The 373937-nt window shown below is 71.4% G+C and carries 332 protein-coding genes, 2 tRNA genes, 1 other RNA gene and 5 pseudogenes (1 of these 340 only partly in view); 225 read left to right on the plus strand and 115 right to left on the minus strand.

The window, feature by feature from the left end; translation table 11 throughout:
• Nucleotides 1–683, minus strand: the 5' portion of a protein-coding gene (gene lipB, locus BLT36_RS13455; protein WP_092095941.1) for a lipoyl(octanoyl) transferase LipB. Its footprint begins 106 nt before the window's first position; the window shows 683 of its 789 coding nt (coding positions 1–683); it begins with the start codon at nt 681–683; its stop codon lies beyond the left edge, outside the window.
• Between the two features lie 99 nt (nt 684–782).
• Between lipB and BLT36_RS13460 the strand changes: the two genes are divergently transcribed.
• Both BLT36_RS13460 and ffh read left to right on the plus strand, forming a co-directional pair.
• Nucleotides 783–1436, plus strand: a complete 654-nt coding sequence (locus tag BLT36_RS13460; RefSeq protein ID WP_139166472.1) for a VOC family protein — start codon at nt 783–785, stop codon at nt 1434–1436.
• Between the two features lie 55 nt (nt 1437–1491).
• On the plus strand, nt 1492–3048 hold the full coding sequence (gene ffh, locus BLT36_RS13465) for a signal recognition particle protein (RefSeq protein ID WP_092095944.1): 1557 nt from the start codon (nt 1492–1494) through the stop codon (nt 3046–3048).
• Between the two features lie 225 nt (nt 3049–3273).
• Here the strand turns inward: ffh and BLT36_RS13470 are convergent, their stop codons facing one another.
• Nucleotides 3274–4404: a glutamate--cysteine ligase gene (locus BLT36_RS13470; RefSeq protein WP_092095946.1), complete on the minus strand. Its 1131-nt coding sequence runs from the start codon at nt 4402–4404 to the stop codon at nt 3274–3276.
• A gap of 127 nt (nt 4405–4531) precedes the next feature.
• Here BLT36_RS13470 and aroA (BLT36_RS13475) point away from each other — a divergent pair, with 127 nt between their 5' ends.
• From aroA (BLT36_RS13475) to trmD, 8 genes are all read left to right on the plus strand, one after another.
• Nucleotides 4532–7708, plus strand: a complete 3177-nt coding sequence (gene aroA / locus BLT36_RS13475) for a 3-phosphoshikimate 1-carboxyvinyltransferase (protein ID WP_092096493.1) — start codon at nt 4532–4534, stop codon at nt 7706–7708.
• Nucleotides 7709–7712: 4 nt separating this feature from the next.
• Entirely contained in the window at nt 7713–8882 is a 1170-nt protein-coding gene (locus tag BLT36_RS13480) for an acyl-CoA dehydrogenase family protein (RefSeq protein WP_092095948.1), read from the plus strand.
• Nucleotides 8883–8968: 86 nt separating this feature from the next.
• Nucleotides 8969–9793 carry an SDR family oxidoreductase gene (locus BLT36_RS13485; RefSeq protein WP_092095950.1) on the plus strand — a complete coding sequence of 275 codons (825 nt, stop codon included), beginning with the start codon at nt 8969–8971 and terminating at the stop codon, nt 9791–9793.
• Nucleotides 9794–9797: 4 nt separating this feature from the next.
• Complete coding sequence (locus BLT36_RS13490; RefSeq protein ID WP_092095951.1) at nt 9798–11945, plus strand: oxidoreductase; 2148 nt, start codon at nt 9798–9800, stop codon at nt 11943–11945.
• 164 nt (nt 11946–12109) lie between these two features.
• On the plus strand, nt 12110–12523 hold the full coding sequence (rpsP, locus tag BLT36_RS13495; protein WP_092095953.1) for a 30S ribosomal protein S16: 414 nt from the start codon (nt 12110–12112) through the stop codon (nt 12521–12523).
• 4 nt (nt 12524–12527) lie between these two features.
• Complete coding sequence (locus BLT36_RS13500) at nt 12528–12764, plus strand: RNA-binding protein (protein WP_022902329.1); 237 nt, start codon at nt 12528–12530, stop codon at nt 12762–12764.
• Between the two features lie 19 nt (nt 12765–12783).
• Nucleotides 12784–13347 (plus strand): ribosome maturation factor RimM, encoded by a 564-nt coding sequence (rimM, locus tag BLT36_RS13505; protein WP_175529645.1) that lies wholly within the window; start codon nt 12784–12786, stop codon nt 13345–13347.
• A 2-nt stretch (nt 13348–13349) separates the two neighbouring features.
• A complete protein-coding gene (gene trmD, locus BLT36_RS13510) occupies nt 13350–14039 on the plus strand; it encodes a tRNA (guanosine(37)-N1)-methyltransferase TrmD (RefSeq protein WP_092095954.1) in 690 nt (229 codons plus the stop codon).
• 157 nt (nt 14040–14196) lie between these two features.
• Here trmD and map (BLT36_RS13515) read toward each other — a convergent pair whose 3' ends face one another.
• Nucleotides 14197–14979, minus strand: a complete 783-nt coding sequence (gene map / locus BLT36_RS13515; RefSeq protein WP_092095956.1) for a type I methionyl aminopeptidase — start codon at nt 14977–14979, stop codon at nt 14197–14199.
• Between the two features lie 167 nt (nt 14980–15146).
• Here map (BLT36_RS13515) and rplS point away from each other — a divergent pair, with 167 nt between their 5' ends.
• The 8 genes from rplS (at nt 15147) to BLT36_RS13555 (ending at nt 21098) form a co-directional block, all read left to right on the plus strand.
• On the plus strand, nt 15147–15503 hold the full coding sequence (gene rplS / locus BLT36_RS13520) for a 50S ribosomal protein L19 (RefSeq protein WP_022905818.1): 357 nt from the start codon (nt 15147–15149) through the stop codon (nt 15501–15503).
• 189 nt (nt 15504–15692) lie between these two features.
• Nucleotides 15693–16436, plus strand: a complete 744-nt coding sequence (gene lepB / locus BLT36_RS13525; RefSeq protein WP_092095957.1) for a signal peptidase I — start codon at nt 15693–15695, stop codon at nt 16434–16436.
• A complete protein-coding gene (locus BLT36_RS13530) occupies nt 16433–17158 on the plus strand; it encodes a ribonuclease HII (RefSeq protein WP_092095959.1) in 726 nt (241 codons plus the stop codon). The genes lepB and BLT36_RS13530 overlap by 4 nt, the downstream gene beginning before the upstream one ends.
• Before the next feature lie 112 nt (nt 17159–17270).
• Nucleotides 17271–17594, plus strand: a complete 324-nt coding sequence (locus BLT36_RS13535) for a DUF2469 family protein (RefSeq protein ID WP_070419101.1) — start codon at nt 17271–17273, stop codon at nt 17592–17594.
• A 111-nt stretch (nt 17595–17705) separates the two neighbouring features.
• Nucleotides 17706–18059: a histone-like nucleoid-structuring protein Lsr2 gene (locus tag BLT36_RS13540; protein ID WP_092095960.1), complete on the plus strand. Its 354-nt coding sequence runs from the start codon at nt 17706–17708 to the stop codon at nt 18057–18059.
• Between the two features lie 177 nt (nt 18060–18236).
• Nucleotides 18237–18605, plus strand: a complete 369-nt coding sequence (locus BLT36_RS13545) for a YraN family protein (protein ID WP_092095962.1) — start codon at nt 18237–18239, stop codon at nt 18603–18605.
• On the plus strand, nt 18602–19708 hold the full coding sequence (locus BLT36_RS13550; RefSeq protein ID WP_254787641.1) for an ATP-binding protein: 1107 nt from the start codon (nt 18602–18604) through the stop codon (nt 19706–19708). Before BLT36_RS13545 ends, BLT36_RS13550 begins: the two co-directional genes overlap by 4 nt.
• Nucleotides 19602–21098: a recombinase family protein gene (locus BLT36_RS13555; RefSeq protein WP_254787690.1), complete on the plus strand. Its 1497-nt coding sequence runs from the start codon at nt 19602–19604 to the stop codon at nt 21096–21098. Before BLT36_RS13550 ends, BLT36_RS13555 begins: the two co-directional genes overlap by 107 nt.
• 583 nt (nt 21099–21681) lie before the next feature.
• Here the strand turns inward: BLT36_RS13555 and BLT36_RS18790 are convergent.
• The 7 genes from BLT36_RS18790 to BLT36_RS13585 form a co-directional block, all read right to left on the minus strand.
• Nucleotides 21682–21837 carry a hypothetical protein gene (locus BLT36_RS18790; protein WP_175529646.1) on the minus strand — a complete coding sequence of 52 codons (156 nt, stop codon included), beginning with the start codon at nt 21835–21837 and terminating at the stop codon, nt 21682–21684.
• Nucleotides 21834–22595, minus strand: a complete 762-nt coding sequence (locus BLT36_RS19185; RefSeq protein ID WP_217638315.1) for an HNH endonuclease — start codon at nt 22593–22595, stop codon at nt 21834–21836. The genes BLT36_RS18790 and BLT36_RS19185 overlap by 4 nt, the downstream gene beginning before the upstream one ends.
• Nucleotides 22596–23191: 596 nt before the next feature.
• Nucleotides 23192–23455 carry a hypothetical protein gene (locus tag BLT36_RS13565; RefSeq protein WP_092095965.1) on the minus strand — a complete coding sequence of 88 codons (264 nt, stop codon included), beginning with the start codon at nt 23453–23455 and terminating at the stop codon, nt 23192–23194.
• Nucleotides 23452–23745 carry a hypothetical protein gene (locus BLT36_RS13570; protein WP_092095966.1) on the minus strand — a complete coding sequence of 98 codons (294 nt, stop codon included), beginning with the start codon at nt 23743–23745 and terminating at the stop codon, nt 23452–23454. The genes BLT36_RS13565 and BLT36_RS13570 overlap by 4 nt, the downstream gene beginning before the upstream one ends.
• Nucleotides 23742–24092, minus strand: a complete 351-nt coding sequence (locus BLT36_RS13575) for a hypothetical protein (protein WP_139166473.1) — start codon at nt 24090–24092, stop codon at nt 23742–23744. Before BLT36_RS13575 ends, BLT36_RS13570 begins: the two co-directional genes overlap by 4 nt.
• Before the next feature lie 414 nt (nt 24093–24506).
• Nucleotides 24507–25637: a phage major capsid protein gene (locus tag BLT36_RS13580; protein ID WP_175529647.1), complete on the minus strand. Its 1131-nt coding sequence runs from the start codon at nt 25635–25637 to the stop codon at nt 24507–24509.
• A gap of 568 nt (nt 25638–26205) precedes the next feature.
• Complete coding sequence (locus tag BLT36_RS13585) at nt 26206–26769, minus strand: hypothetical protein (protein WP_092095971.1); 564 nt, start codon at nt 26767–26769, stop codon at nt 26206–26208.
• Nucleotides 26770–26928: 159 nt separating this feature from the next.
• On the opposite strand from BLT36_RS13585, the gene BLT36_RS13590 reads away from it, so the two are divergent.
• Nucleotides 26929–27108: a hypothetical protein gene (locus tag BLT36_RS13590; RefSeq protein ID WP_092095972.1), complete on the plus strand. Its 180-nt coding sequence runs from the start codon at nt 26929–26931 to the stop codon at nt 27106–27108.
• A gap of 43 nt (nt 27109–27151) precedes the next feature.
• Here the strand turns inward: BLT36_RS13590 and BLT36_RS19045 are convergent, their stop codons facing one another.
• Complete coding sequence (locus BLT36_RS19045) at nt 27152–27769, minus strand: hypothetical protein (protein ID WP_254787643.1); 618 nt, start codon at nt 27767–27769, stop codon at nt 27152–27154.
• A 415-nt stretch (nt 27770–28184) separates the two neighbouring features.
• Between BLT36_RS19045 and BLT36_RS19050 the strand changes: the two genes are divergently transcribed.
• The 3 genes from BLT36_RS19050 to BLT36_RS13610 are packed head-to-tail and all read left to right on the plus strand — an operon-like array spanning nt 28185 to nt 30977.
• Nucleotides 28185–28796: an ATP-binding protein gene (locus BLT36_RS19050; RefSeq protein WP_254787645.1), complete on the plus strand. Its 612-nt coding sequence runs from the start codon at nt 28185–28187 to the stop codon at nt 28794–28796.
• On the plus strand, nt 28793–30019 hold the full coding sequence (gene dprA, locus BLT36_RS13605; protein ID WP_139166474.1) for a DNA-processing protein DprA: 1227 nt from the start codon (nt 28793–28795) through the stop codon (nt 30017–30019). Before BLT36_RS19050 ends, dprA begins: the two co-directional genes overlap by 4 nt.
• Nucleotides 30020–30044: 25 nt before the next feature.
• A complete protein-coding gene (locus BLT36_RS13610; RefSeq protein WP_092095978.1) occupies nt 30045–30977 on the plus strand; it encodes a tyrosine recombinase XerC in 933 nt (310 codons plus the stop codon).
• Between the two features lie 165 nt (nt 30978–31142).
• Here BLT36_RS13610 and BLT36_RS13615 read toward each other — a convergent pair whose 3' ends face one another.
• Nucleotides 31143–31790, minus strand: a complete 648-nt coding sequence (locus tag BLT36_RS13615; protein WP_092095980.1) for a M23 family metallopeptidase — start codon at nt 31788–31790, stop codon at nt 31143–31145.
• 426 nt (nt 31791–32216) lie between these two features.
• Between BLT36_RS13615 and BLT36_RS13620 the strand changes: the two genes are divergently transcribed.
• From BLT36_RS13620 to BLT36_RS13665, 10 genes are all read left to right on the plus strand, one after another.
• The gene (locus BLT36_RS13620) at nt 32217–33659 is read left to right on the plus strand and encodes a sugar porter family MFS transporter (RefSeq protein ID WP_254787647.1); all 1443 of its coding nucleotides are present in this window, start codon (nt 32217–32219) and stop codon (nt 33657–33659) included.
• 287 nt (nt 33660–33946) lie between these two features.
• Nucleotides 33947–34888 (plus strand): 30S ribosomal protein S2, encoded by a 942-nt coding sequence (gene rpsB, locus BLT36_RS13625; RefSeq protein ID WP_092095983.1) that lies wholly within the window; start codon nt 33947–33949, stop codon nt 34886–34888.
• Between the two features lie 80 nt (nt 34889–34968).
• On the plus strand, nt 34969–35796 hold the full coding sequence (gene tsf, locus BLT36_RS13630) for a translation elongation factor Ts (protein WP_092095984.1): 828 nt from the start codon (nt 34969–34971) through the stop codon (nt 35794–35796).
• A 123-nt stretch (nt 35797–35919) separates the two neighbouring features.
• The gene (gene pyrH / locus BLT36_RS13635) at nt 35920–36639 is read left to right on the plus strand and encodes a UMP kinase (RefSeq protein ID WP_092095986.1); all 720 of its coding nucleotides are present in this window, start codon (nt 35920–35922) and stop codon (nt 36637–36639) included.
• A gap of 47 nt (nt 36640–36686) precedes the next feature.
• Nucleotides 36687–37241: a ribosome recycling factor gene (gene frr, locus BLT36_RS13640; RefSeq protein WP_092095987.1), complete on the plus strand. Its 555-nt coding sequence runs from the start codon at nt 36687–36689 to the stop codon at nt 37239–37241.
• A complete protein-coding gene (locus BLT36_RS13645; protein WP_175529648.1) occupies nt 37241–38233 on the plus strand; it encodes a phosphatidate cytidylyltransferase in 993 nt (330 codons plus the stop codon). Before frr ends, BLT36_RS13645 begins: the two co-directional genes overlap by 1 nt.
• Before the next feature lie 104 nt (nt 38234–38337).
• Nucleotides 38338–38886, plus strand: coding sequence for a DivIVA domain-containing protein (locus BLT36_RS13650; protein ID WP_092095989.1), 549 nt, complete (start codon nt 38338–38340; stop codon nt 38884–38886).
• 60 nt (nt 38887–38946) lie between these two features.
• Nucleotides 38947–39996, plus strand: coding sequence for an aggregation-promoting factor C-terminal-like domain-containing protein (locus tag BLT36_RS19055; protein ID WP_254787649.1), 1050 nt, complete (start codon nt 38947–38949; stop codon nt 39994–39996).
• Between the two features lie 13 nt (nt 39997–40009).
• Nucleotides 40010–40315: a hypothetical protein gene (locus BLT36_RS13660; RefSeq protein WP_175529649.1), complete on the plus strand. Its 306-nt coding sequence runs from the start codon at nt 40010–40012 to the stop codon at nt 40313–40315.
• Nucleotides 40312–41148: an alpha/beta hydrolase gene (locus BLT36_RS13665; RefSeq protein WP_254787651.1), complete on the plus strand. Its 837-nt coding sequence runs from the start codon at nt 40312–40314 to the stop codon at nt 41146–41148. Before BLT36_RS13660 ends, BLT36_RS13665 begins: the two co-directional genes overlap by 4 nt.
• A gap of 129 nt (nt 41149–41277) precedes the next feature.
• Here the strand turns inward: BLT36_RS13665 and BLT36_RS13670 are convergent, their stop codons facing one another.
• Nucleotides 41278–43116 (minus strand): coiled-coil domain-containing protein, encoded by a 1839-nt coding sequence (locus BLT36_RS13670; protein WP_092095992.1) that lies wholly within the window; start codon nt 43114–43116, stop codon nt 41278–41280.
• A 184-nt stretch (nt 43117–43300) separates the two neighbouring features.
• Here BLT36_RS13670 and BLT36_RS13675 point away from each other — a divergent pair, with 184 nt between their 5' ends.
• Nucleotides 43301–45037, plus strand: coding sequence for a DUF8094 domain-containing protein (locus tag BLT36_RS13675; RefSeq protein ID WP_092095993.1), 1737 nt, complete (start codon nt 43301–43303; stop codon nt 45035–45037).
• Nucleotides 45034–46071 carry a tetratricopeptide repeat protein gene (locus tag BLT36_RS13680; RefSeq protein ID WP_092095995.1) on the plus strand — a complete coding sequence of 346 codons (1038 nt, stop codon included), beginning with the start codon at nt 45034–45036 and terminating at the stop codon, nt 46069–46071. Before BLT36_RS13675 ends, BLT36_RS13680 begins: the two co-directional genes overlap by 4 nt.
• A gap of 74 nt (nt 46072–46145) precedes the next feature.
• On the opposite strand, the pseudogene glgB reads toward BLT36_RS13680, so the two are convergent.
• The 3 genes and pseudogenes from glgB to glgX all read right to left on the minus strand — a co-directional run.
• Nucleotides 46146–48935: pseudogene (gene glgB / locus BLT36_RS13685) on the minus strand (1,4-alpha-glucan branching protein GlgB); the annotation flags it as partial.
• Entirely contained in the window at nt 48932–50932 is a 2001-nt protein-coding gene (locus tag BLT36_RS13690; RefSeq protein WP_254787653.1) for an alpha-1,4-glucan--maltose-1-phosphate maltosyltransferase, read from the minus strand. The pseudogene glgB and the gene BLT36_RS13690, both read right to left, overlap by 4 nt.
• A gap of 227 nt (nt 50933–51159) precedes the next feature.
• On the minus strand, nt 51160–53298 hold the full coding sequence (gene glgX / locus BLT36_RS13695) for a glycogen debranching protein GlgX (RefSeq protein ID WP_092095996.1): 2139 nt from the start codon (nt 53296–53298) through the stop codon (nt 51160–51162).
• Between the two features lie 60 nt (nt 53299–53358).
• On the opposite strand from glgX, the gene BLT36_RS13700 reads away from it, so the two are divergent.
• Complete coding sequence (locus tag BLT36_RS13700; protein ID WP_092095998.1) at nt 53359–54522, plus strand: cysteine desulfurase family protein; 1164 nt, start codon at nt 53359–53361, stop codon at nt 54520–54522.
• Here the strand turns inward: BLT36_RS13700 and BLT36_RS13705 are convergent.
• Complete coding sequence (locus BLT36_RS13705; protein WP_139166475.1) at nt 54519–55127, minus strand: helix-turn-helix transcriptional regulator; 609 nt, start codon at nt 55125–55127, stop codon at nt 54519–54521. The two genes, BLT36_RS13700 and BLT36_RS13705, sit on opposite strands and share 4 nt — an antisense overlap.
• A 216-nt stretch (nt 55128–55343) precedes the next feature.
• On the opposite strand from BLT36_RS13705, the gene prfB reads away from it, so the two are divergent.
• The 7 genes from prfB to BLT36_RS13740 all read left to right on the plus strand — a co-directional run bounded on the left by prfB (nt 55344) and on the right by BLT36_RS13740 (nt 62149).
• A complete protein-coding gene (prfB, locus tag BLT36_RS13710) occupies nt 55344–56453 on the plus strand; it encodes a peptide chain release factor 2 (protein WP_092096001.1) in 1110 nt (369 codons plus the stop codon).
• A 72-nt stretch (nt 56454–56525) separates the two neighbouring features.
• On the plus strand, nt 56526–57284 hold the full coding sequence (gene ftsE / locus BLT36_RS13715; RefSeq protein ID WP_092096002.1) for a cell division ATP-binding protein FtsE: 759 nt from the start codon (nt 56526–56528) through the stop codon (nt 57282–57284).
• Nucleotides 57281–58195: a permease-like cell division protein FtsX gene (ftsX, locus tag BLT36_RS13720; RefSeq protein ID WP_092096004.1), complete on the plus strand. Its 915-nt coding sequence runs from the start codon at nt 57281–57283 to the stop codon at nt 58193–58195. Before ftsE ends, ftsX begins: the two co-directional genes overlap by 4 nt.
• 212 nt (nt 58196–58407) lie before the next feature.
• A complete protein-coding gene (smpB, locus tag BLT36_RS13725; protein WP_092096005.1) occupies nt 58408–58884 on the plus strand; it encodes an SsrA-binding protein SmpB in 477 nt (158 codons plus the stop codon).
• A gap of 113 nt (nt 58885–58997) precedes the next feature.
• Nucleotides 58998–59375: a transfer-messenger RNA gene (gene ssrA / locus BLT36_RS13730) on the plus strand.
• Nucleotides 59376–59532: 157 nt separating this feature from the next.
• Complete coding sequence (locus tag BLT36_RS13735; protein WP_092096007.1) at nt 59533–60357, plus strand: hypothetical protein; 825 nt, start codon at nt 59533–59535, stop codon at nt 60355–60357.
• A 127-nt stretch (nt 60358–60484) separates the two neighbouring features.
• A complete protein-coding gene (locus BLT36_RS13740; RefSeq protein ID WP_175529650.1) occupies nt 60485–62149 on the plus strand; it encodes an APC family permease in 1665 nt (554 codons plus the stop codon).
• A gap of 75 nt (nt 62150–62224) precedes the next feature.
• Here the strand turns inward: BLT36_RS13740 and BLT36_RS13745 are convergent, their stop codons facing one another.
• Both BLT36_RS13745 and BLT36_RS13750 read right to left on the minus strand, forming a co-directional pair.
• Nucleotides 62225–63532: an LLM class flavin-dependent oxidoreductase gene (locus tag BLT36_RS13745; protein WP_092096008.1), complete on the minus strand. Its 1308-nt coding sequence runs from the start codon at nt 63530–63532 to the stop codon at nt 62225–62227.
• Between the two features lie 2 nt (nt 63533–63534).
• Nucleotides 63535–64947 (minus strand): O-acetylhomoserine aminocarboxypropyltransferase/cysteine synthase family protein, encoded by a 1413-nt coding sequence (locus BLT36_RS13750; RefSeq protein WP_254787655.1) that lies wholly within the window; start codon nt 64945–64947, stop codon nt 63535–63537.
• Nucleotides 64948–65134: 187 nt separating this feature from the next.
• Here BLT36_RS13750 and BLT36_RS13755 point away from each other — a divergent pair, with 187 nt between their 5' ends.
• A complete protein-coding gene (locus tag BLT36_RS13755; protein ID WP_092096507.1) occupies nt 65135–66382 on the plus strand; it encodes an amidohydrolase family protein in 1248 nt (415 codons plus the stop codon).
• Between the two features lie 113 nt (nt 66383–66495).
• Here the strand turns inward: BLT36_RS13755 and BLT36_RS13760 are convergent, their stop codons facing one another.
• From BLT36_RS13760 to BLT36_RS13775, 5 genes are all read right to left on the minus strand, one after another.
• Nucleotides 66496–67104, minus strand: a complete 609-nt coding sequence (locus tag BLT36_RS13760) for an NUDIX hydrolase (RefSeq protein WP_254787657.1) — start codon at nt 67102–67104, stop codon at nt 66496–66498.
• A gap of 466 nt (nt 67105–67570) precedes the next feature.
• A complete protein-coding gene (locus BLT36_RS13765; protein ID WP_175529651.1) occupies nt 67571–68284 on the minus strand; it encodes a M50 family metallopeptidase in 714 nt (237 codons plus the stop codon).
• Nucleotides 68281–68403 carry a pentapeptide repeat-containing protein gene (locus tag BLT36_RS19190; RefSeq protein WP_175529680.1) on the minus strand — a complete coding sequence of 41 codons (123 nt, stop codon included), beginning with the start codon at nt 68401–68403 and terminating at the stop codon, nt 68281–68283. Before BLT36_RS19190 ends, BLT36_RS13765 begins: the two co-directional genes overlap by 4 nt.
• Nucleotides 68404–68526: 123 nt before the next feature.
• Nucleotides 68527–70341: a glutamine--fructose-6-phosphate transaminase (isomerizing) gene (gene glmS, locus BLT36_RS13770; RefSeq protein ID WP_092096013.1), complete on the minus strand. Its 1815-nt coding sequence runs from the start codon at nt 70339–70341 to the stop codon at nt 68527–68529.
• Between the two features lie 450 nt (nt 70342–70791).
• Nucleotides 70792–73488, minus strand: a complete 2697-nt coding sequence (locus BLT36_RS13775; protein ID WP_092096014.1) for a helix-turn-helix transcriptional regulator — start codon at nt 73486–73488, stop codon at nt 70792–70794.
• Nucleotides 73489–73997: 509 nt separating this feature from the next.
• On the opposite strand from BLT36_RS13775, the gene BLT36_RS13780 reads away from it, so the two are divergent.
• A complete protein-coding gene (locus BLT36_RS13780; RefSeq protein WP_092096016.1) occupies nt 73998–75566 on the plus strand; it encodes an MFS transporter in 1569 nt (522 codons plus the stop codon).
• Nucleotides 75567–75700: 134 nt separating this feature from the next.
• Here the strand turns inward: BLT36_RS13780 and BLT36_RS13785 are convergent, their stop codons facing one another.
• From BLT36_RS13785 to aroA (BLT36_RS13800), 4 genes are all read right to left on the minus strand, one after another.
• The gene (locus BLT36_RS13785) at nt 75701–76483 is read right to left on the minus strand and encodes an inositol monophosphatase family protein (protein ID WP_092096017.1); all 783 of its coding nucleotides are present in this window, start codon (nt 76481–76483) and stop codon (nt 75701–75703) included.
• A 49-nt stretch (nt 76484–76532) separates the two neighbouring features.
• Entirely contained in the window at nt 76533–77741 is a 1209-nt protein-coding gene (locus tag BLT36_RS13790; protein ID WP_139166476.1) for a hypothetical protein, read from the minus strand.
• A gap of 363 nt (nt 77742–78104) precedes the next feature.
• Nucleotides 78105–79196, minus strand: coding sequence for a ribosome small subunit-dependent GTPase A (gene rsgA, locus BLT36_RS13795; protein ID WP_092096020.1), 1092 nt, complete (start codon nt 79194–79196; stop codon nt 78105–78107).
• Nucleotides 79197–79200: 4 nt separating this feature from the next.
• The gene (gene aroA, locus BLT36_RS13800; RefSeq protein WP_092096022.1) at nt 79201–80580 is read right to left on the minus strand and encodes a 3-phosphoshikimate 1-carboxyvinyltransferase; all 1380 of its coding nucleotides are present in this window, start codon (nt 80578–80580) and stop codon (nt 79201–79203) included.
• A gap of 174 nt (nt 80581–80754) precedes the next feature.
• On the opposite strand from aroA (BLT36_RS13800), the gene BLT36_RS13805 reads away from it, so the two are divergent.
• The 3 genes from BLT36_RS13805 to BLT36_RS13815 all read left to right on the plus strand — a co-directional run bounded on the left by BLT36_RS13805 (nt 80755) and on the right by BLT36_RS13815 (nt 82399).
• The gene (locus tag BLT36_RS13805) at nt 80755–81600 is read left to right on the plus strand and encodes a sigma-70 family RNA polymerase sigma factor (RefSeq protein ID WP_092096509.1); all 846 of its coding nucleotides are present in this window, start codon (nt 80755–80757) and stop codon (nt 81598–81600) included.
• Nucleotides 81597–81839, plus strand: a complete 243-nt coding sequence (locus tag BLT36_RS13810) for a zf-HC2 domain-containing protein (RefSeq protein WP_092096024.1) — start codon at nt 81597–81599, stop codon at nt 81837–81839. Before BLT36_RS13805 ends, BLT36_RS13810 begins: the two co-directional genes overlap by 4 nt.
• Before the next feature lie 119 nt (nt 81840–81958).
• Entirely contained in the window at nt 81959–82399 is a 441-nt protein-coding gene (locus BLT36_RS13815) for a GNAT family N-acetyltransferase (RefSeq protein WP_092096025.1), read from the plus strand.
• Between the two features lie 122 nt (nt 82400–82521).
• On the opposite strand, the gene BLT36_RS13820 is transcribed toward BLT36_RS13815, so the two are convergent.
• Complete coding sequence (locus BLT36_RS13820; protein WP_175529652.1) at nt 82522–86307, minus strand: multifunctional oxoglutarate decarboxylase/oxoglutarate dehydrogenase thiamine pyrophosphate-binding subunit/dihydrolipoyllysine-residue succinyltransferase subunit; 3786 nt, start codon at nt 86305–86307, stop codon at nt 82522–82524.
• Between the two features lie 213 nt (nt 86308–86520).
• On the opposite strand from BLT36_RS13820, the gene BLT36_RS13825 reads away from it, so the two are divergent.
• On the plus strand, nt 86521–87960 hold the full coding sequence (locus BLT36_RS13825) for a GMP reductase (RefSeq protein WP_092096027.1): 1440 nt from the start codon (nt 86521–86523) through the stop codon (nt 87958–87960).
• Nucleotides 87961–88069: 109 nt separating this feature from the next.
• On the opposite strand, the gene BLT36_RS13830 is transcribed toward BLT36_RS13825, so the two are convergent.
• The 4 genes from BLT36_RS13830 to BLT36_RS13845 all read right to left on the minus strand — a co-directional run bounded on the left by BLT36_RS13830 (nt 88070) and on the right by BLT36_RS13845 (nt 92421).
• Entirely contained in the window at nt 88070–89107 is a 1038-nt protein-coding gene (locus BLT36_RS13830) for a hemolysin family protein (protein ID WP_092096028.1), read from the minus strand.
• Nucleotides 89104–90483 carry a hemolysin family protein gene (locus BLT36_RS13835; RefSeq protein ID WP_092096030.1) on the minus strand — a complete coding sequence of 460 codons (1380 nt, stop codon included), beginning with the start codon at nt 90481–90483 and terminating at the stop codon, nt 89104–89106. The genes BLT36_RS13830 and BLT36_RS13835 overlap by 4 nt, the downstream gene beginning before the upstream one ends.
• 210 nt (nt 90484–90693) lie before the next feature.
• On the minus strand, nt 90694–91773 hold the full coding sequence (locus BLT36_RS13840; RefSeq protein WP_092096031.1) for an NADH:flavin oxidoreductase/NADH oxidase: 1080 nt from the start codon (nt 91771–91773) through the stop codon (nt 90694–90696).
• Between the two features lie 9 nt (nt 91774–91782).
• Nucleotides 91783–92421 carry an HAD family hydrolase gene (locus tag BLT36_RS13845; RefSeq protein WP_092096033.1) on the minus strand — a complete coding sequence of 213 codons (639 nt, stop codon included), beginning with the start codon at nt 92419–92421 and terminating at the stop codon, nt 91783–91785.
• Nucleotides 92422–92445: 24 nt separating this feature from the next.
• Between BLT36_RS13845 and BLT36_RS13850 the strand changes: the two genes are divergently transcribed.
• Nucleotides 92446–93306 (plus strand): ADP-dependent NAD(P)H-hydrate dehydratase, encoded by an 861-nt coding sequence (locus BLT36_RS13850; protein ID WP_092096512.1) that lies wholly within the window; start codon nt 92446–92448, stop codon nt 93304–93306.
• Between the two features lie 344 nt (nt 93307–93650).
• Here BLT36_RS13850 and BLT36_RS13855 read toward each other — a convergent pair whose 3' ends face one another.
• Nucleotides 93651–94361 carry a YceI family protein gene (locus tag BLT36_RS13855; protein WP_092096034.1) on the minus strand — a complete coding sequence of 237 codons (711 nt, stop codon included), beginning with the start codon at nt 94359–94361 and terminating at the stop codon, nt 93651–93653.
• 296 nt (nt 94362–94657) lie between these two features.
• Here BLT36_RS13855 and BLT36_RS19195 point away from each other — a divergent pair.
• The 5 genes and pseudogenes from BLT36_RS19195 to BLT36_RS13875 form a co-directional block, all read left to right on the plus strand.
• Nucleotides 94658–95398 (plus strand): annotated as a pseudogene (locus tag BLT36_RS19195) (glycosyltransferase 87 family protein); the annotation flags it as partial.
• 310 nt (nt 95399–95708) lie between these two features.
• Nucleotides 95709–95771 (plus strand): annotated as a pseudogene (locus tag BLT36_RS19200) (hypothetical protein); the annotation flags it as partial.
• A 58-nt stretch (nt 95772–95829) separates the two neighbouring features.
• Nucleotides 95830–96138: a thiamine-binding protein gene (locus BLT36_RS13865; RefSeq protein WP_092096038.1), complete on the plus strand. Its 309-nt coding sequence runs from the start codon at nt 95830–95832 to the stop codon at nt 96136–96138.
• A gap of 167 nt (nt 96139–96305) precedes the next feature.
• Nucleotides 96306–96485: a hypothetical protein gene (locus BLT36_RS13870; protein ID WP_092096039.1), complete on the plus strand. Its 180-nt coding sequence runs from the start codon at nt 96306–96308 to the stop codon at nt 96483–96485.
• A 233-nt stretch (nt 96486–96718) separates the two neighbouring features.
• Nucleotides 96719–97984: an MFS transporter gene (locus tag BLT36_RS13875; protein ID WP_092096041.1), complete on the plus strand. Its 1266-nt coding sequence runs from the start codon at nt 96719–96721 to the stop codon at nt 97982–97984.
• Nucleotides 97985–98424: 440 nt separating this feature from the next.
• On the opposite strand, the gene BLT36_RS13880 is transcribed toward BLT36_RS13875, so the two are convergent.
• The 6 genes from BLT36_RS13880 to BLT36_RS13905 all read right to left on the minus strand — a co-directional run bounded on the left by BLT36_RS13880 (nt 98425) and on the right by BLT36_RS13905 (nt 106035).
• A complete protein-coding gene (locus tag BLT36_RS13880; RefSeq protein WP_092096042.1) occupies nt 98425–99096 on the minus strand; it encodes a response regulator transcription factor in 672 nt (223 codons plus the stop codon).
• 115 nt (nt 99097–99211) lie between these two features.
• Complete coding sequence (locus BLT36_RS13885; RefSeq protein ID WP_092096044.1) at nt 99212–100540, minus strand: hypothetical protein; 1329 nt, start codon at nt 100538–100540, stop codon at nt 99212–99214.
• Nucleotides 100537–101694 (minus strand): sensor histidine kinase, encoded by a 1158-nt coding sequence (locus BLT36_RS13890; RefSeq protein ID WP_092096045.1) that lies wholly within the window; start codon nt 101692–101694, stop codon nt 100537–100539. The genes BLT36_RS13885 and BLT36_RS13890 overlap by 4 nt, the downstream gene beginning before the upstream one ends.
• Nucleotides 101695–101926: 232 nt before the next feature.
• Complete coding sequence (locus BLT36_RS13895; RefSeq protein WP_092096047.1) at nt 101927–103126, minus strand: homoserine O-acetyltransferase MetX; 1200 nt, start codon at nt 103124–103126, stop codon at nt 101927–101929.
• A 280-nt stretch (nt 103127–103406) separates the two neighbouring features.
• Nucleotides 103407–104738 carry a bifunctional o-acetylhomoserine/o-acetylserine sulfhydrylase gene (locus tag BLT36_RS13900; protein WP_092096048.1) on the minus strand — a complete coding sequence of 444 codons (1332 nt, stop codon included), beginning with the start codon at nt 104736–104738 and terminating at the stop codon, nt 103407–103409.
• A 208-nt stretch (nt 104739–104946) separates the two neighbouring features.
• Nucleotides 104947–106035: an acyltransferase family protein gene (locus tag BLT36_RS13905; protein WP_092096050.1), complete on the minus strand. Its 1089-nt coding sequence runs from the start codon at nt 106033–106035 to the stop codon at nt 104947–104949.
• 150 nt (nt 106036–106185) lie between these two features.
• Between BLT36_RS13905 and BLT36_RS13910 the strand changes: the two genes are divergently transcribed.
• The 5 genes from BLT36_RS13910 to BLT36_RS13930 all read left to right on the plus strand — a co-directional run bounded on the left by BLT36_RS13910 (nt 106186) and on the right by BLT36_RS13930 (nt 109825).
• The gene (locus tag BLT36_RS13910; protein ID WP_092096051.1) at nt 106186–106962 is read left to right on the plus strand and encodes an SDR family oxidoreductase; all 777 of its coding nucleotides are present in this window, start codon (nt 106186–106188) and stop codon (nt 106960–106962) included.
• Between the two features lie 115 nt (nt 106963–107077).
• Nucleotides 107078–107611 carry a phosphoribosyltransferase gene (locus BLT36_RS13915; protein WP_254787659.1) on the plus strand — a complete coding sequence of 178 codons (534 nt, stop codon included), beginning with the start codon at nt 107078–107080 and terminating at the stop codon, nt 107609–107611.
• Nucleotides 107608–108420, plus strand: coding sequence for a Type 1 glutamine amidotransferase-like domain-containing protein (locus BLT36_RS13920; protein ID WP_139166477.1), 813 nt, complete (start codon nt 107608–107610; stop codon nt 108418–108420). Before BLT36_RS13915 ends, BLT36_RS13920 begins: the two co-directional genes overlap by 4 nt.
• A gap of 6 nt (nt 108421–108426) precedes the next feature.
• Nucleotides 108427–109197: a uracil-DNA glycosylase gene (locus tag BLT36_RS13925; protein WP_092096054.1), complete on the plus strand. Its 771-nt coding sequence runs from the start codon at nt 108427–108429 to the stop codon at nt 109195–109197.
• Nucleotides 109198–109207: 10 nt separating this feature from the next.
• Nucleotides 109208–109825, plus strand: coding sequence for a GNAT family N-acetyltransferase (locus tag BLT36_RS13930; RefSeq protein WP_175529653.1), 618 nt, complete (start codon nt 109208–109210; stop codon nt 109823–109825).
• A 153-nt stretch (nt 109826–109978) separates the two neighbouring features.
• On the opposite strand, the gene BLT36_RS13935 is transcribed toward BLT36_RS13930, so the two are convergent.
• Complete coding sequence (locus tag BLT36_RS13935; RefSeq protein WP_092096057.1) at nt 109979–110719, minus strand: FadR/GntR family transcriptional regulator; 741 nt, start codon at nt 110717–110719, stop codon at nt 109979–109981.
• A gap of 230 nt (nt 110720–110949) precedes the next feature.
• Here BLT36_RS13935 and BLT36_RS13940 point away from each other — a divergent pair, with 230 nt between their 5' ends.
• The 3 genes from BLT36_RS13940 to BLT36_RS13950 are packed head-to-tail and all read left to right on the plus strand — an operon-like array spanning nt 110950 to nt 114325.
• Nucleotides 110950–112479, plus strand: coding sequence for a GntP family permease (locus BLT36_RS13940; protein ID WP_092096059.1), 1530 nt, complete (start codon nt 110950–110952; stop codon nt 112477–112479).
• Nucleotides 112480–112517: 38 nt separating this feature from the next.
• The gene (locus BLT36_RS13945) at nt 112518–113009 is read left to right on the plus strand and encodes a gluconokinase (protein WP_092096515.1); all 492 of its coding nucleotides are present in this window, start codon (nt 112518–112520) and stop codon (nt 113007–113009) included.
• Nucleotides 113010–113044: 35 nt separating this feature from the next.
• A complete protein-coding gene (locus tag BLT36_RS13950) occupies nt 113045–114325 on the plus strand; it encodes a cytochrome P450 (RefSeq protein WP_092096060.1) in 1281 nt (426 codons plus the stop codon).
• A gap of 17 nt (nt 114326–114342) precedes the next feature.
• On the opposite strand, the gene BLT36_RS13955 is transcribed toward BLT36_RS13950, so the two are convergent.
• Nucleotides 114343–116007 (minus strand): ABC-F family ATP-binding cassette domain-containing protein, encoded by a 1665-nt coding sequence (locus BLT36_RS13955; RefSeq protein WP_092096062.1) that lies wholly within the window; start codon nt 116005–116007, stop codon nt 114343–114345.
• Between the two features lie 30 nt (nt 116008–116037).
• Nucleotides 116038–116343, minus strand: coding sequence for a putative quinol monooxygenase (locus BLT36_RS13960; RefSeq protein ID WP_092096063.1), 306 nt, complete (start codon nt 116341–116343; stop codon nt 116038–116040).
• A gap of 110 nt (nt 116344–116453) precedes the next feature.
• Between BLT36_RS13960 and BLT36_RS13965 the strand changes: the two genes are divergently transcribed.
• From BLT36_RS13965 to BLT36_RS13975, 3 genes are read left to right on the plus strand one after another with little or no spacing between them, the layout of a single operon-like run.
• The gene (locus tag BLT36_RS13965) at nt 116454–116870 is read left to right on the plus strand and encodes an HIT family protein (RefSeq protein WP_092096065.1); all 417 of its coding nucleotides are present in this window, start codon (nt 116454–116456) and stop codon (nt 116868–116870) included.
• A gap of 46 nt (nt 116871–116916) precedes the next feature.
• A complete protein-coding gene (locus BLT36_RS13970; protein WP_254787660.1) occupies nt 116917–117486 on the plus strand; it encodes an RNA polymerase sigma factor in 570 nt (189 codons plus the stop codon).
• Nucleotides 117483–118355, plus strand: coding sequence for a hypothetical protein (locus BLT36_RS13975; protein WP_092096068.1), 873 nt, complete (start codon nt 117483–117485; stop codon nt 118353–118355). The genes BLT36_RS13970 and BLT36_RS13975 overlap by 4 nt, the downstream gene beginning before the upstream one ends.
• Before the next feature lie 2 nt (nt 118356–118357).
• Here BLT36_RS13975 and BLT36_RS13980 read toward each other — a convergent pair whose 3' ends face one another.
• From BLT36_RS13980 to BLT36_RS14005, 6 genes are all read right to left on the minus strand, one after another.
• Nucleotides 118358–119242: a 5-oxoprolinase subunit C family protein gene (locus BLT36_RS13980; RefSeq protein WP_092096069.1), complete on the minus strand. Its 885-nt coding sequence runs from the start codon at nt 119240–119242 to the stop codon at nt 118358–118360.
• Nucleotides 119239–119931, minus strand: coding sequence for a 5-oxoprolinase subunit B family protein (locus tag BLT36_RS13985; protein WP_092096071.1), 693 nt, complete (start codon nt 119929–119931; stop codon nt 119239–119241). Before BLT36_RS13985 ends, BLT36_RS13980 begins: the two co-directional genes overlap by 4 nt.
• The gene (pxpA, locus tag BLT36_RS13990) at nt 119928–120689 is read right to left on the minus strand and encodes a LamB/YcsF family protein (RefSeq protein ID WP_092096072.1); all 762 of its coding nucleotides are present in this window, start codon (nt 120687–120689) and stop codon (nt 119928–119930) included. Before pxpA ends, BLT36_RS13985 begins: the two co-directional genes overlap by 4 nt.
• 45 nt (nt 120690–120734) lie before the next feature.
• Nucleotides 120735–122636 carry an ABC transporter ATP-binding protein gene (locus BLT36_RS13995; protein WP_092096074.1) on the minus strand — a complete coding sequence of 634 codons (1902 nt, stop codon included), beginning with the start codon at nt 122634–122636 and terminating at the stop codon, nt 120735–120737.
• A 168-nt stretch (nt 122637–122804) separates the two neighbouring features.
• A complete protein-coding gene (locus BLT36_RS14000; protein WP_139166478.1) occupies nt 122805–123839 on the minus strand; it encodes a GNAT family N-acetyltransferase in 1035 nt (344 codons plus the stop codon).
• A gap of 208 nt (nt 123840–124047) precedes the next feature.
• Nucleotides 124048–124416, minus strand: coding sequence for a hypothetical protein (locus BLT36_RS14005; protein ID WP_092096077.1), 369 nt, complete (start codon nt 124414–124416; stop codon nt 124048–124050).
• Between the two features lie 182 nt (nt 124417–124598).
• On the opposite strand from BLT36_RS14005, the gene BLT36_RS14010 reads away from it, so the two are divergent.
• A complete protein-coding gene (locus tag BLT36_RS14010) occupies nt 124599–125162 on the plus strand; it encodes an AAA family ATPase (RefSeq protein WP_092096079.1) in 564 nt (187 codons plus the stop codon).
• A 30-nt stretch (nt 125163–125192) separates the two neighbouring features.
• On the opposite strand, the gene BLT36_RS14015 is transcribed toward BLT36_RS14010, so the two are convergent.
• Nucleotides 125193–125558 (minus strand): ArsR/SmtB family transcription factor, encoded by a 366-nt coding sequence (locus BLT36_RS14015; RefSeq protein WP_092096516.1) that lies wholly within the window; start codon nt 125556–125558, stop codon nt 125193–125195.
• A gap of 110 nt (nt 125559–125668) precedes the next feature.
• On the opposite strand from BLT36_RS14015, the gene BLT36_RS14020 reads away from it, so the two are divergent.
• The gene (locus tag BLT36_RS14020) at nt 125669–126352 is read left to right on the plus strand and encodes an NADPH-dependent F420 reductase (protein WP_092096080.1); all 684 of its coding nucleotides are present in this window, start codon (nt 125669–125671) and stop codon (nt 126350–126352) included.
• 75 nt (nt 126353–126427) lie between these two features.
• Here the strand turns inward: BLT36_RS14020 and BLT36_RS14025 are convergent, their stop codons facing one another.
• Nucleotides 126428–127090, minus strand: a complete 663-nt coding sequence (locus tag BLT36_RS14025) for a Type 1 glutamine amidotransferase-like domain-containing protein (protein WP_092096082.1) — start codon at nt 127088–127090, stop codon at nt 126428–126430.
• Nucleotides 127091–127355: 265 nt separating this feature from the next.
• Here BLT36_RS14025 and BLT36_RS14030 point away from each other — a divergent pair, with 265 nt between their 5' ends.
• The 3 genes from BLT36_RS14030 (at nt 127356) to BLT36_RS14040 (ending at nt 128958) form a co-directional block, all read left to right on the plus strand.
• Nucleotides 127356–128093: an alpha/beta fold hydrolase gene (locus tag BLT36_RS14030; protein WP_092096083.1), complete on the plus strand. Its 738-nt coding sequence runs from the start codon at nt 127356–127358 to the stop codon at nt 128091–128093.
• Nucleotides 128094–128263: 170 nt separating this feature from the next.
• The gene (locus BLT36_RS14035; RefSeq protein WP_092096085.1) at nt 128264–128668 is read left to right on the plus strand and encodes a VOC family protein; all 405 of its coding nucleotides are present in this window, start codon (nt 128264–128266) and stop codon (nt 128666–128668) included.
• Nucleotides 128665–128958 (plus strand): winged helix-turn-helix transcriptional regulator, encoded by a 294-nt coding sequence (locus BLT36_RS14040; protein WP_092096086.1) that lies wholly within the window; start codon nt 128665–128667, stop codon nt 128956–128958. Before BLT36_RS14035 ends, BLT36_RS14040 begins: the two co-directional genes overlap by 4 nt.
• A 30-nt stretch (nt 128959–128988) precedes the next feature.
• Here BLT36_RS14040 and BLT36_RS14045 read toward each other — a convergent pair whose 3' ends face one another.
• From BLT36_RS14045 to BLT36_RS18810, 5 genes are all read right to left on the minus strand, one after another.
• The gene (locus BLT36_RS14045) at nt 128989–129513 is read right to left on the minus strand and encodes a hypothetical protein (RefSeq protein ID WP_092096087.1); all 525 of its coding nucleotides are present in this window, start codon (nt 129511–129513) and stop codon (nt 128989–128991) included.
• Nucleotides 129514–129581: 68 nt separating this feature from the next.
• Nucleotides 129582–130073 (minus strand): GNAT family N-acetyltransferase, encoded by a 492-nt coding sequence (locus BLT36_RS14050; protein ID WP_217638316.1) that lies wholly within the window; start codon nt 130071–130073, stop codon nt 129582–129584.
• 68 nt (nt 130074–130141) lie between these two features.
• Complete coding sequence (locus BLT36_RS18805) at nt 130142–130297, minus strand: hypothetical protein (RefSeq protein ID WP_175529654.1); 156 nt, start codon at nt 130295–130297, stop codon at nt 130142–130144.
• Between the two features lie 165 nt (nt 130298–130462).
• Nucleotides 130463–131338 carry a universal stress protein gene (locus BLT36_RS14055; protein WP_092096090.1) on the minus strand — a complete coding sequence of 292 codons (876 nt, stop codon included), beginning with the start codon at nt 131336–131338 and terminating at the stop codon, nt 130463–130465.
• Nucleotides 131335–131922: an HdeD family acid-resistance protein gene (locus BLT36_RS18810; protein ID WP_175529655.1), complete on the minus strand. Its 588-nt coding sequence runs from the start codon at nt 131920–131922 to the stop codon at nt 131335–131337. The genes BLT36_RS14055 and BLT36_RS18810 overlap by 4 nt, the downstream gene beginning before the upstream one ends.
• A gap of 135 nt (nt 131923–132057) precedes the next feature.
• Between BLT36_RS18810 and BLT36_RS18435 the strand changes: the two genes are divergently transcribed.
• From BLT36_RS18435 to BLT36_RS14075, 4 genes are all read left to right on the plus strand, one after another.
• Nucleotides 132058–132360 carry a hypothetical protein gene (locus BLT36_RS18435; RefSeq protein ID WP_139166480.1) on the plus strand — a complete coding sequence of 101 codons (303 nt, stop codon included), beginning with the start codon at nt 132058–132060 and terminating at the stop codon, nt 132358–132360.
• 135 nt (nt 132361–132495) lie between these two features.
• Complete coding sequence (locus tag BLT36_RS14065; protein ID WP_092096094.1) at nt 132496–132801, plus strand: hypothetical protein; 306 nt, start codon at nt 132496–132498, stop codon at nt 132799–132801.
• 41 nt (nt 132802–132842) lie between these two features.
• A complete protein-coding gene (locus tag BLT36_RS14070; RefSeq protein WP_092096095.1) occupies nt 132843–133742 on the plus strand; it encodes an NmrA family NAD(P)-binding protein in 900 nt (299 codons plus the stop codon).
• Between the two features lie 23 nt (nt 133743–133765).
• On the plus strand, nt 133766–134365 hold the full coding sequence (locus tag BLT36_RS14075; protein ID WP_092096518.1) for a dihydrofolate reductase family protein: 600 nt from the start codon (nt 133766–133768) through the stop codon (nt 134363–134365).
• A gap of 37 nt (nt 134366–134402) precedes the next feature.
• On the opposite strand, the gene BLT36_RS14080 is transcribed toward BLT36_RS14075, so the two are convergent.
• The 3 genes from BLT36_RS14080 to BLT36_RS14090 are packed head-to-tail and all read right to left on the minus strand — an operon-like array spanning nt 134403 to nt 137420.
• Entirely contained in the window at nt 134403–135089 is a 687-nt protein-coding gene (locus BLT36_RS14080; RefSeq protein ID WP_092096097.1) for a response regulator, read from the minus strand.
• Nucleotides 135086–136471 (minus strand): sensor histidine kinase, encoded by a 1386-nt coding sequence (locus BLT36_RS14085; RefSeq protein ID WP_092096098.1) that lies wholly within the window; start codon nt 136469–136471, stop codon nt 135086–135088. Before BLT36_RS14085 ends, BLT36_RS14080 begins: the two co-directional genes overlap by 4 nt.
• Nucleotides 136458–137420, minus strand: coding sequence for a CPBP family intramembrane glutamic endopeptidase (locus BLT36_RS14090; protein WP_092096100.1), 963 nt, complete (start codon nt 137418–137420; stop codon nt 136458–136460). The genes BLT36_RS14085 and BLT36_RS14090 overlap by 14 nt, the downstream gene beginning before the upstream one ends.
• Nucleotides 137421–137535: 115 nt before the next feature.
• Between BLT36_RS14090 and BLT36_RS14095 the strand changes: the two genes are divergently transcribed.
• Entirely contained in the window at nt 137536–138975 is a 1440-nt protein-coding gene (locus tag BLT36_RS14095; protein ID WP_092096102.1) for an amidase, read from the plus strand.
• Nucleotides 138976–139249: 274 nt separating this feature from the next.
• Here BLT36_RS14095 and BLT36_RS14100 read toward each other — a convergent pair whose 3' ends face one another.
• The 6 genes from BLT36_RS14100 to BLT36_RS14125 are packed head-to-tail and all read right to left on the minus strand — an operon-like array spanning nt 139250 to nt 145292.
• Entirely contained in the window at nt 139250–140032 is a 783-nt protein-coding gene (locus BLT36_RS14100) for an ABC transporter ATP-binding protein (protein ID WP_092096103.1), read from the minus strand.
• Nucleotides 140029–140862 (minus strand): ABC transporter ATP-binding protein, encoded by an 834-nt coding sequence (locus tag BLT36_RS14105; RefSeq protein WP_092096105.1) that lies wholly within the window; start codon nt 140860–140862, stop codon nt 140029–140031. Before BLT36_RS14105 ends, BLT36_RS14100 begins: the two co-directional genes overlap by 4 nt.
• On the minus strand, nt 140859–141764 hold the full coding sequence (locus BLT36_RS14110; protein ID WP_092096106.1) for an ABC transporter permease: 906 nt from the start codon (nt 141762–141764) through the stop codon (nt 140859–140861). The genes BLT36_RS14105 and BLT36_RS14110 overlap by 4 nt, the downstream gene beginning before the upstream one ends.
• A complete protein-coding gene (locus tag BLT36_RS14115; protein ID WP_092096108.1) occupies nt 141761–142714 on the minus strand; it encodes an ABC transporter permease in 954 nt (317 codons plus the stop codon). Before BLT36_RS14115 ends, BLT36_RS14110 begins: the two co-directional genes overlap by 4 nt.
• 55 nt (nt 142715–142769) lie before the next feature.
• Nucleotides 142770–144290, minus strand: coding sequence for an ABC transporter substrate-binding protein (locus BLT36_RS14120; protein WP_092096110.1), 1521 nt, complete (start codon nt 144288–144290; stop codon nt 142770–142772).
• 57 nt (nt 144291–144347) lie between these two features.
• Entirely contained in the window at nt 144348–145292 is a 945-nt protein-coding gene (locus BLT36_RS14125) for an alpha/beta fold hydrolase (RefSeq protein WP_175529656.1), read from the minus strand.
• Between the two features lie 44 nt (nt 145293–145336).
• Here BLT36_RS14125 and BLT36_RS14130 point away from each other — a divergent pair, with 44 nt between their 5' ends.
• Both BLT36_RS14130 and BLT36_RS14135 read left to right on the plus strand, forming a co-directional pair.
• Nucleotides 145337–146278: a siderophore-interacting protein gene (locus tag BLT36_RS14130; RefSeq protein WP_092096113.1), complete on the plus strand. Its 942-nt coding sequence runs from the start codon at nt 145337–145339 to the stop codon at nt 146276–146278.
• Nucleotides 146275–147081: an ABC transporter ATP-binding protein gene (locus BLT36_RS14135; protein WP_092096115.1), complete on the plus strand. Its 807-nt coding sequence runs from the start codon at nt 146275–146277 to the stop codon at nt 147079–147081. Before BLT36_RS14130 ends, BLT36_RS14135 begins: the two co-directional genes overlap by 4 nt.
• 265 nt (nt 147082–147346) lie before the next feature.
• On the opposite strand, the gene BLT36_RS14140 is transcribed toward BLT36_RS14135, so the two are convergent.
• The 5 genes from BLT36_RS14140 to BLT36_RS18815 all read right to left on the minus strand — a co-directional run bounded on the left by BLT36_RS14140 (nt 147347) and on the right by BLT36_RS18815 (nt 152871).
• Complete coding sequence (locus BLT36_RS14140) at nt 147347–147715, minus strand: Fe-S oxidoreductase (protein WP_092096116.1); 369 nt, start codon at nt 147713–147715, stop codon at nt 147347–147349.
• Between the two features lie 2 nt (nt 147716–147717).
• On the minus strand, nt 147718–149121 hold the full coding sequence (locus tag BLT36_RS14145; RefSeq protein WP_092096118.1) for a dihydrolipoyl dehydrogenase family protein: 1404 nt from the start codon (nt 149119–149121) through the stop codon (nt 147718–147720).
• Between the two features lie 78 nt (nt 149122–149199).
• A complete protein-coding gene (locus tag BLT36_RS14150) occupies nt 149200–150021 on the minus strand; it encodes an arginase family protein (RefSeq protein ID WP_092096120.1) in 822 nt (273 codons plus the stop codon).
• A 45-nt stretch (nt 150022–150066) separates the two neighbouring features.
• Nucleotides 150067–150792 (minus strand): PspA/IM30 family protein, encoded by a 726-nt coding sequence (locus BLT36_RS14155; RefSeq protein ID WP_092096122.1) that lies wholly within the window; start codon nt 150790–150792, stop codon nt 150067–150069.
• A 69-nt stretch (nt 150793–150861) separates the two neighbouring features.
• The gene (locus BLT36_RS18815; RefSeq protein WP_092096123.1) at nt 150862–152871 is read right to left on the minus strand and encodes a TPM domain-containing protein; all 2010 of its coding nucleotides are present in this window, start codon (nt 152869–152871) and stop codon (nt 150862–150864) included.
• A 210-nt stretch (nt 152872–153081) separates the two neighbouring features.
• On the opposite strand from BLT36_RS18815, the gene BLT36_RS14165 reads away from it, so the two are divergent.
• Nucleotides 153082–153285, plus strand: a complete 204-nt coding sequence (locus BLT36_RS14165) for a hypothetical protein (RefSeq protein ID WP_071291810.1) — start codon at nt 153082–153084, stop codon at nt 153283–153285.
• Between the two features lie 62 nt (nt 153286–153347).
• Nucleotides 153348–153914 carry a 4'-phosphopantetheinyl transferase family protein gene (locus BLT36_RS14170; protein WP_092096125.1) on the plus strand — a complete coding sequence of 189 codons (567 nt, stop codon included), beginning with the start codon at nt 153348–153350 and terminating at the stop codon, nt 153912–153914.
• Here BLT36_RS14170 and map (BLT36_RS14175) read toward each other — a convergent pair.
• Nucleotides 153898–154665 carry a type I methionyl aminopeptidase gene (gene map, locus BLT36_RS14175; protein ID WP_092096126.1) on the minus strand — a complete coding sequence of 256 codons (768 nt, stop codon included), beginning with the start codon at nt 154663–154665 and terminating at the stop codon, nt 153898–153900. The genes BLT36_RS14170 and map (BLT36_RS14175) overlap by 17 nt on opposite strands.
• Before the next feature lie 45 nt (nt 154666–154710).
• On the opposite strand from map (BLT36_RS14175), the gene BLT36_RS14180 reads away from it, so the two are divergent.
• Nucleotides 154711–154986, plus strand: coding sequence for a helix-turn-helix domain-containing protein (locus BLT36_RS14180; RefSeq protein ID WP_092096128.1), 276 nt, complete (start codon nt 154711–154713; stop codon nt 154984–154986).
• A gap of 15 nt (nt 154987–155001) precedes the next feature.
• Here BLT36_RS14180 and BLT36_RS14185 read toward each other — a convergent pair whose 3' ends face one another.
• From BLT36_RS14185 to BLT36_RS14205, 5 genes are all read right to left on the minus strand, one after another.
• Nucleotides 155002–156363, minus strand: a complete 1362-nt coding sequence (locus BLT36_RS14185; protein WP_254787663.1) for a M1 family metallopeptidase — start codon at nt 156361–156363, stop codon at nt 155002–155004.
• An 8-nt stretch (nt 156364–156371) separates the two neighbouring features.
• Nucleotides 156372–160334 (minus strand): Pls/PosA family non-ribosomal peptide synthetase, encoded by a 3963-nt coding sequence (locus BLT36_RS14190; protein ID WP_092096129.1) that lies wholly within the window; start codon nt 160332–160334, stop codon nt 156372–156374.
• Between the two features lie 44 nt (nt 160335–160378).
• Nucleotides 160379–161551 (minus strand): Gfo/Idh/MocA family protein, encoded by a 1173-nt coding sequence (locus BLT36_RS14195; protein WP_254787664.1) that lies wholly within the window; start codon nt 161549–161551, stop codon nt 160379–160381.
• Between the two features lie 320 nt (nt 161552–161871).
• A tRNA-Arg gene (locus BLT36_RS14200) sits at nt 161872–161943 on the minus strand.
• Between the two features lie 125 nt (nt 161944–162068).
• Nucleotides 162069–162638: a hypothetical protein gene (locus BLT36_RS14205; protein WP_092096131.1), complete on the minus strand. Its 570-nt coding sequence runs from the start codon at nt 162636–162638 to the stop codon at nt 162069–162071.
• Between the two features lie 59 nt (nt 162639–162697).
• On the opposite strand from BLT36_RS14205, the gene argS reads away from it, so the two are divergent.
• From argS to prmC, 9 genes are all read left to right on the plus strand, one after another.
• Nucleotides 162698–164368, plus strand: a complete 1671-nt coding sequence (argS, locus tag BLT36_RS14210; protein ID WP_092096133.1) for an arginine--tRNA ligase — start codon at nt 162698–162700, stop codon at nt 164366–164368.
• Nucleotides 164369–164682: 314 nt separating this feature from the next.
• Complete coding sequence (locus BLT36_RS14215) at nt 164683–165438, plus strand: LmeA family phospholipid-binding protein (protein WP_092096135.1); 756 nt, start codon at nt 164683–164685, stop codon at nt 165436–165438.
• Between the two features lie 113 nt (nt 165439–165551).
• Nucleotides 165552–166979, plus strand: coding sequence for a diaminopimelate decarboxylase (gene lysA, locus BLT36_RS14220; protein WP_092096137.1), 1428 nt, complete (start codon nt 165552–165554; stop codon nt 166977–166979).
• A gap of 44 nt (nt 166980–167023) precedes the next feature.
• Complete coding sequence (locus BLT36_RS14225; protein WP_092096139.1) at nt 167024–168331, plus strand: homoserine dehydrogenase; 1308 nt, start codon at nt 167024–167026, stop codon at nt 168329–168331.
• Between the two features lie 74 nt (nt 168332–168405).
• Entirely contained in the window at nt 168406–169485 is a 1080-nt protein-coding gene (thrC, locus tag BLT36_RS14230; protein WP_092096140.1) for a threonine synthase, read from the plus strand.
• Between the two features lie 44 nt (nt 169486–169529).
• Entirely contained in the window at nt 169530–170474 is a 945-nt protein-coding gene (gene thrB, locus BLT36_RS14235) for a homoserine kinase (protein WP_092096522.1), read from the plus strand.
• A 162-nt stretch (nt 170475–170636) separates the two neighbouring features.
• A complete protein-coding gene (gene rho / locus BLT36_RS14240; protein WP_092096142.1) occupies nt 170637–172907 on the plus strand; it encodes a transcription termination factor Rho in 2271 nt (756 codons plus the stop codon).
• A 3-nt stretch (nt 172908–172910) separates the two neighbouring features.
• A complete protein-coding gene (gene prfA / locus BLT36_RS14245; RefSeq protein WP_092096143.1) occupies nt 172911–173993 on the plus strand; it encodes a peptide chain release factor 1 in 1083 nt (360 codons plus the stop codon).
• Nucleotides 173994–174025: 32 nt separating this feature from the next.
• Nucleotides 174026–174901 (plus strand): peptide chain release factor N(5)-glutamine methyltransferase, encoded by an 876-nt coding sequence (gene prmC, locus BLT36_RS14250; RefSeq protein ID WP_092096524.1) that lies wholly within the window; start codon nt 174026–174028, stop codon nt 174899–174901.
• Nucleotides 174902–174938: 37 nt separating this feature from the next.
• Here prmC and BLT36_RS14255 read toward each other — a convergent pair whose 3' ends face one another.
• Nucleotides 174939–175592, minus strand: a complete 654-nt coding sequence (locus BLT36_RS14255; RefSeq protein WP_254787666.1) for an HAD family hydrolase — start codon at nt 175590–175592, stop codon at nt 174939–174941.
• Nucleotides 175593–175629: 37 nt separating this feature from the next.
• Between BLT36_RS14255 and BLT36_RS14260 the strand changes: the two genes are divergently transcribed.
• The 22 genes from BLT36_RS14260 to BLT36_RS14365 all read left to right on the plus strand — a co-directional run bounded on the left by BLT36_RS14260 (nt 175630) and on the right by BLT36_RS14365 (nt 203294).
• Nucleotides 175630–176304 carry an L-threonylcarbamoyladenylate synthase gene (locus BLT36_RS14260; protein WP_092096146.1) on the plus strand — a complete coding sequence of 225 codons (675 nt, stop codon included), beginning with the start codon at nt 175630–175632 and terminating at the stop codon, nt 176302–176304.
• Nucleotides 176301–177587 (plus strand): MraY family glycosyltransferase, encoded by a 1287-nt coding sequence (locus BLT36_RS14265; RefSeq protein ID WP_139166481.1) that lies wholly within the window; start codon nt 176301–176303, stop codon nt 177585–177587. Before BLT36_RS14260 ends, BLT36_RS14265 begins: the two co-directional genes overlap by 4 nt.
• Nucleotides 177584–178060, plus strand: coding sequence for a Cg1360 family ATP-synthase-associated protein (locus BLT36_RS14270; RefSeq protein WP_092096148.1), 477 nt, complete (start codon nt 177584–177586; stop codon nt 178058–178060). Before BLT36_RS14265 ends, BLT36_RS14270 begins: the two co-directional genes overlap by 4 nt.
• Nucleotides 178061–178212: 152 nt before the next feature.
• Nucleotides 178213–179025 carry a F0F1 ATP synthase subunit A gene (atpB, locus tag BLT36_RS14275; RefSeq protein WP_254787692.1) on the plus strand — a complete coding sequence of 271 codons (813 nt, stop codon included), beginning with the start codon at nt 178213–178215 and terminating at the stop codon, nt 179023–179025.
• Nucleotides 179026–179086: 61 nt separating this feature from the next.
• Nucleotides 179087–179320 carry an ATP synthase F0 subunit C gene (gene atpE, locus BLT36_RS14280; protein WP_092096151.1) on the plus strand — a complete coding sequence of 78 codons (234 nt, stop codon included), beginning with the start codon at nt 179087–179089 and terminating at the stop codon, nt 179318–179320.
• Between the two features lie 9 nt (nt 179321–179329).
• Nucleotides 179330–179896, plus strand: a complete 567-nt coding sequence (locus BLT36_RS14285) for a F0F1 ATP synthase subunit B (protein WP_092096152.1) — start codon at nt 179330–179332, stop codon at nt 179894–179896.
• Nucleotides 179897–179898: 2 nt separating this feature from the next.
• Nucleotides 179899–180693, plus strand: a complete 795-nt coding sequence (locus BLT36_RS14290; protein WP_092096154.1) for a F0F1 ATP synthase subunit delta — start codon at nt 179899–179901, stop codon at nt 180691–180693.
• 107 nt (nt 180694–180800) lie between these two features.
• Nucleotides 180801–182429 (plus strand): F0F1 ATP synthase subunit alpha, encoded by a 1629-nt coding sequence (gene atpA, locus BLT36_RS14295; RefSeq protein WP_092096155.1) that lies wholly within the window; start codon nt 180801–180803, stop codon nt 182427–182429.
• On the plus strand, nt 182430–183332 hold the full coding sequence (locus BLT36_RS14300) for a F0F1 ATP synthase subunit gamma (RefSeq protein ID WP_092096157.1): 903 nt from the start codon (nt 182430–182432) through the stop codon (nt 183330–183332).
• A gap of 46 nt (nt 183333–183378) precedes the next feature.
• Nucleotides 183379–184833, plus strand: coding sequence for a F0F1 ATP synthase subunit beta (atpD, locus tag BLT36_RS14305; RefSeq protein ID WP_022905457.1), 1455 nt, complete (start codon nt 183379–183381; stop codon nt 184831–184833).
• Nucleotide 184834: 1 nt separating this feature from the next.
• Nucleotides 184835–185098, plus strand: coding sequence for a F0F1 ATP synthase subunit epsilon (locus tag BLT36_RS14310; RefSeq protein ID WP_092096158.1), 264 nt, complete (start codon nt 184835–184837; stop codon nt 185096–185098).
• Nucleotides 185099–185103: 5 nt separating this feature from the next.
• Nucleotides 185104–185868: a YaaA family protein gene (locus tag BLT36_RS14315; protein WP_254787693.1), complete on the plus strand. Its 765-nt coding sequence runs from the start codon at nt 185104–185106 to the stop codon at nt 185866–185868.
• A 106-nt stretch (nt 185869–185974) separates the two neighbouring features.
• Nucleotides 185975–186532: a hypothetical protein gene (locus tag BLT36_RS14320; RefSeq protein WP_092096161.1), complete on the plus strand. Its 558-nt coding sequence runs from the start codon at nt 185975–185977 to the stop codon at nt 186530–186532.
• A gap of 54 nt (nt 186533–186586) precedes the next feature.
• Nucleotides 186587–187333, plus strand: a complete 747-nt coding sequence (locus BLT36_RS14325; RefSeq protein WP_092096163.1) for an FHA domain-containing protein — start codon at nt 186587–186589, stop codon at nt 187331–187333.
• A gap of 3 nt (nt 187334–187336) precedes the next feature.
• A complete protein-coding gene (locus tag BLT36_RS14330) occupies nt 187337–188158 on the plus strand; it encodes a PP2C family protein-serine/threonine phosphatase (protein WP_254787668.1) in 822 nt (273 codons plus the stop codon).
• 129 nt (nt 188159–188287) lie between these two features.
• Nucleotides 188288–189700, plus strand: a complete 1413-nt coding sequence (locus tag BLT36_RS14335; RefSeq protein WP_092096164.1) for a serine/threonine-protein kinase — start codon at nt 188288–188290, stop codon at nt 189698–189700.
• Entirely contained in the window at nt 189697–195558 is a 5862-nt protein-coding gene (locus BLT36_RS14340) for an Ig-like domain-containing protein (RefSeq protein WP_092096166.1), read from the plus strand. The genes BLT36_RS14335 and BLT36_RS14340 overlap by 4 nt, the downstream gene beginning before the upstream one ends.
• A gap of 68 nt (nt 195559–195626) precedes the next feature.
• Entirely contained in the window at nt 195627–196598 is a 972-nt protein-coding gene (locus BLT36_RS14345) for an AAA family ATPase (protein WP_092096167.1), read from the plus strand.
• Nucleotides 196595–198007, plus strand: coding sequence for a DUF58 domain-containing protein (locus BLT36_RS14350; protein WP_092096169.1), 1413 nt, complete (start codon nt 196595–196597; stop codon nt 198005–198007). Before BLT36_RS14345 ends, BLT36_RS14350 begins: the two co-directional genes overlap by 4 nt.
• Entirely contained in the window at nt 198004–200499 is a 2496-nt protein-coding gene (locus tag BLT36_RS14355; protein WP_092096170.1) for a transglutaminaseTgpA domain-containing protein, read from the plus strand. The genes BLT36_RS14350 and BLT36_RS14355 overlap by 4 nt, the downstream gene beginning before the upstream one ends.
• Nucleotides 200496–202481 carry a zinc-ribbon domain-containing protein gene (locus BLT36_RS14360; protein ID WP_139166482.1) on the plus strand — a complete coding sequence of 662 codons (1986 nt, stop codon included), beginning with the start codon at nt 200496–200498 and terminating at the stop codon, nt 202479–202481. Before BLT36_RS14355 ends, BLT36_RS14360 begins: the two co-directional genes overlap by 4 nt.
• Nucleotides 202482–202601: 120 nt before the next feature.
• Nucleotides 202602–203294 (plus strand): hypothetical protein, encoded by a 693-nt coding sequence (locus BLT36_RS14365; protein ID WP_139166483.1) that lies wholly within the window; start codon nt 202602–202604, stop codon nt 203292–203294.
• A 2-nt stretch (nt 203295–203296) separates the two neighbouring features.
• On the opposite strand, the gene BLT36_RS14370 is transcribed toward BLT36_RS14365, so the two are convergent.
• Complete coding sequence (locus BLT36_RS14370; RefSeq protein WP_092096175.1) at nt 203297–204289, minus strand: asparaginase; 993 nt, start codon at nt 204287–204289, stop codon at nt 203297–203299.
• A gap of 180 nt (nt 204290–204469) precedes the next feature.
• Here BLT36_RS14370 and BLT36_RS14375 point away from each other — a divergent pair, with 180 nt between their 5' ends.
• The 12 genes from BLT36_RS14375 to rbfA all read left to right on the plus strand — a co-directional run bounded on the left by BLT36_RS14375 (nt 204470) and on the right by rbfA (nt 218947).
• Nucleotides 204470–204946: an OsmC family protein gene (locus tag BLT36_RS14375; protein ID WP_092096176.1), complete on the plus strand. Its 477-nt coding sequence runs from the start codon at nt 204470–204472 to the stop codon at nt 204944–204946.
• Nucleotides 204947–204952: 6 nt separating this feature from the next.
• The gene (locus BLT36_RS14380) at nt 204953–205924 is read left to right on the plus strand and encodes an FKBP-type peptidyl-prolyl cis-trans isomerase (RefSeq protein WP_092096178.1); all 972 of its coding nucleotides are present in this window, start codon (nt 204953–204955) and stop codon (nt 205922–205924) included.
• A gap of 1 nt (nt 205925) precedes the next feature.
• A complete protein-coding gene (dxr, locus tag BLT36_RS14385) occupies nt 205926–207056 on the plus strand; it encodes a 1-deoxy-D-xylulose-5-phosphate reductoisomerase (protein WP_254787670.1) in 1131 nt (376 codons plus the stop codon).
• A gap of 132 nt (nt 207057–207188) precedes the next feature.
• Nucleotides 207189–208523 (plus strand): M50 family metallopeptidase, encoded by a 1335-nt coding sequence (locus tag BLT36_RS14390; RefSeq protein ID WP_175529657.1) that lies wholly within the window; start codon nt 207189–207191, stop codon nt 208521–208523.
• 24 nt (nt 208524–208547) lie between these two features.
• Nucleotides 208548–210026 (plus strand): purine-cytosine permease family protein, encoded by a 1479-nt coding sequence (locus BLT36_RS14395; protein ID WP_092096181.1) that lies wholly within the window; start codon nt 208548–208550, stop codon nt 210024–210026.
• Nucleotides 210023–210634: a cysteine hydrolase family protein gene (locus BLT36_RS14400; RefSeq protein WP_254787672.1), complete on the plus strand. Its 612-nt coding sequence runs from the start codon at nt 210023–210025 to the stop codon at nt 210632–210634. Before BLT36_RS14395 ends, BLT36_RS14400 begins: the two co-directional genes overlap by 4 nt.
• A gap of 31 nt (nt 210635–210665) precedes the next feature.
• Nucleotides 210666–211799, plus strand: a complete 1134-nt coding sequence (ispG, locus tag BLT36_RS14405) for a flavodoxin-dependent (E)-4-hydroxy-3-methylbut-2-enyl-diphosphate synthase (RefSeq protein WP_092096530.1) — start codon at nt 210666–210668, stop codon at nt 211797–211799.
• Nucleotides 211800–212083: 284 nt separating this feature from the next.
• Nucleotides 212084–213835, plus strand: a complete 1752-nt coding sequence (locus tag BLT36_RS14410; RefSeq protein ID WP_092096183.1) for a proline--tRNA ligase — start codon at nt 212084–212086, stop codon at nt 213833–213835.
• Nucleotides 213836–213992: 157 nt separating this feature from the next.
• Nucleotides 213993–214988, plus strand: a complete 996-nt coding sequence (gene nusA, locus BLT36_RS14415; protein WP_092096184.1) for a transcription termination factor NusA — start codon at nt 213993–213995, stop codon at nt 214986–214988.
• A 67-nt stretch (nt 214989–215055) separates the two neighbouring features.
• Nucleotides 215056–215370, plus strand: a complete 315-nt coding sequence (locus BLT36_RS14420) for a YlxR family protein (protein ID WP_092096186.1) — start codon at nt 215056–215058, stop codon at nt 215368–215370.
• A gap of 74 nt (nt 215371–215444) precedes the next feature.
• A complete protein-coding gene (infB, locus tag BLT36_RS14425; protein ID WP_092096187.1) occupies nt 215445–218348 on the plus strand; it encodes a translation initiation factor IF-2 in 2904 nt (967 codons plus the stop codon).
• Between the two features lie 146 nt (nt 218349–218494).
• Nucleotides 218495–218947 (plus strand): 30S ribosome-binding factor RbfA, encoded by a 453-nt coding sequence (gene rbfA / locus BLT36_RS14430; protein ID WP_092096189.1) that lies wholly within the window; start codon nt 218495–218497, stop codon nt 218945–218947.
• Here rbfA and BLT36_RS14435 read toward each other — a convergent pair.
• Nucleotides 218944–219798: an HhH-GPD family protein gene (locus BLT36_RS14435; protein ID WP_302847121.1), complete on the minus strand. Its 855-nt coding sequence runs from the start codon at nt 219796–219798 to the stop codon at nt 218944–218946. The two genes, rbfA and BLT36_RS14435, sit on opposite strands and share 4 nt — an antisense overlap.
• Nucleotides 219799–219946: 148 nt before the next feature.
• On the opposite strand from BLT36_RS14435, the gene BLT36_RS18820 reads away from it, so the two are divergent.
• The 5 genes from BLT36_RS18820 (at nt 219947) to BLT36_RS14460 (ending at nt 223332) form a co-directional block, all read left to right on the plus strand.
• Nucleotides 219947–220393: a hypothetical protein gene (locus BLT36_RS18820; protein ID WP_175529658.1), complete on the plus strand. Its 447-nt coding sequence runs from the start codon at nt 219947–219949 to the stop codon at nt 220391–220393.
• A 62-nt stretch (nt 220394–220455) separates the two neighbouring features.
• The gene (gene truB / locus BLT36_RS14445) at nt 220456–221418 is read left to right on the plus strand and encodes a tRNA pseudouridine(55) synthase TruB (RefSeq protein ID WP_092096192.1); all 963 of its coding nucleotides are present in this window, start codon (nt 220456–220458) and stop codon (nt 221416–221418) included.
• On the plus strand, nt 221415–221780 hold the full coding sequence (locus BLT36_RS14450) for a hypothetical protein (RefSeq protein ID WP_092096194.1): 366 nt from the start codon (nt 221415–221417) through the stop codon (nt 221778–221780). The genes truB and BLT36_RS14450 overlap by 4 nt, the downstream gene beginning before the upstream one ends.
• A gap of 121 nt (nt 221781–221901) precedes the next feature.
• Nucleotides 221902–222360 carry a hypothetical protein gene (locus BLT36_RS14455; RefSeq protein ID WP_092096195.1) on the plus strand — a complete coding sequence of 153 codons (459 nt, stop codon included), beginning with the start codon at nt 221902–221904 and terminating at the stop codon, nt 222358–222360.
• Between the two features lie 9 nt (nt 222361–222369).
• Nucleotides 222370–223332, plus strand: a complete 963-nt coding sequence (locus tag BLT36_RS14460; RefSeq protein ID WP_092096197.1) for a bifunctional riboflavin kinase/FAD synthetase — start codon at nt 222370–222372, stop codon at nt 223330–223332.
• A gap of 403 nt (nt 223333–223735) precedes the next feature.
• On the opposite strand, the gene BLT36_RS14465 is transcribed toward BLT36_RS14460, so the two are convergent.
• Together BLT36_RS14465 and BLT36_RS14470 are read right to left on the minus strand one after the other, a co-directional pair.
• The gene (locus tag BLT36_RS14465; RefSeq protein ID WP_175529659.1) at nt 223736–224968 is read right to left on the minus strand and encodes a DUF349 domain-containing protein; all 1233 of its coding nucleotides are present in this window, start codon (nt 224966–224968) and stop codon (nt 223736–223738) included.
• Between the two features lie 113 nt (nt 224969–225081).
• On the minus strand, nt 225082–225951 hold the full coding sequence (locus BLT36_RS14470) for a peptidylprolyl isomerase (RefSeq protein WP_254787673.1): 870 nt from the start codon (nt 225949–225951) through the stop codon (nt 225082–225084).
• 74 nt (nt 225952–226025) lie between these two features.
• Between BLT36_RS14470 and BLT36_RS14475 the strand changes: the two genes are divergently transcribed.
• The 9 genes from BLT36_RS14475 to aroB all read left to right on the plus strand — a co-directional run bounded on the left by BLT36_RS14475 (nt 226026) and on the right by aroB (nt 236587).
• Complete coding sequence (locus tag BLT36_RS14475) at nt 226026–227402, plus strand: replication-associated recombination protein A (protein ID WP_092096535.1); 1377 nt, start codon at nt 226026–226028, stop codon at nt 227400–227402.
• Nucleotides 227403–227670: 268 nt separating this feature from the next.
• A complete protein-coding gene (rpsD, locus tag BLT36_RS14480; RefSeq protein WP_022905490.1) occupies nt 227671–228300 on the plus strand; it encodes a 30S ribosomal protein S4 in 630 nt (209 codons plus the stop codon).
• Nucleotides 228301–228429: 129 nt separating this feature from the next.
• Nucleotides 228430–228612 (plus strand): hypothetical protein, encoded by a 183-nt coding sequence (locus BLT36_RS14485; RefSeq protein ID WP_092096199.1) that lies wholly within the window; start codon nt 228430–228432, stop codon nt 228610–228612.
• A 68-nt stretch (nt 228613–228680) separates the two neighbouring features.
• The gene (gene alaS, locus BLT36_RS14490; protein WP_092096200.1) at nt 228681–231338 is read left to right on the plus strand and encodes an alanine--tRNA ligase; all 2658 of its coding nucleotides are present in this window, start codon (nt 228681–228683) and stop codon (nt 231336–231338) included.
• Nucleotides 231339–231346: 8 nt separating this feature from the next.
• Entirely contained in the window at nt 231347–231790 is a 444-nt protein-coding gene (gene ruvX, locus BLT36_RS14495) for a Holliday junction resolvase RuvX (RefSeq protein ID WP_175529683.1), read from the plus strand.
• Nucleotides 231791–231899: 109 nt separating this feature from the next.
• Nucleotides 231900–233618 (plus strand): endolytic transglycosylase MltG, encoded by a 1719-nt coding sequence (gene mltG, locus BLT36_RS14500; protein WP_092096203.1) that lies wholly within the window; start codon nt 231900–231902, stop codon nt 233616–233618.
• Between the two features lie 106 nt (nt 233619–233724).
• Entirely contained in the window at nt 233725–234945 is a 1221-nt protein-coding gene (gene aroC, locus BLT36_RS14505) for a chorismate synthase (RefSeq protein ID WP_092096204.1), read from the plus strand.
• Nucleotides 234942–235493, plus strand: a complete 552-nt coding sequence (locus BLT36_RS14510) for a shikimate kinase (protein WP_139166484.1) — start codon at nt 234942–234944, stop codon at nt 235491–235493. Before aroC ends, BLT36_RS14510 begins: the two co-directional genes overlap by 4 nt.
• Complete coding sequence (gene aroB / locus BLT36_RS14515; protein ID WP_254787675.1) at nt 235490–236587, plus strand: 3-dehydroquinate synthase; 1098 nt, start codon at nt 235490–235492, stop codon at nt 236585–236587. The genes BLT36_RS14510 and aroB overlap by 4 nt, the downstream gene beginning before the upstream one ends.
• 20 nt (nt 236588–236607) lie before the next feature.
• Here the strand turns inward: aroB and BLT36_RS14520 are convergent, their stop codons facing one another.
• Entirely contained in the window at nt 236608–237921 is a 1314-nt protein-coding gene (locus BLT36_RS14520; RefSeq protein WP_092096206.1) for an LLM class flavin-dependent oxidoreductase, read from the minus strand.
• Between the two features lie 381 nt (nt 237922–238302).
• Between BLT36_RS14520 and BLT36_RS14525 the strand changes: the two genes are divergently transcribed.
• A complete protein-coding gene (locus BLT36_RS14525; RefSeq protein ID WP_175529660.1) occupies nt 238303–238917 on the plus strand; it encodes a tRNA-specific adenosine deaminase in 615 nt (204 codons plus the stop codon).
• A 32-nt stretch (nt 238918–238949) separates the two neighbouring features.
• On the opposite strand, the gene BLT36_RS14530 is transcribed toward BLT36_RS14525, so the two are convergent.
• Nucleotides 238950–239129: a hypothetical protein gene (locus BLT36_RS14530; RefSeq protein ID WP_092096209.1), complete on the minus strand. Its 180-nt coding sequence runs from the start codon at nt 239127–239129 to the stop codon at nt 238950–238952.
• A complete protein-coding gene (locus BLT36_RS18455; RefSeq protein ID WP_139166485.1) occupies nt 239129–239428 on the minus strand; it encodes a hypothetical protein in 300 nt (99 codons plus the stop codon). Before BLT36_RS18455 ends, BLT36_RS14530 begins: the two co-directional genes overlap by 1 nt.
• A 129-nt stretch (nt 239429–239557) precedes the next feature.
• Between BLT36_RS18455 and BLT36_RS14535 the strand changes: the two genes are divergently transcribed.
• The 16 genes and pseudogenes from BLT36_RS14535 to BLT36_RS14610 all read left to right on the plus strand — a co-directional run bounded on the left by BLT36_RS14535 (nt 239558) and on the right by BLT36_RS14610 (nt 258508).
• Nucleotides 239558–241249 carry an ABC1 kinase family protein gene (locus BLT36_RS14535; RefSeq protein WP_092096210.1) on the plus strand — a complete coding sequence of 564 codons (1692 nt, stop codon included), beginning with the start codon at nt 239558–239560 and terminating at the stop codon, nt 241247–241249.
• Between the two features lie 187 nt (nt 241250–241436).
• Entirely contained in the window at nt 241437–242000 is a 564-nt protein-coding gene (efp, locus tag BLT36_RS14540; RefSeq protein WP_092096212.1) for an elongation factor P, read from the plus strand.
• A gap of 11 nt (nt 242001–242011) precedes the next feature.
• Nucleotides 242012–242464 carry a transcription antitermination factor NusB gene (gene nusB / locus BLT36_RS14545; protein ID WP_092096213.1) on the plus strand — a complete coding sequence of 151 codons (453 nt, stop codon included), beginning with the start codon at nt 242012–242014 and terminating at the stop codon, nt 242462–242464.
• A 57-nt stretch (nt 242465–242521) separates the two neighbouring features.
• Nucleotides 242522–243064, plus strand: a pseudogene (gene pyrR, locus BLT36_RS14550) (bifunctional pyr operon transcriptional regulator/uracil phosphoribosyltransferase PyrR); the annotation flags it as partial.
• Nucleotides 243065–243231: 167 nt separating this feature from the next.
• On the plus strand, nt 243232–244191 hold the full coding sequence (locus tag BLT36_RS14555; RefSeq protein ID WP_092096216.1) for an aspartate carbamoyltransferase catalytic subunit: 960 nt from the start codon (nt 243232–243234) through the stop codon (nt 244189–244191).
• Nucleotides 244188–245546 carry a dihydroorotase gene (locus BLT36_RS14560; RefSeq protein ID WP_092096218.1) on the plus strand — a complete coding sequence of 453 codons (1359 nt, stop codon included), beginning with the start codon at nt 244188–244190 and terminating at the stop codon, nt 245544–245546. Before BLT36_RS14555 ends, BLT36_RS14560 begins: the two co-directional genes overlap by 4 nt.
• Nucleotides 245543–246085 (plus strand): PH-like domain-containing protein, encoded by a 543-nt coding sequence (locus tag BLT36_RS14565; RefSeq protein WP_092096219.1) that lies wholly within the window; start codon nt 245543–245545, stop codon nt 246083–246085. The genes BLT36_RS14560 and BLT36_RS14565 overlap by 4 nt, the downstream gene beginning before the upstream one ends.
• Nucleotides 246085–247317, plus strand: a complete 1233-nt coding sequence (gene carA, locus BLT36_RS14570) for a glutamine-hydrolyzing carbamoyl-phosphate synthase small subunit (protein WP_092096221.1) — start codon at nt 246085–246087, stop codon at nt 247315–247317. The genes BLT36_RS14565 and carA overlap by 1 nt, the downstream gene beginning before the upstream one ends.
• The gene (gene carB / locus BLT36_RS14575) at nt 247317–250610 is read left to right on the plus strand and encodes a carbamoyl-phosphate synthase large subunit (protein WP_092096222.1); all 3294 of its coding nucleotides are present in this window, start codon (nt 247317–247319) and stop codon (nt 250608–250610) included. The genes carA and carB overlap by 1 nt, the downstream gene beginning before the upstream one ends.
• Nucleotides 250611–250621: 11 nt before the next feature.
• The gene (gene pyrF, locus BLT36_RS14580) at nt 250622–251506 is read left to right on the plus strand and encodes an orotidine-5'-phosphate decarboxylase (protein ID WP_254787677.1); all 885 of its coding nucleotides are present in this window, start codon (nt 250622–250624) and stop codon (nt 251504–251506) included.
• The gene (gene gmk / locus BLT36_RS14585) at nt 251503–252417 is read left to right on the plus strand and encodes a guanylate kinase (protein ID WP_092096225.1); all 915 of its coding nucleotides are present in this window, start codon (nt 251503–251505) and stop codon (nt 252415–252417) included. Before pyrF ends, gmk begins: the two co-directional genes overlap by 4 nt.
• A gap of 35 nt (nt 252418–252452) precedes the next feature.
• A complete protein-coding gene (rpoZ, locus tag BLT36_RS14590) occupies nt 252453–252716 on the plus strand; it encodes a DNA-directed RNA polymerase subunit omega (protein WP_065959155.1) in 264 nt (87 codons plus the stop codon).
• Between the two features lie 5 nt (nt 252717–252721).
• Nucleotides 252722–253936 carry a methionine adenosyltransferase gene (gene metK / locus BLT36_RS14595; protein ID WP_092096227.1) on the plus strand — a complete coding sequence of 405 codons (1215 nt, stop codon included), beginning with the start codon at nt 252722–252724 and terminating at the stop codon, nt 253934–253936.
• Nucleotides 253937–253943: 7 nt separating this feature from the next.
• Nucleotides 253944–255926, plus strand: coding sequence for a primosomal protein N' family DNA-binding protein (locus BLT36_RS14600; protein ID WP_092096228.1), 1983 nt, complete (start codon nt 253944–253946; stop codon nt 255924–255926).
• 354 nt (nt 255927–256280) lie between these two features.
• Nucleotides 256281–257330 (plus strand): L-threonine 3-dehydrogenase, encoded by a 1050-nt coding sequence (tdh, locus tag BLT36_RS14605; protein ID WP_092096540.1) that lies wholly within the window; start codon nt 256281–256283, stop codon nt 257328–257330.
• On the plus strand, nt 257330–258508 hold the full coding sequence (locus tag BLT36_RS14610) for a glycine C-acetyltransferase (protein ID WP_092096230.1): 1179 nt from the start codon (nt 257330–257332) through the stop codon (nt 258506–258508). Before tdh ends, BLT36_RS14610 begins: the two co-directional genes overlap by 1 nt.
• 91 nt (nt 258509–258599) lie before the next feature.
• Here the strand turns inward: BLT36_RS14610 and BLT36_RS14615 are convergent, their stop codons facing one another.
• Nucleotides 258600–259061 carry a DUF4383 domain-containing protein gene (locus BLT36_RS14615; RefSeq protein WP_092096231.1) on the minus strand — a complete coding sequence of 154 codons (462 nt, stop codon included), beginning with the start codon at nt 259059–259061 and terminating at the stop codon, nt 258600–258602.
• A 15-nt stretch (nt 259062–259076) separates the two neighbouring features.
• Entirely contained in the window at nt 259077–259409 is a 333-nt protein-coding gene (locus tag BLT36_RS14620) for a DUF8129 domain-containing protein (RefSeq protein WP_092096233.1), read from the minus strand.
• 96 nt (nt 259410–259505) lie between these two features.
• Between BLT36_RS14620 and BLT36_RS14625 the strand changes: the two genes are divergently transcribed.
• The 19 genes from BLT36_RS14625 to BLT36_RS14715 all read left to right on the plus strand — a co-directional run bounded on the left by BLT36_RS14625 (nt 259506) and on the right by BLT36_RS14715 (nt 283956).
• Nucleotides 259506–262475 carry a DEAD/DEAH box helicase family protein gene (locus tag BLT36_RS14625; protein WP_092096234.1) on the plus strand — a complete coding sequence of 990 codons (2970 nt, stop codon included), beginning with the start codon at nt 259506–259508 and terminating at the stop codon, nt 262473–262475.
• 53 nt (nt 262476–262528) lie between these two features.
• Entirely contained in the window at nt 262529–263461 is a 933-nt protein-coding gene (locus BLT36_RS14630) for a methionyl-tRNA formyltransferase (RefSeq protein WP_092096236.1), read from the plus strand.
• A complete protein-coding gene (locus BLT36_RS14635) occupies nt 263458–265083 on the plus strand; it encodes an RsmB/NOP family class I SAM-dependent RNA methyltransferase (RefSeq protein WP_254787678.1) in 1626 nt (541 codons plus the stop codon). The genes BLT36_RS14630 and BLT36_RS14635 overlap by 4 nt, the downstream gene beginning before the upstream one ends.
• A gap of 22 nt (nt 265084–265105) precedes the next feature.
• A complete protein-coding gene (gene rpe / locus BLT36_RS14640; RefSeq protein ID WP_092096239.1) occupies nt 265106–265774 on the plus strand; it encodes a ribulose-phosphate 3-epimerase in 669 nt (222 codons plus the stop codon).
• A gap of 56 nt (nt 265775–265830) precedes the next feature.
• On the plus strand, nt 265831–266094 hold the full coding sequence (locus BLT36_RS14645; RefSeq protein WP_079238914.1) for a phosphoribosyl-ATP diphosphatase: 264 nt from the start codon (nt 265831–265833) through the stop codon (nt 266092–266094).
• A gap of 63 nt (nt 266095–266157) precedes the next feature.
• Nucleotides 266158–266997 carry an ATP phosphoribosyltransferase gene (gene hisG, locus BLT36_RS14650; protein ID WP_092096240.1) on the plus strand — a complete coding sequence of 280 codons (840 nt, stop codon included), beginning with the start codon at nt 266158–266160 and terminating at the stop codon, nt 266995–266997.
• Nucleotides 266994–267803, plus strand: coding sequence for an imidazole glycerol phosphate synthase subunit HisF (gene hisF / locus BLT36_RS14655; protein WP_254787680.1), 810 nt, complete (start codon nt 266994–266996; stop codon nt 267801–267803). Before hisG ends, hisF begins: the two co-directional genes overlap by 4 nt.
• A 60-nt stretch (nt 267804–267863) precedes the next feature.
• Nucleotides 267864–268262 (plus strand): phosphoribosyl-AMP cyclohydrolase, encoded by a 399-nt coding sequence (hisI, locus tag BLT36_RS14660; RefSeq protein ID WP_092096242.1) that lies wholly within the window; start codon nt 267864–267866, stop codon nt 268260–268262.
• Entirely contained in the window at nt 268259–269803 is a 1545-nt protein-coding gene (locus BLT36_RS14665) for an anthranilate synthase component I (protein ID WP_092096243.1), read from the plus strand. Before hisI ends, BLT36_RS14665 begins: the two co-directional genes overlap by 4 nt.
• Entirely contained in the window at nt 269800–270549 is a 750-nt protein-coding gene (locus BLT36_RS14670; RefSeq protein WP_092096245.1) for a Trp biosynthesis-associated membrane protein, read from the plus strand. Before BLT36_RS14665 ends, BLT36_RS14670 begins: the two co-directional genes overlap by 4 nt.
• On the plus strand, nt 270546–270785 hold the full coding sequence (locus BLT36_RS14675; RefSeq protein WP_092096246.1) for an HGxxPAAW family protein: 240 nt from the start codon (nt 270546–270548) through the stop codon (nt 270783–270785). The genes BLT36_RS14670 and BLT36_RS14675 overlap by 4 nt, the downstream gene beginning before the upstream one ends.
• A gap of 16 nt (nt 270786–270801) precedes the next feature.
• Nucleotides 270802–271587 (plus strand): indole-3-glycerol phosphate synthase TrpC, encoded by a 786-nt coding sequence (trpC, locus tag BLT36_RS14680; protein ID WP_092096543.1) that lies wholly within the window; start codon nt 270802–270804, stop codon nt 271585–271587.
• Nucleotides 271588–271639: 52 nt separating this feature from the next.
• Nucleotides 271640–272854: a tryptophan synthase subunit beta gene (gene trpB / locus BLT36_RS14685; protein ID WP_092096248.1), complete on the plus strand. Its 1215-nt coding sequence runs from the start codon at nt 271640–271642 to the stop codon at nt 272852–272854.
• 56 nt (nt 272855–272910) lie between these two features.
• Entirely contained in the window at nt 272911–273675 is a 765-nt protein-coding gene (gene trpA / locus BLT36_RS14690) for a tryptophan synthase subunit alpha (protein ID WP_217638322.1), read from the plus strand.
• Nucleotides 273676–273799: 124 nt separating this feature from the next.
• A complete protein-coding gene (gene lgt, locus BLT36_RS14695; RefSeq protein WP_092096251.1) occupies nt 273800–274795 on the plus strand; it encodes a prolipoprotein diacylglyceryl transferase in 996 nt (331 codons plus the stop codon).
• Between the two features lie 381 nt (nt 274796–275176).
• Entirely contained in the window at nt 275177–279694 is a 4518-nt protein-coding gene (gltB, locus tag BLT36_RS14700) for a glutamate synthase large subunit (protein ID WP_175529684.1), read from the plus strand.
• Nucleotides 279687–281144: a glutamate synthase subunit beta gene (locus BLT36_RS14705; RefSeq protein ID WP_092096254.1), complete on the plus strand. Its 1458-nt coding sequence runs from the start codon at nt 279687–279689 to the stop codon at nt 281142–281144. Before gltB ends, BLT36_RS14705 begins: the two co-directional genes overlap by 8 nt.
• A gap of 122 nt (nt 281145–281266) precedes the next feature.
• Complete coding sequence (gene pyk / locus BLT36_RS14710; protein ID WP_092096255.1) at nt 281267–282712, plus strand: pyruvate kinase; 1446 nt, start codon at nt 281267–281269, stop codon at nt 282710–282712.
• Nucleotides 282713–282876: 164 nt separating this feature from the next.
• Nucleotides 282877–283956 carry a VIT1/CCC1 transporter family protein gene (locus BLT36_RS14715; protein ID WP_092096257.1) on the plus strand — a complete coding sequence of 360 codons (1080 nt, stop codon included), beginning with the start codon at nt 282877–282879 and terminating at the stop codon, nt 283954–283956.
• Here BLT36_RS14715 and BLT36_RS14720 read toward each other — a convergent pair whose 3' ends face one another.
• Nucleotides 283957–284496, minus strand: a complete 540-nt coding sequence (locus BLT36_RS14720; RefSeq protein WP_175529661.1) for an HdeD family acid-resistance protein — start codon at nt 284494–284496, stop codon at nt 283957–283959. It abuts the gene before it with no gap.
• A gap of 92 nt (nt 284497–284588) precedes the next feature.
• Between BLT36_RS14720 and BLT36_RS14725 the strand changes: the two genes are divergently transcribed.
• From BLT36_RS14725 to BLT36_RS14755, 7 genes are all read left to right on the plus strand, one after another.
• Entirely contained in the window at nt 284589–285824 is a 1236-nt protein-coding gene (locus BLT36_RS14725; protein WP_092096260.1) for an acyltransferase family protein, read from the plus strand.
• A gap of 91 nt (nt 285825–285915) precedes the next feature.
• The gene (locus BLT36_RS14730; RefSeq protein WP_092096261.1) at nt 285916–287457 is read left to right on the plus strand and encodes an acetaldehyde dehydrogenase ExaC; all 1542 of its coding nucleotides are present in this window, start codon (nt 285916–285918) and stop codon (nt 287455–287457) included.
• A complete protein-coding gene (locus BLT36_RS14735) occupies nt 287457–287879 on the plus strand; it encodes a DUF779 domain-containing protein (RefSeq protein WP_092096263.1) in 423 nt (140 codons plus the stop codon). The genes BLT36_RS14730 and BLT36_RS14735 overlap by 1 nt, the downstream gene beginning before the upstream one ends.
• 77 nt (nt 287880–287956) lie before the next feature.
• On the plus strand, nt 287957–289129 hold the full coding sequence (locus BLT36_RS14740; protein WP_092096264.1) for a GAF domain-containing protein: 1173 nt from the start codon (nt 287957–287959) through the stop codon (nt 289127–289129).
• A 55-nt stretch (nt 289130–289184) separates the two neighbouring features.
• A tRNA-Leu gene (locus BLT36_RS14745) sits at nt 289185–289266 on the plus strand.
• Between the two features lie 90 nt (nt 289267–289356).
• Nucleotides 289357–289962, plus strand: coding sequence for an ANTAR domain-containing response regulator (locus tag BLT36_RS14750; RefSeq protein ID WP_022905562.1), 606 nt, complete (start codon nt 289357–289359; stop codon nt 289960–289962).
• A gap of 89 nt (nt 289963–290051) precedes the next feature.
• Complete coding sequence (locus tag BLT36_RS14755; RefSeq protein WP_092096266.1) at nt 290052–290522, plus strand: GNAT family N-acetyltransferase; 471 nt, start codon at nt 290052–290054, stop codon at nt 290520–290522.
• A 14-nt stretch (nt 290523–290536) separates the two neighbouring features.
• Here BLT36_RS14755 and BLT36_RS14760 read toward each other — a convergent pair whose 3' ends face one another.
• Together BLT36_RS14760 and BLT36_RS14765 are read right to left on the minus strand one after the other, a co-directional pair.
• Nucleotides 290537–290920: a VOC family protein gene (locus BLT36_RS14760; RefSeq protein ID WP_092096268.1), complete on the minus strand. Its 384-nt coding sequence runs from the start codon at nt 290918–290920 to the stop codon at nt 290537–290539.
• Nucleotides 290921–290973: 53 nt separating this feature from the next.
• Nucleotides 290974–291342, minus strand: a complete 369-nt coding sequence (locus BLT36_RS14765; RefSeq protein WP_092096544.1) for a hotdog fold thioesterase — start codon at nt 291340–291342, stop codon at nt 290974–290976.
• A 134-nt stretch (nt 291343–291476) separates the two neighbouring features.
• On the opposite strand from BLT36_RS14765, the gene polA reads away from it, so the two are divergent.
• Nucleotides 291477–294149 carry a DNA polymerase I gene (gene polA, locus BLT36_RS14770; protein ID WP_092096269.1) on the plus strand — a complete coding sequence of 891 codons (2673 nt, stop codon included), beginning with the start codon at nt 291477–291479 and terminating at the stop codon, nt 294147–294149.
• A 74-nt stretch (nt 294150–294223) separates the two neighbouring features.
• Here the strand turns inward: polA and BLT36_RS14775 are convergent, their stop codons facing one another.
• On the minus strand, nt 294224–295012 hold the full coding sequence (locus BLT36_RS14775; protein ID WP_092096271.1) for a VOC family protein: 789 nt from the start codon (nt 295010–295012) through the stop codon (nt 294224–294226).
• A 33-nt stretch (nt 295013–295045) separates the two neighbouring features.
• Here BLT36_RS14775 and BLT36_RS14780 point away from each other — a divergent pair, with 33 nt between their 5' ends.
• The 6 genes from BLT36_RS14780 to BLT36_RS14800 all read left to right on the plus strand — a co-directional run bounded on the left by BLT36_RS14780 (nt 295046) and on the right by BLT36_RS14800 (nt 302990).
• Complete coding sequence (locus BLT36_RS14780; RefSeq protein WP_092096546.1) at nt 295046–296725, plus strand: DUF885 domain-containing protein; 1680 nt, start codon at nt 295046–295048, stop codon at nt 296723–296725.
• Nucleotides 296726–296908: 183 nt separating this feature from the next.
• Entirely contained in the window at nt 296909–298372 is a 1464-nt protein-coding gene (gene rpsA, locus BLT36_RS14785) for a 30S ribosomal protein S1 (RefSeq protein WP_092096272.1), read from the plus strand.
• Between the two features lie 95 nt (nt 298373–298467).
• Nucleotides 298468–299070: a dephospho-CoA kinase gene (coaE, locus tag BLT36_RS14790; RefSeq protein WP_092096547.1), complete on the plus strand. Its 603-nt coding sequence runs from the start codon at nt 298468–298470 to the stop codon at nt 299068–299070.
• Nucleotides 299067–300098 carry a BPSS1187 family protein gene (locus BLT36_RS18825; RefSeq protein ID WP_175529662.1) on the plus strand — a complete coding sequence of 344 codons (1032 nt, stop codon included), beginning with the start codon at nt 299067–299069 and terminating at the stop codon, nt 300096–300098. Before coaE ends, BLT36_RS18825 begins: the two co-directional genes overlap by 4 nt.
• Nucleotides 300099–300120: 22 nt before the next feature.
• Complete coding sequence (locus tag BLT36_RS14795; RefSeq protein ID WP_175529663.1) at nt 300121–301704, plus strand: class I adenylate-forming enzyme family protein; 1584 nt, start codon at nt 300121–300123, stop codon at nt 301702–301704.
• Entirely contained in the window at nt 301701–302990 is a 1290-nt protein-coding gene (locus tag BLT36_RS14800; protein ID WP_092096275.1) for an acyltransferase, read from the plus strand. The genes BLT36_RS14795 and BLT36_RS14800 overlap by 4 nt, the downstream gene beginning before the upstream one ends.
• A 397-nt stretch (nt 302991–303387) precedes the next feature.
• Here BLT36_RS14800 and BLT36_RS14805 read toward each other — a convergent pair whose 3' ends face one another.
• Nucleotides 303388–304716, minus strand: coding sequence for an MFS transporter (locus BLT36_RS14805; protein ID WP_092096277.1), 1329 nt, complete (start codon nt 304714–304716; stop codon nt 303388–303390).
• Nucleotides 304717–304884: 168 nt separating this feature from the next.
• Between BLT36_RS14805 and uvrB the strand changes: the two genes are divergently transcribed.
• The 11 genes from uvrB (at nt 304885) to BLT36_RS14860 (ending at nt 319164) form a co-directional block, all read left to right on the plus strand.
• Nucleotides 304885–306957, plus strand: coding sequence for an excinuclease ABC subunit UvrB (gene uvrB, locus BLT36_RS14810; RefSeq protein WP_092096549.1), 2073 nt, complete (start codon nt 304885–304887; stop codon nt 306955–306957).
• Nucleotides 306947–307903 carry an SDR family NAD(P)-dependent oxidoreductase gene (locus tag BLT36_RS14815; protein ID WP_092096279.1) on the plus strand — a complete coding sequence of 319 codons (957 nt, stop codon included), beginning with the start codon at nt 306947–306949 and terminating at the stop codon, nt 307901–307903. The genes uvrB and BLT36_RS14815 overlap by 11 nt, the downstream gene beginning before the upstream one ends.
• A gap of 48 nt (nt 307904–307951) precedes the next feature.
• On the plus strand, nt 307952–310978 hold the full coding sequence (gene uvrA, locus BLT36_RS14820) for an excinuclease ABC subunit UvrA (RefSeq protein ID WP_092096280.1): 3027 nt from the start codon (nt 307952–307954) through the stop codon (nt 310976–310978).
• The gene (gene uvrC, locus BLT36_RS14825; protein WP_092096282.1) at nt 310979–313096 is read left to right on the plus strand and encodes an excinuclease ABC subunit UvrC; all 2118 of its coding nucleotides are present in this window, start codon (nt 310979–310981) and stop codon (nt 313094–313096) included.
• Nucleotides 313097–313199: 103 nt separating this feature from the next.
• Complete coding sequence (gene rapZ, locus BLT36_RS14830) at nt 313200–314102, plus strand: RNase adapter RapZ (RefSeq protein WP_092096284.1); 903 nt, start codon at nt 313200–313202, stop codon at nt 314100–314102.
• A gap of 75 nt (nt 314103–314177) precedes the next feature.
• Nucleotides 314178–315158, plus strand: a complete 981-nt coding sequence (gene whiA / locus BLT36_RS14835; RefSeq protein ID WP_092096285.1) for a DNA-binding protein WhiA — start codon at nt 314178–314180, stop codon at nt 315156–315158.
• A 255-nt stretch (nt 315159–315413) separates the two neighbouring features.
• Nucleotides 315414–316418, plus strand: coding sequence for a type I glyceraldehyde-3-phosphate dehydrogenase (gap, locus tag BLT36_RS14840; RefSeq protein WP_027465689.1), 1005 nt, complete (start codon nt 315414–315416; stop codon nt 316416–316418).
• A 2-nt stretch (nt 316419–316420) separates the two neighbouring features.
• The gene (gene pgk, locus BLT36_RS14845; RefSeq protein ID WP_092096287.1) at nt 316421–317638 is read left to right on the plus strand and encodes a phosphoglycerate kinase; all 1218 of its coding nucleotides are present in this window, start codon (nt 316421–316423) and stop codon (nt 317636–317638) included.
• Nucleotides 317635–318414, plus strand: a complete 780-nt coding sequence (gene tpiA, locus BLT36_RS14850) for a triose-phosphate isomerase (RefSeq protein ID WP_092096550.1) — start codon at nt 317635–317637, stop codon at nt 318412–318414. Before pgk ends, tpiA begins: the two co-directional genes overlap by 4 nt.
• Nucleotides 318415–318546: 132 nt before the next feature.
• The gene (secG, locus tag BLT36_RS14855) at nt 318547–318798 is read left to right on the plus strand and encodes a preprotein translocase subunit SecG (protein ID WP_058727797.1); all 252 of its coding nucleotides are present in this window, start codon (nt 318547–318549) and stop codon (nt 318796–318798) included.
• A gap of 3 nt (nt 318799–318801) precedes the next feature.
• Complete coding sequence (locus BLT36_RS14860; protein ID WP_092096288.1) at nt 318802–319164, plus strand: RNA polymerase-binding protein RbpA; 363 nt, start codon at nt 318802–318804, stop codon at nt 319162–319164.
• Nucleotides 319165–319392: 228 nt separating this feature from the next.
• Here the strand turns inward: BLT36_RS14860 and pgl are convergent, their stop codons facing one another.
• The 6 genes from pgl to tkt all read right to left on the minus strand — a co-directional run bounded on the left by pgl (nt 319393) and on the right by tkt (nt 327733).
• Nucleotides 319393–320163 carry a 6-phosphogluconolactonase gene (gene pgl, locus BLT36_RS14865; RefSeq protein WP_092096290.1) on the minus strand — a complete coding sequence of 257 codons (771 nt, stop codon included), beginning with the start codon at nt 320161–320163 and terminating at the stop codon, nt 319393–319395.
• A 107-nt stretch (nt 320164–320270) separates the two neighbouring features.
• Nucleotides 320271–321215: a glucose-6-phosphate dehydrogenase assembly protein OpcA gene (locus tag BLT36_RS14870; protein WP_092096291.1), complete on the minus strand. Its 945-nt coding sequence runs from the start codon at nt 321213–321215 to the stop codon at nt 320271–320273.
• Nucleotides 321212–322750, minus strand: coding sequence for a glucose-6-phosphate dehydrogenase (gene zwf, locus BLT36_RS14875; RefSeq protein WP_092096293.1), 1539 nt, complete (start codon nt 322748–322750; stop codon nt 321212–321214). The genes BLT36_RS14870 and zwf overlap by 4 nt, the downstream gene beginning before the upstream one ends.
• Before the next feature lie 23 nt (nt 322751–322773).
• Complete coding sequence (locus BLT36_RS14880) at nt 322774–324372, minus strand: glucose-6-phosphate isomerase (protein ID WP_092096294.1); 1599 nt, start codon at nt 324370–324372, stop codon at nt 322774–322776.
• Nucleotides 324372–325484, minus strand: a complete 1113-nt coding sequence (gene tal / locus BLT36_RS14885; RefSeq protein ID WP_092096296.1) for a transaldolase — start codon at nt 325482–325484, stop codon at nt 324372–324374. Before tal ends, BLT36_RS14880 begins: the two co-directional genes overlap by 1 nt.
• A gap of 155 nt (nt 325485–325639) precedes the next feature.
• A complete protein-coding gene (tkt, locus tag BLT36_RS14890; RefSeq protein WP_092096297.1) occupies nt 325640–327733 on the minus strand; it encodes a transketolase in 2094 nt (697 codons plus the stop codon).
• Nucleotides 327734–328159: 426 nt separating this feature from the next.
• Here tkt and BLT36_RS14895 point away from each other — a divergent pair, with 426 nt between their 5' ends.
• Nucleotides 328160–329086, plus strand: coding sequence for a heme o synthase (locus BLT36_RS14895; RefSeq protein WP_092096299.1), 927 nt, complete (start codon nt 328160–328162; stop codon nt 329084–329086).
• Nucleotides 329087–329446: 360 nt separating this feature from the next.
• Here BLT36_RS14895 and BLT36_RS14900 read toward each other — a convergent pair whose 3' ends face one another.
• Complete coding sequence (locus tag BLT36_RS14900) at nt 329447–330427, minus strand: COX15/CtaA family protein (RefSeq protein WP_092096300.1); 981 nt, start codon at nt 330425–330427, stop codon at nt 329447–329449.
• A gap of 282 nt (nt 330428–330709) precedes the next feature.
• On the opposite strand from BLT36_RS14900, the gene sufB reads away from it, so the two are divergent.
• From sufB to BLT36_RS14925, 5 genes are all read left to right on the plus strand, one after another.
• Nucleotides 330710–332128, plus strand: a complete 1419-nt coding sequence (gene sufB, locus BLT36_RS14905; RefSeq protein WP_092096302.1) for a Fe-S cluster assembly protein SufB — start codon at nt 330710–330712, stop codon at nt 332126–332128.
• Complete coding sequence (gene sufD / locus BLT36_RS14910) at nt 332129–333412, plus strand: Fe-S cluster assembly protein SufD (RefSeq protein ID WP_175529665.1); 1284 nt, start codon at nt 332129–332131, stop codon at nt 333410–333412.
• Nucleotides 333412–333738 (plus strand): non-heme iron oxygenase ferredoxin subunit, encoded by a 327-nt coding sequence (locus BLT36_RS14915; RefSeq protein WP_092096304.1) that lies wholly within the window; start codon nt 333412–333414, stop codon nt 333736–333738. Before sufD ends, BLT36_RS14915 begins: the two co-directional genes overlap by 1 nt.
• Before the next feature lie 62 nt (nt 333739–333800).
• On the plus strand, nt 333801–334568 hold the full coding sequence (gene sufC, locus BLT36_RS14920; RefSeq protein WP_092096305.1) for a Fe-S cluster assembly ATPase SufC: 768 nt from the start codon (nt 333801–333803) through the stop codon (nt 334566–334568).
• The gene (locus BLT36_RS14925; RefSeq protein WP_071293993.1) at nt 334568–334897 is read left to right on the plus strand and encodes a metal-sulfur cluster assembly factor; all 330 of its coding nucleotides are present in this window, start codon (nt 334568–334570) and stop codon (nt 334895–334897) included. The genes sufC and BLT36_RS14925 overlap by 1 nt, the downstream gene beginning before the upstream one ends.
• 322 nt (nt 334898–335219) lie before the next feature.
• Here the strand turns inward: BLT36_RS14925 and BLT36_RS14930 are convergent, their stop codons facing one another.
• Nucleotides 335220–335819, minus strand: a complete 600-nt coding sequence (locus BLT36_RS14930) for a biotin transporter BioY (RefSeq protein WP_092096307.1) — start codon at nt 335817–335819, stop codon at nt 335220–335222.
• 115 nt (nt 335820–335934) lie between these two features.
• Between BLT36_RS14930 and BLT36_RS14935 the strand changes: the two genes are divergently transcribed.
• A complete protein-coding gene (locus tag BLT36_RS14935; RefSeq protein WP_092096309.1) occupies nt 335935–337533 on the plus strand; it encodes an ABC-F family ATP-binding cassette domain-containing protein in 1599 nt (532 codons plus the stop codon).
• Between the two features lie 132 nt (nt 337534–337665).
• Here BLT36_RS14935 and BLT36_RS14940 read toward each other — a convergent pair whose 3' ends face one another.
• The 3 genes and pseudogenes from BLT36_RS14940 to BLT36_RS14950 all read right to left on the minus strand — a co-directional run bounded on the left by BLT36_RS14940 (nt 337666) and on the right by BLT36_RS14950 (nt 339397).
• Nucleotides 337666–338673, minus strand: coding sequence for an SURF1 family cytochrome oxidase biogenesis protein (locus BLT36_RS14940; RefSeq protein WP_092096311.1), 1008 nt, complete (start codon nt 338671–338673; stop codon nt 337666–337668).
• Between the two features lie 98 nt (nt 338674–338771).
• Nucleotides 338772–338978: pseudogene (locus tag BLT36_RS14945) on the minus strand (hypothetical protein); the annotation flags it as partial.
• Nucleotides 338978–339397 carry a DUF3099 domain-containing protein gene (locus tag BLT36_RS14950; RefSeq protein ID WP_092096312.1) on the minus strand — a complete coding sequence of 140 codons (420 nt, stop codon included), beginning with the start codon at nt 339395–339397 and terminating at the stop codon, nt 338978–338980. The pseudogene BLT36_RS14945 and the gene BLT36_RS14950, both read right to left, overlap by 1 nt.
• 167 nt (nt 339398–339564) lie before the next feature.
• Here BLT36_RS14950 and fabG point away from each other — a divergent pair, with 167 nt between their 5' ends.
• Entirely contained in the window at nt 339565–340278 is a 714-nt protein-coding gene (gene fabG, locus BLT36_RS14955) for a 3-oxoacyl-ACP reductase FabG (RefSeq protein ID WP_092096314.1), read from the plus strand.
• Nucleotides 340279–340297: 19 nt separating this feature from the next.
• Here the strand turns inward: fabG and serB are convergent, their stop codons facing one another.
• Both serB and glgC read right to left on the minus strand, forming a co-directional pair.
• Nucleotides 340298–340936, minus strand: coding sequence for a phosphoserine phosphatase SerB (gene serB / locus BLT36_RS14960; protein ID WP_092096315.1), 639 nt, complete (start codon nt 340934–340936; stop codon nt 340298–340300).
• Nucleotides 340937–341031: 95 nt separating this feature from the next.
• Complete coding sequence (gene glgC, locus BLT36_RS14965) at nt 341032–342273, minus strand: glucose-1-phosphate adenylyltransferase (protein WP_092096553.1); 1242 nt, start codon at nt 342271–342273, stop codon at nt 341032–341034.
• A gap of 47 nt (nt 342274–342320) precedes the next feature.
• Between glgC and glgA the strand changes: the two genes are divergently transcribed.
• The 3 genes from glgA to BLT36_RS14980 all read left to right on the plus strand — a co-directional run bounded on the left by glgA (nt 342321) and on the right by BLT36_RS14980 (nt 344679).
• Nucleotides 342321–343520, plus strand: coding sequence for a glycogen synthase (gene glgA / locus BLT36_RS14970; RefSeq protein WP_092096317.1), 1200 nt, complete (start codon nt 342321–342323; stop codon nt 343518–343520).
• Between the two features lie 9 nt (nt 343521–343529).
• Nucleotides 343530–344312, plus strand: coding sequence for an ABC transporter ATP-binding protein (locus tag BLT36_RS14975; RefSeq protein WP_092096319.1), 783 nt, complete (start codon nt 343530–343532; stop codon nt 344310–344312).
• A gap of 118 nt (nt 344313–344430) precedes the next feature.
• On the plus strand, nt 344431–344679 hold the full coding sequence (locus BLT36_RS14980; RefSeq protein WP_071293968.1) for a type B 50S ribosomal protein L31: 249 nt from the start codon (nt 344431–344433) through the stop codon (nt 344677–344679).
• A 508-nt stretch (nt 344680–345187) separates the two neighbouring features.
• Here BLT36_RS14980 and BLT36_RS14985 read toward each other — a convergent pair.
• Both BLT36_RS14985 and treS read right to left on the minus strand, forming a co-directional pair.
• Entirely contained in the window at nt 345188–345934 is a 747-nt protein-coding gene (locus tag BLT36_RS14985; RefSeq protein ID WP_092096555.1) for a 3'-5' exonuclease, read from the minus strand.
• 185 nt (nt 345935–346119) lie between these two features.
• A complete protein-coding gene (gene treS / locus BLT36_RS14990; protein WP_092096320.1) occupies nt 346120–347829 on the minus strand; it encodes a maltose alpha-D-glucosyltransferase in 1710 nt (569 codons plus the stop codon).
• Nucleotides 347830–347997: 168 nt separating this feature from the next.
• On the opposite strand from treS, the gene BLT36_RS14995 reads away from it, so the two are divergent.
• Together BLT36_RS14995 and BLT36_RS15000 are read left to right on the plus strand one after the other, a co-directional pair.
• Nucleotides 347998–348963: an alpha/beta fold hydrolase gene (locus tag BLT36_RS14995; RefSeq protein WP_092096322.1), complete on the plus strand. Its 966-nt coding sequence runs from the start codon at nt 347998–348000 to the stop codon at nt 348961–348963.
• A 5-nt stretch (nt 348964–348968) separates the two neighbouring features.
• Nucleotides 348969–350042, plus strand: a complete 1074-nt coding sequence (locus tag BLT36_RS15000) for a glycosyltransferase family 4 protein (protein ID WP_092096557.1) — start codon at nt 348969–348971, stop codon at nt 350040–350042.
• Between the two features lie 198 nt (nt 350043–350240).
• On the opposite strand, the gene BLT36_RS15005 is transcribed toward BLT36_RS15000, so the two are convergent.
• The 3 genes from BLT36_RS15005 to BLT36_RS15015 all read right to left on the minus strand — a co-directional run bounded on the left by BLT36_RS15005 (nt 350241) and on the right by BLT36_RS15015 (nt 352586).
• The gene (locus tag BLT36_RS15005) at nt 350241–350990 is read right to left on the minus strand and encodes a hypothetical protein (RefSeq protein ID WP_092096323.1); all 750 of its coding nucleotides are present in this window, start codon (nt 350988–350990) and stop codon (nt 350241–350243) included.
• Nucleotides 350991–351072: 82 nt separating this feature from the next.
• Nucleotides 351073–351711 carry a histidine phosphatase family protein gene (locus BLT36_RS15010; protein ID WP_092096325.1) on the minus strand — a complete coding sequence of 213 codons (639 nt, stop codon included), beginning with the start codon at nt 351709–351711 and terminating at the stop codon, nt 351073–351075.
• Nucleotides 351708–352586 (minus strand): Sir2 family NAD-dependent protein deacetylase, encoded by an 879-nt coding sequence (locus tag BLT36_RS15015; protein ID WP_092096327.1) that lies wholly within the window; start codon nt 352584–352586, stop codon nt 351708–351710. The genes BLT36_RS15010 and BLT36_RS15015 overlap by 4 nt, the downstream gene beginning before the upstream one ends.
• Before the next feature lie 140 nt (nt 352587–352726).
• Here BLT36_RS15015 and BLT36_RS15020 point away from each other — a divergent pair, with 140 nt between their 5' ends.
• A complete protein-coding gene (locus BLT36_RS15020) occupies nt 352727–353542 on the plus strand; it encodes a TrmH family RNA methyltransferase (protein WP_092096329.1) in 816 nt (271 codons plus the stop codon).
• 38 nt (nt 353543–353580) lie between these two features.
• Here the strand turns inward: BLT36_RS15020 and BLT36_RS15025 are convergent, their stop codons facing one another.
• Genes BLT36_RS15025 through BLT36_RS15035 form a run of 3 tightly spaced genes read right to left on the minus strand, consistent with a single transcriptional unit; the run spans nt 353581 to nt 356923 of the window.
• Nucleotides 353581–355134: an AtzH-like domain-containing protein gene (locus BLT36_RS15025; protein ID WP_092096330.1), complete on the minus strand. Its 1554-nt coding sequence runs from the start codon at nt 355132–355134 to the stop codon at nt 353581–353583.
• Nucleotides 355131–356252 carry an acetamidase/formamidase family protein gene (locus tag BLT36_RS15030; protein WP_254787681.1) on the minus strand — a complete coding sequence of 374 codons (1122 nt, stop codon included), beginning with the start codon at nt 356250–356252 and terminating at the stop codon, nt 355131–355133. Before BLT36_RS15030 ends, BLT36_RS15025 begins: the two co-directional genes overlap by 4 nt.
• Nucleotides 356249–356923, minus strand: a complete 675-nt coding sequence (locus BLT36_RS15035) for a FadR/GntR family transcriptional regulator (protein ID WP_092096559.1) — start codon at nt 356921–356923, stop codon at nt 356249–356251. The genes BLT36_RS15030 and BLT36_RS15035 overlap by 4 nt, the downstream gene beginning before the upstream one ends.
• Before the next feature lie 143 nt (nt 356924–357066).
• Between BLT36_RS15035 and BLT36_RS15040 the strand changes: the two genes are divergently transcribed.
• From BLT36_RS15040 to BLT36_RS15055, 4 genes are all read left to right on the plus strand, one after another.
• Entirely contained in the window at nt 357067–358371 is a 1305-nt protein-coding gene (locus BLT36_RS15040) for an amidohydrolase family protein (protein ID WP_092096332.1), read from the plus strand.
• The gene (locus BLT36_RS18830; RefSeq protein ID WP_092096334.1) at nt 358364–358984 is read left to right on the plus strand and encodes a DUF1097 domain-containing protein; all 621 of its coding nucleotides are present in this window, start codon (nt 358364–358366) and stop codon (nt 358982–358984) included. Before BLT36_RS15040 ends, BLT36_RS18830 begins: the two co-directional genes overlap by 8 nt.
• 71 nt (nt 358985–359055) lie before the next feature.
• On the plus strand, nt 359056–360288 hold the full coding sequence (locus tag BLT36_RS15050) for a D-alanyl-D-alanine carboxypeptidase family protein (RefSeq protein ID WP_175529666.1): 1233 nt from the start codon (nt 359056–359058) through the stop codon (nt 360286–360288).
• Between the two features lie 12 nt (nt 360289–360300).
• Nucleotides 360301–360831, plus strand: a complete 531-nt coding sequence (locus BLT36_RS15055) for a GNAT family N-acetyltransferase (RefSeq protein ID WP_092096335.1) — start codon at nt 360301–360303, stop codon at nt 360829–360831.
• A 103-nt stretch (nt 360832–360934) separates the two neighbouring features.
• Here BLT36_RS15055 and BLT36_RS15060 read toward each other — a convergent pair whose 3' ends face one another.
• Nucleotides 360935–361396, minus strand: coding sequence for a hypothetical protein (locus BLT36_RS15060; RefSeq protein WP_092096337.1), 462 nt, complete (start codon nt 361394–361396; stop codon nt 360935–360937).
• A gap of 38 nt (nt 361397–361434) precedes the next feature.
• Between BLT36_RS15060 and BLT36_RS15065 the strand changes: the two genes are divergently transcribed.
• Nucleotides 361435–362814, plus strand: a complete 1380-nt coding sequence (locus BLT36_RS15065; protein WP_092096339.1) for a serine hydrolase domain-containing protein — start codon at nt 361435–361437, stop codon at nt 362812–362814.
• A 14-nt stretch (nt 362815–362828) separates the two neighbouring features.
• Here the strand turns inward: BLT36_RS15065 and BLT36_RS15070 are convergent, their stop codons facing one another.
• Nucleotides 362829–363278 carry a hypothetical protein gene (locus BLT36_RS15070; RefSeq protein WP_092096341.1) on the minus strand — a complete coding sequence of 150 codons (450 nt, stop codon included), beginning with the start codon at nt 363276–363278 and terminating at the stop codon, nt 362829–362831.
• Between the two features lie 4 nt (nt 363279–363282).
• The gene (locus BLT36_RS15075; protein ID WP_092096562.1) at nt 363283–364077 is read right to left on the minus strand and encodes an SGNH/GDSL hydrolase family protein; all 795 of its coding nucleotides are present in this window, start codon (nt 364075–364077) and stop codon (nt 363283–363285) included.
• Between the two features lie 23 nt (nt 364078–364100).
• Between BLT36_RS15075 and BLT36_RS15080 the strand changes: the two genes are divergently transcribed.
• The 8 genes from BLT36_RS15080 (at nt 364101) to BLT36_RS15115 (ending at nt 373647) form a co-directional block, all read left to right on the plus strand.
• Nucleotides 364101–365273: an acyl-CoA dehydrogenase family protein gene (locus tag BLT36_RS15080; protein WP_092096342.1), complete on the plus strand. Its 1173-nt coding sequence runs from the start codon at nt 364101–364103 to the stop codon at nt 365271–365273.
• Nucleotides 365274–365310: 37 nt separating this feature from the next.
• On the plus strand, nt 365311–366561 hold the full coding sequence (gene dinB, locus BLT36_RS15085) for a DNA polymerase IV (RefSeq protein WP_254787682.1): 1251 nt from the start codon (nt 365311–365313) through the stop codon (nt 366559–366561).
• Between the two features lie 194 nt (nt 366562–366755).
• On the plus strand, nt 366756–368555 hold the full coding sequence (locus BLT36_RS15090; RefSeq protein ID WP_092096565.1) for a DEAD/DEAH box helicase: 1800 nt from the start codon (nt 366756–366758) through the stop codon (nt 368553–368555).
• A gap of 7 nt (nt 368556–368562) precedes the next feature.
• The gene (locus BLT36_RS15095) at nt 368563–368772 is read left to right on the plus strand and encodes a hypothetical protein (RefSeq protein ID WP_092096343.1); all 210 of its coding nucleotides are present in this window, start codon (nt 368563–368565) and stop codon (nt 368770–368772) included.
• 32 nt (nt 368773–368804) lie between these two features.
• Nucleotides 368805–370133 carry an NAD(P)/FAD-dependent oxidoreductase gene (locus tag BLT36_RS15100; protein ID WP_092096344.1) on the plus strand — a complete coding sequence of 443 codons (1329 nt, stop codon included), beginning with the start codon at nt 368805–368807 and terminating at the stop codon, nt 370131–370133.
• Nucleotides 370134–370455: 322 nt separating this feature from the next.
• A complete protein-coding gene (locus BLT36_RS15105) occupies nt 370456–371826 on the plus strand; it encodes an HD domain-containing protein (RefSeq protein ID WP_175529667.1) in 1371 nt (456 codons plus the stop codon).
• Between the two features lie 79 nt (nt 371827–371905).
• The gene (locus BLT36_RS15110) at nt 371906–373045 is read left to right on the plus strand and encodes a zinc-dependent alcohol dehydrogenase (RefSeq protein WP_092096347.1); all 1140 of its coding nucleotides are present in this window, start codon (nt 371906–371908) and stop codon (nt 373043–373045) included.
• An 11-nt stretch (nt 373046–373056) separates the two neighbouring features.
• Nucleotides 373057–373647, plus strand: coding sequence for a hypothetical protein (locus BLT36_RS15115; RefSeq protein WP_092096349.1), 591 nt, complete (start codon nt 373057–373059; stop codon nt 373645–373647).
• Nucleotides 373648–373937: the final 290 nt, after the last annotated feature.

The raw sequence follows: 373937 nt of genomic DNA on the forward strand, positions 1-373937 counted from the left end.
GTGTGCATCGTGCTGATCCGGTCGCCGGTGTGCATGCCGTCCGCCGCGTCCTGCACGCGTCGGGCGACCGCGGTGGCGACCTCGTCGACGGTGACGGTCCGACCGGCTGCGGCGCTCAGCGTGGTGACGCCCGCGTCGGCGATGCCGCACGGGACGATGGCGGCGTAGGCGTCGAGCGCATTCGTGCAGTTGATGGCGATGCCGTGGCTCGTGACGCCCTCGGCGACGTGCAGGCCGATGGCGCCGACCTTGTCAGCGGTCCTGGTGCCGGCGTCGTCGTGCCCGGCGTCCTTCGTGATCCACGCGCCGCTGCGTCCCTCGATCCGCGCTGCACGCACGCCCACTGCGGCGGCCACGTCGATGATCACCTGCTCGAGGTCGCGCACCCAGGCGACGACGTCCAGCGGTTCCGCCAGCCGGACGATCGGGTAGGCGACGAGCTGCCCCGGGCCGTGCCAGGTGATGCGGCCGCCGCGGTCCACCTCGACGACCGGAGCGCCGTTCGTCGGCAGGTCGGACGGCTCGGTGCGACGGCCCGCGGTGTACACGGACGGGTGCTCGCAGAGGACGAGAGCGCCGGGGGAGCGTCCCGTGACGACCTCGGCGTGGAGCTGTCGTTGCAGGTCGAGTCCCTCGGGGTAGTCGAGGAGCCCCGGGCGTCGGACGATCTCGAGTGCCGGCATGGGGGTCAGGCTACGGCAGTTTCTGTACTCCGTCCAACAACAGGTCTGCTCGAGCGGTGACTTGATCTCGACCATGGTTGAGGTGCTCGGATGGCGGGCATGGACATCCAGCAGGTACAGCTCACGACCCGGTCGGTCGACGCGACGGCACAGTTCTACGAGCGGCTCGGTTGTGCCGTCACCGTGGAGGGCGCCGCGGTGCGGGTCGCGGTGGGGTCGACGCGGCTCGTGTTCCGCGCTGACGACGAGATGACCGGGGCGCACCACCTCGCCGTCACGATCCCGACCGGGTCGTTCGCGGCCGCGAAGGAGTGGGTCGCGGGTGTGGCGGCGATCCTCGGCACCGACGACGCGGACGAGTTCGAGGGGCCGCCGAACTGGAACTCGCGGTCGGTGTACTTCGAGGGGCCCGACGAGCAGCTGCTCGAGCTCATCGAACGGCGCGACCTGCCGGCTGGTGTCGCGGGCGCCGGGGACTCCGCGCTCCTCGGATCGGTGAGCGAGGTCGGCGTCGCCGTGCCCGACGTCCTCGCCGCGGTCGAGGTGCTCGGTCGACACGGCCTCACCCCGTACGCGAACGCGCCCACCGCGGGCTTCGCCCCCGTCGGTGACGTGCACGGGTTGCTCATCCTCGTGTCGCCCGAGCGGTCCTGGTACCCGACCCTCGACCGTGGCCCGTCGAGGGCACCCGTCGTCGTCGACATCGGGCTCGCCAGCACCGTCGAACTCGCCGAGGGTGTCCTCCTGCGGTGAACGGGCAGGGCGGTCGGGTCTGCTTGTCCTGGTGAACCAGTAGAATCGACGGATCATGGCGCAATTCGGTTCACTCTCCGATCGGCTGACCGAGACCTTCCGCAACCTGCGGAGCAAGGGTCGGCTGACTCCGTCCGACGTCGACGGCACCGTCCGCGAGATCCGGCGGGCGCTCCTCGACGCCGACGTCGCGCTCGAGGTCGTCAAGGCGTTCACCGCAGCCGTCCGCGAGCGTGCCCTCTCCGACGAGGTCAACAAGGCGCTCAACCCGGCGCAGCAGGTCGTCCAGATCGTCAACGAGGAACTCGTCGGCATCCTCGGCGGGCAGCAGCGACGGCTCGAATTCGCGAAGCGGCCCCCGACGGTCATCATGCTCGCGGGTCTGCAGGGCGCCGGCAAGACGACGCTCGCCGGCAAGCTCGGCAAGTGGCTCAAGAAGGACGGCCACACGCCGATGCTCGTCGCGGCGGACCTCCAGCGTCCGAACGCGGTCCAGCAGCTGCAGGTCGTCGGCGAGCAGGCCGGCGTGCACGTCTTCGCCCCGGAGCCCGGCAACGGCGTCGGCGACCCGGTCAAGGTCGCCAAGAACGCGATCAAGGCCGCGGTCGACCAGCAGTACGACACCGTCATCGTGGACACCGCCGGTCGACTCGGTGTCGACGCCGAGCTCATGAAGCAGGCGGCGAACATCCGCAAGGCCGTCGACCCGGACGAGGTCCTCTTCGTCATCGACGCGATGATCGGTCAGGACGCCGTCGCGACCGCCCGTGCCTTCCAGGAGGGCGTCGACTTCACCGGCGTCGTCCTGTCGAAGCTCGACGGCGACGCGCGCGGTGGTGCAGCCCTCTCGGTTGCCAGCGTCACCGGACGTCCGATCATGTTCGCGTCCACCGGTGAAGGGCTCGACGACTTCGAGCCGTTCCACCCGGACCGCATGGCGAGCCGCATCCTCGACCTCGGCGACATCCTCTCCCTCATCGAGCAGGCGCAGGGCGCCTTCGACGAGGAAGAGGCCCGCAAGGTCGCCGAGAAGATCGCCAGCGACAACTTCACGCTGAACGACTTCCTGCAGCAGATGCAGCAGCTCCGCAAGGCCGGCTCGATCAAGGGCATGCTCGGCATGCTCCCGGGCGCCAAGGGCATGCGCGAGGCGCTCGACAACTTCGACGAGCGCGAGATCGTCCGCACCGAGGCGATCATCCAGTCGATGACGCCGCAGGAGCGCGAACTCCCGAAGCTCCTGAACGGCTCGCGTCGCCTGCGCATCGCGCGCGGTGCCGGATCGACCGTCACCGAGGTCAACGCGCTGGTCAACCGCTTCGAGCAGGCGGCGAAGATGATGAAGACCGTCGCACGTGGTGGTGTCCCGCAGATGCCGGGCATGGGGCCGATCCCGGGCATGCACGGCGGCAAGAAGCAGCAGCAGGGCGGCGGCAAGAAGAAGGCCAAGGTCGGCAACCCGGCGAAGCGCGCGGCCCTCGCGGCCGGTGCCGCCGCTGCGCCGCAGCAGGCGCCGAAGGGCACCGGTCTCGGGCTCGGCGGCGGCGCCAAGGGCGGCAAGGCCCCGACCGAGGAAGAGCTCGCGAGCCTGCAGAAGTTCCTGGGTCGCTGACGCGACGACCACCAGACGGGAGGCCCGTGGCGGATCCGCCACGGGCCTCCCGTCTGTCTGTGGGCACGTCGCGACGTTCCTTCCCATCGCACGCGCGGTAGGAAGCCGATCCGCGCGTAGGAGGCAGGAAGAACCTGCTTCCTACGCGCGGAACGGCTTCCTACGCGCGGAACGGCCTCCTACGCGCGGAACGACTTCCTACGCGCGGAACGGCCCCGACGTCGGTCAGAGCGAGTCGCGCAGCTCGGTGACCAGGTGCCGGACCACGGCGCGGAGGTCGCCGCCGTTCTCCTGCGCAACCTGCAGCTGCCGCTGGTACGACGCGCCGCGCTCGATCATCGTGTCGAGGTGGTGCAGCTCCTGCTGGCAGCCGAGGCGCTCCGCGACCGGGTCGAGCCGTGCGACGAGGTCGTGCACCTCGTCGGTGACGAGCCGCTCGTCGCCGGCGGAGTTCGTGATGATCTCGGCCTCCATGCCGTAGCGGGCCGCGCGCCACTTGTTCTCGCGCACGAACCACGGCTGCATCGAGGGGAGCGATTCGCCCGTGTCGAGGCGGTCCGACATCGCGGTGACGAGGCACTGCACGAGCGCGGTGACGGCGCCGACCTCGTGCAGCGTGGAGATGCCGTCGGACACCCGGTTCTCGAGCGTGCCCCAGCCGGGCGACGGGCGGATGTCCCAGCGGAGGTCCTTGAACCCCTCGATCACACCGGTGCGGGTGAGGTCGTCGACGACCTCCTCGAAGTTCGCCCACGCGCCGAGCTGCGGGGGCAGGCCGCCGGTGGGGAGCTGCTGGAACATGAGCGCACGGTTCGAGGCGTATCCGGTGTCGATGCCGGCCCAGAACGGGCTCGAGGCGGTGAACGCCTGCAGGTGCGGCACGTAGGCGAGCATGGCCCCGAGGATCGGCAGGGCCTTGTCGCGGTGGTCGATGCCGACGTGGACGTGCACGCCCCAGATGAGCATCTGCCGTCCCCACCACCGGGTCCGGTCGATGAGTGTCGTGTAGTGCTCGCTGTCCGGGGTGATCTCCTGCTGATCCCACACGGCGAAGGGGTGGGTGCCGGCGCACATCACCTGCGCGTCGAGCGGTTCGGCGGCGTCGATGACCTCGCCGATGATGCCGGACAGCTCGTTCGTGGCCCCGCTCACCCGCGTGTGCACACCGGTGACGACCTCGACGGTGTTGGTGAGGAGCTCCTCCGTGACCCGGTCGTGGTCGCCCAGCCGCTGCTGCACGGCGGAGATGACGGCGGGGGCACGCGGGGTGAGGTCGCCGGTGTCCCGGTCGACCAGGGGGAGCTCCCACTCGACGCCGATGGTCGACGGGCGGGACTCGGTGAAGCGGATGTCCATGCTGTACATCCTGCCCGGATCGTTGTCGGACACGCACAACGAACACCTGTCCCGATCGTGCGGATCCGATTCCCAGGAGATCCACACCGGGCGTACCGTGGAAATGCTGAACAGGGAAGAGGTACGCATGCAGTTGGTCGTGCGCGGTACGTCCGCACCGCTCGTCGGAGAACTCGACATCCCGGTCTCGAAGTACCACGCGCACCGCGCGCTGGTGCTCGCGTCCCTGGCGAAGGGGACGAGCATCGTGTCCGGGATCAGTGCGACCAGACAGGTGGAGTGGACGGTCGGCACGCTGCGTGCCCTCGGCGTCGACGTCAAGCGGCGCGGGAACGAGTACCACGTCACCGGGCTCGGCGGGCGGTACGAAGCGACCGACGTCGTCGACCACGGGTCCCGCGGGGCGGACGGCATCCTCAACATGGGGTCCTCCGGCACGACGCTCTACTTCATGACCGGTCTGGCGTCCCTCGCCGACAAGCCGATGACGCTCGCCGGGATGAAGTACTTCCAGCGCCGGCCGATCAAGGCGCTCCTCACCTCGCTCACCCAGATGGGCGTCGAGCTCGAGGCCACGAACGACTGCCCGCCGGTCACCGTCCAGCCGAAGCGTCCGCGCGGCGGCGACGTCCAGATCGCCGGAACGCTGTCGCAGTGGATCTCCGGCCTGCTCCTGGTCGCGCCGTTCGCCGAGCAGGAGACCCGCATCCACATCACCGGCGGCCGTCTCAACGAGCAGCCGTACGTCGAGCTGACGGTGCGGATGATGCGCCAGTTCGGGCTCACCGTCGAGGTGTCGGACGACTGGCTCGAGTACCGGATCCCGGCGAACCAGCAGGCTACCCCGCACGACTACGTCATCCCGCCGGACATCGGCTCGGCCGCCTTCGGCATCGCGGCCGCGGGCATCCGCGAGTCGAACGTGCTCCTCCGCGGCATGACGGCGTTCACCACCGCCGAGACCGACCACCCGGAGAGCGAGTTCCTCGACCTCGCCACGGCGATGGGTGTCCCGATGCGCATCGACGAGGAGACCGGCTTCGTGCGCATCCAGCACGACGGTTCCCCGCTCCGTTCCCTCGACATCGACTGCCAGCCGATCCCGGACCTCCTGCCGGTCCTGTCCACGATGGCGACCTTCGCCGAGGGCACGACCCGGCTCTGGAACGTGGCGCACATCCGCCTCAAGGAATCCGACCGCGTCGCGGCGATGCTGCAGCTGAACCGGATGGGCGGCCGCGCCGAGCAGGGCGCCGACGAACTCCGCGTGACGGGTGTCCGTCCGGGCGGGCTGCACGGCTCCCCGATGTCGTCCTTCAACGACCACCGGGTCCTGATGTCCCTCGCCGTCGCCGCGTCGAAGGCCGAGGGGACGTCCTCGCTGACCTACCCGCGGGCCTACCGGATCTCGTACCCGACGTTCCTCGAAGCGATGAACGCCGTCGGCCTCGACATGGAGGTCGGTGACGGGCTCGCCGCCCAGCTCGCCCGCGACGACCGGGTGGACGCCGCCGAGGTCGAGATGCCGGAGCGCACCGACCTGGGGGAGACGACCGAGGCCCCGGCGGGCGACGAGGCCGCCCGGCCCGCCGCGCTGCCCGAGCTCGCGGGCGTCGACGCCGACCCGCTGGTCCTCAGCGAGAAGGTCCGCGCCCTGTCCGAGTCCGACCCCGACGGCCTCGCCGTGATCGAGGTCGGCGGCCCGGAGCCGGTGAACACCACGTGGAGGGAACTGCAGGACGAGGCGGACAAGGTCTCCGCGCTGCTCCTCGAGCTCGGTGTCCGCACCGGCGAGTCCGTGGCGATGCAGCTGCCGAACTGGCGTGAGTTCGTGTCGATCACCCTCGGCGCGATCCAGATCGGTGCGGTCGCGACCCCGATCATGCCCGTGTTCGGCCCGCGTGAGACGACGATGACGCTCGCCCGCTCACGTGCCCGGATCGTGTTCCTGCCGAACGTGTTCCGCAAGCGTCGTCCGGCGCTGGAACTCCTCGAGGTCATCGACGAGGCGAAGGCCCAGAAACGGCGCCTGTCGGTCGAGCACGTGGTCGTCCTCCGTGCCGAGGCCCGCGGGCAGGCGGACAGCCCGACCAACCAGGCCCCGCTGCCCGCCGACGCCGCCGAGCGCGTCGCCGCGAGCGACTGGAACTGGCGGTACTTCGACACCGCGCTCGAGTCCGTGCAGGTCGACGTCGACGAGATCCGGTCGCACGCGCCCGGCCCGGACGACGTCTGCCAGCTGCTCTTCACCTCCGGCACCACCGGCGAGCCGAAGGGCGTCCAGCACCCGCACCGCACGCTCGGCCTCGCCACCGCGATGCACGTCGCGCAGTCCGGCCTGACGAGCGAGGACCGGATCTACATCCCGTCGCCGCTCGCGCACCAGACCGGGTTCCTGTACGGCATGCTGCTGGCGTTCCGGCTCGGTGCCCCGCAGGTCATCCAGCCGGTGTGGGACGGCGCGGTCGCGCTCGAGCAGGCCTTCGGTGTCGCGAAGGCGAGCTTCGTGCAGTGCGCGACGCCGTTCCTGACCGACCTGGTCGACCTGGTCGAGGGCGGCGCCCCGCAGCCCGAGTCGCTGCGGATCTTCGTGCCGACCGGCGCGGCGGTGCCCCGAGCCCTCGCGCAGCGGGCGAGCACCGTCCTCGGCAGCGCGATCCTCGGCGCGTTCGGCACGAGTGAGACCTGCCTCGGCGCGCTGTCCAGCCCGAGCGACGACCCCGCGGACGCGTACGGGCACGACGGCCGGGCGCTGCCGGGCATCTCGATCCGCATCGTCGACGACGAGGGTCACGAGCTGCCGGCGGACACCGAGGGCAACTTCGAGTTGTTCTCGCCGACGATGTTCGACGGCTACCTCGACCGCCCCGACCTGACCGACGACGTCTTCACCGAGGACCGCTGGTACCGGACCGGGGACCTGGCGAAGGTGTCCGACAAGGGCTTCCTGTCGATCACCGGGCGCATCAAGGACGTCATCAACCGGGGCGGTGAGAAGATCCCGGTCGTCGAGATCGAGAACCTCCTCTACCAGCACCCCCTCGTCACCGACGTCGCGATCGTCGCGATGCCGGACGCCCGCCTCGGGGAGCGCGCGTGCGCGTTCGTCGTGCCGGCGGCCGGCGCCGAGCGGCTCGACTTCGCGGCGATGCAGCACGCACTCGACAAGGCGGGCGTGAGCAAGTACTACTGGCCGGAGCGGCTCGAGTACATCGACGAACTGCCCCGCAACGCGGTCGGCAAGGTCCAGAAGAACGTCCTGCGGGAGCAGGCAGCCGCGCTCGTCGCGACGAAGGAGAACTGAAACGATGACGCTGGTCACGGAAACCGCAACCGAGCAGGACTTCCAGCAGCTCAAGGCCGAGGTCACCGAGTGGGTGCGCGGCCGCGGCGAGGAGTGGGCTGAGGAGATCGAGCGCACCGGGCAGGTCGCGCCGGAGCTCTTCCAGGAGCTGAAGGAGAAGGGCTGGCTGTCCCTCGCGGCGCCGGTGGAGCTCGGTGGACGGGACATCCCGTTCTCCCGCTACCTCGAGGTCATGGAGATCGTCTCCCGCTCGCACGCCTCGATCCGGATGCTCGTGCACGTCATCAACGGAACCTGGCGCGCCATGCAGCCCTACGCGACGCCGGAGCAGATCGAGGAGGTCGTGAAGCCGAGCGTGGCGGGCGACAAGCTCGTCGCGTTCACGCTCACTGAGGCGACGGCCGGCACCGGCGCCGACATCCGCACGACCGTCCGCCGCGAGGGCGACACGTACGTGATGAACGGCGAGAAGCACCTCATCACGTTCGGTGTGCGGGCCGACTACTGGCTCATTGCCGCTCGGCTCGAGGGCACGACCGGCCAGGACGGCACGGTCGCGTTCCTGATGCCGAACTCCGGCCTGCCCGGCGCCGAGGTGATCGACGACTCCGACACGATGGGCATCCGCGGCACCGACCACGCGATCCTCCGCTTCACCGAGACCCCGATCCCCGCGTCCGCACGCCTCGGCGAGGAGGGCCAGGGGCTCGAGGTCGCGCTCGGCGGCTTCCTGCTGCCGAGCCGCGTGTCCGTCGCGATGAGCGCCGTCGGCCTGGCCGAGCGCGCCAACGAGCTCGCGGTCGAGTACGCGAACAAGCGCGAGACGTTCGGCAAGAAGCTCTCCAGCCGCCAGGCGATCCAGTTCTACCTCGCCGAGAACTACGCCGACATCGCGGCCGCGCGCGCCCTCGTGCTCGAGGCCGCCCGCGCCTACGAGGAGGACCGCCCGGACGCCGGCACGCTGTCGAGCGCCTCGAAGATGGTCGCCGTCGACATGCTCGCCCGTGTCACCGACAAGGCACTGCAGGTGCACGGTGGGCAGGGGTACTGGAAGCGCAACGCGATCGAGCGCGTCTACCGCGACGCGCGCGCGCAGCGCTTCGAAGAAGGAACGAACGAGATCCAGAAGCTGGTCGTCGGCCGCGCCGTCGTGACCGGCCAGGCCGGGTTCTAGACCAGACCGACAACCGGACTGGAGGCGCGAGGCGGCCCCGCCCCGCGCCTCCAGTCCGTCCCGAACCACCTCAGCAAAGGACCGCAGTGACCGACTCCACCAACGCTCCCATCGCCCTCATCACGGGCGCCTCGCGCGGCATCGGCCGCCTGCTCGCCCAGAAGTTGGGCCAGCGCGGGGCGACCGTCGTCGTGACGTACAAGGGCAACGCCGACCTCGCCGAGGAGTCGCTCGCCGACGTCAAGGCCGCCGGTGGCGACGGGATCACGGCGCAGGTGGACATCGAGCAGCCGGAGTCGATCGACGCGCTGTTCGACCTGGTGCGGGACACCTACGGCCGGCTCGACTACTTCGTCGCGAACGCCGCCGCGAGCGCGTTCAAGCCGGTCAAGGAGCTCAAGCTGCACCACCTCGACCGCAGCTACGCGACCAATGCCCGCTCGTTCGTGCTCGGTGCGCAGCGAGCGGCCGAGTTGATGGACAAGGGCGGCCGCATCGTCGTCGTCACCTCGTACGGCTCGCTCCGGGCGTTCCCGACGTACGCCGCGCTCGGCGCCGCGAAGGCGATGAGCGAGTCCTACATGAAGTACATGGCGGTCGAGTTCGGTCCGCGCCAGATCACCGTGAACGCGGTGAACGGCGGGCTCATCGACACCGACTCGCTCGACTACTTCTACACGAAGGTCCCCGGCCAGGCGCCGATCGAGACCGTGTTCGAGAAGCTGCCGCTGCAGCGCCCGGGCACCGCGGACGACATGGCGGACGCCGTGGACTTCCTCCTCTCCGACAAGGCGTCGTACATCACGGGCCAGGTGCTCTCCGTCGACGGCGGCCTCACCGTCATCGCGCCGCCGTACTGGGCGGACACGACCTCGCCGCTCCGTGACGCGGTGCTGCCCGCGGCAGAATAGGCGCATGAGCAGCGTCGCTTCCGCCCCCGTCGTGCCGGCCTCCCTCCGGACCGTCGCCTCGCCGTGGACCCTCGGCCCCCTGCAGCTGCCCAACCGGGTGGTGATGGGGTCGATGCACACCGGCCTCGAGGTGCACGACGACGGCGGGGCGGGCATGGCGGCGTTCTACCGCGAGCGTGCCGCCGGCGGCGCCGCGTGCATCATCACCGGCGGCATCGCGGTCAACGACGAGGCCCGTGGCGGCCCGGACTTCGCGGTGTTCGGCGTCGGCGGAGCGGACGAGCGCTTCCGCGTCGCCGTCGACGCCGTGCACGACGAGGGCGGGACGATCCTCGCGCAGCTCTTCCACGCCGGCCGGTACGCCCTGGCGTCCGGGATGACGGACCGGTACGGCGAACCCCAGCGGGTCGTGGCACCGTCGGCCCTGCCGTGGGCCGCGGCCCGCGGGGTCGTCCCCTCGGCGCTGACCGGGGACGAGATCGCGCGGACGATCGAGGACTTCGCCGCCGCGGCGCGCACGGCCAGGGAGATCGGGTTCGACGGCGTCGAGATCATGGCGTCCGAGGGGTACCTGATCAACCAGTTCCAGTCGCCGCTGACGAACCTCCGCGACGACGAGTGGGGCGGCTCACCGGAGCGGCGGCGTCGCTTCGCCGTCGAGGTCGTCCGGGCCGTCCGCGACGCCGTGCCGGACATCGCCGTGACGATCCGCCTCTCCGGCGCGGACCTCATGCCGGGCTCGTCGACACCCGACGACGTCGACGCCCTGGTGCTCGAGCTGCTGCCGCTCGGCCTCGACGGGATCTCGGTCGGGATCGGCTGGCACGAGTCGCGGACGCCGACCGTGCAGGCCTCCGTGCCGCACGGCGCGTGGGTGTCCTACGTCACCCGGATCGCCGACCTCGTGCGCGCCTCGGAGCACCCGGACGTGAGGGTCATCGCGTCGAACCGGATGACGGACCTCCGCGACGGCGAGGCCGTGCTGTCCGGCGGGGTGATCGACGCCGTCGCGCTCGCCCGCCCGTTCCTCGCCGACCCCGCGATCGTGAACCGGTCCCTCGGCGGCCGTTTCGCGCTCGTCAACACCTGCATCGGCTGCAACCAGGCGTGCCTCGACCGCTCGATCATCGGCCAGCCGGTGTCGTGCCTGGTGAACCCCCGGGCCGCCCGTGAGGTCGCGTTCCCGGCCCGTCCGACGACCGACCCGAAGCGCGTCGACGTGGTCGGTGGCGGCCCGGCCGGCCTCGCAGCCGCGGTGGACGCCGCTCGTCGCGGGCACGCCGTGACACTGTGGGAGGCGTCCGAGCAGCTCGGTGGGCAGTTCGGCCTCGCCGCGCTGGTGCCGGGCAAGGAGGACTACGCCGCGACCGTCCGGTCCGCGCGTGCCGAACTCGACGAGCGCGGGGCGACGATCCACCTCGGCCGCGCCGCCACCGCCGCCGACCTGGCCGACAGCGACGCCGTGGTGCTCGCGCCCGGGGTCGTGCCGCGCGAGGTCGACATCCCCGGAGCGACGTTGCCGCACGTCCGGTCCTACGAGCAGGCGCTCCGCGAGGGCGTCCCCGCGGGCACCGTCGCGATCATCGGCGGTGGCGGGATCGGCGTCGACACGGCGGCGTTCCTCACCGAGTCGCCCGACGAGGTCCGCCGCGCGGAGGAGTTCGCGGCACGCTGGGACCTCGACGTGTCCGAGGTCGTCGTCGGTGACGTGCCCCAGCGGCTCCCCGCGGCGACCCGCACGCTCCGACCCGGCGAACAGGTCACCGTGCTCCGACGCTCGGGCAAGTTCGGGCAGGGGATCGGCATCACGTCGCGCTGGGTGGCGATCGGACGACTCCGCGACGCCGGCGTGCAGATGGTCGGCGGCGTGCAGGAGTACCTGCGCATCGAACCCGGCGCGCTCTGGATCCGCGACGAGCACGGCGAGGAGCGGGCGGTCCCCGCGGACCACGTGGTGATCTGCGCCGGGCAGGAGCGCGCGATCGAGACCGGCGACGAGCCGGACCGGCGGCCGACGGACGGGCTGGTCACGGGCCTCCAGGCAGCCGGCGTGCCGTACGCGATCGTCGGCGGTGCACGCGACGCGCGGAGCGTGGACGCCGTCCGCGCGACCTCCGAGGCACTCGAAGCGGTCCGGCGACTCGCCCCGTAGCGAGTCGACTCGCATCCCGGCCGGGAATCTGTAAGAATGAACGGTCGAATCGCGCCTGCTCGACCCTCTATCCAGCTGTGCGCGACTCATTCCGAGCTTCCACCGTGTGTGCCCCCACGCCCGCGGTTCCGGTTCAACCACAACATCACGCAACAGGAGTAATTGTGGCTGTCAAGATCCGTCTCAAGCGCCTCGGCAAGATCCGTGCGCCGTACTACCGCATCGTCGTCGCCGACTCGCGCACCAAGCGCGATGGTCGTGTGATCGAGGAGATCGGCAAGTACCACCCCACCGAGGAGCCCTCGTTCATCGAGGTCAAGTCGGACCGTGCGCAGTACTGGCTCGGCGTCGGCGCGCAGCCGACCGAGCAGGTCGCTGCCCTCCTCAAGCTGACCGGCGACTGGGCCAAGTTCAAGGGCGAGAAGGACACCGAGTCCAAGGTCCAGGTCAAGCAGCCGAAGGAGGCCTTCGTCGTGGACTCGTCCAAGAAGGCCGTCCTGAAGCCGAAGTCGGAGAAGAAGGCCCCGGCCGCTCCGGCCGAGTCGGCCGACGACGCCGCCGAGACGACCGAGGCGTAATTCCTTGCTCGAATCCGCGCTGACGCACCTCGTCAAGGGGATCGTCGATCACCCTGACGACGTGCGCGTCGCCAGTTCCACCTCCGCGCGGGGCGAGGTCCTCGAGGTGCGTGTGCACCCCGAGGACCTCGGCCGCGTGATCGGTCGCGCCGGACGGACCGCAAAGGCGCTGCGCACCCTCGTCTCGGCTCTCGCCGACGGCAAGCGGGTGCGTGTCGACGTGGTCGACACCGATTCCTAGGGAGACGACCCAGCTTCGGGTGGGTCGAATCACGAAGGCGCACGGGCTCAAGGGCGGCATCAAGCTCGAGCTCTACACCGACGACCCGGATCGTCGGTTCACGCCCGGAGCGGTCTTCACGCTCCAGGTCCCGGAGGACTCTCCGTGGGCCGGCAAGACCATCGCGCTCGACGAGCTGCGCTGGTACAACGGCCACCCGGTCGCCTTCTTCGAGGGCATCGGGGACCGCTCGGCCGCCGAGACCCTCGCCCGGGCGATCCTCTGGGTCGAGCAGGACGCCGACGCCGAGACCGGTGAGGACGACGCCTGGTACGACCACCAGCTGGTCGGCCTCCGCGTGCTCCGCGACGGCGTCGAGGTCGGCACCGTCGCCCGCGTCGACCACCTGCCCGCGCAGGACCTCCTCGCGATCGACACCCCGTCGCGCGGCGAAGTGCTCGTACCGTTCGTCTCCGCGATCGTCCCCGCCGTCGACATCGAGGCGGGCACCGTCACGGTGACCCCGCCGCAGGGCCTCTTCGAGGACCCGGAGGACATGTCCCGCCCGGAGACGGTCACGCCGCCGGCCGACACCCAGGACTGACCGTGCGCATCGACATCGTCACGATCTTCCCGGAGTTCTTCTCCGTGCTCGACGTGTCCCTGCTCGGCCGGGCACGGCAGGACGGTCTGCTCGACCTGCACGTGCACGACCTCCGGTCGTGGACGACCGACCGGCACCGCACCGTCGACGACACCCCGTACGGCGGGGGAGCGGGCATGGTCATGAAGCCCGAGCCCTGGGCGCTCGCGCTCGAGTCGATCCTGCGGCCCGACGGCTCCTCGACGCTCGTCGTCCCCACGCCCGCGGGAACCCCGTTCAAGCAGACGATCGCGCGGTCGCTGGCCGCCGAACCGCACCTCGTGTTCGCCTGCGGACGCTACGAGGGCATCGACGCCCGCGTGTTCGAGTGGGCGGCGTCCCGCTGCTCCGTCGTCGAGCTGTCGCTCGGCGACTACGTGCTGAACGGCGGCGAGGTGGCGGCGATGGCCGTGATCGAGGCCGTCGGACGACTCGTGCCCGGTGTCGTCGGCAACCCCGAGTCGCTCGTCGAGGAGTCCCACGAGGACGGCCTGCTCGAGTACCCGTCGTACACGAAGCCCGCCTCGTGGCGTGACCTCGAGGTGCCCGAGGTGCTGCTCAGCGGGCACCACGGCCGGGTCGCCGCGTGGCGGCACGAGCAGCAGGTGGAGCGGACGCGGCGCGTCCGGCCGGACCTGCTGCCGGACGCGTAGCGCGGGGCTCGTTCGCCGCTCGGTGGTCGGCCCGAGTCTCGTGGTGAGCGACCGATCTCGTGCTTCCGGCCCCGAGAACGGTCGCTGTGCCCGAGTCTCGGCTCCGCCGTGCGGGCCTGGAGGCGCGGGGCGGGCTGGTGCCGCGCCTCCAGGCTCGCTACTGGTCGCGCTGGGCGCGACGGAGGGTCAGGACCTCGGGACCGGTCTCGGTGACCGCGACCGTGTGCTCGACGTGCGCGGCACGCGAACCGTCGACGCTCTTGAGGGTCCACCCGTCGTCGTCCTGGGAGAGCTCGTCGGTGCCCTGCATGAGCCACGGCTCGATCGCGACGACGAGCCCCGGCCGCAGCTTCAGCCCACGGCCCGGACGGCCGTCGTTCGGCACGTGCGGGTCGCCGTGCATCGTGTGCCCGACGCCGTGGCCGCCGAACTGCAGGTTGACGTCGTAGCCAGCCGCGCGGGCCTCGGCGCCGATCGCGTACGACACGTCGCCGAGCTTGTTGCCCGTCCGGAACTGTGCGATCCCCGCCGCCAGTGCGCGCTCCACCGTGGCGATCAGTCGCTGGTCCTCGTCGCGTGGCGTGCCCACCTGCACCGAGACGGCGGAGTCGGCGACCCAGCCGTCGACGCTCGCGGCGAAGTCGAGGCTCACCAGGTCGCCGTCGACGAGCGTGTAGTCGTGCGGCAGGCCGTGCAGCGCGGCGTCGTTCACCGAGGTGCAGAGGTTCTTGCCGAACGGCGACTTGCCGAACGACGGGTGGTAGTCGACGTAGCAGCTCTCGGCGCCGCGGTCGGCGATCATCCGCGCGGCGACCCGGTCGAGGTCGAGGAGGTTCACGCCGACGTCGACGGTCTCCAGCAGCTCGTCGAGGACGTCGGCGACGAACCGGCCGGCGACGCGCAGGCCGTTCAGCTCGGCGGGGGTGCGGAGTTCGATCATGAGTCCATCCTGCCGGTGTTTGGTGTGGGCGTGCTCCTGTGGCAGGATGGGTAGCCGTGCCCTGGCTGGACTCTGCCACGGGGGAGTCGCCGACACCGGGCACACACCTTCACTTACCGAATTCGATCCGCGGCGACCCGTGTGCGTCCGCAGAGAGTGACCCAACAATGAGCCAGCTCCTCGACCACGTCGACGCAGCGTCGCTGCGCACCGACGTCCCGGACTTCCGTCCGGGCGACACCATCAAGGTGCACGTCAACATCATCGAAGGCACGCGCTCGCGTGTCCAGGTGTTCCAGGGCGTCGTCATCGGACGCCAGGGTCACGGCCTCGGCGAGACCTTCAAGGTCCGCAAGGTGAGCTTCCAGGTCGGCGTCGAGCGCTGGTTCCCGGTGCACTCGCCGATCATCGACCACATCGAGATCGTCACCAAGGGTGACGTCCGTCGTGCGAAGCTCTACTACCTCCGCGAGCTCCGCGGCAAGGCCGCCCGCCGCAAGATCAAGGAGAAGCGCGACTCCTGATCGCCTTCACAGTGAGCGTCCGCGAGCCCGACGCCGCTGCTCGCCCCTCGTCGATGTACGGTTGTGCATCGACGGGGGGCTTCCCTTTGTGCCGGCTCGGTTCCCGTCGGGCTGGTTCCCGCTGGTGCTGGGCCGGCTTCTTCCCGGGTTTGTGGCGTGCGAACTCGAGGCGTGTGAACGAGAGTGGAAATGACGGACACGACTGACGAGACCGGGCGCCGACCCCGCACCGAGAAGAAGCGCAACGGAGTCCTGACATTCCTCCGCGACCTCGTCATCATCTTCATCGCGGCACTGCTCGTCTCGTTCCTCGTCAAGACGTTCCTGATCCGCTCGTTCTACATCCCGTCGGCGTCGATGGAGAACACGCTGCAGATCAACGACCGCGTGATCGTCAACGAACTCGTGCCGAACGTGGTGTCGCTCAAGCGCGGCGACGTCGTCGTGTTCAAGGACCCGGGCGGATGGCTCGACGGGTCCGAGGTGCCGAGCGTCACGCCGGACACGCAGCCCGCAAAGGCGATCGACTGGCTCCTCACGCAGGTCGGCCTGGGCACCGGGGACAGCGACGACCACCTCATCAAGCGGGTCATCGGCCTGCCCGGTGACAAGGTGTCCTGCTGCAACGACCTCGGGCAGATGTCCGTCAACGGCGTGCCGATCAAGGAGCCGTACCTCAAGCTCCCCGCCGGCGCCCCAGCCTCGGCCACCGACTTCTCCGTCACCGTGCCGAAGGGCAGCATCTGGGTGATGGGCGACAACCGGAACGACTCCAAGGACTCCCGGTACAACGGCGACACCCCGTCGAAGGGCTTCGTCCCGCTGTCGGACGTCACCGGTCGCGCCTTCGTCATCTCGTGGCCCTCCAGTCGCTGGACCTGGCTCGACGACCACCCCGAGGTCTTCGCCGGCGTGGAGGAGCGGGACAAGTGACCGCCGTCCGTCCGTCCCTGCGCGTCGAGAAGAAGCTCCTCGGCGAAGGGCGCGTGACGGTCATCGGCATGGACGAGGTCGGTCGCGGCGCGATCGCGGGACCCGTCGCGGTCGGCGTGGCCGCGGTCACGATCGACATCGGGCGGGTGCCGCAGGGTCTCGCGGACTCCAAGCTCCTCACCGCCGCCCGACGCGAGGCGCTCGACCCGGTCGTCCGTCGGTGGACCCGCACGGCGGTCGGCATGGCCTCCGCATCGGTGGTCGACGAGCAGGGCATCGTCCCCGCACTGGGGCAGGCCGGGGCGTCGGCGCTCGGTGCACTCGTGGCGGACGGGCTGTCGCTCGACGGCGCCGTGGTGGTGCTCGACGGTTCCTTCGACTGGCTCACCCGCGCCGTCCCGTCGTCCCTCCGGGTTCCCTCCGACCCGCTCGAGGTCGTCGTCCGGGTCAAGGCCGACCGCGACTGCGCCTCGGTCGCTGCGGCATCGGTCGTCGCCAAGGTCGCGCGTGACGCCCTGATGATCGCGGCGCACGACGATGCGCCGCACTACGCGTGGGCGTCGAACAAGGGGTACGGGTCGACGGCGCACTACGACGCGATCCGCTCGGTCGGGGCACACGCGCTGCACCGGAAGAGCTGGCTGCACCAGGCGTCGAGCGTGTCGCTGGACGGGTTCGAGGAACTGGACGGCGTTCCGGAGTGGAACGCGGTCGCGGGCTGAGCCGCAGTGTCGGCGTCACCGCTGGCCGTGTGTGTCGTGTGTGCCTGCGTGTGTGTCGTGTGCGCCTCCGTGTGTGTCGTGTGCGGCTCCGCCGCCGTAGACTGTGGGCGCGATGGATGACGACGAATTCGACGACTACGACCGCGAGGTCGAACTTGCCCTGTACCGCGAGTACCGCGACGTCGTGTCGCAGTTCCGGTACGTGGTCGAGACCGAGCGGCGTTTCTACCTGGCCAACGAGGTGGAACTCGCCCGCCGGGACACCGAGCACGATTTCTACTTCGAATTGACGATGAACGACGTCTGGGTCTGGGACGTCTACCGTTCCGATCGGTTCGTGAAGTCCGTGCGGGTGCTGACGTTCAAGGACGTCAACGTCGAGGAACTCACATCGCGTGAACTCGAGTTGCCGAAGGAACTCGCACTCGACGAGTGATCTTCAGTTCCATTGCGGCGGACTGAGAAACGCCCCGGCAATGACACTCCGGCGGTATTCCCGCGCTAATGTGGTGTGGATTTCCGTCCCCCGAAAACACAGGAGAACGTCATGGCACAGAAGGTCACTGTTCAACTCGTCGACGACCTCGACGATTCGCCCATCGCGCCGGGTGAAGGCCGCACCCTCGAATTCGCGTTCGACGGGTCGTCCTACGAGATCGACCTGACGGACGACAACGTCGACAAGTTCCGTGAAGCGATCTCCGACTACGTCGCCGCTGCACGCAAGGTGTCCGGACGTCGTTCGAGTGGCGGCAGCGGTGCTCCGAAGTCCGCCCCGAAGCGCGGCAACTCCGAAGAGCTCGGGAAGATCCGCGAATGGGCGAAGGAGAACGGCTACGAGGTGTCGACCCGGGGGCGCATCTCGACCCAGGTGCAGGAAGCGTACGCGGCCGCACACTGACATCGGCTCACGAGAACCCGGACGACCTCGGTGGTCCGAGAACCCGGTCGACCTCGGTCGTCCGGGTTCTTTGCTTTGTCCTCCACAGAAACCGATATCGCTCCGTCTCTCCACAATTCGTCGCGCGGCACGCTTCCGGTGCGGTGAGTCCGCGAACCTTGCGGCGGAGGCAACGACATGGAGCGAACACCGCTGCGGAACAGCAGTCTCGGACGATTCGGTGAAGACCGGGCCGTGGAATGGCTGGAGGACCACGGATTCCGCGTGGTCGAACGGAATTGGCGATGTCCCCGCGGCGAGGTGGACATCATCGCGTGGCAGTCGTGCACGCTGGTCTTCATCGAGGTGAAGACCCGGTCGGGCATCTCGACGGGCCATCCGTTCGAGGCGATCACCGCCTCCAAGGTGGCCCGGATGCGGCGACTCGTCCCCGCGTCGTTCGACGAGCACCCCGAAGTGTCGGCGCGCGCGATCCGGATCGACGCGGTCGCGGTGCACGTCGACGCGGACCGGGTCGGGGTCGACCACATCGCGGGTGTGCTGTGACGGGGATCGGACGTGCCGCCGCCATCGCCCTGGTGGGCGTCGCCGGCCGACGGATCGAGGTCGAGGCGCACCTCACGAGTCAGCTGCCCGCGTTCAGCATCATCGGGTTGCCCGACACCTCCCTCGGTGAGGCACGCGAGCGTGTCCGAGCGGCGGCGGCGAACGCCGGATGTCCTCTGCCGGCACGACGGATCACCGTCAACCTCACGCCGGCTGCGATCCCCAAGCGTGGATCCGGCTTCGACCTGGCGATCGCGATGGCGGTGCTCGCCGCTGCCGAGGTCGCGCCTCGGGTCTCCGAGCGGGTCGTGTACATCGGCGAACTCGGGCTGGACGGACGGCTGCGGCCGGTCGCAGGGGTGATCCCGATGCTGCTCGCCGCGCGCGACTCCGGTGCTGAACGGGTCGTGCTGCCGATCGGGAACCTCGACGAGGCCCGGGTGGTCGGTGGCGTATCGGTGCACGGCACCGATTCCCTCCGGGCGGCGGCGATCGACGCCGGGGCCCTGCTGCCCGACGTCGAGGTCCGCGCGGTGCTGCCGACCGCCGCTCCGCCGGACGACCGGCCCGTCGCCGAGCTGTCGGACGTGATCGGCAACCCCATCGGCGTCCGTGCCGTCATCGCCGCCGCGGCGGGTGGGCACCACGCGCTGCTCCTCGGGCCGCCCGGTGCCGGGAAGACGATGCTCGCCGAACGACTGCCCGGGCTCCTCCCCGACCTCGACGACGAGGCTGCGCTCGAGGTCGCGGCCGTGCGGTCGGTCGCCGGGCACGGTTCCGCGTCGTGGACCACCCGTCCGCCGTGGGAAGCGCCGCACCACTCGGCGTCCGCGATCGCGCTCATCGGAGGAGGGTCCGGTGTGATCCGACCCGGAGCGGTCTCGCGGGCCACCCGCGGGGTGCTCTTCCTCGACGAGTCGGGAAGTACCAAAAGGGGACATCGGAAGCTAAGCTCCAGCCATGGCCACCCCTCTGCGAGCAGTGCTCTACTGCCGAGTGTCTCGCACCACGGAAGAGTCCGTCTCTATCGACCGGCAAGAGCGCGAGCTACGGCAGGTCGCGGAAGCCGCGGGCTGGCCGGTCGTGCAGGTGTTCACCGATGACGGCCTGTCCGGACGCAAGGAGCGCGAGAGGGCGGACGCCGCCCTGGCCATGCTCGCCCAGGGCGGCGCAGACGTGCTGCTGGTCTGGGAGCTGAGCCGATGGAGTCGCATGGGTCTCTCCGCGGTCGCCAAGCTGGTCGGCGTGCTCCGAGAGCGCCCGGGGGCGCTCTTCATCGCTCACAAGGAGGGGCTGCGGTCCGATCAGCCCGCATTCGGGATCATGGCCGCCGTCATCGCGGAGGTAGCGGCGATGGAGGCGGAAGGCACCCGCGACCGCATCCGGTCCATGCGCGCTCACGTGCTGAGTCAGACCGACCCCGACGAGATGCGGTGGCTGGGAGGGTCTTCGCCGTTCGGCTACCGCGCTGTCGCTCGGCCGAGCGGCGGCAAGATGCTCGTGGTCGACGACTACGAAGCCGAAGCAGCCCGGACGGTCGCCGAGAAGTTCGCCTCGGGGGTCAGCCTCACCGACGGCACCCGCTGGCTGCAAGAGCACGGGGTGCCCACGCCCCAGTCTCCGGCGCGGCGTGCCCGGCAAGCGGGGGAGACGGTCGACGGCCTCGACGCCGGGCAATGGCGAATCACCACCGTCCGGAAGCTCTTCCTGTCCCCAACGCTGCTCGGCCGCACAACCAAGAAGGTGCAAGTGGGGGCCCGGGCAGATGGGTCCGCCGTCGAGGAATACCGGGTCGTGACGGACTCGCAGGGCCTGCCGATTCAGCGGTGGGAACCGGTGCTCGACCCCGGCACCTGGTCAGCCATCCAGTCGACGCTTACCAAGCGCGGACCGAACGCTCCTAAGAAGGCCGCCAGCTGGCTCAGTGGGTTCCTCGAATGCGGCCTGTGCGGAAGCGTCATGTACGCCAACAGCCGGAAGGACCGTGCGAACGGGTCTTTCCGGTGCGCCAACAAGGCAGTGCCCGGACTGGCCTGCCCCGGCGTCTCCATCGCTCGCGTCCCCGTCGAGCACCACGTAGAGGCTCTTGTCCTCGATGCCATCGGCAAGCTGCATGAGTACCGGATCACGGAGCGCATCGAGGGTGCCGCCGACCCTGGAGCACTCGAAGCAGTCGCGCAGGAGATCAGCGACCTCCAAGCAGCGCTCGCCGACGACGGTGCCGACTACTCCGTCCTCATCCCGCGGCTGGAGGCGCTCAAGGAGCGCAGACGTGCCCTGCTGGAAGCTCCCGGAAAGGTCGTGCGGACGCGCATCCCCACCGGTCGCACCCTCGCGGAAGCCTGGGCAGAGGGCGGGGTGCGCGAGCGGCAGCACTTCATTAGTGACATGCTCGTTGCGGTCGAGGTAGAGCCGGCAGCACGTCCCCGGCAGCCAATCGCTGAGCGGCTGCTCGTGGTCTGGAATGACCCAGTAGCGGAAGAGGACGACTGAGGCAGGAGACCCCCTGCGCGGCGGGCAGCTGCCCTGGTTCCTCATCGCCAGCTGAGCGCTGCTCGGGCGACACGCCCGAGCGGAAGTCAAACTTTGATGCGATTTTTCGACATCTCTGTGGCATGGGCGTGGGATACACCGACTTCCATCTGTGCACACCGGGCACCACCTGTGACCATGAACCCACTGATTCTGGAAAGGGCGTGTGGGAGCCAGTCCCAACAACTTTGACCTGCCCATGTCAAACGCGCCCAAGGACGTGGGTGGTCGCGGTTACCGTCATAGGTAAGGGCCACACCAACCGGTGCGGCCCGAACCTAGGACTGGCTGATCTGTAGGAGGACGAGCCTGTCCGCAAGCGCCCTGGAGGCCACTTGACACAGCACGTTACCCCAACCCTGCCCCGCTGGCCGGTCATCGTCGGCGCGATCACTGCGGTGTTGCACCTCGGGGCCGCGACCGTCGAACTCCTGACGGCCCTGCTGCACTGACAGCAGGACGCCCCCGCTTTAACGGCGGGGGCGTTCGCCCGTCAAGCGGGCACTTCAGGCCGCTGCTCCGAGATCGAGGATGGTGGCTGCGCTCATCGCCATGCATCCTCAGAGTTGCCCCAGCCCGCTTCGAGCGCAAGCCGCGCTTTGAACTCCGCCAAGGTCATCGCCTCAGGGCTACGTCTCCAGGCCGCCTCGACGGGGTCAAGGGGCTTGTAGAGGTTTGAGCTGTCGGTGTTGTCGGTCATGAGTGGCTTCCTTCGAGTTGTTGAGCTGCGTAGCGGGCACGGCGGCGAGCGTTCCGGGCCACGCGGCGCACGGGGTCGGCGTAGCGCGCTCGATCCGCGGCCCGGATCGCCGCCCGGCGCTCCGGGTCGGCTCGGAAGTTGCGACTGCGCTGTGTGTTCGCCGCTGTGCAGTCCGCACACCGGCAGCCCGCCTGGTACCGCGTGTAGGAACCGTGCTGCGCCGTTGGGATCGTCCCGTGACGCTGGGCATCAGCGGTGTTCATGGCATGGGTGCCCCAAGCCAAGTTGCTCGCGCGGTTGTTCCGCTGGTCGCCGTCGAGATGTCGCACCAGCGGGTGATGGTCGGGATTGTCGTGGAATGCCTCGGCAACCAGCCGATGAACCTTCCGCTGCCGATTGTGAATGGAGGCGTGGAGGTACCCGTCCGGGTACGGGGTCAGCTTGACGTGCCGCGGCGACTCGTATCGCGGAAGGACGGAGCCTGTGAACCGGACGCGGCCTTCCGAGGACACCTGATAGTGCCCACGAGCACCCGCAATGTCCCGCCACTCTTCGCCGGGCAGGTCGGTGGAGAGCGCGGGACGCGGGCTAGCTGCCTCCGCGCGGAGCCGAAGCACGAGGCGGGCGGCCCAAGCTGCATTCGAGCACGGGACGCACGGTGCTTCACCGCGGCGATAGTGGGCCTCAGCGCCGGCCTTGCCGGGCAAACCACACAGCGCCGTGATCGTCGGCTCCAGCCGCCCTGAGGCGGCGGTCATGATTCGGCCCGCTCTGCTTCGGCGCGCTCAGTGCAGGGCGTGCAGCTGTTCCACAGGCCGTCGGTAGCGGTAGGGCAGTCGCCGAATGCTGTGAACGGGAGGACTTCACCGCACCTGGAGCACGTCTTCGAGCCGGTGGGGTGCTTCGCCGTGCGAGCGGCGGAAACCTGCTCCGGCGTCCGTGCCAGGAGCGCTTCCCGGCGGCGGTTGGTTCGGCTGGCGTTGTGGCGGCGGCGTTCGGCGATGCGGGTTTCGATGCGGGCGCGGGAGCCGGGCCGGGTCGCGGTCTCCAGAAGCGCTTCGAGGGCGCTGAGGGTGCTGGGGTAGATCCGGCGGCGTTGTTCAGACATTGCAGACTCCGATGATGAGAAGGCCGGCGCTGAGCGTGGCGGCCAGGACGTGGGTGGTGGTGATGGCGGCGCGGAGTTCACGCAGGTGGTGCTTCATGGGGCAGGCTCCAATGAGAAAAGGCCCCTCCAGAGCACCCCCGCCTGCCCGGAAGGGGTGCCCTGAAGGGGCCGGTCTTGTGTGGCGTCGATTCGAGCGGGCAGGGCTTCGACGCGGTCGGGTGCTAGGCACCCGAAGATGGGGAGGGCCTACGCGGCCGTGGTGGGCTGTGCGGCCTCGGCCGCGCGGAGAGCGAGGTTGCGCTCGCGGTTCCGGGCACGGTAGCGGGCCATGGCGAGCCGGTGGGCCTCACGCCCGCGGTCCGTGTGCCGGTAGGCGCGGACCCGCGCGGCCCGGCACGGCCGGCACTGGTTCCGGCGGCCAGAGGGGGCGGAGACGTCGAGCGGGAAGTCCCCGATGGGCTTGGTCTCGTCGCAGATGCCGCAGCGCTTGGTGTCAGTCGGTTCAGTCACTTGGTGGCTCCCTTCGCGGGTGTCGATTCCTGCTTCAGCTTCGCCAGGCGGCTGGCCGTGCGGGTCGGTGCCGGTCCGTCGTCCCTCGCCTCGCGGACGATCCGGCGAACGGCCGTCAGCAGGCTCACGTACGCGGCGAGCGTTCGGGTCTGGAGGCTGCCCGCCTTGGTCTGGCGGTCGAGGGTGGCGGCGAGCGTGCGGGCGAGCTGCACGGTGCTGGCGTGCTCAGGGTTCGCCAGCACGGGGTCCGCGGCGAGCGTCACCTCGAGGGCTTCTGCGTGGCTGGTCATCGCGCCTCCTTGGCGGCTTCGAGATGGGCGGCGGTAGCGCCTTCGCGCTGGCCGATGGAGTGCGCCTGGAGCAGCGCGAGGTGGAGTCCCTGGGCGAACTCGTCCGCGGTCTTCGCGGAGCTGAGCACGGCCCAGTTGGGCATGAGGGGGAGCGACGGCACCCGGCGCTTCAGCGCGGCGACGGCTTCGGACACATCGAGTGGGGTGGCCAGCCCGGCGGAGACCGCCTCCTGCTCAGCATTGAAGAGCTGAGCAGCGAGGGCGTCTCGCTGGGCGGTGACTTCCCGCAGCTCCCGCTGGAGGCGGGCGGCGCGCATGGTGTGGGCGTTGCTTCCAAACAGGGCCACAGGGTCTCCCAAGGTCAAGGTCAAACGAGGGGGGGTGGGCAAAAACGGCCGGGGAGGGATTGAGGGTTACCCGGAGAGTGTCCGTGGCTTCGGCAGCCGTGAGAACTGACCCCCCTACCCCCTCAGGGCCTCGGAACAGGGGCGGACCGCCCGTCTCGTGCGCTTGTCCCGGCGACCGGCTTACCCAGCAGCGCTCGCATTTGACAGGCGGTCCGCGAACACGGAAGTCGCGGGAGGAAGCGCGACCGTCGTGTCTGCGGTCGGTCCGCGGAGCTGTCAGAGGACTCCGAGACCGGCCAGCTCACTCGACCCACCGAGGAAGGGCGGCGGGGAGTGGAGCAGTGCCCGGCCGGGCGGTGAGACCCGGCCGGGCTGGCAGCTGAAAGGCTCAGCTGCCGAAGCCATGAGGTGGAGCTACGCCGCCTTGGTCGTGACCAGGGCGATGGCCTCCGGACGGAACACGTCGAAGCCGAAGCGGCCCTCCGTACGCGCCACCACCTGGTTGGTGGTGAAGTACGTGTAGGGGTTCCACTCCGTCTCGACTCCGACCTTGTCGGTGCTGAGGCCGACCGAGTCCTGGCCGAGGACCAGGGCCTTGCCCGAGGGCAGGTCCGGGGAGGCCACGGTGGGCATGCCCCAGAGACCCGGGCGGTCGCCGCCCTCGAACGGGTTGCCGCCGAGGTACTGGCCGTTGCCGTCCTTGCTCAGGCGGATGGCGTCGTAGTCCTCGACCGGGAGGACGAGGACCGAGACGTTGTGCCCGAGCGAGGTGATCTTCGACGCTCCCGCGTAGATCGAGTCAGCGGCCGTGCCGGCGAAGGCCTGCGACTGGATGCCCGAGGCCGTGGAGAACGCGGAGACCGCATCGGCCGTGAGCTTGCGGATGATGCCGTTGCGCAGTTCGGCGTCCAGGAAGTCGGCGAGGTCGCCGTTGTCCCGGAGCAGCATCTTGTCGATGGGTTCCGACAGGTGCGCGTACACCTTGAGCGCGCCGTCGACCGCCTTGACCGTGTAGACCGAGGTCGGCTTCTGGGCACCCGGCGCGACCACGGCCGCGTTGTTGGTGCGGACCGTCTGGGCGACGTAGCTGTACTTCTCGCTGTCGCGCTGGCGGACCGGGATGAGGCCCAGCAGACCCAGCCCCGCCTGCCCGAGCGGCACCGGCTTGGTGTCGAGAGCCACCGGAGTGACCGTCGAGCCGCCAGCCACAACCGCCTTGACGCCGTTCAGGGCCGCGCGGTCCGCGGTTGCCTTCAGGCTCGCCGGAGTGATGAAGCCGCGGGGCGCGGACTTCACCTGGGTGTGCTCCGAGCCGCCGACGCCGTCCGGGAAGACGAGGTCGGTACCGGTCGTGCCGGCCGTGTGTTCGGCGGCCTTCAGACCGCGGATCTCAGCCTGGAGCTGGAACGCGCGGTCGGAGTCCGACTCGACGGACTTGACCTCGGCGTCGGTCAGGTCCCGGCCGCTGGCCTTGACCTCGGCGACGAGGGTGCCCATGCGAGCCTGGATGGTGGCCAGTTCGGCCTGTGCGGACTTGATGTCCATGGTGATACTTCCTTGCAGTAGAACACTGATGCGGCCTGCTGGCCGCGGAGAGTGCCTACGGAGGTCGGAGACGGACCCGTGGTGCATGTCCCTCCTGGGACTTGGGCTGGCCTCTGACTGGACCGGTGTCCGTACTCGACCTCTGCCCTCCTGGGCCTCGGGTCGCGGACGCGGCGATGCACCGCTACCAGGCCGGGGATCGGCCGGCCGCTGAGCGGTGCAAGATCTGGGGAGGGCGGGATGCCCTCATGTGAGTAGACCCTCTGCTGGTAACAAGCCGAGACGGTCGTGGGTGCCCCTCATATGACTAGACGGCATTGGTGTAACAAGCCGAGACGGTCGTGGGTGCCCTCGTATGAGTAGTACGCCACGTGGGGACAAGCCGAGGCGGGCGTGGGTGTCCCTCAGTTGATAAGTCCCTCTGCTTGATTCACTCCGGGCGGCAGTGCCGGCCTCGTGGGGTGCCCTCGGATGAGACGAGGGTGTTTGGGTAACAAGCCGAGGCGGTCGTGGGTGCCCATGTGAGTAGACGGCATTGTGACTTCACCCCGGCGGCGGGGCCGTCCCGTCAGCCGAAGAGCTTCTGAAGGACGTAGGTGACAGCGGAGCCGAGGGCAGCGGCGACGACGCCCACGATCACGGGGCTGTTCCACCACGCGCGCGAGGCGGTGTCCGGCGAATCGAGCTGGAGCGGTTCGTACGGCTCGGCGCGGCCGTGATGACTGAGGCTCCGCCGGATTGCGGCTCCGAACGCCTGAACGTCTTCGGGGAGCACTCCCTCGTAGTCGACCTCTAGCCGGAAGCCTTCCAGCCCCTGCCAGTCCGCGAAGACCGAGAACATCGCTTCTCGGTCGATTCGCCCGGTCCCGGCCGCGGGCCACCTCTCCAACGTCGAGAAGACCGACTTGGGCGCGGCACCCGTCTCATCGAGCCGGGCGAGCGCCTCGTGGAGGTCCATCCCGTTCTCGCGCAGCTCCCAGCGGACGGCGTTGTCCACAGCCGAGTAGCTGAGCGCGCCGGTCTCCCTCACGAACTCCAACCGCAGCTCGTCGTAGACCTGGACGAGAGCTTCCCGGAGCTTCTCGCCGCTGCGGAAGTAGCGCTCTTCCCTCTCGCGGTGTTGTCCCGGCACTCGTCCAACCTATGGCAGGCCAGCGACACAGGCTGAGGCCGGCGCGCTCGCCGAAGCTGGAAGCATCCTGGAGATTCTCCCGGGGCCGGGAGGTCGCTTGCGGTGTCGGAGGCCATGTGTACTCTCCGAGCACCCTTCACCTATCGAGAGGACGAAACCATGGCCACCGCACACGAGGTCAACGAAGCAAACGCAGAAGCGCAGCTGGCGCTGCTCAAGAAGATCCAGGAGAGCGTCACCAGCGAGCGGGTGGCCCCCAGTGCCATCAGCGAGTGGGCGCTCGCCTACCGTTACCTCCGAGGCGGCGCGCAGCCCGGCAGCGCGACCGTCGAGAAGTAGCGCGCGCCGAGGCCCGGACGTTCACAGCGGCGTCCGGGCTTCGTCATGCCCGGCGCATCTCGGCGTACAGCTCGCTGATGCGGTCGCGGAGCCTCCGCAGCTTCCGAGCGTCAGGGTGCTGCTCGGGGATCTCGGGGCCATAGACCCGGTCGATCATCTGCTCCAGCTCGCGGGCCTCCCGGCGGAGCGGGGCGAGCACAGCTGCGAGGCTTTCGCGCTCCAGCTCGGCTGCCCGGTCATCGGGCGAGCTGAAGCGGTCCCGGATCGTCCGGGGCAGCGACGGGTCCTGCCGGCGGGCGTGCTGGAGCTGGCCGGCGACGGTCTCTAGGTGGCGTGCCTTCCGAGCCTCGGGGGAGCGGTCGCCTCGGCGGTAGGAGCTGGCGGAGTGCTCCAGGATGAGGGCTGGCAGCTCGGCCAGGGCCTCCGGCACTCGGATGCCGTGGAAGCCGTAGATGCCTTGGCGCTTCGACTCTCTGAAGCCACGCGCCCGGAGGATGCGGAACAGCTCCCGAGACGTCAGCGGTCGGGTGCCCGGCGGCATGGCGTCCAGGGCCGCTCGGAAGACGGCCGTGCGGGGCGACCAAGCGGCGGGGTCGAGATCGAAGATGCGCTCCAGGCCGTTGAGGGCGGGCGCTGCGGGCGCTGCGGTTGGTGAGGTCATGGGCCTTCCAGGGGCGATCGAGGGACCGGCGAAGCGGTCGAGGGTGGCGCACAGGCAACACCCAGGTGTATGTCCTGTCCAAGTGCCTAGGGGCAGTTTGGACAGATGGCACTTCCGCGCAGATGCAGGGCAGTGGATGCCAAGGGGCAGTTTGGACAACTGGTCACCCGGCGCTACTTCCCAGGTGGCAGTAGGGGCGCACGGCGAAGGGGCAGTTTGGCCATCGGTTCTAACAACTAAAGGAGAACAGCCCCTTGAACCTGCCCCAGTTGCCCCAGGAACCTTCCCATCGGCTTGCTGGTGCGGATCGGGGCGGTGCAGGAACATGCCCCGTTCCTGCCCCAAGTGCCGCAGAACTACCCGGAAACTGTCCCATTGGTTCTGGAGCGGTAGTACCTCACGTCACCTTTTGGTGTTGCTCGACGAGGCGCCGGAGTTCCCCCGCGCGGTGCTCGACGCGCTGCGCCAGCCCCTCGAGTCCGGTCGCATCACCGTGCACCGTGCTGCCGGGGCTGCTGAGTTCCCCGCTCGCTGCCAAGTGCTCCTCGCGGCGAACCCCTGCCCGTGCGGCAACGCGGGGGACCGGCAGCAACCGTGCGAGTGCACGCCGGCCGCGGTGCGCCGGTACCTCGGTCGCATCTCCGGTCCACTGCTGGACCGGATGGACCTCCGGGTCCGCGTGCCGCGGGTCACCACGGGACACATCCGTGCTGGCGACGGGTCCACCCCGACCACCGCCGAAGCCCGACTGGTCGTCGAGCGGGCCCGTGCGCGGATGACCGATCGGCTGCAGGGGACCGGGTGGACGCGGAACGCCGAGGTAGCCGGCTCCTGGCTCCGGACTCCCGGCCACTCCGACCCCGGGGCGACGAAGCAGCTCGACCAGGCGCTCGATCGCGGGACCCTGACCATGCGGGAATGGGACCGTGCGATGCGTGTGGCGTGGACGCTCGCCGACCTGCAGGACGCCGACCGCCCGGGGGAGCGCCACGTGCTCGAGGCGCTCGCGCTCCGGAGCGCACTGTGAACGGCGGGGCGGACCTCCTCCAGGCGGTGCAGGCCGTGCTCGGACCCGGGAACGCCGGGCAGGACCCGTTCCAGGTGGCGGCACGGGTCGCGTGGTCGACGATCACGGAGCCCGGGGACGCGGTGGCCGCCGAGCTCGTGGCCGCCCTCGGTCCGGAGCAGGCGTTCGAGGCGGTCCTCGGCAGCACCGCCCCCGACGACGACCGGCTCCTCCGCACCTGCGTCGAGTCCGGCGTCGTCGGAGCGGAGGACCCGGACACCTTCCGGCCGGTCCTGCACGCCGCCGTCGCGCGCTGGACACCGCGACTCGGCCGAACCGCCGTCGGTGACGTCATCGCGGCGGCACGGGCGGTCGGGGCACGCTTGCTCGTACCCGGCGGTGTGGGGTGGCCGGAACGCGTGGACGACCTCGGCCCGCACGGCCCGCTCGTGCTCTGGACGCGGACGGCCGCGTCGGACGTGCTCCCGTCCCTCGCTGTCGTCGGATCGCGTGCCAACACCGTCGCCGGAGCGGAAGCGGCCGCCGAGATCACCTCGACCGCGGCGGACGCCGGGTGTGCCATCGTGAGCGGTGGTGCGTACGGGATCGACGCCGTCGCGCACCGGGTGGCGATCGCCGCCGAAGCCCCGACGGTGGCCGTGCTCGCAGGCGGCATCGACCAGCTCTACCCGGCGGGCAACGTCGAGTTGCTCCGGAACGTCGCGCGGCAGGGTTCGCTCCTCGCGGAGTCACCGCCCGGGACCCGGCCGACCCGGTGGCGGTTCCTCGCGCGGAACCGGCTCATCTCGGCGCTCGGAGACGCCACCGTCGTGGTCGAGGCCGGTGCTCGGTCCGGGGCACTCAACACCGCACACCACGCGGCGCAGCTCGGGCGGCCGGTGTTCGCCGTTCCGGGAGCGTTCTCGTCGTCCGCGTCGGTCGGCTGTCACCGACTCGTCGCCGAGGGCCGGGCACAACTCGTCGTCCACCCGCGGGACCCGTCGGACGCGGTGGTCGGGTCGGCAGAGCCGGTCGCGTTCGGTGTCGCGAACGAGCCGCTCGCCGGAGCACGATCGGACCCGGAGGTCCTGCGAGTCCTCGATGCGCTCGGCCGTCGAGCGATGCCGGAGTACGAGGTCGCGGTCCGGTCGGGGATGTCCCTCGCAGAGGTCGCCGACGCGCTCGCCCTCGCCCAGCTCCAGGGACTCGTCGTGCACACGACCGGCGGGTGGGCGCGGGCGTGACGGTGGACAGATCTACGCTGGTGCCGTGGCGGAGCGGACGGACCAACGGCTGGCGGTGCTCGTCGACGCCTTCCTCTCGCACGCCCGGCACGCGCGGGGCCTCAGCGAACAGACGGTCCGGGCCTACGCGAACGACCTCGAGCAGCTGGTTGCGTTCAGTGCGGCACGCGGTGTCGAGTCCGCACCGGACCTCGGGCTCGAACTGCTCCGCGACTGGCTCTGGGACGCGGACCACCGTGGGCTCGCGCGGTCGACCATCGCGCGTCGGTCCTCGTCCGTGCGGGCCTTCACACGGTGGGCGAGCGAGTCTGGTCTGCTGCCGGTCGACCCGGGGGTGCGACTCCGCGCGCCGAAGGGGGCATCCCACCTGCCACGGGTGGTGTCGTCGGACCAGGTCCGCGCGATCCTCGACGGGCTGGCCACGCGTGCGGCGACGGACGACCCGATCGCGCTCCGTGACCTCGCCGTCGTGGAACTCCTGTACGCCGCGGGCATCCGTGTGAGCGAACTGGTGGGTATCGACGTGCTCGACCTCGACCGGGGGCGGCTCACCGTCCGGGTGCTCGGCAAGGGCGGACGAGAGCGCGTCGTGCCCTTCGGTGTGCCGGCGCGCGACGCAGTCGAGGCGTGGCTGGAGCGTGGCCGGCCGATCGTGGTGGCGCGGTCGGAACAGCCCGACACCGGTGCGCTGTTCCTCGGCGACCGAGGTGTCCGCCTCGGCGTTCGGGGGGCGTACCGGATCGTGGCGAAGGTGCTGCAGGACCTGCCGGGCGAGGGGCCGAGCGGACCCCACACCTTCCGGCACACCGCGGCGACGCACCTGCTCGACGGGGGAGCGGACCTCCGGGCCGTCCAGGAGCTCCTCGGCCACGCCAGCCTCGGGACGACGCAGATCTACACGCACGTCTCCTCAGCACGCTTGCGAGAGGTCTACCGAACGGCGCACCCCCGGGCCTGACCGGCTGACCATCCCGATCGACCTGACCGGCTGACCAGCCCGATGGACCTGACCGGCCGAACCGGCCCCGAGCGGCCCTGACCGCCCAGCCCGAGCGGCCCTGACCGCCCTGACCGGCCAGCCCGACCGACCTGACTGCGATCGGCCCGATCGGCCGTGCGGTGGTCACTCCCCGGCGGGCCAGGCGGCCTCCGGCAGGAGCACGGGCCACGCCGCCGCCGGCAGGTACGGCGTTGGATCGACGTACCGATCGTCGATCCGTGCGCCGAGGTGCAGACACGGGTCCGACGCCGGGCAGTGTCCGACCGCCACTGCTCCGACCGTGTCTCCCTGCGCGACGACGTCGCCCTTCTGGACACCAGGCGTCACCGAGTCGAGCGTGCTGACGAGGCCGTCGCCGTGGTCGATCGTCACCACCCCGCGCCCGGCGACGGAGCCGGCGAACACGACGGCGCCGTCGTCGACCGCGACCGCGGGGGTGCCGAGCGCCACCGCGACGTCAATGCCCCGGTGTCCCGCGGCGTAGTCGTCCGCCGGTGCTTCCCACGGCCGGCTGATCACTCGGGTGCCCGTCGGCCACACCCAGGTCGTCGCGGCAGCACGGTTCGTGGGGTCCGACGCGAGGGGCGACGCGGGGTCGGCGGCGGCGACAGGGAGGGGTCGCGCGGTGGGGGAGCCGAGCACGACCGTCGCGGCGAGCAGCAAGCACGACGCGAGCGCCAGCACGCCGTACCGCACCACCACGCGGTGCCACACGACGCGGTGCTGGACGACGCGGTGCCGCACGACGCGGGTGAGCGGGCCTGAGGTCATGGGAGCCAGCCTCCCGGCACTGGCGCCGGCCGCGGGCGGCGGCGGGGCGATCTGTGGAGGGTGGGTCGCGCCTCCAGGCCTGTGGAGGAGGCGCGCGCGCAACGTGCGACAACACCGATGTCGTACGACAGCGACAGTGTCGCAACCAAGCGCCCGCCACTGTTGCGGCCGCGGGGGAACGACGACACCGCAGTCGTACGACGTCGACGATGTCGTTCTGCGTCGGAACAGCCACCCGCCCCGCGCGCCACCCGGACCACCCCCCCCCGCCCCGCCAGCCCCACCGCGCACCGGTTATGCCCGCGCCGCGATCGGGGAGTACAGTCGGGGCCGCTCCGGAACACGCAACGCCGCTCGGACGGCGAACCAGCCGACCGCCGGGGCACCGTGCAGCATCCCGCACGGCGGCGGGGAACCTGGAGCATCGTGTCGAACGCGACCACGCAGCACGGCGAGGACCGTGCGTTCAAGGGGAAGGTCACACTGTTCGCCATCGCGGCGGCGGTCGGCGGCTTCCTCTTCGGATTCGACTCGTCCGTGATCAACGGCGCAGTCGACGCCATCAAGGGCGAGTTCGGCCTGACCGAGGCCGCCAGCGGCTTCGCCGTGGCCTCCGCACTCATCGGGTGCGCGTTCGGCGCCTACTTCGCCGGTCGCCTCGCTGACCGCTGGGGTCGCACCCGCGTGATGTTCTGGGCTGCCGTCCTGTTCTTCGTCTCGTCGATCGGCAGCGCGTTCGCGTTCGCCACGTGGGACCTCGTGATCTGGCGCCTCGTCGGCGGTCTCGGCATCGGCACCGCCTCGGTCATCGCACCGGCGTACATCTCCGAGGTCTCGCCGAAGGCCATCCGCGGCCGCCTGGCGTCCTTCCAGCAGCTGGCGATCACGCTCGGTATCTTCGCCGCGCTGCTGTCCGACCAGGTGTTCGCGGTCACGGCCGGCGGTGCCTCCGAGACGGTCCTCGGCCTCGCCGCCTGGCGCTGGATGTTCCTCGTCGGGGTGGTCCCGTCGGTGGTCTACGGCATCCTGGCGATCACGCTGCCGGAGTCGCCGCGCTTCCTCCTCGCGAAGGGCAGGACCGACGACGCCCGCGTCGTGATGGGCAAGATCGTTCCGCGGGACACGGTGAACACCTCGCTGGAGGAGATCCAGGACGGCATCAAGAAGGAGGCGAACGAGAAGAAGGGCTCCATCCGGGGCAACCGCTTCGGCCTCCAGCCGATCGTCTGGGTCGGCATCATCCTCGCCGTGCTGCAGCAGTTCGTCGGCATCAACGTGATCTTCTACTACTCGACGACGCTCTGGCAGGCGGTCGGCTTCAAGGAAGAGGACTCGTTCCTCATCTCGACGATCACCTCGGTGGTGAACGTCGCCGTCACCTTCATCGCGATCTTCCTCGTCGACAAGGTCGGGCGGAAGCCGCTCCTCGTCGCCGGTTCGGCGGGCATGTTCGTGTCCCTGACGATGGTCGCGATCGCGTTCTCGCAGGCGACGATCGTGAACGGCAACCCGAGCCTCCCGGGCTCGTGGGGCGTCATCGCGCTCATCTTCGCGAACCTCTTCGTCGTCTCGTTCGGTGCCACGTGGGGTCCGCTCATGTGGGTCCTCCTGGGCGAGATGTTCCCGAACCGCATCCGTGCGACCGCGCTCGGCGTCGGTTCCGCGGCGAACTGGATCGCGAACTTCATCGTCACGATCTCCTTCCCCGTCCTGTCGGGCTTCAACCTGACGGTGACGTACGGCATCTACGCCCTGTTCGCCCTGCTCTCCCTGTTCTTCGTCATCGCGAAGATCCCGGAGACCAAGGGCCGGTCCCTCGAGGAGATGGGCATCACCGCCGAGGGCGACACGGTGGGCGCGAAGGCGTAGCCGCCAGCGACGGTCTGGCCTGGAGGCCCGGATCACGTGCGCCGATCGGCGTGCGTGATCCGGGCCTCCAGTCTGTTAGCATCTATCCAGCAGCGCGCTGAGCGCGCTGACTTCGCGCGTCCACGGTCCCTGTTCACAGGGGCGTCACGCGGCCACCGGTCCCGCTCTCGCGAGCGGGCGGCCGCGCGGACAGGGCGCCAGGGGCCACGACCACCGGGTCGTGACCGACACAACCGCAACCGCGCACGCGGCCCAACAGCTGCGTGCCGAGAACAAGGAGGGACGGCATGGCCGTCGTCACCATCCGCCAGCTGCTCGACAGCGGCGTCCACTTCGGACACCAGACCCGTCGGTGGAACCCGAAGGTGAAGCGATTCATCCTCGCCGAGCGCTCGGGCATCCACATCATCGACCTGCAGCAGTCGCTGGCCTTCATCGACCGCGCGTACGACTTCGTCAAGGAGACGGTCGCGCACGGTGGCACGATCCTCTTCGTGGGCACCAAGAAGCAGGCGCAGGGCTCCATCGCCGAGCAGGCGACCCGCGTCGGCCAGCCGTACGTCAACCAGCGTTGGCTCGGCGGTCTGCTCACGAACTTCCAGACGGTCTCCAAGCGCCTCGCGCGCATGAAGGAGCTCGAGGAGATCGACTTCGACGACACGACGAAGGGCTTCACCAAGAAGGAGCTCCTCATCAAGAAGCGCGAGCTGGACAAGCTCCACAAGACCCTCGGTGGTATCCGCAACCTCACGCGGACCCCGAGCGCGCTCTGGATCGTCGACACCAAGAAGGAGCACCTCGCCGTCGACGAGGCGCAGAAGCTCGGGATCCCGATCATCGGCATCCTCGACACCAACTGCGACCCCGACGAGATCACCTACCCGATCCCGGGCAACGACGACGCGATCCGCTCCGTCGGTCTCCTCACCCGCATCGTCGCCGACGCTGCTGCCGAGGGTCTGAAGACCCGCCACCAGGGCGGTTCGGACGACGAGGCCACCGAGCCCCTCGCCGAGTGGGAGCAGGAGCTCCTCGGTGGCGAGGCCGCCACCACGACCGACGCCACGCCGTCCGCCGACGCCGCTCCCGAGGGTGCGACCGTCGAGGAGAACGACGCTGACGCACAGGTCGCCGCGAAGGAGATCGGCGAGCCGATCGCCGACGAGGCGAAGAACGCGCAGCCGACGGCCGAGGCCGAGGCCGCCGCGGAGACCACCCCCGCCGAGTGACCACCGGGGGCGTCGGGCCGATCGGCTCGGCGCCCCTTCTCTCTCTCCACAAACGCACAGTCCAGAAAGGACTCCAGTCAATGGCCAACTACAGCCTTGCTGACGTGAAGAAGCTCCGTGAGGACCTCGGGGCCGGCATGATGGACGCCAAGAACGCGCTCGTCGAGGCCGACGGCGACTACGACAAGGCCGTCGAGCTCCTCCGCATCAAGGGCGCGAAGGCCGTCGCCAAGCGCGACGACCGCGCGACCTCCGAGGGTGTCGTCGTCGCGTCCGCGTCGAACGGCGCCGCGACCGTCGTCGAGCTCGCGAGCGAGACCGACTTCGTCGCGAAGAACGAGCGCTTCACGACGCTCGCCGACAAGGTCCTCGGAGCGGTCGCCGCTGCCGGTGCCGCCGACGTGGCTGCTGGCAACGCCGCGCCGCTCGAGGGCAAGACCGTCGCCGAGGTCATCGACGAGAACGCCGCCGCCCTCGGCGAGAAGCTCGAGCTCCGCACCGTCACCCGTGTCGAGGGCGACGAGTTCGAGATCTACCTGCACAAGACCAGCCAGGACCTGCCGCCGCAGATCGCCGTCGTCATCGCCTACTCGGGCTCCGACGCCGCCGAGGCGCGTTCGATCGCGCAGCACGTCGCGTTCGCGAACCCGACGTACCTCAACCGCGACGAGGTCCCGGCCGCTGCGATCGAGAAGGAGCGTGCGACCGTCGAGGCGATCACGCGCGAGGAGGGCAAGCCCGAGGCCGCTCTCCCGAAGATCGTCGAGGGTCGCCTCAACGCCTTCATCAAGCAGGTCTCGCTGCTCGACCAGGACTACGCGAAGGACAACAAGCTGTCCGTCGCGAAGGCCGCGGCGAACGCGGGCATCACGATCCAGGGCTTCGCCCGCGTCAAGGTCGGCGCGTAACGAACCCATGACGGGGTCAGGAACCAACCGGTTCCTGGCCCCGTTTTCGCGCGCACGGGCCAGACACGGCCGCGCGGCGCACGAGTACATTTCCACGAGACATTCGACGAAGGGTGCGACCACATGACGAACGAGAAGACCGGACGCCGCCGAGTCCTGCTGAAGCTGTCGGGGGAGGCGTTCGGTGCCGGGTCGCTCGGTGTGAACCCGGACGTCATCAGCACCATCGCGAAGGAGATCGCGGCCGCTGCGCAGGAGGTCGAGGTCGCGATCGTCGTCGGCGGCGGCAACTTCTTCCGCGGCGCCGAGCTCTCCCAGCGCGGCATGGACCGCGGCCGCGCGGACTACATGGGCATGCTGGGCACCGTGATGAACGCCCTCGCCCTGCAGGACTTCCTCGAGCAGGCCGGGGCCGCCACGCGCGTGCAGTCGGCCATCAGCATGACCCAGGTCGCCGAGCCGTACATCCCGCGGCGCGCCGAGCGGCACCTCGAGAAGGGCCGGATCGTCATCTTCGGTGCCGGAGCGGGCCTGCCGTACTTCTCGACCGACACCGTCGCCGCCCAGCGCGCGCTCGAGATCGACGCGCAGGAGGTGCTCGTGGCGAAGAACGGCGTCGACGGCGTGTACACGGCGGACCCGAAGAAGGACGCCACCGCCGAGAAGCTGCACCACGTCACGTACCAGGACGCCCTGCTCAAGGGCCTCAAGGTGGTCGACGCCACCGCGTTCTCGCTGTGCATGGACAACGGCATGCCGATGCACGTGTTCGGCATGGAGGGCGAGGGGAACGTCGCCGCGGCGATCCGGGGCGAGCGCATCGGCACCGTGGTCAGCAACTGACCCCCGCCGCTGACTAGACTCGACGCCAGTACCGAAGGAGAACCACCGTGATCAGTGATGTCCTGACCGAAGCCACCGAGAAGATGGCGAAGGCCGTGGAGGTCGCCAAGGACGACTTCTCGACCGTCCGAACCGGCCGGATCAACGCCGCGCTCTTCCAGAAGATCCCGGTCGAGTACTACGGCACGCCGACGCCGCTGGCGCAGCTCGCGTCGCTGCAGACGCCCGAGGCACGCACGCTCATCGTGACGCCGTACGACAAGACCGCGCTCAAGGAGATCGAGCGCGCGATCGCGACGTTCCCGAACCTCGGCGCGAGCCCGTCGAACGACGGCGAGATCGTGCGTGTCACGATCCCGGAACTCACGCAGGACCGCCGCAAGGAGTTCGTGAAGCTCGTGCGCGGCAAGGGTGAGGACCACAAGGTCGTCATCCGCAACATCCGACGCAGGGCGAAGGACGACCTCGACGCCCTGAAGGGGGAGATCTCCGACGACGAGATCGCCCGCGGCGACAAGGACCTCGAGGCCCTGACGAAGAAGCACGTCGATCAGATCGACGACGCGCTGAAGAAGAAGGAAGCCGAACTCCTCGAGGTCTGATGCCCCGTCCAGACCAGGGTGATGACCGCCCCACAGCACAGAAGCGTTCCGCCAAGGGGCTGCGCCAGGACTTCGATGCGCGTGCACGTGCTGCGCGCACGGACTTCGAGGCGCAGCTCCGGCAGCGGAAGGCCGACTTCGGCGCCCGCAACGAGGCACTGACCGCACGCACCGGCCGCAACCTGCCGGCCGCGATCGGGATCGCCCTCGCGTTCGCGGTCGTCATGCTCGGATCGCTCCTCATCTGGACGCCGTCCTTCATGGTCGTGGCGGCGTTCCTGCTCGGTGTGGGGGTGTACGAGCTCGCCAGTGCGATGCGCTTCGCGGGGCGCGACGTCCCCCGGATCCCGAGCGTGCTGGTCAGCGTGGCGGTGGTCCCGGCGGCGTTCCTCGGCGGGCAGATCCCGGCGCTGTTCACGCTGCTGGGCGGCATCGTCTTCATCAGCCTGTGGCGCCTGGTCGAGGTGGCGTTCGCGACGCCGAAGCCGTCGGCCGGCAACGTCACGCGTGACCTGACGAACGGGCTGTTCGTGCAGGCGTACATCAGCCTGCTCGGTGCCTGTGTCGTGCTGCTGTCCGCACAGCCGTCCGGCGCGCTGTGGGTGATCGCGTTCATCCTCGTCGTGGTGGCGGTGGACACGGGCGCCTACGCCACCGGGCTGAACCTCGGCAAGCACCCGATGGCGCCCCGGATCAGCCCGAAGAAGACGTGGGAGGGGTTCGCCGGCTCGGTCGCGGCGAGCATCATCGTCGGCATCGTGGTGTCGTGGCTCATGCTCGGGCTGCCCTGGTGGACCGGCGTCGTCCTCGGCGTGCTCATCTCGGGGTCCGCGACCCTGGGTGACCTCACCGAGTCGATGATCAAGCGTGACCTCGGGATCAAGGACATCTCGTCGTTCCTGCCCGGACACGGCGGCCTGCTCGACCGGATCGACAGCATCCTGCCGTCGGCTGCGGTCGCGTACGTGCTGTACCTCGTCGTCAACCACTGATCGTGCGGCCGGGCACCCGCGTCAGCAGCGGCGTGGGCACCCGCTGAGCGCGCCGCACCGCGCGTCCAGGTCGTCCCAGGGTCCGGTCCTGGCAGAATGTCGCCGTGGCCACCACCTTCCCGAACGCAGACCGCTCCGCCCTCGGATACGACGTCGACGAGGTCGAGCGTTTCCTCGAGGACGCCCGTCGTGCGTACACGGCGAACGACAGCGCTCCCGCGATCGAAGCGGCGAAGATCCGCGCGACCGCGTTCTCGATGCGGAAGGGCGGCTACTCGACCGCCCACGTCGATGCCGCGCTCGAGCGCCTCGAGGACGCGTTCGCCGCCCGGGAGCGTGAGCGCGAGATCGCCTCGGTCGGGCAGAAGGCCTGGTACGCCGAAGCCCGCGGCAAGGCCTCCGACGTCGTGGCGCGCCTGGAGCGGCCGGACGGGCAGCGGTTCAGCCGTGTCAGCTTCCTCGGCACCGGGTACCACCCGAAGGACGTCGACGCGTTCGCGAAGCGCCTCGGCGGCTACTTCCGCGAGGGGAAGCCGCTCAGCCTCACCGAGGTGCGCTCGGTCGTGTTCCGGCCGAAGCACGGCGGGTACCGCGAATCGCAGGTCGACGCACTGCTCGACGCCGTCGTCGAGGTCATGCTCGCTGTCCGGTAGCGACGCGCGGGGGATCGGTGCTTCGCTTTCCGTGATCGTTCCGTTATCCTGGTCGAACTCATGGGCAGGCACACGGCAGACATCAGCTCCGACCGCGATACCCGCGAGCACCTCGGCCTCACGGCCGCCGGTGAGCGCCGCGCGGCACTGAACCGAACCCGCACGGCGGAGAACTCGGTCCTCCCGGCGAACCCGATCGTGGTGACGGCATCGGTGCCGACCACCCCGGGAAGCGTGCTGGACGCACACAGCGCCACCAACCCACACAGCGCCACCAACCCGCACAGCGCTCCCAGCCCACACGCCGCCGCCGAACCGCACAGCGCTCCGAAGTCGGTCGCCGCGAACCGCGTCTCGGACGCCTCGTCGGCCCGCGCCGCCGCTCCGACGACGCCGGTCAGCCCGCGCATCGACAAGCAGCGCCGGGCGCGTGCCGTCACGGCAGCGTCGAAGCCGCGCGGCGTCAACACGTTCATGCGCAAGCGTGCGACCATCCCCGCGCTGTCGTTCTTCGCGGTGTTCGGGTTCGTCGGCGGTTCGCTGTTCAACCCGATGCAGCCCGACGTGGCACAGGCCGCGGTGTCGGCTCCGGTGCTCGTCAAGGCCCCCGTCGAGCCGCAGCAGTACACGGCGCACGGCACCTACGCCTCGTTCGACGTCTCCCGCGACGGCTACGGCGTCACCCTGCCGAAGCCGAAGGTCGTCGAGAAGCCGAAGACCGAGACCACCGACGACACCGCGACCGACGACTCGGCCGCCAAGACCGTCACGCCGACGAACACCCTCGCCGCCGCCGCGGCGACGCCGGACCCGGGCAGTGCCCAGGCCATCGCGCAGCAGCTCGTGACCGCCCGCGGGTGGGGTTCGGACCAGTACAACTGCCTCGTCTCCCTGTGGAACAAGGAGTCCGGCTGGCGCGTCAACGCCTACAACCCGAGCGGCGCCTACGGCATCCCGCAGGCGCTCCCGGGCAGCAAGATGGCCTCGGCCGGCGCCGACTGGCAGACGAACCCGGCGACGCAGATCACCTGGGGCCTCAACTACATCTCGGGTGTCTACGGCACGCCGTGTGGTGCCTGGGCGCACAGCGTCGCGAACAACTGGTACTGATCGGCTGTCGGGGGTGCCGCGCAGCAACCGCCCGCGGCGTCCACACGGCCGTCCGTTCGGGCCCGAAGAGGAGCCGACCGGCCTCGACCGGTTGATGAGCTCCTGGAAGCGCACCGAGGTCCGTCGGGGTCGCGAGTACCTCGTGCAGCCGATCTCGGCCGCGTCCGCGCAGAAGGAGTACATCTGCCCGGGCTGCGGTGGGACCGTGCTGCCCGGCGTCGCGCACGTCGTGGTGTGGCGTGCCGACGGGGTCCTCGGCGACGAGGCGGACCTCGCGTCCCGTCGCCACTGGCACAACCACTGCTGGAGCATCGCATGACCGCTGACGACGCGACCGGAGCCGGCGACGCGACCGGAGCCCACACGGTGCCCGGCACCGAGCCCGCCACCGGCGCCGAGACCCGGTCGAACTCCGAGCCTGCCCCGGGCGCCGAGATCCGGTCGAACACCGAGCTGCCCGCCCGCCGGACCGACATCGAGCTCGTCACCGACGACCACCTGACGCTGGTCGGGGAGCTTGCGGAGCCCCTCGACCGGCCGGCGCGCGGCACCATCGTGACGCTGCACCCGCTGCCGACGGCGCACGGCTTCATGGACTCCCACATCCTCAAGAAGGCCGCCGCCCGGCTGCCCGCCCTCGCGGACATCGCGGTGCTCCGCTTCAACTTCCGCTCCGTGACGTCACCGCGCGGCACGTCCGAGGGTGTGTTCGGCGACGGTGTCTCCGAGGGCTTCGACCTCCGCGCGGCCGTCACCGACGTCGTCGACCGCGGACTGCCGACGCCGTGGCTCGTCGGCTGGTCGTTCGGCACCGAGGTGGTGCTCAAGCACGCGCTCGAGCACGTCGACGCCGGCACCGTGGCGGGGATCGTCCTGCTCTCGCCGCCGCTGCACCGCACCTCCGACGAGGAACTCGCCCGCTGGGCCGGCGTCGACGTGCCCGTCGTGGCACTCGTCCCCGAGCACGACGACTTCCTGCAGCCGGACGAGGCAGCACGTCGGTTCGCGCTGGCCCCGGGCATCCGGGTGGTCCCGGTGGAGGGCGCGAAGCACCTCTGGGTGGGGGAGCGGTACGTCCGCACCGTGCTTGACACGATCGCCGACCTCGTCGTCCCCGGCAGCGCGCCGCTGCCGACGCACGTCCCGGCCTGAACCCCCGTGGTCGCGACCCAGCGCCCGTGACGTGACCGCCGGTCGGCCTGGAGGCACGGATCGGACCCGTCACGCGCCTCCAGGCCGCAACGTGGTCACGACGCGCCGGAGGCGACGCGCACGCTCGCGTCAGCGGGCGGTGACGTCCTCGTCGTCGTCGGCGGTCGCGACGTCCTCTGCGGGGGCGGCGCCGAGCAGCCCCGTCGCGTGGGTGAGCACGCCGCGGAGGTTCTCGAGGTAGCCGGCGACGGCGTCGCGTTCCGTGCGGATGGCCGCGAGGCGGTCTTCCGACTCGGCGATGACGGCGGCGGTGCGCTCCTCGGCGTCCGCGATCATCTTGTGCACGCGGTCCTGGGCGTCCGCCACGATGGTGCGGGCGTGCTCCTGCGCCTCGGACGTGCTGGAGCGCTCGAGGTCGTCGGCCTCCTGCTGGAGCCGCTCGGCGCGTTCGCGGGCCTCGGCTGCGCGGCGGGTCGCCTCGGCGAGCTGCAGGTTCGCCTCGTCGAGGTACTTCTGCGTCTCGGTGACCGTCTCGTGGTGCTTCTGGAGGTAGTCCTGCTCGGCGTCGTCGCGGCGGGCAGCGAGCTCGGACTCGAGCGTGGTGCGTGCCTCGTCGCGTTCGCGGGCGATCTCGGCCCGGACCTCGTCGCGCTCCTTCGCGAGATCGGCACGGGCGGTGTCGATCTCCTGGCGGAGGGCCGTGCGCTCGGCCTCGAGCGTGTCGAGTTCGGCGGTGCGGCGGTCGGCGATCTCGGTGTCGACCTCGGCGTGCTCGCGCTCCCGACGGGCGGCGAGGTCGTTCTCGTGCTCGCGGACGGCTCGTTCGGCGGCGGCGGCGGCCTCGGCGCGCTCACGCTCGATCCGGCCGGCGTGCTCCTCGAGCTCGCGGGCGATGCGCTCGGCGGTCTCCTCGACCAGGCGGGCGTTCTCGGCGCGGGTCTGCTCCTCGTCGACGCGGAGCAGGGCGCGGGCGGCCTCGATCTCCTGGTCGAGTGCGGTGCGGGCGCTCGCGAGTTCGCGCTCCCACTGGGCACGGGCGGCGGCGAGTTCCTCGGCGAGGGCGCGACGCTGGTCGGCCAGTTCGGCTTCGAGCTCGGCGCGTCGACGGTCGACCTCGGACGCGAGGTCGGCGCGTCCGGTCTCGAGCTCGAGGGCGTGCGCCTGCTGCTGCTCGTCGCGCTCGCGGTGCCAGGCCGCGCGCCCCTCGGTCACCTCGCGCTCGAGCGCCGCACGGCGGGTGGTCTCCTCGTGGTCGAGGTCCGCGATGCGACGGGCGTGGTCGGCCTCGAAGACGCTGCGGCGGTGCTCGGTCTCGCGGTCGAGGTCGGCGGCTGCCTGGCGGGACTCGGCAGACTCACGCTGGGCCAGCTCGCGCAGCTCGGCGACCTCGTGCTCGACCTCGGCGCGGAGGGCGTTCGTCTCGCGGATCGCGACGGACCGGACCTCGGCCGCCTCGGTGACGGCGGCGCCGCGGATCGCCGCGGCTTCGTTGCGGGCGTCCTGCACGAGCAGACCGGCCTCGGCGCGGGCGCGCTCGACGGTGTCGGCCGACTCGGCGCGGGCGCGGGTCAGTTCGTTCGTCGAGCGGGTGCGGGCGTCCTCGAGGGTGTCGCGGGCTTCTTCCTGCGCCTCGCGCAAGGTGCGTTCGGCCTCGGCGCGGCTGGAGGCCCGGAGTCGCTGTGCGTCGATGTCGGCCTGGCTGATGAGCCGGGTGGACTGCTCCTCGGCGACGCGGAGGGTGGACTCGAGCCGGGTGCCCAGCCCGCTGTACGTCGGAGTGCCGGCCTCGTCGAGCTCGCCCTGCAGATCGGAGACCCGGGACTGCAGGAGACGGATCTCCTTCGCGGCGTCCGCGCGGTCGTTGTTCGACTTGATGAGCTCGCGGCGCAGGTCGTTCAGCGCCCGGTCCACGTCTTCGCGGCGGTACCCGCGCAGCTCGGTCCCGAACTCTGCCTCGTCGTTCGCCACGTGTTCGCTCCTGGTGCTCGGCGGAGGGCCCGATCCGGCCCGGGCACGATTGTAGTGGCGCGTCCGCGAGCGCGGCTGTGTTCGCGGACAGCGCTGGGGGATGCGCCGTCCAGACTCCCTCGCTATCCTGGGGCGCTGATTCGCGCGCCGTCACCCCCACCCCGGCGCGGTAGGGAGAAGATCCGTGCGATTCGTCCTGGCGATCGTCAGTTTCGTCATCGGTCTGCTGCTCGTCGCGCTCGCGGTCGGACAGCGAACCGTCTTCGAGCCACCGTCGTCGCTCGTCGCGGCATCGTCGTCGAAGAGCTCCGCCCCGGTGACGGTCATCCCGGGGTCGACGCTCAACGCGAACCCCGGCTACCAGCGCATCAACGTCTCCGGCTCCGGCAAGGTCTTCGCCGCCTACGGCAAGACGACCGACGTGGACGCCTGGGTCGGTGACGCGAAGCACACCACCATGCGCTTCGACGCCGACAAGGGGAGCCTCGTCGGCCGGACCACCGGCAGCGAGTCGACGGTGCCGGACCCCGCCGGCAGCGACCTCTGGTACCAGGAGTACGACAGCGCCGGACAGTTCACCGTCCGGCTGCCGAAGGACGTCTCCGTGATCATCGTGGGCGACGGGTCCGCGGCCGCGCCGAGCGACGTCTCCGTCACCTGGCCGCGGTCCACCGCGACCCCGAGTGTCGGGCCGCTCCTGGTCGCCGGCGGCGTGTTCCTCGTCGGTGGCATCGTCCTGCTCATCTGGGCCTTCGTCCACCAGCGCCGTGGTCGTGGCCCTCGTCGCCGCAGCGGGGGTTCCCGTCCGCCACGCGTCCGTGCCTCGCGCCGCGCGGCAGCTGCAGGCGCCCAGGTGCCCGTCCGCGGCCGTCGCGGTCGCCGGGCGTTCGTCGCGATCCCGGTGCTCCTCGTCGGGGCGCTCGGCCTCGCCGGCTGCTCGTCCGACTACTGGCCGCAGGGATCGTCGGCGGCGACGCCGACACCGACCGCCACGGCGACCGGAGCAGCCGCGCAGAGCGAGCCGACCGCCGCGAGCAGCCAGCAGATCAAGCGCATCGCCGAGCGCGTCGCCGACGTCGCGAAGAAGGCCGACGACGCCCGCGACGCGAAGGTCGCCGCCGAGCGGTTCACCGGCGCGGCACTCGAACTGCGCGAGGCGAACTACACGATCCGCGGCAAGGACACCGACGTGGACGCCCCGCCGACGATCTCGGCCGACCAGGTCTGCGTCGCCCTGCCCCAGCAGACCGACTCGTGGCCGCGCACGGTGTTCGCCGTCGTCGCCGAGGACTGCGACGCGAAGTCCGCACCGCAGGCCCTGACGCTCGTGCAGGACTCCGCGCGCGACGACTACAAGGTCGCGTACGACGTCTCGCTCGAGGCCGCGGCGAAGATCCCGAGCCTCGCACCGACGTCGATCGGTGCCGCGCTCCTCACCCCGAACACCAAGCTGCTCGCGATCGCGCCCGACCAGATCGGCCGTGTCTACGGCGACATCCTGTCGAAGGACAAGGACAGCGCGTACGCGCCGCTGTTCCAGTCCGACGGCGACGGTCTCCGGTCGACCATCGGCAAGGCGTACAAGGACAAGAAGTCCGAGTCCCTGCCGGACACCGCGAAGATCGAGTACTCGTCCGAGGTCCCCGCGGACAGCGCGACGGCCATCGCGACCGACGGCGCCGGAGCCCTGGTCTCGGCCGAGCTCAACGAGATCGAGAAGGTGACGCCGACCGCAGCCGGCGCCGAGGTGAACACCGAGGGCGCGGTCAAGGCGCTCTCCGGTGTCGACTCCAGCAAGAAGGGCATCACCGCCACGTACGGCGTCCAGTTGCTCTTCTACGTGCCCCCGGTGGGCACCGATGACAAAGTGGTCCTGCTCGGGTTCACGCAGGGCCTGACAGCAGCGAGTGAGGTGCAATGACCAACGTCCCCCCGACCCCGTCCGGTCTCCGCGGAGCGGTCGACCTGTCGTCCCTCGTCGACCGCGCGCAGCGGCCGCAGCAATCGGCGCCGTCCGGTGCCGTCGCCGGTGCTCCCGGTGCGGTCGGCGGCCCCGGTGCGGGCGGCCAGCCCGGCGGCCCCGGCGCCCCCGGCAGCGAGACCGGTGCCGACCTGACCGTCCCGTCGCTCGTCCTCGACGTCACCGACCAGACCTTCCAGGACGTGCTCCAGCTGTCCTCGATCGTCCCGGTCATCGTCGACATCTGGGCCGAGTGGTGCGGGCCCTGCAAGCAGCTCTCGCCGATCCTCGAGCAGCTGACCGCCGAGTACGACGGTCGCGTCCTGCTCGCCAAGGTCGACGCGGACACCAACCCGCAGCTCGTGCAGGCGTTCCAGGCGCAGTCCATCCCGACCGTCGCCGCGCTCATCGGCGGACGGCCCCTCGGGCTCTTCGTCGGCGCGCTGCCCGAAGCCCAGGTGCGAGACGTCTTCGAGCAGGTGCTCGCCGCCGCCGAGCAGAACGGCGTCGCCGGCCGGGTGGTCGTCGACGGCGCAGGACCGGTCGATGCCGCCGAGCAGGGTGAGCCCGAACCGGAGCCGTTGCCGCCGCACCACCAGGCCGCGTACGACGCGATCGAGCAGGGCGACTACGCCACCGCGATCCAGGAGTACAAGACGGCCATCGCGCAGGACCCGCACGACCAGATGGCCGTCGCCGGGCTCGCGCAGGTGTCGCTCCTCGATCGGCTGGACGGACGCACGGCGGACGACATCCGCGCGGCTGCTGCCGCCGGCCCGTCGGACGTCCAGGCGCAGCTCGCCGTGGCGGACCTCGACATCGCCGGCGGACACGTCGACGACGCGTTCGGGCGGCTGCTCGAGATCGTCCCGACGGTGTTCGGGGACGACCGCGAGGCACTCCGCGTCCGGCTCGTCGAGTACTTCGAGCTCATCGGTGCCGAGGACCCGCGCGTGATCGCGGCCCGTCGTCGGCTGGCGAACGCGCTGTACTAGACGATCCGTCCACGCAGACAGGAGGCGCGGTGTCAGCTGGCACCGCGCCTCCTGTCTGTACCGGGTCGCGTCTACCGCGCCAGCTTCAGCCAGACGGCGCCGAGCGGCGGCACCACGAGGTGCGCGGACGCCGGGCGTCCGGCCCACGGAGTGTCCTCGGCGGTGACGACACCGAGGTTCCCCACCCCGGACCCGCCGTACTCGGCCGCGTCGGTGTTGAGGACCTCGTGCCAGGCACCGGCGGCCGGCAGCCCGAAGCGCCGTTCGACCGGGACGCCCGAGAAGTTCACGAACACCGCCAGCCGGTCGTCGCCGTCCTTGCGGAGGAACCCGAGCGTCGAGTGCGGCGCGTCCCCACCCTCGATCCACTCGAACCCGTCCGCCGTGGCGTCGTGGGTCCAGAGCGCCGGCGTCTCGCGGTACACGCGGTTGAGGGACGCGACGAGGTCCTGCACACCGCGGTGGCCCGGGTCGTCGAGGAGCCACCAGTCGAGCCCGCGGGCCTCGGACCACTCGCTCGGCTGCGCGAACTCCTGCCCCATGAACAGCAGCTGCTTGCCGGGGTGCGCCCACATGAAGGCCAGGTAGGCCCGGACGTTCGCGCGCTTCTGCCACTCGTCGCCGGGCATCTTGCCGTAGAGCGAACCCTTGCCGTGCACGACCTCGTCGTGGCTGATCGGCAGCGTGAACTGCTCGCTGAACGCGTAGACGAACGAGAACGTGATCTCGTCGTGGTGGTAGCTCCGGTACAGGGGCTCGCGCTCGATGTACTGCAGCGAGTCGTGCATCCAGCCCATGTTCCACTTCTGGCCGAACCCGAGGCCGCCCGCGCTCGTCGGCTGGGTGACGCCCGGCCACGAGGTGCTCTCCTCGGCGATCATCACGATGCCGGGGTAGCGCTTGTACGCGGTGGCGTTCGTCTCCTGCAGGAACGAGATCGCCTCGAGGTTCTCGCGCCCGCCGTGCACGTTCGGCAGCCACTCGGTGCGGGAGTAGTCGAGGTAGAGCATCGACGCCACGGCGTCGACCCGGAGGCCGTCGATGTGGAACTCCTCGAACCAGTACAGGGCGTTCGCGACGAGGAAGTTCCGGACCTGCGGCTGCCCGAAGTCGAACACGTAGGTGCCCCAGTCGAGCTGTTCGCCGCGGCGGGGGTCGGGGTGCTCGAAGAGCGCGTGCCCGTCGAACTTGCCGAGTGCCCACTCGTCCTTCGGGAAGTGCCCGGGGACCCAGTCCATGATCACGCCGATGCCCGCCGAGTGCAGGCGGTCGATGAGGTACCGGAGGTCGTCGGGGGAGCCGAACCGCGCAGTCGGGGCGTAGTACCCGGTGACCTGGTAGCCCCAGGAGCCGCCGAACGGGTGCTCGGCGAGCGGGAGGAACTCGACGTGGGTGAACCCGAGGTACTGGACGTGCCCGATGAGCTGGTCGGCCGCCTCGCGGTAGGACAGGCCGGGCCGCCACGAGCCGAGGTGCACCTCGTAGACGCTCATCGGCCGGTCGTGCGTCGTGGTCTTCGCGCGGTGCTCCATCCACTGCGCGTCGCCCTCGGACCACGTGTAGTCGGACTCGGTGACGACGGACGCGGTGAGCGGCGGGACCTCGGCACGGCGCGCGAACGGGTCCGCGCGCTCGACCCAGCCGGCGTCGGTGAGGATCTGGAACTTGTACCGCTGGCCGACCATCGCGCCGGGCCAGAACAGCTCCCAGACGCCGAGGTCGGTGAGACGGCGCATCGCCGTGGTGCGCCCCTCCCAGCCCTCGAAATCGCCGATCACGCGGACCGCGGTGGCACGGGGTGCCCAGACGGTGAACGAGACACCCTCGACGCCGTCGACGGTCATCACGTGCGCGCCGAGGTGGTTCCACAGCTGCTCGTCACGGCCCTCGCCGAACAGGAACAGGTCGAGCTCGCCGATCGTCGGGGCGAACCGGTAGGCGTCGTCCGTCGTCCAGGTGGCGTCGTCGCTGTCCGTCGACTCGTCGAAGTCGTAGTCCGCTTCGACCCGGTAGCGACCGAGGGTGTCCGTGGTGGCGCCTGCCCAGAGACCGTCACCCTCGTGGGTGAGCTCGATGTCGTCCCCGTCGGGCCGCACGATGCGGACCGCCGAGGCGAGGTGCCGGACCACGCGCACGCTGGTGCCGCCGTCGACCGGGTGCGGGCCGAGGACGTCGTGCGGCTGCGACCAGCGGGCCTCGGCGACCTGCTGGCGGAGCCACTCCTCGAGCGGTGCGGGTCGGGGACCGGTCGTGGCGGTGGCGACGTGGCCGGAGGCACCGCTGGCGCCCGCTCCGTCGGTCGGGGCGAGCGGGCTGCCGCCCTCGCTGGTGGGCGCGTCCGCACCGTCACCGGTGCCGGGGCCCGGTGCGGTGCCGGAGCCGGTGCCGGGTGCGGCCTCGGTCACCGCCGCCGCCGCAGCCGCAGTCGCAGTCGCAGTCGCAGTCGTCTCCGCACTCGCACTCGGCGCAGCGGACTCCGGGCGCGACCCGACCGAGTCGGCCGTGACGTGCCGAGGGTGCGCGGCGTCGGACGCGTGTCCGGCGAGCGTCGCGGACTCCGGGACGTCGCGGTCGGGCGACTCACGGTGGGGCGGCGGAGCCCCCGGCAGGTCCTCGCCGGGGGCGGAGACCCGTGGTTCGTAGCGCGGGGTCTCCGGCTCGGGAGGCGCGACCTGACGACCGGCAGCCGCCTCGGGTTCCGGCGCCACGTGCTGCGCGGGGTGGGTGGGACGAGGGGTGTCGGCCGGCATGCGACGGGGCAGCACGGGCGGAGGCGGCGGCGGGACAGGAGGCACGCTCGGCCCCTGGCCCCGGTTCGTCGGCGCTGCCTTCGGTGCGTCGTCCTCGGAGCGGTTGTCGGTCATCGGTGGGGTCCCTCCACGACGAGCAGGTGCACGGGTTCCTGGAACGCGTCCAGGCGGACGTAGTTCGACGATCCCCAGACCCAGCGCTGGCCGGTCACGACGTCGCGGACGTCGAACGCCTGCTCCGGGTCGAGGCCGAGGGCGGCGAGGTCGAGGTGGACCGTGGTCTCACGGGCCGAGTGGGGATCGACGTTCGCGACGACGATCACGGTGTCGTCGCGGCCCGAGCGGATGAACCGCCCGGGCAGGTGCTTCGAGTACACGACGATGGCCGGGTCCTCGGCGTCGTGCACGTGCAGGTTGCGGAGCTGGCGGAGTGCCGGGTGCGCCTGCCGGAAGCGGTTGAGCATCGTGACGTAGGGCGCGAGACTCGCACCCTCGGCCTCGGCCAGGGCGAAGTCGCGGGGCTTGTACTCGTACTTCTCGTTGTCGATGTTCTCTTCCGACCCCGGGCGGGCGACGTCCTCGAAGAGCTCGTACCCGGAGTACATGCCCCACGTCGGCGCTCCGGTGGCTGCGAGTGCGGCCCGGATCTTGTAGCCCGCGCGACCGCCGAACTGCAGGTACTCGGTGAGGATGTCCGGCGTGTTCACGAACAGGTTCGGCCGCAGGTACGCGCTGGTCTCGTGGGAGAGCTCGTCGAAGTACTCGGCGATCTCGTCCTTCGTGTTCCGCCACGTGAAGTACGAGTACGACTGCTGGAACCCGACCTCGGCCAGGGCCCGCATCATCGCCGGGCGGGTGAACGCCTCGGCGAGGAACACCGTGTCCGGGTGCTCGTCGCGGACCTCGCGGATGACGCGCTCCCAGAACCAGAGCGGCTTCGTGTGCGGGTTGTCGACGCGGAAGATCCGGATGCCGAACGCGATCCAGTGCCGGAGCACGCGGAGGACCTCGGCGACGATGCCCTCGGGATCGGTGTCGAACTGGATCGGGTAGATGTCCTGGTAGCGCTTCGGCGGGTTCTCCGCGGTGGCGATGGAGCCGTCCGCGCGCACCGTGAACCACTCCGGGTGGGCGGTCACCCAGGGGTGGTCCGGGGAGCACTGCAGCGCGAAGTCGAGCGCCACTTCCATCCCGGTGTTCTTCGCCGTCTCGACGAAGTCGCGGAAGTCGTCCTCGGTGCCGAGGTCGGGGTGGATGGCGTCGTGGCCGCCCTCGGGTGAACCGATCGCCCACGGGCTGCCGGGGTCGTTCGGTCCCGGGGTGAGCGTGTTGTTCGGGCCCTTGCGGGCGGTGGTGCCGATCGGGTGGATCGGCGGCAGGTAGACGACGTCGAACCCCATCCGGGCGACGGCGGGCAGGCGGCGGGCCGCGGTTCGGAAGTCGCCGCTCTTCCAGGAGCCGTCGGCGTTCTTCTTCGCGCCTTCGCTCCGGGGGAAGAACTCGTACCAGGCGCCGACGCCGGCACGGGTGCGCTCGACGTCGAGCAGCTGCGTGGGGGAGTGCGTGCGCAGCGAGGTGAGCGGTGCCTCTTCCACCTCGGCGGTGATGCGCGGGTCGTCGACGGCGGCCAGGCGCTCGGCCGGGTCGAGGTCGGTGTCGCGGACCCGGGCGGCCGCTCGGGTCGCTGCGGGGGAGTCGGTCTCGTCGGCGAGCCGGTCGAGCAGGGCGGCGCCGTCGAGCAGCGTCGCCTCGGTGTCGACGCCCGCGGCGATCTTCAGCCGAGCGGCGTGCAGCCAGGTGGCCCAGTCGTCGGAGTAGGACTCGACGTGCCACGTCCAGACCCCGACGTGGTCGACCTGCACCGTCGCCTCGAAGCGGTCGGTCCCCGTGGCTCCGGGGAGCATCGGCACGGTCCTGGTTCCCCCGTCGGGGCGTTCGAGGACGAGGTCGGCGCCGATGATGCCGTGTCCCTCGCGGAAGACGGTCGCACCGAACGTGATCACCTCGCCGTCGAAGGCCTTGCCGGGGAATCCGTTCGGGGTGGTGGGGGCGAGCTCGGTGATCGGGATGCGCCCGATCTTCGGTCGGCGGGGTCGGTCTGCGGTGGCCACGGAGCCGACGCTACCCGGCGAGCGCCTCCACGTTCTCCGGAATGGCCGTCCTGTGGACGGCCGGGCGTGCCGTGGACCTGTGGAGGGGCAGCCCTGGAGGCGCGTGGCGGGGCCGCCCCGCGCCTCCAGGCCGTCGTGCGTCGGGGACACAGCGCGACCGGTTCCGGCCCGGCGGGGCCGGGCCACGCCGTCCCGCGCCTCGCCGCGCCGTCTCGCGGTGTGCGTCCCTACGCTATCTCGAAGACGTGGATCCCCGGACCGTACGCGGTGAAGACCTGGCCGGCCGGCCGCAGCCGCTCGTGGTCACGGTGTTTCTCGCTGGACCAAGCGAGCCGGTAGCCGAGCACGTCCTCGCGGACGGGCAGGGTCAGGTCCCGCGTCCGCCCGCTGCCGTGCACGACCACGAGCACCCGGTCGTACGGCTCGTGCTCCGGCGTGGACTCGGCGAAGTACTGCAGCGCCCGGTGGATCGGCTGGTCCCAGCCCGCGACCGTCATCGGCTGCCCGTCCGGCCCGTACCAGGACATCCGCGAGGCGCCCGGCGTCTCCTGCCCCTCGACACCGAACCGCGTCGGTCGGAGCGCCGGGTGTGCCGCACGCAACCGGGCGAGCGCGGCGACGGCGTCGGTCATCGCCTCGGCGTCGTCGTGGTCGGACCAGTCCACCGGGGTGAGGTCCTCGGAGACGACGTACGCGTTGTTGTTGCCGTGCTGGCTGCGGCTCCGCTCGTCTCCGGCGGTGAGCATCGGCACGCCGGCGGAGAGCATGAGGGTCGCGAGCAGGTTCCGCATCGACCGACCGCGGGCGGCACGCACCCCGCGGTCAGCGGTGTCACCCTCGATGCCGTGGTTGAACGAGCGGTTGTCGTTCGACCCGTCGCGGTTCTCCTCGCCGTTCGCCTCGTTGTGCTTCCCGTCGTACGACACCAGGTCGAGCAACGTGAAGCCGTCGTGGGCCGTCACGAAGTTGATGCCGGCGAGGGGGCCGCGCGTCGTGTCGAACAGGTGCCGTGAACCGGTCAGGGCCCCGGCGAGCGCGCCGATGCCGGTCGCGGGTGCACCGTTCCGCCGTTCCTCGGCGATGTCCGTGAGCCAGAACTGCCGCACGGTGTTCCGGAAGCCGTCGTTCCACTCGCTCGTGCGTGCGCCGAACGAACCGGTCTTCCAGCCGTCCGGGCCGACGTCCCAGGGTTCGGCGATGACGAGCGTGTCCTGCAGGTCGGGGTGGTTCCGGATCCGCTCGAGCAGCGGGTGCGCCGGGTCGAACGCGTGGTGGGCGTCGCGGGCGAGCGCGGCCATCAGGTCGAAGCGGAAGCCGTCGACCTGCACCTCGCGCGCCCAGTAGACGAGGCTGTCGACGATGAGGTCAGCCGTGGCCTCGACCGATGTGTCGAGCGTGTTGCCGCACCCGGTGGTGTCGTAGTAGGCCGTGCCGTCGTCCGTCCAGCGGTACCGGTTCGCGCCGTCGATCCCGCGCAGGGAGGTCGTCGGACCGCCGAGGCCCTCTTCTGCGGTGTGGTTGTAGACGACGTCCAGCACGACCTGGATGCCCGCGGCGTGCAGCAGGCGGACCATGCCCTTGAACTCACGGAGCACCGCGGACGGACCGGCGGCGCGCGCGTCCGGGGAGGCGTAGGCGGCGTGCGGTGCGAAGAAGCCGAGCGTGTTGTAGCCCCACGCGTTCTCGCGGCCGGCCTCGTGCAGCCACCGCTCGGTGTCGAAGGCGTGCACCGGGAGGAGCTCGAGCGTCGTCACGCCGATGCGGTGCAGGTGGGCGATGGTGCTCTCGTGCGCGATGCCCGCGTACGTGCCGCGGAGGTGCTCGGGGACGGCGGGGTTCGCGGCCGTGAGCGTGCGGACGTTCGCCTCGTACACGACGGTGCGGTCGAGCGGGGTGAGGGGCTTGACGACGCCGCCCCAGTCGAAGGAGTCGTCGACGACGACGCTCGTCCAGCGGGGACCCGTGGCGGACGCGGCGACGGTGGCGTCAGCGGCGGCGTCACCGGCTGGGTCGGCGTCCTCGCGAGCCGGGTCGGCGTGCTCGCCGGTCCGGACGATCCCGCGTGCGTAGGGGTCGAGCAGCGGCCGTGCGGGATCGAAGTCGTGCCGGGGACCCGCCGGACCGTCCACGAGCAGGTGGTAACGGTCCCCGGGCCGGACGCCCGGGGTCTCCGCCGTCCACACGTCCGAGTCCGGCAGGCGCTCGAGTGGGAACCACGTGGGCTGTTCCTGGTCCTGGCGTTGGCCCGCACCCGGCCGTTCGACGACGAGCAGGACGGACGTCGCGGTGGCGGACCGGACCGTGAACCGTGCGGCACCGTCGCCGAGGACGAACCCTGGGACGTGGTCGATCGCGGTCTGGCGCATGCCCCCAAGGGTACGAGGACCGGCGGGTATCCTGGAAACGCTCGTTCAGGAGGGTGCACAGTGCCGGTCTACCTCGACCACGCCGCGACGACGCCGATCCTGCCGGAGGCGCTCGCCGCGTTCACGGCTGCGCTCGGCACGGTCGGCAACCCGTCGTCGATCCACAGCGCCGGGCAGCAGGCGAAGATGCTGCTCGAGGACGGCCGCGCCGCCGTCGCGGCCTCCCTCGACGCCGAACCGGTCGAGGTCGTCTTCACCTCCGGCGGCACCGAGAGCATCAACCTCGCCGTCAAGGGCCTGTTCTGGGCCCGGCAGCAGGACCGGCCCCGGCCCCGCATCGTCGTCCCGGCCGGCGAGCACCACGCGACGGTCGACACCGTCGAGTGGCTGGAGCGCCACGAGGGCGCGGTCGTCGACGTGGTCCCGTTGGACGCGCAGGGTCGCGTGGACCTCGCCGGCCTGGAGGCACGACTCACCGACGCGTCGGACGTCGCCCTGGTCACGTTCCTGTGGGCCAACAACGAGGTCGGGACCATCCAGCCGGTGTCGCGGATCGTCGAGCTGGCGCACGCCGCCGGCGTGCCCGTGCACAGTGACGCGGTCGCCGCTTACGGGCAGGTGCCGGTCTCCTTCCGGCAGTCCGGCCTCGACGCACTGAGCGTCTCCGCGCACAAGATCGGCGGGCCGGTCGGCATCGGCGCGCTCGTGCTCGGCCGCCGCGCCACGGTCGAGCCCCTCATCCACGGCGGCGGGCAGCAGCGGCAGGTCCGCAGCGGCACGCAGGACGCCCCGGCGGCAGCGTCGTTCGGGGTGGCCGCGTCGATGCCGCACCCGTCGGTGGCCACCCTCCGCGACCGCCTCGTCGACGGTGTCCGGACGGCCGTGCCGTCGGCGGTGCTGATGGGGGACCCGGTCGACCGGCTGCCGGGCAATGCGCACTTCACGTTCCCGGGGTGCGAGGGGGACTCGCTCCTCTTCCTCCTGGACGCCGCGGGCGTCGCCGTGTCGACGGGCTCCGCGTGCCAGGCCGGCGTGCCCGAGGCGTCGCACGTGCTCCTCGCCATGGGGCTGTCCGAGCAGGACGCCCGCGGCGCGCTCCGGATCACCCTCGGCCACACCACGACCGATGCCGACGTCGACGCGTTCCTCGCGGCGCTCCCGGATGCCGTGGCACGAGCCGGCGCGGCGGGGATGGCGTCGCGGGAACCGCTCCTCGGCCGCTAGCGGCGACCGACGGAGACGGTCATCGGGAGGGCCCCGGCGGACTCCAGGCGGCGCCGGGTCTCGGTCGGCGACTCGCCGTAGACCTCGCGGTACCGCATGCTGAAGCGGCCGTGGTTCGAGAAGCCCCACCGTCGAGCCAGGGAGCCGACCGAGAGCGTGGGGTCGGCCAGCAGCTGCGCGTGTGCCGCCTCGATCCGCGCGTTGAGGAGGTACTGCATCGGCGTGATGCCGAGGGTGATCTTGAACGCGCCCTGCACGGCACGCAGCGAGGACCCCGCGGCCTCGGCGATCTCGGTGGCGGAGACCGGCCGGTGCAGGTTGTCGCGGATGAACGCCGACGCGCGCTGCACCATCGGTGGCAGCTCGGCGTCGACCTGTGCGATCCGGTGCGCTGACGGGACGAGCCGTCGCACGGCCTCCAGGTACTGCTCCGTGGCCTCGCGCACCACCGGGTTCGACGAGGTGCCCGGCAGGTCGAGCACGAACCGGGCGTGCGCGACGACGTGCGCCCAGTACTGCTCCAGGAACACCTCGTTCGCAGGGTCCAGCTCACGCCCGAGCGCGGCCGTGCGCTCGTTGCCTCGAGGTCGTCCCGGGTCGGTCACGCGCACCACCGAACGCCTGCGGGATGTGGACAGCCTGCCCGATCGGGGTACACCGCGACCCACCGGGGACGGCGACGTGCGGGGCGGACCCGCGCCGCGCCTCCCGGTCGGCCGTGTCGGCACTCGCCCGCAATCCCGCTCGGCGCGCCTGGCGCGTCGCTGGCGCGTCGCCGGCGCGACGCGAACCAGCCGGCCGCGCCGGTAGGATCGGTGACCATGGTCGAACTGGACTTCAACGAGCAGATCTCCGCCCTCCGCGAGACCTTCGGGAACATCCGCTCGGTGGTCGACGTCGACCGCCTGCAGCGCGAGATCGCCGAACTCAGCGAGCAGGCCGGTGCCCAGGACCTCTGGGACGACGTCGAGCACGCGCAGCAGGTGACGAGTGCGCTCTCGCACCGGCAGTCCGAGCTCAAGAAGATCACCGACACCGAGCGCCGGATCGACGACCTCGAGGTGCTGGTCGAGATGGTGAACGAGGCCGACGACCAAGAGTCGGCCGACGAGGCCGCCGCCGAGCTCAAGGCCATCCAGAAGACCATGGGCGACCTCGAGGTGCAGACCCTGCTCGACGGCGAGTACGACGACCGCCCGGCCGTCATCACGATCCGTGCCGGTGCCGGTGGCGTCGACGCCGCGGACTTCGCCGAGATGCTCCTCCGCATGTACCTCCGGTACGCCGAGCAGCACGGCTTCAAGACCACCGTGATGGAGACCTCCTACGCCGAAGAAGCGGGGATCAAGTCCGCCACGTTCGAGGTCGATGCCCCGCACGCGTTCGGCACGCTGTCGATCGAGGCCGGCACCCACCGCCTCGTCCGGATGTCGCCGTTCGGCGCCGCCGGCAAGCGACAGACCTCGTTCGCCGCGGTCGAGGTCATCCCGCTCATGCCCGAGACCGAGTCGATCGACATCCCCGAGAACGACATCCGCGTCGACGTCTTCCGGTCATCCGGGCCCGGCGGCCAGTCGGTCAACACGACGGACTCCGCGGTCCGCCTGACCCACCTCCCGACCGGCACCGTCGTCTCGATGCAGAACGAGAAGTCGCAGATCCAGAACCGCGCCGCCGCCATGCGCGTCCTGCAGTCGCGCCTGCTCCTCCTGAAGAAGGAGGAGGAGAACGCGAAGAAGAAGGAGCTCGCCGGCAACATCACGGCGAGCTGGGGCGACCAGATCCGTTCGTACGTCCTCGCGCCGTACCAGATGGTGAAGGACCTCCGGAGCGAGCACGAGGTGAACAACCCCTCAGCCGTGTTCGACGGCGACCTCGACGGCTTCATCAACGCCGGCATCCGCTGGCGCAAGCAGTCCGTCGACTCCTGAGCCGCTCGGGCGCGGAGCTGAGCCGCGCGCCTCGGTTGATTTCCTGGCGGGGCGACCTACCCTGATCCGGTCATGATCAAATTCGACCAGGTCACCAAGGTGTACTCGGGCAACCCGAGTCCCGCACTCGACGCCATCTCCCTCGAGATCCTCAAGGGGGAGTTCGTCTTCCTCGTGGGTGCGTCCGGGTCCGGCAAGTCCAGCTTCCTCCGGCTCGTGCTGAAGGAGGAGAAGCCGTCGCGCGGGCAGATCCACGTCCTCGGGCAGCGCCTCGGATCCCTGTCGTCGCGCAAGGTCCCGTACTTCCGCCGCAACCTCGGTGTCGTCTTCCAGGACTTCCGGCTCCTGCCGAACAAGAACGTGTTCGACAACGTCGCGTTCTCGCTGCAGGTCATCGGCAAGAGCAAGGGCTTCATCAGCGAGGCCGTCACCGACGTGCTGAAGCTCGTCGGTCTCGCCGGCAAGGCGACCCGGATGCCGCACGAGCTCTCCGGTGGTGAGCAGCAGCGCGTGGCGATCGCCCGCGCGGTCGTCAACAAGCCGGCGATCCTCCTCGCCGACGAGCCCACCGGCAACCTCGACCCGACGACCTCGGCCGGCATCATGGCGCTCCTCGAACGCATCAACCAAGGAGGCACGACCGTGCTCATGGCGACCCACGACGCCAGCATCGTGAACCAGATGCAGCGGCGCGTCATCGAGCTGTCCAACGGCAGGATCCTCCGCGACGAGCAGTCCGGCGGCTACCAGACCCAGGCGGTCCCGATCCAGCGCGGCTCGACCGTCTCGAACACCACCGGCATCCAGACCATCCCGGGGATCATCCGATGAGGCTCGGGCTCGTCATGTCCGAGGTCGCCTCGGGCCTCCGTCGCAACGCGTCGATGGTCGTCTCGGTCGTCCTGGTCACCTTCATCTCGCTCACCTTCGTGGGCACCGCGATCCTGCTCCAGATGCAGATCAACCAGATGAAGGGGTACTGGTACGACCGGGCCCAGGTGGCGGTCTACCTCTGCACGGACACCGACACCACCGGCAACTGCACGGGCGCGAAGGCCACCGACGACCAGCGCAACCAGGTCGAGGCGCAGCTCCAGTCGTCCACCCTCAAGCCGTACATCGAGAAGACGTACTACGAGGACCAGGACCAGGCGTACGACCGCTTCAAGCAGCAGTTCAAGGACTCGCCGGCAACGGAGTTCGTCAAGCCCGAGTACCTCAACGAGACCTTCTGGGTGAACCTGAAGAACCCGTCGCAGGCCGACGTCCTGGTCGAGAGTCTCTCGAAGGTCGCCGGTGTGCAGAGCGTCGTCGACCAGCGGGGCTACCTGCAGCCGATCTTCAACCTGTTGAACGCGTCGTCCTACACCGCGATCGGCATCGCCTCGCTCATGCTGATCGCTGCGGTGCTCCTGATCGCCACCACGATCCGGTTGTCCGCGTTCAGTCGACGGCGGGAGCTCGGCATCATGCGACTGGTCGGGGCGTCGAACCGGTTCATCCAGACACCGTTCGTGCTGGAGGGGGTGATCGCCGCCGCCATCGGGGCGGTCCTCGCCGGTGGCGCGATCGTGGCCGTGGTGTGGTTCTTCGTCCGGAACTACCTGGCGCAGCGGTTCTCCGGGACGGCGTTCATCGGGATGGGGGACGCTGCGATCGTGGTGCCCTCGGTCATCGTGATCGGCATCGTGCTCGCGGGGTTGTCGGCGTTCGTCGCGATCCGTCGGTACCTCAAGGTCTGACGGTCCGGCGAGATTCGGCGGTGGCAGCGCGAGTCTCGGGGTGGGCGACCGATCTCGCGGCCCAACGCCCGAGAAGTGTCGCTCACGGCGAGTCTCGGGGTGTGTGCGCCCACGCGCACGGGTCGCGGCGCGCCGGGAAGGTGCGCCGCCGAGCCCGCGTTGGGTAGTCTGTAGGGCTGCACACCGGCAGTACCGCACGGAAGGGGACACGCATGGCGAAGGAACGCGGCGAGAAGATCGTGGCGACGAACCGTCGTGCGCGCCACGACTACCTCATCGAGGACACGTACGAGGCGGGCATGGTCCTGTCGGGCACCGAGGTGAAGTCCCTCCGCGAGGGGCGCGCGTCGCTCGTCGACGGGTACGCCTTCATCGACGGCGGCGAAGCCTGGCTCGACGCGGTGCACATCCCCGAGTACACCGAGGGGACGTGGAACAACCACGCACCGAGGCGGAAGCGGAAGCTGCTCCTCCACAAGCAGCAGATCGTGAAGATCTCGCACAAGACGAACCAGGGCGGGTACACGCTCGTGCCGCTGCAGATCTACTTCCACGACGGTCGGGCCAAGGTCGAGATCGCCGTCGCGAAGGGCAAGCGCGAGTTCGACAAGCGCCAGGCACTGCGCGAGAAGACGGACAAGCGCGAGGCCGAGCGTGCCATGCGCACCCGGAACCGCGTCGGCGAGTGACGCTGGCGTCCACCGCCCCGGTCGACTAGACTGAGGGACTGCTCCTCGGAGCACGCACCACAGCACCATGGCAACTCAACAGCGTGACAGCGGCTCGCACGTCCGGCCCGCACGGGGATGATCGGTTTCGACATTGCCTGTGTGCCGACGGGAAGCGGGCCGAGGACCCACGGTTATCTCGTTAACGATCCGTGGAAAACAACAAGTGCCAATTCCAAGCGCACTGACTTCGCTCTCGCTGCGTAAGCAGCCCAGCACATGAAGTCCGTCGGCCAGGTGATCGTTCCCTAACCTGAGTTCCGGCGTCATCCAGGGGACTTGCTGCACGGTTGCGCCTCAGGGCCGTGCGGGACTTGCACTGAGACTGGGCCCGTCGTCCTAGAAGCCGGTAGCAAAGGACGGGGCCGAGCAGAACGAATCATCCGGATACGCCCGTAGAAGACGTCGAATTGCAGCGATGGACGGGGGTTCGATTCCCCCCATCTCCACCATTCGTCGGTCGTCGGACCGCTGTCACGCCGTTGCCCCGGCACACGCTCCAGGCGTCGTGCCTGAACGCCCCGTCACCGTCCCCAGGACGTTGGCGGGGCGTTCGCTGTCGTGCCACCTCCGAGGACTACGATCCGGACGAGGCCCGGGAACACGCCCGTGTCGATCGTCGAACGAGAGGTCCGTGCCGTGGCGCAGGAGATCGCGATCCGTGTCCGTCTGCGAGAGCAGGATCGAGTGGGGCTCGCCGAGTACGAGCGCACCGTGGGGTCGGTGGCGACGGTCGCCGCGGTGATCGCCTGGCTCCCCACGCCGGAGAGCCGCCTGGTCGTGCGCGGTCGCGGTGCCGAACCGGTCCGGCTCGAGACGGTGTCGTACGGTTCCACGTTCGAGATGCTCGTGGTCCTCGACCGGCGGAGCGCTGCGGTCGAACGAGCCGGAGCGGCCGTGGCGGCGCTCATCGAGTCCGTCCGGCACGAGCACGTCGAGGACGACGTCGCCGGGATCGCCGGAGAACTCGATCGACTCGACCGCTCGGCGCCTCGCGGCCGGTCGGCGGTGGAGCGCTCGCTGCGGGCGTTCCTCGAGGGTGCCCGCGCGGACGTCCTCGCGCGGAAGACGACGACCCGGGTCCGTGCGGCACTGGCGCTCCTGCGACTGGCCGAGGACGGCGCAGAGCTCGTCGTGGAGCGCGTGGCCGACGCCCTCGTGCCGGTGGTCGAGGAGCAGGCGGTCGACGTGCTCGCCGACACGGGCAGCGCGGTGGTGGTGGAGCCGGTCGACGGGATCGTGGATGAGCCGCCGCGCAAGCAGGACAAGAAGTCCGAGCAGGACAAGAAGTCCGGCAAGGACAAGAAGTCCGGCAAGGACGACAGGAAGCAGTCGTCGAAGAAGGACTCCGGCAAGAAGTCCACGTCCAAGAAGGACGACGGCAAGAAGGCCAGCAAGAAGGACGGCAAGAAGGGCAAGAAGCCCAAGAAGTAATCTGAGTGCTTGTACAGCACGATTGTTTCCATTGTGTTAAACAATCCGACCAAGTTGCTGTCACGGTGCCAGAGTCGATGAGCGCGGCCCCTGTTCGCGGGGCCGCGCTCATTCGACAGGAGCAACAGTGGCTACAACGACACAGGCGCTGCCGGACTCCGGCCTCAAGCGCAACGTCGGCTTCATCGGGCTCATCTGGGCCTCGACGGGGTCGATCATCGGCTCCGGCTGGCTCTTCGGCTCGCAGGAGGCGCTGAAGACCGCCGGACCGTCCGCGATCATCTCGTGGGTGATCGGCGGCGTGGCGATCCTCGTCCTCGCACTCGTGCACGCCGAACTCGGTGGGATGTTCCCGATCGCGGGTGGAACAGCGCGGTTCCCCCACATCGCGTTCGGTGGGATCGCCGGCGCCTCGTTCGGCTGGTTCTCGTGGCTGCAGTCCGTGACCGTCGCCCCGATCGAGGTCGAGGCGATGATCAAGTACGCGCAGCACTGGGAGTTCGCGCACCCGTGGCTGCACACCACGACGGTGAACGGTGAGACGCAGCAGCTCCTGACGGGGGCGGGCATCGCGGTCGCGGTGGTCCTGATGGCGGTCGTCACCGTCATCAACATGCTGAGCGTCCGGATCCTGGCGAACACGAACTCCGCGGCGACGTGGTGGAAGGTCGCCATCCCCCTGCTCGTCATCATCGTGCTGGCCTTCAGCGGCTTCCACGGGTCGAACTTCACGGCGGCGGACGGCTTCATGCCGCAGGGCGCCAAGGGCATCCTCGCCGCGGTCTCGACGTCGGGCATCATCTTCGCCTTCCTCGGGTTCGAGCAGGCGGACCAGCTCGCGGGCGAGGCGAAGAACCCGAGGCGCGACATCCCCCGAGCGGTCATCGGCTCGGTGCTCATCGGGCTCGTGATCTACCTGCTGCTGCAGATCGTGTTCCTCGGGGCGCTTCGGTCCGACGCCATCCAGGGCGCGTGGGCGACGGCGGACTTCACGAAGTACACGGGGCCGTTCGCGGACATCGCGATGGCGGCCGGCATCACCTGGCTGGCCGTGATCATCTTCATCGACGCGATCATCTCGCCCGCCGGCACCGGCCTCATCTACGTGACCGCCACCTCCCGCATCTCCTACGGGCTGAGCCGCAACGGCTACTTCCCGAAGGCGTTCGAGTGGACGACGAAGCAGGGCGTCCCGTGGGTCGGCCTCATCGTGGCGTTCGTCGTCGGCTGCGCCTGCTTCGCGCCGTTCCCGTCGTGGCAGGGCCTCGTCAGCCTCATCACGAGTGCGTCGGTGCTGATGTACGCGGGTGCTCCGCTGGCGCTCGGTGCGTTCCGGAAGCGCATCCCCGAGATCGAGCGTCCGTACCGGATGCCCGCTGCCACGGTGCTGTCGCCGATCGCGTTCATCGTCGCGAACCTCATCATCCTCTGGACCGGGTGGGACACCGACTGGAAGCTCGGCGTCGCGATCCTGATCGGCGCGGTCGTGATCATCCTCAACAACGTGTTCCGCGGTGCCTCGAGCGTCCGCCCACGCTGGGACTGGAAGGCGGCCCAGTGGCTGCTGCCCTACCTGATCGGCATGGGGCTCATCGTGTTCCTCAGCGACTTCGGTCCGCTGACGAACCCGGTGTTCCCCCTGTGGATCGACATCGTCGTCGTGGCCGTGTTCTCGCTCGTCATCTACTACTGGGCGATCAACTCGGCGAGCCCGCGGGAGGAGATCCTCCGGACGGCCGAGGACGTCCGCGACGTCGAGGAGTCCGGCGTGGTGGAGCCCGTGCACCACTGACGCGCGCGACGCGGACCGTCGGACGGGAGGCACGGTGCCAGCTGGCACCGTGCCTCCCGTCCGTCCGTGGCGCGGTCAGAAGTCGAACAGGTTCGCGCGGATGCCCCCGGCGCCGTACTCGCGACGCAGCAGTCCGCGGCGGCGCAGCACCGGCACGAGGTCGCCGAACATCCGGGCCACTTGTGCCGGGTGCAGGTCGCCCGAGAAGATCAGCCCGTCGTTGTCCGCATCGCTGCCGAGCTCCTCGATGAAGTCGCCGAACTCGTCCCCGGTGCCGACGAAGCCGGAGCGCGACGAGATCCGCCCCTGCCGGGCCTTCCGGGTGAGGAGTTCCCGCAGCGGCGCGTCCGGGGTGTCGCCGACGAGGCCGCGGATCGTCCCCGCGGAGACGTGGTCGCCGAAGGTCCCCGCCGGGATGGGCGCGTCGAGGTCGAGGGCGAGGAGGTCCGTCTCGGAGTCGCTCGACCAGGCGACGGCCGCCGTGCGGAGGTCCTCGTCGGACGGGTGCTCCGACGCGGCGACGATCGCGTCGGCCTCGGCGGTGGAGGACACGATCACGGGCTTCAGCACGAACAGGATGCGCAGCTGGTCCGCGGTGCGTCCGGCGGCGAGCGCGGCCTCGATGACCTTCGCACGGTAGTCCCGCACGGCCGCGGCGGACAGCGGGGCGAGGGCGAGCTGCACGTCGGAGTGGGTACCGGCGAACGCCAGCCCACGGCCGGAACCGCCGGGGGAGACCACGACCGGGTCGGAGTCGAGCGGCAGCGCGTTGAGCGGCCCGTCGGCGGCGAAGTACGCACCCTCGTGGTGGAAGGCGTCGAGGGCAGCGCCGTTCGCGAAGTGCCAGTCGTCCGCCGAACCGACGTACCCGTCGGGTCCCCACGACCCCCAGAGCCGACGGAGCAGCGTGACCCACTCCTCAGCCCGGTCGTAGGCCTGGTCGTGCGGCAGCGGTGGCAGCCCCGCGTGCCGGGCGCTGCCGACGTCGGTGACCACGTTGATCCCCAACCGCTCCGAGGACAGGTGCGCCAGCGTCGCGAACTGCCGCGCGGCGAGGTACGGCGGCGTGATGCCCGCGTTCACCGTCGGCGCGATGCCGATGTGCGACGTCGCGGCGAACAGGTACGGGGCGAGGAGCAGCGGGTCGTGCTTCGGCCCGCCGTACGCCTGCCGGATGCGCAGGTCGAGGGTCGACGGGTTCCCGAGCGAGATCGCGTCCTCGGCGATCACGAGGTCCATGCCGGCTTGCTCGAGCGCCCGCACCGACTGCTGGTACAGGTCGGGCTTCGTCCAGTCGTACCCCCAGTCCCAGTCGGAGCGACCCCACGCCTGCGGGCCGAACCCGCGCGAGAAGAAGTACCCGAAGTGCTGCAGTCCCGCCACGCTCAGAGCTCCTCGGAGATGACGTGGTCCTGCGGAACCGCGTGTGCCAGGGAGGCGAGCTCCGCGGCGGGGTCGACCCGCGCCTCCAGGCCGAGGTCGGCACCATCCGCACGTCCGGCGGCCGACCGGAGCGCGGCGAACCCGCGTTCCAGGTCGCGGACGAGGTCGGCGACGTCCTCGATGCCGACCGACAGTCGGATGAGCCCGTCGTCGATGCCCTGGTCGGCCCGTTCCTCCGGCGTCTTGCCGGCGTGCGTCGTCGTGGCCGGGTGCAGGATCAGCGACCGGACGTCGCCGAGGTGGGTCATCCGGCTGAACAGCTGGACCGCGTCGATGAACGTGCGCGCTGCGGCTTCGCCGCCCGCCAGCGTGAACGCGAAGACGGACCCGGCACCGCGCGGCAGGTAGCGCTGGGCGAGGTCGTGGTACGGACTGGAGGCGAGACCCGCGTGGTCGACGCTCGTCACCTCCGGCTGCCGCTCCAGGAACGACGCGACGGCCAGCGCGTTCGCGCTGTGGCGCTCCACGCGCAGGCTGAGCGTCTCGATGCCCTGGCGGAGCAGGAAGGAGTTGAACGGCGACGGCGTCGGACCGACGCGGGACGCCACGACGTCGCGGGCGAACACGACGTACGCCCGGTTGCCGTACCGCTCGACGTAGCTCTGGCCGCCGAGCGAACGCTCCGGCTGGGTGAGGTGCACCCAGCGCTCGGGGGAGGCGGACCAGTCGAACGTGCCACCGTCGACGAGCACGCCGCCGAGGCCGGCACCGTGCCCGGACAGGAACTTCGACGCCGAGTGGACGACGATGTCCGCGCCGTGCTCCACCGGACGGACCAGGTACGGCGTCGCCAGGGTGTTGTCGACGATGAGCGGGACCCCCGCACGGTGCGCGGTGTCGGCGACGCCGGTGATGTCGAGCACGTCGTTCTTCGGGTTCGGGATCGTCTCGGCGAAGAACGCCTTCGTGTTCGGCCTGACCAGGCGCGCCCACTCGTCGAGGTCGCGCTGGTCGGCGACGAAGTCCACCTCGATGCCGAGCCGACCGAGGTTCTGCACGAGGAGGCCCTTCGTGCCCTCGTAGATGCTGCGCGCGCTGACGACGTGGTCGCCGGCCTGCAGGACGCCGAGGAACGCGATCGTCGCCGCCGCCTGGCCGCTGCCGACGAGGATCGCCTCGACGCCGCGCTCGAGCAGGGCGACCCGGCGCTCCACGTCGGCGTTCGTCGGGTTGCCGAGCCGCGTGTAGGTGTAGCCGTCGTCGGTGCCGGCGAAACGGTCCCGCGCCTGGTCGAAGTCGTCGAAGAGGAAGCCGGAGGACATGTGGATCGCGGGGACCCTCGCACCGTGGGCCGCGTCGGGCTGGAACCCGCCGTGGACCTGTTCGGTCGCGAAACCGTGCTCGTCGTCCGCCATGGGACACCTCCTGCCGTCGTCGTGCCGGTACTCTCGCAGGCTTCGCCCGGTCGGTGCTGATTGCGGCGTCGGGTTACGGGAGCGGGCCGCGGTGGTTCGGGTCCGCCCGGTCCGGTTCGGCGGGTGGTTCTCCACAGATGCGGACGGGCCGGTCGGCGTCGACGTTCCGTCTGCCACGATGGACGGCATGCTCCACGAAGACGCCACCCTGCTCATCCGCGACGTCCGCCCGTGGGGAGGGGACCGCGCCGACATCGTCGTCACCGGGTCCCGGATCACCGCGATCACAGCCCCGGGGGCGCTGCAGACCGGTGACGCCGCGTCCGGGCTCACCGTCGTCGGGCCGACCGCGGTCGTCGTCGACGGCCACGGGCAGCTCGCGCTCCCCGGGCTCGTCAACACCCACGCCCACGTCGACAAGAGCTGGTGGGGCCACGCCTGGGAGTCCTACGGCGGCGAGGGCGGCACCCAGGGCCGGATCGCCCACGAACGCGACCGCCGCGACGCCCTCGGCATCCCGGGCGAAGCCGTCGCCACCCGCGTCCTCCGCGAGTCCCTCCGCACCGGGACGACCCGGGTCCGCACGCACGTCGACGTGGACCTCGGTGTCGGCCTGCGCGGCATCGACGCCGTCCGGTCCGCCGCAGCGGCGCTCGACGGCGCGGTCGAGCTGTCGATCGTCGCCTTCCCGCAGGACGGCGTGCTCCGGCGGCCGGGCGTCCTGGACCTCCTCCGGCAGGCGGCGCTCGCCGGGGTGGAGCACATCGGCGGCCTCGATCCGGCCCTCATCGACCGTGACCCCGTCGGCCAGCTCGACGGCCTGTTCGCCATCGCCGCCGACACCGGCTGTGGCATCGACCTGCACCTGCACGAGCCCGCCGAGCTCGGTGCGTTCTCGTTCGACCTCGTCCTCGACCGGGTGGAGCGCCTCGGTATCGCACCGGGCAGGGTCAACATCGCGCACGGCTTCGCGATCGTCGACGTCGACCCCGTCCGCCGCCGCGACCTGCTCGCGCGGATGGCCGGCCTCGGTGTCACGATGACGACCGTCGCCCCGGTCCGCATGCGGCAGCTGCCCCTGCACGAGTTCGACGATGCCGGGGTCCGGTTCGGCTTCGGCACCGACGGCATCCGCGACCTCTGGAGCCCCTACGGCGACGGCGACCTGCTCGGCATCGCGTGGCAGTACGCCCGCGCCGGCGGCATCGTCCGCGACGAGGACCTCACCCGCGTCGTGCAGCTCGCGTCGCGCGACGGCGCCCGGTTCGTCACCGACGAGGAGCACGACCTCGTCGCCGGAGCCCGCGCCGACGTCGTGCTGGTCGACGCCGAGAACCCGATGGACGCCCTGGTCCGCCGGGTGCCACGGTCGCTCGTGGTCGCCGGCGGACGCGTCTTCGATCCGGCCGAGATGGCGCAGCACCCCTGGGAGTGAGGCGCGCGGGTCCGGCGTGACGTCGCGTCGGCGACGCGACCGACGCGTCCGGAGACGCGCGACCACCGGCCTGGAGGCGCGGGTCGGGCCCGTCACGCGCCTCCCGGCCGTCGTCAGTCGCGCTGGGTGACCCCGGCGACTCCGGAGTCGCGCTGGGTGACCCCGGCGATCCCGGTGGCCCCGGCGACCCTGGGGACCCCGGTAGCCCCGGCGACCACTGCGCGCAGTCGTGCGGCGAAGCCCGGCGGGACCGCTGCGGGCAGCGCGCCGACCGGGAACCACCGGACGTCGTCGCTCTCGTCACTGACGGTCGTCGACACGGACGGGTCCGCGGTGGCGACGAAGCCGACGTCCCAGTGCGCGGCGCAGGCGAAGCCCCCGTGGAGGTCGTGGCGGTCGAGGTCCGCGACGGCACCGCTGCGGAGCTGGAGGTCGGGGATGCCGGACTCCTCGCGGGCTTCGCGGCGGGCGGCGTCCGCGAGGTCGTGGTCGTCGGGCTCGAGGTGCCCGCCGAACTGCACCCAGAAGCGGCCCTTGCGGTGCAGGCAGAGGAGCACGTGGGCCAGGTCGGGGGAGAACACGAAGCACGACGCCGTGAGGTGCTCCGGGCCGCCGTCGCGTCGGAGGGCGGCGTCGCCGTGCTGCCGGACGAAGTCGACGAAGCGTGGGGCCTCCGGGGAGGGAGCGGCTGCGAGGGCAGTGGTCACGGCGTCGAGGTGCACCCGGTCATCCTCGCAGGGGCTGCGCGGGTGCGGTGTCGCTCGGTGCGCGCGCATGTGATGCGTGTGCATGTTCCGACGTTCCACCTGTGGATCGACGCGTGGGATGTCGCTCGGTGCGCGCGCATCCGCTGCGTGGGCATGTTCCGACGTTCCACCTGTCGATCGACGCGTGGGATGTCGCTCGGTGCGCGCGCATCCGCTGCGTGTGCATGTTCCGACGTTCCACCTGTCGATCGACGCGTGGGGTGTCGCTCGGTGCGCATGCATCCGCTGCGTGTGCATGTTTCGACGTTCCACCTGTCGATCGACGCGTGGGATGTCGCTCGGTGCGCATGCATCCGCTGCGTGTGCATGTTTCGACGTTCCACCTGTCGATCGACGCGTGGGATGTCGCTCGGTGCGCGTGCATCCGCCGGGCCACCCGCACCCGCACCCGCACCCGCACCCGCACCCGCACATCTGCGCGTCAGAACAGCGCCCGCACCCCCGCCACCACGGTGTCCCACACCTCGAGGAGCGGCTCCCGCGCCAGCCAGACCGCCACGGCGTTGACCGCCACGAACAGCACGAACCACATCGTCGCCGGCACCCGCATCTCGGCCGCGGCGATGTGGAAGTCGGTCTGCACCCGGGCGCCGGTCAACAGCCACCGGGCCACCTGCACCACCGATCGCAACCCGTCGACCACGAAGAACGCCCCCACTGCGGCGACCACGAGCACGGTCGTCTCCGAGGGGCGCAGCGCCACCCAGAGCGCGAGCACGTCGAAGCCGACCACGACGAGGAGCCCGAACCAGTTCCGGACGAACGCCAGCGCCACGAGCCCGATCACCCCGAGCACGGCGACGGGGAGCCACCTCGACCCGTGCAGGACGCCGGTGACGAGGAGGACACCGGCCCAGAGCGGAGCGCTGTAGCCGGCGTAGAGGTTGAGGATCCGAACGAGCCAGCGGACCCCGCCGGGCACCCGGCCGAGCTGCACCCACGCCTCGCCGGACCCGTCCGGGTGCAGCTCGATGCGCTGGATGCGACCGCCGAAGGGGACGACGACGACGGCGTGCCCGACCTCGTGGGCGATCGTCGCGGCGATGCGGGCCACACGACCGACGACCGGCACGAACGGCAGGACGGCGCCGACGAGGAGCGCGACGAAGACGAGGGACGGGGCTGCGGTGGTCAAGGCACCAGGATCGCAGCCCCGACCGGGGAGAAGCCGAAGAACGAGCAGCCGACGAACGAGCAGCCGACGAACGAGCAGCCGACGAACGAGCAGCCGACGAACGAGCAGCCGAGGAGCAGGGAGGCCCTACTCCAGCAGCGAGGGCACCAGCACCGCCGTCACCACGACGATCGTCGCGATGATGGCGAGTGCGGTGAGGACGGCGAGGAACACCGTCAACCGGTTCATGCGCGTGTGCCTGGCTATTCGACCGTCACCGACTTGGCGAGGTTCCTCGGCTTGTCCACATCGCAGCCGAGCTGCAGCGCGAGTTCGCGGGCGAGCATCTGCAGGGGCACGACCGCCTCGAGCGGACCCCAGGGCGCCGTCGCACGACCCCACGCGAGGTCCCCGGCGGCGCGACGGCCGAGCGCGGGGATGTCCGACCCCTCGCCGCCGATGGTGATGACGAAGCCGCCGCGTGCCCGGACTTCGGCGATGTTCGCCTGCAGCCGGGGTTCGCCGTGGTCGACGACGACGACCGGCGTGCCCTCGTCGACGAGCGCGAGCGGCCCGTGCTTGAGCTCGCCGGCCGGGTAGGCCTCCGCCCACCGGTAGCTGAGCTCCTTGAGCTTGAGGGCGCCCTCGGCGGCGTAGGGGAGTCCGGCGCCCCGGCCGAGGAACAGGAAGCCGGAGGCGTCCTGCACGCTCGACACGAGCAGCGGGATGCGGGCCGCGGCGACGGCGGCGGCGTGCGCGATCCGGGCGGGCAGGTCGGTGAGCTCGCCGACGAGCGCGGTGGACCGGGCGGCGTCGATCCGGCCGGACGCGACCAGGGCGGAGATCATCGCTGCGACGCCGACGACGACCTGCGCGGTGAAGGTCTTCGTCGCGGCGACACCGATCTCCGGGCCGGCGTGGCAGTCGAGGACGGCGTCGGCGCGGCGGGCCAGGGAGGAGTGCACGTTGTTGGTGAGGGCGAGCACGGGGTGCCGGTCCTCGAACCGGTCGAGGGCACGGAGCACGTCGGCGGTCTCACCGGACTGGCTGATGGCGACGACGAGGGTGCCCGGGCCGAGGACGGCCTGTTCCGCCTCGCTGGCGACGACGATGTCGGTCGGCACGCCGCCGATGCCGCGGAGCGCCGTGGCGATAACCTGCCCGGCGTTCAGCGAGGTGCCGCAGGCGACGATCGCGAGCCGGTGGAAGCCGGGGAGCCCGAGGCCGACCCACATGCTGCCGTCGGCGGCGCGGCGGGCGACGCGGTCGAGGATCGAGGCGACCACCTCGGGCTGCTCCTCGATCTCCTTCGCCATGTGGTCCGGGTGGTCGCCGAGGTCGAGCGCGGTCGCGGCGAACGGCGAGGGCGTCGGGAACGGCACCGGCACGGTGACCCCGGCGGAGGACCAGGTCCAGGCCTCGCCGAGCTCGACGACGTCGCCGTCGCGGAGCGCCACGAACGTCTCGCACCACTCGGCGATGGCACCGATGTCGCTGGCGACGAAGTCCCCGCGGGCGGACCGGGCGACCACCAGCGGGGAGCGCTCGGCAGCGACGACCATGCGACCGTCACGGGCGTCGAGGACGACGATCGCCCACGACCCCTCGAGCTGCGCGGTGGCGATCTGCACGGCGAGCATGAGGTCGGGGTCGACGGCCAGCGCCCGTTCGACGAGGTGCGCGATGACCTCGGAGTCGACGTCGGACGAGAACACGTGGCCCTGGCGTTCGAGGGTGGCGCGCAGCCGGTCCGCGTTCTCGATGATGCCGTTGTGGACGATGCTGATCCGACCGGTGCAGTCGGCGTGCGGGTGGGCGTTCGCCTCGCGGACGACGCCGTGCGTGGCCCACCGGGTGTGCCCGATGCCGACGCCGGTGAGCGCGTCACCGGAGCGGGCGGCGACCAGCGTGCGGAGGTCTCCGACGCGGGACACCGACCGGAGGGTCTCGGTCCCCCCGGAAGCGGTCCGGACGGCGACGCCTGCGGAGTCGTACCCGCGGTACTCGAGCCGTTCCAGGCCGTCGAGCAGGTAGGGCGTCGCGTCGTCGGAGACGCGGGCCGCGATGATGCCGCACATCTGGTGTCCCTTCGGGTGGGCCAGCAGCGTCAGGCGCTGGGATGGTGCTTCGGAGTTCGGGGGAGTGGTGCGGGGTGGTGCGGCACCGACCGCCGTCGGGTCTGCCGCGCGTCCGGTCCGACGGCCCGGAGCCGCCGCCCGTCCTCGGATCAGGCGAGGACGGACGACGACGTCCGTGGGCCGACGGTTCGGGTACCGGACGGGGTACCACGGGCTGCCCCCTGGGTTGGGGGACGGCGGTCGGTGCAGGAGAAGCCTCGCCCGGCCTGTTCGGCACGGCAACAGTCGCCCGTCGCTCTTGCGGTTCCCCGCGTGCGGGGTGCGATCCGCTGCGGGCGCGTGCGGACTCCCGCAAGCGGCCTGCGGGGGTGGACGGTGACGACGAAACGGACTGGAGGCACGGTGCCAGCTGGCACCGTGCCTCCAGTCCGTCGTGGAGTCGTGTTCAGGTCACGTGAGGAGCGCGACCAGGTGGGACCGCGAACGCGCGCCCACCTTGCGGTAGATCTGCGTCAGCCGCAGCTCCACCGTCCGCTGCGACATGAACAGCGACGAGGCGATCTCGCGGTTGCGGTAGCCCTCCGTCACCTTCTGCACGACGGCGCGCTCCTCCGCGGTGAGCGAGGTGAGCACCGCCGAGGCGTCGGGTGCGCTGCGGGGCGTGCCCGGGATCGACGTCGACAGCATCGGCGCGGACCGGAGCGGCGACTGCGTACCGAACGCGGGCATCGCCACCGTCGCGGCCGGCGTGGCGAGCGGACGCCGGAGCCCCGCTGCCTCGTACGCCGCTGCGGCCGCCGCACCGAGGCGCGGACGCTCCGTGGGGCTCCCGACGGCCGCGAGGGCCGCGAGGGTCCGTGCCCGTTCGAACTGCGAGTCGTGCGGCTGGAAGAGCTCCAGCGCGCGGCGACGAGCCGTCTCACGGGTGGTGTCGTCGGCGACGAGCGCCAGGCTGCGGGCCAGCACGAGCGCGCCCCAGCGGGACGGCCGTGCGTGGTGGTCCGCAGCGAGCCGCGCGGTGACGCCGCGGGCGTCGTCCTGCCGGCCGAGGCGCGTGTACGCCTCCACCAGGTCGCCCAGGTGCCGGAGCACCGCCGGGTTCCGGAGGGACCGGCCGATGGCGTCCGCGGCCTCAAGGGACACCGCAGCCTCCTCGATCCGCCCGTCGAGCAGCAGGACCCGGCCGCGCAGGGCGTGCAGCTTGGCGGTCGCACCCCACAGACGACTCGTCGAGCGCTGCGCCAGGCAGCGGTCGAGGACCTCCAGGGCCTCGGGGGAGCGCCCCTCGGCGAAGTGCCGCCACGCGATCGCGATCGCACGGGACGGCTCACGGAGCCGCTCGACGACCGACGAACCGGCCTCCCACACGTCGATCGCACGGAGCGCCTGCCGGAAGTTCCCGGCGCGCACCTCGTTCTCGGCGGTCAGGTAGCGGGCCGCTTCGGTCCACACCGGTTGCGCCTCCTGTCCCCGTGCGAGGACGAGGGCGAAGACCCGGCGTGCACTGCGGTACCGCTCGGCGATGCTCAGCGCGTGGGCGAGGAGCAGCAGCGACGGGTCGGACATGCCGACGAGCGTCGTGGTCGACAGGCCGTCGTGCAGCTCCGAGTCCGCCGGCAGGGTCCCGTCGACGGCGGCGATGAGCTCGCGAGCCGTCGTCGTGATCTCCACCGTGTGCGGGGACGCCGACCGCCGGAGCGGTTCAGCCCGGTTCAGGAAGTCCTTCGCCTGGTCGAGTTCCCACGCTTCGGCACGGAACGACGCGACCATCGCGAGGAGCCCCGCGACCGCGTCCGCCTCGTCGGCGTCAGCCGGGTCGACCGGCACGAGGAGCTCGTCCGCGTGCACGGCGTCGCCGCTGAGGTACTGCACCGAGTACTCCAGACGGAGCCGACGGGTCTCGTCGGGCATCGTCCGGAACGGCCGGATCGCCGCGAGGTACCGCGCAGCGAAGCCGAGCAGCCGGTTCGCGAGGAGGACCTCCGCGACGCCCAGGAGCGCCGCGTGCTCGTCCTCGGTGCCGCCACCGATGAGGAGTGCACGCTCGGTGAGGACGATCGCCGCCTGCGCGTTGCCGTCCGCCACGTACGATCGAGCAGCACGCAGCAGGGCGACCACGTCGGGGACGTCGTCGACGAAGCTGCGGTGCCACGCCGCTGCACGCGGGTCGTTCTCCGCGCTCGCCGTGGCGAGCTCGGTGTGGGCGGCGCGACGATCGCGTGCCGGCATCCGCCAGTAGAGCGCGGAGCGGACGAGCGGGTCACGGACACTGACGGTCTGCCCCTTGACGGACGTGAGTCCGGCATCGGCGAGGTCGTCGAGCTCGTCACGGTCCCACCCGGCGGTCTTCGCCACGGGGACGAGTGCCAGTCGTGCGAGGACGTCCAGATCGCGTCCCGCGACGGAGCCGAGCGCCAGGGCCGCGATGGCCTCGGTGGTCGGCGTGGGGCGGAGCGGCAGCACGAGCGGCTCGGAGCCGTTCAACTGTTCGCGGCTGAGCACGGCGAGCTGCTCCTGCAGCGCGCCGGGGTTGCCGCCGGTCTCCTCGGCGAGGACGGCGAGGACGCCGTCGTTCGCTTCTTCGGGGGCCATGGCACGGGCGAGCACGAGTGCCTCGTCCGCGGGCAGCGGTTCGATCCGGAGCATCGGCAGGGCCGCGAGCGGACCGTCCGACGGCACGGTGCGGACCGTCGCCACGACACGCAGTGCGGTGCCGGCGAGCCGGCTCGCCACGAACGCGATGAGCTCCTGGCTCTCCACGTCCATGCGGTCGAGGTCGTCGATCAGCACGAGCGTCGGCGGCAGGGTGAGTGCGTGCACGGCGTCCAGGAAGTCGTGCGCCGCGGCGAGCCCCGGCGTCTGCCGGTCCGTGGGCGCGTTCCCCTGGAGGAGGTGCGCGATGTGCGCCGTCGCCCGGGGGTCGTCGAGTGCGGTGAAGAGCGAGGTCACGCCGGCCAGTGGCCAGTGGGACTCGCTCCCGTTCACACCGACGCGGACGACGGGGAGGGAGACGCGGTTCGAGACCGCGTCGAGGACGCTGCTGCGTCCGGAACCAGGGTCGCCGACGACGACCATCGCTGACTCACGAGGGAGTACAGCAAGGGTCGCGATCCGGTCGACCTCGAGACGGCGACCGGTGAGTCCCATGACTCACCGGCCTCCGGGCCCGGAAGCGGATGCGGCGAAGGAGGAGAGCCGGACTGCGGCGCGGCCGTTGGGCACGCGGAGGACCGGACGAGAAGCGGCGAGGGTACGCGCGCCAGAACGGGTTTCGGATTCGGAATGCGGATGACGAGTGAGGGTGCACTCGGTTCCGCTCGGGAACGATGAAGTCATCGTCTGTATCACCCCTCGGGTTAGGGTCTTCGGACGAAGCACGACGGGTCTGACTCTGTTCCGGATCTAGGGAATCCGAGACGTTTCCTGACCTGCCGCCTGCTTGCACGATAACTCAGGTTCTGACCCGGATGGCCGCTCTCCGCAATCTGATCCGCCCCCCGCCTGACCCCAGTCCGGGGGGCCATGTGCCCCCCTCGGGGGTGGTTCCGGGGATTCTCCGCCCAGCCGTGGTCGTTGTCGCGATCCACCGTGGTACGAAATCGGGGTACAGGTCGGTTCCGAGGCGACCCGTCCGGAACGGTGTACCACGGTGGGTGATGTCCAGCGCCGACCCGACGACCCAGACCGACGCCCGCCCCGACGACCGGACCCGGTGGCGAGCCTTCGCCGTGTGCGTCGCCGTCGCCGCGCTCACCATCCTCGACCTGTCGAAGGTGAACGTCGGGCTGCCCTCCATCGAGCAGTCACTCGGGGCGACGAGCTCGTCCCTGCAGCTCATCGTCGCCGGGTACGCGCTCGCGTTCGGCCTCGCGCTGGTGCCGGCTGGACGCCTGGGCGACCTCAAGAGCCGACGGGCGCTGTTCATCGTCGGACTCGTCGCGTTCACCGGATCGAGCCTGCTGTGCGCGATCGCGCCGAACATCCAGGTGCTCATCGTCACGCGGATCCTGCAGGGGTTCGCCGCCGGCACGCAGATGCCCCAGGTGATCGGGCTCGTCCAGCAGCTGTTCCGCGGTCCGGAGCGCGGCCGGGCGTTCGGGCTCTTCGGCGCGATGATCGGCATCTCCACCGCCCTCGGCCCGACCATCGGCGGTGGACTCATCGCCATCGGCGGCGAGGAGTCCGGCTGGCGGCTGCTCTTCTGGATGAACGTGCCGCTCGGCATCGCCGCGCTGCTGTTCGCGCTGAAGCTCCTGCCGAAGGGCAGCCAGGGCACCGCGAAGGACCGGGAACTCGACGTCGTCGGCATCCTGCTCCTCGGCGCCGCGATCGTCACGCTGATGCTGCCCTTCGTGCTCACCACCGGCGCCGGCGACTCCGGGACGCGCTGGTTCTGGCTGGTCGGCTTCGCCGTGTTCGTCGCCCTGTTCGTGTGGTGGGAACGCCGGTACAAGGCGAACGGCAAGTCGCCCGTCGTGCACTTCGAGCTGTTCCGGCTGTCCTCGTACCGGAACGGGCTGTCGATCGTCGCGGTGTACTTCGCGGCCCTCCCCGCCTCGTTCCTGATGGTGACGCTGTACCTCCAGGAGGGCCTCGGGCTCGAGCCGCTCTTCGCCGGCATGGTGAGCATCCCCTTCGCGGCGACGAGCGCGGTGGGCTCGTACATCGGCGGTCGCATCGTGGAACGGTTCGGGCGCGCGCTCGTCGTCGTCGGCCTGTTCTTCGTCGTCGCCGGGTTCCTGCTGCTCATGCTCGCCGCGACGCTCACGCCGCCGGAGGTCACGCCGTGGGCGATGGCTGGCGCGTTCCTCGTCGGTGGGCTCGGCGGCGGGTTCGTGGTGTCGCCGAACCAGACGCTCACCCTCGCCGAGGTGCCGATCGAGCAGTCCGGGGTCGCCGGGTCGATGCAGCAGCTCGGGCAGCGGGTCGGGACGGCCATCGGGACCGCGGTCGCGACGAGCATCTTCTACGGGATCGTGCGCGCGTCGGGTGCGGGGACGAGTGCCGTCGGTGCCGGCTCGGGTTCGGCGAGCCGTCTGGACGCGTACCACGAGGCGTTCCGGAGCGGGACGACGTTCACGGTGTCGCTGATGGGCCTGGCGCTCGTGCTCGCCGTCAGCGACCTCGTGGTGCGGAAGCGGGCGGCGCGTCGGGACGGGACGGACGGACGGGAGGCGCGTGGGGCCGTGGACCCGGCCCCTGCGGACGGCGAGACGCGCGGCTGAGGCGGGTCGCGCCTCCAGGCCGCCCTGGGCCCGCCGGCCGGCGGTGCGGTCTGCTGTCAGCGGCGTGGTCCGCCGGTCCGCCGTGTGGTCAGCCGTCGGCGGCATGGTCCGCCGTCGGCGGCGTGGTCCGCCGGTCAGCGGCGGATGACCTCGACGACGGCGTCGTGCACCAGGCCGTTGGTCGCCAGCGCGCTGCCGTGCCACGGCCCCGGGTCCCCGTCGAGGGACGTGAAGCGGCCGCCGGCCTCCTCGACGATGGGGACGAGCGCCGCCATGTCCCACGGCTTGAGGTCCGGTTCGCCGGCGACGTCGAGGACGCCCTCGGCCACCATCATGTACGGCCACATGTCCCCGTAGGCGCGGGTGCGCCACACCTTGCGGGACAGGTCGATGAGCGGTTGGAGGCGGGCGTCGTCGTCCCACTGCTGGATGCTGTTGTAGCTGAGGCTCGCGTCGCCCAGTTCGGCGACCCCCGAGACGTGCAGCTCGCCGTCGAAGGAGTGCGCACCGAGGCCCTCGGCCGCCCACCAGCGCTTGCCGAGAGCCGGGGCGCTCACCACGCCGAGGACCGGGCGGCCGTCGACGGCGAGTGCGATCAGGGTCGCCCAGACGGGGACGCCGCGGAGGTAGTTCGCGGTGCCGTCGATGGGGTCGACGACCCACTGGCGGTGGCCCTCGCTGACGGCCTCGGCCCCGGTGTCGGCGGTGGTCTCCTCGCCGAGGAACGCATCGTCCGGCCGCTCCGCCTGGAGTCGGTCGCGCAGGGCCCGCTCGACCGCCTGGTCGGCGTCCGTGACGTGCGTGCTGTCGGCCTTCGTCGTGACGTGCAGGTCGGCGGCGCGGAACCGCTCGAGGCTGATCGCGTCAGCGGTGTCGGCGAGGGAGCGGGCGAAGTCCAGGTCGGCGCTGAGGTCCACGCTCGACAGCGTAGCGGCGGGCGCGTCCCGTGGCGTCGCGGCGGGCGCGCTACGCGGCGACGACCTCTTCTTCCTCGAGCCGCGTGACCTCGCGCTCCCGGGCGATGCGGGTCCGGCGGGCGACGAGGCCGTGCACCACGACGCAGAGGAGCACCGCGGCGGCGAGCCAGAGCGCCAGGACGAGCGACGACCGGCCGAGCGAGGCGCCGGGGAAGTACAGCAGGTCCTGGGCGGCCTGCAGCCAGGCGGCACCGCTCCAGAACGTGTTGAGGCCGGCGAAGAACCCGGGCTGGAACGCGGGCTGGAAGATGCCGCCCGACGACGTGAAGTTGAGCATCACGAAGAGCATCGTGAGGATCGGTGTCGTCCACCGGCCGAGCAGCGGGTGCAGCCCGACGCCGAGCGCCACGATGATCGCGTCGTACATCCACGCGAACAGGAAGATCTCCCAGCGGTGCGTGGTGATGATCCCGTAGATCGGCCCGGCGATGACGATCCCGATCCCGGCGACGACACCGGCGGTGAGCAGTCCGATCACCGCGGTCCACAGCGGGCGGAGGCGGGTGGCGAAGGCTGCGACGGCGATGGCCGAGGCGTAGCCACCGACGCTGAGTGCCACGAGCAGGAAGAAGAGCCCCTGACCCGTGGTGTCCTGGTCGTTCGACGGCACGACGTCCTGCACGGTGAAGGGCAGGTGCGCCTGGTACGCGATCGGCATGAAGATCTTCTGCGCGGCGCTGGCGGTGGTCTCCGACGCGGCGGTGGAGACGTAGAGCGTCGCTCCGGTCGCCCCGGGGACGTACACGGCGGCGAGGTCGCGGTCGCGGACCTGCCGCTCGGCCTCGGCGGTCGAGGACACCACGTGGGTCACGAGTGCGCCGTCGGACTGGTCGGTCACCGTCTGGGCGAACACCTGCGTCGCGGCGCCCTGGCCGACGATGCCGACGGGGAGGTCGTGCGGCGTCGGGGCGTGGAAGGCACCGAGGTACGCGAGGCCCATGCCGACCGCGAGGAAGAGCGGCACGAGGATGTGCGAGCCGAAGCTCAGCAGGATCCGGCCGAGGCCCTGCGGGCGGAGCACGCTCGGGCCGTTCGGCTGCCGGTTCGTCCGCGGGGTGCGGGGTGCGGCGTGCGCGTGCTGGTGGGAAGAGGAGGCTGCGGGGGAGGTGTGCACGTGCGACGTCGTTGTCGTCATGGGGGAGGACGGGGCGTCGACGGCGGGGGTCGGCGCAAAGTTGTACTTTGCAACTTCAGACACGAAGGGCAACTGTACAACGTCGGTGCACACCTGTCGACCCGGCCCGCGCTCCCGTCCGCCCTCCCGCCCGCCCTCCCGCCCGCCCGAGTGCTCATTCGCCGAGATCGCACTTCCGCGGCCCTCGTCCTCAGTCGAGCGCGCCGGAGTGCGATCTCGGCGAAGAGGGTGGCGAGCGAAGAGGTGGCGAGCGGCGAGCGGCGAGCGGTAGTCGTCCGCGCCCAGGCGCGGCCGGTACCCGTCCGCCGAGATCGCACTTCCGCGGCCTTCGTCCTCGGGAAGGCGCGCCGAAGTGCGATCTCGCTGAGGGGTAGGGCGAAAAGGGAGGGGCGAAAGGAGGGAGGGGGCGACGGGCGAGACCGCGCGCTACTCGGTGCCGGGGTCGGACCCGCCCATGCCGGTCAGCAGCGCCCGGAACGAGTCCAGCCGCTCGACGCCGGTCGGCCCGAGCTCCCCGGCCTGCACCCGGTCGACGATCTCCCAGTCGTGCGCCTGGTCGAGCGGGATGCCGCTGTCCGACGGCGCGACGGTGATCGCGTGCGAGGCGAACGCCCGGAAGACGTTCGCGGGATCGACGTGCCCGAGGCCGAACGACCGGACGCCCGGAGTGTCGATGATCCAGCCGCCGTCCCGTACCTGCAGCGCGATCGACGACGACGAGGTGTGCCGTCCGCGCCCGGTGACCGAGTTCACGACCCCGGTCGCCCGCGAGGAGCCGGTCAACGCGTTCACGAGCGTCGACTTGCCGACGCCGGAGTGGCCGACGGTGACCGTGACCTTGTCGTCGAGGACCTCGTGCAGCGCCTCGAAGGGGACGTCGTCCGCGCGGCTCGTGACGATCCGGAGGTCGAGGCAGGCGAAGTGCGCGAGGAACGGTGCGGGGTCGGCGAGGTCGGTCTTCGTGATGCAGAGGATCGGGTCGAGCCCGGCGTCGAACGCCGCGACGAGGTACCGGTCGATGAGGCGGGTACGGGGCTCCGGGTCGGCGGCGGCCACGACGATGAGCATCTGGTCGGCGTTGGCGACGATCACGCGCTCGACGTCGTCGGTGTCGTCCGCGCTCCGTCGGAGCAGGGTGGTCCGTTCGGCGACCTTCACGATGCGGGCGAGGGACCCGGGCTCGCCGGACACGTCGCCGGCGAGGAACACCGTGTCGCCGGTGACGACGGACTTCTTGCCGAGCTCCCGGGCCTTCGTCGCCGTGATGACGCGCTCGTCCCGGCTCCCAGAGCCAGAGCCGGCGCCCGTGCCCGTGCCCGAGCCGACCAGCACGCCGAAGCGCCCCCGGTCGACGTTCGTCACCCAGCCGGTCGGGGCGTCCTCGTACGTGGGGCGCACCTTCGTGCGCGGGCGGTTGCCCTTCGGGTTCGGCCGCACCCGGACGCTCGACTCGTCGTACTGCCCGTACGGCTCGTCCTCGTCCCCGTCGTCGCCGTCGACGTCGTCCCACCAGCTCATCGGATCAGCCTTCCGAACGCACGAACGGGGTAGCAGGACCGGTCGGTTCGACGGCCGTCGCCACGAGTTCCGCCCACAGCTCCGGGAACTGCGGCAGCGTCTTCGCGGTGGACCCGATGTCGTCGACGGCGACCCCGTCGACGACGAGGCCCACGACGGCGCCCGCGGTCGCCATCCGGTGGTCGTCGTACGCGGCCCAGGGGCCGCCGTGGAGGGGACGCGGTTCGATCCGCAGGCCGTCGTCGAGTTCGTGCACCGCGCCTCCAGACCGGTTGACGTCCGACGCGAGCGCCGCGAGCCGGTCCGTCTCGTGCCCCCGCAGGTGGCCGATCCCGGTGATCTCGGTCGGGCCGTCAGCCAGCGCGGCGAGCGCGACCAGCGCCGGTGCGAGCTCGCCACCGCGGCTCAGGTCGAGTTCCAGACCCGGCCTGGAGGCGCCACCCCGGATCCCGACGCCGCCGTCGAAGACGAGGTCGTCGCCCTGTCGGGCCACGGTCGCGCCCCACAGGGGGAGGAGCGTCTCGAGGTCGGCGCCGACCTGCGTCGTCTCCGTCGGCCAGGTGCGGATGCGGACCGTGCCGCCCGCGACGAGCGCGGCGACGGCGAACGGTGCGGCGTTCGACAGGTCCGGTTCGATGGTGACGTCGCGCGCCCCGATCGGACCCGGGTGGACGACCCACTCACCGACCGACGGCTCGTCGACCTGGACGCCGCGGGCACGGAGGGCGGCGACGGTCATGTCGATGTGCGGCATGCTCGGCAGTCGCTCGCCCACGTGGGTGAGGTGGAGGCCCTGGTCGAAGCGCGGTGCGGACAGCAGCAGGCCGGACACGAACTGCGACGAGGCCGAGGCGTCGATCGTCAGGGTGCCGCCGCGCACCGAGCCGGTGCCGGTGAAGGTGAACGGCATCGCGCCGTCGCCGTCGTCCGTGACGTCCACACCGAGGTCGACGAGCGCCTGGATGATCGCGTGCATCGGACGCTTCCGCGCGTACGGGTCGCCGTCGATCGTGACCGGGCCGACCGCCAGCGCGGCGAGCGGCGGCAGGAAGCGCATCACGGTGCCGGCGAGCCCGCAGTCGATCCGGACGTCGCCGTGCATCGGGGCGGGGGTGATCCGGAGGTCCGGGCCGTAGGGGTTGTCGCCCTGCAGCTCCTCGATCCCGACACCGAGCTGCCGAAGGCCCGCGATCATGAGCGCCGAGTCACGGGAGTGGAGCGGCAGTCGGATCGTCGAGGGGCCGTCGGCCAGCGCGGCGAGCACGAGCTCCCGGTTCGTCAGCGACTTCGACCCGGGCAGCGAGACGTCGCCGCGCAGCGGACCGCGTGCGACCGGTGCGATCCAGGGATCGGTCTGGGGCTGGGAATGCGTCGAGGCTGCCATCGGTTCACAAGGGTACTGAACGCACCGGGAGGATCAGTGGCGACAGCAACACTCGCACGAGAGCGGACCGGCACGGCCACCGTGCTGCCCGCCGTGCCGACGAGCCTCGGCAGCGTGCCCGCCCGGGCCCTGCCGACGACGCTCGTGAGCCCGCTCGGCCTAGACTTGGCGGCGATGACCACCGACGAACCGCAGGCCGCAGTACCGCAGGACCTGGTCGAGGAGACCGAGGCGCAGCTCGACGCGGTGTCGGAGGAGCACGAAGCGCTCGACGACACCGAGGCCAATGACACCGAGGCGGACGACACCGAGGTCGACGACACCGAGGCCGAGGCCGAGGTCGACGTCGACGTCGTCGACGCGAAGACGGTCTCGGAGTCCGAGCTCCGGTCGCTCTTCGAGGACCAGGCGCTGCCCTTCATGGACCAGCTGTACGGCGCGGCGATGCGGATGACCCGCAACCCGGCCGACGCGTCCGACCTCGTGCAGGAGACCTTCGTCAAGGCGTTCGCCGCCTTCCGCCAGTTCCGGCAGGGCACGAACCTCAAGGCCTGGCTCTACCGGATCCTGACGAACACGTTCATCAACACGTACCGCAAGAACCAGCGCAACCCCTACCAGGGCACGATCGACGAGCTCGAGGACTGGCAGCTGGGCGGCGCGGAGAGCGTCACGCAGTCGATCTCGGCGCGCTCCGCCGAGGCCGACGCCATCGACCACCTGCCGTCCTCCGCCGTGAAGGACGCGCTGCAGGCCATCCCCGAGGACTTCCGGATGGCCGTCTACTTCGCGGATGTCGAGGGGTTCTCCTACCAGGAGATCGCCGACATCATGAAGACCCCCGTGGGGACGGTCATGAGCCGCCTCCACCGTGGTCGCCGGCTCCTCCGGGGGCTCCTGGCGGACCACGCACGTGAGACCGGCATCGTCCCGGACGCAGCGTCGACGGCGACGATGCGCGGACGAGGCCGGAAGACTGCCGCGGCCCAGGGTCGCGTCGACGGGAAGGAAGCACGATGAGCGGCTGCGACTGCTCGAAGGCGAAGGCCGAGCTCGAGGAGTTCCTCCACGACGAGCTCCGCCACGAGGACGCCGCGGACATCCGCGAGCACATGGAGGGGTGCGAGGACTGCACCACCGAGCACCGGGTCGGTGTCGTGCTGATGGAGACCGTGCGCCGTGCGTGCAAGGAGACCGCTCCGGAGCAGCTGCGCGGGGAGATCCTCGCGCGCATCCGGCTGGAGCAGGCGACCCACTGACCCGCTGCAGAACGGTGCGGTCTGCCCCGCTCGGAGTCGACGAGCGCTGCGGTCAGCCCCGCTGAGGGTCTGACCAGCAGCGTCGTCACACGGCGGGGGCGGTCGGTAGTCTCACGGGCATGACCCTCTCCGTCGAGTCGATCACCTCGTGGTCCGACACGGACGTCGCCGACGTCGCCGCTCTCGTCCGCCTGCTCGGCCACGTGGTCGACGACGCCTCGATGCGGGCCCGCCTCGAGCGGCTCACGCCCGAGGCCGGTCACCGCACGTGGCTGATCCGTGACGACGACGGTCGTGCGGTCGCCGTCGCCGGCGCGCAGGTCACCTGGGCGTACGCGAGCGACGAGCCGACGGCGCAGCTCCTCCTGCTGGTGGTCGACCCGTCAGCCAGGAGGCTCGGCACCGGTTCCGCGCTCATCGGCACCTTCGAGACGTGGGCCGTCGAGCAGGGCGCCCGCCAGCTGAGCGCCGTCAGTGCGGCGGCGACGGACAGCGCGCACCGGTTCTACCAGAAGCGCGGGTACCACGACGCCGGGGTGCGGTACACGAAGATCGCGTAGCGCCGGTCGGGGGCCTCCGTTCTGCCGCCTCCGTTCTGGCGGCAGAACACCGGTGCTCGTCGGTCGAACACCCGCATGCGTGGGCGCGACCGACGAACACCGGTGTTCAGCGGACGACCGACCTAGCCGAGCGCGCGGTTGATGACGTCGGCGGCCTCTTGTGCGGAGCGCTTCGACGAGCCCGTCGCGGGTGCGGCACTCGCCGGACGTGCGGCCACCAACAGCGGGCGGCCGTCGAGGTGCGGCGACAGGTTCATGCACACGAACGGCCAGGCGCCCTGGTTCTCCGGCTCCTCCTGCGCCCAGACGACCTCGGCGTCCGGGTAGCTGCCCAGGACCTCGAGGATGCGCTCGAGCGGGAGCGGTGCGAGCTGCTCCAGCCGCACGAGGGCGACGTCACCGGCCCCGCGCTTCTCGGCCTCGGCACGCAGGTCGTGGTGGACCTTGCCGGAGTGCAGGACGACGCGGCGCACGGCCGACTCGTCGACCACGCGGTCGTCGTCGAGCACCTCCTCGAAGGTGCCGCTGGTGAACGCGTCCACCGCGCTCGTGGCCTGACGGAGGCGCAGCATGGCCTTGGGCGAGAACACCACGAGGGGCTTCTGCGGCTTTGCCCATGCCTGCCGACGGAGCAGGTGGAAGTACGACGCCGGGGTCGACGGCCGCGCGACCACCATGTTGTCCTCGGCGCAGAGCTGCAGGTACCGTTCGATGCGGGCGGACGAGTGGTCCGGCCCCTGGCCCTCGTAGCCGTGGGGGAGCAGGAGCACGAGGCCCGAACGCTGTCCCCACTTCTGCTCGGCCGACGAGATGAACTCGTCGATGACCGTCTGGGCGCCGTTCGCGAAGTCGCCGAACTGTGCCTCCCAGAGCACGAGCGCGTCGGGCCGTTCGACCGAGTACCCGTACTCGAACGCCATCGCCGCGTACTCGCTGAGGAGCGAGTCGTAGATGTAGAAGCGCGCCTGGTCCTCGGTGAGGTTCGAGAGCGGCAGCCACTCCTGGCCGTTCACCCGGTCGTGGAACACCGCCTGACGCTGCACGAAGGTGCCACGGCGGGCGTCCTGCCCGGCGAGACGGACGGGCTTGCCCTCGACCAGCAGCGAACCGATCGCCATGAGCTCCGCCATCGCCCAGTCGATGCCGCCGTTGCGCGTCATGTCGGTGCGCTTCGACAGCAGCTGCTGCAGCTTCGGGTGGATGGAGAACCCGGCGGGCGGGTTGCTGTGCGCGTCGCCGATCGCCTGGACGAGCTCCTGCGACACCGCGGTGTCGTGGACCTCGTGCTCGGAGTCGTCGCGCTGCGAGGCGGGACGTTCGAGCCCCTGCACGGCACCGTCGTCGTCGACCGTGATCACCGGGATGGTGCCGGTCTGCGCCTCGTGCGTCTCGGCGAAGGCGCGCTCCAGACGGTCCTGGAAGTCGCGGTGCGCCTCGTCGTACTCCTCTTGCGTGATGTCACCGCGGCCGACGAGGGCCTCGGTGTACAGCGTGCGGACGGAGCGCTTCGCCTCGATGAGGTTGTACATCATCGGCTGCGTCATCGAGGGGTCGTCGCCCTCGTTGTGCCCGCGGCGGCGGTAGCAGATGAGGTCGATGACGACGTCGCGGTGGAACTCCTGGCGGTACGCGAACGCCAGCTCGGCGACGCGGGCCACGGCCTCGGGGTCGTCACCGTTGACGTGGAAGATCGGGGCCTGGATCGTCTTCGCGACGTCGGTGGAGTACACCGAGCTGCGGGCCGACTCCGGCGGGGTGGTGAACCCGACCTGGTTGTTGATGACGAGGTGCACGGTGCCGCCGGTGCGGTAGCCCCGCAGCTGCGACATCTGCAGGGTCTCGACCACCACGCCCTGCCCGGCCATCGCCGCGTCGCCGTGGACCAGCACGGGCAGCACCCCGAACGTGCCGGGCGCTTCTCTGTCCTGCTTGGCGCGGACGATGCCCTCGAGCACGCCGTCGACTGCCTCGAGGTGGGACGGGTTCGCGGCGATCGTCACCGGGATCGCGGTGCCGTCGGACGCGCGGAACACGCCCTCCGTGCCGACGTGGTACTTCACGTCGCCCGAGCCCTGGCCGGAGACCGAGCCGGGGAGCGAGGACCCCTCGAACTCACGGAAGATCTGGCCGTAGGTCTTGCCGGCGATGTTCGTCAGCACGTTGAGGCGACCACGGTGGGCCATCCCGATGGCGACCTCGTCGAGGCCGGACGTGGCGGCGTGCTGGATCAGGGTGTCGAGGAACGCGATGGTGGACTCGCCACCCTCGAGCGAGAAGCGCTTCTGACCGACGTACTTCGTCTGCAGGAAGGTCTCGAACGCCTCGGCCTCGTTGAGCTTGCCGAGGACGCGGAGCTGCTCGTCCTTCGACGGCTTCGAGTAGGGGACCTCGATGTGGGCCTGCACCCAGCGCCGCTGCTCCGGGTCCTGGATGTGCATGTACTCGATGCCGACCGTTCGGCAGTAGGCGTCGCGGAGGATCCCGAGGACGTCGCGGAGCGGCGCGTTCGTGGTGCCGGCGAGGCCACCCGTGACGAACTCCCGGTCGAGGTCCCAGAAGGTCAGCCCGTGGCTCTCGATCTCGAGGTCGGGGTGCGTGCGCTGCCGGTACTCGAGCGGGTCGATGTCCGCCATGAGGTGCCCGCGGACGCGGAAGCTGTTGATGAGCTCCTGCACGCGCGCCGTCTTGTTGACCCGGTGCGCGAGGTCGACGTTGATGTCGTTCGCCCACTGGATCGGCTTGTACGGGATCCGGAGCGCCGCGAAGATGCCCTCGTAGAAGCCGTGCTCGCCGATGAGTCGCTCGTGCACCTTCTTGAGGTACTCGCCCGACCCGGCGCCCTGGATGACGCGGTGGTCGTAGGTGCTCGTCAGCGTGATCGTCTTGCCGATGCCGAGCTCGACGAGGGTCTTCGACGCCGAGCCCTGGAACTGCGCGGGGTACTCGAGGGCACCGGCGCCGATGATCGCGCCCTGCCCCTTCGTCAGGCGCGGGACCGAGTGGACCGTGCCGATGCCGCCCGGGTTCGTCAGGGAGATCGTCGTGCCCTGGAAGTCGGCCGGCGTGAGCTTGTTGTCACGGGCGCGCTTGACGAGGTCCTCGTAGGCGGAGAGGAACTGGCCGAACGTCAGGGTCTCGGCGCGCTTGATGCTCGGGACGAGCAGGGAGCGGGTGCCGTCCTTCTTCGGGACGTCGATCGCGATGCCGAGGCCGACGTGCGCGGGCTGCACCACGAAGGGCTTGCCGTCGCGCTCCTCGTAGAAGACGTTCTGGCTCGGGAAGTCCTTGAGTGCCTGCACCATCGCCCACCCGATCAGGTGGGTGAAGGAGATCTTGCCGCCGCGGGCACGGCGGAGGTGGTTGTTGATGACGATGCGGTTGTCGATCATCAGCTTCGCCGGGATCGTCCGCACGCTCGTCGCCGTCGGCACGGTCAGCGAGGCGTCCATGTTCGACGCCAGGGTCTTCGCCATGCCGCGGAGCGGGGTGGCGACGTCCTCGTGGGTCTCCTCGTGGTCGTCGGCCTCGTCGTTCGCCTCGGCCGGGATCGGCTGCGGGGTCGGCTGGCGGGACGTCGTCTTCGCCTGGATCGGGCCGGACTTCGCTTCGCCGGGGGCGTCCCCGGTGGCGGGCTGCTGGGTCGAGGACTGCTGCGTGGGGGCGGTGCCCGAGGGCGCCGGGGCGGTCGCGGCAGCACCGGCCGAGGTGGGAGCGCCGGCGGAAGCGGGGGAGGCGGGAGCCGGAGCGTCACCGACCTGCGTGCGGTGGTAGCTCTCGAGGACCGGCCACCAGGACTTGTCGACCGACTCCTTGTCCGCGACGAACTGCTCGTAGAGCTCGTCGACGAGCCACTCGTTCGCCCCGAATTCGCCCGCGGTCTCGTCCGTTCCGGTCAGATGGCTCGACACAGCCGATCGCCCACTCTCCGTCGATAGATGCTCGTGTGTGTCGTGCGCGGCAACCCTGCCCCGCACAGGTCCCAAGCCTAGCCGCTCGCAGATGACCGTTCGGTGTCAGGAACGACGCGAGTCGGGCCTCCCGTCCGGGTGTCGCGCGTGTCGTGCCGGAGGCGACCGGACCTCGCCAGACCGGCCACCCGGCCGAGCCGTACAGTGGGGCCCATGAGGTTCTACGAGACGCGGCCGACACACGACCTGACCTACTCCGACGTCTTCCTCGTGCCCAGCCGATCCGCGGTCACGAGCCGCTTCGACGTGGACCTCCGGGCGAACGACGGCTCCGGTGCGACGATCCCGATCGTCAGTGCCAACATGAACTCGGTGACCGGCCCCCGGCTCGCCGCCACCCTCGCCCGCCGCGGTGGGCTCGGCGTCCTGCCGCAGGACATGCACCTGCAGGACCTCGACGCCGCGATCCGCTGGGTGAAGGACCAGCCGGTCGACTTCGACACCGCGTACGACATGGCCGCCGACACGACCGTCGCCGAGGCCCTCGGGCACCTGCTGCCCGTCGCCGGCCGTGGCGTGGTCGTCCGCGACGGCGCGGGGGAGTACCTCGGGTGCGTCCCGGCCGGACGACTCGGCACCGCCGGCCCGGACGCCACGCTCGGCGACCTGCTGCACGGCGCCGCCACCGCCATCGACGCCGAGGACGCCGGCACGCCCCGGCACGTGTACGACGTGCTGAGCGCCGCCGAGGTCGACTTCGCGCCGGTGATGCGGCACGGCAGGGTCGTCGGCACGGTCAGTCAGACCAGCGCGATCCGCTCCGACATCTACACGCCGGCCGTCGACGCCTCCGGACGGCTCCGCGTGGCCGCCGCGATCGGCATCAACGGCGACGTCGCGGCGAAGGCCCAGGCGCTGGCCGCCGCCGGCGTCGACGTGCTCGTGCTCGACACCGCGCACGGCCACCAGGAGGGCATGCTCCGCGCCCTCAGGACGGTCGCGAGCCTCGGGCTCGACATCCCGCTCGTCGCCGGCAACGTCGTCACCGCAGACGCCGTGGCGCACCTCGTCGACGCCGGCGCCTCGATCATCAAGGTGGGCGTCGGCCCCGGCGCGATGTGCACCACCCGCATGATGACGGCCGTCGGGCGCCCGCAGTTCTCCGCCGTGCTCGAGACCGCCGCGGCAGCCCGCTCGCTCGGCGCCCACGTCTGGGCCGACGGCGGGGTGCGGTACCCGCGCGACGTCGCGCTCGCGCTGGCCGCGGGTGCGTCCGCCGTCATGATCGGCTCGTGGTTCGCCGGCACGCTCGAGGCGCCCGGGGTCCTCCGTCGCGACGCCGCGGGCAAGGCGTACAAGGAGAGCTGGGGCATGGCGTCCGCGAAGGCCGTCCGGGAGCGCTTCGAGCGCCTCGACCCCTACGAGCGGGCGCGCAAGGCGCTCTTCGCCGAGGGGATCTCGTCGTCGACGATCTACCTCGACCCGGAGCGGCCCTCGGTGGAGGACCTGCTCGACATGATCACGACCGGCGTGCGGAGCTCGGCGACCTACGCCGGGGCGTCCTCGCTGCCGGAGTTCTCCGAGCGGGCGCTCGTCGGCATCCAGTCGGCCGCCGGCTACGAGGAGGGCAAGCCCCTCCCGGTCAGCTGGTAGCTCGGGTCGGCGTGTGCGGGCCCGAGACTCGCGGTGAGCGACAGTCCTCGCGGCGCGCGCCGCGAGGACTGTCGCTCAGGCCGAGACTCGGGGCAGGACGCGCCGCGCGTCAGCGGCGGCGCGTCGCGTCCTCGACCTCGCCGACGAGCTCCTCGAGGATGTCCTCGAGGAACAGCACGCCGATCGTCCGTCCGTCGGCGTCGAAGGCCCGCGCCACGTGGCGACCGGCGGCACGCATCGTCGCGAGGGCGTCCTCGAGGTCCATCTCCGTGTACAGCGAGATGAGCTGCCGGATGCGCTTCGGCGGCACCGGCTCGTCGTACTCGTCCGGTCGCAGGTCGATGACGTCCTTCACGTGCACGTAGCCCGTGGGGTCGCCGTCGTCGCCGACCAGCACGTACCGCGAGAACCCGCGCTGCGCCACGGCCCGCTCGACGTCGCCGGGGGTGGCGTCGTCCGGCAGGGTGACGAGCTCGGCCATCGGCACGGCGACGTCGCGGACCTTCTTCTCGGTGAACTCGAACGCCATCGCGAGCTTGCCGTCGTCGGTGAGGGTGCCCTCGCGGCGGGACTGCTCCACGATGGTCTGGACCTCTTCGACGGTGTAGGCGCTGACGGCCTCGTCCTTGGGCTCGACCCGGAACAGCCGCAGCACCGCGTTCGCGATCTCGTTGAGACCGACGACCACCCAGTGCAGTCCGTGCCCGATGTACCAGAGCGTCGGGACGAGCAGCAGCGCGGCCCGGTCGGGCATCGAGAACGAGATGTTCTTCGGGACCATCTCGCCGAACACCACGTGCAGGAACGACACCAGCAGCAGCGTGAACACGAACGCGACGACACCGATGACCTCGGCGCTCCACCCGGTGAGGTGCAGCGGGACCTCGAGCAGGTGGTGGATCGCCGGCTCGGAGACGTTGAGGATGAGCAGCGAGCACACGGTGATGCCGAGCTGCGTGGTCGCGAGCATGCGGGTGGCGTGCTCCATCGCCCACAGCGTCATCTGGGCGGCGCGGGAGCCCTCCTCTGCACGGGGCTCGATCTGGGAGCGGCGTGCGGAGATGACCGCGAACTCGGCCGCGACGAAGTAGGCGTTGCCGAGCAGCAGCACGACGAGCCAGAAGATGCCCCACCAGTCGGAGCTCATCGGGTGCCGCCCTTCGCCTGGGCCTTCGAGACCGGGATGATGATGCCCGTCGCGGGCGAGGACTCCGGGGTCGCCGGGACCGGCGTCGGGGTCCAGCGGATGCGGTCGATGCGGCGACCGTCGAGTCGTTCGACCCGGAACACGCCGTCGTCGAGCGCGACCTCGTCACCGACGACCGGCAGCCGACCGAGGGTCGACATCACGAACCCGCCGACGGTCTCGTACGGGCCGTCCTCGGGCACCGTCACGCCGGCGCGGTCCTCGAGCTCGTCGGGGCGGAGGAGCCCCGGGAACGTCAGCCAGTTGCGGGAACGGACGACGTCGATGCGTGCGCGGTCGTGCTCGTCGGAGACCTCGCCGACGAGTTCCTCGACCAGGTCCTCGAGTGTGACGACCCCGGCGGTGCCGCCGTACTCGTCGACGACGATGACCATCTGGTAGCCGCGGCCGCGGACCTCGGCGAGCAGGGTGTCGCCGGGCATGGTCTCGGGCACGCGTTCGGCGTCCGTCATGAGCGCGCCGACGGGGACCTCGGGACGCTTCTCGCGCGGGACGGCGACGGCCTGCTTGACGTGCACGATGCCGACGACGTCGTCCGCGTCCTCCTCGATCACGGGGAAGCGGCTGAACCCGGTGCGTCGGGCGAGGGCGATGACGTCCTCGGCCGACTCGGACACCCGGATCGTGGAGACACGGGGCCGCGGGGTCATCACGTCGCTGGCGCTCAGTTCGGAGAACGAGATCGTGCGCTGCAGGAGCGTTGCGGTGTCCTGTTCGAGGGAGCCCTCGGACGCGGACCGGCGGAGCAGCGAGCTGAGCTCCTCGGCACTGCGCGCACCCGACAGTTCCTCTTGCGGCTCGATGCCCATCGCGCGGAGCACGGCGTTCGCGGTGCCGTTCAGCACCGCGACCGCGGGCTTGAAGACGGTGGTGAACGCCACCTGCAGCGGCACCACCAGACGAGCGGTCTGCAGCGGGAGCGCGAGCGCGAAGTTCTTCGGGACGAGTTCGCCGAGGATCATCGACAGCAGGGTGGCGATGACGAGCGCCACGATCGAGCCGACGGTCTCGACGATCGCCTCGGGCAGCCGCATCGCGAGGAACGGTGCCTCGAGCAGCGTCGCGATGGACGGCTCGAGCAGGTAGCCGGTCAGCAGGGTCGTCAGCGTGATGCCGAGCTGGGCGCTGGACAGGTGCGTCGAGGTGACCTTCAGCGCGCCGATGACGGGCGCGAGACCGGGCTCACCGCGGTCGCGGCGGGCTTCGACGTCGGCGCGGTCGAGGTTGACCAGCGCGAACTCGGACGCGACGAAGACGCCGGTGCCGAGCGTCAGCAGGATGCCGCCGATCAGCATGACGATGTCGATCGGACTCATGATTCACCTCCCGCAGGGCGCGAGGGGGTGCAGCTCACCGAGTGAGCGGCGGATGAGTGAGGCGAAGAGCTATTCGGGGGATCGTCCACAGTGCTGACCATCTTACGTCGCGGGACGCGACGAAGCCGAGAATCCGTACAGAAGGCGGGTCGCGCCTCCAGGCCGTCACCGTGACCGCCTGGAGGCGCGACTCGCGCTGCGCAGACCGCCTTACGCCGTGACGCGGGCGCGGTGGTACTGCTGCGGCTCGTAGTCGACGGTGACGCCGAGCTCGACGGCGGCGCGGAGCGGGAAGCCCGGGTCGCGGAGGAACTCGCGGCCGACCATCACGACGTCGGCCTGGCCGGTCGCGACGATCTGCTCGGCCTGGAACGCCTCGGAGATCATGCCGACCGCGATCGTCCCGATGCCGGCGTCGCGCTTGATCGCGGCGGCGAAGGGCACCTGGTAGCCGGGGCCGACCGGGATCGGTGCGCTCGCCACGTTGCCGCCCGTGGAGACGTCTGCGAGGTCTGCACCGTGCTCCGCGGCCCAGCGTGCGACCTGCGTGGTCTCGTCGAGCGTGAGGCCGTCCTCGACCCAGTCGGTCGCCGAGAAGCGGACGACGACGGGGAAGCCCTCGCCGACCTCGGCGCGGACGGCGTCGACCACCTCGAGGAGCGCACGAGCACGGTTCTCCAGCGAGCCGCCGTACGAGTCGGTGCGGTGGTTCGACAGCGGGGAGAGGAACTGGTGCAGCAGGTAGCCGTGTGCGGCGTGGATCTCGACGAGGTCGAACCCGGCCTCGACCGAACGGCGGGCGGCGGCGGCGAACGCCAGGGCCACCACGCGGATGTCCTCGGTCGCGAGCTCACGCGGCTCGGCGTACCCGTCGAAGGCCACCGGCGACGGGGCGACCGTGCCCCAGCCGCCCTGGTCCGCGGGGACCGAGCCGTGGTCCTCCCACGGGCGGAACGTCGAGGCCTTGCGACCGGCGTGTGCGAGCTGCACCCCGGCGGCGGCACCCTGGGAGTGGATGAAGTCGACGATCGGGCGGAACGCGTCCCGCTGCTCGTCGTTCCAGAGGCCGAGGTCCTGCGGGCTGATGCGCCCCTCCGGCACGACGCCGGTCGCCTCGACCACGACCGCTCCCGCACCGCCCTTGGCGAAGCCACCGAGGTGCACGAGGTGCCACGGCGTCGGGACGCCGTCCTGGGCCTCGACCGAGTACTGGCACATCGGGGAGACCCAGATGCGGTTGCGGACCGTCAGGTCGCGGATGGTGATCGGTTCGAACAGGGCGTGCGTCACGCGGGCTCCTCAGGGGACGGGCGTCGGTGCGGGCTGCGCGGCCAGTTCGGTGAGGAACGAGCGCAGCGCCTCCGGCGACGTGTAGTGGTGGCCGAGCGCCCCGATCGCTTCCGCGCCGGCGGCGTTCTCGGCCCTGTTGTCGACGAACACCATCTGACCCGGGTCGATTCCCAGACGCTCGCAGGCGGTGCGGTAGATGGATGCGTCGGGCTTCAGCACGTGCTCCTCGGCGCTGACCACGACGGTCTCGAACAGGGAGCCCATCGGGGAGCGGCGGTACGGGTCGCCGAAGTCGAAGCCCGCGTTCGACAGCAGCGCGAGCCGGGTGCCGGCGTCGTGCAGTTCCTCGACGATCGCGAGCGTCTCCGGCTCGACCTCGAACCAGCCGGTGAAGTCGACCGCCCAGAACCGGTGGATGTCCGCGATGCTCCAGGACCGGCCGGTGCGCTCGGCGATCGCGCGCCAGTACGCCACCACCGAGAGGTCGCCGCGGTCCAGGTCGTGCCGGAGCTCCTGGTAGACGGGGAAGAGCTCGTCGGCCGGGACCCCGGTCAGAGCGACGAGAGTGTCGCGGGAGGCGTGCGGCGTCCGGCTGATCACCTCGCCGTAGTCGAAGACCACCACGCGACCAGGCAGGAACAGGCTCATGCGCTCCACCGTAACGTGGCGGCCGTGAACGACTTCGTCCCCTTCGCCCCGTCCGACGCCGCCGCCTGGATCACCGTCCCGCACGGCGAGTCCACGAAGTACCGACGCGGGGTGCTCGGCGTCGCGACCGGGTCCGACCAGTACCCGGGCGCCGCCGTGCTGGGCGTCGACGCTGCGGTCCACACCGGGGTCGGCATGGTCCGGTACGTCGGGCCGTCGCGGGCAACCGACCACGTGCTGACCCGGCGGCCCGAGGCGGTGTCGGGCGTCGGGCGGGTGCAGGCGTGGCTCGTCGGCTCCGGGATCTCGGCGGGGTCGCTGGACGAGCTGGACACCGCGACTGCCGACGGCTTCCGGCACGCCTCGGACGACGGGATGCCGGTGGTGGTCGACGCCGGCGCGATCCCGCTCGTGGACCTCGGTCCGCTCGCCGTGCTGACGCCGCACGCGGGTGAGCTCGCTTCGTTCCTGGGAGTCGATCGCGCCGAGATCGAGCAGGACCCGGCCGCCGCGGCGCTCCGGGCGGCGTCGCGGACCGGCAGCGTCGTGCTCCTGAAGGGCTCCGCCACGCACGTGGCGACACCCGACGGCGCCGTCCGGCTGGTCGCGTCGTCGGCGACGCCGTGGCTCGCCGCCGCGGGCGCCGGTGACGTCCTCGGCGGGGTGCTCGGCGCGCTCGTGGCGGCTCGGCAGGGTGCCGTCGAGGCGTCCGGCTCCACGCTGACGCCGTCCGACCTCGCGCACCTGGCCGCGTCGGCCGCGGTGGTGCACGGGATCGCAGCACGGCGAGCCTCTCGCGGAGGCCCGTTCCCGATGACGGCGCTCATCGCCGAGCTGCCGGGAGTCGTCCGCGACCTGGCGGTCGAGGGCGACGCGCGGGGGTAGGTGGCGCGGGGCGGCGGGGGCGGGGCCGCCGGGCCGCCGGGGCACTGACCCGGAACGACAGGACCGATGTCGTACGACATCGGTCCTGTCGCAGCTTGCGGACGCAACAGTTGCGGACGCTCTGCAGCGAAATCGTCGTTGTCGTACGACAGCGACGGTGTCGCAGCTTGCGGACGCGGCGACAGGCGGCCTGGAGGCGCGGGGCGGGCTGGCACCGCGCCTCCAGGCCGGCTGCTGTCGCGTGACGGGCGTGACGCGCGTCGCGGACGTCGGCGTGCGTGCGTCGCGTGGGTCCGGACGTCGGCGTGCGCGGGTGCGTCGCGAGTGTCGCGTGGGTCCGGGCGTCAGCTTCCGGGCGTCGCGTGCACGAGGAACTCGACCGCGCCGGAGTCGTCGACCTGCACGAAGCCGAGACTCGGGGCCTGCACGTCGTAGTCCGAGAACGTCACCGGGATCGAGCCCGAGATGTCGACGCCGTCGCCGTTCAGCCCGACCTCGAGCGTCGCGGTCACCGACTTCGTCACACCGTGCAGCGTGAGGTTGCCGGTGGCTTCGACCTTCGTGGTCCCGGAGCCGGTCGGGACGGCGTCGGCGATCGGCTCGGAGAGCTCGAACGTCGCGGTGGGGAAGGCCGAGGTGTCCATGGCGGAGTCGCGGAAGTACGAGTCGCGCTGCTCGGAGTCGGTGGCGATGTCGGCGACCTGCACGGTGATCCGGGCCTTCGCGATGGTGGAGCCGTCGACGGTCGCGCTGCCGGTGACCTCGTCCGTGCGCCCGGTGACCGTGACGTCCGAGCCGTTGAGGACCTCGTGGACGCGGTACCCGGCCTCGGAGTCGCCGCCGACCGTCCACTCGCCGGCGAGGTCGGCGGTGTCGAGCGTCGAGGGGGCACGACTCGCGGCGACGGACGGGGCCGCCGAGGCCTTCGCGTTCTCGCTGCTCGTGTAGAGGTTCGTGCCGACGACCGCGGTGACGACGCCGATGACGACGACGGCGGCGGTGACGGAGATCCAGATGACGGCCGTGCGGCGCGTGCGCGGGGTGTCGGAGGTCACACGTTGCACGGTGACACGTCATCCTCTGGGGAGGCTGAGGACAGGGCCGCCGCCGGTCTTCGTGGCTGTCCGGCTGGTGGGTGCGTTCGCCCGCCCGGGGCGGGCGCTCCCGCTACGCTCGTCCGGTGCAGAGGACGCGGTGGCTCGAGCTGATCGGCTTCGTCGTGGCGTTCGCCGCCGTGCACGCGCTGCTCTGGTACCTGACGACGATCTCCGCCAACCTGCCGCTCGGCGACGTGACGATCACCTACAAGCGGTGGATCGAGACGGGGCACACCGACGGGTTCTGGGTCGGGATGGACAGCGACTGGGTGTACCCGATCCTGGCGATCGTGCCGATGGCCGCCGCCGCACTCGGGGGCGTCGGGTCGATCGGCACCGGCTGGCTCCTGCTGGTGATCGTGCTCGACGCCGTGGCGTGTGCGTTCCTCTGGCGCTTCCGCGGGCTCGGTGTCCGCGTCGTGTGGTGGTGGCTCGCGTTCCTCCTCACCCTCGGGCCGATCGGGCTCGGCCGCATCGACACCGTCGCCACCGTGCTCGCGCTCGTCGGGGTGGCGTTCGTCGCCTCGCGGCCCGCGGTCGCGTCCGCGCTCTTCACCGCCGGCGCCTGGACGAAGGTGTGGCCAGCCGCCCTCGTCGCCGTGCTCCTGCTGCTCCGCCGTGGCCACCGTCGCGGGGTCCTCGCCGGGGCGCTCGTGCTCACCGCGCTCATCGTCCTCGTGGACGTGCTCTACGGGGGAGCGGCACACCTGCTCTCGTTCGTCGGTCAGCAGACCGGGCGGGCGCTGCAGATCGAGGCGCCGCTCGCGACGCCGTTCATGTGGGCGGCAGCGTTCGGCGCACCCGGAGCGGCCGTCTACTACAACCAGCAGATCCTGACCTTCGAGGTGTCCGGGGCCGGCACCCACGCCGCCGCTGCCGTCTCCACGCCGCTGATGGCCGTGGTCGTCGTCGCCGGGGTGCTCCTCGCGCTCTGGGCCGTGCACCGCGGGGCGCACCGGACCGAGGCGGCGCCGCTCCTCGCGCTCCTCTTCGTCGCCGCGCTCATCGCCACGAACAAGGTCGGGTCACCGCAGTACATCGGCTGGTTCGCGGTCCCGATCGTGTGGGGGCTCGTCGCGGGGCGTCCGAGCGCTCGCCGCTTCCTGCCGATCGCCGTCGCCGCGCTGCCGATGGCGCTCCTGACGCAGGTGATCTACCCCGGCTTCTACGACCAGGTGCTCACCGTGCAGCCGTGGATCCTGGTGGTGCTGACGCTCCGGAACGCGCTCGAGGTCGGGATCCTGGTGTGGAGCGTGGTGGCGCTGGTGCGGCTGGGGGTCGGCGCGGGGCGCACCGGTGCAGCTGGTGGTCTGTCTGCACGCCGCACGCCTGCACGCCGTAGGTCTGCGCGGGGCACGTCCGCACGGGGCACGTCTGCGCGGGGCATGTCTGAGCGGGGCACGTCTGCGCGGGGCAGGATGGACGCATGATCGTCGCGTTCTCCGTCGCACCGTCCGGTGGTCCCTCCGCATCGTCGGACGGGTCCGTGCACGACGCCGTCGCGGTGGCCGTGCGCATCGTCCGCGAGAGCGGGCTGCCCAACCGCACCTCCTCGATGTTCACCGAGGTCGAGGGGGAGTGGGACGAGGTCATGGACGTCGTCAAGCGCGCCACCGAGGCCGTCGGCGAGTACGGCACGCGGGTGTCGCTCGTGCTGAAGGCGGACATCCGACCGGGGCACACGGGTGAGATCGACGGCAAGCTCGAACGGCTCGAGGCAGCGCTCGACGGGTGATCGACGCAGGTGGGCGTCCGCGCGGTACGCCGCTGGCTGACGGTCGGCGACGCCGTCGGTGCGGCGTCGACGACACGCCGGGACCCTCCGTCGGATGTCGGTGGTCGGGTGTCCCATGGGGTTCATCGAGCCGCACCCGGTGGCCCCGAGACGACGAGGAGCGCGTGATGATGCACGACGGCTGGTGCCCCGACTGCGACCTGCGAACGGTCGTCATCGACACGGATGAGCAGGGCGAGCACGCCTGGGCGAGCTGCACCGAGTGCGGCTCCGGGTGGGTCCACCGCGACGAGCTCCCGGAGCTCGTGTCCGCAGCGCCGGCGACGTCGGAGCGACGCGCAGCCTGACGCTTCGAGCGACTGGGCGAAGACGGTCGAATCGATTCGTCCGTTCGACTTCCGTCGGACGGTTGGAGCGGTCTACACTGCTGGGACCGGGTGCTCGAACGACCCGGTGATCCCCGTTCGCCGCTGAACCCGGACCGTCGTCTCCACCGCCCGGTGCTGCGCGAGCAGCACGTCGCGATCGCGCGGGTCGACGTCCGGAACCCGTCCGGCTCCTCCGTCCCAGAACAGGTTCCATGACCCAGCTCACGCCGTCGCGCCGCGCGCTCGCGCTCATCGCACTCGCCCTCGGCGGGTTCGCCATCGGTTCGACCGAGTTCGTCGCGATGGGCCTGCTGCCGAACATCGCCGAGGCGCTCCTGCCGCACCAGTACGGCGTCGACCCGGACGCCGGGATCGCCCACGCCGGCTGGCTCGTCAGCGCCTACGCCCTCGGTGTCGTCGTCGGTGCGCCCACGATCGCGGCGATGTCGGCGAAGTTCCCGCGCAAGGGGCTCCTCCTCGTACTCCTCGTCGGGTTCGTCCTGGCGACGGTCGCGAGCGCGATCCTGCCGTCGTTCGGCCTCGTGCTCGTGGCGCGCTTCGTCGCCGGGCTGCCCCACGGCGCGTACTTCGGCATCGCGTCGATCGTCGCCGGCGACATCATGGGCCCGGGCAAGCGGGGCAAGGGCATCGCGATGGTGCTGCTCGGCCTCTCGGTCGCGAACGTCATCGGCGTTCCCGCGATCACCTGGGTCGGCCAGGTCGCCAGCTGGCGGATCGCGTACGGCGTCGTCGCCGTCCTCTTCGCCCTGACGTTCCTCGCCGTGCTGGCGTTCGTGCCGCGCAGCGCCCGCGACGAGCACGCGACGATCGGCCGGGAGCTCCGTGCCTTTCGCGTCCCGCAGGTCTGGATGGTGATGGGTCTCGGCGCGGTCGGCTTCGGCGGCTTCTTCGCGGTCTACTCGTACATCTCGCCGCTCGTCCAGAACGTGACCGGGCTGTCGGAGTCGTTCGTGCCGCTCGTCCTCGTCGTGGTCGGCATCGGCATGGTCATCGGTGGTGTCCTCGGCGGGCTCCTCGCCGACCACAGCGTCAAGCGAACGATCTACGTCGGCATGTTCTCCCTCATCGCGGCCCTCCTCGTCACCGTGCTCACCGCGCAGTGGGTGTGGGGTGTCTTCCTCGGCGCGTTCCTCCTCGGAGCGACCTCGTCCGCGATCCCGCCGGCGGTGCAGTCCCGTCTGATGGACGTCGCAGGCGATGCTCGGACCATCGCCGCGGCACTCAACCACTCGGCGTTCAACATCGGCAACTCGCTCGGCGCCGCCCTCGGAGGCGCGGTCATCGCCGCCGGCTTCGGCTTCCTCGCGCCCGGGTGGCTCGGCATCGTCCTCGCGCTGCTCGGTGTCCTCATGACGACGATCAGCTACGGGGCCGAGCGTCGCAGCACGCGCCGGGCGTCGCTGCGGTCGTCGTCGCCGAGCACCGGACCGATCACCTCGCCGATCCCGACCGTCTGACCGTCTGGCCCGTCTGGCCGTCTGACCGCACGGTGTGATGCTCGTCACTCGGTGCGAGGTTGCGCGCTCCGTGCGCGGTCACAGCGTCGCACCGGGCGCGGAAGCGCGCACGGGGTGGCGGAGTGCGCACGGTGCGGGCCTGGAGGCGCGTGCCGGGCCCGCACCGCGCCTCCAGGCCTGCGGGTTGTCGCGGCAGACGGCGCACCGTGCCGGTTTCGTCACGGGGTGCGAGGCCCGGCGCTGCGTGCGCGGTCACAGCGTCGCACCGGGCGCGCAACCGCGCACGGTGCGAGACATGCGTGCCGGCACCGGGCCGGCAGACAGGCAGACCGCGCGGCGCACAACCAAAGTCGGCCGGAACCACGGGAATCCGTGGCGCCGGCCGACTTTGGTTGTGCGGAGTTCCCGGGCAGCGCTCCCGCGAGCCGCGAGCCGCGGGCTCAGAGGCCGATCGGGCTGCCGTCCTGCACGATGATGCCGTCCTGGATGGCCCGCTTCCGGAGCGCGACCTTCGTCCCGACGTCGAAGCCGGCGACGCGGTACTTCTCGCGGATGCGCTTGAGGTAGCTCTTCGCGGTCTCCTCGGAGATGCCGAGCTGGTACGCCACGCTCTTCACGGGCTCCCCGCCGCCGTACAGCGCCATCACGCGACGCTCCTGGGCGCTGAGCTTCGGGACACCGCCGACGTCGCCACTGTTGATCGCGAGGTCGAGCTCGGCGGAGACGTACTGCTCGCCGCGCTGGGCGGAGCGGATCGCCTCGACGATCATGTCGGCGTCCTCGCTCTTGACGAGGTAGCCGAGGGCGCCGGCGCCGAGGGCCTCGCGGACGACGTTCGGCTCCGAGTAGGTGCTCATCACGACGGTCTTCACGCCGGCGGTCTTGAGCGTCGAGATCTTCAACGAGACCGGGATCGAGTCCTTGAGGTCGAGGTCGAGGAGCACCACGTCGACCGGGAACGCCGGGCTCGTGAGGAGCTCCGGCCAGGTCGTGACGGCGGCGACGAGCGTGATGTCGTCGGCGGCGTTCCGGATCCACTCCGTGAGCGCGCCGAGGAGCATCCTGTGGTCGTCGACGAGTGCGAGTCGGATCGGTTCCTCTGGAGTCGCCATGGTGGCGTCCTTTCTCGGTGGAGTTCGTGGCCGATCCTATGGGGAGGGGCCACGTGGCACGGGCAGGCTGGTCAGGGTGTCCGGCAGTTTCGGGCCAGCCGGTTCCGTGCGACGGCTACATCGACGGATGCCGATCCACGACGCAGTGGGCGACGACGTGGAGCACGCCGTCCCGGACCGAGTCGGTGTAGGGACCGATGCGCTGGAGGGCGCTCCAGGCGGTGGGACCGAGCCGGCGGCGGGGGACACCGCGCGACTCGAAGACGATGGGGACGTCCATGGTCTCGTCGGTGACGGGGTGGCCGTCGGAGCCGACCGGGCCGAGCGTCACGGAGACGACGGGGGAGCCGGCCTGGGCACCACGGCCCTCGGCGACGCCGACCATCTGCCAGAGCGCCTGCAGCAGACCGTCGCGCTGGGCGGGGGAGAGGTGCCCGGCGAGGGACTGCGGGTCGGCGACGCTGACCGAGCGCCCGAGGTTGTCGGACTCCGTGATCGCGTGGTACAGCCAGGTCTCGCGGCGGCCCTCGATGAGGTGCAGCCGGAGTTCGGTGGCGAGGGACGCCGCGACCGATGCCGAGGCGTCGGACAGCGGCAGGGGATCGCTGCCGTTCGCGACGGCGTCGAGGAGCTTCTCGGCAGCGAGGTCGAGACGGGCGAGCTCGTCAGAGGCGAGCATGCCGACGGCGAACTGCGGCGCCTGCACGTTGCTCTGCACCAGCACGCGGTCGAGTTCGCGTTGCACGAGCTGGCGGAAGCGCTGCACGACGAAGATCGCGATCGACGGCGGGACGGTGACGAGCGCGAGGGTCGACACGATGCCGGGCAGGGTGTCGCTCGTGATCGGCGTCGAGGCGACGGCCATCCCGATGAAGGCCAGGCCGAGCACCGCGATGGCCGCGGCGACCTCCCGTGCTGGTCGGAGTGTGGCGACCGGGAGCAGGGCGAACCCGGCAGCGACCGATGCCGATGCCGTGTGGGCGATGTCGTGCTCCGGCCAGATGCCGACGAAGTCGAGCGTCACGACGCAGGCGAGGACCACGCAGATGAGCGCGAACGCCAGGCCGGTCAGTCGCTCCCCGTAGGTGAGCAGGCTGAGGCCCACCCCGACCGCGGCGACGATGTAGAGCGCCCACGCGGCGGCGGGCAGCCACGGGTCGGTGAAGTCGGTCCAGCGGATCAGGAAGAAGACGATGCCGGCGACGGTCTGGATGCCGGTGAGGACGGCGGCGCCGAGGCCGAGGTACCCGGCGCCGAGCGAGGCACCCGGCTTCGCGGCCTGCCGCAGCGAGCGCGCACCGGTCGACGTGGAGGGCAGACCGCGGGCCTGCCGACGTTCGCTGCCCCGGTACCGCTCCCGTGCCTCCCGGCGGGTGCGCGGAGCGGGCTGCACGGTCTCGCCGGGGAGTCCGCGGCTGATGGTGTCCTCGGGGATGCCGCTCATCGGGGGGCCTCCAGGACGACGGTGGTGCCGGAACCCGGCGCGGAGAAGAGCTTGGCGTCGCCGCCGACCTCGCGGAGGCGGTTCACGACGCTCTCCTTGAAGCCGAGGCGTTCGGCGCTGACGGCACCGAGCTCGAAGCCGACGCCGGAGTCGGTGACCATGGCGCGGACCATCTCGTTGTCGTGCACGATCGTGACGTGGGCCTCGCCGACGCCGGCGTGGCGCCGGACGTTCTCGAGGCACTCGCCGAGCGCGAGCAGGAAGGCGTCGAGCACGTGCGTCGGCAGCAGGACCTGCCCGGTGCCGTGCCAGCTCACCTCGAGCCCCATCCGACCGAACCGCTGCTTCACCGACTCGAGGGTCTGCCCGAGGGGCGACTCCTCCTCGCGGGTGAGCGAGTAGTCGCCGGACTGCTGCGGCTGCGGCGTCGCGCCGAGGCGGAGGTGGCGGAGGAGCCGTGCGTCCTCGGCGGCCTGCTCCCGCATCGCCTGCTCGGAGACGCCGACGCCGGCGTGGGCGAGGAGGGTCAGCGTGGCGAGCACGGTGTCGTGCAGGAGCCGAGCGCCCTGGCGTCGCTGGGCCTCGGTCTCACTCGCCTGGCGCTCGGCGCGGTGCGCGGTGCCGATGCTGTAGATGCGTCGGGCGACCCGGGGGATGCTCCGGGAGATCCAGATCGTCACGACCGTGATGAGCACCCAGCCGAGGAGGGCGCCGGTGACGGGCGCGGCGAGGATGCTGCCGCTCGCCCAGGTGATCGCGACGACGACGATGCCGCCGGTGGCGATCGTCAGGCCGAGGCCGACCGGGTGCCCGCGCTGCGCCATCAGCGGGGCGGAGAGGCTGCCGGCGGCGAGGGGCACGACGGCGGCCGCGATGATCGGGCGGACGCCCTCGTCGACGCCGAAGAACAGCAGCGCGAGGGCCCCGAGGCCGGACGCGAGGATGGTCGCCGTCCACCACACCGAGTTGTTCCAGCCGAACACGAGGAACGCGCCGATCATGATCGCGATGCACGCGAGGGCGCCGACGAGCGGGACGGCCGGGACGGCCAGTGCGCAGATGATGCCGATGACCGAGACGAGTGCGCAGACGATGCCCACGACACGGGTGGTCGACCGGAGCAACCGGTCGCGTTCCTGTGCGATGAAGTCCATCGGTGTCCTGGTGCGTTCTGCGTCGTGTGCGGTGAGCTGGCGAGCTGGTGGGGCTCTTGGGAAAACCGAGCCCCGGTCAGCCCGGGGCACGACGCCATCATTCCACGCGCGACACCCGTTGGGGGGTGTTCGGCGCGCTGTCCCGTGTCGGATGGTTCTGCGATCGTTATTGCACGCGCTATGAGAACAAATCCGGTTCGCACCGTGTCCCGCCCGGACGCGGACCGTCCCGTCAGTCGAGCAACCGTCGCAGGTGTGCCCCGACGGCTTCGTGCTCGATGAGGAACCCGTCGTGCCCGAACTCGCTCTCGATGACGGCCGCTCGGTCGCCGTCGAGCGTGTCCGGGACCCCGGCCGCGATCCGGTGCTGGTCCTCGATCGGGAACAGCCGGTCGCTCGAGACCCCGACCACGAGCGTCCGAGCCGTCACCTGCGCGAGCGCTGCCGCCACCCCGCCGCGCCCGGCACCCACGTCGTGCGAGTCCATCGCGTGCGTCAGCGTGATGTAGGACGAGGCGTCGAACCGCCGGGTGAACTTGTTCCCGTGGAAGTCGAGGTAGCTCTCCACCGAGAACCGGCCGTCGTCGCCGAGGGGGGACACGTCGCTCTGCCACGACCGGGCGAACCGGCCGTTGAGCTCGTCCGACGCCCGGTAGGTCATCAGCGCCATCCGCCGCGCCAGGGCCAGCCCACGGTGGGGTCCCTCGCCCGCGTCGGCCTCGTAGTAGTCGCCGCCGGCGAACGCGGGGTCCATCTGGATCGCCGATCGCTGCAGCGAGTTCGCGGCGATCTGATCGGCCGTGGTCTGCGCGGTGGACGCCAGGACGGCCAGCCGGGTGACGCGGGACGGGTGCGCGATCGCGAACTCGAGGGCGTGCATGCCGCCCATCGACCCGCCGACGACCGCCGCGAAGGTGTCGATACCGAGACGGTCGGCGAGCTGCGCCTGCACCGACACCTGGTCGCGGACGGTGACGAACGGGAAACGGGACCCCCACTCGAGCCCGTCCGGCGACACCGACGACGGTCCGGTGGTGCCCTGGCAGCCGCCCAGCATGTTCGGCGCGATCACGAACCAGCGGTCGGTGTCGATCGCGCGACCGGGGCCGACGACGTCGCCCCACCAGCCCGCGGTCTTGTGACCGGGCCCCGGCAGCCCCGCGACGTGCGAGTCACCGGTCAGCGCGTGGAACACGAGCACCGCGTTGTCGCGCGCCGCATTGAGCTCGCCCCAGGTCTCGTAGGCGACGCGCACCGCCGGGATCCGGCCACCGCGCACCCACTGCTCGCCGAGGGCCTCGAAGTGCCGGGCACCCGGGTTGTCGCCCGGGCGCCAGGCGCCGGTGACCGGGGGCTTGCCGAGCGTGCCGAGTTCGGTGCCGGGCACGAGGGTGGACGGCACGGAGTCCTCGGGGGTCGTCTGCCAGTCCATCGAGTCCAGTCTGCCGGGAGGCGCGGCTCGCGGCCGCCGTGTTACGTCACGTCGGGCGCGTCGCCGGTCCAGGGCGCGGGGTCGCGCGGGTCACGCGCCGCGCCGCGCTGGTCGCGCGCCGCAGCAGAACGACATCGTGGTCGTCGGACGACATCGACCACGTCGCAGCCCCGCGTGCGCAACTGTTGCGGACTCGCACGAACGACATGACCGCTGTCGTACGACAGCGGTCATGTCGTTCCGGGTCGGCCCCGCGCGGGCGCCTCCACCCAGGCGGACGCTACGCGCGCAGCCCCTCCTGCGAGACCGCGCGGGCCGCGGCGAGCCCGGCCTCCAGGTCGGCCTTGAGGTCCTCGATGTTCTCGATCCCCACCGACAGGCGCACGAGACCCGGCGTCACACCGGTGGTCAGCTGCTGCTCGGGCGTGAGCTGCGAGTGCGTCGTCGATGCGGGGTGGATCACCAGGGAGCGCACGTCACCGATGTTGGCGAGGTGCGAGAACAGCTGCAGGTTGTCCACGAACGCCTTGCCCGCGGGCACGCCGCCCTTGAGTTCGAAGGACAGCACCGCGCCGACGCCCTTCGGCGCGTACGTGTTGGCCGCCGCGTACCACGGTGAGGTCGGCAGGCCCGCGTAGGACACCGACGCCACGTCCGGGTGCCGGTCCAGCCACTCGGCGATCTCCTGCGCGTTCGCGACGTGCCGCTCGATGCGGAGCGACAGCGTCTCGATGCCCTGCAGGAGCGCGAAGGCCGTGTCGGGGGAGTTCGACGCACCGAGGTCGCGGAGCAGTTGCACGCGCGCCTTGACGATGTACGCCAGCTCGTTGCCGACCGCCTGCGCGAACACGGCGCCGTGGTACGAGGGGTCGGGCGTGTTGAACTCCGGGAAGCGCTCGGCGTGGTCCGACCACGTGAACTTCCCGCCGTCGACGATGATGCCGCCGATGACCGTGCCGTGGCCGCCGAGGAACTTCGTCGCCGAGTGCACGACGATGTCCGCCCCGTGCTCGAACGGACGGATGAGGTACGGCGTCGCGATGGTGTTGTCGACGATGAGCGGTACGCCGGCGTCGTGCGCGATGCCCGCCACCGAGGCGATGTCGAGCACGTTGATCTTCGGGTTGCCGATCGTCTCCGCGAAGAACAGCTTCGTGTTCGGACGGACCGCGCGCCGCCATTCCTCGGGGTCGTCCTGGTCCTCGACGAAGGTGGTCTCGATGCCGAGCTTCGCGAGCGTGTACTTGAACAGGTTGTACGTGCCGCCGTAGATCGACGAGGAGGACACGATGTGGTCCCCGGCACCCGCGATGTTGAGCACAGCGTAGGTCTCGGCGGCCTGGCCACTCGCGACGAGGAGGGCTCCGGTGCCGCCCTCGAGGGCGGCGATGCGCTGCTCGACGACGTCGTTCGTCGGGTTCATGATGCGCGAGTAGATGTTGCCCGGCTGCGCCAGGGCGAACAGGTCACGGGCGTGGTCCGAGTTCTCGAACACGTACGAGGTCGTCTTGTAGATCGGCGTCGCGCGGGCACCCGTGGTCGGGTCCGGCTGTGCGCCGGCGTGGATCTGCGTGGTCTCGAACCGCCACTGCGCGGCGTCGTCCTGGGTCATCTCGTGCTCCTGTCCGGTGCGTTCGGTCGTCGGGTCGACTTGCGCTCGGCCTGGAGGCACGGCGCGTCGTCACGTCCTGCCTCACGGTACGCAGGTGGCCGGCCGGGGACCAGCGCGCCCGCCTCGGGACGTAACGCGCGCACCCGACGCGCCACGGGCCTCCCGGCCAGGATGGTGCCCGGGGCTGACGGCGGCGACCACGGGGACGTCACCGATCGCGGCGGAACAGCCAGCCGACGTTCGGCTCGAGCAGCCAGCGCATCCCGCGCCGGACGAACGGTTGCGCGAGGAACAGGCTGACGCAGCACGCGAAGCCGACCATGAGCAGCACGTACGGCCACGCGGAGTGCTGCCCCGCGAGGATGCCGGACTCGCGGACCGGGTACAGCAGGAACGTGTGCAGCAGGTAGACGTACATCGTGGCGGCGCCGAACTGGGTAATCCAGACGTTCCGCCGCGGGACGAGCAGCAGGAACGACGCCGTCAGCAGCGCCGCGAGCAGCATCAGGCCGAACCGCACGGCACCCGCCCACCACGCGTCCTCGCCGAGACCCGAGTACGAGTCGTCGTAGAAGAACCAGTGGTGCAGGTCGAACTCCTTGAACTGCGGGATCCAGATCGCACAGGCCACGGCCCACGCCGCGAACACCACCGCCGCCGCGATCCGCACCCGGACCACGATCCGGCGTGGCGCGTCGTACCAGCGGTCGAACACCCCCCACTGCTTGATCTGCCACCCGAGCAGGAAGAACGGCAGCAGACTGATCGCCCGCGACAGGGACAGCGTGGAGTCGACGTTGTCGAAGTAGCCGACACCGATGCTGAACACGATCGCCCAGAACAGCGGCCACCGCAGTTGCGCCAGGTAGGGCAGGATCAGCCGGAAGATCCCGAGCGCGAGCAGGAACCAGAGCGTCCACGTCGGCTGGGTCGGGTTGAACTTCTTGCCGCCCTCGAAGATCGCCTGCACCACGGTCCAGATCGTCTGCATGATGATGTACGGCACGACGATGTCCGTGATCGTCCGGCGCATCCGCTTGCCCGTCGGGGTGTCCGCGGACGAGAAGTACCCGCTGATCACACCGAACGCGGGCATGTGGAACGCGTAGATGAAGGTGTACAGCGCGAGGGCGTGCTCACTGGCCGTCGTCTGCCGCTGGATGGCGTGGCCGATCACCACGAGCGTCACCGCCAGGAAGCGCGCCGTGTCCCACATCGGGATACGACGCTTGCCACGGCCCGGCTCGAGCGTGGTGGCGGGCGCCGAGGGCGCTGGAGGGGCGGCATCCGTCGTCATCCCGGGTCACGTTACCTGATCGTGACCTCGACGGATCGGTACGGTTGGATGGCCGCCCCGATCCACCGGTCACCCGTTCGGTCGGCACCCGTTCGGTCGGCCCGTTCGGTCGGCACTCGATCCGTCGTCACTCTCCTGGAGGCTCCACCCATGGCACCACGTCGCGCAGTCGTCACCGGAGCGAGCTCGGGCATCGGGGCGGCCACCGTCCGGCTCTTCCGTTCCCGGGGCTGGGACGTGCTCGCCGTCGCCCGTCGCGAGGCGAAGCTGCAGGCGCTCGCCGAGTCGACCGGCGCCGACGTGCTCGTCGCCGACATCACCGACGCCGACGACGTCCGGGCGCTCGCCGCACGCGTCGGCGAGCTCGGGGGAGCGGACGTCCTGGTGAACAACGCCGGCGGCGCGTTCGGCTCGGCCTCGGTCGAGGAGTCCGACGTCGACGACTGGCGGGCGATGTTCGAGGTGAACGTGATCGGCACGAAGCGGGTCGTCGCGGCGCTGCTCCCGCACCTGCGGCAGCGCGCCGGGACCGCCGGGAACGCCGACATCGTCACCGTCACGAGCACCGCCGGACACGTCGCGTACGAGAACGGCGGCGGGTACAACGCCGCGAAGTTCGCTGAGCACGCCCTCGTCGCGGCGCTCCGGCTCGAACTGAACGGCGAACCGATCCGCGTCGTCGAGATCGCGCCGGGACTGGTGAAGACCGACGAGTTCGCCCTCACCCGGTTCCGCGGCGACGAGGACAGGGCAGCGGCGGTGTACGACAACGTGCCGGAGCCGCTCGTGGCGGAGGACGTCGCCGAGGCGATCGTGCACTCGGTCGAACTGCCCGCGCACGTGAACCTCGACCTCGTGACGATCCGTCCGGTGGCGCAGTCGGCGCAGCACAAGCTCGCGCGGGGACCGCTGACGCCCCGGAGCTGAGCGGCGAGCACCGCAGGGTGGGCACCGCGCGTCGCCGGTGCCGGACGGGTTGCGCACGCGCCCGGGGTGCCCGCGCGGGTCGCGAGCGCGGGGTCCGTGCCGGTACCGTGGTCGGATGCCGATCAGCAGCGACTCCGGGTCACCCGCCCAGGCTCCCTCGACCGTGACCGTGACGAGCGGGCCCGAGGTGCTCGGCTGGCTCGAGTTCGGCGACGCCGCACGACTGCTCGCCAAGGACGTCCTGTCCTCCGGCTTCGAGCCCGAGGTCGTCGTCGCCGTGGCCCGCGGTGGCCTGATCATCGCCGGTGCCGTGGCGTACGCGCTCGGCACGAAGGAGTGCGGCTCGATCAACGTCGAGTTCTACACCGACGTCGAGCAGCGCCTCGAAGAACCGGTCATCCTGTCGCCTGCGCTCGACGCGCCGAGCCTCGCGGGCAAGCGCGTCCTCATCGTCGACGACGTGTCCGACTCCGGCCGAACCCTCCGCCTGGTGGTCGACATCGTCCGGAACGCCGGCGCCGACGTCCGCAGTGCGTGCCTCTACTCCAAGCCCGGCACCGTCCTCGAGCCGGACCACGTGTGGCGCCGTGTCGACGGCTGGATCACCTTCCCGTGGAGTGCCCTCGCACCGGTGACGGCCGAGTCGTGAGCATCCACCTCGTCGGCGGCGGACCCTTCGCCGCCTCGGACGCCGCTGCGCCGTTCCTCGCCGAGGCCACGGCGCGCTCTGCTGCCGTCGGCCGCACGGTCCCGCGCATCGCCCTGCTCTCCGTCGCGGGTGTCGTCGGAGACGCCGGCGAGAGCGACGCAACCGGCGTCGGCGCGTCCGTCGACCCGGCCTCGACCGTCAGCCCGGCCCCGACCGTCAACCCGGCCTCGACCGTCAGCCCGGCCTCGACCGCCGACATCGCCGAGGTCCTCGGCGGAGCCCGCGCAGCCGAGGTCCTCGTCACCGAGATCGCCCCGGGCGAGGTCTTCAGCACCACGGTCCTGAGCGACGTCGACGCCCTCGTCGTCGGCGGCGGTGTGACCCCGCACTACCTCGACGCGGTCGCCCCGCTCGTCGACCAGATCCGCCTGCTCGTCTCCGACGGCCTGCCCTACCTCGGCTACTCCGCCGGCGCGATGATCGCGTCCGACCGTGCCCTCGTCGGCGGCTGGCGCATCGGTGGCGTGGAGATCTGCCCCGAGGACGCATCCGAGGGCCTCGACGAGGTGGAGCTCCGCGAAGGTCTGGGCCTGGTCGACCTGACGATCGACGTGCACGCCGTGCAGGCCGGCACCCTCGCCCGCCTCATCGCGAGCGCCGAGGCGGAGTTCGTCACCGCCGGGCTCGCGATCGACGAGGACACCACCCTCGTCGTCGGCGAGGGCGCGCTCGAGGTCCGCGGCACCGGCAGCGTCTGGCGCGTCGTCGCCGGCGAGGAGTCGGTCGCCGTCGCGACGATGGGCGCGTAGCACGCCGTGCAACCGCACCCGCTCGCCGACCTGGTCGACCCGGGCTGGGCGCGAGCACTCGCCCCGGTCGAGGACGACGTCCACCGGTTGGGCGACTGGCTCCGTGACGAGGTCGCCGCCGGCCGGCACTACCTGCCCGCCGGCGACCACGTCCTCCGGGCCTTCGCCGACCCCTTCGACGACGTCAAGGTCCTCGTCGTCGGACAGGACCCCTACCCGACGCCGGGACACCCGATCGGGCTGTCCTTCGCGGTCGACCCGCACGTGCGCCCGGTCCCGCGCAGCCTCGCGAACGTGTACCGGGAGCTCGAGTCCGACCTCGGCATCGCTCCGGTGCCGCACGGTGACCTGCGGCCCTGGTCGGCGCAGGGCGTCCTGCTGCTCAACCGGGTCCTCACGGTCGAGGCCGGGAACGCCGGCAGCCACCGCGGCAAGGGGTGGGAGGCCGTCACCGACCAGGCCGTCCGTGCGCTCGTCGCCCGCGGGAAGCCCCTCGTCGCCGTGCTCTGGGGCGCGCAGGCCGGATCGGTCCGGCCGCTCCTCGGTGACACCCCGGTCGTCGCCTCGGCGCACCCGAGCCCCCTCAGTGCCTCGCGCGGGTTCTTCGGCAGCCGACCGTTCTCGCAGGTGGACGAGCTGCTCGTCGCCCAGGGAGCGGAAGCCGTCGACTGGCGACTGCCGACGGACCCGACGAACCCGACGGACCCGACGAACCCGACGAACCCGACGCTCCCGACGGACCCGACGCTCCCGACGGACCCGGCGCCCACGGCCTAGGCTCGGATCCGTGCTCGAGGAGGAATACCAGCGACGGCGCGTGCTGCCGCGACACCTGCGTGCCCCGGTGCCGGCCGAGGCGTCCTTCACCTACATGATCCGCGCCGCCGAACCCACCGACCTGCCCGACGTGCGCGAGATCCACACGCACTACGTCCGCAACTCGTCGGTGACCTTCGACCCGTCGGCGTTCACGTTCGCCGCGTGGAAGCGCCGCTACGACGACATCCGGAAGCGGAAGCTGCCGTTCCTCGTCGCCGTGAACCCCGCGGGGCAGGTGCTCGGGTACGCCCTGGTCGACGCGTGGAATCCCCGCGACCGGTCGAACCGTGTCGTCGAGGACTCGATCTACCTCGGTGCCGCGTCCGGCGGGAAGGGCCTCGGGCGTGCGCTGATGGAGGCGCTGCTCGACGAGTGCCGGTCCGCCGGCGTCCGTGAGGTCGTCGCCGTCATCGCCGACCGTCAGGCCGAGGCGTCGATCCGATTGCACGAGCGGCTCGGCTTCGAGGAGGTCGGCCGGATGGGCAAGGTCGGCTACAAGTACGACCGGTGGCTCGGCACGGTGACGATGCGGCTCCGTCTGCGCGGGCCGCGCCTCTTCGCGCGCGGGGGGACGCCGCGCGCGTAGCGCGTTCCGGTGCGGCTCGCCGCGCCCGGAGCGTGCGTCCGTGTGGGCCTGGAGGCGCGTGGCGGGCCGGCACCGTGCCTCCAGGCCCTCTGCTGGTCACCACCCACGCGCGTGCCTGGTCGTTGCGCCCGTTTCCACTCGGGACGCGTGGGCTCAGCCCGCGGGCGCCTCGGCGATGAACTCGTCGCGCGTGACCCGCACCAGCTCGCCCGCCGCAGCGGAGGCAGCCGCGGCGTCGCCCGCGACGACCGCCCGCCCGACCGCGAGGTGCCGGGCTGCCGCGTCGTGTGTCCAGCGCGTGATCGTGTCGCGGGACTCCGACGTGCGCGTGCGGAGCAGCGCCTCGACGGTGCCCGCGAAGTGGGCGAAGACGGCGTTCCCGGACCCGGCGAGGAGGGCGCGGTGGAAGCGGACGTCGGCCTCGAGGTAGGCGCGACTGTCGTCACGCGCACACGCGTCGAGCATGTCCTCGGCGGCGGCGAGGACCTCGGCCGCACCGGACCCGCCGTCTGCTCCTGCCCGGGCGGTCAGCGACGCAGCGACGGGCTCGACGCCGAGTCGTAGTTCCAGGAGCTCTCGCTGCTGCACGAAGTACGAGGGCGAGGCGCCGCGCCACCGGATGACCGTCGGCGCGAGCAGTTCCCACGATCCGATCCCGAGCACCTGCGTGCCGATCCGCTGCCGGGGCTCGACGAGGCCGAGTGACTGGAGGACACGTAGGGCCTCGCGGACGACCGACCGCGACACGCCGAACTCGTCCGCGACGAGCTCCGGCCGCAGGACCGAGCCCGGGTCGATCGCGCCGTCGACGATGCGCTGCCCGAGCACGTCGAGCACGTGCCCGTGCAGCCCGCGGCCGCGCGCGCTGCCGCTGGTGCGGGACGGCGTGCTCATCGTTCCTCCGTGCTCGAGCGGGTGTCGTTCCCCGCTGCAGTACGTGTCGCGCGGTGGCGTGACACCGAGTCCATCGAATCGGCAGACTGCCCCGGAGGGCGGATGCCGCGCGGTGGATCGTCGTATAGTCTGATTAATCAGATTATTGACGGTCGGCGTGCAGTACGCCAGACCGCTCTCGACCAGAAGGCGACGGAGCCGCGCAGCAGCGGCTCCAGGAAGGGGCACCGATGCCTCCCGCTCTCCCGCTCCACACCGGCGCGGTCCTCGCCGCCGGCGGTGGCACGACCGACACGGTCGACCCGTCCGGCCCGGTTGCCCAGCTGATCACCGCGGCCCTCATCGGCATCGTCGTGATCATCGTGCTCATCACGTGGCTGAAGGTGCACCCGTTCATCGCGCTGACGATCGGCGCGCTCGGCGTCGGCATCGGTGCCGGCCTGGCGCCGGACGGTGCCGTGACGAGCTTCGGCAACGGGTTCGGCGCGACGATGACGAGCGTCGGCATCCTGGTCGGCCTCGGGTCGATGTTCGGCAAGATGCTCGTCGACTCGGGCGCCGCCGACCGTGTCGTGGACACCCTCGTCCGGAAGTCGTCGAAGGCGGCGCTGCCGTGGACGATGGCCCTGATCGGTGCGCTCATCGGTCTGCCGATGTTCTTCGAGGTCGGCCTCGTGCTCCTGATCCCGATCATCGTCCTGGTCGCCAAGCGCAGCGACGTCCCGATCATGAAGATCGCCGTGCCCGCCCTGGTCGGCCTGTCCACGATGCACGCGTTCGTGCCGCCGCACCCCGGCCCGCTCGTCGCGATCTCGACGGTCGGCGCGAACCTCGGCACGACCCTCGCCTTCGGCATCGTGCTCGCGATCCCCGTCATCGTGCTCGCCGGTCCGGTGTTCGCCCGCTTCGCGGCGCGCTGGGTCGACATCCCCGCCCCGGACCTCTTCGGGTCACGTGGCGGCAGCGGGTCCGGCTCCGCAGATCCCGCGCACGAGGGCCGGGAGGCGCGGCGCAGCCCCGCCACGCAGGACACCGCATCCCTGCCGCACGGCAAGAGCGACTTCACCCGCGTCATCAGCGAGCCGCGCAGCCCGTCGTTCACCGTCGCGCTCGTCGGGATCCTGCTCCCCGTGGTGCTCATGCTCGCCCAGGCGATCCGCGAGGCCACGGTGCCCGACGCCTCCGGAGCATGGGTGAACCTGCTCGACTTCCTCGGGTCGCCGATGATCGCGATCGGGATCGCCGCCGTCTACGCGATGGTCTTCTTCGCCATCGGCGGCGGCATGGACCGTTCGGCCGTCTCGAAGTCGCTCGAGAGCGCCCTGCCCCCGGTGGCCGGTGTGCTCCTCATCGTCGGCGCCGGTGGTGGCTTCAAGCAGGTCCTCATCGACACCGGCATCGGCGGGGTGATCGCCGACGCGGTGAAGGACTCCGGCATCTCGGTCCTGCTCGTCGCCTGGGTCGTGTCGGCACTCGTCCGCGTGGCGACCGGTTCGGCGACCGTCGCCACCGTGACGGCAGCCGGCATCATGGCCCCGATCGCGCACGACCTGTCCTCGCCGATGACCTCGCTGCTCGTGCTCGCGATCGGCGCCGGATCGGTGTTCCTCTCGCACGTCAACGACGCCGGGTTCTGGCTGGTGAAGGGGTACCTGAACACCACGGTGGGGCAGACGTTCAAGACGTGGACGGTGCTCGAGTGCCTCATCTCGGTGCTCGGCCTGGCCGGGGTGCTGCTCGCGGGGGTGTTCATCCATTGAGCGGGGCAGACCAGCTCGATGCGCGGGTGCTCGTCGTGATGGGCGTCTCCGGCTCCGGGAAGTCCACGGTCGCCGCGATGGTCGCCGAACGACTCGGGTGGGACTTCGCCGAGGGCGACGCCATGCACCCGCAGGCGAACGTCGACAAGATGCACGCCGGCACCCCGCTGACCGACGAGGACCGCTGGCCCTGGCTCGACGTCATCGCCGCGTGGATCCGCGACCACCTCGACTCCGGCACGCCCGGCGTCGTGACCTGCTCGGCGCTGAAACGGTCCTACCGCGACGTCCTCCGTGCCGCCGGGGTCGTGTTCGTGCACGTCGCCGGAGACGGGGCGCTGATCGAGGACCGGATGTCCCAGCGGTCCGGGCACTTCATGCCGACATCGCTGCTGCAGTCCCAGCTGGCGACCCTCGAGCCGCCCGAGGCCGACGAGGTCCACATCACCATCGCCGCGGACCGCACCCCGGACGAGGAGAGCGCCGAGGTCGTCGAACGCCTCGCGCTCGTGCCGGTCCGGAGAGGCTGACCGGGCGGTCGGGCGGTCATCGGCAGCATTGCCGCATGGCGATCGACGACTCCCTCTCGCTCCTGACCCGCGGGTACGGGTTCGGCGCCCACCTCTGGCGCCGGACCCGGGTCGGCGCACGGGCGGTGCCGCTGCGGCTCCTCGGGAAGCCGGCGCTGCTCGTGCGCGGCGCTCCGGGCGTGGAACTCTTCTACGACGGTTCCCGCACCGCACGGCACGGCGCGATGCCGTCGATCGTGCAACGGACGCTGTTCGGCATCGGCTCGGTCCACTCGCTCGACGGCGACGAGCACCGGCACCGCAAGGCGACCTTCGTCGACGTCGCGTACGAGGACGAGCAGGTCCGCAGGCTCACGCCGCTGCTCGGCGAGGAGTGGGGCCGCGAGCTCGACGCCTGGCTCGCCGGCGGCACACGTTCGGCCTACGACGCCGGCATCGGTGCGATCGGACGCGCGGTGATGCGCTGGGCAGGCCTCCCCGGCACACCTGCGGCGACGACCCGCTGGGCGGGCCGACTCGCGCAGATCGTCGACGGGTTCGGCGTGCCGTACTCGCCGGAGTACCTGCTGGCGGTCTGCAACCGGCACTGGTCGGACCGGCACGCGCGACGGCTGGTCGAGGCCGTGCGGGGTGGCCGCTTGACCCCGAAGGCCGGCACCGCCCTCCACGAGTGGGCGTGGCACCGCGACCCGGAGGGAGCGCTCCTGCCGGCCCGGACCGCCGGCATCGAGCTCCAGAACAGCATCCGTCCCGCGATCGCGGTCGCCCGCTTCGTCGCGTTCGCGGCGAAGGAACTGCACGACCACCCCGAGTGGCGCGGTCGCATCGCCGAGGAGACCGTGCAGCGTCGGAGTCTCACGGACGGCCCCGTCGCGGTGGCCTTCGCCCAGGAGATCCGCCGCACCGCACCGTTCGTCCCGATGCTGCCGGCATGGGCGACGACGGACGTCGAGCTCGACGGAGAACGACTGCGCGCCGGCGGACGGGTGCTGCTCGACATCCTCGGCACGGACACCGACGACCGCTCCTGGCCGGACGCCGGGCGGTTCGATCCGTCGCGGTTCCTCGGCGTCGACGACTACGAGGCGATCCCGACGTTCGTCCCGCACGGGGGTGCCGACGTGGCGACGGGGCACCGGTGCCCGGGCGAGAAGGTCGCGATCGCGGCGCTCGCGGCCGCGGTTGCCGCGCTCAGCGACCCGCGGGTGACCGTCCTCGACGAGGGGCTCACGGTCGATCGCCGACGGCTGCCGACCAAGCCGGCGTCGGGTGGCCGGGTCCGGGCAGCACGGACGGGGCGCTGCCCGTTCCACTGAGCCGTTCGAGCGGCGACTCAGGCCTCGGTGACCCGGCCCGCCTCGACGTGCCACTGCCGGTCGAGCCGGACGGTCTCGAGCATCCGGCGGTCGTGGGTGACGAGCAGGAGCGTGCCGTCGTAGGAGTCGAGCGCCTGTTCGAGCTGTTCGATCGCTGCGAGGTCGAGGTGGTTCGTCGGCTCGTCGAGCACGAGGACGTTCACGCCGCGCGCCTGCAACAGGGCGAGGCCGGCCCGGGTGCGTTCCCCGGGGGAGAGCGCGTTCGCCGGGCGCCCGACGTGGTCCGCCTTGAGTCCGAACTTCGCGAGGAGCGTCCGGACGTCGGCCGTGGTGTACTCCGGCACGATCGTCTCGAACGCGACGGCGAGCGGCTGGTCCCCGGTGAACGCGGCGCGCGCCTGGTCGATCTCGCCGACGGCGACGCTGGACCCGAGGGACGCCGTTCCGGTCGTGGGTTCCTGCTTGCCGAGCAGCGCCCGGAGCAGCGTCGACTTCCCTGCACCGTTCGGTCCGGTGATGCCGATGCGGTCCGCGCCGTCGACCTGCAGGGAGACCGGGCCGAGCGTGAAGTCACCCTGTGTGAAGGTGGCGTCGGCGAGGGTGGCGACGACCGCCGATGACCGCGGTGCGCTGCCGATCGTGAACTCGAGCTGCCACTCCTTGCGCGGCTCCTCCACCTCGTCGAGCCGGGCGATGCGGGACTCCATCTGACGGACCTTCTGTGCCTGCTTCTCGCTCGACTCGCTCGCGGCCTTGCGGCGGATCTTGTCGTTGTCGGGCGCCTTCTTCATGGCGTTCCGGACGCCCTGGCTCGACCACTCGCGCTGCGTGCGTGCGCGCGACACGAGGTCGGCCTTCGTCGACGCGTACTCGTCGTACGCGTCGCGCTTGTGCTGCCGGGCGATCTCGCGCTCCTCGAGGAAGGAGTCGTACCCGCCGCCGAAGAGCCGGTTGGACGACTGCGCCAGGTCGAGTTCGAGGACGGCGGTCACCGAACGCGCCAGGAACTCGCGGTCGTGACTGACCAGGACGACCCCGCCGCGGAGCCCCCGGACGAATCCCTCGAGGCGGTCGAGCCCGTCGAGGTCGAGGTCGTTCGTGGGCTCGTCGAGCAGGACGATGTCGAAGCGGGAGAGCAGCAGCGCCGCGAGCCCGACCCGTGCGGCCTGCCCACCGGACAGTGCCGTCATGAGGGAGTCCGGGCCGACCCCGTCGTCGCCCGACGACACGACGAGCCCCAGGTCCGCGAGGACCACCGGGATCCGCTCGTCGAGGTCGGCCGCACCGGACGCGAGCCAGCGGTCGAGCGCAGCGGAGTAGTGGTCCGCGACCGCGTCGCCGGCGTCCGGCTCCCCGAGCGCCGCCGCTGCCGCGTCCATCGTGGCCGTCGCCTCGGCGCAGCCCGTCCGACGCGCGATGTAGGCGCCGACGGTCTCGCCGTCGACCCGCTCGTGCTCCTGCGGGAGCCACCCCACGAACGCGTCCGCCGGCGCGAGCGACACCGTGCCGGCGAGCGGTTCGTCGACCCCTGCGAGGAGCCGGAGGAGCGTGGACTTGCCGGCGCCGTTCGCCCCGACGACACCGATCACGTCCCCCGGAGCGACGGTCAGGTCGAGCGAGTCGAACAGCGTGCGAGCGGCGTACCCGCCGGCGAGGCCCTTGGCGACGAGCGTGGCGGTCATCCCGCAATCGTCCCACGCCGTGGGGGCACCTCAGGGCAGGGCGATCGTCCGGTCGAAGGTCCGGGTGACGGGCGGGGCGGCGACGATCGCAGCCAGTGCGTTCGCGGCGCCCTCGGGGGTGCCCCGCCAGGCGACGTACGCGTCGTGGTCGTCCGACGTCGTCCACCGCTCGAGGACGACCACCCGGGTCGGATCGGCGTCGTCCACGAGTACCTCGAGCGACTCGCTGCCCGCGAAGGCAGCGGTCTGGGCGAGGGTCTCGCGGATCGCGGCCTCGATGGTCTCGGTCGGCAGGTCGTCGCGGAGCTGGACCTCGAGCAGGACGGTCATCGACATGGTGCACCTTTCGTCGTCGGTCTCACGGACAACAGTGGCACCGCGCCGACTGTTCCGGACCCGGCGCGTCCCGCGCGGGTCGTGCCGTGGTGCCGCGCCAGACTGACCGGATGGAGGACTGCACCTTCTGCCGGATGATCGCCGGGGACGCGCCGGTGCGCTGGGTCGAGCGCGAGGAGCACGCGGTCGCGTTCGCACCGCTCGCCGATTCGGTCCTCGCACCGGGGCACACCCTCGTCGCGCCGGTGGAACACACCGTGGACCTGCTGCGGGCGGGGCCGGTCGCGCTGGCCGCGACGTTCGCGCTCGCCCAGCGGGTCGCCCGGGGGATGCGCGGCGCGCTCGGCGCGACGGGGACCGTGCTCCTGCAGGCATCGGGGACGGATGCCGGGCAGAGCGTCCCGCACCTGCACGTCCACGTGGTGCCGTGCTGGCCGGACGACGGCGTCGTGCACTGGCCGGGAGGACGGTCGGCGCACGTCGTCGAGGGCGATCCGTACGAGGCGCTCGCCGAGATGTTCGACTGAACCCGACGCGATGGAACCGATCCGGTCGTCGCGGACACTCCAGGGCATGAGGGACGAACCGGACAGCGGGGACTGGGCGAAGGCGCTCGTCGGCGACGGCGAGGCGTTCGGGCGCGTGTTCGACCGGCACCGGCACCGCGTGCTCCGGCACTGCATGCGCCTCGTGCCGGCGGACGCCGACGCAGCGGACACGGTCGCGATCGTCTTCCTCGAAGCCTGGCGCAACCGGGCGACGGTGCGACTCGTCGACGGATCCATGCTGCCCTGGCTGCTCGTCACCGCGACGAACGTCGCCCGCAACCTGACCCGCGCGGCGCACCGGTACCGGGCGGCGCTCGACCGGCTGCCACCACCGGAACCCGTGCCCGACCACGCCGCCACGGACGAGGAAGGCGACGCCGTGCGGGCACTCCGGCAGCTCGGACGGAACGACCAGCAGATCATCACGCTGTCCGTCCTCGAGGGGTACAGCGAGCGCGAGATCGCCACCGCGCTCGGGATCCCGCCGGGGACGGTGAAGTCCCGACTGTCGCGAGCGCGGGCCCGACTCGCTGCGCGCCTCGGCGACCGCACCACCACCACGAACAGTGTCGACTGGGACGGAGCACGACCATGAGCAACCGCACTGAGGGGTCCGAGCAGCACGAGAGTCCACGGGAAGCTGCGGTCCGGGCGCTGCTGGTCACCGCCGTCACGGAGACGCCTCGTCCACAGCGGCGGTGGCGGGTCGGCACGACGGTCGGCGCCGCGGTCTGCGTCATCGCGGGTGCGGCGGCGGGCGGCGCGATCACCGCGGCCGCCAGCCCTGACCCGGCGGCGCTCGAAGCGCAGAGTCGCGCAGCCATCGTCATCGGGGGGACGGTGTCGTCGTACGCGCGCGTCGTCGGGACCCCGGTCGGGACGGTGGGCTCCGGCGCCCACACCGTGACGGTCGGTCCGGCGCCGAAGGGCGCGGACGAGTTCGTGTGGTCGGTTGCGTGCCGCTCTGGGGACGGCCGGCTCTCGGCGACCTGGACCGGTACCCGGGCACAGCCCGCTTCGTGCCCGGGCGACCGACCCGTCACCGGACGGGTCCCCGCGTCGGAAGCGTCGGGCCGGACGCTCTCGCTCCGCGCGGCCGGCGGCGTCGGCTGGACGCTCACCACCGGCTGGGTGCAGTCGCCGCCCCTGCCGCCGGCGAGCGCCGCGCAACAGGAGGCGACCGAGGACGGCATCGTCACGCGGAGCGAGTACCTGGCCGCGTTCGACCGGTTCCAGGGCTGCATGACGGCTCGCGGTGCATCACTCGGCAGGACGCCGACGTCGTCGCTGTTCGTGGCGTTCGGAGCGTCGGACGTGTACGCACTCGACTGGTGCACCGCGTCGGAGTTCGACGAGGTGGACGCCGCCTGGCAAGGGGAGCACCCGGTGCCAGCCGGTGCGGACAGCGACTCCTGGGGATCCCAGCGGTACGACCCGGCAGCGGACCGACGGTACGCGGGGTGAGGTCAGGCGGTGAGCCGGTACCGGATCGCGTCGCCCGGTCGGAGCTGGGCGGCACGGTCGACGGCGGTCGGGGTGAGGACCGCGACGACCGGGTAGCCGCCGGTCACCGGGTGGTCGGCCAGGAACAGCACCGGGTGTCCCTCGGGCGGGACCTGCAGCGAACCGGTCTCGACGCCCTCGCTCGGGAGCTCCTCGGTGATCACCCGGACGAGGGGACGGTCAGCAGTGGTCCGGACACCGACGCGATCGCTGTCCGGCGTGACGCGGTGGACCTGGTCGGTCAGGGCCGCGCGCCACTCCGGGGTGAACCAGTCGTCGCGCGGACCGGCGACCACGTCGAGGACGACCGGTACACCGGGGTCGGGCAGCGGGGGCGGAGGCACCGCGTCGACCACGGGCCACCCGTCGGCGTCGGTCCCGACGGGGACCACGTCGCCGGCGGCCAGGGGAGCGGGGCCCAACCGGGCGAGGGAGTCCCACGAACGACTCCCGAGCACCGACTCGACCGCGAAGCCTCCGCGGACCGCGACGTACGATCGCAGGCCGGTGTCGGGCATGCCGAGCCGGAGCTCGTCGCCGGGCGCGAGCGTCAGCACCGCGTACGGGGCGGCACCGCGGACCCGACCGTCGGGCCGCACGATATCCGCCGGGCAGGGCGCACCGGTCACGGCGGCGACCACGTGTGCGTCGGCGCGGAGTGTGACGGAGGCGAGCAGTGCCTCCAGGACCGCGGCTTCCGGGCGGTTCCCGACCATGCGGTTGGCGAGCGCGGCAGCCCCTCGGTCGGCTGCGCCGGCCGCACCCAAACCCATGTCACTGAAACCGGGGCGACCCAGGTCTTGGATCGACGAGCCCGGGCCGACCTGCATGACGGTGACCGTGCTCATGCCGGACCCGCTTCGACGAACCGGATCCGGATGCCTGCGGGGGCGAGCGCCGGTGGGTCGTGGTCCAGCGACCACATCGCGACGTCGGTCCGGCCGATGAGCTGCCAGCCACCGGGGGAGCTCCGGGGGTAGACGGCGCTGAACTCGCCCGCGAGTGCGACGGCGCCGCTCGGGACGACCGTGCGTGCGGTGGTGCGGCGGGGGACGTCGAGCGACGGCTCGGTGCCGGTCAGGTAGCTGAACCCCGGGGCGAAGCCGCAGAACGCGCTCGTCCAGACCTGGCCGGTGTGCCACGCGACGAGTTCGTCGCGGGTGCGGCCCGTGGTGCGGGCGACGTCGTCGAGGTCCTCACCGTCGTACGTGACCGGGATGACGAGCGGGGTGCCGGCGTTCGACGCTGCGCTGTCGTTGCCGTCCTTGCTGTCGTTGCTGTCGTTGCTGGCGTCGTTGTCGGCGGTGCCGTCGTCGCTGTCGTGCAGGTGCACCCGGAGGAGGTCGGCGCGGAGCCGTCCGGCGTCGGTGCGTGCGGGGTCGAAGCGGAGTAGGAGCGTGCGCGCGCCGGAGACGACCTCCGTCAGCCCGGGGAGCGTCAGGGCGGTGAGGGCGGCGCGGAAGCCGACCACCTCGTCGAGTGTGCCGAACGTCACCAAGAGTGCCGCGCTGCCCGCAGCACGGACGTCGACGGTCATCCGACGAACGGGGAGATCGTCACCCCGTGCTCGGTGAGCGAGGCCCGGATCGCCTGCGCCATCGCGACAGCGTCGGGGGAGTCGCCGTGCACGCAGACGGAGTCGGCACGGACGGCGATCTCGGTGCCGTCGACCGCGGTGACGACGCCGTCCGTCACCATCCGGAGCACGCGTGCGGCGACGTCGGCGGGGTCGTGCAGGACGGAGCCCGGCGTGCTCCGCGACACCAGGGACCCGTCGGGCTCGTAGGCGCGGTCGGCGAACGACTCGGCGACCGCTCGGAGGCCGTGGCGCTCCGCTCGGAGCAGGAGCTCCGAACCGGGGAGGGCGAGCACCGCGAGCGTCTGGTCGACGTCTGCCGCGGCGCGCGTCACCGCCTCGGCCAGGACGGGGTCCACGCAGGCCGTGTTGTAGAGGGCACCGTGCGGCTTCACGTAGGAGACCGTCGTGCCCGCCACCCGAGCGGCGGCGATCAGGGCGCCGAGCTGGTGGACGACGTCGGCGTACAGCTCGTCCGGGGAGACGTGCACCGGTCGGCGGCCGAAGCCGGCGAGGTCGCGGTAGGCGACGTGGGCACCCACCGCGACGCCGCGTTCGGCAGCGGCGCGGCACGTGTCGAGCATGATCACCGGGTCGCCGGCGTGGGCTCCGCAGGCGATGTTCGCGGACGAGACGACGTCGAGCATCGCCCGGTCGTCACCCGAGCTCCAGGCGCCGAAGCCCTCGCCGAGGTCGCTGTTGAGGTCGATCGTCGTCACGGGGCCACGGTAACGCAGGGGTGGTGGCTGTCGCTGTCCGGACGACTAGGTTCCCCGCGGCGCGTCGTCGTCCGCAGCCACGGCCCGCTGCACCGCGAACTGGGTCCGGTGCAGCTCCTCGTACCGCCCGCCCGCGGCCAACAGTTCGTCGTGCGTGCCGCGCTCGACGATCGAACCGTCCTCGACGACGAGGATCATGTCCGCGCTGCGGATGGTCGAGAGGCGGTGCGCGATCACCATCGCTGTCCGGCCCTCGAGTGCCTCGCTCAGTGCGGCTTGCACGGCTGCTTCGGACGTCGAGTCGAGCGCCGCCGTCGCCTCGTCGAGGATGACGACCCGGGGCTGTGCGAGCAGGAGTCTCGCGATCGTCATCCGCTGACGCTCACCGCCGGACAAGCGGTAGCCCCGCTCGCCGACCATGGTGTCCAGCTGGTCCGGCAGGGACCGGACGAGCGTCTCGAGCCGCGCTCGGCGAACGGCGTCCCACACCTCGTCGTCGGTCGCTCCGGGCCGGGCGAGGCGCAGGTTGGACCGGATGGTCTCGTGGAACAGGTGGCCGTCCTGCGTCACCATGCCCATCGTGTGCCGCAGGGAGTCGAACGTGACGTCGCGGACGTCCGAGCCCGCGAGTCGGACGGCACCACCGTCGACGTCGTAGAGGCGCGAGAGGAGCTGGGCGATCGTGGACTTGCCCGCGCCGGAGGTCCCGACGAGCGCCACTGTCTGCCCCGGCTCGATCCGGAAGGAGACACCGTGCAGCACCTCTTCGCCGCCGCGGGTGTCCAGCGTGGAGACCTCCTCGAGGGAGGCGAGGGACACCTTGTCCGCGGACGGGTAGGCGAAGTGGACGTCGTCGAACTCGACTGCCACGGGGCCGTCGGGGACCGCGACGGCGTCGGGCTTCTCCTGGATGAGCGGTTCGAGGTCCAGCACCTCGAAGACGCGCTCGAAGCTCACCACCGCGCTCATGATCTCGACCCGCGCGTTCGCGAGGCTGGTCAGCGGCGCGTACAGGCGGGTGAGGAGGAGCGCGAGGGTGACGACGTCGCCGGTGTTCAGCTGTCCGCCGAGTGCGAGCGCCCCGCCGACCCCGTAGACGAGCGCGAGGGCGAGGGCGGAGACCAGGGTGAGGGCGGTGACGAAGACGAACTGCAGCAGGGCACTCCGCACCCCGATGTCGCGGACACGGGCGGCGCGGACCCGGAACTCCTCGGCCTCTTCGTCGGGACGGCCGAACAGCTTGACCAGGGTGGCGCCGGGCGCGGAGAAGCGCTCCGTCATCTGCGTGCTCATCGCGGCGTTGTGGTCGGCGGCCTCGCGGCGCAGTGCGGCCAGGCGGGTGCCCATGCGGCGTGCCGGGATCAGGAAGACCGGGAGCATCACCACCGCGAGGACCGTCACGAGCCAGGAGGTGCTCAGCATGACGACCAGGGTGAGGATGAGCGCGACCAGGTTCGTGACGACGCCGGACAGGGTGCCGCTGAAGGCCTGCTGCGCGCCGATCACGTCGTTGTTGAGGCGGCTGACGAGGGCACCGGTGCGCGTGCGCGTGAAGAAGGCGATCGGCATCTTCTGCACGTGGTTGAACACGGCGGTCCGCAGGTCGAGGATGACGCCCTCGCCGATCCGAGCCGAGTACCAGCGGGTCACCAGCGACGCGGCGGCGTCGGCCACGGCCACGATGGCGATGACGACGGCGAGCCACACGATCGTGCCGACCGCGCCCCGGGCAGCGATGACGTCGACCACCTGACCGGCGAGCACCGGCGTCGCGACCGCGAGGACCGCCCCCACGACGGAGAGCGCGATGAACACCACGAGCTTGGCCCGGTATGGCACGGCGAACGTCATGATCCGCCGGACGGACTCACGGGAGAACCCGTGCTTGCCGTCCCGGGCGGTCGAGATCTTGTAGAGCGAGCTCCAGGCCGCGCCTTCCATGCTCATTGCAGTTCCTTCCGTGGGCAACTCGCAGGATACGGGCCGTGGGCGACACCCAGGACACGGGCCGCGGGCAACGCGCACGACACGGGTCGGGCGGTGTCGAGCCGCGCCGGTCACGGTCAGGGTCACGCGCTCAGCGACGCCCGGCTCGCGTCTGCCTGACTGGACGCCTCAGAGCGCTCGACCCGGCGCAGTGCGCGGTGCCGACCCACGCGACGGCAGGAGTCGGGTCGACGCGTTCAGCACGGACAGTGCAGCGGCTCGCGCGCCACGGGGGAGCGGCGACGAGACGACGTTGGTGTAGGGCGTCTCGGTCGCGCCGAGGGACATCTTGAACCGGGCGATGCCCTCGTCGACGTGCCCGACCAGGTCGACCGCGGTGTGCCCTCGGTCCAGCGACCACCGGAGGAGGTGGTGGTAGAGGACCGTGCTGGGGTTCGCGTGGCGATGGGCACGGAGTGTCCCGCCTGCCCATCCGGTGACGACGGGTTGCCCGGCCAGGGCCACGATCACGCCCGCGGGTACTCCGGCGACGAGTGCCGTGGCCGCGTACACGTCGTCGCGACCGGCGGCCCACCGCTCGATGCGTTCGCCGATCTCGTCCGGGTACGGCGACGGGACGCCTCGGCTCGAGTACGACTCACTGAGCACCTGCGGGAGGAGCGTGGCGACCTCGCCCGGGATCGCCCGTCGGATCTCCACCGCGTTGCGGTCGGCCGCGCGGAGCGCCTGACGGGCCCCTCGCTTCGTCCCGGCCACCAGGGACTCGGGAGTGGCGCCGCGCAGGTCGACGATGTAGGTCCGCTCCGGACTCGACTCGATCCCCGCGTGCGTCAGCCCGGCAGCGACGGGACCGACACCGGGGCCGAGGTCGAACCGGCTGATGGGCACACCGTGTCGGACCTGCCACCACCGGAAGGCCCGCAGCGTCCGGACGAGGAGCGCGTCGGGCACGAGCGGACCGACGAACGGGAACGGCAGCGAGGCGGGTCGTCGCAGCAGACCGCGCTGGAGCAGGACCGGGAACACGCCCACCGGTTCCGTCCCGTGCCACACGATCAGCGGCGTGCAGCTCCAGCCGTACAGGTCGGACTGCATCCGCAGCCAGCTGAGGTCGTGGAATCCGGTGGCGCCGTCGCTGCCGGCCACGAGCGCGGCCCACTCCCGTGGGTCCCGTGCAACGGTGAACCGGATGTCTGCCCCCACGGATGCCTCCTGCTCAGCGGTCGTCACCGCGAGCGTAGCCACCAGGACGGGCTGTGACGCGGGCGATGCGGTTAACCGACGTTTCGGTGCGCGAGCTGTTCGGGAACGCGCCGCACCGCGTGCACCGAGGTGCACGCCGCACCGCGTGCAACGAGGTGCACGCCGCACCGCGTGCAACGAGGTACGCCGCACCGCGAGCGCCGAGGGACTACCCCGCAGCCCGGTCGTCGACGAGCGCCACGAAGCGGCTCCCGATGCCGTCGACCTCGCTCCGCGTGAACCCCGCGGTCGGTTCCGGCGCCTGGTAGGGCGCGTGGTAGTCGCACATGAGGTAGTCCCAGTCGGGCCACCACTTCTTCGGTCGCGCGTCCTCGTTGTAGCCGCACACCACGCACTCGAGGCGCACCCACGTCTTCTTCGTGCCGGTGCGGTTCGCGCGCGACTGCACGAGCCAGGCGGGCGGGTCCTGCTCGATCGCCTCGAGCTCGGCCTCGCTCAGGCGTGCGGGGATCCCGTGGTGCGCCGCCATCTCGAGGGGGATGTCCAGCCGGATGGCAGCGTCGCGTCGAGAGAGCATCGGACCAGGGTACCGACCACGACGCCCGGCAGCGCGGTGGTCGCCACGGGCGACTGGCCGACGTCCCCGTCTGACGGCCTGGAGGCGCGGTGCCAGCTGGCACCGCGCCTCCAGGCCCGCTGCGGTCGCGACCGCGACCCGCGCCGGGGACGGACGCGCCGCCGGTGAGTAGCCTCCGGAGCATGAGCGCTGCCCCGGTCGTCATCGTCGCCGGTCCTCCGGGGGCTGGGAAGTCGACGACGGCCCGCGCACTCGCGGCATCGTTCCCACGGTCGGTCCACCTGCACACGGACGACTTCTGGCACTGCATCGTGTCCGGCGCGATCGAACCGTTCCTGCCCGAGTCCGACGAGCAGAACCAGACGGTGATGCGGGTCATCAGCGACGCGGCCGCCGCGTACGCCGCAGGGGGCTTCGTGGTGGTCGTCGACGGCGTCGTCGGGCCGTGGATGCTGCACCACTTCCTCGACCGGCGCCCGGGGGCCGACGGCGATCTGGTGCAGCTCCACTACGTCGTCCTCCGACCGTCGCTCGCCGAGACGATCCGGCGGGCCCAGGGGAGGGCTGAGCCGGGAGCGCTCGTGGACGAGGGGCCCATCGAGTCGCTGTGGGCGCAGTTCGCGGACCTCGGTGCCCTGGAGGGGCACGTGATCGACACCACGACGCAGGCGCCGGCGGAGACGCTCGCGGCCGTCCGCGCTGTGGTCGACGGCGAGCGGTCCCTCCTGCCGTCGATCAGGTCGTAGTCGCGGCGAACGGTCGCGCTGCGCCCGTGCTCAGCCCAGACCGGACGGCGGCGGGTCGGCGAAATCCGAAGCCAGCTGCGCTGCGTGTTCCTCGAGCACGAGTGTCAGCAGCCCGGGGAACCGACGGTCGAGCTCCTCGTCACGGAGCCAGTTCCGGTGGCGGGTGCCGTCGACCTCCTGCCGGATGATCCCGGCTTCGCGGAGCACGCGCCAGTGCCGGGTGAGCGCGGACTTCGAGACGCCGAAGTCGGAGGAGCTGCAGGCGCCGCCGGGGTTCTGCGCGATCTCGTGGACGATCGCTCGTCGGACCGGATCGGTCAGTGCGGCCATCGCGGTGAACAGGTCGAACTCGTCCTCGGTCGGCACCGACAGGGGGGTCGAGAGGCGGCTCGCCATGGTCTCCTCCTGCATCCGCGCACATGTACGCAATCCGGTGTACATCGGATAGTGTTCATGTACACCCTGGGATGAACATCCTACGGGCGACCGACGCGAGGAGACAGCGCATGACCACCATCGGGACCATCGGCAGCGGGAACATCGGCGGCGGCGTCGCCCGACTGGCCGTCGCAGCGGGCTACGACGTCGTGCTGAGCAACCGTCGGGGACCCGAGACCCTGGCCGACCTCGTCGCAGAGCTCGGCGACAAGGCCCGCGCAGCCACCCCCGCGGAAGCGGCCGCTGCTGCCGACATCGTCATCGTCTCGGTGCCGCTGAACGCCTACGAGTCCGTGCCCGTCGACGAACTCGCCGGCAAGACCGTCATCGACACCAACAACTACTACCCGGAGCGCGACGGGCACATCACGGAGCTCGACGAGGAGACGACCACGACCGCCGAGCTCCTCCAGGCGCACCTGCCCGAGTCGCGCGTGGTGAAGGCGTTCAACAACATCTACTTCCCGCACCTCGCCAGCCTCGGCCGCCCGACTGGCTCGGCGGACCGCTCCACCCTCGCGATCGCCGGTGACGACGCCGACGCGAAGCAGCAGGTGGTCGAGTTCCTGGACGCCATCGGGTACGACGCCCTCGACGCCGGCCCCCTCGCCGAGGGCTGGCGGTTCCAGCGCGACACCCCGGCGTACACGCGCCCGTACTTCCGCGCCGACGACTCCGGCGAGGGACGGCCCGTCGGACGTGAGGAGCTCGCCGCGCGACTCGCCGAGGCGAAGCGCTACCGCGACGCCTGAGCCAGCACGCCGCTGACGCCGCCGACGCCGCGGACACCGCTGACGCCCCTGGCGTCGTCGGCACCGAGCTGGTCCTCACCCTCCGAACTGCACCCACCGGCCCTCGGACACGACCGAGACCGCGCCGTCCACGACGGCGATCGCCGTCTGCTCATCGATGGCGTACGCCGGCGTCCCGAGGTCGGCGGCCCACCGCTCGGCGTGCTCGAGCGTGTTCTGCGGGAACGCGTCGAGGTGCGGGAAGAGCGAGAAGTCGACCACGCCGAGCGTGCGGTCGTCCGGCGCGGACGGCCACTCGATGAACGCCGTCCCGATCCGGGGCGTCATCACCATGCTCCCGGCGCTCACCCCGACCCAGACCGTGTCGGGCAGCGAGGGCAGCAGGTCGGCGAGCCCGGACGCCCGCATCCAGTGGTGCAGGTAGGTCGCGTCGCCGCCGTCGACCAGCAGGACGTCGGCGTCGCGGACCCAGGGGACCCACCGCTCGGCGCCGATCGTGGGGAGCGCGGTGAGTTCCAGGACCCCGAGCGACGCCCAGCCGAGTCCGGTGAAGTGCCGCGAGTCCTCACCCCCGGCGATGAGGTCCCGCACCGACGCCGGACCGCACATCGGGTGACCCCACTGCGCGGTCGGGATGACGAGCGCGTGGCTCTCCTCGACGGGTTTGCCGAGCATGTCGACGAGCGCCGCGTGGATGCTCGGGTTCGTCACACCCCCGGATGTCAGCAAGAGCTGCACGTCGCCTCCCGTTCGTGAGCTGGATCGGGCAAGGATCCACCCTCGTGAGCCGCGACGCAACGACCCGGGACGAGATTGGTCGTGCCCAGCCCCTCGCGCTCGGCCGCTCGCGGGCGTAGCCTCCGATCGTTCGATGCACCCTCAGGACCGCGCGGTCGCCGCACCCGTCGCGCCGGCGGTCACTCCCGTGTCCCCTCACCCGACGGGGCACGTCACGCCGCCGAGCGGCGGCACGCCCCGCGGGGCGGTACGTGAGGAAACGCGCATGTCGAAACCGACCATCGTCCTGGTCCACGGAGCGTGGGCCGACGGTTCCAGCTGGGACCTCGTCACGGCTCCACTGCAGGAGGAGGGCTACACCGTCCTGGTCCCGCCCAACCCCTTGCGGGGAGTCGCGAGCGACGCCGCCGCGATCTCGTCGTTCGTCGAGCAGCGCACCACCGGCCCGGTGGTCGTCGTGGGGCACTCCTACGGCGGCTTCGTGATCACGAACGCGGCGTTCTCGAGCGACGTGCGAGCGCTCGTCTACGTCGACGGGTTCATCCCCGCCGAGGGCGAGTTCGTCTTCCAGCTCCTCAGTGGATCCGGTTCGGCGCTCGACGTGCCCGACCCGTCCACCGTCCTCGACCTGATCGCCTACCCCGGCTCGCCGGAGGGGGACCTCGAGGCGTACCTCAAGCCGGAGACGGTGCACACCGCCTTCGCGCAGGACCTCCCGGAACGGGACCGCGCGCTCGTCGCGGCACGACAGCGACCGATCACCCTGAGTGCGAACACCGCGCCGTCCGGTCCGCCGTCGTGGGCCGATCGTCCGGTGTGGGCCGTCATCGGCACGGAGGACCTCGTCATCCCGCCGGCGGTGCTCCGGTCGATGGCCGAGCGTGCCGGCGCGACGATCACCGAGGTCGCCGCTTCGCATGTGTCGATGGTCTCCCACCCGGAGGTCGCGCTGGCGGCCATCACGGCCGCCGCGGCGGTCGCCGAACCGGCCGAGACGCGCTGAGGCGACGGATCCGGCGGGCGCGTCGCGCGCTCGTGGTGACCACGTGACGGCCTGGAGGCCCGTGGCGGCGCCGCCACGCGCCTCCAGGCCGCCGTGTCGTCGCGTCCACTGCGCGGGCGGCGTCGGACCGCGCCTTGACGGCGCACTTGTATTTTGCAAGTGTTGCGCCCATGAGCCTCTTCATCACCTGCCCGGTCGACAGCGTCGACCGCGCGACAGCCTTCTACACCGCCCTCGGGTGGACCCTCAACGAGGCGATGTCCGACCACAACGTGTCGTGCTTCGCCATCGCCCCCGAGCAGTACGTCATGCTCGGCACCCGTGAGATGTACGCCAGCGTCGGCGGCGTCGAGGAACTGATCGGCGGACCCGACACCCCGTCCAAGGTCACCGTCTCGTTCGACCTCGACAGCCGCGAAGCGGTGGACGCGCTCGTCGAGCGTGCCGCTGCCGCCGGCGGTCGCGTCGGCGACACCGACGACTACCCGTTCATGTACCAGCGTCAGTTCGACGACCTGGACGGCTACCACTACTCGCCGTTCTGGATGAAGCCGGACACCGATCCGACGGCGTGAGCGACCTCGCCGCCGCCCTCGACGTCGTCGGCCCACGGTGGGCGCTGCTGATCGTGGAACGACTGCTCGAGGGCCCGCAGCGCTACGGGGACCTCCAGCGTGAGCTCGGGGTGCCGACGAACATGCTCGCGACCCGGCTGCGGGAGCTCGAAGCGGCCGGGGTCCTGGTCCGGCTGCCCCTCCGGCACAACACCCGTGCGTACGCGCTCACCGAGCGTGGGCTTGCCCTGCGCGCGGCGATCGACGCGCTCGGGCGGTGGGGTGCCGAGCGGGCCGACGTGGCGGGGTGACGGCCGCTACCGCTCCTCACGAGGATCGACTCAGGACGTCCCCGCGGCCCCGCCGCTGTAGGCAGCGGCGTACCAGCCGACGCTCGAGTCACCTGCGGTCGGGCCGATCGTGATCCACCCGCTCGAGGTCACGACGTACAGGTCCTCGTCGTGTCCGCAGCGGACGACGCGCGTCACCAGGCGCTTGCCCGTCGGCTTCCCGTCGGCGATCCTGCCGTTCCAGACGGCCATCGGCACGGTTCCGTGGCCCTGACACGTCACGGAGACGCGGATGCGTGTTCGCTCCCCGTCATCGCTCGCCCCGAGGGAGAGCCGACTCGACCCGTCGCTCGTCCCAGCACCGCTGCCGAGTTCGCCGGGCTGTCCTGCCCACCGGTCCTGGACCTTCTCCATCCAGTGGGAGGACGCGTCCCCGTCGGCCACGGTGCGGGGCTGCGGCTGTTCGGAGCATCCCGTCATCGCGACCACAGCGACGAGGGCGAGGGCGAGTGCGAGGGGGGCGCGGCGACCCGTGCCGCGGAGCTGCGTGCGGAGGAGCGAGGACGAAGGGAGCATGACAGTGCAAGTCTCACGGAAGCGGGACGCAGCTGCAGCCTCCCGTTCGTGGGTCCCGCGGACGGCCGCTACCCGGGGCGCTTGTGCGACCGTGAGACCGCGTAGCGCCGCACCCGCACGGACCCGCGGCGCTCAGTCGACACGAGGGTCGCGGAGTAGTGCTCCATCATCGCGATCGTGCCGGCGTTGTCCTCGCGGCAGACGATGACCACCGGGTCGATGCCGATGCGTGACGCGTGCGAGAGCACCTGACCGAGGGCCCAGGTCGCAACGCCGCGGCCGCGGGCTGACGGGCGGATGCCGTAGCCGACGTGGCCGAGCTGCTGCACGCCCTCGTCACCGGGTGAGCGGAGCGCGATGCCGCCGAGCACGCGTCCGTCCTGGACGATCCACCAGTACGCGCCACGGCGAGCGATCAACCGGCCGGCCCACGTCCGGAACCCGTCGTCAGTCTCAACGTCGTCGTACGGTGTGATCCCGAAGCCGTCCTCGTGCAGCCCCGGACCCCACTCCGCGTGGGCGTCCGACCATGCCTCGTGCAACCCCACCTGAGGTCTCACCAACTCGAGCATGGTCAAGTATCACAAGGAAGTGCTCCCGGGGGCCCTCGATCACCGAGAAGTGCGGGTCAGGTGCGTGGGCGCCGCAGGACCCGGACGAGGACACCCGCGTGTGCCGCCCCCGCCAGTGCGACCGCGACGATCGCCCAGCCGGCGATGACGTGGTCCCCGGCGATCACGACGATGCCGAACACGAGCGCTCCGGTGACGACGAGCGACTGCACCGCGATCGATCGCTCAACCACAACCGCCCGGAACCGCGCATCGAGGCGGTTCCGGGTGACTTTCGTTGTGCGAAGTGCGCGAGTCGCCGTCGCTCGGGCCCGCCACGTGCAGACGCCAGACGCCAGCCGCCAGCCGCCAGCCGCCAGCCGGCGCGACCCGGCCGCTCAGGACCGGTGCACCACCACCGGGCACGACGCGTGCTGCGCGCACTCCTGGCTCACGGAACCGACGAGCAATCCCCTGAAGCCGCCGAGCCCGCGGCTGCCGAGCACGAGGAGCGCAGCGTCGCGGCTGGCCTCGAGCAGCACCGTCGCCGCCGGACCCTCGACGAGCTCCGAGGTGACCTCGACGTCGTCGTCGAGCAGATCCTCCGCGGCGTCGATCGCCGAGGACGCGGTGGCGCGGGCGTCCCGCTCCGGCGACCACTCCTCGAACGCCGGCTCGTCGCGGTTGAGTGCCGACGGCCAGTGCCAAGTGGTGATGGTGCGGACGGCGAGCCCGAGGTTCCGGGCGAGCACGACGGCGAACCGGAGGGCCTGCCCCGACTCGGGCGAGCCGTCCACACCCACGACGATCGGTGCGGAGCCGGACGACGCCGCTGTCTCGTCGACACCGCGGTGCACGAGCACCGGACACGTCGCCTGCTGGATGCACGCGGCGCTCACCGAACCGAGCAGCAGCCCGCGGAACCCGCCCCGTCCCCGGCTCCCGACGATGAGCAACCCCGCGTCTGCCGCGGCGGCAAGGAGTGCCTCGGCCGCGCCGCCCTCCACGGTCCGGGCGATCACCTCGAGGTCGGGCGACGCCCGACGTTCGAGCAGCTCCACCGCGTGCTGCCGGATCTCCTCGGCGTCGTGGAGGGGCGACCAGGAGTTCCCCACCGGCGGCGTGCTCCACGTGATCGGCCACCGCCACGAGGTGATGATGTCGAGCGGCGAGCCGAGGGCCGCGGCGAGGTCCACGGCGCGTTCGAGCGCCGCCGTCGACTGGTCCGATCCGTCGAAGCCGACGACGATGCGTCCGATGGTCGGTGTGCTCATGTCGGTGTCCGTTCCGTGTCGAGGGTGCGGTGGGCCCGACCCCAGGTGATGGCGATGCCCAGTTGGACGAGCCCGGAGACGATGAGCACGATGCCCACCGTCACGACGGCGACGACGGCTCCGAGGGCGGGCACGTTGATCACGACCACGCCGCTGAGGACGCTGAGCACCGCGCCGAGGACGACCAGCACCCGGTTGCCCTCGACGGGTGCGTACAGGAGCGCGATGCCCTCGAGGATCCACGCGAAGCCGATCGCGTACGCCACCCACTGCACGCCGACAGACGGCTGCAGGACCGCGAAGACGCCGCACGCGATGACGACGATGCCGACGACCGCCGTGCCGGACCGGATCCAGCCTGACCGCCCGCGGTCGGCGCCGGCACGGACGAGCAGCGAGATCCCGGCGACCGCCAAGTAGATGCCGAACACCCAGACGACCGCGAACAACGTCGCGTGCGGGAGGACGAGCGCCGCGATGCCCGCGAGCAACGCCACCCCACCGAGCACGCCGAACGCCACGCGCACCTGGACGCCGACGGCATCGTGCGTCTCGGCCGTCCCACCACCACTCACCACGTCCACCGACCTTCCCTGCAAGGTTCCGGAACTGCTGTGCGCCCACGCATACACCTCAACGTGAGGGGATGTCTGGACCGATGCGTGCACATCGAACCCCGATGGCGCTGGAGGCACCGGGAACCCCCGTATCCTGCGGCAGTGGAAGCGACACAACCCTCCGGCACGACGAAGCGCCGCGTGGAACTCCGGATCACCCGCCCGCTGCTGACCTGGTTCGCCCGGCCGACGGTCACGATCGACGGCGTCGGACACCCGGCCCAGTGGGGGATCGGCACCTGGGCGGTACCGGACGACGGCGGGACGGTCATCGGCGTGTACCTGTACAACCGCGCCTGGCGGTTCGGTGCGGCGACCAGGACGGTCGTCGACGAGGCGGCCCTGGTCTACCGGACCGGTCCACTGCCGTTCGGCAGCGGACGGCTGCACCCGGCACCCGCCTGACCGACGCACCGCACGCTCTCGACGTGGGACAGGACGGCCTGGAGGCACGGTGCGGACCCGCCACGGGCCTCCAGTCCGGCGGTGCGCAGCCGACCCCACCGCGCGCGGTGGCGCGCTGAGGCGGACACTGGTCCCATGACCACGAAGATCACCCTCATCATCGACAACCCGACCGACCCCGCGGCGTTCGAGCAGGCCTACCCGGCGCTCGAGGAGGCCGCCGGCCGACTCCCCGCACTCCGCCGCCTCGAAGCCGGCAAGGTGTGGCCGAAGGAGGACGGCACGCCGACCCCCGCCCACCGCACCCTCGACCTGTACTTCGACTCGTACGACGACGCCTCGGCAGCGGTCGCCGGTGAGGAAGCGGGCGCCTTGTTCGGGCAGCTCGGCGCCACCGGGGCGACCTTCACCGGCCTGTTCTCGGACGTCGAGAAGGCGTAGCCGCCGAACGGGTGTCAGCGCCGGTCCGTAGCGTGGCCGGCATGACCACCACCGTCCTCGTCGCGGGCGCCACCGGCGACCTCGGCGGACGCATCGTCCGTGCGCTCCGGCAGCACGACACGACCGTCCGCGTCCTCACCCGCTCCGACAGCCCCGCCGCCGAGCGGCTCGCCGCCGACGACGGGGTCGAGGTGGTGCGCGCCGACTACTCCGACCACGCCGCACTGACCGCGGCGCTCGCCGGGGTCGAGGTCGTGGTCTCGACGGTGAGCGGCACCCGGTCGGTGATCGTCGACGCCCAGCGTGCCCTCCTCGCCGCGGCGGTCGAGGCCGGCGTGCAGCGGTTCATCCCGTCCGACTACGCCGCCGACTACCGGTCGATCACGCCGGGCACGAACCGGAACTTCGAGCTGCGCCGCGAGTTCGCCGCCGACCTCGACGCGGCTCCGATCCGAGCGACCTCGGTGCTCAACGGCGCCTTCACCGACATGCTCACCGGGCAGGCGCCCCTCATCCTGTTCGACCGGCAGCGGGTGCTCTACTGGTCGTCCGCCGACCAGGTGCTCGACTTCACGGCGAAGGACGACGTCGCCCGCACCACCGTGCTCGTCGCCCTCGACCCCGATGCGCCACGCGTCGTCGAGGTCGCGGGGGACCGGGTCACCTCGCGGAGCGTCGCGGACACCATGTCCCGCCTGACCGGCACCCCGTTCCGCCTGCAGTGGGCCGGAACCGCGGGCACGCTCTCGGCGATGGCCCGGGTCGGACGCCGACTCTCGAAGGCGGACGACGACGAGCCGTTCCCCGCGTGGCAGGGTATGCAGTACTTCGTCAGCATGTTCAGCGGCGAGGCCGAGCTGCGCCACGTCGACAACGACCGGTACGGCGCCCACGAGTGGACCACCGTCCGCGACGTGCTCGCCGCGCACCTCGGGCACTGACGGAACCGAAGGAGCAGCTGCCGATGGCCGACACCACCTGCCACATGTCCATCTCGCTCGACGGCTTCGTCGCCGGCCTCGACCAGCGCCTCGACCAGCCGCTCGGCCGTCGCGGCGGCGAACTGCACACCTGGCACATGCCCGGTGCCGACGTCGGCGAGGCGGACCTCACGGCGACCGACTGGCTGATGCGTCCCCGCGGCGCGTACGTGATGGGCCGCAACATGTTCGGCCCGGTCCGCGGCGCGTGGGACCAGGACTGGCAGGGCTGGTGGGGTGCCGAGCCGCCGTACCACGCACCGGTCTACGTGCTCACCCACCACGCGCACGAGCCGATCGAGCTCGAGGGCGGCACGACCTTCCACTTCGTGACCGACGGGTTCGACGCCGCCTACGCCGAGGCCTCCCGGGTCGCCGGGGACCGGGGCGTGGACATCGCCGGCGGGGCATCGACCGTGCGGCAGGCGCTGGCGGCGGGCGTGGTCGACGAGCTCACCCTCGACATCGCCCCCGTGCTGCTCGGGACCGGGGAGCGGATCTTCGAGGGCGAGGCGTTCGACTTCGAGCCGGTCGAGGTGCTGCACTCCCCGCTGACGACGCACATCCGGTACCGCCGGCGCTGAGCGGTCCCGCCGGCCGGTCCCGCTGGCCGGTCCGGCCTCAGCCGGCGGGGGACTCGTCCGCGCCGGGCACCGCCACGATCCGGTTCTGGTACGCCCACACCACCGCCTGCAGCCGGGAGCGCACCCCGAGCTTCGGCAGCATCCGCGCCAGGTGCGACTTCACGGTGGACACCTCGACGACGAGCGCCGCGGCGATCTCCTCGTTCGACATGCCCTGCGCGAGCAGCATCAGGACGTCGCGCTCCCGAGCCGTGAGGACCCCGTCGACCCGGTCGCCCGTCACCGGCTGCAGACTCCGCCGCGACACGAACTCGCGCAGGACCCGGCGCGTGAGGCTCTGGTCGATCGTGCCGTTCCCGGCGGCGACCTGCCGCACCGCGTCCACGATCACGTCCGGCTCGGCGTCCTTCAGGAGGAAGCCGGACGCCCCGGCCTCGAGCGCCCCGAACACCAGGTCGTCCATGTCGAACGTCGTCAGCATCAGCACCGGCACCGCGGGGTCGGCATCCGGCGCGCAGAGTTCCCGGGCGACCTCGATGCCGTTCAGCACCGGCATCCGGATGTCCAGGCAGGCGACGTCCGGCCGGGTGCTCCGGGCCAGGGCGAGCGCCTCGCCGCCGTCGGCGGCGACCCCGACGACCTCCATGTCCGGCTCCGCGGCGAGGAGCGCCGAGACGCCGGCGCGGACCAGCGGCTGGTCGTCCGCCACCAGCACGCGGATCACCGGGCCACCCCGGAACCGTCGGCCGACCCGTCGGTCGCGGGACGGGCCTCCCGGCTGGTGCGGAGCGTCACCACCCAGCCACCGGTGGCGGTGGGGCCGACCTGGAGGCGCGCCCCGACCAGGTCCGCCCGCTCACGCATGCCGCGGAGTCCGTTCCCACCCGCGGGGCCGCTCCCGACGGCCGGCACGGTGGCCGCGCCGTTCTCGACACGGATGTCGAGGTGGTCGGGGTCGCGGTCGTCGACGGTGACGGTGCAGGGTGCGCCGGGGGCGTGCAGAGCGACGTTCGCGAGGGACTCCTGCACGGTGCGGTAGGCGGCGAGCTGGGTGAGCGGCCCGATGCCGTCCGCGAGGGGGTGGTCGCCGGGCAGGACGTCGAGCACGACCGCGGTGCGGAGACGTGACCGTTCGACCAGGTCGACGATCCCGGCGACGGTCTCGACGCTCCGAGCCGCGGGGGCGTCCTCGCGGAGGAGCCCGACCAGGCGGCGGAGGTCCTCGAGGACGGCCGTGCTCTGCTCCCGCACCTGCCGGACGCCCTCGTGGGCGCGCTCCGGGTCGGCGTCGATCTGCCGGTCGATCACCGCCGACATCAGCGCGATGCCGGACAGGTGGTGGGCGGCGATGTCGTGCAGCTCGCGGGCCATCGCGGCGCGTTCGCGGGACACGGCGGCCTCGACGAGGGCGTCCTGCTCGCGGTCGACGGCGGTGGCCTCGGCGGTGCGGGCGGTGCGCACCTCGCGGCGGGAGCGGACGAGGAGGGCGACGACGAGGGGGATGCCGACGGCGCCGACGGCCTGGAGGACGCCTTGGCCGGTGGCCCCGGCGACGCTCTGAGCGCTGCCCGCCACGTCCGCTGCTGCACCGTTCACGCCGGTGCCCGCGGCGACGAGTGCCGCCGCCCCGACGACGGCCGGCCAGAGCCGGGGGAGCGGGACCCGCAGGGCCGCGAGGACGACCGCGACGACGACGGGGAGCGCCGTGAGCCCGAACAGGGTGCTCGGTGCGGCGGTGGCGACGACGACCGGGACGGCCGCGACGACGAGCAGCGTCGTGCGGGGAGCCCGTCGTGCGGCGAGCACGGCGGCGGACTGGGCGAGGAGCCCGACGGCGAGGACGATCCAGGCGGTGCCGCCGACGGCGGGGTAGGTGGCGCCGCTCCCGAGGGTGGCGGCGAGCTCGCTGCTGACCCCGGCGCCGTCGGGATCGGCGGCGTCGAGCGGGGGCAGGCCGAGCAGGAGGCCGAGGGCGACGACCGCGGTGCCGACGGCGACGAGGACGTCGGTGCGTCGGTCGCGCGGGCCGCTTCGGTCGCGCGGGCCGGGATCGCGCGCGCCGCGGTCGCGCGGGCCGCGTCGGTCGCGCGCGTCAGCGGGTGCCATCGTTCGATCCTACGAGGCGGGCGTCCTGCGGGGCGTGCGCACGTGCGGGGATCCGGTCGTACCCGAGGCGGCCCCTCGTCGCGATCAGCACCACGGCCGCCGCCACGGTCGACACGATCGCGAGCCCGTGCATCATCGTGCCCGCGGTCATCCCCGGGTACATGTCGGCCCACAGCGTCGAGATGGTGTTGTTCACGCCGACGTGCAGCAGCATCACGACCGGCAGGCTCTCGCCGGTGCGGTTGAACACCCAGGTGATGACGACGTTGAACGTGATCGTGAAGAGGGCGAACACGAGCGGCTCCGTCCAGTGCGCGTCCGGCCACCCGCCCCAGTCGCTGAGGTACAGCGGCATGTGCCAGAGCGCCCACAGCGGACCGAGCACCGCCGCGGCGCCGAGCGGCCCGAAGCGTGCCTGCAGTCGGGGCAGCGCGAAGTCGCGCCAGCCCGGCTCCTCGGACAGGCCCGTGGTGAACAGCTGGATGACGAGCCCGGGGACGAGCGCGACGAGGGCCATCATCGTCGGCGCCTGCACCTGGCCGCCGGCGAACAGCAGTCCGGTGACGACGATCATCGCCGGGACCCCGACCAGGGCCAGCGCGTACCAGTACCAGGCGACCCGCCAGCGCAGGAGCCGACCGACCCAGGCACGGAGCCCGGGGCGGCCGTCAGCGAGCGCCGTCACGAGGAACGCCCCGCCGAGCGGCCCGAGGAGCGCCCCGGGCAGGACGCCGGAGAACTGCGCGCTGCCGAGGAACTCCGGGAAGTGCAGGTCCCAGACGCCGAGGCCGTGCGGGGACAGGATGTACGGGATCCACGCCAGCCAGCTGAGGCCGAGCGCGAGGACCGCGAACGAGCTGATCGGGTGCCGCGAGACGACGCCGCGGATGCCGGTCCTCCCGGTGGTGTCGGTGCCGACGAGTGGCCGGTCTTCGGTGGTGGTGGTCATGGCTCCGACGCTAGGGAGCGGCGGCGCGCGGGACGACCGGCGAACGGACGCACCTCGGCGGGTTCCTCCGAAGGATGCAAGCCGCCGGCCGGTGCCCCCGCATAGGCTCGGAGCCGTGTTCGAACTCCACCACCTCGCCGCGCAGGAACTCTGGGACTGGATCCGCCGGGGCGAGGCGACCGCACGCGAGGTGACGGACCACTTCCTCGCCCGCATCGAGCGCCTCGACCCCGAACTCGGCGCCTTCGTGACCGTCACCGCCGAGGCGGCACGGGACCGGGCCGACCACCTCGGTGACCGGGTGCCGACGTCGCGGCCGCTGTGGGGCCTCCCGTCCGCCGACAAGGACCTGTACGACCGCGCCGGGGTCCCCACGCGGAACGGCACCGCCTCGTTACCGGGCACGCCCGCCCCCGCCGACCACCCGCTCGTCGCCGCGCTCGACGCCGCCGGGGCGATCAGTCTCGGCAAGACGGCGTCACCCGAGTTCGGGATGTCCTCGTCGTCCGAGACCCGGTTCGGCGTGACGCGCAACCCGTACGACACCAGCCGCGCGCCGGGCGGTTCCTCGAGCGGAGCGGCCGTCGCCGTCGCCGCCGGACTCCTGCCCGCGGCCGTCGGGTCGGACGGCGGGGGATCGGTGCGCATCCCCGCGTCGGCGACCGGCCTCGTCGGCCTGAAGCCGAGCCGCGGTCGGGTGCCCGCGATGCCCGGACGGTCCGGCGTCGGCGGACTCAGCGTCGCCGGTCCCCTCACCCGGAACGTCGCCGACGCGGGCATGCTCCTCGACGCCCTCGTGTCGCCGACCGGGCTGCCCGAGCCGCACCCCTACGCCCTCGTCACGCCCGACGTCGGCGACGGGCCGTTCACCGCGGCGGCCGTCCGCGGCGAGGGGCGCTTCGTCGTGGGGCTCCTCGACGGGTCGCCGTGGGACGACACCGTCGACGTCGTCATCGACCCCGCTGCCCGCGCCGCCGTCGACACCGCCGTGCGGGTCCTCGGCGAGGTCGGGCACGGCGTCGAGGACGTCGCGATGCCCCGCGTGCCGTACGCCGAGCCGTTCCGCGTCGCGTGGGAGAGCTCGGCGGCCAGGCTGCCGACGGTGCCCGGGATCGACCTGTCCGCCCTCACCCCGCTCGTCGCCTGGCTCGTGGCGCGCGGCGAGGCCCTGACCGGCACGCAGGTCCTCGACGCGATGACCGCGCTCGACACCTTCTCGGCGACGCTCATCGGCGCGTTCGACCGGTTCGACGCCGTGCTGACGCCGACGCTCGCGATGACCCCGCGGCCGCTCGGCTGGTACGGCGACGACCCGGAGGAGGACTTCCGCCGCCAGTGCGCGTACTCCCCGTGGACCTCGATGGCGAACGTGTCGGGACTCCCCGCGATCACCCTGCCCGTCGGGGTCACCGAGGACGGGCACCCCGACGGCGCGGGCCTCCCGATGGGTGTGCAGCTGATCGGCCGCCCGGGAGGCGAGCGCGTCCTCCTCGCCATCGGCGCGCAGCTCGAGCGGCGGCTGCGGTGGCAGCGCCGGCACCCGCCGATGTGGTGACGCTCGGGGCGCCCGGGGCCGCGTCGAAAGATGTACACGCATGGTGCCACATCCCACGCGTCGATCGACGGGTGCTTCGTCGGAAGATGCGCACGCAGTCGGTGCGTGCGCATCGTGCGACATCCCACCCGTCGATCGACAGGTGGTTCGTCGCCGCATGCGCACGCATCCCGCCGGCGCGCGCCCGAGCGTGAGCTCCTGACGGCCTGGAGGCGCGGTCCGGCCCCGCAGCGCGCCTCCGGGCCGGCGGTGGTCGCCTCCCACCGCCTGCGTCTCACGGCAGCGTCGGCGCCGCCTCCACCAGGGCCCGCGTCACCGGGTGCTGCGGCGCGTCCAACAGCGACACCGGCCCGTGCTCGACGATCCGGCCGGCGGACATCACCGCGACCGTGTCGCACAGCCGCTGCACCACGCCGATGTCGTGCGACACCAGCACCAGCGTCAGCCCGAGGTCGTCGGCGAGCGAGCGGAACAGGTCGATCACGCGGGCGCGGACGACCACGTCGAGGGCGCTCATCGGCTCGTCGCCGAACAGGATCCGCGGCGAGTGCACGACGGCACGGGCGATCGCGATCCGCTGCCGCTGGCCGCCGGAGAACTCGTGCGGGTACCGGTCGACGACGTCCGCCGGCAGGTCAACCCGCGCGAGCACGTCCCGGACGAGGGCGGCGTGCGACCCGGGGACCCGCAGTGCGCGGAGCGGCTCCGCGACGATCGCCCCGACCCGCATCCGCGGGTCGAGCGAGGCGTACGGGTCCTGGAACACCACCCCGGTCTCGCGACGGAACCAGCGCATCGCTGCCGCGGAACCGGACGCGACCACGGGACGTCCGGAGGCGGTCACGGTGCCGGCGGAAGGCGCCTCCAGGCCGGCGAGCAGCCGTACCAGGGTGGACTTGCCGGAACCGGACTCGCCGACGATCCCGAGGCGCGCGCCGGTGGCGACCGTCAGGTCGACGCCGTCGACCGCGGTGCGGACCGGGCCCGGTTCGAACGGGCCGCGGCGGGGGAGTCGGTAGGTCCGGCGCAGACCGGCCCCGTCGAGGACGGCGGTCATCGGGTTCCTCCTGGCCGACGGGCGGTGGCGCGGGCGGCGTCGACGAGGGCCCGCGTGGCCGGGTGCTGCGGCGCGGCGAGGAGGTCGGCGACCCGCCCCTGTTCGACGACGCGGCCGGCGTCGAGCACCACTGCGGAGTCGGCGATCCGGGCGAGCACGGCCAGGTCGTGCGTCACGAACACCATGCCCGCGGTGAGCCCCTCGAAGAGCTCGAGGATGCGCGCCTCGGTGGTGACGTCGAGCGCGGTGGTGGGTTCGTCGGCGACGAGGTACGACGGTTCACCGGCCATCGCCATCGCGATGCAGATCCGCTGCCGCTGCCCTCCGGACAGCTGGTGCGGGTACTGCCGCAGCAGCGACTCGGGGTCGGGCAGCCCGACCGATGCGGCGAGCTCGACGGCCGCCGCGGTGGCGGCCCGGCGGTCGAGGCCCCGGTGCAGCCGCAGGGGTTCGGCGATCTGCGCACCGACGCGACGGAGCGGGTCGAGCGCGGTGCCGGGCTCCTGGAACACCATCGCGATGCCGGATCCGCGGTGCCGCGCCCGCTGCCGGTCCGGCAGACCGATCAGCTCGGTCCCGTCGAGCCGCACGCTGCCGGACACGGCAGCGCCGGCCGGCTCCAGTCCCATCAGGGCGAGCGAGGTCATGGACTTCCCGGATCCGGATGCGCCGATCACGCCCACGCGACGGCCTGGAGGCACGGTGAACGTGACGTCGTCGAGGATCGTCCGTGCGTCGATGCGGACCGTCAACCCGCGGACCGTCAACCCGCGGACCGTCGACCCGCGGACCTGCGGGCCCGGGTTCGGGGCGGTGCTCGGCTCGCTCATGCGGTCACCCCGGTGCTGGTCGCGGCTGGGTCGGATGCGCCGGTCGGCGCGGCGGGGCCCCGGCCGTTCGCCGCGCGGTCGTTCGTGGTCAGGCGCGGGTCGGTCGCGTCGCGGACGGCGTCGCCGAGCAGCGAGAGTGCGGCGACGACGAGGGCGATCGCGGCGCCGGGCCAGGTCGCGCTCCACGGGTGCACGCCGATGTAGGTCTGCAGGTCGGAGAGCAGGCTGCCCCACGACGCCGTGTTCGACCCGGCGCCGTAGCCGAGGTACGACAGCCCGGCCTCGGCGAGGACGGCGGTCGCCATCGCGAGTGAGAGCTGCACGGTGAAGAGCGGCGCGGCGTTGGGCACGAGGTGCCGGAACAGCACGCCCGCCCCACCCACGCCGGAGGCCCGGGCCGCGGTGACGTAGTCGCTCCGGGCGATGCGGCGGATCTCCCCGCGGGCGACGCGGGCGATGGTCACGCCGAAGGAGAGGCCGACGCTGACGATCACGACGCCGAGCGACCCGCCGAAGATCGCGGTGAGGAGCATCGCCGTCAGCAGCGTCGGGAACGCCACGAGGATGTCGAGGAGGACGGCCGTGCCCTCGCGGACCCAGCGTGCCGTCAGCGACCCGATCGCCGTGAGGACGATGCCCACGGCGCTCGCGATCACGCCGGAACCGATCGCGACGAGCACGGTTGTCCCGGTGCCGGCGAGCAGGTAGCTGGCGATGTCCCGGCCGGAAGCGTCGGTGCCGAACCAGTGCACGGGGCTCGGGGACTCCCACTGGTGGAACGGATCGGTGCGGAACGGGTCCTGCGGGGTCCAGAACAGCGACACCACGGCGAGGACCACGAGCAGCGTGAGCACGACGACGGCGAACACCCCGGTCGGCCGGGCGAGGAGACGGCGGATCACTCGGAGACCTCCCGTTGCCGCGGGTCGAGCGTGCGGTGCACCACGTCGACCGCGAAGCCGACGAGGAGCACCAGCCCGGTGAGCACGAGGAGCTCCGACTGCACCTTCGTGATGTCGCGTCGCCCGACGTCGGTCACGAGCATCCGTCCGACGCCGGGGAGCGAGAACAGCTGCTCGACGACGACGGCGCCGACGAGGAGCCCGGCGATCTGCACGCCGAGCACCGCCAGCACGGTCAGGGCCACCGAGGGCAGCCCGTGCTTGAGGAGGGCCTGCGTCCGGGTGAGCCCGATCGCCGCCGCGGTCCGGACGTGGTCGGCGTCGAGGACCCCGAGCGTCGCGGACCGGGTGAAGCGGAGGATCACGGCGCCCTCGACCGCACCGATGGTCAGCGCCGGCAGCACGAGCGACGCGAACGCTCTCCCCGGCTCGTCCCACCCGTCGAGCGGGAAGCCCTGCGTGGGCAACCAGTGCAGGGTGACCGCGAACAGGGCGACGAGGAGCATGCCCGCCCAGACGATCGGGATCGCGGCGACGGCCTGCGCCACGAACCCGATCACGGCGCCACCGGGACGACGCCGGAGCACCGCGGCGAGGACCCCGAGCGGCACCCCGATGACGAGCGCGGCGACGAGCGACATCGCGGCGAGCGGCAGCGTCACCGACAGCTTCTGCGCGATCTGCGGCGCCACCTGCCCGTCGGTCACGAGCGAGCGGCCGAGGTCGCCGCGGAACACGCCGCCGATCCAGTCGAGGTACTGCACCACCACGGGGCGGTCGAGCCCGAGCTGCTGCCGGAGCTCGGCGACCTGCGCCGGGGACGCCTGGGTGCCGGCGACGATCTGCGCCACGTCGCCGGGGAGCACCCGCAGCGTGGCGAAGATGATGATGCTCGCCACGAGCAGGCCGACGACGAGCAGCAGCAGCCTGCCGACCAGGAACCGGGTCACGACAGCGATGCTACGGGCGCCGGACGCCCGTCGTCGGTGCGGGCCCGGTCACGCCTCACTTGACCGCGAGCTTCGACAGGTCGAGCCGGGAGTTCGTGCCGTTGTAGGGCACGCCGGTGACGCCCTTCCGGACCGCCGTGATCGACGTCGCCGTGTACAGCCACTCACCGGCGGCGTCCTCGCTGACGATCTTCGCGGCCTTCCGCAGGTCGGCGACCTTCTCGGACTCGCTCGTCGCGGCGACCGAGTCGGCGTACAGCGACTGCACCTCGGCGTTGTCGTAGCCGAAGTAGTAGTCCGGGTTCGCCCAGTTGCCGAAGTCGCGCGACTCGACGTGGTTCACCATCGACAGATCGAAGTCGTGCTTCTCGAACACCTGCGACAGCCACGTGGCGAAGTCGACGCGCTTGACCGTCAGCGTGATGCCGACGTCGGCGAGCTGTGACTTGAGCACGTCGCCGATCGTCGCCGAGTAGATGTTGGCGTAGGTCAGCGTGAGCTTCAGGTTCGTCGCGCCGGCCTCGGACAGGAGCTTCTTCGCGTTCGACGGGTCGTACGCGTCGACGTCGGTGAGGTCCTGGTAGCCCGGGTCGAGCTCGGGGATGGGCCCGCCCTGCTCGACACCGGTGCCGCCGATTGCCTTGATGATCGCCTTCGAGTCGATCGCCTGCCGGATCGCCCGGCGGACGTTCACGTCGGTGAACGGGGCCTTCTGGTCGTTGAACGCCAGCGTGTACTTGTCGGTCGTCTTGCCGGTGTGCAGGGCGATGTCGGAGTTGCCCTGCAGCTGGCTCTTGAGCGTGCCGTCGACGGAGGTCTGCACGTCGAGGTCGCCGTTCGCCATCGCGTTCACCGCGGTGGACGGCTGCGTGATGTATCGGAAGACGACCTTGGCGACCTTCGCCTTGCTGCCCCAGTAGTCGGCGTTCCGCGTGAAGGTGAGCGAGTCGCCCTGCTTCCAGCTCGACACCTCGTACGGGCCGGTGCCGTTGGCGGTGTCGGACAAGTCGTTCTTCGCGGCCTGCTCGAGGACGAGGCCGGCGCGGCCGGTCAGGTTCCAGAGCAGGTCGGAGTCCGGCTTCGCGAGCTTCAGGACGACCGTGCCGTCGGACGGCGACGCGATCGACGTCACGTTCGCGAGCTGCGCGGAGTCGACGTACGACGCGTTCGACTTGACCTCCTGCAGCGACCAGACGACGTCCTCGGCGGTGACGTCCTTGCCGTCCTGGAAGGTCGTGCCCTTGCGGAGCGTGAACGTGTAGGTGAGTCCGTCGCTCGACACCTCGTGCGACGACGCGAGGACGTCGCGGACGTCACCCGACGCGGTGCGGCCGACGAGCCCCTGGTACACGTTGTCGATGAGCACCTGGTCGAGCGCGGCACCGGACTGGGTGCGGATGTCGAGGCTGGTCGGCTCGAGCACGAGGCCGACGCGGACGGTGGCGTCGGCGCCGCCGTCCTCGTTCGAGGATCCGGAGCAGCCGGTCAGCGCCAGCGCGGAGACGACGGCGACCGCGGTGGCGGCAAGCACGGTGCGTCCGATTCGGGAGGTGCTGCGGGGGAGGAGCGGACTCATGGGGTGTGGGTTCCTTCCGGGCGCGAGGGCGACGGTCGTCGCTGCGCTCGCACGAGGTTACCGGCGGGCGGTGTCGTCCCGCGACGGTTCTTCGATCGGGTGCAACAAACCGTTACGTTTCGCCCATGCCCGGATCGCCGACGCCAGTTCGAGGGGTGCCTGGTTCTGCACCGCGTGCCGTGCCTCGACCGTGACGATCTCGGCGTCCGGCAGCCGTTCGGCGAACTGGGCGTGCAGCTTGGGGGAGACGTAGCCGCGGTCGCCGCGCACGAGCAGGATCGGCACGTCGAGGGCCTCGAGGTCCGGCCACGCGTCGGCGAACCGCCCGACCGAGGACGTCCGGCCGGCCGGCAGGTGCGGGAAGTGGTGGCGCCGGACGAGTCGTCCGTCCGCACCGAGGCGGGTGGTGTGCCGGGCTTCGCGGAGGAGGACCTCGCGGTCGTCGCCGACCCGCGCCTCGACCGCGCGGTCGACGACCTGCTCGAGCGACTCGAACGGCTCCTCGGCCTCGAGCGCCCGTGCGATCCGGTCGACGGCCCGCTGCGCGAAGTCCGGCGACATGTCCACGAGGACGAGCCCGGTCACCCGGTCCGGCGCGACGGCGGCCAGCCGGGCCGCGAGGATCGCGCCCAGCGAGTGCCCGACGAGGACGCCCGGCGGGACCGACAGTGCGTCCAGTGCCGCGAGCACGCTCGGTGCCGTGTTGCTGGCGGCGTAGTCTGCGTCGTCGCGCCATCCGGACCGGCCGTGGCCGGGCAGGTCGACGGCGACCGCGGGCGCCCCGACGGCGATCGCCGTCTGGTCGAAACTGTGTGCGTCGATACCGAGCCCGTGCAGGTAGGTGATCCGCGCCTCCTGGCCCGCAGCGCCCCAGCGGATCGCCGCGATCTCCTGTCCGTCCGTGGTCCGGACCACCTGCCTGGAGGCGCGGAGCGGCTCCGTCACACCGCTCGCGCGGGCGAGGTCGGGCAGGTCGCGGAATTCGTCGTCGGCATCGGGCACGTGCACGATCCTCGCACCGGACCCTTGGATCCGTTAGGTAAGGCATGCCATACTTGGTCCTCGTGGCAGCCCGGTACCGTGTCTTCTCCGTCCGCGTGGCAGCCGTCTCGTCGCTCACCCCGAACTTCGTCCGGGTGACCCTGGCGGGCGACGCCCTCGCCGAGTTCTCCTCTGTCGGACTCGACCAGCGGATCAAGATCGTGCTGCCGATCCCGGGCCACGGGTTCACCGACCTGCCCGACGGCGAGGACTGGTACGCCGCCTGGCGAGCGCTGCCGGATGCGACCCGGAACCCGCTCCGCACCTACACGGTCCGCTCGTTCCGGCCGGACGCCCGCGAGCTCGACATCGACTTCGTCGCGCACGGCGACACCGGGCCGGCGTCACGCTGGGTCGCCTCGTGCCGCGTCGGCGACGAACTCCGCATTGTCGGACCGGCTGTGCCGTCCTCGCCCGCCGAGCTCCCGACCGGGGCCGCCGAGTTCGACCCGGGCGCGGCGAACCGGATCCTGCTCGCCGGCGACGAGACCGCCGCGCCGGCCATCTGCGCCATCCTCGAGGCGCTCGACGTCACCGCCGTCGGCCACGTCTTCATCGAGGTCCCGACCGACGCGGACCGCCTGCCCGTGTCCGCGCCCGCCGGGGTCGAGGTCCGCTGGATCGCCCGGAACGGTGCCTCGCACGGCGTCCGGATGACCGACCAGGTGCACGCGTGGGCGTCGACGGTGGCGTCCGCCGGCGTGTCCGGTGCGGCCGGGTCTGCTTCGTCCTGCGGCGACGCGGTCGAGCTCACCGAGGTCGACGTGGACGAGCAGGTGCTGTGGGACGTGCCGGCAGCGTCCGACGACCGCCCCGTGTACGCCTGGATCGCCGGCGAGGCCGGCTGCGTGAGGGAGCTCCGCCGGCACCTCGTGCGCGGCGTCGGGCTCGACCGCAAGCAGGTGGCGTTCATGGGGTACTGGCGGCACGGCAAGGCTGAGAACTGAACGGGACGGCCGCGGCGCCGACCACCGCACTCGGCGCCCGCGGGCTGACGCTCGCCTACGACGACCGCGTCGTGGTGTCCTCGCTCGACGTCGACATCCCGGACGGCGAACTCACGGTCATCGTCGGACCGAACGCGTGCGGCAAGTCCACGCTGCTGAAGTCCTTCGCGCGGACCCTCAAGCCCACCGCGGGGACGGTGTACCTCGACGGCGCCCCCATCGACTCCTACCGCCCCAAGGCCGTCGCGCGCCGGGTCGGCATGCTCCCGCAGACGCCGATCGCGCCGGACGGCATCACCGTCCGCGACCTGGTGTCCCGCGGCCGCTTCCCGCACCAGGACCTGCTGCACCCGTCGTCCGGGTCGGACCGGCAGGCCGTGCAGGCGGCACTCGAGCAGACCTCGACGGTGGAACTGGCGGACCGGAGCGTCGACGAGCTCTCCGGCGGGCAGCGCCAGCGGGTGTGGATCGCGATGGTGCTCGCGCAGGAGACCGACATCGTCCTGCTCGACGAACCGACCACGTTCCTCGACATCGCGCACCAGTACGACGTGCTCGAGCTGGCCTCCGCGCTGCACGCCGCCGGTCGCACGGTCGTCGCCGTCCTGCACGACCTGAACCAGGCCGCGCGCTACGCCACCCACGTCCTCGCCATGCGGGACGGGGCGATCGTGGCGTCCGGGGCGCCGGCGTCGGTCGTGACGGCCGACCTGGTGGAGGACGTCTTCGGCCTCCCGTGCGTGGTCGTCCCCGACCCCGAGACCGGCACGCCCCTCGTGGTGCCCCGCCGCCGCGCGGCCTGACGCGCGGGCGCTGCGCGGCGCGGCGCAGCCGCTGAGATCGCACTTCGGCGGCCGTCGGCCCCGTCGGTCGCCGCCGAAGTGCGATCTCGCGGGCGGCGCGCGCGGGCGGCCGCGGACGGGAGGCGCGGGGCGGGCCTGCACCGCGCCTCCAGTCCGACACCCCGTCGCGTTCTCGACCCGCAGCCGCTGAGATCGCACTTCGGCGGCCGTCGGCCCCGTCGGTCGCCGCCGAAGTGCGATCTCGCGGGCGGCGCGCGGGGGCAGGTCAGCGGTAGTTGCCGTCCTCGAGGCCGGCCTCGACCTCGAACCGGTTCCGCAGCGGGTCCCGCCCGGCCAGCGCGTAGACGACGGGCATGAGCATGCCGTACCTCCGCCACTGGTCGACGTGCACCCGCTCGTGCCGGAGCACCCGGTCGCCGTCGTTGTCGCGCGTCAGGTAGACCGAGCCGACGCACGTGCCACCGCGGCGGAACACCCACCGCGGCAGCCCCGTGCAGACCACAAGCCCGTCGACGACCCGCACCCTGCCGGTGGACAGCGGGACCCCGACGGCCAGACCGACACCGGTGGCGAACACCCAGCCGGCCCGGGACACGGGGGAGTCGAGGAACGCCCGCGCGAGGATGCGGCGCACCGCTACTCCGGGCGACCGTAGGTCTCGAGCAGGCGCAGCCAGATCTCGTTCATCGTGGGGTACGCGGGGACGGCGTGCCAGAGCCGGTCGATCGGGACCTCGCCGACGACCGCGACCGTGGCGGCGTGCAGCATCTCGGCGACGTCCTGGCCGACGAAGGTGACACCGACGACGACCTTCCGGTCTTCGTCGACGACCATCTTGGCGCGGCCGGAGTATCCGTCGGCCTGCAGCGAGGCCCCCGCGACGTTGCCGAGTTCGTACTCGACCGCGCGGACGTTCAACCCCTGCTCGCGGGCCTTCGACTCGGTGAGGCCGACGCTCGCGACCTCGGGGTCGGTGAAGGTGACCTGCGGTGCCGCGGCGTGGTCGGCGGTGGCGACGTGGGCGCCCCACGGCTCGGTGTGCAGCGGCGTGCCCTGGTGTCGGGCGGCGATCGCCTCGCCGGCGGCGCGGGCCTGGTACTTGCCCTGGTGCGTCAGGAGGACGCGGTGGTTCACGTCCCCCACGGCGTAGAGCCAGTCGGTGCCGTGCACGAGCATCGTGTCGTCGACCTGCAGCCAGTCGCCCGGGGTCAGGCCGACGGACTCGAGCCCGAGCTCCTTCGTGTGGGCGGCCCGGCCGGTGGCGGCGAGGACCTCGCTCGTGACGACGGTGGTGCCGTCGTCGAGGGTCGTCGTGACGAGGCCGTGCTCGTCGCGGTCGACCCGGGTGGGGTTCACGCCGGTGCGGACGTCGATGCCGAGTTCCCGCATGGCGTCGGCGACGAGTTCACCCGCGAAGGGCTCCATGCCGCCGAGCAGCCCGTGGCGGGCGACGAGGGTGACCTTCGCCCCGAGCGACGCCCACGCGGTGGCGAGCTCGGATCCGGAGACACCGCCGCCGATGACGAGCAGGCTCTCGGGGACGTGCTGGGCGCTCGTGGCCTCACGCGTGCCCCACGGCGTCGCGTCGGCGAGCCCGGGGACGTCGGGGAGGGTGTGCAGCGAACCGGTGACCACGGCGATGGCTGCCGCGGCGGTGTACGTCGTGCCGTCGACCTCGATCGTCTTCTCGCCGGTGATGTGGGCGTGCCCACGGATCAGGTCGATGCCGGCCGAGTCGAGCCAGGAGACCTGACCGTCGTCCTTCCAGTCCGAGGTGAACGAGTTGCGGCGAGCGAGGACCCGAGCTGCGTCGAGCTCGCCGGTCACCGCCTGCTTCGCGCCGTCGAGCCGCTTCGCCGCGGCGAGGGCGTGGCCGCTGCGGAGGAGCGCCTTCGAGGGCATGCACGCCCAGTAGGAGCACTCACCGCCGACGAGCTCGGCCTCCACGATCGCGACGCTGAGGCCGCGCTTCTTGGCGTAGTCCGCCACGTTCTCGCCGACAGCGCCGGCTCCGATCACGATGAGGTCGTAGTCCGTCATGGTGCTGAGCGTACGCGGACGAGCGTGACGCCTGCCGACCGCGAGGGGTCCGACACGCGTCGACCGGGCGAAGGCGTGTCAGACGGCCCGGGACGCGCTCGTCAGGGCGCCGACCGCCCGCAGGATCACGCCGAGGTCGTCGACCGCGCGGTCCGGGTCGACGGGGGCGAACCCGGTCAGGGCCGCACCGGCGAGACGACGTCCGCGGGTCGCAGCCTGGATGCGCTCGACCAGGCCGGCACCGTCGAGGCCGAACGGCACGGGCTCGAGCAGCCCGTCGACCTCCGACGGGTCGAGGACGTCGAGGTCGACGTGGACGAACACCGCACTCGCGCCCGTGGCGTCCACGGCGGCGGCGATCGCGTCGGGGGTGGCGGCGTCGACGTCGAGGTGCACGATGCCCGCGCGGTCGAGCGAAGCCGTTTCGGTGTCCTCGACGCCGCGCACCCCGGCGAGCACGACGGACGACGCCGGCACCGTGGGGATCGCGGGGAAGAGGTCGTCCGGACGGTCCACCAGGATGCGGAGCACCGCGGTCTCGGCGGCGACCGGCTGCGCGCGGTTCAGCGCACGGAACCCGCTCGATCCGGCGATCCGGACGAACGCGGTGTCGGCGTCGAGCCCGGCGGTCGCGCCGAGGACGCTCGCGCCGTCACCGCCGACGACCAGCACGGGCTCGTTCGACACCGCGGTCTCCTCGGCGACGCGCTCGGCGACGGCGAGGACGGACGTGTACCGGGCGACTGCGGTCTCGAGTCGGTCGCCGGCGCCGGCGGGCACGTCGATGACGGTCGTCGACGCCCGGGGGAGGTCGGCCGCGATCGCGGCGGCTCCGTCTCCGAGACGCATCGCACGGGACGACGCCGAACCCTGCCACTGACCGACCACGAGGAACTGCATCGTCTCAGTCTGTCAGGTGGGGTCCGACGTCGCCCGTGGGGTGTGTCAGATGCTCGACGAGCCGCCGGCCTTCAGCGCGGCGAGACGGGCTTCGACGTCGGCGTCCTTGCCGAGGTCCTCGAGGCTCTCGAACTGTGCGTCGAGGCTCGACGCCTGCAGTTCCTGCTGACCGAGGACCTTGGCCTCCTCGCGGCGGACCTTCTCCTCGAAGCGGGACAGGTCGCTCGTCGGGTCGGTGATGTCGATGTTCCCGATGGCGTCGTTCACCTTCGACTGCGCCTCGGCCGTCTTGGAGCGGGCGACCAGGCTGTCGCGCTTGGCCTTGAGGTCCTGCAGCTTCTGCTCCATGCCCGCGAGGCCCTGCTTCAGCTGCTCGACCTGCTGGTTCTGGGTGGCGAGCGACGGCGCCTGCTGCTTGACCTCGTCCTCGGCGGCGATCTGCTTGCCGATCGCGATCTTGGCGAGGTTGTCGAACTTGTCGGCCTCGGCGGTCTTGCCCTCGGCGCGGTACTTGTCGGCGGCGGCGGAGGCGTTCGCGGCCTTCTGACCCCACTCGGTGGCGGCGCGGACGTCCTCCTCGTTGTCCTGCTCGAGCAGGCGGAGGTTGCCGATCGTCTGGGCGATCGCCGTCTTCGCGTCGGCGATGTTGTTCGTGTAGTCACGGACGAGCTGGTCCAGCATGAGCTGCGGGTCCTCGGCGTTGTCGATGAGCTGGTTGATGTTCGCCTTCAGGAGCGAGGAGATGCGACCGAAGATCGTCTGCTTTGCCATTGCTGTTCCCTTTCGTGGAAGGTTCGTGGAAGGTCTGGTCGTGGTGTCGAGTGTGCCGGGTGTGCCGGGTCAGAAGCGGCCGCCGCCGGAGAACCCGCCGCCGCCTCCGCCGCCACCCCCGCCGAAGCCGCCGCCCCCGCCGAAGCCGCCCCCGCCGCCGAAGCCGCCGCCCCCGAAGGAACCGCCGCCGTAGCTGCCGCCCCGTCCGCCGAGGAGCCCGCCGAGGACGAGCCCGGTGACGAGCCCGCCGAGTTGGGCGCCGTTGCCGCCCCCGCCGCCGAGGCCGCCTCCGCCGCCCCAGCCGCCCATGTCGTTGTTCGCCTCGTCCATCGCCGCCGCCGCGTACTGCTCGGCAGCGCGTGCGGCCTGCAGTGCCTGCCCGGGGTCGGTCGTGGCGAGCTGCACGGCGTCGTCGAGCGCGCGTCCGGCTTCGGACAGCCGGGTCCGGGCGGTCGGCCCGACGGCGCCCCGGTGCAACGAGATGAAGTCGCGTGCCTGGCTGATGCGGTTCCGCGCGTCGCGGAGCGCGTCGTCGAGGGCTCGGGCCGCGCGGCGCTGCTGCTCCTCGGCACCGCGAGCGGCCGCGATCGCCTGGTCGATCTCGGTGTTCGCCTTCGTCAGGGCGTCGACGGCGGCGATCGGGTCCTTCGGGTCGAGCCCCTGGTTGAGCACGGTCTGGGCACGGGTGACGGCGGCGGCCAGTTCCGGCCCGCCGGCCCGCAGGGTCTTCGCGGCCGCGACGTCGCCCTCGATGTCGGTGCGCATGGCCTCGGCACGTGCGGTGGCCTCGGCGAAGGTCCGCTCGGCGGCGGTGGCGCTGGCGGTGAGCTGCTGCATCTGGGCGAGGGCGTGCTGGGCGTCCCGGACGGCGACGACCGCCTCGCCCTTCTCACCGGCTGCGATGGAGGCGGTGGCGGCCTGGGACCGCTCGGTGGCGTACGCGAGCACCTGCTGCGCCTGGTCGACGCTGTCGGCGACGGTCGCCAGTGTCCGGCCGGTGTAGGCGGCGCGGACGTGATCGAGCGCGGACGCGGCCGCCTGCACCGATGCGGGTGCGGCGGCGACGGCCTGCGCGAGCGCGACCGCGGCCTCGTCGACGCCGTCCTCGAGCGAACGGAGCTGGTCGAACGCCTCGGTCTGTTCCTCGATCGCGGCGTGCGCCTGCTCGCAGATCGCGATGATCTGGTTCGCCCAGTCGGCGCGCTGCTGCGGGGTGTCCGGGATCTCGTCGTCGAGCTGCTGCTGGAACGTGAAGGCCTTGCGGACGGCCTGCTGGGCCGCGGCGACGGCGTCGGCGAAGGGCTTCGCGGCATCGGCTCCGAACTGGGCCGTGGCGAACCCGACCTCTTGTTCGGCGGTGCGGAGTTCGTCGTCGATCGTCACGAGGGCACCGCCAGCGGTCCGCTCGAGACCGGCGAGCGACTCTTCCTGCGCCTTGGTCGCGGCGGCGGTCCGGCGCTTGTTGCGCGCCCGGATCACGAGCACGAGGACGACGGCACCGACGACGAGCACGAGGAGCAGGATCCAGAGCCACGTGAGGTTCGGCGGTGCCTGCGTCGCGGAGAGCCCGTTCGCGAAGGCCACGGCGGCGCCGGACCAGTCGTTCTGCTTGAGTGCGGGCACCAGGTCGTCGTCGACAGCGGTCTGCACGTCGGACTCCGGGATCGACGAGGTGTCGGTCTGGTGGACGTCGTAGTTCCGCTCGTCGACGGCCACGGAGAGCAGGATGCCGTCACTGTCGATCTGGTTCAGCTGCATCGTCGCGTTGCCCCACTCGGTGTGGTCCGAGGGGTCGGAGAACTCCGGCACGAACACGACGTAGAGCTGCGTCCCGGTGTCGGCGTAGAGGTCCTTGACGGCGGATTCGACGCGGGACTGCTGTGCGGAGCTGAGCGCGTTCGCCTCGTCGACGACGTACCCGCCGTCGAGGTCGACGGGTGCGGTCGCGTGGGCCGCCGTCGCCGGCGCCAGGACGATGAGCACCGCGGCCAGCGCTGCGGCGAGCCTGCCGATCAGTCGCGGTGTCCCCCTGTTCGTCCTCGTCCTGCCCGTGGCCGATCCGCCCTGGACCGCTCGCATCCGTCCTCCGTCCGTCGCCGGTGCGCCGGTGCCGAACGACCTCGGAACCGCGCCCCGGAGCGCTGTTGCCCGGAGTCTATCCACGCCACGCAACGGTCGGACAGACTGTGGGCGAACCCTCGTGGAACCCCCGATCTGTGGACGTGTTGTCCCCCGGACCGGGGTATGCTCGGGGTCGCGTTCGACGACGAACGAGACAGGGGAACAGCAATGGAGCGAACAACCAGCACCGAGGTCGTCCCACTCGAGGACGGCTACCACCGCGTGTCGACGCCCGCCAGCGGCGTGATCGGGTTCGTGCGCGAGCACAACGGACGGTACGAGGTCCTCCGTGGCCGAGTCCGCCAGGCCACCCGTTCCGAGGGCCTGTACAGCACCATGAACGTCGCGCTCATCGCGCTCACGCACGCCTGATCCGGTCCGCCGGAACCGGCTCGCGCACTGATCAGGAGTGCGCGCGCCCGTAGGCTCACCGTGTGAGTCTCCCGCGCCTCCAGGCAGTGGCCCTGACGCTGTCAGCGCCCGGCGCGACCCGTGACGACGACCGGGAGGCGCTGCTCGCCGCCGTCGTGTCGGCCACCGGCCGCGACGGTTCGGTCGTGCGCGCGGGGCGCGTCTGTCCGCACTGCGGCGGGACCGACCACGGTCGTCCGTGGGCCGAGGCCGACGGCTGCGCCGTCGGCGTGAGCCTCGCACGGACCTCCGGTGTCCTGGCGATCGCCGTCGCCCCTGACGTCGTCGGCGTCGACGTCGAGCGGGTCTCCCGCGTCGCAGCCGCACCGCTCGACGTCTTCACGGCCGGGGAGCGCACACGCGCCGAGGGTGACGTCCGCGCCCTCGCCGCCTGCTGGGCGGTGAAGGAGGCCGTCCTCAAGCGCGACGGTCGGGGCCTCCGGGTCGACCCCGTCTCCGTCGACGTCGATCTGGCCCGCGGGGTCGCGGTGCTCGATGGCCGTCCACAGCCGGTGACGGTGCTGTACCCCGAGGACGACGTCGTCGTCGCCGTCGCTGCCGGGGGTCTGCCGGTCAGCGGGGGAGCGTGAGCACCTCGACGCCGTCCTCGGTGATCGCGACGGTGTGCTCGGTGTGGGCCGTCCGGGCTCCGGTGGCGCTCCGCAGTGTCCACCCGTCGGGGTCGGTGACGAGCACGCCGGTGTCCGCCATCACCCAGGGCTCGAGGGCGAGCAGGAGTCCTGGTCGGAGCCTGTAGCCGCGTCCGGGTCGTCCGGTGTTCGACACGTGCGGGTCCTGGTGCATCGTCGAACCGATGCCGTGGCCACCGAACTCGGTGTTCACCGGGTACCCCGCGGCTTTCAGGACCGTGCCGATCGCGTGGGAGAGGTCGCCGATGCGAACGCCCGGCCCGGCGACGTCGATGGCCGCGGCGAGTGCGCGCTCGGTGGCGTCGACGAGCGCGAGGTCGGCGGCTTCCGGGGTGCCGACGACGAAGCTGGTGGCCGCGTCGGCCGCGATGCCGTCGAGGGTCACGGCGAGGTCGAGCGTGAGGAGGTCGCCGTCTGCGAGGACACGGTCGTGGGGGAGGCCGTGCAGGACCGCGTCGTTGACGGCGGTGCAGATGTGGTGGCCGAACGCTCCGCGGCCGAACGAGGGCGCGTAGTCGACGTAGCAGGACACGGCGCCGGCCTCCTCGATCATCGCCTTCGCCCAGCGGTCGATCTCGAGCAGGTTCGTCCCGACGCGGATGCGGTCCCGGAGGGTGTGCAGGATCGTGCCGACGAGGGCGCCGGTCGCGCGGGCCTTCTCGAGTTCGGACGGGGTGAGGATCTCGATCATGGGATGATCATACCGGTACAGAAAGACCGGTATTAGAGTGGGAACATGGTCCGTCTCCCGCTCAGTCCCGACGAGGTCGCTCGTGGTCGTCGCCTCGGGGCGCTGCTCCGGCAGGCCCGGGGTGCGCGTTCGATGCTCGACACCGCGCTCGCGGCGGGGATCTCGCCCGAGACGCTGCGGAAGATCGAGACGGGGCGCATCGCGACGCCGGCGTTCTCCACGATCGCCTCGGTCGCCGGCGTGGTCGGGCTGTCGCTCGACGCAGTCTGGGCAGAGGTCAGCTGCGAGCCCGACCGACAGGCGACGATCGTCGCCTCCTGACCGAGCGGCGTCCGTTCAGCCGAGCGGCGGCACCCCGGGCTCGTCGATCCACGGAGCCGTCAGCGCCCGCACCGCGTCGACGGTGACACCCGCGGTCCCGGCGAACGCGTCGAGCACGTCCTCCGGCAGCACCGACCCGTGCCGGTGCCGCTCGGTGATGGCCCGGAGGCCGGCGAAGAACGCGTCGTCGCCGATCGACCGCCGCACCGCGTGCAGGGCGAGGGCCCCGCGCTTGTAGACCCGGTCGTCGAACATGTCCTTCGCGCCCGGCTCGGCGACCACGAGGTCCTGCGGCTGCTCGAGCAGCCCGTCCCGGTACCGGGCGGCGAGGACGTCCGCGGTGTCGCCGCCGCGGTGCTCCGACCACAGCCACTCCGCGTAGCAGGCGAAGCCCTCGTGCAGCCAGATGTCCCGCCAGCGGGCGACGGTGACGGAGTTGCCGAACCACTGGTGCGCGAGCTCGTGCGCGATGAGGCGGTCGGTGCCGTGCTCGCCGTCGACGTGGTTCCGCCCGAAGACGGCGAGGCCGTGTGCCTCGAGCGGGATCTCGAGGTCGTCGTCCGTCACGATGACGCCGTACGCGGGGAACGGGTACGGACCGAAGCGCTCGGCGTAGAGCGCGAGCATCTCCGGCACCTGCCCGAAGTCGGTCTTCGCGGCCGCGGCGAGGTCGGCGGGGTGGTGCAGCGTGACCGGGACGCCCGCCGCGCGGAGCTTCGTGGTGCGGTACCGGCCGATCTGCACCGTGGCCAGGTACGTCGCCATCGGGTCGGTGGTGGCGTAGGTCCAGGTGGTGCCGGCCCGGGCACGCTCCTTGCCGAGCAGGTCGCCGTTCGCCACGACGTCGTAGGCGGCCTCGGCGGTGATCTCGAACCGGTACGTGGCCTTGTCGTCCGGGCGGTCGTTGCAGGGGAACCAGGACGGGGCGCCGGTGGGCTGCGCGGCGACGATGACGCCGTCGGTCAGTTCCTCCCAGCCGATCTGGCCCCAGGGGCTCCGGAGCGGGTGCGGGGTGCCGCGGTACTTCACGTGCACCGTGAACTCGACGCCGGCGGCGATCGGTGCTGCGGGTGTCACGGTGAGCTTGTGCGTCGCGGTCGAGCTCTTCTTCGCACGTTTCCCGTCGACGTCGACCCGGTCCACCGTCAGGCCGTGCAGGTCGAGGACGACGCGGTCGAGGTCGGCCGCCGCCCGCGCCGTGACCACCGCGGTGCCGTCGAGCCGGTTCGTCGCGACCCGGTACTCCAGGCGGAGGTCGTAGTGCAGTGCGTTCCACCGCCGGTCGCCGCTGTGCGGGGTGTACGGGTCGGGATCCGGCCCCGTCGGGACGGGGTTCGTCGGCGAGGCGGTCGTCGGCACAGCGTTCTTCGGGGTCACGGTGCCGGTCAGTCTGCCACGCCCACGCGGTCCGCGGCCGGGCCGGCGGGCGGAGTGGACACTGCCGCGGGCGAGACCGGCGCAGTCGGCACGGCGGGCGCTCCGGACCACGGTGCGATCGGGTTGCCCGCCCAGTGCGTCCCGCCGGGCACCTGCTCCCCGCGCATCACGAGCGACGCCGGCCCGACGGTGGCGCCCGTCCCGATGCCGGCTGCGGGGAGGACCACGCTGTGCGGGCCGAGGGTCGACCCGGCGTCGAGCCGCACGGTGTCGAGCTGCATCACCCGGTCGTGGAACAGGTGGGTCTGGACGACGGTCCCGCGCGCCACCGATGCTCCGGCACCGATCGTCACCAGGTCGGCCTCGGGCAGCCAGTACGTCTCCAACCAGGTGCCCCGGCCGATCGTCGCCCCGAGGCTCCGCAGCCACGCGGCCAGTGCGGGCGTGCCGGTGGCCTGCTCGGCGAACCAGGGGCGGGCGACGGTCTCGACGAAGGTGTCCTGCACCTCGTTCCGCCAGACGAACGACGACCACAGCGGGTGCTCCCGTGCGGCGATCCGGCCGACGAACGCCCACTTCGCGATCGTCGAGACCACCGCGGCGACGGCGCCCGCGACGATGAGCACCGGGCCGGCGAGCAGCACGGTCCAGCCGATGCCGACCGCGGCCCAGAGTGCGAGCAGGGACCCGACGACGCCGAGCGCGATCGCCGCGGACACCATCGGCGCGATGAGCCGCAGCAGTTCCCAGCAGCCGCGCGCGACCTTCAGGGACCGCGACGGGCGGAAGGTGCGCTCCTCGTCGAACTCGGCTGCGGCGCGACGGAGCCGGACCGGTGGCGACCCGAGCCACGACGACCCGCGCTTCGCCTTCTTCGGCACCGCGGACAGCACCGCCACCAGGGCCTCGCGCGGCACCGATCGCCCAGCACCCGTCATCCCGCTGTTGCCGAGGAACGCCCGACGGCCGACCTTCGACCGACCGATCCGCACCCGTCCGCCGCCGAGCTCGTAGGTGGCGACCATGGTGTCGTCGGCGAGGAACGCCCCGGAGGCGATCTGCGTGAGCGCGGGGATGAGCAGCACCGTCGAGATCTCGGTGTTCCGCCCCACCTTCGCCCCGAGCATCCGGAGCCACACCGGGGTCACGAGCGACGCGTACAGGGGGAAGAGCAGGGTCCGTGCAGCGTCGAGCACCCGCTCCGTCGACCAGACCTGCCAGCCGGTGCGGGAGCGCACCGGGTGCCGCCCCTCGACCAGGCCGATCCCGAGCAGCCGGACCGACGCGACGACGAGCAGCGCGTACACGGCGCCGGCGACGACCGTCGCGATCGGCACCCACGCCAGCGCGCGGAGCACCGCGTCCCCGATCGAGGGCGCCGGTCCGACGAGCAGCCACGCCACGGCCACCCCGGCGGCGACACCGACCACCGGCAACCCGGCCACGGCCACCGACCCGGCGCCGTACGCCAGCAGCCACCGACGTCGGGACGCGGGGCGCGCCTCCCGGTCGTGTCGAGCCGACCCGACGCGTTCCGCGGGCGACCCCGCCCAGCGCTCCCCGTCGGGGACCCGGCCGGTGACGGCCGAACCCGCCTCCACCTCGGAACCGGTGCCGACGTGCGCTCCCGGCAGCAGCGTCGTGCGGCTGTGGACCACGGCGTCCGCGTCGACGCGGACCCGACCGATCCGGAACACGTCGCCGTCCACCCAGTGCCCGGCGAGGTCCACCTCCGGCTCGATCGACGCCCGCTTGCCGATGGTCAGCATCCCCGTCACCGGCGGCAGCGTGTGCAGGTCGACGTCCTTGCCGATCCGCGCACCGAGCGCCCGCGCGTAGTAGCTGATCCACGGCGCCCCGGCGGTCGACGGGCCGTCCACCGCCTCGGCGATGCGCTCCGCGAGCCACACCCGCACGTGCACCGAACCACCACGCGGATGGTCACCCGGCCGGACCCCGACGAGGATCAGCCGCGCGAGCACGACCGTCACCGCCATCTTCCCGATCGGGGTGACGAAGAGCAGCAGCGCGACGACCAGCACCGGCCACGGCAGCACCGGTACCGACGGCAGCGTCGTGGCGTGCAGCACCGAAGCGACGAGGGCCGTCCACGTCAGCACCCGCAGACCGCGGAGGACCTGCACCGGCAGCCCGAGCAGCGTCATCAGGAACCCGGTCAGCGGCGGAACCGGACGGACGTCACGGGGGACCGACACCACCGGACCGGAGTCGTCGAGCGCCGCAGCCAAAGCGCCGATCCGCGGGTGGTCGTACACGTCCGCCACCGTCGTCGTCGGGAAGCGCTCACGGATGGCCGACACCAGCTGCGCCGCCGTGAGCGAACCGCCACCGTGGGCGAAGAAGTCGTCGTCGACGCTCGACACCGGCACCCCGAGGATCGCCGCCCACCGCTCCGCGATCCACGCCACCGTGTCCGGCAGCATCGCCTGGTCGGTCGAGCCGGGCAGAGGCCAGGGCAACGCCGCACGGTCCACCTTCCCCGACGTCCTGGTCGGCAGGGACTCCACCACTGCGAGGAGCGGCACCAGCGCCGCCGGCAGCTCCTCCCGCAACCGGGCGTTCGCCGCCGCGGTGTCGATCGACGCCCCCGCGACCGGCGCCACGTACCCGACCAGCACCTGGTTGCCCGCCGGCGTCCGCTGCACCACCGCAGCACCACCCGCCACGTCCTCGAGCGCCTGCAGTGCCGCGTCGATCTCACCGAGCTCGATCCGCCGACCGCCGAGCTTCACCTGGTCGTCCGCACGCCCCTGGAACACCAACCCCTCCGGGTCGTACCGCACCAGGTCACCACTCCGGTACGCCCGCTCCCACCCGAGCTCCGGGAACGGCGCGTACTTCTCCGCGTCCTTCGCCGGGTCGAGGTACCGGCCGAGCCCCACCCCGCCGATCACCAGCTCACCGACCCCACCCGGCTCGACCCGCTGCCCCGCGGCGTCCACCACCGCGAGGTCCCACCCGTCCAACGGCAGCCCGATCCGCACCGGCGACGACCCGTCCATGAGAGCGCCGCACGCGACGACGGTCGCCTCCGTCGGGCCGTACGTGTTCCAGAGCTCCCGGTCACGGCTCGCGATCCGCGCCGCCAGCTCCGGCGGGCACGCCTCACCACCGAAGATCACCAACCGGACCTGCTCCAGCGCATCGTCCGGCCACAGCGCCGCCAGCGTCGGCACCGTCGACACCACCGTGATCCCGTGCGCGATCAACCACGGGCCCAGGTCCACCCCGGTCCGCACCAGCGACCGGGGCGCCGGCACGAGACACGCACCGTGCCCCCACGCCAACCACATCTCCTCGCACGACGCGTCGAACGCCACACTCAGCCCCGCGAGCACCCGGTCACCCGGCCCGATCGGCGCCCGCTGCAGGAACATCCGCGCCTCGGCGTCCACGAACGCCGCCGCCGACCGGTGCGTCACCGCCACACCCTTCGGCACCCCCGTGGACCCCGACGTGAAGATGATCCACGCGTCGTCCGTCAGCCCGGGGGCCTCGGCGCTCGCCGCGGGGTCCGTCACCGGCGACGGTGCAGCATCCGGCATCCCGGACACGTGCAGCACCCCGCCCGCGCCGATCACGCCGACGACACCGGCCTCGCCGAAGACGAGCGCGGCGCGTTCCTCGGGGTCGTCGGCGTCCACCGGCACGTACGCGGCACCGGCCGCCAGCACGGCGAGGATCGACACGTACAGGTCACGACCGCCGGAGGGGATCCGCACGCCGACGCGGTCACCCCGCCGGACGCCGTGTCGCGCCAGGTCGTCGGCACGCTCGTGCACGAGTCGGAGGAGCGTCGCGTAGTCGATCGTGCCCGCCGGGTCCTCGAGCGCGAGAGCGTCGGGGTGCTCGGCCGTGGTGGCCGTCAGGACGTCGAGCAGGGTCCGCGGCGACGGTGCGTGCTCGCCGCGGGCGAGTTCGTGCTGCGGGTTCCCGGTGGCGCTGGGCATCGAGTCCTCTTCCCGGTCGTGTGCGGGACGACCGGCCCGTGATCCTAGGGGGTCGATGTGACCGGTTCGGAAACAGCCGGTGCAGCGTCGGCACGCGGTGCGCCGCCGGCACGCGGCTCGCCTCCGCCACGCGGCTCGCCGCCGCCACGCGGCTCGCCTCCGCCACGCGGTGCGTCGCCGGCACGCGGCATCCCTCCGCCACCGTGCCCGAGGGATGCGCGCGCCGCGTCGAGCGCCGCCGCGACCCCGATCGAGTCGTCGAGCGAGTGCAGCGGCGACTCCGTCCGGCCGTCCGCGACGTACCGGGCGAGCGCCGCGGCCTGCCACACGAGCCCCTGACGGCCCTGCAGTCCGGTGGGCTCCGCCCAGGGCGTCTCGCCGGAGCCGTCGTGCACCGCGAACGACGCCGGGAAGACGAAGTGGTCGGTGTACCGCACGGTCGCGCGGCTGCCCGCGATGACCGCCAGGCCCGGCGTCCACGCCGTCATCGACGTGGTCACCACGGACTGCGCGCCGCCGTCCGCCGTCGACACGGTGACGGACTGGAGGTCCACCCCACGATCCGAGACCGCCCCCGCCGTGCTGCTGGTCACCGGGGCGCCGGTGGCGAAGCGTGCGAACCAGTGCCCGTAGACACCGGCGTCGAGGAGCGCGCCGCCGCCGGCGGCCGGGTCGAACATCCGGTCGGCCGGGTCGGGCTCGTGCGGCCAGCCGACGTCGACCGACGCGAGACGGACGTCACCGAGGACGCCGTCTGCGAGCAACCGGGCTATGACGGTCGTGCCCGGGAGGTAGCGGGTCCACATCGCCTCCATCGCGAGGACCCCGGCGGCGCGGGCGGCCTCGGCGAGGGTGCGGGTGTCCGCTGCCGAGGTGGTCATCGGCTTCTCGACGAGCACGTGCTTGCCGGCGGCGATCGCCAGGAGGGCGTGTCCGAGGTGCTGCGGGTGCGGCGACGCGACGTAGACGACGTCGACCGTGGGGTCGGCGACGAGGGCCTCGTACGAGTCGTGCGCGTGCGCGACACCGTGCTGTGCGGCGAAGGCGGCGGCGCGTTCGGGGGAGCGGGAGCCGACGGCGACGACGCGCTGGTCCGAGTTCGCGTGCAGTGTCGCCGTGAAGTCGTTCGCGATCACGCCCGGTCCGATCACGCCCCACCGGAGCACCGGTCCGCCTCGGAGCGGTTCGACCTCGGGCTGGGGAAACGTCATCGTCATGCGTCGACGCTACAGCGGGACGCAGCTGATGGGGCCTGCCGGGCCGACTGAGCGAAGCTGGCGACGGCCTCACCGGGGCCGACCACGGGGGACGGTCGGCGAAGCCGACATCGCGGGCAGCCGACTGAGCGGAGCTGGTGAGGGTCACACCGGAACCGACCACGGGGGACGGTCGGCGAAGCCGACATCGCGGGCAGCCGACTGAGCGGAGCTGGCGACGGCCACACCGGAACCGAGGACGGGGGACGGTCGGCGAAGCCGACATCGCGGGCAGCCGACTGAGCGGAGCGAAGACGTCTGCTTCCGCGGGGATGTCACTGTGCCCCCAGGAGGATTCGAACCTCCGCCCCTGCCTCCGGAGGGCAGTGCTCTATCCCCTGAGCTATGGGGGCCCTGGGTGTCTCCAACCGTAGCAGGTCCGTGACGGTCTCCTGGACACCGTGGCGGCCCGGCCGCGTGTCGGACGGGAGGCCCGTGGCGGCCCCGCCACGCGCCTCCAGGCAGTCGGATCCTGCGGTCAGCCGGCCGGCGTGGCGGACGCGGTCGGCTGCACGACGGCCCGCACCGCGTCGATGACGGGCTGGGCACCGCCGGGTTCGGTGAAGAGCGTCGATGACGCGGTGATCCAGTACGGATCCGCGAAGGCGTCGGCGCGACCGACGCCGTCGGTGAGCGAGAAGTACCCCTCAACGCGGTAGGTGGGGACGGATCCGCCCCGTTGGTAGAGCGCGTCCTTGAGGTTCGTGAGCGACTTCTCAGGCAGGTCCGCGACGGCGACGGTGATGGTCGTCGCGGTGTCGTCGGTGGCCTTCCACTGGCAGACGCGCCCGCGCTGCTGGGCGATCCGGGCAGCCGGCGAGCCCTTCTCGGGCTCGTAGCCGCGGTCGATGGCGAACGTCGTGCCGTACACGTCGAGCGACCCGGCGGGCAGCAGGTCGCCGCACGTCTGCGTCACCCGCTTGCCGACCGGCGCGGGACTCGCGCTCGGGGCGGGGCTGCCGCCGCCCGAGCACGCCACCAGCAGGACGGACGCGGACACGGTGAGCACGGCGGCGCTGATCGCCCGGACGCGGCTGCGGGTGGTCATCCCGCCATGATGGTGCATCGACCGGGGAGGACCTGGGCATCCCGGTAGACTCGACCCTCGTGACTCCTGCCGAACTCTCCGCTGCGTACCTGTCGATCCTGACCGGGATCGTCGAGCGACGCGGCGCGTCCGACACCGTGACCGTCGAGGAGTCCCACGTGACCCTCGAGCGTCCGAAGAACCGCGCGCACGGCGACTGGGCGTCGAACGCCGCGATGCAGCTCGCGAAGCGGCTCGGCACGAACCCGCGCGAGCTCGCGACGGAGATCGCCAGCGAGCTGACCGAGCTCGACGGCGTGGCCACCGTCGACGTCGCCGGCCCCGGGTTCATCAACATCACGCTCGAGGCCGCTGCTGCGGGCGAGATCGCCCGCACGATCGTCGAGTCCGGCTCGTCCTTCGGGAACGGCGACCTCTACGACGGCGTCCGGATCAACCTCGAGTTCGTGTCCGCGAACCCGACCGGCCCGATCCACATGGGCGGCGTGCGCTGGGCCGCGGTGGGCGACAGCCTCGCCCGGGTGTTCCAGGCGCAGGGTGGCCTCGTCACGCGTGAGTACTACTTCAACGACCACGGTGCGCAGATCGACCGGTTCGCGCGGTCCCTGGTGGCCTCGGCCCTCGGCGAGCCCACGCCGGAGGACGGCTACGGCGGCGCGTACATCTCGGACATCGCGGCCCGCGTCATCGCGACGTTCGAGCCCGGCACCGACGTCCGCGACATGCCCCGCGACGAAGCGCAGGAGCTGTTCCGGCGCGAAGGCGTCGAGTTCATGTTCACGGACATCAAGGCGTCGCTGCACGACTTCGGCGTCGACTTCGACGTGTACTTCCACGAGAACGCCCTGCACGAGTCGAAGGCCGTCGAGCGTGCCATCGACCGGCTCCGTTCGGCGGGCGCGATGTACGAGGCCGAGGGTGCCGAGTGGCTCCGCACGACCGACTTCGGCGACGACCGCGACCGCGTCGTCATCAAGTCCGACGGCGAACCGGCGTACATCGCGGGCGACCTGGCGTACTACCTCGACAAGCGCGAGCGCGGGTTCGAGCGGAACCTGATCATGCTCGGCGCGGACCACCACGGCTACGTCGGCCGGATGATGGCGATGTGTGCCGCGTTCGGCGACGAGCCGGGCAAGAACCTCGAGATCCTCATCGGGCAGATGGTCAATCTGCTCAAGGACGGCGAGCCGATGCGCATGTCGAAGCGCGCGGGCACGATCGTCACGATGGAGGACCTCGTCGACGCCGTGGGCGTGGACGCTGGCCGGTACTCGCTCGTCCGGTTCGCCAGCGACACCGCGATCGACATCGACCTCGACCTGCTCGTCAAGCGCACGAACGACAACCCCGTGTTCTACGTGCAGTACGCGCACGCCCGCACGCAGTCCGTGGCGCGGAACGCCGCCGCCTCCGGGGTGGATCGGTCCGCGTTCGACGCCTCGCTCCTCACGCACGAGACGGAGAGCGCCCTGCTCGGTGCCCTGGCCGAGTACCCGCGCGTGGTGCGGCAGGCGGCGGAGCTCCGCGAGCCGCACCGCATCGCCCGGTACATCGAGCAGCTCGCCGGGCTCTACCACCGCTGGTACGACGCCTGCCGTGTGACGCCGCTCGGCGACGAGACCGTGACCGACCTGCACCGAACGCGCCTGTGGCTGAACGACGCCACCGGCCAGGTCGTCCGCAACGGTCTGGGTCTGCTCGGCGTGACGGCGCCCGAGCGCATGTAGCCGCCGCGCCCGGCGCCCGACGCCCGGCGCCCGGCGCTCGGCGCTCGCTCCGCACACGCGTAGCCGCCGCGCCCGGCGCTCGCACACTCCGCACAACCGAAGTCACCCCGAACCGACGCGATCCCCGGTTCGGGGTGACTTTGGTTGTGCGCCGCACCGAACGGGCCGGCGTAACGACCAGCCCGCCGACGCGACCACCGGGCCGACGCACCGACCGGGCCGTAGCCGCGGCCACCCGCGCGCCGCGACCCGCGAGGCGGGCGTCCCACGGGCCTCCAGGCTCGCAACGAGATCACCCTGGCAAGGTGGGACGCATGTCCGCCGCCACCCCGACCCCTCGCACACGCCGCCGCTGGCCCGTCGTCCTCGTCGCCGTCGTGCTCGTCCTGGCCGCGCTCGTGGTCGTCGCCGAGTTCGTGCTCCGCGGCGTCGTCGACCGCATGATCGCCCAGCAGGTCGAGCAGTCCCTGCCGGACGGCGCCACCGGCACGGTCGAGGCGCACGCGAACGGCGTCGTCATGCCGCAGCTGATCCGGGGGAGCCTCGACGACGTGGAGATCTCCTCCGAGAAGCTCACGGTCGACGGCGTCCCGCTCGCCGCCGACGTCACCGCGCACGACGTCCCGATCGACGGCAAGGGCGACGTGCACGACGTGGACGGCAACGTCACCCTCGCGGCGTCGAGCGTCAAGGACCTGGCGAAGTACAGCCCGCTGTTCGACCGGCTGAGCCTGGCCGACGGGGGTGTCGAGCTCTCCGGCAAGACCGCCGTGCTCGGCTACGACATCACCTACGCGGCGAAGGGCGCGGTCGTCGCCCAGGCTGACGGCACGGGCATCACGATCACCCCGAAGACCGTGCGGATCACCAACTCGGCGCTCGGCCTCAAGGTGGACTCGATCCCGGGCGTCACGAACGTGCCGGTCGAGGTGTGCACCGCCCGGTTCCTGCCGTCGCAGCTCCGCGTGCGGTCGCTCGACATCACCTCGTCCGAGGCGTCGGTGCGCGTCACGGCCGACTCGCTGCCGCTCAACGAGCAGGGGCTGCAGACCGTGGGGACCTGCGACTGAGCGGCTGGGCGCGGGCGGCCGGGCGCGTGGCCGGGTGGTGCGGCGCGTCCGGCCGGGTGCGTGGCGCGTAACGCGGCCTGGAGGCACGGCTCGGCTCGGTAGGATCGGGTCCCGTGAGCGAGAACCCCCTTGCCCCGCAGCGACTGCGGTTCCCGTCGGACCCGTCCGCGCTCGAGGCGCGCATCTGGCCGGCGTCCGCGACGCGCACCGACGACGGCGAGCTCGCCGTCGGCGGCGTCAGTGCGTCCGACCTGGTCCTGCAGTACGGCACGCCGTTGTACGTGGTCGACGAGCGTGACGTCCAGTCGCGGGCGGTCCGGGTGCGGAACGCCTTCACCGAGGCGTTCGAGCGCATCGGCACCCGGGCGCACGTCTACTACGCGGGCAAGGCGTTCCTGACGACCCACGTCGCCGCGTGGATGGCCGAGGCGGACCTCCGGCTCGACGTCTGCACCGGTGGCGAGCTCGCGGTGGCGCTGGCCGGGGGAGCCGACCCGGCGATGCTCGGCTTCCACGGCAACGACAAGTCCGACGCCGAGATCGCCCGTGCGGTCGAGGTCGGGGTCGGCACGATCGTCCTCGACAGCCACGAGGAAGTGCGGCGCGTCGCCCGTGCCGCAGCCGAGGCCGGGATCGTGCAGCGCGTGCGCATCCGGATCAACAGCGGCGTCCACGCCTCCACCCACGACTACCTCGCCACCGCGCGCGAGGACCAGAAGTTCGGCATCCCGCTCAGCGAAGCGGTGGACGCGGCCGAGGCCGTGCGTGCCGAGCCCTCGCTCGCGTTCGTCGGGCTGCACTCGCACATCGGCTCGCAGATCTTCGACGAGTCCGGCTTCCGCGAGGCTGCTCGTCGCCTGATGGACGTGCACGCGACCCTGGTGGCGTCCGGGCCGGTGCCGGAGCTCAACCTCGGCGGCGGCTGGGGCATCGACTACACCGAGGCCGACTCCGCCTTCGAGCCGGAGGACGTCGCCGACGCGCTGGCGACCATCGTGGCCGAGGCCTGCGCCGAGCGGGACATCCCGGTGCCCGAGGTCGCGGTCGAGCCGGGGCGGTACATCGTCGGTCCGCCCGGGATCACGCTGTACCGCGTGGGGACGATCAAGCCGGTGACCCTGCCGGACGACCAGACCGGCGTGCCCGGCGTCTCGGCGACCCGCACCTACGTCTCCGTCGACGGCGGCATGAGCGACAACGTCCGTCCGGCGCTCTACGGTGCCGACTACACGGCGCGGCTCGTCCGGACGTCGGACGCCCCGGCCGTGCTCACCCGCGTCGTCGGGAAGCACTGCGAGAGCGGCGACGTCGTGGTGAACGACGAGTACCTGCCGGGCGACGTGCAGCGCGGGGACCTCCTCGCCGTGGCCGCCACCGGTGCCTACTGCTGGAGCCTCGCGAGCAACTACAACCACGTCGGTCGTCCGCCGGTCGTCGCCGTCGCCGACGGTGCAGCCCGTATCCTCGTGCGTGGCGAGTCGATCGACGACCTCCTCGCCCGCGACACCGGGGTCGCGCCCGTGCCCGGCACCGGTCGGTGACCCGACCGACCGGGCTGACCCCCACCGATAGGAACACCTCCCAGATGATCGAATACCGCAACGTCCGCGTCGCGCTGCTCGGAGCCGGCTCGGTCGGTTCTCAGGTGGCCCGGCTGCTCCTCGAACACGGTGACGAGCTGGCATCGCGCGCCGGAGCGGGCCTCGAGCTCGTGGGGATCGCCGTCCGCGACGTCGACGCCGCACGTGACGTGGACCTGCCGAAGGAGCTCTTCACGACGGACGCGGAGTCGCTGATCCTCGGCGCGGACATCGTCGTCGAGCTGATCGGCGGCATCGAACCCGCGCGGACGCTCGTGCTGCAGGCGCTGCAGTCCGGCGCGGACGTCGTCACGGGCAACAAGGCACTCCTCGCCACGCACGGCCCGGAGCTCTTCGCCGCCGCTGAGCAGGTGGGCGCGCAGCTCTACTACGAGGCGGCCGTCGCCGGTGCGATCCCGATCATCCGGCCGCTGCACGACTCGCTCGCCGGGGACCGGATCGTCCGGATCATGGGCATCGTCAACGGCACCACCAACTTCATCCTCGACCTGATGGACCGAGAGGGCGCGACCTTCGAGGACGCCCTCGCCACCGCGACGGAGCTCGGGTACGCCGAAGCCGACCCGACGGCCGACATCGAGGGCTACGACGCCGCGCAGAAGGCCGCGATCCTGGCGTCGCTGGCGTTCCACACCTCGGTGCCGCTCGCCGCCGTCCACCGCGAGGGCATCACGTCCGTCACGATCGAGCAGGTCCGTGCCGCACGCAAGGCCGGCTACGTCGTGAAGATCCTCGCGACCGCCGAGCGCCTCACCGACGAGTCCGGCACCGAGGGCGTCAGCGCCCGCGTGTACCCGGCGCTCGTCCCCGAGTCGCACCCGCTGGCGAGCGTGCACGGTGCGAAGAACGCCGTGTTCGTCGAGGCAGAGGCCGCCGGCGACCTGATGTTCTACGGCGCCGGAGCCGGTGGGGTCGAGACCGCGTCCGCCGTCCTCGGCGACCTGGTGTCGGCCGCACGCCGGCACGTCATCGGCGGCCCGGGAGTCGCAGAGTCCACCCAGGCCGCGATGCCCGTCTTCCCGATCGGCACGGTCCGCACCCGCTACCAGATCACGCTGCACGTGACGGACGCCCCCGGCGTGCTGTCCACCGTCGCCGGCGTGCTCGCCAAGCACGGCGTCAGCGTCGAGACGGTGGAGCAGACCGTCGCCACCGGCGCCGACGCGACGGCCACACTGGTCATCGGCACGCACCTGGCGCGCGAGTCCGACCTGGCGAACACGGTGGTGGCGCTCCGCAACGAGGACGTCGTCGCCGAGGTCACCAGCGTCCTGCGGGTCGTCGGCGCCTGACCGACCACGGGGTCGTCGGCGCCGACGTCGTCGTACCCCACACGAACGCCCGAACGAACAAGAAGGGGAGCCTGATGGCCCACCAGTGGCAGGGAGTCCTGCGCGAGTACGCCGACCGACTCGACGTGACCGAGGCGACGCCCATCGTCACGCTCGGTGAGGGCGGCACCCCGCTCATCCCGGCGCGACGGCTGTCCGAGCGCACCGGCGCCGAGGTCTACGTCAAGTTCGAGGGCATGAACCCGACCGGTTCCTTCAAGGACCGCGGCATGACGATGGCGATCTCGAAGGCCGTCGAGCACGGGGCGAAGGCCGTGATCTGCGCCTCCACCGGCAACACGAGTGCGTCCGCCGCCGCGTACGCGACGCACGCCGGCATCACGGCCGCCGTGCTCGTGCCCGAGGGGAAGATCGCGATGGGCAAGCTCAGCCAGGCCGTCGCGCACGACGCGCAGCTGCTGCAGGTCCAGGGCAACTTCGACGACTGCCTCGACATCGCGCGTGACCTCGCCGCGAACTACCCGGTGCACCTCGTCAACTCCGTGAACAACGACCGCATCGAGGGGCAGAAGACCGCCGCGTTCGAGGTCGTCGACGTGCTCGGTGACGCGCCGGACTTCCACTTCCTGCCGGTCGGCAACGCGGGCAACTACACGGCGTACTCCCGCGGGTACCGCGAGGACGTCGCCGCCGGACGTTCGACCCGCCTGCCGCGGATGTTCGGCTTCCAGGCCGCCGGCTCCGCCCCGATCGTCCGTGGCGAGGTCGTCAAGCACCCGGACACGATCGCGTCGGCGATCCGCATCGGCAACCCGGCGTCGTGGCAGTTCGCCCTCGAGGCCCGCGACGAGACCGACGGCTACTTCGGCGCCATCACCGACGAGGCCATCCTCGCCGCGCACCGCATCCTGTCGGCCGAGGTCGGCGTCTTCGTCGAGCCCGCGTCCGCGATCGGCGTCGCCGGTCTCCTCGAGCGTGCCGACGCCGGCGTCGTGCCGAAGGGCGCGAAGGTCGTCATCACCGTGACCGGTCACGGCCTGAAGGACCCGCAGTGGGCCCTCCGCACCCAGGACGGCGGCGAGGTCACGCCGACGAGCGTGCCCGTCGACACCACGGCGATCGCCGACGTGCTCGGACTGGTCGGCGCGGCGTGAGCACCGACCGCTCGTCCGGACCGGGGGAGGGCATCACCGCCCACATCGCTGTACCGGCCGGACGGGCGGTCCGCGTGCGGGTCCCGGCGACGTCCGCCAACCTGGGTCCCGGCTTCGACTCCCTGGGGCTCGCACTCTCGCTGTACGACGAGGTCGTCGTGCGGGTGCGCCCGGAACCCGGTGCGACCGTCACGGTCGAGGGCGTCGGCTCCGGCGAGGTCGCGATGGACGACACGAACCTCGTCGTCCGGGCGATCCGCCGCGGGCTCGAGCACGCCGGTGTCCCGCAGCCCGGGCTCGAGCTGCACGCCCGGAACGCGATCCCGCACGGCCGCGGCATGGGGTCGTCCGCCGCGGCCATCGTCGCCGGCCTGATGGCGGCGCGCGGCCTGCTCGAGGGCGTGGTCGACCTCGACGCCTCGACCCTGCTGCGACTGGCGACCGAGATGGAGGGGCACCCGGACAACGTGGCCCCCGCCCTGTTCGGTGGTCTGACGATCGCGTGGATGACCGCCGAGGGGCCCGCCTACAAGCGGCTCCTGGTGCACCGCGGTGTCGCGCCGGTGGTCTTCGTGCCCACGTCGACGCTCTCGACCAAGCTCGCCCGCTCCCTGCAGCCCGCGAGCGTCCCGCACGAGGACGCCGCGTTCAACGTCTCCCGCTCGGCCCTGCTCGTCGCGGCGCTCATCCAGAGCCCGGAGCTCCTCCTGGCGGCGACTGAGGACCGACTGCACCAGGCGTACCGCGCCAGTGCCATGCCGGAGACCGACGCCCTCATCCGCCTGCTCCGCCAGCACGGTCTCGCGGCCGTCGTCTCCGGTGCCGGCCCGAGCCTCCTGGTCCTCGGCAGCGACCCCGCGCAGCGCCTGACGGCCGCGGAACTCGTGTCGCGCCACGGCGAATCCGACTGGCGGGCGCTCATGCTGGCCGTCGATCTGGGTGGTGCTACAGTGGTGCCGCACTCGGCGCTCGAAGCCGAACCCGCGTAGGCGCCAGGAATTCTCCTCGCCGCGCAGGGTCCGGTGCGCGGGGGCAATCTCTTTCTGATCACCGAATCCCGGTCCGTCGTCTGAACGGCGGTCGATGCATACCCGTGCATCCGGGACGGTGGAAACTCTCCGCGTTCTGCGGTTCGAAAGGAAACACCGATCTTGACCAACAACGACTCCACCCAGGTGGAGATCCCCAGCGATCTGCGCGCCCTCCGTCTCCCGGAACTCCAGCGCATCGCCTCCTCGCTCGGCATCACCGGGCTCTCCAAGCTCCGCAAGGGCGACCTCATCGCCTCGATCGAGGACAAGCGTCCCGTGACGGACGAGGCACCGGCAGCCCCGGCCGCCGTCGTCCCGGCCGAGGCACCCGCCGCGGCCGCTCCGACCGAGGCCCCGGCCGCGCAGCCGACGCTGCCCGAGCCGGCCGAGGCCGCCTCCGCGACCGAGGCCCCGGCCGAGCAGCCCGCGTCCTCGCGTGCCCGTCGCTCGCGCCGCGCATCCTCCGGCGGCACCGTGAACGCCGCGCCGACCTCGGCCGCCGAGCACACCAACCACGCCCACACCGGCACCGAGGACCTCCTCGCCGGGCTCGACCAGGTGCGCGCCGAGAAGGACGCCCAGGAAGCCGCGCAGACCGGCGGCCAGCGCCGCGGTCGTGGCCGCGGAGCCCAGACCGAGCAGGGCCAGCAGGACCAGAACCGTCAGCAGTCGCAGAACGGCCAGCAGGCCGAGCAGGCGCAGGGCGCCCGCGACGAGCAGTCGGCAGCGTCGGACGACGACGCACGCGACGCCGACGACGCGCAGGACGGCCAGAACGGCTCCGGCCAGGACCAGTCCGACGCCGACCAGCAGGGCGAGGGCGGTTCGCGTCGCGGCCGTCGCAGCCGTGGCCGTGGTCGCGGTCGTGGGCAGAACGCCGACGGCGAGCAGAACGACCAGAACGGTTCCGCCGACCAGAAGCAGGACCAGAAGCAGGGCCAGCAGCAGAACGGCCAGCAGAACGGTCAGCAGAACGGCGGCCAGCAGAACGGCGGCCAGAAGAACCAGCAGGGCCAGCAGCAGAACGGCCAGCAGGACGACAAGAACGACCAGAAGCAGAACGGCCAGCAGAAGCAGGGCCAGAAGCAGACGCAGGCCCAGCAGCAGCAGGCCCAGGCCCAGCAGCACGCCGCCGACGAGGCCGAGAACGGCCGGAGCCGGCGCCAGCGTGACCGCAAGCGCGGCCGCGGCGGCCAGAACGACGAGTTCGAGCCGGAGATCACCGAGGACGACGTCCTCATCCCGATCGCGGGCATCCTCGACGTCCTCGACAACTACGCCTTCGTGCGCACCACCGGTTACCTGCCGGGACCGAACGACGTGTACGTGTCCCTCGGCCAGGTGAAGAAGTACCACCTGCGCAAGGGCGACGCCGTCGTCGGTGCGATCAAGCAGCCGCGGGACAACGAGCAGCAGAGCCGCCAGAAGTACAACGCGCTCGTGAAGGTCGACTCCGTCAACGGGCAGACCGCTGACGAGGCCGCCGCCCGCGTCGACTTCCAGGACCTCACGCCGCTGTACCCGAACGAGCGTCTCCGCCTCGAGACCGAGCCGGGCAAGCTGTCCACGCGGATCATCGACCTCGTGTCGCCGATCGGCAAGGGCCAGCGCGGTCTCATCGTCTCCCCGCCGAAGGCCGGCAAGACCGTCGTGCTCCAGGCCATCGCCAACGCGATCGCCAAGAACAACCCCGAGGCGCACCTGATGGTCGTCCTCGTCGACGAGCGGCCCGAAGAGGTCACCGACATGCAGCGCACGGTGAAGGGCGAGGTCATCGCCTCGACCTTCGACCGTCCGGCAGAGGACCACACCACGGTCGCCGAGCTGGCCATCGAGCGTGCGAAGCGCCTCGTCGAGCTCGGCCACGACGTGGTCCTGCTCCTCGACTCGATCACCCGCCTGGGTCGCGCCTACAACCTGGCGACGCCGGCCTCCGGTCGCGTGCTCTCCGGTGGCGTCGACTCGTCGGCCCTGTACCCGCCGAAGCGCTTCTTCGGCGCCGCGCGCAACATCGAGGACGGCGGCTCGCTGACCATCCTCGCCACGGCGCTCGTGGAGACCGGGTCGAAGATGGACGAGGTGATCTTCGAGGAGTTCAAGGGCACCGGCAACATGGAGCTCCGCCTCAACCGCCACCTCGCGGACAAGCGGATCTTCCCGGCCGTCGACGTCAACGCCTCCGGCACCCGTCGCGAGGAGCAGCTGCTCTCCGCGGACGAGGTGAAGATCACCTGGCGTCTGCGCCGGGCCCTCGCCGGGCTCGACCCGCAGCAGGCCCTCGAGATCGTCCTGCGGAATCTCAAGGAGACGCAGTCGAACGTCGAGTTCCTGGTGCAGGTGCAGAAGTCGGTCCCGACCACTGGTGGCCACCACAACGGTCACCAGGAGTAACGCGTGTTCGAGTCGGTGGCAGGGCTGCTGGCGGAACACGAGGACCTGACGCAGCAGCTGTCGGACCCCGCGCTCCACGCCGATGCGGCCCGGGCGAAGAAGGTGAACCGGCGGTACGCCGAGCTCAACCAGATCAAGTCCGCGTACGAGGCCTGGAAGGCGGCGGGGGACGACCTCGCCGCCGCCCAGGAGCTCGCCCGTGAGGACGAGGCGTTCGCGGACGAGGTCCCGGCGCTCGAGGAGCAGCTGTCGGAGCGCCAGGAGCGTCTCCGCCGGCTGCTCATCCCGCGCGACCCGGACGACGGGCGCGACGTGATCATGGAGATCAAGGGCGGTGAGGGCGGCGAGGAGTCGGCGCTCTTCGCGGCCGACCTCCTGCGCATGTACTCGCACTACGCCGAGTCCAAGGGCTGGAAGATCGAGATGCTCGAGCGGACCGAGTCCGACCTCGGCGGCTACAAGGACGTCCAGGTCGCGATCAAGTCGAACACGACCGACCCGTCCCAGGGCGTGTGGGCGCACCTCAAGTACGAGGGCGGCGTGCACCGCGTGCAGCGTGTGCCGGCGACCGAGTCGCAGGGGCGCATCCACACCTCCACCACGGGCGTGCTGGTGTTCCCCGAGGTCGACGAGCCCGAAGAGGTCCAGATCAACCAGAACGACCTGAAGATCGACGTGTACCGGTCCTCCGGTCCCGGCGGTCAGTCGGTCAACACCACGGACTCCGCGGTCCGCATCACGCACCTGCCCACGGGCATCACGGTCGCGATGCAGAACGAGAAGTCGCAGCTGCAGAACAGGGAGGCGGGCATGCGCGTGCTACGCGCCCGCATCCTCGCGAAGCAGCAGGAGGAGCTCGACGCCATCGCCTCGGACGCGCGCAAGTCGCAGATCCGCGGCATGGACCGTTCCGAGCGCATCCGCACGTACAACTTCCCGGAGAACCGCATCGCGGACCACCGCACCGGGTACAAGGCGTACGACCTGGACCGCGTCATGAACGGTGCGCTCGAGCCCGTCATCCAGTCCGCCATCACGGCGGACGAAGAGGCACGTCTGGCCGCCATCGGCGACCAGGACGCGTGACCGACGACACGGCAGACGGCCTGGAGGCGCGGATCACCTCCGACGGGCCCGTCACGTTCGCCGCGGATCGCCTCCTGCGGGAGGCGACCGCGGCGCTCGTCGGCGCGGGCGTGCCCACCCCGCAGGTCGACGCGGAACTGCTGCTCGCGTGGGCGACCGACACTTCGCGCGGCGCCGTGCAGGCCCGCGCGATGACAGGTGGTGCGATCGCGTCGGAGCACGTCGAGCGGTTCCGGCACGCCGTCGCCCGGCGCGTCACCCGCGAGCCGCTGCAGCACATCACCGGCGAGGCGTACTTCCGGGCGCTGACCCTGGCGGTCGGCCCCGGCGTGTTCGTGCCGCGGCCCGAGACCGAGGGCGTCGTGCAGTTCGGCATCGACGCACTCCGCGCGGTCCCGGTCTCGGAGCCGATCGCGGTCGACCTCGGCTCCGGCAGCGGCGCCATCGCGATCGCCATGGACACCGAGGTGCCGAACGCCGTGGTGTACGCCGTCGAGCGGTCGCCCGAGGCGCTCCCGTGGACCCGGCGCAACATCGACGCCCACGGCGGGACGGTCCGGCTCGTCGAGGGGGACCTCGCGGACGCGCTGTCCGAGCTCGACGGCACGGTGTCCGTCGTCGTGTCGAACCCGCCGTACGTGCCCGACGACGCCGTGCCGATCGACCCCGAGGTCCGTGACCACGATCCCGCGATGGCGCTCTACGGCGGACCGGACGGGCTCGACGCCGTGCGTGCGCTGGCCGAGACCGCGTGGCGCCTGCTCGTGCCCGGGGGAGTGCTCGTCATCGAGCACGCCGAACCGCAGGGCGCCGGCGTCCGCGACGTGCTCGCACGCCGGGGGTTCCGTTCCCCGGAGACGCACCGCGACCTGACCGGACGCGACCGCACGACCACCGCGACCCGGTAGAGCGCGCCGAGCCGCGCCTCCAGGCCGTCCGACCGGTCTACGCGACCGGGGTCGCCGTGCGTTCCTGCGCCGCGACGAACGCGCGCACCTCGTCGCGGAGGTCGGTGTCGCGCTCGACGAGGACGCCGTGGATGCCGACGCTCCGGGCGCCCGCGATGTTCTCCGGCATGTCGTCGGCGAAGAAGGTGCGCTCGGCGGGGACGCCGTGGTGCTCGAGGGCACGGCGGAAGACCTCGGGCTCGGGCTTCCGTGCGCCGAAGTTGCTCGACGTGTCGAGGTGCTCTCCGAACAGCGGCGGCAGCGACGGCGCCCAGCGGTGGATCCACCGGCCGGCCAGCGGACCGTTGTTCGTGAGGAGCGCGACCCGGCCGTGCTCGCCGGCGATCCGCACCGCCTCGATGCGCTCCGGCAGCTCGGTCATCGCGGAGCCGCGGATCCGCGCCCACTCGGCTTCCGGGACGTCGCAGCCCATCGCGCGCTCGAACGCCGCGAGGTACTCGTCCCCGTCGGCGAACCCGCCGGCCTCGGCGCGCTGCTCGTTGCCGCAGTCCCACCAGCGCCGGCGGAGCTCCTGGAACTCGTGTCCGGTGAACTCGGAGAGTGCGGCCATCCGCACCTTCCAGTCGTACCGGACCAGGACGTCGTCCATGTCGAAGAGGAACAGGAGCGGGGGCGCGGAGGTCTCGTTCACGATGTCCACCATTGTGTCGCACTATCATCGTCGAGTCATGGCATCCCGATACGACTGCACCGACTCCGACGGGCTCCTGACCGGGATGCGGCTCGCACGTGCCGCACTCGGACGCGGAGAGCTCGTCGTCGTCCCCACCGACACCGTCTACGGCGTGGCCGCGGACGCCTTCAGCGCGGCCGCCGTCCAGCGCCTCCTCGACGCGAAGGGCCGCACCCGCCAGTCGCCGCCGCCGGTCCTCATCCCGGGGCCGCCGACGCTCGAGGCGCTGGCCAGCGACATCCCGCAGCAGGTGCGGGACCTCGTCGACGAGTTCTGGCCGGGCGGTCTGACCGTCATCCTCCGTGCCCAGCCGTCCCTCGACTGGGACCTCGGCGAGACGCGGGGCACGGTCGCCCTGCGGATGCCGGACTCCCGGATCGCGCTCGAACTGCTGCAGGAGGTGGGGCCGCTCGCGGTGTCCTCCGCGAACTCGACCGGCGACCCGGCCGCGATGGACGTCGACCAGGCCGAGGCGATGCTCGGCGACAGCGTGGCGGTGTACCTCGACGGCGGACCGCTCGAGGTGCACGAGGGCTTCGCCGCCTCGACCGGCTCCACGATCGTCGACGCGACCGGGCTCACCGACGGTGGGAAGCTCCGCATCGTCCGGCACGGCGTGATCTCCGACGACGAGATCACCAGGGTCGTCGGAGCCGACCTCGTCGGATGAAGTACTACCTGCTCGCGGGGGCCATCGCGGCGGTCGTGAGCTTCAGCATGAGCTGGATCGTGTGGAAGCTCGGGCTGAAGTACAAGTGGTACCCGAAGGTCCGCGAGCGGGACGTGCACCGCACCCCGACCCCGCGGCTCGGCGGCATCGCGATGTACATCGGCGTGATCGTCTCCCTGCTGGCCGCCTGGTTCCTGTTCCCGTCCATCGCGGGGACCGACTACTTCCGGCTCGTGTTCTCCGAGCCGAACCGCGTCCTGGCGGTCCTCGCCGGTGCGACGATCATCGTCGTCCTCGGTGTCGCGGACGACATCTGGGACCTCGACTGGATGACGAAGCTGGCGGGGCAGATCATCGCCGCCGGCATCCTGGCGTGGCAGGGCGTGGCGATCGTGTCGCTGCCGATCGGCAACACGCTCGGCGTCGGCTCGTCGTACATGAGCCTGATCTTCACCGTGCTGGCGGTGGTGCTCGTGATGAACGCGGTGAACTTCATCGACGGTCTGGACGGGCTCGTGGCGGGCGTCGCGATCATCGCCGGCGGGGTGTTCTTCCTCTACACGTTCTTCATCAACCGCGTGGTCGTGCAGACGGAGTTCTTCTTCAACCTGCCGTCCCTGCTCACCGCCGTGCTCGTCGGGGCGTGTTCCGGGTTCCTCATCCTCAACTGGCACCCGGCGAAGCTCTTCATGGGCGACGCCGGAGCCCTGCTGGTCGGCTTCCTGATGGCGACGAGCGCGGTGTCGGTCACGGGCAACATCGACCCCGCCGCGGTGCAGACACGTCAGGCGCTGCTGCCGGCGTTCATCCCGATCCTGCTGCCGTTCGCGATCCTGATCGTGCCGATCCTCGACTTCGGCCTCGCGGTCACCCGGCGCCTGAGCGCGGGGAAGTCGCCGTTCTCGGCCGACCGGAAGCACCTGCACCACCGCCTGCTCGACATGGGACACTCGCACTTCCACGCCGTGCTCGTCTTCTACGCGTGGACCGCCACGGTGGCCTTCGGCTGCCTGCTGTTCCTCTTCGTGGACTGGTACTGGGTCGTCGTGTTCGTCGCCGTCGGGTTCACCGCGTGCGCGATCGCGACGTTCGCACCGCTCGGGCGGAAACGCGCCGAGTTCGCCGCGCAGACCGCGACCCGCTCGACCACCGTGGTGGACGCGAGCCTCGACCCGCTCGACCGGGCCGCGGCGTCCCGTGACCGTCCGGTCACCGGGCCGTCCCGCACCGCGAAGCAGCGCCCCGCCAGCACCGACCGCTCGACCTCTGGAGACCCCTCGTGACCGCACCCAACGGCCTCGACCACGTCCGCCCGCTCTTCCGCCGGATCCTCGTCCAGGGGGCCGTCCTCGCGCTCGGCCTGGCCGTCGTCGGGGGAGTGGTCGGCTTCCTCGTGGCCGGCGGCCCGGGACTCGCCGGCGGACTGATCGGCGCGGTGATGAGCGTCGTGTTCTGCGGCCTCACCGCGGTGAGCGTGCTCCTGGCGATCCGGTTCTCGCGGGGCCAGATGATCTCCGGTGCCTTCTTCGGCACGATCATGGGGATGTTCCTCGTGAAGTTCATCGTGTTCATCGTCGTGCTGGTCCTGCTGAAGGACCGCGACTGGGTGAACACGCCGGTGCTCGCGATCGCGATCATCGCCGGTGTGATCGGCTCCCTGGTCATCGACGTGGCCGTCGTCGCCAAGGGCCGCGTGCCGATCGACGTCCCCCTGCCAGGCTCTGCGGATCCTGAGAAGGACGACCCACGCGGCTGAGAGCCCGGGAAGGCTCTCACACCTGATAGGGTTTGTTGCGTCCGCGTCCGGAGCCCCGCTCGGTCGTGACAGCCTCCACACAGTCCACCATCGCGTGCCATGACGTGCGCGCGCCGACACAGGAGACAGCGCTGCTATCCCACGCTCTTCCCCTGTCCCTCACCGCTGCGGCCAACACCGTTGCGGCGGGGAGCAGTAAGGCCGCCGAGTTCCATGGTCCGTCGATCAACGAGTTCTTCCCGGATGCGATCTTCTTCGCCGGGACGCCGTTCGAGATCGACCGACTCGTCATCATCCGCTTCATCGCGGTCGCAGTGCTCCTGGTGTTCGCCTTCGTGGGGACCCGGTCGCTCAAGCTGGTCCCGAGCCGGGGTCAGGCGTTCATCGAGTACGGCTTCGACGTCGTGCGCCGCAACGCCTTCGACAACCTCGGCGAGAAGGACGGCAAGCGGTTCCTCCCGCTGCTGTCGACGATCTTCTTCGGCGTACTGTTCATGAACCTGACGGGTCTCATCCCGTTCCTGAACCTGCAGGGCACGAGCCGTATCGCGATGCCGATGCTGCTGGCCCTGATCGCGTACTTCGCGTTCATCTACGCCGGCGTCCGCAAGCACCCGGGCACGTTCTTCCGCAACGCCCTCTTCCCGCCCGGGGTGCCGTGGTACCTCTACATCATCGTGACGCCGATCGAGTTCGTGTCGACGTTCGTGCTCCGTCCGGTCACCCTGACGCTCCGACTCCTGATGAACATGGTCGTCGGGCACCTGCTGCTCGTCCTGTTCTTCTCGGCAACGTGGTTCTTCTTCGTCGAGTCGCACAGCCTGTTCTCGGTGTTCGGCGTCGGGACCCTTGCCTTCGGCATCGCCTTCAGCTTCTTCGAGATCCTCGTCGCACTGCTCCAGGCGTACGTCTTCATGCTCCTCACCGCCGTCTACATCCAGCTGGCGCTGGCCGACGAGCACTGATTCCTCACTGACCCCCTACGGGGCCGGCATCCGTCGGGCCCGCACCTCGAAAGGAAAACACGTGGACGCAACGACCGTTCTCGCGGCAATCAACGGCAACATCGCGACGGTTGGCTACGGCCTCGCAGCGATCGGCCCGGCCATCGGCGTCGGCATCGTCGTCGGCAAGACGATCGAGTCCGTCGCCCGCCAGCCCGAGCTCCAGGGCCGACTGACGACCCTCATGTACATCGGTATCGCCTTCACCGAGGCCCTGGCCTTCATCGGTATCGCGACGTACTACATCTTCGCGTAAGGCTCCTTGATGCAGACCGCACTCATCCTCGCGGCGGAAACAGCGCACAACCCGCTGATCCCCGAGTGGTACGACATCATCTGGTCGGCGGTGGCCTTCGTCATCATCTTCCTGGTGTTCTGGCGTGTCGTCACGCCGCGCATCACGAAGATGCTCGATGAGCGCACCGAGGCCATCGAGGGTGGCATCAAGAAGGCGGAAGCCGCTCAGGAGCAGGCCGCCGCCGCACTCGACGAGTACAACAAGCAGCTCGCCGACGCGCGTGCCGAAGCGTCTCGCATCCGCGAGCAGGCTCGGGCCGACGCCACGGCGATCGGCAACGAGGTGCGCGAGCAGGCCTCGGCCGACGCTGCGCGCATCACGGCCAACGCCCAGGCGCAGATCGAGGCGGAGCGCCAGAGCGCGCTCCAGTCGCTCCGCTCCGAGGTCGGCTCGCTCGCGCTCGACCTCGCGTCGGGTGTCATCGGTGAGTCCCTCAAGGATGACGCCAAGGCCACTGCGGTCGTCGACCGCTTCCTCGCCGACCTCGAGTCGTCGCAGGACGCGCAGGCGTCGCAGGCAGAGACGGAGCGCTGAGCATGCGCAGCGCCACCAGAGAAGCACTGTCGTCCACGAGGGCGGTGCTCGCCGATCTCGGCGGCAGCGCCGACCTGGCGACCGGTGCTGAGATCCTCGCCTCCGGGCGTGTGATCGCCGGTGCGTCGCAGCTGCTCGGGCTCCTCGCGGACCCCACCGCGGACACCGTCGGCAAGAAGGTCCTCATCGACCGCGTCTTCGCCGGACAGTCCACGGCAACGCGGGCGGTCCTGACCGCGGTCGCCGGCTCGCGCTGGTCGTCGCACCAGGACCTGCTGGCCGGCATCGAGGACGCGGGCGTCCGCGCCGTCGCGGCCACGGCCGAACCGGGCACGCCGATCGAGGCCGAGTTGTTCGCCTTCGAGACCGCCGTCCGCTCGGACGCTGGTCTCGAGCTGGCGCTCGGCACGAAGCTCGGCAGCCCGGCAGAGAAGAGCGCGCTCGTTGAGCGTCTCATCGGTGCCAAGGCCTCGGTGCAGACCGTGACGATCCTGTCGGCCCTGGTCCAGCAGCCCCGCGGCCGCCGGATCGGTGAGCTCGTCCGCGACGCCTCGCGCATCGTGGCCGACCAGTCCGACAAGCTCGTGGCGACCGTCATCACCGCGACCGAGCTCTCGGCAGCGCAGGCGGCCCGTGTCGCACGCGGTCTGTCGGAGCGGTACGGCAAGGACATCACCGTCAACCACGTCGTCGACCCCGCGGTCGTCGGCGGGGTCCGGGTGCAGGTCGGCGGCGACGTCATCGACGGCACCGTCTCCACGCGCCTCGCCGACCTCCGGCTCCAGCTCGCCGGCTGAGCGTACGGTCGTACCCGCCACCCCAAGTCCACAACGGGAACTGTCCCCACCGGGCAGCATCACCCTCTCGGAGCCGAAGGGCCCCGGAAAACCACAAGGAAAATCCCATGGCAGACATCACCATCAGCCCCGATGAGATCCGTGATGCCCTGAAGGACTTCGTCTCGAACTACGAGCCGACGAAGGCCTCCACGGCCGAGGTCGGGCACGTCATCGACGCGGGCGACGGCATCGCACACGTCGAGGGCCTCCCCGGCGTCATGGCGAACGAGCTCATCCGCTTCGAGGACGGCACGCTCGGCCTCGCGCAGAACCTCGACGAGGACGAGATCGGCGCCATCGTGCTCGGCGAGTTCGCCGGCGTCGAAGAGGGCCAGGAAGTCACCCGCACCGGCGAGGTCCTCTCGGCTCCCGTCGGCGACGCCTTCCTCGGTCGCGTCGTCGACCCCCTCGGCGCCCCGATCGACGGTCTCGGCGAGATCGCCGCAGAGGGCCGTCGTGCGCTCGAGCTCCAGGCTCCGGGCGTCATGTCCCGCAAGTCGGTGCACGAGCCGCTGCAGACCGGCATCAAGGCCATCGACGCTATGATCCCCGTCGGCCGCGGTCAGCGTCAGCTGATCATCGGCGACCGCCAGACCGGCAAGACGGCCATCGCGATCGACACGATCATCAACCAGAAGGCCAACTGGGAGTCGGGCGACGAGGACAAGCAGGTCCGCTGCATCTACGTCGCCATCGGTCAGAAGGGCTCCACGATCGCCTCCGTCAAGGGCGCGCTCGAGGACGCCGGAGCGATGGAGTACACCACCATCGTCGCCGCCCCGGCCTCCGACCCGGCCGGCTTCAAGTACCTCGCCCCGTACACCGGCTCGGCCATCGGCCAGCACTGGATGTACCAGGGCAAGCACGTCCTCATCATCTTCGATGACCTGTCGAAGCAGGCCGAGGCCTACCGTGCGGTGTCGCTCCTCCTGCGTCGTCCGCCGGGCCGCGAGGCCTACCCGGGTGACGTCTTCTACCTGCACTCCCGTCTGCTGGAGCGTTGCGCGAAGCTGTCCGACGAGCTCGGCGCCGGTTCGATGACGGGCCTCCCGATCATCGAGACGAAGGCGAACGACGTCTCGGCGTACATCCCGACCAACGTCATCTCGATCACCGACGGCCAGATCTTCCTGCAGTCGGACCTCTTCAACGCGAACCAGCGTCCCGCTGTCGACGTGGGCATCTCGGTGTCCCGCGTCGGTGGTGACGCCCAGGTGAAGTCGATCAAGAAGGTGTCCGGCACGCTGAAGCTCGAGCTCGCGCAGTACCGCTCGCTCGAGGCGTTCGCGATGTTCGCGTCCGACCTCGACCAGGCGTCGCGTCGTCAGCTGGAGCGCGGTGCGCGTCTGACCGAGCTCCTCAAGCAGCCGCAGTACTCGCCGTACCCGGTCGAGGAGCAGGTCGTCTCGATCTGGGCCGGCACGAACGGCAAGCTCGACGAGGTCCCCGTGCCCGACGTGCTGCGCTTCGAGTCCGAGCTGCTCGACCACCTGCGTCGCAACTCGGACGTGCTGAACACGCTGCGTGAGACGAACCAGCTCAGCGACGACACCGTCGCCGAGATGGAGAAGCAGATCGACGAGTTCTCGAAGAGCTTCCAGACGAGCGACGGCAAGACGCTCGGGTCCGAGCAGTTCGAGGCCGCCTCGGCCGACGACGTCGACCAGGAGCAGATCGTCAAGGGTCGTCGCTAGATGGCAGCACAGGTCCGGGTCTACCGGCAGCGAATCCGCTCCGCGACGACCACGAAGAAGGTCACCCGCGCGATGGAGCTGATCTCGGCGTCGCGCATCCAGAAGGCACAGGCGCGCATGGCCGCGTCGGGTCCGTACTCGCGGGCCGTGACGCGTGCGGTGTCGGCCGTGGCGACGTTCTCGAACGTCGACCACGTGCTGACCACCGAGCCGGAGTCGTCGACGCGTGCGGCCGTGGTGCTGTTCACCTCGGACCGTGGCCTGAACGGCGCGTTCAGCACGAACGTCCTCAAGCAGGGCGAGGAGCTCGCCTCCCTGCTCCGCAGCGAGGGCAAGGACGTGGTGTTCTACCTGGTCGGACGCAAGTCCGTCGGGTACTTCGCGTTCCGTGAGCGTGCGTCGGAGCAGCAGTGGGTCGGCAACACCGACCTGCCGGAGTTCTCGACGGCGAAGGAGATCGGCGACGCGGTCGTGTCGAAGTTCCTCCAGGACACGGCCGAGGGCGGCGTGGACGAGATCCACATCGTCTTCAACCGGTTCCTCAGCCTCGCCACGCAGGAGCCGCAGGTCGTCCGTCTGCTCCCGCTCGAGGTCGTCGACGGGGTCGAGGCTCCGTCGAACGACGAGCCGCTCCCGCTCTACGAGTTCGAGCCGGACGCCGACGCGGTGCTCGACGCACTGCTCCCGGTCTACATCGAGAGCCGCATCTTCAACGCCATGCTCCAGTCGGCTGCTTCCGAGCACGCCGCCCGGCAGAAGGCCATGAAGGCGGCCAGCGACAACGCCGATTCGCTCATCCGCGACTTCACGCGTCTCGCGAACAACGCTCGACAGGCCGAGATCACCCAGCAGATCTCCGAGATCGTCGGCGGCGCCGACGCCCTCTCGTCGAAGAAGAAGTAGTCGTCCGCGCAGCTCGCGGACAGAATCCCTCAGGAAGGCACCAGCCATGACCGACACCGCCACCACCGCGGTCGAGACGTCGTCGGCGCCCGGTGTCGGCCGGATCGCCCGTGTCACGGGCCCCGTGGTCGACATCGAGTTCCCGCACGACGCCATCCCCGAGATGTACAACCTCCTGTTCACGACGATCACCATCGGTGACTCGTCGCAGGAGATCGGTCTCGAGGTGGCGCAGCACCTCGGCGACGACCTCGTCCGCGCCATCTCCCTGAAGCCGACCGACGGTCTGGTCCGTGGCCAGGAGGTCCGTGACTCGGGCGCTCCGATCTCGGTCCCCGTCGGCGACGTCACCAAGGGCAAGGTCTTCGACGTGCTGGGCAACGTGCTCAACACCGACGAGAAGCTCGAGATCACCGAGCGCTGGCCGATCCACCGCAAGGCCCCGGCCTTCGACCAGCTCGAGTCCAAGACCTCCATGTTCGAGACCGGCATCAAGTCGATCGACCTCCTCACGCCGTACGTGCAGGGTGGCAAGATCGGCCTCTTCGGTGGTGCGGGCGTCGGCAAGACGGTCCTCATCCAGGAGATGATCCAGCGCGTCGCGCAGGACCACGGTGGTGTCTCGGTGTTCGCCGGTGTCGGCGAGCGCACCCGTGAGGGCAACGACCTCATCGGCGAGATGGAAGAGGCGGGTGTCTTCGACAAGACGGCCCTCGTGTTCGGCCAGATGGACGAGCCGCCGGGAACGCGTCTCCGCGTGGCCCTGTCGGCGCTGACGATGGCGGAGTACTTCCGCGATGTCCAGAAGCAGGACGTGCTCCTCTTCATCGACAACATCTTCCGCTTCACGCAGGCCGGCTCCGAGGTCTCCACGCTGCTCGGTCGCATGCCGTCCGCGGTGGGCTACCAGCCGAACCTCGCCGACGAGATGGGTGTGCTCCAGGAGCGCATCACCTCGACGCGTGGTCACTCGATCACCTCGCTGCAGGCGATCTACGTGCCGGCTGACGACTACACCGACCCGGCGCCCGCGACCACGTTCGCGCACCTCGACGCCACCACCGAGCTCTCGCGTGAGATCGCGTCGCAGGGTCTCTACCCGGCGATCGACCCGCTGACCTCGACCTCGCGGATCATGGACCCCCGGTACCTGGGTGCTGACCACTACGAGACGGCGACGCGCGTCAAGCAGATCCTCCAGAAGAACAAGGAACTGCAGGAGATCATCGCCATCCTCGGTGTCGACGAGCTCTCCGAAGAGGACAAGATCACGGTCGAGCGCGCTCGTCGTATCCAGCAGTTCCTCTCGCAGAACACGTACATGGCGAAGAAGTTCACGGGCGTCGAGGGTTCGACCGTCCCGCTGAAGGACACCATCGAGTCCTTCCGCGCCATCGCCGACGGCGAGTTCGACCACGTGGCCGTGCAGGCCTTCTTCAACGTCGGTGGCATCAACGACGTCGAAGAGAAGTGGGCGCAGATCCAGAAGGAGAACCGCTGACATGGCGGCACTCACCGTGAGCGTCGTCTCGGCCGACCGCGAGGTCTGGTCGGGCGAGGCCACCATGGTCGTCGCTCGCACGACAGAGGGCCAGATCGGCATCCTCGCGGGACACGAGCCGCTGCTCGCGACCCTCGCGCAGGGGCAGGTCCGCATCACCCGAGCCGACGGCTCGACGGTGGCGGCGGACGCCGAGGACGGCTTCCTGTCGGTCGAGCACGACACGGTCACGATTGTGGCGCGGCAGGCCGCGCTGGCGTCCTGACCGGACTGACCGTCCTCCTCCCGCCTTCGGAGACGAAGCGGGAGGGTGGGGACACGGAGCGCACGCTCGACCTGCGTGCGCTGTCGTTCCCGGAACTGGCCGACGAGCGGGCCGCGGTGATCACCGCGGCCCGCTCCGTCAGTTCCGAGGAGTCCACCGCTCGGACGGCTCTGAAGCTCGGTCCGAAGTCGATCGCCGAGCGGTTCCGCAACCTCTCGCTCGAGACCTCGGGCACGATGGCGGCGATCGACCGCTACACGGGCGTGCTCTACGATCCGCTGGGCGCTCCCGACGCGGACGCCGCGACGCGCACCTGGTGGTTCGAGCACGTCGTCGTGCAGTCCGCGATGTTCGGACCGATCGGCGGTGGTGACCCGGTGCCGGCGTACCGGTTGTCGCACGACTCGCGGCTCGGTTCCCTCCGGCTCGCGGCACACTGGCCCGCTCCGTCCTCGCGGGTCCTCGGGGAGCGCGTCGCGGGTGGCCTGGTGCTGGACCTCCGGTCGGAGGGGTACCGGCAGCTCGGACCCGTGCCCGGCGCGGTGGTGCCGCGGGTCGTGAGCGTCGACGGCAGTGGTCGCCGCAAGGCGCTCAACCACTGGAACAAGACGGCGAAGGGTCGCCTCGTTGGACTGCTCGCGCGCACCGGCGCGGAGGTCTCGACGGTGGGGGAGCTGCTGTCCTGGGCGACCGCCAACGACGTGCGCTTCGAGGCGCACGACGACGGGTGGGACCTCGTGGCTGAGAGCCTGGAGCCGGTCGCCGCCTGACCGGCGGTCCCGTTTCCTCCTCCACAGGGGCGGGCTGCTGGCGCGCGGTCCACAGATGGCCGGTCGACGGCGGCCTGGAGGCCCGTGGTGCGTTTCGCTGGCGTGCATGATCCCCGTCACGACACGAACCCACCCCGCTGCCGGAGTCCGGTACCCGCGCGAGATCGCGGCCGCGATCACCCTCCCCGCCGCGTGCGCCGCGCTCGTCGCTCCCGGTGCCGACCCGCTTCCGCGCGCCGGTGCCGTCGCCGTGCTGACCGCGTGCGGCGCACTCGCCCCGCGGTTCACGCTGATCGCGTTCCTGGCCGATCCCGACCACCCCGATCCGCGGGCGCTGACAGCGTTCGACCCGTTCCACGACCCGACGCCGCCCGCGCTGTCCGGCGCCGGTCCGGCGCCCGACCGTCCTCGGCTCCGCATCGCCGGTGACCGCCTCGCCGGCGCCTGGCAGTGGTGGCGTACCGAGGACCCGTCCGCCGACACCGCCACCGGGGCAGCGGGTGCCCTCGCGATGGCGTCGTGGTGCGCCTGGGCGCTCGGATCGGCGGCGCGAGCTCAGACCCGCGCGCAGTACGCGCTCGAGACCCGGTCCGACGACCCGCTCGCCGGGCTCGTGCTCCGTTCCGTCCGCGCGGGCAGCGCACCCTCGTGGGAGCGTCGATGACGACCGGCGGACCGGATCGTCTACGGTGGTGTCGACCACGCTTGGAGGACTCGAGTGCGCGATGACGACATCGACGACACCGTCGTCCGTCGACCTCGTGCGTCGCTGTCCGGCGATCGCGTGAGCGACGCGCTCGACGACACCGTGATCCGTCCGGTACCGACATCGCCCGAGCAGGTGGACGGTCCGGATACCGACGACACGGTGGTCGCTCGGACCGTCCCGCCCCGTCCAGAAGGCGACTCGCTGGACGACACGGTGGTGCGGCCCGTGAACCCGGCCACGGAGCGACCGGGCACGGTCGTCGGAGCCGAGCCGGGCCTCCCGTCCGTCCCGTCGGTACCCATGACCCGGGTGCCCACGACCCGGGTCCCGTCCATCCGGATCGGCGAGCGGGTGCTGCGGCTGGACCGTCCCGTCATCATCGGCCGGCGCCCCGCACTGCCGCGGATCCTGCGGGGTCCCGTCCCGGAACTCGTGACCGTGCCCTCCGGCAGCGGCCAGGTCTCCTCGTCACACCTGCTGGTGCACGCCGAGGGCGAAGCCGCGGTCGTCGACGACCTCCGGTCCACCAACGGTACGGTCGTCCGTCCACCCGGCGCGGCCCCGTTCCGGATGCCCGCAGGTGCCTCCAACGTCGTGCTGACGGGTACGGTTGTCGAGATCGGTGACGGCAACGTCATCGAGGTCCTCTCGCCGCACCTCCGGGTCGCACCGGCGACGGAGGACCTCCCGCCACTTCCCCCGTGGCCCACCGAACCACCCACCGGCACGCCCCGAACCCCCAGAGAGCGATCCTGAAACGTGACCGAACTCGGCCGAGCAGCGACTGCGCACGCCATCGACGTCCCCGGTGCCGACGGCACCAACCTGACGCTGTCGTGGGGAGCGGCGACCGACGTGGGTCGGCGCCGTGACCACAACGAGGACAGCTACATCGTCGCGGCGCCGTTCTTCGTCGTCGCGGACGGCATGGGCGGCCACCTCGCGGGCGACCGTGCGAGCGACGCCGTGGTGCGGCGGCTCGAGCAGGCGACGGAGAGTCCGTTCACGACCCGACAGGCGATCCAGCGTGCGCTCCTCCTCGCGACCGCCGACATCGAGCGTGCGGCCGGTGGCAACGCGATCGGTGCCGGCACCACGGTGACCGGCATCGCGCTCGTCGCGGCGCAGGGACAGCCGGCAGCGCTCGTCTTCAACGTGGGGGACTCACGCACCTACCGGATCGAGGACGGGGTGCTCCGCCGGGTCACGGTGGACCACTCGGTCGTGCAGGAGATGGTCGACGCCGGTCTCCTCCGTGCCGAGGACGCCGAACGACACCCGGACAGCAACGTCATCACGCGGGCCGTCGGTTTCGGCGAACCCCCGGAGCCGGACTGGTGGACGCTGCCCCTCCGCGCGGGAGACCGGTACATCGTCTGCTCCGACGGACTGACCAAGGAACTCGGCGACGCCGGCATCGGTCGGATCGCCGCCCGGGTGCCGGGCGCACAGGACCTCGCCGAGCGGCTCGTCGGCGACGCGGTCGTCGCCGGTGGCCGGGACAACGTGACGGTGGTCGTCCTGCAGGTCGACGAGGCACCGGACGACGGGGACGTGGAAGACACGCTCCCGCGCCACTGACTGTCCCCCGAACTGGGGGACCCCTGACCCTCCGCGTGCATCGGTGTGCGGAATGTCGGTCGCACACGGTTCGTACAATGGCAGGGCCGTGACGAGAGAGCTGGCCGCTCGGCCGGGAAGGGGAAGACGATGGCGCGACGCCTGCCGTCCGACCCGCCGGTGATCGGCGGGTTCAGCCCCGTGCACGTGCTCGGCTCGGGTGGCTTCGCCGACGTCTTCCTGTACGAGCAGGACATGCCCCGACGGCAGGTCGCCGTGAAGGTGCTCCTCGACGAAGTCGTCGACGACCGCGTCCGGCAGATGTTCCAGGCCGAGGCGAACCTGATGGCACGCCTCAGCACCCACCCCTCCATCCTCACCGTGTTCCAGGCGAGCGTTGCGTCGGACGGCCGGCCGTACCTCGTGATGGAACTCTGCTCGTCGTCACTCAGCGAGCGGTACCGGCGCGAACCGATCCCGGTGTCCGAGGTGCTGTCGGTCGGCATCCGGATCGGGTCGGCGCTCGAGACAGCGCACCGCGAAGGCGTCCTCCACCGCGACATCAAGCCGTCGAACATCCTGCTGACGGCGTACGGCAACCCGGTGCTGTCGGACTTCGGGATCGCGGCGACCATCGGCGGGTCCGACCCGGACGAGCCCGTCGGCATGTCGATCCCGTGGTCCGCGCCGGAGGTCCTCATCGACGAGTCCCGCGGCACCATCCAGTCCGAGGTCTACTCGCTGGCGGCCACCGTCTACTCGCTCCTCGCCGGTCGCAGTCCGTTCGAGATCCGTGGTGGGAAGAACGGCGCGGCCGACCTGATGGGACGCATCGACAAGGGCGGGGTGAAGCCGACCGGGCGCACGGACGTCCCGCCGTCGCTCGAACGCCTGCTGGCCGCGGCGATGTCGCGCGGGGTCGCCGGACGCCCGTCGACCGTGATGGAGCTCGTCCGAGGCTTCCAGCAGGTCGAGGCAGAGCTCGGCATCCCGCAGACGTCGGCGGACGTGGCGGTGGAGGCCTGGGCGGTCGCGACACCGACGCCGTCCGGCGACCGCACGATGATCCGCGAACTCCAGCCACCGTCCCGCGTGGGCGCTCGGCGGCGCACGCGGAAGGCCGTGGTCGGTGGGTCGTCGGCCGCCGGGGCCCAGAGCGTCGGGACCGTCCACCGCACCGGCTCCGTGACGCGCCAGCGCCGACGGTCCCGGTCCACGCTCGTCTGGGCGACGTCGCTGACGGTCGTCGTGGTCGCTGCCCTCGCCATCGCCACCGTGATCGTCGTCGGGCGTCTGGGAGCCGGAGCGATCCCGGTGGTGTCCGACGTCCGTGCGGAGACGACCCCGGCCTCGGTGACGTTCACCTGGCCGGACCCCGGCCTCCGGAACGGCGACACCTACGTCATCTCGTCGAACGGCGCCTCGAGCCAGCAGACGGGCACGAGCTTCGTCGTCTCCGGCGACAAGGGCGACGAGGAGTGCATCGCCGTCGCCGTGAACCGCGACGGCAAGACCGGCGTCGCGAGCGCCCAGAAGTGCGCCACGATCGGGAGCACCGGGTGATCCGGGCCCTCCTCGCGAAGCACCGCTCCGCAGCGATCACGGTGGGTGCCTCGATCGTGGTCGGCGCGGTCGTCGCGACCGCGGCCATCGCGTCGACCGGGTACCACACGCAGCGCGTCGACCTCGGTGACGGGACGGTCTGGGTGCCGTCCGCCGAGTACGGTGCCGTCGGCCGCGCGAACACCGGGGTGCTCCAGCTGAACACCGCGGTCGAGACCGCGAGCGACAGCCTGTCCGTCCTGCAGCGCGGGTCCACCGTCTACAGCGTCGACGAGACGAAGGGCACCGTCGCGAAGGTCGACGTCGCCGACGCCACCGTCGCCGACCCGGTCACCCTGCCGGCCGGGTCGCCGCAGGTGTTCTTCGCCGGGTCCACGGCCGTCATCGGCAACGGCGACACCGGCGAGGTCTGGGCGACCCCCGCCAAGGACCTCGGCGAGTTCGACGCGTCGACGAAGGCCGACCTGACGCTCGGCGCCGACGCGGTGTTCGACGCCTCGGACAGCCACGTCGCCGTGTACTCGCCGAAGACCGGCACAGCGTCGCTCGTCGCCGTGGGCAGCTCGCTGTCGGTGGCCGAGCGGTGGACGGTCAAGATGAACCGGTCCGACGACTTCCAGGTGGCGTCGTTCGGCCGGCACGTGGCCGTCCTCGACCGGACCACGGGGGAGATCTCCGTCGACGGGGACACCGTCGACCTCGGCGACCGGGTCGGGTCGTCGCCGTCGCTCCAGCGGTCGACGGACGATGCTTCCGAGGTGGTCGTCGCCGGCACGGCCGGTCTCGTCCGGGTCTCGGCCTCCGGTGCCGTCACCACGACGGCGCTCCAGGTGTCCGGTCGCGCCGCACGGCCGACCGTCGTCGGTTCCTGCACCTACGCCGCGTGGGCCGGCGGGCAGGCGATGGACAGCTGCGAGGGCAAAGGGCTGCAGCGGCTCGCCGACACGGCAGGCACGGGCGACCTGCAGATCCTGCACAACGGCGAGACCGTCGTCGCCAACGACCCGCAGAGCGGTCGCTCCTGGGCGATCGACCGGAGCGGCCAGGTCATCGACAACTGGGCCGACCTCATCAAGAAGGACGACGACCAGCAGCAGGAGCAGGTGTCCGACGACGACCCGGAGGTCGAGAAGGACCAGAAGCCGCCCGTCGCGGTCGACGACGACCTCGGCGCTCGTCCGGGACGCACCACGAGCCTCCCGGTCCTGCTCAACGACTACGACCCGAACGGCGACCCGATCGTCATCAGTGAGGTCGGCACCGTCGCCGACGCCGTCGGCGACGTGGCGATCGTCGGCGACGGCCAGCGGTTGCAGATCACGCTGTCCGCCCGTGCCACCGGGACGGTCTCGTTCCCGTACACGATCACCGACGGCAACGGCGGATCGGACACCGCGACCGTCACGGTGACGGTCCGACCGGACTCCGTGAACGACGCACCGCGGCAGGTCCGCGACACCTCCGCCGACGTCGTGCAGAACGGCCACGTCGTGACCAACGTCCTCGGCGACTGGGTCGACCCGGACGGCGACCCCGTCTACCTGAAGTCCGCGACGGCGTCCGACGGCGACCGCGTCTCCACGACGCCCGACGGCCTCCTCGACTACCGCAACGCCAGCGCACGCACCGGCGACCGTGCCGTGCAGCTCGTCGTGAGCGACGGCCGTGACGACGGCCGCGGGTCGGTCGTGGTGCACGTCGCGAAACAGGGTGCTGTTCCGCTGTACGCCGATCCGTTCCCCGTGCAGGGGTACGCCGGCAAGGCGTTCACCGTGGACCCGCTCGAGCACGTCCGAGGCGGCAACGGCACCGTGACGCTCACCAGCGTGTCCTCGGCCACCGGACTGACGGTCACCCCGAGCTACGACGCCGGCACGTTCCGCGTGCAGGGCGCGAGCGCGGGCGACCACCAGCTCGAGTACACGGTCACCGACGGCACCAAGACCTCGAGCGGCATCGTCCGGGTCACCGTCCTCGCGCCCCCGGACGCCTCGACCGCGCCGATCACCACCCCGAAGACGGTGTTCGTCAACACGCTCTCCACCAAGGACACCGACGTCACCGCGACCGACATCGACCCGGCCGGCGGCGTGCTCCTCGTGACCGCGCTGGACGGACCCGACCGGGGTTCGGGCGTGCAGGCGAGCATCCTCGACCAGCACACCGTCCGCGTCACGCTCACCGCGCCGCTCGACGGACCGGTGTCGTTCGGGTACACCGAGACGAACGGGCTGGCGTCCTCGACCGGCACCGTCACGGTCGTCGAGATCCCGAAGCCGGACCGCATCCAGCCGCCGGTCGCCCAGCCCGACACCGCGACGGTCCGCGTCGGCGACGTCGCGAACATCGACGTGCTCGACAACGACACGCAGCCCGAGGGGGAGCCCCTCACCCTGCAACCGGACCTCGTGCAGAACGTCCCGGGCGACGGCGGCCTGCTCTTCGTCTCCGGTGACCACCTCCGGTACCTGGCCCCCACCACGCCGGGCAACTACACCGCCGTCTACCGGGTCGCCGGGCCCGACGGGCAGTACGCGGACGCGACGGTGTCGATCTCGGTCCGCGAGCAGGACGCGGCGACGAACAACCCGCCCGTTCCGCAGACGGTCACCGCGCGGGTGGTCGCGGGACAGTCCGTGCGCGTGTCGATCCCGCTCAACGGCATCGACCCCGACGGCGACTCCGTGCAGCTCGTCGGCGTCGGGTCGAACCCGGACAAGGGTTCCGTCAGCGACGTCGCGGCCGACTCCTTGACCTACGAGGCCGGCGACTACTCAGCCGGCACGGACGAGTTCACGTACACCGTCGTCGACGCGCTCGGCGCCCGCGCGACCGGCACCGTCCGCGTCGGTATCGCCCCGCGCGCCGAGCAGGCGTCGAACCCCGTGGCCGAGGCGGACCACGTCACGATCCGCCCCGGAGGCTCCGTCACGGTCCGTGTCCTGCAGAACGACTCCGACCCCGAGGGCGGCCAGCTGACCGTCACGAAGGCCGAGCCGACGGCGCAGGACGTCACCGCTAAGGTCCTGCAGAAGCAGCAGATCCGCGTCACGCCACCGAAGTCCGCGAAGACCGGGGACTTCGCGGTCCTCTACACCGTCGCGAACGAGAACGGTGGGGCGAGCACCGCGTTCCTCACCGTCACCGTGGACCCGGACGCCCAGCCGCTCCGGCCCGAGGTCGACGACACCACGCTCGACCTGCAGGACATCATGCACCGGCAGAGCGTGACGGTGGACGTGCTCGACAACGTCTTCTTCGCCGAGGGCACCGCGGCCGACCTGAAGGTCGGCGTGGTCGACGGGTACGGCGACACCGCCCGTGCGACAGAGGACCAGCGCATCGTCGTCCGGCTGACCGACGACTCCCAGGTGATCCCGTTCTCGGTCGCGCGCATCGACCACCCGGACATCGTCTCGTACGGGTTCATCCACGTGCCCGGCTTCGACGACGCCCTGCCCCAGGTCAACCGGACCGCCGGCGCCATCACCGTCAAGAGCGAGGCGACCGTCAAGATCCCGCTGTCGAAGTACGTCGTCACGGCGAACGGCCAGACCGCGAAGGTCACCGACGACGGCACCGTCAAGGCGACCCACGCCAGCGGGCAGGACCTCGTCGTCGACTCCTCGACGCTGCAGTTCACCTCCTCGAAGCTCTACTACGGGAACGCGTCGATCTCGTTCGAGGTCACGGACGGGTCGAACGCGAACGGCGGCAAGGGACGCGTCGCGACGCTCGTCCTCCCCATCAAGGTTACGCCGCGCTCGAACCAGCCGCCGGCCTTCACCGGGTCGGCAGTCGACATGCAGCCGGGGGAGTCGCGCACGATCGACCTCACGAAGCTGACCGACTACCCGTACCCGAAGGACCTGCCGGAGCTCCGGTACTCGGTGATCAGCAAGCCGAACGACGGCACGACCGCGACCATCGCCGGGCAGAAGCTCACCGTGAAGGTCGCCGACAGTGCGAAGAAGAACACCACCGCGACGATCGGGATCGGCGTCGCCGACGACGCGAACGCCGGACGGTCCGGATCGATCGCCGTCGATGTCGTCGCCTCCACCCGACCACTCGTGCAACCCGGAGCGGATCGGTCCGTCACGAAGCGCGGCCAGACCACGACCATCGACGTGCTCCAGAACGACCAGCCGACGAACCCGTTCCCGGAGCAGCGCCTCCGCGTCGTGAACATCCGGGGCCTCGGCGGCGGACTGCCCGGTGGCGTGACCGTCACGCCGAGCGCCGACAAGTCGCGCCTGCAGGTCAGCGTCTCCGACCAGGCCAAGGCCACCGACACCCACCTGCAGTACCAGGTCGCCGACGCCACCGACGACCCTGACCGGTACGTGTGGGGCGACGTGACGATCTCCGTGCAGGACGTGCCGGACGCTCCCGGGGCTCCGAGCCGCACCGGTTCCTACCAGGGGGGCCAGGCCACGCTGACCTGGTCCACCCCGCAGGCGAACAACTCGCCGATCACGGGCTACCGACTGCAGGGCACCGGTGGTGTCTCGAAGGACTGCGGCACGGCCACCGTCTGCACGATCACCGGACTCGACCCCAAGTCGTCCTACCGCTTCAGCGTCATCGCGACGAACGCCGTCGGCGACTCGAAGGCCTCCGCCGAGTCCAGCGCGGTGAGCGCCGACTTCGTGCCGGCGCCGCCGAAGGGCATCACGGTGTCACCGAGCAAGAGCACGCCCAACCAGCTCGACGTCGCCTGGAACGCGGTCGACGCTCCGAACAACGGCACGGCCGTGAACAACTACGTCGTGACGATCGAGGGTTCGGGGCTGTCGACGAGCCGGAGCACCGGCACGTCGACGAGCACGTCCTTCACCGGCGCGCAGAGCGGCGCGCAGTACAAGTTAACGGTCTCCGCGCGGAACGGCGCGGACCGCAACGGCACGGTCGTCCAGTGGAACTCCGCGTCGGCCACGGGCTCCGCGGTCGGCGTCCCCGGCAAGCCCGTGAACGTCTCCGCAAACGTCGGCAGCAACGACGACGGCGCGGGGAAGTCCGTCGTGACCGTCACCTGGGGCGCGGCGGACGCGGCCGGAGGCCCCTCGATGAGCTACGGCGTGTTCCAGTCCGGGAACATCGATTGCAACAACCTGCCCGGAGGGTCGTTGGGCTCGTCGAGCCCTACGACGGTGACCGGTGTGGGCGGCGGGAAGCGCACCTTCGCGGTGACAGTGTCGAACGGCTTTTTCTGCAACGTCCAGTACACCGAGACCACGGCGTACCAGCGACCGGACGGGACGGACACCCCGACTGTGGCGCTGACGTCTGAGAGTTCCAGCTTGCCCAACGCGCTGATCACCGCGCCGCGAACGGACGTCGACCATTACCTGCTCGAGACGGGGAGCGGCACCCCCGTCACCCTGCAACCGGGCCAGTCCTGGAGCGGTGTACCCGGCGGCGGTGCTCGGAACGTCCCTGTGACCGTGACGCTTCGGGCCTGCGGCGGTCCCGGCACTTCGTTCTGCACGCAGGATGCGCAGTCCAAACAGGTGCGTGCGGCCGCTCTCGATGCAACTGCTTCGGTCGACGCAGCAAAGCAGGGCGCCCCGATCGCGGTCGACGGACCATCTGGTGCCGGAATGAGCGTTCGGTATACGGCGCGGTGGTACGGGAGCGACGACGGTAGCGGCCTGTTCACGACTGAATCGTGGGACGCATCAGCCGCGGCACCGAGTCCGCCATTGCTCGCTGGCTCGGTTCGCGTGCAAGCCACGCTGACGCTGTCGCTCGGCGATGGATCGAGCCTGACTACCACCGGTGACCTGTCGGCCGCGGTGCCAGTGTCGCCCGCGGATCCGCCCGCGACGGACCCGTCCACCGCGCCGTCCGAGTAACGAATCCCAGTCGCCACTCGCCGTACGCTGCCCCTATCGCCATCCCCGAGAACGAGGAACGACACCGCATGAGCATGACCCCGGAGCAGGCCACCTGGTTCGCCGACGTTGCAGGCCGCATCGTGACAAACGTCGAGCAGGTGCTCCTCGGGAAGACGTTCGTGATCCGCCTCGCGGTCACGGCGATGCTCAGCGAGGGACACCTCCTGCTGGAGGACGTCCCGGGTACGGGCAAGACGAGCCTCGCCCGTGCGATGGCGCAGAGTGTGCAGGGCTCGACGAACCGCATCCAGTTCACCCCCGACCTGCTGCCGGGCGACATCACCGGTATCAGCGTGTACGACCAGAAGACGCAGGAGTTCGACTTCCACCGCGGCCCGGTGTTCTCGAACATCGTGCTCGCTGACGAGATCAACCGCGCGAGCCCGAAGACCCAGTCGGCGCTCCTCGAGGCGATGGAGGAGTCCGCGGTCACGGTCGACGGAGTCAACCACCGCCTGGCTGCGCCGTTCATGGTGATCGCGACGCAGAACCCCATCGAGCAGGCCGGCACGTACCGTCTGCCCGAGGCCCAGCTGGACCGGTTCCTCATGAAGGCGTCGATCGGTTACCCGGACCACGCCGCGACGGTGAAGATCCTCGAGACCTCGTCGGCCCCGTCGAGTTCGGTTCCGCTGGCGAGCGTGGTGCCCGCCGCGACGATCACCGAGATGGCGGCGCTCGCGCGGACGGTGCACGTCGACCCGGTGATCGCCGACTACGTCGCGCGCCTGGTGGACGCGACCCGCTCGGCCAGTGAGGTCCGTCTCGGTGTCAGTGTCCGTGGCGCCATGGGCCTGATGCGTGCTTCGCGCGTGTTCGCGGCCCTGAACAACCGGCACTACGTCACGCCCGACGACGTGAAGGCGCTGGCCGTCCCGGTTCTCGCCCACCGGCTCGTGCTCGACGCGGAGGCCGAGTTCGACGGCGTCAGCGCCACCAGCGTCGTCGCGCAGCTCCTCGTCGAGACCCCGCCGCCCGCGGACCGGTCGGCGTCGTGACCGATCGCCGGCCCGTCTCCACGCGGTCGCGCCGCCCGTCCTCGACGCGGTCGCGTCGCGGGACGACGGCGTACGAACGCACGGGGACGGTCGCCGGCCTGACGAACGTCCGGACGCGCCTGGTCGGTGACCGTGAGGGCGTGGCAGCGGAGGCGGTCGTCGGTCTCGCACGGGCCTGGGCGACGGCCTGGAGGCTCGTCAAGCGCGGGTGGGCCGAGGTCTCGTCCGTGGTCACCGGCCTGGGCTGGACGGTGGCGGCCCTCACGCTCGTCGCGTTCGTGCTCGGGTACCGGTTCGGGCTGCGTGAGGTCGTCGTGGTCGGGTTCGCGGGAGCGCTCCTGGTGGTCGTCGCCGCGGTCGCGCTGATCGGCCGTTCGCGCCTGCTCATCCGGATGCGTCTGCCGCAGCACCGGGTAGCGGTCGGGGACGCGGCCGGCGTGGTGGTGACGGCGGAGAACCCGGCGCGGCTCCCGTCCGTCCCGACGACGGTGGAGGTGCCGGTGGGGTCGGGGCTCGTGGACGTCGCGATCCCGTCGATCACTCCTCGGGGCACGTTCGAGCAGGAGGTCCCGGTGCCCACGGTGCGTCGCGGCGTCCTCGACGTCGGACCGGTGACGGGTGTCCGGGCGGACCCCGTCGGCCTGGTCCGTCGCGAGGTGGTCTGGACGGCCCGCGAGCAGGTGATCGTGCACCCGCGGACGATCGCGATCCCGTCGACGAGCACCGGCCTGGTCCGAGACCTCGAGGGGCAGGCGACGACGGACCTGTCCCCGTCGGACATCGCGTTCCACGCGATCCGCGAGTACATGCCCGGTGACGACCCCCGGACGATCCACTGGAAGTCGACGGCGAAGTCCGGCGCGCTCATGGTCCGGCAGTTCGAGGACACCCGGCGGTCGCACCTCGTGATCGCGCTGGCCGTGTCGCGTGCCGAGTTCGGTGACGACGAGGAGTTCGAGCTCGCGGTCAGTGCCGCCGCGTCGCTCGGCACCCGGGCGATCCGGGACGGCCGCGAGGTGACCGTCGTGGTCTCCGAGCGGACGCCTGAGTTCGCGAAGCGTGCCGTGTACGCCGTGCACCCGCTCCCGACGGTCACACCGACCCGACTGCTGGACGAGTTCGCGTCGGTGGGGCTGGCGGACGCGTGCCTGCCGATCGCCGAGGTGTCCCGCATCGTCGGCAACGACACGGCCGGCATCTCGGTCGCGTTCCTCGTGGTCGGGTCGACCGTCGAGCTCCCGGCGCTCCGCCTCGCGGCCACGCGGTTCCCCGTGGGAGTCGAGGTCGTCGCGGTGATCTGCGAGCCCGAGGCCCAGCCGCGGTTCCTGCGGGTCGCCGGGCTGACCGTGATGACCATCGGCTACCTCGACGACCTCCGCCACGCCCTGCACCGTTCGGCGGCGGCATGAGCGTCGCAGCGAGCCCGGACACCCGGGCGCGGAAGACGGTCCGGCGGGACGCCCGCCGTGAAGCCCGTCGGCTCACCCCGACGCGGCTCGTCGGCGGAACCCTGGCGGTCTGGCTCCTCCTCGCGGTCGCGAGCACCGCATGGTGGCCGGTCTACCGGGACGACGCGATGATCGTCGCCGCGGTGACCGCCGTCGTGTTCGGGACGCTCGTCGCCCTCATCGGGACGGTCCTGCGACTACCGACCGCGGTCGTCGCCGTCGCGACCGTCGCCGCCTTCGCCCTCACGGGTGTGCCGGCGGCGGTGCCGGGCGAAGCGAACGGGATCCTGCCCACCGGGCAGGGACTCGTCGATCTCTTCGCCGGTGTCGCCCTCGGGTGGAAGCGGCTGGTGACCATCAGCCTGCCGGTGGGGTCCTACGAGTCGCTCCTCGTGCCGTACTTCGTCACGCTCCTGATCGCCACGGTGACGGCCGTGAGCGTGGCGACCCGCGCCTCCAGGCAAGAACTCGCCAGCATCCCGGCGCTGGTGCTCTTCGCGGCCGGTGTCGTGATCGGGCCGAGCCGGCTGGACACGTCCATCGTGACGGCCGTCGTGCTGACCGGGATCGCCCTGGTCTGGGCGCTGACCGTGCGGCACGCGCGTCGTGCCGTCGCGGTGGCGACCACGATCGGGACCCGCGTACCGGTCGTCCGTTCGGTGCTCCGTCCGGCGCTCGTCGGGACCGGGACCATCGTCGCGGCCGCGGTGGTGGCGACCGGACTCGGACTCGTCGCGCCGCCGTCCGTCGGCCGGACCGTCGCCCGGACGGACGTCGTGAAGCCGTTCGACCCGCGCGACTACGTGAGCCCGTTGAGCGGGTTCCGTGCCTACGAGGAACAGGCCGAGGCGGACACCACCCAGCTGCGCGTCACCGGGCTGCCCGCGAACGGTTTCGTCAGGATCGCGACGCTCGACACGTACGACGGCGTGGTCTACCGGGTGGGCGGGTCCGACGGCTCCACGGCATCCGGCACCTTCGAGCGGGTCCCGACCTCGGTCGACGTCCGAGGGGTCCGCGGAACGACGGTCCGGGTCGGCGTCACGGTCGACGGCTACAGCGGCGTGTGGCTGCCGACGGTCGGTGACCTCGAACGCGTGGAGTTCACCGGCTCCGGTGCCGAGCAGGAACGCGGGGCGTTCTTCTACAACGGGTCCACGGGGACCGGCGCGGTCGTCGGTGGTGTCGACGACGGCACCCGGTACGACCTCACGGCGGTGCTGCCCGACCAGCCGAGCGACGACCAGCTGGCGTCGGCCCGCCCGGGCTCCGCCTCCGTCCCGACGCCCCGCTCGGTCCCGGATGCGGTCCGTGAGACCGTCGACGCGTACTCCGGCGATGCCGAGACCGACGGGGCGAAGCTCGTCGCGGTGATCCAGGAGCTCAAGCGGAACGGCTACGTCAGCCACGGTGTGGGTGACGACCGTGCGAGCCGCTCGGGACACGGTGCGGACCGCATCCAGGAGCTCCTGACGTCCCCGCTGATGATCGGCGACCAGGAGCAGTACGCCGCGGCCGCCGCGTTGATGGCGAACCAGCTCGGGTTCCCGGCGCGAGTGGTCATGGGGTTCTCGGCCGGCGGTGACTCCGGGGCGAAGGGCGCCGGGTCGTCGTCCGGCCGCACCACCACGTTCCGCGGTTCGGACGTCACCGCCCGGGTCGAAGTGGACACGGCGCAGTGGGGCTGGGTGATGCTCGACCCGAACCCGACCGTGCGCGAGATCCCGAACGAGCAGCAGCAGACCCCGCAGCCCGTCACCCGACCGGAGACCGTCGTCCCGCCGCCCCCCGCCGAGCAGCAGGACCAGTCGCAGCAGGCGCCTCCGCAGAGCGACCGGAACACGCCACCCGTCCAGCCGCTGTGGCTGCAGATCCTGCTCGCGGCACTGCCGTGGATCCTCGCCACCCTCGGGTTCGTCGCGCTCGTGCTGCTGCCGTTCGGAGTCATCCTGCTGCTCAAGCGCATCCGTCGCCGTCGTCGTCGCCGTGCGCCCACGCCTCGGGGCCGGATCGTCGGTGCCTGGGACGAGTACCGCGATGCGTTGGTCGACCGCGGGCACGACGTCGACCGGTCGGCGACCCGGCGTGAGGCCGTCGTCGGCGCACCGGGGGAGGGCGGCACCGGCTTGGCGGCCCTCGCCGACCGGTCGGTGTTCGGCCCGAACGACGCCGACGTCTCCACGGCGGACCGGATGTGGTCCGCGACGGACGACGCCATCTCGAGTCTGCGGGCCGGACGGACCCGCAAGGAACGGATCCGGGCAGCGGTGTCGATCCGGTCGCTCCGGATCGCCGACGCCTCCCGTGCGGCGGGGTCATCGGTGACCGCCGCGGTCGCGAGCCGGGGTCGACGCGGTGCGCGCGGCCAGGGTCCGGCTGGACCGCGTGACTACGATGGCCTGCAGGCCGGCGAGCGTCGTGGACGGCCGAGTGAGGACAGAGGGACCCCGTGATCAGATGCGAACACTGCGGATCGATGCTCCCGGACGGAGCGATCTTCTGCGGTGAGTGCGGGCGTGCGGTGACCGCTGCGGCGAGTCGACGGCCGGTCGCACCGCCCCCCGTCGAACAGGCACCGCCGCCGCCGCTCCAGCAGCCCGACCTGCACGGTCGACGACAGGACCCGGCGGCCGATGCGTGGCTGCCCGAAGCCACCCTCGACCCTGCGACGCGTGCGTGGCTGACCGGTGCCGACCGCCGGGACGTGCAGCCGCCGGCCCCGGTGCCGGTGCAGCGCCCCGACGACAACGCTCCCCGTTCCGCGCCGACGCACGTGCACCGCGCGGACTCCGGCCTGCGGGACTGGTCAGCGCAGCAGGACGGCGGCGCCACCAGTGCGGCCTCCGGTGAGCAGCCGAGCGAACCCCGGGACGAGCCGACCCTCGACCCGAACGCCTACCCCGCCGAGTCCGAGGACCCGGAGGTCACCCGCCTCGCGGAGCGATCCGGTGCGGCTGGCCCCGCTCCGGTGCAGGCGCCCGACGACTCCGGCCGCGTCGACTCCGTCGCTGGGACTGCTGGTGCCGCCGGAACGGGCGACGGTGCTGCGTCTGCGGACGACAGTGAGCCCGATGTCGCTCCGCCGGTGTGGAGCCCGCCGCAGGAGCAGACGCCCGCAGTGCCCGCAGCCGGTCCGTCCTGGTGGGTCGGCCGGTCGAACGCCGCCGTCGCGCAGGATGCCTCCACCGAGCAGGATGCCTCCACCGAGCAGGACTCGTCGGCTGCTGCCACCGACTCCGACGAACCGTCATCGGTGGCGGAGCCGCCACGACCCGGTGACACCGCGGTCGTCGAACCCCTGATCGACCGTCGGGCCACGCGCCCGGCACCGCTCGTGACCCCGGGATCGCAGGCGACCACGTGCCACGTGTGCGGTCACCGCCTCGAGCCCGACGACATCTTCTGCGGGGAGTGCGGCGCGGTACGGCCGGCCGTCACCGCTGCGTTCACCGGTCAGATCGTGCCGCTGCCGATGGACCGACCGGACTGGGCAGCAGACGACTCCGTCGGGGCACCCGCGGGAGCCGCGGCACCCGCGGGCGAGACCGACGCTCCGGACGACGCCGGGACTGCCGAGGGGCACGAGGACCCGTCCGACGCCTCCGCCGCGGACGTTGACACCGAGACACCCGACGAGGACACCCCGCGGGCCCCGTTGCGCCCGCGCGGTGCGCACGCCGGACCGGTGAGCGACGAGCCAGCTGCAGATGAGCCGGCTACCGGCGGGTCCGCCGCCGGCGCGCCCGACGCTGACGCACCCGTGGCCGGCGGGCCCGATGCTGACGTGCCCGGCGCCGACGCGCCCGGTGCCGCCGCGCTCGGTGCCGCCGTGCCCGTGGCCGACGCGCGTGACGCCGTCGCGCCGCGGCTCCCGCAGATCCCACCCGCCCCGGGTTCCGCCACGGTGCCCTCCTCAGCGCCGTCCGCCACGGACACCGCTGCCCTGCGGATCCCGTCCGCAGCGCCGCTCCCACCCGTCCCCGGCGGCCCCGGCGTCACCGGGCCCGTGCTCCCACTTCCGGCCCGGTCGGACGACGGGGGTCCGACGAGCGCGGATGGTGACGACGACGACGTCGACGAGACGCGCATCGTCTCGAAGACCCCGACGCACGCACCCTTCGTCCTGCACTTCAGCACGGGTGAACGGTTCGGGGTGCACGGCACCGGCCTCGTCGGACGGTTGCCGCGTCCCCAGCCGGGGGAGCGGTTCGACGACCTCCTCACGGTGCACGACCCCGGGAAGTCGGTGTCGAAGACGCACCTCGAGCTCGGTCGGGACGGCGACGACCTCTGGGTCTCGGACCGGTTCTCCGGCAACGGCACGGTCGTCCGGCACATCGACGGGTCGATCCGCCGGTGCGAGCCGGGCCGTCGCTACCGCGTGGAGCGTGGCGCCCGGGTCGACATCGGGGAGCAGTTCTTCCTCGTGCAGTGACCGGCGCAGACTGACGCCAGCAGCGCACCGCTCCTCCACAGGGGCGGTGCGCTGCTCTCGTCTCCACAGATGCCCGTGCGGACGAGCTCGACGGCACCGGTGGGTGGTGTGCTGGTCGGCATGACCCCGATCGCCGCCCGCTGCTTCCTCGTCGCCTCGGCGATGGTGCTCGCCGTCGCCGGTGCCCTGGCGCCGGTGAGCGGAGCCCCTCGAGCGGTCGTGCTGACGGCCGCCGGGTGCTGTGCGGTGCTCGACGTCCTGCTGGCACGGTGGACCCGCGCCGCGGGGTTCGTGGACGACGTCGTCCTGGGGCCGCCGGCTGTCCTGGCCGTGGCCGAGGTGGACACGGGGCCGGACGAGCGCGTCCTCCGACTGGGCACAGGTGAGCAGGGGGAAGCGGTCGACGTCCCTACCGCCGGCGGCGTGCACCTGGTGGTCGTCGGGACCGGCGTCCTCGCCACGGCCGTCTTCCGGGCGCTGGGCGTGCAACTGCAGGACACGGCGGAGCGGTCCGGCACCGACGTGCGCGCGGCGTCGGCCACCGACCTCCGTGGCGAGGTGCTGCGGAGCAGGAGCGTCGCGACGGACCGCGACTGCCGCCACGACCTCCCCGAGGGCTGCGCGGCGCTCGTCCTCGATCCCGCGGGCCCGACGCAGGCGAGCCTCGTGCTCGTCCCCGGCCCGAGCCACCACCCGCGACGGTGGGACGTCGCGATCGACGTCACGCGCTACGGGTGCGCGGTGCGACGGCCGGGCGAACCGCACGGCACGCTGCTCTCGCCGGCGCTCCCGATGCTCGGGGCGCCGTCGTGACCTCAGAGCAGGCCGGCACCGACGCGCAGCGAACCCACGGGCACGCCGCCACCCAGGACCTTCTCGCCGGTGGCTGCCATCACGTCGGCGACGCCCGCCGAGTCGACCAGGCCGTTCCGCTCGAGCAGGGTCAGGGCGGCCAGGGTGCCGGCACGCTGGGACCCGTCCAGGCTCTTCACCGCGACCGCTGCTCCGCCGGGCAGTCCCATCACCATGACGCCCTCGGCACCGAGCTTCGCGAGCACCCGCAGCCGCTCGATCGTGACGGTGTTGGCGCGACCGATGCCGTCGATGGCCCACGGGTGGTCGAGCACCGCATCGGTCAGGGCCGCAGTGTCGGACTCCGCTCGTGCCACGACGCCGGCGAACCCGCGGGCGAGTCCGGCGAGGGTGAGCGGGAACACGGGAGCACCGCAGCCGTCGGTCCCCACGACGTCGACGGTCTCGTGGGTGAACTCCTCGACGGTCGACCGCACGCGCTGCTGGAGCGGGTGCGCGATGTCGAGGTAGGTTTCCTCGTCCCAACCGTTGACCCGGCAGGCCGCGAGCATGCCGGCGTGCTTGCCCGAGCAGTTCATGGCGAGGCGCCGCGGTTCCGTCATGGTGCGGGCGGTCGCCCGGTCGAACGGCAGGTCGGGCGGGCACCCGAGGTCGGACTCGACGTGGTCGAACGACTCGAGCATGTGCAGGGCGATCGCCTGGTGCGCCGCGGTACCGGCGTGGCTGGCCGTGGTGAGGACGAGTTCCTCGTCGGAGAAGACCGCCCCGGCGCGACGGACCGCCAGCGCCTGGAACGGCTTCATCGTCGAGCGCGGGTAGATGCTCGCGTGCACGTCGCCGACCGAGTCGATGACGGTGCCGTCGGCGGACACGACCACACCGGCCCCCACGTGGCGGCTCTCGTCGAACCCGTTGCGGTCGATGACCGCGAGTTCGACCGACCCCTCGGCGGTGAGAGGATGGCGATCAGTGCGGACATCGTGGCTCACCGTCATGCCGCAATCGTAGCGAGGCGCCGACGGGCGACCGTTGCGAGCACGCCGATCCGGACCGGCTCGCACCACGCCGATCCGGACCGGTGAGCAGCACGCCGATCCGGACCGGCTCGCACCACGCCGACCCACGACCGACAGCGCAAACCGCGCCGGACCACGACCGACAGAAGGAGCCCGACCGTGACCGACCACACCTACGAGGTCTCCGTCCGCTGGACCGGCGACCGCGGCACCGGAACGAGCGGCTACCGCGACTACGGCCGCGAGCACGACGTGCACGCCGACGGCAAGCACGACATCGAGGGTTCCGCCGACCCGACCTTCCGCGGCGACCGCGACCGGTGGAACCCCGAGGAGCTCGTCGTCGCGGCACTCGCGCAGTGCCACATGCTGAGCTACCTGCACGTCGCGGTGATGCAGGGCTTCACCGTCGTCGACTACGAGGACCGTGCGACGGCGAGCCTCAACCTGAACCGCGACGGGTCCGGCGAACTCACCGAGACGACGCTGCACCCGGTCGTGACGATCCTCGAGGAGGACCGCGTCGCCGACGCCGAGGCCGCGCACGCGACGGCGAACAGCCTCTGCTTCATCGCCCGCTCCGTCGCGTTCCCTGTGCACCACGTCCCGCACACCAAGGTCCGTGCGGCAGACTAGGGCCTCGTGAAGCGTCTGCGTCTCCTCCCGATCGCCCTCGTCCCCGCCGTCGTGCTGGGACTCGCCGCATGCTCCGGCTCCGGCTCGGGCGGCTCGTCGGCCACCCCGACCGCCTCTTCGAGCGCGACCGCGGCGGCGATCACCTCCTGCCCCAAGCCCGGAGCATCGTCCAAGGCGATCACCGTCACGGGGGACTTCGGCGGCAAGACCGCGCCGACGGTGAAGTTCACGGGCGGGCTGTCCGCGTCGAAGCCGCAGGCCAGCACGGTGGTGCGGGGCAAGGGTGCGGCGCTGAAGGACGGCGAGTACGCGCAGGTGTCGTACAGCGTCTACCAGGCCTCCGACGCGAAGAAGCTCGGCACGGTCGGCTTCGACCAGGGCAACCCCCAGGTCCTCTCGGTCGGCGGCTCCGGGTTCGGCGCCCTGCTGGCCTGCACCAACGTCGGTGACCGCGTCGCAGCGGTCGGCCAGTCCTCCGCGCTCGGGTTCAACACCGGCGGCGAGATCGTCGTCGTCGCGGACGTCGTCGCGCAGACCCCCACGAAGGCCACAGGCAAGGCACAGCCGCAGGACCCGAAGCTCCCGACCGTCGAGGACAAGGCCGACGGCGAGCCCGAGATCACCATCCCGAAGGGCGTCGCGGCTCCGACGAAGACCACGCCCGAGGTCATCAAGCAGGGCACCGGCGACACCATCGCCGACGGCGACACCGCGCTCGTGCAGTACAAGGGCGTCGTCTACGACACCGGCAAGGAGTTCGACTCCTCGTGGTCGAAGGGCGCACCCACGACGTTCACGATCTCCGAGGGCTCGCTGATCAAGGGCTTCGTGACCGGTCTCGTCGGTCAGAAGGTCGGCTCGCAGGTCCTCATCGTCGTCACGCCGGAAGACGGCTACGGCGCCAACCCGCAGGAGGGCTCGGGCATCCCGAAGAACGCCACGCTCGTCTTCGTGGTCGACATCCTCGCGAAGGGCTGACGTGACGAGCGCTGACCTGACGGGCGCCGACGCGACCGGCCCGACCGCGGCCGCGAAGCGCCGCATCGTCATCCTCGGCAGCACCGGTTCGATCGGCACGCAGGCGCTCGACGTCATCGCCCGCAACCCGGACCGCTTCGAGGTCGTCGGTCTCACCGCCGGCAGCAACCGCGAGCTCGTGGCCGAGCAGGCCGCCCGCTTCGGCGTCGGCGAGACGGCGTTCGGCGCCGAGGACTCGGAACGCCTGGTCCGCAGTGTCGAGGCCGACGTCGTCCTCAACGGCATCACCGGTTCGGTGGGGCTCGGCCCGACACTCGCCGTGCTCGAGTCCGGAGCGACGCTCGCCCTCGCGAACAAGGAGAGCCTGATCGTCGGCGGGTCGCTGGTGCAGGCAGCGGCGGCTCCCGGCCAGATCGTGCCGGTCGACAGCGAGCACTCCGCGATCGCGCAGGCACTCCGCTCCGGCACGCCCGCCGAGGTCCGACGCTTGGTCCTCACCGCCAGTGGCGGTCCGTTCCGCGGTCGCTCCCGGGCGGAACTCCGCGACGTCACCCCGGCCCAGGCGCTCGCGCACCCCACGTGGGACATGGGCCTCGTGGTCACGACGAACTCGGCGACGCTCGTGAACAAGGGACTCGAGGTCATCGAGGCCCACCTGCTCTTCGACGTCCCCTACGACCGCATCGACGTCACGGTGCACGCGCAGTCGATCGTGCACTCGATGGTCGAGTTCGTCGACGGTTCCACGATCGCGCAGGCGTCGCCGCCGGACATGCGGCTGCCGATCGCGCTCGGGCTGGCCTGGCCGGAGCGCGTCCCCGGCGTGGGCGTGCCGCTCGACTGGACGACGGCCAGCACCTGGACCTTCGAGCCGCTCGACGACGACGCGTTCGGTGCGGTCGCCCTGGCGAAGCGCGTCGGGCAGCTCGGCGGGACGTTCCCGGCGGTCTTCAACGCGGCGAACGAGCAGGCCGTGGCCGCGTTCCACGCGGGTGCGATCGGGTTCCTCGACATCGTCGAGACGGTCGAGCGCGTGGTCGACGAGCACACCGCGGGGGAGTCGACGCTCGAGGGTGTGCTGGCAGCGGAGCGCTGGGCGCGCGCCACCGCGGACCGCACGCTGTCCCGCTGACGCGATCCGTGCCTCCAGGCCGCATCGGCGGCGGCAGATCGCGGACGTGACGCACAGGCCTGCCTGGAGGCCCGGATCACCTCTCAGACGGCGCTCGGCTCCGTCATGGGAACCGTCCCGTACCCTTTCCCGGTGACCGTCGAATCCGTCCTGCTCTTCGTCCTCGGCGTGGTCGTCTTCATCATCGGCCTGCTGGTCTCGATCGGACTCCACGAGCTGGGGCACCTGTCCTTCGCGAAGCTGTTCAACGTCAAGGTGACGCAGTACTCGCTGGGCTTCGGCAAGGCGATGTGGTCGTTCACGCGGGGTGAGACCGAGTACGGCATCCGGCCGATCCTGCTCGGCGGGTACATCTCGATGGTCGGCATGTTGAAGCCCCGCGCATCCGGGCGGCCGAGCGCGATCACGAACACGGGCATGTACGGCGCGTTCGTGCAGGACGCCCGGCAGGCCAGCGCGGAGCAGATCGCGGACTCGGGCGGCGACGACTCGCGGGCGTTCTACCGGTTGACCCCCTGGAAGCGGATCATCGTGATGGTCGCGGGCCCGGCGATGAACCTCGTCATCGGGATCTTCCTGTTCGGCGTCCTCCTCGTCGGGTTCGGCGCACCGACGACGACGTTCACCTCGAGCGTCGACTGCGTGCTCCCGACCAGCCAGGCGACGACCTGCACCGCGGGCGACGCGGTGTCCCCTGCGAAGCAGGCCGGCATCCGCTCGGGCGACGTCGTCCGGTCGGTGAACGGCGAGTCCGACCCGACGATCACCCAGGTGTCGGAGGCCTTCCAGCGGTCCGCCGGCAAGGACGTCACCGTCGTCGTCGAGCGGGACGGCGCCGAGAAGACGCTGCACATCACGCCGACCACGGCCACCCGTGACGTCTACGAGGCGGACGGCACGGTCGCGAAGAACGACGACGGCACGACGAAGACGCAGCAGGTCGGTGTCGTCGGCGTGAGCATCGGCCAGTCGCTGGTCCGGCAGTCGCCCGCCGCGGTGCTGCCCGCCACCGGCGCGCAGATCTCGGCGTCGGCGCACCTCATCATCGACCTGCCGCAGCGGCTCGTCGCGGTGTGGAACGCGGCGTTCGGGGCGCAGGAGCGGTCGCAGGACAGCCCGGTGTCGGTCGTCGGCGTGGGCCGCGCGATCGGTGAGGTCTCGTCGATGAGCGGCGTGCCCGTGGTCGACAAGGCGTACACGATCCTCGGCCTGCTCGCCTCGCTCAACATCGGCCTGTTCGTCCTCAACATGGTGCCGCTCCTGCCGCTCGACGGCGGGCACATCGCGGGCGCCCTGTGGGAGGCGGTCAAGCGTCGCTCGTTCCGGCTCGTGGGCAAGGCGGACCCGGGCCCGATCGACCTCGCGAAGACGATGCCGCTGACGATGGTCGTGGTCGTGCTGCTCGCCGGCATGAGCGCGCTGCTCATCTACGCGGACATCGTGCGGCCGGTGAACCTGTTCGGGTAGGCCCTGCGGCGATACGCTCAGCGGATGAGCACAGCGCCCGAGACCCGCGCCGGAGCGGCCGGCACGCCCGAGGTCCGCACGGTGGAGCGGCAGGGGACCGACGTCATCGCCGAAGCCGACCGCAAGGGCGTCCCACGCGGCCTGTTCTGGCCGTGGTTCGCGGCGAACATCTCCGTCCTCGGCATCGCGTACGGGTCGTTCGTCGTCGGGTTCGGCATCTCGTTCTGGCAGGCCACCGTCGTGAGCGTCGTCGGGGTGGTGTTCTCGTTCCTGCTGTGCGGCATCGTCGCGATCGCGGGCAAGCGGGGATCGGCGCCGACCATGGTGCTCAGCCGGGCGGCCTTCGGCGTCCGCGGGAACCGGCTGCCCTCGGGGTTGAGCTGGGTCCTGACGGTCGGGTGGGAGACCGCCCTCGCCGCGCTGGCCGTCCTCGCGACGTCGACGGTCCTCCGTGAACTCGGGTGGGATGCCGGTGTCGTCACGAAGCTCGTCGCGCTGCTCGTGGTCGCCGCGCTCGTGGTCGGGGCCGGGGTCGCCGGGTTCGACGTGATCATGCGACTGCAGACCTGGATCACGGTGATCACGGCGGTCCTGACGGTCGTCTACGTCGTGCTGGCCGTGCCGTCGATCGACTTCCAGGCGATCGCGGCGATGCCGGCGGGGAGCGCCCAGCAGGTGATCGGCGCGCTCGTCCTCGTGATGACCGGCTTCGGGCTCGGGTGGGTCAACGCGGCTGCCGACTACTCGCGGTACCTGCCGCGTGGTTCGTCCACGCGCGGTGTCGTCGGCTGGACGACGTTCGGCGGGGCGCTGGCACCGGCGATCCTCGTCGTGTTCGGCGTGCTGCTCGCCGGCTCCTCGAAGGACCTGAACGCCGCGATCGGCGCGGACCCGATCGGCGCACTGACGACGATCCTGCCGGTCTGGTTCCTCATCCCGTTCGCCCTCGTGGCGATCCTCGGGCTGGTCGGCGGCGCGGTCCTCGACATCTACTCGTCCGGGCTCGCCCTGCTCAGCACCGGCGTCCGCATTCCCCGGCCCGTCGCGGCCGGTGTCGACGGGGTGTTCATGGTCGCCGGAGCGGTGTACGTCGTGTTCTTCGCCCCCGACTTCATCGGGCCGTTCCAGTCCTTCCTGATCACGCTCGGCGTCCCGATCGCCGCGTGGGCGGGCGTCTTCGTGGCCGACGTGCTGCTGCGTCGCCGTGACTACGCCGAGACGGAGCTCGAGGACCGCCGCGGGCGCTACGGCGACGTCCGGTGGGCGGCCATCGCGCTCGTGCTCGTCGGCACCGCGCTCGGCTGGGGGCTCGTCACGAACACGTCGGGCGTCCCGGCCTGGCTGAACTGGCAGGGGTACCTGCTCGAGCCATTCGGTCTCGGCGGCCGGACCGGCGCCTGGGCCTACGCCAACCTCGGGGTCCTCGTCGCGCTGCTCGTCGGGTTCCTCGGCACGCTGCTGCTCGCCCGCGGGTCCGTCCGCCGCCAGGAGACGTCCCGGTGAGCACGACCATCACCGACGTCGACGGCGTCCCGGACGACGCCTGGCTGGTCGTCATCGACGTGCAGCAGGTCTTCACCGGGGACAGTCCGTGGGCCACGCCCCGGTTCGACCACGCCACCGCGGGCATCGAACGCCTGCTGCCCTGGTTCACCGGCCGCACGGTCTTCACCCGCTTCGTCGCACCGGAGCACCCGCAGGGCGCGTGGGTGCCGTACTACCGCGACTGGTCGTTCGCCCTCCGGCCCGACACCGATCCGCTCTGGGACCTGACCGAACCGTTCGCCTCGGCAGCGGCGGACCGGCGCGACCCCGTCGTCACGGCGACGACCTTCGGCAAGTGGGGGACGAGCCTCCGGTCGGTCGTCGGCGACCACCCGCACCTCGTGCTCACCGGCGTCTCGACGGACTGCTGCGTCCTGTCGACCGCACTCGCAGCGGCCGACGCCGGCGCGAGGGTGACGGTCGTGGCGGAGGCCTGCGCCGGCGCATCGGACGAGGACCACGAGCGCGCCCTCGCCGCGATGCGCCTCTACGCCCCGCTCATCACCGTGGTGGACTCGGCGGCGGACCTGTCAGCGAGCACCGAGCGCGTCATCCCGAGCGCGTAGAGTGCACTTCGTGCCTGCAGTGAACCTCGGTCTGCCGAAAGTCCCCGAAACCCTCAGCCCCCGCCGCAAGTCCCGGCAGATCCGGGTCGGCAAGGTACTCGTGGGTGGCGACGCTCCGGTGTCCGTCCAGTCGATGACCACGACGCCGACGACGAACATCAACGCGACCCTCCAGCAGATCGCCGAGCTCACGGCCTCCGGCTGCGACATCGTGCGTGTCGCGGTCCCCAGCCAGGACGACGCCGACGCGCTGCCGATCATCGCGAAGAAGTCGCAGATCCCGGTGATCGCCGACATCCACTTCCAGCCGAAGTACGTCTTCCAGGCGATCGACGCCGGGTGCGCCGCGGTCCGTGTGAACCCGGGCAACATCCGGAAGTTCGACGACCAGGTCGGTGCCATCGCCCGCGCGGCGAAGGACGCCGGCGTCTCGCTCCGCATCGGCGTGAACGCGGGGTCGCTCGAGCCGAGCCTGCTGCAGAAGTACGGCAAGGCCACGCCCGAGGCCCTCGTCGAGTCGGCCGTCTGGGAAGCCAGCCTCTTCGAGGAGCACGACTTCCACGACTTCAAGATCTCGGTCAAGCACAACGACCCGATCGTCATGGTGAAGGCGTACCGCCAGCTCGCCGCGGCCGGTGACTGGCCGCTGCACCTCGGCGTGACCGAGGCCGGTCCGGAGTTCCAGGGCACGATCAAGAGCGCCACCGCGTTCGGCATCCTGCTCGCCGAGGGAATCGGCGACACGATCCGTGTGTCCCTCTCCGCTCCGCCCGCGCAAGAGGTCAAGGTCGGCCTGCAGATCCTGCAGTCCCTCAACCTGCGCGAGCGCAAGCTCGAGATCGTCTCCTGCCCGAGCTGCGGCCGCGCGCAGGTCGACGTGTACCAGCTCGCGAACGACGTCACCAAGGGGCTCGAGGGCATGACCGTCCCGCTCCGCGTCGCCGTGATGGGCTGCGTCGTGAACGGCCCGGGCGAAGCGCGCGAGGCCGACCTCGGCGTCGCCTCCGGCAACGGCAAGGGGCAGATCTTCGTCAAGGGCCAGGTCGTCAAGACCGTCCCCGAGTCCGAGATCGTCCCGACCCTCATCGCCGAGGCGAACCGCATCGCCGACGAGATGGGCCCGGCCGCCGCGACCGGTACCCCGCAGGTCGTCACGACGGTCTAGCCGTCACCACCCATCCGACTGGAGGCGCGGTGCCGGCTGGCACCGCGCCTCCCGTCCGTCGGTGCGCACCGTGCGCGCCTCGTCATTCGGTGCGACGTCTGCGGGGTCGTGCGAGCTTGCAGCGCGGCACGGGGCGGCGAACGTGGCACGCACTGACGAACCTCGCACGGTGCGCGGCCCGGTCGCACCGTGCGCGGCGCGGCCGCCCGACCCCGCGCTCGCCCCGGCCGCCCGATCCCGACCCCGCGCCCGTCCCGCCCACCGCACGCCGCTAGGCTTGCCCCGTGGTCACACGGCTTTCGCATCTCTTCCTCCGTACGCTCCGCGACGACCCCTCCGACGCCGAGGTGACGAGCGCGAAGCTGCTCGTCCGCGCCGGGTACATCCGTCGCCAGGCCCCGGGCATCTTCGCCTGGCTGCCGCTCGGCCTCCGGGTCCGCGCGCGCATCGAGAGCATCATCCGCCAGGAGATGGAGGCGGCCGGCGCGCAGGAGGTCCTGCTGCCGGCACTCGCCCCGCGCGAGCCGTACGAGGCGACGAACCGCTGGACCGAGTACGGCGACGGGATCTTCCGCCTCAAGGACCGCAAGGACGCCGACTACCTCCTCGCCCCGACGCACGAGGAGCTCTTCGCGCTGCTCGTGAAGGACCTGTACTCGTCGTACAAGGACCTGCCGGTCACGCTGTTCCAGATCCAGGACAAGTACCGCGACGAGGCACGTCCCCGCGCCGGTCTCCTGCGCGGCCGCGAGTTCACGATGAAGGACGCCTACTCGTTCGACGTCACCGACGAGGGGCTCGACCGGAGCTACCAGGTGATGCGCGACGCGTACGAGCGCATCTTCGCCCGCCTCGGGCTCGAGTACGCGATCGTCAAGGCGGACGCCGGGGCGATGGGCGGCTCGAAGTCCGAGGAGTTCCTGCACCCGATCGCGGTCGGCGAGGACACCTTCGTCCGGAGCGCCGGCGGGTACGCGGCGAACGTCGAGGCCTACGTCACGCCGGTCCCCGACGCGCTGCCGATCGAGGGGCAGCCGGAAGCGGTGCTCCTGCCCGCGTCGGACACCCCCACGATCGACACGCTCGTCACCCACGCGAACGAGGTCGCCCCGCGCGACGACGCGCCCTGGACGGCGGCGGACACGCTCAAGAACGTCGTGCTCGCGCTCACGCACCTCGACGGCACGCGCGAGGTCGTCGTGGTCGGCCTGCCCGGTGACCGCGACGTCGACCTGAAGCGTGCCGAGGTGGCCTTCGCCCCGGCCGAGGTCGAGGCCGCCGGCGACGACGACTTCCGGAAGCACAAGGGTCTGGTCAAGGGCTACATCGGCCCGCAGGTCCTCGGGGCGGACAGCGCCACCGGCATCCGCTACTTCGTCGACCCGCGCGTGGTCGACGGCACGAGCTGGATCACCGGCGCGAACGAACGTGGCGTGCACGTCTCCGGGCTCGTCGCCGGCCGTGACTTCGTCGCCGACGACGTGGTCGAGGTCTCCGACGTCCGAGCGGGCGACCCGGCCCCGGACGGCTCCGGGCCGCTCGAGACCGCCCGCGGCATGGAGATCGGGCACGTGTTCCAGCTCGGTCGCAAGTACGCCGAGGCGCTCGGGCTCAAGGTGCAGGACGAGAACGGCAAGCTCGTCACCGTCACGATGGGCTCGTACGGCATCGGCGTGACCCGCATCCTCGCGATCCTCGCCGAGGCGCACAACGACGAGAAGGGCCTGGCCTGGCCGAAGCACGTCGCGCCGTTCGACGTGCACGTGGTCGCCACCGGCCGCGACGGCGTCGCCTACGACCTGGCGACGGACATCGTCGCGCAGCTCGAGGGGGAGCGGTACGAGGTCCTCTACGACGACCGGCCGAAGGTCTCGCCGGGTGTCAAGCTCCGCGACGCCGAGCTGCTCGGCATGCCGATCGTGGTCGTCGCCGGCCGCGGCGCGGCCGACGGGGTCGTCGAGCTCTGGAACCGCGCGTCGGGCGAGCGCCGCGACCTGCCGGTCGCCGAGCTGCTCGAGGCGGTGCGCGCGATCTAGTCGCGTCCACGGTCCGACCGGAGGCGCGGTGCCGGCTGGCACCGCGCCTCCAGTGCGTCGCGGGGCCGGGTCCGCGAGCCGCAGTGCGGTAGTCTGGTCGCCGACTTCCGCGCAGTTCCATCCGCGGGAGCGACTCATCTGAATACGGAGGCCCTCGGTGAAGATCGATCTCGCAGTCCTGCGACTCATGGAGCGTGAACGGGAGATCCCGTTCGACGAACTCGTCCAGATCATCGAACAGGCCATCCTGACGGCGTACCAGAAGCACCGCGCCGAGAACGAGGAGCCCGTCGACGCCGAGGTGCGCGTCGAGCTCGACCGCAAGTCGGGCGAGGTCTCCGTCTTCGTGCCCGAGCGCGACGAAGAAGGAACGGTCATCGGCGAGGCAGTCGACCAGCCGAACGACTTCGGCCGCATCGCCGCCTTCGCCGCGAAGCAGGTCATCAACCAGCGCCTGCGCGACATCGGTGACGACAAGATCCTCGGCGAGTTCCGCGGCAAGGAAGGCGACATCGTCGCGGGCGTGGTCCAGCAGGGCCCGAACCCGAAGATGGTGCACGTCGACCTCGGCACCGTCGAGGCGATCCTGCCCCCCGAGGAGCAGGTCCCGGGCGAGGACTACAAGCACGGCTCCCGCATCCGCGTCTACGTGACGAGCGTCGGACGCGGTGCCAAGGGCCCGCAGATCACCGTGTCGCGCACGCACCCGGGCCTCGTCCGGAAGCTCTTCGCGCTCGAGGTCCCGGAGATCGCGTCGGGTGTCGTCGAGATCACCTCGCTCGCCCGCGAGGCCGGTCACCGCACGAAGATCGCGGTGAAGGCGAACGAACCGGGCGTCAACGCAAAGGGTGCCTGCATCGGTGAACTCGGTGCCCGCGTGCGCGCGGTGACGACGGAGCTCGGCGCCGAGAAGATCGACATCGTCGACTACTCGTCCGACCTCGCCTCGTTCGTCGCGAGTGCCCTGTCGCCGGCCAAGGTGACGAGCGCGTTCGTGCTCGACGCCTCGACGAAGGCCGTCCGCGCCCTCGTGCCGGACTACCAGCTGTCGCTCGCCATCGGCAAGGAAGGGCAGAACGCCCGCCTCGCCGCGAAGCTCACGGGCGCCCGGATCGACATCCAGCCGGACTCGATCCTGGACGGCGAGGACTGAGCGGTTTCGCTCGTGGCACGTCCGGTCCGGGCGTGCCGGATCGCGGTCGACGGAGGGGAGGAGTAAGGTGGTTCCCGTCAGAACATGCATCGGCAGTCGCCGTCGTGCACCCCGGTCCTCCCTCCTCCGTGTCGTCGCCCTGAGCGACGGTCGCGTCGTGGCGGACCCGAAGGCAGTCATGCCGGGTCGGGGGGCATGGCTCACACCGACGGTCGAAGCACATGATCAGGCCGCCAAGCGCAGGGCTTTCCGCCGGGCGCTCCGGCTGGATCATGAACCGGACACGTCCGCGGTTCGCGACTACCTCGAAGCGCTCAGCGCTGCAGAGCAGGCGCGTCACCGGGACATGACAGAACAGGCTGAACGGCTTATGGACAACTGATGAGCGGCTCGAAATGAGACCCGTCATCCATTGAGTCCTGCCCCTTCACGGGGTGGGACCCGTGAAGGAGAACAGTGGCAAAACCACGCGTACACGAGATCGCATCCGAACTCGGTGTCGACAGCAAGACCGCAATGGAGAAACTCAAGGAACTCGGCGAATTCGTCAAGGGCCCGAGCTCTTCCGTCGAACCCCCCGTCGCGCGGAAGCTCCGTGCTGCGCTGCAGGCTGACGGCGTTCCCGCGTCGAAGCCCGCCGCGGCACCCGCCGGCTCGGCCTCGCCGAAGCCCGGCACGGCTGCGCCCAAGAGCGACGCGCCCGCCGCCCCGAAGCCCGCAGCGGCCTCGGGCAGCAGTGCGCCGAAGCCCGGCGGCATGAAGCCCGGCCCCGCCCGTCCCGCGCCTGCTTCGGCAGCGCCCGAGGCGACGACGGCCGACGACACCTCCACCGACTCGTCCGCGCCCACCCCGGGTGCGCCGAAGTCGGTCGCGCAGCGCCAGGCCGAGGCCGAGGCAGCGCGGAAGGCCGCAGCGGCCGAGAAGGCAGCAGCAGAGAAGGGCGATGCCGGTTCGGCAGCCCCGAAGGCCGACGCCGTCAAGCCCGGTGGCGCCCCGAAGCCGGGCTCCGCAGCCGGCCCCAAGCCGGGCGGCCCGAAGCCGGGTGCACGTCCCGGCAACAACCCGTACGCGTCGAGCCAGGGCATGGGCTCGCGCCCGCCGCGTCCGGGCAACAACCCGTACTCCTCGAACCAGGGCATGGGCCAGCGCCCCGCACCCGGTGCCGGTGGCGCCGGTGGTGGCAACGGCATTCCGCGTCCGGCTCCGCCGCGTCCGGGTGTTCCCCGTCCGGGTGCGCCGCGTCCCGGTGGTCCCGGCCAGGCCGGTCGTCCGAACGGCTTCGGGCAGCGCCCGGGCCAGGGCGGCGGCGGTCGTGGTGGCCCCGGTGGTCGTCCGGGTGGTGGTGCCGGTGGCGGTTTCCCGCGTCCGGCCTTCAGCGGCCCGCGTCCCGCCGGTGGCGGTGGCCGCGGTCGTGGCCCCGGTGGCGGTACCGCTGGTGCGTTCGGTCGCGGTGGCGGCAAGAGCCGTGCCCGCAAGTCGAAGCGGACGAAGCGCGCCGAGTACGAGATGCGGCAGGCGCCGTCGCTCGGCGGCGTGCAGGTCCCGCGTGGCGACGGCAACACGATCGTCCGTCTGCGCCGGGGTGCGAGCATCTCGGACTTCGCCGACAAGATCGACGCGAGCCCCGGCAACCTGGTGACGGTGCTGTTCCACCTCGGTGAGATGGCGACCGCGACCGAGTCGCTGGACGAGGCCACGTTCGAGGTCCTCGGCGAGGAGCTGGGCTACAAGATCCAGATCGTCTCGCCCGAGGACGAGGACAAGGAGCTCCTCGAGGGCTTCGACATCGACCTCGAAGCAGAGCTCGAGGACGAGGACGACTCGGTGCTGCAGCAGCGGCCCCCGGTGGTCACCGTCATGGGTCACGTCGACCACGGCAAGACCCGCCTGCTCGACGCCATCCGCAACTCGAAGGTCGTGGAGGGCGAAGCCGGCGGCATCACCCAGCACATCGGTGCGTACCAGATCGTCACCGAGCACGAGGGCATCGAGCGCCCGATCACCTTCATCGACACCCCGGGTCACGAAGCCTTCACGGCCATGCGTGCTCGTGGTGCCCAGGTGACGGACATCGCGATCCTCGTGGTCGCGGCGGACGACGGCATCATGCCCCAGACGATCGAGGCGCTGAACCACGCGCAGTCGGCCGGTGTGCCGATCGTGGTCGCGGTGAACAAGATCGACAAGGAGGGCGCGAACCCGGCGAAGGTCCGGCAGCAGCTCACCGAGTACAACCTGGTGGCCGAGGAGTACGGCGGCGACGTCATGTTCGTCGACGTGTCGGCTCGGCAGAACATCGGCATCCAGGACCTCTTGGACGCCGTGCTGCTCACCGCCGACGCTGGTCTCGACCTGCGTGCGAACCCCGACAAGGACGCCCGCGGTGTGGCGATCGAAGCACGCCTCGACAAGGGGCGCGGTGCGGTCGCGACGGTGCTCATCCAGTCCGGAACGCTGCACGTCGGCGACGCCATCGTGGCGGGCACGGCCTACGGCCGCGTCCGTGCGATGACGGACGAGAACGGCGAAGCGGTCAAGGCCGCGACCCCGTCCCGCCCGGTCCAGGTGCAGGGTCTGTCCTCGGTGCCCCGCGCCGGTGACACGTTCCTCGTCACCGAAGAGGACCGTACGGCTCGTCAGATCGCCGAGAAGCGTGAAGCCGCCGAGCGCAACGCCCAGCTGGCCAAGGCCCGCAAGCGCATCTCGCTCGAGGACTTCACCCGTGCACTCGAAGAGGGCAAGGTCGAGTCGCTCAACCTCATCATCAAGGGTGACGTCTCCGGTGCTGTCGAAGCACTCGAGCAGTCGCTCCTGGACATCGAGGTCGACGACAGCGTCCAGCTCCGCATCCTCCACCGCGGTGTCGGTGCGATCACGGAGTCGGACATCGACCTCGCCACGATCGACAACGCCATCGTCATCGGCTTCAACGTCCGTCCGGACGTCAAGGCCCGTGAGCGTGCGGCGCGCGAAGGCATCGACGTGCGCTTCTACTCGGTCATCTACAACGCACTCGAGGACATCGAGCAGTCCCTCAAGGGCATGCTCAAGCCCGAGTACGAAGAGGTCCAGTCGGGTGTCGCCGAGATCCGCGAGGTGTTCCGTTCCTCCAAGTTCGGCAACATCGCGGGTGTCATCGTCCGCTCCGGCACGATCACGCGCAACGCGAAGGCGCGCGTCATCCGCGAGGGTGTGGTGATCGCCGATGGCCTGGCCATCGAGTCGCTGCGTCGCTTCAAGGACGACGTGACCGAGGTCCGCACGGACTTCGAAGCCGGTATCGGTCTGGGCAAGTTCAACGACATCCAGATCGGTGACGAGATCGAGACCACCGAGCTCGTCGAGAAGCCGCGCGACTGATCGCGTGACTCCCTGGGCCCCGGCCTCCCCTCGCGGGGGACCGGGTCCCGACGGGCCCCGGCCTCCCCACGGGGGGACCGGGGCCCGACCCCGTTTCACCAGGACCACCGGCGGGAAGCGTCCCGCCACTGCCTCAGGAGGCACCAATGGCCGATCCGCAGCGCGCACGCAAGATGGCGGACCGCATCAAGGAAGTCGTCGCACGTCGGCTCGACAAGGGCCTCCGGGACCCGCGGCTCGGGTTCGTGACGATCACCGACGTCCGTGTGACCGGTGACCTGCAGCACGCATCGATCTTCTACACCGTCTACGGCACCGACGAGGAGCGTGCCGACTCCGCCGCCGCGCTCAAGGCGGCGACCGGCATGCTCCGGTCGGAGGTGGGCAAGAACATCACCGCCCGGCTCACGCCGTCGCTCGAGTTCATCGCCGACGCCCTGCCGGAGACCTCGGCACACATGGAGGACCTGCTCGTGCAGGCACAGCTGCGCGACGAGCAGGTCCGCGCCGCCGCCGCCGGTGCGACGTACGCCGGCGACGCCGACCCGTACAAGCGCGACGAGGACGAAGACGGCGACGAGGACCAGGCCCGCGCCTAGCCCTCCGGCAGGCTGTAGCCGCTCGCGTCGTCGCCCTCCGCGAGACCATCGCGGAGGAGCGACGCGAGCGCACGTTCCCGCTGCTCGGCGTCCGGCCACACCGGTTCGATCTCGTCCCGGGTGACGGGCACGTCGGACGCCCGGAGCTCGGCCATGATCAGGCCACGCACCTGCCGGTCGCTGCCGGCGAACTTCGCCTGCTTCGGTGCCCGTGGCCCCTCGTGCTCCGGGTAGCCCGCTGCACGCCAGGCGCAGCGGTCCGCGATCGGGCACGCGTCGCAGGCGGGGGAGCGGGCGACGCAGACGAGCGCGCCGAGCTCCATCACCGCGGCGTTGGTCGCGGCGGCGTCGTCACGATCGGCGGGCAGGACGGACTCCATCAGCGGGAGGTCCTGCTTCGCCTTCGCGGGGCCCGGTTCGCCCTGGCCGAGGAGGGCGCGGGCGAGGACGCGGCGCACGTTGACGTCGACGACCGGGTGCCGGTCGCCGTACGCGAAGACCGCGACCGCCCGCGCCGTGTAGTCGCCGATCCCGGGCAGCGCCAGCAGTGCGTCGACGTCCCGCGGCACCACGTTGCCGTGCTGTTCCGCGATCGCGGTCGCCGCCGCGTGCAGCGCGAGCGCCCGTCTCGGGTAGCCGAGCCGGTCCCACGCGCGCACCGCGTCCGCCGGGGGTGAGTCCGCGAGGTCCGCAGGTGTCGGCCACCGGGTGAGCCATGCCTCCAGGCGGGGGATCACGCGCGCCACCTGCGTCTGCTGCAGCATGATCTCGCTGACGAGCGTGCCCCACGCGGGGAAGCCGGGGCGGCGCCAGGGGAGGTCGCGTGCCTCCTGGCGGAACCAGGTGATCAGCGGAGTGGCGATGTCGGGCCGCGTGGTCGCGGCCGGGTCGGGGCGGGTCGCCGTGGCCGGTTCCTCCACACCGTCTCGCGTCGTCGGGTTGTCCACATTCTGCCTGGAGGCCCGACTCGCGTTCACCACGACAGCCTACGGTGGGTGCATGGCACGTTGGGCACCCCAGGAGACCGACACGATGGCAGCGATCGCAGCCGAGGTGATCGCGCAGGTCGGCACGAACCGGACCGTGATCGGCATCGACGGACAGGACGGCGTCGACCTCGAGCGCGTCGCCGCGGGGCTCGTCGCCGGCTTCGAGCAGCACGGTGTCTCCGCCATGGCCGCGGCCGCACCCTCCGCCGACGTCGACGCCCTGCGCGCCGACCTCGTCGCACCCTTCCGCTCCACCGGCGCCGGGGACGGCGTGCTCGTGGTCCACGGGCACGGCGTGCTGGCGCACGGTGCGCGTGGGCTCTGGCGGTGGTCCCTGTGGGCCGAGCAGGAGGACGGTCGTCTCGAGCGTCGGGCCGACGTGAAGATCGCCGCGTCGGCGGTGCTCGACGTCACCGACCCGGAGCACCCGCGGCGCGAGTGGAACGACGCCTGCTGAGGCAGACACCTGACCGATGGATCGCGCCCACTGACCGGTTGCACCGCTGGTAATCTCCTACGGTGCTCGAAACCGCGCCCGACGGCATCCTCCTCGTCGACAAACCGCAGGGGATCTCCAGCCATCGGGTCGTCTCGATCGCCCGGCGCCGCCTCGGTCTGAAGAAGGTCGGCCACGCCGGCACCCTCGACCCGATGGCGACCGGTCTGCTCATCCTCGGCGTCGGCCCGTCGACCCGGCTCCTGACCCACCTGGTCGGCCTCGGGAAGACCTACACCGCGACGATCCGGCTCGGTGTCTCCACAGACTCCGACGACGCCGACGGCGACCCCACGGCGGCCCTCGGAACGGCCTCGGCCGACGTGTCCGACGCTGCCGTCGAGGCCGCGGTCGCCGCCCTCCGCGGCGAGATCTCCCAGGTCCCCTCGACCGTCAGCGCCATCAAGGTCGACGGCCGGCGCGCCTACGACCTCGCACGGAAGGGCGAAGAGGTCGTCCTCAAGTCCCGCACCGTGACGGTCTCACGGTTCGACGTCACCGGCCGAGGAGACCGGGTGGTCACCGTCGACGGCCACGAGGTCGCCGTCGTCGACCTCGACGTCGTCGTGACGTGCTCGTCAGGCACCTACGTCCGAGCCCTGGCGCGTGACGTCGGCGCGGCCCTCGGCACGGGTGCGCACCTGACGGCGCTCCGCCGCGAGCAGGTGGGCCCGTTCGACGTGGCGGACGCGATCGACCTCGAGGACGACGCGGTCGACGTCCGCGCCGCACTCGCCCGGCCGGTCGACATCGCCCGACGGCTGTTCCCCGCCGTCCCGCTCGACGCCGACGCGGCGAAGGACCTCGCCGACGGTAAGCGCGTCGCCGCCGACCACCCGGACACCGACGGCCCGGTCGCGGCCGTCGCCACCGAGGGAGACCGGCTCGTCGGACTCGTCTCGGTCCGGCGCGGACTCCTCCGCGTCATCACCAACTTCCCGACGGCGCACACGGTGTCGTCCACGAGCGGCGGAGCGAACGCGTGATCGAGTGGTTCATGTGGGTGCAGCTCGTGATCGCCGTGGTCGCAGGGCTGTTCGCCGTGGTCGTCGGCTTCATCGGTTGGAAGCCGAACGACTACACGGTGGGGTCGCTTGTCCTCGTCGAACTCCTGCTGCTCGCGCAGGGCGTGATCGCGCTGGTCCTGCCGGCCGTCGGCAGCCCGCCGGTCGGGAACGCCCTCGAGTTCGGCGTCTACGCGGTGTCGGTGCTGCTCGTGCCGCCGGCGACGATCGTGTGGGCGCTCATCGACCGGACCAAGTGGAGCACCGTCGTCCTCGGCGCCGGAGCCTTCACCGTCGCCGTGATGCTGTACCGGATGTACCAGATCTGGTTCGCGCTGAACTGACGCAGAGCCTGTCGACGGCTGCGCGCGTGCCGGTCGAGTCCGCCCCGTCCTTGCGTCATCGTCGGGCTCGTCCTGACGCCTTGCGTCATCGTCGGGCCCGGCCGTCGGTAGAATCGGTGCAATGGCGACCAGATCCTCACTCGCGACCGGCATCGGCCGCGTCCTCATCGCCGTCTACGGCGTGCTCGCGCTGGCGGCGACCGGTCGGAGCGTCGTCCAGATCATCGAGAAGTTCGACTTCGCGCCCTTCGCCTACACGCTGAGCGCCGTCGCGGCCGTCGTGTACATCGTCGCGATGATCGCCCTCATCGTCCCCGGTCGGTTCTGGTACCGGGTCGCCTGCGTCACCATCGTCTTCGAGATGACCGGTGTGCTCGTCATCGGGACGCTCTCGCTCTTCGACCGGGCGCTGTTCCCGGACGACACGATCTGGTCGTACTACGGCCTCGGGTACGCCTTCGCCCCGCTCGTGCTCCCGGCTGCCGGTCTCTGGTGGCTCCGGAAGCACCACCGCACCGCCGGAGCGCCCGACAACGCAGCGACCGACGCGCCCACGTCCACCGTGCCGGCCGGCGAGTAGGGGGTCGACGTGCAGTACTACGACGACATCGCCGACGTGGCCCAGGGCTTTGGGCCGAGTGCGGTCACGATCGGCAAGTTCGACGGCGTCCACGTCGGGCACCGGGCCGTGATCGCGCACCTCGAGCGAGCCGCACACGAGCAGGGACTCGTCTCCACCGTCGTGACGTTCGACCGGCACCCGCTCACCGTGATCGACCCGGTCAAGGTCCCACCGGCCCTGACGAGCATCGCCCAGCGCCGCGAGCTCCTCGACGAGGTCGGCGTCGACGCCACCCTGCTCCTCCGGTTCGACCACGAGCTGCAGTCGAAGGCGCCCGGAGCGTTCGTGTCCGAGATCCTCGTCGACACCCTGCACGCCCGGCTCGTCTTCGTCGGCAGCGACTTCCGCTTCGGCGCGAAGGGTGCCGGCGACGTCACACTCCTCCGTGCACTGGGTGAGCGGCACGGCTTCACCGTCGAGCTCATCGACGACGTGGACCTGGTCGACGACGTCCGGCCCGACGGCGAACGCCGGGTCTCCTCCACGTGGATCCGCGAGCTCCTCGGCGACGGGCGGGTGGCCGAGGCCGCACGGCTCCTCGGCCGCGAGCACGCCGTCCGGAGCGTCGTCGTGCACGGCAACCAGCGTGGCCGGGCGATGGGCTACCCGACGGCGAACCTGGACCCGGCGTGCGAGGGGTTCGTCCCCGCCGACGGTGTCTACGCGGCGCGGGTGCTGCACGAGGGCACGGTGTACCCGGCTGCCGTGTCGGTCGGCAACAACCCGACGTTCGAGGGTGTGCCCGCGAAGCAGATCGAGGCGCACCTGCTCGACGTCGACATCGACCTCTACGGCGACACCATCTCGGTGCTCTTCGTGTCCTACGTGCGCGGCATGGTGAAGTTCTCGTCGATGGACGAGCTCGCCGCGCAGATGCGCCAGGACGACCGCGACATCCGGCTGCTGCTCGGGCTTCCCGCGCCCGTCTGACGCTGCCCGGCGGTACGGGGGCACGGCGGCACGGCACGGCGCACGCGCGCGGCGCACGGTGCCAGCTTCGCCGGACGGTGCGAGGTTCTGCGCCCGGTGCGGCGCTGCAGGCTCTCGCCAGGCGCGGAACCTCGCACCGTGCGACGTTCCGCGGGCGTCACGGTGCCCGCTCCACAGCGCCAGCGCACGGTGCCAGCCTCGCCGGACGGTGCGAGGTCGTTCGCCCGGTGCGGCGCTGCAGACTCCCACGAGGCGCGGAACCTCGCACCGTGCGAGCTCGCAGACCCGCGCGCCGCGCGCCCGCTGACCCGCGCACCCGTGCGCCGCGCGACCGACGCCCCGCGCGACGAAGCCCCCGTGACCGATCGGTCACGGGGGCTTCGTCGAGACGGACGGCCGGGTGTCAGCCGCCGAGCGCGTCGAGCCAGATCTTGCGGGCGTCGAGCGCTTCCTGCGCGTCCTTGATCTTGCGGGCATCGCCGGAGGCCTGCGCGTCGGCGAGCTCCGCCTCGAGCTTGCCGATGGCGTCCTCGAGCTGGCTGGCGAGCCCGTTCTGCCGGGCCTTGCGCTCGGGGTCGGACGCCTTCCAGTGCTGGTCTTCCAAGCTGCGCACGTGGTCCTCCACCGCGCGGAGACGGTCCTCGATGCGGCGGACGTCCCCGCGGGGGACCTTGCCGATCTCGTCCCACCGGCGCTGGATGCCCGTGAGCGTCCGGCGAGCCGCGACCCGGTCAGTCGCCTGCAGCAGCGGTTCAGCCTCGGTCAGCAGTGCCTGCTTCGCGACGAGGTTCTCGGAGTACTCCTCGTTCTCGATGGCAGCCTCGGCGTGCCGCTGCTCGAACAGCACGTCGCCGGCGGCCTTGAAACGTGCCCAGAGCGCGTCGTCGTGCCGCTTGCCCGCTCGCCCGGCCTGCTTCCAGTCGTCGAGCAGTTCGCGGTACGCGGGGATGGCGTCCGACCCGCGCGGCGCGAGGGCCTCGGCCTGCTGGACGAGCTCCTGCTTCCGGTTGCGGGCGTCGCGGTGCTGCGCGTCGAGCTCGGAGTAGAACGCACGACGGTGCTGGTCGACGGTCGAGCGGGCGGCCCGGAATCGCTTCCAGAGCTCGTTCGCCTCGTTCTTGGGGATGCGCGGGCCGTCGTGCTGGTGCTGCTGCCACCGCGCGAAGACGTCGTCGAGCTGCGCGGTGATCTGCTTCCACTGCGCTCGGGCGGGGTCGACCGCAGCGAGTGCCTCGGCCTCTTCCACCAGGGCGGTGCGGTGCGCCAGTGCATCCGCGAGTGCCTGCTGCGCCTGCTCCGCCTGCTCCTTCGTGAGCGAGCCGAGCTGCTCGGTGAGGGCGCCGACGCGGGTCTCGAGCGCCTTGAGGTCACCGACGACGCGCGCCTCGGCCACGAGGGTGCGGAGGTGCTCCACCGTGCGGGCGACGTCGTTCGCCGAGGCACCACGCGCAGCGCGCTGCTCGGCGATCTTCACCTGCCCCTCGAGGTCGGCGTACTTCCGCGCGAAGTAGGCGAGGGCTTCGTCCGGGGTCGCGTCCGGGTACTCACCGACCGCTTTCTCGGTGTCCTCGTACCGGACGTACACGGTCCCGTTCTCGTCGACCCGGCCCCAGGTCGTTGCTTCGTCAGATCCCACAGGTCTCGCCTCGATCGTGGTCGTGCATCACCGACGTCGCCGTCGGCACGGTCAGGTCGTCAGCCTATTGCACGGACGGCCTCTGCGACCCGCCCGGACGGCGCGCCTGTGGACTACTTCTCCTGCGCGATCGTCGCGCCGGTGATCTTCGTGCTGACCTTGGGCTCGCCGGTGCCGTCGCTGCCGGCTGATGCGATGCCCTTCGAGGTGATCTTCGACACGAGGTCGTCGAGGCCGCTCGTCACCTTCCCGACGACGGTGTAGCCGCCGGTGGAGCCGTCGAGCGTGGTGTCGCCGTAGACGATGAAGAACTGGGTGCTCTGCGAGTACGCGGTCGAACTGCGGGCGATCGCGATCGTGCCCTTCTCGTACTTCCCGTCGCTCGGCACGTTCTCGAGCGGGCCGTACTCGAACCCGGCGTCCCCGGTGCCGTCGCCGTTCGCGGAGCCGCACTGCAGGAACTCGAACCCGTCGCTGTCGGCGAGCCGGTGGCAGGTGGTGCCGTTGTAGAACTGCTCCTGGATGAGCTTGATCTCGACGCTCGTGGCCTGCGGCGCCTTCTTCCCGTCGAGCTCGATGCCGAGCTTCACGTCCTTGTTGAGCGTGAGGGAGCCGGTCCAGGTGGCGTCCTTCGCGATCGACTTGCTCGGCACGTCGCCGGTGTTGGCCGCGGTCGCACTGGCGGACGGCGTCGGCGTGGCCGTCGCGCTCGCGCTGGCGGACGCCGTCTTCTCGGAGCCGTGCGACCCGGCGAACGCGAGCTGCGATCCGGTCGCGAGCGCGGCGACGAGCACGAGCACCCCGGCGCCCACCAGGTTGTCCCGCAGGCGGCGGCGTCGCTGCCGGTCGTGCAGGCCCTGCCGCGCCTTGTAGAGGCGGAGGCGCTCGCGCGCCTCCCGGTTGTCTCGCGCCTGGTTCTTCGGTGCCACGGTGCTCTTCGGACCTCTCGTCGACTGTGCGACGAGCGTAGCGGAACCGGTCATGCCAACGGCCTGGAGGCGCGCCCCTGTCAGTGGGTCGGCCTACGATTGGATGCATGGCAGCGGACCGTTCGGGCATGCGTGCGCCCACGACAGGCGGTCGCGCTGGGCTCGCGCAGGGTTCCGTCCCACTCGCCGTCCGGATGCGCCCCACCAGTCTCGACGAGGTGGCTGGTCAGCAGCACCTGCTCGGTCGGGGCAGCCCCCTCGTGCAGCTCGCCACCGGCACGCGTGAGAACCCCGGCGGCGTCTCCGTCATCCTCTGGGGGCCGCCCGGCACCGGCAAGACGACGCTGGCGCAGGCGATCGCGCGACAGTCCGGCCGTGAGTTCGTCGAGCTCTCCGCGGTGACCGCCGGTGTGAAGGACGTGCGCGAGGTGATGGAGAAGGCCCTCACCCACCGCGACCTCTACGGCAGCACCACCGTGCTGTTCCTCGACGAGATCCACCGGTTCAGCAAGGCCCAGCAGGACGCCCTCCTGCCCGGGGTCGAGAACGGGTGGGTCATCCTGATCGCGGCCACCACCGAGAACCCGTCGTTCTCGGTGATCTCCCCGCTGCTCTCCCGCTCGCTGCTGCTGACGCTCAAGCCCCTCACCGACGAGGACCTCGGCATGCTCGTCGACCGCGCGGTGGAGGACCCGCGCGGCCTCGGCGGCTCCGTCGTCCTCGGCGACGAGGCCCGCAGCGCCATCGTCCGGCTGTCCTCCGGGGATGCGCGGCGTGCCCTGACCGCGCTCGAGGCCGCCGCGTCCTCGGCGATCGCCGCACAGGGCGACCCGGACGACGACGCCGCGCTCGACGGTGTCCCCGCGGTGCCGATCGTCGACGCGGACACCGTCGCCTCCGCCGTCGACCGGGCGCTGCTCCGCTACGACCGGCAGGGCGACGAGCACTACGACGTCATCAGCGCGTTCATCAAGTCCGTCCGGGGGAGCGACGTCGACGCCGCGCTCCACTACCTGGCGCGCATGATCGAGGCGGGCGAGGACCCGCGGTTCATCGCCCGTCGGATCATCATCTCCGCGTCCGAGGACATCGGCATGGCCGACCCGCAGGCGCTCCCGATCGCGGTCGCCGCCGCGCAGGCGGTGCAGCTCATCGGCATGCCCGAGGGACGGATCCCGCTCGCCGAGGCCGTGGTGTACCTGGCGACCGCGCCGAAGTCGAACGCCGCCTACAACGGGGTGAACGCTGCGATCGCCGACGTGAAGGCCGGCCGGCTCGGGGTGGTCCCGATGCACCTCCGCGACGCGCACTACCCGGGGGCGAAGCGCCTCGGGCACGGCAAGGGGTACGTCTACTCGCACGACGCCGAGCACGGTGTCGCCGAGCAGCAGTACCTGCCGGACGCGCTCGACGGGACCGAGTACTACACGCCGACCGCGAACGGGTACGAGCGCGAGGTCGGTCCCCGGCTCGAGCGCCTCCGGAAGATCACCCGCGGCGAGTAGCGCGACGCACCTCGACGGGGTGCTTCACCCCCGGTTCGGATGCTGCTATCGTTGACGGGCCTACGTCCTGGTCCTCGCGTGCGGCTGCGTCGAGGACAGAGTGTCACGGAGCGGGAGTACCCGCCGCTGTGGCACGGGGGCAGAGGTTCGGACTGTAGCCGTCCGATCCCACAGGCTCATCCCTCTGGATCCCATTCGTCGGGTTCGATCGCACGTGCGCGTGCGGTGGTCGACGATCAGTTCAGTTCAGTACAGAGAAAAGGACCCTGTGTCTACCAAGTCACGCACCCGCAGCAAGACCCGCCTCTCGCGCGCGCTCGGCATCCCGCTGACGCCGAAGGCGGCCCGTTACCTCGAGAAGCGCCCCTACGGCCCCGGTGAGCACGGCCGCACCCGCCGTCGTGCGGACAGCGACTACGCCGTCCGCCTCCGTGAGAAGCAGCGTCTGCGCGCCCAGTACGGCATCCGCGAGAAGCAGCTCCGCATCGTCTTCGAAGAGGCCCGCAAGACGAAGGGCCTGACCGGTGAGAACCTGGTCGAGCTCCTCGAGCAGCGCCTCGACGCCCTCGTGCTCCGTGCCGGCTTCGCCCGCACCACCGCGCAGGCCCGTCAGCTGATCGTGCACCGTCACATCCTGGTCGACGGCAAGCTCGTCGACCGTCCGTCCTTCCGCGTGAAGGAGGGCCAGCTCATCCACGTGAAGCAGCGCTCCGAGTCCCTCGAGCCCTTCCAGGTCGCCGCCGCCGGTGGGCACCAGGAAGTCCTGCCGAAGGTCCCGGGCTACCTCGAGGTCGAGATCGACAAGCTCCAGGCCCGCCTGGCCCGTCGTCCGAAGCGCGCCGAGGTCCCCGTGACCTGTGAAGTGCAGCTCGTCGTCGAGTACTACGCAGCTCGCTGATCCACTGATCACACCCGAACGGCGGGTCGTCCTCTCCACGGGGCGGCCCGCCGTTCGGCGTTCCCGGCCGGCACCGCCAGTAAGATCGTCTGGGCACGCACCGCTCGCGTGCGCAGAGGGAGAGGCACCGTGAAGCAGCTGTTCTTCGTCGCCGTCGGCGTCGTCATCGGGTTCGCCGTCGCGCACCGGGTCGCGAACACCCCCGGTGGGGCGCGCTTCTTCGCCGACGTGAACGCTCGCACGAAGGCCTTCACGGGTGCCGTCGCCGACGGCTACCGCTCCCGCGAGGCCGAGCTCCGCACCGACGTCTGACGACGCCGATCCCGCCGCTCCGGACCGCACTCGCCGCCCCCTCCCGCCGACCTGAATCAGGAAGCACCATGCAGACCGCAGAGATCCGCCGCCGTTGGCTCCAGTTCTTCGGTGACCGCGGCCACACCGTCGTCCCGTCCGCCTCGCTCGTCTCGGACGACCCCTCGCTGCTCTTCACGGTCGCCGGCATGGTCCCCTTCATCCCGTACCTGACCGGGCTCGTCCCCGCGCCGTTCCCGCGTGCCACCAGCGTGCAGAAGTGCATCCGCACGAACGACATCGAAGAGGTCGGCAAGACCCCGCGGCACGGCACGTTCTTCCAGATGAACGGCAACTTCTCGTTCGGCGACTACTTCAAGGAGCAGGCGATCCAGTACGCCTGGCAGTTCCTGACCTCGCCGGAGGACGAAGGCGGTCTCGGGTTCTCGGCGGACGACCTCTGGGTCACCGTCTACGAAGAGGACGACGAGGCGATCGCGTTCTGGAAGCAGCACTCCACCCTGCCCGAGGACCGCATCCAGCGGCTCGGCAAGGACACCAACTACTGGTCGACCGGTCAGCCCGGCCCGGCCGGCCCCTGCTCCGAGATCTTCTTCGACCGCGGGCCCGAGTACGGCATCGACGGTGGTCCGGCGACCGACGACGACCGCTACGTCGAGATCTGGAACCTCGTGTTCATGCAGTACCAGATCGCCGACGTCCGGTCGAAGTACGACTTCGAGATCACCGGCGAGCTGCCGAACAAGAACATCGACACCGGCATGGGGCTCGAGCGCGTCGCCTTCATCAAGCAGGGCGTCGACAACATGTACGAGATCGACCAGGTCCGTCCGGTCCTCGACAAGGCGGCGGAGATCTCCGGTCGTCGGTACGGCGCCGTGCACGAGGACGACGTCCGGATGCGCGTCATCGCGGACCACGTGCGGTCGGCGCTCATGCTCATCGCCGACGGCGTCAGCCCGTCGAACGAGGGCCGCGGGTACATCCTGCGGCGCCTGCTCCGGCGCACGGTGCGTGCGATGCGCCTGCTCGGCGTCGAGGGTGCGACCTTCCCCGAGCTCTTCCCGGCGTCCCGCGACGCCATGCGCGACGCCTACCCCGAGGTGGGCGAGGACTACGACCGGATCGCGCGGATCGCCTACGCGGAAGAGGAGACGTTCCTCCGTACCCTCGCGCAGGGCACGACGATCCTCGACGTCGCGGTGGAACGGGCCAAGCAGGACGGTGCGCCGTCGATCGGTGGCGACACCGCGTTCCTCCTCCACGACACGTTCGGCTTCCCGATCGACCTGACGATGGAGATGGCGGAAGAGGCCGGCGTCCACGTCGACCGGACCGCCTTCGAGACCCTGATGTCCGAGCAGCGTGCGCGTGCGAAGGCGGACGCGAAGAGCAAGAAGACCGCCCTCGCCGACCTCAGCGTTTACAGCGCCTTCCGTGCGAAGGGCGAGACGACCTTCCTCGGCTACGACGCGCTCGAGGCCGAGACGACCATCCTCGGCATCATCGTCGGTGGCGTCAGCGTCGACCGTGCGGTGGCGGGCGACATCGCCGAGGTCATCCTCGGCGAGAGCTCCCTCTACGCCGAGTCCGGTGGCCAGGACGCCGACCAGGGCTCGATCGTCGGCAATGGCTTCGACCTCGAGGTGCTCGACGTGCAGCGCCCGGTCGCCGGCCTCTGGAGCCACACGGTCCAGGTCCGCTCCGGCGAGGTCGGGGTCGGTGCGCCGGCGACGACCGTCGTGGACGCCGAGTACCGCCGCGGTGCGACGCAGGCCCACTCGGCCACGCACCTGGTGAACGCGGCGCTCCGCGACATCCTCGGCCCCGAGGCGCTGCAGGCCGGTTCCTACAACAAGTCCGGCTACATGCGTCTCGACTTCTCCTGGTCGCAGCCGGTGTCGCTCGAGACCCGCTCCGAGATCGAGGAGGTCGTGAACACCGCGATCCGCTCCGACCTCGAGGTCTCCACGCGCGTGCTCCCGCTCGCCGAGGCCAAGTCCCTCGGTGCACAGGCGCTGTTCGGCGAGAAGTACGGAGCCGAGGTCCGCATGGTGGACATCGGCGGCCCGTGGTCCCGCGAGCTCTGCGGTGGCACCCACGTCGCGTCCAGCTCGCAGGTCGGCCTCGTCAACCTGGTGGGGGAGTCGAGCGTCGGCTCGACCAACCGCCGCGTCGAGGCGCTCGTCGGACTCGAGGGCTTCCGCGACCTCGCCGTCGAGCGGACCATCGTGTCCCAGCTGTCGAGCGCGCTCAAGGCGCCGCGCGAGGACCTCCCCACCCGTGTCCAGTCCCTGATGGAGGACCTCCGCACCGCCCAGAAGCGGGTCGCCGAGTTCGAGTCGGCGAACCTGCAGCAGCGCGTGCCGTCGATCGCCCGGCAGGCGACGACCGTCGGCACCACCACCGTGGTCGCCGAGTCCGTCCAGGGGCTGCAGTCCGGTGACGACCTCCGTGCCCTCGCGACCGGGGTGCGCAGCCAGCTCGGCGACGGTGCAGCTGTCGTCGTCCTCGGTGCGGTCATCAACGACAAGCCCGTCGTCATCGTCGCGACGAACGACGCGGCGCGCGCTGCGGGCGTCCAGGCGGGCCCCCTCGCGAAGGAGGCCGCCGGCGTCCTCGGTGGTGGTGGCGGCGGCAAGCCGGACCTCGCCCAGGGTGGCGGCACCGACGCATCGGCGCTGCCGGCGGCGCTCCGTGCGGTGACCGACCGGCTCGCGGCCTGACCGTGGCGATCCGTTCCGGGCGGCGACTCGGCGTCGACGTCGGTCGCGCCCGGATCGGGGTCGCGGTCTGCGACCGTGACGGGCTCCTCGCGACGCCGGTGGAGACGGTCCGCCGCGACGACACGACCGATGTCCGGCGGATCGTCGAGATCGCGGACGAGTACGACGTGCTCGAGATCGTCGTCGGACTGCCGTTGTCGATGTCCGGCGGGGACACCCCGTCGACGGCCGACGCCCGAGAGTTCGCCGGGCGGTTGGCGGAGCACAAGCCGGTGCGCCTGGTCGACGAGCGTCTGTCGACGGTGACGGCGCAGCGGGGGCTGCACCAGGCCGGCAAGAACACGAAGAAGTCCCGAGCCGTGATCGACCAAGCGGCCGCTGTTATCATTCTGCAACACGCGCTCGACCACGAGCGTGCGTCCAGTGCCCCACCGGGGGCCACGCTCCCCTGAACGTGCGCACCACCAACGCGCACAGCGCAGTGCTCACCTGACCGCGGCTGCCACACCGTCGCCCAGGATCCGAGCCAGGCGGAGTTCCCGACCGAGAGACCGAGGACCGTTGGCAGACGACCTGGACTGGAACGCGATCATCGCGCCCGGCAACGACGCCGAGCGGCGGAAGACGACTTCCGACCGCGCGGCCACACCCGATGATCGCGGCGACGCGGTCGACCCCGCCACGACGCCGTACGCGCGGCCGATGTCGCGGCGCGAGGCCCGCGCGGCCGAAGCGGCCCGCGACGCAGACGCCGCTCGCGACGCCGCCGCTACCGACGCGGCTCGCGCTGACGACGCCGCTCGCGACGCCGCCGCCGACACCGCTCGCGCTGCCGACACCGCTCGCGCTGCTGAAGCCGCCCGCGCTGGCCGGTTCCCCGAGACGACCCGAGCGGACACCGCACGACTCGACGCGGGTCCCCCGACGCGCGACCGCTCCGCCCGACCCACGTCCCCGGCCGACGCCCCCGTCGCGCAGCGCGTCGACGAGCTCCACCCCGAGGTCCAGGCGCTCCTCACCGGCGAGGTGCACGTCAGCGACGACGAGCGACGCGCCGCCGCAGGCGCGCGGGCCGCCACTCCGGGCGACGTCCGTCGGGACGGCCCCACGCCGGGCGACGACGGCTCTGGAGGCGCGGGAGACGGCGGTCGCGGCGGTCGCGGCGGACGTGGGGGAGCCTCCAGGGCGCCACGTGAGCCCCGCGAGCCGCGTCCGAAGCGACGTCGCGGACCGCTCATCGCGGGCATCGTCATCGTCGCGGTCGTGCTCGCCGGCGGTGTGTCCGCCTACGCGTTCGCCGCGCCGAAGATCCAGCAGGTCGTCGGCGCGCTGACCGGCAAGCAGGAGTCGGACGACTACACCGGCGGCGGCACCAGCAAGGTGACCATCACGATCAAGCAGGGCGACATCGGCGAGGACGTCGCGAAGACGCTGCAGCGCAGCGGCGTCGTGAAGGACTCGACGGTCTTCTACAAGCTGCTCCTGGCCTCGCCGGACGTGCAGTTCCAGCCTGGTTCGTACGCGCTCAAGAAGAAGATGAGCTCGAAGTCGGCCCTCGCGGCGCTCCAGGACGCGAAGAACCGCGTCCAGGCGTCGATCGTCATCCCCGAGGGCACCGCCCTCAAGGACATCGAGGCGGGCATGGTCTCGAAGGCCGGTCTCAGCGAAGCGCAGGTGTCGGCCGCGGCGAAGGACCTCTCGGCTTACGGGCTGCCGGCGAACGCCACCACGCTCGAGGGCTGGCTCTTCCCGGCGACCTACCCGATCAACCCCGGGTGGACGGCCACGCAGTACTTCAAGTCGATGGTCGACACGATGAAGGAACACCTCGCCGCAGCGGGCGTCGCCGAGGCCGACCAGGAGCACGTGATCGTGTTCGCGTCCCTCGTGCAGAAGGAAGCCGGGCTCGCGGCCGACTACCCGAAGGTCGCGCGCGTGTTCCAGAACCGGCTCGACACGGGCATGAAGCTGCAGTCCGACGCGACGGTGGCCTACGGCACGGGCAACACGCACACGGTGACGACGACCGACGCCGAGCGCGCCGACGCGTCGAACAAGTACAACACCTACGTGCACGACGGACTCCCGCCGGCGCCGATCTCGAACCCGGGGGACATCGCCATCAACGCGGTGACGAAGATGGCCACGGGGAACTGGGAGTACTTCGTGACGGTGAACCTCGAGACGGGTGAGACGGTGTTCTCGGACACCTACGACCAGCACCTGGCCGCGGTGAAGCAGTTCCAGGCCTGGCTGCGCGCGCACCCCGACTACCAGTAGCCGCCGTTGACCGCCGGGCGCGGAGCCCGGCGGTCAGCGCGGACCCCGGCGGTCTGCGCGGACCTCGGCGCGTAGCCCGGCGGTCCGCTGTGGGAGGATGGGAACCATGCTTCGTTGGTTGACTGCTGGTGAGTCCCACGGACCGGAACTCATCGCGATGCTCGAGGGCCTGCCCGCGGGTGTCCCGGTGTCGTTCGAGTCCATCCGTACCGATCTCGCGCGGCGCAAGCTCGGCTACGGCCGCGGCTCACGCATGAAGTTCGAGCAGGACGAGCTGCACGTCTCCGGCGGCGTCCGGCACGGGTACTCGCTGGGCAGCCCGATCGCGATCCGCATCGGCAACACCGAGTGGCCGAAGTGGGTCGAGGTCATGAACCCCGAGCCCGTCGAGCAGACCGACGCCTCCCGCGGGCGCAGCGCTCCGCTCACCCGGCCGCGCCCGGGTCACGCCGACCTCGTCGGCATGCAGAAGTACGGCTTCGACGAAGCCCGTCCGATCCTCGAGCGCGCCTCCGCCCGCGAGACCGCTGCCCGGGTCGCCCTCGGGGCGGTCGCGAAGTCGTTCCTCGCCGAACTCGGCATCCGCTCGGTCGCGCACACCCTGCAGGTCGGCACGGTCCGGGTGCCGGACGGTACGGCGTTGCCACTGCCCGACGACGTCGACCGTCTCGACGAGGACCAGCTGCGCTGCTTCGACGCCGAGACCTCCGCCCGCATGGTGGACGAGGTCGAGGCGGCCAAGAAGGACGGCGACACCCTCGGTGGCGTCGTCGAGGTGCTCTTCTACGGGGTCCCGCCGGGCCTCGGCTCGCACGTGCAGTGGGACCGTCGTCTCGACGCCCGCCTCGCCGCGGCGATCATGGGCATCCAGGCGATCAAGGGCGTCGAGGTCGGCGACGGGTTCGCCACCGCAGCTCGTCGCGGTTCCGAGGCACACGACGAGCTGTACCGCGAGGACGGCGAGATCATCCGCACCACCGACCGCGCGGGCGGCACCGAGGGCGGCATGTCCACGGGCACCGTGCTGCGCGTCCGTGCCGGCATGAAGCCGATCGCGACGGTGCCGCACGCGCTGCACACCATCGACGTCACCACCGGTGAGGACGCCTCGGCGCACCACCAGCGCTCCGACGTCTGCGCGGTCCCCGCAGCCGGCGTCGTCGCCGAGGCGATGGTCGCGCTCGTGCTCGCCGACGCCGTGCTCGAGAAGTTCGGCGGCGACAACGTCGTCGAGACGAAGCGGAACCTCGACGCGTACCTCGCGGCGATCCCGGAGACGCTGCGCAGCCGCCGTACCGAGGCCGCCGAGCACACGTCGGCCTGGTGAGCAGCGCGGCACTGTCCGCACCCGTCGTCATCATCGGGCCGATGGGCGCGGGCAAGTCGAGCGTGGGCAAGCGCGTCGCCAAGGCGCTGGGTGTCCCGTTCACCGACACCGACCGCGCCATCGTGCGGGAGCACGGCCCGATCCCGGGCATCTTCGCCGACCGGGGTGAGCCCGCGTTCCGCGAGCTCGAGGCCGCGGCCGTGCGCTCGGCGATGGCGACCGGCGGTGTGATCGCCGTCGGCGGTGGCGCCGTGACCCACGCCGCCACGCGCGAGGCGATGGCCGGCGCGAGCGTCGTCCTGCTCACCGTGTCGCCCGAGGCGGTCGCGGACCGCATCGCCGGCAGCGACCGACCGCTGCTCGCGAACGGCGGCATCGACGCCTGGCAGACCATCATGGACGAGCGCGCGGCGACCTACGCCGAACTCGCGCACGCCGTCTTCGACACGTCTCGTCGCCCGATGTCGCACGTCGTCGACGACGTCGTCGCGTGGCTCGGCAACGACGTCCGCCCGGAGACCCGCACCACCACCGAAGGAGCACCGTGACCGAGTCGACCCTGCCGGAGGGCACCACCGAGATCCGCGTCGGCGGCGAGGACGGATACGTGGTGGCCGTCGGCAACGGGCTGCTCGGCTCGGTCCCGGCGCTGCTCGGCCCCCGTGTCGCCAAGGTCCTCATCGTGCACGCGCCGACCCTCGGCGCGCGGGCCAACGACCTCCGCGACCTGCTCGCCGACGCCGGCCTCGGGGCCCTCATCGCCGAGGTCCCCGACGCCGAGGGTGCCAAGCGGGTCGAGGTCGCCGCGTTCTGCTGGCAGATCATGGGCCAGTCCGACTTCACCCGGACCGACGCCGTGATCGGACTCGGGGGCGGTGCGGTCACCGACCTCGCCGGCTTCGTCGCCGCCACCTGGCTCCGCGGTGTGCCCTACGTCGCGATCCCGACGAGCGTCCTCGGCATGGTGGACGCCAGCGTCGGCGGCAAGACCGGCATCAACACGAACGAGGGCAAGAACCTCGTCGGTGCGTTCTACCCGCCCCGCGCCGTCGTGGCGGACATCGACCTCGTCCGGACGCTGCCGCGCAACGAGATCCTCACCGGCTTCGCGGAGATCGTGAAGGCCGGGTTCATCGCCGTCCCGGAGATCCTCGAGAACGTCGAGGCCGACGTGGCCCGGGTCACCGACCCCTCGACGCCGGAGTTTCGGCGGGTCGTCGAACTCGCGATCGAGCTCAAGGCGCAGGTGGTGTCCGACGACTTCACCGAGCAGGGGCGCCGCGAGATCCTCAACTACGGGCACACGCTCGGCCACGCGATCGAGCACGCCGAGCGCTACCAGTGGCGGCACGGCGCCGCGGTGTCCGTCGGCATGGTCTTCGCCGCCGAGCTCGCCCGCCTGACCGGCCACCTCGACGACGCCACGGTCGACCGGCACCGCGCGATCCTCGAGTCCCTCGAACTCCCGACGACCTACGGCATCGGCCGCTGGGAGGGCCTCCTCGCCACGATGCGTCGTGACAAGAAGGCCCGCGCCGGCATGCTGCGGTTCATCATCCTCGACGGCGTCGGCAAGCCGGTCACCCTCGAAGGTCCCGAGGACCACCTGCTCTTCACTGCCTACCAAGAGGTCGGGGTCTAGCCCGACGGTTCAGCGGTCCCTCAGTACTTCCGGACCCCCAGGTGATCTCGCAGGTGTGGCCCGGAGTACTCGGTGCGGTGCAGTCCACGCCGCTGCAGCTCCGGCACGACCTGCTGCGTGAAGGCCTCGACCCCGGCGGGGAAGTGCGTCGGCACCGCGAGGAAGCCGTCGCACGCACCCGCCTCGGACCACTCCTGCATGGTGTCCGCGATCGTCTCGGGGGAGCCGATCATCTTCCGGTAGCTGCCCTCGGCAAAGTACCGCGCGGTCTCGATGGTCGAGAGCCCTTGGTCGCGTGACACGGCCATGATCGCCTCGCGGTGGGACTTGCCGGCGTTCGACTCGGGGAGCTCGGGCACCGGTGCGTCCGGGTCGAACGCGCGGAAGTCGACCCCGCCCGCGAGCGGCTTCAGGTTGCTGAGGGCCAGGTCGTCGGGGATGAGCGCCATCATCTCGTCGGCGAGCGCACGGGCATCGGCGTCGGTGGCCCCGACGATCGGGGTCATCCCGACCAGGATCTTGACGTGCTCCGGGTCGCGCCCGAACCGCTCGGCACGCTGCCGGATGTCGTCGCGGAAGGCCCGGCTCGCGTCCGGGTCGGACTGCAGCGTGAACACGACGTCGGCCGTCCGGGCGGCGAGTTCCCGTCCGGGCTCGGAGGCGCCGGCCTGGAACACGACGGGCCGACCCTGCGGACTCCGCCCCGTCGTCAACGGTCCCCGCACGCGGAAGTGCTCGCCCTCGTGCTGCAGGAACCGCATCTTCTCGACGTCGAAGTAGGTGCCGGACTCCTTGTCACGGACGATCGCGTCCGGTTCCCAGCCGTCCCAGAGCCCGGTGACGACGTCGACGAACTCGCTCGCCCGCTCGTACCGGGCGGCGTGCTGGACGTGTGCGTCGAGGCCGAAGTTCTGCGCCTCGTCCTCGTTGAACGACGTCACGAGGTTCCACCCGGCGCGGCCGCCGCTGATGTGGTCGAGCGTGGAGAACCGACGCGCGAGGTTGAAGGGGTCGTTGAAGGTCGTGGTCGAGGTCGCCGCGAGCCCCAGGTGCGTGGTCCGCATCGCCAGCGCCGGCAGGAGCATCGTCGGGTCGAAGTGGATCGAGCGGGGGTTCGCCGCGCCGTACACGTCACCCGCGAGGATGTCGTTGCTGCGGCGGACGGCCGCCTGGTCCTCGAAGAACAGGGCGTCGAGCTTCGCGGCCTCGGCGAGTTCGGCCGCGCGGACGTAGTGCTCGATCCCGAGGTCGAGCTCGGGGACGGCATCGGGCAGGCGCCAGGCACCGAGGTGGTAGCCGGGGAACAGGAACAGGGCGAGGTGGATCGGCTTCACGGGGTTCCTCTCGGAGGGACGGCAGGTGTGCGCGCTGGCCCGGTCCGGACGACGTCGGACGGGAGGCGCGGGGTGCGCGAGCGCGTCGGCGCACGTCCACGACGTGGCCGGTGCCCGGCGGGGGAGCGGCGGTTGTGCGGCGAACGGTCGCGTCTCGATCGTTCGACGGGGGCGCTCGGTCAGTGCCCGTGCGCGATCGCACCACGCGGCCAGCGGCGGGGCGAGTAGGCCGAGTCGTACGCGGTCATCGCTTCCCTCCCGGTGGGTTCCTGCGTGGTGCCCGGCGTCCACCGGTGTGCCTTCGACGGTACGGGCGGGGTGTTTCGGATGCGTTTCGACCGGGAAACACCCTCGAAACCAACCGGGGCTAGCGTCCTCGCCATGTCCGGACCAGTCCTCGCCCCGTTCCCCACCGAGCTCCGTGTCGGCGTGCCCGACTGGCTCCGGGACGAACAGGCCGCCCTGCCCGAAGCCCTGCCGACCCGGGCCGAGCGGTTCGCGCTGGTGACCGCCCTGGCCTCCCGGAACGTCGAGGAGGGCACCGGCGGCCCCTTCGCCGCGACCGTCGTCGACGAGGAGACCGGCGAGGTCGTCTCGATCGGCGTGAACCTCGTCCTGCACTCGAACGTGTCGTCGATGCACGCCGAGGTGGTCACCCTCGGACTGGCGCACGCACGCACCGGCTCGTGGAACCTCGGCCGCGACGTGGGCCGCCGCCGAGTCCTCGTCGTGAACGCCCAACCGTGCGTGATGTGCCTCGGCGCGCTGCTGTGGTCAGGGGTGTCCGCCGTGGAGTACGCCGCCGACTGCGCCACGGTCGAGCGGATCACGGGCTTCGACGAGGGCCCCGTGCCGGAGGACTGGCGGGAGCAGCTCATCGCCCGTGGCATCGCCGTCCACCAGGAGCACGGCGTCGGCGCCGAGGCCGCCCTGCACCGCTTCCGGGAGCTCGTCGACGCCGGCACCACCGCGCGGTACAACGGCGACGGCGCCTGACGGTCCGGGTCGGCGACCAGACTCCGGGCGCGTCAGCGCAGGACGCGTCGGGTCCGTCGCCACCACCACTTCACCCGTTGGGAGACGGTCACCACCCCGGTGCGCTGGTACTCGTGGAACTCCGCCACCGTGGCGCCGTTGTCCCAAGCCCAGAGCTCTTCGTCATCCGCATCGATCCCAGGTGCATCCGGCAGCGGTGGCAAGATCGGCATCAGTCCTCTTCTCCCTGTGGATTCGGGCGTCTCAAGTGGACGCGTCGTCGCAACGCGCTGGTGGCCAGCCGCTGGTCCTGCTTCGACCACCACGGTACGGATTCGAGTTCGCGCAGCACAGCTGTCGAGATGTCGTATGCCGCGCTGTCGGCGTGCTGCGCCACCGACCAGGTGAACCGCTTCCACGCGTGGTCCCGGTCGGCGGTTCGTCGGTTCTGGAACGCCCCGAACCAACTGACGACAGCAGCCGCCACGGCGGCGCCTGCGGCGATGAGTGCCGTGACCAGTGCTGTCTCCATGCCGAGCAGCCTGACGCCGTGGACGCGAGCCCGCGCCGGAGGTGAGCCGATCTGTGGAGGACGAGCCGCGCCTCCAGGCTGTGGAGGAGGGACCGGCGGCGACTCAGGCCGGGGGAGCAGACTGCACCCGTGCCCAACCCGCCCCGCCTGAGCGACCTGTCCGGCGCTCCCGACGCCCCGGTCGGAACCCTCCGGACCCGCGGTCGTCGCTTCGCCGAACTCCTCGCGATCGCCCGCCGTCACGAACTCCTCCCGTTCCGTCGGCTCGACTTCTCCCACGACCCCGCGACCTCCGAACTGCGCGCGAAGCAGGCCGACCACCTGCGACGTGCCCTCGAAGAGGCAGGCGGCGGGTTCGTGAAGATGGGCCAGCTGCTCTCCACGCGCGACGACCTGCTGCCGGACGAGTGGACCGAGGGCCTCGCGCACCTGCAGCGGAACGTCCGTCCGGCGCCTCCCGAGGACGTCGCAGCGCTGCTCGAACGCGAACTGGGCGCCCCGGTGGACCAGGTGTTCCGCTCGTTCGACCCGGTTCCGGTCGCTGCAGCGTCGATCGCGCAGGTCCACCGCGCACGGCTGCAGGACGGCACCGAAGTGGCGGTGAAGGTGCAGCGTCCGGGCATCGACCAGGCAGTCCGTCGCGACGTCGACATCGCGCTCCGGGTGGTGCGCTTCATGGCCCGGTGGTCGGCCGAGGCACGCCAGGTCGGCGTGCAGGACGTCGCCGCCCAGTACGCGGCCGATCTGGTGTGTCAGGTCGACTTCAGCGCCGAACTCCGGAACCTGGCGGCACTGCGTGCGGCCCAGGCTCGGAGCGCCCGTCCGGACGAGGTGGTCTTCCCGACGCCGCACGAGGAACTGTCCGGCCGCCGGGTGCTCGTGATGGAGTTCCTCCAGGGCGACACGCTGAGCGCCCTCCGCGCCGCGCGGTCCGATCGCGACCTCGACGAGCCGATGCGTGCCATCCTGCGGGCGTTCCTCCGGCAGGTGGTGTTCGACGGGATCTACCACGCGGACATGCACCCCGGGAACGTCATCCTGCTGCCCGACGGGCGCCCGGCGCTCATCGACTTCGGGTCGGTCGGGCGGCTCGACCCCGGGCTCCGCGACATCGTGCAGGAGCTGCTCGCGGCGTACCTGCAGGACGACACCTCGCGGATCGCCGACGCCGTCCTCCGGATGGCACCGGTCCGCGACGCCCAGGACGAACCGGACTTCCGCCGCGACATCGCGCGGTTCGTCGCGGACGAGCTCGGCCCCGGTGCCCGGATCGGCGTCGAGACCGTGGACGACGCGGTCGAGGTGTTCGGGCGCTACCGGCTGAAGGCGCCGCCGGACTTCGTCGCGGCCGCCCGGGCGCTCGCGATCTTCGAGGGCACGCTCCGGACCCTCGCGCCGTCGTTCGACCTGCTCGAGGAGTCCCGAGGACTCGCCCGCGACCAGATCCGCGACCAGCTGAGCCCGGGGAAGCTCCGCGACGTCGCCGTCCGCGAACTGTTCGGCGCGGTGACGGCTGCGCGACGGCTCCCGCGCCGGGTGGACCGCATCGGCGAGGCGATCGAGAGCGGCAAGCTCTCGGTCAACATCCGGCTGTTCTCGGACCGCCGTGACCGCCAGACGCTCAACGGCGTGATCCGACGCGTGCTCCTGGTGCTGCTCGGGTCCGGCGCGGGGATCCTGGCGATCGTCTACCTGTCGCTGCCGGCACGCCCCACCGCGGTGCTCTCCACCGGAGTTGCTGGCGCGCTGCTCGGCGGAGCGGCGGTGGTGCTGCTGGCGTGGGCGGCGATCGACGCAGCGCTGGCGCGGAAGCGCGAGTGAGCGCGTCCGCTACACTCGTCCGTGGCCCGAGCGGCCCGGAGACGGGACGCGAGCGGCCCCGGACGTAGCCCGAGGTGCCCCGAGACGGGACCCGAGCGGCGCCGGACAGGGCCCGAGCGGCCCGAGACGGGTCCCGAGCGGCCCGCAGACATTCACAACACACGACCGAACGGGACATCGAAGACTCATGGCCAGTACCACTGACATCAAGAACGGCGCCGTTCTCATCATCGACGGGCAGCTCTGGTCGGTCGTCGAGTTCCAGCACGTCAAGCCGGGCAAGGGCGGCGCCTTCGTGCGCACCAAGCTCAAGAACGTCGTGTCGGGCAAGGTCGTCGACCGCACCTTCAACGCTGGTGCGAAGATCGAGACCGCGACGGTCGACCGTCGTGACTACCAGTACCTCTACGAGGACGGCGACTCGTACGTCTTCATGGACACCGACACCTACGACCAGATCCCGGTCCCCGCGACGGTCGTCGGCGACGCGAAGAACTTCCTCCTCGAGTCCGCGATGGTCACCATCGCCATCAACGAGGGCACGCCGCTCTACATCGAGCTCCCGACGTCGATCGTCACCGAGATCGAGACCGAGCCGGGTCTGCAGGGTGACCGCTCCTCCGGCGGCACCAAGCCCGCGACGATCAAGGCCACCGGCTACCAGATCCAGGTCCCGCTGTACCTCGAGACCGACACCGTGGTGAAGATCGACACGCGTGACGGCAGCTTCCTCGGCCGCGTCAACTCCTAGGCGCTGACCGTATGAGTGCTCGTTCGAAGGCCCGCAAGCGCGCCCTCGACATGCTGTACGTGGCAGAGGTGCGGGAACTCCCGATCTCGGACGTCCTCGCCACGGAGACGGTCCGACACCTGGACCAGCCGGAGCGTGCCTCCAGCTGGGACTACGCGCGCCAGATCGTCACCGGCGTGGACGACGACCGCGCGGAGCTCGACAAGGTCATCGTCGAGCACGCGCAGGGCTGGTCGATCGCCCGGATGCCCGTACTCGACCGCTGCATCCTGCGGATGGGCGTGTGGGAGCTCCGGTACAACCCGGAGGTCCCCGACGCCGTCGCCATCGCCGAGGCCGTCGAGCTCGCCCAGTCGCTCTCGACCGAGGAATCGGCCGGGTTCGTCAACGGCGTGCTCGGAGCCGTCGCCGGCGGTCGTGCACCGTCCGGTCGGACGGTCGCAGGGGACCAGGAGTCCCGGTAGGGTTGACCACGTCAGCATCCTTTAAGTCCGTCCGGTGAGGCGGGGAAGGAGGTCGGCGTGGGTACCAGAACGGTCCTGCAGCACTCCGACATCACGCGTGCTCTGACACGCATCGCGCACGAGATCCTCGAGGCCAACCACGGCGCCTCGGACCTCGTGCTCCTGGGCATCCCGACACGGGGTGCCGTCCTGGCCGAGCGACTCGGCCGCGTCCTGGCGGACATCGAGCCCGAGTGGGCGGCGGACAGCGCGCAGCGCGTCGGCACCCTCGACGTCACGATGCACCGCGACGACCTCGGGCACGGCATCGGCCGGGCGCCGCAGCGCACCACGATCCCGACGAGCGGCATCGACGGCAAGGTCGTCGTGCTCGTCGACGACGTGCTGTACTCCGGCCGGACCGTCCGGGCGGCGCTCGACGCGCTGCAGGGCATCGGTCGGCCGCGGGCGGTCCGGCTCGCCGTGCTGGTCGACCGGGGACACCGTGAGCTCCCGATCCGCGCGGACCACGTGGGCAAGAACCTGCCGACGGCGTCCGACGAGCGGGTCACGCTCCGGCTGACCGAGACCGACGGCGCCGACGAGGTCGTCATCGAACAGCCCGAGCCGGCCGACCAGCAGCCGGGCAGCCAGCTGCCGGGCAGCCAGCAGCCGGGCAGCCAACACCCGCGCAGCCAGCAGCCGGGCAGGCAACACCCGGGCAGCCAGCAGCCGGGCCGCCAACACCCGGGCAGCCAGCAGCCGGGCAGCCAGCAGGGAGGCGTCGCGTGAAGCACCTCCTCTCCACCGCCGACCTCTCCCGCGCCGAGGCCATCCACATCCTCGACGTCGCCGAGGAGATGGCCGAGGTCAACTCCCGCGAGGTCCGCAAGCTCCCGGCCCTCCGCGGCAAGACCGTCGTGAACCTCTTCTTCGAGGACTCCACGCGCACCCGCATCTCGTTCGAGGCCGCCGCGAAGCGCCTCTCCGCCGACGTCCTCAACTTCGCCGCGAAGGGGTCGAGCGTCTCGAAGGGCGAGTCCCTCAAGGACACCGTGCAGACCCTCGGCGCGATGGGCATCGACGGGATCGTGATGCGGCACGGCGCGTCCGGCGCCCCGCGGGTCCTCGCCGACGCCGACTGGATCGACGTCCCGGTCGTGAACGCGGGCGACGGCACGCACGAGCACCCGACCCAGGCCCTGCTCGACGCCTTCACGATGCGCCGACGCCTGCACGGTGACGCCAGCCGCGGGAAGGCGCTCGACGGCGTCCGAGTCCTCATCGTGGGCGACGTCCTGCACAGCCGCGTCGCCCGGAGCAACGCCTGGCTGCTGCAGACCCTCGGCGCGAGCGTGACCTTCGCGGCCCCGCCGACCCTCCTGCCGGTGTCGAGCACCCCGTTCGGTGCAGCGGTGCACCACGACCTCGACGCGGCCCTCGCCGAGGACCCCGACGTCGTGATGACCCTGCGGATCCAGCAGGAGCGGATGAACGACGCGTTCTTCCCGAACCCCCGTGAGTACACGCGCCACTGGGGGCTGACGGCGGCCCGGTTCGGCCGGCTCGCCGAACGGACGCTCATCATGCACCCGGGGCCGATGAACCGGGGGCTCGAGATCGCCGGCGTCGCCGCCGACGACCCGCGCTCGACGGTCGTCGAGCAGGTCGAGAACGGCGTCTCGGTCCGGATGGCCGTCCTCTACCTGGCCCTGACCGGCAACGAAGCGAAGGAGTCCGTCGCATGACCGCTCACCTCATCCGTGGCGCGCAGCTGGTCGACGGCTCGCGTGCCGACATCCGCCTGGAGGGACGACGCATCGCCGCGGTCGGGTCCGGTCTCGACACGGCCGGTGCCACGGTCGTCGATGCGGACGGTCTGATCGCCCTCCCCGGTCTCGTGGACCTCCACACCCACCTCCGCGAGCCCGGTCACGAAGAGTCGGAGACCGTCCTCACCGGCTCGCGTGCCGCGGCCGCCGGCGGCTTCACCGCGGTGAACGCGATGGCGAACTCCTCCCCGGTGGCGGACACCGCCGGCGTGGTCGAGCAGGTGCAGGCGCTCGGTGACGACGCGGGCTACGTCACGGTGCGCCCGATCGGTGCGGTGTCGCAGGGGCTGCAGGGCACGCACCTGTCCGAGATCGGGGCGATGGCGACCTCGCGGGCGAAGGTCCGGGTCTTCTCGGACGACGGGTCGTGCGTCGCGGACCCGCTGCTGATGCGCCGGGCGCTCGAGTACATCAAGGGCTTCGGTGGGGTGCTCGCGCAGCACGCCCAGGAACCGCGGCTGACCATCGGTGCGCAGATGAACGAGGGTCGGCTGTCGTCCGAGCTCGGACTCGCGGGCTGGCCGGCCGTCGCCGAAGAGGCGATCATCGCCCGTGACGTCCTGCTCGCCGACCACGTCGGGGCCCGGCTGCACGTCTGCCACGTCTCGACCGCGGGCAGCGTCGAGGTGATCCGCTGGGCGAAGTCCCGTGGCATCGACGTCACCGCCGAGGTCACCCCGCACCACCTCGTCCTCACCGAGGACCTGATCGCCGGGCGCGACGGCGCCGCCGGGTACGACGCCCGGTACAAGGTGAACCCGCCGCTGCGCTCCCGTGAGGACGTCGACGCCCTCCGCGCCGCCCTCGCCGACGGCACCATCGACATCGTCGCGACCGACCACGCCCCGCACACCGCCGAGGCGAAGTGCTGCGAGTGGCCCGCGGCCGCGAACGGCATGGTCGGGCTGGAGTCGGCGCTGAGCGTCGTGCAGGCCGCGGTGGTCGAGAGCGGGCAGCTCGACTGGGCCGACGTCGCGCGGGTGCTCTCCGAGGCGCCGGCACGGATCGGGCAGGTCGAGGGCCACGGCCAGCGGATCGCCGAGGGTGCGCCGGCCGAGATCACCCTCTACGACCCCGCCGCCAGCCGCGAGTTCTCGGTCGGTGACCTCGCCGGGCAGTCCCAGAACTCGCCGTACCTCGGCATGCGGCTCCCCGGCCGCGTCGTCGCGACGTTCCACCACGGCGCCGCCACGGTCCTCGACGGCACGCTCGTCGATGCCGAGACGGTCGCCGCGCACGCCCGCGCCACCCGGATCGGGGCGACCGCATGAGCGGCGACACGCTCCGCTGGACCGAAGGGGCGATCATCCTCGCCCTGGTCGTCCTGCTGTTCGTCGCCATGGCGCGCACCTGGCGGACGCGGGTCAGGAAGCAGGCGGAAGCCGTGCCTCCAGTCAGCGTCCCGGCCGACCTGTCACCGGCGGCCGGGTCGTGGGACGGCTTCACCGTCGCGACGACCCGCGCCGACCAGCCGCTCGAACGGATCACGGCGGGCGGACTCGGGTTCCGGGGTCGCGGCGGTGTGACCGTCCACGACACCGGTGTGGTCCTGCACCTCGCGGGGACGCCCGACCGGTGGATCGAGGCCGACGCCGTCCGCGGCGCCGACCGCGCCACGTGGGCCATCGACCGTGTGGTCGAGCCCGGGGGACTGGTCCGTCTGCGATGGACGGCGACCGGCGCCGCAGGTGCGACGGACCTCGACACCTACTTCCGGTTCCCGGAGGGCGACGCAGCAGCACTCGTCGCCCTGCAGGGACTGTCGACGAAGCACAACCACCCGCACACCGCGGGCGAAGGGACGAACTGATGACACGCGAACGGGCCGTACTGGTCCTCGAAGACGGCACCCGGTACGACGGCTGGGCCTACGGCGCCCGTGGGCGCACGCTCGGCGAGGTGGTCTTCGCGACCGGCATGACCGGCTACCAGGAGACCCTCACCGACCCCTCCTACGCCGGGCAGATCGTGGTGCAGACCGCGCCGCACATCGGCAACACCGGGGTGAACGACGAGGACCCCGAGTCCCGTCGCATCTGGGTGGCCGGGTACGTCGTGCGCGACCCCAGCCGCGTGGTGTCGAACCACCGCGCGAACGCCTCGCTCGACGAGCACCTCGTCCGGGACGGCATCGTGGGGATCTCCGGCATCGACACCCGGGCGCTCACCCGCCGGATCCGCGACGCCGGTGCCATGAAGGGCGGCGTGTTCAGCGGCGAGGACGCGGCGCTGTCCGCCGAGTCGCAGCTGGACGCGGTCCGGTCGCAGGCCACGATGGCCGGGGCGAGCTTCTCGGCGGTCGTGTCCACCCCGGAGACCTACGTGGTGCCGGCGGTCGGCGAGCAGATCGGCACGCTGGCCGTGCTCGACCTCGGCGTGAAGGCCTCGACGACGCGCTACCTCGCCGCCCGCGGCTTCGAGGTGCACGTCGTGCCGCAGGACATCACCGCGGCGGAGCTCGAAGCACTCGGCCCCGACGCGCTCTTCTACTCGAACGGCCCCGGCGACCCGGCGGCGTCGGACGCCCAGGTGGCGCTGCTGCAGGACAGCCTGAAGACCGGTCGCCCGTTCTTCGGCATCTGCTTCGGCAACCAGCTGCTCGGCCGCGCCCTCGGCTTCGGCACCTACAAGCTGCCCTTCGGCCACCGCGGCATCAACCAGCCGGTGCTCGACACCACGACCGGCAAGGTCGAGATCACGAGCCAGAACCACGGTTTCGCGGTCGACGCGCCGCTCGGTGAGGTCATCGAGTCGCCGGCCGGGTTCGGCCGGGTCGAGGTCTCGCACTACTCGCTCAACGACAACGTGGTCGAGGGCCTCCGCGCCCTCGACGTGCCGGCGTTCAGCGTGCAGTACCACCCCGAGGCCGCCGCCGGTCCGCACGACAGCATGTACCTGTTCGACCGCTTCGCCGACCTCGTGCGTGCCAGGCGCGACGGGACGCCCCTCGACGCGGCGACCGCCGACGCCACCACCCCGGCAGCAGACCCGACGACCGGCAGCTCCCAGGCCGACGTCACGACGAACGAAAGCAGCAACTGATGCCGAAGCGCCAAGACATCAACTCCGTCCTCGTCATCGGCTCCGGTCCGATCGTCATCGGGCAGGCCGCCGAGTTCGACTACTCCGGCACCCAGGCGTGCCGCGTCCTCCGTGCCGAGGGCGTCCGCGTGATCCTCGTCAACCCGAACCCGGCGACGATCATGACCGACCCGGACTTCGCCGACGCGACCTACATCGAGCCGATCACGAGCGCGTCGCTCGAGGAGATCATCAAGATCGAGCAGCCGGACGCCGTGCTGCCGACCCTCGGTGGGCAGACCGCGCTGAACGCCGCCATCAAGCTCGACGCCGAGGGCATCCTCGACAAGTACGGTGTGGAGCTCATCGGCGCCAAGGTCGACGCGATCCAGCGCGGTGAGGACCGCCAGCTCTTCAAGGAGCTCGTGCTCGAGTCCGGAGCCGACGTGGCCCGCAGCCACATCGCGCACACCCTCGAGGAGGCGAAGGGCTTCGCCGAGGACCTCGGCTACCCGCTCGTCGTCCGGCCGTCCTTCACCATGGGTGGCCTCGGCTCCGGCTTCGCGTACAACGAAGAGGAACTCGTCCGCTTCGTCGGCGACGGCCTGCAGTCCAGCCCGACGACCGAGGTCCTCCTCGAGGAGTCGATCCTCGGCTGGAAGGAGTACGAGCTCGAGCTGATGCGCGACAACTACGACAACACCGTCGTGATCTGCTCCATCGAGAACGTCGACCCGGTCGGCGTCCACACCGGCGACTCGATCACCGTCGCCCCCGCGCTGACGCTGACCGACCGCGAGTACCAGAACATGCGGAACATCGGCATCGACATCATCCGCCGCGTCGGCGTCGACACCGGTGGCTGCAACATCCAGTTCGCCGTCGACCCGTCGAACGGGCGCGTCATCGTCATCGAGATGAACCCGCGTGTCTCGCGCTCGAGCGCGCTGGCGTCGAAGGCGACGGGCTTCCCGATCGCCAAGATCGCCGCGAAGCTCGCGATCGGGTACCGCCTCGACGAGATCGAGAACGACATCACCCGCGTGACGCCGGCCAGCTTCGAGCCCACGCTCGACTACGTCGTCGTGAAGACCCCGCGCTTCGCGTTCGAGAAGTTCCCGGCGGCGGACGCCACCCTCACCACGACGATGAAGAGCGTCGGCGAGGCGATGGCGATCGGCCGCAACTACGCGACCGCGCTGCAGAAGTCGCTCCGCAGCCTCGAGAAGCGCGGGTCGAGCTTCCACTGGGATGTCCCGGCTGCCGAGCTCGACAAGGCCGCCCTGCTCGAGAAGTCCTCGATCCCCACCGACGGGCGCATCGTCACGGTGCAGCAGGCACTCGTCGCCGGCGCCACCGCCGAGGAGGTCTTCGAGGCCACCAAGATCGACCCGTGGTTCATCGACCAGATCGTCCTCATCAACGAGGTCGCCGACGAGGTCAAGAACGCGGAGACGCTCGACGCGGACACCCTGCGGTGGGCGAAGGAGCACGGTTTCAGCGACGTGCAGATCGCGTCGCTGCGCAGCACCGACGCAAAGCCGTTCAGTGAGCAGGACGCGCGCGACGCACGGCACGCACTGGGCATCCGGCCGGTCTTCAAGACGGTCGACACCTGCGCGGGTGAGTTCCCGGCCCTGACGCCGTACCACTACTCGTCGTACGACGCCGAGACCGAGGTCGTCCCGAGCGACCGCAAGAAGGTCGTCATCCTCGGCTCCGGTCCGAACCGCATCGGGCAGGGCGTCGAGTTCGACTACTCCTGCGTGCACGCGTCCTTCGCGCTGAGCGCCGCCGGGTTCGAGACGATCATGATCAACTGCAACCCCGAGACCGTGTCGACCGACTACGACACCTCGGACCGGCTCTACTTCGAGCCGCTCACGACCGAGGACGTCCTCGAGGTCATCGAGGCCGAGGCGGCGTCCGGCGAGCTCGTCGGCGTGGTCGTGCAGCTCGGTGGTCAGACGGCACTCGGGCTCGCGAAGCCGCTCGAGGCGGCCGGGATCCCGATCCTCGGCACCAGCCCGGCGGCGATCGACTCCGCCGAGGAGCGCGGCCAGTTCTCCGCGATCCTCGACCAGGCGGGCCTCCTCGCCCCGCGGAACGGCACGGCCCACGACCTCGCCAGCGCGACCGCGGTGGCCGAGGAGATCGGCTACCCGGTCCTCGTCCGCCCGTCCTTCGTGCTCGGCGGCCGCGGCATGGAGATCGTCTACGACACCGCCACCCTCGCCGACTACTTCGACCGGATGGCCGACCAGGCGATCATCGGGCCGGAGCTCCCGCTGCTCGTCGACCGGTTCCTCGACGACGCCGTGGAGATCGACGTCGACGCGCTGTACGACGGCGAGCGGCTCTACATCGGCGGCATCATGGAGCACCTCGAAGAGGCCGGCATCCACTCCGGCGACTCCGCGTGCACCCTGCCCCCGGTCGGCCTCGGCCGGGCGGAGATCCAGGGCGTCGTCGACGCGACCGAGAAGATCGCCCGCGGCATCGGCGTGCAGGGGCTCCTCAACGTGCAGTTCGCGATCGGCGCCGGCGTGCTCTACGTGCTCGAGGCGAACCCCCGCGCCAGCCGCACGGTCCCGTTCGTCTCCAAGGCGCTCGGCATCCCGCTCGCCAAGGCCGCGTCCCGCATCATGACCGGCACCACGATCGCCGCGCTCGTCGACGAGGGGCTCCTGCCCGCCCGCGACGGTGCGTTCGTCCCGATGCAGTCGCCCATCGCGGTCAAGGAAGCCGTCCTGCCCTTCCGCCGGTTCCGGACCCGCGACGGCCAGGTCGTCGACTCGGTGCTCAGCCCCGAGATGCGCTCCACCGGCGAGGTCATGGGCATCGACCGCGACTTCCCGCGTGCGTTCCTCAAGTCGCAGGAAGCCGCGTACGGCGGCCTGCCGACGAGCGGCACCGTGTTCGTGAGCGTCGCCGACACCGACAAGCGCCAGGTCGTGCTGCCGGTGCACCGCCTGCAGCAGCTCGGCTTCACGATCACCGCGACCGAGGGCACCGCCGAGGTGCTCCAGCGCAACGGCATCGAGGTCACGCTCGTCGGCAAGTACAGCGAGGGTGGCGAGAGCGTCGTCGACCTGCTGGCGCGCAACGAGGTCGACATCGTGATCAACACCCCGTCGGGTGCCGCCGGTCGTGCGGACGGGTACGAGATCCGTGCGGCGACGGTCGCGGCGGACAAGCCGCTGTTCACGACGATCGCGCAGCTCGGGGCGGCGGTCGCGGCGATCGAGACGATCGGTTCGCCGCACACCGTGCGGAGCCTGCAGGACTACGCGCTCGAGCGCGCGACCTGGTGACGGCTGCCAGCGTGGGGACGTCCCAGCCCGGAGGCACCGCCTCCTTCGGCGTCCGGCTCGCCGCCGCCATCGGGTCCCGTTCAGCCCTCTGCGTCGGCATCGACCCCCACGCCGCCACGCTGGCGGCGTGGGGGCTCGGCCGCGACGAGGCCGGCCTGACGGTCTTCGGTGCGACCCTCGTCGACGCCGCCGCCGGCCGGGCCGCGATCGTGAAGCCGCAGATCGCCTTCTTCGAGGCGGCCGGGGTGGCGGGCTACCGTGCGCTCGACGCGACCATCCGTCGTGCACGCGATGCGGGCCTCCTGGTCGTCGCCGACGTGAAGCGGGGCGACATCGGCACGACGGGGGACGACTACGCGCTCGCGTGGCTGGACCGTGACGGGCCGTTCGCGGCCGACGCCATGACGGTCTCGCCGTACCTCGGCTACGGGTCGCTCGCGGGGACCGTCGAGGTCGCGCGCCGGAACGGCGCCGGGGTCTTCGTGCTCGCGGCGACGAGCAACCCGGAGGCCCGGGTCCTGCAGACCGCGGTCCTCGCCGAGGGCCCGTGGGCCGGACGGTCCGTGGCTGCCGGTATCGTCTTGGACGTGGCAGACGACAACCGGGCCGGCGGCGACCAGCCCCTCGGTGACGTCGGGCTCGTGCTCGGCGCCACCCTCGACCTCGACGACTTCGGCATCGACGCGGACACGATCGGCTCCGCGCCGGTCCTCGCTCCGGGCTTCGGTGCCCAGGGCGCCCGCATCGAGGACCTCCGTTCCCTGTACGGCGTACGCGCCGAGCAGGTCCTCGTGAGCGAGTCCCGCGGGCTGCTGACCGACGGACCGGACGGGGTCGCCGCGCTCGTCGCCGACCGGGCGGACCGCATCCGCACCGCACTGGGAGCGGCCGCATGACGTCCGACCGCGACGACCTGCCCGCCCACCGGAACCCGCCGGAGGTCGACCGGGTCGCCGCCGCGCAGGCAGCGGTGGCGGCCCGCCGTGCCCGCGCCGCGGTGAAGGCCGCGATCGCGTCGGGGGAGCGCTCCGCGCTCGACGTCGCCCGGACCGCGTGGTCCGACGCCGATGCCCCGGCCGAGAAGTCCCTGCGGGTCCGTGACCTGCTGACGAGCCTGCCCGGCATCGGCCCGGCTCGTGCCGAATCGATCATGGGCGACCTGCGCATCGCGCCGTCGAAGCGCCTCGGCGGCCTCGGCACCCGGCAGCGTTCCGAGCTGGCGGACTGGCTCGCGGCCCGCGGCCGGAAGCGCGGCACCTCGAAGCTCGTCGTCCTCGCCGGCCCGACCGCGGTCGGCAAGGGCACCGTCAGCGCGTACATCCGCGAGCAGTACCCGGACGTCAACCTCAGCGTCTCCGCGACGACCCGGAAGCCCCGCCCGGGCGAGGTCGACGGCGTGCACTACTTCTTCGTGGACGACGACGAGTTCGACCGGATGATCCGCGACCGCGAACTCCTCGAGTGGGCGACCGTGCACAACTCGTACCGGTACGGCACCCCGCGCCCGCCGATCGACCGCGCGCTCGACGCCGGCGACAAGGTGATGCTCGAGATCGACCTGCAGGGTGCCCGGCAGGTCCGCGACGCCATGCCCGAGGCCGTCCTGGTGTTCCTGCTGCCGCCCTCGTGGGAGGAACTCGTCCGTCGGCTCATCGGCCGCGGCACGGAATCGGCCGAGGAACAGGCTCGCCGGCTCGACACCGCCAAGGTCGAACTGGCCGCGCAGGACGAGTTCGACGTGCGGATCGTGAACTCCGATGTCGGCACCGCGGCACGCGAGGTCGTAGACTTGTTCTCTGCGCCCTGACGGGCGCTCCGTTCGTTCCGTCGACAGGAGACACCATGGCCAACCCCCAGGGCATCATCGACCCGCCCATCGACGACCTGCTCGCCAAGGTGGAGTCGAAGTACGCGCTCGTCATCTTCGCCTCGAAGCGCGCGCGTCAGATCAACGACTACTACGCCGACCTGCACGAGGGTTCGCTGTTCGACAACGTCGGCCCGCTGGTCGACTCGACGATCGACGACAAGCCGCTGTCCGTCGCGCTGCACGAGATCAACGAGGACAAGCTCACGGTCACCAAGCAGCAGCAGCCCTCCGACTGACCCCGGTGACTGCAGCTGCTCTGCGCCTCTTCACGTCCGAGTCGGTGACGGAGGGGCACCCCGACAAGATCTGCGACCAGATCTCGGACACGATCCTCGACGCGCTGCTCGAGGTCGACCCGCACGCACGCGTCGCCGTCGAGACGATGGTCACCACGGGGCTCGTGCACGTCGCGGGCGAGGTCACGACCTCCGGCTACGTCGAGATCCCGAAGCTCGTCCGTGACGTCATCACGGGCATCGGCTACAACTCGTCCGAGGTGTCGTTCGACGGGCACACCTGCGGCGTCGAGGTCTCCATCGGCGCGCAGTCGCCGGACATCGCCCAGGGTGTGGACGAGTCGCTCGACGCCCGCTCCGGTGCCGGCGTCGACCCGCTCGACCGTCAGGGCGCGGGCGACCAGGGCATCATGTTCGGCTTCGCGACGAACGAGACCCCCGAGTACATGCCGGTCGCCATCTGGCTGGCGCACCGCCTGGCCGAGCGTCTGGCCGAGGTCCGCAAGTCCGGCGAGCTGACCTTCCTGCGGCCCGACGGCAAGACCCAGGTCACCGTCGGGTACGACGGCGTCGTGCCGAAGACCGTCGAGACCGTCGTGCTCTCGACGCAGCACTCGCCGAGCGTGACGCTCGACGAGCTCACCGCGGCGATCACCGAGCACGTCATCCGACCGGTCCTCGACCTGGTCGACCTCGACTCGTCGCACGTCGACGTCATCGTGAACCCGACCGGCCGCTTCGAGATCGGCGGCCCCCAGGGCGACGCCGGGCTCACCGGTCGCAAGGTGATCGTCGACACCTACGGCGGGGCCTCCCGTCACGGTGGCGGTGCGTTCAGCGGCAAGGACCCGTCGAAGGTCGACCGTTCGGCGGCGTACGCCCTCCGCTGGGTCGCGAAGAACGCGGTCGCCGCGGGCCTCGCCGACCGTCTCGAGGTCCAGGTCGCCTACGCGATCGGCCGTGCGAAGCCGGTCGGGCTGTACGTGGAGACCTTCGGGACCGGCCACGTCGACGACGCCACGATCGAAGCGGCGATCCGCCAGGTGTTCGACCTGCGTCCGGCCGCGATCATCCGCGATCTCGACCTGCTCAAGCCGCGCTACGCCAAGACCGCGACGTACGGCCACTTCGGCCGCGAGCTCCCCGGGTTCACCTGGGAAGCGCTCGACCGCGTCGAGGAACTCCGCGCCGCCGCAGGACTCGTCGCCGCCGCCGTCTAGGCACCGCGTGACCACCGTCGCGCGCGTCGTCCTCGACTCGCCGCTCCCGCAGTTGGACCGTCTGTTCGACTACCGGGTGCCGGCCGAGCTCGAGGACGACTGCGTGCCCGGGGTGCGCGTGAAGGTCCCGCTGCGGACCGGTGCGCGGATGTCCGACGCGTACGTCGTCGAGATCGTCGACGAGGGCGACTACCCGGGCGAACTCAGCGCGATCGAGACGGTCGTCTCGCCGATGCCGGTCCTCGCGCCGGAGATCTGGACGCTGGCCCGCGCCGTCGCCGACCGTGCGGCGGGCGTCGCCTCCGACGTGCTGCGCCTCGCCGTCCCGACCCGCCAGGTCCGCGCCGAGAAGGCCTGGCTGGCCCGTGACACGACGTGGTCGCCTCCGCCGGTGACCGCTCCGCCCGTCACGGGCTACGCCGAGGGCGTCCTGGAGGCACTGGTCGCCGACCACGGGCGTGCTGCGGTCGCCGCCGTCCCCCACCCGGTCGCGCTCGGGGACGGCGACGACGCCGTCTGGGTGCCGGGGTGGGCGGCGACGCTCGCCCAGGCTGCGGCACACGCGATCGCAGCCGAGCAGTCCGCGGTCGTGGCCGTGCCCGACTTCCGCGACGTCATGGACCTCGAGCGCGCCCTGCTCGCGGTGCTGCCCCCGGAGCGGGTCGTCCGGTTCGACGCCAAGCAGACGAACGGGCAGCGCGCGAAGGCCCTGCTGCAGGCGCGCACCCACGCGGTGGTCGCGATCGGCAACCGCACGGCGGTGTACGCGCCGGCGGCCGAACTCGGGCTCATCGCGACGTGGGACGACGGCGACGCCTCGTTCATCGAACCCCGGGCCCCGTACGTGCACACCCGCGACGTCGCCCTGGTCCGGGCCGCCCAGTCCGGCGCAGCGCTGCTGTTCGTCTCGCACGCGCGGAGCACCGACGTCCAGCGGCTCGTCGAGCTGCGCTGGCTCGACGAGGTCACGCCGTTCCGCGCGAAGGCCCCGAAGGTCATCCCGACGATCCAGCAGACGGGGGCCGAGGGCTTCGCCGCCCAGGCCCGGATCCCGAGCTCGGCGTGGCGTGCGGCGCGCGAGGCCAGCCAGCACGGCCCGGTCCTCGTGCAGGTCGCCAGCCCGGGGTTCGGCACCGGCATGGTCTGTGCCGAGTGCGGGGAGCGTGCCCACTGCCGGATCTGCGGCGGTCCGCTCGGCAGCCCGCACCGGGGCGCGACGCCCCAGTGCCGGTTCTGCGGCGCCCTCGCCGTCGGCTTCCGCTGCCCGACCTGCGGGAACGGCACCGTGAAGCCGGTCGGACAGGGGGCGCAGCGCACCGCCGACGAACTCGGCCGGGCCTTCCCGGGCACCCGCATCGTCGTCGCCGACGGGTCCCGGCCCCTCGACGAGGTCCCGGCCCGACCCTCCGTCGTCGTCGCCACACGCGGCGCCGAGCCCTCGGTGCCCGGCGGGTACGCGTGCGTGCTCCTCCTCGACGGGGAGCGGATGCTCGCCCGCGAAGGACTCCGCGTGCAGGAGGACGTCCTGCGCTTCTGGACGAACGCCGCCGCGAAGGGTGCCCCCGGAGCGGAGACGTACCTGGTGGGCATCGGCGGCAAGCTGGCCACGGCGATGGCGCTGTGGCGGCTCGACGGTCCGGCGCACGACGAACTCGCCGACCGCCGTGAGCTGCACTTCCCGCCGGCCGTGCGGGTCGCGACCCTCACCGGGACGGACGAGGCCGTGACCGCCGCGGTCGAAGCGCTCGAGGGTGCGACGGCCGGTCCGGTGCTCGGCCCGGTGCCGGTCGAGGGCGATGCCGTCCCCGGAACCGTCCGGGCGATCGTGCGGTTCCCGTACGCGCACGGCGCCGAGGTGGCGGCGACGCTCAAGGCCGAGGTCATCCGGCGCTCGTCGACCCGGCGGGTGCTGCCCGGGGGCAACCGACGGCGAGCGGCGCCGTCGCTCCGGGTGCGTCTCGACGACGCGGAGCCGTTCAGCGAGGTCTGACCGGGCCGCGCTTCCGGGGACGCCTCGTGCGTGGCGGGCGCGCGCCGTGCCTCCAGGCCGCAACTCCCCGCGTGTGCATCTTCCGACGTTCCACCTGTCGATCGCCGCGTGGGATGTCGGAACATGCGCACGCACTGGCTGCGTGTGCATCTTTCGACGTTCCACCTGTCGATCGCTGCGTGGGATGTCGGAACATGCGCACGCACCGCACCGCACGCGCCGCGCACGCGCCCGCCGCCCCGTGCACACGACGTGCACGGCCGCGCGCCCGCACCTGTGCCAGGCTGGTCGACGGCGGTCACGAGCCGCCACCACTGACACATCACGCACGACGAGGTGACGCGGATGACGCCGATGAGGGCGCTGTACAAACCGGACACTGCTCCGGGACTGACCATGACGGAACGGCCGGTGCCGGTCCCGACCGATGACGAAGTCCTCATCCGGGTGCTCCGCACCGGGATCTGCGGGACCGACCTGCACATCCGGCGGTGGGACGCCTGGGCCGCCTCGGCCGTGACCACCCCGCTCATCCCCGGGCACGAGTTCTTCGGCGAGGTCGCCGAGGTCGGGTCCGCCGTCCGCGACGTCGCCGTGGGGGACCGGGTGTCGGGCGAGGGGCACATCGTCTGCGGGACCTGCCGCAACTGCCGAGCGGGCCGACGGCAGATGTGCATCCGGACCACCGGGCTCGGGGTGCAGCGGGACGGGGCGTTCGCCGAGTACCTGACGCTGCCCGGCGCCAACGTGTGGGTGCACCACACCGACGTCGACCCGGATGTGGGCGCGCTGTTCGACCCGCTCGGCAACGCGGTGCACACCGCGCTCACGTTCCCGCTCGTCGGCGAGGACGTGCTCGTCACGGGCTGCGGTCCGATCGGGCTCATGGCGATCGCCGTCGCTCGGCACGCCGGCGCCCGGTTCGTCGTGGGGACCGACGTCAGCGCGAACCGGCTCGCCCTCGCGGAGACGATGGGGGCGGACCTCGGTGTGGACGTCGGCGGGGACGGGGACCCGATCCGTGCGGCCCAGGCGCAGCTCGGGATGCGCGAGGGATTCGACGTCGGGTTCGAGATGTCCGGTGCGCCGAGCGCCCTGCCCGCGATGGTCGAGAACATGAACCACGGCGGACGGATCGCGATGCTCGGCCTCCCGACGGGCGAGATCGCCGTCGACTGGGGCAAGGTCGTCACGCACATGCTCACGGTCAAGGGGATCTACGGCCGCGAGATGTTCGAGACCTGGCAGACCATGAGCGGGGTGCTGCAGACCAGCCAGGTGCTGCGCGACCGCATCGGTTCGATCGTCTCGGCGCGGTTCGCCGCCCGCGACTGGGAGGCAGCGTTCGCCGCGGCGGCGAGCGCGGACGGCGGCAAGGTCGTCATCGACTGGACGGAGATCTGATGTACGGCGCGATCAAGGACCACCTGACGGCGGAGCTCGCGGGCATCGAGTCCGCGGGACTGACCAAGCACGAACGTGGCATCGCCGGACCGCAGCGTGCCGCGATCGAGGCGGACGGCGCAGAGCTCCTCAACTTCTGCGCGAACAACTACCTCGGGCTCGCCGACTCCACCGACCTGGTCGACGCGGCGAAGGCCGCCCTCGACCGCTGGGGCTACGGGATGGCGAGCGTGCGGTTCATCTGCGGCACGCAGGACCTGCACCTCGACCTCGAACGTCGGGTCTCCGGGTTCCTCGGTACCGAGGCCACGATCCTCTACTCGTCGTGCTTCGACGCGAACGGCGGCCTCTTCGAGGTGCTGCTCGGCGCCGAGGACGCGATCATCTCCGACGAGCTGAACCACGCGTCGATCATCGACGGCGTGCGGCTGTCGAAGGCGCAGCGGTTCCGGTACCGGAACCGGGACGTGTCGGACCTGGAGGCGCAACTCGCCGCCGCCTCGTCGGCCCGGTTCCGTGCGGTGGTCACCGACGGCGTCTTCTCGATGGACGGCTCGATCGCGCCGCTCGCCGAGATCTGCGACCTCGCCGAGCGCTACGACGCGCTCGTCATCGTGGACGATTCGCACGCGGTGGGCTTCGTCGGGGAGCACGGCCGCGGGACGCCCGAGCTGTGCGGGGTCGCGGACCGTGTCGACGTGTACACGGGGACGTTCGGCAAGGCGCTCGGCGGTGCGTCGGGCGGGTACGTGTCGAGCCGCCGGGAGATCGTCGACCTGCTCCGGCAGCGGTCGCGTCCGTACCTGTTCTCGAACTCGCTCGCGCCGGTCATCGCCGCGGGCACGGTGGCTGCCCTCGACCTCATCGAACGCTCCGACGAGGCGCGTGCGCGGCTGGGTCGGAACGCCGCGCTGTTCCGGTCGCTGATGACCGAGGCCGGGTTCGACCTGCTGCCGGGCGAGCACCCGATCGTCCCGGTGATGTTCCACGACGCGGCGCTGACCGCCCGGATCGCCGACGAGATGCAGGCGCGGGGGATCTACGTCACGGCGTTCAGCTACCCGGTGGTACCGAAGGGGAAGGCGCGGATCCGGGTGCAGCTCTCCGCGGCGCACACCGAGGAGCAGGTCCGCCGGTGCGTGGACGCGTTCGTGGCGTCCCGCGCTGCTGCCGTCTGACGGCGACGGTGCCCGGGGCGCACGATGAAGCCGGCACCGCGCGCGACGAAGCCCCGCCCGGTACGCCGGGCGGGGCTTCGTCGTGGACGCCTCAGGCGACCGGACCGACCGGACGACGACGCTCGCGCGGCAGGACGATGCCGAGGGCGACCATGCCGACGGCGAGGACCAGGTGCAGCCAGTTGTCCGCGTTGTTGAGGGGGACGAAGTTCGCGCCGGAGCTGTGGCCCGCGGTGAACAGGCCGTAGATCCAGAGCACGAAGTAGACGATGCCGCCGATCACGAGGTACATCCGCGACCCGGTGGCACGGGACGCTGCGAGCAGCCCGACGACGCCGAACAGCAGGTGCACGATGTTGTGCAGCACCGACACCTGGAAGACGCCGAGCAGCATCGCCATCGACTCGTGGCCGGCGCCGGCGAGGTCCCCGGTCGTCAACCCGGGGATGAAGCCGGCGATCCCGACGAGCAGGAACACGATGCCGACCACGAGCGTGGCCTTCTGGATCGACGAACCGGCGTAGCGGTTGGTGGACGTGGTGACGTCGGTCATGGTGACTCCTGACGGTCAGCGGCGCGGCTGCGCCGGGTTGGTGGGCACGCCCTGCGAGGGCGGGTTGATCTTCGGGCCGGCGGTGGCGGGGGAGACCTCGGCGGGTGCCGGCGTCGCGCCGGACACCTCCGGCAGCTGGTCGGGTACCGAACCGGTGGGCTCGGCGCCGTCGTCGAGTGCTGCGATCCGGTGTCGGAGGACCTCGAGCACCGGCAGTCGGTTGCCGTGCGCCGTCTCGTGGTCGACCAGCACGCCGAGCTGGTCGCGGTCGAGCGGGACGACGTGCTCCGCGAGGTTGCCGAGCGGGATGTGGTCGAAGTCCGGGAGTGGCAGTTCTCGGCCGGTCATGGTGCTCCTTCCGTCGGTGTCGCCAGACATTACGCAGGCGGCTCTCCGGCGGTGCACAGAGAACAGTCGGTGCCGCGTGCATGGGACACTCGGTCCGTGACCACGGGGGAACGCACGCGACCACTGTCCGGATGGCGGTACCAGGGCACGCTCCGCACCTACCAGCGGGACGTGCTCGACCGGGTCCCGGTGGTGCCCGGGGACCCGGCGCACGTCGTCGCACCGCCGGGGGCGGGCAAGACGCTCCTCGGGCTGCTCCTCGCCGGACGGCACGGTGCCCGGGCGCTGGTCCTCGCGCCGACGGCCACGATCCGGCAGCAGTGGGCCCGGACGGCCGCAGCGTTGCACGGTGGGGCGACGGTCTCCGAGGACCCGGAGCACCCCGGCGACCTCACGACGCTGACCTACCAGATGCTCAGTGTCCTCGACGCCGGCAGTCCGCTCACCGACCTCGCGGTCGCGGACTGGCGGCGGGAGCTCGTGGCGGGTGGCCGTGACGAGGCGCAGGCCGAGCTGTGGATCGACGCCCTCCGGACCGCCAACCCGGACGCGTACCGGAGCGGTGTCCGGCGGCGGTCCCGGGCGATCCGGAAGCGTCTGGCGCGTGCGGACCCGGAGGTGCTCGCGGAGGCGCTGCACCCGAACGCCCGGGCGCTCGTCGACCGGCTCGTGGCGCACGGCGTCGAGACGGTCGTGCTCGACGAGTGCCACCACCTGCTCGACCACTGGGCGCTCGTCGTCGCCTACCTGCTCGCGCGGATCCGTGCCGCCGGCGCCGAACCGGTGGTGATCGGGCTCACCGCGACCCTGCCGTCCACCGACGACCGGGACGCCCACGACACCTACACCGCGCTGCTCGGTGACGTCGACTACGAGGTCCCGACCCCGGCGGTCGTGAAGGAGGGGAACCTCGCTCCCTACCGGGACCACGTCTGGTTCGTCGAGCCGACACCCGACGAGCTCGCCTTCCTCCGTGACCACGAGCGTCGGCTCGCCGAGCTCATCGGGAGCGTGTTCGCCGGACCGGACGGCCGGGCGTGGCTCGAGGAGACGCTGCAGCCGGAACCCCCGGCGACGACGCCGACTCACCCGCAGCCGAATCCGTCCCTGTCCGAGGCCACCCCCGAGCAGCGTCTCGCCGCCGCGTTCTCCGCCGACTTCGCGGTCGCCGAATCCGCCGGTCGGATGCTCGCCGAGTTCGCGCCGGAGCACCCGCTGCTCACGCTCCTGCCCGCCGACGTCCGGAACCCGCCGGACACCGAGCAGCGGATCCGCCTGCTCGCCCGGTACGCCCTCGACCGGCTCCTGCCCGATCCCGAGCGGGCGGAGCAGTGGCAGCGCATCAAGCGGTCCATCGTGGACTTCGGGTTCACCCTGACCGACCGGGGTGTCCGTCGCGGGCGCGACCCGATCGACACGGTCCTGGCATCGTCCGCCGCGAAGGACCGCGGGGTGGTGGACATCCTGCGCCTCGAACTCGCCCAGCCCACCGCGGACCGCGTCCGGGCCGTCGTGGTGACCGACCACGCCACCCACGGCAACGGTCGGGGGAGCGCCGTCGCCACGGGCGGGGCGCTCCGCACCTTCGGCACGCTCGCCGCCGAGTTCTCGCTCGCGGGCCTCCGTCCGGTGCTCGTCACCGCTCGGCACCTCCGGATCGCTGCCCGGGACGCCGAGGACCTGCTGCCCGCTCTCGAACGGCAACTCGGCACACCGTGCAGGGTGGAGCGGGTCGACGGCGACGACCGTGTCCTCGCCGTCGAGACCCCCGGGACCGGTTCGGCCGGCGTGCTCGCCGCCGTCTCCGCGCTCCTCACCGACGGCACCACCCGGCTCGTCGTCGGCACCCGCGGGCTGCTCGGCGAGGGCTGGGACTGCCCGGCCGCGAACACTCTCGTCGACCTCACCGCCGTCGCGACCTCGTCGGCCACGCAGCAGCTCCGCGGCCGGACGCTCCGCCTCGACCCGTCGTGGCCACGGAAGGTGGCGCACAACTGGACGGTCACCGCGGTCCTCCCGACGGACGTCCGCCTGGCCGCCGCGCCGGACGTCTCCCGGATGCACCGGAAGCACGAGCGCATCTGGGGGCTCCTGCGCGAGGACGCCACCCAGGTGGTCCGGGGGACGCAGATCGCGCTGACCGATGCGCAGGCGGCTCGGCTCGCTGCGATCGTCGGCAAGGTGCCGCGTGCGAGCATCCCCGCGCTCGACGACGCCGTCGCCGCGGAGCTCCCGACCCGCGAGGCGAGCTACGACGCGTGGCGCGTCGGTGAACCGTACGCCGACCGCGAGAGCGTGGCGGCCGTGGTCGAGGAAGCGCGGACGCAGCCGTTCCGCACCGGCCCCACCGCCGAGGGCATCCTGGCGGTCGTCCTCGCCGTCGTGCTGTGGCTGCTCGCCCAGAGCGTCCGCGTCCTCGCCGACCTCGTGCGGTACGGATCGGTCGTCGCCGCGCTGCTCGGGGTCCTCGTCGTGCTCGTGGTCGGCGTCGGACTGAGCTGGCCGGTGGCGAAGCAGCTCGGCCTGGCGCTCCGGCAGCGGTTCAGCACCGTCGGGGCGTACCGGCGCGCCGTGCGGGTCGTGGTCGACGCGCTGCACCGAGCGGGGCGCGTCCCGGCGTTCGGCGAGGGCGACGTCCGGGTCAGCGCCGAGCTGGTGGGCGGTGTCCCGCAGCGCTTCTCGATGGAGGTGCTGGGCGGGGGACCGGCGGACCGACGCCTGGTCGCCGACGCCCTCGCCGAGTTCTTCGGACCGGTGCGCACCCCGCGGTTCATCCTGCAGGTGCGCCGGACCGACACCGCGACGATCCGGAGGGCGCCGCTCCTCGCCCTGTCCCTGTGGATCGCGCGGACGGTCACCCGCGGAGAGCGGTCGTTCGCCGTCCCGGCAGCGGTGGGGCGACGTCGAGCGGACGCCGAGGCCTTCGCCCGCGACTGGAACCGGACGGTCGGACCCGCTCGGCTGGTGGAGATCGACTCGCCGGAGTCCCTCGTGCTGCTCGTCCGGGCGCGCCGGAGCTCGGGTGCGACGCAGGTCGGGCCGGTCGTCCGCGACCAGTGGTCCTGAGCACGAGGACACCCGCGCAGGACCGCCGCCCCGGACGTGGGAAGATCGAACCCATGCGTCTCGTCGTCGCCGGCAGCCCCGCTGCGGCTGTCCCCACCCTCCGCCGCCTGGCTGCGTCCGAGCACGAGATCGCCGCGGTCCTCACCCGGCCGGCGTCCCCGCAGGGCCGGAAGCGCGTCCTCACGCCGACCCCGGTCGCCGCCGTCGCTGCCGAGCTCGGACTCCCGGTGATCGAGGCCTCGCGGGTCGACGACGACGTCACCGCCCGCATCGCCGCGCTCGACGTCGACCTCGGCGTCATCGTCGCGTACGGTGCGCTGCTCCGCCGGCCCGCGCTCGACGCGCCGCGGCACGGCTGGGTCAACCTGCACTTCTCCGACTTGCCGGCGTACCGCGGCGCCGCCCCGGTGCAGCGTGCCGTGATGGCCGGCGACACCCGCACGGCCGCGACGGTGTTCCAGCTCGTCGAGGCGCTCGACGCCGGCCCGGTCTACGCTGCCGAGCCGTTCCACATCGACCCCGAGGCGACCTCGGGCGAGGTCCTCGCCGCGATGGCCGAGGTCGGTGCCGACGTGGTCGCACGCGTCGTCGACGGCATCGCCGCCGGCACGGCCGTCGCCACCGAGCAGTCCGGCGAGCCGACACCGGCCCCGAAGCTCACCATCGAGGACGGCCGGATCGACTTCGCGGGGCCTTCCGCGGTCGTGCACGCGCGCCTCCGCGGTGTCACCCCCGAGCCCGGCGCGTACGCCCACCTCGGCGAGACCCGCGTGAAGCTGCTCCGCAGCGAACGGCCTGGAGGCGCGGCGGACCCCGCCCCGTCCCTCGCCCCCGGTGCGCTGGCCGTCCAGGGCGGCCGGGTGTTCGTCGGGACGGCTGACGACCCGCTGGTGCTCACCAAGGTGCAGCCGGCGGGCAAGAAGGCGATGGACGCCGCGGCCTGGGCCCGTGGTCTCGGCGAGCTGGACGGGAAGGTCCTCGCATGAGCAGCGGCAACGCACCACAGCGCGGCAACTCTGCACCGCGCAGCAACTCGCCGCAGCGGCGCAACCACGGCCCGCGCCAGACGAGCGCCCGGCGGGTGGCCTTCGACGTCCTCCGCGCCGTGCAGGTCGACGACGCCTACGCCAACCTCCTGCTGCCGACGCGGATCCGCCGCGCCGGGCTCACCGCCCGCGACGCGGCCTTCGCCACCGAACTCACCTACGGCACCATCCGGATGCTCGGCCGGTACGACGCGATCGTCGCCCTCGCCTCCGGTCGCCGCATCGACAACATCGAGTCGGACGTGCTCGACGTGATGCGGCTCGGCGCGCACCAGCTGCTCGGCATGCGGACGCCCGTGCACGCCGCCGTCTCCGCGACGGTCGAGCTCGCCCGCGAGGTCGGTGCCCACCGCGCCACCGGCTTCGTCAACGCCGTGCTCCGCAAGGTCGGCGCGCGCGCCGACGACGAGTGGGACGCCCTGATCACCGAGGGCCGCGGCGGCGACGCCCTCCTCGCGGCGCGCTGGTCGCACCCGGTGTGGGTCGTGGCCGCGCTCCGGGACGCCCTGGCCGCCGAGCGCTCCCGCGACGAGCTGGCCGCCCTGCTCGCCGCCGACAACGTCGCACCCCGGGTGCAGCTCGCTGCGCTGCCCGGGATCGCCACCGACGAGGACGTCGCCGCCGCGACCGCCCGTGCTGCCGAGCCCGACCACGACCACGACGGCGACAGCGACAGCGACAGCCCGTCGGAGGCGACCCGCGCGGTCGACGCACCACCCACCGCGTCGGCGCCGACCGACCCGGGAGCCGAGACCGACCTCGATCCGGAGGCCGCGCCTCCCGGCAGCGACGCCGACCACGCGCCGACCGTCCCCGACCTGCCGGTGTCGCCCGTCGGCATCCGCGGGATCTCCGGCGACCCCGCCCGGGTGCCCGGCGTCACGGCCGGCCGGCTCCGGGTGCAGGACGAGGGCTCGCAGCTCGCGGCGCTCGCGCTGAGCCGGTCGTCCGCGGTGCGCCCGGGGGAGCGGTGGCTCGACCTGTGCGCCGGGCCCGGCGGCAAGGCGGCGCTCCTCGCAGCCGAGGCCGCGCAGTCCGGCGCCTCCCTCGTCGCCAACGAACTCGTGCCCGCGCGGGCCGGACTCGTCCGCAAGGCCCTCGCCGCGTTCGGCGACACCGTCACCGTGGTCGAGGGCGACGGTCGCCGGTACGGCCGCGACGGCGCCGGCGTGACGTTCGACCGCGTCCTGCTCGACGCACCGTGCACCGGTCTCGGCGCGCTCCGCCGTCGTCCCGAGGCCCGGTGGCGGAAGCAGCCCGAGGACGTCCCCGAGCTCGCGGCGCTGCAGGCCGAGCTGCTCGACGCCGCCGTGCGGGTGCTCGCGCCGGGCGGCACGCTCGCGTACGTGACCTGCTCCCCGCACCTGGCCGAGACGCGCGGGCAGGTGGACGCGCTGATGCGGCGCCACGGCGGGGTCCTCGAGCAGGTCGACACCGCGTCGGTCGTGCGCTCCGTCGCGGCTCGTGACCCGCAGGTCGCGGACGGCGACACGGTGCAGCTGTGGCCGCACCGCATCGGGACCGACGCGATGTTCGTCGCGCTGTTCCGCCGCGTGGCCTGATGCGCGCCGGTAGGCTTGCCCGGTGACGATCCGCATCTCGCCGAGCATCCTGTCCGCCGACTTCGCGAACCTCGAGCGCGAGCTCCACCGCATCGACACCGCCGACATGGTGCACGTCGACGTGATGGACAACCACTTCGTGCCGAACCTCACCCTCGGCCTGCCGATCGTCGAGCGCCTGCAGCAGGTCTCGCCGGTGCCGCTCGACGTCCACCTGATGATCACGGACGCCGACACCGAGGCCCCGAAGTACGCCGAGACCGGTGCCGCCAGTGTCACCTTCCACTTCGAGGCGGCGGACGACCCGGTGGCGACCGCCGCGGCGATCCGCTCGAACGGTGCCCGTGCGGCGGTGGCCGTGAAGCCCGGCACCCCGATCACGCAGGTGCTGCACCACCTCGACGCCTACGACATGATCCTGCTCATGACGGTGGAGCCGGGGTTCGGCGGCCAGTCGTTCATGCCGTCGGTGATGCCGAAGCTCGCGGACGCCCGCGCGGCCGTCGACGCCTCCGGGCTCGACGTCTGGCTCGAGGTCGACGGCGGCATCGCGGTCGACACCGTGCCCGAGGCCGTGCGGAGCGGCGCGGACACACTGGTCGCCGGCTCGGCCGTGTACGGCGGCGAGCCCACGTCCCGCATCGCGGACCTCCGCGCGGCGGCGGCGGCAGCCCTCCAGGGCCGGTCGTGAGCGCCCGTCCGGACGGTACGGCGGGCGAGGCCGCGCAGGGCGGTAGCCTGGTGGGCGTGAAGACGTTCGACGACCTGTTCCAGGAGCTCACCGAGAAGGCGCGCACCCGCCCCGAGGGCTCCGGCACCGTCGCCGAACTCGATGCCGGCGTGCACCAGATCGGCAAGAAGATCGTGGAAGAGGCCGCCGAGGTCTGGATGGCGGCCGAGTACGAGGGCGACGAGCGCACGTCGGAGGAGATCTCCCAGCTCGTGTACCACCTGCAGGTCCTGATGATCGCGAAGGGCCTCACCCCGGCGGACGTCTGGCGACATCTGTAGGAAGGCGCGTCCCGCGCCGGCCCAGACCGTCCCGGACCACTCCCACAGAAAGCAGACCACCTGATGCTCCGCATCGCCGTGCCCAACAAGGGCTCCCTCTCCGAGACCGCTTCCGAGATGCTGCGCGAGGCCGGGTACGCCGGCCGTCGTGACCCGAAGGCACTGCACCTGCTCGACGAGCGCAACGGCGTCGAGTTCTTCTTCCTCCGTCCGCGCGACATCGCCACGTACGTCGGGTCGGGCGCGCTCGACGTCGGCATCACCGGCCGCGACCTGCTGCTCGACTCCGGGTCCGCGGCGCACGAGGTCGACGCGCTCGGGTTCGCCGACTCGACGTTCCGGTTCGCCGGCACCCCCGGTCGGTACAGCTCCCTGCAGGACCTCGACGGCGTCCGGGTCGCCACGAGCTACCCGGGGCTCGTCGGGGAGTTCCTCGCGCAGCACGGCGTGACGGCCACCCTGGTCAAGCTCGACGGCGCGGTCGAGAGCGCGGTCCGCCTCGGTGTCGCCGACGCCGTGGCCGACGTCGTCTCGACGGGCAGCACGCTCCGGGCCGCGGGGCTCGAGATCTTCGGCCCGGTGATCCTCGAGTCCACCGCGCTCCTCATCTCCACCGACGAGTCGATCCCCGGCATCGACGTTCTCCGCCGCCGGCTGCAGGGCGTGCTGGTGGCGCGCGGCTACGTGATGCTCGACTACGACATCCCCACCGCGCTCCTCGAACAGGCGACCTCGGTGGCCTCGGGCATCGAGTCGCCGACGGTCTCGCCGCTGCACGGCCGCGACTGGTCGGCGGTCCGCGTGATGATCCCGCGCGAGGACGCCAACCTCATCATGGACGCGCTCTACGACCTCGGCGCACGCGCCATCCTCGTCAGCCCGATCCACGCCGCACGGCTGTGACCGCACCGGTGGCCGGGCCCGGGGCGGCCGACGCGACGGACGGTGACGGCCTCGCCGTCCGCGTCATCCCGTGCCTCGACGTGCAGGGCGGCCGGGTCGTCAAGGGCGTCAACTTCCTCGACTTGCAGGACGCCGGTGACCCGGTCGAGCTCGCGGCACGCTACTACGAGCAGGGTGCCGACGAGCTGACGTTCCTCGACGTCGGCGCGACGGTCGAGAACCGCGCGACGATGTACGACACGGTCACGCGCACCGCCGAGCAGGTCTTCATCCCGCTCACGGTCGGCGGCGGCGTCCGGAGCGTCGACGACGTGTCGCGGCTGCAGCAGTGCGGCGCGGACAAGATCGGTGTGAACAGCGCGGCGATCGCCCGGCCGGAGCTCGTGAGCGAGATCGCCGACCGCTTCGGCGCGCAGGCCGTCGTGCTCTCCCTCGACGTCAAGCGGTCGGACCGGATGCCGTCCGGGTTCATCGTCACGACCCACGGCGGCCGGACCGAGTCCGACCTCGACGCGATCGCCTGGGCGCGCGAGGCCGTCCAGCGCGGTGCGGGGGAGCTGCTGGTGAACTCCATCGACGCCGACGGCACGAAGAACGGGTTCGACCTCGAGCTCGTGGCCGCGGTGCGTGCGGTGTCCTCGGTGCCCGTGATCGCGTCTGGAGGCGCGGGTCGGCTCGAGCACTTCGCCCCGGCGATCGAGGCGGGTGCGGATGCGGTCCTCGCTGCCAGCGTGTTCCACCGGGGCGAGCTGACGATCGGTGACGTGAAGGCCGAGCTGCGCGCAGCCGGGCACCCCGTGCGCTGAACCGCACACTGTTCCCGCCGCACCCTCCAGCCCGATCCCAAGCCGTACGCTAGGAGTCTCATGACCGACAGCACCAGCACCAGCACGGACGCGGTCCTCGACCGCGCGCGGTTCGGTGCGGACGGGCTGCTCCCCGCCATCGTGCAGGAGGAATCGTCGAAGGACGTCCTCATGCTCGGCTACATGGACCGAGAAGCCCTCCGCCGCACCCTGACCGAGGGGCGGGTGACCTTCTGGTCCCGCTCCCGGAACGAGTACTGGCGCAAGGGCGACACCTCCGGTTACGCGCAGTACGTGCGCGGTGCCGCGCTCGACTGCGACGACGACACCCTCCTCGTGACGGTGCAGCAGGTCGGCGCGGCCTGCCACACCGGCGCCCACCGGTGCTTCGACGTGGACCCCCTCGACCCCGTGACGGCGTCCGCGCCGGCCGACCCGGCAGTGGAAGCGACCCGATGACCACGACCACGCTCTCCGACAAGCCGCACACGACCTCCAGGCCGGAGTTCGACGCCCTGCTGGGCGACCACCGCGTCGTCCCCGTCGTCCGCGCGCTCTACGCGGACAGCGAGACCCCGGTCGGCGTCTACCGGAAGCTCGCCGACGGCCGCCCCGGTTCCTTCCTGCTCGAGTCGGCGGGGCAGGGCGGCCTCTGGTCGCGCTGGTCCTTCGTCGGCGTGCGGAGCTTCGGCGTCCTCACGCAGGAGGGCGACCGTGCCGCGTGGATCGACACCGGGATCCCGGCGTCCCGTGCCGTCGACTCGCTCGAGGGCGAGCCGCTCGAGGTGCTCGCGCGACTGCACGAGCGCTGGGCGACGCCGCGGATCCCGGGTACCCCGCCGCTCGTCGGCGGGACGGTCGGGTTCATCGGCTGGGAGGCCGTCCGCCAGCTCGAGCACCTGCCGAACGTGCCCCCGGCGGACTTCGACGTCCCCGGCCAGGCGCTCGCGTTCGTGTCCGAACTCGCCGCCCTCGACCACAGAACGGGTCTCGTGCTGCTCGTCGCCAGTGCGCTCAACGACGGCACCGACGACGCGGACGTCCTCTGGGCCGACGCGCAGGCCCGCCTCGACCGGATGCAGGCCGACCTCGTCGCGCCGAGCATCGCGACCGTGGCCGAGGCGTTCGACATCGCCGAGCCCACGCCGACGCACCGCTCCACACCCGAGGAGTACCAGGCCTCGGTGGTGCGGTCGAAGGACTTCATCCGCGACGGCGACGTGTTCCAGGTGGTGATCTCGCAGCGGTTCGACCACGAGGTCACGGCCGACCCGCTCGACGTCTACCGGGTGCTCCGGACGCTGAACCCGAGTCCGTACATGTACTTCCTGTCGCTGGCGGACACCGCCGACGAGCGCTTCTGGATCGTCGGCGCGTCGCCGGAGGCCCTCGTGAAGGTGCAGGCCGGCCGGGCGATCACGCACCCGATCGCCGGTTCCCGTCCCCGCGGCGCGACTCCGGAAGAGGACGTCCGCTTCGGCGAGGACCTGCTCGAGGACCCCAAGGAACGCGCGGAGCACCTCATGCTCGTCGACCTCGCCCGGAACGACCTGCAGAAGGTCTGCGAGCCGGGCACCGTCGCGGTGACCGAGTTCATGACGGTCGAGCGCTTCAGCCACATCATGCACCTGGTGTCGAGCGTCGAGGGCGCCATCCGTCCCGAGGCCTCGGCTATCGACGTGTTCCGGGCGACGTTCCCGGCGGGCACGCTCTCCGGGGCGCCGAAGCCGCGCGCGCTCGAGATCATCGACGAGCTCGAACCGGCGAAGCGGGGCGCCTACGCGGGCGTCGTCGGCTACTTCGACTTCGCCGGGGACGCCGACCTCGCGATCGCCATCCGCACCGCGCTCATCAAGGACGGAGTCGCCCGCGTGCAGGCCGGCGCCGGACTCGTCGCCGACTCCGACCCGGAGACCGAGCACGTCGAAGCCGTGAACAAGGCGGCTGCCCCGCTCCGCGCCGTGGCGACCGCGAACCTGATGCGGGGGGTGCACTCGTGAAGCGCTCCCGACCCCTGGTCGTCGTCGCCGGTCTCGCCGTCGCGGGCATCATCATGCTCGCGTGGACGCAGACCTGGTTCACCGTCCACCTGCACGCCGGCGCCGCGGTGACCGCGAAGGTCGCCGCGGACGGTGCCGCGGTCGTCCCGCAGTACACCGCGCTGGCGATCGCGAGCCTCGCCCTGTTCCTGGCGATGACCATCGCCGGGCGGGTGGTCCGGATCGTCCTCGCGTGCGTCGAGGTCCTGCTCGGCCTCGGCGTCGTCGTCTCCGGCATCTCGGCGCTGGCCGACCCGATCGCCGCGGCGAAGGGTGCCGTGGGCGAGGTCGCCGGCGTCAGCGACCTCACCGCGGTGCGCCGCGTCGTGTCGTCCGTCGACGTCTCCGCTTGGCCCGCCGTGGGCATCGCCGGCGGGGTGCTCGCCGTGCTGCTCGGGATCGTCGTCCTCGTCGTGCAGCGCTCGTGGCCCGGGCCGAGCAGGAAGTACGGCGCAGCGACCGCGGGAGCCGCAGCCCAGGCCCGCGCGGCTGCTCCCGTGCAGCGTGACGCGGTCGTCGACTGGGACGACCTCAGCGCCGGGGTCGACCCCACGATCGTCGTCGACCCCACGATCGTCGTCGACGCCGACGCGCCCGGCGGCACCGGTCGGCGCGGCGAGGCCGCCGTGGCACCCGGGGACGACACGGTAGGATCGAACGGGCGCCGGTCGAACGACGGCGCCGGAGCAGAACGAGGAGCACCGTGAGCAACACTGAGCCCGCAGAACTCGGCGAAGGCCACTCGCCGGCAGCCTGGACCGCCGTCGTGATCATGTTGATCGGATTCGCGGCCGGCACGCTGTTCTTCTGGTTCGACATGGCGTGGGGCGTCTGGGCCTCCGCCGGCGTCGTGCTCATCGGTCTCATCGCCGGTGGTGTCATGAAGAAGGCCGGCTACGGCGTCGACGGCCCGAAGTTCGTCCCCAAGCACCACGCAGAGTAGGTCCGGCATGCCGAACGTGCTCGAGACCCTCGTCGCGGGTGCGCTCGAGGACGCCGCCGCCCGTCGCGTCGACCGCCCTTACGCGGACGTCGAACGCGACCTCGACCGTGTCGCGTCCCCCCTCGACGCCCTGACGTTCCTCGCGCCCGGCGACCGGGTGAAGATCCTCGCCGAGGTCAAGCGCGCCAGCCCGTCCCGCGGGTCGATGGCGACGATCGAGGACCCGGCGGCACTCGCTGCCGACTACGAGCGCGGCGGTGCGTCGACGATCAGCGTGCTCACCGAGGGGCGCAAGTTCCTCGGCAGCCTCGCCGACCTCGAAGCCGTCAAGGCGCGCGTCGGTGTCCCGGTGCTCCGCAAGGACTTCATCGCGGACCCGTACCAGGTGATCGAGGCGCGGGCGTCCGGCGCCGACGTCGTGCTCCTCATCGTCGCGGCACTCGAGCAGCAGCAGCTGGTCGAGCTCCACACCCTCGCGGAAGAGCTCGGCATGCGGGTCCTCGTCGAGGCGCACTCCGCCGACGAGGTCTCGCGCGGGCTCGACGCCGGCGCACGGATCCTCGGCGTGAACGCCCGCGACCTGACCGACTTCTCGCTCGACCGAGACCTGTTCGGCTCCCTGGCCGACCGGATCCCCGACGGGGTCGTCCGCGTCGCCGAGTCCGCCGTCGCCGGTCCCGCCGACGTCGCGCACTACCGTGCCGCCGGTGCCGACGTCGTCCTGGTGGGGGAGGCGCTCGTGACGGGCGACGACCCCGCCGCCACACTCGCGTCGTTCATCGCAGCCGCCGACCGCGGCTGACGACGACGCCCATCCCAGCCCGGTCCGCCGGGCTCGTCCCGGGAGACCCATCGTGACTTCACTCCGTGACCTGCACGGGCCGTACTTCGGCGACTTCGGCGGACGCTTCGTCCCCGAGTCGCTGGTCCTCGCGCTCGACGAACTCGAAGCAGCCTTCCGCGAAGCCTGGGCCGACCCGGCCTTCCGGCAGGAACTCGACGACCTCCAGCGCGACTACACCGGACGCCCGTCGATCATCACCGAGGTGCCCCGGTTCGCCCAGCACGCCGGCGGTGCCCGGGTCATCCTGAAGCGCGAGGACCTCAACCACACCGGCTCGCACAAGATCAACAACGTGCTCGGCCAGGCGCTCGTGGCCCGCCGGCTCGGCAAGACCCGCCTGATCGCCGAGACCGGCGCGGGGCAGCACGGCGTCGCGACGGCCACCGCCGCCGCGCTCTTCGGCATGGACTGCGTCGTGTACATGGGCGCCGTCGACACCGAGCGCCAGGCGCTCAACGTCGCGCGGATGCGCCTGCTCGGCGCCGAGGTGATCCCGGTCGAGACCGGCTCACGCACCCTCAAGGATGCCATCAACGACGCCCTGCGCGACTGGGTGGCGAACGTCGACTCGACGCACTACCTGCTCGGCACGGTGGCCGGTCCGCACCCGTTCCCCGAGATGGTGCGCGAGTTCCACAAGGTCATCGGCGAAGAAGCCCGGCAGCAGGTCCTCGACAGGGTCGGCCGCCTGCCCGACGCCGTCGCCGCGTGCGTCGGCGGCGGCTCGAACGCGATGGGCATATTCGAGGCGTTCCTCGACGACGAGTCCGTCGCGCTGCACGGCTTCGAAGCGGGCGGCGACGGCGTCGAGACCGGTCGGCACGCGGCGAGCATCACCCTCGGCCGCGAGGGCGTCCTGCAGGGCGCGAAGTCGTACCTGATGCAGGACGAGGACGGCCAGACCATCGAGAGCCACAGCATCTCCGCCGGACTCGACTACCCGAGCGTCGGGCCGGAGCACGCCTACCTGGCGTCGATCGGCCGGGCGAAGTACCAGCCGATCACCGACACCGAGGCGATGGAGGCGTTCCGCCTGCTCAGCCGCACCGAAGGCATCATCCCGGCCATCGAGTCGTCGCACGCCCTGGCCGGCGCGATGAAGCTCGGCAAGGAGCTCGGCCCCGAGGGCGTCGTGCTCGTCAACCTGTCCGGCCGCGGCGACAAGGACGTGGCCTCCGCCAGTCGCTACTTCGGCATCCTCGACGAGAACGCGGTGCAGCTGTGACCCACGACCAGACCGACCACGCCCAGGCGAAGTCGAGCCGATCGGTCGCGACGACGATCGACTCCGCGAACTCCGACCGCGCGGGCGCCGTCGTCGGCTACCTGCCCGCCGGGTACCCGGACTTCCAGACGAGCGTCGACGCCGCCGTAGCCCTCGCCGAGAACGGGGTCGACGTCATCGAACTCGGCCTGCCGTACTCCGACCCGGTGATGGACGGGCCGGTCATCCAGCGCGCTGCCGAGGAGAGCCTGGCGAACGGGTTCCGCGTCGCGAAGGTCTTCGACGCCGTGCACCAGATCACCGAGCGCGCGGACGTCCCGGTCCTCGTGATGACCTACTGGAACCCGGTGCTGCGCTACGGCGTCGAGCGCTTCGCCGACGACCTCGTCGCCGCGGGTGCCTCCGGCCTCATCACGCCGGACCTGGTCCCCGACGAGGGCGCCGAGTGGATCGCCGCGTCCGAGCGCACCGCCCTCGACCGGGTCTTCCTCGCCGCGCCGTCGTCGACCGACACCCGGATGCGGCAGGCCGTCGACTCGAGTCGCGGGTTCGTCTACGCCGTCTCCACCATGGGCGTCACCGGTGCCCGTGTCGGGGTCGACGTCGCCGCGCGGACGGTCGTCTCGCGTCTGCGGGACGCGGGCGTCGAGCGCACCTGCGTCGGGCTCGGCATCTCGACGGCCGACCAGGTCGCCGAGGTCCTCGACTACGCCGACGGCGCGATCATCGGCTCCGCCTTCGTGCGTGCGCTGGCCGACCTCGGCGTGCAGGGCGTCGCCGACCGCGCGGCGGACCTCAGCTCCGGCGCACGGCGCCGCTGACGTCACAGTTCCCACAGGACCGGCCGCTCGGTTCCAGAAGCGGTCGGGTCCCGCGCTACAGTGAGCGGGGCCGACGACACGTCGGCACCGCGCCCAGCCAGTACCGAAAGGCGACAGCACCTCCATGCCCCTCCTGAGCATCCCGAGCCCGAGCACGGCCTGGCAGTACTTCGACCTCACGGCCTGGCTGCGCGACGTGTTCGGCTGGTCGCTGCCGCTCGACTTCCGCATCCACGCCTACGCGATCTGCATCCTGCTCGGGATCGTCGCGGCCGTCGTGATCGCGAACCGCCGGCTGAACGCCCGCGGCGTCGAGCGGTGGATCATCATCGACATCGCCATCTGGGCGGTGCCGGCGGGCATCATCGGCGGGCGCCTCTTCCACGTCTTCACCCACGTGAGCGACTACTTCGGCCCCGGGCGCGACCCGCTGTCCTTCCTCTACATCTGGGAGGGCGGCCTGGCGATCTTCGGCGCGCTCATCCTCGGCTCGGTCGGCGCCTGGATCGGCTGCCGCCAGGTGGGCCTGCGCTTCACGGCCTTCGTGGACGCCGTCGCCCCGGGCGTCCTGCTCGCCCAGGCCTTCGGCCGCCTCGGCAACTACTTCAACCACGAGCTGTTCGGCATGCCGACCAGCCTCCCGTGGGGGCTCCAGATCGAGTCGTCCAACGCGGCGTACCCGAAGGGCCTGCCGGAGGGCACGCTGTTCCACCCGACGTTCCTCTACGAGATCATCTGGAACGTCCTCGGCGTCGTCGTCATCCTGCTGCTCGACCGCAAGTTCCAGCTGCAGTGGGGGCGCGTCCTGGCCCTGTACCTCATCTGGTACGGCCTCGGTCGGTCCTTCCTCGAGTCGATCCGCGTGGACACGAGCGAGACGTTCTTCGGCATCCGCACCAACGTGTGGGCCGCCTTCGCCGCGATCCTGCTCGGGCTCATCATCTTCGCCGTGCAGTCCCGACGGCACCTCGGCAAGGAGCCGAGCCCGTACCTGCCCGGCCGCGAGCCCGGCTCGAAGTCCGATGTAGACTCGGACGACACCTGGTCGGCGACCGACGACGACGCTCCGGCGGCCGCCGCGAACTCCGATCCGGTCACCACAGCGACCGGCCGCGCATAGGGGGCACCCCTCCTGCGTGACCGGACCGGATCGGGTGGCCGAACCGGATCGGGTGGCCGAACCGGATCGGGTGGCCGAACCGGATCGGATGACCGTCCCGGATCGGCCACGACAGCCGGACAGCCGGACACGACAGCCGGACACACCCTTCTGGAACCGCCACAAGCGGGTCCGACACCACCTCGCACGCCGCCAGGGCACCTCACTGGCGGCGGGCACGGGCACCAGTCCCGCCCGCTCGGGCGGAACGCACCACCGGGCCACCGACGTCCCTGTTCCACTTCCTCGTGAGGACGGTTCCCCATGGCGCTCCAGCCACCCCAGTCCGCAGGCCTCGTGCCGCCGCACCGCCGGTTCTCCGCCGTGCCGGAGGCCACCGGCATGTACGACCCGGCGAACGAGAAGGACGCCTGCGGTCTCGCGATGGTCGCGACGCTCCGCGGCACCGCGGGACACGACATCGTTGACGCCGCCCTCGGCGCCCTGCGCAACCTCGAGCACCGTGGTGCCGTCGGGTCGGACGCGGGCACCGGCGACGGCGCCGGCATCCTCTGCCAGGTCCCCGACGAGTTCTTCCGAGCCGAGGTGCCGTTCGACCTGCCGGCGGCGGGGGAGTACGCCGTGGGCACGGCATACCTCCCGCTCGACGAGGACGACCGGCACGCGGTGAAGGGCGCCGTCGAACGCCTCGCACGCGAAGAGGGCCTGCGGGTCCTCGGGTGGCGGACGGTCCCCGTGCGTCCCGAGGTCCTCGGCACGCTCGCCCGTGCGGCGATGCCGGCGTTCGAGCAGCTCTTCGTCGCGTCGATCCGGCACGACGTGCACGGGGCGTCGTGGAGCGGGATCGCCCTCGACCGGCAGGCCTTCCGGCTCCGCAAGCGCGCGGAGCACGACACCGAGGTCTACTTCATGTCGCTGTCGAGCCGGACCATGGTCTACAAGGGCATGGTCACGACGCTCCAGCTGGAGCCGTTCTACCCCGACCTCAGCGACGAGCGCTTCGCCTCGAAGCTCGCCATCGTGCACTCGCGCTACTCGACGAACACGTTCCCGTCGTGGCCGCTCGCCCAGCCGTTCCGGACGCTCGCGCACAACGGTGAGATCAACACCGTCCGCGGCAACCGGAACTGGATGCGGGCGCGACAGTCCCAGCTGCAGAGCGAGCTCCTCGGCGACATGGCGCCCCTGCTGCCGATCGTGAGCCCCGGAGCGAGCGACTCCGCGTCCTTCGACGAGGTCCTCGAGCTCCTGACGCTGACCGGCCGGTCGCTGCCGCACGCGGTGTCGATGATGGTGCCCGAGGCGTGGGAGAACCAGACCGCGATGGACCCCGAGCTCCGGGCGTTCTACGAGTACCACTCGATGCTCATGGAGCCGTGGGACGGCCCCGCCGCGATCACCTTCACCGACGGGTCGCTCGTCGGTGCCACCCTCGACCGCAACGGACTCCGTCCGGGCCGGTTCCTCGTGACCGACGACGGGCTCATCGTGATGGGCTCCGAGACCGGTGTCATCGACGTGCCAGCGGGCAAGGTCGTCCGCAAGGGGCGCCTGCGTCCGGGTCGGATGTTCATCGTCGACACCGAGGCCGGTCGCATCATCGAGGACGACGAGGTCAAGCGCGAGCTCGCGACGTCCGGTCCGTGGGGCGAGTGGCTCGAGCAGGGCCGCATCAACCTCGGCGACCTGCCCGACCGCGAGCACATCGTGCACACCCCGGCGTCGGTCACCCGACGCCAGCGCGCCTTCGGGTACACCGAGGAAGAGGTGCGGATCCTGCTGCGTCCGATGGCGCAGACCGGTGCCGAACCGCTCGGCGCGATGGGCTCGGACACCCCGATCGCGGTGCTCTCGCAGCGCCCGCGACTGCTCTTCGACTACTTCACGCAGCAGTTCGCGCAGGTGACGAACCCGCCGCTCGACTCCATCCGCGAGCAGGTCATCACGTCGATGGGCATGGGGCTCGGACCGGAGCGCAACCTGCTCGCCGCGGGTCCTGAGCACGCGAAGCAGATCACGCTCGACTTCCCGGTGATCGACAACGACGAGCTCGCGAAGATCCAGCACTTCGAGACGGAGTCCGGTCGCCACCTCACCGTGACGATCAAGGGCCTCTACCGCGTCGACGCCGGCAAGAAGGCGATGCAGAAGCGCATCGCCGCGGTCTGCGACGAGGTCGACGCCGCGATCGAGGCCGGCAAGCAGTTCATCGTGCTGTCCGACCGTGACGGCAACGCCGAACAGGCACCGGTGCCGAGCCTCCTGCTGCTCGCGGCGGTGCACCACCACCTCATCCGCACCGAGCAGCGCATGAAGGTCGGCCTGATCGTCGAGGCCGGCGACGTGCGCGAGGTCCACCACGTCGCGACCCTGATCGGGTACGGCGCCTCGGCGATCAACCCGTACCTCGCCATGGAGACCTGCGAGATCCTCGTCCGCCAGGGCATGATCAGCGGCATCACGCCGGAGCAGGCCGTCAAGAACGTGATCAAGGCGCTCGGCAAGGGCGTCCTGAAGATCATGTCGAAGATGGGCATCTCGACGGTGTCCAGCTACGCGGGCGCCCAGGCGTTCGAGGCGGTCGGCCTCAGCCAGGAGTTCGTCGACCGCTACTTCACCGGCACCTCGTCGATCCTCGGCGGTGTCGGCATCGAGGTCATCGCGAAGGAGAACGCGGAGCGGCACGCCCAGGCGTACCCGCAGGACGGCGCGGTGCTCTCGCACGAGCGCCTGCAGACCGGCGGCGAGTACCAGTGGCGCCGTGAGGGTCCGCCGCACCTCTTCAACCCGGACACCGTCTTCCGCCTGCAGCACGCCACGCGTTCGCGTCGCTACGACATCTTCCGCGAGTACTCGAAGGCGGTCGACGACCAGTCCGAGCAGCTGATGACGCTCCGCGGTCTGTTCCGCTTCAGGGACGGCGCCCGCAAGCCGGTGCCGCTCGACGAGGTCGAGCCGATCGAGTCGATCGTCAAGCGGTTCAACACGGGTGCGATGTCGTACGGCTCCATCTCGAAGGAAGCCCACGAGACGCTCGCGATCGCGATGAACCGTCTCGGTGGGCGTTCGAACACGGGCGAGGGCGGCGAGGATGTCGACCGCCTGCTCGACCCCGAGCGCCGGTCCGCGATCAAGCAGGTCGCCTCGGGACGTTTCGGCGTGACGAGCATGTACCTGACGCACGCGACCGACATCCAGCTGAAGATGGCGCAGGGTGCGAAGCCGGGCGAGGGCGGTCAGCTGCCGCCGACGAAGGTCTACCCGTGGGTCGCCCGCACCCGGCACGCGACTGCCGGTGTCGGCCTCATCTCGCCGCCGCCGCACCACGACATCTACTCGATCGAGGACCTCAAGCAGCTCATCTTCGACGTCAAGCGGGCGAACCCGTCCGCTCGTGTGCACGTGAAGCTCGTGAGCCAGTCGGGCATCGGGGCCGTGGCCGCCGGTGTGACGAAGGCCCTCGCCGACGTCGTGCTCGTCTCCGGGCACGACGGCGGCACCGGTGCGAGCCCGCTCAACTCGCTCAAGCACGCGGGCACTCCATGGGAGATCGGCCTCGCCGAGACGCAGCAGACCCTCATGCTCAACGGCATGCGCGACCGCGTGGTCGTGCAGGTCGACGGGCAGATGAAGACCGGCCGTGACGTCGTCGTGGCGGCGCTGCTCGGTGCCGAGGAGTACGGCTTCGCCACCGCGCCGCTCGTGGTCGAGGGGTGCATCCTGATGCGCGTCTGTCACCTGGACACGTGCCCGGTGGGCGTCGCGACGCAGAACCCGGAGCTCCGCAAGCGCTTCTCGGGCAAGCCCGAGTTCGTCGTGAACTTCTTCGAGTTCATCGCGCAGGAGGTCCGTGAGCTCCTCGCCGAGCTCGGTTTCCGCACCCTCGAGGAGGCGATCGGCCGGGCCGACGCCCTCGACGTCGACCGCGCGGTCGAGCACTGGAAGGCGTCCGGCCTCGACCTCGCGCCGGTCCTCAAGGGACCGCGTTTCGAGGCGGACGAGCCGCGTCGGCACCACCGCGAGCAGGACCACGAGCTCGAGAAGCACTTCGACGTGCAGCTCATCCAGCAGACCTCGGACGTCCTCGAGCACGGCGGGACGATCACGCTCGACCTGCCGATCCGGAACACGGAGCGGGCGGTCGGCACGATGCTCGGGCACGAGGTGACCCTGCGCCACGGTGAGAACGGCCTGCCGTCGGGGTCGATCGACGTGACCCTCCGCGGCTCCGCCGGGCAGTCGCTCGGCGCGTTCCTGCCGGCGGGCATCACGCTGCGGCTCATCGGCGACAGCAACGACTACGTCGGCAAGGGCCTCTCCGGCGGCGAGATCGTCGTGCGCCCCGACGCCGGCTCCGGGTTCGACCCGGCGCAGAACGTCATCGCCGGCAACGTCATCGGCTACGGTGCGACCCAGGGCAGCATGTTCATCCGCGGCATCGTGGGCGAGCGGTTCCTGGTGCGCAACTCCGGCGCCACCGCGGTCGTCGAGGGCGTGGGCGACCACGCGCTCGAGTACATGACCGGCGGCCTCGCGCTCATCCTCGGCGAGACCGGCCGCAACCTCGGTGCCGGCATGTCCGGTGGCACGGCGTACGTCCGCGGCCTGCGGCAGGAGAACGTCAACACGGACTCCCTCGCGTCCGGCGAACTCCGCCTCGAGCCGCTCGACAGCGCCGACGTCGAGATCGTCACCGACCTCCTCACCCGCCACGCGGCGGAGACCGGGTCGACGCTCGCGACGGAGCTGCTCGAGTCCGGTGACCTGAGCGACTTCGTCAAGGTGCTGCCGCGTGACTACGCGGCGGTGCTCGAAACCCGACAGCAGGCCGTCGACGAGGGGCTCGACCCCGATGGCGACGTCGTCTGGAACAGGATCCTGGAGGTGACTGGTGGCTGACCCCAAGGGCTTCCTCAAGGTGCAGGAGCGCGAGCTCCCGCCTCGTCGACCCGTACCCGTGCGGCTCATGGACTGGAAAGAGGTCTACGAGCAGCAGGAATCGGGTGCGCTGAAACGCCAGGCCGGCCGCTGCATGGACTGCGGCGTCCCGTTCTGCCACCAGGGCTGCCCGCTCGGCAACCTCATCCCGGAGTGGAACGACCTCACCTGGCGCGGTGAGGGCCGGCAGGCGATCGAGCGGCTGCACGCGACGAACAACTTCCCGGAGTTCACGGGTCGGCTCTGCCCGGCGCCGTGCGAGGCGTCCTGCGTGCTCGGAATCAACCAGCCGCCGGTGACGATCAAGCAGGTCGAGGTCTCGATCATCGACCAGGCGTTCCAGAACGGCTGGGTCACCCCGCACCCGCCGGAGCGTCTGACCGGCAAGACCGTCGCCGTCGTGGGCTCGGGCCCGGCCGGGCTCGCTGCCGCGCAGCAGCTCACCCGTGCCGGGCACACCGTCGCGGTGTACGAGCGCGACGACCGCATCGGGGGCCTGCTCCGCTACGGCATCCCGGACTTCAAGATGGAGAAGCGTCAGATCGACGCGCGACTCGCCCAGATGCAGGCCGAGGGCACCCGGTTCCGTGCCGGTGTCGAGATCGGCCGCGACATCACGTGGGACGACCTGAAGTCCCGGTACGACGCGGTCGTCGTCGCGACCGGTGCCACGGTCCCGCGTGACCTGCCGATCCCGGGGCGCGACCTCGAGGGCGTGCACTTCGCGATGGACTACCTCGTCCAGCAGAACAAGGCGAACGCCGGCACCCGGGTCGACAACCAGCTGACGGCCGAGGGCAAGCACGTCATCGTCATCGGCGGTGGCGACACGGGTGCGGACTGCATCGGGACCGCGCACCGTCAGGGCGCGCTCAGCGTGACGAACCTGGCGATCGGCAAGCAGCCGCCGCTGGAGCGTCCCGCGGATCAGCCGTGGCCGATGTTCCCGACGGTGTTCGAGGTCACGAGCGCCCACGAAGAGGGCGGCGAGCGGCACTACCTCGCATCGACCGTCGAGTTCCTGGCGAACGAGGCCGGCGAGGTCCGTGCCCTCCGCGTCGCCGAGACCGAGTACCTCGACGGCCGCCGGGTCCCGAAGGCCGGTACCGAGCGCGAGATCCCCGCGGACCTCGTCCTCATCGCCATGGGCTTCACCGGGCCGGAGACCGACACGCTCGAGCCGCAGCTCGGTCTGCCGACCACCGTGTCCGGCGCCGTGTCGCGACAGGCCGACTACACGACCAACGAGCCCGGCGTGTTCGTCGCCGGGGACGCCGGTCGTGGGCAGTCGCTGATCGTCTGGGCGATCGCCGAGGGCCGTGCGGCCGCGGCGAAGGTCGACGAGTACCTCGAGGGCTCGACGATCCTGCCCGCGCCGGTCAAGGCGACCGACCGGGCCATCTCCATCTGATGCTCACCGACCAGTGAGCAGGAGGCCACCAGCACTCGATAGGGTGCTGGTGGCCTCGCTTCGTTCCGCGCGGCCCCACAGCGCGGAAACCCAAGCACCATCCACCACCACGAAGGAATCCATTGAGACGCGCAAAGATCGTTTCGACGCTCGGACCGGCAACGTCGGAGTACGAGACCGTCAAGGAGATCATCGAAGCGGGCGTCGACGTCGCCCGACTCAACCTCAGCCACGGTGACTACAGCGTCCACGAGGCCAACTACCAGAACGTCCGTCGTGCCGCCGAGGAGCTCGGCAAGCCGGTGGCGATCCTCGTCGACCTGCAGGGTCCGAAGATCCGCCTGGCGAAGTTCGCCGACGGCCCGCACGAGCTCGCCGTCGGTGACGTCTTCACGATCACGACCGAGGACGTCCCCGGCTCGAAGGAGATCTGCGGCACGACGTTCAAGGGCCTCCCGCAGGACGTCAAGCCCGGCGACCCGCTGCTCATCGACGACGGCCGCGTCCGGCTGCGCGTGCTCGACACCGACGGTGTCCGGGTCCGCACCGAGGTCGTCGTCGGCGGCACCGTGTCGAACAACAAGGGCATCAACCTGCCGGGCGTCGCAGTCAACGTCCCCGCGCTGAGCGAGAAGGACGAGGCGGACCTCCGCTGGGGCATCCGCCAGGGTGCCGACCTCATCGCGCTCTCGTTCGTCCGGAACGCCTCGGACGTCGTCCGTGCGCACGAGATCATGGACGAGGAGGGCAAGCGCCTCCCCGTCATCGCGAAGATCGAGAAGCCGCAGGCCGTCGACGCGCTCGAGGAGATCATCGACGCCTTCGACAGCATCATGGTCGCCCGTGGTGACCTCGGCGTCGAGCTCCCGCTCGAGGCGGTCCCGATCGTGCAGAAGCGCGCGGTCGAGCTCGCACGCCGGATGGCGAAGCCGGTCATCGTCGCGACCCAGATGCTCGAGTCGATGATCTCGTCGCCGATCCCGACCCGCGCCGAGACGTCCGACGTCGCGAACGCCGTCCTCGACGGTGCCGACGCGGTCATGCTCTCCGGTGAGACGAGCGTCGGTGAGTACCCGGTGCAGACCGTCCGCACGATGGCCCGCATCGTCGAGTCGACCGAGGACCACGGCCTCGAGCGCATCGCTCCGCTCGGCACGAAGCCGCGCACCCTCGGTGGCGCGATCACCCTCGCCGCCGTCGAGATCGCGGAGTTCACCGAGGCCTCGTACCTCTGCGTCTTCACCGAGTCCGGCGACTCGGCCCGCCGCATGTCGCGTCTGCGCCACGGCCTGCCGATCATCGCCTTCACCCCGAACGAGGCGACCCGCCGCCGGATGGCGCTCACCTGGGGTGTGCGCTCGTTCCTGGTGGAGCGGAAGACCCACACCGACGAGCTCTTCTCGCTGGTGGACGACGTCCTGCTCGAGAACGGCCTCGCCTCGCCCGGCGACCGGGTCATCGTGACGGCCGGGTCCCCTCCCGGCATCGAGGGCTCGACGAACGACCTCCGGGTGCACCGCGTCGGCGACGCGCACGCGCAGGCCGCTCCGGCCTACGCCCGCGACTGACACGAGCGTCCGACGTCCGACAGGGCGCGGACTGGAGGCACGGCGCACCCCGCGCACGTCGCCTCCGGTCCGCGCCCTGTCGCGTTCGCGGGCACGTGGTGCGCCGACCGGACCCGGTCACCACGTGCCCTGGTGGTGACCCGAGGTCGCCCGGGGACGGCAAGATGGGTGGTGTGAGCCTCCAGACCGGATCCACGGCGCCGCGCGCCGACGTGCGCCGCTGGCGTCGCTACCTCGCCGACGAACGTGCCGAAGCTGCGGTGTACCGGAACCTCGCGTCGCGGCGTGACGGCGAGGAACGCGCGATCCTGTCCGCGCTGGCCGAGGCCGAGGGTCGGCACGAGCAGCACTGGCTCGACCTGCTCGGCGACGACGTCGGCCGGCCGCAGCGGGGAAGCCTGCGGACCCGGGTGCTCGCCACGCTGGCGAAGCGCTTCGGGTCGGTGTTCGTGCTGGCGCTCATGCAGCGTGCGGAGGACCGCTCGCCGTACGCCGACGACGCCGACGCGACCGCGCGGATGGCCGCTGACGAACGGATCCACGGCGAGGTCGTCCGGGGGCTCGCGAACCGCGGTCGGATGCGGCTGTCGGGGACGTTCCGCGCCGCGGTGTTCGGCGCGAACGACGGTCTCGTGTCGAACCTCGCGCTCATCATCGGCATCAGCGCCTCGGGTGCGGACCGCCACTTCGTGCTGTTGAGCGGGATCGCGGGGCTCCTCGCGGGCGCGCTGTCGATGGGTGCGGGGGAGTACGTGTCCGTCCGGTCCCAGCGTGAACTGCTGACCGCGTCGGCGCCGCACCCCGAGGCCGGTCGCGCCGTCGCCGACCTCGACGTCGACGCGAACGAACTCGCGCTGGTGTACCGGGCGCGTGGCATGACCGAGGCGGAGGCGCAGGCCCACGCCGACGAGGTCCTCGGCGGGACGGCGGTGACGAGCACCGCGCCGGTCGACGACCACGAGGCCGTCGGCAACGGCATGAGCGCAGCGATCTCGAGCTTCTGCTTCTTCGCCTCCGGGGCGATCATCCCGGTGCTGCCGTACCTGTTCGGACTCGAGGGCTGGGCGGCGATCGCGGTCGCGGCGGTCCTGGTCGGCATCGCGCTGCTGGGCACCGGGGCCGTGGTCGGTGTGCTGAGCGGGGCGTCGCCGCTCCGCCGGGCGCTGCGGCAGCTCGCGATCGGCTTCGGGGCGGCGGCCGTGACCTACGGGCTCGGCCTGCTGTTCGGCACGGGGAGCGCCTAGCTAGCGGCGGACGGCTGCGCGCGGGGGGAGCAGCAGGAGTGCTGCGGCACCGACGACGATGAGCGCGATGCCGGAGAACACCATGAACACCGTGAGCGCGAGCCCGGGCGCGACGAGGACCATGACGCCACCGAGGATCGACAGCACGCCGCTGACGATCGTCGGGATCCGCGAGGAGCCCGGGTGCCCGACGAACCCGCCGACGAGCGACGCGATGCCCTCGACGATGAACCCGATGCCCGCGAGCACGGCGTAGACGACGAGCGGCACCGCGGGGTCGATCAGGGTGACGAGTCCGGCGATCCCGACCAGGGCGCCGACGATGCCCGACGTCCACCGCCACACCGGGGGCGTGCCGTGGCCACGGACGGCCGCGAACACCCGGAGCGCTCCGGCGACGACGAGGTAGACGCCGAAGAGCAGTGCGACGACGACGAGCGACGGGCGGGGCCAGACGATGGCCACGACCCCGAGCACGATCGCCACGACCGCGGTGACCACGACGAAGACCCGGAACGTCCGGACGGCACGAGAATCCACGAGCACTCCTCCCTGTCAGAACTGCTCGTCTCGACGCTACCGCGCATCCGGCCGTCCTTCCCGAATCACCGATCCGCTGATATATTTGATATGTGCAGCAGCAGATTTCAGTTTCGTCCCGGCCGGCCAGGAACGAACTCGCGTTCCTCGACGGCCTCCGCGGTGTCCTCGTGCTCCTCGTCGTGTTCGGGCACGCTGCGGGCGTCGGTCGCATCGGTCAGCTCGAGGCCGACATCCCGTGGCTCCCACCGATCATGAGCGCGGCCCAGATCCGTGTGCCGGTCTTCGTGGTGCTCTCGGGGTACTCGTTGATGATCGCGGTCTCGCTGGCGCGCCGAGCGGTGCTGCGGGGCGGACTGCGCGGCCACGTGGTCCGGCGGACCCGACGCCTGGTCCCGCCGTACCTCGTCGCCCTCGCGCTCACGCTCCTCCTGATCGCGGCCGTGCCGGCGATCCGCGCGGACGAGGTCTCGTGGTGGTCGAACCACCTCCCGCTGACCTGGCAGTCCGTCGTCACGCACGCCCTGCTCATCCACAACCTCTGGCCGGAGACGATCTTCTCGCTCGTCGGCCCGTGGTGGAGCCTCGGCGTGGAGTGGCAGCTCGGCCTGCTCATGCCGCTCGTGCTGGTGGCGTGGCGCCGAGTGGATCCTGCACTGGTCGTCGGGGCGATGTTCGCGCTGTCGGCGCTGTCGAGCGTGACCGGGGTGCTGAAGTGGTCGGCTCCGTTCTCGTTCGGGTTGTTCGGCCTCGGGATGTACATCGCGTGGATCACGCACGGTTCCGCCGAACAGCTCAGTGCGCGTCGTCACCGACTCGTCCGGCTGGCGTTCGCCCGCCCCGGCTGGCTCGTCGCGGCGTCCCTCCTGCTCTTCGCCGGCGCGGTGGCCGTCGGGCTCACCTCGTCGCTCGGGCTGGTGTCGGCGCCGATCGACGCGGTCCAGTGGATCCTGTCGGGCACCGGCGGCGCCGTGCTCATCGCCGTGCTGACCAACAGGGAGGTCGAGGGCTCCGACACCCGGGCGACCGCGCGGCTCCGGAGGGTCTTCACGCCGCGGTTGCTCCGGCGCATCGGGCTGGTCTCGTACAGCGCGTACCTCATCCACCGTCCGATCCTCGCCCTGGTCGACCTCCTCTACGTCGCCTGGGACACCCCGACCGTGGTGGCGCTGGCGCTGCAGTGGGGCGTGGTGGTCCCCGCGGTCTTCCTGATCTCGGTGGGGTTCGCCTGGCTGTTCGAACGGCCCTTCATGAACAGCCACCAGCGATCCCAACTGTCCGAACTCCACCCCCGACGGTTGTTCGCGCTTCGTCCTCGCCTGGCGTGACCACGCGCAACCGGATGCAACGTGCGCGGACGTAGCGTTCGGGACAGGCGCGGACCCAGCGCCCCGACAGAGTCGTCGAAAGGTGTCCACCATGACCATCGCACCGTCGCCCACCAGCTACGCCGCACCCGGTGAGGAGGGCTCGCTCGTCTCGTTCCGTTCCCGGTACGACCACTTCATCGGCGGCGAGTACGTGCCGCCCACCGGCGGCCAGTACTTCGAGAACCCGACCCCCGTCACCGGCAAGACCTTCTGCGAGATCGCCCGCGGGGACTCGCGGGACGTCGACCGCGCGGTCGAGGCGGCCTGGAAGGCGTTCCCGGCGTGGGGGAAGACCAGCGTGGCCGAACGCGCGGGCATCCTCAACAAGATCGCCGACCGGATGGAGCAGAACCTCGAGATGCTCGCCGTCGCGGAGACGTGGGAGAACGGCAAGCCCATCCGCGAGACGATCGGCGCGGACGTCCCGCTCGCCGTCGACCACTTCCGCTACTTCGCGGGGGCGATCCGCGCGCAGGAGGGCTCGACGGGGGAGATCGACCACGACACGGTCGCGTACCACTTCCACGAACCCCTCGGTGTGGTCGCGCAGATCATCCCGTGGAACTTCCCGATCCTGATGGCGGTCTGGAAGCTCGCACCGGCCCTCGCCGCGGGCAACTGCGTCGTGCTGAAGCCGGCGGAGCAGACGCCGGCGTCGATCCACGTGCTCATCGAGCTCATCCAGGACCTCCTGCCCGCCGGCGTCCTCAACGTCGTGAACGGCTTCGGTTTCGAGGTCGGCGCGCCCCTCGCGCAGCACCCGGACGTGCGGAAGGTCGCCTTCACCGGGGAGACCACCACCGGCCGGCTGATCATGCAGTACGCGTCCCAGAACCTCATCCCGGTGACCCTGGAGCTCGGCGGGAAGAGCCCGAACGTCTTCTTCGCCGACGTCGCCCAGGAGAAGGACGCGTTCTACGACAAGGCGCTCGAGGGGTTCGCGTTCTTCAACCTCAACCAGGGCGAGGTCTGCACGTGTCCGTCCCGGGCGCTCGTCGCGAAGGAGATCTACGACGGATTCGTCGCCGACGGTCTCGACCGTGTCCGTGCGGTCAAGCAGGGGCACCCGCTCGACCTGTCGACGATGATCGGCGCGCAGGCCTCGAACGACCAGCTCGAGAAGATCCTGAGCTACATCGACATCGGCAAGCAGGAGGGTGCGAAGCTCCTGACGGGCGGCGAACGGGCCGACCTCGGCGGTGAGCTGTCCGGCGGGTACTACGTCACGCCGACCGTGTTCGAGGGCGACAACTCGATGCGGATCTTCCAGGAGGAGATCTTCGGCCCGGTCCTCGCCCTGACCAGCTTCAGTGGCTACGACGACGCCATCACGATCGCGAACGACACGCTCTACGGGCTCGGTGCGGGCGTCTGGAGCCGCGAGGCGACCACGCTCTACCGCGCCGGACGGGACATCCAGGCCGGTCGCGTGTGGGAGAACACCTACCACCAGTACCCCGCGGGTGCGGCGTTCGGCGGGTACAAGCAGTCCGGGGTCGGGCGCGAGAACCACAAGATGATGCTCGACCACTACCAGCAGACGAAGAACCTGCTCGTGTCCTACGCCGAGGGCCCGATGGGGTTCTTCTGATGCCGCACGACGCTCCGCGCGCCACGACGGGCACCGCCCGCGTGGCGGTGACGCCGGCGGCGGGGGAGCTCCTGCGCTCCCTCGCCGCCCGGCACGGTCCGCTGATGTTCCACCAGTCGGGCGGCTGCTGCGACGGCTCCAGCCCGATGTGCTACCCGGTCGGCATGTTCACCACAGGCTCGGGCGACGTGCTCCTCGGCGCGCTCGAGGTGGACGGGATCGACCCCGTCGAGGTCTACATGTCGAAGTCCCAGTTCGAGTACTGGAAGTACACCCACCTCACGATCGACGTCGTGGACGGTCGCGGCGGTGGCTTCTCGCTCGAGGTCCCGGAGGGCAAACGGTTCCTCACCCGGTCGCGGATGCTCGACGACGGCGAGCTCGCGGATCTCGGTCTGGTCCCGGTCGCGCGCCGGACGTAGGCTGACGGCGACGACCGCGACGGCGCGGCCGACCACCCCGACGCGACGGTGCGGCGGGTGACCCGGACGGAGGACGCATGCGTGGTCCCGGGTCGCTCCGCCCGCTCGTCGCAGCGTCCTGGCGGCGGTCGGCCCGCGTCGACCCGGACGGGCTCCCGTGCCTCGCGCTCGACGACGACCAGCTCGACGCCGCCCGGCGCGACGGTCCGCTCGCGGTCCTGCTCCCCGTCGTCCGTCGGCTGCTCCTCGACGAGACCCGCTCGGCCGACTGCGTGGTCGCGGTCGGGGACGCAGACGGGCGCCTGGTCTGGGTCGACGGGGCCCGGCGTGCCCGCCGTGCCGCCGAGGACATGGGCTTCGTCCCCGGAGCCGACTGGGCCGAGGAGCACGTCGGCACGAGTGCGCCCGGCACCGCGCTGCGCATCGACCGGCCGGTCCAGATCCGGTCCGAGGAGCACTACGCGAACGCCGTGAAGCCGTGGTCCTGCAGCGCCGTCCCCGTGCACGACCGCGCCGGCCGGGTGGTCGGCGTGCTCGACGTCACCGGCGACGACCGTGCGGTCGACCGGCACACGATGCCGCTCCTCACCGCGACCGTCGCCGCCGCCGAAGCCGAGATCGCCCTCGCCGCCTTGTGGCCCGCCCCCACGGCGACGCGGAACCACGAGGGAGCCGAGCTGCACCTCCTCGGCGCGGACATCGCCACGCTCCGCACCGGCGTCCGGGCCGTCCCCCTGTCGGCGCGGCACTCGGAGATCCTCGCGGTCCTCGCCACGAACCCGGCGGGGCTCCCCGCGGACGACCTGGCGGCAGCCGTCTACGGCGACCCGGGCGCGGTCGTCACGCTCCGTGCCGAGATCGTCCGCCTCCGGCGCGTGCTCGCGGCAGCCGCGCCGGACGTGACCCTGACGTCCCGGCCGTACCGCGTCGGAGGAGTGCGCACCGACGTCGACACGGTGCTGTCCGCGCTCGACCGCGGTGCGCGCCTCCAGGCTGTCGACCGGTACGCCGGACCGGTCCTGCCGGGGTCCGCGGCGCCGGGCGTGGACGCGCTCCGCGACCTGGTGCGCGGCCGGTTCCGCGAGGCGGTCGTCGCCGACGGCGGCGTCGACGCGCTCCTCGCGTGGGCGCGGACGCCGGACGGCGCGGAGGACCCACGGGTGCTCCGGGCGCTGCTCGCGGCGTTGCCGCGGCGGTCGCCGCGCCGAGCCGGTCTCGTGGCGGCGATCGAGGTGCTCGAGGGTCGGTGACGTGGTCCGGCGGGGGCCTGGAGGCACGGGGCGGGCTGGTACTGTTGGCCTCCTCGCGAGTGTGGTGGAATCGGCAGACACGGGGCACTCAAAATGCTCTGCCTCACGGCGTGCGGGTTCAAGTCCCGCCACTCGTACAAGGACCGCTCACGGCGTGCGGGACACTCTCTGCGGCGATCGACGAACTCTGACGTGGTCGACGTCCGTCGTCTAGTAGGCTGCATGTCGTGAGTGACACAGAAGCAACTGCAACAGCACCCCGTCGCGTCGTCGTCGCCGAGGACGAGTCGCTCATCCGCCTCGACATCGTGGAGATCCTCCGCGACAACGGGTTCGACGTCGTCGGTGAAGCGGGTGACGGTGAGACCGCCGTCCAGCTCGCGACGGACCTCCGCCCCGACCTCGTCGTGATGGACGTCAAGATGCCCCAGCTCGACGGCATCTCCGCGGCCGAGAAGCTCTCCAAGAACCACATCGCTCCGGTGGTCCTCCTCACGGCGTTCAGCCAGAAGGACCTCGTCGAGCGCGCGACCGAGGCAGGCGCCCTCGCCTACGTCGTCAAGCCGTTCACGCCGAACGACCTGCTGCCCGCGATCGAGATCGCCCTCTCGCGCCACCAGCAGATCATCACGCTCGAAGCCGAGGTCGCCGACCTCGTCGAGCGCTTCGAGACCCGCAAGCTCGTCGACCGGGCCAAGGGCCTGCTCAACGAGAAGATGGGCCTCACCGAGCCCGAGGCGTTCCGCTGGATCCAGAAGGCCTCGATGGACCGCCGGCTCACCATGCACGACGTCGCCAAGGCGATCATCGAGCAGCTCAGCGCCAAGAAGTAGTCGCTCACCGACGCTCCCACGACGCCGCCTCCCCACCGGGGAGGCGGCGTCGCTGTGTGCCCGGCCGACCACCTGGCAGGCTGGGGCCCGTGAACGACGTGGTGATCCGTGCCTCCAGGCCCGACGACATGCCCGCGGTGGCCGACCTGCGCTGGCGGTGGAGCGTCGACGAGGGCGGTGCGACGCCCGGGACGACGCAGGAGTCCTACCGGCGGGCGATGACCGCCTTCGCCGCTGAGCACCCGGACACGCACCGGTGCGTCGTTGCGGAACGCGACGGACGGGTGCTCGGGATGGCGTGGCTCGGACTGGTCGGCCGGCCGCCGACGCCGGACCGGCCCGGGCGTCGACTGACGGCCGACGTCCAGACCGTGTACGTCCACCCGGACCTGCGTGGCCAGGGTGTCGCGAAGCGGCTCGTCACCGCGCTGCTCGACGCTGCCGACGAGCTCGGAGTGGAGCGGACGTCGGTGCACTCGAGCGTCGAGGGCGAGACCCTCTACCGGCGGCTCGGGTTCGGCGACGCCCGACTGCTGCTGCAGCGGCCGCCGGAGGACTGAGCGCGGAGTGCGTCTCAGCCGCGCTTCGGCAGCTCCTGCAGCGTCCAGGCGTTCTCGTCCGGGTCGGTGAAGAAGACGAAGCGGCCCCAGGCCATCTCGTCGACCCCGACGGCGTGCACCCCGAGGCCCTGCAGGTGGGCGAGCGCCTGATCGGCGTCCGGTACGACGACCTGGATCGACTTCAGCGAGCCGGGTGCGACGTCGGGCGACATGATGCCCTGGCCGAACGCGATCGAACAGGCGGAACCGGGTGGGGTGGCCTGGACGAATCGGACCTCGTCCGAGACGCGCTGGTCGTGGTCGATGGTGAAGCCGATGCGCTCGTAGAACTCGCGGGACCGGTCGACGTCGCTGACCGGCACCATGACGAGCTCGATCCTCCAGTCGGTGATGGACATGGTCACTCCTTCGTGACGGCGCGGTGCCCGATCGGCGCGGTGGTGCGCCGGTGTCAGCGGGCTTCGCGGATCATGTTCGTGATGCGCACGGTGGAGCAGCGCCGCCCCTGCTCGTCGGTGAGGACGATCTCGTGCGTGGTGAGCGTGTTGCCGAGGTGCAGCGCCGTGCAGGTGCCGGTGACCAGGCCGCTCGTGGCGCTCCGTGAGTGGGAGGCGTTCAGCTCGATGCCGACGGCGTAGCGGCCGGGACCGGCGTGGACGGTGGCCGCCATCGACCCGAGGCTCTCGGCGAGGACGACGAACGCGCCGCCGTGCAGGAGGCCGATCGGCTGGCGGTTGCCCTCGACCGGGATGGTGCCGACGGCCCGCTCCGCGGAGAGCTCGGTGATGACCATGCCCATTTTCTCGGCCAGCTCGCCCATGCCGCGTTCGGCGAGCTTCGCGATGCCCTCCGGCGAGCCGGTCGGAGCGGACCCGGTGAGCGTCTGTTCGTCGGTCACGTCGGCGGCCTTTCGCGCTGGTCAGGCCTGTCGGGGGCCCTCGGTAGGCTGTCCGGGTGTCGGACTCCGCAAAGCCTACCCTCATGGTCATCGACGGCCACTCGCTCGCCTTCCGGGCCTTCTACGCGCTGCCGGTCGACAGCTTCGTGAACCGCGACGGGCAGCACACGAACGCCATCCACGGGTTCATCTCGATGCTGCTCATGCTGCTGCAGCGCGAGAAGCCGACCCACCTCGCGGTCGCGTTCGACATCTCCCGGTTCTCGTTCCGCACGCGCGAGTACGAGGACTACAAGGGCACCCGTTCCGAGACCCCGGCCGAGTTCAAGGGGCAGATCCCGCTCCTGCAGCAGGCGCTCGAGGCGATGGGCATCACGACCGTCACGAAAGAGGACTACGAGGCCGACGACATCCTCGCCACCTTCGCCCGGCAGGGCGCGGAGCAGGGGTACCAGGTCTACGTCGTGTCGGGCGACCGTGACTCGATCCAGCTCGTCAACGACGACGTGACGCTGCTCTACCCGTCGGTCCGCGGCGTCTCCGAACTCACCCGCTACGACCGCGACAAGGTCTACGAGCGCTACGGCATCGAACCGCACCAGTACCCCGACATCGCCGCGCTCGTCGGCGAGACCAGCGACAACCTGATCGGCATCGACAAGGTCGGCGAGAAGACCGCGGTGAAGTGGATCACGGCGTACGGGTCGCTCGACGGCGTGCTCGAGCACGCCGACGAGATCAAGGGCGTCGTCGGCAACAACCTCCGTGAGCAGAAGGACCGGGCGATCCGGAACCGGAAGCTCAACCGGCTCGTCAACGACGTCGAGCTCCCCGTCGGTCCGGCCGACGTCGCACTCCGTCCGATCGACGAGAACGCGGTGCGCGAGCTCTTCGCGAAGCTGCAGTTCCGCACGCTGCTCGACCGGGTGTTCAAGGTCGCGGGCAACGGTGAACCGTCCGAGGCGACCGAGACCACCGGGTCGATCGACAGCGGTGCGCCGACCCCGCCGCCCGTCAAGACGCTCATCGACGAGGAGCTCGGGTACTGGCTCGAGCGCCGGAACGCGTCCGAGGCGGCGAACGGCTACGGGGTCGCGGTCGAGGTCATCGACGGGCGCCTCAGCACGATCGGCATCGCCACCCACGACGATGCCGTCCTGGTGCCCGGTGGAAGCGGCGCGAAGGACTACGAGCAGCTCGCCGCCTGGTTCGCCTCCGACGCCCCGAAGCACTTCCACGACGCCAAGGCCGCGATCAAGGCCCTCGCGACCGTCGGCTTCGAGGTGAACGGCATCGCCGGCGACGCCCGCATCATGGGGTGGCTCGCCCAGCCCGGCAAGCAGGGGCAGCCGCTCAGCGACCTCGTCTACCAGGAGCTCGGCGAAGAGCTGCCCACCGGCGACCCGAACCAGCTCGTCCCGGAGACCGACCCGGTGAACGTCGGCGTGCACGCGTGGTTCACGCTGCGCGTCACCACGGCCCTCCGTGCCCGCATCGACGCGTCCTCGCTGCAGGTGCTCGACGACATCGAGCTGCCGCTCGTGCCGGTGCTCGCCGGCATGGAGACGATCGGCGTCGGCATCGACCGTCCGGTGCTCACCGGACTGTCGCACGACCTCGGCGAGCGGGCGGCGGAGCTCGCGCAGCAGGCCTTCGCCGAGATCGGGCACGATGTGAACCTCGGCTCGCCGAAGCAGCTGCAAGAGGTCCTCTTCACCGAGCTCGCGATGCCGAAGACCCGGAAGACGAAGACCGGCTTCTCGACCGACGCCGCCAGCCTCGCCGACCTGCAGGACCAGCACCCGCACCCGTTCCTCGGCTTGCTGCTGCAGCACCGTGACGCCACGAAGCTCCGGCAGATCGTCGACACCCTCGACGCCTCGGTCGTCGACGGGCGCATCCACACCCGCTACGAGCAGACCGGCACGAGCACCGGGCGCATCTCGTCGACCGACCCGAACCTGCAGAACATCCCGGTGAAGACGGCTGAAGGGCGTCGGATCCGGTCGGCGTTCGCGGTCGCCGAGCCGTTCACCACGCTCGTCACCGCCGACTACTCGCAGATCGAGATGCGGATCATGGCGCACCTCTCCGGCGATCCCGGCCTCATCCAGGCCTTCAACGAGGGCGAGGACCTGCACCGTTTCGTCGGGTCGCGCGTGTTCTCGGTCGAGCCGGCCGACGTCACGCCCGAGATGCGCACCAAGGTGAAGGCGATGTCGTACGGCCTCGCGTACGGCCTCAGCCCGTTCGGACTCTCGAAGCAGCTGCGCATCGAGCAGTCCGAGGCCCGCACGCTGATGAACGAGTACTTCGCCCGGTTCGGGGCCGTCCGCGACTACCTCCGCGGGGTCGTCGAGCAGGCGCGCGAGGACGGCTACACCGAGACGATCTTCGGTCGTCGTCGTCCGTTCCCGGACCTCAAGAGCCCGAACCGCGTGCTGCGTGAGAACGCCGAGCGCGCTGCTCTGAACGCGCCGATCCAGGGGTCCGCGGCGGACATCATGAAGATCGCGATGCTCGGCGTGGCCGCCGACCTCCGCGACGGCGGGCTCGGGTCGCACCTGCTGCTCCAGGTGCACGACGAGCTCATCCTCGAGGTCGCTCCCGGTGAGCAGGACCGGGTCGAGGAGATCCTCCGCACCCGGATGGGCGCCGCGGCCGAGCTGAGTGTGCCGCTCGACGTGTCCGTCGGCGTCGGCCCGAACTGGGAAATCGCCGCGCACTGACGCACGTGGCGTGACGGACCGGGGGCGTGCCTCCAGGCCGTCACGCCGGTGCGTCGGGTCCGGACGTGCGCCGGTCAGGCGGACGGGACCGCGATGACGCCGAACAGCTCGCCCTGCGCTCCGAGCACGAGTGCCGATCGTCCGAAGGGGCTGTCGGACGGCCCCATCAGGACGCTTCCGCCGTGGTCGACGACGGCTGCCACGGTGGCGTCGGTGTCCGCAGTGCCGAACCAGGTCACCCAGTACCCGGGACCGCCGCCGGGGAGGCCTGTCGGCGGTGTGAAGACACCGGCGACCGGGTCCGCGTCCCATCCGTCGCCCCGCAGCTTCGCGATCGCGTAGGGCTCAGCCGCATCACCGACGACGTCGAAGCCGTACCCGAACACGGCCGTGTAGAACGCCTTCGCCGCCTCTGCGTCGGCGGTGTGGGTCTCGTTCCAGCACGCGGCGCCCGGCTCGTTCACTCGTCCGTACCCGGTGTGGCCACGCCCCTGCCAGAGGCCGAACACGACGCCCGTCGGATCCGCGGCGATGCCCATCCGCCCCGCGTCCAGCACGTCGAACGGAGCCGCCAGAACCGAGCCGCCGGCGGCGGTGACGGCCGCTGCGGTCGCGTCGGCGTCGGCCGTGGCGAGGTGCACCGTCCAGGCCGTCGGCTGGTCGTCGCCCATCCTCGGACCGACCGCGGCGACGGGTCGCCCGGCGAGCATCCCCATCGAGTAGCCGCCGGCTTCGGGTGGGCCGTCAAGGAACTCCCAGCCGAACACCCCGGCGTAGAACGTGCGGGCCGCCGCGACGTCGCCGACACCGAGGTCGGACCAGCACGGCGACCCCGGAGCGAAGACACCCTCGTGTTCGGACATGTGTCCCACCTTCCGCTCGATAGTGTCGTGAGCATGACCGAAGACCGTCCCGTCCGCCAGCCCTCCGCCGTCGACCGGGTCGCCGAGGACTGGGTGACCACCCTCGTCGACCTCGACCCCACCATCGCCACGTACATCGGCGTCCCGGGGCGCACGGGAGAGTACGGCGACACCTCGCCCGCCGGCGCCGCCGCGATGGCCGCTGCTGCCCGCGCCGCCAAGCAGGCGCTCGACGCCGCCGAGCCCGTCGACTCGGTTGACCGGGTCACCAAGACCGACCTCGGCGCCGAGCTCGACCTGGTGCAGGAGTCCTTCGACCGGAAGCTGCACCTGCGCGACCTCAACGTCATCGCCAGCCCGGCGCAGGCCGTCCGCGAGGTCCTCGACCTCATGCCGACCGGCACCGAATCGGACTGGCACGACATCGCCAGCCGTCTGCACGCGCTGCCCGAGGCGCTCGAAGGCATCCGCGAGACCCTCCTCGAGGGCACGCGTGAGGACGTCACCCCGGCGAAGCGCCAGGTCGCCCTCATCGCCGAGCAGGCCGCTCGGAACGGGGCCGAGGACGGCGTCTTCCGCCAGCTCGCCGACGGCGCATCGCTCGACGGCGGCGCGCCGGTGCCGGACGCGCTCCGCGCCGAGCTCGGGCGCGGGGCCGAGGTGGCCGCTGCGGCGTACCGCTCGTTCGGCCAGTTCCTCGAGCACGAACTGCTGCCGCTCGCCACCCCGGTCGACGCCGTCGGACGAGAGGCGTACGAGCTGCACTCCCGCCGGTTCCTCGGCGCGGTCGTCGACCTCGACGAGACGTACCAGTGGGGCATCGAGGAGCTCGCCCGGATGCGCGAGGAGCAGGAGCGCATCGCCGACCGCATCGAGTCCGGCGCGAGCGTCGCCCGTGCCATCGAGGTGCTCGACACCGACCCGGCGCGGGTCCTGCACGGCACCGATGCCCTGCAGCGGTGGATGCAGGAGACGAGCGACGAGTCGATCCGCGCGATGGACGGCAAGTACTTCGACATCGCCGACCCGATCAAGCGCCTGGAGTGCCGGATCGCCCCCACGCAGGAGGGCGGGATCTACTACACCGGTCCGTCCGACGACTTCTCCCGCGCGGGCCGCATGTGGTGGTCCGTGCCGCAGGGCGTCACCGAGTTCGGCACCTGGCGCGAGAAGACGACGGTCTACCACGAGGGCGTCCCGGGACACCACCTGCAGATCAGCCAGGGCGTCTACAACCGCGGCGAACTGAACACGTGGCGTCGCCAGCTCTCCGGGTCGTCCGGTCACGTCGAGGGCTGGGCGCTGTACGCCGAGCGCCTGATGGAGCAGCTCGGGTTCCTCGACGACGACGGCGACCGGCTCGGCATGCTCGACGGGCAGCGGATGCGCGCCGCCCGCGTGGTCCTCGACATCGGCGTCCACCTGCAGAAGACGAACCCCGACGGCGGTGCGTGGACGTGGGAGTACGCCCTCGACTTCATGCGCCAGAACGTCAACATGTCCGACGCGTTCGTCCAGTTCGAGGTGGCCCGGTACTTCGGGTGGCCCGGACAGGCGCCGTCGTACAAGGTCGGGCAGCGCGTCTGGGAGTCCATCCGCGACGAGGTGGCCGCGCGTGAGGGCGCGTCCTTCGACCTCAAGGCGTTCCACCACCGGGCGCTCGCCCTCGGCAGCATCGGTCTCGACACCCTGCGGAGCGCGCTGCTCGACTGAGTCTGCGCGTCCCCGGCCGGGCGGCGACACGCCCGGCCGGCCCGGTTGTGGGCGTTCGCCCGCTCCGGTTAGACTTGTGCGGCGCAATCCGCGCCACACAACCATCCGCCACGGCGGCACGCCCGGGGGTTCGACCCTGGTGCCGCCACGGCCCGACTCATGTCCGTTCGGAGCAATCTCTACATGACAACCACTACGACCAAGGCTCCTAAGCAGGTCGCCATCAACGACATCGGTTCGGCTGATGACTTCCTGGCCGAGGTCGAGAAGACCCTGAAGTTCTTCAACGACGGTGATCTCATCTCCGGCACCGTCGTGAAGATCGACCGCGACGAGGTCCTCCTCGACGTCGGTTACAAGACCGAGGGTGTCATCCCCTCGCGCGAGCTCTCGATCAAGCACGACGTCGACCCCAACGAGGTCGTCGAGGTCGGCGACGAGGTCGAGGCCCTGGTTCTCCAGAAGGAGGACAAGGAAGGCCGCCTCATCCTGTCGAAGAAGCGCGCGCAGTACGAGCGTGCGTGGGGCGACGTCGAGAAGATCAAGGAGTCCGACGGCGTCGTGACCGGCACGGTCATCGAGGTCGTCAAGGGCGGCCTGATCGTCGACATCGGTCTCCGCGGCTTCCTCCCGGCTTCGCTCATCGAGCTGCGTCGCGTCCGCGACCTCACGCCGTACCTCGGCCAGGAGCTCGAGGCGAAGATCCTGGAGCTCGACAAGAACCGCAACAACGTCGTCCTCTCGCGTCGTGCGCTGCTCGAGCAGACGCAGTCCGAGTCGCGGACCACGTTCCTCAACAACCTCCACAAGGGCCAGGTCCGCAAGGGCATCGTGTCGTCGATCGTCAACTTCGGTGCGTTCGTCGACCTCGGCGGCGTCGACGGTCTCGTCCACGTCTCCGAGCTCAGCTGGAAGCACATCGAGCACGCCAGCGAGGTCGTCGAGGTCGGTCAGGAAGTCACCGTCGAGATCCTCGAGGTGGACCTGGACCGCGAGCGCGTGTCGCTCTCGCTCAAGGCCACGCAGGAGGACCCGTGGCAGGTCTTCGCCCGCACCCACGCGATCGGCCAGATCGCACCGGGCAAGGTCACGAAGCTCGTCCCGTTCGGTGCCTTCGTCCGCGTTGCCGACGGCATCGAGGGTCTCGTGCACATCTCGGAGCTCTCGAACAAGCACGTCGAGCTCGCCGAGCAGGTCGTGTCGGTCAACGACGAGGTCTTCGTCAAGATCATCGACATCGACCTCGACCGTCGCCGCATCTCGCTCAGCCTCAAGCAGGCGAACGAGGGCGTGGACCCGGAGAGCACCGAGTTCGACCCGGCGCTCTACGGCATGCCGACCGAGTACGACGACAAGGGTGACTACAAGTACCCCGAGGGCTTCGACCCGGAGACGAACGAGTGGCTCGAGGGCTACGACACCCAGCGCGAGGAGTGGGAAGGTCAGTACGCTGCCGCCCAGGCCCGCTGGGAGGCCCACAAGGCGCAGGTCGCGAAGACCATCGCCGACGAGGCGCAGGGTGGCTTCGACCTCCCGGCCAGCGCCTCGACCTCGGCGTCGTTCACGAGCGAGGCGAGCGGTCAGGGCACCCTGGCCGACGACGCATCGCTCGCGGCGCTCCGCGAGAAGCTCAGCTCGACCAACTGATCGAGCGGCTCGTCCGTCCCGGAAGCCCGGCATCCCTGAGAAGGGGTGCCGGGCTTCCGGCCGTTCGGGCAGACTCGCTCGCTACGCTGGTGACCGTGCGGATCATCGGACTCACGGGCGGCATCGCCGCGGGCAAGTCGACCGTCTCCGGTCGCTGGGCGGAGCACGGGGCGGTCATCGTCGACGCCGATCGGCTCGCACGGGACGCGGTCGCTCCCGGCAGCCCGGGTCTGGCCCAGGTTGCGGAGCGGTTCGGCCCCGGCGTGATCGCGGCGGACGGTTCGCTCGACCGGCCCGCGCTCGGAGCGATCGTGTTCTCCGACGAGGCCGCGCGGAAGGACCTCGAGGGCATCACCCACCCCGAGGTCTGGCGTCTCGCCCAGCTCGCGTTCGACGCGGCCGAGGCAGCCGATCCCGACGCCGTCGTCGTGTACGACGTGCCGCTGCTCGCCGAGGCCCGCGGCAGCCGACCCCTGCGGTTCGACGCGGTCGTAGTGGTGGACGCCCCCGCGGCGCAGCGCATCGAACGCCTCGTCGAGCACCGGGGGATGCCCCGTGACGAGGCCGAGCGTCGCGTGGCCGCACAGGCCAGCGACGCCGAACGACTCGCCCTGGCCGACCACGTCGTGGACGCCACGGGCACCCTCGACGCCACGCTCCGTTCGGCCGACGCGGTCTGGGAGCGCATCGGTCGATGAAGCACCGGGTGCTCCTCGTCCTCGCCGCCGTCCTCCTGGTCGCCATCGGCGCCGCGTCGCTCGTCGCGGCGAACGTCCTCGGCGGTCAGCGGGTGGAGCAGCACGGGCGCGTGGCCGCGGCGGACCGTCCGCACGGTGACGAGCACGGTCCCGAGGGGGAGTTCCACCGGTTCCGGCTCGGCACGATCAACGGCCAACGACTCGAACCGAACCGCGACGACTTCGCCGCGCGGACCAACGCCGACGGACCGCTGCTGCTGTTCCTGCCGGCGACCCGCGCGAAACCCGCCGACTACCAGCTGTTCCTCGGGACGGCGCTGCAGGACGGGTACCACGTGCTCGGGCTCGACTACTGGAACCTCGGCAAGACCCTCTCCGGCACGTGCGAGGCCGATCCGCACTGCTACGGCCAGGTGCAGCGGAACCGGTTCGACGGCAGCCGTCCGTCTGCCTACAGCGCGGTGCGACCAACGGGGTCGATCGTGTCCCGGTTCCGCGACGCGATCGGCTACCTCGAGGACCACGACCCCGACGGCGGGTGGGGACGGTTCGTCCGGGGCGACGACGACATCGCGTGGAACGACATCGTGGTGGCCGGGCACTCCCAGGGCGGCGGCGAAGCGGCGTACATCGCCCACATCCGATCGGTGCAGGGAGCGCTGATGTTCTCGTCGCCCGTGGAGTCCCTCGGCGCCGAGCACGCCGCGTGGATGGACCGCCCGGGCAGGACGCCCGTCGCCCGGATGTACGCGATCGACGACGTCCGCGACGTGTTCGGCCCGCGGATCCGGGGGTCGTGGCGCGTCCTCGGGCTCGACGGCCCGAGTGGTGCGTTCCGTACCGACACCGCCCCACCGGGCACCGACGCCGACCCGCACGCGATCCTCACCGACATCCGCGTCGGGTCCCCGGGGGAGTCGCACTCGCGGATCATCAAGGACTCGACGCCCCTCGGTCCGGACGGCACACCCCGGATGCTCCCGCTGTGGCAGTGGCTGCTCCACCGGTTCTCCTCGGAACGGACATAGGAACCCGCAATACTCTGAGTCCGTGCAGCAAGCAGGCGAAGAACCCGACCTGCGTTCGATCATCCGTGCCCGAGCGGCACAGGACGGGGAGCGCAGCTACCTCGAGGACGCGCGCAGCGACCGCGTCCTGACCTACCGTGCCCTCGACGACGCCGTGCGCGCCTGGGCAGCGACCCTCGACGCCATCGGTGTCGCGCCGTCCGGAGCGGTCCTCGTCGACCTCGGCGACCCGCTCTCGTTCGCCGTCGTGCACCTCGCCGCCGTCGCCACCGGGCGGCGGGCGATCCCCGTCGACACCGGTCGGCCGACCACCGAACCCCGCCGTCTCGCCGACCTGATCGGCGGCGCGTCCATCGTGGTGTCGGACCGTGCAGTGGACGCGACCATCCCCGGGGTGCCCTCCAGCGGGATCGACGCGGCCACGTTTCTCCCGGCCGGCATCCGTGACGGCGACCTGCCGTCCGAGAACCCGGACGCACCGGGCGAGGGCTCCGTCGTCCTCTTCACCAGCGGGTCGACCGGCACACCGAAGGGCGTGGAACTGCCCGAGTCGCAGCTGCTGTTCGTCGCCCGCGCGGTGGCGCAGCACAACGCGCTCACGCCGGAGGACCGCGGCTTCAACTCGCTGCCCCTCTTCCACGTCAACGCCGAGGTGGTGGGGCTGCTGGCGACCCTGGTGTCCGGCGCCACCCTCGTGCTCGACCGACGGTTCCGGCGCACCGGGTTCTGGGAGCTCCTGGCCGAGCGCCGGATCACCTGGCTGAACGCCGTGCCCGCGATCCTCGCCGTGCTCGCGAAGACCGGACCCCTCGACTTCCCGGCCGGCCTGCGGTTCGTGCGGAGTGCCTCGGCGCCGCTGCCGGACCCGGTCCGCGCGGCGCTCGGCGACGTCCCGCTCGTCGTGAGCTGGGGGATGACCGAGGGTGCGTCGCAGATCACGGCGACCCCGCTCGACGCTCCCGCCCGGGTCGGCACCGTCGGTGTCCCGGTGGGGTCCGAGGTGCAGGTCCGTGGCGACGACGGGTCCGTCCTGCCCGCCGGCGAGGTCGGCGCGCTCTGGATCCGCGGCGACGGGATCGTGCACCACTACCTGTTCGGCCGGGCGGCCGAACGCTTCGACGCCGACGGGTGGCTGAGCACCGGGGACGTCGGCTCCGTGTCGGCGGACGGCTGGGTGTCCCTGGCCGGGCGCTCCGACGACGTCATCAACCGCGGGGGCGAGAAGGTGTACCCGTCCGAGGTCGAGGACGTGCTGCTCGGGGATCCGCGCGTGCTCGAGGCGGTCGTCGTCGGACGGCCGCACGACGTGCTCGGGGCGGTGCCGATCGCGTACGTCATCCCGCAGACGAGCGAGGCGGCCGAGGACGGGGACGCTGCCACGTCCACGGCGTCCACGGCGTCCGCATCCGGGGTGCTCGACACCGGGTCGCTCGACACCGGGATGCTCGACACCGAGGCGCTCGTCGCCGACCTCACCGCCCGCGTCGAGGCCCGGCTCACCCGCTTCCGCCGCCCCGTCGAGATCATCGTCGTCCCCGACCTGCCGCGTGCGGCGACCGGGAAGGTCCAGCGAGCCAAGGTGCGCTCCATGGCGGCGCAGCCGTGACCGGTGGACAGACCCCGACGCGCACCGCCGAGGGGAAGCCGCGGCACCTCTACGAGGTCGACGTCCTCCGCATCCTCACGTTCGCCTGCGTCATCGGGGTGCACACCACGAGCCACACCGTCGCCTCCGACGACGTCGGGTTGAACGCCCTGCTCGGGCTGCTGCACTTCACGCGGCTGGTGTTCTTCTCGCTGACCGCGTTCGTCCTCGTCTACAGCTACACGCTCCGGCCCCGACCGATGTCGCAGTTCTGGCCGAAGCGCTTCCTGCTCGTCGGCGTGCCCTACCTCGCCTGGTCGTTCGTGTACGTCGTGTCGTCGTGGCTGCTCGACGGCACCCGGCGCGGCGACGTCCCCGACCTCGTCCGGACCTTCGCCGAGGGCATCGTCACCGGCACCTCGTGGTACCACCTGTACTTCCTGCTCGTGACGATGCAGGTGTACCTGCTGCTGCCCGTCATCGCCTGGCTCGTCCGGAAGACGCGCGGGCACCACGTCGCGGTGCTCGCCGTCTCCCTCGTCGTCCAGCTCGTCGTCTTCGCCGGGTACAAGTACTTCCCGGCGAGCGACGCCTGGCTGCAGGGGTACCAGAAGCAGTTCTTCTTCTCCTACGTGTTCTTCATCGTGTCCGGCGCGATCGCGGCCGACCACGCCGACGGGTTCCTCCGGTTCATCCGGGTGCACCGGCGCGCGGTCCTCTGGGGCTTCGTCGGGGTCGGCGTCCTGACGCTCGCGGTCTGGGCCGCGCAGGTCGGCCTCGGCCAATCGCTGTACGCCGCCGGCACACCGCTCCAGCCGATCCAGGTGCTCTGGAGCAGCGCCGTCTTCGTCGGGTTCCTCGCGATCGGGGCGCGGTGGGCCGACCGGCGACGACCCGGGAGCCCGCTCGCCCGCGTCGTCGACTACGGCTCGGACCGGTCGTTCGGCATCTTCCTGAGCCACCCGTTCATGATCTGGATCCTGCTCTACGGCGACAGCTGGCTCGAGCGGATCGTCCCGAAGCCGTGGCTGACGCTCGTCACGTACCTGCTCGTGCTCGTGCTGTCCGTCGCGGTGACGGAGGCCTTCCGGTGGACGCCGCTCAGCGTGCCGTTGACCGGTCGGCCGTCGCTCGCGTCGCGCGGGCAGCGTGAGGCGCGGGCCCGGAAGCGGGCGGGTCGGACCGGGTCCGGTACCCCGCGGGTCGGCCGTGCCCCGGCCGCCGCTGCGGCGGGAAGCAGCTCGCCGGAGCCGGTCGAGCCCGACGACGCCCTCGTGGGCGAGACAGACGACGTCGGTCGGCGGTAGCCGGGTCGTCAGCTGTTGCGTCAGCTGGGTTCGTCGGCTGAGTTCATCAGCCGGGTTCGTCAGCCGGGTTCGTCGGCTGGTGCGGCGTTGCGGACGTGGTGCGAGGTCGGAGCCCCGCACGGCGTCGGGAACCTCGCACGGTGCGTTGGTCGCGGCCGCGTGGTGGGGCCGGTGGCGGCCTGGAGGCGCGTGGCGGGCTGGTGCCGCGCCTCCAGGCCGCACGGTGCTGGGTTCGTCAGCTGGTGCGGCGTTGCGGACGTGGTGCGAGGTCGGAGCCTCGCACGGTGTCGGGAACCTCGCACGGTGCGGTGGTCGTCACCGAGTAGCGGGCAGGCAACCTCGCACGGTGCGGTGGCCGTGGCCCGGTGGTGGGGGCGGGACCCCGCACCGTGCGGGGTCAGGCGGACTGCTGCTCGGCCTTCGGGACGCCGATCTCGAGGACGCCGTCGGTGCTCGTCAGTCGCTGCGGCTTCATGAACCAGGCGACGACGGCGGCTGCGCCGAGCAGCACGCAGGAGAGCGCGAACGGGATCTGCCATCCGGTGGTGTCGATGAGCACGCCGAACACGATCGGTGACACCACGCCGGCGACGCCGAACCCCGTGTTCATGAACCCGGAGGCCGTGCCGGACCACTGCGGCGCGACGTCCATCGGGATCGCCCAGAGGTTCGCGTTGCAGAGCTCCAGGAAGAAGAAGGACAGCGCGAGCGAGATCGTCGCGACGACGAGTCCCTGCCCGATCACGAGCGGGATGAGGCAGACGAGCGAACCGCCCAGCCCGATGACGAGCACGGTCCGCCGGGCGTTCCGGGTGTCGCCGCCGCGGTGGATGATCCGGTCGCTCAGCATCCCACCGACCGTGTCGCCGACGACGCCCGCGAGCAGGACGAGGGTGGTGAAGAGGGCGAACTGGCTGATCGGCAGGCCGAAGGTCGAGCTGAGGAACGTCGGGATCCAGGTGAGGAACACCCAGAGGACCCACCCGTAGCCGAAGTCGACGAACGTGACGGGGAGGATCTGCCGGGCGAGGGTGCGCCACGGGACCGGCGGGCGGGTGGCGCGGGTCTCCACCGGCGGGAGCTCGTCGAGCTCGGTCTGCTGGATGCCGGCGGAGTCCTCGGGCTTGTCGCGGAACCAGACGAACCAGACGATGGCCCAGGCGATCGACAGGAGCGCGGTCGCGAAGAACGCCCAGCGCCAGCTGCCGGTGGCGCCGATCACCCAGGCGACGAGGAGCGGCGCGAGCGCGTTGCCGAGTCGGGCCGCGGAGTGCACGACGCCCTGCGCGAAGCCGTTGCGGTCGCGGGGGATCCACCGGCTCATCGCCTGGGTCGCCGCGGGGAAGGCAGCCGCCTCGCTGAGACCCAGCAGCGCGCGAGCGGCGAAGAGCGTCCAGAACCCGACCGAGAAGCCGGTCCAGAGAGTGGCCACACCCCAGACGACGGTGATCACGAAGAGCGCCTTGCGCGGGCCGAACTTCTCGGCGATGGTGCCGCCGAAGACCTGCAGGAGCGCGTAGGGCAGGGCGAACGCCGAGACGATGAGCCCCGCGGTCGTCTCGTTGAAGCCGAAGTCCTCGGTGATGTGGGGGAGGGCGGTCGAGATGTTGGTGCGGTCGATGTACGAGATCGCGTACATGAAGCACAGCAGGATGAGCACCCGACCGCGGATGCGTCCGCGGAACGGGGTGCCCTTCGGCGGTGCGGCGGGGGTCGCCGTCGTCATGGGCCTCTCCGGGGGAGTGAGAAGGATTCGGGTTGCTGAACGGATCGGAGGCTATGCCCGGTCCCTATCAGCGGACTTGGAGGCTGCCTGGCGTGGACGATACGCCCAGGGCGAGCACCGGGCTCGGTGTCGGTGGTGCCGACTACCGTTGGACCCATGGCAGTGTCAATCGAGCCCACCCGCGCGGTCCGTCCGTTCGAGGTCATCAGCGAGTACTCGCCGAGCGGTGACCAGCCCGCGGCGATCGCCGAGCTCGCCGGACGCATCAACGCCGGTGAGACCGACGTCGTGCTGCTCGGGGCCACGGGTACCGGCAAGTCCGCGACGACTGCGTGGCTCATCGAACAGGTGCAGCGGCCGACCCTCGTGCTCGCGCACAACAAGACCCTGGCGGCGCAGCTCGCGAACGAGTTCCGCAGTCTGCTGCCCAACAACGCGGTCGAGTACTTCGTGTCGTACTACGACTACTACCAGCCCGAGGCGTACGTCCCGCAGACGGACACGTTCATCGAGAAGGACTCCTCGGTCAACGCCGAGGTCGAGCGGCTCCGGCACTCCACGACGAACTCGCTCCTCAGCCGGCGCGACGTCGTGGTGGTCTCGACGGTGTCCTGCATCTACGGCCTCGGCACACCTGAGCAGTACATGAACGCCTCGGTGGCGCTGCACGTCGGCCAGACGATCTCGCGCGACCAGCTCGTCCGGAAGTTCGTGGCGATGCAGTACCAGCGGAACGACGTCGACTTCGCGCGCGGCACCTTCCGGGTCCGGGGCGACACCATCGAGATCATCCCGATGTACGAAGAGCACGCGATCCGCATCGAGATGTTCGGTGACGAGGTCGAAGCGCTGTCGTCGCTGCACCCGCTCACCGGCAACGTCATCGACGAGCTGCCGGCGGTGTCGATCTTCCCGGCGTCGCACTACGTCGCCGACACCGACGTCATGCACCGCGCGATCTCGACGATCAAGGAAGAGCTGGCGGAACGCCTCGCCGAGCTCGAGGGGCAGGGCAAGCTGCTCGAGGCGCAGCGCCTCCGGATGCGCACCACGTTCGACATCGAGATGATGGAACAGATCGGCTTCTGCTCCGGCATCGAGAACTACTCGCGGCACATGGACGGTCGTGTCGCCGGCGAAGCCCCGCACTGCCTGATCGACTACTTCCCGGACGACTTCCTCATCGTCATCGACGAGTCCCACGTCACCGTGCCGCAGATCGGTGCGATGTACGAGGGCGACGCCTCCCGCAAGCGCACGCTGGTGGAGCACGGCTTCCGCCTGCCGAGTGCCCTCGACAACCGACCGCTCACCTTCGCGGAGTTCCTCGACCGCGTCGGTCAGAAGGTCTACCTGTCCGCGACCCCGGGTCGGTACGAGCTCGGCGTCACGGACAGCGTGGTGGAGCAGATCATCCGACCGACCGGTCTCGTCGACCCGGAGATCGTGGTGAAGCCGAGCGACGGCCAGATCGACGACCTGCTCGAGGAGATCCAGCAGCGCGTCGAGAAGGACGAGCGCGTCCTCGTGACCACGCTGACCAAGCGCATGGCCGAAGAGCTCACCGACTTCCTCGGGAACGCCGGGGTCCGGGTGCGCTACCTGCACTCCGACGTCGACACGCTGAAGCGCGTCGAGCTCCTCACCGAGCTGCGCCAGGGCGTGTACGACGTCCTGGTCGGCATCAACCTGCTCCGAGAAGGACTCGACCTGCCCGAGGTCTCCCTCGTGGCGATCCTCGACGCCGACAAGGAAGGCTTCCTCCGGTCGTCGACGTCGCTCATCCAGACCATCGGTCGTGCGGCCCGCAACGTGTCGGGGCAGGTGCTCATGTACGCCGACAAGATGACGGACTCGATGAAGACCGCCATCGAGGAGACCGATCGTCGCCGTGAGAAGCAGGTCGCGTACAACACGGAACGGGGCATCGACCCGCAGCCGCTCCGCAAGAAGATCGCCGACATCACCGAGATCCTGGCGCGCGAGAACGACGACACGAAGGCGCTGCTCGAAGGGCGCCCGGGTGCCGACGGTCGTCGATCGCCCACGCCGAACCTCAAGCGCGAGGGCATCGCGGGCGAGGGCGCGACGCAGCTCGAGGCGACCATCGCCGACCTGAACGACCAGATGCTGCAGGCCGCGGCCGAGCTGAAGTTCGAGTTGGCCGCACGACTCCGCGACGAGGTGCAGGACCTCAAGAAGGCGCTGCGGCAGATGGAGTCGGCGGGGCATGTCCGCTGACGACGGTGGGATCGCCACCGCTGACGGCGCAGGGTCGGCCGCCCGCCGGACCGTCGTCGTCACCGGGGCGAGCGCCGGGCTCGGGTACCACGCGGCGGAACAGCTCGCGGCCGCCGGACACCGGGTCGTCCTCGCCACGCGCGACCGGACACGTGCCGCGGCGGCGGAGCACAGCATCCGCCGGCACGTCGACGGCGCCGATCTCGGGCACGTCCACCTCGACCTCGCCGACCTCGCCAGTGTGCGCACGGCCGCGGACGAACTGTCGCAGCTCGAGCCGGACGGGGTCGACGCGATCGTGAACAACGCCGGTGTGGTCGGCTCGGACGAGCTGCGCACCACCCCGCAGGGGACCGAGCTGCAGATCGGCACGAACCACCTCGGGCACTTCGCCTGGACGGCGCTGACGCTCCCGCTCCTCGAACAGCGAGCGGGCCGGGTCGTGCACCTCGGGTCGATCGCGCACCGGTGGGCACGCCTCGAGACCACCGACCCGCTCGGTGCCGCCCGGTACTCGAGTTACCGGCAGTACGGGCGGAGCAAGCTCGCGGTGATGCTGTTCGGGTTCGAGCTGGCCGAACGACTGGCCGACGCCGGATCACCGGTCGCCAGTGTCGTGGCGCACCCGGGACTCGCACTCGACGTCCTCGCCGTACCGAGGCCGGACGTCCAGGCGTCGCGCTCCGAGCCGGCGTGGATCCGTCCGGCGCAGCGCCTGCTCGCCCAGGGCAAGGACGCCGGCGCCGAACCACTCGTGCACGCGGCGGTCGGCAGCGACGTCCGGTCGGGGGAGTACTGGGGGCCGTCCGGCTGGATGCAACTCCGTGGTCCGGCCACCGTGGTCCGTGCCGAACCGAGGGCACACGACCGCATCGAGGCCGCCCGCCTCTGGGCGGCCAGCGAGCGCGCCGCCGGGGTCGCGTTCGCTCTCGACGCACTCGTCTGACCGTCCATCGCGGCCGAATGTCGGTCCCGCTTCGTAGAATCGACGACGATGACCATCACCTCTGACCGCGGAACCTCGACGTCGGGCCGGAACGCCTTCGGCGAGCCCGCAGACCTCCACATCCCCGGCGGCACCGCCCCGCACAGCACCTCCACGCTCAGCGTGCGGGGTGCGCGCGTGCACAACCTGCGGGACGTCGACCTCGAGATCCCGCGCGACTCCCTCGTCGTGTTCACCGGCCTGTCCGGTTCCGGCAAGTCGTCGCTCGCGTTCGACACGATCTTCGCCGAGGGACAGCGCCGCTACGTGGAGTCGCTCTCCGCGTACGCGCGCCAGTTCCTCGGGCAGGTCGACCGCCCGGACGTCGACTTCATCGAGGGGCTGTCCCCGGCGGTCTCGATCGACCAGAAGTCGACGAACCGCAACCCGCGCTCGACGGTCGGCACCATCACCGAGGTCTACGACTACATGCGCCTGCTCTGGGCGCGCATCGGTGTGCCGCACTGCCCGGTCTGCGGCGAAGTGATCAGCAAGCAGACCGTGCAGCAGATCGCCGACCAGCTCATGGAGTTCGAGTCCGGCACGCGTTTCCAGGTGCTCGCTCCGGTGATCTCCAAGAAGAAGGGCGAGTTCGTCGACCTCTTCCAGGAACTGGCGGCCTCCGGCTACGCCCGCGCGATCGTGGACGGGGAGCGCATCCAGCTGAGCGACCCGCCCAAGCTCAAGAAGCAGGTCAAGCACGACATCTCGGTGATCGTCGACCGCCTCGTCGCGAACGACGACATCCTCGGACGCCTCACCGACTCGCTCGAGACGGCGCTCCGCCTGACCGACGGCACCGTCGCGATCGACCTGGTCGACGCCGAGGGGCCGGGCGCCGTCCGGACGTACTCCGAGAACCTGTCGTGCCCGAACAACCACCCGCTCGCCCTCACCGAGATCGAGCCGCGCACGTTCTCCTTCAACGCGCCGTTCGGTGCGTGCCCCGAGTGCTCCGGCCTCGGCACGCGCATGTCGGTCGACCCCGACCTGGTGCTCGGGGACCCCGAAGCGTCCCTCCGCGACGGCGTCCTGCTGCCGTGGACGGGCACGAGCGGGCTCTACTCGTACTTCGAGAAGCTCCTCGCCGGCCTCGGCAAGGACCTCGGGTTCGACCTCGACACCCCGTGGAGCCGGCTCGACCCGTCCGTCCAGGCGGCGATCCTGACGGGCAAGGACTTCCAGGTGTCGGTGTCGTGGCGCAACCGGTTCGGCCGCGAGATGCGGTACACGAGCGGGTTCGAGGGTGTCATGCCCTACATCGAGCGCAAGTTCGCCGAGGCCGAGTCGGACTCGCAGCGGCAGCGCTTCCAGGGCTACCTGCGCGAGGTCCCGTGCCCGGTCTGCGACGGCACACGCCTCAAGCCCGAGGTCCTCGCGGTCACCGTGGCCGACCACAGCATCGCCGACGTCACGGGCTTCTCGCTCGACCAGGCGTACGCGTTCATGAACGAGCTGACGCTGACCGACCGCGAAGCGCACATCGCCGCGGCCGTGCTGCGTGAGATCCGGGCCCGGCTCGAGTTCCTGCTCGAGGTCGGTCTCAACTACCTCACCCTCGCGCGCGGTGCGGGCGGCCTCTCCGGTGGCGAGGCGCAGCGCATCCGGCTCGCGACCCAGATCGGGTCGGGTCTGACGGGCGTGCTGTACGTCCTCGACGAGCCGAGCATCGGGCTGCACCAGCGCGACAACCGCCGACTCATCGACACCCTGGTCAAGCTGAAGGACCTCGGCAACACCCTCATCGTCGTCGAGCACGACGAGGACACGATCCGCACGGCTGACTGGGTCGTCGACATCGGCCCGGGCGCCGGCGTCAACGGCGGCAACGTCGTGCACTCCGGTTCGTACGCGGGGATCATCGAGAACCGCGACTCGATCACGGGGGACTACCTCGCCGGTCGCCGGGCGATCGAGGTGCCGGCCGAGCGCCGCAAGGTCAACCTCAAGCGCACCATCACGGTGCAGGGTGCTCGGGCGAACAACCTCAAGTCGATCGACGCGGACTTCCCGCTCGGCGTCTTCACGGCGGTCACCGGGGTGAGCGGCTCGGGCAAGTCCACGCTCGTCAACGACATCCTCTACAAGGTGCTCGCCAACCAGCTCAACGGTGCCCGGCACATCGCGGGGAAGCACACCCGGGTGAAGGGCCTCGACCAGCTCGACAAGGTGGTGCACGTCGACCAGGCCCCGATCGGCCGCACCCCGCGGTCGAACCCGGCGACCTACACGGGCGTGTTCGACCGGATCCGGCAGCTGTTCGCCGAGACGCCCGAGGCGAAGGCGCGCGGTTACCAGCCGGGGCGCTTCAGCTTCAACGTCAAGGGTGGCCGCTGCGAGAACTGCTCGGGCGACGGCACGATCAAGATCGAGATGAACTTCCTGCCCGACGTCTACGTCGCGTGCGAGGTCTGCGGCGGTGCGCGGTACAACCGCGAGACGCTGCAGGTCCACTACAAGGGCAAGTCCATCTCCGAGGTCCTCGACATGCCGATCAGCGAGGCCGCCGAGTTCTTCGAACCGATCTCCGCGATCCACCGCTACATGCAGACCCTCGTCGATGTGGGTCTCGGCTACGTCCGGCTCGGGCAGAGCGCGACGACCCTGTCCGGTGGCGAGGCGCAGCGCGTCAAGCTCGCGACGGAGCTCCAGCGTCGGTCGAACGGCCGCACGGTGTACGTGCTCGACGAGCCCACGACGGGGCTGCACTTCGAGGACGTCCGGAAGCTGCTGCTCGTGCTGCAGAGCCTGGTCGACAAGGGCAACACGGTCATCACGATCGAGCACAACCTCGACGTCATCAAGTCCGCCGACTGGCTCATCGACATGGGTCCCGAGGGCGGCTCCGGCGGTGGCACGATCCTGGCGGTCGGCACCCCCGAGCACGTCGCCGAGGTGCCGGAGAGCCACACGGGGGTGTTCCTCAAGGAGATCTTCGACGCGCAGGACGCCCGGGTCGGCAAGGAGCAGGCCGTCGGCGCTCGCACGGCGCGGTCCGCCAAGGCCGGCGCGAAGCAGAAGGCTGGTGCTCGGTAGGTGGCGGACACCGTCTCGTGGCGTCCGAAGGCGGGAGAGATCCCGACCGACCCGGGCGTCTACCGCTGGCGTGACGAGGCCGGTCGGGTGCTCTACGTCGGCAAGGCGAAGAACCTCCGGGCTCGGCTGAGCAACTACTTCGCACCGCTGCCGACGCTGCACGAGCGCACCCGGCGGATGGTCCTGACGGCGCGCAGTGTCGAGTGGACCACCGTCGGTTCCGAGATCGAGGCGCTCCAGCTGGAGTACACGTGGATCAAGGAGTTCGATCCGCCGTTCAACGTCAAGTTCCGGGACGACAAGTCGTACCCGTACATGGCGATCACGCTGGGCGAGGAGTCGCCGCGGGTGATGGTGACGCGGAACCGGAAGATCAAGGGTGCGAAGTACTTCGGGCCGTACCCGAAGATCTGGGCGGTGCACGACACGATCGACCTGATGATCAAGGTGTTCCCGATCCGGACCTGCTCGGACTCGTCCTACAAGAAGGCGATGCAGACCGGCAAGCCGTGCTTCCCGGGGCAGATCGGCAAGTGCGGCGGACCGTGCTCGCAGAAGGTGACGATCGCCGAGCACCGCGCCCTGGTCGAGGAGTTCGTCAAGTTCATGGCGAGCTACGACCGGCGGGTGATCACGCAGCTGCGGCAGCGGATGGCGGCCTCGGCGGACGCGATGCAGTACGAGCAGGCCGCGAAGTTCCGCGACCAGGTCGAAGCGCTCGAGGCCGTGCTCGAGAAGTCCGCCGTGGTGCTCCGCGACTCCGTCGACCTCGATCTGTTCGGCATCGCCGAGGACGAACTGGCGGCCGCGGTGCAGCTGTTCTCCGTCCGGGGCGGTCGCATCCGCGGTGTGCGCGGCTGGGTCGTCGACAAGGAGCTCGACATCTCGACGGGCGACCTCGTCGAGCAGATCGTCCAGGGCCAGTACGCGACGGCCGAGGAGCCGCCGCGCGAGGTCGTGGTGCCGGAGCTCCCGGAGGACGCCGAGGCGCTCCAGCAGTGGCTCAGCGAACGCCGCGGTGGCCGTGGCACCAAGCTCAGCACCGCACAGCGTGGCGACCGGGCGGGTCTCGCCCGGACGGCGGCGCAGAACGCCTCGCAGGCGCTCATGCTCTACAAGACGAAGCGCTCGGCCGACTACACGACCCGGTCCGCGGCGCTGGCGGACATCCAGGACGCCCTCGGGATGAGCCAGGCCCCGCTCCGGATGGAGTGCTACGACATCTCGCACCTGCAGGGCACGAACGTCGTCGCGTCGATGGTCGTGTTCGAGGACGGGCTGCCCCGGAAGGACCAGTACCGGCGCTACACGATCGCCGAGACGACCGACGACACGGACAGCATGTACCAGGTGCTCTCCCGGCGGTTGGCCCGGCTCGACGAGGACGCCGCGGCACCGGACGTCCCCGACGTCACGAGTGACGAGGTCATCGAGGGCTCGAAGCCGACGAAGCGCTTCGCGTACCGCCCCCAGCTGCTCATCGTCGACGGTGGGCAGCCGCAGGTGCAGGCCGCGAAGCGTGCGATGGACGAGGCCGGCGTCCACGACGTCGCCCTCGTCGGCATCGCGAAGCGGCTCGAGGAGCTCTGGCTGCCGGACGACGACTTCCCGGTGATCCTGCCGCGCAACTCCGAGGCGCTGTTCCTCATCCAGCGCATCCGTGACGAGGCCCACCGCTTCGCGATCACGCACCAGCGGACCCGTCGGAAGCGCGACGTGCGCTCCCGGCTGTCCGAGATACCGGGGCTCGGGCCGAGCCGCGTGAACGCGCTGCTGAAGCACTTCGGCTCGGTCGCCCGACTGCGCGAGGCGACGGCGGAGGAGATCGGCGAGGTTCCCGGCGTCGGTCCCGCGACCGCAGCCGCGGTGGTGTCGAAGCTCGCGGACACCCCAGCGAGCGCCCCCGCGGGCCCGAGCACGGTGACCCCAGCGAGCGCCCCCGCAGACCCGAGCGTGCCGAGCGCGGCGACACCCACGAGCGCCCCGACCGGACCGAGCGTACCCACCGGGGCGGCGAGCTCGGCCGACGGCGGCAGCCCGGCACGACCGCCGGCCGATGAGCGGACACCCGCGCGGATCCCGTCCGTGACCCACGACGGTCCGCACCTTCCCGCGTGACGGCAGCCGTGCCTCCAGGCCCCGTCCGGGGGATACCCTTGACCCGCAGCCGAGACCTCCCCGGGCGACGCGCCCGGGCCGCCACGACGGAGCCCACTCCCAGATGACCGACAGCGCCCAGGCGTCGACACGATCGCCGCAACAGCACGACATCCTCATCGTCACCGGCATGTCCGGGGCCGGACGGTCCACCGTCGGCAAGGCGCTGGAAGACCTCGGCTGGTACGTGGTGGACAACCTGCCGACCCAGATGCTCGCGCCCCTGACCGAGCTCGCGGACCGGGCGGGGGAGAAGATCCCGAAGATCGCGACCGTCGTCGACGTGCGCGGCGGCCGGTTCTTCACCGACCCGGAGCAGGCGGTCGAGCAGGTTCGTTCGAGCACGTCGGCGCGGGTCCGGGTGCTGTTCCTCGAGGCGACCGACGCGGTGCTCGTCCGGCGCTTCGAGCAGGTGCGTCGACCGCACCCGCTGCAGGGCGAGGACACGCTGCTCGACGGCATCGCCCGTGAGCGCGCCCGGCTCTCCGCGCTGCGCGAGGCCTCCGACATGGTGATCGACACCTCGGACCTCAACATCCACCAGCTCGCGAACGCCGTCACCGAGCGGTTCGCCGACGACCACTTCGTCGGTGTCCAGGTGACGCTGATGAGCTTCGGCTTCAAGTACGGGCTGCCCGCCGACGCCGACATGGTGGCCGACGTGCGCTTCCTGCCGAACCCGTACTGGGTCCCGGAACTCCGGCCGCACACGGGCCTCGACAAGCCGGTCTCGGACTACGTGCTCGAGCAGCCGGGTGCCCGTCCGTTCGTCGAGCGGTACGCCTCGGTGCTCGAGCCGGTGTTCGAGGGGTACCAGCGCGAGAACAAAAGACACGCTACGATCGCCATCGGCTGTACCGGCGGCAAGCACCGCTCGGTCGCCATCGTCGCCGAGATGGCGAACCTCCTCCGCGGGATGCCTGGCGTCGCCGTGCGTGTGAAGAACCGAGACCTCGGCCGAGAGTGACCGTCCCTCCGGCCGCTCCACACGTCGTGCGCCGGGCACGCGGACCCCACATGAAGAAACGTTAGGAATGATGCTGTGCCGTTGACTGCCGAGGTCAAGGACGAACTGGCCCGGGTCGTCGTGAACCGCAACACGGTCCGCGCCGCCGAACTGGCGACCATCCTGCGGTTCGCGGGTGGCCTGCACGTCATCTCGGGCAGGATCGCGGTCGAGGTCGAACTCGACACCCGGATCATCGTCCACCGTGTCCGGAAGGACCTCGCCGAGCTGTACGGCGTGCGGAGCGAGGCGTCGGTGGGGTCGTCCGCGTCCGCTCGTCGGGGCACCCGCTACCTGGTGCGCGTGCTCGAGGCGGGGGAGACCCTGGCCCGTCAGACCGGCCTGATGGACGCTCGTCGGCGTCCGGTGCGTGGTCTGCCGAACCGGCTCACCACCGGCAACCGCGAGGACCTCGCCGCGATCTGGCGTGGCGCGTTCCTCGCCTCCGGCACGCTGACCGACCCGGGTCGTGCGGCGGCGCTCGAGGTCACGTGCCCCGGCAACGAGGCCGCGATGGCCCTCGTCGGTGCCGCGTCGCGTCTCGGCATCGCCGCGAAGGGCCGTGAGGTCCGCGGCGTGCACCGGGTCGTCATCCGCGACGGCGAGGCGATCGGTCAGATGCTCACCGTGATGGGTGCCGCCCGCACCACTGCGGACTGGGAGGAGATGCGGCAGCGCCGCGAGGTCCGTGCGACCGCGAACCGTCTGGTCAACTTCGACGACGCGAACCTCCGCCGTTCCGCGCAGGCCGCCGTCGCCGCGTGCGCCCGCGTCGAGCGCGCCCTCGAGATCCTCGGCGACGAGGTCCCCGACCACCTGCAGTACGCCGGTTCGCTGCGTCTGCAGCACCGCGACGCGTCGCTCGACGAGCTCGGCCAGCACGCCGAGCCGCCGATGACGAAGGACGCCATCGCCGGCCGCATCCGCCGCCTGCTCGCGATGGCCGACAAGCGCGCGTCGGACCTCGGCATCCCCGGCACGGAAGCGAGCGTCCCGGAGGAGCTCGAAGGGGCCTGAGAGCGGTCGTCCGATCCGTCTGACGGGAGGCGCGGTGCCAGCTGGCACCGCGCCTCCCGTCCGTCTGTGGCCGGTATCTCGGACCCCTGTGGCGACCGTCCGGACGGACCGTCACGCAGACGGCCGCGCAGTGTCCGACTGCTAGGGTCGTTACGGCGACGTTACGGGGCGTATCGTCCACCACACGTGGGCCCGCAGGGTCCGCGCCTCCGAAAGCAGCGCCCCCTGGGCGCTCCACACCCACCAGGAGATCCATTGACCGTCAAGATCGGTATCAACGGCTTCGGCCGCATCGGCCGTAACTTCTTCCGGGCCGCACTGGCCAAGGGCAGCGACCTCGAGATCGTGGCGGTGAACGACCTCACCGACAACGCGTCCCTCGCGAACCTGCTGAAGTTCGACTCCATCACCGGCAAGCTCCCGGCAACGGTCGAGCTCGACGGCGACAACATCGTCGTCGACGGCAAGGCGATCAAGGTCCTCGCGGAGCGCGACCCCGCCAACCTCCCCTGGGGCGAGCTGGGTGTCGACATCGTCATCGAGTCGACCGGCTTCTTCACGAAGGCAGCCGATGCGCAGAAGCACATCGACGCGGGCGCCAAGAAGGTCATCATCTCCGCCCCGGCCTCCGGTGACGACGTCACCATCGTCCTCGGCGTGAACGAGGGACAGTACGACCCCGCGAACCACCACATCATCTCGAACGCGTCCTGCACCACGAACAGCCTCGCGCCGCTCGCCAAGGTGTTCCACGACAAGTTCGGCATCGAGCGTGGCCTCATGACGACGGTCCACGCCTACACGGCCGACCAGAACCTGCAGGACGGCCCGCACAAGGACCCCCGTCGTGCCCGTGCCGCGGCCCTGAACATCGTCCCGACCTCCACCGGTGCGGCGAAGGCCATCGGCCTGGTCCTGCCGGAGCTCGCCGGCAAGCTCGACGGCTTCGCGCTGCGCGTGCCGGTCCCGACCGGTTCGATCACCGACCTCACCCTCGAGACCAAGTCCGAGGTCACCGTCGACGAGATCAACGCCGCCTACAAGGAGGCCGCCGAGGGCCCGCTCAAGGGCATCCTGCTCTACAGCGAGGACCCGCTGGTGTCGACCGACATCACCACGGACCCGCACTCGTCGATCTACGACTCCGGCCTGACCAAGGTCATCGGCGGTCTCGTGAAGATCACCTCCTGGTACGACAACGAGTGGGGCTACTCGAACCGCCTCGTCGACCTCACCGAGTACGTGGGCGAGCGACTCTGAGCATGGCCCTCCGTACCCTCGAGGACCTCGGCGACCTCCCCGGCAAGCGCGTCATCGTCCGCTGTGACCTGAACGTCCCGCTCAAGGACGGTGTGATCACGGACGACGGTCGCGTGCGCGCGTCGCTGACCACCCTGAACACCCTCATCACCGCCGGCGCCCGCGTCATCGTGATCTCCCACCTGGGACGCCCCGACGGCGAGCCCAAGCCGGAGTTCTCGCTGGCGCCGGTCGGCCAGCGGCTCTCCGAGCTGCTCGGCAAAGAGGTCACGTTCGTCGGCGAGACCGTCGGCGACGAGGCGACGGCGGCCGCCGGGGCACTCGAGGACGGCGACGTCCTGCTGCTCGAGAACCTCCGTTTCAACCCGGAGGAGACCTCGAAGGACGCCGCCGTGCGCGGTGGCTTCGCGGACCGCATCGCCGCACTCGGGGACGCGTTCGTCTCCGACGGCTTCGGTGTCGTGCACCGGAAGCAGGCGTCGGTCTACGAGCTCGCCTCGGCGCTCCCCAGCGCTGCGGGCTCGCTCATCGAGACCGAGCTCGGCGTGCTCGAGCAGCTGACGAAGGACCCGGCACGCCCGTACACGGTGGTGCTCGGCGGGTCCAAGGTCAGCGACAAGCTCGGCGTCATCGACCACATCCTGCCCAAGGTGGACACGCTCTGCATCGGCGGCGGCATGCTCTTCACGTTCCTCGCGGCCCAGGGCCACGGGGTGGCGAAGTCGCTGCTCGAGCAGGACCAGCTCGACGTCGTCCGCGAGTACCTGTCGCGGGCCAAGGAGCTCGGCGTGACGATCGACCTGCCGACCGACGTGGTCGTGGCGTCCGGCTTCGCGTCCGACGCCGACCACGAGACGGTGGCGGCCGACGCGATCGAGTCGTCCTCGTTCGGCACCGACGGCATCGGCCTCGACATCGGCCCGGAGACCGCTCGGCGCTTCGCGTCCGCGGTGTCCGGTTCGAAGACCGTGTTCTGGAACGGCCCGATGGGCGTGTTCGAGTTCCCGGCCTTCGCCGCCGGCACGAAGACCGTCGCCCAGGCGCTCACCGAGGTCGACGGCCTCGGGGTCGTCGGCGGTGGTGACTCCGCAGCAGCCGTCCGGTCGCTCGGGTTCTCGGACGACCAGTTCGGGCACATCTCGACCGGTGGCGGTGCGAGCCTCGAGTTCCTCGAGGGCAAGTCGCTCCCCGGTCTCGAAGCACTGGGGTGGTCCGCATGAGCCGCACGCCGTTCATCGCCGGCAACTGGAAGATGAATCTCGACCACCTGCAGGCGATCGCCACCGTGCAGAAGCTCGCGTGGACGCTGAAGGACGCGCGCCACGACTTCGACGACGTCGAGGTCGCGGTGTTCCCGCCCTTCACCGACCTCCGCAGCGTGCAGACGCTCATCTCGGCGGACAAGCTGCCCATCCGCTTCGGCGCGCAGGACCTGTCCCAGTACGACTCCGGTGCCTACACCGGTGACGTGTCGGGTGCGTTCCTGGCCGCCCTCGACGCGCAGTACGTCATCGTCGGACACTCCGAGCGGCGCACGCTGCACGGGGAGACCGACGAGGTCGTGGCCGCGAAGACCGCCGCCGCCGTCAAGCACGGCCTCGTGCCGGTGGTGTGCGTCGGTGAGACGGGCGAGCAGCGCGAACAGCGCGGCGCGGGCGTCGTGCCGGTCGAGCAGCTCGGGGTCGTCCTCGACGCCGTGAAGCCGTCCGAGATCGTCGTCGCGTACGAGCCGGTCTGGGCGATCGGGTCCGGCCAGGCGGCAACGGCCGAGCAGGCCCAGGAGGACTGCGCCGCACTGCGTCGCGGGATCGCTACGGCCTGGGGCGACGAGGCCGCTGCGGCGACCCGTGTGCTCTACGGCGGTTCGGTGAAGTCGGGCAACATCGCCGGCTTCCTCCGTGAGCCCGACATCGACGGCGCGCTCGTCGGTGGCGCATCGCTCGACGTGCAGGAGTTCGCGGCCATCGCGCGCTTCCGGCAGCACGTCGGTCTCTGACCGACCAGGCAGACCAACACACCACAGGCCGGTCGCCCCGTGCGACCGGCCTGTGCCACGCCCAGCCCCGCGGACCTCGGCCGACCACCTGGCCGGTATACTCGGATGGCTGACTGACACGAAAGGTACGTCGTGGCGATTCTCTCCGTCGTGCTGCAGGTCCTGCTCGCAATCACGAGCCTCCTGCTCACGCTCCTCATCCTGCTGCACAAGGGCCGCGGTGGCGGCCTCTCCGACATGTTCGGCGGCGGCGTGACGAGCAACCTCGGGGCGTCCGGCGTCGCCGAGCGAAACCTCAACCGCATCACGGTGATCCTCGGTCTGGTCTGGATCGTGTCCATCATCGTGCTCGGTCTCATCAACAAGTTCACGGCGGGGAGCTGATCCATGGCAAGCGGAGGCAGTGCAATCCGGGGGTCGCGCGTCGGCGCGGGTCCCATGGGGGAGCAGGACCGCGGGGTCCAGGCAGAGCGGGTGGCGATCTCGTACTGGGACGCCCTGGGGAACGAGGTCGTGCGGTACTTCGCCGCGGGCCTGCCCGATGAAGAGATCCCCGAGACGGTGGACTCGCCGTCGACCGGGCTCCCGGCCGGCCGTGACAAGGAGAACCCTCCCGTGGTCTCCAAGACCGAGCCGTACAAGACCCACCTCGCGTACGTGAAGGAACGACGCACCGAGGAAGAGGCAGCGCAGCTCCTCGAGGACGCGCTGCAGCAGCTCCGGCAGCGCCGCGGTACCGCCGCGAAGTAGTCCGACGCACGAAGGCCCCCGCACCGTCAGGTGCGGGGGCCTTCGTCGTGCGGGCCGGGTCCGCGCCGTGTGTCGTCCCGCCGAGATCGCACGTTGTGCGCCCACCCGGCGGCCGGTGGTCGCCGAAGTGCGATCTCACCGACCGGGGCGGCCTGAGACCGGACCACGGACGGACGGGAGGCGCGGTGCCAGCTGGCACCGCGCCTCCCGTCCGTCAGGTGGTTTGGTCTAGTACGTCGACGCGATCAGGTTCTCGGGGACGTCGCGCGCGGCGTCCTGGTCGACGAAGAACACGGTGCGCTTGCGTCCCTGGACGCCGCCGACCGGGACCTCGTCGACGGCCGCACCCGCGAGGGCGAGGCCGAGGACCGAGGCCTTCTCGGCACCGGACAGGATGACCCAGACCCGCTGCGACGCGTTGATCACCGGGAAGGTGACCGTCAGGCGCTGCGGCGGCGGCTTGGGGGAGTCGTCGACGGACAGCACGGCGCGGTCGGTGACGGCGAGCTGCGGGAACTCGGGGAAGAGCGACGCGGTGTGCCCGTCCGGACCGACGCCCAGCAGGGTGATGTCGAACCGCGGCGCGACGGCGCCCTCGGGAGCGGCGTCCTGGAGTTCGCGCTCGTACTGCGCGGCGGCCTCGTCGATCGTGAGGCCGGCGTCGGACGCCGCGATCGGGTGGATGTTCGACTCCGGGATGTCGACGTGGTCGAAGAAGTCCGTCTGCGTGCCGGTGATGTTCCGATCGGCGTCACCCGCGGGCACCCAGCGCTCGTCGACCCACCACACGTGCACCTTCGACCAGTCGACGCTCTCGCGCGCCGGCGACTGGCCGATCGCGGCGAGGACGAGGGAGGACACCGAACCACCGCTGATGGCGATGTCCGCGCGCTCCTGCTCGTCGAGCACGTCGATGATCTTCGTGATGAAGCGTGCGGCGACCGAAGCGCCGAGGGCCTGCTTGTCCGGGTGCACCAGCACCCGCCGTTCGTTGGTCACGTGACTCCCGTGTTCGTGGCGGACGACCGGTCGGACGACCGCCTTCGGTCCGACCGGCCGGTCCTGGTGCTCGGGTGAGCGGGACCGGCCGGTCGTGTGGGGCTTGCTCAGCCGGCGATCGACTCACGCAGCTGCGGTACCCCGTGCTTGACGACGTCTCCGAAGAGGACGTCCGGGTCGAGTCTACGGAGTTCCTCGGCCAGGCAGTCGCGCAGGTTGCGGCGCGGCAGCGACAGGTCGTGCGTCGGCTGCCCGGGCATCGAGAGCGTCGCGACGTCCACCAGGGACCGCTCGAGCTCGATGGCGCCGGACTCCCGCACGAGCTTCACGCCGTGGATGCCGCTCGACCCGGTCGCGCGGGGCGACGTGACGACGGTGACCGGCACCTCGAGCTGCAGCTGCAGCCAGGCGGCCAGGAGGATCGTCGACGGGCTGTCGTACGCTCCCGAGACCTCGACCGCGGTGACCGGCTCGTACGGCGGCTGGTCGAGCGCCGCGGCGAGCTGGTTCCGCCAGAGGGTGAGCCGGGTCCACGCGAAGTCGGTGTCACCGGGGACGTACGAGGCACCGAGCGCCTCGATCGCACCGTTCGGGTCCTTCTGCGCGGCTGCGTCCGTGATGCGTCGCTGGGCGATGCGGCCCAGGGCCGACGCGGCCGGCTGCTCCGGGGCGGTCTGCGGCCACCACGCCACGACGGGGGCGTCCGGCAGGAGCAGGCCCGTGACCAGGCTCTCCTCGTCGGTCGCGGTCTCGCCGTAGGCGCGGAGGACGATGACCTCACTCGCGCCCGCGTCGCTGCCGACGCGGATCTGCGCGTCGAGACGACCCGGGGACTTCGTGTCACCGTGGTTCTTCGACACGATGATGACGCGCATCGGGTGCTCGCGCGAGGCCTCGTTGGCGGCCTCGATCGCCTCTTCCTCGTGGCCCAGGGCCGTCGAGATGATGAGCGTCAGGACACGACCGAGGGCGACGGCGCCGCCCTCCTCGCGGATGTGGACGAGTTTCTTCTGGATCTTCGAGACCGTGGTGTTCGGCATGTCGATCTTCATGGACGCCTCCAGGTCCGGCCGTCGCGGGCGAGCAGGGCGTCGGCGGACGCCGGGCCCCACGTGCCGGGACGGTACTGCTCGGGCTGGCCCTGCGATGCCCAGAACTCCTCGATCGGATCGAGGATCTTCCAGGAGAGCTCCACCTCTTGGTGACGGGGGAACAGGGGCGGGTCGCCGAGGAGCACGTCGAGGATGAGTCGCTCGTACGCCTCGGGGGATGCCTCGGTGAACGCGTGGCCGTAGCCGAAGTCCATCGTGACGTCGCGCACCTGCGTGCCGACGCCGGGGACCTTCGAGCCGAAGCGGAGCGTGACGCCCTCGTCCGGCTGCACGCGGATGACGAGCGCGTTCTGGCCGAGCGGCGACTGCGTGTTGCCGTAGACGTCCTCGGGGACGCGCTTGAACACGATCGCGATCTCGGTGACCCGGCGTCCGAGTCGCTTGCCCGCGCGGAGGTAGAACGGGACGCCCTGCCAGCGACGCGTGGCGATGTCGAGCTTGATCGCCGCGTACGTCTCGGTGCCGGACTCCGGGTTCATGCCCGCTTCCTCGAGGAAGCCGAGCACCTTCTCGCCGCCCTGCCACCCGCCGGCGTACTGCCCGCGGGCCGTCGCCGTGGCGAGGTCCTCCGGCAGACGGACGGCGGAGAGCACCTTCTCCTTCTCGGCGCGGAGGTCCGCGGCCTTGAACGACACGGGCTCCTCCATGGCGGTGAGCGCCAGGAGCTGCAGCAGGTGGTTCTGGATGACGTCGCGCGCTGCGCCGATGCCGTCGTAGTACGCGGCACGTCCGGCGACGCCGATGTCCTCGGCCATCGTGATCTGCACGTGGTCGACGTAGTTCGAGTTCCAGATGGGTTCGTACATCTGGTTCGCGAACCGGAGCGTCAGCAGGTTCTGGACGGTCTCCTTGCCGAGGTAGTGGTCGATGCGGAACACGTCGTCCGGAGCGAAGACGCTCTCGACGATCGCGTTCAGCTCGCGCGCGGTGCGGAGGTCGGAGCCGAACGGCTTCTCGACGACCACACGGCTCCAGGACCCGTCGCGCTTCTCGGTCAGGCCGGACAGCTTGAGCTGCTCGGTGACGACCGGGAACATCTTCGGCGGGATGGACAGGTAGAACGCGTGGTTGCCGAGCGTGCCGCGTTCCGCGTCGAGGTCGTCGACGGTGCGCTTGAGTTCGCGGAACGCCTCCGGGTCGTCGAACGACCCCTGGACGAACCGGATGCCCTGTTCGAGCTGACGCCAGACGTCCTCGTCGAACGGGGTGCGGGAGTGCTCCTTGACGGCGTCGTGGACGAGCTGGGAGAAGTCTTGGTCCTCCCAGTCACGCCGAGCGAACCCGACGAGTGCGAAGCCGGGCGGCAGGAGCCCCCGGTTCGCCAGGTCGTAGACCGCGGGCATCAGCTTCTTGCGGGACAGGTCGCCCGTCACGCCGAAGATGATGAGGGTGCTGGGTCCCGCGATCCGGTTCAGTCGACGATCCGTCGGCAGCCGGAGCGGGTTGTGCTCCGGGGTGATTGCCACCGGTGACATGAGTCGGTGAACTCCTTCGAGAGTCAGAGGGTGACGGCGGATGCCAGTGCTGCGGTGGCAGCGGCGACGTCCGTCGTCGTGAGGGTCAGGACCGGGCGGCCGTTCGCCGCGAGGACACTCGCGTCGCCGGAGGCCTGGGCCTGGATGAGCTGACCGAACGTGAACGGACGGCCGGGGATCGACAGGTCCTCGGGTTCGTCGGCGACGATCTGCAGGAAGACGCCCGTCGCGGGGCCGCCCTTGTGGTACTGGCCGGTCGAGTGCAGGAAGCGCGGACCGTACCCGAACGTGACCGGCCGCCCGGTGCGCGCCGCCAGGGCGTCACGCAGCGACTCGAGCTCTCGGTTGGCGGCGCGGTCGACGTACGCCTGGACGGCCAGGTAGCCGGTTGCGTCGATCTCGGACAGGAGGCCCGTGACGGCTTCTGCGAGGGTGGTCCCGACCGACAGTCCCGGCGTCGCGCGGACGGCGATGCCGCCCTCGGTGAACGCGGGCTCGGTCGGCGCCGGACGGTCGTCGAGCAGCGCGCGCGCCGCGACCTTGGCGGCCTCGACGTCGGGCTGGTCGAACGGGTCGATGCCGAGCAGGCGCCCGGCGACGGCGACGGCGTACTCCCACACGAGGAACTGCCCACCGAGCGTGCCCGTGATCTCGACCTCGCCCTCGGCGACGTGGCGTTCGTCGTCACGGGAGCCGACGAGCCGGATGACCTGCACGTCGGGGAGACCGGCGGTGACCTCGGGGGAGTCGACACCGAGCACGACCGGCAGCAGGCCGCGGCCGTCCTTGCCGGTGGACTCGGCGATCAGCTGCTCCACCCAGTCGCCGAACCCGACGATGTGGGTGCCGTCCGGGACGATCGCGATCGTGGAACGCAGCGGATCGGTGCCACCGAGGACCGCGCCGAGCACGAGGCCCGGGTTCTCGTCGATGTCCACCGAGAGGAGCGCCGAGATGGCGTCGGCCTCGTCGAGCAGTTCCTCGATGTCCGCACCGGCCAGGCCGGACGGCACGAGGCCGAACGCGGTGAGCGCGGAGTAGCGGCCGCCGACGGTGGGGTCGGCGGTGAAGACGCGGTAGCCGGCGGCCGTCGCCTCGGCCTCGAGCGGGGAGCCCGGGTCGGTGACGACGACGATGCGTCCGGCGGGGTCGATCCCGGCGTCGCGGAAGGCCTGCTCGTACACACGGCGCTGCGAGTCGGTCTCGAGGGTCGAACCCGACTTCGAGGACACGACGAGCACGGTGCGGTCCAACTGGTGCTCGACCGCGGCGCGGACCTGCGCGGGGTCGGTCGAGTCGAGGACGGTCAGCGGGACACCGGACGTCCGGGTGATCACCTCGGGCGCGAGCGACGAGCCGCCCATGCCGGCGAGGACGACGTGGTCGATCCCCTCCGCACGGAGCGACTCCCGCAGCGCCGTGACCTCGGCGACGAGCGGGCGGGAGACCGAGACGGCCTCCACCCAACCGAGCCGGTTCGACGCCTCGGTCTCGGCGGCGGGACCCCAGAGCTCGGGGTCCTGGGCGGTGATGCCCGAGGCCACCAGGTCGGTGACGAGGCGCGGGACCACCGTGTCGATGGCCCGCGCCGCGTCACCGCTGGCGGCGATGGAGACCGTCACTACTTGGCGCCGTCGAGTGCCGCCTTGACGGTGTCGACGAGCTCGCCCCACGAGACGTTGAACTTGTCGACGCCCTCCTTCTCGAGCAGCGCCACGACGTCGTCGTAGTCGATGCCGACGGCGGCGAGCTGGTCGAGCACGCCCTGCGCGTCGTCGAAGGTGCCGGCGATCGCGTCGCCGTGGATCTCACCGTGGTCGAACGTGGCGTCGAGCGTCTTGCCCGGCATCGTGTTGACGGTGTTCGGGGCGGCGAGCTCGGTCACGTAGAGCGTGTCGGGGAGCGACGGGTCCTTGACACCGGTCGAGGCCCAGAGCGGACGCTGCGTGTTCGCACCGGCCTCGAGCAGGCCGAGGGCACGCTCGGTCGAGAACGCCTCGGTCCAGACCTGGTAGGCGAGCTGCGCGTTGGCGATGCCGGCCTTCGACTTGAGGGCCTTCGCCTCGTCCGTGCCGACGGCGTCGAGACGCTTGTCGATCTCGGAGTCGACGCGCGACACGAAGAAGGACGCGACCGAGTGGATCTTCGAGAGGTCGTGGCCGGCGGCCTTGGCCTTCTCGAGCCCACCGAGGTAGGCGTCGATGACGGCACGGTAGCGCTCGAGCGAGAAGATCAGCGTGACGTTGACGGAGATGCCGGCGCCGATGACCTCGGTGATCGCCTCGAGGCCCTCGATCGTCGCGGGGATCTTGATGAGGACGTTCTCGCGGCCGACCTTCTCGAACAGGAACTTGGCCTGCTCGATGGTCTTCGCGGTCTCGTGGGCGAGGCCCGGCTCGACCTCGATCGAGACGCGGCCGTCGAAGCCCTTGGTCTCGTCGTAGATCGGCTTGAAGACGTCGGAGGCGTTCGCGACGTCCTGCGTGGTGATCTCGAAGATCGCGTCGGTGACCTCGGTGCCGGCGGCTGCCAGCTCCTTGACCTGCGCGTCGTAGCGCTCGCCCTTGGCGAGGGCCGAGGCGAAGATCGTCGGGTTCGTGGTGACGCCCACGACGTTCTTCTGCTCGATGAGCTCGGTGAGCTTGCCGGTCTCGAGCAGCTCGCGCGAGAGGTCGTCGAGCCAGATGCTCACGCCGACCGCGGAGAGGGCGGCGGTGGGGGTGTTGTCAGCCATGTGTTTCTCTTCTTCTTTCATCGACTGGCCACAGTCGTGGATGTGACTGCGGGCCGTGGAGTCGTGGTCTGGTGTCCGGGAGGCGCGGGGCGGAGCCGAGCCGCGCCTCCCGGAAGAAGGGCCGGATCCGGAGAACCGGACCCGGCCCGGACGGGTCAGGAAGCCGCGATCGATTCCTTCGCGGCGGCCACGACGTGCTCCGTCGTGAAGCCGAACTCCTTGAACAGCGTCTGGTAGTCGGCCGAGGCACCGAAGTGCTCGATCGAGACGCTGCGGCCCTTGTCGCCGACGATGTCGCGCCAGCTCATGGCGATGCCGGCCTCGACCGACACGCGGGCGGTGACGTCCTTCGGGAGGACCTGGTCCTGGTAGTTCTCCGACTGCTCGCGGAACCACTCGAGGGACGGGGCGCTCACGACGCGGGCGTTGATGCCCTCGGCCTTGAGCTGCTCGCGGGCGTCGACCGCGATCTGGACCTCGGAACCCGTCGCGATGAGGATCACGTCCGGGGTGCCGTTCGGCGCCTCGGCCAGGATGTACGCGCCCTTGGCGACGTTCTTCGCGGAAGCGAAGACCTCACCGGAGGCGTCGCCCTCGCCGCGCTCGAACACGGGGAGGTTCTGGCGGCTCAGCGCGATGCCGGCCGGACGGTCCTTGTGCTTGAGCATCTCGAGCCAGGCGTAGGCGACCTCGGTCGCGTCGGCCGGACGGACGACGTCGAGACCCGGGATCGCACGGAGCGCGCTGAGCTGCTCGATCGGCTGGTGCGTCGGGCCGTCCTCGCCGAGGGCGATGGAGTCGTGGGTCCAGACGTAGATCGCCGGCGCCTTCATGAGGGCGGCGAGACGGACCGCCGGACGCATGTAGTCGCTGAAGATGAGGAACGTGCCGCCGAACGGGCGGGTGTTCCCGTGCAGGACGATGCCGTTGAGGATCGAGCCCATCGCGTGCTCGCGGATGCCGAAGTGCAGCACGCGGCCGTACGGGTCGGTGCTCCAGGTCTTGGTCGACGCCTCGGCCGGACCGAAGGACTTGGCGCCCTCGATCGTGGTCAGGTTCGACTCGGCGAGGTCCGCCGAACCGCCCCAGAACTCGGGCATGAGCGGCGCGATCGCGTTGATGACCTTGCCGGAGGCGGCACGGGTCGACACGGCCTTGTCGGTCGGGAAGACCGGCAGCGCCGCTTCGAGGCCCTCGGGGAGCTCGCCGGCGTTGATGCGGTCGAGGATCGCCTTCTGCTCCGGGTGGGCGGTGGCCCACGCGTCGAAGGTCTGCTGCCACTCGGCGTGCTCGGCCTGGCCCTTGGCGACGGCGCCGCGGGTGTACTCGAGGACCTCGGGGTCGACGTGGAAGGTCTGCTCGGGGTCGAAGCCGAGGACCTCCTTGAGGCCCTTCAGCTCGTCGGCGCCGAGTGCCGAACCGTGGATCTTGCCGGAGTTCTGCTTGGTCGGCGACGGCCAGCCGATGATCGTCTTGAGGACGATGAGCGACGGCTTGTCCGTGACGGCCTTGGCGGCCTCGACGGCGCGGTAGAGCTCCTCGACGTCCTCGGAGTACTCGCCGGTCTTCTTCCAGTCGACGTGCTGGACGTGCCAGCCGAGCGCCTCGTAGCGAGCCGCGACGTCCTCGGAGAAGGCGATGTCGGTGTCGTCCTCGATCGAGATCTGGTTCGAGTCGTAGAAGACGACCAGGCGACCGAGCTGCTGGCGACCGGCGAGGCTGGCGGCCTCGTTCGTGACGCCCTCCTGCATGTCACCGTCGCCGGCGATCACGTAGGTGAAGTGGTCGAAGGGGGACTCGCCGTCGGCGGTCTCCGGGTCGAAGAGGCCGCGCTCGAAGCGCTGCGCGTAGCCGAAGCCGACACCCGAGGCGAGGCCCTGGCCGAGCGGGCCGGTCGTGATCTCGACGCCGTCGGTGTGGCCGTACTCCGGGTGTCCCGGGGTCTTCGAGCCCCACTTGCGGAGGTGCTGGAGGTCCTCGAGCTCGAGGCCGTAGCCGTGCAGGTAGAACTGCACGTACTGCAGGATCGAGGCGTGACCGGCGGAGAGGATGAAGCGGTCGCGGCCGATCCAGGTGGAGTCGCTCGGGTCGCGACGCATCACCTTCTGGAAGAGCAGGTGTGCGAGCGGTGCGAGGCTCATCGCGGTGCCGGGGTGACCGTTGCCGGCGGCCTCGACCGAGTCGGCGGCGAGTACGCGGGCCGTGTCGACGGCCTTCCGGTCGATGGCGTCCCAGGTGAATTCAGCCACTTGGATGTTGACCCTTCATTGATGCGACATGTGCGAGGGCTCGTGCCATCGCACGGACATGATCGCCATCCCGGGGCCGGAGTCGTGCTGCCGTCTCGCGGCGGCCGACCGGCTCATCGCGGCCGACGTCATCGGGGCACGCACTGCGGGAGGGCGACTCCAGCATAGTGACCATGCACTCAGAAGGGGTTCAGGTGACGCGAGTTGTTCACTCGGCGTCCCGGGGTCGTGTCCGCCGGTCGGGCGTGTCGGGGGTCGACTTCGGTCCGGATGGCGGGGCGGGGCATCGTCGCGGCGCCTCGATCACGTAAACTGTCGGTGATCCGTGAGCATTCCGGGTCCGCGCACGCCCCGACGACGACGGAGCCGTCCACCGAGCGTGTGAGCTGACGCGAACAGACTGAGGTTCCCTTGCCGACTGCCACCGTGACCCGGCCCGACACCGATCGACCCCGATCGCCGCTGTCCCGCAAGGTCCGAGCGTACGTCTCGCTGACGAAGCCGCGGGTCATGGAGCTGCTCCTCGTCACCACGGCTCCGACGATGTTCCTCGCCGAGCGCGGGGTGCCCGACCTCTGGCTGGTCTTCTGGACGATGCTCGGCGGCGCGATGTCCGCCGGGTCCGCGTCCGCGTTCAACTGCTACATCGACCGCGACATCGACCGGCTGATGAAGCGCACGAGCACGCGTCCGCTCGTCACCGGTGAGCTCTCCGACCGTGAGGCCCTGGTCTTCTCGTGGGTGCTCGGCATCCTGTCGACCGCGGTGCTCGGGTTCCTCGTGAACTGGCTCGCCGCCACGCTGAGCGTCATCGCGATCCTCATCTACGTGTTCGTCTACACGCTCTGGCTCAAGCGCCGCACCCCGCAGAACATCGTCTGGGGCGGCTCCGCCGGCTGCATGCCCGTGCTCATCGGGTGGGCGGGCGTCACCGGCTCGCTGACCTGGGCCCCGGTCATCCTCTTCATGGTGATCTTCCTCTGGACGCCGCCGCACTACTGGCCGCTCTCGATGAAGTACCGCGACGACTACGACGCCGCCGACGTGCCGATGCTCGCCGTGGTCCGCGGCCGCACGGTCGTCGGCCTGCAGGTCGTGCTGTACGCCTGGGCGACGCTCGTCTGCTCGCTCCTGCTCATCCCGGTCGCCCACATGGGGCCGCTCTACACGGTCGTCGCCCTCGCCGGCGGCATCTGGTTCGTCGTCGAGTCGCACCGCCTGTACTCGCGGGCTATCCAGCACGTCGAGCACGTGCAGCCGATGCGGGTGTTCCACAGCTCGATCACGTACCTGACCCTGCTGTTCATCGCCGTGGGGATCGACCCGCTGCTGCCGCAGGTGTTCACCTTCTAGCCGACGCAGCGCTCCGTGCGGCTGGGTCGGCGTGCGCCGACAGCCGCGCCCGGCGCGGGTGGGTCGGCGCGCGACCCGTCGCAGGCCTGGAGGCGCGTGGCGGCGCCGCACCGCGCCTCCAGGCCGTCTCGTGGGTGCGCCGGGGGCGGGTGCCCCGCCCGGACCGACCCGTTGCGACATCGCGGCTGTCGTACGACGACGAGAGTGTCGCCCGTTGCGGGCGCGCGCTGTTGCGTGCGCCCGCGCGCGACATCGTCGCTGTCGTACGACGTCGGCAGTTTCGCTCCTTGCGCACGCAACGAACGACACCCCACCAGTCGATCGACTCGTGGGGTGTCGGAGACGCGGTGCGAGCGCGGGTCAGGCGTCGGCGCGCAGGGGCTCCCGGACCGCCTGGCGACCGGCGGTGCCGCGCGTGGACAGGGTCAGCACGGTCACGGCACCGACGAGGAGCCCCGCCAGGACCATGTGCGTGCCGACCAGCCCGACCGGCAGGCCCGTGCGCGCCTGGGTGAGTCCGACGGCGATCTGCACGAACTCGACGATCAGCAGCACGAGCGCCCACTTGCTCGACAGGCGGAGCCGGACGGCGCCGACGACGAGCACGAGCGTCAGTGCGAACAGGACGTAGGCCGGCACCGCGTGGACGTGCTGCAGGATCGCCGGGTCGAGGCCCGTGCGGTGCAGGCGACCGCCGTCGACGGCTTCGTCCGCTCCGGCGTGCGGTCCACTGCCGGTCGTGAGGATGCCGACGAGGACGGTGACGACGACGGCGGCGATCGTGCCGCGGACGACGCCGGAGTACCAGGCGGGGACGAGGCGCACCGCGGTGCGCGGGCCGTTCATCGCCCGGTACACGAGGGTGGCGGTGACCGCCGTGAGCCCGGTCGACACGACGAAGTGCAGGCCGACGACGTACGGGTTCAGGTTCGTCAGGACGCTCAGGCCGCCGATGACCGCCTGCACCGGGATGGCTGCGCCCTGGGCGAACGCCAGCCAGAACAGTTCGGGGCGCGTTCGACGCATCCGGACCACGAGCAGGAACATCGCGATGGCCACGACGACGAGCACGAAGGTGAGCAGGCGGTTGCCGAACTCGATGATGCCGTGCACGCCCATCTCCGGCGTCGACACGAGCGAATCCGCCGTGCACTTGGGCCACGTCGGGCATCCGAGGCCCGACGCGGTGAGGCGCACGAGGCCGCCGGTGCCGATCAGCACGACCTCGACGATGAACGACGCCCAGGCGAGGACGACCACACGCTGGTCGACGACGCGGGGGAGCGACCACCACGGTGCGGTCCGGACATCCTGGTCGACGGGGGATCCGACGCGAGTCACGAGGGTGGTGCCTTCCTGTTGTTCCGTCCGGTGAACCTGTAGGATTCGAGGGTTCAGCAGCAGTCAAGTCTAGGCAGGCGCCGGCTCCGAATGAGCCGAGATCGCCGACGGATCCCAGGACTGCGTGGAACCATCGACGTTGCGAGGGAGCAACACCGTGGCCGCCCTGCACGTGAAGATCGTGTCGGCGGTGTGCGGTGGAATGGCGTCCAGACGCCACGGGTTGACGCCCACAGAACGGGTGCGACCCACACGCTGCCGCGAGAAGGAAACGAGGAGACCATGTCCGACGTGCTCATCGACCGTCCCGAGCTCGAAGGGCTCGGGCAATACGAGTTCGGCTGGTCCGACTCCGACACCGCAGGTGCCTCCGCGCGCCGCGGCATCTCGGAAGAGGTCGTCACCGACATCTCGAACCTCAAGAACGAGCCCGAGTGGATGCTCAAGAACCGGCTCAAGGGCCTCCAGCTGTTCGGCCGCAAGCCGATGCCGACCTGGGGTGCCGACCTGACGGGCATCGACTTCGACAACATCAAGTACTTCGTGCGCTCCACCGAGAAGCAGGCGCAGTCGTGGGAGGACCTCCCCGAGGACATCCGCGCCACGTACGAGAAGCTCGGCATCCCCGAGGCCGAGCGCCAGCGCCTCGTCGCCGGTGTCGCCGCGCAGTACGAGTCCGAGGTCGTGTACCACCAGATCCGTGAGGACCTCGAGCAGCAGGGCGTCATCTTCATGGACACCGACACGGCGCTCCGCGAGCACCCCGAGATCTTCGAGGAGTACTTCGGCACCGTGATCCCGGCCGGCGACAACAAGTTCGCCGCGCTGAACACGGCCGTCTGGTCCGGCGGCTCGTTCGTCTACGTCCCGAAGGGCGTCCACGTCGAGATCCCGCTGCAGGCGTACTTCCGCATCAACACCGAGAACATGGGCCAGTTCGAGCGGACCCTGATCATCGCCGACGAGGACTCCTACGTCCACTACATCGAGGGCTGCACCGCCCCGATCTACAAGTCGGACTCGCTGCACTCGGCCGTCGTCGAGATCATCGTGAAGAAGAACGCCCGCGTTCGCTACACGACGATCCAGAACTGGTCGAACAACGTCTACAACCTCGTCACCAAGCGCGCGATCGCGCACGAGGGCGCGACGATGGAGTGGATCGACGGCAACATCGGCTCCAAGGTGACGATGAAGTACCCGTCCATCTACCTCGCCGGTGAGCACGCCAAGGGCGAGACGCTCTCCGTGGCGTTCGCCGGTCCCGGTCAGCACCAGGACGCCGGCGCGAAGATGATCCACATGGCGCCGTACACGACGTCCTCGATCGTCTCGAAGTCGATCGCCCGTGGCGGTGGCCGAGCGGGCTACCGCGGCGAGGTCCGCGTCGATCCGAACGCGCACCACGCGGCGAACACGGTCCGCTGCGATGCGCTCCTCGTCGACACGATCAGCCGGAGCGACACCTACCCGGCGATCGACATCCGCGTCGACGACGTCCAGCTCGGCCACGAGGCCACGGTCTCCCGCGTGAGCGAGGAGCAGCTGTTCTACCTCATGTCCCGCGGCATGCCCGAGGACGAGGCGATGGCGATGATCGTCCGCGGCTTCATCGAGCCGATCGCCCGCGAGCTCCCGATGGAGTACGCACTCGAACTCAACAAGCTCATCGAGATGAGCATGGAAGGATCCGTCGGCTAGATGTCCAGCTCCACCCCTCCCCACATCGACCAGCCGGTCGCGCCGGCCGAGCCCGCTCAGGCCCCCGTCCAGCACGGTGCCGGTGCGCACTCGGACGGCGGCTGGGACGCCCCGAAGGGCAAGGACATCCCCGTCCAGACCCGTTCGGAGCGTCCGCAGTCCGGCGACATCGACGCCTTCCCGACGGTGACCGGCCGCGAGGTGAACTGGAAGTTCGCACCCCTCGCGAAGCTCCAGCCGCTCCTCGACGGTGGTCTCGACGGTTCCGCCTACCCGTTCCTCGCCCGGCAGTCCGACGGCGCCGACGTCGAGTGGGGCCGGAGTGACGACCCCCGCGTCGGCACTGCGGGCCTGCCGGAGGACCGTGCGGCAGCCGCTGCCTGGACCGCTCGTGACGCCGTGCTGGCGATCACGGTCAAGGCCACCGAGTCGCACGAGTTCATCACGCTGACCCGCTCCGACTTCGGCTCGCAGCCCCGCGCCGCCCACACGGTCATCACGGCCGAGGCGAACGCACAGGGCATCGTCGTGCTCGACAACCGCGGCACCGCACTCCTCAGCGAGAACATCGAGATCGTCGTGCAGGACAACGCCCGACTCACGGTCGTCAGCCTGCAGGACTGGGACGACGACGCTGTGCACGTGTCCACGCACTTCGCCGAGGTCGGCCGCGACGCCTTCCTCAAGCACGTCGTGGTCTCGCTCGGCGGTGACGTGATCCGCGTCAACCCGTCCACGCACCTCGGCGCCCAGGGTGCCGACACCGAGATGTACGGCGTGTACTTCGCCGACGCCGGGCAGTACATCGAGCAGCAGGTCTACGTGCACCACGACGCGCCGAACACGCGCGGTCGGGTCAACTACAAGGGCGCGCTGCAGGGGCAGGGTGCGCACACCGTCTGGATCGGCGACGTGCTCATCGGCCGCGCCGGCGACGGCACCGACTCGTACGAGCAGAACCGCAACCTGGTCCTCACCGACGGCACGCGCGCGGACAGCATCCCGAACCTCGAGATCGAGACCGGCAACATCGAGGGTGCCGGTCACGCCAGCGCCACCGGCCGCTTCGACGACGAGCATCTGTTCTACCTGCAGTCCCGCGGCATCCCGGAAGAGGAAGCACGCCGACTGGTCGTGCTCGGCTTCCTGGTCGAGGTGATCCAGAAGATCGGCGCACCCGAGCTCGAGGAGCGCCTCATCGCCGCGGTCGAGCAGGAGCTCGCCGAGGGCCGCACGGTCCTGGCCGCTCCCGCCGAGGGCGCACCGGCGGGAGCCACCTCCTGATGTCGACGAAGGTCTGTGCCGAGGCGGACATCGCGGTGGACAGCCCGATGCGCGCCGTGGTCGACGGCACCGCGGTCGCCATCGTGAAGGACTCCGCGGGCACCGTGCACGCCATCGGCGACACGTGCACCCACGGCGACATCTCCCTCGCCGAGGGCTTCATCGAGGGTGACACGCTGGAGTGCTGGGCCCACGGGTCCCGGTTCTCCCTCGCCACCGGCAAGCCGCAGAACTTCCCGGCGTACGAGCCCGTCCCGGTGTTCCGGGTCGAGGTCCGTGACGGCGAGGTCTACGTCGACGTGCACGACCCCGTCCCGGTCGACTGAGCACCGTCCCCACACACTTCCCGCGGCTGACGCCGCACCACAGCTGCAACCGAAGGAACGCAATGTCCACTCTCGAAATCCGTGACCTCCAGGTCTCGATCGACACCGATCAGGGCACCAAGGAGATCCTCAAGGGCGTCGACCTGACGATCAACGAGGGCGAGATCCACGCGATCATGGGGCCGAACGGCTCCGGCAAGTCCACCCTCGCCTACACGATCGCCGGGCACCCCCGCTACAACGTCGTCGGTGGCTCGATCACCCTCGACGGCGAGGACGTCCTCGCGATGAGCGTCGACGAGCGTGCCCGCGCCGGCATGTTCCTCGCGATGCAGTACCCCGTCGAGATCCCGGGCGTCACGGTGTCGAACTTCCTCCGCACCGCCAAGACGGCGATCGACGGCGAGGCTCCGGCGCTCCGCAGCTGGGTGAAGGACCTCCGCAAGTCGATGTCCGACCTCAAGATGGACTCGGCCTTCGCCGAGCGCAACGTCAACGAGGGCTTCTCCGGCGGCGAGAAGAAGCGCCACGAGATCATGCAGCTCGAGCTCCTCAAGCCGAAGTTCGCCGTCCTCGACGAGACCGACTCCGGCCTCGACGTCGACGCGCTGAAGATCGTCTCCGAGGGCGTCAACCGTGCCAAGGCCTCGACCGGCCTCGGCGTGCTGCTCATCACGCACTACACGCGCATCCTCCGCTACATCAAGCCGGACTTCGTGCACGTGTTCGTCGCGGGCAAGGTCGCCGAGCAGGGCGGCCCCGAGCTGGCCGAGCGCCTCGAGAACGAGGGCTACGACCGCTACGTGCAGGCCGCAGCGGCGGGCAACTGATGATCACGGCACTCGCACCGGACAAGTTCGACGAGGTCGTCGAGGGCCTCAAGGAGGTCCAGGACCCGGAACTCGGCGTCAACATCGTCGACCTCGGGCTCATCTACGACCTCGCCTGGGACGACGAGGCGACCGCACTCGTCATCAGCATGACGCTGACGAGCGCCGGCTGCCCGCTGACCGACGTCATCGAGGGTGACACCGCCAACGCGCTGGACGGCATCGTCGACGCGTTCCGGATCAACTGGGTCTGGATGCCGCCGTGGGGCCCGGAGCGGATCACCGACGACGGGCGCGAGATGATGCGCGCGCTCGGGTTCTCGATCTAGTCGCGACCACACACGGACGGGAGGCGCGGTGCCAGCTGGCACCGCGCCTCCCGTCCGTCCGTGCGCCCCCGGGCGGCGCGGCGCGAGCGAGCCGAATACGTCACGCTCGGTGCCCGCCAGCCGCCTGTTGCGCCCGCTCGGCGCACGCCGGCGGCGTGTTGCGCCCGCTCGGTCCCCGCGCGTTGCGCCCGCTCGGCGCACGCCGGCGGCGCGTTCCGCCCGCTCGGTCCCCGCGCGTTGCGCCCGCTCGGTCCGGGACGTGCCCTCCGCGCGCAGAACGGCCCCGCGCCGGACAGGTGCGGGGCCGTTCTGCGCGTGCGGGTCAGCGGCGGCCGACCAGCTTCCACGCGAGCGGCAGGACGCCCGCAGCGATGAGCGCCTTCGCGACACCGCCCACGATGAAGGGGTACAGGCCCGCGGCGAGGACCGACTGCACGTCGTTCGGGGCGCCGAGCTGCCCGAGGGCGACGGCGAGGTACGGCAGGCCGGTCACGAACGGGATCGCGCTGGCGGCCAGCATCGCCACTGCGGCGCGTCCGACGTGCCGGTCCCAGTTCCGACGGGCGAGCCAGCCGACGAGCCCTGCGGCGGGGATGAACCCGATCACGTAGCCGAAGCTCGGCAGCGCGAGGGCCTGCAGGCCACCCTGCATGTCGGCGAAGAACGGGGCACCGGCGAGACCGGCGACGGCGTACACGAGCAGCGAGAGCATGCCGCGGCGGGCACCGAGGGTCGCACCGACGAGCACGACGGCCAGGGTCTGCCCGGTGATCGGCACCGGCCACATCGGCACCTCGACCTGCGCCATGGCGGCGGTGAACAGCGCGCCTCCGGCGATCAGGGCGGCGTCGGTGGCCAGGCCGTGGGTGCGCAGACGGTCGGCGAGGACTGCGCGGGGAGCGAACCCGGTGGCGTTCGTCATGGATTCTCCTAGAATGGACTGCTGGTCCCGTTCGGGACCATCGGTCCCGTCAGCGTAGCGGTGCACCTCCCGCACACACCGTTGTGCACATCCACCAACTGATTGGACGTCTGCTGTGCTTGCCGTGCACGAACTCGAGATCCGCGTCGGGGCTCGCCTCCTGATGGAGGACGTCTCCTTCCGCGTCGAGAAGGGCGACAAGATCGGACTCGTCGGCCGGAACGGCGCGGGGAAGACCACGATGACCAAGGCGTTGGCGGGGGAGTCCCAGCCCACCGGCGGCAAGATCGAGCGTTCCGGCGAGATCGGCTACCTGCCGCAGGACCCGCGTTCGGGCAACCCCGAGGACACCGCCCGCAAGCGCATCCTCGACGCCCGTGGGCTCGGCGAGCTGGTGGAGGGCATCCGCCAGGCCACGCTCGACATGGCGAGCGACGACCCCGCCGTGGCCGAGAAGGCGATGCGCCGGTACAGCCGCCTCGACGACCAGTTCAACGCCCTCGGCGGGTACGCGGCCGAGGCCGAGGCGGCCTCGATCGCGTCGAACCTCAAGCTGCCGGACCGCATCCTCGACCAGCAGCTGAAGACCCTGTCCGGTGGTCAGCGCCGCCGCATCGAGCTCGCGCGGATCCTGTTCTCGGACGCCGAGACGATGATCCTCGACGAGCCGACCAACCACCTCGACGCCGACTCGGTGGTCTGGCTGCGCGAGCACCTGAAGACGTACCCGGGCGGCGTGATCATCATCTCCCACGACGTCGAACTCGTCGACGAGGTCGTGAACCGCGTCTTCTACCTCGACGCGAACCGCCAGTCGATCGACGTCTACAACATGGGCTGGAAGCTCTACCAGCGGCAGCGCGCCGCCGACGAGGAGCGTCGTCGCAAGGAACGTGCGAACGCCGAGAAGAAGGCCGCCACCCTCAAGGACCAGGCAGCGCGGTTCGGGGCGAAGGCGTCGAAGGCCGCCGCCGCGCACCAGATGGTCGCCCGTGCGGACAAGCTGCTCGCCGGCCTCGAGGACGAGCGCGTCGCCGACCGCGTCGCGAAGCTGCGCTTCCCGACGCCGGTGCCCTGCGGTCGGACGCCGCTGATGGCCGAGGGACTCTCGAAGTCCTACGGGTCGCTCGAGATCTTCGCGGGTGTCGACCTGGCGATCGACCGCGGTTCGCGTGTCGTCATCCTCGGGTTCAACGGCGCCGGCAAGACGACGCTGCTCCGCATCCTCGCGGGCGCGGACAAGCCGGACACGGGTGAGATCCTGCCGGGCCACGGGTTGCGCATCGGCTACTACGCCCAGGAGCACGAGAACATCGACGTCAACCGCACCGTCATCGAGAACATGGTGTCGGCGTCGACGGAGCTCAACGAGACCGAGGCGCGACGTGTGCTCGGCTCGTTCCTGTTCACCGGTGACGACGGCTACAAGAAGGCCGGCGTGCTCTCCGGTGGTGAGAAGACCCGCCTGTCCCTCGCGATGATCGTGGTCTCCGGCGCGAACGTGCTGCTGCTCGACGAGCCGACGAACAACCTCGACCCCGCGTCGCGCGAGGAGATCCTCGGTGCGCTGGCGGGCTACGAGGGTGCCGTGGTGCTCGTCTCGCACGACGCCGGCGCGGTCGAGGCGCTCAACCCGGAGCGTGTCCTGCTGCTGCCGGACGGCACCGAGGACCACTGGAACAAGGACTACGCGGAGCTCATCGAGCTCGCGTGACGCGCGCGGCGCCTCGCGTGACGCGCGTGGTGCGCGTGGTGCGCTGAGTCGGACTGGAGGCGCGTGGCGGGTTCGCCACGCGCCCCCAGTCCGTCCGCTGGGTGCGCCATCGACCGGTGTGGCGGCGCTGGGTCAGCGGCGGGACGCGAGCAGCTCGTCCTCGATCTCGGCGTCCGTCTTCGGCTTGGCGTCCTTGCGGCGCTGTCGCTCGAGGGCGCGCTCGCGCTCTTCCGGGTCGTCCTGGTTGAGGTTCCGGTACTCCTGCACCATCAGGTAGGCGAGGAACCCGAACCCGCCGGCGGCGAACATGAACCACTGGATGAAGTAGCTGAGGTGCAGGCCGGTGTCAGCCGTGGGGCGGTCCCAGCCGAGCGGTCGTGCTTCGGCCGGTGCCGGGGACTCGGAGGCGAGCTGCCCGTACCCGCCGGTGTAGATCGGCGGGTCGACCTTCTTCGCGACGTCGGACAGCGTCACCGACTGCACCTGGTCGGTGTGTGCGGGGTCCGTGCGTCCGGGGATGCGCGGCTCGCTCTGCTGCAGCCGGACGATCGCGGTGACCTCGCCCGACGGCGGAGCGGGGACGTGGTCGGGGGCGTCCTGCCGGTTGCCGGTGGGCACCCAGCCGCGGTCGACGACGAACGCACGGCCGTCGGCGGTGACGAGGGGCGTCAGGACCTCGAACCCGGGCTGCCCGTTGTGCACGCGGTTGCGCACGAGCAGTTGGTCGTCGACGTCGTAGCGGCCGGTGACGCTGACCCGGAGCCAGGTCTTCGAGTCGTCCCAGCTGCCGGCGCTCGGCAGCGCCCGGTCGAGCGGGACCGGGGTGTGCTCGTAGTTCTGCGCGACCTGCTCGTTCTGGCGGACAGCCTCGTTCCGGCGGTCCCACTGCCACATGCCGAACAGCGTGCAGACGATGGCGAACGCGACGGCGATCGCGAAGTAGCCGAGCCAGCGCCGACTGTTGACGAACCGCCAGCCGACGAAGGGCTCGTCCGGGTCGCGGTCGTCGCCGTGCACGCTGCCGGCGTCGTCCGGGCTGGAGCCCGCTGCGCCGTTTCGTCGAGACGCTGCCGCCGCCCGGGCCAGTTTCTGGGCGTGGCGCCGGCCGTACCGGGAGGTCGGGTCGAACTGGTCGTTCACCGACGCTCACCGGCCGCGCGCACACCGACGTCGTTCTTCGGGGTGTCGGCCGGGTCGCGTTCGTCGTCGAGTCGGTCGACGTCCTCGTGCATGCCGGTCACGCGCACCGGGAAGGACCGGGAGCGGAGGTAGTCGGCGAGGAAGTCACGGTGCTCGTCGCACGCGGCCCAGATCTTGACGCGGTCGATCGAGTGGATGCGGGGGTTCCGCCAGTTGATGCGCCACGCAGCCGTCGTGACGCAGCCGGCACGCGAGCAGACCGGGGTCGAGCCCGGCTCGGTGAACAGGTCGAACGTGGCACCCATCAGCGACGGCCCCACACGCGGGACCGGTCACCGTTGCGCTGCCACTCTTCCTGGGCGTGCTGGGCTTCCTCGCGCAGGCGGTCCTGCTCGGCACGGTAGGCCTCGGCCCGGGCGTCCTCCTGCTGTTCGCGGAGGTTCGGGTCGACGGCGTCGTAGAGCTGGATCGAGCCGGCGGGGGAGACCATGTCGCTCTCCTGGTGGTTGCCCGCGTTCGCGATGACGACCGCCACCCAGGGGATCACCCCAGCCAGGACGATCGGGATCACCGCCAGCCAGGTGTGCCACGTGGACCACACCAGGACCGCTCCGACGAAGAAGACCACACGGACTGCCATCTGCCAGACGTAGCGGGACAGGCGGTGCGCGCGATCCTGCTCCGGTGAGTCCGGGAGGGACGTGATGCTGTGCGTCGTCTTCATCCGATGTTCTTTCCTCTGCCCAGGGTCCAGCCTAAGCCCGACCACCGACAGATGTGAGCAGCACGCGGGGGACCGGTGCGGCTATCGGCTCGGGTACGCTCGTCCGGGCGTGTCCGACCGGCCTCTGGCACCGGCGCGCCGTGCACCCCACACCGAACGGAGCGACCATGAGCACCCCCCGTACCGTCCTCATCACCGGCGGCAACCGCGGCATCGGCCGAGCCCTCGCGGAGCGCTTCGTCGCCGACGGCCACCGCGTCGCGGTCACGTCCCGCAGCGGTCAGGGCGGCCCCGAGGGTGCACTCACGGTCCAGGCCGACATCACGGACACCGCCTCGGTGGACGCAGCCTTCACGCAGGTCGAGGCCGAGCTCGGCCCCGTCGAGGTCCTCGTCGCCAACGCCGGCGTGACGAACGACCAGCTGCTGCTCCGCATGTCCGAGGAGGACTTCACGAGCGTCATCGACACCAACCTCACCGGCACCTTCCGGGTCGTCAAGCGCGCCACGAAGGGCATGATGAAGGCGAAGTTCGGCCGCATCGTGCTCATGTCGAGCGTCGTGGGTGCCTACGGTCAGGTCGGCCAGGTCAACTACGCGTCGTCGAAGGCCGCCCTGGTCGGGATGGCCCGCTCGATCACCCGGGAGCTCGGTTCGCGCGGCATCACCGCGAACGTCGTCGCCCCGGGCTTCATCCAGACCGACATGACGGCGGCGTTGCCCGAGGAACTGCAGGCCGAGTTCAAGAAGCAGATCCCCGCGGCCCGCTACGGCACCGTCGACGACGTCGCGGACGCCACGCTGTTCCTGGCCGGCGACGGCGCGGGCTACATCTCCGGCGCGGTCGTGCCGGTCGACGGCGGCCTCGGCATGGGGCACTGACCACGCCGCTGCGGTGGCGCTAGCCGCGCAGCCCGAGGGTCGCCAGCACGGCGGACAGGTCGCGGTCCACGACCGCGACGTCCGCCTGCTCACGGACGCGCGGTTTCGCGTCGAACGCCACCGACAGGGCGGCGACGCGCATCATCTCGAGGTCGTTCGCGCCGTCGCCGACCGCGACGGTGCGGGCGAGCGGGACGCCGTCGACGGCTGCCCACTCGCGGAGCGCGTCGGCCTTCGCGTGCGCGTCCACCACGTCGCCGAGGACGCGTCCGGTCAGGACGCCGTCCCGCACCTCGAGCCGGTTGGCGCGGCAGTGGTCGAGTCCCAGCCGCTCGGCGAACGGGTCGAGGACCTCGTGGAAGCCACCGGACACGACCCCCACGGTCCCGCCGGCGTCGTGCACGCCACGGACCAGCTGGTCAGCGCCCCGCGTCACACGGACCGCGTCCTGTGCGCGGCGGAAGACGTCGGCCTGGAGGCCCGCCAGGGTCGCGACACGCTCCCGGAGGCTCTCCGCGAAGTCGATCTCGCCGCGCATGGCGCGCTCCGTGATCGCGGCGACCTGCGGCCGGGTCCCGGCGGTGTCCGCCAGGAGTTCGATGACCTCGTCCTCGAGGAGCGTGGAATCGGCATCGAGGACGACGAGGAAGCGTGGCACGCACCAACGGTACCGACTGTCGGAGGCGCGGCTCGTCCGTGTGACGTCAGCCGCGCCTCCAGGCCGGATCTCGGTCTGCTCCCGAGTCTCGGTGCCTACGCCTCGACCCGGACGCCCTTGCCGACCACGGTGATCCCTGACGGGGTGACGGTGAAGCCGCGCGCCTCGTCCGCCTCGCGGTCGACGCCCACCTGCGCGCCCGGTGCGATGACGACGTCCTTGTCGAGGATCGCGCGGTTCACGGTCGAACCCGCGCCGATCGACGCCCGCTCGAACACGATCGAGTCGAGCACCTTCGCGCCCGAGTCGATGGAGCACCACGGGCCGATCATGCTGCGCTCGACCTGCGCCCCGGAGACCAGACAGCCGAGCGACACGAGCGAGTCCACCGTCGAGCCGGTGTTGCCGTTCGCGTCGCGCACGAACTTCGCCGGCGGCAGGTTCGTCTGCTGGTTGAAGATCGGCCAGTCCTGGTTGTACAGGTTGAAGACCGGGACGGGCGCGATCAGGTCCATGTGCGCGTCGTAGAACGAGTCGATCGTCCCCACGTCGCGCCAGTAGTACCGGTCTCGCTCGTTCGAGCCGGGCACGTCGTTGCGCTTGAGGTCGTAGACACCGGCGTCGCCACGGGCCACGAAGTCCGGCACGATGTCGCCACCCATGTCGTGGTCCGACGTCTCGATCTGACCGTCGCGGAGGACCGCGTCGACGAGCGCGTCTGCGTTGAAGACGTAGTTGCCCATCGACGCGAGGATCTCGTGGGGGGAGTCGGCGAGCCCGACCGCGTCCTTCGGCTTCTCGAGGAACGCCTCGATCTTGGTCGGGTCGTCGTCGGCGACCTGGATGACACCGAACTGGTCGGCGAGCTCGATCGGCTGCCGGATCGCGGCGACCGTGGCACTGCGGCCGGAGGCGATGTGCGCCTCGACCATCTGGTGGAAGTCCATCCGGTACACGTGGTCCGCACCGACCACGACGACGATGTCGGGGCGTTCGTCGCGCAACAGGTTGAGCGACTGCAGGATCGCGTCCGCCGAACCCGCGAACCAGCGCTTGCCGAGCCGCTGCTGGGCCGGCACCGACGCAACGTAGGAGCCGAGGATGCCCTCCATGCGCCAGGTCTTCGCGACGTGGCGGTCGAGGCTGTGGGACTTGTACTGCGTCAGGACGACGATCTTCTGCAGCCCGGAGTTGACCAGGTTGGAGAGCGCGAAGTCGATGAGGCGGAAGTTGCCCCCGAACGGGACTGCGGGCTTCGCGCGGTCGGCCGTGAGCGGCATGAGCCGCTTTCCCTCGCCTCCGGCGAGCACGATGCCGAATACCTTCTTTGGTGCCATGCCGCTCACAGTAGGCGTCCGCGGTGGGAACCCGTTACGTTGAACGCGTGCGAGTCGATCTGCTGACCAGGGAGTATCCGCCGGAGGTCTACGGCGGAGCGGGTGTCCACGTTGCCGAACTGACCTCGGCGTTGCGGTCCGGGACCGACACCGAGGTGCGGGTCCGTGCCTTCGGGGCGTTCCGCGACGAAGCCGACGTGTGGGCCTACCGGACCCCGGACGGCCTCGAGCAGGCGAACGGCGCGCTGCAGGCCCTCGGCACCGACGTCGCCATCGCGGCGGACGTCGAGGGTGCCGACGTCGTGCACTCGCACACCTGGTACGCCAACTCGGCGGGCCGGATCGCGCAGCTGACCTACGGCATCCCGCACGTCGTCACCGCCCACAGCCTCGAGCCGCTCCGCCCGTGGAAGGCCGAGCAGCTCGGCGGGGGCTACCGCCTGTCCAGCTGGATGGAGCGCGAGGCGTTCGAACACGCGGACGGCGTCATCGCGGTCTCCAGGGCCATGCGCGCCGACATCCTCCGCTCGTACCCGTCGATCGACCCCGCGAAGGTGCACGTCGTCTACAACGGCATCGACATCGAGGAGTGGAAGCCGACCGTCGACGAGGACGCCGTCCGCGCCCTGGGGATCGACCCGTCCAAGCCGAGCGTCGTGTTCGTCGGACGCATCACCCGGCAGAAGGGGCTGCCCTACCTGCTCCGCGCCGTCGCGTCCCTGCCCGAGGGCGTGCAGATCGTCCTGTGCGCGGGCGCTCCCGACACGCCGGAGATCATGGCCGAGGTCACGTCGCTCGTCTCCGACCTGCGGGACCAGCGCGAGGGCGTCGTGTGGATCGACCGGATGCTCTCGCACCAGGAGATCGTGAACGTGCTGTCCTCGGGCACCGTGTTCGTCTGCCCGTCGGTGTACGAGCCGCTCGGGATCGTCAACCTCGAGGCGATGGCGTGCGGCATCCCCGTCGTCGGGACCGGCACCGGGGGCATCCCCGAGGTCGTCGCCGACGGTCTGACCGGTCGCATCGTGCCGATCGACCAGGCGCAGGACGGCACCGGCACCCCGACCGACCCGGACACGTTCGTCGCCGACCTCGCCGCGACCCTCAACGAGGTGCTCGCCGACGAGGGGCTGGCGAAGCTCATGGGTCGCGCCGGACGGCTCCGCGTCGAGACCGAGTTCACGTGGGACGCCATCGCCACCCGGACACGCCAGGTGTACGACGAGGTGCTCGGCCGGAACCCGTAGGCTGGTCGCATGCCCTCGGTCGTGCGCTTGTCAGACGTCTCCGTGGTCCGCAACGGGGCCACCATCCTCGACGGGATCTCGTGGGAGGTGCAGGACGACGAACGCTGGGTCGTGCTCGGTGCCAACGGTGCCGGCAAGACCACGCTGCTCCAGGTCGCGGGCGCGCAGACGTTCCCGACCTCGGGCGAGGTCGAGGTGCTCGGCACGGAGCTCGGCGGCGCCGACCTGTTCGAGCTGCGCCCCCGGATCGGCTTCGCGTCGACCGCGCTCGCCCGGCGCATCCCGGTGACCGAGAAGGTCATCGACGTGGTGCTCACCGCCGCCTACTCGGTCACGGGTCGCTGGAACGAGGAGTACGAGGAGCTCGACGTCCGCCGTGCGCAGCGCGTGCTCGACGAGTGGGGCCTCGGCGCCTTCACCGACCGCACGTTCGGTGAGCTGAGCGACGGCGAGCAGAAGCGCGTCCAGATCGCGCGGGCCGTGATGACCGACCCGGAGATCCTGTTCCTCGACGAGCCGGCCGCGTCGCTCGACCTCGGCGCGCGCGAGAGCCTCGTCCGGACCCTCGGCGGCTACGCCCAGAGCGAGGACTCGCCCGCGATCGTCATCGTCACCCACCACGTCGAGGAGATCCCCGCCGGGTTCACCCACGCCCTCGTGCTCGCCGACGGGCACGTGCAGGCCGCCGGCCCCATCGACGAGGTCCTGACCGCCTCGACCCTGACCGAGGCATTCGGCATCGAGCTCACCGTGACCAAGGACGCCGGCCGCTACACGGCTCGCGCGGCCTGACACGCTCACTGCGGCTGCTCCCGTTCGGGCTCGCTGTCTGGTAACGTAGACGGCTGGCGCAAGCCGCAGACTTCCGGCGCTCTCGCGCACTTCCATCACCGCTATCCGAGGAATCTCCATGAAGACCGACACCCACCCCGAGTACCGCGCCATCGTCTTCCGCGACCTGGCCTCCGGTGAGACGTTCCTGACGCGTTCGACCGCGAACAGCGACAAGACCATCGAGCTCGACGGTGCGACCTACCCGGTCATCGACGTCGAGATCTCGTCCGCTTCGCACCCGTTCTACACGGGCAAGCAGCGCATCCTCGACTCGGCCGGTCGCGTCGAGAAGTTCAACCAGCGCTTCAAGGGCTTCGGCAAGTAGGTAGCCGACTCTTCCCACAGCGGGCGGTCCTCCTCCGGGAGGGCCGCCCGCTTCGTTGTGTGTGGGCGGGTGGGTGGGGGCGGGGTGTGGCTTGGCGTGGCGTGGTGTGGCGTGGCGTGGCGCAAAACACCGGTGTTCGTCGGTCGCGCCCTGCTATGCGCCGGTGCGGAGTGCAGGCACCGGTGTTTCGCGCCCGCCGAGGGCCCGGGTGCGCCCGGCTGTCGCTGTGGCTGTGGCTGTGGCTGTGGCTGTGGCTGTGGCTCGGCGCGGCCAGCGCTTGCGGTTCGGTTCGGTGCCGCACAACCGAAGCACGCCGGAACCGCGGTTCGACGTGGTTCCGGCAGACTTTGGTTGTGCGGGACCTCGCGACGGATCGCTGAACACCGGTGTTCGTCCGTCGCGCCCTGGGATGTGCCGGTTCATAGAACGAACACCGGTGTTCAGCGGAGGCGGCGCGGACGCAGCGCGGGCGGCGCGGACGCACCGGAGCGCGGCGGCGCGGGTGCCCTCAGCCGGCGTTGCGGTGCGGCCAGCGACCGTCGGCCGTGAAGGACGGGTCGCGCTTCTTCCGCATGTAGTCCTGGAACGAGGTGGCCTGCTCGGCGCACCACCCGACCTGCTTCCGGTGGAGTTCTTCGGCCGAGACACCGAGCTCCTGCGGGTACTTCGCCGCGATGGCCTGTGCGACACGCCCGGCAGCGATCGCATCGGCTCCGGCGTCGTGCGCGTCCGACAGCGTCACGCCGTAGAGCTCGGACGCGGCCTCGAGCGTGCGCTTGCCCTTCCGGAAGGTGTCGAGCGCCTTGTCGATCACGAGCGGATCGACGACGTTGCCGATGACGGGGGAGGCGATGCCGTGACGCTTGGCCTCGCGGTCGAGGACGGTGAGGTCGTACGGGGCGTTGTAGATCACCAGCGGGATGCCGCGCGCGAACACAGCCTCGACCGCGGCGATGATCTCGGCCACGACGTCACCGGCGGGGCGCCCATCGGCCCGGGCACGCTCGGTGGTGATGCCGTGCACCGCTGCCGCGCCCTCGGGGATCTCCACGCCGGGGTCTGCGAGCCATGCACCCTCGACGATGGAGCGACCGGTCATGTCGATCAGGCCGACGTGCGCCGTGACGATCCGGGCGGTCTCGACGTCGACGCCGGTGGTCTCGAGGTCGAAGACGCCGAGTGCGTGCCACCACGGTCGGCCGGAGAGGTCCTGCGCGGGGGCGGGGGAGTCGAGCTGCGCTGTGGGGAACGTCACGGGCACAGGCTAACGGCACGCACCGACACGCCGAGGCACCGCCGCGCCCACGGTGCCGACAGCCGGCCCAACGCGCCCACGGGGCCGACAGCCGCCCAACGCGCTCACATCGTCGACAGCCGCCCGCCGCCCACCGCGGCGACGGCCGAGCACCGCCCGCCGCGCCGGAAGCGCCGACCGAGCGCCTACCCGACCGGCGCGCCGATGTGCAGCCAGTAGAACGACTGCGTCCCGAGCGTCAACGTCACGGTGCCGTCCTCGTCGAACGACGGGAACGACCCGCCTCCGAACAGGTCGTACAGCGGCCGGCCGGCGTACTCCGGGCACGAGATCGTCACGGACGTCGGGTTCGTGGCGAACGAGAACACGCAGAGCACGTCCTCGGCGGAGGGCCCGAACTGCTGCCCGGAGCCCTCCCACGAGCGGACGAACGCGAGCACCGAGTCGTTCGAGGTGTCCTGCACGTCGAGGGTGCCGAGGCCGAACACGGGGTGCGCCTTCCGCACGTGGATGACGTTCCGCACCCAGTGCAGCAGGGAACGGGACTGCGCGAGCTGGGCCTCGACGTTGACCTGCGCGTAGTTGTACACGAGGGACTGCACCACGGGCAGGTAGAGCTTCCCGGGGTCGGCGGTGGAGAAGCCCGCGTTCCGGTCCGGCGTCCACTGCATCGGCGTGCGGGAGGAGTCGCGGTCCGGCAGCCAGATGTTGTCGCCCATCCCGATCTCGTCCCCGTAGTAGAGGAACGGCGAACCGGGCAGCGAGAACAGCAGCGCGTGGATGAGTTCGAGCTCCGCGCGGGAGTTGTCGAGCAGCGGGGCGAGGCGACGGCGGATGCCGATGTTCGAGCGCATCCGCGGGTCGTAGCCGTACCAGCCGTACATCGCCTGCCGGTACTCCTCGCTGACCATCTCGAGGGTGAGCTCGTCGTGGTTGCGGAGGAACACGCCCCACGCGGCGGAGGACGGCACGTCGAGGGTCTCGGAGAGGATCGCCTTCAGTTCGGCGGCGTGTTGCGCACGGAGCGAGTAGAAGATGCGCGGCATGACCGGGAAGTCGAACGCCATGTGGCACTCGGGCTCCTCGTCGGTGCCGAAGAACGCGGCGGTCTCACGCGGCCACTGGTTCGCCTCGGCGAGGAGCACCCGGCCCGGGTACTCGTCGTCGACCATCGCGCGGAGCTGCTTGATGAACTCGTGCGTCTCCGGCTCGCCCTCGCCGTTGCCGTCCTCGGACTCGAACAGGTAGGGGATAGCGTCCAGTCGGAGGCCGTCGACGCCGAGGTCGAGCCAGTGCCGGACGACGTCGTACACGGCCTCGACGACGGCCGGGTTCTCGAAGTTGAGGTCGGGCTGGTGCGAGAAGAAGCGGTGGAAGAAGAACTGGCGGCGGACCGGGTCGAACGTCCAGTTCGACTCCTCGGTGTCGACGAAGATGATGCGGATGTTCGGGTAGTCCTCGTCGGTGTCCCGCCACACGTAGAAGTCGCCGTACGGACCGTCCGGGTCCTCACGGGACTGCTGGAACCACTCGTGCTGGTCGCTGGTGTGGTTGATCACCATGTCGATGACGATGCGCATGTTCCGCTCGTGCGACTTGGTGACGAGTTCACGGAAGTCGTCGAGGGTGCCGAACTCGGGGAGGATCGCCTTGTAGTCGGCGATGTCGTAGCCGCCGTCGCGCATCGGCGACTTGAAGAACGGCGGGAGCCAGAGGGCGTCCACGCCGAGCCACTGCAGGTAGTCGAGTTTGCCGATGACGCCCTGGAGATCGCCGATGCCGTCTCCGTTCGAGTCGACGAACGAGCGGATCATGCACTCGTAGAACACCGAGCGCTTGTACCACTGCGGGTCCAGTGTCAGGCCTGGGAGCTGGATCGGGGCGGTGAACGTCACCCTGGACACGCTAGGCCGCTGCTGGTCCGGTTGTCCGCAGAAAGGGCGGACTGCAGGTCGGACTGGAGGCGCGGCTCGTCCTCCACAGGCGCGTCGCCGCTGCGAGTTCTCCACGATTCACCCCGGGCGGGCACGGGCGCGGCGGTGCTGGTTCGTAGACTGGCGCGGATGCAACCGCCCGTGCTCTCCCCGTACCAGTCGCTGATGGCCGCCACCCCGGTCGTGCACCGCTCCGTCCAGGTCGACGGCCGCACCACCCACTTCTGGGTCTACGGCCCCGAGGACGCGGCCCGGACCGTTCTCGCCGTGCACGGCTTCCGCGGCGACCACCACGGGCTCGAGACGATCGCCGCGCACCTGCGGGGCGTCCGCGTGATCGTCCCCGACCTGCCGGGCTTCGGCGTGTCGGATCCGCTGCCGGTGTCGGACATCGACTCGTACGTCGCGTGGTTGAACGGGTTCCACGCGGCGCTGGGCCTCGGCCGTGACGCGGTCGTGCTCGGGCACTCGTTCGGTTCGATCGTCGTCGCCGCGACCGTCGCCGCGGGGCTCGACACCCGGCTGCTCGTCCTCGTGAACCCGATCGCCGCGCCCGCACTGCAGGGGCCGCGCGCCGTCGGCACCGGCATCGCGATCAGCTACTACCGAGCCGGTGCCATGCTGCCGAAGCCGCTCGGCCTCGGGCTGCTCCGGAACCCGGCCATCGTCCGGGCGATGAGCGTCGCGATGCTGAAGTCGCACGACCGCGACCTCCGCCGGTGGGTGCACGACCAGCACGACCGATACTTCTCGGCGTTCGCGAACCGCACGAGCGTGCTCGAGGCGTTCCGCACCTCGGTGTCGCACGACGTGTCCGAGTACGCCGACCGCATCGGCGTGCCGGTCCTCATGATCGCGGCCGAGCGCGACGACATCACGGCGGTGCCCGAGCAGCAGGCGCTGGCCGAGCGGCTCCGCGACGCTGAGCTCGTCGTGATCCCGCACGTCGGGCACCTCGTGCACTACGAGACGCCCGACGTGGCGGCCGAGGCGGTCCTGCGTCGGATGTCGGACGCGCCCAAGCGCTCGAAGGGGGCGGGCAAGGCCAAGCCGGCCCGCGCCTCCCGGCAGCCGTCCGAGGGAGCGGCGTCGTGACGCGCCTGCGGGTCGGGATCGACTGCCGGTACGTCCGGATCGGGCGCCACGACGGCATCAGCCGGTTCACCGCCGGAGTCGTCGCGCACCTGCCGGACCGCCACGACTACACGCTGCTCGTGCACGACGAGCGTCAGCTCGAGTCACTGCCCTCGGGACTGCCGTGGGAACTGCTGCCCGCACCGACCGAGGCGGGGGAACCCCTCGTCGCGCGGAAGGTGAACCGGCTCGCCCTCGACGCCGTGTTCTCGCCGATGCAGACCATGGGCTCGCGCGGCCGTGACTACGCGCTGGTCCTCACGCTGCACGACCTCATCTACTACCGGAACCGGACGCCACCGCGGGAGTTCTCGTGGCCACTCCGGCTCGGCTGGCGTGCGTTCCACCTCAGCTGGGTGCCGCAGCGCGTGCTCCTGAACGGTGCCGACGGCGTGGTGACCGTCTCCGAGACGACGGCCGGACTGATCGATGCGCATCGGCTCACGAAGCGCCCCGTGACGGTCGCGTACAACGCGGCTGACCCGGCGGAGCCTCGGCCCGAGGGCGGTGCGCGCGAGAAGCACCTCGTCTACATGGGGTCGTTCATGCCGTACAAGAACGTCGAGACCCTCGCGGCCGCGATGCCGCTGCTCGGTGCCGACTGGGTGCTGCACTGCATGTCCCGGGTCTCCGATGCCGACCGGGAACGACTCGCCGGACTCGCCCCCGCCGGGTCGATCGTCTTCCACGACGGGGCCTCCGACGACGAGTACCTGTCGGTGCTGCGGACGGCGACCGCGCTCGTGACGGCCTCGTACGACGAGGGCTTCGGGATCCCACTGGTCGAGGCGATGGGGGTCGGCACGCCGGTGGCGGTCAGCGACATCCCGATCTTCCGCGAGATCGGGGGCAGTGCGGCGGAGTACTTCGAACCGTCGTCGCCGTCAGCGGTCGCGGCTGCGGTCCGCCGACTGGAGGCACGGTGGGACGCCGCCTCCGAGACGTCGGTCGCGCGGGCGGCCCGGTTCCGGTGGGCCGACTCGGCGGAGCAGGTCGTCCGAGCGGTCGAGCGCGCGGTCGCGGACCGGGCGTCGCGCTGACGCGCAGCGCGCTGCGCGCTCCCGCGCCGCGCGCTCCGCTGGGCCGAGTCTCGGGCTGAGCGACACCTCTCGGGCGCGGCGGCGCGTGATGTGTCGCTGACCGCGAGACTCGGCCGCCGCGCGCGGCGGGGCAGCGCGCGCGGCGCGGCCGCGCGCGGCGCGGCGCGGCCGCGCGGCGCGGCGCGGCCGCGCGGCGCGTCAAGACTCCGGCTCGGCGGACGTGATCGTGGCCCCGGGGAAGACGGCGTGCGCCTGCTCGGTGGCCTTCGCCAGGATCGCCCCGAGCGCACGCCCGGTCCCGCGGGTCTCGACGGTGATGGTCTGCGCGGCGGAGTCGTCCGAGGGCCCCTGGTCGTCCCACGAGCACGCGACCCCGGAGACCCCGCCGATGGCGTCGAGCTGGCGGGCGAGTGCGAGTCGCTTGTCGGTCACGCTCCCGTCGGCGGAGATCCCGATCTCCCACACACCCAGGTCCGCGACGGCGAACACCCGGACGCCGTTGCCGCTGGCCTCGTCGGCGGCGTCGCTCAGTGCATCGACCACCGCGGTCCGCTCGGCGTCGGAGAGGGTCGGCGCGGTGATGACCGTCGTGGTCACGTCGTAGCTCGCGAACGAGGTCTTGGTCGGTTCGCCGTCCTCGACCCGCTGGACGCCGTCGAGCTGTCCCGCGGCCGAGTCGAACCGGTCGAGCGCAGCCTGGGGTCGCGGGAAGACCCCGCCGACGCCGTCCTGCACGCTGCCGATGATCGTGAGGAGCACGACGGCGATCACCCCGACGGTGAGGACGACCCCGACGCCGACCAGGGCGCTCCGACGGACACGCTGCCCGGTGGTGCGCACGGGGACCGACGCGGTCCCGGGGCCGAACGCCCGGTCGAGGTCGTCCGGGTCCCCGGCCTCGGGCCAGCCCGGCCGTGCTCCACTGCCGCTTGGTCGGTCGTACGTCATGTCAGCCCCCTTGCACGCGCGGGTCTGCGAGTGCTCCGGAGCATAGTCCGCCGGGTCCGACAATGCCGCGGTGGCGGAGCTGCTATGCCCGGCGCTCGAGCGGGTTCTGGTAGTCGAACGCGTACCGGCCCGGCGCGTCCGAGACGTCGTCGATCGGGTCGTCGAACCGGACGAGCTCGGCGTGGAACCGCTCGGGGTCCCACCGGAACGAGTGCACGGAGCCGTTCCGGATCGGCGTGCTGAGCCGGTCAGCGGTGCCGGGCGCCGCGGCGTTCACCACGCTGCGGATCACCGCGCCGTGCGTCGCGACGACGACCGTGCCGGCGTCGTAGCGGACGGCGATCTCACCGAGCGTCTCGGTGACGCGGCCGAGCAGGGCGCTCCGGGACTCGCGGCCGGGGATGTCGTCGTGTGGGTACCGCTCGAGCACCTCGTCGTTCGTGAGTCCCTCGGCTTCGCCGTAGGACCGCTCGGCGAGGCCGGTGTAGGTCGTGGGGACGGCGAGCCCGAGGTGTTCGGCGATGATCGAGCCGGTCTCGAACGCCCGCGAGAGCGGTGACGCGACGACGGCGTCGAACCTGCGGCGTTCCAGGAGGCCGGCGGTCGATGCGGCCTGTGCGCGGCCGATCGCGTTGAGGGGGATGTCGGTCGAGCCCTGGATGCGTCGCTGCGCGTTCCAGTCGGTCTCGCCGTGCCGGACCAGGTAGAGGAGCGTCGTCACCGCTCGATCATCGCAGACGGGTCGAGACGCGCTGCCAGCGCCTCGAGCGTCTCGGTGGTGCCGGCGTCGAGCTTGACGGCGGCACGGCGGTCGCTGCGGGTGGCGCCTCGGTTCACGATGACGACCGGCAGCTTGCGGCGGGCGGCGTGGTCGACGAGCCGGACGCCGGAGTTCACGGTGAGCGAGGAGCCGACGACGAGGAGCGCCTCGGCTTCGGCCACGATGGAGACGGCTTCGCGGAACTTCTCGGCCGGGACGAACTCGCCGAAGAACACCACGTCGGGCTTCAGGACCCCGCCGCACACCGAGCAGTCCGGCACGCGGAAGCGCTCGACGTCGGTGATCTCGACGTCACCGTCCGGCTGCAGCTGCACGGAGCCGGGCTCGTCGATCCAGGGGTTCTCACGATCGAGCACGGTCGCGAGGTCGGCGCGGGAGAACACCTGCCCGCAGGTCAGGCACACCGCGCGGTCCATCGAGCCGTGGATCTCCACCACGCGGCGGGACCCGGCGCGGAGGTGCAGCCCGTCGACGTTCTGCGTGATGACCCCGTTCACGATGCCGTCGCGTTCGAGGGCGGAGAGTGCACGGTGTCCGGCGTTGGGTCGTGCTGCGGCGAACGTGCGCCAGCCGAGGTGCGACCCGGCCCAGTAGCGCTGGCGCTTCGCGGGGTCGGCGCGGAACTCCTGGAAGGTCATCGGCTTCCGCACCACGCGACCCGCACCGCGGTAGTCGGGGATGCCCGAGTCGGTGCTGAGCCCGGCGCCGGACAGGACGGCGATGCGCTTGCCGGCGAGGAGCTCGACCGCGCGGTCGATGTCGGAGGCGGCCGAACCGGCCGGGTCCGCGGTGCTGGGCTGTTCGCTCGTCGCCATCGTGTTCACGGTACCCTCAACAGCCGACCGTCCCGGTCACTTCCCACCCGGCCCACGGTCGGCCCCCGGCCTGGCCGCAACCCGGACCGCACCGGGCCCACGGTCCGGCAACCCGCCCGCACCACACCGAAACGAGCCCCGTGCACGCCGTCCGCATCGACTCCCTCGACGATCCCCGCCTCGACGACTTCGCCCGCCTGACCGACGTCGCGCTCCGCCGGGTGAGCGAGGTCGAGGGCGGCCTGTACATCGCCGAGTCGAACACGGTCATCGAGCGTGCGGTGCGCGCCGGGCACGTGCCCCGCAGCATCCTCGTGCAGGAGAAGTGGCTGGACAGTGTCCTCCCGCTCGTCGCCGACCACGACGGCCCGGTGTTCGTCGGGCCGGACGCACTGCTCGAGGAGCTCACCGGCTTCCGGATGCACCGGGGAGCGCTGGCCGCGATGCAGCGCCCGGCCCTGCCCGAGGTCGCCGACGTCGTGCGGGGCGCGAAGCTCGTCGTCGTGCTCGAGGACATCGTCGACCACACCAACGTCGGGGCCGTGTTCCGGAGCGTCGCCGGACTCGGCGCGGATGCCGTCCTCGTGAGCCCGCGCTGTGCGGACCCGCTCTACCGGCGGAGCGTCCGGGTGAGCATGGGCACCGTCCTGCAGGTCCCGTGGACGCGCATCGGCGAGTGGCCGGCGGCCGGCGAGGAGCTGCGGGCGCAGGGCTTCCACCTCGCTGCGATGGCCCTCACGGACCGCTCGGTGGACCTCGACGCGTTCGTCCAGGACGTCCCGGAGAAGGTCGCCCTGGTGATGGGGACCGAGGGCCAGGGCCTCACGGACGCGGCGGTCTCCTCCGCGGACACCACGGTCCGCATCCCGATGTCGCACGGCGTCGACTCGCTCAACGTGGCCGCGGCGAGCGCGGTGGGTCTGTGGGCGGTCGCGCACGCGCAGCGGTCGCGGTAGCGCGGCGGTCCTGACGGGGCCGGGAGGCGCGGGTCGTCTCAGCCGCGCAGCATCCGTTCCGCGGTGCGCACCAGGGCACGGTCCGTGCGCGCGGCTCCCACGAGGCTGACGCCGACCGGGGCGCCGTCGACGGTGAGTGCCGGGGCGCTGACCGCGGGGAGGCCGCCGACGCTCGCGAGGCTCGTCATCGCGGTGGTCGCGGTGCGGGTGCGTTCGAGTGCGTCGGTGTCGGCGGTGAGCGCCGGTGCCGGTCCGGGGGCGGTGGGGAACACGAGGACCCGGCCCTGGGCCGCGGCGCGGATCGTCGTACGCAGGGCGGCGAGGCGTGCGACGGCCTCGGCGGTCGGCCCGGGCGGGTTCGCGGCCGCGGCGGCGAACCGGTCGCCGACGACGGTGCTGAGCGCGCCGGGGTGCGCGGCGATCCAGGGTCCGTGGGCTGCCGTGGCCTCCGCGGCCTGCACGAGCCGCATGGTCTCGCGGAGCTCCTCGAGCGGCGGGATCCCGAGGTCGGCGAGCGTCGTCGTCGGGACGTCGTCGCCGATGAACGCGCGGAAGGCGTCCTGCGTGGCGGGCTCGGCGGCCTCGAGCAGGTCCGTGACGACGACGACCTCGGGAGCCGCGTCGTCGTCCGGTGCGCTGTCGTCCGGGGCCGACGCGTCGAGGGACCGCACGAGCAGCTCCGGGTCGCGGGTGAGCCACCCCACGGTGTCGAAGGACGGCGCGAGGGGGAGCAGTCCGTCGCGGGGGACGGCGTCGTGTGTGGTCCGGAGGCCCCAGAGTCCCTGGTACGAGGCGGGGATTCGGACCGAGCCCGCGGTGTCCGTGCCGAGTCCGATGTCGGCCATCCCGAGGCAGACGGCCGACGCGGAGCCGCTGGACGAGCCTCCAGGCAGTGCCGTCCGGACCACCCCGTTCGGCGGGGTGCCGTGGTGTTCGTTGCGTCCCGTGAGGTTGTAGGCGAACTCGTCGGTGCGCGCGATCCCGCGGATCGCGGCGCCGGCGTCGAGGAGCGCGGCGACGGCCGCTGCGGGCACGGTCTGCGGGGCGGACTCGCGGAGGTACGTGGGGTTGCCGGCACCGACGGGGTGCCCGGGGACGGCGTAGAGGTCCTTCACCGCGACCGTCGTGCCGTCGAGCGGACCGCTGCCGGTCGGTGCGACGAGCGGGTCGCCGACGGCGCGCCAGATCGTCGTGTCGAACGGCTTCGGACGTCCGGTGACGTGCGCGGCCTCGATCCGCCAGGTCCCGTCGGTGCGTCGCCAGAGCTGTGTCTGCAGGCCGTCGCCGCCGGCGGCGAACGTCGACACGGTGACGACGAGCGCGAGGTCGTCGGCGAGCGTGCGGACCTCGACGCGTGAGAGCCGACGGGACGGGACACCGCCGCGCGCGCCGCGGAAGGCGCTGATCGCGTCGTGCCCGACGAGCAGGCCGCGGTCGTCCCCGCGCATCGTGCCGGGGGTGTCGACGAAGGCGTCGTCGAGGGCGTCGAGGTCGTTCGCCATGAGTGCGGCCTCGTACGCCTCGAGCGCGTCGAGCAGTCCGGCGGGGGCGCTGGCGGTGCTGCGGGTGCCGGTGTCGGTGTCGGTGGTCATCGGTTCCCCTCGAAGTCGGCCTTGCGGATCCGGGCGTGCGCGCCGGTGACGAGGTCGACGACCTGCGAGATGTTGAAGTCGGTCGCGGCGCTCAGGTACGCGTACGCCAGGTGCGGTTCCATGCCGTGGCGGGCACCGAGGATCGCGACCGCGTGCCGCACGCAGGCCCGGACGGCCTCGTCGAGGTCGGGGTCGAGGCCGGTCGGGACGAGGAACTCGTGCGTCTCGACGAGCGGCCACACCAGGTCGCCGAACTGCGCTGCCGCGTCCGCCGCGGGCGTGAGGTCGAACCGGACGGTGGCGCGGAGCGAGGCCTCCATCGCGGTGAGCGCGACCTCGCCGTCGCCCTGGGCGAAGTGCGGGTCGCCGACGTACGCCAGGGCGCCGGGGACGAGGACGGGGAGGTGGAGCTGCGCGCCGACCTGCAGCAGGTTGACGTCGATGTTCCCGCCGTGGCGGCCGGGCGGCACGGAGTGCAGGCGCTCGCCCGGGGTCGCGACGCCCATGATCCCGAGGAAGGGGGCGAGCGGGAAGCGGGCGAAGCGTTCGCGGGCCTCGGTGAGCGGGATCCGTCCCCACTCCCCGTCGTCGTCGGTCACCACGTCGGCGAAGACGCTGACCGTCCGGCCGTCCACCGGGTACTCGCCGTGCAGGGCGCCGCGGCCGTGCCGGTTCGAGACGACCCCGTACGGCACGCGGGGGAGCGTCTCCACCACGGTCATGGTGAGGACGTCGCCGGGCTCCGCGCCCTCGATCGCGATCGGTGCGGAGACGACGTGCGGTCCGTCGGTGGTCGGGTCGCGGTGGCCGTTCCGGGCGATGGCCACCGCGTCGTCGAGCACCTGCTCGGGCGGGACCCCGTGCCGGGCGAAGAACGCCAGGGGATCGCTGCCCTGGTCGGGGAGGATCCCCTCGTGGCTGACCGTGTCGATCGTCACTTCGGTGCCCGCGGCGACGGTCAGCGCCGGGCGGTCGGCCCCGTTCGGCAGGCGGCCCCACAGGGTGTGCTCGACCTCGGTGGGGAGGTAGTGGGCGGCGCGGATCGGTCCGGTGCCGGGCTGGAGCACGGTGGGCGGTGCCACGCGCTGCGGGACGGGCGACGGCAGGGACTGGGTCACGGGTGGTGCTTCCTCTCGACCAGGTGGGCGACGTCGGTCAGGTGGTCGGTCATCGCCCGGCGGGCGGCGTCCTCGTCGTGCTCGCGGATCGCGTCGTGGATGCGCTGGTGCCACTCGAACGACGACCGACGGCCTTCGCTCGTGCTGTGCGACTTCGCCCGGACGTCCTCGACCCACCCGCTGCTCAGCTCGCAGAGGGAGACGAACAGCGGGTTGCCCGAGGCCCGGGCGACCTGCACGTGGAAGGCCACGTCCTGCGCGAGGGACTCGGCGGGGCTGAGTCCGGCGTGCGTGGAGGCGAGGACCCGCTCGAGCTGCAGGAGGTCGGACTCGTCGGCGCGGAGTGCGGCGAGCGCGGCGATCTGCGGCTCGACCAGGGCCCGGAACTCGGTCACGTGCTCGGTCTCTGACGGGTCGTCCGAGAAGCGGTCGAGCACCTCGGCGGCCTCGACGGAGCGGGGGAGGACGACGGTGCCGCGCCCGGGCGTCCGGGACACGAGGCGGCGCCGTTCGAGCTCCTGCAGTGCTTCGCGGATCGTGGTCCGGGACACGGCGAGGTCCTCGGCGAGGGTCCGCTCGGGGGGCAGCTTGTCCCCGGGGACCAGGTCGTCGAGGACCAGGCGCCCGAGGTGCGCGGCGGTCGCGGCGCTCAGGGTTCGTCCTCGTTGCATGAGCAGCACCCTACGGTCATTGGTCCGCTTGGTTCATTGGTACGACCATCTTTTACACGCTCGTCACACGGGGCGCGGCAGCCGGAAACACGGCGGGCCGAGGGTGGTCCACGGCAACCCGCATCGATCAGGAAGGGGTCGTCATGGACCTGCTGTTCCGGAACGCCCGACTCGTGGACACCCCCGGGTTGGTGGACGTCGCCGTGGCCGACGGCGTGATCACCGCGGTGACGGCATCGGCTCCGGCGAGCGCCGACGACGCCCTCCGCGGCGCACCGGCCGACGGTGAGGTGGTCGACTGCGCCGGCCGCGTCGTCGTCCCGGGGCTCGTCGAGGCGCACCTGCACGTCGACAAGGCCCTGCTCGACCGGGAGCGCCCGAACCCCGACGGCACCCTCGCCGGCGCCATCTCGGTGACGGGGGAGCTGAAGCGCGGCTTCACCCACGAGACCGTCCGGGACCGGGCACGAGCCGTGCTCGACCAGGCCGTCACGAACGGCACGACGCTCGTCCGCGCGCACCCGGACGTCGACCCGATCGTCGGGCTCATCGGCGTCGACGTCCTGCTCGGTCTCCGTGACGAGTACCGCGACGTGCTCGACCTGCAGGTCGTGGCGTTCCCGCAGGAGGGCATCCGCAAGGCCCCCGGCACGCTGGGACTGCTCCGCGAGGCGCTGCGGAACGGCGCCGACGTGATCGGTGGGTGCACGTACAACGAGCTGACCCTGGCGGACTGCCACGCCCACGTCGAGACGGTCCTCGACCTCGCCGAGGAGTTCGGCGTCCCGGCGGACATGCACGCCGACTTCGCCGACGACACGAGCGACCCGCGGTACGCCCTCGCCGGGTACGTCGCCGACGCCGTCGTCGCGCGGGGCATGCAGGGCCGGGTCGCACTCGGACACGTGACGTCGGTCGCGAGCCTGCCCGCAGCGGAGCGCGCGGCCCTGTTCGCCCGGCTCGCCGCGGCGGACGTCGCCGTGGTCCCGCTGCCGGCGACCGACCTGCACCTCGGTGGCCGGCGCGACGACGCGGACGTGCGGCGCGGCGTCGTCCCCGTCCGCGAGCTCTGGGCGGCCGGGGTCACCGCGGCCTACTCGTCGAACAACGTCCGGAACGCGTTCACCCCGTTCGGCAACGCCGACATGCTCGACATCGGCCTCCTGCTCGCCCAGGTCGGGCACCTGTCCGGCCCCGACGACCTCGCCCGCGTGCTCGCGATGGCGACCACCGGGGCCGCGCGGGTCGTCGGTGTGGGGGACCGGTACGGGATCCGCGTCGGCGCCGACGCCGACCTCGTCGTGCTCTCCACCACCGACCCGACGGGTGTCCTGCTCGACCGGCCCGACCGGGCGTTCGTCGTCAAGCGCGGCCGGATCGTCGCACGGACCGTCCGCACCATCACCCTCAGCCGCAACACCCCGACGAAGGAGCTCAGCAATGCGTGAACGGATCCCTCACGAGATCGTCGCCTCGGTGCTCGCCGGCGCCACGGCGTTCATCGGCGGCACCGCCCTGAACCTGCCCACGTGGGCGATCTTCATCAGCTGGGCGGCGATGTTCCTGCTCGGTGCGAAGCCGACGCTCCGGAACGCGACCCGCCTCTGGGCGACGATGCCGGTCGGGTCCGCGTTCGCCCTGGTCATCGTCTTCGTCGACCAGAACGTCGGCACCGTGCTCGGGGAGGGGCAGTTCGCGAAGAACGTCGTGCTCGGCGTCGTCATCCTCGTGTTCAACACGGCGCTCATGTTCACCGGGCGGGTGCGGGTCGTCGCGCTGGTGCCGGGGATGTTCCTCGGGTTCGCGTCGTTCTTCGCGGCGTACTTCGGCGGGTTCGGGTTCGCGCCCGGCAACCTCTGGGCCGCGTGGGTGTCGGTCGTCGCGATGAACGCCGCCGGGCCGGTGTTCGCGTACCTGTCCCGGAGGTGGACGTTCCCGCGCCGGAGCGGAACCGACGGGACCGGCGTCGAGGGGCACGCGACCGGCACCGACGCGGACGCGACCGTCGGCACCCAGGCCGCCGCGGGCCTCCAGTCCGACCCCGCGCTCGCACGCTCGTAGGCGAGCGATCCTCGTACCGGCGGCGGGTCCTCGCAGCCTCGCAGGACCCGCCCCCGCTACGCTCGGTTCCCGTGTCAGCAGTCGTCCGTCGCCCCCGCTCCGCCGTCCGGAGGCCGGTGACGATCTCCGTCATCGCCGTGCTCGTGCTGGCGATCGGGTACCTCGCCGCCGCGGCGGTCGTGCCGTTCGCCCCGGCGAGTGCGTCCGCCACCACCTACTCGGCACCGACGTCGACCGTCCCGACGCTCGACTTCCCCGGGTACGGCGCGACCGCCGTGCAGGCGACCGACTTCCCGGAGAGCCTCCGGACCGGCGGCGACACCAAGCCGCGGTCGATCGCCAGCATCTCGAAGGTCGTCACCGCGCTCGTGGTGCTCGAGAAGGAGCCGCTCAGCACCGGTGAGGCCGGGCCGACGATCACGTTCTCGCCGGGCATGCAGGCGCTCTACGCGAAGTACCTGGCGATGAACGGCGAGGTCGCCCCGATGCCCTCGGGCCTGCGGCTCTCCGAGTACCAGACCTTCCAGGTGATGCTGATGAAGTCCGCGAACAACTACGCCGGGTCGCTCGCGATCTGGGCGTACGGGTCGATGGACGCGTACAAGGCCGCGGCGGCGAAGTGGCTCGACCAGCACGGACTCGAGCACACCACCATCGAGGAGCCCACCGGGCTCGACGCGCACAACACCTCCACCGCGACCGACCTGGTGAAGCTCGGACAGCTCGCCCTGGCGAACCCCGTGGTGAAGGAGATCGTCGGCACCAAGCAGGTCACCGTCCCGAACGTCGGCGAGATCGAGAACTCGAACAAGCTGCTCGGGCTCGACGGGGTCGAGGGCATCAAGACCGGCACGCTCGACGAGGCCGGGGCGTGCCTGCTCTTCGCCGCCACCTACGAGCGCGGCGGCAAGCAGGTCACCGTCGTCGGCGCGATGCTCGGCGGGGTCGACCACGACTCGCTCGACGCCGACGTCCAACGGCTGCTCCGGACCGTGGCGGACAACTTCCAGGTCGTCACGCTCACCCACGCGGGGCAGACCTTCGGCACGTTCTCGACCCCGTGGAAGGACCACGCCGACGCCGTGTCGAAGTCGGCGGCGGAGGTCCTCGTGTGGGGGAAGACGACGGTCTCCGCGACGACCCACCTCGACACGATCACCCTCGGGACCAAGGGGGAGCGGGTCGGGAAGGTGCGGTTCACGATCTCCGACCACGACCCGGTCACGGTGCCGCTCGTGCTCGAGCGGCCCATCGACGACCCGGGGGTCTGGTGGCGGTGGACCAACCCGTTCCAGGGCGCGTGAGCGAAACCCACCGTGCACCTGCGCCCCTGGTCGACCGCCGACGCCCCGCTGCTCCGGGGAGCGTCGACGGACCCGGAGGTCGCGCGACAGCTCGGCGGTGCACCGTTCGCCGACGACGCAGCGGCCGCCGCCTTCATCGCCACCCGGTACCGGCACGACGAGCACGCTCGCAACTGGGCAGTCGTCGACGCCACGGACACCGTCGTCGGCAGCGTGAGCGCGACGGCGATCGAGTACGTCCACGGCACCGCGTGGATCTCCTACTGGCTGACCCCTGCGGCGCGCGGGCACGGCCTGGCGACCCGGGCCGTGGTCGCAGCGGCGGACGACGCCTTCGCCCTCGGCCTGCACCGGCTCGAACTCGGGCACCGCACGAACAACCCTGCCTCGTGCCGCGTGGCGAACCGCGCCGGCTTCGTGGTCGAGGGCACCGAGCGGGAGCGGCTCCGCTACGGCGACGAACGGTTCGACGTCGAGACGCACGCGCGGCTCGCCACCGACCCCGTCCCCGACGTGGAGCCGCTACCCCGCTCGCGCTCCTGACGAGACCGGAGCGTCGACAGTGACTCGAGGCCCGCGGACCCACGCACGTCGATCAGTGGCCGGCGGATGCTGGAGACGGCGCGGTCGTCAGCCGCTGACGATCTCAGCCGCCGACGATCCGCAGCTGCCAGGTGCTCTCCTTCGACGCGTCGTACGCATCGAAGGTGACTTCCTCCACGGCCTTCCGCCAAGTGCGCGGCAGCGGGAACCGCTGTGTCCCGTCCACGCAGGACATCGGCTCCGCGGACTGCGTGTTCCGACTCGTGCTGCCCGACCGGATGGTCAGCCCGCCGGACATCGTCCCGTCGCCGAAGCAGGTGAACTCGAGGTGATCGATGTCCTCCGGCTCCGGGAACGTGATCGTGATGCCGTCCTTGCTCGAGGGCGACGGGTCGGCAGGGTCGACGTCGGCAGCGAGCACCCCGAGGTCGTCGTCGGCCGCGCTGTCGTGATCGGTCTTCCACTGTTCGAGCGCCGCGCGATCGACCGGGTCCTGCGCCGTGCACCCCGCGAGGAGCAGCGCCGCGAGGGCGGCGACGAGGAGGGGCGGCAGCGTACGGCGCATCCGGACAGCGTACTGACGATCGTCGTAGTGTCGACCCCGTGACGACGACGTTCCCCCGCACTGCCCCGTCCACCCTCGGCATCGACGCCCGCGGCATCGCGGCGTTCCTCGACGCGCTCGAGTCGACACCCGGCGTGGAGCCGCACGGCTTCCAGCTCCTCCGCCACGGCCGCGTCGCCGCCGAGGGATGGTGGGCTCCGTACGAGCCGGGCCGCGTGCACCTGCTCTACTCGCTGAGCAAGAGCTTCACCGCGGCCGCCGTCGGCATCGCCGTGCGCGAGGGACTGATCGACCTCGACGCGACCGCGCTCTCGTACTTCCCCGAACTCGACGCCGAGATCACCGACGAACGCAGCCGTCGGATCCTCGTCCGCCACCTCCTGGCGATGGCGAGCGGCCACCGCGAGGAGACCATCGAGCGTGCCCGGGCCCTCGACCCGGAGAACACCGTCCGCGGGTTCCTGCTGCTCCCGCCCGACGAGGAGCCGGGCACGGTCTTCGCCTACAACCAGCCGTGCACGTACACGCTCGGCGCGATCGTCCGCCGGGTCAGCGGGGGCTCCCTCGTGGACTACCTCCGCCCGCGGCTGCTCGACCAGCTCGGCATCGACGACCTCGCGTGGACCCGTGACGCCACCGGCGCGGAGCTCGGCTACAGCGGTTGCTACGCCCCGACCGAGGCGGTCGCGAAGCTCGGCCAGCTCTACCTGCAGCACGGTGTGTGGGAGGGGGAGCGCATCCTCGACGAGGACTGGGTCGCCGCTGCCACCAGCACGCAGGTCGAGAACCCGGACGAGGCCAACCCCGACTGGCGGCAGGGGTACGGGTTCCAGTTCTGGATGGCCCGGCACGGCTTCCGCGGCGACGGCGCGTACGGCCAGTTCTGCGTCGTCCTGCCGGAGCAGGACGTCGTCCTCGCGATCACCGGTCAGAGCCTCGACATGCAGGCCGTCCTCGACGCTGCGTGGGAGCACCTACTGCCCGCCATCGACGCTGCGGACGCAGATGCGGTCGGGGACAGCGGCCTGGAGGCGCGACTCGCCTCCCTGGGACTGCCTCCGGTGAGCGGGGGATCACTTCCGAAGGACCTCGGCCACGGTCCGCTGCGGGTGCGGCCCGACGGCGTCCTCGACGCCGTGCGCCTCGAGCGGGACGCCGACGGGGTCCGGCTCACCATCGAGGGCGACGGCCGGACGGCGTCGGTGCCGGTCGGTGACGGGCGCTGGGCGGTCGAGGGCGCCCTGGCCGCGAGCGGGGCCACCGAACCCGCCGGCACGGTGCTCGTCGCGCTCCGGTTCGTGGAGACACCGCACATGCTGTGGCTCCGGATCGACGAGCACGCCGGCACGGCCGGGGTCCGCTGGGCGACGGAGCCGCTGCACGACGGCGCGCTCACTCTCGCCCGCCCCGCCGACTGACGCGGTCGGGCGCGCTACCCGGCGTCGTCCGAGCGCCGGAGCTCCCGCCGCACGACGCGGCCGTCGTCCTCGAACCGGAGCGACACCGTGACCCGCTCACGCCCGTGGAAGCGCTCGGGCAGGTCGAGCGCGTACGAGGCCGGACCGGAGTCAGCCGTGCAGGCGTCACCGCCGGTCCGGGTCATGGTCACCATCGGTCCGTCGTCGTTCGACTCCAGCCGGGTCGGCGCGATCGGGCAGCTCGACGACCCGTAGGTCGTCACGAAGAACCGCTCGCCCTCGCGCACCCACCCGACGGTGGGACCGGTGTCGCTCGGGTCGGTGGCGAGGGTTCCTCGCCCTGCGCCGGCGTACGGCTCGCCGATCACCCGTGGTGCGGAACACCCGGCCAGCAGGCCGACCACCACGGCAGCGGTCCCGACGCCGAGGAGCCCGTTCCGCGTGTTCAGGCGGGGGATGGTCACGGCGTCAGGGGGTGTCGGACTTGTGCTCGAGGACGTCGCGGAGCTCGGGACGCTTCGGGGAGACACCGTCGCCCGAGGAGGTGTGCTTGATCCGCCGGACCACCCACGGGACGAGGTACTCGCGCGCCCAGCCGAGGTCCTCGGCGCGGGCCTCGCGCCAGGGCCTGGCCTCGAGCGGCTCGGGGTTGAACGGCGCCAGACCGTGCTCGACACCGAGGGCGTCGAGGACGGCGGCGGCGACGGTCGCGTGCCCCATGGGGGAGTGGTGCAGTCGGTCCGGCGCCCACATCCGCGGATCACGCAGCACCCGGAGCGCCCACATGTTCGCGACGATCGCACCGTGCTTCAGCGCGATCGCGTGCAGGTTCTCGTTGTAGGTCGCCGTCTTGCCGCGCACCATCCCGAGCACCGGTGTCATCCCGACGTCGGGCCCGGTGAAGAGCACGACCGTCGCACCGTCGCTCCGGAGCCGCTCGACCATGCGGTCCACCTTCTCGGCGAGCTCGTCGGGGTCCGACCCGGGCCGGATGATGTCGTTGCCGCCGGCGGACACGGTGATGAGGTCCGGGTGCAGGGCGAGGGCGGGTTCCACCTGCTCGTCGATGATCTGCTGGAGCAGCCGCCCGCGGATCGCCAGGTTCGCGTAGGCGAAGTCGTCCGTCTGGTTCGCCAGGACCTCGGCCACGCGGTCCGCCCAACCCCGGTTGCCCCCGGGGACGGTGGGGTCGGGGTCACCGATCCCCTCGGTGAACGAGTCACCGATCGCGACGTACCTGGACCAGGGATGACGATCTGACACGTCTCGGACCATAGTCTCGTGTCATGACGAAGGCCAACACGGGAGCGTCCGCCTGGGCCGTGCCGGAGGACCTCCTCGCACGGATCGCCGCGCGGGCGCCGCGGTACGACGCCGAGAACGCCTTCTGCGCCGAGGACCTCGACGAGCTCCGCGCTGCGGGGTACCTGCGCATCGGGGTGCCCGTCGAGCAGGGCGGGTCCGGACTCGGGCTCGCCGCGACGTCCGCGGTGCAGCGCAGCATCGCGCAGGCCGCGCCCGCGACCGCACTCGCGCTCGGGATGCACCAGGTGTGGGTGCAGGCGGCGCGCGCCGTCACTCGACGGGGTGAGTCGTTCCTCCAGGCCGTCACCGACCACGCGGCGGACGACCACCTCCTGGCGTTCGGTGTGAGCGAGCCGGGCAACGACGCCGTCCTGTTCGACTCGTCGACCACGGCGGAGCCGGACCGCGACGGCGGCTACCGCTTCACCGGGACGAAGGTCTTCACCTCGCTCGCGCCCGCGTGGGACGTACTGAGCGTGTTCGGCAAGGACGACACCGGGCCGGAGCCGCGCCTCGTGCACGGGTTCGTGCTCCGGAGCGACGGCGACGTGGAGCACCTCGACGACTGGGACACGCTCGGGATGCGGGCGACGCAGAGCCGGACGACGACGCTGCGTGGCGTGCACGTCCCGGCGGACCGGATCGTGCGGTCGCTGCCGGTCGGGCCGAACCAGGACCCCCTCGTGTTCGGGGTCTTCGCCGCGTTCGAACTGCTCATCGCCTCGGTGTACGTCGGGATCGCCGAACGGGCCGTGACGCTCGCGGCCGCCGCGGTCGCGGACCGGGTCTCCCTCGACGGCACGCCGCGGTCACAGGACCCGGACGTGCGCCGGGCGATCGCGGACATCCGCGGCGCGGTCGACGCCGTCGAGCTGCAGGTGTCCTCGCTCGCTCGGTCCGTCGACGAGGCCGACGACCTCGGGAGCCGGTGGTTCCCGCTGCTCGTGGGCACGAAGGCGCGCACGGTCGACACGGCGCAGCACGTGGTGGACGAGGCGATGCGGGTCGTCGGTGGCGGCGCCTACCGGGCCTCCGGCGAGCTGGCGCGGTTGTCGCGTGACGTGCGGGCGGGGCAGTACCACCCGTCGTCGCGGGACTCGGCGGCGCGGACGATCGCCGCGTCGGTGCTCGGGCCACTCGCGCCGCTCGGCTGACGCGGGCGATGTCGGTGGGGGCTGGCATCATCGGCGTGTGAGCAAGCAGGACGGACGCAACCGACTGGTGTCCGACGCGCCCGTCGACGACCTGACGGCCAGCGTGCTGCACGTCGACATGGACGCCTTTTTCGCCTCGGTGGAGCTGCTCGACCGACCGGACCTCATCGGGCTGCCCGTCATCGTCGGCCACGACTCGGACCGCTCGGTGGTCACCGCCGCCACCTACGAAGCGCGCAAGTACGGCGTGAACTCCGCCATGCCGATGGCGATCGCGAAGCGCCGCTGCCCGAACGCGATCATCGTCGAACCCCACTTCGAGAAGTACCGCGACAAGTCCGCCGCCGTGATGGCCGTGTTCGACCGCTTCACCCCGCGCGTCGAGAAGCTCGGCATCGACGAAGCCTTCCTCGACGTCGCCGGGGCGCTCCGGCTCTACGGCACGCCGTGGCAGATCGGCCAGGCCATCCGCCGCGCCGTGTTCGACGAGACCGGGCTGCACTGCTCCGTCGGCGCCGCGTCGACGAAGTTCGTCGCGAAGCTCGCGTCCAGCCGGGCGAAGCCGGACGGTCTCCTGGTGGTGCCCGCGGCCGACACCGTCGCGTTCCTGCACCCGCAGCCGGTCTCCGCGCTGTGGGGTGTGGGCGGGAAGACGCAGGAGACCCTCGAGCGGCGCGGCATCCGCACGGTGGGGGACCTCGCGAACACACCGCTCGGTTCCCTCGTCTCCGCGCTCGGGCCCGCCGGCGGCCAGCGCCTGCACGACCTGTCCTGGGGCCGCGACCCGCGGGTGGTGGAGGACGGCGTCGGCGAGAAGTCGATCGGGCACGAGGTCACCTTCGGCCACGACCTCACCGAGCGCGACGACGTCGCCCGCGAACTCCTGCGCCTGGCCGACAAGGTGGCCGTCCGGCTCCGCCGCGCCGAGGTGCAGGCACGGACCGTGTCGCTCAAGGTCCGCTACACCGACTTCACCACGCTGACCCGGTCCCGCACCCTCGCCGAACCCACCGACGTCGCGAAACGCCTGCACCGCGAAGCCGTCGACCTGTACGACGTCCTGCACCGGCCGGGCAACCAGATCCGGCTCATCGGCGTGCGTGGCGAGAACCTCGTGCCGGCCGCCGCGAGCAACGCGCTCTGGGACGACGACGCGCCGTGGCGCGAGACGGAGACGACGGTGGACGCGGTCGCCGCGCGCTTCGGCGCCGGGGTGCTGCGACCGGCATCGCTGGTCCGCGGCACGCCCGAGGGGCACGTCCCGCACGCTCGGCAGGACCGAGGGTGACGGTAGAATCGGGTGAAGTGAGCGCAGCCGAGTACACCGATCAGCCAGGGGCGCACCAGCCAGCGGCAGGGGACCAGTCCGCGGCGCTGTGGGACGACACCGCGGCGCCCGCGACGGGGACCGGCCCGACCGACCCCGACGGCACCGCAGCAGCAGACCCCGACGGCACCGCAGCAGCAGCCCACGACGACGCCGTGGCCGCTGCCGAGGCCGCGGGCAACTCCGCCGTCCAGCACCTCTCCCCGGCGTTCCCGGACCGTGCGGCCTGGGGCACCGCGTCGAAGCTCCGCGCCTGGCAGATCGAGGCGCTGACGAAGTACTTCGAGAAGGAACCCCGCGACTTCCTCGCGGCGGCGACACCGGGCGCGGGCAAGACGACGTTCGCGCTCCGACTCGCCACCGAGCTCCTCGCCCGCGGCACCGTCGACCGCATCGTGGTCGTCGCACCGACCGAGCACCTGAAGCGCCAGTGGGCCGACTCGGCCGACCGGGTGGGCATCCGCATCGACCCGATGTTCAAGAACGGTGACGGCATGTTCGGCCGGCACTACCAGGGCGTCGCGATCACGTACGCCCAGGTCGGCATGAACCCCGAGGTCCACCAGAAGATCACCGAGGGCGGCCGCACCCTGGTCGTCCTCGACGAGGTCCACCACGGCGGTGACGCTCTGACCTGGGGCGACGGCATCCGCGAGGCGTTCTCCAAGGCCACCCGCCGCCTGTCCCTGTCGGGGACCCCGTTCCGCTCGGACACCGCACCGATCCCGTTCGTGCAGTACGCCCCCGACGAGCAGGGCATCCGCACCTCGATCTCCGACTACAACTACGGCTACGGCCGCGCGCTGAAGGACGGCGTCGTCCGTCCGGTGCTGTTCATGGCCTACGCCGGGCAGATGCGCTGGAAGACCCGGATGGGCGACGAGATGTCGGCGTCGCTCGGCGAACCCGTGACGAAGGACATCACCGCCCAGGCGTGGCGCACCGCCCTCTCGCCCGAGGGCGAGTGGATGCCGGCGGTCCTGTCTGCCGCCGACAAGCGCCTCACCGAGGTCCGACGCGGGGTGCCCGACGCCGGTGGACTCGTGATCGCGACGGACACCACCACGGCCCGCGCCTACGCCCGCATCCTCCAGCAGATCACCGGCGAGCGTCCGACCGTGGTGCTCTCGGACGAGGCCGCCGCCTCCAGCCGGATCCAGGCGTTCGCCGAGGACACCTCGCGCTGGATGGTCGCTGTTCGCATGGTGTCCGAAGGCGTCGACGTGCCCCGGCTCTGCGTCGGCGTGTACGCCACCAGCGCGAGCACGCCGCTGTTCTTCGCACAGGTGATCGGCCGCTTCGTGCGCGCCCGCCGCCGGGGCGAGACCGCCAGTGTCTTCCTGCCGAGCGTCCCCGGGCTGATGGCCCTGGCGGCGTCGCTCGAGCTCGAACGCGACCACGCACTCGACCGCCCCAAGGACGCCGACGACGGGATGTACAACCCCGAGGACGCGATGGTCGCCGAGGCCAACAAGGAGGACCGCGCCTCCGAGAGCCTGCTCGAGGTGCAGCCCTTCGAGGCCCTCGACTCGCAGGCGTCGTTCGACCGCGTGCTCTACGACGGCGGCGAGTTCGGGACCGGCGGCGAGGTCGGCTCGCTCGAGGAACTCGACTTCATCGGCATCCCCGGGCTCCTCGAACCCGACCAGGTGCGCGACCTGCTCCGGGCACGCCAGGCGACCCAGGCGAAGCGAGCCAAGGGTCGTGTGCCCAAGGACGGACTCCCCAAGGTCGCCGAGCCCGAGAACCGGCCGATGTACCAGACGATCAAGGAGCAGCGGTCCGAGCTGCACCGGCTGGTGTCGATCTGGTCGCGGCACGCCAACGAACCACACGGGGCGATCCACGCCGAACTCCGCCGGATCAGCGGTGGGCCGGCCGTGGCGCAGGCGAGCATCGAGCAGATCCAGAAGCGCATCGACATCCTGCGCTCCCGGATCGGCGGCCGTCGGTGACCCTGCCGTGATCGAACCGGTCGACGACCGGACCTGGTACGTCAAACGCGACCCGGAGTCCTCGCCCGAGGCGATCATCGACCGCTTCGGCGGTGGCTACCGTCTGCGGCGGTTCTCGCTCACCGAGTCCCGCCGCACCCCCCACGGCGTCTACATGGGGATCGAACTCGCCGAGACCGCGTGGTGGCGGCTCCGCGACAGGCCGCGGAACTCATGACGCGCCAAGCAAATCTCCGGTAGACCGGAGGAATGGCAGACTCGATCCCTCACGTCCTCGTCCTCGGCGGCGGTTCCGCTGGTTACACCACCGTCAAGCAGCTCCAGAAGCACGCGGCGACCGTGCCGATGCGCATCACGCTCGTGGACCAGAACACGTACTACACGTACCTGCCGTTCCTGCCGGAGGTCGCCGGCGGCCACATCGCGCCGAAGGACGTCACGGTGGAGCTCCGTCGTGCGCTCCGGAAGACCCGTGTGATCCAGGGCAAGGTCACCGGCATCTCGTCTGCGGACAAGACCGTCTCGGTCGCCACGGCCGGCGGCGACGAGCGCACGCTCGGCTACGACCAGCTCGTCGTCGCGCTCGGTTCGGTCACCCGCACCTTCCCGACGCCCGGGCTCGAGGAGCACGGCGTCGGATTCAAGACCGTCGAGGAGGCCGCCTACGTCCGCGCCAAGCTCCTCGACAACATCGCGAAGGCCGCTGCCACCCGCGACGAGGACGAGCGTCGCCGCCTCCTCACCAGCATCTTCGTCGGCGGTGGCTACACCGGCGTCGAGGCGATCGGTGAACTCTTCGACGTGTCGCAGGCTGCCATCAAGACCTACCCGTCGCTCGCCGGCGAGCACCCGCGCTGGGTCCTCATCGACGCGCTCGACCGCGTCGCGCCGGAGGTCGGCCCCGACCTGTCGAAGTGGACCCTCGAGTCGCTCCGTGCCCGCGGCATCGACGTCCGCCTGAAGACCACGATGCCGAGCTGCGAGGGCGGCGTCGTCAAGCTCTCCGACGGTGACGAGTTCGCCGCCGGCCTCATCGTCTGGACCGCCGGCGTGAAGCCGAACCCGCTCCTCGACGCGTCCGACCTGCCGCGCGGTCCGAAGGGACACCTCGCCGCGAACGCGAAGCTCCAGGTCGAGAACGAGGAGACCCACGAGGTCGTCCCGGGTGTCTGGGGCCTCGGCGACGTGGCGCAGGTCCCCGACCTCACCGCGGACAAGCAGCCGGCGTACTACCCGCCGAACGCGCAGAACGCCGTCCGTCAGGCCGTCGTCGCCGCGGACAACGTGGTCGCCACGATCACCGGCAAGCCCCTCGAGGAGTACCGCCACCCGTCGATCGGCACGGTCGCCTCGTACGGTGTCGCCAAGGGCGCGGCGAACATCAAGGGCATCAAGATGACGAACCTGCTCGCGTGGCTCGCGCACCGTGCGTACCACGTGTACGCGATGCCGACCCTCAACCGGAAGGCACGCATCGTCATCGGCTGGGTCACGGGTGCCGTCTCCGGTCGCGATGCGACCTCCCTCATCAAGGAGACGGACCCCCGTCGCACCTTCGTCGAGGCGTCGAAGAGCTAGGAGACCGAACTCGGCTCAGCGGTCGCACGTTCGTCGAGGCGTCGAAGAGCGAGACGCGACCGTCTGACGGCCTGGAGGCGCGGTGCCAGCTGGCACCGCGCCTCCAGGCCGTCGCGGGGTCGCGTCCGAGGGCCGTGGTGCGGCAGACTGACTCCCTCGGTGCCGACGCACGGAGGTCCCGGAGGGCGCCCGTCTCGTGAACACCAGCACCACCCGACCCACCAGCTGCGTGCGGTGCGGCCGCCCGCGCCGTCCGCGCGAGCTGCACCGCTGCCCCGGCCCCGACGATCCGCGTCGCGGCCTCGGCCTGACCGGGGGAGCCGTGGCCGCACTCGCCGTCCTCGGAGGCGTCGGGCGCCCGCTCGTCGTGGGCGGATCGGTGCGCGACGCCCTGCTCCGGGACGCAGGACGGTCGGTGCCGGTCGTCGCGCACGGCGACGTCGACGTCGAGCTGCACGGTGCCGAGGACCCCGAGGCGGTCGCGGTCACCCTCCGACGTGCCGGTGCCGTGGTGACGCGTGCGGGATCCCGGTTCGAAGTGCTCAAGGTCGTGTTCGACGGCGCCGACCTGGACGTCGCGCTCGTCCCAGGGACGGACGACGAGTCCTTCGTGCGATCGGCCGAGCGTCGCGACTTCACGATCGACGCCGTTGCGTGGGACCCCGTCGACGCCGTGTACCTGGACGCGTTCAGCGGCATCGACGACGCGGCCGTCGGCCTGCTCCGGCACACGTCGGACCGCTTCGGCGAGGACCCGCTTCGGGTGCTGCGGGCTGTGCAGCTCGTCGCCCGGTTCGGCCTGCGGGTGGACCCCGCGACGGTCTCGGTGGCGCGTGCACTCCGGGACACGTACGGGTCGATCGCGTCGGAACGCGTCTGGCCGGAGCTCCGGAAGGCCGCCGGGGGCGATCACCTCGTCGCCGCGCTGGACCTCCTGCACGCGACCGGCTGGGACGCACACTTCCCCGAGCTCCACGCGATGCGGGACGTACCGCAGGACCCCGGCTGGCACCCGGAGGGCCCCGTGCACGTGCACGCCGGTCTCGCTGCCGAGTGGGCAGCCCAGCAGTGCACCGCCGACGGGATCACCGGCGACGACCGCGTCGTGATCGTGCTCGCGGCGCTGCTCCACGACGTTGGGAAGGCCGGCGACGGCACCTGGACCGAGCCCCGGCCCGACGGCGGGGTCCGGATCCGGAGCCTTGGCCACGAGCAGTCCGGTGCCGTCGCCGCGCGGGCCCTGCTGCGTCGAGTCGGTGCGCCTCGGCACCTCGTCGACCGGATCGTGGTCCTCGTCCGCGAGCACATGGTGGCGCACTCCACGGGTGGAGCCGCGCCGTCGGTCCCGGCCGCCCGTCGGCTCCTGCGCCGACTCGGCGGGTCGCTCGGCACCGCCGAGGCGTGGGCACGCGTGTGCGAAGCGGACGCGCGCGGCCGGGGAACGGCGTCCACGAGCAGCCCCGCGTGGACCTGGCTCCGGGTGATGTCGTCCGACCAGGTCGCGCGACGGCAGGTTCCGCTGCTCACCGGCCGAGACCTCATCGACGCCGGACTCGTCCCCGGCCCGACGTTCCACGGACTCCTCGCCGCAGCCGCCGACGCGCAGGACGACGGGGTGTTCGACGACGTCCCCGGGGCACGACGGTGGCTCGCGTGTCGGCTGGCGGGCGAACAGCGGCACCCGACCGACTGATCCTGTTCACGATGCGCGGACCTGGACCGCCTCCCACTGACGCCGCGACAGCGTGGGCGCTTCGAGTGAGAGGAGCGCCATGCGCGCGATGACGTACCGCGGGCCGTACCGGGTCCGTGTCGAGGAGAAGCCAGACCCGCGGATCGAACACCCGAACGACGCGATCGTGCGGGTGGAGCGGGCTGCGATCTGCGGATCCGATCTGCACCTCTACCACGGGATGATGCCCGACACCCGCGTCGGGCACACGTTCGGGCACGAGTTCATCGGCGTCGTCGAGCAGATCGGCTCGTCCGTCGAGACCCTGTCCGTCGGGGACCGCGTGATGGTCCCGTTCAACATCTGCTGCGGGAGCTGCTGGTTCTGCGCACGCGGACTCTTCTCGAACTGCCACAACGTGAACCCGAACGCGACCGCGGTCGGCGGCATCTACGGCTACTCGCACACCACCGGCGGGTACGACGGCGGGCAGGCGGAGCGCGTACGCGTGCCGTTCGCCGACGTCGGGCCGCAGGTGATCCCGGACTGGCTCGACGACGAGGACGCGCTCCTGATGACCGATGCGCTCAGCACCGGGTACTTCGGGGCGCAGCTGGCCTCGATCCGCGAGGGCGACACCGTCGTGGTGCTCGGCGCGGGGCCCGTCGGCCTGTTCTCCGCGGCCTCGGCGTGGTTCATGGGCGCCGGTCGCGTCATCGTGGTCGACCAGCTCGAGTACCGGCTCGAGAAGGCCGAGACGTTCGCGCACGCCGAGACGATCAACTTCGCCGAGGTCGACGACGTCGTGCTCGAGATGAAGAAACAGACCGACTACCTCGGTGCGGACAGTGTGATCGACGCCGTCGGAGCAGAGGCGGACGGGAACTTCACCCAGCAGGTCACCGCCTCGAAGTTCAAGCTGCAGGGCGGATCGCCGACGGCGCTCAACTGGGCGATCGACGGCGTCCGGAAGGGCGGCACCGTCTCGGCGATCGGCGCCTACGGGCCCATCCCGAGCGCGGTCAAGTTCGGCGACGCGATGAACAAGGGCGTCACGATCCACGCGAACCAGGCACCCGTGAAGCGGCAGTGGCCGCGGCTGCTCGAGCACATCCAGGCCGGGCACTTCAAGCCGAGCGACATCATCACGCACCGGATCCCCCTCGAACACATCGCCGAGGGCTACCACGTGTTCTCGTCCAAGCTCGACGGTTGCATCAAGACCGTCGTCGTGCCGTGAGGAGGCCCGACATGTCCGACCACACCCCGTACATCGCCGATCCACCGCGGCGGGTGCCGTCCGCCGAGGAGCTCCGCGCCCGGATCCCCGGGTGGGGGAGCGACCTCGACCTCGCCGACCGGCCGTCGGTGCCGAAGCTCTCCCGGTCGGCCGGTTCGGCCACCGGGGCGCACTGGGAGGTGCCGTCGCAGCAGCCCGGCGCCTCCGGCCGGGAGCGTTCGATCGAGCACGCCCACGTGACGCCGGTGTTCGGCACCGCACAGCCGCTCCGGGGAGTGCCGGGAGCGGTGCGCCGCCTGGCGTACGCACGGTTCAGCGAGGGGCGGCTGGCGCACTGGATGCTGCTCGTCGTCGGGGACCGGCTCGACGTCGGCGTCCACCGGGTGACCGATGCCCTGCACGGCCGGCCGGACCGGGTGATCCGGGAGACCGGGGTGCGGGCGGAGCGCGGGAAGCACCCCGTCGCCTCGAGACTCGGGTCGTCGCGGCGGGACTGGCGGCACCAGCTGCTCGATCCCGTCGTGGCGAACTGGGGCTGGCTCGCGGCGCTGGGGGCCGTGGTGCTGGTGGTGCGGCGGGTGCGGCGGGTGCGGCGGCGCTGAGCGGCGCTGCCGACTCGGAACGACGTCGTCGATGTCGTACGACACCGGCCGCGTCGCAACCACGCGCGTGCAACTGTTGCGCGCGCGCAGGTGCGACGTCGTCGATGTCGTACGACGTCGGCCTTGTCGCTCCCGCGCGCCTGCAACTGTTGCGTGCGGCAGTGGTGGGGACCGACCGCCGGGCGCGAGGCCCGAGGCGGAGCGGAGCCGTGCCTCCCGGCACTGATGCGTCCGCGTGTGCATGTTCCGACGTTCCACGTGTCGATCGACGGGTGCGGTGTCGCACGGTG

The sequence above is a fragment of the Curtobacterium sp. UNCCL20 genome (assembly GCF_900101675.1).
Taxonomy (GTDB): Bacteria; Actinomycetota; Actinomycetes; order Actinomycetales; family Microbacteriaceae; genus Curtobacterium.

Excerpts from the sequence above, each read along its gene's own strand:
- BLT36_RS14150 (WP_092096120.1), bottom strand. The coding sequence starts at position 150,021 with ATGCAGTTCCTCGTGGTCGGTCAGTGGCAGGGTTCGGCGTCGTCCCGT.
- BLT36_RS14475 (WP_092096535.1), top strand. The coding sequence starts at position 226,026 with ATGCGTGCGCCCACGACAGGCGGTCGCGCTGGGCTCGCGCAGGGTTCC.
- ffh (WP_092095944.1), top strand. The coding sequence starts at position 1,492 with ATGGCGCAATTCGGTTCACTCTCCGATCGGCTGACCGAGACCTTCCGC.
- ftsX (WP_092096004.1), top strand. The coding sequence starts at position 57,281 with ATGAGGCTCGGGCTCGTCATGTCCGAGGTCGCCTCGGGCCTCCGTCGC.
- BLT36_RS14775 (WP_092096271.1), bottom strand. The coding sequence starts at position 295,012 with ATGTCCGAACACGAGGGTGTCTTCGCTCCGGGGTCGCCGTGCTGGTCC.
- BLT36_RS13960 (WP_092096063.1), bottom strand. The coding sequence starts at position 116,343 with ATGTCGATGACCGTCCTGCTCGAGGTCCAGCTCCGCGACGACCTGCCG.
- BLT36_RS13870 (WP_092096039.1), top strand. The coding sequence starts at position 96,306 with ATGATGCACGACGGCTGGTGCCCCGACTGCGACCTGCGAACGGTCGTC.
- BLT36_RS13545 (WP_092095962.1), top strand. The coding sequence starts at position 18,237 with ATGGAGCGAACACCGCTGCGGAACAGCAGTCTCGGACGATTCGGTGAA.
- BLT36_RS13645 (WP_175529648.1), top strand. The coding sequence starts at position 37,241 with ATGCCCCGTCCAGACCAGGGTGATGACCGCCCCACAGCACAGAAGCGT.
- BLT36_RS13865 (WP_092096038.1), top strand. The coding sequence starts at position 95,830 with ATGATCGTCGCGTTCTCCGTCGCACCGTCCGGTGGTCCCTCCGCATCG.
- BLT36_RS13940 (WP_092096059.1), top strand. The coding sequence starts at position 110,950 with ATGCCTCCCGCTCTCCCGCTCCACACCGGCGCGGTCCTCGCCGCCGGC.
- BLT36_RS15005 (WP_092096323.1), bottom strand. The coding sequence starts at position 350,990 with ATGACGTACGACCGACCAAGCGGCAGTGGAGCACGGCCGGGCTGGCCC.
- BLT36_RS14780 (WP_092096546.1), top strand. The coding sequence starts at position 295,046 with ATGACCGAAGACCGTCCCGTCCGCCAGCCCTCCGCCGTCGACCGGGTC.
- BLT36_RS13480 (WP_092095948.1), top strand. The coding sequence starts at position 7,713 with ATGACGCTGGTCACGGAAACCGCAACCGAGCAGGACTTCCAGCAGCTC.
- BLT36_RS14310 (WP_092096158.1), top strand. The coding sequence starts at position 184,835 with ATGGCGGCACTCACCGTGAGCGTCGTCTCGGCCGACCGCGAGGTCTGG.
- atpD (WP_022905457.1), top strand. The coding sequence starts at position 183,379 with ATGACCGACACCGCCACCACCGCGGTCGAGACGTCGTCGGCGCCCGGT.
- hisG (WP_092096240.1), top strand. The coding sequence starts at position 266,158 with ATGCTCCGCATCGCCGTGCCCAACAAGGGCTCCCTCTCCGAGACCGCT.
- BLT36_RS14005 (WP_092096077.1), bottom strand. The coding sequence starts at position 124,416 with ATGCTCTCTCGACGCGACGCTGCCATCCGGCTGGACATCCCCCTCGAG.
- tal (WP_092096296.1), bottom strand. The coding sequence starts at position 325,484 with ATGGCTGACAACACCCCCACCGCCGCCCTCTCCGCGGTCGGCGTGAGC.
- BLT36_RS15035 (WP_092096559.1), bottom strand. The coding sequence starts at position 356,923 with ATGCAACGAGGACGAACCCTGAGCGCCGCGACCGCCGCGCACCTCGGG.
- gltB (WP_175529684.1), top strand. The coding sequence starts at position 275,177 with ATGTACGACCCGGCGAACGAGAAGGACGCCTGCGGTCTCGCGATGGTC.
- sufB (WP_092096302.1), top strand. The coding sequence starts at position 330,710 with ATGTCCGACGTGCTCATCGACCGTCCCGAGCTCGAAGGGCTCGGGCAA.
- BLT36_RS13950 (WP_092096060.1), top strand. The coding sequence starts at position 113,045 with ATGGCGATCGACGACTCCCTCTCGCTCCTGACCCGCGGGTACGGGTTC.
- BLT36_RS14565 (WP_092096219.1), top strand. The coding sequence starts at position 245,543 with ATGAGCGGCGACACGCTCCGCTGGACCGAAGGGGCGATCATCCTCGCC.
- BLT36_RS13880 (WP_092096042.1), bottom strand. The coding sequence starts at position 99,096 with ATGGCGACTCCAGAGGAACCGATCCGACTCGCACTCGTCGACGACCAC.
- BLT36_RS13615 (WP_092095980.1), bottom strand. The coding sequence starts at position 31,790 with ATGACCTCAGGCCCGCTCACCCGCGTCGTGCGGCACCGCGTCGTCCAG.
- BLT36_RS14120 (WP_092096110.1), bottom strand. The coding sequence starts at position 144,290 with ATGAGTCCGCTCCTCCCCCGCAGCACCTCCCGAATCGGACGCACCGTG.
- BLT36_RS14635 (WP_254787678.1), top strand. The coding sequence starts at position 263,458 with ATGAGCAGCGGCAACGCACCACAGCGCGGCAACTCTGCACCGCGCAGC.
- rsgA (WP_092096020.1), bottom strand. The coding sequence starts at position 79,196 with ATGAGCTGGTGGGACGACGTCGACGGCGACGACGGGGACGAGGACGAG.
- BLT36_RS14470 (WP_254787673.1), bottom strand. The coding sequence starts at position 225,951 with ATGACCGGTTCCGCTACGCTCGTCGCACAGTCGACGAGAGGTCCGAAG.
- BLT36_RS18825 (WP_175529662.1), top strand. The coding sequence starts at position 299,067 with ATGAAGCACCGGGTGCTCCTCGTCCTCGCCGCCGTCCTCCTGGTCGCC.
- BLT36_RS13805 (WP_092096509.1), top strand. The coding sequence starts at position 80,755 with ATGACCACCGACGAACCGCAGGCCGCAGTACCGCAGGACCTGGTCGAG.
- BLT36_RS14020 (WP_092096080.1), top strand. The coding sequence starts at position 125,669 with ATGACCACCATCGGGACCATCGGCAGCGGGAACATCGGCGGCGGCGTC.
- BLT36_RS14015 (WP_092096516.1), bottom strand. The coding sequence starts at position 125,558 with ATGGCGAGCCGCCTCTCGACCCCCCTGTCGGTGCCGACCGAGGACGAG.
- aroC (WP_092096204.1), top strand. The coding sequence starts at position 233,725 with ATGCTTCGTTGGTTGACTGCTGGTGAGTCCCACGGACCGGAACTCATC.
- BLT36_RS14300 (WP_092096157.1), top strand. The coding sequence starts at position 182,430 with ATGGCAGCACAGGTCCGGGTCTACCGGCAGCGAATCCGCTCCGCGACG.
- smpB (WP_092096005.1), top strand. The coding sequence starts at position 58,408 with ATGGCGAAGGAACGCGGCGAGAAGATCGTGGCGACGAACCGTCGTGCG.
- BLT36_RS14130 (WP_092096113.1), top strand. The coding sequence starts at position 145,337 with ATGCCATACTTGGTCCTCGTGGCAGCCCGGTACCGTGTCTTCTCCGTC.
- BLT36_RS14090 (WP_092096100.1), bottom strand. The coding sequence starts at position 137,420 with ATGACCACCACCACCGAAGACCGGCCACTCGTCGGCACCGACACCACC.
- BLT36_RS14805 (WP_092096277.1), bottom strand. The coding sequence starts at position 304,716 with ATGACGACGGCGACCCCCGCCGCACCGCCGAAGGGCACCCCGTTCCGC.
- hisI (WP_092096242.1), top strand. The coding sequence starts at position 267,864 with ATGACCGACAGCACCAGCACCAGCACGGACGCGGTCCTCGACCGCGCG.
- BLT36_RS13755 (WP_092096507.1), top strand. The coding sequence starts at position 65,135 with ATGCTCCACGAAGACGCCACCCTGCTCATCCGCGACGTCCGCCCGTGG.
- glgC (WP_092096553.1), bottom strand. The coding sequence starts at position 342,273 with ATGGCACCAAAGAAGGTATTCGGCATCGTGCTCGCCGGAGGCGAGGGA.
- BLT36_RS14075 (WP_092096518.1), top strand. The coding sequence starts at position 133,766 with ATGGCCGACACCACCTGCCACATGTCCATCTCGCTCGACGGCTTCGTC.
- map (WP_092096126.1), bottom strand. The coding sequence starts at position 154,665 with ATGATCGAGATCCTCACCCCGTCCGAACTCGAGAAGGCCCGCGCGACC.
- pyrH (WP_092095986.1), top strand. The coding sequence starts at position 35,920 with ATGACGAACGAGAAGACCGGACGCCGCCGAGTCCTGCTGAAGCTGTCG.
- BLT36_RS13985 (WP_092096071.1), bottom strand. The coding sequence starts at position 119,931 with ATGACCGTCGACGTCCGTGCTGCGGGCAGCGCGGCACTCTTGGTGACG.
- BLT36_RS15080 (WP_092096342.1), top strand. The coding sequence starts at position 364,101 with ATGACGAAGGCCAACACGGGAGCGTCCGCCTGGGCCGTGCCGGAGGAC.
- BLT36_RS14560 (WP_092096218.1), top strand. The coding sequence starts at position 244,188 with ATGACCGCTCACCTCATCCGTGGCGCGCAGCTGGTCGACGGCTCGCGT.
- BLT36_RS18820 (WP_175529658.1), top strand. The coding sequence starts at position 219,947 with ATGGCACGTTGGGCACCCCAGGAGACCGACACGATGGCAGCGATCGCA.
- aroA (WP_092096493.1), top strand. The coding sequence starts at position 4,532 with ATGCAGTTGGTCGTGCGCGGTACGTCCGCACCGCTCGTCGGAGAACTC.
- lepB (WP_092095957.1), top strand. The coding sequence starts at position 15,693 with ATGACGGACACGACTGACGAGACCGGGCGCCGACCCCGCACCGAGAAG.
- BLT36_RS13780 (WP_092096016.1), top strand. The coding sequence starts at position 73,998 with ATGTCCAGCGCCGACCCGACGACCCAGACCGACGCCCGCCCCGACGAC.
- rbfA (WP_092096189.1), top strand. The coding sequence starts at position 218,495 with ATGGCCGATCCGCAGCGCGCACGCAAGATGGCGGACCGCATCAAGGAA.
- zwf (WP_092096293.1), bottom strand. The coding sequence starts at position 322,750 with ATGTCACCGGTGGCAATCACCCCGGAGCACAACCCGCTCCGGCTGCCG.
- BLT36_RS19055 (WP_254787649.1), top strand. The coding sequence starts at position 38,947 with ATGGGCAGGCACACGGCAGACATCAGCTCCGACCGCGATACCCGCGAG.
- BLT36_RS14730 (WP_092096261.1), top strand. The coding sequence starts at position 285,916 with ATGACCATCGCACCGTCGCCCACCAGCTACGCCGCACCCGGTGAGGAG.
- BLT36_RS14365 (WP_139166483.1), top strand. The coding sequence starts at position 202,602 with ATGACCCCGATCGCCGCCCGCTGCTTCCTCGTCGCCTCGGCGATGGTG.
- BLT36_RS14355 (WP_092096170.1), top strand. The coding sequence starts at position 198,004 with ATGAGCGTCGCAGCGAGCCCGGACACCCGGGCGCGGAAGACGGTCCGG.
- pgk (WP_092096287.1), top strand. The coding sequence starts at position 316,421 with ATGGCCCTCCGTACCCTCGAGGACCTCGGCGACCTCCCCGGCAAGCGC.
- BLT36_RS19045 (WP_254787643.1), bottom strand. The coding sequence starts at position 27,769 with ATGACCTCACCAACCGCAGCGCCCGCAGCGCCCGCCCTCAACGGCCTG.
- BLT36_RS14975 (WP_092096319.1), top strand. The coding sequence starts at position 343,530 with ATGCCCTCGGTCGTGCGCTTGTCAGACGTCTCCGTGGTCCGCAACGGG.
- BLT36_RS14915 (WP_092096304.1), top strand. The coding sequence starts at position 333,412 with ATGTCGACGAAGGTCTGTGCCGAGGCGGACATCGCGGTGGACAGCCCG.
- BLT36_RS13835 (WP_092096030.1), bottom strand. The coding sequence starts at position 90,483 with ATGAGTCCGATCGACATCGTCATGCTGATCGGCGGCATCCTGCTGACG.
- BLT36_RS13490 (WP_092095951.1), top strand. The coding sequence starts at position 9,798 with ATGAGCAGCGTCGCTTCCGCCCCCGTCGTGCCGGCCTCCCTCCGGACC.
- BLT36_RS14180 (WP_092096128.1), top strand. The coding sequence starts at position 154,711 with ATGGTCCGTCTCCCGCTCAGTCCCGACGAGGTCGCTCGTGGTCGTCGC.
- BLT36_RS13570 (WP_092095966.1), bottom strand. The coding sequence starts at position 23,745 with ATGACCAGCCACGCAGAAGCCCTCGAGGTGACGCTCGCCGCGGACCCC.
- carA (WP_092096221.1), top strand. The coding sequence starts at position 246,085 with ATGACACGCGAACGGGCCGTACTGGTCCTCGAAGACGGCACCCGGTAC.
- thrC (WP_092096140.1), top strand. The coding sequence starts at position 168,406 with ATGGCCCACCAGTGGCAGGGAGTCCTGCGCGAGTACGCCGACCGACTC.
- BLT36_RS14225 (WP_092096139.1), top strand. The coding sequence starts at position 167,024 with ATGATCGAATACCGCAACGTCCGCGTCGCGCTGCTCGGAGCCGGCTCG.
- atpA (WP_092096155.1), top strand. The coding sequence starts at position 180,801 with ATGGCAGACATCACCATCAGCCCCGATGAGATCCGTGATGCCCTGAAG.
- BLT36_RS13900 (WP_092096048.1), bottom strand. The coding sequence starts at position 104,738 with ATGACCCAGGACGACGCCGCGCAGTGGCGGTTCGAGACCACGCAGATC.
- BLT36_RS14105 (WP_092096105.1), bottom strand. The coding sequence starts at position 140,862 with ATGAGCGAGCCGAGCACCGCCCCGAACCCGGGCCCGCAGGTCCGCGGG.
- BLT36_RS14085 (WP_092096098.1), bottom strand. The coding sequence starts at position 136,471 with ATGGCACCCGCTGACGCGCGCGACCGACGCGGCCCGCGCGACCGCGGC.
- BLT36_RS14765 (WP_092096544.1), bottom strand. The coding sequence starts at position 291,342 with ATGGGCGAGCTGGCCGAGAAAATGGGCATGGTCATCACCGAGCTCTCC.
- BLT36_RS13590 (WP_092095972.1), top strand. The coding sequence starts at position 26,929 with ATGGCCACCGCACACGAGGTCAACGAAGCAAACGCAGAAGCGCAGCTG.
- BLT36_RS14615 (WP_092096231.1), bottom strand. The coding sequence starts at position 259,061 with ATGACCGACGTCACCACGTCCACCAACCGCTACGCCGGTTCGTCGATC.
- BLT36_RS14395 (WP_092096181.1), top strand. The coding sequence starts at position 208,548 with ATGAGCACAGCGCCCGAGACCCGCGCCGGAGCGGCCGGCACGCCCGAG.
- BLT36_RS13945 (WP_092096515.1), top strand. The coding sequence starts at position 112,518 with ATGGGCGTCTCCGGCTCCGGGAAGTCCACGGTCGCCGCGATGGTCGCC.
- BLT36_RS18815 (WP_092096123.1), bottom strand. The coding sequence starts at position 152,871 with ATGCGAGCGGTCCAGGGCGGATCGGCCACGGGCAGGACGAGGACGAAC.
- BLT36_RS15110 (WP_092096347.1), top strand. The coding sequence starts at position 371,906 with ATGCGCGCGATGACGTACCGCGGGCCGTACCGGGTCCGTGTCGAGGAG.
- BLT36_RS14740 (WP_092096264.1), top strand. The coding sequence starts at position 287,957 with ATGCGTGGTCCCGGGTCGCTCCGCCCGCTCGTCGCAGCGTCCTGGCGG.
- BLT36_RS15115 (WP_092096349.1), top strand. The coding sequence starts at position 373,057 with ATGTCCGACCACACCCCGTACATCGCCGATCCACCGCGGCGGGTGCCG.
- rplS (WP_022905818.1), top strand. The coding sequence starts at position 15,147 with ATGAGCCAGCTCCTCGACCACGTCGACGCAGCGTCGCTGCGCACCGAC.
- BLT36_RS13885 (WP_092096044.1), bottom strand. The coding sequence starts at position 100,540 with ATGAGCGGCATCCCCGAGGACACCATCAGCCGCGGACTCCCCGGCGAG.
- efp (WP_092096212.1), top strand. The coding sequence starts at position 241,437 with ATGGCCAGTACCACTGACATCAAGAACGGCGCCGTTCTCATCATCGAC.
- BLT36_RS14195 (WP_254787664.1), bottom strand. The coding sequence starts at position 161,551 with ATGACGATGACGTTTCCCCAGCCCGAGGTCGAACCGCTCCGAGGCGGA.
- rpsB (WP_092095983.1), top strand. The coding sequence starts at position 33,947 with ATGGCCGTCGTCACCATCCGCCAGCTGCTCGACAGCGGCGTCCACTTC.
- map (WP_092095956.1), bottom strand. The coding sequence starts at position 14,979 with ATGATCGAACTCCGCACCCCCGCCGAGCTGAACGGCCTGCGCGTCGCC.
- BLT36_RS14155 (WP_092096122.1), bottom strand. The coding sequence starts at position 150,792 with ATGGCAAAGCAGACGATCTTCGGTCGCATCTCCTCGCTCCTGAAGGCG.
- glmS (WP_092096013.1), bottom strand. The coding sequence starts at position 70,341 with ATGTGCGGCATCATCGCGGCCCGCGTCTCCGACGACGCGACGCCCTAC.
- fabG (WP_092096314.1), top strand. The coding sequence starts at position 339,565 with ATGAGCACCCCCCGTACCGTCCTCATCACCGGCGGCAACCGCGGCATC.
- BLT36_RS14010 (WP_092096079.1), top strand. The coding sequence starts at position 124,599 with ATGAGCGCTGCCCCGGTCGTCATCGTCGCCGGTCCTCCGGGGGCTGGG.
- BLT36_RS15100 (WP_092096344.1), top strand. The coding sequence starts at position 368,805 with ATGGCAGACTCGATCCCTCACGTCCTCGTCCTCGGCGGCGGTTCCGCT.
- BLT36_RS19185 (WP_217638315.1), bottom strand. The coding sequence starts at position 22,595 with ATGACCGCCGCCTCAGGGCGGCTGGAGCCGACGATCACGGCGCTGTGT.
- BLT36_RS14055 (WP_092096090.1), bottom strand. The coding sequence starts at position 131,338 with ATGAGCACACCGACCATCGGACGCATCGTCGTCGGCTTCGACGGATCG.
- rpoZ (WP_065959155.1), top strand. The coding sequence starts at position 252,453 with ATGGCCAACCCCCAGGGCATCATCGACCCGCCCATCGACGACCTGCTC.
- BLT36_RS13815 (WP_092096025.1), top strand. The coding sequence starts at position 81,959 with ATGACCCTCTCCGTCGAGTCGATCACCTCGTGGTCCGACACGGACGTC.
- BLT36_RS18455 (WP_139166485.1), bottom strand. The coding sequence starts at position 239,428 with ATGGAGACAGCACTGGTCACGGCACTCATCGCCGCAGGCGCCGCCGTG.
- tpiA (WP_092096550.1), top strand. The coding sequence starts at position 317,635 with ATGAGCCGCACGCCGTTCATCGCCGGCAACTGGAAGATGAATCTCGAC.
- BLT36_RS13875 (WP_092096041.1), top strand. The coding sequence starts at position 96,719 with ATGACCCAGCTCACGCCGTCGCGCCGCGCGCTCGCGCTCATCGCACTC.
- rapZ (WP_092096284.1), top strand. The coding sequence starts at position 313,200 with ATGACCGACAGCGCCCAGGCGTCGACACGATCGCCGCAACAGCACGAC.
- BLT36_RS14930 (WP_092096307.1), bottom strand. The coding sequence starts at position 335,819 with ATGACGAACGCCACCGGGTTCGCTCCCCGCGCAGTCCTCGCCGACCGT.
- BLT36_RS15025 (WP_092096330.1), bottom strand. The coding sequence starts at position 355,134 with ATGACCACCGACACCGACACCGGCACCCGCAGCACCGCCAGCGCCCCC.
- BLT36_RS14610 (WP_092096230.1), top strand. The coding sequence starts at position 257,330 with ATGTACGGCGCGATCAAGGACCACCTGACGGCGGAGCTCGCGGGCATC.
- BLT36_RS14035 (WP_092096085.1), top strand. The coding sequence starts at position 128,264 with ATGAGCCTCTTCATCACCTGCCCGGTCGACAGCGTCGACCGCGCGACA.
- BLT36_RS14735 (WP_092096263.1), top strand. The coding sequence starts at position 287,457 with ATGCCGCACGACGCTCCGCGCGCCACGACGGGCACCGCCCGCGTGGCG.
- BLT36_RS14620 (WP_092096233.1), bottom strand. The coding sequence starts at position 259,409 with ATGACCGGCCGAGAACTGCCACTCCCGGACTTCGACCACATCCCGCTC.
- BLT36_RS13535 (WP_070419101.1), top strand. The coding sequence starts at position 17,271 with ATGGATGACGACGAATTCGACGACTACGACCGCGAGGTCGAACTTGCC.
- BLT36_RS14045 (WP_092096087.1), bottom strand. The coding sequence starts at position 129,513 with ATGCTCCCTTCGTCCTCGCTCCTCCGCACGCAGCTCCGCGGCACGGGT.
- glgX (WP_092095996.1), bottom strand. The coding sequence starts at position 53,298 with ATGCGCCAGACCGCGATCGACCACGTCCCAGGGTTCGTCCTCGGCGAC.
- BLT36_RS13965 (WP_092096065.1), top strand. The coding sequence starts at position 116,454 with ATGGAGGACTGCACCTTCTGCCGGATGATCGCCGGGGACGCGCCGGTG.
- rpsA (WP_092096272.1), top strand. The coding sequence starts at position 296,909 with ATGACAACCACTACGACCAAGGCTCCTAAGCAGGTCGCCATCAACGAC.
- BLT36_RS14335 (WP_092096164.1), top strand. The coding sequence starts at position 188,288 with ATGGCGCGACGCCTGCCGTCCGACCCGCCGGTGATCGGCGGGTTCAGC.
- BLT36_RS15015 (WP_092096327.1), bottom strand. The coding sequence starts at position 352,586 with ATGGCGACGAGCGAACAGCCCAGCACCGCGGACCCGGCCGGTTCGGCC.
- BLT36_RS13750 (WP_254787655.1), bottom strand. The coding sequence starts at position 64,947 with ATGGCGGACGACGAGCACGGTTTCGCGACCGAACAGGTCCACGGCGGG.
- carB (WP_092096222.1), top strand. The coding sequence starts at position 247,317 with ATGCCGAAGCGCCAAGACATCAACTCCGTCCTCGTCATCGGCTCCGGT.
- BLT36_RS13910 (WP_092096051.1), top strand. The coding sequence starts at position 106,186 with ATGGCACCACGTCGCGCAGTCGTCACCGGAGCGAGCTCGGGCATCGGG.
- BLT36_RS14860 (WP_092096288.1), top strand. The coding sequence starts at position 318,802 with ATGGCAAGCGGAGGCAGTGCAATCCGGGGGTCGCGCGTCGGCGCGGGT.
- BLT36_RS14815 (WP_092096279.1), top strand. The coding sequence starts at position 306,947 with ATGTCCGCTGACGACGGTGGGATCGCCACCGCTGACGGCGCAGGGTCG.
- BLT36_RS14760 (WP_092096268.1), bottom strand. The coding sequence starts at position 290,920 with ATGTCCATCACCGACTGGAGGATCGAGCTCGTCATGGTGCCGGTCAGC.
- BLT36_RS14980 (WP_071293968.1), top strand. The coding sequence starts at position 344,431 with ATGAAGACCGACACCCACCCCGAGTACCGCGCCATCGTCTTCCGCGAC.
- aroA (WP_092096022.1), bottom strand. The coding sequence starts at position 80,580 with ATGGCAGCCTCGACGCATTCCCAGCCCCAGACCGATCCCTGGATCGCA.
- BLT36_RS13680 (WP_092095995.1), top strand. The coding sequence starts at position 45,034 with ATGACCAACGTCCCCCCGACCCCGTCCGGTCTCCGCGGAGCGGTCGAC.
- BLT36_RS14925 (WP_071293993.1), top strand. The coding sequence starts at position 334,568 with ATGATCACGGCACTCGCACCGGACAAGTTCGACGAGGTCGTCGAGGGC.
- alaS (WP_092096200.1), top strand. The coding sequence starts at position 228,681 with ATGCAGACCGCAGAGATCCGCCGCCGTTGGCTCCAGTTCTTCGGTGAC.
- tsf (WP_092095984.1), top strand. The coding sequence starts at position 34,969 with ATGGCCAACTACAGCCTTGCTGACGTGAAGAAGCTCCGTGAGGACCTC.
- BLT36_RS14070 (WP_092096095.1), top strand. The coding sequence starts at position 132,843 with ATGACCACCACCGTCCTCGTCGCGGGCGCCACCGGCGACCTCGGCGGA.
- BLT36_RS14525 (WP_175529660.1), top strand. The coding sequence starts at position 238,303 with ATGTCCGGACCAGTCCTCGCCCCGTTCCCCACCGAGCTCCGTGTCGGC.
- BLT36_RS13845 (WP_092096033.1), bottom strand. The coding sequence starts at position 92,421 with ATGAGCCTGTTCCTGCCTGGTCGCGTGGTGGTCTTCGACTACGGCGAG.
- BLT36_RS14190 (WP_092096129.1), bottom strand. The coding sequence starts at position 160,334 with ATGCCCAGCGCCACCGGGAACCCGCAGCACGAACTCGCCCGCGGCGAG.
- BLT36_RS14030 (WP_092096083.1), top strand. The coding sequence starts at position 127,356 with ATGTCGAAACCGACCATCGTCCTGGTCCACGGAGCGTGGGCCGACGGT.
- BLT36_RS13775 (WP_092096014.1), bottom strand. The coding sequence starts at position 73,488 with ATGGGACTCACCGGTCGCCGTCTCGAGGTCGACCGGATCGCGACCCTT.
- BLT36_RS13890 (WP_092096045.1), bottom strand. The coding sequence starts at position 101,694 with ATGGACTTCATCGCACAGGAACGCGACCGGTTGCTCCGGTCGACCACC.
- BLT36_RS14370 (WP_092096175.1), bottom strand. The coding sequence starts at position 204,289 with ATGACGGTGAGCCACGATGTCCGCACTGATCGCCATCCTCTCACCGCC.
- BLT36_RS13935 (WP_092096057.1), bottom strand. The coding sequence starts at position 110,719 with ATGAGCACGCCGTCCCGCACCAGCGGCAGCGCGCGCGGCCGCGGGCTG.
- BLT36_RS13975 (WP_092096068.1), top strand. The coding sequence starts at position 117,483 with ATGAGCAACCGCACTGAGGGGTCCGAGCAGCACGAGAGTCCACGGGAA.
- BLT36_RS14530 (WP_092096209.1), bottom strand. The coding sequence starts at position 239,129 with ATGCCGATCTTGCCACCGCTGCCGGATGCACCTGGGATCGATGCGGAT.
- BLT36_RS14950 (WP_092096312.1), bottom strand. The coding sequence starts at position 339,397 with ATGAAGACGACGCACAGCATCACGTCCCTCCCGGACTCACCGGAGCAG.
- BLT36_RS13665 (WP_254787651.1), top strand. The coding sequence starts at position 40,312 with ATGACCGCTGACGACGCGACCGGAGCCGGCGACGCGACCGGAGCCCAC.
- BLT36_RS18830 (WP_092096334.1), top strand. The coding sequence starts at position 358,364 with ATGCGTGAACGGATCCCTCACGAGATCGTCGCCTCGGTGCTCGCCGGC.
- BLT36_RS13895 (WP_092096047.1), bottom strand. The coding sequence starts at position 103,126 with ATGGACTGGCAGACGACCCCCGAGGACTCCGTGCCGTCCACCCTCGTG.
- BLT36_RS13955 (WP_092096062.1), bottom strand. The coding sequence starts at position 116,007 with ATGACCGCCACGCTCGTCGCCAAGGGCCTCGCCGGCGGGTACGCCGCT.
- tdh (WP_092096540.1), top strand. The coding sequence starts at position 256,281 with ATGAGGGCGCTGTACAAACCGGACACTGCTCCGGGACTGACCATGACG.
- BLT36_RS13460 (WP_139166472.1), top strand. The coding sequence starts at position 783 with ATGGACATCCAGCAGGTACAGCTCACGACCCGGTCGGTCGACGCGACG.
- sufD (WP_175529665.1), top strand. The coding sequence starts at position 332,129 with ATGTCCAGCTCCACCCCTCCCCACATCGACCAGCCGGTCGCGCCGGCC.
- BLT36_RS13995 (WP_092096074.1), bottom strand. The coding sequence starts at position 122,636 with ATGAGCATGGAAGGCGCGGCCTGGAGCTCGCTCTACAAGATCTCGACC.
- BLT36_RS14630 (WP_092096236.1), top strand. The coding sequence starts at position 262,529 with ATGCGTCTCGTCGTCGCCGGCAGCCCCGCTGCGGCTGTCCCCACCCTC.
- BLT36_RS14205 (WP_092096131.1), bottom strand. The coding sequence starts at position 162,638 with ATGACCACCCGCAGCCGCGTCCGGGCGATCAGCGCCGCCGTGCTCACC.
- BLT36_RS14995 (WP_092096322.1), top strand. The coding sequence starts at position 347,998 with ATGCAACCGCCCGTGCTCTCCCCGTACCAGTCGCTGATGGCCGCCACC.
- BLT36_RS14345 (WP_092096167.1), top strand. The coding sequence starts at position 195,627 with ATGAGCATGACCCCGGAGCAGGCCACCTGGTTCGCCGACGTTGCAGGC.
- BLT36_RS14285 (WP_092096152.1), top strand. The coding sequence starts at position 179,330 with ATGCAGACCGCACTCATCCTCGCGGCGGAAACAGCGCACAACCCGCTG.
- BLT36_RS13905 (WP_092096050.1), bottom strand. The coding sequence starts at position 106,035 with ATGACGACGGATGCCGCCCCTCCAGCGCCCTCGGCGCCCGCCACCACG.
- BLT36_RS15060 (WP_092096337.1), bottom strand. The coding sequence starts at position 361,396 with ATGCGCCGTACGCTGCCGCCCCTCCTCGTCGCCGCCCTCGCGGCGCTG.
- lgt (WP_092096251.1), top strand. The coding sequence starts at position 273,800 with ATGCCCCTCCTGAGCATCCCGAGCCCGAGCACGGCCTGGCAGTACTTC.
- BLT36_RS13970 (WP_254787660.1), top strand. The coding sequence starts at position 116,917 with ATGAGGGACGAACCGGACAGCGGGGACTGGGCGAAGGCGCTCGTCGGC.
- BLT36_RS14715 (WP_092096257.1), top strand. The coding sequence starts at position 282,877 with ATGGGTGGTGTGAGCCTCCAGACCGGATCCACGGCGCCGCGCGCCGAC.
- BLT36_RS13915 (WP_254787659.1), top strand. The coding sequence starts at position 107,078 with ATGCCGATCAGCAGCGACTCCGGGTCACCCGCCCAGGCTCCCTCGACC.
- BLT36_RS14320 (WP_092096161.1), top strand. The coding sequence starts at position 185,975 with ATGATCCCCGTCACGACACGAACCCACCCCGCTGCCGGAGTCCGGTAC.
- BLT36_RS14870 (WP_092096291.1), bottom strand. The coding sequence starts at position 321,215 with ATGAAGATCGACATGCCGAACACCACGGTCTCGAAGATCCAGAAGAAA.
- BLT36_RS15040 (WP_092096332.1), top strand. The coding sequence starts at position 357,067 with ATGGACCTGCTGTTCCGGAACGCCCGACTCGTGGACACCCCCGGGTTG.
- BLT36_RS14165 (WP_071291810.1), top strand. The coding sequence starts at position 153,082 with ATGGAGCGAACAACCAGCACCGAGGTCGTCCCACTCGAGGACGGCTAC.
- nusB (WP_092096213.1), top strand. The coding sequence starts at position 242,012 with ATGAGTGCTCGTTCGAAGGCCCGCAAGCGCGCCCTCGACATGCTGTAC.
- BLT36_RS13580 (WP_175529647.1), bottom strand. The coding sequence starts at position 25,637 with ATGGACATCAAGTCCGCACAGGCCGAACTGGCCACCATCCAGGCTCGC.
- ftsE (WP_092096002.1), top strand. The coding sequence starts at position 56,526 with ATGATCAAATTCGACCAGGTCACCAAGGTGTACTCGGGCAACCCGAGT.
- BLT36_RS14455 (WP_092096195.1), top strand. The coding sequence starts at position 221,902 with ATGGCGACCAGATCCTCACTCGCGACCGGCATCGGCCGCGTCCTCATC.
- BLT36_RS13540 (WP_092095960.1), top strand. The coding sequence starts at position 17,706 with ATGGCACAGAAGGTCACTGTTCAACTCGTCGACGACCTCGACGATTCG.
- BLT36_RS13830 (WP_092096028.1), bottom strand. The coding sequence starts at position 89,107 with ATGAGCTCCGACTGGTGGGGCATCTTCTGGCTCGTCGTGCTGCTGCTC.
- BLT36_RS18790 (WP_175529646.1), bottom strand. The coding sequence starts at position 21,837 with ATGACCGACAACACCGACAGCTCAAACCTCTACAAGCCCCTTGACCCC.
- uvrA (WP_092096280.1), top strand. The coding sequence starts at position 307,952 with ATGACCATCACCTCTGACCGCGGAACCTCGACGTCGGGCCGGAACGCC.
- prfB (WP_092096001.1), top strand. The coding sequence starts at position 55,344 with ATGGTCGAACTGGACTTCAACGAGCAGATCTCCGCCCTCCGCGAGACC.
- BLT36_RS14260 (WP_092096146.1), top strand. The coding sequence starts at position 175,630 with ATGGCATCCCGATACGACTGCACCGACTCCGACGGGCTCCTGACCGGG.
- BLT36_RS14290 (WP_092096154.1), top strand. The coding sequence starts at position 179,899 with ATGCGCAGCGCCACCAGAGAAGCACTGTCGTCCACGAGGGCGGTGCTC.
- BLT36_RS14065 (WP_092096094.1), top strand. The coding sequence starts at position 132,496 with ATGACCACGAAGATCACCCTCATCATCGACAACCCGACCGACCCCGCG.
- BLT36_RS14145 (WP_092096118.1), bottom strand. The coding sequence starts at position 149,121 with ATGACGGACTACGACCTCATCGTGATCGGAGCCGGCGCTGTCGGCGAG.
- sufC (WP_092096305.1), top strand. The coding sequence starts at position 333,801 with ATGTCCACTCTCGAAATCCGTGACCTCCAGGTCTCGATCGACACCGAT.
- BLT36_RS13470 (WP_092095946.1), bottom strand. The coding sequence starts at position 4,404 with ATGGACATCCGCTTCACCGAGTCCCGCCCGTCGACCATCGGCGTCGAG.
- gmk (WP_092096225.1), top strand. The coding sequence starts at position 251,503 with ATGACGTCCGACCGCGACGACCTGCCCGCCCACCGGAACCCGCCGGAG.
- BLT36_RS14665 (WP_092096243.1), top strand. The coding sequence starts at position 268,259 with ATGACCACGACCACGCTCTCCGACAAGCCGCACACGACCTCCAGGCCG.
- BLT36_RS13980 (WP_092096069.1), bottom strand. The coding sequence starts at position 119,242 with ATGAGCACGGTCACCGTCATGCAGGTCGGCCCGGGCTCGTCGATCCAA.
- BLT36_RS13825 (WP_092096027.1), top strand. The coding sequence starts at position 86,521 with ATGAGGTTCTACGAGACGCGGCCGACACACGACCTGACCTACTCCGAC.
- BLT36_RS14100 (WP_092096103.1), bottom strand. The coding sequence starts at position 140,032 with ATGACCGCCGTCCTCGACGGGGCCGGTCTGCGCCGGACCTACCGACTC.
- BLT36_RS14265 (WP_139166481.1), top strand. The coding sequence starts at position 176,301 with ATGAAGTACTACCTGCTCGCGGGGGCCATCGCGGCGGTCGTGAGCTTC.
- BLT36_RS14215 (WP_092096135.1), top strand. The coding sequence starts at position 164,683 with ATGTCCGCCGCCACCCCGACCCCTCGCACACGCCGCCGCTGGCCCGTC.
- BLT36_RS13810 (WP_092096024.1), top strand. The coding sequence starts at position 81,597 with ATGAGCGGCTGCGACTGCTCGAAGGCGAAGGCCGAGCTCGAGGAGTTC.